Origin of the sequence: Pseudonocardia parietis, from assembly GCF_017876315.1 — a bacterium.
GTDB lineage: Bacteria > Actinomycetota > Actinomycetes > Mycobacteriales > Pseudonocardiaceae > Pseudonocardia > Pseudonocardia parietis.
In genome coordinates, this window is sequence record NZ_JAGINU010000001.1 from 2842402 (window position 1) to 3298008 (window position 455607).

General features: G+C 72.6%; 427 protein-coding genes, 10 tRNA genes, 3 rRNA genes and 6 pseudogenes (2 of these 446 cut by a window edge). 257 read left to right on the top strand and 189 right to left on the bottom strand.

The features are described 5' to 3' along the window. Positions 1–200, bottom strand: partial view of an isochorismatase family protein gene (locus tag JOF36_RS13430; RefSeq protein WP_245351886.1) — the beginning only. It extends 316 nt beyond the left edge of the window; only the first 200 of its 516 coding nucleotides appear in the window; the start codon lies at positions 198–200; its stop codon lies off the left edge, out of view. A 114-nt stretch (positions 201–314) separates the two neighbouring features. Between JOF36_RS13430 and ygiD the strand changes: the two genes are divergently transcribed. Then, positions 315–1178 carry a 4,5-DOPA-extradiol-dioxygenase gene (gene ygiD, locus JOF36_RS13435; RefSeq protein ID WP_307862362.1) on the top strand — a complete coding sequence of 288 codons (864 nt, stop codon included), beginning with the start codon at positions 315–317 and terminating at the stop codon, positions 1176–1178. 4 nt (positions 1179–1182) lie between these two features. Here ygiD and JOF36_RS13440 read toward each other — a convergent pair whose 3' ends face one another. Then, positions 1183–1632: a MarR family winged helix-turn-helix transcriptional regulator gene (locus tag JOF36_RS13440; protein ID WP_307862363.1), complete on the bottom strand. Its 450-nt coding sequence runs from the start codon at positions 1630–1632 to the stop codon at positions 1183–1185. A gap of 47 nt (positions 1633–1679) precedes the next feature. Here JOF36_RS13440 and JOF36_RS13445 point away from each other — a divergent pair, with 47 nt between their 5' ends. Beyond that, on the top strand, positions 1680–2072 hold the full coding sequence (locus JOF36_RS13445; RefSeq protein WP_210027111.1) for a DUF5313 family protein: 393 nt from the start codon (positions 1680–1682) through the stop codon (positions 2070–2072). Between the two features lie 31 nt (positions 2073–2103). Here JOF36_RS13445 and rutA read toward each other — a convergent pair whose 3' ends face one another. The 7 genes from rutA to JOF36_RS13480 are packed head-to-tail and all read right to left on the bottom strand — an operon-like array spanning position 2104 to position 10157. Further along, complete coding sequence (gene rutA, locus JOF36_RS13450) at positions 2104–3156, bottom strand: pyrimidine utilization protein A (RefSeq protein WP_210027113.1); 1053 nt, start codon at positions 3154–3156, stop codon at positions 2104–2106. A gap of 23 nt (positions 3157–3179) precedes the next feature. After that, positions 3180–4226 carry an LLM class flavin-dependent oxidoreductase gene (locus JOF36_RS13455; protein ID WP_210027114.1) on the bottom strand — a complete coding sequence of 349 codons (1047 nt, stop codon included), beginning with the start codon at positions 4224–4226 and terminating at the stop codon, positions 3180–3182. Further along, a complete protein-coding gene (locus tag JOF36_RS13460; protein ID WP_210027115.1) occupies positions 4219–5613 on the bottom strand; it encodes an MmgE/PrpD family protein in 1395 nt (464 codons plus the stop codon). Before JOF36_RS13460 ends, JOF36_RS13455 begins: the two co-directional genes overlap by 8 nt. Positions 5614–5643: 30 nt before the next feature. Next, entirely contained in the window at positions 5644–7266 is a 1623-nt protein-coding gene (locus JOF36_RS13465) for an amidase (protein WP_307862364.1), read from the bottom strand. Then, positions 7263–8426 carry an acyl-CoA dehydrogenase family protein gene (locus JOF36_RS13470; protein WP_210027116.1) on the bottom strand — a complete coding sequence of 388 codons (1164 nt, stop codon included), beginning with the start codon at positions 8424–8426 and terminating at the stop codon, positions 7263–7265. The genes JOF36_RS13465 and JOF36_RS13470 overlap by 4 nt, the downstream gene beginning before the upstream one ends. 1 nt (position 8427) lies before the next feature. Beyond that, positions 8428–9636: a CaiB/BaiF CoA transferase family protein gene (locus tag JOF36_RS13475; RefSeq protein WP_210027117.1), complete on the bottom strand. Its 1209-nt coding sequence runs from the start codon at positions 9634–9636 to the stop codon at positions 8428–8430. Then, a complete protein-coding gene (locus tag JOF36_RS13480) occupies positions 9633–10157 on the bottom strand; it encodes a MaoC family dehydratase (protein WP_210027118.1) in 525 nt (174 codons plus the stop codon). The genes JOF36_RS13475 and JOF36_RS13480 overlap by 4 nt, the downstream gene beginning before the upstream one ends. Before the next feature lie 298 nt (positions 10158–10455). Between JOF36_RS13480 and JOF36_RS13485 the strand changes: the two genes are divergently transcribed. Beyond that, complete coding sequence (locus tag JOF36_RS13485) at positions 10456–11217, top strand: FadR/GntR family transcriptional regulator (protein ID WP_210027119.1); 762 nt, start codon at positions 10456–10458, stop codon at positions 11215–11217. Positions 11218–11242: 25 nt separating this feature from the next. After that, complete coding sequence (locus tag JOF36_RS13490) at positions 11243–13120, top strand: helix-turn-helix domain-containing protein (protein ID WP_210027121.1); 1878 nt, start codon at positions 11243–11245, stop codon at positions 13118–13120. Here JOF36_RS13490 and JOF36_RS13495 read toward each other — a convergent pair. After that, the gene (locus JOF36_RS13495; RefSeq protein WP_307862365.1) at positions 13100–14722 is read right to left on the bottom strand and encodes a fatty acyl-CoA synthetase; all 1623 of its coding nucleotides are present in this window, start codon (positions 14720–14722) and stop codon (positions 13100–13102) included. The genes JOF36_RS13490 and JOF36_RS13495 overlap by 21 nt on opposite strands. A 49-nt stretch (positions 14723–14771) precedes the next feature. Then, positions 14772–15323 (bottom strand): DUF1707 SHOCT-like domain-containing protein, encoded by a 552-nt coding sequence (locus tag JOF36_RS13500; RefSeq protein ID WP_210027122.1) that lies wholly within the window; start codon positions 15321–15323, stop codon positions 14772–14774. A 116-nt stretch (positions 15324–15439) separates the two neighbouring features. On the opposite strand from JOF36_RS13500, the gene JOF36_RS13505 reads away from it, so the two are divergent. Further along, entirely contained in the window at positions 15440–15826 is a 387-nt protein-coding gene (locus JOF36_RS13505; RefSeq protein WP_210027123.1) for a nuclear transport factor 2 family protein, read from the top strand. 21 nt (positions 15827–15847) lie between these two features. Here the strand turns inward: JOF36_RS13505 and JOF36_RS13510 are convergent, their stop codons facing one another. After that, complete coding sequence (locus tag JOF36_RS13510) at positions 15848–16720, bottom strand: PaaX family transcriptional regulator (RefSeq protein ID WP_372447379.1); 873 nt, start codon at positions 16718–16720, stop codon at positions 15848–15850. A gap of 50 nt (positions 16721–16770) precedes the next feature. Continuing rightward, complete coding sequence (locus tag JOF36_RS13515) at positions 16771–17154, bottom strand: hypothetical protein (RefSeq protein WP_210027124.1); 384 nt, start codon at positions 17152–17154, stop codon at positions 16771–16773. A gap of 171 nt (positions 17155–17325) precedes the next feature. On the opposite strand from JOF36_RS13515, the gene JOF36_RS13520 reads away from it, so the two are divergent. The 4 genes from JOF36_RS13520 to JOF36_RS13535 are packed head-to-tail and all read left to right on the top strand — an operon-like array spanning position 17326 to position 21367. Then, a complete protein-coding gene (locus tag JOF36_RS13520) occupies positions 17326–17967 on the top strand; it encodes a TetR/AcrR family transcriptional regulator (protein ID WP_210027125.1) in 642 nt (213 codons plus the stop codon). Positions 17968–18015: 48 nt separating this feature from the next. After that, entirely contained in the window at positions 18016–19527 is a 1512-nt protein-coding gene (locus tag JOF36_RS13525) for an MFS transporter (RefSeq protein WP_210027126.1), read from the top strand. Further along, positions 19524–20090, top strand: a complete 567-nt coding sequence (locus JOF36_RS13530; protein WP_210027127.1) for a hypothetical protein — start codon at positions 19524–19526, stop codon at positions 20088–20090. The genes JOF36_RS13525 and JOF36_RS13530 overlap by 4 nt, the downstream gene beginning before the upstream one ends. 11 nt (positions 20091–20101) lie before the next feature. Next, complete coding sequence (locus JOF36_RS13535; RefSeq protein WP_210027128.1) at positions 20102–21367, top strand: nucleotide disphospho-sugar-binding domain-containing protein; 1266 nt, start codon at positions 20102–20104, stop codon at positions 21365–21367. 21 nt (positions 21368–21388) lie between these two features. On the opposite strand, the gene JOF36_RS13540 is transcribed toward JOF36_RS13535, so the two are convergent. The 5 genes from JOF36_RS13540 to JOF36_RS13560 all read right to left on the bottom strand — a co-directional run bounded on the left by JOF36_RS13540 (position 21389) and on the right by JOF36_RS13560 (position 25178). Then, positions 21389–22690, bottom strand: coding sequence for a cytochrome P450 (locus tag JOF36_RS13540; RefSeq protein ID WP_210027129.1), 1302 nt, complete (start codon positions 22688–22690; stop codon positions 21389–21391). A gap of 65 nt (positions 22691–22755) precedes the next feature. Further along, positions 22756–22962, bottom strand: coding sequence for a hypothetical protein (locus JOF36_RS13545; protein WP_210027131.1), 207 nt, complete (start codon positions 22960–22962; stop codon positions 22756–22758). A 49-nt stretch (positions 22963–23011) separates the two neighbouring features. Continuing rightward, positions 23012–23212, bottom strand: coding sequence for a hypothetical protein (locus JOF36_RS13550; protein ID WP_210027133.1), 201 nt, complete (start codon positions 23210–23212; stop codon positions 23012–23014). 125 nt (positions 23213–23337) lie between these two features. Continuing rightward, positions 23338–24057 (bottom strand): response regulator, encoded by a 720-nt coding sequence (locus tag JOF36_RS13555; protein WP_210027135.1) that lies wholly within the window; start codon positions 24055–24057, stop codon positions 23338–23340. Continuing rightward, positions 24054–25178, bottom strand: coding sequence for a sensor histidine kinase (locus JOF36_RS13560; protein ID WP_210027137.1), 1125 nt, complete (start codon positions 25176–25178; stop codon positions 24054–24056). The genes JOF36_RS13555 and JOF36_RS13560 overlap by 4 nt, the downstream gene beginning before the upstream one ends. A gap of 112 nt (positions 25179–25290) precedes the next feature. Between JOF36_RS13560 and JOF36_RS13565 the strand changes: the two genes are divergently transcribed. The 3 genes from JOF36_RS13565 to JOF36_RS13575 all read left to right on the top strand — a co-directional run bounded on the left by JOF36_RS13565 (position 25291) and on the right by JOF36_RS13575 (position 28783). Next, complete coding sequence (locus JOF36_RS13565) at positions 25291–26223, top strand: ABC transporter ATP-binding protein (RefSeq protein ID WP_210027139.1); 933 nt, start codon at positions 25291–25293, stop codon at positions 26221–26223. Then, a complete protein-coding gene (locus tag JOF36_RS13570; protein WP_210027141.1) occupies positions 26220–27017 on the top strand; it encodes an ABC transporter permease in 798 nt (265 codons plus the stop codon). Before JOF36_RS13565 ends, JOF36_RS13570 begins: the two co-directional genes overlap by 4 nt. A gap of 131 nt (positions 27018–27148) precedes the next feature. Further along, positions 27149–28783, top strand: coding sequence for a fatty acid desaturase (locus tag JOF36_RS13575; RefSeq protein WP_307862366.1), 1635 nt, complete (start codon positions 27149–27151; stop codon positions 28781–28783). 24 nt (positions 28784–28807) lie between these two features. On the opposite strand, the gene JOF36_RS13585 is transcribed toward JOF36_RS13575, so the two are convergent. Next, positions 28808–29809, bottom strand: coding sequence for a methyltransferase (locus JOF36_RS13585; protein WP_210027142.1), 1002 nt, complete (start codon positions 29807–29809; stop codon positions 28808–28810). 61 nt (positions 29810–29870) lie between these two features. Beyond that, positions 29871–30356 (bottom strand): cupin domain-containing protein, encoded by a 486-nt coding sequence (locus JOF36_RS38915; RefSeq protein ID WP_210027143.1) that lies wholly within the window; start codon positions 30354–30356, stop codon positions 29871–29873. A 192-nt stretch (positions 30357–30548) separates the two neighbouring features. Here JOF36_RS38915 and JOF36_RS13595 point away from each other — a divergent pair, with 192 nt between their 5' ends. From JOF36_RS13595 to JOF36_RS13605, 3 genes are all read left to right on the top strand, one after another. After that, positions 30549–30869 (top strand): hypothetical protein, encoded by a 321-nt coding sequence (locus JOF36_RS13595; protein ID WP_210027144.1) that lies wholly within the window; start codon positions 30549–30551, stop codon positions 30867–30869. Positions 30870–30942: 73 nt separating this feature from the next. Beyond that, positions 30943–31593 carry a DsbA family protein gene (locus JOF36_RS13600; protein ID WP_210027145.1) on the top strand — a complete coding sequence of 217 codons (651 nt, stop codon included), beginning with the start codon at positions 30943–30945 and terminating at the stop codon, positions 31591–31593. After that, positions 31590–32231 (top strand): vitamin K epoxide reductase family protein, encoded by a 642-nt coding sequence (locus tag JOF36_RS13605; protein WP_307862367.1) that lies wholly within the window; start codon positions 31590–31592, stop codon positions 32229–32231. Before JOF36_RS13600 ends, JOF36_RS13605 begins: the two co-directional genes overlap by 4 nt. Before the next feature lie 40 nt (positions 32232–32271). Here JOF36_RS13605 and JOF36_RS13610 read toward each other — a convergent pair whose 3' ends face one another. The 4 genes from JOF36_RS13610 to JOF36_RS13625 all read right to left on the bottom strand — a co-directional run bounded on the left by JOF36_RS13610 (position 32272) and on the right by JOF36_RS13625 (position 35161). Continuing rightward, complete coding sequence (locus JOF36_RS13610; RefSeq protein WP_210027146.1) at positions 32272–32445, bottom strand: hypothetical protein; 174 nt, start codon at positions 32443–32445, stop codon at positions 32272–32274. Positions 32446–32522: 77 nt separating this feature from the next. Continuing rightward, positions 32523–32942 carry an ATP-binding protein gene (locus JOF36_RS13615; protein ID WP_210027147.1) on the bottom strand — a complete coding sequence of 140 codons (420 nt, stop codon included), beginning with the start codon at positions 32940–32942 and terminating at the stop codon, positions 32523–32525. Positions 32943–33060: 118 nt separating this feature from the next. Then, a complete protein-coding gene (locus JOF36_RS13620) occupies positions 33061–33594 on the bottom strand; it encodes a hypothetical protein (RefSeq protein WP_210027149.1) in 534 nt (177 codons plus the stop codon). Positions 33595–33634: 40 nt separating this feature from the next. Then, entirely contained in the window at positions 33635–35161 is a 1527-nt protein-coding gene (locus tag JOF36_RS13625) for a PucR family transcriptional regulator (protein WP_210027151.1), read from the bottom strand. 175 nt (positions 35162–35336) lie between these two features. Between JOF36_RS13625 and JOF36_RS13630 the strand changes: the two genes are divergently transcribed. Beyond that, positions 35337–36698 (top strand): aspartate aminotransferase family protein, encoded by a 1362-nt coding sequence (locus JOF36_RS13630; RefSeq protein ID WP_210035565.1) that lies wholly within the window; start codon positions 35337–35339, stop codon positions 36696–36698. A gap of 17 nt (positions 36699–36715) precedes the next feature. On the opposite strand, the gene JOF36_RS13635 is transcribed toward JOF36_RS13630, so the two are convergent. Continuing rightward, positions 36716–37147, bottom strand: coding sequence for a PGPGW domain-containing protein (locus JOF36_RS13635; protein WP_210027152.1), 432 nt, complete (start codon positions 37145–37147; stop codon positions 36716–36718). A 121-nt stretch (positions 37148–37268) separates the two neighbouring features. Between JOF36_RS13635 and JOF36_RS13640 the strand changes: the two genes are divergently transcribed. Genes JOF36_RS13640 through JOF36_RS13655 form a run of 4 tightly spaced genes read left to right on the top strand, consistent with a single transcriptional unit; the run spans position 37269 to position 43332 of the window. Further along, positions 37269–39635, top strand: coding sequence for a glycerol-3-phosphate 1-O-acyltransferase (locus JOF36_RS13640; RefSeq protein ID WP_210027154.1), 2367 nt, complete (start codon positions 37269–37271; stop codon positions 39633–39635). Further along, complete coding sequence (locus tag JOF36_RS13645) at positions 39622–41109, top strand: HAD-IB family hydrolase (RefSeq protein ID WP_307862368.1); 1488 nt, start codon at positions 39622–39624, stop codon at positions 41107–41109. Before JOF36_RS13640 ends, JOF36_RS13645 begins: the two co-directional genes overlap by 14 nt. Then, complete coding sequence (locus JOF36_RS13650) at positions 41102–42541, top strand: wax ester/triacylglycerol synthase domain-containing protein (protein WP_210027158.1); 1440 nt, start codon at positions 41102–41104, stop codon at positions 42539–42541. The genes JOF36_RS13645 and JOF36_RS13650 overlap by 8 nt, the downstream gene beginning before the upstream one ends. Next, complete coding sequence (locus tag JOF36_RS13655) at positions 42538–43332, top strand: alpha/beta fold hydrolase (protein ID WP_210027160.1); 795 nt, start codon at positions 42538–42540, stop codon at positions 43330–43332. The genes JOF36_RS13650 and JOF36_RS13655 overlap by 4 nt, the downstream gene beginning before the upstream one ends. Positions 43333–43356: 24 nt before the next feature. On the opposite strand, the gene JOF36_RS13660 is transcribed toward JOF36_RS13655, so the two are convergent. After that, positions 43357–44097, bottom strand: a complete 741-nt coding sequence (locus JOF36_RS13660) for a Clp protease N-terminal domain-containing protein (protein WP_210027161.1) — start codon at positions 44095–44097, stop codon at positions 43357–43359. Between the two features lie 129 nt (positions 44098–44226). Here JOF36_RS13660 and JOF36_RS13665 point away from each other — a divergent pair, with 129 nt between their 5' ends. After that, positions 44227–44517: an SH3 domain-containing protein gene (locus JOF36_RS13665; RefSeq protein WP_210027162.1), complete on the top strand. Its 291-nt coding sequence runs from the start codon at positions 44227–44229 to the stop codon at positions 44515–44517. 13 nt (positions 44518–44530) lie between these two features. Here JOF36_RS13665 and dinB read toward each other — a convergent pair whose 3' ends face one another. After that, complete coding sequence (dinB, locus tag JOF36_RS13670) at positions 44531–45760, bottom strand: DNA polymerase IV (protein ID WP_210027163.1); 1230 nt, start codon at positions 45758–45760, stop codon at positions 44531–44533. Between the two features lie 36 nt (positions 45761–45796). Beyond that, positions 45797–47785: a hypothetical protein gene (locus JOF36_RS13675; protein WP_210027164.1), complete on the bottom strand. Its 1989-nt coding sequence runs from the start codon at positions 47783–47785 to the stop codon at positions 45797–45799. An 88-nt stretch (positions 47786–47873) separates the two neighbouring features. Between JOF36_RS13675 and JOF36_RS13680 the strand changes: the two genes are divergently transcribed. The 6 genes from JOF36_RS13680 (at position 47874) to JOF36_RS13705 (ending at position 54454) form a co-directional block, all read left to right on the top strand. Next, on the top strand, positions 47874–48701 hold the full coding sequence (locus JOF36_RS13680) for a hypothetical protein (RefSeq protein ID WP_210027165.1): 828 nt from the start codon (positions 47874–47876) through the stop codon (positions 48699–48701). 146 nt (positions 48702–48847) lie between these two features. Then, positions 48848–50653, top strand: coding sequence for an NAD(P)/FAD-dependent oxidoreductase (locus JOF36_RS13685; protein ID WP_210027166.1), 1806 nt, complete (start codon positions 48848–48850; stop codon positions 50651–50653). Between the two features lie 129 nt (positions 50654–50782). Continuing rightward, positions 50783–52030, top strand: a complete 1248-nt coding sequence (locus JOF36_RS13690) for an LLM class flavin-dependent oxidoreductase (protein ID WP_210027167.1) — start codon at positions 50783–50785, stop codon at positions 52028–52030. Between the two features lie 10 nt (positions 52031–52040). Further along, the gene (locus JOF36_RS13695) at positions 52041–52850 is read left to right on the top strand and encodes an alpha/beta fold hydrolase (RefSeq protein ID WP_210027168.1); all 810 of its coding nucleotides are present in this window, start codon (positions 52041–52043) and stop codon (positions 52848–52850) included. Position 52851: 1 nt separating this feature from the next. Further along, positions 52852–53781: a LipP1 family hormone-sensitive lipase gene (lipP1, locus tag JOF36_RS13700; RefSeq protein ID WP_210027169.1), complete on the top strand. Its 930-nt coding sequence runs from the start codon at positions 52852–52854 to the stop codon at positions 53779–53781. Positions 53782–53959: 178 nt separating this feature from the next. Beyond that, entirely contained in the window at positions 53960–54454 is a 495-nt protein-coding gene (locus JOF36_RS13705) for a Dps family protein (RefSeq protein WP_372447453.1), read from the top strand. A 100-nt stretch (positions 54455–54554) separates the two neighbouring features. On the opposite strand, the gene JOF36_RS13710 is transcribed toward JOF36_RS13705, so the two are convergent. Beyond that, positions 54555–55052, bottom strand: a complete 498-nt coding sequence (locus JOF36_RS13710; RefSeq protein ID WP_210027171.1) for a hypothetical protein — start codon at positions 55050–55052, stop codon at positions 54555–54557. A 94-nt stretch (positions 55053–55146) separates the two neighbouring features. Here JOF36_RS13710 and JOF36_RS13715 point away from each other — a divergent pair, with 94 nt between their 5' ends. Continuing rightward, positions 55147–56367 (top strand): MFS transporter, encoded by a 1221-nt coding sequence (locus tag JOF36_RS13715; protein ID WP_307862369.1) that lies wholly within the window; start codon positions 55147–55149, stop codon positions 56365–56367. Positions 56368–56449: 82 nt separating this feature from the next. Here JOF36_RS13715 and JOF36_RS13720 read toward each other — a convergent pair whose 3' ends face one another. Beyond that, positions 56450–56998: a class IV adenylate cyclase gene (locus JOF36_RS13720; RefSeq protein ID WP_210027172.1), complete on the bottom strand. Its 549-nt coding sequence runs from the start codon at positions 56996–56998 to the stop codon at positions 56450–56452. A gap of 207 nt (positions 56999–57205) precedes the next feature. Between JOF36_RS13720 and JOF36_RS40850 the strand changes: the two genes are divergently transcribed. Genes JOF36_RS40850 through JOF36_RS13740 form a run of 4 tightly spaced genes read left to right on the top strand, consistent with a single transcriptional unit; the run spans position 57206 to position 60635 of the window. Then, on the top strand, positions 57206–58918 hold the full coding sequence (locus JOF36_RS40850; protein WP_210027173.1) for a carbon starvation CstA family protein: 1713 nt from the start codon (positions 57206–57208) through the stop codon (positions 58916–58918). After that, positions 58902–59180, top strand: a complete 279-nt coding sequence (locus JOF36_RS13730) for a cory-CC-star protein (RefSeq protein ID WP_210027175.1) — start codon at positions 58902–58904, stop codon at positions 59178–59180. The genes JOF36_RS40850 and JOF36_RS13730 overlap by 17 nt, the downstream gene beginning before the upstream one ends. After that, positions 59171–60154, top strand: a complete 984-nt coding sequence (locus JOF36_RS13735; RefSeq protein ID WP_210027177.1) for an ArsA family ATPase — start codon at positions 59171–59173, stop codon at positions 60152–60154. Before JOF36_RS13730 ends, JOF36_RS13735 begins: the two co-directional genes overlap by 10 nt. Before the next feature lie 46 nt (positions 60155–60200). Further along, entirely contained in the window at positions 60201–60635 is a 435-nt protein-coding gene (locus JOF36_RS13740) for a pyridoxamine 5'-phosphate oxidase family protein (protein WP_210027178.1), read from the top strand. Here the strand turns inward: JOF36_RS13740 and JOF36_RS13745 are convergent. Both JOF36_RS13745 and JOF36_RS13750 read right to left on the bottom strand, forming a co-directional pair. Next, entirely contained in the window at positions 60629–61171 is a 543-nt protein-coding gene (locus JOF36_RS13745; RefSeq protein WP_210027180.1) for a DUF3558 family protein, read from the bottom strand. The two genes, JOF36_RS13740 and JOF36_RS13745, sit on opposite strands and share 7 nt — an antisense overlap. Then, positions 61168–61515, bottom strand: coding sequence for a PE domain-containing protein (locus JOF36_RS13750; protein ID WP_210027182.1), 348 nt, complete (start codon positions 61513–61515; stop codon positions 61168–61170). The genes JOF36_RS13745 and JOF36_RS13750 overlap by 4 nt, the downstream gene beginning before the upstream one ends. Positions 61516–61880: 365 nt before the next feature. Between JOF36_RS13750 and JOF36_RS13755 the strand changes: the two genes are divergently transcribed. Next, positions 61881–63197, top strand: a complete 1317-nt coding sequence (locus tag JOF36_RS13755) for an HNH endonuclease signature motif containing protein (RefSeq protein WP_210027183.1) — start codon at positions 61881–61883, stop codon at positions 63195–63197. A gap of 450 nt (positions 63198–63647) precedes the next feature. Here JOF36_RS13755 and JOF36_RS13760 read toward each other — a convergent pair whose 3' ends face one another. Beyond that, positions 63648–64016 (bottom strand): hypothetical protein, encoded by a 369-nt coding sequence (locus JOF36_RS13760; protein WP_210027184.1) that lies wholly within the window; start codon positions 64014–64016, stop codon positions 63648–63650. Here JOF36_RS13760 and JOF36_RS13765 point away from each other — a divergent pair. After that, positions 64006–64419, top strand: a complete 414-nt coding sequence (locus JOF36_RS13765) for a hypothetical protein (RefSeq protein WP_210027185.1) — start codon at positions 64006–64008, stop codon at positions 64417–64419. The two genes, JOF36_RS13760 and JOF36_RS13765, sit on opposite strands and share 11 nt — an antisense overlap. Before the next feature lie 24 nt (positions 64420–64443). On the opposite strand, the gene JOF36_RS13770 is transcribed toward JOF36_RS13765, so the two are convergent. Beyond that, complete coding sequence (locus JOF36_RS13770) at positions 64444–64995, bottom strand: DUF3558 family protein (protein ID WP_210027186.1); 552 nt, start codon at positions 64993–64995, stop codon at positions 64444–64446. After that, positions 64992–65342, bottom strand: coding sequence for a PE domain-containing protein (locus JOF36_RS13775; RefSeq protein WP_210027187.1), 351 nt, complete (start codon positions 65340–65342; stop codon positions 64992–64994). Before JOF36_RS13775 ends, JOF36_RS13770 begins: the two co-directional genes overlap by 4 nt. A 117-nt stretch (positions 65343–65459) precedes the next feature. Here JOF36_RS13775 and JOF36_RS13780 point away from each other — a divergent pair, with 117 nt between their 5' ends. The 4 genes from JOF36_RS13780 (at position 65460) to JOF36_RS13795 (ending at position 71876) form a co-directional block, all read left to right on the top strand. Beyond that, positions 65460–66170 (top strand): DUF4253 domain-containing protein, encoded by a 711-nt coding sequence (locus JOF36_RS13780; protein WP_210027188.1) that lies wholly within the window; start codon positions 65460–65462, stop codon positions 66168–66170. 4 nt (positions 66171–66174) lie between these two features. Continuing rightward, on the top strand, positions 66175–67224 hold the full coding sequence (locus JOF36_RS13785; RefSeq protein WP_210027189.1) for a hypothetical protein: 1050 nt from the start codon (positions 66175–66177) through the stop codon (positions 67222–67224). Between the two features lie 207 nt (positions 67225–67431). After that, positions 67432–70503, top strand: a complete 3072-nt coding sequence (locus JOF36_RS13790) for a DEAD/DEAH box helicase (RefSeq protein WP_307862370.1) — start codon at positions 67432–67434, stop codon at positions 70501–70503. A gap of 98 nt (positions 70504–70601) precedes the next feature. Then, a complete protein-coding gene (locus JOF36_RS13795; protein ID WP_245350820.1) occupies positions 70602–71876 on the top strand; it encodes a DUF418 domain-containing protein in 1275 nt (424 codons plus the stop codon). Positions 71877–71921: 45 nt separating this feature from the next. Here JOF36_RS13795 and JOF36_RS13800 read toward each other — a convergent pair whose 3' ends face one another. Then, positions 71922–72884: an AraC-like ligand-binding domain-containing protein gene (locus JOF36_RS13800; protein WP_210027193.1), complete on the bottom strand. Its 963-nt coding sequence runs from the start codon at positions 72882–72884 to the stop codon at positions 71922–71924. A 234-nt stretch (positions 72885–73118) separates the two neighbouring features. On the opposite strand from JOF36_RS13800, the gene JOF36_RS13805 reads away from it, so the two are divergent. The 3 genes from JOF36_RS13805 to JOF36_RS13815 are packed head-to-tail and all read left to right on the top strand — an operon-like array spanning position 73119 to position 75949. After that, positions 73119–75254, top strand: a complete 2136-nt coding sequence (locus JOF36_RS13805; protein WP_210027195.1) for a molybdopterin-containing oxidoreductase family protein — start codon at positions 73119–73121, stop codon at positions 75252–75254. Positions 75255–75305: 51 nt separating this feature from the next. Continuing rightward, positions 75306–75575, top strand: coding sequence for a type II toxin-antitoxin system Phd/YefM family antitoxin (locus JOF36_RS13810; protein WP_210027196.1), 270 nt, complete (start codon positions 75306–75308; stop codon positions 75573–75575). Further along, positions 75572–75949 (top strand): type II toxin-antitoxin system VapC family toxin, encoded by a 378-nt coding sequence (locus JOF36_RS13815; protein ID WP_210027198.1) that lies wholly within the window; start codon positions 75572–75574, stop codon positions 75947–75949. The genes JOF36_RS13810 and JOF36_RS13815 overlap by 4 nt, the downstream gene beginning before the upstream one ends. An 84-nt stretch (positions 75950–76033) precedes the next feature. Here JOF36_RS13815 and JOF36_RS13820 read toward each other — a convergent pair whose 3' ends face one another. Further along, positions 76034–78007 (bottom strand): M13 family metallopeptidase, encoded by a 1974-nt coding sequence (locus tag JOF36_RS13820; protein ID WP_210027200.1) that lies wholly within the window; start codon positions 78005–78007, stop codon positions 76034–76036. Between the two features lie 114 nt (positions 78008–78121). On the opposite strand from JOF36_RS13820, the gene JOF36_RS13825 reads away from it, so the two are divergent. Beyond that, a complete protein-coding gene (locus tag JOF36_RS13825; RefSeq protein ID WP_210027202.1) occupies positions 78122–79045 on the top strand; it encodes a TauD/TfdA dioxygenase family protein in 924 nt (307 codons plus the stop codon). Positions 79046–79079: 34 nt separating this feature from the next. Here JOF36_RS13825 and JOF36_RS13830 read toward each other — a convergent pair whose 3' ends face one another. Further along, positions 79080–79562, bottom strand: coding sequence for a hypothetical protein (locus tag JOF36_RS13830; protein ID WP_210027203.1), 483 nt, complete (start codon positions 79560–79562; stop codon positions 79080–79082). Positions 79563–79717: 155 nt separating this feature from the next. Here JOF36_RS13830 and JOF36_RS13835 point away from each other — a divergent pair, with 155 nt between their 5' ends. Both JOF36_RS13835 and JOF36_RS13840 read left to right on the top strand, forming a co-directional pair. Further along, positions 79718–80158: a DoxX family protein gene (locus JOF36_RS13835; RefSeq protein ID WP_210027204.1), complete on the top strand. Its 441-nt coding sequence runs from the start codon at positions 79718–79720 to the stop codon at positions 80156–80158. A 98-nt stretch (positions 80159–80256) separates the two neighbouring features. After that, the gene (locus JOF36_RS13840; RefSeq protein ID WP_210027205.1) at positions 80257–80622 is read left to right on the top strand and encodes a hypothetical protein; all 366 of its coding nucleotides are present in this window, start codon (positions 80257–80259) and stop codon (positions 80620–80622) included. Between the two features lie 10 nt (positions 80623–80632). Here the strand turns inward: JOF36_RS13840 and JOF36_RS13845 are convergent, their stop codons facing one another. The 3 genes from JOF36_RS13845 to JOF36_RS13855 are packed head-to-tail and all read right to left on the bottom strand — an operon-like array spanning position 80633 to position 82612. Continuing rightward, positions 80633–80998, bottom strand: coding sequence for a hypothetical protein (locus JOF36_RS13845; RefSeq protein WP_210027206.1), 366 nt, complete (start codon positions 80996–80998; stop codon positions 80633–80635). Continuing rightward, a complete protein-coding gene (locus JOF36_RS13850; protein WP_210027207.1) occupies positions 80995–82047 on the bottom strand; it encodes a DNA polymerase IV in 1053 nt (350 codons plus the stop codon). The genes JOF36_RS13845 and JOF36_RS13850 overlap by 4 nt, the downstream gene beginning before the upstream one ends. 19 nt (positions 82048–82066) lie before the next feature. After that, positions 82067–82612: a hypothetical protein gene (locus JOF36_RS13855; protein WP_210027208.1), complete on the bottom strand. Its 546-nt coding sequence runs from the start codon at positions 82610–82612 to the stop codon at positions 82067–82069. A gap of 345 nt (positions 82613–82957) precedes the next feature. Between JOF36_RS13855 and JOF36_RS13860 the strand changes: the two genes are divergently transcribed. The 3 genes from JOF36_RS13860 to JOF36_RS13870 all read left to right on the top strand — a co-directional run bounded on the left by JOF36_RS13860 (position 82958) and on the right by JOF36_RS13870 (position 84882). Beyond that, positions 82958–83386 (top strand): hypothetical protein, encoded by a 429-nt coding sequence (locus tag JOF36_RS13860; protein WP_210027210.1) that lies wholly within the window; start codon positions 82958–82960, stop codon positions 83384–83386. Positions 83387–83534: 148 nt separating this feature from the next. Beyond that, entirely contained in the window at positions 83535–83837 is a 303-nt protein-coding gene (locus JOF36_RS13865) for a hypothetical protein (protein WP_210027211.1), read from the top strand. A gap of 79 nt (positions 83838–83916) precedes the next feature. Continuing rightward, complete coding sequence (locus JOF36_RS13870; RefSeq protein ID WP_210027212.1) at positions 83917–84882, top strand: NADPH:quinone oxidoreductase family protein; 966 nt, start codon at positions 83917–83919, stop codon at positions 84880–84882. A gap of 21 nt (positions 84883–84903) precedes the next feature. Here JOF36_RS13870 and JOF36_RS13875 read toward each other — a convergent pair whose 3' ends face one another. The 4 genes from JOF36_RS13875 to JOF36_RS13890 all read right to left on the bottom strand — a co-directional run bounded on the left by JOF36_RS13875 (position 84904) and on the right by JOF36_RS13890 (position 90788). Next, entirely contained in the window at positions 84904–86652 is a 1749-nt protein-coding gene (locus JOF36_RS13875; protein WP_210027213.1) for a hypothetical protein, read from the bottom strand. A 260-nt stretch (positions 86653–86912) separates the two neighbouring features. Beyond that, complete coding sequence (locus JOF36_RS13880; RefSeq protein ID WP_210027214.1) at positions 86913–88730, bottom strand: BCCT family transporter; 1818 nt, start codon at positions 88728–88730, stop codon at positions 86913–86915. A gap of 141 nt (positions 88731–88871) precedes the next feature. Then, entirely contained in the window at positions 88872–90263 is a 1392-nt protein-coding gene (locus tag JOF36_RS13885; RefSeq protein WP_210027215.1) for a serine hydrolase domain-containing protein, read from the bottom strand. Between the two features lie 57 nt (positions 90264–90320). After that, complete coding sequence (locus tag JOF36_RS13890) at positions 90321–90788, bottom strand: Lrp/AsnC family transcriptional regulator (RefSeq protein ID WP_210035576.1); 468 nt, start codon at positions 90786–90788, stop codon at positions 90321–90323. A 300-nt stretch (positions 90789–91088) separates the two neighbouring features. On the opposite strand from JOF36_RS13890, the gene JOF36_RS13895 reads away from it, so the two are divergent. Continuing rightward, positions 91089–93449 (top strand): thiamine pyrophosphate-binding protein, encoded by a 2361-nt coding sequence (locus JOF36_RS13895; protein WP_210027216.1) that lies wholly within the window; start codon positions 91089–91091, stop codon positions 93447–93449. A 43-nt stretch (positions 93450–93492) separates the two neighbouring features. Here the strand turns inward: JOF36_RS13895 and JOF36_RS13900 are convergent, their stop codons facing one another. Next, entirely contained in the window at positions 93493–94464 is a 972-nt protein-coding gene (locus tag JOF36_RS13900; protein ID WP_210027217.1) for a proteasome assembly chaperone family protein, read from the bottom strand. Between the two features lie 128 nt (positions 94465–94592). Here JOF36_RS13900 and JOF36_RS13905 point away from each other — a divergent pair, with 128 nt between their 5' ends. After that, entirely contained in the window at positions 94593–95888 is a 1296-nt protein-coding gene (locus tag JOF36_RS13905) for an MFS transporter (protein WP_210027219.1), read from the top strand. Positions 95889–95951: 63 nt separating this feature from the next. Here JOF36_RS13905 and JOF36_RS13910 read toward each other — a convergent pair whose 3' ends face one another. Then, entirely contained in the window at positions 95952–96743 is a 792-nt protein-coding gene (locus tag JOF36_RS13910; protein ID WP_245350821.1) for a PadR family transcriptional regulator, read from the bottom strand. Between the two features lie 218 nt (positions 96744–96961). Between JOF36_RS13910 and JOF36_RS13915 the strand changes: the two genes are divergently transcribed. Continuing rightward, entirely contained in the window at positions 96962–97321 is a 360-nt protein-coding gene (locus JOF36_RS13915) for a hypothetical protein (protein WP_210027221.1), read from the top strand. Between the two features lie 24 nt (positions 97322–97345). On the opposite strand, the gene JOF36_RS13920 is transcribed toward JOF36_RS13915, so the two are convergent. After that, positions 97346–99049: a thiamine pyrophosphate-binding protein gene (locus tag JOF36_RS13920; protein ID WP_210027223.1), complete on the bottom strand. Its 1704-nt coding sequence runs from the start codon at positions 99047–99049 to the stop codon at positions 97346–97348. 80 nt (positions 99050–99129) lie between these two features. Between JOF36_RS13920 and JOF36_RS13925 the strand changes: the two genes are divergently transcribed. From JOF36_RS13925 to JOF36_RS13935, 3 genes are all read left to right on the top strand, one after another. Then, on the top strand, positions 99130–99573 hold the full coding sequence (locus JOF36_RS13925) for a CBS domain-containing protein (RefSeq protein WP_210027225.1): 444 nt from the start codon (positions 99130–99132) through the stop codon (positions 99571–99573). Between the two features lie 53 nt (positions 99574–99626). Beyond that, complete coding sequence (locus JOF36_RS38920; protein ID WP_210027227.1) at positions 99627–100859, top strand: PP2C family protein-serine/threonine phosphatase; 1233 nt, start codon at positions 99627–99629, stop codon at positions 100857–100859. A 91-nt stretch (positions 100860–100950) separates the two neighbouring features. Continuing rightward, complete coding sequence (locus JOF36_RS13935; RefSeq protein WP_210027228.1) at positions 100951–101361, top strand: YkvA family protein; 411 nt, start codon at positions 100951–100953, stop codon at positions 101359–101361. On the opposite strand, the gene JOF36_RS13940 is transcribed toward JOF36_RS13935, so the two are convergent. Next, positions 101334–101798 carry a hypothetical protein gene (locus JOF36_RS13940; RefSeq protein WP_210027231.1) on the bottom strand — a complete coding sequence of 155 codons (465 nt, stop codon included), beginning with the start codon at positions 101796–101798 and terminating at the stop codon, positions 101334–101336. The two genes, JOF36_RS13935 and JOF36_RS13940, sit on opposite strands and share 28 nt — an antisense overlap. Before the next feature lie 161 nt (positions 101799–101959). On the opposite strand from JOF36_RS13940, the gene JOF36_RS13945 reads away from it, so the two are divergent. After that, positions 101960–104605 (top strand): ATP-binding protein, encoded by a 2646-nt coding sequence (locus JOF36_RS13945; protein ID WP_210027232.1) that lies wholly within the window; start codon positions 101960–101962, stop codon positions 104603–104605. Between the two features lie 103 nt (positions 104606–104708). Next, positions 104709–105464, top strand: a complete 756-nt coding sequence (locus tag JOF36_RS13950; protein ID WP_210027234.1) for an SDR family NAD(P)-dependent oxidoreductase — start codon at positions 104709–104711, stop codon at positions 105462–105464. Positions 105465–105473: 9 nt separating this feature from the next. On the opposite strand, the gene JOF36_RS13955 is transcribed toward JOF36_RS13950, so the two are convergent. Further along, complete coding sequence (locus tag JOF36_RS13955) at positions 105474–105995, bottom strand: hypothetical protein (protein WP_210027235.1); 522 nt, start codon at positions 105993–105995, stop codon at positions 105474–105476. A gap of 72 nt (positions 105996–106067) precedes the next feature. Here JOF36_RS13955 and JOF36_RS13960 point away from each other — a divergent pair, with 72 nt between their 5' ends. The 4 genes from JOF36_RS13960 to JOF36_RS13975 all read left to right on the top strand — a co-directional run bounded on the left by JOF36_RS13960 (position 106068) and on the right by JOF36_RS13975 (position 109262). After that, complete coding sequence (locus tag JOF36_RS13960; RefSeq protein ID WP_210027236.1) at positions 106068–106511, top strand: MarR family winged helix-turn-helix transcriptional regulator; 444 nt, start codon at positions 106068–106070, stop codon at positions 106509–106511. A gap of 68 nt (positions 106512–106579) precedes the next feature. Then, on the top strand, positions 106580–107785 hold the full coding sequence (locus JOF36_RS13965) for an RtcB family protein (RefSeq protein ID WP_210027237.1): 1206 nt from the start codon (positions 106580–106582) through the stop codon (positions 107783–107785). A 206-nt stretch (positions 107786–107991) separates the two neighbouring features. Next, a complete protein-coding gene (locus JOF36_RS13970) occupies positions 107992–108477 on the top strand; it encodes a DUF2243 domain-containing protein (protein WP_245350822.1) in 486 nt (161 codons plus the stop codon). Continuing rightward, positions 108474–109262: a cytochrome c oxidase assembly protein gene (locus JOF36_RS13975; RefSeq protein ID WP_210027238.1), complete on the top strand. Its 789-nt coding sequence runs from the start codon at positions 108474–108476 to the stop codon at positions 109260–109262. Before JOF36_RS13970 ends, JOF36_RS13975 begins: the two co-directional genes overlap by 4 nt. Before the next feature lie 26 nt (positions 109263–109288). Here the strand turns inward: JOF36_RS13975 and JOF36_RS13980 are convergent, their stop codons facing one another. Next, positions 109289–110137, bottom strand: coding sequence for a glycerophosphodiester phosphodiesterase (locus JOF36_RS13980; RefSeq protein ID WP_210027239.1), 849 nt, complete (start codon positions 110135–110137; stop codon positions 109289–109291). Positions 110138–110281: 144 nt separating this feature from the next. Further along, positions 110282–111091, bottom strand: a complete 810-nt coding sequence (locus JOF36_RS13985) for an SGNH/GDSL hydrolase family protein (RefSeq protein WP_210027241.1) — start codon at positions 111089–111091, stop codon at positions 110282–110284. A 510-nt stretch (positions 111092–111601) separates the two neighbouring features. Here JOF36_RS13985 and JOF36_RS13990 point away from each other — a divergent pair. Beyond that, positions 111602–112582 (top strand): M23 family metallopeptidase, encoded by a 981-nt coding sequence (locus tag JOF36_RS13990; protein ID WP_307862371.1) that lies wholly within the window; start codon positions 111602–111604, stop codon positions 112580–112582. A 7-nt stretch (positions 112583–112589) separates the two neighbouring features. On the opposite strand, the gene JOF36_RS13995 is transcribed toward JOF36_RS13990, so the two are convergent. Continuing rightward, positions 112590–114080, bottom strand: a complete 1491-nt coding sequence (locus tag JOF36_RS13995) for an FGGY-family carbohydrate kinase (RefSeq protein ID WP_210027243.1) — start codon at positions 114078–114080, stop codon at positions 112590–112592. A 184-nt stretch (positions 114081–114264) separates the two neighbouring features. On the opposite strand from JOF36_RS13995, the gene JOF36_RS14000 reads away from it, so the two are divergent. Further along, on the top strand, positions 114265–115467 hold the full coding sequence (locus JOF36_RS14000; protein ID WP_210027245.1) for a DUF4192 domain-containing protein: 1203 nt from the start codon (positions 114265–114267) through the stop codon (positions 115465–115467). A gap of 5 nt (positions 115468–115472) precedes the next feature. Here the strand turns inward: JOF36_RS14000 and galE are convergent, their stop codons facing one another. Together galE and JOF36_RS14010 are read right to left on the bottom strand one after the other, a co-directional pair. Continuing rightward, entirely contained in the window at positions 115473–116441 is a 969-nt protein-coding gene (gene galE / locus JOF36_RS14005) for a UDP-glucose 4-epimerase GalE (RefSeq protein WP_210027247.1), read from the bottom strand. Between the two features lie 129 nt (positions 116442–116570). Then, positions 116571–117293 carry an iron-dependent transcriptional repressor DtxR gene (locus JOF36_RS14010; RefSeq protein WP_210027249.1) on the bottom strand — a complete coding sequence of 241 codons (723 nt, stop codon included), beginning with the start codon at positions 117291–117293 and terminating at the stop codon, positions 116571–116573. A 93-nt stretch (positions 117294–117386) separates the two neighbouring features. Here JOF36_RS14010 and JOF36_RS14015 point away from each other — a divergent pair, with 93 nt between their 5' ends. Genes JOF36_RS14015 through JOF36_RS14025 form a run of 3 tightly spaced genes read left to right on the top strand, consistent with a single transcriptional unit; the run spans position 117387 to position 122262 of the window. Then, the gene (locus tag JOF36_RS14015) at positions 117387–118316 is read left to right on the top strand and encodes a sulfurtransferase (RefSeq protein WP_210035584.1); all 930 of its coding nucleotides are present in this window, start codon (positions 117387–117389) and stop codon (positions 118314–118316) included. Positions 118317–118359: 43 nt separating this feature from the next. Next, on the top strand, positions 118360–119532 hold the full coding sequence (locus JOF36_RS14020) for an acetoin utilization protein AcuC (protein WP_210027251.1): 1173 nt from the start codon (positions 118360–118362) through the stop codon (positions 119530–119532). Between the two features lie 18 nt (positions 119533–119550). Beyond that, positions 119551–122262 (top strand): bifunctional acetate--CoA ligase family protein/GNAT family N-acetyltransferase, encoded by a 2712-nt coding sequence (locus JOF36_RS14025; RefSeq protein ID WP_210035586.1) that lies wholly within the window; start codon positions 119551–119553, stop codon positions 122260–122262. Between the two features lie 119 nt (positions 122263–122381). Here the strand turns inward: JOF36_RS14025 and JOF36_RS14030 are convergent, their stop codons facing one another. Continuing rightward, positions 122382–124031, bottom strand: a complete 1650-nt coding sequence (locus JOF36_RS14030; RefSeq protein WP_210027253.1) for a fumarate hydratase — start codon at positions 124029–124031, stop codon at positions 122382–122384. Between the two features lie 155 nt (positions 124032–124186). Between JOF36_RS14030 and JOF36_RS14035 the strand changes: the two genes are divergently transcribed. The 3 genes from JOF36_RS14035 to JOF36_RS14045 all read left to right on the top strand — a co-directional run bounded on the left by JOF36_RS14035 (position 124187) and on the right by JOF36_RS14045 (position 128307). Then, positions 124187–126568, top strand: a complete 2382-nt coding sequence (locus JOF36_RS14035; protein ID WP_210027255.1) for a xanthine dehydrogenase family protein molybdopterin-binding subunit — start codon at positions 124187–124189, stop codon at positions 126566–126568. A gap of 132 nt (positions 126569–126700) precedes the next feature. Next, positions 126701–127540 (top strand): fumarylacetoacetate hydrolase family protein, encoded by an 840-nt coding sequence (locus tag JOF36_RS14040; RefSeq protein WP_210027256.1) that lies wholly within the window; start codon positions 126701–126703, stop codon positions 127538–127540. Beyond that, positions 127537–128307, top strand: a complete 771-nt coding sequence (locus JOF36_RS14045; RefSeq protein WP_210027257.1) for a maleylpyruvate isomerase family mycothiol-dependent enzyme — start codon at positions 127537–127539, stop codon at positions 128305–128307. Before JOF36_RS14040 ends, JOF36_RS14045 begins: the two co-directional genes overlap by 4 nt. Positions 128308–128325: 18 nt before the next feature. On the opposite strand, the gene JOF36_RS14050 is transcribed toward JOF36_RS14045, so the two are convergent. Beyond that, entirely contained in the window at positions 128326–129111 is a 786-nt protein-coding gene (locus JOF36_RS14050) for a hypothetical protein (RefSeq protein WP_210027258.1), read from the bottom strand. Position 129112: 1 nt separating this feature from the next. Then, complete coding sequence (locus JOF36_RS14055) at positions 129113–129277, bottom strand: hypothetical protein (RefSeq protein ID WP_210027259.1); 165 nt, start codon at positions 129275–129277, stop codon at positions 129113–129115. A 181-nt stretch (positions 129278–129458) separates the two neighbouring features. On the opposite strand from JOF36_RS14055, the gene JOF36_RS14060 reads away from it, so the two are divergent. Beyond that, the gene (locus JOF36_RS14060) at positions 129459–130616 is read left to right on the top strand and encodes a glutamate-cysteine ligase family protein (protein ID WP_210027260.1); all 1158 of its coding nucleotides are present in this window, start codon (positions 129459–129461) and stop codon (positions 130614–130616) included. A gap of 9 nt (positions 130617–130625) precedes the next feature. Here the strand turns inward: JOF36_RS14060 and panB are convergent, their stop codons facing one another. Continuing rightward, positions 130626–131471, bottom strand: coding sequence for a 3-methyl-2-oxobutanoate hydroxymethyltransferase (gene panB, locus JOF36_RS14065; protein WP_210035589.1), 846 nt, complete (start codon positions 131469–131471; stop codon positions 130626–130628). A 318-nt stretch (positions 131472–131789) separates the two neighbouring features. On the opposite strand from panB, the gene JOF36_RS14070 reads away from it, so the two are divergent. Genes JOF36_RS14070 through JOF36_RS14080 form a run of 3 tightly spaced genes read left to right on the top strand, consistent with a single transcriptional unit; the run spans position 131790 to position 135194 of the window. Beyond that, the gene (locus JOF36_RS14070) at positions 131790–133313 is read left to right on the top strand and encodes an alpha/beta hydrolase (protein ID WP_210035597.1); all 1524 of its coding nucleotides are present in this window, start codon (positions 131790–131792) and stop codon (positions 133311–133313) included. A 44-nt stretch (positions 133314–133357) separates the two neighbouring features. Then, positions 133358–134701: a type I glutamate--ammonia ligase gene (glnA, locus tag JOF36_RS14075; protein WP_210027261.1), complete on the top strand. Its 1344-nt coding sequence runs from the start codon at positions 133358–133360 to the stop codon at positions 134699–134701. Positions 134702–134711: 10 nt separating this feature from the next. Next, on the top strand, positions 134712–135194 hold the full coding sequence (locus JOF36_RS14080) for a cupin domain-containing protein (RefSeq protein ID WP_210027262.1): 483 nt from the start codon (positions 134712–134714) through the stop codon (positions 135192–135194). Between the two features lie 27 nt (positions 135195–135221). Here JOF36_RS14080 and JOF36_RS14085 read toward each other — a convergent pair. Both JOF36_RS14085 and JOF36_RS14090 read right to left on the bottom strand, forming a co-directional pair. Continuing rightward, positions 135222–135704, bottom strand: a pseudogene (locus JOF36_RS14085) (transposase); the annotation flags it as partial. After that, a complete protein-coding gene (locus tag JOF36_RS14090) occupies positions 135590–136417 on the bottom strand; it encodes a helix-turn-helix domain-containing protein (RefSeq protein ID WP_210027263.1) in 828 nt (275 codons plus the stop codon). The gene JOF36_RS14090 and the pseudogene JOF36_RS14085, both read right to left, overlap by 115 nt. Before the next feature lie 183 nt (positions 136418–136600). On the opposite strand from JOF36_RS14090, the gene JOF36_RS14095 reads away from it, so the two are divergent. Beyond that, positions 136601–136858: a hypothetical protein gene (locus JOF36_RS14095; protein WP_245350673.1), complete on the top strand. Its 258-nt coding sequence runs from the start codon at positions 136601–136603 to the stop codon at positions 136856–136858. Between the two features lie 102 nt (positions 136859–136960). Here JOF36_RS14095 and JOF36_RS14100 read toward each other — a convergent pair whose 3' ends face one another. Further along, positions 136961–138184, bottom strand: coding sequence for an FAD-dependent monooxygenase (locus JOF36_RS14100; protein WP_210027265.1), 1224 nt, complete (start codon positions 138182–138184; stop codon positions 136961–136963). Between the two features lie 152 nt (positions 138185–138336). On the opposite strand from JOF36_RS14100, the gene JOF36_RS14105 reads away from it, so the two are divergent. Continuing rightward, a complete protein-coding gene (locus tag JOF36_RS14105) occupies positions 138337–141369 on the top strand; it encodes a bifunctional [glutamine synthetase] adenylyltransferase/[glutamine synthetase]-adenylyl-L-tyrosine phosphorylase (RefSeq protein ID WP_210027267.1) in 3033 nt (1010 codons plus the stop codon). Here the strand turns inward: JOF36_RS14105 and JOF36_RS14110 are convergent. Continuing rightward, positions 141351–142304, bottom strand: coding sequence for a MerR family transcriptional regulator (locus JOF36_RS14110; RefSeq protein WP_210027269.1), 954 nt, complete (start codon positions 142302–142304; stop codon positions 141351–141353). The two genes, JOF36_RS14105 and JOF36_RS14110, sit on opposite strands and share 19 nt — an antisense overlap. Before the next feature lie 37 nt (positions 142305–142341). On the opposite strand from JOF36_RS14110, the gene JOF36_RS14115 reads away from it, so the two are divergent. The 5 genes from JOF36_RS14115 (at position 142342) to JOF36_RS14135 (ending at position 145696) form a co-directional block, all read left to right on the top strand. Continuing rightward, positions 142342–143226 (top strand): TIGR03619 family F420-dependent LLM class oxidoreductase, encoded by an 885-nt coding sequence (locus JOF36_RS14115; RefSeq protein WP_210027272.1) that lies wholly within the window; start codon positions 142342–142344, stop codon positions 143224–143226. Positions 143227–143272: 46 nt separating this feature from the next. Then, complete coding sequence (locus JOF36_RS14120) at positions 143273–143992, top strand: M50 family metallopeptidase (protein WP_210027273.1); 720 nt, start codon at positions 143273–143275, stop codon at positions 143990–143992. Positions 143993–144015: 23 nt separating this feature from the next. After that, complete coding sequence (locus JOF36_RS14125) at positions 144016–144438, top strand: nitroreductase family deazaflavin-dependent oxidoreductase (RefSeq protein ID WP_210027274.1); 423 nt, start codon at positions 144016–144018, stop codon at positions 144436–144438. A 34-nt stretch (positions 144439–144472) separates the two neighbouring features. Further along, positions 144473–144907 carry a GlcG/HbpS family heme-binding protein gene (locus JOF36_RS14130; protein ID WP_210027275.1) on the top strand — a complete coding sequence of 145 codons (435 nt, stop codon included), beginning with the start codon at positions 144473–144475 and terminating at the stop codon, positions 144905–144907. A gap of 366 nt (positions 144908–145273) precedes the next feature. Then, positions 145274–145696, top strand: a complete 423-nt coding sequence (locus tag JOF36_RS14135; protein ID WP_210027276.1) for a VOC family protein — start codon at positions 145274–145276, stop codon at positions 145694–145696. A gap of 4 nt (positions 145697–145700) precedes the next feature. Here JOF36_RS14135 and JOF36_RS14140 read toward each other — a convergent pair whose 3' ends face one another. Further along, a complete protein-coding gene (locus JOF36_RS14140; protein WP_210027277.1) occupies positions 145701–146600 on the bottom strand; it encodes an alpha/beta fold hydrolase in 900 nt (299 codons plus the stop codon). Between the two features lie 189 nt (positions 146601–146789). On the opposite strand from JOF36_RS14140, the gene JOF36_RS14145 reads away from it, so the two are divergent. Next, on the top strand, positions 146790–147410 hold the full coding sequence (locus JOF36_RS14145; RefSeq protein WP_210027278.1) for a hypothetical protein: 621 nt from the start codon (positions 146790–146792) through the stop codon (positions 147408–147410). Then, positions 147407–148804 (top strand): carotenoid oxygenase family protein, encoded by a 1398-nt coding sequence (locus tag JOF36_RS14150; protein ID WP_210027280.1) that lies wholly within the window; start codon positions 147407–147409, stop codon positions 148802–148804. The genes JOF36_RS14145 and JOF36_RS14150 overlap by 4 nt, the downstream gene beginning before the upstream one ends. 1 nt (position 148805) lies before the next feature. Here the strand turns inward: JOF36_RS14150 and JOF36_RS14155 are convergent, their stop codons facing one another. After that, complete coding sequence (locus tag JOF36_RS14155; RefSeq protein ID WP_210027281.1) at positions 148806–151700, bottom strand: AfsR/SARP family transcriptional regulator; 2895 nt, start codon at positions 151698–151700, stop codon at positions 148806–148808. A 303-nt stretch (positions 151701–152003) separates the two neighbouring features. Here JOF36_RS14155 and JOF36_RS14160 point away from each other — a divergent pair, with 303 nt between their 5' ends. The 3 genes from JOF36_RS14160 (at position 152004) to JOF36_RS14170 (ending at position 152914) form a co-directional block, all read left to right on the top strand. Continuing rightward, entirely contained in the window at positions 152004–152270 is a 267-nt protein-coding gene (locus JOF36_RS14160) for a GlsB/YeaQ/YmgE family stress response membrane protein (protein WP_210027282.1), read from the top strand. Between the two features lie 106 nt (positions 152271–152376). Beyond that, positions 152377–152607: a ribbon-helix-helix protein, CopG family gene (locus tag JOF36_RS14165; RefSeq protein ID WP_210027283.1), complete on the top strand. Its 231-nt coding sequence runs from the start codon at positions 152377–152379 to the stop codon at positions 152605–152607. Further along, positions 152597–152914 (top strand): type II toxin-antitoxin system PemK/MazF family toxin, encoded by a 318-nt coding sequence (locus JOF36_RS14170; protein WP_210027284.1) that lies wholly within the window; start codon positions 152597–152599, stop codon positions 152912–152914. The genes JOF36_RS14165 and JOF36_RS14170 overlap by 11 nt, the downstream gene beginning before the upstream one ends. A gap of 172 nt (positions 152915–153086) precedes the next feature. On the opposite strand, the gene glnA (JOF36_RS14175) is transcribed toward JOF36_RS14170, so the two are convergent. Further along, the gene (gene glnA / locus JOF36_RS14175) at positions 153087–154508 is read right to left on the bottom strand and encodes a type I glutamate--ammonia ligase (protein ID WP_210027285.1); all 1422 of its coding nucleotides are present in this window, start codon (positions 154506–154508) and stop codon (positions 153087–153089) included. A gap of 188 nt (positions 154509–154696) precedes the next feature. Here glnA (JOF36_RS14175) and JOF36_RS14180 point away from each other — a divergent pair, with 188 nt between their 5' ends. Next, positions 154697–155167 carry an RDD family protein gene (locus JOF36_RS14180; RefSeq protein ID WP_210027286.1) on the top strand — a complete coding sequence of 157 codons (471 nt, stop codon included), beginning with the start codon at positions 154697–154699 and terminating at the stop codon, positions 155165–155167. 4 nt (positions 155168–155171) lie between these two features. On the opposite strand, the gene JOF36_RS14185 is transcribed toward JOF36_RS14180, so the two are convergent. Further along, positions 155172–155846, bottom strand: coding sequence for a GntR family transcriptional regulator (locus JOF36_RS14185; RefSeq protein ID WP_307862373.1), 675 nt, complete (start codon positions 155844–155846; stop codon positions 155172–155174). A gap of 111 nt (positions 155847–155957) precedes the next feature. Here JOF36_RS14185 and JOF36_RS40855 point away from each other — a divergent pair, with 111 nt between their 5' ends. From JOF36_RS40855 to JOF36_RS14245, 12 genes are all read left to right on the top strand, one after another. Further along, positions 155958–157091: a LuxR C-terminal-related transcriptional regulator gene (locus JOF36_RS40855; protein WP_210027287.1), complete on the top strand. Its 1134-nt coding sequence runs from the start codon at positions 155958–155960 to the stop codon at positions 157089–157091. A gap of 139 nt (positions 157092–157230) precedes the next feature. Continuing rightward, positions 157231–157632 carry a GlcG/HbpS family heme-binding protein gene (locus JOF36_RS14195; RefSeq protein ID WP_210027288.1) on the top strand — a complete coding sequence of 134 codons (402 nt, stop codon included), beginning with the start codon at positions 157231–157233 and terminating at the stop codon, positions 157630–157632. A gap of 46 nt (positions 157633–157678) precedes the next feature. Beyond that, positions 157679–158104, top strand: a complete 426-nt coding sequence (locus tag JOF36_RS14200) for a diol dehydratase small subunit (RefSeq protein WP_210027289.1) — start codon at positions 157679–157681, stop codon at positions 158102–158104. Between the two features lie 3 nt (positions 158105–158107). Continuing rightward, on the top strand, positions 158108–159832 hold the full coding sequence (locus JOF36_RS14205) for a propanediol/glycerol family dehydratase large subunit (RefSeq protein WP_210027290.1): 1725 nt from the start codon (positions 158108–158110) through the stop codon (positions 159830–159832). 34 nt (positions 159833–159866) lie between these two features. Further along, entirely contained in the window at positions 159867–160442 is a 576-nt protein-coding gene (locus JOF36_RS14210; RefSeq protein ID WP_210027291.1) for a propanediol/glycerol family dehydratase medium subunit, read from the top strand. Between the two features lie 10 nt (positions 160443–160452). Beyond that, entirely contained in the window at positions 160453–162309 is a 1857-nt protein-coding gene (locus JOF36_RS14215) for a diol dehydratase reactivase subunit alpha (protein WP_210027292.1), read from the top strand. Then, complete coding sequence (locus JOF36_RS40115) at positions 162306–162755, top strand: glycerol dehydratase reactivase beta/small subunit family protein (protein WP_210027294.1); 450 nt, start codon at positions 162306–162308, stop codon at positions 162753–162755. Before JOF36_RS14215 ends, JOF36_RS40115 begins: the two co-directional genes overlap by 4 nt. Positions 162756–162759: 4 nt before the next feature. Next, positions 162760–163521 (top strand): (2Fe-2S)-binding protein, encoded by a 762-nt coding sequence (locus tag JOF36_RS14225; RefSeq protein ID WP_210027295.1) that lies wholly within the window; start codon positions 162760–162762, stop codon positions 163519–163521. Positions 163522–163890: 369 nt separating this feature from the next. Beyond that, positions 163891–164493 carry a DUF4178 domain-containing protein gene (locus JOF36_RS38930; protein WP_210027296.1) on the top strand — a complete coding sequence of 201 codons (603 nt, stop codon included), beginning with the start codon at positions 163891–163893 and terminating at the stop codon, positions 164491–164493. Continuing rightward, positions 164490–164906 (top strand): DUF4247 domain-containing protein, encoded by a 417-nt coding sequence (locus JOF36_RS14235; RefSeq protein WP_210027297.1) that lies wholly within the window; start codon positions 164490–164492, stop codon positions 164904–164906. Before JOF36_RS38930 ends, JOF36_RS14235 begins: the two co-directional genes overlap by 4 nt. A gap of 37 nt (positions 164907–164943) precedes the next feature. Then, a complete protein-coding gene (locus tag JOF36_RS14240) occupies positions 164944–165408 on the top strand; it encodes a DUF350 domain-containing protein (protein WP_210027298.1) in 465 nt (154 codons plus the stop codon). A gap of 40 nt (positions 165409–165448) precedes the next feature. Further along, complete coding sequence (locus JOF36_RS14245; protein ID WP_245350827.1) at positions 165449–167032, top strand: polyamine aminopropyltransferase; 1584 nt, start codon at positions 165449–165451, stop codon at positions 167030–167032. Positions 167033–167050: 18 nt separating this feature from the next. Here JOF36_RS14245 and JOF36_RS14250 read toward each other — a convergent pair whose 3' ends face one another. From JOF36_RS14250 to JOF36_RS14260, 3 genes are read right to left on the bottom strand one after another with little or no spacing between them, the layout of a single operon-like run. Next, positions 167051–167788, bottom strand: a complete 738-nt coding sequence (locus JOF36_RS14250) for a DUF4191 domain-containing protein (RefSeq protein ID WP_210027299.1) — start codon at positions 167786–167788, stop codon at positions 167051–167053. Positions 167789–167835: 47 nt separating this feature from the next. Continuing rightward, positions 167836–168840, bottom strand: a complete 1005-nt coding sequence (gene lipA, locus JOF36_RS14255) for a lipoyl synthase (protein ID WP_210027300.1) — start codon at positions 168838–168840, stop codon at positions 167836–167838. After that, positions 168837–169763 carry an SDR family NAD(P)-dependent oxidoreductase gene (locus JOF36_RS14260; RefSeq protein ID WP_210027301.1) on the bottom strand — a complete coding sequence of 309 codons (927 nt, stop codon included), beginning with the start codon at positions 169761–169763 and terminating at the stop codon, positions 168837–168839. The genes lipA and JOF36_RS14260 overlap by 4 nt, the downstream gene beginning before the upstream one ends. A 35-nt stretch (positions 169764–169798) precedes the next feature. Here JOF36_RS14260 and JOF36_RS14265 point away from each other — a divergent pair, with 35 nt between their 5' ends. After that, complete coding sequence (locus JOF36_RS14265) at positions 169799–170731, top strand: LLM class F420-dependent oxidoreductase (protein WP_210027302.1); 933 nt, start codon at positions 169799–169801, stop codon at positions 170729–170731. Here JOF36_RS14265 and JOF36_RS14270 read toward each other — a convergent pair whose 3' ends face one another. The 6 genes from JOF36_RS14270 to lpdA form a co-directional block, all read right to left on the bottom strand. After that, a complete protein-coding gene (locus JOF36_RS14270; RefSeq protein ID WP_210027303.1) occupies positions 170732–171226 on the bottom strand; it encodes an ArsR/SmtB family transcription factor in 495 nt (164 codons plus the stop codon). 36 nt (positions 171227–171262) lie between these two features. Continuing rightward, positions 171263–171988, bottom strand: coding sequence for a lipoyl(octanoyl) transferase LipB (lipB, locus tag JOF36_RS14275; RefSeq protein ID WP_210027304.1), 726 nt, complete (start codon positions 171986–171988; stop codon positions 171263–171265). 40 nt (positions 171989–172028) lie between these two features. Further along, positions 172029–173291: a protoporphyrinogen/coproporphyrinogen oxidase gene (locus tag JOF36_RS14280; protein ID WP_210027305.1), complete on the bottom strand. Its 1263-nt coding sequence runs from the start codon at positions 173289–173291 to the stop codon at positions 172029–172031. Between the two features lie 73 nt (positions 173292–173364). Next, entirely contained in the window at positions 173365–174255 is an 891-nt protein-coding gene (locus tag JOF36_RS14285) for a TIGR01777 family oxidoreductase (RefSeq protein ID WP_210027306.1), read from the bottom strand. Between the two features lie 144 nt (positions 174256–174399). Further along, entirely contained in the window at positions 174400–176250 is a 1851-nt protein-coding gene (gene sucB, locus JOF36_RS14290) for a 2-oxoglutarate dehydrogenase, E2 component, dihydrolipoamide succinyltransferase (RefSeq protein ID WP_210027307.1), read from the bottom strand. A gap of 53 nt (positions 176251–176303) precedes the next feature. Beyond that, positions 176304–177704, bottom strand: a complete 1401-nt coding sequence (gene lpdA, locus JOF36_RS14295) for a dihydrolipoyl dehydrogenase (RefSeq protein ID WP_210027309.1) — start codon at positions 177702–177704, stop codon at positions 176304–176306. A 213-nt stretch (positions 177705–177917) separates the two neighbouring features. Between lpdA and JOF36_RS14300 the strand changes: the two genes are divergently transcribed. After that, positions 177918–178283, top strand: coding sequence for an oxidoreductase (locus JOF36_RS14300; RefSeq protein WP_210035612.1), 366 nt, complete (start codon positions 177918–177920; stop codon positions 178281–178283). Positions 178284–178289: 6 nt separating this feature from the next. On the opposite strand, the gene JOF36_RS14305 is transcribed toward JOF36_RS14300, so the two are convergent. Next, on the bottom strand, positions 178290–179147 hold the full coding sequence (locus JOF36_RS14305) for an SDR family NAD(P)-dependent oxidoreductase (RefSeq protein ID WP_210027310.1): 858 nt from the start codon (positions 179145–179147) through the stop codon (positions 178290–178292). 49 nt (positions 179148–179196) lie between these two features. After that, positions 179197–180705, bottom strand: coding sequence for a leucyl aminopeptidase (locus JOF36_RS14310; RefSeq protein ID WP_307862374.1), 1509 nt, complete (start codon positions 180703–180705; stop codon positions 179197–179199). Between the two features lie 215 nt (positions 180706–180920). Between JOF36_RS14310 and JOF36_RS14315 the strand changes: the two genes are divergently transcribed. Genes JOF36_RS14315 through JOF36_RS14325 form a run of 3 tightly spaced genes read left to right on the top strand, consistent with a single transcriptional unit; the run spans position 180921 to position 184589 of the window. Then, a complete protein-coding gene (locus tag JOF36_RS14315) occupies positions 180921–182273 on the top strand; it encodes an APC family permease (RefSeq protein WP_210027311.1) in 1353 nt (450 codons plus the stop codon). Positions 182274–182291: 18 nt separating this feature from the next. Continuing rightward, on the top strand, positions 182292–183407 hold the full coding sequence (gcvT, locus tag JOF36_RS14320; RefSeq protein WP_210027312.1) for a glycine cleavage system aminomethyltransferase GcvT: 1116 nt from the start codon (positions 182292–182294) through the stop codon (positions 183405–183407). 60 nt (positions 183408–183467) lie between these two features. Next, positions 183468–184589 (top strand): branched-chain amino acid aminotransferase, encoded by a 1122-nt coding sequence (locus tag JOF36_RS14325; protein ID WP_210027313.1) that lies wholly within the window; start codon positions 183468–183470, stop codon positions 184587–184589. A gap of 447 nt (positions 184590–185036) precedes the next feature. On the opposite strand, the gene JOF36_RS14330 is transcribed toward JOF36_RS14325, so the two are convergent. The 4 genes from JOF36_RS14330 to JOF36_RS14350 form a co-directional block, all read right to left on the bottom strand. Next, on the bottom strand, positions 185037–185903 hold the full coding sequence (locus tag JOF36_RS14330) for a type IV toxin-antitoxin system AbiEi family antitoxin domain-containing protein (protein ID WP_210027314.1): 867 nt from the start codon (positions 185901–185903) through the stop codon (positions 185037–185039). A gap of 132 nt (positions 185904–186035) precedes the next feature. Further along, a complete protein-coding gene (locus JOF36_RS14335; protein WP_210027316.1) occupies positions 186036–186926 on the bottom strand; it encodes an adenosylcobinamide-GDP ribazoletransferase in 891 nt (296 codons plus the stop codon). Continuing rightward, on the bottom strand, positions 186923–188725 hold the full coding sequence (locus JOF36_RS14340; RefSeq protein WP_307862375.1) for a bifunctional adenosylcobinamide kinase/adenosylcobinamide-phosphate guanylyltransferase: 1803 nt from the start codon (positions 188723–188725) through the stop codon (positions 186923–186925). Before JOF36_RS14340 ends, JOF36_RS14335 begins: the two co-directional genes overlap by 4 nt. Before the next feature lie 107 nt (positions 188726–188832). Further along, positions 188833–189501, bottom strand: a complete 669-nt coding sequence (locus JOF36_RS14350; RefSeq protein WP_210027318.1) for a DUF3043 domain-containing protein — start codon at positions 189499–189501, stop codon at positions 188833–188835. Between the two features lie 37 nt (positions 189502–189538). Here JOF36_RS14350 and JOF36_RS14355 point away from each other — a divergent pair, with 37 nt between their 5' ends. From JOF36_RS14355 to JOF36_RS14365, 3 genes are all read left to right on the top strand, one after another. Next, positions 189539–190666: a glycerate kinase family protein gene (locus JOF36_RS14355; protein WP_210027320.1), complete on the top strand. Its 1128-nt coding sequence runs from the start codon at positions 189539–189541 to the stop codon at positions 190664–190666. A gap of 153 nt (positions 190667–190819) precedes the next feature. Beyond that, entirely contained in the window at positions 190820–191182 is a 363-nt protein-coding gene (locus JOF36_RS14360) for a HesB/IscA family protein (RefSeq protein WP_210027321.1), read from the top strand. A 127-nt stretch (positions 191183–191309) separates the two neighbouring features. Continuing rightward, on the top strand, positions 191310–192245 hold the full coding sequence (locus JOF36_RS14365; RefSeq protein WP_210035618.1) for a carbohydrate kinase family protein: 936 nt from the start codon (positions 191310–191312) through the stop codon (positions 192243–192245). 73 nt (positions 192246–192318) lie between these two features. On the opposite strand, the gene asnB is transcribed toward JOF36_RS14365, so the two are convergent. Next, positions 192319–194265: an asparagine synthase (glutamine-hydrolyzing) gene (asnB, locus tag JOF36_RS14370; protein ID WP_210027322.1), complete on the bottom strand. Its 1947-nt coding sequence runs from the start codon at positions 194263–194265 to the stop codon at positions 192319–192321. Between the two features lie 284 nt (positions 194266–194549). On the opposite strand from asnB, the gene ctaC reads away from it, so the two are divergent. From ctaC to JOF36_RS14390, 4 genes are all read left to right on the top strand, one after another. Next, positions 194550–195500 (top strand): aa3-type cytochrome oxidase subunit II, encoded by a 951-nt coding sequence (gene ctaC / locus JOF36_RS14375; RefSeq protein WP_210027323.1) that lies wholly within the window; start codon positions 194550–194552, stop codon positions 195498–195500. Between the two features lie 17 nt (positions 195501–195517). Then, positions 195518–195916 (top strand): cytochrome c oxidase subunit 4, encoded by a 399-nt coding sequence (locus JOF36_RS14380; RefSeq protein ID WP_210027324.1) that lies wholly within the window; start codon positions 195518–195520, stop codon positions 195914–195916. A gap of 67 nt (positions 195917–195983) precedes the next feature. Next, positions 195984–197435 (top strand): sensor histidine kinase, encoded by a 1452-nt coding sequence (locus tag JOF36_RS14385; RefSeq protein WP_210027325.1) that lies wholly within the window; start codon positions 195984–195986, stop codon positions 197433–197435. Positions 197436–197455: 20 nt separating this feature from the next. Then, entirely contained in the window at positions 197456–198097 is a 642-nt protein-coding gene (locus JOF36_RS14390; protein WP_210035620.1) for a response regulator transcription factor, read from the top strand. A gap of 6 nt (positions 198098–198103) precedes the next feature. Here JOF36_RS14390 and JOF36_RS14395 read toward each other — a convergent pair whose 3' ends face one another. After that, positions 198104–199948, bottom strand: coding sequence for an NHL domain-containing thioredoxin family protein (locus JOF36_RS14395; RefSeq protein ID WP_210027326.1), 1845 nt, complete (start codon positions 199946–199948; stop codon positions 198104–198106). A gap of 59 nt (positions 199949–200007) precedes the next feature. On the opposite strand from JOF36_RS14395, the gene JOF36_RS14400 reads away from it, so the two are divergent. Both JOF36_RS14400 and JOF36_RS14405 read left to right on the top strand, forming a co-directional pair. Continuing rightward, a complete protein-coding gene (locus tag JOF36_RS14400) occupies positions 200008–200793 on the top strand; it encodes an Fpg/Nei family DNA glycosylase (protein ID WP_210027327.1) in 786 nt (261 codons plus the stop codon). 37 nt (positions 200794–200830) lie between these two features. Further along, the gene (locus tag JOF36_RS14405) at positions 200831–201397 is read left to right on the top strand and encodes a hypothetical protein (RefSeq protein WP_210027329.1); all 567 of its coding nucleotides are present in this window, start codon (positions 200831–200833) and stop codon (positions 201395–201397) included. 6 nt (positions 201398–201403) lie between these two features. Here JOF36_RS14405 and JOF36_RS40860 read toward each other — a convergent pair whose 3' ends face one another. Together JOF36_RS40860 and pgi are read right to left on the bottom strand one after the other, a co-directional pair. Continuing rightward, a complete protein-coding gene (locus JOF36_RS40860) occupies positions 201404–202090 on the bottom strand; it encodes a phosphatase PAP2 family protein (RefSeq protein WP_210027331.1) in 687 nt (228 codons plus the stop codon). Further along, a complete protein-coding gene (gene pgi / locus JOF36_RS14415; RefSeq protein WP_210027333.1) occupies positions 202087–203775 on the bottom strand; it encodes a glucose-6-phosphate isomerase in 1689 nt (562 codons plus the stop codon). Before pgi ends, JOF36_RS40860 begins: the two co-directional genes overlap by 4 nt. Before the next feature lie 470 nt (positions 203776–204245). On the opposite strand from pgi, the gene JOF36_RS14420 reads away from it, so the two are divergent. The 5 genes from JOF36_RS14420 to JOF36_RS14440 all read left to right on the top strand — a co-directional run bounded on the left by JOF36_RS14420 (position 204246) and on the right by JOF36_RS14440 (position 207865). Continuing rightward, positions 204246–204713: a DoxX family protein gene (locus tag JOF36_RS14420; RefSeq protein WP_210027335.1), complete on the top strand. Its 468-nt coding sequence runs from the start codon at positions 204246–204248 to the stop codon at positions 204711–204713. Positions 204714–204848: 135 nt separating this feature from the next. Further along, a complete protein-coding gene (locus JOF36_RS14425; protein WP_210027337.1) occupies positions 204849–205688 on the top strand; it encodes a HipA family kinase in 840 nt (279 codons plus the stop codon). Next, complete coding sequence (locus JOF36_RS14430) at positions 205685–206116, top strand: DUF3037 domain-containing protein (protein WP_210027338.1); 432 nt, start codon at positions 205685–205687, stop codon at positions 206114–206116. Before JOF36_RS14425 ends, JOF36_RS14430 begins: the two co-directional genes overlap by 4 nt. Before the next feature lie 61 nt (positions 206117–206177). Further along, positions 206178–207224, top strand: coding sequence for a phosphotransferase family protein (locus JOF36_RS14435; protein WP_210027340.1), 1047 nt, complete (start codon positions 206178–206180; stop codon positions 207222–207224). A 158-nt stretch (positions 207225–207382) separates the two neighbouring features. Further along, the gene (locus JOF36_RS14440) at positions 207383–207865 is read left to right on the top strand and encodes a DUF6069 family protein (protein WP_210027342.1); all 483 of its coding nucleotides are present in this window, start codon (positions 207383–207385) and stop codon (positions 207863–207865) included. An 18-nt stretch (positions 207866–207883) separates the two neighbouring features. Here JOF36_RS14440 and JOF36_RS14445 read toward each other — a convergent pair whose 3' ends face one another. After that, entirely contained in the window at positions 207884–209224 is a 1341-nt protein-coding gene (locus JOF36_RS14445; RefSeq protein WP_245350829.1) for a cytochrome P450, read from the bottom strand. 121 nt (positions 209225–209345) lie between these two features. Here JOF36_RS14445 and JOF36_RS14450 point away from each other — a divergent pair, with 121 nt between their 5' ends. Next, positions 209346–210221 (top strand): metallophosphoesterase family protein, encoded by an 876-nt coding sequence (locus tag JOF36_RS14450; protein WP_307862376.1) that lies wholly within the window; start codon positions 209346–209348, stop codon positions 210219–210221. 6 nt (positions 210222–210227) lie between these two features. Here JOF36_RS14450 and JOF36_RS14455 read toward each other — a convergent pair whose 3' ends face one another. After that, positions 210228–210524: a hypothetical protein gene (locus JOF36_RS14455; protein ID WP_210027344.1), complete on the bottom strand. Its 297-nt coding sequence runs from the start codon at positions 210522–210524 to the stop codon at positions 210228–210230. Between the two features lie 107 nt (positions 210525–210631). On the opposite strand from JOF36_RS14455, the gene JOF36_RS14460 reads away from it, so the two are divergent. Both JOF36_RS14460 and JOF36_RS14465 read left to right on the top strand, forming a co-directional pair. After that, positions 210632–211033 (top strand): hypothetical protein, encoded by a 402-nt coding sequence (locus JOF36_RS14460; RefSeq protein ID WP_210027345.1) that lies wholly within the window; start codon positions 210632–210634, stop codon positions 211031–211033. A 48-nt stretch (positions 211034–211081) separates the two neighbouring features. Then, on the top strand, positions 211082–211906 hold the full coding sequence (locus JOF36_RS14465) for an SDR family oxidoreductase (RefSeq protein WP_210027346.1): 825 nt from the start codon (positions 211082–211084) through the stop codon (positions 211904–211906). Between the two features lie 4 nt (positions 211907–211910). On the opposite strand, the gene JOF36_RS14470 is transcribed toward JOF36_RS14465, so the two are convergent. After that, positions 211911–211986 (bottom strand) — tRNA-Gly (locus tag JOF36_RS14470). A gap of 124 nt (positions 211987–212110) precedes the next feature. On the opposite strand from JOF36_RS14470, the gene JOF36_RS14475 reads away from it, so the two are divergent. Next, positions 212111–213658 (top strand): amidase, encoded by a 1548-nt coding sequence (locus JOF36_RS14475; protein ID WP_210027347.1) that lies wholly within the window; start codon positions 212111–212113, stop codon positions 213656–213658. Positions 213659–213695: 37 nt separating this feature from the next. Here the strand turns inward: JOF36_RS14475 and JOF36_RS14480 are convergent, their stop codons facing one another. Further along, the gene (locus JOF36_RS14480; RefSeq protein WP_210027348.1) at positions 213696–214589 is read right to left on the bottom strand and encodes an SMP-30/gluconolactonase/LRE family protein; all 894 of its coding nucleotides are present in this window, start codon (positions 214587–214589) and stop codon (positions 213696–213698) included. Positions 214590–214675: 86 nt separating this feature from the next. Between JOF36_RS14480 and JOF36_RS14485 the strand changes: the two genes are divergently transcribed. Next, a complete protein-coding gene (locus JOF36_RS14485; RefSeq protein WP_307862377.1) occupies positions 214676–215302 on the top strand; it encodes a TetR/AcrR family transcriptional regulator in 627 nt (208 codons plus the stop codon). Between the two features lie 3 nt (positions 215303–215305). Here the strand turns inward: JOF36_RS14485 and JOF36_RS14490 are convergent, their stop codons facing one another. The 8 genes from JOF36_RS14490 to JOF36_RS14525 all read right to left on the bottom strand — a co-directional run bounded on the left by JOF36_RS14490 (position 215306) and on the right by JOF36_RS14525 (position 217880). After that, positions 215306–216307: an LLM class flavin-dependent oxidoreductase gene (locus JOF36_RS14490; protein ID WP_210027349.1), complete on the bottom strand. Its 1002-nt coding sequence runs from the start codon at positions 216305–216307 to the stop codon at positions 215306–215308. 159 nt (positions 216308–216466) lie between these two features. Next, positions 216467–216541 (bottom strand) — tRNA-Val (locus JOF36_RS14495). Position 216542: 1 nt separating this feature from the next. Beyond that, positions 216543–216614, bottom strand: a tRNA-Cys gene (locus tag JOF36_RS14500). Positions 216615–216645: 31 nt separating this feature from the next. Beyond that, positions 216646–216718: transfer RNA gene (locus JOF36_RS14505), tRNA-Gly, on the bottom strand. A 309-nt stretch (positions 216719–217027) separates the two neighbouring features. Further along, a tRNA-Val gene (locus tag JOF36_RS14510) sits at positions 217028–217102 on the bottom strand. Between the two features lies 1 nt (position 217103). Continuing rightward, positions 217104–217175: transfer RNA gene (locus JOF36_RS14515), tRNA-Cys, on the bottom strand. 51 nt (positions 217176–217226) lie between these two features. Then, positions 217227–217299 (bottom strand) — tRNA-Gly (locus JOF36_RS14520). Positions 217300–217451: 152 nt separating this feature from the next. Then, positions 217452–217880: an SsgA family sporulation/cell division regulator gene (locus tag JOF36_RS14525; RefSeq protein ID WP_210027350.1), complete on the bottom strand. Its 429-nt coding sequence runs from the start codon at positions 217878–217880 to the stop codon at positions 217452–217454. 276 nt (positions 217881–218156) lie between these two features. On the opposite strand from JOF36_RS14525, the gene JOF36_RS14530 reads away from it, so the two are divergent. The 4 genes from JOF36_RS14530 to JOF36_RS14545 all read left to right on the top strand — a co-directional run bounded on the left by JOF36_RS14530 (position 218157) and on the right by JOF36_RS14545 (position 220471). Next, complete coding sequence (locus tag JOF36_RS14530) at positions 218157–218834, top strand: RNA polymerase sigma factor (protein WP_210027351.1); 678 nt, start codon at positions 218157–218159, stop codon at positions 218832–218834. A 26-nt stretch (positions 218835–218860) separates the two neighbouring features. Continuing rightward, complete coding sequence (locus tag JOF36_RS14535; protein ID WP_210027352.1) at positions 218861–219778, top strand: zf-HC2 domain-containing protein; 918 nt, start codon at positions 218861–218863, stop codon at positions 219776–219778. A 140-nt stretch (positions 219779–219918) separates the two neighbouring features. Next, complete coding sequence (locus tag JOF36_RS14540; protein WP_307862378.1) at positions 219919–220338, top strand: TIGR02611 family protein; 420 nt, start codon at positions 219919–219921, stop codon at positions 220336–220338. Between the two features lie 61 nt (positions 220339–220399). Beyond that, positions 220400–220471 (top strand) — tRNA-Val (locus JOF36_RS14545). A gap of 79 nt (positions 220472–220550) precedes the next feature. On the opposite strand, the gene JOF36_RS14550 is transcribed toward JOF36_RS14545, so the two are convergent. Next, positions 220551–221876 carry an ISL3-like element ISPfr2 family transposase gene (locus JOF36_RS14550; protein ID WP_210027353.1) on the bottom strand — a complete coding sequence of 442 codons (1326 nt, stop codon included), beginning with the start codon at positions 221874–221876 and terminating at the stop codon, positions 220551–220553. 467 nt (positions 221877–222343) lie between these two features. Between JOF36_RS14550 and JOF36_RS14555 the strand changes: the two genes are divergently transcribed. Then, positions 222344–223141 (top strand): transposase family protein, encoded by a 798-nt coding sequence (locus JOF36_RS14555; RefSeq protein WP_210035628.1) that lies wholly within the window; start codon positions 222344–222346, stop codon positions 223139–223141. A gap of 313 nt (positions 223142–223454) precedes the next feature. On the opposite strand, the gene JOF36_RS14560 is transcribed toward JOF36_RS14555, so the two are convergent. After that, positions 223455–223766: a putative quinol monooxygenase gene (locus JOF36_RS14560; protein WP_006247389.1), complete on the bottom strand. Its 312-nt coding sequence runs from the start codon at positions 223764–223766 to the stop codon at positions 223455–223457. A 107-nt stretch (positions 223767–223873) separates the two neighbouring features. Between JOF36_RS14560 and JOF36_RS14565 the strand changes: the two genes are divergently transcribed. Further along, a complete protein-coding gene (locus JOF36_RS14565) occupies positions 223874–224815 on the top strand; it encodes a GlxA family transcriptional regulator (protein WP_210027354.1) in 942 nt (313 codons plus the stop codon). 426 nt (positions 224816–225241) lie between these two features. Here the strand turns inward: JOF36_RS14565 and JOF36_RS38940 are convergent, their stop codons facing one another. From JOF36_RS38940 to JOF36_RS14600, 7 genes are all read right to left on the bottom strand, one after another. Further along, positions 225242–226504, bottom strand: a complete 1263-nt coding sequence (locus tag JOF36_RS38940; protein WP_210027355.1) for a tyrosine-type recombinase/integrase — start codon at positions 226502–226504, stop codon at positions 225242–225244. Then, positions 226501–226746 (bottom strand): helix-turn-helix domain-containing protein, encoded by a 246-nt coding sequence (locus tag JOF36_RS14575; protein WP_020627013.1) that lies wholly within the window; start codon positions 226744–226746, stop codon positions 226501–226503. The genes JOF36_RS38940 and JOF36_RS14575 overlap by 4 nt, the downstream gene beginning before the upstream one ends. Positions 226747–226759: 13 nt before the next feature. Beyond that, entirely contained in the window at positions 226760–228292 is a 1533-nt protein-coding gene (locus JOF36_RS14580; RefSeq protein ID WP_210027357.1) for a replication initiator, read from the bottom strand. Next, on the bottom strand, positions 228292–228609 hold the full coding sequence (locus JOF36_RS14585; RefSeq protein WP_210027358.1) for a hypothetical protein: 318 nt from the start codon (positions 228607–228609) through the stop codon (positions 228292–228294). Before JOF36_RS14585 ends, JOF36_RS14580 begins: the two co-directional genes overlap by 1 nt. Then, complete coding sequence (locus JOF36_RS14590; RefSeq protein ID WP_245350830.1) at positions 228606–229571, bottom strand: FtsK/SpoIIIE domain-containing protein; 966 nt, start codon at positions 229569–229571, stop codon at positions 228606–228608. Before JOF36_RS14590 ends, JOF36_RS14585 begins: the two co-directional genes overlap by 4 nt. Then, positions 229564–230373: a hypothetical protein gene (locus tag JOF36_RS14595; protein WP_210027359.1), complete on the bottom strand. Its 810-nt coding sequence runs from the start codon at positions 230371–230373 to the stop codon at positions 229564–229566. The genes JOF36_RS14590 and JOF36_RS14595 overlap by 8 nt, the downstream gene beginning before the upstream one ends. 126 nt (positions 230374–230499) lie before the next feature. After that, positions 230500–230823, bottom strand: coding sequence for a hypothetical protein (locus JOF36_RS14600; protein ID WP_210027360.1), 324 nt, complete (start codon positions 230821–230823; stop codon positions 230500–230502). A gap of 157 nt (positions 230824–230980) precedes the next feature. Here JOF36_RS14600 and JOF36_RS14605 point away from each other — a divergent pair, with 157 nt between their 5' ends. After that, complete coding sequence (locus tag JOF36_RS14605; protein WP_210027361.1) at positions 230981–231724, top strand: helix-turn-helix domain-containing protein; 744 nt, start codon at positions 230981–230983, stop codon at positions 231722–231724. Positions 231725–231731: 7 nt separating this feature from the next. Beyond that, complete coding sequence (locus JOF36_RS14610; RefSeq protein ID WP_210027362.1) at positions 231732–232199, top strand: NUDIX hydrolase; 468 nt, start codon at positions 231732–231734, stop codon at positions 232197–232199. On the opposite strand, the gene JOF36_RS14615 is transcribed toward JOF36_RS14610, so the two are convergent. Beyond that, positions 232190–232747 (bottom strand): HD domain-containing protein, encoded by a 558-nt coding sequence (locus JOF36_RS14615; protein ID WP_210027363.1) that lies wholly within the window; start codon positions 232745–232747, stop codon positions 232190–232192. The two genes, JOF36_RS14610 and JOF36_RS14615, sit on opposite strands and share 10 nt — an antisense overlap. Positions 232748–232943: 196 nt before the next feature. Further along, complete coding sequence (locus tag JOF36_RS14620) at positions 232944–234131, bottom strand: IS701 family transposase (RefSeq protein WP_372447377.1); 1188 nt, start codon at positions 234129–234131, stop codon at positions 232944–232946. A gap of 663 nt (positions 234132–234794) precedes the next feature. Between JOF36_RS14620 and JOF36_RS14625 the strand changes: the two genes are divergently transcribed. From JOF36_RS14625 to JOF36_RS40120, 3 genes are all read left to right on the top strand, one after another. Then, positions 234795–235598 (top strand): IS5 family transposase, encoded by an 804-nt coding sequence (locus JOF36_RS14625; protein ID WP_210025079.1) that lies wholly within the window; start codon positions 234795–234797, stop codon positions 235596–235598. Positions 235599–236015: 417 nt separating this feature from the next. Further along, positions 236016–236699, top strand: coding sequence for a hypothetical protein (locus JOF36_RS14630; protein ID WP_210027365.1), 684 nt, complete (start codon positions 236016–236018; stop codon positions 236697–236699). Between the two features lie 268 nt (positions 236700–236967). Next, on the top strand, positions 236968–237093 hold the full coding sequence (locus JOF36_RS40120; RefSeq protein ID WP_281071366.1) for a hypothetical protein: 126 nt from the start codon (positions 236968–236970) through the stop codon (positions 237091–237093). Between the two features lie 494 nt (positions 237094–237587). Here the strand turns inward: JOF36_RS40120 and JOF36_RS14635 are convergent, their stop codons facing one another. Continuing rightward, entirely contained in the window at positions 237588–239510 is a 1923-nt protein-coding gene (locus JOF36_RS14635) for a primary-amine oxidase (RefSeq protein WP_210027366.1), read from the bottom strand. A gap of 200 nt (positions 239511–239710) precedes the next feature. Between JOF36_RS14635 and JOF36_RS41605 the strand changes: the two are divergent. Both JOF36_RS41605 and JOF36_RS41610 read left to right on the top strand, forming a co-directional pair. Further along, positions 239711–239857, top strand: a pseudogene (locus tag JOF36_RS41605) (IS256 family transposase); the annotation flags it as partial. Then, positions 239821–239952: pseudogene (locus tag JOF36_RS41610) on the top strand (IS701 family transposase); the annotation flags it as partial. The pseudogenes JOF36_RS41605 and JOF36_RS41610, both read left to right, overlap by 37 nt. Before the next feature lie 156 nt (positions 239953–240108). On the opposite strand, the gene JOF36_RS14645 reads toward JOF36_RS41610, so the two are convergent. Further along, on the bottom strand, positions 240109–241224 hold the full coding sequence (locus JOF36_RS14645; RefSeq protein ID WP_210027368.1) for an NDMA-dependent alcohol dehydrogenase: 1116 nt from the start codon (positions 241222–241224) through the stop codon (positions 240109–240111). 550 nt (positions 241225–241774) lie between these two features. After that, positions 241775–242236 (bottom strand): hypothetical protein, encoded by a 462-nt coding sequence (locus JOF36_RS14650; RefSeq protein ID WP_210027370.1) that lies wholly within the window; start codon positions 242234–242236, stop codon positions 241775–241777. A gap of 161 nt (positions 242237–242397) precedes the next feature. Here JOF36_RS14650 and JOF36_RS14655 point away from each other — a divergent pair, with 161 nt between their 5' ends. After that, positions 242398–242901, top strand: a complete 504-nt coding sequence (locus JOF36_RS14655) for a DoxX family protein (protein ID WP_210027372.1) — start codon at positions 242398–242400, stop codon at positions 242899–242901. Here the strand turns inward: JOF36_RS14655 and JOF36_RS14660 are convergent. From JOF36_RS14660 to JOF36_RS14675, 4 genes are all read right to left on the bottom strand, one after another. After that, positions 242894–244102 carry a ferritin-like domain-containing protein gene (locus tag JOF36_RS14660; RefSeq protein ID WP_210027374.1) on the bottom strand — a complete coding sequence of 403 codons (1209 nt, stop codon included), beginning with the start codon at positions 244100–244102 and terminating at the stop codon, positions 242894–242896. The genes JOF36_RS14655 and JOF36_RS14660 overlap by 8 nt on opposite strands. Then, the gene (locus tag JOF36_RS14665) at positions 244099–244941 is read right to left on the bottom strand and encodes a phosphate/phosphite/phosphonate ABC transporter substrate-binding protein (RefSeq protein ID WP_210027375.1); all 843 of its coding nucleotides are present in this window, start codon (positions 244939–244941) and stop codon (positions 244099–244101) included. The genes JOF36_RS14660 and JOF36_RS14665 overlap by 4 nt, the downstream gene beginning before the upstream one ends. Then, complete coding sequence (locus JOF36_RS14670; protein ID WP_245350832.1) at positions 244941–246083, bottom strand: acyl-CoA dehydrogenase family protein; 1143 nt, start codon at positions 246081–246083, stop codon at positions 244941–244943. The genes JOF36_RS14665 and JOF36_RS14670 overlap by 1 nt, the downstream gene beginning before the upstream one ends. A gap of 261 nt (positions 246084–246344) precedes the next feature. Continuing rightward, positions 246345–247121 carry a glucose 1-dehydrogenase gene (locus JOF36_RS14675; RefSeq protein ID WP_210027376.1) on the bottom strand — a complete coding sequence of 259 codons (777 nt, stop codon included), beginning with the start codon at positions 247119–247121 and terminating at the stop codon, positions 246345–246347. Between the two features lie 149 nt (positions 247122–247270). Here JOF36_RS14675 and JOF36_RS14680 point away from each other — a divergent pair, with 149 nt between their 5' ends. From JOF36_RS14680 to JOF36_RS14705, 6 genes are all read left to right on the top strand, one after another. Next, a complete protein-coding gene (locus tag JOF36_RS14680) occupies positions 247271–248152 on the top strand; it encodes a helix-turn-helix transcriptional regulator (RefSeq protein ID WP_210027377.1) in 882 nt (293 codons plus the stop codon). 28 nt (positions 248153–248180) lie between these two features. Continuing rightward, positions 248181–248594, top strand: coding sequence for a (R)-mandelonitrile lyase (locus tag JOF36_RS14685; protein ID WP_210027378.1), 414 nt, complete (start codon positions 248181–248183; stop codon positions 248592–248594). Between the two features lie 95 nt (positions 248595–248689). After that, complete coding sequence (locus JOF36_RS14690) at positions 248690–248977, top strand: type II toxin-antitoxin system Phd/YefM family antitoxin (protein ID WP_307862379.1); 288 nt, start codon at positions 248690–248692, stop codon at positions 248975–248977. After that, positions 248974–249393 (top strand): type II toxin-antitoxin system VapC family toxin, encoded by a 420-nt coding sequence (locus JOF36_RS14695; RefSeq protein WP_245350833.1) that lies wholly within the window; start codon positions 248974–248976, stop codon positions 249391–249393. The genes JOF36_RS14690 and JOF36_RS14695 overlap by 4 nt, the downstream gene beginning before the upstream one ends. Before the next feature lie 162 nt (positions 249394–249555). Beyond that, positions 249556–250848: a dienelactone hydrolase family protein gene (locus tag JOF36_RS14700; RefSeq protein ID WP_245350834.1), complete on the top strand. Its 1293-nt coding sequence runs from the start codon at positions 249556–249558 to the stop codon at positions 250846–250848. A gap of 103 nt (positions 250849–250951) precedes the next feature. Next, positions 250952–252904 carry an oxidoreductase gene (locus tag JOF36_RS14705; RefSeq protein ID WP_210027380.1) on the top strand — a complete coding sequence of 651 codons (1953 nt, stop codon included), beginning with the start codon at positions 250952–250954 and terminating at the stop codon, positions 252902–252904. Positions 252905–252906: 2 nt separating this feature from the next. On the opposite strand, the gene JOF36_RS14710 is transcribed toward JOF36_RS14705, so the two are convergent. After that, on the bottom strand, positions 252907–254556 hold the full coding sequence (locus JOF36_RS14710; RefSeq protein WP_210027382.1) for a class I adenylate-forming enzyme family protein: 1650 nt from the start codon (positions 254554–254556) through the stop codon (positions 252907–252909). 184 nt (positions 254557–254740) lie between these two features. Here JOF36_RS14710 and JOF36_RS14715 point away from each other — a divergent pair, with 184 nt between their 5' ends. Beyond that, positions 254741–255256, top strand: a complete 516-nt coding sequence (locus JOF36_RS14715) for a pyridoxamine 5'-phosphate oxidase family protein (protein WP_210027383.1) — start codon at positions 254741–254743, stop codon at positions 255254–255256. 28 nt (positions 255257–255284) lie between these two features. On the opposite strand, the gene JOF36_RS14720 is transcribed toward JOF36_RS14715, so the two are convergent. Together JOF36_RS14720 and JOF36_RS14725 are read right to left on the bottom strand one after the other, a co-directional pair. Beyond that, positions 255285–255728, bottom strand: a complete 444-nt coding sequence (locus JOF36_RS14720; RefSeq protein ID WP_210027384.1) for a VOC family protein — start codon at positions 255726–255728, stop codon at positions 255285–255287. Between the two features lie 3 nt (positions 255729–255731). Continuing rightward, a complete protein-coding gene (locus tag JOF36_RS14725; RefSeq protein ID WP_210027385.1) occupies positions 255732–256415 on the bottom strand; it encodes a TetR/AcrR family transcriptional regulator in 684 nt (227 codons plus the stop codon). 80 nt (positions 256416–256495) lie between these two features. Here JOF36_RS14725 and JOF36_RS14730 point away from each other — a divergent pair, with 80 nt between their 5' ends. Next, positions 256496–257860 carry a phytoene desaturase family protein gene (locus JOF36_RS14730; RefSeq protein ID WP_210027386.1) on the top strand — a complete coding sequence of 455 codons (1365 nt, stop codon included), beginning with the start codon at positions 256496–256498 and terminating at the stop codon, positions 257858–257860. Positions 257861–257905: 45 nt separating this feature from the next. Here JOF36_RS14730 and JOF36_RS14735 read toward each other — a convergent pair whose 3' ends face one another. After that, on the bottom strand, positions 257906–258235 hold the full coding sequence (locus JOF36_RS14735) for a zinc ribbon domain-containing protein (RefSeq protein WP_210027387.1): 330 nt from the start codon (positions 258233–258235) through the stop codon (positions 257906–257908). A 21-nt stretch (positions 258236–258256) separates the two neighbouring features. Next, a complete protein-coding gene (locus JOF36_RS14740) occupies positions 258257–259969 on the bottom strand; it encodes a heparan-alpha-glucosaminide N-acetyltransferase domain-containing protein (RefSeq protein WP_210027389.1) in 1713 nt (570 codons plus the stop codon). Positions 259970–260142: 173 nt separating this feature from the next. Between JOF36_RS14740 and JOF36_RS14745 the strand changes: the two genes are divergently transcribed. The 5 genes from JOF36_RS14745 (at position 260143) to JOF36_RS14765 (ending at position 264831) form a co-directional block, all read left to right on the top strand. Next, complete coding sequence (locus JOF36_RS14745; protein WP_210027390.1) at positions 260143–260688, top strand: PadR family transcriptional regulator; 546 nt, start codon at positions 260143–260145, stop codon at positions 260686–260688. Position 260689: 1 nt separating this feature from the next. Beyond that, positions 260690–261328 carry a GyrI-like domain-containing protein gene (locus JOF36_RS14750; protein ID WP_210027392.1) on the top strand — a complete coding sequence of 213 codons (639 nt, stop codon included), beginning with the start codon at positions 260690–260692 and terminating at the stop codon, positions 261326–261328. Between the two features lie 142 nt (positions 261329–261470). Then, positions 261471–261944 (top strand): helix-turn-helix transcriptional regulator, encoded by a 474-nt coding sequence (locus JOF36_RS14755; RefSeq protein ID WP_210027394.1) that lies wholly within the window; start codon positions 261471–261473, stop codon positions 261942–261944. Positions 261945–261949: 5 nt separating this feature from the next. Then, positions 261950–262360, top strand: a complete 411-nt coding sequence (locus tag JOF36_RS14760) for a VOC family protein (RefSeq protein ID WP_210027396.1) — start codon at positions 261950–261952, stop codon at positions 262358–262360. Between the two features lie 92 nt (positions 262361–262452). After that, positions 262453–264831 carry an ATP-binding cassette domain-containing protein gene (locus JOF36_RS14765; protein WP_210027398.1) on the top strand — a complete coding sequence of 793 codons (2379 nt, stop codon included), beginning with the start codon at positions 262453–262455 and terminating at the stop codon, positions 264829–264831. 4 nt (positions 264832–264835) lie between these two features. Here the strand turns inward: JOF36_RS14765 and JOF36_RS14770 are convergent, their stop codons facing one another. From JOF36_RS14770 to JOF36_RS40865, 3 genes are all read right to left on the bottom strand, one after another. Further along, positions 264836–265810 (bottom strand): phosphotransferase, encoded by a 975-nt coding sequence (locus tag JOF36_RS14770; RefSeq protein ID WP_210027400.1) that lies wholly within the window; start codon positions 265808–265810, stop codon positions 264836–264838. A 194-nt stretch (positions 265811–266004) separates the two neighbouring features. Continuing rightward, positions 266005–266841 carry a universal stress protein gene (locus tag JOF36_RS14775; RefSeq protein WP_210027402.1) on the bottom strand — a complete coding sequence of 279 codons (837 nt, stop codon included), beginning with the start codon at positions 266839–266841 and terminating at the stop codon, positions 266005–266007. After that, positions 266838–266969: a hypothetical protein gene (locus JOF36_RS40865; protein ID WP_307862380.1), complete on the bottom strand. Its 132-nt coding sequence runs from the start codon at positions 266967–266969 to the stop codon at positions 266838–266840. The genes JOF36_RS14775 and JOF36_RS40865 overlap by 4 nt, the downstream gene beginning before the upstream one ends. Before the next feature lie 192 nt (positions 266970–267161). On the opposite strand from JOF36_RS40865, the gene JOF36_RS38950 reads away from it, so the two are divergent. Further along, the gene (locus JOF36_RS38950; RefSeq protein ID WP_210027404.1) at positions 267162–268574 is read left to right on the top strand and encodes a helix-turn-helix domain-containing protein; all 1413 of its coding nucleotides are present in this window, start codon (positions 267162–267164) and stop codon (positions 268572–268574) included. Here JOF36_RS38950 and JOF36_RS14785 read toward each other — a convergent pair. Next, complete coding sequence (locus tag JOF36_RS14785) at positions 268547–268924, bottom strand: hypothetical protein (RefSeq protein WP_210027406.1); 378 nt, start codon at positions 268922–268924, stop codon at positions 268547–268549. The two genes, JOF36_RS38950 and JOF36_RS14785, sit on opposite strands and share 28 nt — an antisense overlap. 83 nt (positions 268925–269007) lie before the next feature. Then, entirely contained in the window at positions 269008–269259 is a 252-nt protein-coding gene (locus JOF36_RS14790; protein ID WP_210027408.1) for a hypothetical protein, read from the bottom strand. 129 nt (positions 269260–269388) lie between these two features. Between JOF36_RS14790 and JOF36_RS14795 the strand changes: the two genes are divergently transcribed. The 4 genes from JOF36_RS14795 (at position 269389) to JOF36_RS14810 (ending at position 272732) form a co-directional block, all read left to right on the top strand. Then, positions 269389–270042 (top strand): GOLPH3/VPS74 family protein, encoded by a 654-nt coding sequence (locus JOF36_RS14795; RefSeq protein WP_210027410.1) that lies wholly within the window; start codon positions 269389–269391, stop codon positions 270040–270042. Positions 270043–270235: 193 nt separating this feature from the next. Continuing rightward, the gene (locus JOF36_RS40870; protein ID WP_210027412.1) at positions 270236–271369 is read left to right on the top strand and encodes a sensor histidine kinase; all 1134 of its coding nucleotides are present in this window, start codon (positions 270236–270238) and stop codon (positions 271367–271369) included. Beyond that, entirely contained in the window at positions 271366–272064 is a 699-nt protein-coding gene (locus JOF36_RS14805; RefSeq protein WP_307862381.1) for a response regulator, read from the top strand. The genes JOF36_RS40870 and JOF36_RS14805 overlap by 4 nt, the downstream gene beginning before the upstream one ends. 50 nt (positions 272065–272114) lie before the next feature. Beyond that, the gene (locus tag JOF36_RS14810; RefSeq protein ID WP_210027415.1) at positions 272115–272732 is read left to right on the top strand and encodes a dihydrofolate reductase family protein; all 618 of its coding nucleotides are present in this window, start codon (positions 272115–272117) and stop codon (positions 272730–272732) included. Between the two features lie 10 nt (positions 272733–272742). On the opposite strand, the gene JOF36_RS40875 is transcribed toward JOF36_RS14810, so the two are convergent. Next, the gene (locus JOF36_RS40875) at positions 272743–273612 is read right to left on the bottom strand and encodes a DUF3152 domain-containing protein (protein WP_210027417.1); all 870 of its coding nucleotides are present in this window, start codon (positions 273610–273612) and stop codon (positions 272743–272745) included. A 109-nt stretch (positions 273613–273721) separates the two neighbouring features. Between JOF36_RS40875 and JOF36_RS14820 the strand changes: the two genes are divergently transcribed. Further along, positions 273722–274804 carry a DUF3500 domain-containing protein gene (locus JOF36_RS14820; RefSeq protein ID WP_307862382.1) on the top strand — a complete coding sequence of 361 codons (1083 nt, stop codon included), beginning with the start codon at positions 273722–273724 and terminating at the stop codon, positions 274802–274804. Between the two features lie 69 nt (positions 274805–274873). Further along, positions 274874–276772: an acetate--CoA ligase gene (acs, locus tag JOF36_RS14825; protein WP_210027419.1), complete on the top strand. Its 1899-nt coding sequence runs from the start codon at positions 274874–274876 to the stop codon at positions 276770–276772. Between the two features lie 21 nt (positions 276773–276793). On the opposite strand, the gene JOF36_RS14830 is transcribed toward acs, so the two are convergent. Both JOF36_RS14830 and JOF36_RS14835 read right to left on the bottom strand, forming a co-directional pair. Further along, the gene (locus tag JOF36_RS14830; RefSeq protein ID WP_210027421.1) at positions 276794–277453 is read right to left on the bottom strand and encodes a potassium channel family protein; all 660 of its coding nucleotides are present in this window, start codon (positions 277451–277453) and stop codon (positions 276794–276796) included. After that, entirely contained in the window at positions 277453–278115 is a 663-nt protein-coding gene (locus tag JOF36_RS14835; RefSeq protein WP_210027422.1) for a potassium channel family protein, read from the bottom strand. The genes JOF36_RS14830 and JOF36_RS14835 overlap by 1 nt, the downstream gene beginning before the upstream one ends. 118 nt (positions 278116–278233) lie before the next feature. Here JOF36_RS14835 and JOF36_RS14840 point away from each other — a divergent pair, with 118 nt between their 5' ends. From JOF36_RS14840 to JOF36_RS14865, 6 genes are all read left to right on the top strand, one after another. After that, complete coding sequence (locus JOF36_RS14840; protein ID WP_210027424.1) at positions 278234–280303, top strand: APC family permease; 2070 nt, start codon at positions 278234–278236, stop codon at positions 280301–280303. A 32-nt stretch (positions 280304–280335) separates the two neighbouring features. Then, positions 280336–281514, top strand: a complete 1179-nt coding sequence (locus tag JOF36_RS14845) for a class I SAM-dependent RNA methyltransferase (RefSeq protein ID WP_210035640.1) — start codon at positions 280336–280338, stop codon at positions 281512–281514. Further along, positions 281514–282251, top strand: a complete 738-nt coding sequence (locus JOF36_RS14850; RefSeq protein ID WP_210027425.1) for a metallophosphoesterase — start codon at positions 281514–281516, stop codon at positions 282249–282251. Before JOF36_RS14845 ends, JOF36_RS14850 begins: the two co-directional genes overlap by 1 nt. 33 nt (positions 282252–282284) lie before the next feature. Further along, positions 282285–282357, top strand: a tRNA-Leu gene (locus JOF36_RS14855). Between the two features lie 640 nt (positions 282358–282997). Next, a complete protein-coding gene (locus JOF36_RS14860; RefSeq protein ID WP_210027427.1) occupies positions 282998–283630 on the top strand; it encodes an ANTAR domain-containing response regulator in 633 nt (210 codons plus the stop codon). A gap of 354 nt (positions 283631–283984) precedes the next feature. Continuing rightward, positions 283985–285316, top strand: coding sequence for an ABC transporter substrate-binding protein (locus JOF36_RS14865; protein WP_210027429.1), 1332 nt, complete (start codon positions 283985–283987; stop codon positions 285314–285316). Between the two features lie 140 nt (positions 285317–285456). Here the strand turns inward: JOF36_RS14865 and JOF36_RS14870 are convergent, their stop codons facing one another. The 5 genes from JOF36_RS14870 to JOF36_RS14890 all read right to left on the bottom strand — a co-directional run bounded on the left by JOF36_RS14870 (position 285457) and on the right by JOF36_RS14890 (position 290287). Then, the gene (locus tag JOF36_RS14870) at positions 285457–286272 is read right to left on the bottom strand and encodes an ABC transporter ATP-binding protein (RefSeq protein ID WP_245350836.1); all 816 of its coding nucleotides are present in this window, start codon (positions 286270–286272) and stop codon (positions 285457–285459) included. Beyond that, positions 286269–287348, bottom strand: a complete 1080-nt coding sequence (locus tag JOF36_RS14875; RefSeq protein ID WP_210027431.1) for an ABC transporter ATP-binding protein — start codon at positions 287346–287348, stop codon at positions 286269–286271. Before JOF36_RS14875 ends, JOF36_RS14870 begins: the two co-directional genes overlap by 4 nt. Next, complete coding sequence (locus JOF36_RS14880; protein WP_210027433.1) at positions 287338–288333, bottom strand: branched-chain amino acid ABC transporter permease; 996 nt, start codon at positions 288331–288333, stop codon at positions 287338–287340. Before JOF36_RS14880 ends, JOF36_RS14875 begins: the two co-directional genes overlap by 11 nt. A 10-nt stretch (positions 288334–288343) precedes the next feature. Next, the gene (locus JOF36_RS14885; RefSeq protein ID WP_210027434.1) at positions 288344–289639 is read right to left on the bottom strand and encodes a branched-chain amino acid ABC transporter permease; all 1296 of its coding nucleotides are present in this window, start codon (positions 289637–289639) and stop codon (positions 288344–288346) included. A gap of 249 nt (positions 289640–289888) precedes the next feature. Beyond that, a complete protein-coding gene (locus tag JOF36_RS14890; RefSeq protein WP_210035644.1) occupies positions 289889–290287 on the bottom strand; it encodes a PaaI family thioesterase in 399 nt (132 codons plus the stop codon). 171 nt (positions 290288–290458) lie between these two features. On the opposite strand from JOF36_RS14890, the gene JOF36_RS14895 reads away from it, so the two are divergent. Then, complete coding sequence (locus JOF36_RS14895; protein WP_210027435.1) at positions 290459–291058, top strand: carbonic anhydrase; 600 nt, start codon at positions 290459–290461, stop codon at positions 291056–291058. Here the strand turns inward: JOF36_RS14895 and JOF36_RS14900 are convergent. Continuing rightward, the gene (locus JOF36_RS14900; protein ID WP_210027436.1) at positions 291022–291912 is read right to left on the bottom strand and encodes a class I SAM-dependent methyltransferase; all 891 of its coding nucleotides are present in this window, start codon (positions 291910–291912) and stop codon (positions 291022–291024) included. The two genes, JOF36_RS14895 and JOF36_RS14900, sit on opposite strands and share 37 nt — an antisense overlap. Positions 291913–292210: 298 nt before the next feature. On the opposite strand from JOF36_RS14900, the gene rpsA reads away from it, so the two are divergent. The 5 genes from rpsA to JOF36_RS14925 all read left to right on the top strand — a co-directional run bounded on the left by rpsA (position 292211) and on the right by JOF36_RS14925 (position 297789). After that, positions 292211–293716 (top strand): 30S ribosomal protein S1, encoded by a 1506-nt coding sequence (rpsA, locus tag JOF36_RS14905; protein WP_210027437.1) that lies wholly within the window; start codon positions 292211–292213, stop codon positions 293714–293716. Between the two features lie 264 nt (positions 293717–293980). Next, positions 293981–294808: a hypothetical protein gene (locus tag JOF36_RS14910; protein ID WP_210027438.1), complete on the top strand. Its 828-nt coding sequence runs from the start codon at positions 293981–293983 to the stop codon at positions 294806–294808. Between the two features lie 42 nt (positions 294809–294850). Next, positions 294851–295978 carry a dephospho-CoA kinase gene (gene coaE / locus JOF36_RS14915; protein ID WP_210027439.1) on the top strand — a complete coding sequence of 376 codons (1128 nt, stop codon included), beginning with the start codon at positions 294851–294853 and terminating at the stop codon, positions 295976–295978. A 213-nt stretch (positions 295979–296191) separates the two neighbouring features. Next, positions 296192–296962, top strand: a complete 771-nt coding sequence (locus JOF36_RS14920) for an RNA polymerase sigma factor (RefSeq protein WP_210027440.1) — start codon at positions 296192–296194, stop codon at positions 296960–296962. Further along, the gene (locus JOF36_RS14925) at positions 296959–297789 is read left to right on the top strand and encodes a hypothetical protein (RefSeq protein ID WP_210027442.1); all 831 of its coding nucleotides are present in this window, start codon (positions 296959–296961) and stop codon (positions 297787–297789) included. Before JOF36_RS14920 ends, JOF36_RS14925 begins: the two co-directional genes overlap by 4 nt. Before the next feature lie 51 nt (positions 297790–297840). On the opposite strand, the gene JOF36_RS14930 is transcribed toward JOF36_RS14925, so the two are convergent. Next, complete coding sequence (locus tag JOF36_RS14930; RefSeq protein WP_210027443.1) at positions 297841–298374, bottom strand: ribonuclease FAU-1 family protein; 534 nt, start codon at positions 298372–298374, stop codon at positions 297841–297843. Between the two features lie 70 nt (positions 298375–298444). Here JOF36_RS14930 and uvrB point away from each other — a divergent pair, with 70 nt between their 5' ends. From uvrB to JOF36_RS14945, 3 genes are all read left to right on the top strand, one after another. After that, a complete protein-coding gene (gene uvrB, locus JOF36_RS14935) occupies positions 298445–300700 on the top strand; it encodes an excinuclease ABC subunit UvrB (RefSeq protein ID WP_245350838.1) in 2256 nt (751 codons plus the stop codon). A gap of 142 nt (positions 300701–300842) precedes the next feature. Beyond that, positions 300843–302123: a glycosyltransferase 87 family protein gene (locus JOF36_RS14940; RefSeq protein WP_210027445.1), complete on the top strand. Its 1281-nt coding sequence runs from the start codon at positions 300843–300845 to the stop codon at positions 302121–302123. An 85-nt stretch (positions 302124–302208) separates the two neighbouring features. After that, positions 302209–303486 carry a GAF domain-containing protein gene (locus JOF36_RS14945; protein ID WP_210027447.1) on the top strand — a complete coding sequence of 426 codons (1278 nt, stop codon included), beginning with the start codon at positions 302209–302211 and terminating at the stop codon, positions 303484–303486. Here JOF36_RS14945 and JOF36_RS14950 read toward each other — a convergent pair whose 3' ends face one another. Together JOF36_RS14950 and JOF36_RS14955 are read right to left on the bottom strand one after the other, a co-directional pair. Continuing rightward, positions 303487–304386: an ABC transporter permease gene (locus tag JOF36_RS14950; protein ID WP_210027448.1), complete on the bottom strand. Its 900-nt coding sequence runs from the start codon at positions 304384–304386 to the stop codon at positions 303487–303489. It abuts the gene before it with no gap. Further along, complete coding sequence (locus tag JOF36_RS14955; protein WP_210035648.1) at positions 304383–307490, bottom strand: ATP-binding cassette domain-containing protein; 3108 nt, start codon at positions 307488–307490, stop codon at positions 304383–304385. Before JOF36_RS14955 ends, JOF36_RS14950 begins: the two co-directional genes overlap by 4 nt. A gap of 331 nt (positions 307491–307821) precedes the next feature. Here JOF36_RS14955 and JOF36_RS14960 point away from each other — a divergent pair, with 331 nt between their 5' ends. From JOF36_RS14960 to JOF36_RS14970, 3 genes are all read left to right on the top strand, one after another. Then, positions 307822–308916, top strand: coding sequence for a TerC family protein (locus tag JOF36_RS14960; RefSeq protein WP_210027449.1), 1095 nt, complete (start codon positions 307822–307824; stop codon positions 308914–308916). An 81-nt stretch (positions 308917–308997) separates the two neighbouring features. Next, positions 308998–309468, top strand: coding sequence for a helix-turn-helix domain-containing protein (locus JOF36_RS14965; RefSeq protein WP_210024894.1), 471 nt, complete (start codon positions 308998–309000; stop codon positions 309466–309468). Between the two features lie 14 nt (positions 309469–309482). Beyond that, the gene (locus JOF36_RS14970; protein ID WP_307862736.1) at positions 309483–310139 is read left to right on the top strand and encodes an IS630 family transposase; all 657 of its coding nucleotides are present in this window, start codon (positions 309483–309485) and stop codon (positions 310137–310139) included. Positions 310140–310152: 13 nt separating this feature from the next. Here JOF36_RS14970 and JOF36_RS14975 read toward each other — a convergent pair whose 3' ends face one another. Both JOF36_RS14975 and JOF36_RS14980 read right to left on the bottom strand, forming a co-directional pair. Then, on the bottom strand, positions 310153–310677 hold the full coding sequence (locus JOF36_RS14975; RefSeq protein ID WP_210027450.1) for a metallophosphoesterase family protein: 525 nt from the start codon (positions 310675–310677) through the stop codon (positions 310153–310155). 25 nt (positions 310678–310702) lie between these two features. Then, the gene (locus tag JOF36_RS14980; RefSeq protein WP_210027451.1) at positions 310703–311080 is read right to left on the bottom strand and encodes an FKBP-type peptidyl-prolyl cis-trans isomerase; all 378 of its coding nucleotides are present in this window, start codon (positions 311078–311080) and stop codon (positions 310703–310705) included. Between the two features lie 188 nt (positions 311081–311268). On the opposite strand from JOF36_RS14980, the gene JOF36_RS14985 reads away from it, so the two are divergent. Together JOF36_RS14985 and JOF36_RS14990 are read left to right on the top strand one after the other, a co-directional pair. Further along, positions 311269–311886 (top strand): SMI1/KNR4 family protein, encoded by a 618-nt coding sequence (locus JOF36_RS14985; protein ID WP_210027452.1) that lies wholly within the window; start codon positions 311269–311271, stop codon positions 311884–311886. Between the two features lie 256 nt (positions 311887–312142). Then, positions 312143–313177 (top strand): sodium:calcium antiporter, encoded by a 1035-nt coding sequence (locus JOF36_RS14990; RefSeq protein ID WP_210027453.1) that lies wholly within the window; start codon positions 312143–312145, stop codon positions 313175–313177. 51 nt (positions 313178–313228) lie between these two features. Here the strand turns inward: JOF36_RS14990 and pqqE are convergent, their stop codons facing one another. From pqqE to JOF36_RS15035, 9 genes are all read right to left on the bottom strand, one after another. After that, positions 313229–314308 carry a pyrroloquinoline quinone biosynthesis protein PqqE gene (gene pqqE, locus JOF36_RS14995; protein ID WP_210035657.1) on the bottom strand — a complete coding sequence of 360 codons (1080 nt, stop codon included), beginning with the start codon at positions 314306–314308 and terminating at the stop codon, positions 313229–313231. A gap of 26 nt (positions 314309–314334) precedes the next feature. Then, the gene (pqqD, locus tag JOF36_RS15000) at positions 314335–314709 is read right to left on the bottom strand and encodes a pyrroloquinoline quinone biosynthesis peptide chaperone PqqD (protein WP_245350840.1); all 375 of its coding nucleotides are present in this window, start codon (positions 314707–314709) and stop codon (positions 314335–314337) included. Then, complete coding sequence (gene pqqC / locus JOF36_RS15005) at positions 314696–315406, bottom strand: pyrroloquinoline-quinone synthase PqqC (RefSeq protein ID WP_307862384.1); 711 nt, start codon at positions 315404–315406, stop codon at positions 314696–314698. Before pqqC ends, pqqD begins: the two co-directional genes overlap by 14 nt. A gap of 2 nt (positions 315407–315408) precedes the next feature. After that, positions 315409–316332: a pyrroloquinoline quinone biosynthesis protein PqqB gene (gene pqqB / locus JOF36_RS15010; RefSeq protein WP_210027455.1), complete on the bottom strand. Its 924-nt coding sequence runs from the start codon at positions 316330–316332 to the stop codon at positions 315409–315411. A gap of 74 nt (positions 316333–316406) precedes the next feature. Then, positions 316407–316499: a pyrroloquinoline quinone precursor peptide PqqA gene (pqqA, locus tag JOF36_RS38965; protein WP_210027457.1), complete on the bottom strand. Its 93-nt coding sequence runs from the start codon at positions 316497–316499 to the stop codon at positions 316407–316409. A 52-nt stretch (positions 316500–316551) separates the two neighbouring features. Beyond that, complete coding sequence (locus tag JOF36_RS15020) at positions 316552–318240, bottom strand: PQQ-dependent dehydrogenase, methanol/ethanol family (protein WP_210027458.1); 1689 nt, start codon at positions 318238–318240, stop codon at positions 316552–316554. A 13-nt stretch (positions 318241–318253) separates the two neighbouring features. Beyond that, a complete protein-coding gene (locus JOF36_RS15025; RefSeq protein WP_210027461.1) occupies positions 318254–318718 on the bottom strand; it encodes an MSMEG_3727 family PQQ-associated protein in 465 nt (154 codons plus the stop codon). An 822-nt stretch (positions 318719–319540) separates the two neighbouring features. Then, positions 319541–320302, bottom strand: a complete 762-nt coding sequence (locus JOF36_RS15030) for a ribonucleotide-diphosphate reductase subunit beta (protein WP_245351979.1) — start codon at positions 320300–320302, stop codon at positions 319541–319543. Positions 320303–320312: 10 nt separating this feature from the next. Next, complete coding sequence (locus tag JOF36_RS15035) at positions 320313–320534, bottom strand: rubredoxin (protein WP_372447381.1); 222 nt, start codon at positions 320532–320534, stop codon at positions 320313–320315. Positions 320535–320726: 192 nt separating this feature from the next. On the opposite strand from JOF36_RS15035, the gene JOF36_RS15040 reads away from it, so the two are divergent. Further along, positions 320727–322679, top strand: a complete 1953-nt coding sequence (locus JOF36_RS15040) for a serine/threonine-protein kinase (protein ID WP_210027465.1) — start codon at positions 320727–320729, stop codon at positions 322677–322679. A 5-nt stretch (positions 322680–322684) separates the two neighbouring features. On the opposite strand, the gene JOF36_RS15045 is transcribed toward JOF36_RS15040, so the two are convergent. The 4 genes from JOF36_RS15045 to JOF36_RS15060 all read right to left on the bottom strand — a co-directional run bounded on the left by JOF36_RS15045 (position 322685) and on the right by JOF36_RS15060 (position 328342). Beyond that, entirely contained in the window at positions 322685–324451 is a 1767-nt protein-coding gene (locus JOF36_RS15045) for a serine/threonine-protein kinase (protein WP_210027466.1), read from the bottom strand. Between the two features lie 40 nt (positions 324452–324491). Further along, the gene (locus tag JOF36_RS15050; protein ID WP_210027467.1) at positions 324492–326588 is read right to left on the bottom strand and encodes a prolyl oligopeptidase family serine peptidase; all 2097 of its coding nucleotides are present in this window, start codon (positions 326586–326588) and stop codon (positions 324492–324494) included. Positions 326589–326682: 94 nt separating this feature from the next. Beyond that, positions 326683–327165: a ribonuclease HI gene (gene rnhA, locus JOF36_RS15055; RefSeq protein ID WP_210035665.1), complete on the bottom strand. Its 483-nt coding sequence runs from the start codon at positions 327163–327165 to the stop codon at positions 326683–326685. Positions 327166–327193: 28 nt separating this feature from the next. Next, the gene (locus JOF36_RS15060; RefSeq protein ID WP_210027468.1) at positions 327194–328342 is read right to left on the bottom strand and encodes a hypothetical protein; all 1149 of its coding nucleotides are present in this window, start codon (positions 328340–328342) and stop codon (positions 327194–327196) included. Positions 328343–328547: 205 nt separating this feature from the next. On the opposite strand from JOF36_RS15060, the gene JOF36_RS15065 reads away from it, so the two are divergent. Then, positions 328548–328835: a hypothetical protein gene (locus JOF36_RS15065; protein WP_210027469.1), complete on the top strand. Its 288-nt coding sequence runs from the start codon at positions 328548–328550 to the stop codon at positions 328833–328835. Between the two features lie 33 nt (positions 328836–328868). On the opposite strand, the gene JOF36_RS15070 is transcribed toward JOF36_RS15065, so the two are convergent. Then, the gene (locus JOF36_RS15070) at positions 328869–329648 is read right to left on the bottom strand and encodes a sporulation protein (protein WP_210027470.1); all 780 of its coding nucleotides are present in this window, start codon (positions 329646–329648) and stop codon (positions 328869–328871) included. A gap of 122 nt (positions 329649–329770) precedes the next feature. Here JOF36_RS15070 and JOF36_RS15075 point away from each other — a divergent pair, with 122 nt between their 5' ends. Further along, entirely contained in the window at positions 329771–330076 is a 306-nt protein-coding gene (locus JOF36_RS15075) for a hypothetical protein (RefSeq protein WP_210027472.1), read from the top strand. Between the two features lie 133 nt (positions 330077–330209). On the opposite strand, the gene JOF36_RS15080 is transcribed toward JOF36_RS15075, so the two are convergent. Further along, positions 330210–330884, bottom strand: coding sequence for an MBL fold metallo-hydrolase (locus JOF36_RS15080; RefSeq protein ID WP_210027474.1), 675 nt, complete (start codon positions 330882–330884; stop codon positions 330210–330212). Between the two features lie 381 nt (positions 330885–331265). Here JOF36_RS15080 and uvrA point away from each other — a divergent pair, with 381 nt between their 5' ends. Next, on the top strand, positions 331266–334253 hold the full coding sequence (gene uvrA, locus JOF36_RS15085) for an excinuclease ABC subunit UvrA (RefSeq protein WP_210035667.1): 2988 nt from the start codon (positions 331266–331268) through the stop codon (positions 334251–334253). Between the two features lie 12 nt (positions 334254–334265). Here the strand turns inward: uvrA and JOF36_RS15090 are convergent, their stop codons facing one another. Beyond that, on the bottom strand, positions 334266–335126 hold the full coding sequence (locus JOF36_RS15090; protein WP_210027476.1) for a glycosyltransferase: 861 nt from the start codon (positions 335124–335126) through the stop codon (positions 334266–334268). Between the two features lie 265 nt (positions 335127–335391). On the opposite strand from JOF36_RS15090, the gene infC reads away from it, so the two are divergent. The 6 genes from infC to pheT all read left to right on the top strand — a co-directional run bounded on the left by infC (position 335392) and on the right by pheT (position 341345). Then, on the top strand, positions 335392–336072 hold the full coding sequence (gene infC, locus JOF36_RS15095) for a translation initiation factor IF-3 (RefSeq protein WP_372447382.1): 681 nt from the start codon (positions 335392–335394) through the stop codon (positions 336070–336072). A 98-nt stretch (positions 336073–336170) separates the two neighbouring features. Then, the gene (gene rpmI / locus JOF36_RS15100) at positions 336171–336365 is read left to right on the top strand and encodes a 50S ribosomal protein L35 (protein ID WP_210027478.1); all 195 of its coding nucleotides are present in this window, start codon (positions 336171–336173) and stop codon (positions 336363–336365) included. Positions 336366–336440: 75 nt separating this feature from the next. Beyond that, on the top strand, positions 336441–336824 hold the full coding sequence (rplT, locus tag JOF36_RS15105; protein ID WP_210027479.1) for a 50S ribosomal protein L20: 384 nt from the start codon (positions 336441–336443) through the stop codon (positions 336822–336824). Positions 336825–336834: 10 nt separating this feature from the next. Continuing rightward, positions 336835–337701, top strand: coding sequence for a TrmH family RNA methyltransferase (locus JOF36_RS15110; protein ID WP_210035671.1), 867 nt, complete (start codon positions 336835–336837; stop codon positions 337699–337701). A gap of 46 nt (positions 337702–337747) precedes the next feature. Then, positions 337748–338803, top strand: a complete 1056-nt coding sequence (gene pheS / locus JOF36_RS15115) for a phenylalanine--tRNA ligase subunit alpha (RefSeq protein ID WP_210027480.1) — start codon at positions 337748–337750, stop codon at positions 338801–338803. 34 nt (positions 338804–338837) lie between these two features. Continuing rightward, positions 338838–341345, top strand: coding sequence for a phenylalanine--tRNA ligase subunit beta (pheT, locus tag JOF36_RS15120; RefSeq protein ID WP_210027481.1), 2508 nt, complete (start codon positions 338838–338840; stop codon positions 341343–341345). A gap of 107 nt (positions 341346–341452) precedes the next feature. Here the strand turns inward: pheT and JOF36_RS15125 are convergent, their stop codons facing one another. Next, positions 341453–342283, bottom strand: coding sequence for a hypothetical protein (locus tag JOF36_RS15125; protein WP_210027482.1), 831 nt, complete (start codon positions 342281–342283; stop codon positions 341453–341455). Between the two features lie 102 nt (positions 342284–342385). On the opposite strand from JOF36_RS15125, the gene argC reads away from it, so the two are divergent. From argC to rrf, 13 genes are all read left to right on the top strand, one after another. Then, positions 342386–343417, top strand: a complete 1032-nt coding sequence (gene argC, locus JOF36_RS15130) for an N-acetyl-gamma-glutamyl-phosphate reductase (RefSeq protein ID WP_210027483.1) — start codon at positions 342386–342388, stop codon at positions 343415–343417. Further along, entirely contained in the window at positions 343414–344586 is a 1173-nt protein-coding gene (gene argJ / locus JOF36_RS15135; RefSeq protein WP_210027484.1) for a bifunctional glutamate N-acetyltransferase/amino-acid acetyltransferase ArgJ, read from the top strand. The genes argC and argJ overlap by 4 nt, the downstream gene beginning before the upstream one ends. Before the next feature lie 31 nt (positions 344587–344617). Further along, on the top strand, positions 344618–345544 hold the full coding sequence (argB, locus tag JOF36_RS15140) for an acetylglutamate kinase (protein WP_210035673.1): 927 nt from the start codon (positions 344618–344620) through the stop codon (positions 345542–345544). Then, positions 345541–346734, top strand: a complete 1194-nt coding sequence (locus JOF36_RS15145) for an acetylornithine transaminase (protein ID WP_210027486.1) — start codon at positions 345541–345543, stop codon at positions 346732–346734. Before argB ends, JOF36_RS15145 begins: the two co-directional genes overlap by 4 nt. Continuing rightward, complete coding sequence (argF, locus tag JOF36_RS15150; protein ID WP_210027488.1) at positions 346734–347654, top strand: ornithine carbamoyltransferase; 921 nt, start codon at positions 346734–346736, stop codon at positions 347652–347654. The genes JOF36_RS15145 and argF overlap by 1 nt, the downstream gene beginning before the upstream one ends. Further along, a complete protein-coding gene (locus JOF36_RS15155) occupies positions 347651–348193 on the top strand; it encodes an arginine repressor (protein ID WP_210027489.1) in 543 nt (180 codons plus the stop codon). Before argF ends, JOF36_RS15155 begins: the two co-directional genes overlap by 4 nt. A gap of 45 nt (positions 348194–348238) precedes the next feature. Beyond that, positions 348239–349654: an argininosuccinate lyase gene (gene argH / locus JOF36_RS15160; protein ID WP_210027490.1), complete on the top strand. Its 1416-nt coding sequence runs from the start codon at positions 348239–348241 to the stop codon at positions 349652–349654. After that, on the top strand, positions 349651–350874 hold the full coding sequence (locus tag JOF36_RS15165) for an aspartate aminotransferase type Ic (RefSeq protein WP_210027491.1): 1224 nt from the start codon (positions 349651–349653) through the stop codon (positions 350872–350874). Before argH ends, JOF36_RS15165 begins: the two co-directional genes overlap by 4 nt. An 18-nt stretch (positions 350875–350892) precedes the next feature. Further along, entirely contained in the window at positions 350893–351561 is a 669-nt protein-coding gene (locus tag JOF36_RS15170; protein WP_307862387.1) for a DNA-3-methyladenine glycosylase, read from the top strand. Positions 351562–351632: 71 nt separating this feature from the next. After that, a complete protein-coding gene (gene tyrS / locus JOF36_RS15175; RefSeq protein ID WP_210027492.1) occupies positions 351633–352904 on the top strand; it encodes a tyrosine--tRNA ligase in 1272 nt (423 codons plus the stop codon). Between the two features lie 427 nt (positions 352905–353331). Next, positions 353332–354854 (top strand): 16S ribosomal RNA (locus tag JOF36_RS15180). Between the two features lie 302 nt (positions 354855–355156). Further along, positions 355157–358255, top strand: a 23S ribosomal RNA gene (locus tag JOF36_RS15185). Between the two features lie 136 nt (positions 358256–358391). Continuing rightward, positions 358392–358508 (top strand): 5S ribosomal RNA (gene rrf / locus JOF36_RS15190). Together the 16S, 23S and 5S rRNA genes form the textbook arrangement of a ribosomal RNA operon. 402 nt (positions 358509–358910) lie before the next feature. Here rrf and JOF36_RS15195 read toward each other — a convergent pair. Then, complete coding sequence (locus JOF36_RS15195) at positions 358911–360290, bottom strand: hypothetical protein (protein ID WP_210027493.1); 1380 nt, start codon at positions 360288–360290, stop codon at positions 358911–358913. A 36-nt stretch (positions 360291–360326) separates the two neighbouring features. Here JOF36_RS15195 and JOF36_RS15200 point away from each other — a divergent pair, with 36 nt between their 5' ends. From JOF36_RS15200 to JOF36_RS15245, 10 genes are all read left to right on the top strand, one after another. Beyond that, the gene (locus JOF36_RS15200) at positions 360327–361793 is read left to right on the top strand and encodes a tetratricopeptide repeat protein (protein WP_210027494.1); all 1467 of its coding nucleotides are present in this window, start codon (positions 360327–360329) and stop codon (positions 361791–361793) included. Then, positions 361790–362785: an HAD hydrolase-like protein gene (locus JOF36_RS15205; protein WP_210027495.1), complete on the top strand. Its 996-nt coding sequence runs from the start codon at positions 361790–361792 to the stop codon at positions 362783–362785. Before JOF36_RS15200 ends, JOF36_RS15205 begins: the two co-directional genes overlap by 4 nt. A 151-nt stretch (positions 362786–362936) precedes the next feature. Further along, a complete protein-coding gene (locus JOF36_RS15210; protein WP_210027496.1) occupies positions 362937–363143 on the top strand; it encodes a hypothetical protein in 207 nt (68 codons plus the stop codon). Positions 363144–363145: 2 nt separating this feature from the next. Next, positions 363146–363967 (top strand): TlyA family RNA methyltransferase, encoded by an 822-nt coding sequence (locus JOF36_RS15215; protein WP_210027497.1) that lies wholly within the window; start codon positions 363146–363148, stop codon positions 363965–363967. Next, entirely contained in the window at positions 363964–364875 is a 912-nt protein-coding gene (locus tag JOF36_RS15220) for an NAD kinase (protein ID WP_210027498.1), read from the top strand. Before JOF36_RS15215 ends, JOF36_RS15220 begins: the two co-directional genes overlap by 4 nt. 100 nt (positions 364876–364975) lie before the next feature. Further along, positions 364976–366814: a DNA repair protein RecN gene (gene recN, locus JOF36_RS15225; protein WP_210027499.1), complete on the top strand. Its 1839-nt coding sequence runs from the start codon at positions 364976–364978 to the stop codon at positions 366812–366814. Between the two features lie 124 nt (positions 366815–366938). Next, a complete protein-coding gene (steA, locus tag JOF36_RS15230) occupies positions 366939–368114 on the top strand; it encodes a putative cytokinetic ring protein SteA (protein ID WP_210027500.1) in 1176 nt (391 codons plus the stop codon). Beyond that, a complete protein-coding gene (locus tag JOF36_RS15235; RefSeq protein ID WP_210027501.1) occupies positions 368111–369019 on the top strand; it encodes a copper transporter in 909 nt (302 codons plus the stop codon). Before steA ends, JOF36_RS15235 begins: the two co-directional genes overlap by 4 nt. A 25-nt stretch (positions 369020–369044) precedes the next feature. Then, positions 369045–370820 (top strand): CTP synthase, encoded by a 1776-nt coding sequence (gene pyrG / locus JOF36_RS15240; protein WP_210027502.1) that lies wholly within the window; start codon positions 369045–369047, stop codon positions 370818–370820. A 190-nt stretch (positions 370821–371010) separates the two neighbouring features. After that, positions 371011–371649 carry an NUDIX domain-containing protein gene (locus JOF36_RS15245; protein WP_210027504.1) on the top strand — a complete coding sequence of 213 codons (639 nt, stop codon included), beginning with the start codon at positions 371011–371013 and terminating at the stop codon, positions 371647–371649. Positions 371650–371652: 3 nt separating this feature from the next. Here JOF36_RS15245 and JOF36_RS15250 read toward each other — a convergent pair whose 3' ends face one another. Then, positions 371653–372927 carry a DUF1707 domain-containing protein gene (locus tag JOF36_RS15250; RefSeq protein WP_210027505.1) on the bottom strand — a complete coding sequence of 425 codons (1275 nt, stop codon included), beginning with the start codon at positions 372925–372927 and terminating at the stop codon, positions 371653–371655. Positions 372928–373028: 101 nt separating this feature from the next. Between JOF36_RS15250 and JOF36_RS15255 the strand changes: the two genes are divergently transcribed. The 17 genes and pseudogenes from JOF36_RS15255 to JOF36_RS15335 all read left to right on the top strand — a co-directional run bounded on the left by JOF36_RS15255 (position 373029) and on the right by JOF36_RS15335 (position 389497). Further along, on the top strand, positions 373029–374021 hold the full coding sequence (locus JOF36_RS15255; protein WP_210027506.1) for an LLM class F420-dependent oxidoreductase: 993 nt from the start codon (positions 373029–373031) through the stop codon (positions 374019–374021). A gap of 2 nt (positions 374022–374023) precedes the next feature. Further along, on the top strand, positions 374024–374947 hold the full coding sequence (locus JOF36_RS15260; RefSeq protein WP_210027507.1) for a site-specific tyrosine recombinase XerD: 924 nt from the start codon (positions 374024–374026) through the stop codon (positions 374945–374947). Positions 374948–375021: 74 nt separating this feature from the next. Then, a complete protein-coding gene (locus JOF36_RS15265; protein ID WP_210027508.1) occupies positions 375022–375708 on the top strand; it encodes a DUF4097 family beta strand repeat-containing protein in 687 nt (228 codons plus the stop codon). 231 nt (positions 375709–375939) lie between these two features. Continuing rightward, positions 375940–376833 (top strand): ParA family protein, encoded by an 894-nt coding sequence (locus tag JOF36_RS15270; RefSeq protein WP_210027509.1) that lies wholly within the window; start codon positions 375940–375942, stop codon positions 376831–376833. After that, positions 376830–377702: pseudogene (locus JOF36_RS38970) on the top strand (segregation and condensation protein A); the annotation flags it as partial. The gene JOF36_RS15270 and the pseudogene JOF36_RS38970, both read left to right, overlap by 4 nt. A gap of 865 nt (positions 377703–378567) precedes the next feature. Further along, entirely contained in the window at positions 378568–379473 is a 906-nt protein-coding gene (gene scpB, locus JOF36_RS15280) for an SMC-Scp complex subunit ScpB (RefSeq protein ID WP_210027511.1), read from the top strand. Beyond that, a complete protein-coding gene (locus JOF36_RS15285) occupies positions 379470–380231 on the top strand; it encodes a pseudouridine synthase (protein ID WP_210027512.1) in 762 nt (253 codons plus the stop codon). The genes scpB and JOF36_RS15285 overlap by 4 nt, the downstream gene beginning before the upstream one ends. Next, entirely contained in the window at positions 380231–380593 is a 363-nt protein-coding gene (gene aroH / locus JOF36_RS15290; protein ID WP_210027514.1) for a chorismate mutase, read from the top strand. The genes JOF36_RS15285 and aroH overlap by 1 nt, the downstream gene beginning before the upstream one ends. Before the next feature lie 103 nt (positions 380594–380696). Next, positions 380697–381371 carry a (d)CMP kinase gene (gene cmk, locus JOF36_RS15295; protein ID WP_210035684.1) on the top strand — a complete coding sequence of 225 codons (675 nt, stop codon included), beginning with the start codon at positions 380697–380699 and terminating at the stop codon, positions 381369–381371. Continuing rightward, complete coding sequence (locus tag JOF36_RS15300; protein ID WP_372447383.1) at positions 381368–382027, top strand: lysophospholipid acyltransferase family protein; 660 nt, start codon at positions 381368–381370, stop codon at positions 382025–382027. The genes cmk and JOF36_RS15300 overlap by 4 nt, the downstream gene beginning before the upstream one ends. Positions 382028–382086: 59 nt before the next feature. Continuing rightward, positions 382087–383499, top strand: a complete 1413-nt coding sequence (der, locus tag JOF36_RS15305) for a ribosome biogenesis GTPase Der (protein WP_245351993.1) — start codon at positions 382087–382089, stop codon at positions 383497–383499. Next, entirely contained in the window at positions 383499–384479 is a 981-nt protein-coding gene (locus JOF36_RS15310; protein ID WP_245350843.1) for a zinc-binding dehydrogenase, read from the top strand. The genes der and JOF36_RS15310 overlap by 1 nt, the downstream gene beginning before the upstream one ends. Positions 384480–384510: 31 nt before the next feature. Then, positions 384511–384762 (top strand): hypothetical protein, encoded by a 252-nt coding sequence (locus tag JOF36_RS15315; protein WP_210027516.1) that lies wholly within the window; start codon positions 384511–384513, stop codon positions 384760–384762. Positions 384763–384787: 25 nt separating this feature from the next. Then, positions 384788–387787 carry an ATP-binding protein gene (locus JOF36_RS40880; protein WP_210027517.1) on the top strand — a complete coding sequence of 1000 codons (3000 nt, stop codon included), beginning with the start codon at positions 384788–384790 and terminating at the stop codon, positions 387785–387787. Between the two features lie 105 nt (positions 387788–387892). Then, on the top strand, positions 387893–388636 hold the full coding sequence (locus tag JOF36_RS15325) for a DUF5995 family protein (protein ID WP_245351995.1): 744 nt from the start codon (positions 387893–387895) through the stop codon (positions 388634–388636). Next, the gene (locus tag JOF36_RS15330; protein ID WP_245350844.1) at positions 388633–389397 is read left to right on the top strand and encodes a LuxR C-terminal-related transcriptional regulator; all 765 of its coding nucleotides are present in this window, start codon (positions 388633–388635) and stop codon (positions 389395–389397) included. The genes JOF36_RS15325 and JOF36_RS15330 overlap by 4 nt, the downstream gene beginning before the upstream one ends. A gap of 26 nt (positions 389398–389423) precedes the next feature. Continuing rightward, positions 389424–389497: transfer RNA gene (locus tag JOF36_RS15335), tRNA-Pro, on the top strand. A 209-nt stretch (positions 389498–389706) separates the two neighbouring features. On the opposite strand, the gene JOF36_RS38975 is transcribed toward JOF36_RS15335, so the two are convergent. Then, the gene (locus tag JOF36_RS38975; RefSeq protein WP_245350845.1) at positions 389707–390081 is read right to left on the bottom strand and encodes a sigma 54-interacting transcriptional regulator; all 375 of its coding nucleotides are present in this window, start codon (positions 390079–390081) and stop codon (positions 389707–389709) included. A 130-nt stretch (positions 390082–390211) separates the two neighbouring features. Between JOF36_RS38975 and JOF36_RS38980 the strand changes: the two genes are divergently transcribed. The 8 genes from JOF36_RS38980 to yacG all read left to right on the top strand — a co-directional run bounded on the left by JOF36_RS38980 (position 390212) and on the right by yacG (position 396284). Further along, positions 390212–390706 (top strand): low temperature requirement protein A, encoded by a 495-nt coding sequence (locus JOF36_RS38980; RefSeq protein ID WP_245350846.1) that lies wholly within the window; start codon positions 390212–390214, stop codon positions 390704–390706. Between the two features lie 298 nt (positions 390707–391004). Next, positions 391005–391373 (top strand): hypothetical protein, encoded by a 369-nt coding sequence (locus JOF36_RS15345; protein WP_210027520.1) that lies wholly within the window; start codon positions 391005–391007, stop codon positions 391371–391373. A gap of 91 nt (positions 391374–391464) precedes the next feature. Beyond that, positions 391465–391857, top strand: a complete 393-nt coding sequence (locus tag JOF36_RS15350; protein ID WP_210027521.1) for a GntR family transcriptional regulator — start codon at positions 391465–391467, stop codon at positions 391855–391857. Beyond that, positions 391854–392735 carry an ATP-binding cassette domain-containing protein gene (locus tag JOF36_RS15355; RefSeq protein WP_210027524.1) on the top strand — a complete coding sequence of 294 codons (882 nt, stop codon included), beginning with the start codon at positions 391854–391856 and terminating at the stop codon, positions 392733–392735. Before JOF36_RS15350 ends, JOF36_RS15355 begins: the two co-directional genes overlap by 4 nt. Continuing rightward, a complete protein-coding gene (locus tag JOF36_RS15360; protein WP_210027525.1) occupies positions 392732–393535 on the top strand; it encodes an ABC-2 membrane transporter-related protein in 804 nt (267 codons plus the stop codon). The genes JOF36_RS15355 and JOF36_RS15360 overlap by 4 nt, the downstream gene beginning before the upstream one ends. 129 nt (positions 393536–393664) lie before the next feature. Next, positions 393665–395044, top strand: coding sequence for a Mu transposase domain-containing protein (locus JOF36_RS15365; RefSeq protein ID WP_210027526.1), 1380 nt, complete (start codon positions 393665–393667; stop codon positions 395042–395044). Further along, complete coding sequence (gene istB / locus JOF36_RS15370) at positions 395041–395904, top strand: IS21-like element helper ATPase IstB (RefSeq protein WP_210027527.1); 864 nt, start codon at positions 395041–395043, stop codon at positions 395902–395904. Before JOF36_RS15365 ends, istB begins: the two co-directional genes overlap by 4 nt. Further along, on the top strand, positions 395901–396284 hold the full coding sequence (gene yacG / locus JOF36_RS15375; protein WP_210027528.1) for a DNA gyrase inhibitor YacG: 384 nt from the start codon (positions 395901–395903) through the stop codon (positions 396282–396284). Before istB ends, yacG begins: the two co-directional genes overlap by 4 nt. 754 nt (positions 396285–397038) lie before the next feature. Here the strand turns inward: yacG and JOF36_RS15380 are convergent. Both JOF36_RS15380 and JOF36_RS15385 read right to left on the bottom strand, forming a co-directional pair. Then, positions 397039–399114: an MFS transporter gene (locus JOF36_RS15380; RefSeq protein WP_210027529.1), complete on the bottom strand. Its 2076-nt coding sequence runs from the start codon at positions 399112–399114 to the stop codon at positions 397039–397041. Beyond that, positions 399111–400292 (bottom strand): FAD-dependent monooxygenase, encoded by a 1182-nt coding sequence (locus tag JOF36_RS15385; protein ID WP_210027530.1) that lies wholly within the window; start codon positions 400290–400292, stop codon positions 399111–399113. Before JOF36_RS15385 ends, JOF36_RS15380 begins: the two co-directional genes overlap by 4 nt. Before the next feature lie 179 nt (positions 400293–400471). On the opposite strand from JOF36_RS15385, the gene JOF36_RS15390 reads away from it, so the two are divergent. Then, a complete protein-coding gene (locus JOF36_RS15390) occupies positions 400472–401077 on the top strand; it encodes a TetR/AcrR family transcriptional regulator (protein WP_245350847.1) in 606 nt (201 codons plus the stop codon). A 136-nt stretch (positions 401078–401213) separates the two neighbouring features. Next, the gene (locus tag JOF36_RS15395; RefSeq protein ID WP_210027531.1) at positions 401214–402509 is read left to right on the top strand and encodes an NAD(P)/FAD-dependent oxidoreductase; all 1296 of its coding nucleotides are present in this window, start codon (positions 401214–401216) and stop codon (positions 402507–402509) included. An 8-nt stretch (positions 402510–402517) separates the two neighbouring features. On the opposite strand, the gene JOF36_RS15400 is transcribed toward JOF36_RS15395, so the two are convergent. Continuing rightward, positions 402518–403804 carry a PucR family transcriptional regulator gene (locus tag JOF36_RS15400; RefSeq protein WP_307862388.1) on the bottom strand — a complete coding sequence of 429 codons (1287 nt, stop codon included), beginning with the start codon at positions 403802–403804 and terminating at the stop codon, positions 402518–402520. A gap of 55 nt (positions 403805–403859) precedes the next feature. On the opposite strand from JOF36_RS15400, the gene JOF36_RS15405 reads away from it, so the two are divergent. Further along, complete coding sequence (locus JOF36_RS15405; protein WP_210027532.1) at positions 403860–404534, top strand: TetR/AcrR family transcriptional regulator; 675 nt, start codon at positions 403860–403862, stop codon at positions 404532–404534. On the opposite strand, the gene JOF36_RS15410 is transcribed toward JOF36_RS15405, so the two are convergent. Next, complete coding sequence (locus JOF36_RS15410; RefSeq protein ID WP_210027533.1) at positions 404517–405917, bottom strand: aminopeptidase P family protein; 1401 nt, start codon at positions 405915–405917, stop codon at positions 404517–404519. The two genes, JOF36_RS15405 and JOF36_RS15410, sit on opposite strands and share 18 nt — an antisense overlap. 116 nt (positions 405918–406033) lie before the next feature. On the opposite strand from JOF36_RS15410, the gene JOF36_RS15415 reads away from it, so the two are divergent. The 3 genes from JOF36_RS15415 to JOF36_RS15425 all read left to right on the top strand — a co-directional run bounded on the left by JOF36_RS15415 (position 406034) and on the right by JOF36_RS15425 (position 410658). Then, positions 406034–407176 carry a serine hydrolase domain-containing protein gene (locus JOF36_RS15415; RefSeq protein ID WP_210027534.1) on the top strand — a complete coding sequence of 381 codons (1143 nt, stop codon included), beginning with the start codon at positions 406034–406036 and terminating at the stop codon, positions 407174–407176. A 160-nt stretch (positions 407177–407336) separates the two neighbouring features. Further along, positions 407337–409325 carry a S9 family peptidase gene (locus tag JOF36_RS15420; protein WP_210027535.1) on the top strand — a complete coding sequence of 663 codons (1989 nt, stop codon included), beginning with the start codon at positions 407337–407339 and terminating at the stop codon, positions 409323–409325. Positions 409326–409800: 475 nt separating this feature from the next. After that, on the top strand, positions 409801–410658 hold the full coding sequence (locus JOF36_RS15425) for an IS5 family transposase (RefSeq protein WP_210026896.1): 858 nt from the start codon (positions 409801–409803) through the stop codon (positions 410656–410658). 209 nt (positions 410659–410867) lie between these two features. Here the strand turns inward: JOF36_RS15425 and JOF36_RS15430 are convergent, their stop codons facing one another. Further along, positions 410868–411536, bottom strand: a complete 669-nt coding sequence (locus JOF36_RS15430; protein ID WP_307862389.1) for a TetR/AcrR family transcriptional regulator — start codon at positions 411534–411536, stop codon at positions 410868–410870. A gap of 143 nt (positions 411537–411679) precedes the next feature. Here JOF36_RS15430 and JOF36_RS15435 point away from each other — a divergent pair, with 143 nt between their 5' ends. Together JOF36_RS15435 and JOF36_RS15440 are read left to right on the top strand one after the other, a co-directional pair. Then, complete coding sequence (locus JOF36_RS15435; RefSeq protein ID WP_210027537.1) at positions 411680–412570, top strand: metal-dependent hydrolase; 891 nt, start codon at positions 411680–411682, stop codon at positions 412568–412570. A 191-nt stretch (positions 412571–412761) separates the two neighbouring features. Continuing rightward, a complete protein-coding gene (locus tag JOF36_RS15440) occupies positions 412762–413445 on the top strand; it encodes a hypothetical protein (protein ID WP_210027538.1) in 684 nt (227 codons plus the stop codon). Positions 413446–413544: 99 nt separating this feature from the next. Here JOF36_RS15440 and JOF36_RS15445 read toward each other — a convergent pair whose 3' ends face one another. Continuing rightward, complete coding sequence (locus JOF36_RS15445; RefSeq protein WP_210027539.1) at positions 413545–414159, bottom strand: TetR/AcrR family transcriptional regulator; 615 nt, start codon at positions 414157–414159, stop codon at positions 413545–413547. Positions 414160–414258: 99 nt separating this feature from the next. On the opposite strand from JOF36_RS15445, the gene JOF36_RS15450 reads away from it, so the two are divergent. The 5 genes from JOF36_RS15450 to JOF36_RS15470 are packed head-to-tail and all read left to right on the top strand — an operon-like array spanning position 414259 to position 418675. Then, the gene (locus tag JOF36_RS15450; protein WP_210027540.1) at positions 414259–415674 is read left to right on the top strand and encodes an MFS transporter; all 1416 of its coding nucleotides are present in this window, start codon (positions 414259–414261) and stop codon (positions 415672–415674) included. Beyond that, positions 415674–416672, top strand: a complete 999-nt coding sequence (locus JOF36_RS15455) for a saccharopine dehydrogenase NADP-binding domain-containing protein (protein WP_210027541.1) — start codon at positions 415674–415676, stop codon at positions 416670–416672. Before JOF36_RS15450 ends, JOF36_RS15455 begins: the two co-directional genes overlap by 1 nt. Further along, the gene (locus JOF36_RS15460; protein ID WP_210027543.1) at positions 416662–417840 is read left to right on the top strand and encodes a flavin-containing monooxygenase; all 1179 of its coding nucleotides are present in this window, start codon (positions 416662–416664) and stop codon (positions 417838–417840) included. The genes JOF36_RS15455 and JOF36_RS15460 overlap by 11 nt, the downstream gene beginning before the upstream one ends. Before the next feature lie 47 nt (positions 417841–417887). Further along, the gene (locus tag JOF36_RS15465) at positions 417888–418094 is read left to right on the top strand and encodes a hypothetical protein (protein ID WP_210027545.1); all 207 of its coding nucleotides are present in this window, start codon (positions 417888–417890) and stop codon (positions 418092–418094) included. Continuing rightward, the gene (locus JOF36_RS15470; protein WP_210027547.1) at positions 418094–418675 is read left to right on the top strand and encodes a peroxiredoxin-like family protein; all 582 of its coding nucleotides are present in this window, start codon (positions 418094–418096) and stop codon (positions 418673–418675) included. The genes JOF36_RS15465 and JOF36_RS15470 overlap by 1 nt, the downstream gene beginning before the upstream one ends. Positions 418676–418807: 132 nt before the next feature. On the opposite strand, the gene JOF36_RS15475 is transcribed toward JOF36_RS15470, so the two are convergent. Beyond that, positions 418808–419275: a carboxymuconolactone decarboxylase family protein gene (locus tag JOF36_RS15475; RefSeq protein WP_307862390.1), complete on the bottom strand. Its 468-nt coding sequence runs from the start codon at positions 419273–419275 to the stop codon at positions 418808–418810. A 14-nt stretch (positions 419276–419289) separates the two neighbouring features. Next, the gene (locus JOF36_RS15480) at positions 419290–419760 is read right to left on the bottom strand and encodes an RrF2 family transcriptional regulator (protein ID WP_210027549.1); all 471 of its coding nucleotides are present in this window, start codon (positions 419758–419760) and stop codon (positions 419290–419292) included. 365 nt (positions 419761–420125) lie between these two features. Between JOF36_RS15480 and JOF36_RS40140 the strand changes: the two genes are divergently transcribed. Further along, complete coding sequence (locus JOF36_RS40140; RefSeq protein ID WP_281071412.1) at positions 420126–420248, top strand: hypothetical protein; 123 nt, start codon at positions 420126–420128, stop codon at positions 420246–420248. Between the two features lie 168 nt (positions 420249–420416). Here JOF36_RS40140 and JOF36_RS15485 read toward each other — a convergent pair whose 3' ends face one another. After that, positions 420417–421682, bottom strand: a complete 1266-nt coding sequence (locus tag JOF36_RS15485; protein ID WP_210027550.1) for a Glu/Leu/Phe/Val dehydrogenase dimerization domain-containing protein — start codon at positions 421680–421682, stop codon at positions 420417–420419. A gap of 1261 nt (positions 421683–422943) precedes the next feature. Beyond that, positions 422944–423122: pseudogene (locus JOF36_RS15490) on the bottom strand (proteasome accessory factor PafA2 family protein); the annotation flags it as partial. A gap of 355 nt (positions 423123–423477) precedes the next feature. Here JOF36_RS15490 and JOF36_RS15495 point away from each other — a divergent pair. Together JOF36_RS15495 and JOF36_RS15500 are read left to right on the top strand one after the other, a co-directional pair. Continuing rightward, positions 423478–425211, top strand: a complete 1734-nt coding sequence (locus JOF36_RS15495; protein ID WP_245350849.1) for an IS1634 family transposase — start codon at positions 423478–423480, stop codon at positions 425209–425211. A 117-nt stretch (positions 425212–425328) separates the two neighbouring features. Further along, on the top strand, positions 425329–425688 hold the full coding sequence (locus JOF36_RS15500) for an ArsR/SmtB family transcription factor (protein WP_210027551.1): 360 nt from the start codon (positions 425329–425331) through the stop codon (positions 425686–425688). A gap of 223 nt (positions 425689–425911) precedes the next feature. Here JOF36_RS15500 and JOF36_RS15505 read toward each other — a convergent pair whose 3' ends face one another. The 4 genes and pseudogenes from JOF36_RS15505 to JOF36_RS15520 form a co-directional block, all read right to left on the bottom strand. Continuing rightward, a complete protein-coding gene (locus JOF36_RS15505; RefSeq protein ID WP_210027552.1) occupies positions 425912–426583 on the bottom strand; it encodes an SRPBCC domain-containing protein in 672 nt (223 codons plus the stop codon). A gap of 2 nt (positions 426584–426585) precedes the next feature. After that, the gene (locus tag JOF36_RS15510; RefSeq protein ID WP_210027553.1) at positions 426586–426993 is read right to left on the bottom strand and encodes an ArsR/SmtB family transcription factor; all 408 of its coding nucleotides are present in this window, start codon (positions 426991–426993) and stop codon (positions 426586–426588) included. A gap of 81 nt (positions 426994–427074) precedes the next feature. Next, positions 427075–427424: pseudogene (locus tag JOF36_RS38985) on the bottom strand (transposase family protein); the annotation flags it as partial. A 120-nt stretch (positions 427425–427544) separates the two neighbouring features. Next, positions 427545–427853, bottom strand: coding sequence for a hypothetical protein (locus JOF36_RS15520; protein WP_210027554.1), 309 nt, complete (start codon positions 427851–427853; stop codon positions 427545–427547). 364 nt (positions 427854–428217) lie between these two features. Between JOF36_RS15520 and JOF36_RS41675 the strand changes: the two genes are divergently transcribed. Together JOF36_RS41675 and JOF36_RS15530 are read left to right on the top strand one after the other, a co-directional pair. Beyond that, positions 428218–428856, top strand: a complete 639-nt coding sequence (locus JOF36_RS41675; protein WP_504739888.1) for a CBS domain-containing protein — start codon at positions 428218–428220, stop codon at positions 428854–428856. Between the two features lie 90 nt (positions 428857–428946). Further along, positions 428947–429480, top strand: coding sequence for an STAS domain-containing protein (locus JOF36_RS15530; protein ID WP_210027557.1), 534 nt, complete (start codon positions 428947–428949; stop codon positions 429478–429480). Here the strand turns inward: JOF36_RS15530 and JOF36_RS15535 are convergent. The 7 genes from JOF36_RS15535 to JOF36_RS15565 all read right to left on the bottom strand — a co-directional run bounded on the left by JOF36_RS15535 (position 429461) and on the right by JOF36_RS15565 (position 437596). After that, on the bottom strand, positions 429461–429643 hold the full coding sequence (locus JOF36_RS15535; protein WP_210027559.1) for a DUF4177 domain-containing protein: 183 nt from the start codon (positions 429641–429643) through the stop codon (positions 429461–429463). The genes JOF36_RS15530 and JOF36_RS15535 overlap by 20 nt on opposite strands. Positions 429644–429841: 198 nt before the next feature. Continuing rightward, positions 429842–430777, bottom strand: a complete 936-nt coding sequence (locus JOF36_RS15540) for a CPBP family intramembrane glutamic endopeptidase (RefSeq protein ID WP_210027562.1) — start codon at positions 430775–430777, stop codon at positions 429842–429844. A 111-nt stretch (positions 430778–430888) separates the two neighbouring features. Beyond that, the gene (locus tag JOF36_RS15545) at positions 430889–431746 is read right to left on the bottom strand and encodes an alpha/beta fold hydrolase (RefSeq protein ID WP_210027564.1); all 858 of its coding nucleotides are present in this window, start codon (positions 431744–431746) and stop codon (positions 430889–430891) included. Between the two features lie 30 nt (positions 431747–431776). Next, the gene (locus JOF36_RS15550) at positions 431777–432403 is read right to left on the bottom strand and encodes an alpha/beta fold hydrolase (protein ID WP_307862392.1); all 627 of its coding nucleotides are present in this window, start codon (positions 432401–432403) and stop codon (positions 431777–431779) included. Positions 432404–432429: 26 nt separating this feature from the next. Next, complete coding sequence (locus JOF36_RS15555) at positions 432430–433515, bottom strand: MBL fold metallo-hydrolase (RefSeq protein WP_210027566.1); 1086 nt, start codon at positions 433513–433515, stop codon at positions 432430–432432. A gap of 25 nt (positions 433516–433540) precedes the next feature. Beyond that, positions 433541–434656, bottom strand: a complete 1116-nt coding sequence (locus JOF36_RS15560) for an NAD(P)-dependent alcohol dehydrogenase (RefSeq protein WP_307862393.1) — start codon at positions 434654–434656, stop codon at positions 433541–433543. A gap of 174 nt (positions 434657–434830) precedes the next feature. Then, positions 434831–437596: an ATP-binding protein gene (locus tag JOF36_RS15565; RefSeq protein ID WP_307862394.1), complete on the bottom strand. Its 2766-nt coding sequence runs from the start codon at positions 437594–437596 to the stop codon at positions 434831–434833. A 201-nt stretch (positions 437597–437797) separates the two neighbouring features. Here JOF36_RS15565 and JOF36_RS15570 point away from each other — a divergent pair, with 201 nt between their 5' ends. From JOF36_RS15570 to JOF36_RS15585, 4 genes are all read left to right on the top strand, one after another. Continuing rightward, entirely contained in the window at positions 437798–437959 is a 162-nt protein-coding gene (locus tag JOF36_RS15570) for a hypothetical protein (RefSeq protein ID WP_210027568.1), read from the top strand. A gap of 28 nt (positions 437960–437987) precedes the next feature. Then, positions 437988–440963, top strand: a complete 2976-nt coding sequence (locus JOF36_RS15575; RefSeq protein ID WP_210027570.1) for an AAA family ATPase — start codon at positions 437988–437990, stop codon at positions 440961–440963. A gap of 212 nt (positions 440964–441175) precedes the next feature. Further along, complete coding sequence (locus JOF36_RS15580) at positions 441176–443410, top strand: LLM class flavin-dependent oxidoreductase (protein ID WP_210027572.1); 2235 nt, start codon at positions 441176–441178, stop codon at positions 443408–443410. Continuing rightward, complete coding sequence (locus tag JOF36_RS15585) at positions 443407–444306, top strand: LLM class flavin-dependent oxidoreductase (RefSeq protein ID WP_210027573.1); 900 nt, start codon at positions 443407–443409, stop codon at positions 444304–444306. The genes JOF36_RS15580 and JOF36_RS15585 overlap by 4 nt, the downstream gene beginning before the upstream one ends. A 39-nt stretch (positions 444307–444345) precedes the next feature. Here JOF36_RS15585 and JOF36_RS15590 read toward each other — a convergent pair whose 3' ends face one another. The 5 genes from JOF36_RS15590 to JOF36_RS15610 form a co-directional block, all read right to left on the bottom strand. Beyond that, on the bottom strand, positions 444346–445143 hold the full coding sequence (locus JOF36_RS15590; protein ID WP_307862752.1) for a glutaminase: 798 nt from the start codon (positions 445141–445143) through the stop codon (positions 444346–444348). A gap of 74 nt (positions 445144–445217) precedes the next feature. Next, complete coding sequence (locus JOF36_RS15595) at positions 445218–446951, bottom strand: IS1634 family transposase (RefSeq protein ID WP_245350850.1); 1734 nt, start codon at positions 446949–446951, stop codon at positions 445218–445220. A 138-nt stretch (positions 446952–447089) separates the two neighbouring features. Continuing rightward, positions 447090–447602: a glutaminase gene (locus JOF36_RS15600; RefSeq protein WP_210027575.1), complete on the bottom strand. Its 513-nt coding sequence runs from the start codon at positions 447600–447602 to the stop codon at positions 447090–447092. Positions 447603–447677: 75 nt separating this feature from the next. Then, positions 447678–448256 (bottom strand): isochorismatase family protein, encoded by a 579-nt coding sequence (locus JOF36_RS15605; protein WP_210027576.1) that lies wholly within the window; start codon positions 448254–448256, stop codon positions 447678–447680. An 80-nt stretch (positions 448257–448336) separates the two neighbouring features. Beyond that, positions 448337–449035, bottom strand: a complete 699-nt coding sequence (locus JOF36_RS15610; protein ID WP_210027577.1) for an NAD(P)-binding domain-containing protein — start codon at positions 449033–449035, stop codon at positions 448337–448339. A gap of 178 nt (positions 449036–449213) precedes the next feature. Between JOF36_RS15610 and JOF36_RS15615 the strand changes: the two genes are divergently transcribed. Both JOF36_RS15615 and JOF36_RS15620 read left to right on the top strand, forming a co-directional pair. Then, on the top strand, positions 449214–451976 hold the full coding sequence (locus tag JOF36_RS15615; RefSeq protein WP_210027578.1) for a LuxR family transcriptional regulator: 2763 nt from the start codon (positions 449214–449216) through the stop codon (positions 451974–451976). A 134-nt stretch (positions 451977–452110) separates the two neighbouring features. Next, complete coding sequence (locus tag JOF36_RS15620) at positions 452111–452656, top strand: NAD(P)-binding domain-containing protein (protein ID WP_210027580.1); 546 nt, start codon at positions 452111–452113, stop codon at positions 452654–452656. Between the two features lie 50 nt (positions 452657–452706). Here JOF36_RS15620 and JOF36_RS38995 read toward each other — a convergent pair whose 3' ends face one another. Beyond that, positions 452707–453447 (bottom strand): alpha/beta hydrolase family protein, encoded by a 741-nt coding sequence (locus JOF36_RS38995; protein WP_245350852.1) that lies wholly within the window; start codon positions 453445–453447, stop codon positions 452707–452709. Between the two features lie 665 nt (positions 453448–454112). Here JOF36_RS38995 and JOF36_RS39000 point away from each other — a divergent pair. Then, entirely contained in the window at positions 454113–454388 is a 276-nt protein-coding gene (locus JOF36_RS39000) for a hypothetical protein (protein ID WP_245350853.1), read from the top strand. A 438-nt stretch (positions 454389–454826) separates the two neighbouring features. On the opposite strand, the gene JOF36_RS15630 is transcribed toward JOF36_RS39000, so the two are convergent. Both JOF36_RS15630 and JOF36_RS15635 read right to left on the bottom strand, forming a co-directional pair. Continuing rightward, positions 454827–455243 (bottom strand): pyridoxamine 5'-phosphate oxidase family protein, encoded by a 417-nt coding sequence (locus JOF36_RS15630; RefSeq protein ID WP_245350854.1) that lies wholly within the window; start codon positions 455241–455243, stop codon positions 454827–454829. A 16-nt stretch (positions 455244–455259) separates the two neighbouring features. Next, positions 455260–455607, bottom strand: partial view of a flavodoxin family protein gene (locus tag JOF36_RS15635; RefSeq protein WP_210027582.1) — the 3' portion only. It continues 258 nt past the right edge of the window; the window shows 348 of its 606 coding nt (coding positions 259–606); its start codon lies beyond the right edge, outside the window — the gene reads right to left on this strand; the stop codon is at positions 455260–455262.

The following is a 455607-nucleotide window of genomic DNA, read 5'->3' on the forward strand; positions in this document are numbered from 1 at the left end:
TGCGGGTAGCCGGCGAGCTGCTCGACGGTCGGCCCGAGCTTCTCCGGGGCCTGCTCGGTGGCCAGCACCGGCACGCCGAGCAGGGTCGCCGCCTCGCCGAGACGGGCGGCCCGGGCGATCACCTTGTCGCCGTCGTGGATCGCCGGCATCAGGCGTTGTTGCAGGTCGACCAGGAGCAGTACGGCGTTGGCGGCGGTCATCAGCACGCCGCCGAGGCTAACGCGGGCCGGACGCGCCCGTTGCGCGTGGCGGCCCGGACGCTCGGCCTCGGCTGACCACTGCTCCCGGCTCCTCGGGGCGCTACCCTCGGCGCCGTGGCGCAGCAGCTGATGCCGGCGGCGTTCTTCGGGCACGGCAACCCGATGAACGCGATCGAGACGAACCGCTACACCGAGGCCTGGCGCCGGTTCGGCGAGACGGTGCCACGCCCGCGGGCGATCCTGGTGATCTCCGCGCACTGGTACGTCAACGCCACCGCGGTGACCGCGATGCCGCGGCCGCGCACCATCCACGACTTCTACGGCTTCCCACGGGAGTTGTTCGAGGTCCAGTACCCGGCGCCGGGCCTGCCCGAGCTCTACGACGAGGTCGCCGAGATCGTGAAGCCGACCTGGGTCGGTGCCGACGCCGACAGCTGGGGCATCGACCACGGCACCTGGTCGGTGCTGGTGCACGCCTTCCCGGACGCGTCGATCCCGGTCGTCCAGCTGTCGATCAACGCCGAGAAGCCGCTCGACTACCACCTCGACCTCGGCGCCCGGCTGGCCCGGCTGCGCGAGACCGGGGTGCTGGTCGTGGCCAGCGGCAACGTCGTGCACAACCTGGGCGGGGTCGATTTCGGCCGGCCGGATCTCGGCTACGACTGGGCACAGCGGTTCGACGACGCCGCACGCGAGCTGATGACCGAGCGTCCGGCGGAGTTCGCGACGCTGGACCGGCACGGGGACTACCGGCTCGCCGTGCCGACCCAGGACCACTTCATCCCGGCCCTGTACCTCGCGGGGCTCGCCTCGGCCGACCGCGGTGAGCGCCCGCAGGTGCTGGTCGAGGGCTACGCCTACGGGTCGCTGTCGATGACGGCCTATACCGTGGGGCTGCACTGCCCGCCGGGGCCGGAGAGCGACGCCGGAGCGCCCGCCACGGCACCGCAGGCGCCCCCGGAGTCGTCGAACATCTGACGGGTCAGTCCGTCGAGGCCCGGATCACCCGGTTCAGTACCTCGCGGAGCTCCTCCAGCTCGGCGAGCGGCAGGCCGAGACGCTCGACGATCGCGGGCGGGATCGCCTCGGCGCGTGCGCGCAGGGCGCGGCCGTCCTCGGTCAGGGTCACGGCGAGTGTCCGCTCGTTGCCGGGCACTCGGCGCCGGTCCACCAGCCCGGCCGACTCCAGGCGCTTGAGCAGGGGGGAGAGCGTTCCCGGGTCGAGGGCGAGCTCGCCCGCCAGGTCGCCGACCGACCGCGGCGACCGCTCCCACAGCGCGAGCAGCACCAGGTACTGGGGATGGGTCAGCCCCATCGGCTCGAGCAGCGGCCGGTACAGCGCGATCACGTTCCGCGAGGCGACGGCCAGCGCGAAGCAGACCTGGCGGTCGAGGCGAAGCAGGTCGGTCCCGGTCTCGGTGTCGCTGTCCACGATACTTATCGTACACTGTTGGGGCACCAAGAATTGGAGGGCCAACAATGGATCAGCCGATCCGGCCGAACCCGCTGCGCTGGCTGCTGTACGCCGTCGGCGCCGGGCTGCCCGCCCGGCACCACACCTGGGTGCTGCACGACGTGACGACCCGGACCTGGCAGTGGCGCCACCTCGGCCGGGTCACCGTGCAGCTGGCACCGATCGGGGTCGTGCTGTTCCTGCTGATCCCCGGCCCGGTCTACGTGAAGGCGCTGTCGGTGCTCGCCGGTGCGTTGCTGGGCTACTTCTACGGCTCGGCCTACATGTACGAGTCGGTCGAGCACCGGGTGGCGAAGGCCGGCTACCCGGTCGGGCACGCCGCCGCCGTGCGCGCCGCGGCCGACGAGGGCGGCCGGGCCCAGGCCCGGGAACGCTACGAACGCCGCTGGCGCGACTGAGCGTCCCCGGGCGGCGGGCCCGGCCTCGCCGTCAGCCCAGCAGTGGCTTCACCTTCGTGCCGAAGTCGTGCACGCCCTGCTCGAAGTCGTCGAAGGTGAACATCATTCCCTTCACCCCCGGCATCTTCGCGACCTGGTCGATCTGCCGCGCGACCGTCTCGTGGCTGCCGACCAGCGTCGCCATGTTGAAGTTGACCGCCCCCTCCGGGAGGTTGATCATCCGCGCGGTACCGCCGTCGTCCGTGCCGGCGTCCCGGCCGCCCTCGTCGGACATGTAGCCCAGCGCCGCGGCGTCGGCACCGGCGTTGTAGGAGGCCCACTTGGCCTGGGCCTCCTCATCGGTGTCGGCCATGATCGCCATGAACAGCGGCATCGATCCGACGTCGCGCCCGGTCGCCGCGGCGGCCTTGGCCAGGCGCTGGGTCGACTCGCGGTAGACCTCCGGGTCGTTGACGCCGGGGTGCAGCACGAAGTTGTAGTCGCCGTACTCGGCGACCATCCGCATCCCGCGGTCGGACTGGCCGGCGCAGACGATGTCCACGTGGCCCGACGGCTGGGGCGAGAGCACGCAGTCGTTCATCGTGAAGTACTCGCCCTGCAGGTCGGAGCGACCCCGCTCGAACAGGTCGCGCAGCACCCGGACGTACTCGGTGGAGTAGTCGTAGCGGTAGTTGAAGTAGTCGTCGCCGGGCCACAGGCCCATCTGGTCGTACTCGCCCTTGGCCCAGCCGGACACGATGTTGATCCCGAACCGGCCCGGTGCGATCGAGTCGATCGTGGTGGCCATCCGGGCGACCAGTGCCGGCGGCAGGGTGAGCACGGCGGTGGAGGCATAGAGCTTGATCCGATCGGTGACCGCCGCCAGCCCGGCCATCAGGGTGAACGACTCCAGGTTGTGGTCCCAGAACTCGGTCTTCCCGCCGAAGCCGCGCAGCTTGATCATCGACAGGGCGAACGCGAAGCCCTGCCGTTCGGCCTCCTGCACGACACGCTTGTTCAGGTCGAACGACGGCATGTACTGGGGGCTGTTCTCCGAGATCAGCCAGCCGTTGTTGCCGATGGGGATGAAGACACCGAAGTCCACGGGGGAGTCCTTCCGGTCGAGGATCAGCCGGCCGCGTCGGGCCGGACGGCAGGGGCGGAACGCAGTACGGGAGCCACCTCGCGGGCGAGCAGCTCCAGTGAGGCGAGCGAGTCGTCGACCGGCATGCCGGCCCAGTCGGTGCGGAGTACGAAGTGGTCGACGCCGAGCTCGTCGCGCCACGGCAGCAGCGCCGCGAGGCAGTCCTCCGGTGAGCCCACCACGAACCGGTCGTGGGCGAGGTCGTCGTAACCTGCCCGGAACGAGTCCTTTCCGGGCAGGACACGATCCTGGCCCCAGTCGGCGTAGACCTGGTACTTCGCGGCCAGGTGCGGCCGGGCCAGCTCCACGGCGCGCTCGCGGGTGGGGGCGCAGTAGACCTCGCGCATCAGCGGCAGCTCACCGAGCGGCCCGCGGCCGGCGTCGGCCCGCTCGGTGTGGAACAGCTCGAGCTGACGGCGCACGGTGCCGGCGGTGGCGTGCGGGTTTATCATCCAGGTGTCGGCCAGCCGGGCCGCCCGGCGGACCGCGGCGTCGGAGTTGGCGGCCATCCACACCGGTGGCGACGACGCGGGCCGGGTCGTCGCCGCGACGCCGTCCAGCCGGCACCAGGGCAGGTCGGCGTGCACCGGCTCGCCGGACCACAGCTCGCGCACGATCCGCAGGTTCTCGGTGAACCGGCGGACCTTCTCCCCGGGCGGGATCCCGAACGCGGCGTACTCGGTCTCGCGGTAGCCCAGTCCGACGCCGAACACCGACCGGCCGCCCGCCACGACGTCCAGGCCGGCGTAGTTCTCCGCGGTGTCCACCGGGTTGTGCAGCGCCAGCAGATGGATGCCGGTGCCGATCCGCATCCCGCCCGCGTCCGCGGCGAGCCGGGCCAGCCACGGCAGCGGCTGGATGTGGGAGAACGAGTCGGGCAGGTGGTGCTGCCCGGCGAACACCGAGTCGAGGCCGCCGTCGCGGGCGGCCCGTACCAGCCGCAGCTGCTCGTCCAGGGCGACCAGCGGGTCCCGGCCCGCGGGCTGCTGGTGGGTGAGGAACACCCCCACCTGGACGGGCCGGTCAGCCACGGCAGGCCTCGGCGAAGTCGGCGGCCGGGGTGTCGTCGCCGAGCCCGAGCACCGCCTCCTGGACCCGGTCGGCGACGGCGGTCGGTGCGACCCGGCCGATCGTGTCCCGGAACTTGGCGACGATCTCGTCGTTGGTGAGCGGGCGCTCCTCGTGGCCGCGGTTGATCTGCTCGCGGTGCCGCAGCACCCGGCCGTCCGCGAGCTCGATCTCGACGGCTCCGGAGTAGGCGGCGGGGAAGGCGCTGTCCTCGTCCTCGGAGACCCGCACCTTCTGGGCCAGGTCGAGCACGGCCCGGTCGGCGAGCGCCTCGTCCTCCAGCTCGGCGAGGGTGAACCGGCCGCGGGTCAGCGTCGTCGCGACCACGTAGGGCAGGCTGAACTTGGCGTCGTACTCGTCGCGCGGGGCCCACTTCGCCTCCGGCGGCTCGCAGACGACCTTGCCCGGGACCGGGTGGATCGCGCAGCGGATCTCGGTGATCGCCGTGTCGCCGATCTCCGGCCGCAGCGTGAGGGCGGCGTCGGCGAAGGCGTGGATGAAGTGGCAGATCGGGTAGGGCTTCACCGCGGTCCGCATCAGCTCCCAGGTCTGCCCCAGCTCGGTGCCGACCGCCTCGGGCCGGCTCTCCCGCCCGGCCAGGTGGGTGTTGTAGAGGCCGAACCGTCCCTCGTAGACCTCCGGCGGACCGCTCCAGCCTGCCTTCGCGAACCCGGCGGCGGTCAGCCCCGACATCGCCGCCCAGCCGGGGTGCAGACGCTTGGTCCAGGAGCCGTCGGCGAGGAACTCCAGCAGGCCGGCGCTCATCGACCCGACGACGCCCTGTGCCCGGGCGAGCCCGGCCGCGTCCAGCCCGGTGACCTTGCCGGCCGCGACCGCGGACCCGAACGCCCCGGCCACCGCGGTGGGATGGAAGCCGACGTCGTGGAAACCGCCCGCGCCGCCGATGCCGACCCGGGCCGAGACCTCGACGCCGAGCACGTAGGCCAGCAGCAGCGTCCGGGTGTCCGCGCCGGCCGAGATCGCGGCCGCCAGCGCCGCGGGCAGCGCGGCCGCCGAGACGTGCGTGACCGCCGGGATGTGCGTGTCGTCGAAGTCCATGCCGTGGATCAGCACGCCGTTGAGCACCGCTGCGTCGCGGGCCGGGAGGCGGTCCGCCATGCCGAGTACCGGCTGCTCGCCGGCGCCGCCGAAGGCGGACAGCGCCTGCAGCGCGACGGCGGGGAAGGGGTACGCGGTGGAGGCGAACGCCAGGCCGACAGCGTCCAGCACCAGGTGCCGCGCCCGCTCCAGCACCTCCGGGGGGACGTCGTCGAGCGTGGTGCGTGCGGCGAACTCACCCACCGTGCCGGACAGGGTGGTGGTGCTCGGCGGGGCCGGGCTCAGGGTCATCGGTGACCTCCAGTCGGTGGCGAGAATAGGTCAGACGTATTCGGGTGGGAAGGGGCCACCGATCCGCTCCGTGATCGGCGGGCGCCGGCGGTGGTGTGCGGTGCGGTCCTGGAACAGGGCCGCGACCCGCAGCGCGGTGATCTCGTCGTGCGGGCGGGCGATCAGCAGCGCGGAGACCGGGCAGCCGTCCGGGGCGAGCCCGGTCGGCAGCGCGAGCCCGGGCGCACCGGTGAGGTTGCCGAGCATCGTGGCCCGCGACTGGGCGGCGTAGAGCGGGTAGCGCTCGCCGTCCACGGTGACCGTGCAGTCCGGCAGCCGGGGTGCGGTCGCCGGAGTGGTCGGGACGACGATCAGGTCGGCGCCGGCGAACACCGCGTCCAGTTCGGACTGCAGCTCGGCCCGGAACTGCAGCGCCCGCAGGTAGTCCGCGGCCGGGGTGGTGATGCCCTGGCTGATCCGGCGCACGGTCACCGGGTCGTAGTCGGCCCACCGCGCGGTGTCGGCCCGGTGCACCGAGACCGCCTCGGTGAACACGATCTGGTAGCCGATCGGCAGCGCCCGGTGCGCGGACGGGATGTCGCCGGACACGATCTCGGCGCCGGCGTCGACGAGCACGTCGACCAGATGGTCCACACCGGACCGGACCGCGCCGTCGCAGAGCTCGGTCAGGTACCCCTCCGGCCGGGCGATCCGCATGCCGCGCAGGTCCGCCGGTGCCGTCGTCGGGGGCAGTGGCAGGAGCTCCGGGACCCGGGGGTCACGCCCGTCCGGGCCCCGGAGTAGTCCGAACACCAGCCCGACGGTGCGGGCGTCGCGGGCCAGCGGGCCGATGGTCTCGGTGGTCCACGACAGCGGCACCGAGCCGGTCCGCGGGATCGTGCCCGCGGTCGGCTTGAGCCCGGTCAGCCCGCACCAGGCGGCGGGCAGCCGGACCGAGCCGCCGACGTCGGTGCCCAGCCCGAACGGCACGACCCCGGCCGCGACTGCTGCGGCGGTGCCGGTCGACGAGCCGCCCGCCCAGCGCTCGGGATCCCACGGGTTGCGGCAGGCGCCGGTCAGCGGCGGGTGCGGCCCGCCGACGGCGAACTCGGTGGTCGCGTCCTTGGACACCGGGACCGCCCCGGCCGCCTCCAGCCGGGCGACGACCGTCGCGGACTCCGCCGCCGGCGGCGCGTCGGCGCGGGTACGGGAGGCGGCCGTCGTCGGGACCCCGGCGACGTCGATGACGTCCTTGACCGCGAAGGGCACGCCCTCCAGCAGCCGTGGGCCGCCGGGGGGCTCGGAGTGGGCGAGTGCGCGCTCGCGCAGCACCCGGATCGTGCAGTTCAGCTCGGCGTGCAGCCGCTCGATGCGGTCCAGTGACTCCGGCACCCGGCCGGACCAGGCCGCCCGCAGCTCCGCGGCCAGCGGATCGCCCCCGGCGGACGCGTTCCCGCCCGCGCCGCTGCGGCCCGGCGCGCTCCCGGACGGGGGGACCACCCAGGCGTCGCCGGCGACCGGGTCCGCCGACACCGCGTGCACCGGGATCTCGCGCAGTGCCGCGGCGACCGGTTCGGCCCCGGCCACCGCCTCGTGCATCGCGGTGACCTGGTCCGGCTCCAGCGCGTAGCCCAGCCGCGCGGCGAGCGCGCCGAGCTCGTCGGCGGACGTCACCGTACGGTCGCCTTTCCGGAGAGCAGCGCCTTGGCCACGACCCCGCGCAGCACGTCGTTGGTGCCCTCGCCGATCGACATGAGCGGGGCGTCGCGGTAGAGCCGCTCGATCTCGAACTCGGTCGAGTAGCCGTAGCCGCCGTGGATGCGCATCGAGTCGATCGCGCACTCCAGCGCCTGCTCCGAGGCGAAGATCTTGGCCATCCCGGACTCGGTGTCCATCCGGACGCCCTCGTCCATCCGGGACGCGGCCCAGTAGGTCATCAGCCGGGCGGCCTGCAGTCGCACCGCGATCTGGGCGAGGCGCTGCTCGACGGCCTGGAACTCGCCGATCGGGCGGCCGAACGCGGTGCGCTGGCGGGCGTAGCCGAGCGCCTCGTCGTAGGCGCGCTGGGCGATCCCCACGCTGCGCGCGGCGATGTTGATCCGGCCGGTCTCCAGCGACGACAGCGCCTGCTGCAGCCCGCGGCCCTCGATCCCGCCGAGCAGCTGCGACGCCGGGACGCGGACGTCGGTCAGCACGACCTCGCAGGACTCGGTGCCCTTGTAACCGAGCTTGCCGATGTCGGCGGTGACCTCGAAGCCGGGGGAGGTCGCCTCGACGAGCAGGATGCTCATGCCCTTGTGCGCGGGCTCCGCGGACGGGTCGGTCTTGACCAGCACCGGAAGCGGATCGGCGTGCCGAGCGTTGGTGATCCACATCTTGGTGCCGTTGACGATGTAGTCGTCACCGTCGCGGCGCGCGGTGGTGCGAATGCCCTGCAGGTCGGTGCCCGCGCCGGGTTCGGTGAGCGCGATCCCGGTGCGCCGCGCGCCGGTGGCCAGGTCGGGCAGGTAGCGCTGCTTCTGCTCCTCGGTGCCGTGCCGGGCCAGCATGAAACAGGACACCGAGTGGCTGCCGAGGATCCCGGCGATGCCCATCCAGCCGCGCGCGATCTCCTCGAACGCGAGGCCGAACGACACCGTGTCCGCCGCCAGCCCGCCGTACTCCTCGGGGACGGCCAGGCCGAACAGGCCGAGCTGCTTCATCCCCTCGACGATCTCGGTGGGGTAGCGGCCGGACTGCTCCCACTCCCGGGCCACCGGCACGATCTCCTTCTCGACGAAGGAACGCAGGGTGTCCCGGAACAGGCGCTGCTCGTCGGTCAGCCGGAAGTCCATCTCAGCCCTTTCCCAGCGCGCCGGAGGACCGGAGCGCGGTGATCGTCGCGTCGTCGTAGCCCAGCTCGCGCAGCACCCGGTCGGTGTCGGCGCCCATCGCCGGTGCCGGCCGGGTGGGTACCCGGTCGGCGCCCGGCGGCCCCACCCGTACGGCGCTTCGCAGGCTGCGGACCTGACCGAACGCCTCGTGCTCGGTCTCGGCCACGAGGTCGCGTTCGAGGGTGTGCGGGTCGGTCAGCGCGCCGGCCACGTCCCGGACCGGGGCGCACGGGATCGAGGCCGCGTACATCGGGGCCAGCCAGTCGGCCACGGTGCGGGTGCGGAACAGCGCCTCGAGCTCGGGGACGAGCTCGTCGCGGTGCCGGGCACGGTCGGCGAAGGTCGCGAACCGCGGGTCGTCCGCGAGGTCCGTGCGGCCGAGCACGACGGTGAGCCGCTGCCAGAACTTCTCCTTCGCGCAGCCGACGACCAGCCAGCCGTCGGCGGCCTCGAAGGCCTGGAACGGGACCAGCGACGGGTGCGCCGAGTGCCGGGTGCGGGCCGGCTCGAAGTCGGCGGTCATGTGCCAGGTGCCGGGGTAGGTGAGCAGGCTGATCGCGGTGTCGTAGAGCGAGAGGTCGCAGTCGGTGCCGACGCCGTCGCGCCGGGCGCCGTGGATCGCGCCCAGCAACGAGATCGCGGCGACGTAGCCGCCGCAGTAGTCGACCAGCGACAGCCCGGTCTTCTGCGGTGCCCCGCCGGGCTCGCCGGTCAGCGACATCCACCCGCCGAGAGCCTGGAGCACGTAGTCGTAACCCGGCTCGCCCGAACGCGGCCCGGTCATCCCGAACCCGGTCAGCGAGCAGCAGACGATCCGCGGGTTGACCTCCTTGAGGTCCTCGTAGCGGATGCCCAGCTTCGCCGGGACGTCGCCGCGCAGGTTGGAGTAGACGGCGTCGGCGGTGCGGACCAGGTCCCGGAACACCTCGCGGCCCTCGGGCGTGCGGATGTCCAGGGTGATCGAGGACTTGTCCCGGTTGAACGACTGGAAGAACAGCGAGTCGTCCTCGGCGGTGTAGGGCGGGATGGAACGGCCGACGTCGCCGCCCGCCGAGGGGTCCTCGATCTTGATGATCTCCGCGCCGAGCTCGGCCAGGTGCATCGACCCGAACGGGCCGGCGCCGTACTGCTCCAGCGAGACGATCCGGATGTCCTCCAGCGGCCGCCTCACGCGTCGTCCAGGGTGAGCGGGGTCGCGGCCTGCGGGAACAGCGACGCGGCCCCGTCGGCCTCGCGCTTGTGCACGTAGAAGGCGCGCTTGAAGGTCAGGACCTGGACGGCGTCCTGGTTCAGGGTGCGGGTCCGGATCGAGACGATCCCGGCCGTGGGCCGCGAGCCGGACTCCCGCTTGTCCAGCACGATCGACTCGGACCAGATCGTGTCGCCGACGAACACCGGTGCGGTCAGCCGCAGCTCGTCGACGCCGAGGTTGGCGAACGCGTTCTGCGAGGTGTCGACGACCGACTGACCCATTGCGATCGAGATCGTCAGCGGGGAGACGACGAGCATCCGCCCGAACTCCGAGGACGCACCCACCTGGGCGTTGAAGTGCGCCTGGTTGGTGTTCATCGTCAGCAGGGTGAACCAGGTGTTGTCGGTCTCGCTGATCGTCCGCCCGAGGGGGTGCTGGTAGACGTCGCCCACCTCGAAGTCCTCGAAGAAGCGCCCCTGCCATCCCGGCTTGATCGTCACGTGCTCGGCTCCCTCGTCCACCGTGACCGCCGACGGTCACGGGTCGTCGCTGACCTGTGCGGGCCGGCCCGCCACGTACCGTCGCGGTGTCCCGGGCCACGTCGACCGTAAACATCAGACACTTGTCGGGCAAGGGCTCGGTTCGCTGGAACAGTGGCACGTTCGACACGTTGCGGTGAATATGCCTGAGGTTTTACGGACCGGTGCCCTGCGTTGCCGTCGCGAGTCGGTACGCTCGGTGCGGCCCGCCGGTCCCCGGCAGGTCGGACCCGGCGCGAGCGATCTGCGGAGCGTGACCATGAGCCCGAGTGCGGAACATCCCGCGGCCGGCGCGCCGACCGCCCGCCTGCAGGTGCAGCGGGTCCGCCCGGCCTACCGCCAGGTCGCCGACGAGCTGCGTTCCCAGATCATGCGCGGCGCGCTCGCGGCCGGGGCGCGGCTGCCCGCGGAGAGCGAGCTGACCGGCATGTTCGGGGTCAGCCGGTCCACGGTGCGGGAGGCGCTGCGGGTGCTGGCGAGCCAGCACCTGATCGACACCCGGCGCGGGGTGCAGGGCGGGTCGTTCGTGGCCGCCCCGGACCCGGCCCGCCTGGTCGAGGACGTCGGCGGCGCGCTCGGAGTGCTCGTCGCGACCCCGCGGCTGGGGATGGCGGACCTGCTGGAGGCCCGGCTCCTGCTGGAGCCGGCCGCGGCCAGGCTCGCCGCCCAGCGCGCCGCACCGGAGACCGTCGAGGCACTGCGCACGGCCGCCTCGGCGCCGCGGGACCCCCGCGACCCCAGCGGGTTCGTCGAGCACATGGACTTCCACACCACGGTGCTCATGGCCACCGGCAACCTGATGCTCACGATGATGGGGCAGCCGGTCGGCGACGTGCTGCGCACCCGGCTGAACCGCGCCGCGGTCGCCCCGGAGCGCTGGGCCGCGGTCGACGCCTGCCACGCCGAGATCACCGAGCACATCGCGCGGGGTGAGGCGGCCGAGGCCGAGGAGGCGATGCGCAGCCACCTGCTCGACCTGCGCGAGCTCTACGGCAGGCCGGGGGCCTGGAAGTCGGACTGACGCCGGGCGCGGCAGGATGGCGCGGGTGCGCACCGTCCTCGACCTGCTCCGGCTGCTCGCCGGCCGGGCCGACGGCGACGCCTCCGACGAGCTCGACCGGGTCGCCGCGGGGCTGGCGGTGTCCGACCCGGAGGCCGGGGCACTGGCGCTGCGGATCCGGTCGGTCATGGATGCCGGGCGCCGCCGCGAGTCCGAGCTGACCGCGCTCGTGGAGATCGCCCGCGACCTGGCGTCCGAGTCGGACACCGGTTCGGTGCTGACCGCGATCGTCCGCCGGGCCCGGGCGCTGCTCGGCACCGACGTCGTCTACCTGACCCTGTACGACGCCGACCGGGGCGACACCTACATGCGCGTCACCTCCGGCTCGGTGTCGCGCAGGTTCCAGACCCTGCGGCTCCCGCTCGGCGCCGGGCTCGGTGGCCTCGTCGCGGCCAGCCGCACCCCGCACTGGACCGGCCGCTACGCCGGCGATCCCCGGTACCGGCACACCGAGGCGATCGACACCGCGGTCGGTGAGGAGGGGATCGTCGCGATCTGCGGCACCCCGCTGCTGGTCGACGACGAGTTCGTCGGCGTCCTGTTCGCCGCCAACCGGTCGGCCCGTCCGTTCACCCCCGACGACGCCGCGCTGCTCGGTTCGCTCGCCGCGCTGGCCGCCGTCTCGTTGGTGCAGACCCGCCGCCTCGCCGACACCGCAGACGCCCTGGAGGCGCTGCGGGGCGCGCACGCCGCGATCGCCGAGGCGGCCGACGCGCACGACCGGTTCGCCGGCGTCGTGCTGGAGGGCGGCGACGTCGGCGACATCGCCGAGGCGCTGGGGCGGCTGCTCGGCGGCTGGGTCGCGGTGCTCGACCTGGACCGCACCCCGGTCGCGCGGTACGGGCCGGTCCCGGCCGGGCTGGACGTCGCCGCGGCCCTGCGCCGTGCCGAGGACCCGTCCGGACGGCCGGTCGTGGTCCCGTGCGCGGGCGGGACGTGGGTGGCCCCGGTGGTCGCGGGCGGGCAGCGGCTCGGGACGCTGCTGCTGGGCGGAATCGGTGCCGAGCCGGACGGAGCAGGGGCGGAGCTCTCGCCGGGCCAGATCCGGACCGTCGAGCGCGCCGCGATGGTCGCCGCGCTCGTCCTGCTCTTCGCCCAGCGGGCCGACGAGACCGACCGGCGAGACCGTGCCGACGGCCTCGCCGAGCTGCTGGCCGCCGCCGGCTCGCCGCGCACGGCGACGCTCACCCGCCTGGCCGGGCTGGGCGTGTCGGCCCGCCGCCCGCACGTCCTGCTGGTCTGCCGCTGTCACCCCGCGCGGCGACGCGCGCTGGCCCGCGAGGCGGCGACCCTCGGCGGACGGTCCGGGCTGGTGGGGGAGCAGGACGGCGCCGTCGTCGTGCTGCTGCCCGGTGACGACCCGACCGCGGCCGGCGCCCGGCTGGCCCGGCCGGCGAGCGAGCAGGACCCGGATGCCCACGTCACCGTGGGCGCGGCCGGCCCGTTCCGCCCGGCCGGCGGCGCGGTGGCCGCGCTCGCCGAGGCCCGGCGCTCGGTGGAGGCGCTGCTGGCCCTGGACCGGGCAGGGGAGTCGGCGGCCGCCTGCGACCTGGGGTTCGCCGGGCTGCTGCTCGGTGACCGGCCGGACGTCGCGGGGTACGTCGCCGGGATCCTCGGCCCGGTCGCCGAGCACGACGCGCGCCGCGGCAGCGAACTGATGCGCACCCTGGAGGCGTACTACGCCGCCGGGGCGAGCCCGACCCGGGCGGCGACGGCGCTGCACGTGCACGTCAACACGGTCGCGCAGCGCCCCGAGCGGATCGGCACGCTGCTCGGGCCGGACTGGCAGCACCCCGACCGCTCGCTGGAGGTGCAGCTGGCACTGCGGCTGCACCGGCTGGGGTCATCGGGTCGCGGATCCTGATCCCTCCCGCTGCTCGGCGTCCGAGGTTCTGGCGGCGAGGGCCGCGTAGGTGTCGCGGAGATCGCGCTTGAGGATCTTCCCGCTCGGGTTCTTGGGCAGCTCGTCGACCACGACCACGTACTTGGGCGACTTGAACCCGGCCAGCCGTTCCCGGGTGTGGGCGACGATCTCCGCGGGCTCCGCGACCGCGCCGTCGCGCAGCACCACCGCGGCGGCGACCGCCTCGATCCACTCCGGGTGCGCCACCCCGAACACGGCGACCTCGTTCACGGCGGGGTGCTCGTAGATCGCGTCCTCGACCTCGCGGCTCGCGACGTTCTCGCCACCGGTGATGATGAGGTCCTTCTTGCGGTCGACGACGGTCAGGTAGCCGTCGGCGTCCATCGTCCCCAGGTCACCGCTGTGGAACCAGCCGTGACGGAACACCTCGGCGGTGGCCTCCGGCTTTCCCCAGTAGCCGCGCATCGCGTGCGGGGTGCGGTGCACGATCTCGCCGACCTCACCGACGGGCACCGGCCGGTCGTTCTCGTCGTGCAGCCGGGTCTCGACGTTCAGGCTCGCCCGCCCCGCCGTGCCCGCCTTGGCGATCTGCTCCTCGGGGAACAGCACGGTGGCGTTCGGCGCGAGCTCGGTCTGGCCGTAGTAGTTGAACAGCCGGATCCCCGGGAGCCGCTCGCCCAGCTCGGTCAGCACGGCGACCGGCATGATCGCCGCTCCGTAGTAGCCCTTGCGCAACGACGACAGGTCGTAGCGGTCGAACGCCGGGGAGCGCAGGAGCCGGATCCACACCGTCGGCGGGCAGAACATCTTGTTCACACCCTCGGCGGCGACCGTGCTCAGGATCGTCTCCGGATCCGGCGAGTCGACGATCACGCTGGTCGCGCCCAGGTAGACGTCCGGGGTGAGGAAGTCGTGCAGCGCGGCGCAGTGGTAGAGCGGCAGCGCATGCAGCTCGATGTCGTCGCGGTGGTACTCGCCGTCGACGATGTCGCTGACGTACTGGGCGATCAGGTTCCGGTTGGTCATGATCGCGCCCTTGGGGGCGGACGTGGTGCCGCTCGTGTAGAGCAGCTGCACGGGGTCGTCGTCGCCGATCTCGACGTCCGGCTCGGTGGCGTCGTCGTGGGCGAGCAGCTCGTCGAAGCCGGTCCACCCGCTGCGGGTGCCGACCACGATCCGCAGCCCGACGTCGACACCGGCGGCCTCGAACGTGTCCGTCAGCGCGTCCTCGACGACGGCCGCCGTCGCCGCGCTGTCATCGAGCACGTAGCGCACCTCGCCCGCGGTGAAGTTGAAGTTCACCGGGACCGAGATGGCGTCGACCCGCGCCAGCGCGAAGTACGCGACGACGAACGCGTACGAGTTGCGGGACAGGATCGCGACCCGGTCGTTCCGCGCGACACCACGCTCGACCAGCGCGTTCGCGACGCGGTTCGCGTCGGTGTCGAGCTCGGCGAACGTGCGCCGGGTGTCCCGGTGCACGACGGCTGTCCTGCTCTCGACCTTCGCCGCCGTGCGGGAGAGCAGCGTGCCGACGGTCTGCCGGCGGGCCCTCGCGAGGTCGGCCGTGTACGGCGGCAGGTACCTGTCGAGATCGTCCACCCGATGCTCCTTCTCCGGCGGCCGGATCCGGGACGGGCGGCAGCGCCCGTCAGCGGATCCGGATGTTGCCGACCAGCGTCCCACCCCGGACGATCACGTGGGGGACACCTCGCTCGCTGCGCGCCCCGCGCTTGTCGATCACCGAACCGACCGACGTGCTCGTCTCCTCGACGTCGGCCGTGGCCCCCGGCGGGAGCCGCAGATCCAGGTTGCCGAACGTCAGGTCGCACTCGATCACGACCTCGCCGGTGACGAACCGGGCGGTGCGCATGTCGAGCCGGGCGTTGCCGAACCACGAGCGCACCACGATCCGCGGCGGGACCAGCCATTCGCCGTCGCGCCGCAGGTCACCCGCGGTGTTCGTCAGCTCCAGCACCTCCCGCGTCGGGACGACGTCGAGCGCGCCCGGCAGGTCGGCCACCGTCGCGTTGAGCTCCGCGCGGGTCACCGCCGCGGAAGCGTGGACGGATCGCTCGGAGAACTCCGACGCGGTCAGCCTGCCCTCGGCGTGGTGTCGCGCGAGCAGGGCGCTGACGTGCTCGCGCTCGGAGTGCGAGACGCGCAGGTCCCGCGGGGCCACCGGGTGCTCGGAGGAGGTCATGACACCGATCGTGCTCGGCCGGGGCGGGCGGTGCACCAGGGTTCCCCCTGATCTCGGCCCCGCGCCCGGCCTCCTTCCCCCTGTGGGCCGGCCGTCCCCGGTGGCAGGGTCGGTGCATGACTCCGGAGGACTCGATGCAGATCCACGCGCTGCTGGCCGACTACGGCCATGTCGTCGACGACCACGACTGGGACCGGGCGAGCGACGTGTTCGCCCCCGGCTTCGTGTTCGACCGCTCCGCGAGCGGGCAACCGGACCTGCACGGCATCGAGGACATCGTGGCGAACTTCAAGGGCCGCAACATGTACGCGCACCTGACGGTGAACACGACGCTGACCGAGGTGGACGCCGACACGGTGCGCGGGCACAGCAAGTTCATCGGCTTCCCGAACGAGGGGCCGCCGGTCACCGGGGACTACCACGACGAGATCGTCCGCACCCGGCACGGCTGGCGGCTCCGCCACCGACGCGCCGAGATCCGGCGGCGCAAGTTCTTCGACTGAGCGTCCCACGAGCGGGGCGGGTCAGGCCCCGAGAACGTGGGTGACGTGCTCGCGGGCCGGCCCGGCCAGCCGGGCCCGCAGTTCCCCGAACAGCTCCTCGGCGCGGCTCCCGACCCAGTCCTCGGGCAGCGCGTCGAGCGGCAGGCCCGGGTCGAGGTAGGGCAGCCGCCGCCACACCGTCACCAGCGTCACGAAGTCGGCGAACGCCAGCGCGGGTGTCCCGTCGGTCTCCTGCCAGGCTCGCCGGACCGGCTCCTGACGGTCCAGGAACGCCGTGTACTGCGCGTCCAGCGCGTCCAGGTCCCACCACGACGCGACCGTCTCCGGCAGCGGCCGCCCGGCGACGTGCCGGCTGCGGAACAGCTCCGTGTACCCGCGCAGCTCCGCCCGTTCCAACGCGTGCGAGATCTCCGCCTCCAGGTGCGCCGGCGCCACCCACAGCCCGGGGGCGACGGTGCCCAGCCCCAGCCGGATCAGCAGGCTCCGCAACTGGTGCCGCTGGTCGCGAGCGCTCTCCGGGACCGAGAACGCGACCAGCAGCCAGCCTTCACCGGCCCCGGCGCGACGCCGGGTGAAGATCCGCTCGTCACCCTCGGCGAGGACGTCGGACGCCGCCGCGGACAGCCGGTACCCGGCGGAGCCGCCGACCTTCTCCGGCTCGAGCAGGCCGCGCCGCTTCAGGCGGGACACCGCCGAGCGCACCGCCTGCCCGTCCACCCCGAGGTCACCGAGCAGGCGCACCAGCGACGCCACCGACAGCGCGCCACCGCGCTCGCGGGCGTACAGGCCGTACACCGACACGATGAGCCGGCGCGGCGGTGGGACGGTGAGCATCTCGGTCAGGGACCCGGCACGGTCCTCGTCCGGCTCTAGCGCATCGGCGACTGTCGTCACGCCCGGGATGATACGAGGCGCACCGGACGTGCGCCCGGACGTGCACGGTGTCAACCGGATCGGACCGGAGCACGTGTCCCCGCGGCGAAGGCCACGGCGACCGCGAGGGAGGCGATGGCCTGGTAGCCGAACCAGATCGGCCCCGCACCGGTCGCGCCGCCGGCGAGGAGAGCAGCACAGAGTCCGGTCACCAGCACCCAGCCGCCGTCGTAGGCGACGAGGTAGCGGGTGTGGGTGGCGGCCGCGCTCCGGATCGCGAACGCGCCTTCGGCGACGCCACTGAGCAGTACCGGTACCGCGGTCGCCCGGACGACCCCCGCCGGAACCGCCAGTGCCTCACCGATCGGGACCGCGAGGCCGGCGTAGGCCAGAGCCACGCCTCCCTTGAACAGGGCGTCGAGGAGGAAGCCCGTTCGTCGCCACTGCGGAGCCATCAGGCGACGATCTGTCGTGGCGCCCGTGGCCGCACCGCCCGGGTGCCACCCACGATCACTGCTAGCTTCACCGTCGTCGTGCTCCTCGGGTGGGGGGTTCGGTCCTGTCCAAGGTACAACGATCGTGGCAATGGGTACAACGGTGCCTGCAATATCGGTCTGGAGGCGCCCATGACCAGGGGCGATGTGAAGCGACCGCGTGGCGGGCTGGCGGACAAGCGCCGGGCGATCCTGGCCGGCGCGTTGGTGCGGTTCGCGCGCGACGGCTACGTACGGGCCGGTATGGACGCCATCGCCGCCGAGGCGGGCGTGTCCACCCGCACGATCTACAACCACTTCCGGGGCAAGGCCGAGCTGTTCGCCGCGGTCATCGAGGACAGTGCGGCCGGCGTCGCCGACGCGGAGATCGCGCTCGTCGACCGGCATCTCGGCAAGATCGTCGACCTGCCCGGCGACCTGTTCGAGTTCGGTGTCGCCCGCTCGCGTCCGTTGACCGGCTTCGCCGACCACTTCGCGCTGGTGCGGCAGATCAACGCCGAGGTCGAGCACATCCCGTCCGAGGCGATCGAGGCCTGGCAGCGACTCGGGCCGTTGCGGGTCCGCGAGGCGGTCGCGGACCGGTTGCGCCAGTGGGTCGACCGCGGCCTGATCCACACCGAGGACCCGGAGCGGTCGGCGTTGCATCTGATGCTGCTGGTCTCCGTGCAGAACCCGTCGATGCCGTGGGAGCACCCCTCCGAGGAGGACCTGGCCGCGAGCGTGACGGCAGGCGTGCGCACCTTCCTGCACGGACACGCACCCTCGACCGCCTAGGTGCAACGATCGTTGTAACTATTGCCATGAGCGTTGTACATTCAGGGTATGACGACCGGGACGACGGTGGGTGGTCCGGAGCGGGCACGGGCCGCGGTGACGCTGGTGGCGGTGCTGCTCGGGTTCCTCACCCTGCCGATGCTGATGTCGGGCACCACCGTCGCGCTGCCGCACATCGCGGCCGACCTGGACGCGTCCGGCGCGGCGCTGCAGTGGGTGGTCGTCGGCTACTTCCTCGCGGCCGCGTCGATGATGCTGGTGGCCGGATCGCTCGGGGACCTCGTCGGCCGCAGGAAGATCTTCTCGGCCGGGGCGGGGGTGTACACGGCCGGCGTGCTGGCCGGCGCGTTCGCCGGTGACATCCTGCTGCTGGACGTGGCACGCACGGTGTCCGGTGTCGGAGCGGCCGGCGTGATGGCCGGCGGCGGGGCGATCCTCGGCGCCACGTTCACCGGGCCCGCGCGTACCCGTGCCTTCGCCGCGATGGGCAGCACGGCGGGCATCGGTATCAGCATCGGCCCGAGCCTGTCCGGCCTGCTGGTCGACACGGTGGGCTGGCGCGCCACGTTCGGCGTGTTCGCCGTGGTCGGCGCGCTCATCCTGCTCGCCTCCACCCTGATCGTCGAGACCAGGGCGGAGCATCGCCCGCGGGTGGATGTGCCGGGGGCGCTCCTCCTGGTCGCCGCGCTGACCCTGGTGATGTTCGGTGTCAACCAGGCCTCCGAGGCCGGCTGGTCGAGCGCGCCCGTTGTGGGCACGGTCGTCGCGGGCGCGGTCCTGCTCGCCGTGTTCGTCCTGGTCGAACGCCGCCGCACGGACCCGGTACTGGACCTCACCCTGTTCGCCGACCGCAGGTTCAGCGCCTGGTGCCTCGCCTGCGTGTTCGTCGCCGCGGGGCCGGCCGGCGTGATGGTGTTCCTGCCGACCTACCTGCAGGGCGTGAACGACCTCGCCCCGCGGACGGTCGGGCTGATCATGCTCATGCAGACGGTGCCGGTGCTGATCGCGCCCCAGCTCAGCGAGCGGCTGCTGAACAGGTGGGGCGTGTCCCCGCGGGTGCTGATCGTGCTGAGCCTGATGCTGATCGCGGCCGGCAACGTCTGGCTGACCACACTGCATCCCGGCATCGGCGCGGCAGGCCTGCTCGGGCCGCTGGCCACGCTCGGGGTCGGGATGGGCCTGGCCGTCGGAACCACCGACGGCCAGGCGATGGACCACATCGACGCCGACCGGCTCGGGATGGCCGCCGGCGTGCTCAACACCGTCCGCACCACCGGCTCCACCCTGACCATCGCCGTGTTCGGCACGGGCGTGATCGGTCTGCTGCAGGCCCGCTCGGGGGACGGGGAGTCCGCCGCACGGATCGCCGCCGGCGACCTCGCCGGGCCCGACCGCGCGCTGCAGGCGGCGCACTACACCGAGGCCTGGCAGATCGCGTCGGGTGTGATCGGCGCGGCCTGCCTCGCCGCGGCGCTCACCGTCGGTGTCCTGCTCGGGCGTCGACGTCCCGAAGGCACACGCCGGACCCCGACCACCGCACTCCACGAGGAGAACCGATGACGACGACCCCCGACCTCGCGCTCCCCGGTGTCGCACTGATCGTCTGCGGTGAACACCCGGCGGGCCGGGACAGTGCGACATCCGGCATGGACGGCCTGCTCGCCCACAGCGTGCTGCCGAGCGTCGACGGCACGACCGAGTTGCACTACGCGCAATGGGGTCGCGACACCGTCGAGCCCGCGTACCCGGACCTGCCGTACCGCATGTACCGCCGCCATGCCGGTGGTCACGCCGTCGGCCCGCCCGGCGTCGTCCTGGCCAAGTCCGTCCGGACCGACGGTGTCGAGCAGGCCCGCCGGCTCGCCGCCGCCCAGCTCGAGGTGATCATGACCGAGCGACCACGCGGGCTGCTCTCCTCGAACTTCCACATCGCCACCGACGGCTCGACGCTGCTGCAGTACGCGGAATGGCTCACCGAGGCCGCACTCGCCGCTTTCCTCGACAGCCGCACCGGGGCACCGTCCCCCGCGGTTCGCGACATGATGCGAGGAAAGCAGGTCCGCGTGCGTACGTTCGGTCCCGGCCGGACCCTGGTTCCGCCGCCCGCATCCGACCCGAGGTGAGCAGAGCACCCATGCCGGCATCCGCCCCGCAGCACTACCTGTTCGCACTCACCGACGGCGGCGGCACCGTCCCGCCCGAGATCGGTGTGGTCCGGCGGCTCGTGGACCGGGGCCATCGCGTCCGCGTGCTCGCCGAGACGTCGATGGAGCAGTCGGTCCGGGCCGTCGGGGCCGAGTTCGTGCCCTGGCAGCCGGGGCCCGCAGCCCACGGCGCCCCTCCCGGGGCCGCGGCCTACCGCGACGGGGAGACGCGTGATCCGTGGACCCTGGCACGCGGGATGGCCGACCACATGATCGCCGGCCCGGCTCTCGGGCAGGCCCGCCGCCTGCGTTCCGTGGCCGCCGTGCAGCGCCCCGATCTCGTCGTCACCTCGTTCGTCGCCTTCGGCGCCATGGCGGCCGCCGACGCCGCGGAGCTGTCCTTCGACGTGCTGATTCCGAACATCTACCCGATCCCGGCCGCGGGTCTGCCCCCGATGGGCACGGGGTGGAAGCCCGCACGTACGGGGCTCGGACGGTTACGGGATCGTGTGGTCGGCAGAGCGAGTACCGCGATGCTCGGCCGGTTCGCCCTTCCCCGCCTGAACGAGGTGCGGGCGGAGCTCGGGACCCCACCACTGCGTGTGCTCTGGGACCAGGTGCATCGGGCCCGTCGCCAGTTCCTGCTCACCAGCCGGAGCTTCGACTTCCCGGGAGAGCTGCCGTCCTCCGTGCGGTACGCGGGGCCGGTGCTCGACGACCCGGTGTGGGCGCGCGCCGACGAGTGGCGGGAGCCGGGCGGTCGTGGGCCGTTGGTCCTCGTGGCCCTGTCCTCGACCGACCAGGGGCAGCGGCGCTGCGTGCAGAACGTCGTCGATGCCCTGGCCCGCCTGGACGTGCGCGGGCTCGTCACCACCGGCCCGGCCCTCGATCCGCGGGAACTGCGCGGAGGTGACCGCGTCGAGATCGTCCGCTCGGCACCGCACCGCGAGGTGATCGACCGTGCTGATCTCGTCATCACCCACGGTGGGCACGGCACCGTGCTGAAGGCGCTCGTGGCGGGCCGTCCGCTGGTGGTGCTCCCGCACGGCCGCGATCAGCCCGGCAACGCCGTGCGTGTGTCCGCCCGGGGCGCGGGCCTGGTGGTGCGGCGTACGGCGTCGGCGTCGACGATCGCCACCGCGGTGACCACGGTCCTCTCCACCCGCTGCTACGCCGAAGCCGCCCGGCGGCTCGGCCGGAGCATCCGCGCGGAGATCGACCGGAGTCCCCTCGTCGACGAGCTCGAGTCCCTGTGAGGGGACGGCCCGGCGCCGTGGTCACCGTGCCGTGATCTCGAGCGGCAGGCCGTCGCGGGGGGTCGGGACGGTCGTGTAGTCGATGCGCGGCCGGTAGCCGGGCCTCGTGCGCCACTGCCACGAGCGGAGCATCGCGTGCAGGATCGACTTGGTCTCCAGCATCGCGAACCGCATCCCGAGGCAGGTGTGGGCGCCGCCGCCGAACGGGCGCCAGGCGTACGGGTGCGGCAAGGGCCGGGTGAAGCGGTCGGGATCGAATCGCTCGGGTTGCTCCCACAGGTCGGGCAGGTGGTGGGTGACGTGAATGCCGACCGAGCAGATCGTCCCGGCCGGGACGGTGTGGCCCTGCAGCTCGGTGTCGGACGTCGTGGCACGCACCAGCACGGGTACCGGTGCCTGCAGGCGCATCGACTCCCGCACGATCCGGTCCAGCACGGGCAGCCGGTCGACGTCCACCGGTGCGGCCGAGCCCGCCTGCTCGTCCGCCTCGGCGCGGGCGGCCTCCTGCCAGTGGGGGTGACGGGCCAGCTGGTAGGCGGTGGCCACGGTCGCGGCGGTGGTCGTGTCGTGGGCGGCCATCAGCAGGAAGATCATGTGGTTGACGACGTCGCGGGGTGAGAACCGGTGGCCGTCGTCGGTGACGGCCCGGCACAGCGTGGCGAACAGGTCCGTCCGGTCGAGGCGCCGGGCGTCGGGCAGGCGGGCGGACAGGAACGACTCGAGCCGGGCGCGTCCGCGCAGCCCGCGGGCATAGCGGGAGCCGGGGATCGGGGCGCGCAGGATCGTGCCGCTGCCGCGGAGGGTGTCGATGAACGCTGTCCGGACGGTGTCGGTCTCCGGTCCGAGGCGAGCCCCGAGGAACGCGCGGGCGGCGACGTCGAGGGTCAGCTGTTTGATCTTCGGTAGCAGCGTGACCGTCCCCGCGGGCCATCCCGCGACCGCCGAGCCGATCAGCCGGCGGGAGTGCCCGTGGTAGTCGGCGATCGAGGCCGGGGTGAAGGCCTGGGTCATGATCCGGCGGTGGTGGCGGTGCTCGTCCCCGTCGAGGAGCATGAGCCCTCGGGTGAAGAACGGTTCGAGGAACGGTCCCCAGCCGGGTCCGTTGGCGAATGCGCCGTCCCGGTCGGTCAGTACCTCACCGATCGCGTCGGCGCCCACGACGTTGACGACGGTCGTGCCCCATGCGCGCGACCACGACACCGGGCCGTGGCGGTCGAGCCGGTCGAGTCCCCACGCGACCGGGTCCCTGCGGATCCGCAGGGTGTGTCCGATCAGCGGAGGTCCGCTGTCGCCGGGAACGTGCGCCGCGATCACATGTCGCACTCTAGAAAGGTACAACGACCGTTGCAATAGCGCTGCCCGGTCGACGGCCGGGTGCCGGGTGGGACTCAGCCGGGGGACTCCTCGTTGACCCCGGTGCCGGAGTCGCCCTCGACCGGGGTGGTGCCGTCGTCGTCCTCGTCACTGTCCGCGGAGTCGTCCGTGCCGGTGCGACGGCCCGCGATGCGCTCCTCGAGCTCGTCGACCGCGGACTCCGGGTCGAGCGGTGCGTCCTGGCCCGGATCGGGTCCGTTCCTGCCGTCCTGCTCTGTCACATCGAACGGGTACCCCACCGGCCGGGACCGCACACCGGCCCGGCCGTCGTCACGCGTCGGCCATCGGTGGCGCCAGCCGGACCCGGGCGAGCCGCTCGACCAGCTCGGGAAGAGCCCCGGTCGGGCTGCCGCGCAGGTCGTCGCAGGCCTGCGCGACGACGGCGGCCACGGTGTCCGGGCAGGCGCCGGGACCGAGCTCGTCGAGCAACCGGGCGACCGCGTCGCCCGTGCGGGCGAGGTCGGGCTTCACCGGCGGCTCCCGGGCCGGTCCGGCCGGGCCACAGGTGCGAGGGACCGGTACCGGCAGACTACGGGCGACTCCGGCCGGTGACGGCGCATCCGTGACTCCTCCATGGCGACCTCCAGTGATCTTGCTCAGCCGGGAGGAGGTACCCGTTTCCGCGCCGGCCAAACATCGCGTACCGGTGTGGGGGTCGCCGGGCGCGGCGGGCCGAGCAGCCCGTGGTGCAACGCCCGCAGTACCGCGCGGGTCCGGTCCCGGGTGCCGAGCTTTCCCAGCACGCTCGACACGTGGTTCTTCACGGTGCCCTCGGCCAGGAAGAGCACCTGCGCGATCTCCCGGTTCGCGTAGCCACCGGCGAGCAGCCGCAGCACTTCCAGCTCGCGCTCGGAGAGCTCCTGGACCGGGGCGTCGTCGCCGGGTGGGGCCGGCACGTCGCGCACCGCGCGCAGCAGCCGATCGGTGATCGCCGGGCTGATCAGCGTCCCGCCGTCGGCGAGCGTGCGCACCGCCCCGACGAGCTGGTCCAGCGTGACGTCCTTGAGCAGGTAGCCGCGGGCGCCGGCGCGCAGGGCCCGCAGCACGAGCTCGTCGTCGTCGAACGTGGTCAGGACGAGTACCGGGACGTCGATACCGCGGGCGCGCAGTTCCTCCAGTGCCCACAGGCCGTCGTGGCGGGGCATGCGCAGGTCCAGCAGGACGACGTCCGGACGGTGCGCCACGACGGCGTCGACGGCCTCGGCGCCGTCGCTCGCCTCGGCGACCACCTCGACGTCGCCCGCCAGCTCGAGCAGCCCGCGGATCCCGTGCCGGACCAGGGTCTGGTCGTCGACCAGGCACACCCGCAGCGTCACGGCAGCACCGCCGTCACGGCGAAGCCGCGCGGTCCGGCCGGTCCGAAGTCGACGGTCCCGCCGAGCGCCGCGGCGCGCTCGACGAGGCCACGCAGGCCGTTGCCGGCCACCAGGTCCGGCCCGGCGCCGCGGCCGTCGTCGTGGGCGTGCAGCCGCAGCTCCCCGTCCGGACCCGGGCCGATCTCGATCCAGACGTTCTCCGCGTCGGCGTGCCGGATCGCGTTGGTGAGGATCTCCTGCACGCAGCGGACCACGGCGACGGTGCGCTCCTCGTCCGGTGCGACGCCGTCGGCGACCCGCACGTGCACGGCCGGGCTCGGCAGCTGCTCGGTGATCCGGTGCAGCGTGGTCGCCAGGTCCGGGGCGCGCCGGCGCAGCTCGCCGACGGTGGACCGGACGTCGGCGAGCAGGTCGCGGGCGATGCCGCGGGCCCGCTCGACGTGCTCGCCGTTGTCGGTCCGGTGCGTGGCGATCTCGAGCTCCAGCGCGAGCGCGGTGAGCTGGTGGCCGACGACGTCGTGCAGCTCGCGGGAGATCCGCAGGCGTTCCTGTGCACGGCTGGTCTCGGCGAGGACGGCACCGGCCGCGGCGAGCTCGGCGTGCGCCGCGGCGAGCCGTATCCGGGAGGCCTCCTCGCGGTGCAGCGCGATGATCATCAGCACCGACGCGCTCTGCAGCAGCAGGTAGATCGCCCCCGCGGTGAGGGCGCTCGGGGTCGCACTGCCGGCGAGCAGGCTCGCCGCCGCGACGACGACCACGTTGAACACGACGATCGCCGCCGTCACCCGGACCGGTACGTGGTAGACCGACAGCGCGGCCGTGAACACCAGCAGGATCGGCAGCCAGCCGAAGTTCGGGGCCAGAAGTACCAACGTCGCGGTCGCGACGATGAGCGTCGCGAGCAGCCGGCGGGTCGCGGTCGGGCCGACCCACTCGTCCAACCAGGTCCCGAGGACCAGCGCGGTCAGGAAGACGCCGTAGACCGCCCACCACAGCCACTGCGGGCCGATGGTGCGGGCGCCGTCGTCGGCGAGGTGTTCCAGCGCGACCGGCACGGCGAGGATCACGCAGAGCGCGGTCATGATCGCCCCGGCGACGACGTTCGGGTCGATCCTGCGCATATCGGACAGGTTAGAGGGCAGTGGCGCCGGTTCCGAGTGCCGGAAGTCATGGCCGGTGATCACGACCTCCGGCACTCGTGGGATGCCCGTCCCGGGTCGCATCGTGGACACCATGAACGCGATCGAGGTGCACGACCTGCACAAGCGCTACGGCGACCGGGTGGCGGTGGACGGTGTCGGCTTCACCGCCGCCGAGGGCTCGGTGACCGGCGTGCTCGGCCCCAACGGCGCGGGCAAGACGACGACCGTCGAGTGCGTCGCCGGGCTGCGGCGCCCGGACCGCGGCACCGTCCGGGTGCTCGGGCTGGACCCGCGCCGCGACCGCCGTGCGCTGCGGGCGGTGCTGGGTGTGCAGCTGCAGGAGGCCGCGTTGCACGACATGCTCACCGTCGCCGAGCTCGTCCGGCTGTACCGGGCGATGTACCGCGAGGGCACCGACCCGGAGCGGCTGATCGTCGCGGTCGGGCTCGAGCGGCAGGCGGGCACCCGGTTCGACCGGCTCTCCGGTGGGCAGCAGCAGCGGCTGTCGGTGGCGCTCGCCCTGGTCGGTGCGCCGCGGGTGGTGATCCTCGACGAGCTCACCACCGGGCTGGACCCGCGATCGCGCGAGGACGTGCTCGGCCTGGTCCGCGACCTGGTCACCGACGGTGTCACGGTGCTGCTGGTCAGCCACCGGATGGACGAGATCGAACGGCTCTGCGACCGGGTGCTGCTGCTCGACGACGGACACCTGGTCGCCGACGCGAGCCCGGCCGGGCTGATCGCCGCCGCCGGGCTCACCGAGCGGGTGCGGTTCCGGACGGCGGGCGGGTTCGACCGGCCGGCGTTGCTCGCGCTGTCCGGTGTGGACGGGGTGACCCGGGTGGGGGAGGAGGTCGTCGTCGCGGGACGGGGGGACCTGGTCGGCGCGGTCGGGGCGGAGCTGGTGCGCCAGGGGGTCGTCGCGACCGGGCTGCGCGAGGAGCGGCCCACCCTCGACGACGCGTTCCTGGAGCTGACCGGCCGCCGGCTCGGCACCGGTCTGGACGAGCAGGTCGCGGCATGAGCGCCGGGACGGAGCGGCCGGTGGCGGTCGCCGGCGGACACTCCGGGCTGCCGCTCGCCGGCTGGCTGGCGCTGGTCGGGGCCGAGGCCCGGATGGTCGCCCGCGACACCTCCGGGCTGATCGTCCCGCTGGGGCTCCCGCTGCTGATCCTGGTCATGGTCGGGTTGACCACGGCAGGCGTCGGGCCCGAGGCGCTCGGCGGCCGCACCCCGCTGGAGGCGATCGGCATCCCGCTCGCCGCGGCCACCATCGTGGGCATGGTCGGCGTGGTGAACGTGCCGAGCTTCCTGGCCAACTACCGCCGCACCGGGGTGCTGCGCAGGCTCGGGGTGACTCCGGCCGGGCCGGCACCGGTGCTCGTCGCCCAGGGGGTCGTCGGGTTCGCGCAGGTCGTGGCCGGGGTGGCGCTGGCCCTGGTCGTCGCGGTGGTGGCGTTCGGGGCGGGGCTGCCGTGGTCGCCGTGGACCGCGCTGGGTGGTCTGCTGCTCGCCACCGTGGCGTTCTTCGCGCTCGGCGGACTGGTCGCCGCGCTGGCTCCCACGACGAACTCGGCGGTCGCGGCGGGCCTGGTGCTGTTCCTCGGCACGGGGGCCGTGGGCGGGATGTTCGGGGACGTGTCCGCGCTGCCCGGCCCGCTCGCCGAGATCGGCCGGGTGCTGCCGTTCGGGGCCACCGTGCACGTGCTGGGCGCGGCGTGGCGCGGGGTTCCGCCGGAGCTCGCACCGGTGCTCGGGCTCGTGGTGACGGCGGTCGTCTCCGGGCTCGGGGCGGCGCGTTGGTTCCGCTGGGAGTAACTGCCCGGGTCTTGGTCTCCCGGACCGAACGGGGCGGGCGTCTTCGTTCCCGGGACCGAAGGATCACTGCTCCGAACGCCCTAGCGTCGGCAACCGGATTCCGTCAGAGCCGACGCGAGAGGGAGATCGCCGTGAAGACCTACGCCCTGTCACAACCGGTGGACGGGAGCGACACCTGGCACGACGGCAAGCGCTACGCCTGGCTGCTGGGCCTGGTCGTCCCGATCCTGCCGTTCCTCGCCATCGGGCTGCACCTGCTCACCGGCCTGTCGGCGGTGCTGTGGCTCGGCCCGGTCGTCATCCTCGTGATCGTTCCGTTGATCGACCTGGTCGCCGGCCTCGATTCCACGAACCCGCCGGACGAGGTGACCGACGCCCTGGAGGAGGACCGCTACTACCGCTGGGTCACCTACGCCTACCTCCCGCTGCAGTACGCGGGCCTGTTCGCCGGTATCGGCTACATCGCCCTGGCCGGGGCGCCGCTGATCGGCGACATCGGCCTCGCCGTCACCCTCGGCACCGTCGCCGGTATCGCGATCAACACCGCGCACGAGCTCGGCCACAAGCGCGAGGACGTCGAGCGGTGGGCCGCCAAGGTCGCGCTGGCACCGAGCTTCTACGGCCACTTCTACGTCGAGCACAACCGCGGCCACCACGTCCGTGTCTCCACCCCGGAGGACCCGGCGTCGGCCCGGATGGGCGAGAGCTTCTACCGCTTCTGGCCGCGCACCGTGTTCGGCGCGCTGGTGAGCGCGTGGCGGCTGGAGCGCAAGCGCTACGCCCGCCGCGACCGGCACCCGTACCGGATCGGCAACGACGTCCTCAACGCCTGGCTGATGTCGGGGGTGCTGTGGGGTGCGCTGATCGCGTCGTTCGGCTGGGGTGTGCTGCCGTACCTGCTGCTCCAGGCCGTCGTCGGGGCCACGCTGCTGGAGCTGGTGAACTACATGGAGCACTACGGGATGCTGCGGCAGAAGATCGGGCCGCCGGACCGCCGTCGCTACGAGCGGGTCACCCCGGCGCACTCGTGGAACTCCAACAACATCGCCACCAACGTGCTGCTCTACCACCTGCAGCGGCACAGCGACCACCACGCGAACCCGACCCGGCGCTTCCAGACGCTGCGCGACTTCCCGGAGGCCCCGGTGCTGCCCACCGGCTACGCCGGGATGATGGTGGCAGCGCTGGTCCCTCCGGTGTTCCGGGCGCTGATGGACCCGCGGGTGGTCGCGCACTACGACGGTGACCTGCGGCGGGCCAACCTGCATCCGGCAGCGCGGGAGAAGCTGCTCGCCGCGTACCCGCCGCCCGCCTCCGATGTGGACCCGGACGAGCGGTCCGCCACGGAGAGCACGCCCCGGACCGAGAGCAGCGACAGCGGAACGAGCCTCTGCACCGAGGGCAGCGACAGCGGAACGAGCCTCTGCACCGAGAGCAGCGACAGCGGAACGAGCCTCTGCACCGAGAGCAGCGACAGCGCAACGAGCCTCTGCACCGAGAGCAGCGACAGCGCAACGAGCCTCTGCACCAAGGGCAGCGACAGCGGAACGAGCCTCTGCACTGCCGCCCGCTGCCCCGGCTGCGGCTACACCTACGAGGTAGCCGCAGGCAACGAGGCCGAGGGCTTCCCGGCCGGCACCGCCTGGTCGGACATCCCCGACGACTGGACCTGCCCCGACTGCGGCGTCCGCGACAAGGTCGACTTCGTCGCCCTCGACGGCGACACCGAATGTCACGCAGGTGCGGCGGGGCGAGCATCTGCGTGACATTCGGCGAGGCGACAGGACCGATCAGCGTGGGCGGGCGTCTATGACGCTGCGGGGGCCTGTGGTGGGGATGATTGCCTCGACCCGGAAGCCGGTGTCGTTCAGCAGGCCGGTGTACTCGGCGGCGGTGCGCTCGCGCCCGCCGGTGCCGACCAGCATGTGCAGGTCGTAGAGCGCCGGGCCGGGTTCGCCGGGGGTGTCGTCGGGCAGCACCTGTTCGAGCACCAGTACCCGGGCCTGCGGCGGGGCCGCGGTACGCACCCGGTCCAGCAGCACCAGGCACTCGTCGTCGGTCCAGTCGTGCAGGACGAACGACAGCAGGTAGACGTCCGCGCCACCGGGCACGGCCTCGAAGAAGTCGCCCAGCATCACGTCGCACCGGTTCCCGACGCCGGCCGCGACGAGCTCGTCGTGCGCCCGCTGCGCGACGTGCGGCAGGTCGAGCAGGATCCCCCGGCAGGCGGGCCGGGCGGCGAGCACGTGCCGCAGCAGCGCCCCGGTCCCGCCGCCGACGTCGACGACCGTGCTGCCGTCCGGGACGTCGTAGGCGGCGACGAAGGCGGCGCCGGCCTCGTCGACCAGTCCACGCTGGGTGACGTCGTAGAGCGCACCCAGCTCCGGGCGCCGGGCGAGATGGTCGAAGATCGGGCGCCCGGTGACCCGCCTGCAGGCCTGCTCGCCGGTCTGGACCGACTCGGTCAGGTCGTCCCACAGCGGTCGCCACAGCCGGGAGGTGAGCAGGGCGCGGGCGTGTGCCCCGCCGGGAGCGTCGCGCCGCAGCGCCGCACCCAGCTCGGTGCTCGCCCAGCCCGTGGGCCCGTGAGTGCACAGGCCGAGCGTGGCCAGGGCGCGCAGCAGCCGGTCCAGTGTCGGCGGATGGGCGCCGGTCTCGGCGGCGAGCTCATCGGTGCCGGCCGGCCCGCGGGCCAGCACGTCCATGACGCCCAGCTCGGCGGTCGCGCACAGTGCGTCGGTGATCCAGTGGGCCTGGACCATCCCGATCAGGCGGGTGGCGGCGGTGTCCATAGGGGCTCCTCACGGCGCGGGACCGGTCGGTGCGAGTGTCCCCGGTCACAGTCGTGCTCGCTCAGAAGCCGGGGTGGTCCCGGAGGTTGACCTGGTCGCAGGTCAGCGCGAACGCGTCGACCTCCTCCGGCGTCGGCGGGGCGGTCCGGGCGGCGAACTCGGCGAGCCCGCGGAAGTAGCGCTCGCGCGGGGCGCCGGGCACGAACAGGATGAGGAACCGGGCGTCGGAGCCGGGGCCGGTGCGGAAGGCGTGCACCCCGTGCGGCGGGACGTGCACGAGGTCGCCCGGCCCCGCCTCCGTCCACTGTGTGCCGGTCATGATCCGCAGCAGGCCGTCGATCACGTAGAAGCTCTCGGTGAACCCGGAGTGGTAGTGCGGCAGCGCACCGGGGGAGTCGACCGGGATCCACGACTCGAACAGCCCGAAGCCGCCGCCGACGGCGTCGCCGGGCGCGGCGAACCGGGTCCACGATCCGGCCGGGGAGGTGACGGCCCGCTCGGTGCCGGCGCTCGGGCGCCACACGGCGGACGGTTCGGGGAAGCTCACGCCACCGACGGTAGTGCCCCGGTGACCGGGCGTCGCGCCGCGACGGCCGGTCGGTCCCGCAGGGGCCGGTGCCGGACGGCGGGGGAGCGGCGGGGCCGCCGGGCGACGTCGGTATCGTCGACGGGCGTCGGAGTGCGTCCGCCGGGTACCGGCGAGTGGTCACGGCTCCCGGAGAGGAACGAGGTGAGGCCCGTGCGCGTCCTCTCCTCGCTGCTGCTCCTGCTGCTGGCGCTCCTGGTGTGTGCCGGACCCGCGGCGGCCGCCCCGGCCCACCATGTGCTGCCCTCCGGCGCGGTGGAGTGCCCGTACGAGCCTCCGGCCACGTTGCACTCCGGCGACTCGGAGCAGCTCCCGCGCCGCAGTGACGACGGCCCGTCGGCCCCGGCCGCCGCGCCGATCACGCCGGTGACCGTCGTCCCCGCCGGGCACGCCGACACCCCGCGCTCGCCGCCTCCGGAACGGACGTTGCTCGCGCCGTCGCCGGTCGAGCAGCTCTGCGTGGACCGGAACTGAGCGGGAGGACACGTCCCCGTCCCGTACCCGTGTTCCGGCACCGAGCCGGACCTGGCGTGGAGGAAACCTCCCGATGACCCGTAACGTCAAGATCTCCCTGTTCGTCGTCGGCGCGTTCGCGCTGGTGGTGGCAGGCCTGTTGTTCGCCACCCGGCCGGACGCACCGCAGACCGGCGCCGGCGGCACGGCGTCCGCCGGGGCCCTCGCCCCGCCCGACGCGCCGCGGCTCAACGAGGCCCCGAACGCGTCGGTCACCCTCGTCGAGTTCCTCGACTACCAGTGCCCCGGCTGTGCGGTGCTGCAGCCGGCCATGAGCCAGCTCGCGCAGCAGTACGGCGACCGCGTGGAGTTCGTCATCCGTGACTTCCCGCTGCCGTCGCACCGCAACGCCGAACCGGCCGCGGTCGCGGCCGAGGCGGCGCACCAGCAGGGCCGGTTCGTCCCGATGTACGAGCGGCTCTTCCAGACCCAGCAGACGTGGGCCGAGCAGCCGGACGCCGCCGGCATCTTCCGCGGTTACGCTGAGGAACTCGGCCTGGACATGGCCGCCTATGACGCGGCCGTCGCCGACCCGGCGACCCTGGAGAAGGTGCTGGCCGACCGGACGGCCGGCGAGCAGGCCGGGGTCCAGGGCACCCCGGCGATCTTCGTGAACGGCGAGAAGGTGGAGGTGGAATCGGTGCAGGACATCACCGACGCCCTCGACGCGGCGGTCGGGCAGTGACCGCGGCCGCGGCGACCGAGGAGTTCGACCGGATCTCCGACGACCGTGGGCCCGCGACCGTCCCGGGCCCACTGCCCCGGTTCCTGCCGTGGCTGCTGATGCTCGGTGGAGCGCTCGGCCTGCTGGCCGCGTTCACGCTGACGGTCGAGCGGATCGCCCTGCTGCTGGACCCGAACTACACGCCCTCGTGCAGCCTCAACCCGGTGCTGTCCTGCGGGTCGGTGATGACGACCGAGCAGGCCGCGTTCTTCGGGTTCCCCAACCCTTTGCTCGGCATCGGCGCGTACGCCGTGGTCGTCACGACCGGGGTCGCGCTGCTCGGCGGGATCCGCCTCCCGACGTGGTGGTGGACCGGGCTGACCGTGGGCGCCGGGGCCGGCGTGGTGTTCGTGCACTACCTGATCTTCCAGAGCCTGTACCGGATCGGGGCGTTGTGCCCGTACTGCATGGTCGTCTGGGCCGTGACGATCCCGATCTTCTGGTACACCGCGCTGGCGACGCTGGACCGCAGCGGAAAGGCCCGCGGACTCTACGACGGGCTGCGGCAGTACCACGCGGTGCCGATGGTCCTGTGGTTCATCGTGGTCATCGGGCTGTCGCTGCACCGGTTCTGGACCTACTGGTCGAGCCTGATCTGAGGCTCCGGGGCCGGCCGGGGCGCCGGTCGGCCCCGGCCGCTCAGTAGCCCTCGTCGTCCTGGGGTGCGTCGCGACGCTGGTCGGCGACATCGGCCGGGTCCGCCTCCAGCGCGACCGCCTGCGGGGCACCGTCGGCCGGCTCGGTCTCGGTGTCGCGCAGCTGGTCGAGGGCGTCGGCCGGGTCGGTCTCGGAGACCGGGCTGTCGGGGCGCATGATCGGTCCTTCCGTCGGGTCCGGGCCGGGCATACCCACCGGCCACGGCCGGTATGCACCACGGGTGGCTCCGGCTGTCAGACGGCGCCGACCGGGTGGAACTCCGGCCGGGGCGCGGCCGTCGGCGGGCCGATCTCGGCCCAGGTCGTCTTGCCCGCGGCGTGCCGGCGCACGCCCCAGCGCCGCGACACGGCCGAGACGATCTGCAGGCCGCGGCCCCGGGCCGCCGAGGGGTCGAGTGGTTGCTCGCGTCCGGGTGTCGCCGACCCGTCCCGCACGGCCACGCGAACCGCGCCGTCGTGCACGTCGGCGGTGAGCCGCATCGGCGTGCGGGCGTGGTCCACGCCGTTCGCGACCAGCTCGTGCAGCACCAGCAGGGCATCCTGGGCCACCGGCTCCGGCACCAGTGCGGTCAGGAAGCGTTGCAGCGCGAGCCGGGCGCGCCGGCACGACGTGTGCCGGGCCGGCAGGTGCAGCGCCCATGATCGATCGGGCATCCTCGCCCTCCCTTCCCTGTCCCACGGCCGGCACCGTGGTCGGACCACGACCGGTTACCCCGTGTGGCCGAAACGCACACCTCCGACCGCCATCGAGGGCGTGCGGCCGGGGCCGGGGTCACCGGGTACTCGGCAGGTCCGGGTCGTCGGGGCCTCCGGGGGTGGCGTCGCCGGGAGCGGCGGACGGGCGGGGATCCGCCGGCGCCGGGGGAGCGGCGGTGTCCGCGCCGGGTACGACGAACGGCACGGTGCCGGTCGGGGTGTCGCCGGCCGCGTGCCGGTGCGGAGCGGGATCCCCGGCCTCGCGGATGATCTGGAAGTGCCCGGTCCGCCGTACCCGCTGGGCGAGCGGGGCCCGGTGACGGGGCGGGCCGGTCAACCGCCGGTGCGCCCGGCGCAGCAGCATCGCCACCACCAGCGCGACCGGCACGGCGAGGGCCACCTGCCACCAGGCGGTGGCCCAGAAGTGCACCGTCGCGACGAACAGCGCGGCGAGCGCCACCGCGGCCACCCTGATCAGCATGAGCTGAGTGCGGACCCGCCGGTCCCGGTTGCCCTTGCGCAGCTGGGGTGCGGTCCGCGACAGCGCCCACAGCAGGTAGAGGGCCAGCAGCCCGAGCGCCACGTACCCGGAGACCCGGCGCAGATCCATGCGGCGGGCTCGCACCCGATCGACGTCGCGTTACGGGTCGTCAGCGCAACGCCAGCAACGCGAGGTGCACCGCGGTGCGCACCTCGGGGTCGGCCAGGTCGGCGCCGAGCAGCGCGGACAGCGTGCGGATGCGGGCGTACGCGGCGGGTCGTCCGGTCCCGATCCGGCGGGCGACGTCGGCGACGACCCCGCCCGCGTCGACGAGCGCGTGCAGGCCGTGCAGGGCCCGGGCGCGTTCCGGGGCGTCGAGCGCCAGGACCGGGCCGAGCGTCTCCTCCACGAAGCCGAGCAGCCGCGGGTCGTCGCGCAACTGCCAGGCGAGCCCGCGCACGCCGAGCCCGGAACGCCGGTGCGGCCCGCCCGGCGGCACGGGGGCCTGCGGGCCAGGCTGCCGGGCTGCGGCGACGAGCCGGGCCTCCCGGAGCAGCTCGGGGAGCGTCTCGAACGGGCCGGGCCCGGCGACGGTCGCGACGACCGGACCCGCCGCGGCGACCCGGGCGGCCAGACGGTCGCCGGGTGAACCCGCCGGGACGAGGACGGCGACCGCGGGCACCTGCTCGTCGTCGGCGCCCCCGGAGCCGGGCAGCGTCGCGACCAGCGCGCCGGGCGCCGCGTCCGGCAGCGTCGTCTCGACGAGCGACCGCAGCTCCGCCGGTGCCGGCCCGGCGAGCAGCACGACCTCGACCTCCCCGGTGACCGGCACGCCGCACGCCCGAGCGCGGACCGCCAGCCCCTCGACGTCCACCGGTGTCGCCGCCGCGAGCTCACCCACCAGCCGGTCGTGTGCCGCCCGGAGCAGCGCCCCGGGATCCGGCCCGAGCAGCGACAGCGCGTCGGCGGCGTGCCCGAGGACGGTGGCGACCCGGTCGGCGGTGTCCGGCGCGGGCCGCGACGGCACGACCAGCCGCCCCCACCGGGTACCGGGCCGTCCGAGCGGGGCCACCTCCCAGCCCTCCGGGCCGGCCGGCCCGGCCAGCCGGGACCGTGCCCGCCAGTCCCGCAGGTCCGGCGCCCCCGCGCTCAGCAGCACCCGGTGTGCGAGGTCCTCGGCCACCACCGGCGCGCCGAGGAGCGCGGCGGCCTCGTCGACGACCCGGCCCGGCGCCGCCCCGTGCAGGGTCAGGGTCCGGAACACTGTCCCGGCGTGCTCGGCGAACGCCGCCCGGTCGTGGCGCGCCGTCAGGATCCGGGCCAGTACACCGGCCACGATGTCGGCGAAGCGCACCGTCCGGCGCAGCTCGACCAGCGGGAACCCGGCGGCCCGCGCGGCCTGCACGAGCGCCCCGGGCAGCGCGGTGAGGTGCTGGCCGATCTCGACGACCAGCCCGACCGCGCCCGCGGCACGTACGGCGTCGACGTAGCGCGCGGGATCGGTGGTGGGGTCGGCGGCGGGGAGCCCGACCGACAGGACCAGCACGCCCTCCGGCAGCGTCCCGGCCGGATCGGCGAGCTCACTGACGTGCACCCAGCGGACCTCGGCGTCGAGCGCGTCGCGTCCGGCCCGCACGACCGGCGCCCCGCAACGGACCTCCGGCCGCGCCAAGACCTCCGCGATCGTCGGATACACCGGTTGCACTCCGCTCGGTGTGACGGCCCGGACGATACGGATCGTATCCCGCACGAGCCCCGTGGACCGTCGACGATCAGGAGTCGCGTGCCGCCCGCCGGACAAGGAGCCAGCCATGACCGCACTCGACGACGCCACCGCCCGCGAGGCCGGTGCGACGCCCGACGCTCCCGCGATGTCCCCGGCGGCCGCGTCGGCGGGCAGACACCTCTGGATGCACTTCGCCCGCATGCACGGCCGCGACGGCGCCGACCCGGTCCCCGTGATCACCAAGGGCGAGGGCGTGCACCTGTGGGACGACCGGGGCAGGCGGATCCTCGACGGGCTGGCCGGGCTGTTCGTCGTGCAGGCCGGGCACGGCCGTCGCGAGCTCGCCGAGGCCGCCGCCCGGCAGGCGTCGGAGCTGGCGTACTTCCCGGTCTGGGGCTACACCACGCCGCCGGCCGCCGAACTCGCCGAGCGGCTCGCGCACCTGGCCCCGGGCGACCTGAACCGGGTCTTCTTCACCTCCGGCGGCGGCGAGGCCGTCGAGAGCGCGTGGAAGGTCGCCAAGCAGTACTTCTCGCTGCGCGGCAAGCCCACCAAGCACAAGGTGATCAGCCGGGCCACCGCCTACCACGGCACCACCCACGGGGCCATGGCGATCACCGGGCTGCCGGCGATGAAGAAGGACTTCGAGCCGCTGGCCCCCGGCGGGTTCCGGGTGCCGAACACCAACCTGTACCGCCACCCCGAGTTCGACGGCGACGCCGAGGCGCTCGGCCGCTGGGCCGCCGACCGGATCGAGGAGGCGATCGGCTTCGAGGGCGCCGACACCGTCGCCGCCGTGGTGCTGGAGCCGGTGCAGAACTCGGGTGGCTGCCTGACCGCGCCGCCGTCGTACTTCGCCCGGGTCCGCGAGATCTGCGACCGGCACGACGTGCTGCTGGTCTCCGACGAGGTGATCAACGCGTTCGGCCGCCACGGGCATCCGTTCGCCTGCAGCAGGTTCGGCTTCACCCCGGACATCGTCACCTGCGCCAAGGGCATGACGTCGGGCTACGGCCCGCTCGGCGCGATGATCACCTCGGACCGGGTGATCGAGCCGTTCCTGGAGCCGGGTGTCACGTTCCCGCACGGCTACACCTGGGGCGGGCACCCGGTCTCGGCCGCCGTCGCGCTGGCGAACCTCGACCTGATGGAGCGCGAGGACCTCTACGGCCGGGTCCTCGGCAACGCCGCGGCGTTCGAGGCGACCCTGCGCAAGCTCGAGGACCTGCCGATCGTCGGCGACGTCCGCGGCGACGGCTACTTCTGGGCGATCGAGCTGGTGAAGGACAAGGCGACCCGCGAGACGTTCGACGCGGCGGAGCGGGAGCGGCTGGTCAAGGGCTTCCTGCCGCGGGCGCTGCTGGACAACGGGCTCTACTGCCGGCCCGACGACCGGGGCGACGTCGTCGTGCAGCTGGCGCCGCCGCTGATCGCCGGGCAGGCCGAGTTCGACGAGATGGAACAGATCCTGCGCCACACATTCACCGAGGCCTGGGCGCTGGTCTGACCGGCGGGACGGCGCGGTCAGCGGACCCGCGACGGCCGGGGCCGGCCGCGCCGCCGGTAGCTGTAGGCGAGCAGCACCAGCAGCAGCACGCCGGAGAGGATCAGTCCCGCTCCCGTGGCCGCGCCGCCGAACGGCAGGCTCGGCACGACCCACCAGACGATGCCCGCGACGATCGACACCACGCCGGTGAGCACGGAGAGCATGATCCGCGCCCGGGTGGCCACGCTCTGCTCGGCGGCGTCCGCCGCGTACCGGCGGACCAGTCCCAGATAGCGGTCGGCGATCGGGAACTGCTTGGCGAGCACCAGCACACCGGCCAGCACCAGCAGCATCCCCGGCCCGGGCAGCACCAGCAGCGCGACCCCGGCGAGCAGGAGCAGACCCCCCACGAGTGCGGTGACCACGCGCACCACGGACGGGCCGGGCCGGCGGGTGGGCGAACGGCGCATGGTCCCCGGCATACCCGCCACGCCCGGTGGTACGCCCGTCAGTTGTTCCCCAACCCGCCGGTAACTACGTTGAGACCGGCAGGCGACGGGAACCTGCCGGACCACGCCGACGGGGGATTCCATGACGACCGACGCGCGAACCGGCTCGCCCGAGGTGATCGTCCTCCAGGCCCGGTCGCACACCGAGCGGGCGATCCTGCGCCGCTGGGCCGCGGAGCACCATCCCGGGGCGCCGGTGGTGCCGATCGGCGACGGCCCGGAGGCCCCGGCCGCGCTCGGTGAGGCCCTGCACGGTGACGGCACCGTGGTCGTCCCGGCCCGCGTCGCCTGGGTGACCCCGGAGGTCGGGGATCCCGGCGCGATCGGCAAGCTGCGCGGGCTGGTCACCACCGCCGTCATGCGGATGGCCTGGTCGCCGCTGCATCCGGCGCTGGCCCGGCACCGCCCGGACTCCGCCCGGGTGGCCGTCGGCGAGCCCGCGACCGTCGCCGACCTGATGTCGCGGTTCGTCGCGCAGGAGAACGGGCGGCGCGGCTCGGACGGGTTCGCCCGGTTCGTCGCCCGGCAGGCGGTGCTGGCCTGCGACCGTGCCGAGCGCCGCATCCTCGGCGACCGGTACAAGGTTCCGCGCCGGATGGTCGAGCAGATCACCTCCGCCACCCGCTTCTCCGAGCTGGTCGCCCGGCTCGCGACCCGGACCGGCCGGCCCGCGCCGGACGTCGCCGAGCAGCTCGAGGACTGCCTGCACGAGATGGCCGCGGTGCAGAGCCCACCGGCCATCGACGTCTTCCGGGCGATCATGGGCCCGATGCACGCCAAGGCCTGGGACGTCCAGGTCGACGAGGCCGGCCTCGAGCGGCTGCGCGAGCTCAACCGGGACCACGCGCTGGTCTTCCTGCCCAGCCACCGGTCCTACGCCGACCCGCTGCTGCTCGCGGAGGTCCTGCACGAGCGCAACTTCCCGCGCAACCACGTGCTCGGCGGGAACAACCTGTCGTTCTGGCCGATGGGCGCGCTCGGCCGCCGGGCCGGGATCGTGTTCATCCGGCGCAGCTTCGGCGGCGACGCGGTCTACAAGGCCGCGATCCAGGAGTACCTCGGGCACCTGCTCGCCAAGCGGTTCAACCTCGAGTGGTACATCGAGGGCGGTCGCAGCCGGACCGGCAAGCTCCGCCGCCCCCGGGTCGGCCTGCTCCACTACCTGGTCGCCGCGATGGAGGACCGGCCCGGGCTGGACGCGATCCTGGTCCCGGTCTCGATCGCCTACGACCAGCTGCACGAGGTCGGCGCGATGGCCGCCGAGCAGCGGGGCGGCGAGAAGAAGGCCGAGGGCCTCGGCTGGCTCTACCACTACTTCCGTGAGCAGAGCAGGCACATCGGCACCGCGCAGGTCCGGATCGCCGAGCCGGTCTCGCTGCGCGACGCCCTCGCCGAGGCAGGGGACGGCTCGGCGCAGCTCGAGAAGGTGGCGTTCCGGGTGTGCGCGGGGATCAACGCCGTCACCCCGGCCACCGCCACGTCGCTGGTCACGTTCGCGTTGCTGTCCGCCCGGGACCGCGCGCTGACCCTGCAGCAGGTCCGTGAGGTCGTCGCCCCGCTCGCGGACCACCTGGAGGCGCGCGACGTCCCCGTCCCGATCGCGGAGCTGCGGACCCGGCACGGCCTGCGGATGACGCTGGACCGCCTCGCCGACGCCGGCGTCGTCACCGTCTTCGAGGGCGGGACCGAGCCGGTCTTCACGATCGGTTCCGGCCGCCACCACGTGGCCGCCTTCTACCGCAACGGGACGCTGCACCACCTGCTCAACCGGGCGCTGCTGGAGGTGGCGCTGCTGCGCATCGGCGACGCGCGCGACGACGAGGACCTGCTCGACCTCGGGTGGCGCGAGCTCTCCCGGTTGCGGGACCTGCTGAAGTTCGAGTTCTTCTTCTCCACCCGCCGCGAGTTCCGCGGCGAGATCCTGCGCGAGCTCGACCTCGTCGATCCCGACTGGCGACAGCGCAACGCGCGCCCGGCCGACGTCCGCGCGTCGTTGCGGCAGGCCCCGCTGCTGGTCGCCCCCGGTGTGCTCCGCTCCTTCCTCGACGCCCAGCTCGTCGTCGCCGACCGCCTCGCGGCACTGGGTGACCGGCCGCTGCCGGAGGAGAAGGAGTTCCTCGACGACTGTCTCGGCGTGGGCCGGCAGATGCTGATGCAGCACCGGCTGGACCGGCCCGACTCGGTCTCGCGGGAGCTGTACGCCACCGCGTTGCGGCAGGCGGAGAACCGGGACCTGGTCGCCGACGGCGACGGTGTGCCGCTCACCGAGAAGCGCGGGTTCTGGCTCGCCGAGGTGACCGCGGTGATCGATGATCTCGGGAGGCTGGGCGACCTGCAGCGGGCGCGGCTCGAGGTGGTCCTGGGGACGGGCGACGACGAGCCACCGCCGGCGCGGGCCCTGCCGGCAGCCCAGGAACGTGAGGAGGGGGACCGTGGTGTCGCGAGCTGAATCCGGCCGGGCGCAGCGCCTGCGGGCGATCCGGGAGGCGCCGCCGGGACCGGGGACCGTCGCGTACTTCGACTACGACGGCACCGTCATCGACGGCTACTCGGCAGGCGCGTTCTACCGCACGCGGCTGCGCGAGTTCGACGTCGGCCCGGTCGAGCTGGTGCGCACGCTCCGGTCCGGGATGCGTGGCATCCGCACCGACGAGGACTTCAAGGAGTTCCTCTCCATCACCCTCGCCACCTGGAAGGGGCGCACCGAGGACGAGCTGCACGCCCTCGGCCGCGCGCTGTTCCGCGACGAGATCGCCGGCGCGCTGCACCCCGAGATCTGGGAGCTCGTCACCGCGCACACCGAGCAGGGTCACCAGGTGGTGATGGCGTCCTCGGCGACCCGGTTCCAGGTGCAGCCGATGGCCGAGGAGCTCGGCGCCGACCGGGTGCTGTGCACCGAGCTGGAGGTGGCCGACGGCGTGCTCACCGGCCGGGTCTCCGGCATCTCGCTGTGGGGTGCCGGCAAGGCGGCCGCGGTCCTCGCCGACGCCCACGACCAGGGCGTCGACATCGGAGACTGCTTCGGCTACGCCAACGGCACCGAGGACGCCGAGTTCCTCTCCGCCGTCGGGCACCCGGTCGCGGTGTCGCCGACCGACTCGCTGCGCGAGCTGGCGACCGAGCTGGGCTGGCCGATCCTGGACTGCGCGCCCCGCGGCGGGCTGTTCCCCGACGTCACCGACCTGGCCCGCACCGCCGTCTTCTACGGCGGCATGGCAGGTGGGCTGGCCGCGGCGGCGGGGGCGGGCCTGCTGCACGGCTCGCGCCGCACGTTCGTCGACATGGCCGCCGGGGTCGGCGCCGACGTCGCGTTCGGACTCGCCGGGATCGGCGTCGACGTCACCGGCGCCGAGCACCTCGTCGCCGCCCGGCCGTGCGTGTTCGTGTTCAACCACCAGTCCAAGTTCGACGTGCCGATCCTGATGAAGCTGCTGCGCGAGAACTTCACCGGGGTGGCGAAGAAGGAGGCGGCGCAGATCCCGGTCTGGGGCCAGCTGTTCCGGATCGCCGACGTCGCCTTCGTCGACCGGGGGAACTCCACCCAGGCGCGTGCGGCGCTGCAGCCTGCCGTCGACAAGCTCCGCGAGGAGGGGATCTCGCTGGCCATCGCCCCGGAGGGGACCCGGTCGCCGACCCCGCGCCTCGGCCGGTTCAAGAAGGGCGCCTTCCACATCGCGATGCAGGCCGGGGTGCCGATCGTCCCGGTCGTCATCCGGAACTCGGGCGAGATCATGTGGCGCGGTGCGCAGACACTGCGCGGCGGCACCGTCCAGGTGGTCGTGCACCCGCCGATCGACACCACGGACTGGGTGCCCGAACACGCGGGCACCTACGCCGAGGAGGTCCGCGAGCTGTTCCTCGACACCCTGGCGCGCTGGCCGGAGCGGCGGGTGGTCCTGGAGGAGGGCACACCGGATGAGTGACACCCCGGGGACCTGGGGCGGTGCCCGCGAGATGTCGCCGTTCGAGGTCATCATGTGGCGGGCCGAGGCGGGCGAGCCGCGCCTGCGCTGCCCGGTGCTCGCGGTGGAGATCCTCGACGCGACGCCGGAGTGGGACCGCCTGTGCGCCGCCGTCGACTGGGCGACCCGGATGGTCCCGCGGTTCCGCGAGCGGGTGCGGGAGCCGCTGGGCGGGCTCGGCACGCCGTACTGGATCCACGACGTCGAGTTCGACCTGCACTACCACCTGCGGCGCGTGCGGCTCCCGGGAGCGGGGACCGAGGTCTGGAGCGGGCTCGGCCCGATCGCCGAGCAGTTCTCGATGACCCCGTTCGACCGGGCCCGGCCGCCGTGGGAGGCGATGCTGGTCGAGGGACTGCCCGGCGGGCGGTCCGCGTTCCTGTTCAAGCTGCACCACGTGCTCACCGACGGGATCGGCGCCGTCCAGCTGCTGTCCCAGCTGCACAGCCGCAAGCGGGAGCACGACGACGCCAAGCCCCAGCCGCCGGCGCCCGCGACCGAGGCGCCGGACCCGGTCGCCGAGATCGACCGGCTGGTCCGCCGCGAGCTCGGGACGGTGCCACGTGCGGCCCGGGCCGTGCGTGACGTGCTCGGCGCGCTCACCCGCCCGGTGTCCGCGGTCCGCAGCACCGCCGGTTACCTGGGATCCGCGGTCCGGGTGCTGTCCCCGCCGTCCGGTGCGGCGTCGGAGCTGCTGCGCCCGCGCGGGCTGTCCTGGCGGTTCGCCGCGCTGGACGTGGCCTTCGCGGACCTGCGCGCGGCGGGCAGGTCGGTGGGCGGGTCCTTCAACGACGCCTACCTGGCCGCCCTGCTCGGCGGGTTCCGGCTCTACCACGAGGAGATGGGCCATCCGGTCGCCGCTGACGCGACCCTGCGCACGTCGACACCGGTCTCGGTGCGGCGGGCAGGCGACGTCGCCGGGGGCAACCGGTGGGCGCCGGCCCGGATCAGCGCCCCGATGGGGATCGTCGACGCGGGGGAACGGATGCGCACGGTCGGCGCCCGGATGCGCGCGGCGCGCGACGAGCCGGCCCTGGAGAGCCCGGACGTCGTCGCGCCGTTGGTGGCCCGGCTGCCCGGGCCGGTGCCGGCGGCACTGGTCGTCGGCGCCGGGACCGCCGGGACCGACCTGCAGGCGTCCAACGTTCCGGGACTGCGTTCCGAGGCGTACCTGTGCGGGGGCCGGATCGAGCGGGTCTACCCCTTCGCCCCGCTGCCCGGCTGCGCCGCGATGATCTCGGTGGTCACCCACGGCGACACCTGCTGCGTCGGCGCGAACCTGGACGCGGCCGCGATCACCGACCGGGACCTGTTCACCGAGTGCCTCGCCGCCGGGTTCGCCGAGGTCCTCGCCGTGGTACCGGGTTCGGCGGAACCGGTGGTCGTGCGGTGACCGCGTACCGGCGCGGCGGTTCGGGGGAGCCGCTGCTGTTGCTGCACGGGGTCACGTCGTCGTGGCGGGCGTGGAAGCCGGTGCTGCCGATGCTCGAACAACACCACGACGTCTGGGCGGTCACGATGCCGGGCCATCTCGGCGGGCCGCCGCTGCCCGGCGGCGACTTCTCGATCGACGTCGTGGTGGACGCGCTGATCGAACAGCTGGACGAGCTGGGGGTCGACGAGGCCCCGCACGTCGTCGGGAACTCGCTCGGCGGCTGGGCTGCGCTGGAGCTGGCCCGGCGTGGGCGGGCGCGCTCGGTGGTCGCGCTGTCCCCGGCCGGGGCGTGGGGGATGCCGTCGGACCTGTACCGGCTCCTCGCGACCTTCCGGGTGGGTGCGCTGCTCGCCGGGTGGCGGCCGGTGCGCCGGCTCGCCGGCTGCGGGCTGATCCGGCGCCTGCTGCTGCTCACCGTCGCCGAGCGTGCCGACCGCTACACCCCCGAGGAGGTCGACGAGCTGTTCGACGACCTCGCCGGCTGCACGATGCTGGAGCCGTTGCTGTCCGCCGCGAGCATCGAGACCGCGATCGCGCCGTTCGACGAGCTGCCGTGCCCGATCCGCATCGCCTGGTCCGGCTCGGACCGGACGATCCCCTTCGCCCGGTACGGGCAGCCGATGGTGGACGCGGTGCCGGGTGCCGACCTGGTCGTGCTGCCCGGGGTCGGGCACGTTCCGATGGTCGACAACCCGGCGCTGGTCGCGTGGACGATCCTGCAGCACACCCGCTTCGAGGTGACGTCCTAGGCACCTGCGGTGATCTTCAGCGGATCAGTCGTGCTCGGTCTGCTGTTGCTGGGCCAGGGCCGCGGAGACGGCCTTGACGACCGCGTCCTCGGCGCGTTGCGCGTCGACGCCGAGGCCGGACAGGACACCGTCGCCGTCCTCCTGCTCCAGCAGCGCCAGCAGGATGTGCTCGGTGCCGATGTAGTTGTGCCCCAGCCGGAGCGCGTGGCGGAAGGTGAGCTCGAGCGCCTTCTTCGCAGCCGGGTCGAACGGAATGAGGTCCGGGACGTCGTCGGCCCGTCCCGGGAGCACCGCGGTGGCGGCCGCGCGGATCGCGTCCGGGGCGATGCCCTGGCGGGACAGCAGCACGACGGCGAGTGCCTGCGGATCGGCGAGCAGCCCGAGCACCAGGTGTGCCGGGGCGATCAGGGCGTTACCCGCCGTCGCGGCCTCGTTCTGCGCGGCGACCACGACGTTGCGGGCCCGCGGGGTGAAGCGCTCGAAGCCCTGCTGCGGGTCGAGCGGCTCGGACGCCTTCGGGACGAACCGCTTCTGGGCGGCCTGTTTGGACACGCCCATGCTGCGGCCGATCTCGGTCCAGGACGCGCCCGAGCGGCGGGCCCGGTCGACGAAGTGGCCGATGAGGTGGTCGGCGACCTCGCCGAGGTGGTCGCCGGCGATGACGGCGTCGGAGAGCTGGTCGAGCGGGTTCTCGTGGGTGCCGGTGATGGCGGCGATGAGGTCGTCGAGCCGGACGGTGTTCGTGATGGGAGAAGGTGAGGTCATGCGGTCAACCCTAGGTTGACGGTGGCGGATCGTCAACCATGAGTTGACCGTGCGCCGCCGCGCGGCGGGCTCGCCTGCTCGGTACTCTCCGCGCCCACGGCTGTCACACGATCGCGTGAGGTGAACGGTGTGCGACGCCTCCGGTGCTCCGCGGCGGTCCTGCTCGGTGTCCTCGTGCTCGCCGGGTGCACCCGCACCACGATCGAGGGTCTGCAGGTGCGTTCGGGTCCGGGGACCGGGCACGCGGTCGTCGGCACCATCCCGGAGGCGGGCACCCCGGTCCGGATCGGCTGCTGGCAGCGCGGGGAGCCGATCTACGGCGACACCGTCTGGTACCGGATCCTCGGCCCCGAGGAGGGCTGGGTGACCAACTACTACATCCGCACCACGCGCGAGCTCGGGAGCAACCCGGCCTGCTGAGCGGGCCCGGTGCTCACTCGTGTTCCGGCAGCAGGGGCGCCTCGAGCCCCTGGTCGCGGCCGAGCTGGGTGGCGCGGGCGACCGAGCCCGCACCGAACCGGCGGCGCACCTCGTCCAGCGCGGTGTCCAGCGCCGGGCCGGCGTGGGCGTCCAGCGGTAGCTCCAGCTGCAGCGCGTCGTCGCGGTCCAGGTTGGTCAGCGACAGCCCGAGCAGGGTGATCCCGCGGTCGCGGATCTCCGGTGTCGCGGCGACCAGCAGCCGCCGCGCCGCGGCCAGGATCGTCGGGGTGTGCGCGGTCGGGACCGGCAGCGTGTGCGAGCGGGTCACCCGGGCGTAGTCGCCGAAGCGCAGCCGCAGCACCACGGTCCGGCAGACCCGTCCGCCCGTGGGGCCCCGCTCCCCGTCCTTCGGTGCGCGCAGCCGGCGGGCCAGCCGGTCGACGGTCCCGGCGAGGACGGCGTCCAGCTCCTCGTCGGTGCGCGGGCGGCGGCCGAGCGCCCGCTGCGAGCCGATCGAGCGCCGGGTGCGGCGCGTGTCCACCGGCCGCGGGTCACGCAGGTGCGCCAGCGCGTGCAGGTGCCGCCCGGCGGCGGGCCCGAGCCGGGACACCAGTGCGGGCTCGCCGAGCGCGGCGACGTCGGCGACCGTCCTGACGCCGAGCTCGTGCAGCTTGTCGGCGGTCACCGTGCCGACGCCCCACAGCCGTTCCACGGGCAGCGGGTGCAGGAACTCCCGCTCCCGGCCGGGTTCGACGACCAGCAACCCGTCCGGTTTCGCGACCCCGCTCGCGACCTTGGCCAGGAACTTCGTCCGCGCGATCCCGACGGTGATCGGCAGTCCGGCCTCGTCCGCGACCCGGGCGCGCAGCCGCGCGGCGATCTCCCGCGGGACTCCGGCGATCCGGGCCAGGCCGCCGACCTCGAGGAACGCCTCGTCGATCGAGAGGCCCTCCACCTCGGGCGTCACGTCCCGGAAGATCGTGAACACGGCCCGGCTCGCCTGCGAGTAGGCGGCCATCCGCGGCGGCACGACGACCGCGGCCGGGCACAGCGCGCGGGCTTGCCTGCCGTTCATCGCCGTCCGCACCCCGTAGGCCTTCGCCTGGTAGCTGGCCGCCAGCACGACCCCGCCGCCGACGATCACCGGCCGGTCGCGCAGGCGCGGGTCGTCGCGCTGCTCGACCGACGCGTAGAACGCGTCCAGGTCGGCATGCAGGATGGTGGCCAGGCCGCGCACGAACACATGTTCGCATCCGGCGGCCCCGCGGTCGAGGTCGTGTCAGCTCCCGCCGGTGCGGCTCTGCCAGCGGACCAGCGCCTTGCGCGCCGCCTTCGCCACCCGCTTGTCGGGGTGGAACCCGCCGATCTCGGCGAGGACCTCGCCGAGGCGCGGGTGGTCGAGCCGCCACAGGGCGTCGAACACGTCCACCGTCTCCGGCGGGAACTCGCGGGCGAACAGCGTCGGCCACTCGTCGGTCCCGATGGTGTCGACGGTGACGGCGAGGACGTCGACCGAGGCGCGCAGCAGCAGCTCCGGCTCGACCGTGAGCGGGTCGAGCAGGCCGCGTGCCACCAGCCGCCGGGCGACCTGCGCCCGGTGCGGCCCGTCGAGGTGCTCGCGGAGCAGGCGGTCGACGACGTCGGCGCCGAACCGCTCCGCGGCCACGCTGGTCGCGGTCAGGACGACGACCAGCGGCTGGTCCGGCGCGAGCGCCCGGGTGACGAACGCGGCGACGGCCTCGTCCGGGTCGGGCTGGGCCGCGTGCCAGGTGTCGATGTCGCGGCGCCACTCGTCCGGCGGCACCTCGCCCGCCAGGTCGACGATCTCGGTGACCTGCGCGACCGCCGGATCGGGCCGGCTGGGGTAGCCGAGCCCCTCGGCGGTCAGGACGAGCAGCGCGCACGCGACCCCGCCGGGGGTGAGCGTGACCCGCCCGCCCGAGCGGTGCTCCTGGCGGAGCAGGTCGTCGTGCACCATCGTGGTGTCCTGCCAGCGGACGAGGCCCAGCCGTTCGAGGCGGGCGGTCAGCAGCCGGGCCCAGTGCGGCGCGCCCTCGGCGAGGGTGAACTCGGCGTTCCAGCCGAGCACCAGGTCGAGCAGCGCGACGAGGTCGTCGAACGCCATACCGTCGTCCGGGTGGCGGAGCAGGGCCAGGAACGCGGGCGTGGCGTCGTCGGCCGGCTCGGGGAACTCGGAGTCGTCTCCGGTGTCGTCGTCGAGCAGGTCCTCGACGATCTCGGAGGGGTGCGCTCCGTCGCCCGCCGCGGCGAGCTCCCGGGCGAGGACCTCGATCGCGAGCTGCTCGGCGTCGCCCTCGACCGGCTTGTCGTCCGTCTCGTCGAGGGCCGTCTCGTCGAGGTCGATGTCGCCGAGGTCGGTGTCCTCGTCGAGCAGGCCCTCCAGCAGGCCGTCGTCGAGGTCGTACCCGTCGTCCGCGCGTCGCCGGCCGGGCAGGGAGACGGTCAGCGCCCCGGCGTCGCGCGCGGCCAGCACCAGGTCCTCGTGCGCGGAGGTGTCGTCGAGCCCGGCGAACCGCTCGTCGGCGACGAGCCTGCCGTCCTCGCGGCGGACCGCGCCGGCGCCGACGGCCGTCTCCAGGACCCAGGTCAGGTTCGTCAGCCGGTCCGCCCGGCCGAGCCGGGCGTACCGGGGCGCGTCGAGGTCGTCGGTGTCCAGTTCCGTGGCCAGGTGCTTCGCGTCGGCGAGCCGCAGGTTGCCGGTCTTCGTGAGCTGCCGGCCCTTCGCCCCGCACCACTGCGCCAGCGCGCGGGCGTCGCGCACGATCGGCGCCTGCGCCGCGGACTCGGCCCGTTGTGCGGGCCCGGGGATCCGCACCGGGTCCGGGGGCGTGTCGAACTCGGCGAGCACCGGGTGGACGGGGCCCGACTCCAGCTCGTCGTAGTCGTCGGCGTAGGCGGTGCACAGCCGCCGGATCTGCGAGGGTCGCGGGCTCTGCGCGGTGAGCAGCCCGCACTCGTCGAGGTACTCCAGGAACACCGCCACGGTCAGCGGGACCAGGCGCAGCGGCAGCCGGTGCTCGGTCATGACCCGCGGGCACCAGCCGTCGAGGAAGGTCTCGACCTGTTCCAGCGGCCAGTCGGCGAGATCGCCGTCGGCGGCGAGCCACTTGTACTGCAGCAGGAGCTCGGCCGACGTCGGCTCGGCGACGAGCTCGTTCTCGTCGAGCCAGCCGGCGAAGCCGCTGAGCAGCTGCCCCGCGCGCTCGTGGAACGCGTCGTCCTCGTCCACCCCGAACTGCATGCGCATGGTCCGAGTGTGCACCGTCGGCCCGGCCCCGCGTGGGTCGGCGTGTCCGGAGCCGGGCCGGGCCGGAACGGGCAGGATGGTCCGGGAGATGACGACCCTGTTCGCCCTGCTGATCGCCGTCGCCGCGATGATCGGCAACACGATCGCGGCCCTGTGGGAGGCCAAGGGCAGCAGGCTGGCCCGGTACGGACGGCCGGTGTGGCAGCAGCCGTGGTTCCTGGCCGGCCTGTTCGCCGACGTCCTCGCCTGGGTGCTCACCGTGGTCGCGCTGCGGTACCTGCCGGTGTTCGCGGTGCAGTCCATCCTGGCGGGGGCGATCGCGCTCACCGCGCTGGCCGACCACGACTGGAACCCGTGGAACATGATCCGCCGCGACCGCTGGGCGGTCCTCGCGGTGCTGGCCGGCCTGGTGCTGGTCGCGGCCGCCGCGGAGCCGGAGCGCCCGGACGCGCTGCCGCCCGCGGCGACGCCGGTGCTGCTCGCGTCGTTCGCGGTGCTGCTGGTCGCAGCCCCGTTCGTGTGGCGGTCGGGGCGGCCGATGCTGCTGGCGCTGCTGGCCGGGCTCGGGTTCGGCGGCACCGCGCTCGCCGTGCGGGCCATCCACCCCGGTCCGCTCCGCTGGGAGACGGTGACCGACCTGCTGGTCGATCCCCTGGTGTACGGGATCGTGCTGATGGGTGTGCTGGGTGTGCTGGCCTTCGCGAAGGCGCTGCAGAGCGGCGCGGTCGGGACGGCGACGGCGGTGCTGTCGGTGACCGAGGTGGTCGTGCCCGGGGTGCTCGGCATCGCGCTGCTCGGCGACCGGATCCGGCCGGGGTGGGAGGGCGTCGCCCTGCTCGGCGTGATCGTCGCGCTGGCCGGGGTGGTCGCCCTGACCCGCCCCGATCCCGACTCGGTGCGCCGCAGGGTGCATTGACGGGCCCGCCCCCCGGCGTTGCAACCTCGCCGCAACCCGTGTCGCGGATCACGAGTGTGGTGTTCACTTTCCTCGTTGCCCCGACGACCGTGGCGGGACGGCGAGCGCCGCCGCGGTCGTGTGAACCACTCGCCGGAGGTGCTGCAGTGACCACCACGCAGGAGAAGTCAGCGGCGCGCACGACGGCGGAGGGCTGGCTCACCGCCTTCGCCGACGCGCTGTCCGCCCGTGACGTCGACCGGGCCGTGTCCCTGTTCGCGGACGAGTGCTACTGGCGCGACCTGGTCTCCTTCACCTGGAACCTGAAGACGGTCGAGCACCACGACGGGGTCCGCGACCTGCTGTCGCAGACCCTGGCGGGCACCGACCCGTCGAACTGGACGCTCACCGCCGAGCCGGCCGAGGCCGGCGGCGTGACCGACGCCTGGTTCGCCTTCGAGACGGCCGTGGGGCGCGGGTCCGGACACGTCCGGATCGTCGACGGCCGCGCCTGGACGTTGCTCACCACCCTCGACGAGCTCACGGGCCACGAGGAGCCGATGCGGGAGCGGCGCCCGTTCGGCACCGAGCACGGCGCGAACCCGGACCGGATGACGTGGAAGGAGCGGCGCGACGACGAGCTCGCCGAGCTGGGCCGCACCCGCGACCCCGAGGTCGTGGTCATCGGTGGCGGGCAGGGCGGTATCGCGCTGGGCGCCCGGCTGCGCCAGCTCGGCATCCCGGCGATCATCGTCGAGCGCAACGAGCGGCCCGGTGACTCGTGGCGCAAGCGCTACAAGAGCCTCGCCCTGCACGACCCGGTCTGGTACGACCACCTGCCGTACCTGAAGTTCCCGGACAACTGGCCGGTGTTCGCGCCGAAGGACAAGATCGGCGACTGGCTGGAGTTCTACACGCGGATCATGGAGCTGAACTACTGGGGCTCCACGACGGCCCGCTCGGCGACCTTCGACGAGGCCGCGGGCCGCTGGAGCGTCGTCGTCGACCGGGCGGGGGAGGAGATCACGCTGCGGCCGCGCCAGCTCGTCATGGCGCTGGGCGTCTCCGGCAAGCCGAACATCCCCGAGTTCCCCGGCCGCGAGCAGTTCCGGGGCGAGGTGCAGCACTCCTCGCAGCACCCCGGGCCGGACGCCTACCGGGGCAAGAAGGTCGTCGTCGTCGGGTCGAACAACTCGGCGTTCGACATCTGCGGCGCGCTCTGGGAGGTCGGCGCGGACGTCACGATGGTGCAGCGCTCCTCGACGCACATCATCAAGTCCGAGTCGCTGATGGAGTACTGCCTCAAGGGGCTCTACTCCGAGGAGGCCGTCGCGAGCGGGGTCGACACCCGGACCGCGGACATGATCTTCGCGTCGCTGCCGTACCGGATCATGAACCAGTTCGAGAAGCCGAACTACGACACGGTCCGCGAGGTGGACGCCGACTTCTACGCCAAGCTCGAGAAGGCCGGCTTCGAGCTGGACTTCGGTGACGACGACTCCGGGCTGTTCATGAAGTACCTGCGCCGCGGCTCGGGCTACTACATCGACGTCGGCGCCGCCGAGCTCGTCGCCGACGGCAAGGTGAACCTGGTCGGTGGCCAGGTGCAGGAGTTCACCGAGAAGGGTGTCCGGCTCGCCGACGGCACCGAGCTCGGCGCCGACCTGGTCGTGTTCGCCACCGGCTACCGGTCGATGAACGGCCTCGCCGCCGACATCGTCGGCCAGGAGATCGCCGACAAGGTCGGCAAGGTGTGGGGCCTGGGCTCCGAGACCACCAAGGACCCCGGTCCCTGGGAGGGCGAGCAGCGCAACATGTGGAAGCCCACCCAGCAGCAGAACCTGTGGTTCCACGGCGGCAACCTGCACCAGAGCCGGTTCTACTCGCTGTACCTGGCGTTGCAGCTCAAGGCCCGCCAGGAGGGCATCGCGACCCCGGTCTACGCGCTGCAGGACCGGCACCACCTGGCATGAGCGTCGTGAGTGGTCATCGCGGTCCGATCCGCGATGGCCACTCACGAGCATCAGTCCAACGGCGGTGTCCGAACGGGGCACGCGGATGGCGAAGATGGTGTGACCGCCGTCACGCGATCAGGAGCGACAATGAAGTCGATCTTCTTCCATCTCATGCCGTACCGCGACCTCCCGGTGGACTTCGAGCAGCGTTACGAGTCGATCTGGGTCACGCCGCCGAACACCGAGCTGTGCGACCCGCGCCGGGTGGCGCAGTACTACCAGTGGAACCTCGACGAGCTGGAGCTGGCCGACCGGCTCGGCTTCGACGGCGTCGGGGTGAACGAGCACCACCAGAACGGCTACGGGTTCATGGCCTCGCCGAACCTGATGGCCGCGGCGCTGGCCCGCCGCACGCCGAACAACTCGGCCATCATGGTCCTGGGCAACACGCTCGCGCTCTACGCGCCTGCCACCCGGGTGGCCGAGGAGTTCGCGATGCTCGACGTGCTCTCCGAGGGCAGGCTCGCCGCCGGGTTCCCGGTCGGGACCTCGATGGACGTCAACTTCTGCTACGGCGTCACGCCCACCGAGACCCGGCCACGCTTCCGGGAGGCCGAGGAACTGATCATCAAGGCGTGGACCGAGCCGGGGCCGTTCGCCTTCAACGGCCGGTTCAACCAGCTGCGGTACGTGAACCCGTGGCCGCAGCCGCTGCAGAAGCCGCACCCACCGGTCTGGCTGGCGGGCGGCGGCTCGGTGGAGACCTGGGAGCTGGCCGCGGCGAAGAACTACACCTACAGCTACCTGAGCTTCTTCGGCGCGAAGTTCGGCAAGAAGCTGATGGACGGGTTCTGGTCCACGATGGACGAGCTCGGGATCGACCGGAACCCGTTCCGGGCCGGGTTCGCCCAGCAGATCTGCGTGTCCGAGACGGACGAACGGGCCGAGAAGGAGTATCTCGAGCACGTCACCTACTTCTTCAACAAGTGCCTGCACATCCCGCCGTACTTCTTCGAGGCGCCCGGGTACCGGACCCGCAAGTCGACCGAGTTCGCGATCAAGACGAACCAGCCCGGCGCGATCGCGGCGGCCGCGGCACTGGACAAGAACTGGAAGACCCTCGTCGAGGAGGGCTTCATCATCGCCGGCAGCCCGGCGACCGTCGCCGACCGGCTGATCGAGGTCGCCCGCACGCTGCGGGTCGGCAACCTGCACGCACTGCTGCAGATCGGCTCGATGCCGCACGAGCTGACCAAGAAGAACATCACGCTGTTCGCCCAGGAGGTCATGCCGCGGATCCGCCACATCTGGGACGACGAGGGCTGGACCCACGACTGGTGGCCCTCCGGGGCGGCGGTCCGCGCCGTCGCCGGCGAGCCGGCCGTGCAGGCGTGAGGGGGCGACGATGACGGTCACCGGAACGCAGCCCACCGGAGGACAGGCCACCGAGCGCGAGGTGCGGGTCGGCCCGATCACCGCGCGGGTACTGGTCGGCGGGTCGGGCGATCCGCTGCTGTTCCTGCACGGTGCCGCCGGGCTGATGTGGGACCCGTTCCTGGACGGGCTCGCCGCCTCGCACACCGTGTACGCGGTGCGCCATCCCGGTTCGGGGGAGGCCGACGACCTGTCGCACCTGCCCGGAATCTGGGAGCTGGTGCTGTTCTACGACGAGTTGCTGGACTCGCTCGGCCTGGACCGGATCACGGTCGTCGGGCACTCGTTCGGCGGGATGGTCGCGGCCGAGCTCGCCGCGAACTCCCCGCGCCGGGTGCGCAGGCTGGTGCTGCTCGCCCCGATCGGGCTGTGGCTCGACGAGCACCCGATCCCGGACATCGCCGGGATGTCGCCCGCCGACCTGCCCGCCCTGGTACTGGCCGACCCGGCCGGACCGCTGGCCCGGGCGATGGAGGTGCCCGCCGACGACCCGCAGGCGCAGTTCGAGGCGGCGATGCGGATGGCGAGCATCCTGCACTTCATCTGGCCGATCCCGGACAAGGGCCTGGACCGGCGGATCCACCGGATCGCCGCACCGACCCTGCTGGTCTTCGGCGAGCAGGACCGGCTGGTCGACCCGGCCTACGGTCCGGCGTTCGCCGATCGGCTGCGTGACGCCCGGCTGGTGACCGTGCCGGCGGCCGGACACCTGCCCCATCTGGAGAACCCCGGCCCCGTCACCGATGCCGTGCACGGGTTCCTGAGCGCGAAGGAGAACTGAGATGCCACTGCACCCGCAGGTCGAGGCGTTGCTGAACCAGATGGCCGAGCAGGGGATGCCGTCCCCGGAGAGCATGACGGTGGCCCAGAACCGGGCCCTGATCGGTGAGCTCGCCGACCTGGCGGGCGAGCCCGAACAGGTCGACCGGGTCACCGACGCCACCGCCCCCGGACCGGACGGCGACATCCCGATCCGGGTCTACGCGCCGCAGGGCCAGGGTCCGCTCCCGGTGCTGGTCTACTACCACGGCGGCGGCTGGGTGATCGGCGACATCGACAGCCACGACGCCCTCTGCCGGACGCTGGCCAACCGGGCCGGGGTGATCGTGGCGTCGGTGGGCTACCGGCTGGCCCCGGAGCACCGGTTCCCGGCCGCGGTCGACGACGCCTACGCCGCGGCGGCCTGGGCCGCGGAGAAGATCGCCGACTTCGGTGGTGACGGGACCCGGCTGGCCGTGGGCGGGGACAGCGCCGGCGGCAACCTCGCCGCCGTCGTCGCCCAGCAGGCCCGGACCCGGGGCGGCCCGGCCATCCGGTTCCAGCTGCTGGTGTACCCGGCCGTCGACCGGCACGACGACAGCCCCTCGATGCGGGAGAACGCGCTCGGCCCGCTGCTGAGCAGGGGCTGGATGGAATGGTTCTACGGCTGGTACCAGGCGGACCCGGACGACGGCCTCGACCCGCGGATGTCCCCGGCGCAGAGCGACGACCTCTCCGGCCTGCCGCCGGCGATGGTGATCACCGCGGAGTTCGACCCGCTACGGGACCAGGGCGCCGCCTACGCCGGGCGGCTCACCGAGGCCGGCGTCACGACCGAGCACATCCCGTGCGACGGCATGATCCATGGCTTCTTCCAGATGGCCGGAGCGCTCGACCCGGCCAGGGAGACCCTGGACCGGGCCGCCGCCGCGGTGCGGGCCGCGCTGGCCTGAGGCGCCGCTGATCGATCGACCGGCGATATTTCCGCAGGCCAGGTGGCCCTTACCGGATGTCGAGTGCGTCACGGACCGGCGTGTTCCGGGCATACGGATCTCGACGCCGGCGTTGTTCCGTGTGAAGGCGGGTGATCCCCGCCGGCGCAGTTCCGGACCGAACCGAAGGAGCCGAGACATCATGGCCACCCCGATCACCAGCCCGTTCGACCACGGCGCCACCGAGATCACCGGCCGCCTCCTGCAGGAGACCCTGGTCGACCTCGTGGATCTGTCCCTGGTCGCCAAGCAGGCGCACTGGAACCTGGTCGGCAAGCAGTTCCGTGACGTCCACCTGCACCTCGACGAGCTCGTCGACCTCGCCCGCGAGCACGCCGACAACACCGCCGAGCGCGCCGCCGCGATCGGTGTCTCCCCGGACGGCCGGTCCAGGACCGTCGGCCGCGACACCGGCCTGCCGGAGTACCCGCAGGGCTACGTGTCCGACGCCGAGACGGTCCTGACCGTGTCGCGCACCGTGGACACCGCCGTCGAGCGGCTCCGCCCGCGGATCGACCAGGTGGGCAAGGCCGACCCGCTCACCGAGGACCTGCTCATCGAGCTGGGCCGCGAGCTGGAGAAGGCCCGCTGGATGTGGCAGGCCCAGGCCGCCGGGTTCCGCAGCGAGTCCTGATCCGGCCCACCCGGCGGGCGTGACCACCACCGCGCCCGCCGCGCAGAAGCCCCGGACACCGCACGGTGTCCGGGGCTTCGTCGTTCGCCGGGGCGTCCGTTCACCGGGTGGGCGTGACCGTCGCCGCCGCGGCCACGCTGGCCCGCCAGATCGCCATCGCCGACCACAGGACGAACACCTGGACCGGCAGCTCCAGGGCGTTCGGGAGCTGCGCGGCGTACGACGGCCGCAGCGACCCCGTCCGCCACACCCGTCCGGCCTCGTTGACCGCGTCCGCGGTGGTGAGCAGTGCGAACCGGCGCCCGACGCCGGAGCCGGCGAGCCGGTAGGTCAGGTCGCCGGCCTCCACGTTCCAGTGCGGTTTCGACAGCGGGCCGTCCGGGTGGTCCACGGTGCGCAGGATGTGCGCCCGGATCTCGCCCTCGAGCGCGAACCGGGCGATGCCCTCGGAGCGCAGCGCGTACGGGTGCCCGTCGATCACCAGGTCGCGATGCTGCTGCCAGGTCCGCGCGGTCCAGCCGGTGACCGGGCGGCCGTCCTCGCTCACCTCGTAGCGCACGGCGAACAGCCCGGCCCTGGCGGACGTGGCACGCAGCATGGGCCGAGCCTGCCAGCACCCGGCCCACTCCGGAATGCCGTGCCGTGTCGTGGTTGTTGGCAACGCTCAGTAGCTCATCCATCCGAGGAGCGCCGTGCTCGCCCGCTTCCGCCTGTCCCCGCCGGTGGCCTTCACCGTGGTCGCGGTGACGTTCGTCTGGTTCCTGGCCGCGTCGTCGGCACCCTCGCCGCTCTACGTCGTCTACCAGGAGCGGTTCGCGTTCACCGACTTCACGCTGACGACGGTCTTCGCGGTCTACGTCCTCGCGCTGATCGCGTCGCTGCTCGTGATCGGAGCGCTGTCCGACCACATCGGACGCCGCCCGGTGCTGCTCGGTGCCATCGGGCTCGAGATCGTGTCGGTGGTGCTGTTCCTGGTGGCCGACGGCGTCGGCTGGCTGCTCGCCGCCCGGATCGTGCAGGGGATCGCGACGGGTGCGGCGACGGCGACGCTGCCCGCGACACTCGTCGATCTCGCTCCGCGGCCGGGACGCGCCGGACTCGTCAACGGCACCGCCCCGCTCACCGGCCTCGGACTCGGGGGACTCGCCTGCGGCGCGCTGGTCGAGTTCGCGCCCGCACCGACCCGGCTGGTCTGGGTCCTGCTGGTCGGCGGCCTGCTGGTCGCCGCGCTGCTGGTCGCGTTGATCCCCGAGACGATCGAGCGTCGGCCGGGCGCGCTGGCGTCGCTGCGCCCCCGGGTCGGCGTGCCGTCGCGACTGCGCAGCGGGTTCGCCGGGGTCGTGCCGACGCTGGTGGCGAGCTGGTCGCTGAGCGGGCTGTACCTGTCGCTGGGGCCGTCGGTCGTGACCCAGGTGTTCGGCGTGCGGAACCACCTGGTCAGCGGCCTCGTCGTGGCGACGCTGTGCCTGACCGGGGCACTGACGGGGTTCCTGCTCCGCGCCCGCCCGCCGGTCCGGGTGCTCGCCCCGTCCGCGGCGGTGCTCGCGCTGGGCACCCTGGTCACCCTCGTCGGGGTGCTGAGCGGGTCGCTCGTGGTGTCGACGGTCGGCACCTTGGTCGCCGGTGTCGGCTTCGGAGCGGCGGCGTTCGCGACCTTCGGGACGCTGTCGACGCTGGCTGAGCCGCACGAGCGCGGCGAGCTGTTCGCGGCGACCTACACGCTGTCGTACCTGGCGTTCAGCGTGCCCGCGATGATCGCCGGGGTGGCGGCGACCGTCGGTGGCCTGCGGCCGACCGCGCTCGTCTACGGCGGTGTCATCGTCGTGGTGGGCATCGTCGCCACGGTGCTCGGACGACGGGTGGCGGCGCCGGCGGGTCCGGAGCGAGTGCCGGCGACGAGCCGCGTCCCGTGATCGCTCGGACGGCTGCTCGCCGCTGACCCGGCCGTGCCGTCCGCCGTCCGCCGTCTGGCGTTTGGCGTCTGCCCGACGTGCGTTACGGGTCGCCGGCATCTCCTGCCCGCATTTCGTTCCGGGCGAGCAACAGGTCGCTGTAGGAGTGCGTGACCAACAGGCTCGGCTCGATGCCGAGATCGTTCAGCCACTGCCGGCACCGGTCGTGGAGCTCGGCCCTGGAGTGGGAGCCGTCCCGGTCGATCGCCTCGATCTCGACGAAGGTCCCGAGACCGGCGACGTCGTCGAGGTGCAGCTTGACGTTGCCGGCCCAGAAGATGTCGCGCTGCTTGTCGACGACGACGCGGACATCGAGCGCGGCGGAGAGCGCTGCTCGCAGGGACGGTGCGTCGCTCGGGGAGTGCAGCAGGACCTGTGACTCCTTGGGGCCGGCGTGGTCGTCGCGACGGTAGTGGATCAGGTTCGTCTCGATGCCGCCCTGCCGGAGCTTCAGGCGGCCGTGGGGGACGGCGAAGTAGGTGTCGACCTGGTGGTCGCGACCCTGGTGGGTGGCCCCGAGCTCGAGCATCCGGGCGGACGTCGCTCCGGGCTCGGGGCAGTGCGCTTTGATCTCGACGATTGCGACCTGCATGTGCGACAGCCAACCGGATCCCGGGTCCGATTCCCAGGCTGTGACTCGACGTCGGCACCGGAGCCCGGCTCCACCCGTCGTCGACGCCCGGAAGCGCCTGTTCGGGCACGGCGGTCCGGTACGCGCCGTTGGGTCGATTTGATATGCCGATCGGACTAGTCTCACCCGCGACGGGTCGAGTCGGCGCAGGGAAGCGAGGTCGGAAGCGTGAGCTCAGTGGTCCTGACGCTGGTCGGCATAGTGATCATCATCGCCGGCTATCTCATCTACTCGAAGTACCTGGCGAACCGGGTCTACAAGCTGAGCCCGTCGTACACGACGCCGTCGCACGAGTTCAACGACGGCGTCGACTACGTGCCGACCAACAAGTTCGTCCTCTGGGGACACCACTTCACCTCGGTGGCCGGCGCGGCCCCGATCGTCGGTCCGGCGGTCGCGGTGATCTGGGGCTGGCTGCCGGCGTTCCTGTGGGTGACGCTGGGCACCGTCTTCTTCGCCGGCATGCACGACATGGGTGCGCTCTGGGCGTCCGTGCGGAACAAGGGCCAGTCCATCGGCTCGCTGTCCGGGCGCTACATCGGCAGCCGGGGCCGGAACCTGTTCCTCATCGTCATCTTCCTTCTGCTGCTGATGGTCAACGCGGTCTTCGCCGTCGTCATCGCCGAGCTGCTGATCGCCCAGCCCACGGCGGTGATCCCGGTCTGGGGCGCCATCGTGGTCGCGGTGCTGATCGGTCAGGCGATCTACCGGCTGAAGTGGAACCTGCCGCTGGTGTCGATCGTGGGCGTGGTCGCGCTCTACGCGCTGATCCTGGTGGGGGACCGCTTCCCGATCGAGCTGCCGGACACCATCCTGGGCCTGTCCGCCGGTGCGTTCTGGATCATCGTCCTGTTCCTCTACGCCGGCGTCGCCTCGACCCTGCCGGTCTGGATGCTGCTCCAGCCGCGGGACTACATCAACGGGCTCCAGCTGTTCATCGGCCTGGGCATCCTGTACGCCGCGATCCTGATCTCCTCGCCGACGATCGTGGCGCCCGCCGTGAACGAGAACCCGCCTCCGGGCACCCCCGGCCTCGTGCCGCTGCTGTTCGTCACCATCGCCTGCGGGGCGATCTCCGGATTCCACGGCATGGTCTCGTCCGGCACGTCCTCGAAGCAGCTGGACAAGGAGACCGACGCGCGTTTCGTCGGGTACTTCGGCGCCGTCGGCGAAGGCCTCCTGGCGTTGGGCACGATCATCGTCGTCACCGCAGGCTTCGAGACCCTCGCGAGCTGGGAGGAGACCTACTCGGCCTTCAACGAGGGCGGCGTCGTCACGTTCGTGACCTCGGGCGGATCGATCCTCAATGAGGGCCTCGGCATCCCGGTGTCGCTGTCCGCCACCATCCTCGCAACCATGGCGGTGCTGTTCGCCGCGACCACGATGGACACCGGGGTGCGGTTGCAGCGCTACATCGTCGAGGAGATCGGCGGTCTGATGGGGCTGCGGTTCAGCACCTTCGTGGCCACCGTCATCGTCATCGTGTTCGGCCTGGGGCTGTCCTTCGGCGCGGACGTGACGGGCTCCGGCGAGGGCGGCATGGTGATCTGGCCGCTGTTCGGCACCACCAACCAGCTGCTGGCGGCGCTGACGTTGGCGATCATGACCGTGATGCTGGTCCGGAAGCGCCGTCCGTACCTGCCGGTGCTGCTGCCGCTGCTGTTCGTGCTGGTGATGACGGTCTACGCGCTGCTGGTGCAGATCGTGGAGTTCTACAACGAGGGCAACTGGCTGCTCCTGGGCATGGACATCGTCATCCTCGTCGCGGCGGTGTGGGTCGTCGTCGAGTCGGCGACGGCGATCGGGCGTGCTCGCAAGGAGGAGCCGGAGCCCGAGGACGAGGTGGCCGAGGCGGGTACCCGGGATGAGTCCGGCCGGTAGGCGGTTCGTGGCGTTCTGCCGCCGCGTCGCCGGCGGCCTCGAGGAGTTCTATGCCGCGCCGTACCGGCGGTCCTTCGCCCGGGCCAAACGCGACGAGGACGACCTGTTCATGATGATGGTGCTCTCGGAGGCCCTCGGACTGCCGAACCCGGCCGGCTACTACACGATGGAACTGCTTCCCGTGGTGTACGAGAACTTCCACGAATGGCACCGTCGGATGGGTATGGAACGCTCACCGCTGAACGAGATCTCATGCTGCTAGACCTCGCCGGTCGCCGCCGCGTGCTGTTCTTCGGCGGCAAGGGCGGGGTGGGGAAGACGTCCGTCGCGTCCGCCGTCGGGCTCGCCGCGGCGCGGTCCGGGCGGAAGGTCCTCCTCGTCTCCACGGACCCGGCCCACAACCTGGGTCACCTGTGGCAGCAGACCATCGGCCCGGAGGTCGTCGCGCTGGCCGACGACCTCGACGGCGTCGAGATCGACCCGGACGCGACGACGGACGAGCACCTCTCGGCGGTGCGGGAGACCCTGTACTCGGTGATGCCGGAACACCTGCGAGGAGAGGTGGACCGGTACCTGAAACTGTCCCGGCAGTCGCCGGGTACACACGAGGCCGCCACCCTGGAGCGCATCGCCGGTGTGTTGCAGATGGGGCTGCTGACGTACGACCTGATCGTGTTCGACACGGCGCCCTCCGGTCACACGTCGCGGTTGATGGCCCTACCGGAGATCATGGCCTCGTGGATGGAGGGGCTGCTGCGGAACCGGCAGAAGTCGGAGAAGTTCGGTGCCGCCGTCCGTGGTCTGACCCGCGACACGAATCGGAGCCGGCTCGTCGACGACACCCCGCACGACCCGCTGGTCGAACGCGACCTGCGGATCCGGCGAACATTGATCGGGCGCCGCGAGAAGTTCGAGAGGCTCCGGGACACCCTCGGGGACGGGGAGCTGACCTCGTTCGTCATCGTGCTGGCGGCCGAACGCCTGCCGGTGCTGGAGAGTCTCGAGCTCCACGAGCACCTTCGCGCGGCGGGTGTGCATGTCGGGGAGCTGGTGGTCAACCGCCGTTCCCCGTCGGATGCGGGCGAGTTCCTGGCGCAGCGCCGCGAACTCGAGGACCAGTTCCTGGAGATGCTCACCGGGAAGCTCCCCGGCATCCCCGTCACCGAACTGCCGTTGCTCCCCGGTGAGCTCGTCGGTGCGGAAGCGGTCGGCCGGTTCGCCGACATGCTCGACTGACACTCGTTGCTGCGTTCGGCGGTGCGGGGGAGCAGACTCGCGATCCATGAGCGCTGATCTCGACGCCGTCCGGCGGATCGTGGCCGAGGACAACGGACTGTGCACCGTCGCCGTCGTACGGTCCGACGGACGGCCGCACACCTCGCTGGTGAACGCCGGCGTCCTCGACCACCCGGTGACCGGCTCGCCCGTTGCCGCCTACGTCACCTACGGACCCGTGAAACTGAGGGCATTGCGCGAGCGCCCCGCGACGTCCCTGCACTGGCGCTCCGGATGGCGCTGGGTCGCCGTCGAGGGCTCGTCGGAGATCATCGGGCCGGACGATCCGGCCCCCGGCGTAGACGTCCGTGCGCTGCTGCGGGACGTCTTCGCCGCCTGCGGCGGCACGCACGACGACTGGGACGCCTACGACCGAGTCATGGCCGAGCAGCGGCGGGCTGCGGTGCTGGTGGCGCCGGTGCGGGTGGTGGGGAACTACTGATCCTGCTGGGCACGGAGGTTGGCCAGCATCGTCGCCGCGACGTCGTGCAGCTGAGTGCAGACGTCTTCGGTCGTGAGCCGGCCGGCATCGGGCCGGGACGGATTGACCTGGAGCTGCGCGCGGAGGGAGGCGTCGTCGGCGACGTCCAGCACCACCTGGCAGAACGGTAGGCCGGTGCCCGGTGCGGGCGGAGTGCTCTCGACGGCGCCGAACCCGGCGACCGTGATGACGGACGTCTGCCCGCCGGCAATAGCGCTGGCGGCGTGCTGCTCGAAGGTCTGCAGGTTATAGCCCAGCCCGTCGTTGCCGGACCAGGTACAGCCGCGAGACGTTCCGCCGTGTGAGGTTCCCGGCCGACCTGTTCGCAGGTCCAGCACATTTCGCTGTCCGGCCGACACGGCGGAGCACGGTGCCACCTGCGCGACATCGAGCGCGAAGGGCCTGGGTGGGAAGGGGTCCGAGTTCGGCGGCGACCCGCACCCGGCAGCAAATATTGCAAGGACGACTGCGGCTGGGCGGATGCCTCGGCGAGTCATGCCCGTGCCAGACGAACGAAAGCGTTCTCGAGGTCGGCGTCGGTATACCCGTAGGATCGAGCCACCGAATGCAGTGCGTCCGCCGCAGCCCGGACTTCGGCGTGGTGCGCCCAGTGCACCGAGGCGATGCGGTCGATCTTGGCCTGGAACAGATGTTGCGCGTCACCCGAGACCGGGTCGCCGCCACACGGATTGAACTGGAGATCCCGGCTCGCGGTGGTCAGGACGTCTTCCAGCTCGTCGGCCTGTCTCCGAAGCAACGCGGCTACCTGCAGCACGTTGTCGAGGTTCACCTGGGCGACCAGGTCGTTGATCGAGTGTTGCTGCTCCGGGCTCAGCGGCACGGATCGAGATTAGATCACCGTGCGCCGGTGCAGGAGCGTCTCCCCACAATCCGATGATCCGCTGACGCAGCGGGTACCACGCCGTTGACGCAGGTCGGCATGGCGCGTGCCGGCAACGCCATGATGACCGTGCGTTAGTGGTGCTCGGACGGACCCGGCGCCGGTGGCGTGTAAGGAATCGTCCTGTACGACTGCGCGGTTCTTGTCCCGCAACCCGTCCATCCGCGGTTCGCGGCGGAATGCCCGGTCGAGAGGTAGAGCGTCCGGGGGCAACTCGTGCAGCACGTCGCGACGACGTGCTTCGCGGATTTGCGATTGCAAACGGAAAGGTGACATCGAACACCTGTTCGGCTAGAATGAGATACGTGACCGCAGTCCACGAACCCCCGATCTCCGACACCTTCCCGGGTGCCGGAGAGCCCGGGTTCCCGCAGGTCGACCTCACACTGATGCAGGTCGTGATCGAGCAGGCGGCCATCGCCGACGCGGAAGCGTGCACCGACGCCGAGCTGATCGACCAGATCCAGCAGATCGAATCCCTGCAGAACTCCCTCGCCGCATTACAGGCGAATCGCATCCGCGCATTCGCCCGCGCTCACGTGGGTGCGCGGATCTCTGCCGGCGTGGTCGAACCCGAGAAACTCGAACGGGCCGCGGTCGCTCAGATCGGGCTCGCCTGCCGGGTTTCACCGGCCGAAGGTCGCTCCCGGCTGCGGGTCGCGCGTGATCTGCGCGAAGGGCTCGATCACGTCCGGGGCCTGTTCGTCGCCGGTGAGCTGAGCCGGGACAAGGTCTCCGCGATCGTCACCGCGACCTCGGCCCTCGACCACGACGAGCGGGCCACGGTCGATGCCCGGCTCGCCGCCCACGACCTGCCTCGGCTCGGGACCGGGCGACTGCGCGACCTGGCCCGCAGGCTGGTCGCCGAGATCGCCCCGCAGAAGTTCACGGCCCGCGTCGACGCCGCCCGCGCCCAGCGGCGGGTCACCCTGCGCCCGGCCCCGGACGCGATGACCTACCTAACCGCCTACCTGCCGGTCGAGGAAGGCGTCGCGTGCCTGGCCGCGCTGCGCAAGGCATTCGTCGACGTGTCGGTGGATCCGGCGCCACTGACCCGCACCCGCGGGCAGGTCATGGCCGACACCCTCGTCGAACGCGTCACCGGGAGGACCACCGCCACCGACATCGACCTCGAAGTCCAGGTCATGGTCCCGGTCGAGGCCCTGATCGACCCGGACAGCCCACTACCCGCCGAGATCCCCGGCCACGGCCCCGTCCCGGTCGACCTGCTGACCACCGCCACCGGCCAGAAGGCGTTGCGGCGGTTGTTCACCCGGAACGGGATCGTGATCGGCGGCGAATCCCGGCAACGGTTCTTCACCGGTCTGCTGGCCGAACTCCTCAAGGCCCGGGCCCGACATCGGTGCACCGAGCCCTACTGCGACGCACCGGCCCGGCACCTCGACCACATCGACCGCGCGACCGACGACGGACCGACCGAACTCGACAACGGTCGAGCGACCTGCGAGTTCCACAACCATGTCCGCGAGCAACCCGGGTGGTCGGTGAAGCGCACGGCCGAGGGGGTGCGCACCACGACGCCCACCGGCCACTCCTACCTCGCACCCGAGGAAACGGCACCAGCGAGACCCGAAGACCGACACGAGAGTCAACGGGAGTGAGGAGCCGGTCTGTCGCTGCCGTACCGAGGCCTGCTCGACGCTCCGGCGTGCTCGCGAACCGCGGGCGTTCGCAGCCGCGAACGATTTCCGCGCCCGAGGAGCCGAACTGCCCCGGGCGTCCGACGCGCCGACCACGCTCTTCCCGTGACCACCTACGCCCACCACCCGTCAGCATCCTCGATCGTGGCGACCTGGCCCACCGGTGCCGGCTCCGTCGCGGACCGCGTGACGCGAATCCCCGGTTCCTGCGACGAGTCACTGGCCCGCCACCTCGCCCAAGCCCTCGATCGACTGTCGGAACGGATCTGGCTCTCCTACTGCGTTCCCGGCGAGGTGGCGCTGGATCCGATGCGACTCGCCGACATCCTGCGCCGGCCACACCTCCCGATCGGCAGCCTGGTCCGCGTCGCTGAGGACGATCTCGACGAGATCACGCATGCCGTCGGCCGGCTACTGGCCGAGATCGATGACCGCGGCTGCCGTGAGGCGATCGTGCGCGAGATCGAGACCGAGTGCGCGGCCGTCCGGTCCGCGATCGACGGCGACCTGACCGGACGTGCCCAGCAAGCCGTCACCCGCGTCCGTCCCGGCTTCGACGACGGTCAGTACGCCGCCGCTCAGGAATTGCTGCACGAGATCCCGATGGGTTCGGAGCGGCTGTTCACCGAGGTCGGGCCGGTGCCGGCCTGCCTGGCTGCGCTCGAATGGCTCGGCGTCGCGGTCGTCGTCGCAGCTCGCCGGGGTGGATACGAGTCGGCGATGAACCCTGCTGGGGCAGGCCCAGGCCGTGACGGGAAGGGAGCTACGAGTGGTGATCACGCTGTTCGAGCACTCGACCACCGAGCCCACGGCCCTCGTTCACAATCTGCTCCGCGAGGCGATACTGGCCGCGACCGGCTGCTTCCTCGTGCCACCCGAGGCCGAGTTCGAGGAGGTGCCCGTACGCGACGAGCGTGACCCGGGAGACGGCGAGCCCGTCGACGAGTGCCGGGCCGTGACCACACTGCTCGACCCGGGCGAGCCGGGCCGGGCACTGCTCGAAGGCATCACCGCGGGAATCCAGGCGTGCTTCGAGGTCTACCTGGAGGACACCGCCGAAGCAGAGGTGCCGGATCTGGATCCGCGGCTCACCGGGCCGCACTGGGCCGAGGAGATCCGCCGGCGATTCGACGCCGAGGTTCGCGACGTCGTCGCAACGACGAGGCAGGCGCTGCGGGGCTGAGGATGAGCTGCGCGGACAGCACGATCAAGGTGTCTGCTGAGTGCGGAGGTTTCCGAGCATCAGCGCGGCGACGTCGCGTACCTGCTCGCAGGTGCCGTCGACGGTTCGCTGCTGGGCGTCGGCGGCCAGAGGGGTGACCTGGAGCTGCGCCCGCAGCGATGCCCCGTCGGTCACATCGATCACGACCTGACAGAACGGGAGACCGGTCCCTTCGGCCGGCGGAGCGCTCTGAACGGCGCCGAAGCCGTTGACGTCGACAATTGTCGACGTCGCTTCAGCGCCGACGGCTGCTGAAGCGTCGACAGCCAAGGTCTGGAAGGTGTAGCCGAGTCCATGGTGGCCGGGCCAAGCGCATCCGCGCGAAGTGCCGCCCTGCGCGGTCCCGCTTGATCCTTCGCGTAGGCCGAGCTCTCTCCGTTGTGGTTCTGTGAGCACGGCACACGGCTCGACACGTGCGACGTCGAGAACGTAGGGACGCTCAGGGAAGAGTTCGGCCTCGGTTGCCGGCCCGGCACCGCAGGCGACGACGACAGCTAGGCCGGTCGCGACGAGGGCAGCCCGGACGAGACTCCTCACGACGTTGCCGGACCTTCTCCGAAGGCTCTCGCGAGTTCTGTCTCGGTGAAGTCGTATCGGACAGCATTCTGCCGCAGTGCCTCGACGGCGGCCCGAAGCTCCGCACAGTGAGCCCAATGGACCTCGAGGACCTGATCGATCTTCGACTGGAAGAGTGCCCTGGCATCTTGCGACACCGGATCGAGTCCACAGGGAATGACACGTAGTTGCCACGACCGCTCGGTGAGATTCCGTTCGATGACATCGGCTTGATTCCGCAGCAGCCCGGCGACCTGCAGGACGTTGTCCACATTCACCTGCGCGACCAGACCCTCGATCGACCGCTGCTGCTCGGGGCTCGACGTCACCGTCCGAGCGTAGGACAGCACCCACTCCGGCCGGCCCGATTCACCGACATCCGCGGTTCCCGGTGCCCGAGTGCGAAGAGGCCGGAACCGCGGCGGCCCCGGCGTCGTCCAAGCCGCATGACCCTCACCGACACCGGCCCCGCCGGTGCACCGACCTTCCCCGACGACCCCGGTCACGTCCTCTACGCACGCCTGCTCCGCCGCGCCCGCGTGACCGGGCGCTGCCCCGTCTGGGTCCACCCCGACGAGCTCGACCACACGCTCGATCGCCCCACCGACCCGTTCGAGCTGGCCGAGGCCGTCGACGCGATCGAGGTCGACGACCTGCTGGACCGCTGGTGGCCCGGCCCGTGCGGCTCGGACTGCCCGTGCGGTGACTCGCTGCCGATCGAGATCCCGCGGGTGCCGTTGCACCGTCCGGTCGACCTGTCCCGGCGCTCGATGACGTTCACGTCCGCCGTCCGGCTCGCCGAGAGCTACAGCGGCAGCCTCGCGGTGGTCGACGCGTTCCGTCCCGCCGACGTCCCGGCGGTGCTCGGCTGGTCCGGGATCTGCAACTACCTGCACCAGGATCTGGTGTCGGTGGCGGCGGTGCTGCGGTACTGGGAGGTGCGCTGGGGTGCGCTGGTCGTCGCGCTCTCCCGGTCGACGATGACGCTGTCGGTCGCGGCCCCGCCGATGTACGACGCCGAGTGCGAGCAGGCCGCCGCCGAGCACTTCGCGTTCTGTCCCGACCAGCAGGACCCGCAGAACGGGGACTTCTACTCGCTGCGGCGCTACGCCGGCATGATCCGCGGCGCGGACTCGTGGCACTTCTGGTGGGACTGAGCCGATGACGACCTACGCCCACGACCCGATCGCCTCGACGATTGTCGCGACTTGGCCGACCGGGGACGGCGCGGTCGCGCACAGGGTGGCCCGCGTCCCGAAGGGCCTTGCCGCCGAGCTCGCCCGGCGCACCGCCGGGACGCTCACCCAACTGTCCACACTGCTCTGGCGCGGGTACTCGGAGCAGGAGGTCGACGAGATCGCACCGTTCCGGCTCGTCGAAGCCGTCCGCTACCCGAACCAGCCCTGCGGTGACCTGATCGTGATGGTGGAGGACGACCGTGCGGAGACAGCGCACCTGCTGGGCAGGATCGTCGACCGGGCTCCGGGGAAGGCGTTCCGGGACGCGATCGTCGCCGAGGTCCGTGCCGAGCTCGACGCCGTCATGGCCGCCGACGACGGTGACCTCACCGGGCGCGCCCGCCAGGCCGTCGTCCACGTGCGGCCGGACCCCGACGAGACGCACCTCGTCGCCGCGCACGCCGCCCTGCACGACGACCCACTCGGACCGCAGGAGCTGCTGACCTCGATCGAACCGCACTCGGCTGCCGTCGCCGCGCTGTGCTGGCTACGGGCCTCGGCAGGACACGTCGCGACGGTTGTGGGGCACTCGGTGGCCGACGTCGTCGCGCTCGCCGAGGCGATCGGGCACGAGGACCTGCGGATCGTCCGTCAGGTGCTCGACCCGGCCCACGGTATGTCCGACGTCGAGGTGGTCCGTGACGTGCTGCAGGAGGCCGTGCTGGCGAACCGGGGGTACTTCGTTCTCTGCCCGGAGAAGCACGAACCGTTCGACCCGGGCCCCGGCCCCGACGGTGCACCGCAACACCAGCACCGCGCCGTGGCCACCCTGCTCGAGCCGTCGGAGCCCGGGAGCTGCCTGGTACAGGGCCTGATCCGGGGCCTGCACGGGTGCTTCCGGGTCTACATCGACGCCGTCACCACGCAGGAGCGGCCCGGCGCCGACCCGCGGCTGAGCGGCCCGGAACGGGCGGCGACGCTCCGGGCGCGGTACTTCTCGGAGATCAGGGAGGTGGTGCGTACCGGGTCGTGACCTCATCGCAGCAGGCAGGTGAGGGGCGCACGAGAGCTGTTCGATCTTGCGCCGGCAGCTCTGACGTACCCCTCGACGGCTGTCGGACCGCAGGCTGCCGGACCCCGTGACACGCCGGCCCGCCGGCGGTGATCCGGCGAATGACCGGAACTGTCGTGCGGCCACGGCATGCTGCACCCGATCTCGAACGTCGACGGACGGGGACCCGTGTCCGAACCGCTGCACGCCGGTGCGCACGAACGCCTGCGCACCGCCCGCCTCGAGGCCGCCCTGGCGGAGGCCGCCGAGCTGACACCGCGCTGGGACCGCGTCGAGGCCGCGACCCAGCCGCGGGTGCTGTCCCGGCACGTGGCGGCCGTCGTCGAGCAGGCACTCGCCGAACGGGCACCCGAGCACCGGGTCGAGCTGGTGAACCGGCTGCTCGGGCTGGTCGAGCAGGACGAGCGCCTGAACGACGAGCTGCAGCAGCTCATCGCGCTCACCCGGGAGATCGCCCCGGGTGTGCACGAGGTGCGCCACCCGATCACCCCGCTGTCGGACGCGGCGCTGTTCACCAACGCCGCCGGTGAACCGAAGCTGCACAGCGCACTGCAGTCCGAGCTGTCCAGTGCCGACCGCGTCGACCTGCTGTGCGCGTTCATCCGCTGGCACGGCATCCGGCTGCTGGAGCGCGAGCTCGACGTCCTGCACGAGCGCGGGGTCCCGTTCCGGGTGATCACCACGACGTACATGGGCGCGACCGAGCAGCGCGCGGTCGACGAGCTCGTCCGCCGCCACGGCGCCCACATGAAGATCAGCTACGCGAGCGCGACGACCCGGCTGCACGCCAAGGCCTGGCTGTTCCGCCGCGACTCCGGCTTCGACACCGCGTTCGTCGGCAGCTCCAACCTCTCCCGCTCGGCCCTGGTCGACGGGTTGGAGTGGAACGTCCGGCTGTCCTCGGTCGCCACCCCGGACCTGATCCGCAAGTTCACCTCCACGTTCGACTCCTACTGGGCCGCACCGGACTTCGTGACCTACGACCCGGCCGTCCCCGCCGACTCGCAGCGGCTCGCCGAGGCCCTCGGGCGCCAGGGCAACGACGACACACCGCTCACCGGGCTGGAAGTGCGCCCGTACCCGCACCAGGAGCAGATCCTGGAGGCACTCGAGACCGAACGGGAGGTCCACGACCGGCACCACAACCTCGTCGTCGCCGCGACCGGGACCGGCAAGACCGTCGTCGCCGCGCTCGACTACCAGCGGCTGCGCGACCGGCACCCGAAGCTGTTGTTCGTCGCGCACCGCAAGGAGATCCTCGACCAGTCCCGCCGCACCTACCGCGCGGTGCTCGCCGACGGTGCCTTCGGCGAGACCTACGTCGGCGGGGACCGGCCGCAGCGCTGGAACCACGTCTTCGCCTCCGTGCAGTCGCTGGCGGCCTACGGCGTAGAGAACATCCCGCCGGAGCACTTCGACGTCGTCGTCATCGACGAGTTCCATCACGCCGAGGCCGCCACCTACCGCCGGCTGCTCGACCACCTGCGTCCGGCCGAGCTGCTCGGGCTCACCGCGACGCCGGAGCGATCCGACGGTGTCGACGTCCGCGACCGCTTCTTCGACGGCCGCAGTGCCGCCGAACTACGCCTGTGGGACGCGCTGTCGGCCGACCTGCTCGTCCCCTTCCACTACTTCGGCGTCGCCGACGACGTCGACCTCCGCGGCGTGGAGTGGAAGCGCGGCAGCTACGACGCCGGCACCCTCGACGGGCTCTACACCGGCAACGACGCCCGGGCCGCGAAGGTCATCCGCGAGACCCGGGCCAAGGTCACCGACGTCACCGCCATGCGGGCGCTCGGATTCTGCGTGTCCGTCGCGCACGCCGAGTACATGGCGCGGGTGTTCACCGCCGCCGGGATCCCCAGCGAGGCGGTCACCGGCCGGACCGCCCGCGACGACCGCGACGCCGCGCTGCGCCGGCTGCGCGACCGCGAAGTGAACTGCCTGTTCGCCGTCGACGTCTTCAACGAGGGCCTCGACGTGCCGCAGGTCGACACCGTCCTGCTGCTGCGCCCGACGCAGAGCGCGACGGTGTTCCTGCAGCAGCTCGGCCGCGGGCTGCGCCGCGCGCCGGGCAAGGCCGTGCTCACCGTCCTCGACTTCATCGGGCAGCACCGCCGCGAGTTCCGCTTCGACCTCCGGTACCGGGCGCTGACCGGCAGCAGCCGCCGGGGTCTCGAGCACCAGATCGAGGAGGACTTCCCGTTCCTGCCGTCCGGGTCGGCAATGGTGCTCGACCCGGTCGCGCGAGCGATCGTCCTGGACAACGTCCGGAGCCGGTTGCGGCTCGCCCGCAAGGACCTCGTCGCCGACGTCCGGTCGTACGGGGAGGCCTCGCTGGCCCGCTACCTGCGGGAGTCCGGCAGCGAGCTGTCCGACGTCTACCGGAGCAAGGGATCCTGGACGGCGTTGCGCCGCGATGCGGGGATCGTGGTCCCGCCGCCCGGCCCGGACGAGACCGCGTTGTCGCGCCGGCTCGCGCTGCTGACCCATGTCGACGACCCGGAGCGTGCCGAGGTCTACGCCCGCGTCGCCGACCCGGCCGGTCCCGCCTACGACGAGCTGACCGACCGTGACCGGCGCCTGGCCCGGATGCTGTTCTTCCTGTTCTGGCCCGACCGCGGCGGCTTCTCGAGCTACCAGGCCGGGTTCGAGCACCTCCGGCAGCACCCGGGCGTCTGCGCGGAGATCCGTGAGCTGACCGGCGTCACGAAAGACCTGTCCCGGCACCTGCCGCGTTCGCTCGGCGAGGGACTGCAGCACCTGCCGCTGCGCAGCCACGCGTACTACCGGCGCGAGGAGATCCTGGCCGCCCTCGACTGGGCGTCCCTGGAGCGCAAGGCCCACGGCCACGCCAGCGGTGTGGCCTGGGCTCCGGAGACCGGGGTGGACGCGCTGCTGGTCAACCTGCACAAGACCGAACGGGACTTCTCACCGACGACGATGTACCGCGACTTCGCGGTGGCACCGGATCTCTTCCACTGGGAGTCGCAGAACTCGGCGTCGCCGGAGACCGGTACGGGACGTCGCTACCTGAACCATCGCGAGCAGGGGTCGCACGTGGTCCTGTTCGTGCGCGACGCTCCGAGGGACGACATCGGCGAGGGTGCGCCGTTCCTCTGCCTGGGTGCCTGTGACTACGAGAGTCACTTGGGCAGCAAGCCGATCGCGATCACCTGGCGGTTGCGCCGCACGATGCCAGGGGAGACGTTCCGGGCGGCGAGCGTCGTCGCCTCCTGATGAACTTCCGGCCCCCGCCGACCGTCCTTCGGCCGGTTGACGTGTCCGGTTCGTCCCGCTCTGCTGTGCGGTGGGGATTTCCGACCAAGGGGGGACATATGATGGTCGACGAAGGGCGCCCACGGTTTCAGGGACCGCTGGGACTCACCGGGCGCGCTCCGGGGCCCGATCTGGCACGCGGCTTCATGCTGCTGCTCATCGCGCTCGCGAACACGCCGTTCTACCTGTACGGGCGCGCACACTCCGTAGCCGGCTTCCACCCGGTGGACGGGTCGGTCGCCGACAAGATCGTCCAGGCGGTGTTGATCACCGGGGCGGACATGCGGGTCTACCCGATGTTCGCGTTCCTGTTCGGATACGGCCTCGCGGTGATCTACCGGCGGCAGGCCGCGGCCGGGGTGCCGGAGCACGAGGCGTTCCGGTTGCTGCAGCGACGCAACCTCTGGCTGCTCGTATTCGGCTTCGTCCACGCCCTGCTGCTCTGGGGCGGCGACGTGCTGGGTGCCTACGGTCTGTGCGGCCTGGTGCTGGTCTGGCTGTTCGTCCGGCGCGCCGACCGGACGCTGCTGATCTGGGCCGGCCTCGGGGCCACGGTGCTGTTCCTGCTCGCCGCGATGTCGGTACTCGGGGCGGTGGCGGTGCTCGCCTCCGACGGTGCGGTGCAGGCCGGCGGCGGTATGCCGGACTTCGTGACGGACAGCGCCTCCGCCGACAACGTGCTGGCCGCGGCCGCCGGCCGGATGATGCTGTGGCCGTTCCTCGTGCTCGGCCAGGGCCTGCTCGGGCTGGCCGTGCCGGTGGCGATCCTGCTCGGGTTCTGGGCGGCCCGCCGTCGGATCCTCGAGGAGCCCGCGAACCACCGGCGGCTGCTGTGGGTCACCGCCGTCGGCGGGATCGCGATCGGCTGGGCCGGCGGCCTGCCGCACGCGCTGGCCCACATCGGGGTACTCGGCGGGCTGGACCAGGTCATGTGGGTCTTCTCGACCACACAGATGATCACCGGACTGGCCTGCGGCATCGGCTACGTCGCCTTGTTCGGACTGATCGGGGACCGGCTCGCCGGGCGCCCGCTCGGCCCGGTCGGCTCCGCGGTATCCGCGGTCGGGAAGCGGTCGCTGACCAGCTACCTGGGCCAGTCCGTGCTGTGCGCGCCGCTGCTCGCCGCCTGGGGGTTCGGGCTCGGCGCGGAGCTCGACAGCGCGACCATGGCCCTGTTCGCCATCGGGGTGTGGCTCGTGACGGTGGCGTTCGCGGTCTGGCTGGAGCGTCGCGGGAAGCCCGGACCGGCGGAGACCCTGCTCCGGCGGCTGATCTACCGCGACCGGCGTCCGGCGCCGGTCTCCGAGGCCCCGGGACGGTCGCGGGCCGGCTGACGCCGACGCGCCGGCGCTGCCCGGACCCGGCCTCGGCCGTGAGCGTCAGCACCCGCGCCGGTGCGCGCTGGGTGGCACGCCGTAGGCGGCACGGAACGCCCGGCTGAACCCGGCCGCGTCGGGGAAGCCGTGGCAGCGCGCGATCTGGCCGACCGGGACGTGCGCGAACCGTGGATCGGCGAGGTCGCGGCGGGCCCGTTCGAGGCGCTCGCGGCGGATCCGGCGGGTCACCGACTCGCCGGATCCGGCGAACAACCGGTGCAGCTGCCGGACCGAGACGAAGTGCGCGGCGGCGATCGACCGGGCCCCCAGATCGGGATCGGCGAGGTGGTCTGCGATGTAGCGTTCGACGCGTTCCCGCAGGTCGGCCCGGGATCGCTCGGTGCCTGCCGGGGCGCAGGCGGTCTGCGCCGCGTACTCGCCGGCCAGGGTCGCGACCAGCCCGCCCGCCTCGTCGGCGAGCCGGGCCGCGCCGAGGGGGCTGAGCGTGGGGACCTCGATCAGCTCCCGCAGCACACCGGTGACGATCCGGCCCAGCCCGGAGCGGGAGTCGAGCCGGTGCGCGGTCGCCGCCGCGGACTCGGCGGGCGCGAGGTCGATCGACTGTCGCGGCCACGTGAACACCTGCAGCGCCCAGTCCGCGGTGAGCGTCCAGGTGAAGGGACGGTCGGTCTCGTACAGCGCGAGGTGCCCGGGGTGCAGGACGGCACGTCGGCCGTCCTGCTCCAGCACGGCCGTTCCGCGGGTCAACAGCCCCACCTGCAGGAAGTCCCGGTCGTCCCGGGCGGCGAGCTGCGGGGTCCGGTGACAGACCTGCGGGACCGAGACCACCTCCGAGATCTGCAGGTGGGCCAGCGTCGCGCTGTGCACCGAGCCGGCGAACACGCCGCCGCGCCTGCGGTCCGGTGCGACGTCGAGGGCGACGAAGTCGTGGCGCAACGCCTCCCGCCACTCGTCGCAGCGCCGGGTGTGCGACGCGATCGGCTCCGAGCCGGGGGTGAGGACCACGGGTACCTCCACAGCGGCGGGAACAGGGCGTCATCTGCGAGTCCACCGCCCGGTCGCGTCCCGGTCAACCCGACAACAGGTCCGAGCCGGGACCACCTCGCCGGCGCAACCACCGGCGCCCGGCCTGCCGCACACCACGCCGAACCGGGCACTCGGCGCCAACGACCTGGCGCGCTGCGCGAAACCGCGACGCCCCTCGCGACGCGAGGCTGACCACGATCCCAGGAGGCGCGCATGACCACCACACCCGAACTCCCGATCATCGATCTGCACGGATCCGGCACCCGGCGGGCCATCTGCCCGCACGACTGCCCGGACGGCTGCGCGATGACCGTCACCGTCGAGGACGGCCGCGCGACCGCGGTCCGCGGCGACGCCGAGCATCCCTTCACCCGGGGCGGGCTCTGCGTCAAGGTCAACAACTACGTCGACCGCGTCTACAGCCCGGATCGGGTCACGACCCCGCTGCGCCGCACCGGGCCGAAGGGCTCCGGCCGGTTCGAACCGATCAGCTGGGACGAGGCACTCGCCACGGTCGCGGACAACTTCCGGCGGGTGATCGCCGACCACGGCGCCGAGGCCGTCATGCCGGTCAGCTACCTCGGCACCCAGGGCACGCTGAACGGTCTCAACGTCGGTGACCCGTTCTTCAACCGGATGGGCGCCACGGTCAGCGAGCGCACCTACTGCGACTCCGGTGCGTCGACGGCGTACGTGATGAGCGTCGGGCCGACCGCCGGGGTCGACCCGGAGAGCCTCGTGCACTCGCGCTACATCGTCATCTGGGCCTGCAACATGATCTCGACGAACCTGCACCTGTGGCCGTTCGTCGCCGAGGCGCAGCGGCGCGGGGCGAAGGTCGTCGTCATCGACCCGGTCAGGCACCGCACCGCCGCGCGCGCCGACTGGCACATCCCGATCCGCCCCGGCACCGACGGCGCGCTGGCCATGGCGCTCATCCACGTCATCACCACCGAGGGGCTCACCGACCCCGGCTACGTCGAGCAGCACACCCTCGGCATCGACGAGCTCACCGAACGGGCCGCCGGCTGCACCCCGGAGTGGGCCGAGGCCGAGACCGGGATCCCGGCCGAGGACATCCGCACCCTGGCCCGTGAGTACGCGGCCGGGCAGCCGTCGATGATCCGGATCGGCGTCGCGATCGAGCGCCACTCCGGCGGCGGCTCCACGGTGCGCGCGATCTCCTGTCTGCCCGGCCTGGTCGGGGCCTGGCGCCGGCCCGGTGGCGGACTGCTGGCGCTGCCGCTGTGGGCGTTCCCGGTCGACTGGGACGCGCTGTCCCGGCCGGATCTGCTGCCCGCGGGGACCAGGGTCGTGAACCAGTTCCATCTGGGTGCGGCGCTCGCCGGGGAGATCGAGGGCCCGCCGATCCACGCGCTGATGGTCTACAACTCGAACCCGGTCGTCGTCTGCCCGGACCAGGAGAAGGTCCTCGCCGGGCTGGCCCGCGACGACCTGTTCACCGTCGTGTCCGAACAGTTCCTCACCGACACCGCGCTGTACGCCGACATCGTGCTGCCCGCGGCGACCCAGCTCGAGCAGACCGACGTCATGTTCTCCTGGGGGCACTTCTACATCGGCCTGAACCGGCCGTCGATCCCGCCGGTCGGGGAGGCGGTCAGCAACACCGAGCTGTTCCGGCGCCTCGCCGCCGCGATGGGCTACGACGACGACCGTCTCCTGATGTCGGACGAGGAGCTGATCGCCGCCGCGTACGACTGGTCCGCACCGGCGTTGCAGGGCATCACCCCCGAGACGCTCGCCGAGACCGGGTGGGCGCGGCTGAACCTGCCCGGCCCCGACGAGTACGCCCCGCACGCCGAGGGCGGGTTCCCGACACCGTCGGGCCGCCACGAGTTCCGGTCCGGCGCCGCGGCCGGCGGGGACTTCGTACTGCCGCTGTTCCGGCAGGGCTCGAACGAGTTCCAGCCCGGTGGCGAGGTGGACCCGCTGCCGCGGTACGTGCCGCCGTCCGGGGCGGGCGGCGCGCACCCGCTGTCGCTGATCTCGCCGAAGTCGCACGCGTACCTCAACTCCAGCTACGCGAACCTGCCCGCCCAGCAGCGCGTGCAGGGCGAGCCGTCGGGGTGGCTGCACCCGACCGACGCGGCCGACCGTCGGATCGTCGACGGCGACCTGGTCCGGGTGTTCAACGACTGCGGCGAGATCCTGGTGAAGGCGGTCGTCACCGACGAGGTGACCCGGGGTGTCGTCATGGCGCGGATGGGGGCCTGGCGGTCGCAGTCCAAGGGCGGGTCGACGGTGAATGCGATCAACCCGACCGGGTTCGCCGACCTGGGCCACGCCCCGATCTTCTCCGACACGACGGTGCAGGTGGAGCGCGCGTAGGCGGCTCGCCGGGGTCTTGGTCAGGTCTGGTCAGGCCGCTATCCTGGCCAGATGGCGGACCAGGTGAACATCTACGACGCGAAGACGAACCTGTCGCGATTGATCGAACGCGTCGAGTCGGGCGAGGAGATCGTCATCGCCCGCAACGGGCGCCCCGTCGCGCAGCTCGTCCCGGTGCAGCGGAAACGGGCTACGCGCGTACCCGGTTCCCTGCGGGGGAGGATCCGCACGACGCCGGACATCCACGAGGGCGACGACGAGATCGCCGATCCCATGGAGGGCGGCTCGCTGCTCCCGGACGGGCGCGGGGCGCGGCGGTGAGGCTCCTGCTCGACTCGCACGTGCTGCTCTGGTGGCTCGACGGTGACGAGCGGCTGGGACAGGTAGCCGTCGATGCCATCGCCGACGGCGGCAACGACGCGATCGTCTCCGTCGCGACGCTGTGGGAGCTCACGATCAAGCAGGGGATCGGCACGCTCGAGATCGACGGGGACCTGCGCACCCATCTCACGGAGGAGGGATTCACCGAGCTCCCGATCACCGGCTCGCACGCCGATGCGGTCGGAGACCTTCCGCCGCACCATCGCGACCCCTTCGACCGGATGCTGGTCGCGCAGGCACGCGTCGAGGGCCTGACCCTGGTGACCGCGGATTCCCGCCTGTACGAGTACGACGTCCCGGTCCTGAAAGCCTGACCCCCGCCCCGACCTCGCACACCTCTCGCCGACCTCGCAGGGCCTACGGCCGGCGAGAGGTGTGCGAGGACCGGCGGGTGGACCTCACCAGATCCGGACGCGGCTACCCGGCTCGGTGAACAGCTGGTCGGCCTCGGTGACCCCGAAGGCCTCGTGGAAGGTGTCGAGGTTGGTCACCACCGCGTTGCAGCGCAGGTCCGGCGGCGAATGCGGGTCGGTCGCCAGCCGGCGGATGGCCTCCGCGTCGCGGGTGGCGGCCCGCCACACCTGTGCCCAGCCGAACAGCACCCGCTGCTCGCCGGTCAGCCCGTCCAGGACCGGGGGTTCGGTGTCGCCGTTGGCGATCGCGTAGGCCTTCAGCGCGATCGTCAGCCCGCCGAGGTCGCCGATGTTCTCGCCGACGGTGAGCGCGCCGTTGACCTTGTGGTCGGGCAGGCCCATCGGCGACAGCGCGCCGTACTGGTCGATCAGCATCTGCGCGCGGGAGTCGAACTCCTTGCGGTCGGCCTCCTCCCACCAGTCGGTGAGGTTGCCGTCGCCGTCGTAGCGGGAGCCCTGGTCGTCGAAACCGTGCCCGATCTCGTGCCCGATCACCGCGCCGATCCCGCCGTAGTTGGCGGCGTCGTCGGCGTCGGCGTCGAAGAACGGCGGCTGCAGGATCGCGGCCGGGAACACGATCTCGTTCAGCCGGGGGTGGTAGTAGGCGTTGACCGTCTGCGGGGTCATCAGCCATTCCTGCCGGTCGACCGGGCCGCCGAGCTTGGCGTACTCGAAGTCGTGCCGCCACTCGGCCGCGCGGCCGGCGTTGCCCAGCAGGTCGGCCGGATCGACCGTGAGGTCGGAGTAGTCCTTCCACCTCTCCGGGTAGCCGATCTTCGGCGTGAACCGGCCAAGCTTCTCCAGCGCCCGCTCACGGGTCGCCGGGCTCATCCAGTCCAGTGTGGAGATCGACTGCCGGTACGCCTCGACGAGGTTGGCGACCAGCTCCTCCATCCGGTCCTTCGCCCGGGGCGGGAAGTGCCGCTGCACGTAGAGCTTGGCCACGGCCTCGCCCATCGACCCCTCGACCAGCGAGACGGCCCGCTTCCAGCGCTCCCGCAGTGCCGGGGTGCCGGACAGGGTGCGGCCGTAGAAGCCGAAGTCCTCCTCGACCAGGTCCGACGACAGGTACTCGGCGCAGGCCGACGCCACGTGCAGGGCCAGCCACGCCTGCCACTGCTCGAGCGGCCGGTCCGCCCAGAGCGCGGTGGCCTCGGCGACGAAGCTCGGCTGCCGGACGATCACCTCGTCGTAGGCGTGCGGCGCCACGCCCAGCGCGGCCTCCCACTCGGCCCAGTCGAACCCGGGCCCGGCGTCGCGCAGCTGCGCGCGGGTCATCAGGGTGTAGGTCTTCTCGGCGTCGCGGTTGGTGACCCGGTCCCAGGACGCGGCGGCCAGCGCCGTCTCCAGATCCATGACCTGCTCGGCGGCGCGGGCCGGCTCGGCCAGGCCGACGAGCCCGGCGAGACGCTGCAGGTGCTCGACGTACTCGGCGCGGATCTGCGCGGAGTCGTCCTCGCGGTAGTAGGCCTCGTCGGGCAGCCCCAGACCCGCCTGGTTCAGGTTGACCAGGTAGCGCGACGAGTCCTTGGCGTCGGTGGCGATGAACTCGCCGAACAGGGCCGCCCTGCCCTCGCGCTGACGCCGGCCGAGCACGGTGGCGAGAGCCGCACGGTCGGGCGCTGCGAAGATCTCGTCCAGCAACGGGCGCAGCGGGGCCACCCCGAGTTGCTCGGCCCGCTCGGTGTCCATGAACGAGGAGTAGAGGTCGCCGATCTTGCGCGCCTCGGTGCCGGGCTCGGTCGGGCCCGACGCGCACTCGGTGACGATCGCGTGCACCTGCTCCTCGGCACGGTCGCGCAGCACCCGGAACGCGCCGTCCTGCGAGCGGTCCTCGGGGATCTCGTGGGTGGCCAGCCACCGGCCGTTGACGTGGGCGAACAGATCGTCCTGCGGGCGGACGCCCGGGTCGACCCAGGTGAGGTCGAGGCCGGACCGCTTCGGCTCGGTGGTCGTCATGGCGCCCATCCTGCCTGCCGGGACCGACAGTTTCGACCGAACACGGTGGAGCCCGGCCCGGATACGGGGGCCACCCGGTTGTCCGGACACGGTCGTCCGACGCATGATCGTGGGGTGACGATCGAACTCGAGACGCCGGTCTCCCGGCCCCGGTCCACCCCCGCCGTCGACCTGCTGGAGGGCGAGCGCGTGCTGCGCCGCCTGCCCGGCGACGGGCCGGACCGACCGTACGAGCTCGTCACCGTCACCCCGGTCGGCCGGACGCTCGGCGCCGAGATCACCGGGATCGACCTCTCCACCGTCCCCGGCGCCGACCTGCGGGACGAGCTGCACCGCGCGCTGCTGGAGTGGAAGGTGCTGTTCTTCCCCGGCCAGCAGATGACGAGTGCGCAGCAGCGCGAGTTCGGCCTGCTCTGGGGTGGGCTCGAGACCAACCCGTTGCTGGACACGGGCGACTCCGCCGACGTCGTCCGGTTCGGGGCGGGCACGAAGACCTACGAGAACATCTGGCACGCCGACACCACGTTCCGCGCCGAGCCGGCGATGGGCGCCGTGCTCCGGATGGTGCAGACGCCACCGTTCGGCGGCGACACGATGTGGGCGGACATGGCCGTCGCCTACGACAACCTCTCCGACGACGTCAGGGCCCGGATCGACGACGCGGTCGCCGTCCACGACATGGTCCCCGGTTTCGCCCGCTTCCTCGACGAGGGGAAGCTGGCCCGGCTCGAGGACCGGTTGCCGCCGGTGACCCACCCGGTCGTCCGGACCCACCCGGAGACCGGGCGGCGGACCCTGTTCGTGAACTCGTCGTTCACCACGGAGATCGTGGGGATGGCGCGCGAGGAGTCCGACGCGCTGTTGCGGCACCTGTTCGCCCAGGCCCACGTGCCGGAGTACCAGGTCCGCTACCGGTGGACCGAGGGCACGGTCGCGTTCTGGGACAACCGGGCAACCCAGCACTACGCCGTCGGCGACTACCACCCGCACCGCCGGGTCGCCGAGCGCGTGGCGATCGCGGGGGACCGGCCCTTCTGACGATTCCGGACACGCCGGAGGCGGGGCAGCGGGCTCAGGAGACGCTGCGCCGCCACCGGCGACGTCGGGGCCCCGGCTCCGGGTCCTCCTCCAGCGGTGCGGCGATCGCCAGCCGGCCGACCTGCTCACCGAGCACCTGGAGGTGGACCCGGACGTCGTCGTGCGTCGGGTCGAGTACCGCCTGCTCGGCGATCTCGGCGGCCTGGTCCACCGAGCGCTTCAACGACGACTTCGCCTTGTCCAGCCGGTTCGCGATCCGCTTCGCCGGTGGCTCGGTGATCCGGAAGCGGGCCGGCTCGATCGAGTCCCCGACCGCCGCGAGCCGGTGCACGGCCTCCAGTTCGGTGTCGAGCCGCTTGCCGATCTCGGCGAGCCAGGAGCGGATCTGCACCGCGGTGATCACCTCGGTGATCCGGTGGAAGCGGTGGACCTGCTCGGTGCAGTCGGCCACGTAGGTCTTCCAGTACCGCGACAGCGGGGCGGGCGGCGGCTCGGCGGAGGGTCGCAGGCGTGGCACGCGTACAGGGTGCCCGACGAGCACACGGGACGTGTCACCCGGGGAGCGGGGTGTCGGCGACGGCCGACGGCGGGTCCCGCCGAGCGCCCGGACGGCGCCGTGCCCTACTCTCGTCACGCCAAAGCGTGAACATTCAATCATTGAGAGGTGTATCAGTGCGTTCGCTTCCCGCTCCGTTCTCCGACGGCGCGCTGCTGGTCACACGGTTGCTGATCGGGGTCGTCCTGGTCGCCCACGGGTTGCAGAAGCTCGGCAAGGGCGTCGGTGGCGCCGCCGAGGGCTTCGCCGGCATGGGCGTTCCACTGCCCACCGTGTCCACACTGTTCGTCATGACCGTCGAGGTCCTCGGCGGCGCCCTGCTGATCGCCGGTGCCGCGACGACCGTGGCCGGGCTGGCGACGGTCGTCGCGATGGCAGGGGCCTTCCTCTTCGCGCACTTCGGTTCCGCCGTGTTCGTCTCCGACGGCGGGTGGGAACTGGTCGGGGTGATCGCGGCCGGCGCCCTCGCGCTCGCTGCAGTGGGTCCCGGGCGCTTCTCGGTCGACCACCTGCTGGCGGGCCGCGACGCCCGCTCCCGCGCGACCGTCGGCGCCTGATCGGCCGGTGCGCGGGGCCGTATTCCGCCGCTGACCGGCCCTTCGAAGGCTGATGTCCGATCTGTCCCGCTCCGGGCGATACGGGTACCGTTGGGTGCATGCCGCCGACGGGCTCATCGCGCACCGGCGCGCCCCGGCGGCCGTTGATCAGGTGGGACGTCGCGCTCTCCGGGAGCGCCCTCGCCCTCGCGGGGATCCTGGTCGCACTGGGTGTGTTCGGCGCCGTGTTCCTCGTGGCGTTCCTGGACCACTGCCCGTCGAGGACCTGTAGCTCGTCGCAGCTCTTCGTCTCGGTGGGCTGTTCGCTGGTCGTCGCGGTCGCCGCCGGGATCGCCGGCCTGGCGATGACGGTGCTGCGCGTGGTCGAGCGCCGGATCTCCTGGCCGTTCGCGGTCGCGACCCTGGTGGTCGTCGCCGCGGCGATCGCGGCCGGAGCCGCCGACTACCCCACCACGATCGGATAGTGCGGGGGCGTCAGCCCTTCAGCCAGGCGTACGCGGTCTGGCGGGAGATACCCAGGGCCGACGCCATGGCGCTGATCTCGCAGCCTGCTCCGCGGCCTGCCTGCAGCAGCTCCTTCTGCCGGGCCCGCAGCGCCTCGAGCTCCGCACCGACCTCGCGCATCCGGTCGAGGAGCTCCTCGGCGTCGCCGGACGTGCGCCGTCGCCCGGCACCCGGCCGGTCCCACGACCGGACCTCGCCGGCGTCCCACACCTTCCGCCCGGCCGGTCCGGGGGCCGGCAGCGGTGCGGGGGCCTGCCCGCGGCTCACGTAGGAGTTCCAGGTCCCCACCTGCACGCCCCAGTGCTCGGCGCAGTCGTCGGCGGTCCAGCTCGTCATGCCCGAGAGCCTCCCACCTCGGCCAGCTCCGCCCGCACCCCGAGCAGCCGCACCGGGCGGTCCGGGTCCAGCTCGTCGAGCAGCTCCGCGGCGACGGCGGCGATCGCGCAGGCGGAGCGCCCGGGCGGATCGAGGGCCCGGCTGCGGGTGGTGGTGCGGAAGGACCGCGTCCGGACCCGGATGCCGACGCGGACGCAGTCCCGGTCCTCGGCCGCGACGTCGGCGGCGACCCGCCGGGCGAGCGTGCGCAGCTCGGTGTGCAGCGCGGACCGGTCGGTGAGATCGGTGGGGAAGGTCGTCTCCCGGCTGCGCGAGCGCGGCACCCACGGACCGGTGTCCAGCTCGGTGCGGCCCATCCCGCGGCCGAGCGAGACGTAGTACGGCCCGCGGTTCGGCCCCAGCCGGGCGGCGACGTCAGCGGGGCGCGACTCGGCGAGCCCGGCGACCGTGGTGATCCCCAGCTCGGCGAGCGCCTTCGCGGTGGCCCGCCCGACGCCGGGCAGCGCCTCGGGTGGGTCGGCGCCGAGGGTGGCGAACCAGTTCGCGGCGGTCAGCTCGTGGATGCCGCCCGGCTTCGCGTAGCCGGTCGCGGTCTTCGCGCGCAGCGTGTTGTCGCCGATCCCCACCGCGCACGACAGACCGGTCGCGGCGACCGTCTCCCGGATCCGGTGCGCGAGGTCCCACGGGTCGCCGTCGGTGCGGACGAACGCCTCGTCCCACCCGATCACCTCGACCGGTTCGCCGAGGTCGCGCAGCAGGCGCATCACCTCGTCGGAGACCTGCTCGTAGTACTCCTTGTCCGACGGCAGGAACACGGCGTCCGCGGCCTCCAGCCGGCGGCGCGCCAGCCGCGTCGGCATCCCCGAGCGGACGCCGAGGGCGCGCGCCTCGTAGGACGCCGTCGCGACGACCGTGCGGGCCTGCGGGTCGCCGAGCTGCTCGGCGTCCCCTCCGACGACGATCGGCCGCCCGGCGAGCTCGGGCCGGCGCAGCAGCTCGGCCGCGGCCAGGAACTGGTCGAGGTCGGCGTGCAGGATCCGGCGGCTCACCGGAGCGAGAGTGCCGGATTCAGGGCCGCAGCGCCGTGACGACCCAGCGCAGCGTGGAGCGATCGGTGCAGGTGGCGAGCAGCTCGGCCTGCTCGACGGCCGCGGCGTCGAGCTGCCGGGCGTCGAACAGGTCCTCGACGACGCCGGGGACGTCCAGGTGCTCCCCGCGCAGCGCCTGGGCGGGACCGGTCAGCCGCAGCCGCGTGATGAGCAGCCGCAGGGCCCGGTGGCCGATCACCCGCATGCCCGGCGTGAGCAGGGGAGACGGCAGCGTCGGCCCGCCCGGCGACGGGTGCGCGGCGGGCGGGCCGCCGGGTAGGGTCACCGCGGAGACCGCGATCACGCCGCCGTCCAGCAGGGCCCACGCGTCGATCGAGGGGCGGTGCGTCTCCCGGCCCGAGGCGGCGGGCAGGTCGTGCCGGGCGAGCCAGCGGCGCAGCCGGGGCCGCAGGTCCCAGCGGACGTCGAACACCCCGGACCCGAGGTCGGACGGCGTGAACACCTGGTCCCAGTGCGGGCCCGACGGGCCGCCGTCGCCGATATCCGTCTCCGGCTGGATCGCCATTTCCCTCGTCCCCCCGTGGCCGCTCGCGGGTCCGGCCCGGGCCACGGGTCCCCGTGGGTCGATCCCCGGTGACTCATCTCACGCCTGGGTCGGGTACCCAGACTACGTGCGACCGATCGGGTGCACAGCCCGCTGCGGACGGCCGTACCCACTGGGGTGACAACCTCCGGGCCGTCACCGTCGAACGGTCCGGCCGCCGCGCCGGGATGCGGGCATGTATGACGCTCCGTCGCCGGACGGGGTTGCCGGTCGGTGATGCGTGACACGATCGTGCTACCCCATCGGGCTCGGTAACGAGGCAGGATGTCGTGAGCGATCCACAGATGACGGCGACGTGGAGGCGACATGGACGGGCAGTTCGACAGGATTCCGGCGGTGCACCCGAGGCTCATCCCGGCGGCGCGACGCCCGGTGGAGGACCTGCCGTCGGGCCGCGGGGTCGCCGACGCCGAGCGGGGACGCGTGCTGGGCCGCTACGCCCGGCTGATGCGCTCCGGGCGTCCCGAGGTGTGCCGTCCCGGACGCAGGGAGATCGAGGATCGCGGCCGGTTCGGTTCCGCGGGGGCCGCCGGCAGCGACGGCAAGGTCATCTACCCGGACCGGGACGCCGCCGAGTGCGCCGCCCGTGAGCTGGAGGCGCTCGGCGGGCGACCGCAGCGGGCGTACCTCTGCCGGCGTTCGAGGCGCGGGCACTTCCACCTGACGACCGACCTGGTCGCCGAGCGTCGCCGGACTCCGGCCGAGCTGATCCCGCAGCCGCGCCGCGGCGACTGACTCGTTTCCCCGGCCACGGCTCCCGATCGGCCGTTGGTGTGATGCGTGGCACACGCTGATCGTCTAGCGTGGGTGTGGCGGCGGTCACCGCCGCGCCGAATCGACGCGGACCACCACCGCACGCCGACACATCGGGAGGGGATCCGTCGTGAACCCGCACCTGCTCGAGGAACGAGTCGCCACCGTCTCGGGTGGCGCCGGCCTCGCCGAGCCCGCCCGCGCCCGCCTCGCTGCGCACAAGGCCACCGCCGACGCCTGCCGCCGGCGCACCGTGGAACGGCGCACCGAACTGGAACGTGTCTTGTCCGGGAGCGACGGTCGCCGGGACGCGCTGGACCTGATGCTGGAGCTGGACGCGCTGGAGCGTGTGCAGGACCGCATCGACCAGCGGCTCTCCGAGCTCTGCGAGTCGCTCAGTGAGCCGCGGACCCCGCGCTACGGCGACGCGTAGCCGGCGTAGATCACCCGCGCACCGTCGGGCTCGTGGTTCGATGGCGGCGACGCCGCCGTCGTAGGAGCGAGGAGATCACGTGCGCGCAGTGCAGGTCGTCGAGCTGGGAGGGCCCACGTCGGTCCGGGTCGCCGAGGTGGACCCGCCGGAACGCGGTGAGGGCGAGGTACTGGTCGACGTCGCCGCGGCCGGGGTGAACTTTCCGGACCTGCTGCTCACCAAGGGCCTGTACCAGTACAAGCCGGATCCGCCGTTCACCCTCGGCTCGGAGTGCGCCGGGACGGTGCGCGAGGCCGGGCCGGACAGCCGGTTCGCGCCCGGGGACCGGGTCGTCGCGTTCACGATGTCCGGGGTGTTCGGCGAGATCGTCTCGGTGCCCGAGCAGACCGTGCTCCCGCTGCCCGACGAGGTGGGCTTCGCCGCGGGCGCCTGCCTGCCGATGAACTACCTGACCGCGCACTTCACGCTGGTGGCCCGGGGCGGGCTGAAGGCGGGGGAGACCGTGCTGGTGCACGGCGCCGCCGGTGGCGTCGGCACCGCGGTGGTCCAGCTCGCCGCCGCGCTCGGTGCCACCGTGATCGGTGTGACGTCCACCGAGGCCAAGGCCGAGATCGCGAAGCGTGCCGGGGCGGCGCACGCGGTGGGTGTCGAGGGGTTCAAGGACGCGGTCAAGGAGATCACCGACGGAGCCGGCGTCGACATGGTCGTCGACCCGGTCGGTGGCGACCGGTTCACCGACTCGCTGCGCAGCCTGGCCCCGCTGGGCCGGGTGATGGTCGTCGGGTTCACCGCGGGCGACATCCCGACGGTGAAGGTGAACCGGCTCCTGCTGAACAACGTCGACGTGCGCGGTGTCGGCTGGGGCGCCTACGCGCTCGGCCGCGTGGACTTCCTGCGCGCCGAGTGGGACGCACTGCTCCCGCACCTGCGCTCCGGCGCGCTCGATCCGCTGATCAGCGACCGCTTCCCGTTGGAGAAGGCGGGCGAGGCGCTCTCGCGCATCGACGACCGCGTCGTCACCGGGAAGGTCGTCCTGGAGGTCTGAGCCGGTCCGCGCCGCGGACCCTCAGCCGGCCGGCTCCAGGTTGTGCCGGGCCGGGGTCCGCGGGTGCGGGGCCGACGAGGGTGCCGCCACGGTGGGGTCGCGCGGTGCGGGCGCCGGGCCGGACCAGGCCGCGCCGGGTTCCAGGGCCACCGCGACCGGCTCGGCGACGTGCAGCCGGTGCCGGGCCGCGACGGCCCGCCCCGCCGCGCCGGCCTCGCCCAGCGCGTGCAGCGCCAGCGACCGGTGCGCGGGCACCTCGCAGCGGCGCAGGAACCGGTCCAGCTCGCGTACCGCGTCCCCGGTCTCGCGGGCACGTGTCCAGGCGGCCAGCTCGGCCTCGGCGACCTCCCGGCGGACCCCGTCCATCCGGACGCAGAGGTACTCGACGTCCTCGTCGGCCAGCTCACCGGGCGACGGGACGTGCATGCCCTGCTCCAGCAGGTACTCGTGCACCGCCCACAGGCCCATCGGGGTCAGCATGACGACGGTCGGGTCCGGGTCGTCACGGTGCGCGACCTGGGAGAGCGCATCGAGCTCGTCGGCGTCGAGGGTCTCGCTCAGCTCGATCGCGCCGAGCAGCTCGCAGGCGTCCAGCAACGCCGTGACGTCGCGCCGCCACAGCCGCTGCTCGACGTCGCCGGCGAGGTCGTCGACCACGCAACCGGCCTCGTCGTTGACGGTGTCGCGGACCTGGCGGTGGAAGTGCTCCAGCGGGACCGGGCCGCCGCCGGCGCAGTAGAGCCCCACCCACAGCATCGGGAAGGCCTCGGACATCGACATCCCGAACAGCGAAGGCGCACCGAACACGTCGGTGCCGCCCAGGTTGTCGCCGAGTCTGCCGACCGACTCGAACACGCGCCGCCAGAGCTCGATCGGCCGGTTCAGCAGGGGACCCGCGGTCTTCACCGGCAGCAGCCGGCCGCGGACGACGCGGACCAGCCGCGCGGCTCGGGCCCAGCGCAGCAGCAGCGAGACCTCGGGCAGGTCGTCGCTGGTACGGGCGGTCTCCCGGTAGAGGTGGTCGAGCTGCAGGTGTGCGGCGAGGTCGAGGGCGTCGACCCGGCCCAGCCGGCCGTCCGAGGTGAGCCGTCGCCCGGCCCGCACCCACACGGTCAGCCTGCGCAGCAGGTCGAGCCCCTCGGAGAGCTCCGCGGCCTCGACGAGGGTGGCCGCGCCGGGCATCGGCACCGGCGGCAGCTCGGGGTTCCACTCGGCACGGGCGGAGCGCCGGGCGTCGCGCCGCATGATCTCGGCGAGGGCGGCCCGGTCGACATCGGCCTCCCCGGAGCCCGCACGGTCCAGGAACCGCTGGACGGCGCCCGGGTCGGCCGGGTCGACGCCGTTGCGGTGCAGCTGGACGCCCCAGAACTTGCCGAGGTCGTAGTTCCGCTCGTCGGCGAGGCCGTCGTGCAGGGCGGGGGTGGAGTCGACGACCTGGCGGTGCAGCGCGTCGTCGGACGACGACTGCGGGTCGAACCAGTCGTGGTCGTCCAGGAACTCGATCAGTGCGTGGAACGCGGGGGCGACGTCGTCCGGTTCCAGGACGGTCACCTTGCGCGGGAACCACATTCCGAGCGCGTCGGCGATGTGGGCGCGGGTCCATCGGCCCAGGCGGCGGTCGCGCGCGTACTTGTAGTCGAGGGCGGCGGCGACGAGCGCAGTGTCCACCTCGACGCGGCGACGCCGCGCCCAGACGTGGAACTGCTCCAGGAGCCGGCTCCGGGCCTCGGCATACCCCTGATCATCTCCGGGGGTGAAGACGAGACGCATCCGGCCCACTGTGTCAGGTCCCTCCATCCGTTCGCTCACAGGGTCCGGGGGGTTCACCCCGCCCGATGATGATCTCCGGTGCGCGCGGGAACCCGCGCACCGGGAGGTCGTACTGGTGCAACGAGTGGGCGGCGGGCGGGTCACTCCGACCGCTCACCGGGCGCGCCGACCCGTGACCTGCCCCACAGCGACCCTGTCACGAACGACGGCGGCCGGACACCCCGTGGGTGCCCGGCCGCCGGGTCGGTGCGCCGACCGGTTCAGTCGCCGCCGACCGGACTGTCCTTGCGGTCCGGCCCCGTGGTGCCGGTGTCGTCCGGCGTGGTCGTGACCGGGCCCTCGCCGGGCTCGGTCATCGTGTAGCCGGGACCGGTACCGGGCCCGTTCGCGAAACCGTCGTCGCGAGGTCCGTCCTCGTCCTCCACCGGGAGCGCGCCGACCTTGACGTAGAAGTCGTCGCCGTGCCGGTCGGTGGCCCAGTCGACGGCCTGCTCGATGACCTCGGCGCCCTTCTGCTCGCGCAGGATCACCGGGTCGCGGCGCAGATCCTTGAACAGCGCGAAGCAGAGCATGACCATGATCACCGCGAACGGTGCGGCGACCAGGATGGTCAGGCTCTGGATGCCGCCCAGTGCGTCCTCACCGCCGGTGACCAGCATGAGGACGGCGACGGCGCCCATCACCGCGCCCCAGAAGATGACGACCCACTTGCTCGGCTCGATGGTGCCGCGCTGCGACAGGGTGCCCATGACGATCGACGCCGCGTCGGCACCGGAGACGAAGAAGATGCCGACCAGGATCATCACCAGGACGCCGGTGACGGACGCCAGCGGGTACGCCCCGAGCATCTCGAACAGCTGGACGTTGGAGTCGTCGGAGAACTGGGCGCCGCCCTGGGACTGGGTGATCGCGGTGCCGCCGAAGATGCAGAACCAGACCAGCGAGACCAGGCTCGGTGCCAGGATGACGCCGCCGACGAACTCCCGGATGGTGCGTCCCCGCGAGATGCGGGCCAGGAACATGCCGACGAACGGCGTCCAGGAGATCCACCAGGCCCAGTAGAAGACCGTCCAGCCGGACAGCCACTCCAGCATCGGCTCCCCGCCGACGGCCTCGGTGCGCCCGACCATCTCGAAGAACTGGGTGAAGTACGCCCCGATGGAGGTCGGGATCAGGTCGAGGATGATCACCGTCGGCCCGACGACGAACACGAACAGCGCCAGCACGCCTGCCAGCACCATGTTGATGTTCGAGAGCCACTGGATGCCGCGGGCGATGCCGGAGACCGCGGACAGGACGAACGCCGCGGTGAGCACGACGATGATGCCGGCGAGGACGCCGGGGCCCGCCGCCCCGTCGGTCCAGCCGACGATCTGCATGCCGCCGCCGATCTGGAAGGCGCCGATCCCCAGCGACGCCGCGGACCCGAACAGGGTCGCGAAGATCGCCAGGATGTCGATCGCCTTGCCGATCGGCCCCTCGGCCGCCGACTTGCCGATCAGCGGGATGAACGCCTGGCTGATGAGCTGGCGGCGGCCCTTGCGGAAGGTCGAGTAGGCGATGGCCAGGCCGACCACGGCGTAGATCGACCACGGGTGCAGGGTCCAGTGGAACAGCGAGGTGGCCATGGCCACCTGCATCGCCTCGGTCGTCCCGGGCTCGGCCGCGCCGGGCGGTACCGACGTGGTGAAGAACGAGAGCGGCTCGTTCACGCCGAAGAACATCAGGCCGATGCCCATGCCGGCGGAGAACATCATGGCGATCCACGACACCGTCCGGAACTCCGGCTCCTCGGTGTCGGTGCCGAGCTTGATCCGGCCGAACTTGCTGAACGCCAGGAACAACGCGAACACGACAAACCCTGTCGCCGCGAGGATGAACCCCCAGCCACCGGCGCGCATCACGACGTCGAGCATGGCTCCGGAGGTGCTGCTCAGGCTGTCCGGAGCGGCGATGCCCCAGATCACGAACAGCAGCGCGATGGCCGCGCCCACTCCGAAGATCGTCCAGTCGGTACGTGGCCGACTCTCACCGGACCCGGCAGCGCCGGAGTCCGTGCGTGGTTCCGCCTGTGTCATGACAGGTCACGCCCTGCGGGCGCATCCCCCTCCCGGTCGAATACGTGAAACGAGCACAAGTTTTCGTGTTGTCGAGGGAGTGTAGGCGACCCCCTGACGGTGCCGTGGCCGCCTCGCGCGGCGGGAACGCATCATTGCAGGTCAGTGCGTTGTGCGCGACTGTCTCGATTCGGTATCGGACTCCGGGGCGCCCGAGGGGCGGAGTTCTGGCCGCCAGCCGGCACCGTCCACCCCGCCGGGTACCGGCGCCGCGGGGTCGTAGGGGGTGCGGGTGAGGACGAAGGTGGCCAGCCACAGATGGTCGTCGCCGATCCGCAGTGTCTCCCCGGCGAAGTAGCCGTCCAGCCCGATCCAGGCCCCGTCCGGGCCGGGGCGGAACCGCGACGACCGTCCGGGCCGTCCCAGTCCGCCCAGGTGCAGCATCCCGCCCGCGACCGCGCGCAGGACGTACGGCGACGGCCCCCAGAACCAGGGGCCCAGCAGCGACGGATCCACCGGTGACGGCTCCGGTGCCCAGGCGTCGACGATCCGCGGCTCCGCCGCACGGAGGTCGGCGAGCAGCCCGGCGCCGAGCCCGGAGTCCATCCCGGCCGTCGTGTTGCCCATCGCCAGCGCGCCGGTGCCCTCCTCGCGGTCCACCCAGAGCCCGGCCAGGAAGCCGGGCATCGAGCCGCCGTGGCCGACCAGCGTTGCGCCGTCGACGCGGTGCACCTGCACGCCGAGGCCGTAACCGGCCCAGATCGGCGACGTGGAGTCGATGCCGGCCGGCAGCGTCATCTCCTCGACGGTCGCGGGTGACAGCACCCCGCCGGTGTCGCCGAGCAGGAACGCGCCCAGCCGGGCGAGGTCGCGCGCGGTGCACCAGAGCTGGCCGGCCGGTGCCATCACACCGGCGTCGTGCTCGGGCTCGGGCAGGGTCAGCTCGGCCCAGGGGTGCACGGCGTGCCCCTCGGCGGCGGGCGCCTGCGGCCGGGGCGACGTGCGGGTCATGCCGAGCGGGAGCAGCACCTCGCGGCGGGCGACCTCGGTCCAGTCCCGGCCCCGCGCCCGGGCGACGAGCTCGCCGAGCAGGCCGAAACCGAGGTTCGAGTAGTGGAACCGCCGGCCGGCCGGCAGCACCCGGTCGTCGTCGGAGAGCTTGAGCTGCTCCAGGGACCCGCCCGGCGTGCGCTCCCACCAGAGCCCGGGACTCTCCGCGCCGGCACCTGCCAAGTGAGCGAGGAGCTGGCCGAGCGTCCGGTCCCCGAGCGGGGTGCCGGGCAGGTGCTCGTCCAGCCGGTCGTCGAGATCGAGGCGGCCCTCGTCGCGCAGCCGGAGCACGGTGATCGCGCAGACCGTCTTGGTGATCGACCCGATCCGGTACTGGACGTCGTCCGGCGCCGCGTCCCCGGGCAGCGCGCCCCGCCCGGTGTGCCAGGCCAGGCCGCCGTCGCGGACGACGCCGGCGACGAGCGAGGGGACGCGGCCGTCGCGCTGGGCGCGGGCGACGCGGGCGAGCAGGGTGCGCTGGGTCGAGGGGAGGAGTTCGGGCACGCCTGAAGACCGTAGTGCCGCGCGGGGCGCCACGGCGGAGGTGTCACGGTGGGGGTGTCACCGGTCCCGGAGACGGCGCAGCAGGGGAGCGGTGCGGAACCCGACCAGCGACCGCATGACCAGCGACGTCGACGTCCGTTCGACCCCCGCGATGGCGAGCAGGTGCCCGGCGATCCGGTAGAGGTCGTCGGCGTCGCGGGCGACCAGGTGCACCAGCAGATCCTCCTCACCGGAGATGCCGTGCACCTCGAGGACCTCGGGGACCCGGTCCAGCGCGCCGGCCACCGCGGCGAGCTCGCGCTGCACCACCCGCACCGTGACGAACGCGGTCAGCGGGTACCCCAGCGCGGCCGGGTCGACGCGGCGTTCGAAGGTGTCCAGCGCGCCGAGCCGGTCCAGCTTCGCCAGCCGCGCCTGCACGGTGTTGCGGGAGAGACCGACCGTCTCGGCCAGGGCCAGCACGGTCGCCCGTGGGTCGTCGGCCAGCGCGAGGAGCAGCCGGGCGTCGTGGCCGTCGAGGCCCATCCGGGCGGGCGGGGCCGGATCGTGTGGCGCCGGATCGTGCGACGCCGTGCCGTCCGGGGGCGCGGAGTGCGGGGCTGCAGCGTGCGGGGCCGCGGAGTGCGGAGCCGCGGCGTGCGGCGCGGCCCGCCGGTTGCCGGCGTGGGTGCGGTCGTCGGTGTGCACTCTGCCCGTCCTGACGTCGCTCGGGCGGGCCGGACCGTGCATTCTGCACGGTCTCTACCGCTCCGGTTGTGCAATCATCGTGCCGGTGGTGCGCTGTGTGGGCAACCTGCGCGAGCAGTGACGAATCTGGAGATCTCGATGAGCACCGCTGCCGACCCGTCGTACGCCCCGCCGTCCCCGGCCGGGGAGCCACTGACCGAGATCGGGGAGCGGGTGCTGTGGCTGTCCACCGCGATCATCGATGCGGCCAACCGGCGCGGTGACCCCAGCGGCCTCAAGGTCGGCGGGCACCAGGCGTCGTCGGCGTCGATGGTGACGATCATGACCGCGCTCTGGTTCGAGCACCTGCGGGCCGAGGACCGGGTCTCGGTGAAACCGCACGCCTCACCGGTGCTGCACGCGATCAACTACCTGCTCGGCGAGCTGGACGAGTCCTACCTGCCGACGCTGCGCGCGTTCGGCGGGCTGCAGTCCTACCCCTCACGGACCAAGGACCCCGATCCCGTCGACTACTCGACCGGCTCGGTCGGCATCGGCGCGACCGCCCCGATCTGGGGCGCGCTCGCCCGGCGCTACGTCTCCGCCCGGTTCGACCAGGACCCCGCCGGCGACGCCGGCCGGCCGGGCAGGCAGTACTCCCTGGTCGGTGACGCCGAGCTCGACGAGGGCGCGGTCTGGGAGGCGATCCTCGACCCGATGGTCGGCGAGCTCGGCGAGGTCGTCTGGATCGTCGACCTGAACCGGCAGTCGCTGGACCGGGTCGTGCCGAACATCGGCACCCCGCGGATCGAGGGCATGTTCCGCGCCGCCGGGTGGCAGGTGCTCACCGTCAAGTACGGCCGGCTGCTGCAGGAGCTGTTCGCGCGCCCCGGCGGGGACGCGCTGCGCGCCCGGATCGACGGGATGCCGAACCCGGAGTACCAGCGCCTGCTGCGCTGCGATGCCGCCGAGGTCCGCACCCGGCTCCCGGACGTGGGCCCGGGATCCGGCGGGGCCGGCCTCGCCGAGCTGGTCGAGGGACTGGACGACGCGACGCTGCTCGCCGCCGTCCGCAACCTCGGCGGGCACGACCTCACGGCGCTGCGCGAGGCGTTCGACGAGATCGACGACTCCCGGCCGACCGTGATCCTCGCCTACACCGTCAAGGGCCACGGCCTGGCCACCGCGGGGCACCCGCAGAACCACGGCTCGATCCTGAACGCCGACCAGATGGCGACGCTCGCCGACGCGGTCGGCGCGGACCCCGACGACCCGTGGCGGCGTTTCCCCGCCGACTCCGCTGCCGGCCGGCTGTGTGCGGAGACCGCGCGGCGGCTGCACCGCGAGGAGCCGGCGCCGACGCCGGTCCCCGCGCTGCCCACCGACATCGGCCGGACCCCGTCCGGGCGTGCCACCACCCAGGCCGCGCTCGGCCGGGCCCTGCTCGACCTCACCCGGGAGGCACCGGACGCGGCGGCCCGGGTGGTCACGCTCTGCCCGGACGTGTCGTCGTCGACCAACCTCGGCGGCTGGGTGAACAAGGTCGGCGTCTGGTCGACGGCCGAGCGCAAGGACTGGTTCGACGACGATCCCGAGACGATCCTGCACTGGCGCGAGCGGCCCACCGGCCAGCACCTGGAGCTCGGCATCGCCGAGGGCAACCTGGTCGGCGCGCTCGGCGAGCTCGGCGCCACCTGGTCGCGGTGGGGCGAGCCGGTGCTGCCCATCGGGGTGCTCTACGACCCGTTCGTCGAGCGTGCGCTGGAGCCGTGGTCGTTCGGGATGTACGCCGGCGGCCAGTCGATCCTGGTCGGGACGCCGTCCGGGGTGTCGCTGGCGCCCGAGGGCGGGGCCCACCAGTCGGTCACGACGCCGTCGGTCGGGCTGGAGCGGCCGGGGTGCGTGAGCTACGAGCCCGCCTTCGCGATCGACGTCGAGTGGACGCTGCTGGCGTCGCTGGCCCGGCTCGGGCGCCCGGACGGGACATCGGCGTACCTGCGGCTGTCCACCCGGCCGGTCGACCAGTCCCTGGCCGCGATCCCGGCCGATCCGGCGGCCCGTGAGCGGCGCCGCCGCCAGGTCGTCGCCGGGGCGTACCCGCTGCGCCGGGCGGCGGGCGGGAGCCCGGACCTGACGATCGCCGCGATGGGCCCGCTGCTGACCGAGGCGCTCACCGCCGCCGACCGGCTCGCCGAGCAGGGCCACGCGGTGGACGTGGTCTGCGTGACCAGCCCCGGGCTGCTGTTCGACGCCGTGCAGGCCCGCGCCGGGCGGCCGGCCCGGGCACAGGCCGAGCCGTGGATCCTCGAGTCGGCGTTCCCGGCCCGGCGGGCGGCACCGCTGATCACCCTGCTCGACGGGCACCCGCACACGCTCGCGTTCCTGGCCGGGATCAACCAGGTGCCGGCCACCCACCTGGGCGTGTCGCGGTTCGGGCAGTCCGGCGACCTCGCCTCGGTGTACGCCCACCACGGCCTGGACGCCGACGCCGTGGTCGGCGCGGCGGCGGACCTGCTGTAGCGCCCCGGCGGAGGCTGCTCGGGACGAGCAGCCTCCGACCGGGTCAGGCCGGGGACGTGGGGGGCTCGCGGGGCGGGTCGTCGTCGTGACCGGACTTGCCGCCCTCGGGCTTCTCGCTCTGGGCGAGGAACCGCTCGAACTCGGCGGCCAGCTCGTCACCGCTGGGGAGCTCACCGCCCTCCAGACCGTCGGTCAGGTTGCCGGACTCGCGGGCGGCGGCCACCTGGTCGTACTGCTCCTCGAGCGCCTTCACCACCTGGCCGACCTCGTCCGAGTCCGCCATCTGCTCGGCGATCTCGGTGTCGGCCTGCTCGGCGGCACGGGTCAGCGTCTCGGTCGGCAGGTACAGCCCCGCCGCGAGGCCGGCATGGTCCAGCAGTACCCGCGCGGCCTGCGGGTACGCCGAGCGCGCGAGGTAGTGCGGGACGTGCACCGCGAAGCCCATCGCGTCCTGCCCGGCCTGGCCGAGCCGGAACTCCAGCAGGGCGGCCGCGCTGCCCGGGACGTCGGCTGTCGCGAACCAGGGCGTGTGCCCCTCGACCAGCTCCGGGCGGGTCGCGTGCGCGGTCACGCCGATCGGCCGGGTGTGCGGCACGGCCATCGGAATGCCCTGCAGGGTGATCACCAGGCGGACGCCGAGCTGCTCGACCAGCAGCCCCACCGCGGCGACGAACCGTTCCCACTGGGTGTCCGGCTCCGGGCCCGACAGCAGCAGGTACCCGGTCTCGCCGGTGTCGGTGAAGGCGACGACGTCGAGCGTGGGCGGGTCGTACTCGCTCCAGCGGTCGGTCTCGTACCGCAGTGGTGGGCGCCGGGAGCGGTAGTCGATGAGCTGGTCGACGTCGAAGCCGGCGACCCGCTTGGCCTCGCGCCCGTCCGACAGCGCGCCGACGGCGAGGGCGGCCGCGTTGCCGGCGTCCACGAACCCGTCCAGCACGACGATCAGCACGGGCTCGTCGAGCTTCGGAGCGGCCGGATCGACCTGGTAGAGCTGAGCGGGATCGAGCACCGGCATCCTCCATGTCGTGGCGTGCGCGACCGACCCTATCCGGAGCCGCCGGGCACCGTTGTGCTGATGGTGGTGTGAGCCGTCTCCTCCTCCGGGGCCGACGGCCGTGGGCGTGCACCACAATGTGCAGGGTCATGCACTCCTCACAGCGCGCTTACCTGGTCTGGTCCGCCGGTCTCCTCGCCTACACGGTGGCGGTGCTGCAACGGAGCTCGTTCGGCGTCGCCGGGCTCGACGCCGCCGAACGGTTCGACGCGTCGCCGACGGTGCTCGCCGGTTTCCTCGTCCTGCAGCTGCTGGTGTACGCGGCGCTGCAGGTGCCGGTCGGGTTGCTGCTCGACCGGTTCGGCGCGCGGGCGATGGTGCTGGCCGGTGCCCTGACGATGACGGCCGCGCAGGTGCTGGTCGCGGTGGCGACGGCCCTGCCGCTGGCGATCGCCGCCCGGGTGCTGGTCGGGGTCGGGGACGCCCTGACGTTCATCTCCGTGCTGTCGGTGGTGTCGGTGTGGTTCCCGGCCCGCCGGGTGCCGCTGATGACCCAGCTGACGGCGCTGCTCGGCCAGTTCGGCCAGGTGCTGTCCGCGATCCCGCTGGCCAGCCTGCTGCACGGCTACGGCTGGACGACGGCGTTCCTCGCCGCGGCCGCGGCCGGCCTGGTCGCCGTTATCGCGGTGCTCGCGGTGTTCCGGGACCGGCCCCCGGGCAGCCCGGCGCCCGGGCCCGCGGCGAGCCCGCGCGAGGTGATCGACGGCCTGAAGGAGGCCTGGCGCCATCCCGGCACCCGGCTCGGGCTGTGGACGCACGCGGGCACCCAGTTCTCCGGCCTGGTGTTCGCGCTGCTGTGGGGGGTGCCGTACCTGGTCGCCGGGCAGGGCATGAGCACGACCGGGGCCTCGGTGATGCTGACGGTGCTGGTGCTGGGCGGCGCCGTCGTCGGGCCGGTCTTCGGCGAGCTCACCGCCCGGCACCCGCTGCGCCGGTCCTGGCTCGTGCTGTCCGTGATCGGGGCGACGGCGCTGGTGTGGGCCGTGGTGCTGCTGGTGCCGCCGCCCGCGCCGCTGTGGCTGCTGGTGCTGCTGGTGCTGGTGCTGGCCGCGAACGGCCCCAGCTCGGCCGTCGGGTTCGACTACGCCCGCACGTTCAACCCGGAGCACCGCCGCGGGACGGCCGTCGGGATCGTCAACGTCGGCGGGTTCACCGCGTCGCTGACGACGACCTTGCTGGTCGGTGCGGTACTGGGGATCGCGGGCGGCTACACGCCCGAGGCGTTCCGGGTCGCCTGGCTGGTCCAGTTCCCGATCTGGGCGATCACCACGCTCGGGGTGCTCGGCTCGCGGCGCAAGGCGCGGCGGGTGATGGCGGCCGAGGGCACCGTGGTCCCGCCGCTGCGGGAGGCGCTGCGGCGGAACCGGCGTCGCCGGCGCGCGTGAGCCCTCCGGGGCCGTTCGCGCGTACCCGGTACCCCGCACGGGAGCACCGGGTACGCGTCCGGATCACTCGGCCAGCAGCCGGTAGAGCGCCTTGCGGGCCTCGGCCAGTGACTCGGTCGCCGAGGTGATCTGCTCGGCCGAGCCTGCCGCGGCGACCTGCTGGGCGGCGGCGAACAGCTTCGACAGCTCCTCGCCGAGCCCGTCGCCCGGTTCGTCACCGGTCGCGTTCTCTTCGGAGAACGGCGCCCAGACCGCGTCCAGCGCGGCGCGGTGCTCCTCGACGTGCCGGGTGCCCTCCTCGGTCAGGTGGACGACGCGACGGCCGTCGGTCTGCTCGGAACGGACCAGGCGCTCGTCCTCCAGCTGGGACAGCATCGGGTAGACCGAGCCGGGGCTCGGCTTCCACTGGCCACCCGAGCGGGCGGTGATCTCCTGGATGATCTCGTAGCCGTGCCGCGGCCCGTCGGCGAGGACGGCGAGCACCGCCGTCCGGACGTCGCCGCGGGCGGTGCGCCGACCGCGGCGGCCGAACCCGCGCCCCGGCCCGCCGGGCCCGAAACCTCCCGGCCCGAAGCCGCCCGGCCCGAAGCCGCCCGGGCCGAAGCCGCCCGGACCGAAGGGGCCGCCGGGCCCGAAGCCGGGACCGAACGGGCCACCCGGCCCACGGCCGCGACCGCGCGGCCCCCGGTGGTGCCGGTGTCCACGGTGTGGGCCGTGCTCCTCGTCGTTCTCGTCGTGCATGGCTGCCTCCTCGGGGCCGCAGAAGTCGGGGCGGGCTGGGCCGGGCCGGGCGAACCGCGGGCGGCGGAACCCACGTCCGAAGGTCGGGCCCCAGGGCGTCTCGTGCGTGGTCATGACCTGTGTCCTCTCGTCGCGAGCCTCCTCTTCGATCGGCTCGTGTGCCATCACGATATATCGGGAACGGTCGCAACTGCAACGAGAAACATCGGAGAGGGGAGGAAACGACCGGTCCGGCCGTTTCAGCGGTGGCCGCGTCGCCGGACATGCCGTTGACTGGTCGGTGACTGTTCGTGCAGGTCCGGTGGCACCGGACCGGTCGAGGGGAGATCGTCGTGGGGCGTCGTGACAGGAAGACCGGTGATGTCGTGGCGCCGGTGGGGGTCGACGACTCGGCGGAGGAGCTCGACCTGACCGGTGTCTCGGCCGCCGACCTGCGGGACCGGCTGTCCGCCCACTCCGACGGTCGCGACGACCGGGTGGTCCGGGCGGCGGTGGACCTGCGCGAGAGCCTGGACCGGCTGGGCGCGGCGATCACGGAGCGCCGGAACGCGATCGTCGGACGGGCCGGGGAGATCGCGCGTGCGGCGGCGCCGTTCGCCGGTGGTGCCGCGGTGGCGGGCCTCGGTGCGGCGCTGGTCGTGAAGCGGGCGCGGCGGCCGCAGGTGACCCGGCCCGGCGCCGGCTTCCGATAACCGATGACCGACGCCGGCGGGCCGTCAGCCCTCGTGCCACCGCGGGGACGTCGTGCGCGGCGGGAGCAGCCGCGCGGCGACCCGCACCAGGCACGGGCGCCGGGCGGCGACCGCCTCGCACAGCGCGGGACCGAGCTCGTCGAGGCCCGCGTCCACCGCGTCCATCCCGTAGGCCCCGGCCAGTGCGACCAGGTCCGGGGTGTGCAGGTCGAGGCCGGTGTGCGTCGTCAGCCGGTCCGTGCCCGGTGAGCCGGCGCCCCGCTCGGCGTCGTAGCGCAACATCCCGTACCCGGCGTCGTCGACGACGAGGACGGTGACCGGCAGTCGCTGCTGGACCAGCGTCGCGAGCTCGCCGACGGCCATCGCGAGGCCACCGTCGCCGATCACGGCGAGGGCCGGGGTCCCGGTCGCGGCGACCCCGACGGCTGCCGGCAGGCCGAACCCGAGCGTGCCCCAGCCGACCGGGTAGGCCAGCCCGCGCGGGCCGGCGGGGCGGGCGTAGCCGCCGGCCCAGTACCCGGCGACGGCCATGTCGCAGACCAGCGCGACGCCGGTCGCCGTCACCGACTCCACGGCGTCGACCAGCGTGAACGCCTCGGCGGTCGCGGGATCGCCGCGCAGCCGCTCCCGCACCCGGTCCGCGACGCGCGGGTCCCACCACGGCGGGCGGGCCGGCATCGCGGCGCGCAGCGCGTCGAGCAGGGCTGCGACGTCGCCGGTCAGGGCGTGCCCGGCCGTCCATTCCGGGGGGTCGGCCGGTGCCGCGGGGTCCACGGTGACCAGCGCGGGCGGGCGGGGCATCGTCCAGGTGCGGGTGTTCATGCCGTCCAGCCCGCCGCCGACGGCGAGCAGCACGTCCGCGGACCCGATCAGCTCCGCGATCTCCGGCTCGTGCGGGGGAGCGGCGAGCGCGGTCTCGAGACCCCGCGCCCCGAACGCGGTGACCAGCGGGGCTCCGAGGTGCCGGGCCAACGCGACGACGGCACCGGTCGCGTCGAGACAGCCCGGCCCGGCCCAGACGACGGCCCGCCCGGCGCCGATGGCCGCAGCCGCGGCGCGCGTGTCATCCGGCGGCCCGGCGCGTTCACCGCTTACGGTTCCGGCCCCGGAGTCGGCTTCGGACCCGGCCCCCGCGCGTGGGAGTGCGGTCCGGCCGGTGCCGGGCCGGGTGGCCGCGGGCTCACCCAGCACGTCGGCGGGTTCACCCAGTACGTCGGCGGGGACGTCGACGTACACCGGCCCTCGCGGCGCCTCGAGCGCGACTGCGGCCGCCTGCCGGATCGCCGCGGCCGCATCCGCCGCCGTCCGGGGCGTGAACACCGCCTTCGCCAGCGGCGCGAAGATCGCGGCCTGGTCGCGCGACTCGTGCAGCACCCCGCGCAGGCGGCCGTCCCGGCGCACGCGCTGGGGGATCTCCGAGGCCACGAGCACGATCGGCGAGCCCGCCGCGGCCGCCTCGCCGAACGCGGTGAGCGCGTTCGTCGCACCCGGGCCGGTGGTGACCACGGCAGCGCCGAGCCGCCCCGTCCGGCGCGCCCAGCCGTCCGCGGCGAAGCCTGCCGTCTGCTCGTGCCGGACCACCACCGGTGACCTGTTCCCGGCCCCGAAGAAGGCGAGGTTGTGCACCCCGGGCAGGCCGAACACCGTCGTCGCACCCGCGTCGTGGAGTACGCCGAGGATGTCCGTCGCCACCGTGTCGGCCGGCACCGGCTCCTCCGAACTGCTCATGGCACACCGTTCGCGCTTGCACGAGCTTTTTGTGAGGGCGGACACTCCTCGGTGAAGGATCCCACCGGAAGGAGCGTCCCATGAAGGTGTCCGACATCCTGCGGGCCAAGGGCGGCACCGTGCACACGGTGCTCTCGTGGAACACGGTGGGCGAGGCCGCCATCCGGCTGGCCGGACCGCCCGGCATCGGTGCCCTGGTGGTCTCCGACGACGGGTTTCGCGAGCGCGTGGACGGCATCATCTCCGAGCGGGACATCGTCCGCCGTCTCGCCGCCGACGGGCCGGGCCTCATGACGCTGACCGTCGCCGACATCATGACCCGGCACGCGATCACCTGCTCGCCGGACAACTCGATCGCCGAGGTCATGGCGCTGATGAACCGCTGGCGGCACCGCCACCTTCCGGTCGTGGAGAACGGGCGGCTCTGCGGGATGATCAGCATCGGGGACGTCGTCAAGCAGCGGCTGGCCGAGATGAGCACCGAGGCGGGAGTCCTGCGCGACATCTACCTGGCGAGCCACTGAGTTCCTGCCGTCCCGCGACGGGGGCGGCGCCCACCCACAGTACGGTCGTCGGCGTGGACGACCCGGCCGGTGGACAGTGGGAACGGATCCTGGCCGCCGTGATCGAGGACTCGCACCTGATCCCGGCGGAGCGTCTCACCGAGACGGTGGACCGTGCGGTCCGGCCGGTGGGGCTGGGCGTCCAGGTACTGATGGTCGATCTGGCCCAGCGGACCCTCCAGCCCCTGCTGACGGGCGACGCCGCCGCACCGATCCCGGTGGAAGGCACCGTGGGAGGCCGGGCGTACCAGTTCACCGAGATCGTCGCGGGCTCCGACGGTGCCGGCGACCGCGTCCTGTGGTTGCCGTTGCTGGACGGGACCGAACGGGTCGGGGTCCTGCGTGTCGCGTTGGCTCCCGGGGTCGTCGACGATGCGGTCCTGCACGGGCGGCTGTGGGCGCTGGCCGGGCTCGTCGGTCACGTGCTGATGACCAAGATCGGTCAGAACACCTGGCTGCAGCGGTTCCGCGCCCCGCGGCTGGCACCCGAGGCGGAGCTGCTGTGGCGGCTGCTCCCCCCGCGCACCCTGGCGACCGAGCAGGTCGTGATCTCCGCACTGCTCGAGCCGGTCGACGAGGTCGCCGGGGACGCCTACGACTACGCCGTGGGCGACACCATCGATCTCGCGATCTTCGACGGGGTCGGGCACGACATCATGGCCGGGGTCAGCACCGCCCTGGCCCTGACCGCGGTCCGCAACGCCCGCCGTGAGGGCGTCACCGACCTGGCTGCGCAGGCCGAACGGGCCGACGCGGTGCTCGAGGAGCACGACGGCCCGGGCCGTTTCGTCACCGCGGCGCTGGCCCGGCTCGACGTCACGACCGGAGAGCTGACCTACCTGCTGGCCGGCCACCCGGCACCGTTCCTGCTGCGTGACGGTCAGATGATCAAGGAGCTGGGACAGCCCCCGCGGCTACCGCTGGGAGTCACCGTGCCGGGGGCCGCCACCGCGGACGTCGTCGGTCACGAACAGCTCGAACCCGGCGACCGGGTGTTGTTCTACACCGACGGGGTCACCGAGGCCCGCGACGAGAACGGCCGGTTCTTCGGCGAGCAGCGGCTGATCGACATGGCCGAACGTGCCGAGCTCGACCACCTCTCCGCGCCCGAGACCCTGCGCCGCCTGGTCGCCGCCGTGCTGGCCCACCAGAACGACCGCCTGCAGGACGACGCCACGCTGCTCATGCTCGACTGGGCCTCCGACCGCCATCCGCGCCTGTTCCCCAGCATCCACGGCGCCGGTTGAGCCGCTGAGCCGCTACGCCGCGCCCGTTCCGGGTGCCTGCTCGGATCGTCACACCGGGAACGTCAGCGCGAGTGCGGGCGTTGTGGGGGACATGAGCGCTGCATCCGCCTCGTCCGCCGGCCGCCGGGTCGGCCGCACGGCCGCCTTCGCCACGCTCTTCCGCGCCCTCACCCGGCGGGGCGGCCCCGGTGAGCCCGGACCCGTCGAGCGGGTCAGGTCGCTGCCGTCGATGATCCGGGACGCCTGGCGCGGCGCCTACCCGCACCTGGGCAAGGGCCGGATGGCGACGTTCCTGCTCGCCCTGGCCTACCTGGTGTCGCCGGTGGACGTCGTGCCGGAGATGTTCCTGGCCGTGCTCGGCCTGACCGACGACGCCGTCGTCGCGATGTGGCTGGGCGGGTCGCTGCTGGTCGAGGCCGACCGCTACCTGGGCTGGCGCAGGCAGAACCCCGTGACGATCGATGCCCCGTCCCGTCAGGGCGAGCAGTTCGACCGGACGTAGTCGTTGATCCGTTGCGACGCCGCCTGGTAGGCGGGGTCGCTGCGGGCCTGCGCGATCTCCGGGTCGCGGGCGACCGCCATCGTGTCCCCGCCGTTGGCCTCCAGCAGTTCCAGCTGACGCTCGGCGAGCTGGTTCACGCGGTCGAAGTCCGCCCGGATCTCCTGCGGGGCCAGCGCGGTCACCTGCTGGTTGGCCCGCCGGACGTTCGCCGCGACCTGGTCGACGTCGCCGACCGAACGGCCGATCCCGATTCCGCTGACCGGTTCCGCGGCGTCCCGGCCGGCCTGCACGGCCTCGCAGAACGGGTTACTGGCGCGCGCCGGGGTGGTCGTCGCCTGGCGGGACGAACCGGGCTGGGTGGCCAGCGAGCCGCCACAGCCCGCGACCAGCACCAACGCTACCGAGAGAAGCAGCACGTGCCGCCGGACGGTCGTCATCGGGGGGTGCCTCCACTCGCCGATCGGAGGTGGGTTCCGATTCGCCCCGAATTCTAGGTCGGGCGATGTGAGGCCGCTGTCGGCGGACCCTGCCGAACGGCGGTGTGCCGCTTCCCGCGCCGAGCCCATCCTGTGCCGTGGGCCGGAGGGACGGAGCGCGGATGGACACCGAACGGCCTCCGATGGTCGGGCGGGCCGCCGAGCGGGCCCGGATCGCCGCCGTCCTGCGAGCCGCCCGGGACGGCCGCGGCACCCTGCTGCTCGCGACGGGCGAGCCCGGGATCGGCAAGAGCACGCTCGCGGCGACGGCTGCCGCCGACGCCCGCCGGGCCGGCTGCGAGGTGGTGTGCGGGCGGTGCCGCGAGACACCGGGGGCGCCGGCCTTCCACCCGTGGACGGAGGTGGTCCGGGCCCTCGCCGCCGGGGCGCCGGCCGGTGACCTCGCGCCGCTGCTCGTCGGGCACCCGTCGGCCGTCGACCGGTTCCAGCTGTTCGAGGCGGTCACCGAGCTGCTCGTCCGCCGCACCCGACCGCTGCTCGTGGTACTCGACGACCTGCACCGGGCGGACGAGGCCTCGCTGCTGTTGCTCGACCACCTGCTGCCTGCCCTCGACGACGCCCCGGTCGTCCTGTTCGGGACCTGCCGGGACGGGGGCGCCACCCGGCCGCCGGGGTTGACGACCGTCACCGGGCGCAGCTCGGTCGGTGTGTTCCGCCTGGCGGGCCTGTCCACGGCGGAGGCGGGGGAGCTGGTCGAGCAGCTCGCCCCCGGCGCCGCCGACCCCGAACGGCTGCGGGCGCGCTGCGCGGGAAACCCGTACTTCATGACCGAGCTGCTCCGGGACGTCGGCGCGGGCGAGCTGCCGGTGACGGTCGCCGCGGCGCTGGCAGCGCGGGTGGACCGGCTGCCACCGCAGACCCGCGTCGCGCTCGACGCCGGTGCGGTACTGGGCCGGGAGTTCGCCGCGGGAGAGGTCGCCCGGCTGCTCGGCCCGGCGCGACCGGCGGTCGACGAGGTGACCCTGACCGGTGCGCACGGGGACGCGTCGGGCCCGGCCGACGCGGACGTCGAGCGCGCGCTCGCCCCCGCCGTCGCCGATCGGCTGCTCACCGGCACCGGCCGCGGATACCGGTTCGCGCACGTCCTGGTCCGGGACGCGCTGCACGCGGGTTGCCCGTCCGCGCGGCGGACCGCGCTGCACGACCGCGCCGCCGGACTGGCAGGCCTTCAGGTGAGCGAACGGGCCGAGCACGCCGGGCAGGTGCTGCGCAGCGGGGCGGAGCGGGAGCGGGCGGCCCGGCTGGCCGTCGCCGCGGCCGCCGAGGCCACCGCCCGGCTCGCGTTCGAGGAGGAGCACGCCTGGCTGCGGCGGGCGCTGGAGCACACCGGCCCCGAGGACCGCTTCGAGCTGCTTCTCGCCGCAGGCGCGGCGGCCGGTCGGGCCGGGCGCGGGCAGGCCGCCCGGGACGCCCACGAGCAGGCGTGGCGGCTCGCGGGGGACCGGCCGGGCATGCGTCCGGCCACGGTTGCGCTCGGCCTGGGGGAGGTCGTCGACAACGCGGGCGCCGTCGACGCCGGCCTGGTCCGGATGCTCGAACGCGCCCTGGACCTGCTTCCGCCCTCCGCGCGGGCCACCCGGGTGGCGCTGCTCGCCCGGCTCGCGGTGGAGATCTACTGGGGTCCCCGGTTGCCGGAGGCCCGCACCGTCGCCCGGGACGCGGTGGCCGCCGCCCGCCGGCTCGGTGACTCCCGCACGCTCACCGGCGCGCTGGCCGCGCGGCAGTACGTGCTGCGCGGACCCGGGGACCGGGCCGAGCGGATCCGCACCGGTCGTGAGCTGGTCGGGCACGCGGCCGAGCACGGTGACGTCCCGGCCGAGGTGGCGGCGCGCCGGCTTCTCGTCGCCGATGCCTTCGGTACGTCACCGGAGGCGGTGGAGACCGAGCTCGGTGCCCTCGAAGCACTGGCCGAGCAGACCCGGCGCCCGCTCGCCCGCTGGTACGCGATGGTGTTCCGGACGGCGCTGGCCTGCCTGCGCGAGCCTGCCGGGGACGCGCTCGCGGCGATCGCGGCGACCGAGCGGCTCGGGGAGCGGATCGGGGCCCGGCCGGCGGCGATGTACGCGACCGTCCAGCGGGTCGCCGTCCTCCGTGGCACCGACCGTGCCGAGGAGACCGAGCCGGCGCTCCGCGCGATGATCGCGGCCTACCCCCGGCTGGCGACGCTGCGGTGCGGCCTGACGCTGCTGCTCGCCGGGACCGGACGGGAGCGGGACGCCACGGCGTCGCTCGAGTCGTTGACCGCCGACGGGTGCGCCGCCCTCCCGCGGGACGCACTGTGGCTCTCGGCCGTCGTGCAGTTGGCGGAGACGGCCGCCGCGCTGGGGAACCGGGACGCGGCGGCGACCCTGTACGCGGTGCTGCAGCCGCACCGCGGGGAGGTCGTGCTGCAGGGCCTGGTCGCCTGGCTCGGTGCCGTCGACCACCACCTCGGCCTGCTGGCCGCCACCCTCGGGCGGTCCGGCGAGGCCGACGACCTGCTCGCCGCGGGCGCCCGGACGCACCGGGAGTGGTCGGCGTCGGCGCTGCTCGTCCGCCGGGCCCCGATCGCGTCCGCCGCCGGGTTGACCCGCCGGGAGCGGGAGGTCCTCGACCTGGTCGCGACGGGCGCGCCGAACAAGCAGATCGCGCGACGGCTCGGGATCAGCGTGCACACCGTCGAGCGCCATCTCGCCAACGGCTACGTCAAGCTCGGCGCCCGTAACCGCGCCGAGGCGACCGCGCACGTCCTGCGGGGGCGGTGCTGACACCGGCGGCTACATGCTTTCCGGGATACCGGCGCCCCTCGGACCGGCGCGACGCTTCCGGGCAGTGGCCGCCGCCGGCGGCCCGGTGGCGAGGAGGCCGGTCATGGGACGACTGCGGGACAAGACGGCGCTGATCACCGGCGGGGAGAGCGGGATCGGGCTGGCCACCGCCCGCCGGTTCGTCGAGGAGGGCGCTCGTGTCTTCCTCGTCGGTCTGGACGAGGGACGGCTGAAGGAGGCGGTCTCCGAGCTGGGTGCGGCCGCCGGGTACGCGGTCGCCGACGTCACCGACGAGGATGCGGTGATCGCCGCCTCCGACGCCGCGATCGGCGCGTTCGGCACGCTCGACGTGCTGTTCTCCAACGCGGGCATCTCCGGGGCGGTGACCGGGATCGAGGACTACCCGTCGGAGACGTTCGCCCGCACGCTGGCCGTGCACGTCACCGGTGCGTTCCACGTGATCAAGCACGGGCTGCCGCGGATGCACGACGGCGGCAGCATCGTGATCACCTCCAGCGTCGTCGGCCTGATCGGCTTCGGCGGGCTGTGTGGCTACATCGCGGCCAAGCACGCCCAGGTCGGCCTCATGCGGGCGATCGCCACCGAGGTCGCGCCCCGCCGGATCCGGGTCAACTCGCTGCATCCCGGGCCGACGTCCACGGCGTTCCAGGACGAGATCGAGATGGCCGCGACCGGTCTGTCCCGGGAGGCGGCCGCGGCGGCGTTCGACGAGCTGCTGCCGCTGCGACGGCACGCCCGGCCGGGGGAGATCGCCGACGCCGTCGTCTACCTGGCCTCGGACGAGAGCGCGTTCGTCACCCGCACCACCCTGGCCGTCGACGGCGGGTTGGCCGGTTGACCGTCGTGGCTATGCCGGGCCCGGCCGTCGCGTGGGCGCGGCCGGCTGCCTGGCCGTACCGCCGAGCTGCCGGATCAGGCCGACCCACCAGACGACCGTGAAGGCGATGACCGTCGGGTTCTTCACCATCAGCACCACGGCCAGGTAGGTCGGACCCCAGGCCGGTGGCAGCAGTGCGGCCCCGCCCCGCTCCACGGCCACGTCGAACAGCAGGAACGCCGCGCAGAGCAGGAGGCCCTGGTACGCCAGCGAGACCGGGTGCCGGGACACGAACCCCCGGGCGGTCGACCACCGCAGCCGGACGCCCCGCATCGCCGTCCGCCAGACGACCACCACCAGGGCGATCCGGGCCAGAGCCACCACGACCTCCGACGCCGAAGCGACGGCGTCCGGAATCTCGCCGGACCAGTTCACCACCACGAACCGCTGGATCGACCCCACCAGGGACAGCCCGACCACGGGCTTCCAGTGCCGCACGAAGAACCGCGCGGCCCAGCGCGGTACCGACAACGCGAGTCGCCACTCCGACATGGCAATCCTTTCAGCAAGCTGAAGCAATTTCGTTCAGAGTAGTGAAATATCGGGTGCGGTAAAGTGATTTCCGTGGAAGCAACGGATGCAGGTCGGCGGCTGAGCACGGCCGTGGCGGCGTTCCACGAGGCCGTCGGCGCGCACCTGGGCGTGACCGCGGTGGACCAGCGGGCGTACGCGATCGTCGCGGGGGACGGGCCGATGCCGGCCGGGGAGCTGGCCCGGCGGCTGAACCTGACGCCGGGGGCGGTGACCGGGGTGGCCGACCGGCTGGAGCGGGCGGGGCTGCTCCAGCGCGCTCCCGACCGGGCCGACCGCCGCCGCGTGCTGCTGAGCGCGGAGCCCGGCGCGTACGGCGAACTCTTCGCCGGGCTCGGCGCGGCGATGTCAGAGATGACGGCCCGCTACACCCCCGGGGAACAGGCGGTCGTCGCCGACTGGGTGGCGCGCACGGTCGGGATCCTGCAGGAGCAGACCCGCGTGCTCGTCGACCGCCTGCCGGAAGACCCCGGATGAATCCGGATGCCGGTCGGCTCCCGATCGGCGATCCTCGGTCTCGTCGAGATCGAGAAGGAGACACAGACATGTACACCCTCACCGGCACCACGGCGCCGGTCCGCCTGTGGACGGACCCGGAGTCCGTCGAGCCCGGCGCGCTGACCCAGCTGCGCAACTGCGCGAACCTGCCGTGGACCCACGGTGTCGCCGTCATGCCGGACGTCCACCAGGGCTACGGCGCGACCGTCGGGTCGGTGGTCGCGATGCGCGACGCCGTGTCGCCCGGAGCCGTCGGCGTCGACATCGGTTGCGGGATGTCCGCGGTCCGCACCGACCTCACCGCGGCAGACTTGCCGGACTCGCTGGCCCGGGTGCGCGCGCAGGTCGAGCGGGACGTCCCGGTCGGCCGGGCCGGGCACCGCGAGGGTCCCGATCTGACGCGACTCGGTATCGACCGCCGTCACGACTGGGCGGGTTTCTGGGCCGGGTTCGAGCGGCTGCACCACCTGCGCGACATGTCCTGGGCCGGCGAGGACAAGCTGCGTGCCAAGGCGCACCGGCAGCTCGGGTCGCTCGGATCCGGCAACCACTTCCTCGAGCTGTGCCTGGACGGCGACGACCGGGTCTGGCTGATGCTGCACTCCGGATCGCGGGGGATCGGCAACATCCTGGCGAACCTGCACATCGAGCGGGCCAAGGAGCTGCCGCACAACCAGGACCTGCCCGACCGTGACCTCGCGGTGTTCCTGTCCGGGACGCCGCAGATGGACGCCTACCGGGCCGACCTGTACTGGGCGCAGGAGTACGCACGGCTCAACCGGTACGTGATGATGGAGCTGTTCCAGGCCGCACTGGCCCGTGGCCTGGGCCGCGCCGTCGCGTTCGAGCCCGAGGTGTCCTGCCACCACAACTACGTGTCTGAGGAGACCTACGACGGCGTCGAGCTGATCGTGACCCGCAAGGGCGCGATCTCCACCGAGGGCGGGCGGAGGGGCATCATCCCGGGGTCGATGGGCACCGGCTCGTTCATCGTGTCGGGTCTGGCGAACCCGCAGGCCTACAGCTCGGCGTCGCACGGCGCGGGCCGGCGGATGTCGCGGGCGGCGGCGCGCCGGCAGTTCTCGGTGGCCGACCTGCAGGCGCAGACCGAGGGCGTCGAGTGCCGCAAGGACGCGGGTGTGATCGACGAGATCCCCGGCGCCTACAAGGATCTCGACACGGTCATGGCCCAGCAGACCGATCTCGTCCGGGTCGAGCACCGGCTCCGGACGGTCCTCTGCGTGAAGGGCTGACCGACCGGGCGGTCCGTCCGCACACCAGCCGCAGGCCGAGCAGCGCACAGCCGAGCACGCCCGGCCAGCCGGTCCCCGACGTCGTCATGACGCGGCCTCCGTTCCCGGACCGACGGTAGTGCCCCCGTCACGACGTGGGCCGGTTCGTCCCCGCCGTGCCGGGTAGGCGGATGCCCGTACCGGCCACGACACGGACGGGGAACCCGATGGTGACACCGGCACCGCAGCGGTCCTGGCTGCGTTCGCGGCACGGGCGGAACGTGATCGCCGGCGTCCTGCTCGGGCTGGGCACGGTGGCCTTCGTGGACGAGGTCGTGTTCCACCAGCTGCTGCACTGGCACCACTTCTACGATCTCGCGACCACCGAGGTGGGCCTGGTCTCCGACGGCCTGTTCCACGCGTTCAGCTGGTTCGCCACGGTCGCCGGACTCCTGATGGTCGCCGCGCTGCGCCGGGAACACCTGTTCGCGGGCATGACCTGGACGGCCGGGCTGCTGACCGGAGCCGGGTTCTTCCAGCTGTACGACGGCGTGGTGCAGCACAAGCTGATGGGCCTGCACCAGATCCGGTACGACGTCGACCTGCTTCCCTACGACCTCACCTGGAACGTGATCGCCGCCGCGCTGCTCGTGGCCGGGATCGTGCTGTGGGTCGTGACCGCACGCCGCGACGCGCGCGCCGGAACCCGATGACGGCCGGCGGGCACCACCTGCCCGGTCCTGCTGTGGGCACGGTCGCACTCCTGGTGTGCGTGGTCTGCGGTCTCTACCTGCTCGGGGTGCTGCGGCTGCGCCGGCGCGGGATCTCGTGGCCACCGGGGCGTGCCGTGTCGTGGATCCTCGGTGCCGGCACGGTCGGAGTGGCGCTCGCCGGACCGATCGCCCAGCGCGCGCACCACGACTTCGCCGGCCACATGCTCGTGCACGTGCTGCTCGGCATGCTCGGGCCGCTGCTGATGGTGCTGGGCTCGCCGGTCGCCCTGGCGTTGCGCGTGTTGCCGGTGCGGGCGGCCCGTGCGGTCTCCCGGGTGCTCGGATCCGCCCCGGCGGCCGTGCTGACGAACCCCGTCGTCGCCGGCCTGCTGAACATCGGCGGGCTCTGGGTGCTCTACCGCACCGGTCTCTACCAGGCGATGCACACCGATCCCGCCGTGCACGCGCTGGTCCACGCGCACGTGTTCGCCGCGGGGTACCTGTTCTCGTTCGCGGTCCTGGGCAGGCCCGATCCCGCGCCGCACCGCCCGGCGCCGCACTGGCGCGCGGCCGCGCTCGTCGGGGCGATCGCCGCGCACAACGTCCTCGCGAAGAGCCTCTACGCCGACCCGCCCGCAGGTGTCCCGCCCGAGCAGGCGCAGGCCGGTGCGCAGCTCATGTACTACGCCGGTGCGCCGGTGGAACTCCTGCTGATCGTCCTGCTCTGCCGGTCCTGGCTGCTACCCCGCCGGGACCGGGGCCGCCGAGCGCCGCTCCCGGCCTGACCGGGCCCGGAACGGCGACTCGATGATCAGCCGTCGAGCACGTCCCGCAACACCCCCGGGTGGTCGGTGATGATCCGGTCGACACCGGCGTCGATCATCCGGCGCATGTCCGGCTCCTCGTTCACGGTGTAGACGCCGGTCTGCATGCCGCGGGCGCGGACGGTGTCGACCAGGTCGGCGTCGGTGACCCGGAAGCTCGGGTTGATCTGCTCGACACCGGTCGCGACGGCGTCGTCGAGCTGGGCGCCGGTGGGGCGGGTCTCGAACAGCCATCCGGCGGGCACGTCGGGGGCGGCCTCGGCGAAGCGGCGCATCGCGTCGTGGTCGAACGACTGCACCACGACACCGGGTCGCGGCGCGCCGAGCTCGGCGGCGACCTCCTTCTCGATGCCCGGGTACGTCGCGGGCTCCTTCAGCTCGATCAGCAGGCCGGCCCGGTCACCGGTGTGCTCGACGAACTCGGCGAAGGTCGGGATGCGCTCGCCGGCGAACCCGGGGCCGAACCAGGACCCGGCGTCGAGCTGCTTCAGCTCGGCGAGGGTGAAGCTGCCGGCCGGGTCGAGAGCACGGCCCGGGAAGACCTGCTCGACGTCGGTGGTGCGGGCGAGGGTGGCGTCGTGCAGCAGGACGAGATGGCCGTCCGCGGTGCGCTGGACGTCGATCTCGATCGAGTCGGCCTGCTGTTCGACGGCCTCGTCGACGGCCGCGAGGGTGTTCTCCGGGGCATCACCGGAGGCGCCGCGGTGCGCGACGACCTCGGTGCCGGTGCGGGTCTGCGCCGGTTCGGCGAGCGCGGCGGGGGAGAGGGCCACCACTGCGGCCGGGACGAGGGTCAGGGGGAGCAGCGTGCCGAGCAGGCGGCGCGTCAGGCGCACGGGGGGTACCTCCGGACGGGGGAACACGATCGTGGCCGACTCTGCGGGGCCGGTGCAACCGGCGGTTGGCGCGCGGGTGGCCGCACGGCGACGGGGGCCGGAACGCCTCGCGGCGAGGAGCGCGCGTGCCCGACCCGGCACTCCTCAGGGCCGCGCGGCCGCGGCGGTGAACGCCGGGAGGTAGCCGTGGGTGTAACCCCGCTCGTTCGGGTGGTAGACGGCCGGGGTCGTCGGCTGCGCGGGCGGGTTGATCCAGGGATCGGCGCTGCAGAGCCCGTGCCCGGCGAAGGTGTCGCGCACGTCGACGAACTGCCCGCGGAACCGCTGTGCGGCGTCGGCGAGCGAGGTGTTGAGCGTGTCGGCGGCCCGGTTGAGCGCCGCACGACGAGCGGCGTTCGGAACCCCCGCGACGTCGCAGGCGCCGGGCTCGAACAGCCGCGGGTAGCCGAGCACGACGATCTTTGCGTCGGGTGCCTGCAGCCGGGCACCGACGATCACCGAGATCAGCCCGCCGGGCGCGAACAGGCGGGCCACCCGCTCCCCGCCGCGGATGGCGCGGAAGCAGGTCTCGTCGTCGGGGGCGGTGCTGCAGGTGGCCATCACCGGGCCGAACCCGGTGTCGTTCCCGCCCACGGTGATCGTGACGAGCGTGGTGTCGGGCCCGACCGCGCGGACCTGCTTCGCGACGACCTCACCGCTGGTCGCGCCGCTGCAGGCGACGGAGGTGAACGACGCCGGGCCGTTCCGTGCCGCCCACAGCGCGGGGTAGGAGTCGTCGCTGCGGCGGCACGCGCCGCTCGCCGGGTCGGGGGTGGCGCCGACGCCGGCGGCATAGGAGTCCCCGAGTGCGACGTACCTCGTCACCGCCTGGTCGCGTGCGGGGGCCGCGACCGCCGCCGGGGCGAGGACGACGACGAGGGCGCAGGCCAGCAGCGGGACGAGGAGTCGGCGCACGAGGCTCAGCCAACCCGGGGTGCGGTGGTCCCGGCAAGCACGGTTCCGGGTGAGGGGTGCGCGACCTGCGGGCCCGGCTCGGCTCGCGCCGTCGGCTCCGACCACCCAGCGTGACCGCGCGCACATGCCGGCATCCGGCCGAACCACTCGCCCACCCGCCGTGCGCAGCCGTCATGGCAGGTCAGAGCGTTCTCCGGGAATAGTGCTGCCAGTGGTCCCTGCGGTGAACGGCAGGTTGCGCCCGCGCTCGTCACCGAGCGTCCGCTCACCGCCCGCCACGTCCCGGTGGTCTCGTGATCACTCATTCGTGTTTGCCGGCCGCGGGTGCCCGGTTAGCGTGGCTCTCAGATCACGGAACGGTTACGAACCGGACGCGGCCCGACCCCCGACGGGCTGCCCGCTCCCCACGGGTTGTCCGCCGTTCCGAGATCTGGAAGGAAGATCGTGGCACGGCATCGCTCCCCCCAGGGCCGAAGCGCGAGCCTCGGGCTCCTGTCACCGCAGTTCGCGGTGGCAGGGGTCGGAGGCCTGATCGGCGCGTTCCCGACCGGTCCGCACGTCCGGCGCGCCCGCACACCCGGGCACCCCGGGTACTCGGTCCCCTCCGGTTACTCGGTCCCGTCCGGCTCGTCCGGGTACTCCGGCTCGTCCGGCTCGTCCGACGAGGGTTCGCGCATCTCCGCGTCCACCCGGATCGCGGCCGCGGTCGTCGCCGTCGGCGGTATCGCCGGCGCCGCGCACGTGTCCGTCGGTTCCGGCGAGATCCCGTCCCCCGCGACCTGGTTCGACACCGGTTCGGTCGCCGCCTCGGCCGCGATCCCCGCGCCCCGGGCGCCGGTGGACGCCGTGCCGGCGTCGGCCCCGATCGCCGACTCGGCGACCATCGCCGCGCTGGCCACCCCGGCCGCCGCCGGCGGCTCGGTCGCCGCGCGGACCGTCACCGCCGGCGGCGGTGTCCACACCGGCGCGGCCGAGGCCGTGGAGGGCGCCGCGGCGTCGATCACGAAGGTGCAGGAGGCCGCCGCCGAGCGGGCCCGCGCCGCCGAGGCCGCCCGGGCCGCCGGCGCGACCGGGTCGCTGCAGTCCGCGTCCGCGTCCGCGGGCGGTGCGGTGTCGATCGTGTCCGGCCGGGTCACCTCCGGATTCGGCTCCCGCTGGGGCACCCAGCACGGGGGCCTGGACATCGCGGCCCCGATCGGCACCCCGATCCACGTGCCGCTCGCCGGCACCGTGATCAGCTCCGGTTCGGCCAGCGGTTTCGGGATGTGGGTCCGGGTGAAGCACGACGACGGCACGATCACCGTCTACGGCCACATCAACCGGTCGATGGTCGAGGTCGGGCAGAAGGTCGGAGCCGGTCAGCAGATCGCCGAGGTCGGCAACCGGGGCCAGTCCACCGGGCCGCACCTGCACATCGAGGTGATCGACCCGAGCGGGTCGAAGCTCAACCCGAAGCCGTGGCTGGACGCCAACGGGTTCAGCTACACCTGAGCGCGCCTCAGACCGGGTAGGAACGCCGGCGTTCCTCGGCGAGGAAGTGCGCGGTGTCCCGGGTCGACGTGTAGAGCGACCGGTAGTGCGGGTGGAAGCGGTCGTACACCTCACGGGCGACCGGATCGGGCTCGATGGTCCGCGCGACCGGGTTCCACCGGCGCAGCTCCGGGTCCGCCCCGGTCGCGACGGCGGCGAGCCAGGCGTCGCCCAGCGCGGCGCCGACGGTCTGCTCCGGGACGTCCTGCGGCACGCCCGTGACGTCGGTGACGATCCGGGTCCACAGCCCGCCCTGGACGCCACCACCCACGGCGACCAGGCGCTTGGTCTCGCCGCCCGCATCGCGCATGACCTCGAGGTTGTGCCGGACACCGTGCGCGATGCCCTCCAGCGCGGCCCGGTAGACCTCGCCACGGGAGTGCGCCGTGGTGAGCCCGGCGAGGATCCCGCGGGCGTCCGGGTCGAACAGCGGCGTGCGTTCCCCGGCGAAGTAGGGGAGCAGGAGCAGGCCGCCGCTGCCCGGCGGCACCTCGCCGGCCTCGGCGACCAGCTCGGCGAAGCCCTCACCGGTGAGGTCGCGCAGCCAGTTCGTGATCGCTCCGGATGTCGCCATCCCGGCGGCGAGGGTGAACGTGGCGGGGACGACACCTCGCGTCGTCCACATCGCCGGGTGCGGCCGGGGCCGGTCGATCACCTCGATCAGGAACATCGTGGTGCCGTACATGACCATGACCTCGCCCGGCGAGGTGACTCCGGCGCTGGTCGCCTCGGCCCAGGCGTCGACGGTCCCGGCGGTGACGGGCAGGCCCTCCGGGAGCCCGGTCCCGGCGGCCGCCTCGGCGGTGACGTGCCCGGCGATCTCGGTCGGCCACAGCAGCCGCGGCAGCTCGATCCCCGGCGCTGTCACCCGGGCCCAGTCGCTCGCCCAGTCCGCTGCCGCGAGGTCGTACATCGGGTCGCACTGGCTGGCCGAGTGGTGGTCGAGGACGTACTCGCCGGTGAGCCGGTGCACCAGGTACGACGAGCACATCAGGAACAGCGAGGCCCGCTCGTAGACCTCGGGCTCGTGCCGCGCCAGCCAGCGCCACTTCGGTCCCACCGCCTGCGAGGACAGCGGCGTCCCGGCGCGGGCGAGGATCCGCTCGGCCCCGAGCTCGGCGGTCAGCTCGTCGATCTCCGTACCGGCCCGGGTGTCGACGCCGTAGAGGATCGCGGGGCGGAGCGGACGGCCGTCGGCGTCCGCGGGGAGCAGGGTCGGGCCGATGCCGGAGACGCCCAGGCCGGCCGGTGTGGCGTCCGGGACGGCGGCGAGCAGCTCGCGGACGATCACGGTGAAGTCGCCCCACCAGATCGCCTCCGCGTCGTGCTCGACCCACCCCGGACGGGGTTGCGCGGTCTCGTGCGCACGGTCGGCGCGGGCGAGCACCCGCCCACCGGAATCGACGACGACCCCCTTCGAGCCCGAGGTTCCGATGTCGACACCGAGGTAGACCTGCATGGTCCTTTCCTACCGGGTGACGGTGCCGCATAACACAGGGGGCCGACAGCCTGGCGGCTCCGCGCCCCCGGAACGGCCGAGTTGTCCACGACACCCTCTCTGAAACCCGGTGGAGAGGCGTCCGTCCACAGGCCCGGGAATCGGTCCGGGCGCGATGACGTGCGGCTGCGCCACGCTCGTCGTCATGACCGCACTGCCACAGCCCGAACCCGAGCTGCCGTCCCGCTCCGCACCGCCACCCGTGCCGCCCGGTGCTGTTCCGCCGTGGCCACCGGGCGGCACCCCGGCCGATCCGTGGCCGTGGGACCCCGACGGCGCCGCCGCGGCCCGGATCCGGCTGACCGAACCCGCCGACCTGATCGCCGCGGTCCCGGTGCTGATCGGCTTCCACCCCGAGGACTCGCTGGTCCTGGTGGGGCTGGCCGGGCCGGAGCTCCGGGGCCGGGTGGGGCTCACCGTGCGGGTCGACCTGCCGCAGGCACGTGCGGTCCACCGGGTGTGCGACGACAGCGTGTCCGTACTGGCCGGGAGCGGTGCGGCGCGTGCGGTCGCGGTCGTCGTGCGGGGCGGGCGGCCGGGCTCGATGGCGCAGCGCCGGGTCCGCCGGGACGTCGCGGAGGCCGCGCGCCGGTCACTGGTACGGGCCGGGATCGAACCGATGGCGGTGCTGTGGACCTCCGGTACCCGGGCCGGCGACCGCTGGAGCTGCTATCCGCTGGTCGGGCAGGAGTGCGGCTGCTCCGGGACGGTGCCGGATCCGAGCGCGACGCCGGTCGCGGTCGCCGCCGCGGTACAGGGCGGCCGGGCGGTGCTGCCGGACCGGGCCGCCGTGCTCGCGCAGCTCGACGGCGACGCCGCCGACCTGGCCCGGTGGGTGCGGCTGGGCACGGAGGCGGCGGCGGCCGGAGACCCGGGCACGTACGCCGGTACCGGCCTCCTCGACGGTTGCCTCGACGAGGCGGCCGAGGGCCGTCTCGTGATCGACGACCGTCTCGCCCTCGACTTCCGTGCCGCGTTCGGCGACCCGGAGTTCCGGGACGAGGCGCTGCGGCGCTGTCTCGGGCCGGGTGCCCCGCACGCCGAGCAGCTCTGGGCGGTGCTCACCCGCGCGCTGCCCGTCCCGGAGCGGGCCGATCCGGCGGCGCTGCTCGGCGTCTGCGCCCTGCTGCGGGGGGACGGTGCCCTCGCCGTCCTCGCCGTGGACCGCGCGCTCGGGGACCGGCCGGGCCACATCCTGGCCACCGTGGTCGACACGGCACTGCGGGACGCGCTGACCCCGGGCGTCGCGCCGGGCCCGTATGCCGGGCCGGACGGGTTGCGCCGGCTGCTCACCGCGATGCTCGGCCCCGGTGGGATCGACGCCACGGACCCGGGCGAGCAGTGGTGAGCGGGTCAGCGGCCCCGGGCGAACTCCCAGGCGTCGGCGACGATCCGTTGCAGCTCCGTGCGCGAGGGCTTCCAGCCCAGCTGCTCCGCGGCCCGATCGCTGGCGGCGACCAGGACGGCGGGGTCGCCGGCCCGGCGGGGGGTCAGCACGGCCGGGATCGGGTGCCCGGTCACCGCGCGGCAGGCTTCGACGACCTCCAGCACCGAGAAGCCGTGGCCGCTGCCCAGGTTGTAGACGTCGTGCCGGCCGGCGGTGGCGTGCTGCAGCGCCAGCAGGTGCGCGTCGGCCAGGTCGTCGACGTGGATGTAGTCGCGCACGCAGGTGCCGTCGGGGGTCGGCCAGTCGTCGCCGAAGATCGAGATCGACTCGCGGGTCCCGGCGGCCACCTGCAGGACGAGCGGGATCAGGTGGGTCTCGACGGCGTGCCGCTCGCCGAGGTGCACGTCACCGGCCACGTGGGCGCCCGCCACGTTGAAGTACCGCAGGCTGGTCGCGGCCACACCGTGCGCGGTCGCGTACGAGGTGATCATGTGATCGATCGCGAGCTTGCTCGCCCCGTACGGGTTGGTCGGGAGGGTCGGTGCGGACTCCGGGATCGGCACCCGGTCCGGCTCGCCGTAGGTGGCGGCGGTGGAGGAGAACACCAGGCGCGGCACCGCGTGCTCGCGGATCGCCTCCAGCAACCGGAACGAGGCGAGGACGTTCCCGGACCAGTACTTCTCGGGCTCCGTCACGGACTCGCCGACCAGCGAGCGTGCGGCGAAGTGCAGGACACCGTCGAAGCCGCCCGCGGCGAGAACCTCGCCGGCTCCCGCGCCCAGCTCCGCCTCGACGAACGTGGCGTCGGACGGGACGGCGTCCCGGTGGCCGGTGGACAGGTCGTCGAGTACGACGACCTCGTGTCCCGCCTCCAGCAGGTGCGCCGCGCACACACTGCCGACGTATCCCGCGCCGCCGGTGACGAGCAGCTTCACCCCGGGCCTCCTGGCCTGCCGATCCCCACGGCACCGACCTGCGCGGCGCCGAGCCGTCGGCCCGACCCTCTCACGGGGGTGCACGACGACCGTCGTGCACCCGGGCCGCCGCGGCGGCCCCGGCAGCCGCTACTGGGCCTTGACCAGAACGGCGTGTGCGACCAGCGGGGCGACGGTGGCCTTCTCGCTCTCGGCCGAGGACACCGGGACCGGGTCCCCGAAGCGCGGGATCGCACCGACCTCCACGCTGAGACCCGGCACGATGCCGGCGAGCTTCAGCTCGCCCATGAGGTCCGCGTCGTTCTGCACGTGCTCGGCGATGCGCCGCACCTCGACCCGGCCGCCGCCGCGCCGGGCGAGCTCGTCGAGCCGCTGGAGCCCCACCTCGAGCGACGGCGGGACCGAGGAGGAGGCCGACGGCCCGTGCTCACCGCGCTCCAGGTCGTCCAGGCCGGGGATCGGGTTGCCGTACGGGGACACGGTCGGCTTGTCGAGCAGGCGGAGCAGCTTGCGCTCGACGTCCTCGCTCATCACGTGCTCCCAGCGGCAGGCCTCGGCGTGGACGAGCTCCCACTCCAGGCCGATGACGTCGATGAGCAGACGCTCCGCGAGCCGGTGCTTGCGCATGACCGCGACGGCGCGGCTGCGGCCGTCGTCGGTCAGTTCGAGGTGGCGGTCCCCGGCGACGACGACCAGCCCGTCGCGCTCCATCCGGGCGACGGTCTGGCTGACGGTCGGACCGCTCTGCCCGAGGCGTTCGGCGATCCGCGCGCGCAGCGGAACGACGCCCTCCTCCTCGAGTTCGTAGATGGTCCGGAGGTACATCTCGGTGGTGTCGATGAGGTCGTTCACATGGGGCCCCTTCGTTCGATGGCCAGTCTACCCAGGGCGAGCCCCGGGCACGGCGCACCCATCCGGGGCAGGATGGGCCGCGTGTCCGGTTCGATGATCTCCCCAGAGGCCCTCGCCGGTCTGCTCACCCCCGCAGGTCGTGACGGAGCAGACAGGCCGCCGGGTACTGCACGTCCGGTGCTGCTGGACGTGCGGTGGCGACTTACCGGGCCATCCATGCGTGACGACCACGCGGCCCGCCGTATTCCCGGAGCGGTGTTCGTCGACCTCGACACCGAGCTGGCGGCGGGACCGTCGTCGCCGGGACCCGGCGGCCGGCACCCCCTTCCGGGCCCCGCGGCCCTGCAGGAGGTCCTGCGCGCGGCGGGTGTCCGGGACGACGATCCGGACCAGCTGGTCGTCGCCTACGACGACCGCGACGGCTCGGTGGCGGCGCGGGCCTGGTGGCTGCTGCGCTGGGCCGGGGTCGCCCCGTCGCGCGTGCGGGTGCTCGACGGCGGGTTCGCGGCGTGGCAGCAGAGCGGTCTCCCGGTCGCGGGTACCGACGGCGGCGCGGCCGAGCCGGAGCCGCTGCCGGCCGGGGACCTCGTCGTGCGGTCCGGCGGGATGCCGGTCGTCGACGCCGACGGTGCCGCCGCTCTCGCCCGGGACGGGGTGCTGCTCGACGCCCGTGCGGCCGCGCGGTACCGCGGCGAGACCGAGCCGGTCGACCCGCGCACCGGGCACGTCCCCGGCGCGCGCAACACTCCCGCCGCGGCCAACACCGGCCCGGACGGCCGCTGGCTCGCCCCCGAGGTCCTGGCCGAGCGGTTCCGCGCCGCCGGGGCCGTGCCGGGTGTCCCGGCCGGGGCGTACTGCGGCTCGGGCATCAACGCCTGCGCGCTGGTGCTGGCGTTGGAGGAGTCCGGGACGACACTCCCGCAGGCGCCTGCCGCGCTCTACCCGGGTTCCTGGTCGGAATGGAGTGCCGACCCGGGGCGCCCGGCCGCGACCGGCGACCGGCCGTGGGTGGCGGACCGGTGAACGGCGTGACCGTGGCCGCATCCCTGACATACGGTCCCGTGCCATGAGCGCGCGCACGTCGGTCGTGTGGACACCGGAGTTCCTGACCTACCAGCTGTCCGACGACCATCCGCTGAACCCGGTGCGGCTCGACCTGATGATGGAGCTGTCGCGCGGGCTCGGGGTGCTCGACGGGATCGACCTGATCGAGCCGCAGGCCGCCACCGACGCCGAGCTGACCCGGGTGCACACACCGGGCTACCAGACCGCGGTGCGGTCGGCCCCGGAGGCACCGTTCGGGGTGGGGCACGGTCTCGGCACCGCCGACAACCCGATCTTCTTCGGGATGCACGAGGCGGCGTCGCTGATCGCGGGCGGCTCGGTGGCGGCGGCCCGCGAGATCGCCGAGGGGCGTGCCGACCGGGCGGTGAACCTGGCGGGCGGCCTGCACCACGCCATGCCCGACCGGGCCGCCGGGTTCTGCGTCTACAACGACTGCTCGGTCGCGATCGCCTGGCTGCTGGACCAGGGCTACGAGCGCATCGCCTACGTCGACGTCGACGTCCACCACGGCGACGGCGTCCAGGCCTCCTTCTACGACGACCCGCGGGTCCTCACGATCTCGTTGCACCAGCACCCGCTGACCCTGTGGCCGGGCACCGGCTGGGCGGGCGAGTACGGCCGCGGGGACGGCGAGGGCTACGCGGTGAACGTCGCGCTGCCCCCCGGGACCGGCGACGCAGGCTGGCTGCGCGCCTTCCACGGCGTCGTGCCGTCGCTGCTGGAGGCGTTCCGCCCGCAGGTGCTGGTCACCGAGTGCGGTGCGGACACCCATGCCGAGGACCCGCTGGCGAACCTGGAGCTGTCGGTGGACGGCCACCGGGCCATCTACCGCACCCTGCGCGAGCTGGCCGAGACGACGGCAGGCGGCAAGTGGCTGGTGCTCGGTGGTGGCGGGTACTCGCTCTACCGCGTGGTGCCCCGCTCGTGGACGCACCTGCTCGCGGTGTCGCTCGACCGGGACCTCCACCCGGACACGACGATCCCCGCGGACTGGATGGCAAGGGCGTCGACCCACACCCGGGCTCCGCTGCCGGTGTCGATGTCCGACGGGGCCGACCCGTCCTTCGAGAAGTGGGGTGGGGCGTTCGGCGAGCGGGTGGACTCCTCCATCCTGGAGACCCGCCGTGCGGTCTTCCCGCTGCACGGACTCGAGCCCGACGACCCGCGGGACTGAGACATGACGGCCACGAGCATGCCCGACGACCAGCCGCAGCAGCGGACGCATCCGTACCCCCGGCACTGGGAGGCCGACGTCGTCGCCTCCGACGGCGGGATTGTCCACCTGCGCCCGATCAGCCCCGACGACGCCGACATGCTGCTGGCCTTCCACGGCAAGCTCTCCGACCGCACCCGCTACCTGCGCTACTTCGGGCCGTACCCACGGATCTCGCCGCGTGACCTGGAGCGGTTCACCGTCGTCGACCACCGCAGCCGGGTCGCGTTCCTGGCCATGCTGGGGGACGAGATCATCGCGGTCGGCCGCTACGAGGGGCTCACCCCCGACGGTGGTGCGGCGGTCCAGGAGGGCGCAGGCACCGACAAGCCGGTCACCTCGGCCGAGGTCGCGTTCGTCGTGCGCGACGACCACCAGGCGCGCGGGCTGGGCTCCATCCTGCTCGAGCACCTCGCCGCCGCCGCCCGGGAGAACGGGCTCTCCCGCTTCGAGGCCGAGGTGCTGGTCGAGAACCACGCCATGGTCCGGGTGTTCCGGGAGGCCGGCTACCAGGTCAAACGGGCCTTCGCCGAGGGCGTGCTGCACCTGGAGTTCGACGTCGACCCGACCGAGAAGTCGATCGCGGTGCGGGACTCGCGCGAGCAGGCCGCCGAGGCCCGCAGCGTCGCGAACCTGCTGCACCCGGCCTCGGTCGCGGTGATCGGCGCCTCCGCGGACGCGACCAAGCTCGGCCACGCCGTGCTCACCAACCTGTTGCTCGCCGGGTTCACCGGTCCCGTCTACCCGGTGAACCCGGACGCCCGCTCGGTGCGCGGTGTGCGGGCGTACCCGTCGGTGATCGACATCCCGGACGAGGTGGACCTCGCCGTCGTCGCCGTCCCGGCCGCGAACATCGACGAGGTCATGGACTCCTGCCTGGCCAAGGGCGTCAAGGCGCTGGTGGTGATCAGCTCCGGGTTCGCCGACGCCGGCGGGGGCGGCAAGGTGGCCGAGCGCCGGCTGGTGGCCGAGGCCCGCGCGCACGGCATGCGGGTGGTCGGGCCGAACGCGCTCGGCGTCGCCAACCCGGCCGCGGCCGTCCGGCTCAACGCCACCCTGGCCCCGGCGCTGCCCGGGCCCGGCCGCACCGGCTTCTTCTGCCAGTCCGGTGCGCTGGGGACCGCGATCCTGGCCAACGCGCGTTCGCGCGGGCTGGGGCTGTCCTCGTTCGTCTCCGCGGGCAACCGCGCCGACGTCTCCGGCAACGACCTCATGCAGTACTGGCAGACGGACCCGGGCACCGACCAGGTGCTGCTCTACCTGGAGACGTTCGGCAACCCGCGCAAGTTCGCCCGGGTCGCGCGCAGGCTGGCCCGGACCAAGCCGATCGTCGCGGTGAAGTCCGGGCGCCACACCGGGCCGCTGCCGTCGCTGGCGTCGGTCGGCGCGCAGATCGACGAGTCCAGCGTCCAGGCGCTGTTCGAGCAGTCCGGCGTCATCCGGGTGCAGACCCTGCCGCAGCTGTTCGACACCGCGCTGCTGCTGGCCTACCAGCCGCTGCCCAGCGGGCGGCGGGTCGCGGTCGTCGGGAACTCGACGGCGGTGAACCTGCTGGTCACCGACGGCCTGCTGGACGAGGGGCTGGAGCTCGCCGGGGACACGGTGGACGTCGGCACCCAGGCGCCGCCCGAGGCGTTCGCCGAGGCGGTCCGCAGTCGGCTGGAGGGCGCGGACCAGCCGGACGCCCTGATCGCGGTGTTCGTCCCGCCGGTGGCCGTCGAGGGGACCGCGCACGCGAACGCCCTGCGCGACGCCGCCGACGGCGCCGGGATCCCGGTGCTCGCGGTGTTCCTGGCGGCGGAGGGCATCCCGGCCGAGCTGTCGGTGCGCCAGGCCGACGGCACGCCCGGGCGGGGCTCGGTGCCCAGCTACGCGAGCCCGGAGCGGGCGACGGCCGCGCTGGGCCGGGTCACCCGCTACGCCGAGTGGCGCGACACCCCGGTCGGTGAGTTCGTCGTCCCCGACGGCATCGACACCGAACGGGCCCGCCGGCTCGTCGCCTCGTTCGGCCCGGACGCCGCGCACGAGCTGACCGACCCCGAGGCGGTCGAGCTGCTGGCCTGTTACGGCCTGGACGTCGTCACCTTCCGCCAGGTCACCGGGGCCGACGCCGCGGTCGTCGCCGCCGAGGAGGTCGGGTACCCGGTGGTGATCAAGACGACCGGCGAGCAGTGGCGGCACCGCGGCGACTTCGTCGGCGTCCGGCTGGATCTCGTGTCGCCGGACGCCGTCCGCGGCGCGCACGCCGAGCTGTCCCGGCTGACCGGCTCCGACGAGGTGTACGTGCAGCGGATGGCGCCGAAGGGCTCGTCCTGCAAGATCGAGGTGGTCGAGGACCCGTCGTTCGGCTCGCTGATCGCGTTCGGGCTCTCCGGCATGGCCACCGAGCTGCTCGGTGACCGCGCCTACCGCGTGCTGCCGGTCTCCACCGAGGACGCCAAGCGGTTGATCCGGGCGCCCCGGGCGGCGCCGCTGCTCACCGGCTACCGGGGCACGGAGCCGGTCGACACCGACGCGCTGGAGGACCTCGTGCTGCGGATCGGGCGGCTCACCGAGGACATCCCGCAGATCCGGTCACTGGCCCTGAACCCGGTGCTGGCCTCCCCGGACGGCGCGTTCGTCACCGGCGCGCGGGTGACCGTCGGCCCGGTGCCCGACCGGCGCGACACGGGACCGCGCCGGCTGCGCTGAGAGGAGCTTGCGGAACGAACCTCTGCGCTGAGCTGGGCTGAGCTGGGCTGAGCTGCCGGGCCGAGTCGCGCTGGGACACCGTGCCCCGGGCGGGACCCGGGGCACGGTGCGGCGCCGTGTCAGGTACGGAAGGTGACCTGCAGCGTCGGCGCGGAGGTGTCGGCAAAGAAGTCGTTGCCCTTGTCGTCCATCACGACGAACGCGGGGAAGTCCTCGACGTCGATCTTCCAGACCGCCTCCATGCCGAGCTCCGGGTACTCGAGCACCTCGACGTTGCGGATGCAGTCCTGGGCCAGCCGTGCGGCCGGGCCGCCGATCGAGCCCAGGTAGAAGCCGCCGTTCGCGGCGCACGAGTCCACGACCTGCTTGGACCGGTTGCCCTTGGCCAGCATCACCAGCGAGCCGCCGGCCTCCTGGAACTGCTGGACGTAGGAGTCCATCCGGCCGGCCGTCGTCGGGCCGAACGAACCGGAGGCGTAGCCCTCCGGCGTCTTGGCGGGCCCGGCGTAGTAGACGGCGTGGTCACGCAGGTACTGCGGCATCGGCTCGCCCGCGTCCAGCCGCTCGGCGATCTTCGCGTGCGCGATGTCGCGGGCGACGACGAGCGGCCCGCTCAGCGACAGCCGGGTCTTCACCGGCACCTGCGAGAGCTGGGCGCGGATCTCGTCCATCGGCCGGTTGAGGTCGACCTGCACGACCTCGTCCGAGAGGTCGCCGGACTCGGTGTCGGGCAGGTACTTCGCCGGGTCGCGCTCCAGCTGCTCCAGGTACACCCCGGACGGGGTGATCTTGGCCTTGGCCTGGCGGTCGGCCGAGCAGGACACCGCGACACCGACCGGCAGCGAGGCGCCGTGCCGGGGGAGCCGGATCACGCGGACGTCGTGACAGAAGTACTTGCCGCCGAACTGGGCGCCGATCCCGAAGTTGCGGGTCAGCTCCAGCACCTGCTGCTCGAGATCGGTGTCGCGGACCGCGTGGCCCAGTGGCGAGCCCTCGGTCGGCAGGGTGTCCAGGTAGCGCGCGGAGGCGAGCTTGGCGACCTTGAGGTTGTACTCGGCCGACATGCCGCCGACGACGATCGCGAGGTGGTACGGGGGGCAGGCCGCGGTGCCGAGCGAGCGCAGCTTCTCGTCCAGGAACGCCGCGAGCCGCTTCGGGTTCAGCAGCGCCTTCGTCTCCTGGTAGAGGAAGGTCTTGTTGGCCGAGCCGCCGCCCTTGGCCATCACCAGGAACTCGTAGTACGGGTCCCGGCCGGGCTTGGCGAACAGCTCGACCTGGGCCGGCAGGTTGGTGCCGGTGTTGCTCTCCTCCCAGAACGACAGCGGCGCCATCTGCGAGTACCGCAGGTTCAGCTCCTGGTAGGCCTCGAACACCCCGCGGGACACGGACGCCTCGTCGTCGCCACCGGTCAGCACGGTCTCGGTCTTCTTGCCGATGACGATCGCGGTGCCGGTGTCCTGGCACATCGGCAGCACGCCGCCTGCCGAGACGCAGGCGTTGCGCAGCAGGTCGGTGGCGACGAACCGGTCGTTGCCGGACGCCTCCGGATCGTCGATGATCGCGCGCAGCTGGGTCAGGTGGGACGGCCGGAGCAGGTGCTGGATGTCGTTCACGGCGGCGCGGACCAGGCCGGTGATCGTCTCCGGGGGGACCTCGAGGAAGGTCCGGCCGGCGGCCTCGGTCACGGTGCCCGCGGGCAGGTCGAGCTCGCGGTACTCGGTGTCGTCCGGGCCGAGCGGGAGCACGTCGGTGTGGTGGAACTCGGGCATGGCCGGGACGCTACCGGGCGGGGTCGGTGCGTGACCGCAGGTGGAGACGCAGACGACGCGTGACCCCGGCCGCTCACCGAGCCGCGTCGGTGTCCCCGGCAGGGAGCCGGGGCGTAACCGGACGACCCTCCGGTTCGTGCGGTAGCGTGGATCACATGCCTGGTTCGATCCTCGGAACATCCGTCCGCCGCGTCGAGGACGCCGACCTGATCACCGGTGCGAGCACGTATGTGGGCAACCTCCGGCTCGACGGCCTGGCCCACGTGGCATTCGTCCGGTCCCCGCTGGCGCACGCGCTCGTCACCGGCATCGACACGACCGAGGCGGCGGCCGCACCCGGGGTGCTCGCCGTCCACACCGCCGCCGACCTGGACCTGCCCGCCCACCACGGCCTCGCCGTGCTCAACCCGGAGCTGCCGCGCCCGCCGCTGGCGACCGACCGGGTCCGCTTCGTCGGCGAGGCGGTCGCGCTCGTGGTCGCCGAGACCCGGGCCGCGGCCGTCGACGCCACCGAGCTCGTCGAGGTCGACTACGAGCCGCTGCCCGCCGTCACCGACCCGGAGGCGGCACTCGCCGAGGGCGCCGAGCTGCAGTTCCCCGGATACGGGTCGAACCTGGCCGCCGGGCTGCGCGGCCCCGAGGACGACCCGCTGGCCGGTGCCGACGTCGTGGTCCGGGCCCGGATGGAGAACCAGCGGGTCGCCGCGGTCCCGCTGGAGGGCAACGCGATCGTCGCGGACCCGCGGGGCGGGGAGGCCGCAGGCGGCTACGCGCTGACCGTGCACGTCTCCACCCAGATGCCGCACGGTTTCCAGAAGCAGCTCTGCGGGGTCCTCGGTCTCGACCCCGACACGGTCCGGGTGATCGCCCCGCACGTCGGCGGCGGGTTCGGCGCGAAGGCGGGCGTACTCGCCGAGCACACCGCGACCGTCGGCGCCGCCCGCGCGCTCGGCTGTCCGCTCGCATGGGTCGAGACGCGCTCGGAGAACCTGCTCTCGATGCCGCACGGCCGCGGCCAGGTCGGCTACTACGAGCTCGGCCTGACCCGTGAGGGGCGGATGACCGGCCTGCGGGCCCGGGTGATCGGCGACGCCGGGGCCTACGCCGGGTTCGGCGGTGCGCTGCCGCTGCACATGACCTACCTGATGGCATCGGGCGTCTACGACGTCCCGGCGGTCCGGTACGACGCCGCGTCCGCCCTGACCAACACCACGCCGATGGGCGCGTTCCGCGGTGCCGGCAGGCCCGAGGCCGCCGCGCACCTGGAACGGCTGGTCGACCTGGCCGCCACCGAGCTGGGCATGGACCCGGTCGAGCTGCGGCGGCGCAACTTCCTCGCCCCGCAGGCGTTCCCGCACACCACCCCGACCGGCGCGGTCTACGACGTCGGTGACTACGACCTGCCGCTGCGTGAGGCCCTGCGGATCGTCGGTCTCGACGAGCTGCGCGCCGAGCAGGCGCGGCGCCGCGAGGCGGGGGACCCGGTCCGGCTCGGCATCGGGATCTCGGTGTACGTCGAGGTCACCGCGGGCGGCGGGGGCGGCGAGTACGGCTCGGTCACCGTGCACGCCGACGGTTCCGCGACCGTCTCGGCGGGCACCTCCGCGCACGGGCAGGGGCACGCGACGTCGTTCTCCATGCTCGTCGCCGACCGGCTCGGCATCCCGTTGGAGCGGATCGACTACGTGCAGTCCGACACCGCGCGGGTGCCGCGGGGCGCAGGCACCGGCGGGTCGCGCTCCCTGCAGCTCGGCGGCACCGCGGTGTCCGAGGCCGCGCACGAGCTCTTCGAACGGGCCCGCACGATCGCCGCGACGCTGCTGGAGGCGTCCGCCCAGGACGTCGAGATCACCGAGGACGGCACGTTCGGCGTCGCGGGCGTGCCCGCCGGCCCGCGGGTGACCTGGACCGAGGTGCACCGCCAGGCAGCGGAGACGGGGGAGCAGCTGCACGTCGGGCTGGACTCCCAGCAGTCCGGGGCGACGTACCCGTTCGGCGCGCACGTCTCGGTCGTCGAGGTCGACACCGACACCGGCCGGGTCACCCCGCGCCGCCACGTCGCCGTCGACGACTGCGGCCGGATTCTCAACCCGCTGCTCGTCGAGGGCCAGCAGCACGGCGGGATGGCCCAGGGGATCGCGCAGGCGCTCTACGAGCAGGTCCGCTACGACGACGAGGGTCAGCCGATCACCTCCAGTCTCGCCGCCTACACCATCCCGACCGCGGCCGATCTGTTCGCCCTCGAGGCCGCGACGACCGAGACCCCGACGCCGCTGAACTCGCTGGGGGCCAAGGGGATCGGCGAGTCCGCAACGATCGGCTCGACCCCCGCGGTGCAGAACGCGGTGGTGGACGCGCTCGCCGACCTGGGCGTGCGGCACATCGACCTGCCGTGCACCCCCGAGCGGGTGTGGCGGGCGGTCACCGCCGCCAGGGCCGGGGCACCGGAGGACGCCTGGCGGGAGCCGCCCGCGGTGTTCGACGACCTGCCCGTGCGCGGTGGCGCGTCGGCCGACGACGACGTCGCCGCGATCTGAGGAGCGGGGTTCGCAGCTCGTGAGCCACCCCCCGGCCGTCCGCGTCGGGCCGGTGTCGCAGACTCTGCGCCGGACACCGAGGCAGGACACACCGAACAGGCGACACCGAACAGCTGGGAGGCGACGCGCACCATGAGGCTCGCGACGATCCGGACCGCGACCGGGCTCCGGGCGGTGCGTCTCGACGGCGACACCGCCGTCGAGACGGGGGAGACCGACGTGCGCACGCTGCTCGAGCGCCCGGACTGGGCCGAGCACGCCGCGGCGGCGGGCGGTCCGGTGCACGACGCGTCCACGCTGGATCTCGCGCCGCTGGTCCCGTCGCCGGAGAAGATCCTCTGCATCGGTCTCAACTACCGCGACCACGTGCTGGAGATGGGCAACGAGCTGCCCGAGTACCCCACGATCTTCGGCAAGTTCGCGCCCGCGCTGATCGGGGCGCGGGACGAGATCGAGCTCCCGTCCCAGTCCGACCGGGTCGACTACGAGGCCGAGCTGACCGTCGTCATCGGGCAGTCGGTCCGGCACGCCGACGCCGAGTCGGCGCGGGCCGCGATCGCCGGCTACACGGTGCTCAACGACGTGAGCATGCGCGACTACCAGCGCCGTACGAAGCAGTTCCTGCAGGGCAAGACCTGGGAGCACTCCACCCCGCTCGGTCCCGAGCTGGTCACCCCGGACGAGCTGCCCGCCGATCCGGCCGACGGCGGCGCGCTGCGCATCCGGTCCGAGCTCTCCGGCGAGATCATGCAGGACTCGACCACCGACCAACTCGTGTTCGGTGTCGTCGACCTGATCGTCTACCTGTCGACGATCCTCACCCTCAACCCCGGCGACGTCATCGCCACCGGCACCCCGGGCGGGGTCGGCGACGCCCGCACGCCCCCGCGCTACCTCACCGACGGCGCCGAGATCGTCACCTCGGTCGAAGGGATCGGGGAGTGCCGCAACGTGGCCCGGTCGCTGCAGTGACCGACGACGAACCGGTGCCCGTACCGCCGGCCCTGGCCGACTCACTGGCCTGGGCGGCGGACGGGCAGGCCCACCTGCGCGGCCTCATGACGCGGATGGGTGGCGACGCCTTCGCCGCTCCGTCCCTGCTGGCCGGCTGGACCAGGGCGCACGTGCTCACCCACGTGGCCCGCAACGCCGACGCGATGGTCAACCTGCTGACCTGGGCGCGGACCGGCGAGCCGACCCCGGCCTACCCGGACCGGGCCGCGCGGGACGCGGGCATCGCCGCCGCGGCAGGCCGCACCCCCGACGAGATCCGCGCCGACGTCATCGCGTCGTCCGACCGGCTCGCCGACGTCGCCCGCACGCTCCCCGCGAGCGCGTGGTCGGCGCACGTGCGCAACGCCCAGGACGTCGAGATCCCGGCGACCGCGGTGCCGTGGGCACGGGCCCGCGAGGTGTGGATCCACGCGGTCGACCTCGACGTCGGGGCGTCGTTCAAGGACCTGCCGATCCCGATGCGCAGGGTGCTCGTCGCCGACGTCGTCGCGACGCTCGAGACCCGGCCGGGCTGTCCGCGCGTCCGGCTGGAGGAGGCCAGGACCGGGCAGGTGCGCGAGTTCGGACCGGGCCCGGCGACGGACGACGGCACGGAGCCGGGCGATCTCGGCACGGTCCGCGGCAAGGCACCGGACCTGATCGCCTGGCTGCTCGGCCGCCCGTTCGGGAAGGGCCTGCGCGACGCAGGCGGCAACCTGCCGCCTCCGCTGCCGGTCTGGCTGTGACCGGCCGGTACCCGGGCGTCAGCGGCCCTCGAGCTCGTCCAGCCGCGCGGTGGCCCGCCCGAGCTGGCGGGCCATCTCGTCCAGCCGGGCCTGCAGCAGCGCCATCTCCGCGGTGAGCACCGCGACCGCTCCGGCGGTGGCGATCGGGTCGCCCTCGGCCGGCTCCGGCCCGCCGAACCCGGAGTCGTCGAGCGGGCGGTCCCCGAGCCGACCGGCATCGCCGCCGGCACCGGAGCCGACCGGGGCCAGCGGACCCGCGGGGACGTCGTCGGGCAGCAGGGTCACGGCGGCGAGCCGGGCGAACCGCTCCGGCGACAGCACCGGGCGTGCCCCCGCACAGCGCGCACAGGCGGGTTCCAGCCGCCGCCACCCGTGCTGGCCCGATCCGGTGTCGGCGAGCGCGGACACCGTCACCCCGCACCGGCACGGCCGCATCCGGACCGAGCGCACCCGCTGCCGCGAGTACCGCAACCCCAGCTCGTAGCGCCGGAACCGCCCGGACACGGCGACCTCGAGCAGCACCGAACCCTGGTGCTCCGGTGCGCACGCCAGCTCACGGGCGTCGGAGTCGGAGTGGAAGCAGTAGAAGCCGCAGTCGCACCAGCGCGACGGGCAGGAGTGCCGGCAGCCGTGCGCGCAGACCGCGTCGTCGACGGTGCGGTACACGTGGGCACGACCGAGGGTGACCCCGCTGAAGCCGGCCGTCGTGCCGTCCGCGGACAGCATGGGGAAGGCCAGCTTGTGCCCCGTCAGCGGGCCGGTCGGACGCTCCTGCGGGGCACGGCTGAACAGGCCGCCCGGCACGTCAGTCCTCGCGCGACCCCGACCGGGCCGGCACCTCGTGCTCGACCGGCGACCAGTCGACGACCTCGGGCTCGGGGGTGGGCACCGGCCGGTCCTGCGCGGCGGTGAGCCGGTCGGCCTCGTGGTCGACGGCATATCCCTCGGAGATCTTGCGGCCCAGCCTCATGATGCCTCCCGTGCTCCGGGTTCCCGGGCGGACCGTCGTGTGGCCGCCGTCACCAGGCTGACCGTTTCGCGCGATGTTGTCCAGAGCGGAACGGGTGAGGCGGACGGGGTACGGAGATCACACCGATGCCGGAGCGCGGCGCCGGTACCGTCCATGCTCGGACGGACACGGGGAGTGATCGATGCGGGGCACGGCGCGGTACGGGATCGAACACGAGCTGGCACTGCTCCGGCCGGACGGTGCACTCGCCGACTTCACCTCGCTCACCCACGCCGAGGTCGCCCGGATCGTCGGGGAGCTCCCCGACCTCCCCGGTGACCAGGCGGACCTGCGGATCGGCGACGCGGGCATCCGCCGCAAGCGCTGGTACGCCGAGGGCTACGAACGGATCGACGACGACGGCGAGCTCGTGGCGTTCGAGCCGAAGGGGATCGAGGTCCGCACGGTCGTGCACGACTCGGTGGCGGACACCGAGGCCGCACTGACCGCCGACGCCCGGCTGCTCGCCGAGGTCGCCGCCCGGTACGACCTGCGACCGGTCGCGTTCGGACACCACCCGTTCCGCTCGGAGTACCGGCTCGACCCGCCCCCGAACGCGCGGGAGCGGGCGCTGATGGCGGCCTCGCCGGAGGAACGCACCGCGCACCTGCACATGGTCACCTGGGGCCCCGACCTCAACCTGTCGTTCCCCGAGGCCGGCAGCGACCCGGCGGTGCTGGCCGACGCGGCCGCCAAGCTGACCTACTACAGCCCGTACCTGGTGCCCTGGTCGTTCTCCTCCCCGTTCCGTGACGGGCGGCCGTGGGGCGGGCTCTCCGCCCGGACCTCCCGCCGGACGGGTGCGCGCCCGGCTGCGCTCGCCTACCTCGAGCCGGGCGCGGCGCTGCTGCCGTCCGACCCGAGCCTGGTCCGGCACGCCGGCATCCCGGGGGAGATCGGGCGGATCGAGTTCAAGGCGTTCGACGCCGTCGCGGCGGTCCCGGAGGAGGAGCCGGCCGACGGGGGCGGTCCCGGTCTGCTCGGCGCGTTGCTCAGCCTGCTCACCGGCGTGCTGCGGGACACGACGCTGACCGGCAGGCGGCGCACCCCGGACGCGGCCCTGCACCGCACCTCGGCGCTGCACGGCTGGTCCGACCCGGCGATCCGGGCCGGATCGCTGGCCACGCTGAGTGCCGCGGCGGCGGCGCTGAAGGACGAGCCCGGCCACCGGGAGCGGCTGGAGCTGCTGTCCGAGCGGCTCCGGCGTCGGCAGACCCCGGCCGACCGGATGCTCGCCCGCTACCGCGAGGGCGGCGGGATCCCCGGCGTCGCCGCCGGGCGCGACCACGCCGCCCTCTGACCCGGAAGGTCAGCGGTAGCTGTGCTCCTCGGCGGGGTACTCCCCGCCGCGCACGTCGGCGGCGAACGCGGCGGCCGCGTCGTGCAGCACCGCGCCGACCTCGGCGTACTTGCGCACGAAGCGCGGCACCTTCCCGCGGTTCATGCCCGCCATGTCCGACCAGACGAGCACCTGGGCGTCGCAGTCCGGTCCGGCGCCGATCCCGATGGTCGGGATCCGCAGCTCGCCGGTGACCTGCTTCGCCACGTCGGCGGGCACCATCTCCAGCACGACGGAGAACGCCCCGGCCTCCTGGAGCGCCAGCGCGTCCTCGATGAGCCGCTCGGCGGCGTCGCCGCGGCCCTGGATGCGGAACCCACCGAGCGCGTGCTCGCTCTGCGGGGTGAAACCGAGGTGGCCCATCACCGGCACCCCGGATGCGGTGAGCGCCTCGACCTGCGGCGCGAACCGGGCGCCGCCCTCCAGCTTCACCGCGTGCGCACCGGCCTCCTTCATGAACCGGAACGCCGTCTCCTGGGCCTGGCCGGGGGAGACCTGGTAGCTGCCGAACGGCAGGTCCGCGACGACCAGGGCGCTGCGTGCGCCGCGGACCACGGCGCGGGTGAGCGGCAGCAGGTCGTCGACCGTGACCGGGATCGTGTTGGCGTGGCCGAAGACGTTGTTGCCCGCCGAGTCGCCGACCAGCAGGACCGGGATGCCCGCGTCGTCGAAGATCTCGGCGGAGTAGACGTCGTAGGCGGTCAGCATGGGCCAGCGCCGACCTTCCTGCTTCCACTGCAGCAGGTGGTGGATGCGGGTGCGCTTGGGTGGTGCGGCCGCCCGGTAGGGGGACTCGACCTCGCCGGACCCGGACATGGGAGTGCTAGTGCTCACCAGTGAGCTCCTTCCGTGCCTCGAGGCCCGCGCTGATCGTGGGTCCCCGGGTTCGTCATCGGTGGCGATCGCCAGGGTGGCAGCGCGGACGGCGTGGCGGGCTCCGGTGTGGGGACGCTCACCCGGCTTCCCGACCGGCCCCGCGCCCGGTCACTGTCGGGGGTCGATGGCATGCTCGCCGTCATGCTGCCCCGCCTGCCGCGCCCCCGTGGCCACGGACACGCCGCACCGCCGTCCCCGCAGGGGCGGCGACGGCGCGGGCGGGCGGCCGGTGCGGTGGTGCTCGGTGCGGTCGTGGCGATGCTGGTCACGGCCTGCTCGGGAGTCGGGACCATGTCGGGTGAGCAGCCCGCCCCGCCGCAGGACCCGCCGGAGCTCGCGCAGTTCTACGACCAGCAGCTGAGCTGGGGCCCGTGCGCCGACTACGCGCAGACCGACGACGACCGCCAGGCGTTCGCCGAGCCGCAGTTCGACTGCACCCGGGTCACCGTCCCGCAGGACTACGCCCAGCCGCAGGGCGAGACCATGCAGATCGCGCTGCTGCGCAAGAAGGCCACCGGCGACAAGATCGGTTCGCTGTTCACCGACCCGGGCGGCCCCGGGGCGTCCGGTACGTCGTTCATGGCGAGCACGGCCGCCACCTGGTCGACGAACGGCCTGGGCGACCGGTTCGACCTGATCGGCTTCGACCCGCGCGGCACCGGTGCCAGCGAGCCGAAGATCCAGTGCCTGACCGACGCGGAGAACGACGAGGACCGCACCAAGGTCTTCGCCGACCCGTCCCCGGCGGGTGTCGCGGCGGCCGAGGCCTACAACAAGCAGTTCGCCGACCGCTGCACCGAGCGCACCGGGGCGGACGTGCTGGCCAACGTCGGCACCCGCGACGTCGCCAAGGACATGGACATCATGCGGGCGGCCGTCGGCGACGAGAAGATGACCTACGCCGGGTTCTCCTACGGCACCGAGCTGGGCACCGCCTACGCCGAGGCGTTCCCGCAGAACGTCCGGGCGCTGCTGCTGGACGGGGCGATCGACCCGACCCAGACCACCATCGACTCCACGGTGAAGCAGAACGCGGGCTTCCAGCAGGCGTTCGACGCCTTCGCCGAGGACTGCACCAGCAAGCCGAACTGCCCGTTGGGCACCGACCCGGCGCAGGCCACCCGGGCGTTCCAGGCGGTCATGCAGCCGCTGATCGACAAGCCGGTCCCGACCAGCGACGGTCGCGTGCTGAGCTTCAACGACGCGCAGACCGGTGTGAGCCAGGCGCTCTACCTCTCCCAGCTGTGGCCCGCGCTGCAGCAGGGCATCTCGCAGGTCGCGAACGGCAACGGCGACTTCCTGATGACCCTGGCCGACCTCTACCACCAGCGCGACGCGCAGGGCCGGTACACGAACATGCTGCAGGCGTTCCAGGCGATCACCTGCGTGAACCAGCCACCGCTGAAGGAACCGGCCGAGGCGCTCGAGCTCGCACAGCGGGCCGAGGAGGCAGCGCCGTTCCGGTCGACCGGCCAGGGCCCGGTGGGCGCCAGGGACGCGTGCGCGTTCTGGCCGGTGCCGCCGACCAGTGAGCCGCACACGCCCCAGGTGGAGGGCCTCCCGCCGGTGCTGGTGGTCTCGGTCACCGGTGACCCGGCGACGCCGTTCCAGGCCGGGGTCGACCTCGCCGACCAGCTCGGCGGCAGCCTGATCACGGTCAACGGCGAGCAGCACGGCGCGGCCCTGCAGGGCGACCCCTGCGTGGACCGGCTCGCCGTCGACTACCTGGTCGACCTGAAGCTGCCGCCGGAGGGCGCCGAGTGCACCCTGGCCCCGGCCTGACCCCGGATACATCCCCGTAACACCGGCTTCCTAGGCTCCGCCGCATGGACCGCCAGCAGGAGTTCGTCCTCCGCACGCTCGAGGAGCGCGACATCCGTTTCGTCCGTCTGTGGTTCACGGACGTGCTCGGCTATCTGAAGTCGGTGGCGGTCGCCCCGGCGGAGCTGGAGGGGGCGTTCGCCGAGGGCATCGGGTTCGACGGCTCGGCGATCGAGGGCTTCGCCCGGGTCTACGAGTCGGACATGGTGGCCAAGCCGGACCCGTCGACGTTCCAGGTGCTGCCCTGGGAGACCGCGTCCGGCGACCACTACTCGGCGCGGATGTTCTGCGACATCGCCATGCCGGACGGCTCGCCGTCCTGGGCCGACCCGCGGCACGTGCTGACCCGCGCGCTGAACAAGGCCGGCGAGGCCGGGTTCACCTGCTACGTGCACCCGGAGATCGAGTTCTACCTGCTGAAGAACCTGCCCGACGACGGTTCACGCCCGGTCCCCGCCGACTCCGGCGGGTACTTCGACCAGGCCAGTCACGACGTCGCGCCGCACTTCCGGCGCAACACCATCGAGACGCTCGAGTCGATGGGCATCTCGGTCGAGTTCAGCCACCACGAGGGCGGGCCGGGCCAGCAGGAGATCGACCTGCGCTACGCCGACGCGCTGACCATGGCCGACAACCTGATGACGTTCCGCTACGTCGTGAAGGAGGTCGCGCTCACCCAGGGCGTGCGGGCGTCGTTCATGCCCAAGCCGTTCTCGGAGCACCCGGGCTCGGCGATGCACACGCACTTCTCGCTGTTCGAGGGCGACTCCAACGCCTTCCACTCCCCGGACGACCCGTACGAGCTGTCCGAGACCGGCAAGGCGTTCGTGGCCGGGGTGCTGCGGCACGCCCGGGAGATCACCGCCGTCACCAACCAGTGGGTCAACTCCTACAAGCGGCTGATCACCGGTGGCGAGGCGCCGACCGCGGTGTCCTGGGGGCACGCGAACCGCTCGGCGCTGGTCCGGGTGCCGATGTACTCGCCGGGCAAGTCGTCGTCGCGGCGGATCGAGGTCCGCACGCTGGACTCGGCGTGCAACCCGTACCTGGCGTACGCGGTGATCCTCGGCGCCGGGCTGACCGGCGTCAAGAAGGGCTACGAGCTGCCGCCGGCCACCGAGGACGACGTCTGGGCCCTCACCGACACCGAGCGCAAGGCGCTGGGGTACGAGCTGCTGCCGCAGAACCTGACCGAGGCGCTCGACATCATGGAGCGCTCGGAGCTGGTCGCCGAGTACCTGGGCGAGCACGTCTTCGACTTCTTCCTGCGGAACAAGCGTGCCGAGTGGGACGCCTACCGGCGAAACGTGACCCCGCACGAGCTGGCCACGTACCTGCCGGTGCTGTAGGAACACAGACGTGTTCGACGGCGACGAGATCATCCTGGGGCCACTTCCGAAGGGCATCACCCGGGCAGGTGAGGGCCAGTACCAGCGGGCGTGGAACGTGCTGGGCCACACCTACTGGGCGAAGGCGATCAGCGAGACCAGCTTCGCCTTCGAGACCCTCGACCCGCCGGGCACCGGCGTGCCCCCGCACGTGCACCCCACGCAGGACGAGCACATCCACGTCCTCGACGGCGTCTTCACCCTCTACCTGGACGGGCAGTGGGAGAAGGCCGGGCCGGGGGACACCGTGCTCATGCCCAAGGGACTGCCGCACGCGTACTACAACAAGGAGCAGGGCAACGCCCGGGCGCTGTTCTGGGTCAGCCCCTCCGGCCGGCTGCCGCAGCTGTTCGACCACCTGCACGACCTGACCGACCCGGACGAGGTCGTCCGGGTGTCGGCGATGCACGACGTCGAGTTCCTCCCACCCGGAACGATCCCCGGCGCGGACTAGTGGCCGAGTTCGTTAGTTCGTCGGGGGTCATGCGGCGGTAGTGAGGGTGCTGGGCTGCTCTGGCGGGCCGATCCGGTCGAGTAGGGCGCGGAGATCGCGGCGGGTGAAGGTCCAGTCGAAGGGTGTCGCGGCGCGGTTGTAGCGGTCTTGGAAGGCCAGGATGCGCTCGGCGAGGGCGTCGAGGTCGGCGAAGTCGACCGGGCTGATAGCTTTGCGTTGCAGGATCGAGAAGTAGATTTCGACCTGGTTGAGCCAGGAGGCGTGGATCGGTAGGTGGACCAGTGTCGCGCTCGGCCAGGTTGTGTTCATGCGGTCGATCGAGGCCTGTCCGGCGTGGCTGGAGCCGTTGTCCACGACCCAGAACACCCGCCGTGCCGAGGCGTAGGGCTCGCAGCTCATGACGTGTGTGACCAGGTCGGTGAACGGTTCGATCCCGGTCTTCGGGGCGATGGTGCCCATGACTCGGGCGTGGTGGATGTCGTAGGCGGCGAAGTAGGCCAGGGTCCCGCCGCGGCGGTATTCGAACTCGACCTGGCGGGTCCGGCCCGGCCCGGCCCGGCGGGCCGGCCGGGGTGGCGGCGACGCAGGGCTTGGAGCTGGGACTTCTCATCGGCGCTGATCACGTAGTCGTCCGGGCCCAGCGGTGCACCGTTCCAGGTGCGGGCGTAGAGGTCCAGGACCCGGGCGGCCTTGGTCTCGAAGTTCGGGTCGCGGGGGAAGATCCAGGAGCGGTGCTGCCAGGGTTTGATCACCGCACGGGTCAGCGCCCGACGCACTGTGGACGCCGAGATCGTCTCGGCGATACCGCGGGTGACCGCTTCGGTGGCCAGTTCGGTGCTGCTCCAGCGCGAGAGCGGTATCCCGGTCTCCGCGGGCAGGGTGCAGGCCAGCGCGGTGATCGCCGCGCTCTGCACGGCGGTGAACCGGCGCGGTCGCCCGGTGCGGGGCCGATCGGCGAGACCGTCGAGGCGCTCGGTGGCGAACTGTCGTCGCCACCTGCGCGCGGTGTCGACACACACTCTGAGTTCGACGGCGATCGCGGCGTTGGTCGCACCGGCCGCGGCAGCGAGCACGATCCGGGCCCGCAGCCGGTCGCGGTGCTCGGTGCGCCCGCTGCGCGCCCGCGCGGTCAACACCGCCTCCTCCGCCGCGGTGAGCACGATGATGAACGGGCTGGTGACCGGCACACCCGGGTTGTCGACCCCGACCACGATTTCGGCCACCGCGACACGCCGTGATCACCCGTAACAGCGGCCGACGGTCGATCGCGAGGGCCGGGCAACGCCGACCAGGGCTGTCACGATGGGCAAGTGGCGCCCCGTTTCCCCGAGTCGACCAAGACCTCCGTGCGGCAACGGTTACGCGCTCGGGCCCGTGAGCGTTGGCCCCAGATCACCGAACTGCACATGCGTCACCACGGCGTGTTCACCTACATCGGGGCCAGCACCGAGACCGAGATCCTGCCGCTGTGTCGGCTGCGCTACGTCGGATCGGCCCATGACTGGCAGGTCGCGATCTACCGGGCCAGCCACGACGACTACGCCGAGTCGATTTTCCCCGACGGGCTCCCGTTCGGGACCTGCCAGGACGCACTCGACCTCGCCTGCGGCCTCTACCTCAACGACCCCACCGCCTGGCACGACCTCAGACCCCCGACGAACTAACGACCGGAACCACTAGCTCGGGCTCCGACGAGCACCGAGTGTCACGTGAGTGTCGCGGCGGCAGCACCTGTGTGTCGCTCGGTGGCGCGCACCGGGGTGGGTTCAGCCGCGGCGGACCTGCTCCGGGGCGTTCCCGGCGGCTCGGTGGTATCCGGAGAAGATCGCGTCCAGTTCGTCGCCGGTGATCACGTCGGCGATCCGGTCGAACCCGCCGGGGGCGCGCCGCTCCACCTCGTCGATCACCTGCTCGGGTCCGCCGACGCGGTTGCGGAGCACGACGTCGGAGGTGACGGGCAGCCGTTCGTCCTGGTAGGCGGTCAGTGCGGCCTCCGGTGTGGGCCCGGCGGCGAGGTGGCGGGCCAGCGCGTCGGCGTCCAGGATCGCCTGCCCGGCGCCGTTGGACCCCATCGGGAACATCGGATGGGCGGCGTCGCCGAGCAGGGTGGTGCGGCCCCGCGTCCAGTGCGGTAGCGGGTCCCGGTCACACATCGGGAACTCGTAGGACTCCGCCGTCGCGGCGATCAGCGCGTGGTGGTCGACCTCGGTGAGCCGAAACCGGTGCGCGTGCCGGGCCGGGTCGGCGGGGTCGGCGAGGCGGGCCCAGTCCTGGCGCTGCGGTGGCGGGGCGCCGTCGGCGCCGGTGCGGATGCAGACCGCCCAGTTGGTGAGCACCGTGTCCGGCCGGGTGCCCGGACCGATCGGGTAGATCACCAGCTTCGCGTCGTTGCCGCCCGCGACGATCATCGAGCGGCCGCCCCGGAAGGCGGGCCAGTCGGTGGCGCCACGCCACATCGCCACGCCGTTCCAGCGTGGCGGGCCCTCACCCGGGAACAACCGGTCCCGCACGACGGAGTGGATGCCGTCCGCGCCCACCAGCACGTCCGCCTCGACGACCTCGCCGGAGGCGAGGGTGGCGCGCGCCCGCTCGGGATCGACGGCCGTGACCCGGGCCCCGGTGCGCACGGCGTCCGCTCCGAGACGGTCGGTGACCGCGTCGAGCAGCATCCGCTGCAGCCGTCCGCGGTGGCAGGCGACCTGCGGCAGGTCGAAACCGGCGTCGAGCCCGACCGGGCGGCGCAGCACCGGCATGCCGAGCCGGTGCGCGTAGGTCATCTCCGCCGTGCGCACCCCGATCCCGGCGAGCAGGTCGAGCAGGTCGAGCTCGGCGAGCACCCGGCCGGCGTGCGGCAGCACGTTCAGCCCGACGCCGAGCTCACGGCGGCCCGCCCCCTGCTCGTACACCGTCACGCCGATCCCGCGCCGGTGCAGCGCCAGCGCGCTGACCAGGCCACCGATCCCGCCCCCGATGATCGCGACGTCCGCCATCCGCCCCCCTCGTCCGTTGCCGCTACCGGCGCCCGAGCCTGCCGCGCGGCGCAGGCGGGCGACAACCCCTTTCGCCGTGGCCCCGCCGTTCGTGCCGAAACCGGACGACGTCGTCGGGTCCGGGCCGTGATGGGGCAGGATCGGCCGTTGTGATGGATCGGCGTACGGGGACCTCGTTGGCCCGGCTGGGACTGACCGGCCCCGACGCGCACGCGATGCTGCGCGAGCTCGGCTGGTGGGACGGCGACGTCCCCGCCCCGGGCTGCGAGGAGATCATGTGGGCGCTGGCCCGCAGCCCCGACCAGGGTCTCGCACTGCGCGCGGTCGAGCGGCTCTCCGCGACCCCGCAGTGGGCGGCCGTCGACCGCGCGCTGCGCACCGACCGGGGCCTGCGCGGGCGGCTGTTCGCCACCCTCGGCGCCTCGGCCCCGCTCGGGGACCATCTCGTCACCCACCCGGACCGGTGGTCTCTGCTCGCCGACACCCCGGAGCGGCGGGACCCGCCGCCGGACCTGGCCCGGCGCACCGCGAACCTGCTGCGCGCGGTCGGCGCCGACCCGGACGCGCCGCCGCCCGGCACCGCGGGCGGCGCCCGCGCCACGCTGACCGGGCCCGAGGCCGTCGACGCGCTGCGCATCGCCTACCGCGACGAGCTGCTCGGGCTGGCCTCGGCCGATCTCGCCGCCGTCGGGGATCCGGCGCTGCCGGTGATGGAGGTCGACGACGTCGCCGCCCAGCTCGCCGACCTGGCCGAGGCCGCGCTGTCGGCGTCGCTCGCGGTCGCCGCCGCCGAGCAGGACCCGCCGGACGAGCTGCGCCTGGCGATCATCGGGATGGGCAAGTGCGGTGGGCGCGAGCTGAACTACGTCTCCGACGTCGACGTCGTCTTCGTCGCCGAACCCGGCGGGGAGCTGACCGGTGCGGCGGCCAAGCTGGCGGCGCGGGTCATGCGGGTCGCCGGTGAGGCCTGCTTCGAGGTCGACGCCAACCTGCGGCCCGAGGGCCGCAACGGCACGCTCGTCCGCACCCTCGACGGCCACGTCACCTACTACCGGCGCTGGGCGAAGACCTGGGAGTTCCAGGCGCTGCTGAAGGCCCGGCCGATCGCCGGCGACCGCGACCTCGGCACGGCCTACGTCGACGCGCTCTCCCCGATGGTCTGGCAGGCCTCCGCACGTGACGACTTCGTCGCCGAGGTGCAGGCCATGCGGACCCGGGTGGTCGAGAACATCCCGTCCGACCAGCGTGAACGCGAGCTCAAGCTGGGTCGTGGCGGTCTGCGCGACGTCGAGTTCGCGGTGCAGCTGCTGCAGCTGGTGCACGGGCGGACCGACGAGACCCTGCACTCCGGCAACACCCTCGCGGCGCTGGCCGCGCTGAGCGGGCGCGGCTACGTGGGCCGCGACGACGGCGCCAACCTCGCCGCGTCCTACCGGTTCCTGCGGCTGCTGGAACACCGCCTGCAGCTGCAGAAGCTGCGCCGTACCCACCTGCTCCCGGCCGCCGACGACACCGATGCGCTGCGGTGGCTGGCCCGTGCCTCGCGGATCCGGCCGGACGGCCGGCGCGACGTCGTCGGGGTGCTGATGGCCGAGTGGCAGCGCAACGCCCGCCGGGTCACCCGGCTGCACGAGAAGCTGTTCTACCGGCCGCTGCTCGCGGCGGTGTCCCGGCTGGCGGGGGAGGAGGCCGACGCCGTCCTGTCCCCGGACGCGGCGAAGGCCCGGCTCAAGGCGCTCGGCTGGGCGTCGCCGGAGGGCGCGCTCGGGCACCTGCGTGCGCTGACCGGCGGGGTGTCGCGGGCGGCGTCGATCCAGCGCGCGCTGCTGCCGGTGCTGCTCGACGAGCTGTCGCACAGCCCCGATCCGGACCGTGGCCTGCTGGCCTACCGGCGGGTGTCCGAGGCGCTGGCCGCGACGCCGTGGTACCTGCGGCTGCTGCGTGACGAGGGCGCGGTCGCCCAGCGCCTGATGACGCTGCTCGGGACGTCCGCGCTGGTCCCGGACCTGCTGCAGCGCGCGCCCGAGGTGCTGCGGATGCTGGCGACCTCGTCGGGGCTGCAGAGCCCGGAGCTGACCCGGGACCCGGCCGAGGTGGCGATGGCGCTGTCGACGACCGTCGCCCGGCAGGCGACACCGGAGGCCGCGGTCGCCTCGGCGCGCTCGTACCGGCGGCACGAGATGCTGCGGATCGCCTGCGCGGACCTGCTCGGTGTGCTCGAGGTCGACAAGGTCTGCGCGGCGCTGAACTCGGTGAACGAAGCGGTCCTGTCCGCCACGCTGGACGCGGTCCTGCGCGGCGAGCCGGAGCGCAAGGCCGCCGTCGCGGTGATCGGGATGGGCCGGCTCGGGGGAGGTGAGTCCAGCTACGGCAGCGACGCCGACGTCATGTACGTCTGCGCCCCCGCCGAGGGCGTCGACGACCACACCGCCGCCAAGTGGGCGACGAGGGTGGTCGAGCGGGTCCGGCGGCTGCTGGACTCCCCGAGCCCGGACCCGGCGCTGACGGTGGACGCCGACCTGCGCCCGGAGGGCCGGTCGGGGCCGATGGTGCGGACGCTGGCGTCGTACCGGGAGTACTACGCCCGCTGGAGCGAGGTGTGGGAGACCCAGGCGCTGCTGCGGGCCCGGCCGATCGCCGGCGACCGGGCGCTGGGCCGGGAGTTCACCGCGCTGATCGACCCGCTCCGCTACCCGGCCGACGGGATCTCCGCGTCGTCGGTGGCGGAGATCCGGCGGATCAAGTCGCGGATCGACGCCGAGCGGCTGCCCCGCGGCGCGGACCGGTCCACCCACACCAAGCTGGGACACGGCGGGCTCGCCGACGTCGAGTGGACCGTGCAGCTGCTGCAGCTGCAGCACGCAGGTGACCTCCCCGAGCTGCGCACCACCTCGACGCTCGACGGCCTGCGGGAGGCCGTCGAGGCCGGGCTGATCTCCGGCGAGGACGCGGGGGAGCTGGAGGAGGGATGGCGCACCGCGACCAACGCCCGGAACGCGATCATGCTGGTGAAGGGCAAGCCCGGCGACCAGCTCCCGCGCTCGGGGCGGGAGCTGGTCGCCGTCGCCGCCGCACTCGGGTACCCGGCGGGCGGGGACCCGGGCGAGTTCCTCGACGACTACCGCCGCATCACCCGGCGGGCCCGGCACGTCGTCGAGCGGGTGTTCTACGGCTTCACATCGTGAGCACTGGCGCGTAGGGCCGTCGCGAACCACTCGAAGGCCGGGACGGCCGGCTCACGGGCGGGCCATCCGTTCAGCGTCGCGAGCAGCGCCCAGTACCGCTCCACCCGCCGGTCGGAGAACAGCTCGATCGTGTCCGCGGCCCGGAGCCGGGCCGCGGCGTCGAGCTCGGTGACACCGGGGATCCGGGCCAGCACCGCGGCCGCCCCGGCACCCGCCGGATCGACCCCCGCGGCCAGCGCCGCCCCGGCGTGCTCGGCGACGGCGGCCGGGTCGGGCTGCGGCTCCTGGTGCACCGGCGCGGTGCTGCCCGCGACGGCCATCTCCCGGCACCGGGCCCGGAAGTCCGGGTCGCGCGCCAGCTCGGCCAGCTCCACCCACGCCCCGACCTGCTCGGGCGTCGGGTCGTCGGGCAGCTCGGACGGCAGCGTCCGCATGCCCTCGGCGATGCCCGCGCCCGGGGCCTGCGGGTCGGTACCGGCGAAGGTCTCCGCCACGAAGTCGTCGATCAGGTTCTGACGTTCGGCGGCGGACAGCCGCGCGAGGTCGTTCATCAGGGTCACGCTCCTCTCATCGGGTTCGTCGTCGGGCCCGGTCCGGGCCAGCAGCACGCACACCGCGCGCTGCGCCTTCAGCTCCCGGATCCGGCTCTCCAGGGCCCGTACGTGCGCCTGCGCGATCTCGCCGACCCCCCGTCGCCGGGACAGCACGGAGCGCACGTCGTCCAGGCCCAGTCCCAGCTCGCGCAGGGTCCGGACCAGGTCGAGCCGGGCCACGGCGGCCGCGTCGTACACCCGGTGGCCCGAACTGCTCCGGTCCGAGGGAACGAGCCCCTCGTCCGACCAGAAGCGGATCGTGCGCACCGGAACCCCGGTCCGCCGGGCCAGCAGGCCGATCGTGAGACGGACGGGGTGATCATGGTGGGTCGACGCGGTCACGAGGACAGCGTCGCGGGTTCCAGCGACTGGAGGTCAAGTGCGAATCGGGTTCGGTGTGCCGCAGTTCGGCGATGCGGCCGCTCACGTGGACGAGACGATGCGGTTCGCCGCGGGGGCGGAGGAGCGGGGCGCGGCGAGCCTGTGGACGGCCGACCGGTTGCTGGCGGCCGTGGACCCCGCCGTCGGCTACGGCGGCGGGGACACCGTCCCGGTCCAGTTCCGGGCGACACACGACCCCCTGGGCCTGCTCACCGCGGCCGCCGCCGTGACCACGCGGGTACAGCTGGGCACCAGCACGCTGAACGCGCCGTGGTACCCGTCGGCCCTGCTGGCCCGCCACGCGCTGACCCTCGACCGGGTCTCCCGGGGACGGCTGCTGCTCGGTCTGGGCACCGGCTGGTCACCCGAGGAGTACGACGCGGTCGGCGTCCCCATGGCCGAGCGCGGTGCGCGGCTCGACGAGGCCCTCGACGTGTTCGACGCCTGGTGGAACGACGCTCCCGTCGAGTACCGGGGCAAGGTCGCGACCGTCGCGCCGGCGCACGTCGACGTGAAGCCGCACGGGATCCCGGTGTACCTGGCCGGCTTCGCACCGCGGGCGCGGCGGCGGATCGCCGAGCGCGCCGACGGGTTCCTGCCGGTGGTGACGCCGTCGGTGCGGGACCTGGACGCGGCCGTCTCGGTGCCGTGGGGCGAGCTGCGCGCGGCGGCACAGGACGCCGGACGGGGCCCGGACGCGATCGGGGCGGCGTTGCGGATCAACCTGCCGCCGGGGTCGACCGCCGCCGACGCGGTGTCGACGCTGCGCCGGGTGCGGGAGTCGACCGACATCGAGCACGCCTTCGTCGACCTGATGTACGTCAGCGCCGACCACGACACCGCGCTCGAGTGGGTCGGGGAGATCCTGGAGGCCGCGGCCTGAGCACCGGGTCGCGGGGCGTCCCCGGTCCGCTGGTTCACTGGACGGCGTGTCGTCGGATCCCCTGGAGCTGCTGACCCGTGGCTACGAACTGGTGGCGGCCCGGCCCGCCTCGCTGCTGGCGGCGCTGCTCGCGCTCGTCGTGGTGGCGTGGCAGCCGACCTGGCGGCTGACCCGTACCGCGGTGACGATCGCCCACGAGGGCGGGCACGCGCTGGTCGCGGTGCTGGTCGGGCGCGGGCTCACCGGCATCCGGTTGCACGCCGACTCCTCCGGCGTCACCTACTCGACCGGCGCCGGGCGCGGCCCCGGGGTGGTGGTGATGTTCCTGGCCGGCTACGTGTTCCCGCCGCTGCTCGGGCTCGGCGGCGCCGTGCTGGTGGCCACGGACTCCGCGCAGGCCATGCTCTGGATCGGGGTCGTGCTGCTCGCCGCGACCCTGCTGCAGACCCGCAACCTCTACGGGGGCCTCGCGGTCGTCGTCACCGGCGCGGTGCTGGTGCTGGTCGCGCTGCGCGCCGAGGAGGACCTGCGGACCGGTTTCGCGGCCGCGCTGTCCTGGTTCCTACTGTTCGGCGGGGTGAAGGCGTGCGCGGAGCTGCGGCGGGGACGGCGCCGTGGCGGGCTGCGGCATTCCGACGCCGACCGGCTCGCCGAGCTGACGCGGGTGTCCGGCGCGGTGTGGGCGGCGTTCTTCCTGGTCGCCGCGGCCGCCGCGACCGTCACCGCCGGTTGGGTGGTCTTCGCTCCGGGTGGCGCGCCGGCCTGAGGAGAAGCTGCCAGGATCGGTGGATGGCAGAAGACTTCAACAGCCGCGTCATCCGCGAGTTCCGGGAGAACGACGGCCGGGTCGGCGAGCCCTTCGCCGGCCTGCCGATGGTCCTGGTCCACCACATCGGGGCGCGCAGCGGTGCCGAACGGGTCACCCCGCTGCGCTGGTTCGCCGACGGCGACCGGTACGTGCTCGTCGCCTCCAAGGCCGGCGCGCCGGACAACCCGGCCTGGTACCACAACCTGAAGGCGAACCCGGAGGTCGTCGTCGAGATCGGCGACGGGCAGGGGAGTGTCGAGACGCGGCGGGTGCACGCGAGCGAGCTGCCCGGCGCCGAGCGGGACCGGATGTGGACGTGGATCAAGGAGAACAACGGCGGTTTCGCCGAGTACGAGCGCGCCACCGACCGCACCATCCCGCTGGTCGCGCTGACCCCGAGCTGAGCCCGCGGGTGCACGCAATGGCAGGCTCGCAGGCATGACGATCACCCTCGAGCAGGCCCAGACCATCACCACCGCGGCGCTGGCGCACGGCACCGAGCAGGGGTTCAACGCGCTGACGGTCGCCGTGCTCGATCCCGGCGGCGCGATCGTCGCGCTGGCCCGCCAGGACGGCTCCGGCTACCTGCGCCCGGACCTGGCCGTCGGCAAGGCGAACGGCGTGCTGGCGCTGGGGATGACGAACCGGGCCATCGCCGCCCGCGCCGCGGACTCGCCCGAGTTCTTCACCTCGGTCGCGGGCCTGACCGGTGGGAAGATCTTCTCGGTGCCCGGCGGGGTGTTCGTGAAGGACTCCGCCGGCACCCTGCTCGGCGCGGTCGGCGTGACCGGTGACGCGTCGCTGAACGACGAGGCCGCGGCCGTCGCCGGGATCAAGGCCGCCGGTCTGGTCGCGGTCACCGGAGCGGAGTAACACCCGCTCCACGAGCCGCACCCCCGGGCGACGAGGTCAGCCCGGGGGCGCGGAGGGGACACGACCCTGCCGCCGAGGAAGGGTCGTGCACGTTTCGTGGTCAGGCGGCGGTGTCGCGCGTGCAGCGTCTCACGTGGTGGTCGACACGGCGACGGTGTGCAGGCGGAGCGTCACGGATCGTGATCAGACTGGTACAGCCCTCACTCGATGTGATGCGGAACACGGTGAAGCCGAGTCAACCAGTCCGTTCAGTGGGTTGTCAACGGCTCCGCGGGCGCGGTCGACGATCGCCGAACTGGACCGATTATGCGTCGGTCGGCCCGGCGATCTCACCGAGTGACGGCCCGCCGGATAGCGTGCGGCGCCGTGGAGATCCTCAGTAGTCGCGCCATCCTGCGTCCCGCCGACCCCGACGCCGCGCTGGCGTTCTACCGCGATGTCCTCGGCCTGGCGATCTCCCGCGAGTTCCCGGGCGGGACCGTGTTCTTCCTCGGCAACGGGTTGCTGGAGGTCTCGGCCGCGCCGTCCGGCGCACCGGACGGCCCGGCGGGGGCGGACCCGGCCGGGCCCGCCCCGGACGCCGGCGGGCTGCGGCTGTGGCTACAGGTCCGCGACCTCGCCGCGGCCCACGCCGAGCTGGCCGGTGCCGGTGTGGCGGTGTTGCGCGAGCCGCGCCAGGAGCCGTGGGGCCTGCACGAGATGTGGATCGCCGACCCGGACGGCACCCGGATCGTGCTGGTGCAGATCCCGGCGGAGCACCCGATCCGCCGCGACACCCGCGGCGACTGAGCGGCTACCGGCGCAGGAGCGCGTCGACGACGCGGGCCTGGGCCGCGGCGGCATCCGGGTGTGTGTACAGCGCCAGGTGCGTGCCGGTGTCCAGGGTCAGCAGCTCGGCGCCGGGGATCGTCGCGGCGGCGAAGGCGCTGTCCGCCGGGGGGAGGTCGCCGTCGGCGCTGCCCTGCACGACCAGGGTCGGTGCCGTGATCCGCTCCAGCTCCAGCGAGGTGATCGCGGCGAACTGCGCCAGGTCGTTCTCGTAGCCGGCGCGCCGGGAGCGGTCCTGGGTGGCGGTCGCGCCGAGGGCCAGGACGAAGTCGCGCTTGACCGGGTCGGCGAAGACCTCCTCGATCCGCTGGGTGAGCTGCTCCTTGGGCAGGTCGCCCTCCGCGGAGAGGACACCCGCGACGTACTGCCGGGGCTGGTGCGCGGCGAGCAGCCGCAGCAGCCAGCGCCCGGCGCCGGTGGTGAACATCAGCCGGTCGGCCAGGTCCTGCTCCGGCAGGTGGTAGGCCCGGCTGACCGCCGCGAACGCGACGAGGGCGTCGACCCGGGCGGGGTGGCGGACGGCGAGCCGGTAGCCGGCGGGGCCGCCACCGGACCACGAGAGGACCCCGGCCCGCTCGATCCCGAGATGGTCGAGCAGAGCGGCGAGCAGGTCCGCCTGCCGGTCGACGGTCGTGCGGTCGCCGAGCTCGGTCCCGAGGTAGCCGGGCCGGGACACCAGGATCGCCGAGATCTCCTCCCGGGGGAGGAAGCCGGCCATCAGGGCCGCCGCGTCGATACCGCCCGGGCTGCCGTGCACGACGACGACCGGGGCCCCGGTACCGACGACGGCGTACTCGACGGGACCGGCACCGGTCTCGGCGATCTGCCGGACGTGGTCGGGTACGTGGCTCTCGATGGTGCTCATGGGCGACCTGCCGATCTCTTCGGTGTCGTGGCGCGGGTGCATGGGAACCGTCGGCACTGTCGGCCGGTCCGCTCCAACCCCGTTCCAACCGGCCGGCCCGGGGTTGGAAGGGAGTTGGAGGGAGTGCCGCGACGGTGTGGTCACCGGCTGCTCGACGGGGGCGGCGGGCACGGAGGAGAGGACCACGCCATGTCGGTCAAGCAGATCCTGCTCGGGTTCCTGCCCTGGATCGCGTTCAGCGCGATCTCGACCCGGGTCGGCCCCGGTGCGGTCGGGACGGCCGCGCTGCTGGCCCTGGTCCTGGCGGCGGTGTTCGTGGCCCGGTCGGTCGCACGGGGGCAGAGCCCGAAGCTGCTGGAGGTCACCGCGGTCGCCACGTTCGCGGTGATGAGCGCGTGGGCACTGATCGACCCGGCCTCGGACGAGGTGCTGGCCCTCTACGGTCGAGGGGGCGCTGCGCTGGTGCTGGCCGTCGTCCTCGCGGTGAGCCTGGCGATCCGGCCGTTCACCGAGCAGTACGCGCGGGAGACGGTCGCGCGGGAGTACTGGGACTCCCCGCGCTTCCACTCGGTCAACCGCCGGGTCAGTGCCGCATGGGCGGGCACCGTGGCGGTCATGGCCGTCGGGCACCTCGTCGCCGGCGCGCTCACCGCGAACGGCGCCGAGCACACCGGCTACCTCGTCTCGCGGCCCGCCGACCTGATCCTGAACTGGCTGGTGCCGGGTCTGCTGATCGTCGCGACCGTCCGCTACACGAACCGGGTCGTCGGGGAGCACCGCACCGAGAACCCGGAGCGGGTCGCGCGATGACCGCCGCCGCCCGCCCCGCCCCGGTCGTCCCGGGGCCGTACCTGACCGGCCCGTTCGCACCGGTGGTCGCCGAGGTCGACGTCGCCGACCTCGAGGTCGCCGGCGAGCTGCCCGCCGACCTCGACGGGTCCTACGTCCGCAACGGCCCCAACCCGCGCTTCTCGCCGATCGGCTCCTACGTCTTCCCGCTCGACGGGGACGGGATGCTGCACCGTGTCACGCTGTCCGAGGGCCGGGCGCGCTACGACAACCGGTTCGTGCGCACCCCGATGGTCCGCGCCGAGGAGCAGGCCGGGCACGCGATCTGGCCCGGCTTCGGCTCGGCCGGGCGGCCCGGGGCCGACGAGGTCGGCCCGGAGCTGGCCGGCACCCGGCGCCAGCTCCCGGACATCAACGTCATCCGTCACCACGGGACGCTGCTGGCCCTGGCCGAGTGCGACCGTCCCTACCGGATGGGCCCGGAGCTGGAGACGCTCGGCCAGGAGACCTTCGGCGACGCGCTCCCGGCCGGGATCTGCGCCCATCCCAAGCTCGACCCCCGCACCGGCGAGATGATCGCGTTCTCCTACACCTTCGGCCCGCCGTTCCTGACCTGGACGACGATCCGCCCGGACGGCACCGGGACCGCGCCGGTGCCCGTGGCGGGGATCGAACGGCCCAGCATGATCCACGACATGGCGATCACGGCGCGGTACGTGGTGCTGGTCGTCGCCCCGCTGTACTTCGACATCGCGGCCGCGACGGCCGGCGGGTCCCTGCTGTCCTGGCAGCCGGACGACGGCACCCGGATCGCCCTGGTCCCGCGCGACGGCGGCCCGGTCCGCTGGTGCTCGGACTCGGTGTTCTGGCTGTGGCACACCGTCAACGCCCACGACGAGGGCGGCCGGGTGGTGCTGGACTACGTCGAGTGGCCCCGCCCCGCCGAGCTCGCGCCCGGCCCGCCCGTGCAGCCGCGACTCGCCCGGGCCGTGCTGGACCCGGCGACCGGGCACGTCCACCGCAGCACGCTGGCCGACATCGCGGCCGAGTTCCCGCGGATCGACGACCGGCTGCTGGGCTCGGCGCACGCGGTGTCCGCCTCCGTGACCAGTACCGGCCGCGAGCTCCCGCACCCGGGCTGCTGGGACGCGCTGGCCTGGTACGACACCCGGGCGGGGACGGTCACCCGCTGGGCGCCACCCGGCGTCGCGCTCGGTGAACCGGTCTTCGCCCCGGACCCGCGCTCCGACGCCCCGGACGCCGGCTGGTGGCTCGTCCTCGGCACCCGGTTCGACACCGGGGCGAGCAACCTGTTCGTGCTCCCGGCCGCGGACCCCGCGTCCGGGCCGGTCGGCACCGTCCGGCTGCCCGTGCGCGTCCCGCTCGGGCTGCACGGCAACTGGCTGCCCACGTGAGTCACCGCAGGACGGCGGGCCGGTCCGGTCGCGGTGCCGGCACCGCGACCGGGGTCCCGGGGGCGCCGGCGAGATCGGCCAGGCGCAGTCCGCCGCCCTCGCGCCACGCCCGTTCGTAGGCGGTGGCGCCCAGGCGGCGGGCCGCCTCGGCGAGGATCGCGGGCGTCTCGGAGCGGGTCGGCCAGCGCATCGCCGCCCGCCGGTTCTGCATCCGCGCACCGGCCAGCACCCGGACCGCGACCACGTCGTCCCCGCGGCGGGCGTGCAGCGCGCCGTGCAGCTCCATGAACTGCGGGCTGTCCTGCGCCCCCAGAGCCAGGTAGTCCTCGATCCCGCGCCCGGACCACTGGAGCGCGGCATCGACGTCGTCGACCGCCAGGCAGGCCCGCACCGCGTCGTCGGCCGACATCCGCCCGGCCCACCGGTTGCCGGTCCCGACCGCCACCGCGTGCACCGCGACGGCCTCGGCGAGCTGCTCCATGGCGTCGTCGCGGGGCCACGTGCGCAGTGCCGCGACCCGCGCCAGCAGCGCGCTGTTCGCGTCGCCGGTCCGGTCCGCGACCGCGGCGGCGCGCGCCGCCAGCTCCCGGAGCAGGCCCCGGTCCCCGACCGGGACGGCGGGGGAGATGAGCCCCGCGAACTCGTCGCCGATGAACAGCAGGTCCTCACCCGTGGCGCGGTCGGCGGCCTCGAACAGGGCGGCCAGGTGCGGCCGGGCGGCCGGGAGGTCGCGCTCCATGATGTGCAGGGCGGCGAGGCCGGAGTGCAGGATCGCGGCGTCGACCGGGCGGGCCAGGCCGAGGTGGCGGAACCCCAGCGCGATCCACCGGCTGCCCTCCAGCATCATTCCCCGGTAGAACCAGTACAGGCCCAGGCCCGCTGCGAGGGCCGGGCCGCCCCACGTCGGCCGGTCGACCAGGGTCCGGTGCAGCGTGGCGCGCAGCGCGGCCAGGTCGTCGTCCATGCGGTCGTGCAGCTCGGCCTCGCCGGTCGTGCCGATCCGCGGGCGACCGACCACGGCGTCGACGACGAACCGGTCCCGCTCCTGTGCCGCCCGCTCGGACCCGCCGTCGCCCAGGGCGTGCGCGCCGTGCCCGCGCACGATGGCCAGCTGGGTGAAGCGGGACGGGCCACCCGGCCGCAGCGGGCCCTCGACGACCAGCAGGGACCGGTGCACCAGACCGGCGACGACGTCGTCGATCTGCGCGCGGGGTGTCCCGCTCACCGTCGCGGCCAGCGCGACCGTCGCCGGACCGGGGACCACCGACATCGCGGCGTGCAGCCGCTGCTCGTCCGGGGCCAGCAGGCGCACGCTGCGTTCGACGGCGCCCCGCACGGTGTGCCTGCCACCCCGGCCCCGGCCGACCCGCGACAGCGTGCTCGGGTCGGTGCGGACCTGCTCGGCGATCTCCACGAGGCTGAACGCGCGCCCGCGCGCCGCGGCCAGCTCGATGGCCAGCGGCACTCCGTCCACCGAGGCGCAGATCGCCGCGGCCACCGCCAGGTCGGCCGAGCCGAGCCGGCGGTCCGGCCCGGCCTCGGCGAACCGCTCGAGGAACAGCTCCACCGCCGGTGAGCCGTCGCCGACCGGCAACGGGGCCAGCTCGACCAGCTGCTCCCCGTCGACCTCCAGCGGTTCGCGGCTGGTGGCGAGCACGGCGAGCCCGCCCCCGGGGACGTGCAGCTTCTCGACCAGCTCGGCGACCGGGTCGACGACGTGCTCGCAGTTGTCCAGCAGGAGCAGCGCGCGGCGGTGGCGGGTGAAGTCCCGCAGCGCGTCCGTCGTGGTCCCGCCCGCGCCCGCCAGCCCCAGCGCGGAGGCGACCGCGGCACCGACCTGCTCGGTGCCGACCTGCTCGGTGCCGGGCGCGGAGCTCAGGTCCACGAACCACACGCCGCCGGGGAAGCCCGGGGCGACCCGCTCCGCCGTGGCGACGGCCAGGGTCGTCTTGCCGCAGCCCGCGCCCCCGACGAGCGTCACGGTCGTCCCGCAGGCGATGCGGCGCTCCAGGTCCGCCACCTCCGCGGAGCGCCCGACCAGGCGCGACCGCCGCCGCGGCAGCTTCACCTCGGTGAGCTCGACCGGCGCCGGCTCCCGACCGGGGGCGACGCTGCGCGTGGCCTCCGCTGCGCCGGCGAGAACGAGCCGGTGCAGCCTGCGGAGCTCGGTACCGGGCTGCACGCCGAGCTCGTCGCGCAACAGCCGGTCGATGCGCCGGTAGGCGGCCGACGCGTCCCCGACCCGTCCCGCCCGAGCTGCGGCGAGCAGATACTGCTCCCACGGCCGCTCGCGCAACGGCTGCGCGGCCAGCACCGGCTCCAGCTCGGCCAGCGCCCGGTCCGGGCGCGAGTCGGCCAGCAGCCCGTCGACGAGGGTCTCGGTGAGCCGGCGGCCGAGTTCCTCCAGCCCCGCGACGGGCGCCGCGGCCCAGGTTTCGTCGCTCCACGGCGCGTACGGGCGGTCCCGCCACAGCCCGCGCGCCTGCTCGGCCAGCGCGACCACCCGTCCCGGCTCCCCACGGTCGAGCAGATCGGCCGCCTCCTCGGCCAGCCGGGTGAACAGGACCGAGTCGACCCGGTCGCCATCGGCGATCAGGCGGTACCCACCGGCCTCGGCGACCAGCGCGACCGGAGCCTCGCCGCGGCCGCGTCCGGGTTCCAGGAAGCGGCGCAGCCGGTACAGGTGGGACTCCAGGGTCGACACCGAGCGCGCCGTGGCCCGGTCGCCCCACATCGCGTCCACCAGCGCGCCGACGTCCACCCGGCGGCCGGCGTCGACGAGCAGGCGCGACAGCAGCCTGCCCAGCACCGCTCCGCCCGGCGCGCGCTCCCGGCCGTCCTGCACGACGGCGACCGCTCCCAGATCACGGAACCTCAGCACGCCCGGCTCGGACACGGTTGCACGGACCTCCCCGTCTCCTGATGCCCCGGGCTTGTGCTCGGCGCACCCGACGACGGCGTTACGGCCGATGCCGGATTCCGGTGGTCGCGATTCGCGCATCGGGGACGACCCCGTTCTCGAACCAGGGACCCCGGATCGGGTGTGCCAGGGGTTTCCTGCGTGCCGCTGGGGCCCGATCGGGCTACGCTCAGGCACGTTTCGACCGGCGGGCGACTGGTCACTCGGTGAGAGAGATCAGTTCAAACAGGTCGCGACGGTCCGTCAAGGAGACGAACCGAGAAAAAGAGGAGGAACACCATGCTGTGGACCATTCTGGGTTGGCTCGTGCTCGGTCTCGTCGCGGGCTTCATCGCCCGTGCCCTGGTCCCGGGCAAGGATGACATCGGCATCGTGGCCACGATCGTCCTGGGCGTCGTGGGCTCTTTCGTCGGCGGCGCGCTGGCCAGCATCTTCACCGGCTTCAGCAGCTTCTCGCCGTCGAGCTGGATCGGTTCCATCATCGGTGCGATCGTCGTGCTGGTGGTCTACAACAAGGTGACCGGCCGCAAGCGCGTCGGTCGCTGACGGCCACACCGCTTACTCGGCGCCGTCCGGAATTCCGGGCGGCGCCGACGTGTGTCCGGGGCCGTCCTTCCTCGCAGCGTAAGACAGACTGTATTACAGTTTGTGTATGAGTACGCTGACGATTCGCACTGATCCGGAGGTGGAGCGCGCGCTGGAAGCGCTCACCCGCGAGGGACAGTCGCGGTCACAGGCTGTCCGGGCGGCGATCCTGGAGGCCGAACGAGCACACCGGAGGGCGCGGCTGCGGGCCGAGGCCGAGCAGCTCCGTAACGACCCCGACGACGTTGCCGCCTCGCGGGAGCTGGCCGCCGAGATGGACGCCGTCCGTGCGAGGTGACCTGTACACGCTGAAGGCGGCCAAGGACGTTCGCGGCCATGAACGAGCCGGCGCCCGCTACGCCGTCGTCGTGCAGTCCGACGATGTGCCGCTGTCCACATGGCTCGTCGCCCCGACCTCGACCGGCCGCCGAGCGGCGTCGTTCCGCCCCGAGATCGAGATCAACGGCACCACGACCCGGGTGCTCGTCGAACAACTGACGGTCGTCGATCCCGAAACACGCCTCGGCGAGTTCGCCGGTCGCCTGGACACCGCCGAGATGCACGCCGTCGACGCTGCTCTGCAGGCGGTGCTGGGGCTGGACTGATCCGGCGCCCGCCGCGCGCGTCCGACTCCGCGAGGTCACTCCCGTGCGTGCTCGGAGCTCCACGCGCGACCGCATGACCTTGCCGGAAACGCGACGAGGACCGCCTGGTCGGCGGTCCTCGTCGGTGGCCTGGGTGCCCACCGCCGGTCAGGTCGACCGGCGGGCCGGCGGCTCACACGTCGTAGTAGAGGGCGAACTCGTAGGGGTGCGGGCGCAGCCGCAGCGGGTCGATCTCGTTCTCCCGCTTGTACCGGATCCAGGTCTCGATCAGGTCCGGGGTGAACACGCCACCCTCGAGCAGGTACTCGTGGTCGTCCTCGAGCCGGTCGATGACCGCCGAGAGGCTGGACGGGACCTGCGCGATGTCCTTGGCCTCCTCGGGCGGGAGCTCGTAGAGGTCCTTGTCGATCGGCGCGGCCGGCTCGATCTTGTTCTTGATGCCGTCCAGGCCGGCCATCAGCATCGCCGCGAAGGCCAGGTACGGGTTGCCGGACGAGTCCGGGCAGCGGAACTCGATGCGCTTGGCCTTCGGGCTGTCGCCGGAGAGCGGGATCCGGATACAGGCCGAGCGGTTGCGGGCCGAGTACACCAGGTTGACCGGGGCCTCGTAGCCCGGGACCAGGCGGTGGTAGGAGTTCACCGACGGGTTGGTGAACGCCAGCAGCGACGGCGCGTGGTGCAGCAGACCGCCGATGTAGTAACGCGCGATGTCGGAGAGCCCGCCGTAGCCGGACTCGTCGTGGAACAGCGGCTGCCCGTCCTTCCACAGCGACTGGTGCACGTGCATGCCCGAGCCGTTGTCGCCGAACAGCGGCTTCGGCATGAAGGTGGCGGTCTTGCCGTTCTGCCACGCCACGTTCTTCACCAGGTACTTGAAGAGCATGAGGTCGTCGGCGGCGTGGAGCAGGGTGTCGAACTTGTAGTTGATCTCGGCCTGCCCCGCGGTGCCGACCTCGTGGTGCTCGCGCTCCACGTCGAAGCCCGAGTCCTGCATGGTGCTGACGATGTCGGCACGCAGGTCGGCGTAGTGGTCGACCGGCGGGACGGGGAAGTAGCCGCCCTTGTAGTTGACCTTGTACCCGAGGTTCCCGCCGGCCTCCTCGCGGCCGGTGTTCCACCAGCCCTCTGCGGAGTCGATGTGGTGGTACGCCTGGTGCGGGTCGGTCCCGAAGCGGATGGAGTCGAAGACGTAGAACTCCGCCTCCGCGGCCATGAACGCGGTGTCGGCGATGCCGGACGCGCGCAGGTACTCCTCGGCCTTGCGCGCGATGTTGCGCGGGTCGCGGGAGTAGGGCTCACCGGTGACCGGGTCGTGCACGAAGAAGTTGACGTTCAACGTCTTGTGCTTGCGGAACGGGTCCAGCCGGGCCGTCGACGGGTCCGGGAACAGGGCCATGTCGGACTCGTTGATCGCCTGGAACCCGCGAACGGAGGAGCCGTCGAACGCGGCGCCGTTCTCCAGGAGGTCGCCGGCCGTCTTGGCGGGGACGGTGAGGTGCTGCATGACGCCGGGCAGGTCGCAGAACCTGATGTCGACGTACTCGACCTTCTCGTCCGAGATGTACTTGAGTACCTCTTCGGCGTTGCTGAACACTCTCTCGGGCTCCTTCAATCGCTGGTGGAGATCGTGGGTGACGGTAGGAGCGCCGTGTTGCTCACCCATCACTCGCCTGTTTCACCGACGTTAACTGGCCGGAGCGCGACAGCCGTCACAATGTGAGGCTCGATGTCGGAGAACCCGTCGGCAGCGGCCGCGTCGGTGCGGCGCCTAGGCTAGAAGCTATGGCCCGCTGGATCGAGTCCTGGCTCCCCGGTTCACCCACAGGGACCGACGGTGACGCCGGGCATCCCGGGAAGCAGTTCGGCCTGCCCGCCGCCGGGCACTTCTCCGTGGCGGGGGTCGGGCGCCGGATCGGCGGTGTGTGCCTCGACTGGCTGCTCGCCTACCTGCTGGTGCTGCTCGTGGCCGGCGTCGAGGCGATCGGTACCCCCGAGTTCGGCTGGTGGGTCCTCGGGACCTGGTACGTGATCACTGCGCTGACGGTCGCCGTCCTCGGGTCGACGCCCGGGCACCTCGCCCTCGGGATGCGCGTGGCGCGTACGGACATGGCCCAGCACGTCGGCGTGCCACGGGCGCTGCTGCGGACCGCGATGATCGCCGTCGTGCTCCCGGTGTTCTTCCTCGACCCCGACGGCCGGGGATGGCACGACCGGGCGAGCACGACCATTGTCGTCCGGGTCCTGCGCGGCTGACCGGTCACCCGGCGACGGGCGCGCCCAGCACCGACGCCCGCGTCCCGGCCAGGTGCCCACGCAGCGCGCGTTCGGCACCGTCCCGGTCGCGCGCCCGCAGCCGCTCCAGCAACGCGCCGTGCTCGGTGAGCAGCCTGCCGGCGCGGCCCGGGAACCGTCCGCCCAGCGCGCCCAGGTTCATCCGCAGCTGGCGGTCACGCAGGGTGCCGTAGACCTCGAGCAGGATGCTGCGGCAGCCCGCGGCCACCAGCACGGTGTGGAACTGCCGGTCGGCCTCGACGAAGGCCAGCTCGTCGCTTGCGGCCACCGCGGCAGCCTGGTCGTCGACGGCGGCGCCCATCGCCGCGGTCACCTCGTCGAGGACGTCGTCCGGGGCCGCGACGAGCCGGGCGATCGCGTGCGACTCGATGACGTCCCGTGCCTCGATCACGGCGTCGACCTCGCCTGCGGAGACCGGCACCACGAGCGCGCCGCGTTTCGGGAAGAGTTTGAGCAGGCCCTCGGCCTGCAGCTGCAGGAACGCCTCGCGTACCGGGGTGCGGCTCAACCGCAGCGGCTTCGCCACCTGGCCCTCGCTGATCAGCTCGCCGGCCGGCAGCGAGCCGTCGAGGATGCCGGCCTTGGCGAACCGGTACGCCCGCTCGGTCGCGGTGCCGGTCCCCACCACGTCGTCGCTCACGCCCGCATCATCGCCGACGGGCGCGCGCGGCGGGGCGGCCTTGCCTCACCGACCGCCGCGGGCCTACGTTCCGTGCACGCCATAGATGCATGATGGATCCGAGGAGGCCAGGTGACCCTCGGCCACGATGCGGCGCGAGACCGCGGTGGGATGCGGGACCGGGGTGCCGCGTGGGACCACGGTGCCGCGCGGGACCGGGGCGCGGCGCGGGACCACGGTGCGGCGCGGGACCGGGATGCGGCGGTGCCTGCCGTGCCACCTGCGGACGTGTACGCGTTGCTCGATGAGCTCGACCGCGTCGAGCGGGCGGTGGAGTCCGGGCTCCCGCCCACCGCGGCGCTGCAGCGTGCCCGCCGGCTGGCGCTGGAGCTGGCCGCCGGACCGGGGGCGCCGGCCCCGCAGCCCGCGCGCCGGCTGGTACCCGCCGTCCGGGCCGAGCTCGACCGGGCCGTGCGCACGCTCGGCGCCCGCGGCGGCGTCGTCACGATGGGGACCGAGCGGGTCCTCGACCCGGCCGTCGCGCACCGGGTGCTCGAGGTCGTCCGCTCGGTGCTCGACAACATCGTGCGGCACTCCGGCGCCACGACCCTGCGGGTGGGGCTGGTCTTCGATCCCGGGACGGTCCGACTCCTGGTCGAGGACGACGGCTGCGGGTTCGACCCGGCCGCCGTCGTGCACGCCGGGCTGGCCGGCGCCGCCGACGGTGTGCGGCACCTGGGCGGCGAGTTCGAGATCGACAGCACCCCGGGCTGGGGGACCCGGATCCGGACCCGGCTGCCCGAGCCACCGATCGCGCCGGCCCTGACCGGGTTGACCGCAGCCGAGCCGACCGCAGCCGGGTCGACCGCAGCCGAGCCGAGCGCAGCCGAGTCGACTGCAGGCGAGGCGACTGCAGCCGGGCCGACTGCAGCCGGGTCGACCGCAGCCGGGTCGGCCGCGGCCGAGTTGACCGCGGCCGAGCCGCCCGCGGGCAGAATGCCCGTGGACGAGCCGGCCCCGGGCCGTCCGGCCGCCCCCGTGCCACCGCGCCCGGACGTCCGCCGGAACGCGGCGCTGACCCTGCGCGAGCGGGAGGTCCGCGAGCTGGTCGAGCAGGGTCTGGCCGACAAGCAGATCGCCGGGCTGCTGCGGATCTCGGTCAAGACGGTGGAGAAGCACGTCAGCGCGATCCTGCGCAAGACCGGCGCCCGCAACCGCACGATGCTCGCCCGCTTCGGATCGGCCGGCTACGCCGAACGCAGCTGACCGAGTGGCCGGGGCCGACCTGGCCGGAAGGTGTGGGGGTAGGGACAGCCCTCATGTCGGCGACGTGCCCGCGGTCATAGCGTCGAGGCGCGCTCCCGGGACGGGCCCGGGCCGCACGACTCGACGAGGAGCACGCCGGATGCATCGTCTGACCCTGCAGGACGCGGAGAAGGCGCTCGCCGCCGGACTCGCCCGAGCCACCGAGATCGGACAGCCGATGAACGTCGCCGTCGTCGACGACGGCGGCCACCTGCTCGCCTTCGCCCGCCAGGACGGCGCGATCCGGGCGAGCATCGACATCGCCCAGCGCAAGGCCCGGACGTCGATCCTGATGAACCTGCCGACCGCCGCGCTCGGCCCGCTCGTCCAGCCCGGCGCCGAGCTCTACGGGCTCGAGCACACCTCCGGCGGGCTCGTCACCTTCGGCGGTGGCATCCCGGTCCACCGCGACGGCGAGATGGTCGGCGCGGTCGGCGTCAGCGCCGGATCGGTCGAGCAGGACGTCACCGTCGCCGAGGCCGCCGTCGCGGCGCTCGCCTGAGCCGGTCGGCGACGATGCGCCACCACACCCGACCCGAGGAGACCCGATGACCAGCACGCTCGGCCCGGCCGACTACCCGCTGTCGGTGAACCGACCGGACCTGCTGCGCACGCCGACCGGCAAGCCGCTGTCCGAGGTGACGATGGCCGCGGTCCTCGCCGGTGACATCACGAACGAGGACCTGCGGGTCAGCCCGGCGACGCTGCAGCTGCAGGGCGAGATCTCCGCCTCGGTGGGGCGTCGCCAGCTCGCCGAGAACATGCGCCGCGCCGCCGAGCTCACCGCGCTGCCCGACGACGAGGTGCTCGAGATCTACAACGCGCTGCGCCCGCGGGCGTCGTCGGGGCAACGCCTCGCCGAGATCGCCGACCGGCTGGAGACCGTCTACACCGCCCCCATCTGCGCCGCCCTGGTCCGTGAGGCCGCGCAGGTCTACGAGACCCGCGACCTGCTCGCCCGCGAAGGAGACTGACCGATGACCAGCACGCTCCCGTCTCCGGGATCCACCGAACCCACCGGCCCCCGCACGTCCAAGCGCACCGAGATGCTCGAGTCCCGCCCGGTCAACCTGGACGGCTTCGTCGAGGAGTGGCCCGAGAAGGGCCTGGTCGCGATGGAGAGCGACTTCGACCCGGCGCCGAGCGTCCGGGTGGCCGACGGGGTGATCGTCGAGCTCGACGGGCGCCCCCGCGCCGAGTTCGACTTCATGGACACCTTCATCGCCGACCACGCGATCGACGTCGACGTGGCCGAGCGGGCCAACGCCGTCCCGTCCGACGAGATCGCCCGGATGCTGGTGAACCCGACCGTCGGCCGGGCCGAGATCCTCGACCTGACCCGCGGGCTGACCCCGGCGAAGCTGCTCGACGTCGTCAAGCTGATGAACGTCGTCGAGATCATGATGGCGATGCAGAAGATGCGGTCGCGCCGCACGCCCGCCAACCAGGCGCACTCCACCAGCGCCCGGGACAACCCGATCCAGGTCGCCGCGGACGCCGCCGAGGCCGCGCTGCGCGGGTTCGCGGAGCTGGAGACCACCCTCGGCGTGCTGCGCTACGCCCCGCTGGTCGCGATCGGCCTGCAGATCGGGGCGCAGGCCGGGCGCGGCGGGGTGATCACCCAGTGCGCGCTGGAGGAGGCCACCGAGCTCGACCTCGGCATGCGCGGCATCACCGGCTACGCCGAGACGATCTCGGTGTACGGCACCGAGTCGGTGTTCGTCGACGGCGACGACACCCCGTGGTCGAAGTCGTTCCTGGCCAGCGCGTACGCCTCGCGCGGGATCAAGATGCGCTTCACCTCCGGCACCGGCTCCGAGGTGCAGATGGGCAACGCCGAGGGCCGCTCCATGCTCTACCTGGAGATCCGCTGCATCCTGATGGCCCGCGGCGCCGGGGTGCAGGGATTGCAGAACGGCTCGATCAGCTGCATCGGGGTTCCGGGCGCGGTGCCCGGCGGTATCCGGGCGGTCGCGGCGGAGAACCTGATCTGTTCGATGCTCGACCTGGAGTGCGCGGCCGGGAACGACCAGTCGTTCTCGCACTCGGCGATGCGCCGCACCAGCCGGTTGATGCCGCAGATGCTGGCCGGGCAGGACCTGGTGTGCTCCGGGTTCTCCGGCGTCCCGAACTCGGACAACATGTTCGCCGGGTCCAACCTCGACGTCGAGGACTACGACGACTGGAACACCATCCAGCGCGACCTGCAGATCGACGGCGGGCTGCGGCACGTGCGGACCGAGGAGATCCTCGCCGTCCGGGACAAGGCCGCCCGCGCGCTGCAGGCCGTCTTCGCCGAGCTCGACCTGCCGCGGATCAGCGACGAGGAGGTCGAGGCCGCCACCTACGCCAACTCCAGCGCCGACTACCCGCTGCGCGAGGTCCTGGAGGACCTCAAGGGTGCCCAGTCGGTGATGGACCGCGGCATCACCGGCCTGGACCTGGTCCGGATCCTCGAGCGGACCGGTTTCCCGGACATCGCCGAGAACTACCTGCAGGTGCTGCGCCAGCGAGTGGCCGGTGACCTGCTGCAGACCGCGGCGATCCTCGACGCCGACTTCGTGCCGCAGGCGGCGATCAACGACGCGAACGACTACGCCGGGCCCGGCACCGGCTACCGGCTGACCGGTGAGCGCTGGGAGCAGCTCAAGAAGCTGCGGCACGTCACCAGCGCGGACAACCCCGAGGAGGAGATCTCGTGACCACCCCCGGCCCCTCGACCTCGGAGGCACTGCGATGACCGAGCCCACCACCCCGTCCCTGCGCGAGGTCGGTCCGGCCGCGCGCGGCACCCGGCCCGACGAGGTCGTGATCGCCCTGTCCCCGGCGTTCGCCGGCTTCTTCACCAAGACGATCGTCGACGTCCCGCACGCCGAGGTGCTGCGCCAGCTGATGGCCGGTGTCGAGGAGCAGGGCGTGACGTCGCGGCTGATCCGGGTCCGGGACACCGCCGACCTCGCGGCGATCGCGCACACCGGCGCGAAGCTCTCCGGGTCGGGGATCTGCGTGGGGCTGCTGTCGCGCGGCACCACGATGATCCACCAGAAGGACCTCGCCCGGCTGTCGAACCTGGAGCTGTTCCCGCAGTCCCCGCTGCTCGACGCCGAGGTCTTCCGCGGGATCGGGTCCAACGCCGCGCAGTACGCCAAGGGGGAGTCGCCGCAGCCGGTGCCGACCCGCAACGACCAGATGGCCCGTCCGCGGTGGCAGGCCAAGGCGGCGTTGCTGCACCTGAAGGAGTTCGACCAGATCCGGGCGGGCGAGAAGCCGGTCGAGGTGGTGCTGGACTCCGTGCTCAGCGACGCGGGCTGAGGGGTACGGCGTGGAGGACGGTTCGCGGCTGGTCGTGGGCGTGGACATCGGGAACTCGACGACCGAGGCGTGTGTCGCCTCGATCGGCGCCGACGGCGTGGAGTACCTGGGGACCGCGCTCACCCGCACGACGGGGGTGAAGGGGACCCCGGACAACACCGCGGGCGCGGTCACCGCGGTCCGCCGGGCGCTGGAGGGGGCCCGGCGCGACCCGGCCGACCTCGACCTGGTGCTGCTCAACGAGGCCACCCCGGTGATCAGCGGCCTCGCCATGGAGACGATCACCGAGACGATCATCACCGAGTCCACGATGATCGGGCACAACCCGTCGACCCCCGGCGGGCAGGGCACCGGCGTCGGCACGACGGTCCCGATCGACGACCTCACCGACCCGGCGGGTCCGGTGCCGGACGGCCCGGCGATCGTCGTCGTGCCGCGGGGGTGGGACTTCGACCGGGTCGCCGCGGTGCTGAACCGCGCCGTCGGGCGCGGGCTGGAGCTCGTGGCCGCCGTGCTGGCCCAGGACGACGCCGTGCTGGTCGCCAACCGGCTCACCGCCGCGGTCCCGATCGTGGACGAGGTGGGTGCGGTGGACCGGGTGCCGCTGGGGATGGCGGCCGCGGTCGAGGTCGCCGCACCGGGCCGGACGATCCGGACGCTGTCCGACTCCTACGGCCTGGCATCGGTGTTCGCGCTGGACCCGGAGCAGACCCGGCAGGTGGCACCGGTGGCCCGGGCGCTGACCGGGAACCGCTCGGCGGTCGTCGTCCGGACCCCGAGCGGGGACGTCCGCGACCGGCGCGTCCCGGTGGGGGAGCTGGTCCTGACCGGTGCCGGGAAGACGCTGCGGATCGACGTCGACGCCGGTGCCGAGGCGATCATGGAGCTGCTGGGCCGGGTGCAGCCGCTCGACGACGCCACCGGCGAGCCCGGCACGCACGTCGGCGGCATGCTCGCCCAGGTCCGGGACACGATGACCGACGTGACCGGGCAGCCGGCCGCCGAGATCCGGATCCGGGACGTGCTGGCCATCGACACGTTCGTCCCGCGGGAGGTGCGCGGTGGGCTGGCCGGTGAGGTGTCGCTGGAGAACGCCGTCGCGCTCGCCGCGATGGTGCGCACCAGCCGCAGCCGGATGCAGGTCGTCGCCGACCGGGTCGCCGCGGTGCTGGGCTGCTCGGCGCGGATCGGCGGGGTGGAGGGGCAGATGGCGGTGCGCGGCGCGCTGACCACCCCGGGCACCGACCAGCCGATCGCGGTGCTCGACATGGGCGGTGGCTCCACCGACGCGGCCCTGCTCACCCGGGACGGCGTGTGCACCGCCGTGCACGTGGCCGGCGCGGGGGAGCTGGTCACCAAGCTGATCGACTCCGAGCTCGCGCTCGACGACCGGGAGACCGCCGAGCAGATCAAGTGGTACCCGCTGGCGAAGGTGGAGAGCTTCTTCCACATCCGGCACGAGGACGGCTCGGTGCAGTTCTTCACCGAGCCGCTGCCCGCGCACGTGTTCGCCCGGGTCGTGGTGATGACCCCGGACGGACCGGTCCCGGTACGGACCCGGCACTCGATCGACCACGTCCGGCGGATCCGCCGGGAGGCCAAGCGGCGCGTGTTCGTCGTGAACGCGCAGCGGGCGTTGCACCAGGTCGCGCCGGGTGGGTCGCTGCGGATGCTGGACTTCGTCGTGCTGCTGGGCGGCTCGGCGCTGGACTTCGAGATCCCGGAGATGATCTCCGGCGCGCTCGCCGGGAACGGGATCGTCTGCGGGACCGGGAACGTGCACGGCACCGAGGGCCCGCGCAACGCCGTCGCGTCCGGCCTGGTCGACGCGCACGCGGCCGCGCCGGTCGAGGAGCTCGCGTCGTGAGCCGCCGCGGCGAGCCCGCCGGACGAGACGGCAGCGCGCCGGAGCCGCCGTCGGTCGTGGTGCGCCACCACCCGGACGCTCCCGCCGCGGTCCTGCGGGAGGTGCTGGCCGGGGCGGAGGAGGAAGGGGTGCCCGTCGCCGCGTGGCCCGACCCGACCGCCACGACCGGCCCGCCCGGGGACGCCTGCGCGGTCGCCCTGGCCCACCGGGCGGCCCGCCGGTCCCAGCTCGACTCCGGCGTCGGTGTCGACGTGCACGGCGCCGTCGCGGTGCACCACGCGAAGCTCCCGCCGGACCGGCCGGCATTGACCGAACCCCCGCCGGCTCCGTCCGCTGTGCCCGACCCGTCACCGGTCCCTCCCGGTCGGCGGGCCGGGGCCGCGGCGGCCCGGATCGTCACCGGCCTGCCGCTGCCCCTCGGCGCGGCCGGCCCCGGGGACCCGTGATCGGATGACCACCGAACACCGCATCCCCTCCGCCACGGCCGTGCTCGACGAGCTCGCCACGATCGGACCGTTCTTCGAGGTGCGCGCCCTGGCCGCGGAACGGGCGGCGGGGCACCCGGTACGGCCGTTCTCCGCGGTGCTGGCCCCGCGGGCACTGGTCGGCCGGGTCGAACACACCCGGGCCGCGCTCGGTGCCGAGCTGCCGCTGGGCCGCCGGATCGCCGCGTCGATCCTGCTACAGGCGATGGCGGCGAAGCTGGTGTCCGGGCCGCTGGCCGCGCTCGCGCTGCGGGGTGCGGTGCTCGACGTCCGCCCGGAGACCCTGTGGTGGTCGGCGACCCCGGCCGGTGACGCCGTCGCGCTCGATCCGCTGCGGATCACCCACGCGCCGCGGCCGGATGCACGCCTGCTCCATCCGGTCGTCGACGGGCTGCTCGACCCGCTGGTCGACGCCGTCGGCACCCGGTTCGGGGTGTCCGCGACGGTGCTGTGGGGCAATGTCGCGTCCGCGGTTGCCGGCGCGAAGCGGGTGCTCGACATCGGACGCCCGGACGCCGCGGACGCGGTGGCCATGGTCGCAGGCGACCTCCTGCGGCATCCACGACTGGCCGGTACCGGGGAGCAGCGCCCACCGGTGCCGCCGGACCAGGGGTGGACGTTCCGCCGCCGTTCCTGCTGCCTCTACTACCGGGTGCCGGGCGGCAGCATCTGCGCCGACTGCGTGCTGACGAACCGGCCCCCGCACGGCGGCGACCCGCCCCGCTGACTCCCCGCCCCGTCGTCGCCGCGTGATCACCCGTTGAGGAGTGCAGCGCACGTGAGACGAACGCTGCGCTCCTCAACGGGTGATCACCGGGTCGTGGTGGCCCAGCAGAAGGGGTGTGCCCCGCGTGAGGGGTACGTGAGCGCTGCGCGGGCGTGATCGAACCGCTCTCGTGCGCCCCTCGCCACCGGCCCCGCACGGCGACGACCCGCCTCGCTGACGTCCCGTCACCGCCGGGTGATCACGCACGGACTCGTGCTGCAGCCCCCGGGACGGCACAGACCTGCAACGTTCCGCCGTACCGTCGCCGACCGGACACACCGGGACGATAGGGTCACGCCGCACTGATCAACCGAACCGTGGAGTCGATTCGTGATCGAGTTCCTGCTCGGCGTGCTGGCGGTCGTCGCCGTCGTCGTGGTCGTCGTCCTGATCCTGCGATCACGGTCGTCGGCCGGCACGTCCGCGCCCCGGCGCACCGATCCGCTGGCCAACGAGCCGGATCTCTACGACCCGCACCGGATCGGGGTGGGGGACGTCATCACCTACGCCGGGGTCGATCACGTCGTTCGCGGCACCATCGTGCTGGAGGAGGGCGGTGTGCAGTGGCGCGAGCACCTGCTCGACTCCTCGGCCGGCCGTCCCTGGCTCAGCGTCGAGGACGACGAGGGCGAGCTGGAGATGGTCCTCTGGACCAGGCGCGAGGACGCCGCCGGCCTCGTCCCGGACGGTGACGTCGTCCTCGACGACCGGGTGCACCGCCAGATCGAGCGGGGCCGCGCGTCGTTCACCGCCGAGGGCACCACCGGAACCTCCGCGACGGGGTCGGTCGACTACGCCGACTACGCGACCGCCGACGGCACCGGCCTGCTCGCGTTCGAGCGCTGGGCGGCGACCCAGTCCTGGGAGATCTCCACCGGCCGGGCGATCTCCCGTGGCGAGCTCGTCGTACTCCACTCGGCACCGCCTGAATGAGCGGGCGGGTCCGGGCCGGGACACGGCTCGCGTGCGTGCTGCTCGTCTGCGCGCTGCTCGGCGGTTGTGGGATCGGCACCGACGTCCGTGACGTGATCGAGGATCGCTACCCGCTGCAGCAGCGCACCGGGGACACGGCCGTCTACACCTCGAACGAGCCGGTGAGCAGCACCGCCGCGGCCATCGCGGGTGCCGTCCGCCCGGCCGCCCGGTCGACCGACCGCGGTGCCGAGTACCTGCGCTACGACGACGACATCGTGATCGTCAGCCCGGCACCGGCCGGGAGCACCGTCCAGGTCGAGGACCTCGACGGCCGCTACCGCGGCGGAGCGTTCGTCTTCCTCGGTCCCGGGTTCCGCCCGGGCTCCCCGGCCGCCGGGGGCTTCGGCGGCGGACCCGGAGGCATCAAATGACCGATCTCGCCGGACCGGCGACCCGCAGGAGTGACTGGTGAACACGACGAATCTGGCAGTGGAGTTCGGACCGGTCTCGGGTGACCTGCTCGGGCAGGGGGTGATCGCCACCCTGCTGTACTTCGTGATCGGTTTCGCCGTGCTCGGTCTGGGCTTCCTGGCGCTCGACCTGATCACCCCGGGGGATCTGCGGACCCAGGTCTACACCGACCGGAACCCGAACGCCGCGGTCCTGCTGGGGGCCAACCACCTCGCCCTGGCGATCATCGTCGTCACGGCGATCCTGACCAGCGCCGACTCGCTCGCCCAGGGCCTGGTCGACTCGGCGGTGTACGGGCTGCTGGGCGTGGTGCTCCAGGCCGTCGCGCTCCGGCTGCTCGACGTGTTCGTGCCCGGCCACCTGCGGAACCTGGTCAACGAGCCGCGGTTGAACGGCGCGGCGTGGGCGGTCGGCGCCAGCCTGGTGGCGATCGGTGCGGTGAACGCGGCCGCCCTGTCCTGAGGACCGGTGGGCCGGTCCGTGCCGGAAGGAGGCTGACGCCATGACGGCCGAGCCGACCGAGCAGCAGGTGCCGCCCGTGCTCCGCCGCCGTGGGCGCGCACTGCTGCTCGCCGCCGTCGCCGCGTGCGCCGCCTGCGGGCTGACCTACGAACTGGTGCTGCTGACGCTGTCGACCGGGCTGACCGGGGGCGGGATCACCCAGACGTCACTGATCGTCGCGGGCTACGTCGCGGCGCTGGGCGCGGGTGCCCTGCTGGTCAAGCCGCTGCTGGCGCACGCGGCCACGGTGTTCGTGGCGGTCGAGATCCTGCTCGGGCTGCTCGGCGGGCTGTCCGCGGTGGCCCTGTACGTGACGTTCTCCTACTACGGCACGGACACCGCGGTCCTGATCATCGCGACCGCGGTGCTCGGCGCGCTGGTCGGCGCCGAGGTCCCGCTGCTGATGACGTTGCTGCAGTCCGGCCGGTCCGGCACCGACGCGACGGGAACCGGGCGGGTGCTGGCCAACCTGAACGCCGCGGACTACGCGGGGGCGTTGCTCGGCGGGCTCGCGTGGCCGTTCCTGCTGCTGCCGCTGGCCGGCCAGATCCGCGGCGCGGCGCTGATCGGCGTGGTCAACCTGGTCGCCGCCGCGGTGCTCGCCGCGTTCCTGCTGCGCCGGGCGATGAGCCGACGGGCCCGGTGGGGGGCGACCGTGGCCCTGCTCGTGGCCGCCTCGCTGCTCGGCGGGTTGATCGCCACCGCGGCCGACGTCGAGGTGAACGCGCGGCAGCGGCTCTACGCCGATCCCGTGGTCGTCGCGGAGCGCACCGCCTACCAGGAGGTCGTGCTCACCGAACGCGACGGGGACACGCGCCTGTACCTCGACGGGGACCTGCAGTTCTCCAGCGAGGACGAGCACCGCTACCACGAGGCGCTGGTCCATCCGGCGCTGTCGCAGGACCCTGGGCGGGTTCTCGTCGTGGGTGGCGGGGACGGGCTGGCCGCGCGCGAGGTGCTGCGGCACCCGTCGGTGCGCGAGGTGGTGCAGGTGGAGCTGGACCCGGCGGTGCTCGAACTGGGCCGGACCCGGCTCGCCGGGCTGAACGGCGACGCCCTGAACGACCCCCGGATGCAGGTCGTGGTCGACGACGCGTTCCGCTGGCTCCGGGAGCGGGCGGTCGGCGCGGCCCCGGAACCGGCCGGCTTCGACGCCGTGATCGTGGACCTGCCGGACCCGGACACCCCGGCGCTGGGGCGTCTCTACTCCACCGAGTTCTACGGCCTGGTGCGCGCCGCGACCAACCCGGGCGGGCTGGTGGTGGTGCAGGCGGGCAGCCCGTACTCGACGCCCGCGGCGTACTGGCGCACGGTCTCGACGATCCGGTCGGCCGGGTGGGCCGTCACCCCGTACCACGTGCACGTGCCGAGCTTCGGGGACTGGGGTTTCGCACTCGCCCGGGTGGGTCCGTCGCCCCCGGTCCCCGGCCTCTCGGCGCAGGCACCCGCGATGCGCTACCTCGACGAGGCGGTGCTGCGCGCCGCCGCGGTCTTCCCCCGGGACCGGCGGCCGCAGGAGCTCCCGCCGAGCACGCTGGACCGTCCCCGGATCGTGGAGGACCTGCGGCAGGGCTGGAGCTCGTGAACCGAGCCGGGAAAGCGCTCAGCGGCGGCGGACCGCGCGCTGGACGCTCCGCATCTTGGCGCCCTGGGGCATGGGGCCCTTCGGCATCGCCGCGGTGCGGTTGCCCAGCGCGTTGAGCTTGCCCTCCAGCGAGTCCATCTCCGCGGCGGAGATGTTGCGGGGCAGCTTCATCAGGTGGCGCTGCAGGCCCCTGAGCGGGACCTGCCCCTCCTCGTTCCCGACGACCACGTCGTAGATCGGGGTGTTGCCGGCGACCCGCGCGGTGCGCTTCTTCTCCTGCGCGAGCAGGGTCTTCACCCGGTGCGGGGCGCCCTCGGCGACGAAGATGATCCCGGGCCGCCCGATGACCCGGTGCACGGCGTCGAGGTGCGTGTTACCCGCGATGCCCTGGGTGATCCGCCACTGCCCGCGCATGTTGTCCAGCGCCCAGCCTCCGGCGCCCGGCTGTCCCTCGGCCTTCACGTAGATCGACTTCTGCACCCGGCGGCCGAAGATGCTGAACGCCGCCAGCCCGCCGATGGCCACGCCGAACGGGACGAAGAACCAGGTGAGCCCGAACAGCCAGCCGACGAGGGTGAGCAGCGCGATCGAACCGACGAAGACGCCGATCATGATCGGGAGGAGTTTCTTGTCCTCCTTGCGCTGCATCTGGAACGCCTGCCAGATCTGCTGGCGACGCTGCTTCGACGCGGCCTTCTTCTGGGCCTTGAGCGCCTTCTTCTCTTCGGGCGTGGGCTTGCGGGGCTTGCCGGGCATGCGTCCAGCCTACTTCTGGGCGGTGATCAATGGTGCGAGCAGGTGTCTCAGCTGCGCGCGAGCAGGGAACTGGCCTCCTGCGTGGCCGGGCCGGAGTCGACCAGGTGTGCCAGGTCGGGGTGCAGTTCCTGGCCGCGGTGCGCGACGGTCTGGGCGTAGAGCCGCCCGGCCCGGTACGACGAACGCACCAGCGGGCCGGCCATGACACCGGCGAACCCGATCTCCTCGGCGGCCTTGGAGTGCTCGACGAACTCCTCGGGCTTCACCCACCGCTCGACGGGGTGGTGGCGCTTGGTCGGGCGCAGGTACTGGGTGATCGTGATGATCTCGCAGCCGGCCTCGTGCAGGTCGCGCAGCGCCTCGGTGACCTCGTCCGGGGTCTCGCCCATGCCCAGGATCAGGTTCGACTTGGTCACCAGGCCGTCGGCGCGGGCCTTGGTGATGACCTCGAGCGAGCGCTCGTAGCGGAACGCGGGCCGGATCCGCTTGAAGATCCGGGGGACGGTCTCCACGTTGTGCGCGAGCACCTCGGGCCGGGTGTCGAACACCGGGCCGAGCTGGTCGTCGCGGGAGTTGAAGTCCGGGATCAGCAGTTCGACGCCGGTGCCCGGGTTCATCTCGTGGATCTTGCGGACGGTCTCGGCGTAGAGCCAGGAGCCGCCGTCGTCGAGGTCGTCGCGGGCGACACCGGTGACGGTGGAGTAGCGCAGCCCCATCTGGCGCACCGACTCGGCGACCCGGCGGGGCTCGTCGACGTCGAGGTCGGTGGGACGGCCGGTGTCGATCTGGCAGAAGTCACAGCGCCGCGTGCACTGCTCACCACCGATCAGGAACGTCGCCTCCCGGTCCTCCCAGCACTCGTAGATGTTGGGGCAACCGGCCTCCTCGCACACCGTGTTGAGCCCGCCCGAGCGGACGAGGCTCTTGAGCTCGGTGTACTGCGGGCCGGTCCGGGCGCGGGTGCGGATCCAGGACGGCTTGCGCTCGATCGGGGTCTCGCTGTTACGGACCTCGAGACGGAGCAGTTTGCGGCCTTCGGGTGCGACGGTCACGCGTTCACCCTACGCCCGGGGTCCGGTGTGACGCCGGTCGCCGCAGCGGTGGCCCGCCACAGTCGTCCGGCGAGTACCGGGTCCTGGGCGGCGGCCGACCGGCGCGCCGGCCCGGCCGGTCCGCGCAGCTCACCGGGCCCGGAGGGGCCCAGGTAGTCGCCACCGTGCACCGGCCCGGTGGCGGCGGCGAGCTGCGGCGCGGTGCCGTCCTCGACGGGCTGGACGAGCCACCGGTCCGGCAGCGAGTAGATCCGGCCCTTCCACGCGCCGCGGCCGCCGCGCCGGAACGAGTTCGCGAGCAGCGACGACTCGGTCATCCCCGGGTGCGCGGCCACCGACAGCACCGGGTCGCCCGCGAGGCGCAGCCGCCGGTCGAGCTCGGCGGTGAACAACAGGTTCGCCAGCTTCGACGCCCCGTACGCACCGTTGGGGGAGTAGCGGCGGCGGGTCCGGTACAGGTCGGTGGGGTCGAGCCGGCCCATGGCGTGGCCCAGGCTGGAGGTCGTCACCACCCGGGAGGGCTGCTCGTGGTCCCCGGCCGCGCGCAGGGCCGGCATCACCAGCCAGGTCAGGGCCGCCGGACCGAGGTGGTTCGTCCCGATCTGCAGCTCGAAGCCGTCCGCGGTCGCGGCCCGCGGCCCCATCGCGACGCCCGCGTTGTTGACCAGGATGTCGAGCCGGTCGCCGGTGCGGTCCCGGACCTCCGCGGCGGCGGTCCGCACCGACGCCAGGTCGGCGAGATCGAGCAGCACGAGCTCGCCGCCCGCCCGTTCCGCGGCGGCCTGCCCGCGGGCGGTGTCGCGCGCCGTCATCAGCACCCGGGCCCCGGCTCCGGCGAACGCGGCGGAGAGGGCGGCGCCGAGCCCGGACGTCGTCCCGGTGACGAGCACGGTACGGCCGGTGAGATCGGGGAGCGGGTGCACGGCGCGACGGTAGCGGGCCGCTAGCGTGCTGCGGCGTGGACTTCCGGATCTTCACCGAACCTCAGCAGGGCGCGACCTACTCCGATCTCCTGCGGGTGGCGCGCACCACCCAGGACGCGGGGTACGACGCGTTCTTCCGCTCCGACCACTGGGTCGCGATGGGCGACGGCGACGGCCTGCCCGGGCCGACCGACGCCTGGATGACGCTGGCCGCGCTGGGCCGCGAGACCGAGCGGATCCGGCTGGGCACACTCGTCACCAGCGCGACGTTCCGGCTGCCCGGACCGCTCGCCGTCGCCGTCGCGCAGGCCGACGAGATGTCCGGCGGCCGGGTCGAGCTCGGCCTCGGCACCGGCTGGTTCGAGGCCGAGCACACCGCCTACGGCATCCCGTTCCCGCCGCTGCGGCAGCGTTTCGAGATCCTCACCGAGCAGCTGGAGATCCTCACCGGGATGTGGGCGACCCGGCCCGGCGAGCGGTTCACCCACCGCGGGGAGCACTACACGGTCGTCGACTCGCCGGCCCTGCCGCGCCCCGTGCAGGACGCCCCGCCGGTGATCGTCGGCGGGATGGGACGGGCGAAGACGCCCGCGCTGGCGGTCCGGTTCGCCGCCGAGTTCAACGTCCCGTTCCAGGCGCCCGACGCCACTGCCGAGCAGTTCGGCCGGGTCCGCGACGCCTGCCGCGCGGCCGGCCGCGACCCGGCGGAGCTGACGTACTCGGTGGCCCAGATGCTCTGCCTGGGCCGCGACGACGCCGAGGTCGCCCGCCGGGCCGACGCGGTGGGCCGCGACGTGGCCGAGGTCCGCGAGAACTGCCTCGCCGGGACCCCCGGCGAGATCGTCGACCGGCTCGGCACCTGGGCCGAGCGGACCGGCACCACGCGGGTCTACCTGCAGATCCTCGACCTGTCCGACCTGGACCACCTGGAGGACTTCGCCTCGCTGGTCGTGCCCGAGATCAGCTGATCAGCCGGTCCCCAGCTGCCCCCCGATGTCGGCGGCGGCCGTGAGCAGGACCAGCGCGGGCACGACGGCGCGCGGCGCGATCCGGTAGCTGCCGCGGCCGTCCTGCTCGACGAGTCCGGCGTGGGTCAGTGCCTTGAGGTGGTGGTAGAGCTGCCCGGTCGAGGCCAGCTCCGCGACCTCGGTGAGCTCGGCCGTGCCGCGCGGGCCGTGCAGCAGGCCGCGGACGATCCGGACCCGCACGGGGTGGCCGAGCGCGGCGAGTACGGCGGTGCGGGGCTCGTCGTCCAGGGCCAGGGTCGCGGCGACGTCGTACTCGACGGTCCAGGCGATCTCGCCGTGCAGGGCGACCTCGCCCGAGTAGCGGACGGTCCCGGCCCCGGAGGCCGCGGCACCCCCCGTCCCGCGGCCTCCGACGTCCCGCTCGCCGATCCGCTGTTCGAGTGCGACGACCCGGTGCTCCAGGTCGGACAGACGGCGGTCGGCGTCAGCGGTCACAGGAAGGATACTACGGAACTACGGAAGAACGTGCGATCAGCCCAGCCCGGACATCAGATCGACCATCCGGGCCACCCGGTGCTCGGTGACCGGCAGCCGCCCGTCGAGCGCGTCGAGCACGGCGACGGTGACGGCATCGGAGATCTCGTCGATCGTGATCTCGCGGCCGAGCTCGGTGGTGAGCGTGCTGACACCGGCGTCGGCGATCCCGCACGGCACGATCTTGCCGAAGTCGCCCATGTCGGCGTTGCAGTTGATCGCGAAGCCGTGCTGGGTGATCCCGCCCTGGATGCGCACGCCGATCGCGGCGATCTTGCGCTCGGGGGTGAAACCTTCAGCGGGCAGCCAGACCCCGGAGCGGCCCTCGATCCGCCCGGCCTTCTCCAGCCCGAGCTCGTGACAGACCCGGATCAGGGCCTCCTCCAGGCGCCGCACGTAGTCGACGACGTCCATCGGCTCGCCCAGTGCCACGATCGGGTACCCGACCAGCTGCCCCGGCCCGTGCCAGGTGATCCGGCCACCGCGGTCGACGTCGATCACCGGGGTGCCGTCGACCGGCCGGTCCTCGGGCCGGGTGCGCCGGCCCGCGGTGTAGACGGGCGGGTGCTCCAGCAGCATCAGGACGTCCGGTCCGGAGCCCTCCTTGCGGGCCGTGGCGTGCGCGCGCTGGGTGTCCCACGCGGCGAGGTACTCGACGCGCCCCAGCTGGTCCACGCGGACGGGGTCGGTTCCGGCACGGCAGCTCAGGTGCGGGGCGGGCATGGCGCCGAGGTTACTCCCGGCCCCGCGGACCGGGATCCGGTCAGGTCCGCACGCCCAGGCGCGCGAGCACCGCCTGCGCCGCGCGGCGCCCGGACACCAGCGCGCCCTGCGTCGACGGGGTGTCCCGATGGTCGCCCGCGACGAACAGGTTCCGGCCCAGCTCGACGTCGCGCTGCACCGGGCGCCCGGCTTCGAGCAGCGGCAGCGCCTCGTCGATCTGCGCGGTGTGCAGGTGCGCCCAGTCGTCGGTGGGCACGCCCCAGATGCGGGCGAGCTCGCGGCGCACGGCGGGCTCGTCGATACCGCTACCCGCGGGCGTCCCGACGATCGAGGAGGCGACCAGCGGGCGCCCGTCGGCCGAGTAGCCGGGAGCGGCGGCGGTCAGGACCGTCGTGCTCGCCACCGGGCCACCGGTGCCGTCGAGGTGCAGCAGCGGTTCCGCGCAGGGTGGCAGCGGCGGCACGTGGAAGAACGTCGTGAGCGCGTTCATCCGGGGCTCGGCCACGCCGGGCAGCAGGGCCGCGGCGGTGCGCGGGTCGGCCGCGACGAGCACGGCGCGGGCGGACAGCGCCCCCTCGTCGGTGTCCACCGACGGCGCCGGGCCGCCGTGCACGGCGTGCACCCGCACCCCGAGCGAGACCGTCCCGTCCGGGAGCGCCGCGGCCAGCCGGCGGGGGAGGGCCTCCATGCCGTCGTCCGGGACCAGGATCCGGCCGAGCGCGAAGCTGCGCCACACCAGCCGGACGAACGCCGCCGACGTGTCGAGGGCCGTCTCGCCCAGCACCCCGGACAGGAACGGCCGCAGGAACCGGTCGGTGACCGCGCCACCCAGGCCTGCCGCGTCCAGGTCGTCGGCACCGGAGCGGCCGACCAGGGTCGCGGTCCGCGCCGGCGGGGACGCGAGCACCGCCGCCGTCCAGGCCACGAGCCGGGCCTTGTCGATCGGGCCGAACAGGTCGTCGGTCGCGGTCCCGACGGCCGAGGAGGGCCGGCGCAGCGGGTTGACGAAGCGGTGCAGCTCGCCGTCGCCCGCCCGGATCGCCGCGCCCGGTTCGAACGCGCGGGCGCCGAGCGAGTCGAACCCGTGCGGGGCGAGCGCGGCCCGCAGCGCGGGGTAGGACGAGTTGAGGACCTGGAAGCCCCGGTCGCAGCGGAACCCGTCGATCACGTCGGTGGCCATCCGGCCGCCGACCCGGTCGGACGCCTCCAGCACGCGGACCGCCAGCCCGTGGTGGTGCAGCACGGTCGCCGCGCGCAGCCCCGCGAGGCCCGCGCCGACGACCAGGACGTCCGGGGTACTCACGAGTCCTCCTCGCTGGCGCTCGTCGGCCGCGTTCGCGGTACTGCTGTGCTGGATGGTGAGCTCGCGAGCTCGCTCACGTGCCGACCGCGGCCGACAGCGCGTCGCCGACCGTGTGGTGGCGGAACCGGAACCCGGCGTCGAGCAGCGCCTTCGGGACCGCCCGCTGCCCGCTGAGCAGCGTCTCCCGGCCCATATCGCCGAGCACGCCCGCCACCACCGGCCCGGGCACGACGAACGGGGTCGGGCGCCCGACGGCCTTGCCCAGCTCCGTGGTGAACTCGGCGTTGGTGACCGGCACCGGCCCGGTGACGTTCGCCGGGCCGGACAGGGCCTCGGTCTCGACGGCGAACCGCAGCGCGGACACCTGGTCGTCCAGCGACACCCAGGCCAGGTACTGGGTGCCTTTCCCGATCCGGCCCCCGAGGAAGCTCCTGAACAGCGGGCGCATCATCGCGAGCAACCCGCCGGACGGGGAGAGCACCAGGCCGGTGCGGACCAGCACGACCCGGGCGCCGGCGTCGGCGGCGGGCGCGGTGGCCGCCTCCCAGTCCCGGCAGACGTCGGCGAGGAACCCGCTGCCCGACGGCGCCGACTCGTCGGTCACGTGGCCGTCGGTGTCGCCGTAGTAGCCGACCGCCGAGCCGCTGACCAGGACCGGCACCTTGTGCCGCGCCACGGCGGTGGCCAGGACGTCGGTCGGGACGTTGCGCGAGTCCCGGATCAGCTGTTTGCGTGCCCCGCTCCACGGCCGGTCGGCGAGGCCGGCCCCGTTCAGGTTCACGACGGCGTCGACGCCGTCCAGCGTGCCGTCCTGCAGCGTGCCCGCCGGCGGGTCCCAGCCGCGTTCGTCGGGGGCGGCCGGGGGCCGTCGCACCAGGCGCAGCACCTCGTGCCCCGCGCCCCGTAGATGGGCGACCAGGGCTGTTCCGATCAGTCCGGACGAACCGGCCACGACGACACGCACGGCGGCGATCATTCCCGGTTCGGTGCTGGTGCGCGACCCGGACCGGCCGCGACGGTGATCACCGTGGCAGCCGGGCGGGTGACGGGGAGCGGCCCGCCCCGGTGGGTACCGGGACGGGCCGCGACCGTGCTGCGTGGGAGGGGGTTACAGGCCGAGCTCGGCCTCGAACGCGCCCTCCTCCAGACGGGCCCGGATCGCCGACAGGAACCGGCCGGCGTCCGCACCGTCGACCAGGCGGTGGTCGTAGGTCAGCGGCAGGAAGCACACCGAGCGGACGGCGATGACGTCGTCGCCCTCCGGGCCGGTGATGACCTTCGGCTCCTTCACGATCGCGCCGGTGCCCAGGATGCCGACCTGCGGCTGGTTGAGGATCGGCGTGTCGAACAGGGCACCCGCGGACCCGATGTTCGTGATCGTGAACGTGCCACCGGACAGCTCGTCCGGGCCGATCTTCGCGTCCCGGGTGCGCGACGCGACGTCGGCGATCTTCTTGGCGATCCCGGCCAGCGACAGGTCGTCGGCGTCCTTGATCACCGGGACGAGCAGGCCACGCGGGGTGTCGACGGCGATCCCCATGTGCACGGCACCGTGGTAGGTGACCTGCTTGGCGTCCGCGGAGATCGAGGCGTTGACCGACGGGAACGCCTTGAGCGCCTCGACGGTCGCCTTGACGATGAACGCCAGGAACGTGAGGTTCGCACCCTCGCGGCGCTTGAAGTCCTCCTTGACCCGGCTGCGCAGCTTGACGATGCGGGTGAGGTCGATCTCCTGGACCGTCGTCAGCTGGGCAGAGATCGACAGCGACTCGGACATGCGCTGGGCGATGACCTGGCGCAGGCGCGGCAGCTTGACCGTCGTGCCCGGCTCGGGCGCGTCACCCGCACGGGTCGGGACGGCCTGCGGCTGCTTCGGCGCGCCACCGGACGCGGCCGGTGCCTCGGCAGCCGGGGCGGACGGGGCCGGCGCGGCCTTCTGCTCCGCCGCGGCCAGCACGTCCTGCTTGCGGATCCGGCCGCCGACCCCGGAACCGGTGACCGAGCCCAGGTCGACGCCGTGCTCCTGGGCCAGCTTGCGGACCAGCGGGGTCACGTAGGGCTTCTCGCCGGAGCCGTTCGAGGCACCGGCGGAGGCGCCCTGGGTGTCGGTGGAGCCGGCGGGCTCGGCCGCCTCCTCCTTCGGCGCCTGCGCCTTCGGGTGCTCGGGCTTCGCGTCCGGCTTCGGCTCGGACTTGGGAGCCTCGGACTTCGGCGCCTCGGGCTCGGGGGCCTCCTGCTTCGGGGCCTCCTGCTTCGGCTCGGCCTTCGGCGCAGGCTTCTCCTCCTGCGCCGGCTGGTTCTCCTGCGCCGGCGCGGCGGAGCTGTCGCCGACCACGGCGAGCTGCGCGCCGACCTCGACGGTCTCGTCCTCACCGACGGTGTGCTCGAGCACGGTGCCCGCGACCGGCGACGGGATCTCGGTGTCGACCTTGTCGGTGGAGACCTCGAGCAGCGGCTCGTCGACCTCGACCGAGTCGCCGACCTGCTTGAGCCAGCGGGTCACGGTGCCCTCGGTGACGGACTCGCCGAGCTCGGGCATCGTCACCGAGCTCCCGGAACCGCCACCGGAGGAGCCGCCCGAGGACTGCGACGGCGCCGGGGCCTCCTCCTGCTCGGGCTCGGGTTCCGGCTGGGACTCCGGCTCGGCCTCGGGCTCCGGCTCGGCCTCCTCGGCGGCCTGCTCGGAGCCGCCCGAGTCACCGCCGGAGGAGTCGGCCTCGTCCGCGTCGCCGATCACGGCGAGCTCGCCGCCGACCTCGACGGTGTCGTCCTCGCCCGCGATGATGCGCTTCAGCACACCGGCCGCCGGCGACGGGATCTCGGTGTCGACCTTGTCGGTGGAGACCTCGAGCAACGGCTCGTCGACCTCGACGGTGTCGCCCTCGGACTTGAGCCAACGGGTGACGGTGCCCTCGGTGACACTCTCGCCCAGAGCGGGCATCTCAACGGTGACGGCCATGTCGGGTGGAGCTCCTCTTGTTCCGCGTGGGTGTTCGGTTCGTGGGGCCGGGATCAGCCGTGGGTGTGCAGCGGTTTCCCGGCCAGGGCGAGGTGGGCCTCTCCGAGGGCCTCGCTCTGCGTGGGGTGGGCGTGGATCAGTGGGGCGACGTCGGCGGGAAGAGCCTCCCAGTTGTAGACCAGTTGCGCTTCCCCGACGAGCTCGCCGACCCGGGAGCCGACCATGTGCACGCCCACCACGGGGCCGTCGCCTCCGGCCGGTCCCGCCTGGACGAGCTTGATCGCACCCGCGGTCTGCAGGATCTGGGACTTCCCGTTGCCGGCCAGGTCGTAGGTGAGCGTGTGCACCTCGTCGTACCGGTCGCGGGCGGCGTCCTCGGTCAGCCCGACCGAGGCGATCTCCGGATCGCAGTAGGTCACGCGGGGGATGCCGTCGTCGGTGACCGGCGCCGGGTCGAGCCCGGCGACGTCCTCGGCGACGAAGATCCCGTGTGCGAAGCCCCGGTGCGCCAGCTGCAGGCCGGGGGTGACGTCCCCGACGGCGTACACGCCGTCCAGGCCGGTGCGCAGCCGATCGTCGACGGTGACGAATCCCTCGGCCATCGGGACGCCGGCCTCGGCGAAGCCGTGGCCGGTGGTGTTGGGGCCGCGGCCGACCGCGACCAGCAGCAGGTCCGCCTCGATCTCCTCGCCGGACTCCAGCGACACGGTGACCGCATCACCGTGCCGGGTGGCCTTCGCGAAGCGCACCCCGGTCCGGGTGGTGATCCGGCGGCGGCGGAAGGCGCGGGCGAGCTGGGTGGAGCAGAACTCGTCCTCGTTCGGGACCAGCCGGGGCAACGCCTCGACGAGGGTGACCTCCGCGCCGAACGAGCGCCACACGCTGGCGAACTCGACGCCGATCACGCCACCGCCCAGCACGACGACCCGCCTCGGCACCTCGTCGAGCGAGATCGCCGCGTCCGAGGTGACGATGCGGTCGTCGAGATCGAGGCCGGGCAGCGAGCGGGCGTAGGAACCGGTGGCCAGGACGACGTGCCTGCCGGCGTAGCGGTCGTCACCGACCCGCACGACACCCGGGCCCTCCAGGACACCCGCGCCCTCGACCACGGTGATCCCGCGGGAGGCGACCAGGCCCTGCAGCCCCTTGTACAGGCGTCCGACGACGCCGTCCTTGTAGGTGTTCACGCCGGCCATGTCGACGCCGTCGAATGTGGACCGGATACCGACCTTCGCGCCGTCCCGGGCGTGGTCGGCGATCTCGGCGGCGTGCAGCAGCGCCTTGGTCGGGATGCAGCCGCGGTGCAGGCACGTCCCGCCGAGCTTGTCCTTCTCGACCAGCACCACCGAGAGCCCGAGCTCGGCGGCGCGCAGCGCGCAGGCGTAGCCGCCGGACCCGCCACCCAGGATCACCAGGTCGGCGGGGTCCGCTTCCCGTGGGCCCGCTTCGGACACCGATCAGCTCCTTCCGGTCACGCCCGGCGCGTCCGCCTGCCGTGCGTGACAACGCGCTCCGGCGGCCCCATCTTGTCATTACCCGCCCGGCACGCCATGCGGGTGTCGGGAGCAGATCACGGTCCTCGCGCGTTGGGGAAGGAGATCAGGTGTGTGCGTCTCGCCGCGGGTGGCGGTACGGGCACCGCACGAGCGGACGAGAGGATGACGAGCATGGGCCTGATGGACAGGTTCCGTCCCCGCCGTGCCTCCGGGGGCGCCAAGGCGCCGGACGCGGAGTCCTACCTGCGGGAATGGACGGCGGCGCGGATCGGGGTGGAGGCCTTCGTCGAGCCGCGGACGACGGTCACCGAGACGACGGTCGTGTTCGTCGCGCACGACGGCGAGTGGACGCGGCGGCGGATGGGGAGCCCGAACCGCGCGAAGAAGTTCGCCCGCTCGCTGCGGATCCCGATCTACGACGTCCAGCTCGTGGGATACCCGAACCGGATGCGGGAGTACGACGCCCGCGGCCGCGCGCTGCGCAAGCGGGCGAAGCAGGAGGAGATGCTGCGCCAGCTGCGGGAGAAGGACCGGTAGCGCCCCTCAGCGCCGCAGGGACCGTGCCTTGCGGGCCCCGACCGCCCGCATCGCCGGTTCCAGCCGCAGCATCGGGCCCGGGAGCAGCGCGGTGAGCCGCAGCATCGCACCGCGCCAGGCCGGGAGCGTGCGGTAGACGCGGCTCCTGCCGAACATCTCCACCAGGCCGGCCGCGACCTGCTCGGTGGTGACCAGGGTGCCGGACCGCACCAGCGCCTGGCCCTGTCCGCCGGGCTTCATCCCGCGCAGCAGCTCGGTGTTCACCCCGTCCGGGCAGACCGCGTGCACCCGGATGCCTTCTCTGCGCACCTCGGACGCGAGCCCGGACACCAGCGACAGCGCACCCGCCTTCGACGCCGCGTACACCGACAGCCCGGGCACCGGGCCGAGCGCCGAGAGCGACACCGTCACGCCGATCTCGCCGCCGTGTGCGACGCCGGTGGCGGCCTGCTCGCGGAATGCGGCGACCGCGGCCCGCGCCCCCCACATCGGCCCCAGCAGGTTGACCTCGACCAGGGCGCGGGCGTGCGCCTCGGACAGCTCGGTGAGCGCCCCGTCGAACCCGACGCCGGCATTGGACACCCAGGCACCGAGCGGGGCGATCGCCCGGGCCTCCCGGACGACCTCCTGCGCGGCGGCCGGGTCGGTGACGTCGTACGCGAGACCGCCCGCCGCGCCGATCCGGTCGGCGGTGGCGCGCGCGGCGGCCGCGTCGAGATCGGTGACGAGCACCCGGTAGCCGCGTCCGACGAGTTCGGTGGCGATGGCCTCGCCGATGCCGCGGGCGGCGCCCGTGACCACGGCGGAGCGGGGTGCGTGCGCGGTGATCTCGTGCCGGCCCGCCCGGCGACGTCGTCCGATCATGGCGGCAGTATGCCGCCCGGGGTTACCGACCGGTAGCCCCGGGCGGTGCTCAGCCGTTCGCGGCCACGTCCTCCAGGAACGCGACCAGCGTCCGCACCGGCGTGCCGGTGCCGCCCTTGGTCGTGTAGCCGCGGGCCCCGCCGGTGTTGTAGGAGGGCCCGGCGATGTCGATGTGCGCCCACGGCAGCCCGTCCGGTACGAACTCCTTCAGGAACGTCCCGGCCAGCAGCATCCCGGCGAACCGCTGCCCGCTGACGTTCGCGATGTCGGCGACCCGGGAGTCCAGGTCGGAGCGCAGGTACTCCGGCAGCGGCATCGCCCAGGCGTCCTCACCGGTCGCGACGCCGTGGCCGGCCACCCGGTCCCGCAGCTCGTCCGAGCCCATCACCCCGGCGGTGCGCAGACCCAGCGCGACCTGCTGGGCGCCGGTGAGCGTGGAGGTCTCGACCAGGTAGTCGGGGGCGTCCTCGCCGGCCCGGACGATCGCGTCGGCCAGGATCAGCCTGCCCTCGGCATCGGTGTTGAGCACCTCGACGGTCCGGCCGCCGTACATGGTCAGCACGTCGCCGGGCTTGTACGCGGTCGACGACGGCATGTTCTCCGCCATCGGCACCGTCGCGGTCACGGCGACCGGCAGCTCCAGCTTCGCGGCGAGCACCACGGCGGCGACGACGGCCGCGGCGCCGCCCATGTCCGAGGTCATGTCGGCCATGCCCGCGTTCGGCTTCAGCGAGATGCCGCCGGTGTCGAAGGTGATGCCCTTGCCGACCAGCGCGACCCGCTTCGCCGGGGCTGTGCCGCCGTTCCAGGTCAGCCGGACCAGGCGGGGCTTGTTCGTCGACCCCTGGCCGACGCCGGTGATGCCGCCGTAGCCGTTCTCCCGCAGCCGGTCGTCGTCGAGCACCTCGGTGACCAGTCCGGCCTGCTCGCCGAGCGCCACGGCCCGGGCCGCGAACGTCTCCGGGACCAGCACGTTCGGCGCGGTGTTCACGAGGTTCCGCGCGGTCGCCACGGCCTCGGCGACCAGCGTCGCGCGGCGGACGCCGTCGTCGTCCGTGCCGGTGAACGTCCAGGACGCGACCGGCGCGGCGGCGTCCTCGGAGCTCGAACGGTGCACGTCGAAGCGGTAGCCGCCGAGCAGCGCCCCGAGGACCGCTGCCTCCGGATCGACCGCAGACAGCGTGCTGATCGCCGACGACGTCCCGGCCAGCGCGCGGGACGCGGCACCCGCGGCCCGCCGGACCAGCTCGGCGCCCTCCGCGCCGTCGGTGGCCTTGCCCAGGCCGACGGCCACCAGCCGGGGCGCCGCCAGCGCCCCGCGGGTCGGGAGCGACACGACCTGCTCGATCTTGCCGGTCGCGCCGACGACCCGCAGCAGCTCGGCCAGCTCGCCGCCGAAGGCCGCGTCGACCTCCGCGGCGCCGGGCGCGAGCAGTGGCGCGGCGGAACCGCCCTCGGACTCGGCCGGGTGCAGGCCGACGACCAGCGCGTCGGCCTCGGTGGTCGTGGGCGGGCCGGTCAGCGCGGCGGTGTCCGGGATGGTCGGTTCGGTCGGCACGGAGAACTCCTCGGTCACGGATCGGACTCAGGGTCCGGACGGGCACGGGCGGTCTCGATCGGGTGGCTCGCGGGATCGCGCCCGTACGTACGGTGACCAGCGAGTGTGCCGCGTGTGCCCGGGCGGGCGGGGAGCGGCCCGGTGAGACCGGACCGAGATGCTAATGACACCCCCGCGGCGCCGCGCGGCACAGGGTCGGATGGGATGGTGGCCGGGTGCCCGCACCCCCGCACCGGATCCGGACCGCGACCGCGGTCGTCGTCGCACTCGCGGCGATGTTCGGTACCGGTCTGTACGCGGCGCTCGCCCCCGCCGCCGCGTCCGCCGGGGTGTGGTTCCCGCTCGGTGTCGTCCTCGCCGGGCTCCTCGCACTCGCCGTGGTCGCCTCGACCGCGCACCTGGCGACGGCCCGGCCGGCCGGGCCGGAACTCGTCCACGGGGACCTGCCCGCCCCGGCGCTCCGCCTCGCCGCCCTCGCACGGCTCGTCTCGCGCACGGCTGCGGCCGCCGCGGCGGCCGGCGTGTTCAGCGTCTACGTCCTGCCCTTCCAGCCGCTCCCGGTGGCGGTGATCGCGGTACTCGCCGTGATCGGGGTGAACGCCGCGGGCGTCCGTGTCTCGCCGGGGGCCTCGACCGGGCTGGTCGTCGGGACGCTGCTGGTGCTCGTGGTCGTCGCGGGGGTCGGGCTGCTGACCGCCGCGCCGGACGGAACCGAGGCGTCGACGGCCATGCCCTCGACCGCCTCGACGGCCGTCGCCGACGGGGCCGCGACGGCCGACGTCCCGGTCACCGGCACCCTGCAGGCGGCCGTCGAGCCCGGTCCGCTCGGCGTGCTCACCGCGGCGGCCTTCGTGTTCTTCGTCTTCACCGGGCTCTCCCGGGTCGCGGAGTTCGGTGGCCGCCTGCGCGACCCGATGCGCGCGATCCGCCGGGCCCCGGCGATCGCCGTCCTGATCACGACGGCGCTGCTGCTGGCGCTGTCGGGCGCGCTGCTGCACGGGCTGGGCGTCGAACTGCTGGCGACCTCGGCGACACCGCTGGCCTCGTTGATGGACGCCGGCGGCAGTCCCGCCGTGGGTGTGCTCGTCCGGATCGCGGCGGCCGCGGCGACCGCCGCCGCCCTGCTCGGTGCGCTCTCCCGGGCCGCCGACGGAGCGGCCCGGCTGGCCCGCGCAGGCGAGCTGCCCGCGTTCCTCGGCCGCGGCGGCGCCCGCGGTACGCCGTGGGTCGCCGACCTCGTGCTCGGCGGGCTGACGATCGTCGTCACCGTGGCGGTCGGCCCGGTCGTCGCGATCGCGGTCGCGGTCGGTGCGGCGCTGGTCCACCACCTCCTGCTGCACGTGGCCGTCCTGCGGCTGCGCGGCCGTCCGGCCTCGATCGCGTTCGTCGCCGGCGCGGGCGGGACCGGTTGCCTGGTCCTCGCCGGTGCACTGCCGGTGTGGCCGCTGGCGGCGACCGTGGCGATCCTGGCCGCGGGCTGGGGGATCTGCACGGTGCACGCACGATCGGCGGTGACCGGCGACGACGCCGAGGCCGACCCGTCGGACCCCGAGGAGCGGGCGGCCTGAGGACGTAGGGTCGCGGGCGTGACCGACGATCTTCTGCCCAGCCCGCTGCACGATCGGCACCTCGCCCTCGAGGCCACCCTCGGTGAGTTCGGCGGCTGGTCGATGCCGATCTCCTACCCGGCAGGCACCGTCGCCGAGCACACGTCGGTGCGCGAGGCGGCCGGACTGTTCGACGTCAGCCACCTCGGCACCGTCCCGATCACCGGGCCGGGCGCCGCCGCGCACGTGAACACCTGCCTGACCAACGACCTCGACCGGATCGGCCCGGGGCGGGCGCAGTACACGATGGCGTGCACCCCGGACGGCGGCGTGCTCGACGACATGATCATCTACCGGGTGTCGGACGACGACCTGCTGCTCGTGCCGAACGCCGCCAACTCGACCCGGATCATCGAGATGCTGCAGGACGGCGCCCCCGACGGTGTCACCGTCACCGACCGGAACCGCGAGCTGGCGGTGCTCGCCGTGCAGGGGCCGCGCTCGGCCGAGGCACTGGCCGCCGCGCTGGGGGAGGCCGGTGCGCACGTCGCGGAGCTCGACTACATGGGCTTCACCGACCTCGAGGGCGGCGGCGTGCGCGTCTGCCGCACCGGGTACACCGGTGAGCACGGCTACGAGGTCGTGCTCGACGCCGAGGCCGCCCCCGCCATGTGGGACGCGCTGCTCGAGGCCGTCCGCGCCGTCGGCGGCGGCCCCTGCGGGCTGGCTGCGCGAGACACCCTGCGCACCGAGATGGGCTACCCGCTGCACGGCCACGAGCTGTCCGAGCAGATCAGCCCGGTGCAGGCGAACAGCGCGTTCGCGGTCGGCTGGGACAAGCCGGCGTTCTGGGGCCGGGAGGCGTTGACCGCCGAGCGCGCGGCCGGACCGGCACGACGGGTGCGGGCGTTGAAGGCGACCGGCCGCGGGGTACCGCGGGCCGGCATGACCGTGCTCGACGGCGAGGGCGGGAACCCGGTCGGGACCGTCACCTCCGGCACGTTCTCGCCCACCCTGAAGATCGGCGTCGCGCTCGCGCTGATCGACACCGACCCCAAGGTCGCGATCGGCGACACCCTGGTGATCGACGTCCGCGGCCGGGCGCTACCGGTCGAGGTGGTCAAGCCGCCGATGGTGCCGTCGCGGGTGCGCTGAGGGGTCCGTAGGGCGAATCCGGCTGTGTGGGTGCGGTGCGGCAGAGCTACCGTCTGGTCCATGAGCGCGCCGCAGTTCACCGTGACCCCCAACACCGCCCCGGCGTCCCCGCAGCGGCGCGCCGAAGTACTGGCCGACCCCGGCTTCGGCCGGCACATGACCGACCACATGGTGACCATCCGGTACACCGAGGGCACCGGCTGGCACGACCCGCAGGTCGTGCCGTACGGGCCGTTCACCCTCGACCCGTCGGCGATGGTGCTGCACTACGGCCAGGAGATCTTCGAGGGGCTCAAGGCCTACCGGCAGCCGGACGGCTCCATCGCGTCGTTCCGGCCCGGGGCCAACGCCGCCCGCTTCGCCGGGTCCGCCCGCCGGATGGCGATGGCCGAGCTGCCGGAGGACCTGTTCCTCGAGTCGCTGTCCGCGCTGCTCGCGGTGGACTCGGAGTGGGTGCCCGCCGCCGGTGGCGAGGACTCGCTCTACCTGCGCCCGTTCATGATCGCGACGGAGGTCGGGCTCGGGGTGCGGCCGTCGGCGGAGTACGTCTACGCCGTGATCGCCTCGCCGGCCGGTCCGTACTTCGCGGGCGGGGTGAAGCCGATGGACGTCTGGCTGGAGACCGAGTACACCCGCGCCGCCCGCGGTGGCACCGGCACCGCCAAGTGCGGCGGCAACTACGCCGCCTCGCTGCTGCCGCAGGCCGTCGGCGCCCAGCACGGTTGTGCCCAGGTGGCCTACCTCGACGCCGAGGAGCGCACCTGGATCGACGAGATGGGCTCGAACAACCTGTTCTTCGTCTTCCGCGGCGTCGACGGCAGCCTGGAGCTCGCGACCCCGGAGCTGCGGGACTCGGTGCTCGCCGGGATCACCCGGGACTCGCTGATCACGGTGGCGCGCGACCTCGGCATCAACGTCGTCGAGCGCCCCATCTCCGGGCAGGAGTGGCTCGGCGGCGCCGCCTCCGGCGTGCTGACCGAGGTGTTCGGCTGCGGCACCGCCGCGGTGATCACCCCGATCGGGACCGTGAAGCACACCGGCGGCGAGGTGACCGTCGGCGACGGGGAGCCGGGCCCGGTCACGCTGCAGCTGCGCGAGGCCCTGACCGCGATCCAGCGCGGCGCCGCCCCGGACCCGCACGGCTGGATGCACACCCTCGTCCCCGCCCCCGCCGCGGTCTGAGCCGGCCACCGCCCGGTCAGGGTGGTGATCACCGGTTGTGGAGTGTGGCGTACGCGTGCCGTGCGCTGCACTCCTCAACGGGTGATCACCCCCGCCCGGCGCGGGGTGGCCCGGGCCGATGCCGCTTCGGGGTCGGTCGCTGCTCGACTCGGATCGCGGCTGAGGTGGTGTGGGGCGCCGACGGAGGTGTGTCCGAGGCCGTCGCGGGGTGGTGATCACCGGTTGTGGAGTGTGGCGTACGTGTGCCGTGCGCTGCACTCCTCAACGGGTGATCAGTCCCGCTCGGCGCGCGGTGCGCGTGCTTGCCCGGGAGCCGGATGCTCGTCGGCTTTGCCCGGCGATGCCCGTCTCGGCTGGTGGCGGGGTGTCTGGCAGGTGCCGGGGCGGTGATCATCCGTTGAGGAGTGTGGCGTACGCGTGCCGTGCGCTGCACTCCTCAACGGGTGATCACTCGCCCAGGGCCCGGAGGATCCGGGCGATGGTCAGGTCCGGTTCCTCGGTCACGTCGTGCCAGGTGAACCGCAGCAGGGTCCAGCCGGCGGCGACCAGGTCGTTGCCCTTGGTCCGATCGGCGGCGAAGCGGGCCGGGTCGACGTGCCAGGCCCAGCCGTCGAGCTCGATCGCGACCCGCTCGGCCGGGAACGCAATGTCGATCTCGCGTCCGCCGCCGAGAGGGAGCCCGCGGACGAAGCCGGTCAGGCCCGCCGCACGCAGCAGCCGGAGCAGCCGCCGCTCCAGTGCCGAGTCGGCCCGGTCCAGGGCGGCGACCAGCAGCGTGTGCGCGGCGGCCATCCCGTGCGCGCCGGCGTTGCGGCAGTAGGCGGCGTGCAGCCGTCGTGGTGTCGTCCACCGGCGCTGCAGGGCGCGATCGAGGAAGGCGGCGCCGTCCGGGATCGTCGCGCACGTCTCCAGGACGGTCAGCGCGTGGGCGGTGACCAGCACGCCGCGGTGCCACATCCGGTCCTCCACGGGGATCATTCGGCGCCGCAAGCGGATCCCCGACGGTGCGCGGCGCCGGACCGAGTTCGCCACGGTGATCTCGACGAGGTCGGGCACCGGTGCGGGCATTCCCAGCCAGGACGCGGCAGCGGGCCCGCTGACCAGCCCGTCCTCGCCCACCCACAACCACGCCGCGCGGATCGTGGTGTCACCGCCGGGCGCGTGCGTCGTGTCGTGCAGGACGCCGGGGTGGACGTCCTCCCACTCACCGCGGGCGACGCGGCGCCGGATCATGGAGGGGGACAGCCCGCTGTGCAGCGCCTGCTCCCGGGAGACGACACCGTCCTGCGCGCGAAGGAGATTCCGGATCAGCACCGCGCCAGGGTCGTCTGCCGGACCCGCCACCGAGGCCGGTCGGCCCAGCCGGTTCGCTCGGGCGAACGCGAGTGATCACGCGTTGGGGAGTGCAGCGCACGCGACGCGTCGGCTGCACTCCACAACGCGTGATCAGCCGGTGAGGGCGGCGGCCAGGACGACGAGGACCGCGGTGCTGCTCAGCTCGGCGGCCGCGCCCAGCACGTCCCCGCTCATCCCGCCGAACCGGCGCCGGGTGTGCCGGGCCACGCCCACGACCAGCAGCGCGGCCAGCAGCACGGCGCCGGCGACGGCCAGGGCGAGCCCCACACCGGCGAGCGGGTCCGTCAACGAGAAGCCCGGTGATGCGGGCAGGTGGTCGGCGTAGCGGCGGGGCATCCCGGCGACGGACCCCACCGCCGCCACCAGCGCCGTCGCCCCCGCTCCGGCCAGCCCGATCCACCACAGCGGCGCCACCCAGGCCGGTTGCGAGCCCGCGACCGTGGCGCCCAGCCCGCCGGGCCGTGCCGCGGGTGTCCCACGGCGGGCGACCCAGCAGAACCCGGCCCGCCCCGTCGCCGCGGCGAGCGCGCACGCCGCGAGCACCGCGGCCGGGGGAGCGGCGGCGAGCTGGGCCAGCGCCGTGGCGCGTCCGCCCAGCACGACCAGCAGCGTGACGACGGCGAATGGCCCCGCACCGCCGTCCGCCATGACCCGCAGGGCGCGTTCCGGCGGGCCGTAGCTGCCGAGCCCGTCGGCGGTGTCGGCGAGCCCGTCGACGTGCATGCCGCGGGTCGCGAGCGCACCGGCGCCCACCACGAGCAGCCCCGCGACCAGCGGGGACACCCCGAGCAGGGTGAGTCCGAGCAGCAGCCCGCCCCCGGCCGCGCCGAGCCCGAGCCCGACGAGCGGTGCCCACCGCAGCGCCGCGGCCGGCACGCCGTCCGGCAGCCCGCCGTCGGGGAGGGTGCGGACGCGGACCGGCAGCACGGTCAGCCAGCTCGCGGCCAGCGCGAGCCCGGCGAACGGACCGGGCCGGGTCACCGTCCGGCGCCGGCCGCCGCCGTCACGCCGCCGGGCACGACCCCGGTGCCCTCCGCGGTTCCGGTCTCGGCCAGCAGCCGGGCGGCGGACACGAGCAGCGGCAGGACCGAGACACCCGCGGTGCCGTCCTCGGTGCGGACGGCCAGGTCCAGCAGCGGGGTGAGGGACAGGTGCTCGAGCACCAGCCCGGCAGCGGGCTCGGTGGACGGCTGTGCGGCCAGCCACCACTCCTTCGCGCCCGGCGCCAGCTCCTCGGCCAGCAACGCCGCGGCACCGACGGCGACGCCGTCCAGCACCGCGGGCACCTTGCGCTCCGCGGCCCGGGCGAGGAACCCGGCCAGGACGACGAGGTCGGTGCCACCGACGGTGCGCAGCAGCGCGAGCGGGTCGCGCACGTGCGGCCGGGCCCGGCGCAGCGCGTCCCGGATCGCGACCGCCTTGCGCATCCAGGCCCGGTCGTCGATCCCGGACGCGCGCCCGACGACGGCGACCGGCTCGGCCCCGGTCAGCGCGGCGATCAGGGTGGCGGCCGGGGTCGTCACACCGACCGCGAGAGACGCCGGGACCAGCACGTCGGCGCCGGCGGCGATCTCCTCGTCGGCCAGCAGGCGCCCGGTCCGCCAGGCGGCCTCGGCACCCTCCGGGGTCAGCGCGTCCTCGCGGTCGATCCGGCCCGTCCCGCGGGCCACGACGTAGCCGGACTCCACACCGTCGGCGCCGTCGGTCAGTCCGACGTCGACGGTGCGCACCGCGGCGCCCGCCGCCCGCGCGGCGACGGTGACCGGCAGCCGTCCGGCAGCGGCGGCGGTGGCCCGCACCGCGGAGATCTCCGGCGGATAGGCGGAGACGCCTGCCGCGGCGATCCCGTGGTCGGCGGCGAGGAGCAGCACGCGGGCGTCCAGCGGCGGTCGTGGTGGGCACTGGGCCTGGCAGGACGCCAGCCACACCCCGAGCTCGCCCAGCCGGCCGAGGCCGCCGGTCGGCATCGCGAGCCCGTCGACGAGCGCGACCGCCTCCCGCCGGCTCCGCAGGTCGGGGCGGCCGACCGCGGTCGGGACGATCGGTCCGGCGGTGTCGTCGGTGTGCGAGCCGGTGGCCGTGGCGGGGACGGGCGCCTCGGTGGAGGTGGGGGAGACCGCGCCCGGGACGCCGGCCGGGGTGCCGTGGACGTCGCCGCCGGAGCTCGCGGCATTCGACTCCGCTGCGTCCGCCGCCGGAAGGCCCGCCACCGGAAGGCCCGCGGCCGACGTGGCGCCGACCGGGTCCGCGGACGGCAGCCGCAACGCCCGGCCCGCCACGACAAGCACGGTCTCCGGGCACACCGCGGCCAGCGCGGCGTTCAGCTCACCGAGCCGGTCGCGGAACAGCCGTCCGGAGCGCGACTCGGGCACCACGCCGAGCCCGGTCTCCGCCGACACCAGCACGACGGGGCCCGGGGCCGCGGCGACGGCCTCGACCAGACCGGCCACGGCGTCGTCCACCTCGGGCAGGTCGCCGGTCCGCTCCCACGCGCCGGCGTCGTCCAGCACCCCGGTCAGCCAGGTCGCGAGATCGTCGACCAGCACCGGGCCACCGGACGCGAGCGCCGCGGCCAGGGCCGGGCCGGAGCCGATCTCCTCGGTCGTCCACGACGACGGGCGCCGGGCGGTGTGCGCGGCGATCCGGGCGTCCCACTCGGTGTCACCGCTGATCCGCCGGGCGGTCGCCAGGTAGCGGACCGCCGTGGCCTCGCCGAACAGCCGCTCGGCGTACCGGGACTTGCCGGACCGGGTGCCACCGATGACGAGCGTTGCGTTCACGCCGCACATCGTGGCGCACGCGCTCCGGCGCTCCGGAGGCACCCGGCGCGGGCGGGCCGGTCCGGACACACGTCCGCCCGGGCCGCTGCGGACCCGGGCGGAGTGGTTCAGACGGTGGCGCCGCGCTTCACCCGGGGCTTGGGCACCCGCATCCGTCGCGGCTGGGTGGCCCGGGAGAACGCGTACCAGCCCGTCGGCAGGCCCTTGATCTGCTCGTCCGGGAACTTGGCGCGGGCCTTGCGCAGCACCTGGACGCCGAGCAGCGTGCCCTCGACGACCATCACGGCCAGCATGAGGAACGTGAACAGCGTGACGTACTGCTGGATCATCGGGTTCTGGACCAGCGCCGCGACCAGCACCAGCGCGGCCAGCGGCAGGAACAGCCCGATGACGTGCGGCCGCGAGTCGACGATGTCGCGGACGTGGGCGCGCACCTTGCCGCGGTCGCGGGGCAGCAGCACCCGGTCGTCGCCGGCGTCCATCCGGCGGCGGCGATCGAGCGACTTCGCCCGGCGATCCTCCTTGGAGGGCCGGTTGGCCTTGGCCAGCTTCGATGCCTCGCGCTGGGTGCGCGGCGGGGGCGGCGCGGGACCACGGCGCTTGCCCTCGGCGTCACGGCGCTTCGGCGTCGCCCGGCCCTTGCCGGGGGTGGTGTGGGCGCGCGGACGACCGTCCGTGCCCTCGTCCTCCGTACTCGTCGCGTCCGTGGCCGCCGAGGAATCGACCGTTGTCTGCCCAGCCTGATCGGGACTCTCGGAACGGCGCAGGAACCTCACACCTCTCACAATACGGGCCGGGGCTAGCCTGCTCCGCATGCGGATCGTGGTCGCCCCTGACTCCTTCGGCGGAACGCTCAGTGCAGGCGAGGCCGCGACGGCGATCGCCGAGGGCTGGCGGCGCGCCGCACCCGGCGACGACGTCCGGATCGTGCCGCTCGCCGACGGTGGCACCGGGTTCGCGGAGGTCCTGCACACCGCGCTCGGCGGGACGGTGCACACGCTCGAGGTGACCGGCCCGCTCGGCGACCCGGTGACCGGCTCGTGGCTGCAGGTCGGCGACACCGGTTACCTGGAGTGCGCGTCGGCCTGCGGGCTGCACCACGTGGCGCGGGAGGACCGGGTCCCCGGGGTGGCGCGGACCGCGACCACGTACGGCGTCGGCGAGCTGATGGCCCACGCCCGGTCCGCCGGGGTGCGCCGGCTCGTCGTCGGGCTCGGCGGTTCCGCCACCACCGACGGCGGCGCCGGGATGCTCGCCGCCCTGGGCGCGACGCCGGTCGACGTCGACGGCCTCCCGCTGCCGCCCGGCGGCGCGGCACTCGCGCTCTGCGACCGGTTCGACGGCGCACCGGCGCTGGCCGGGATCGAGCTCGTGGCGGCGTCCGACGTCGACAACCCGCTGCTCGGCCGGCACGGGGCCGCGGCGGTGTTCGGGCCGCAGAAGGGCGCCGACGACGCGACCGTGACCGAGCTGGACGCCGCGCTGGCCGTGTTCGCCGGGGTGCTGGAGCCGCTCGCCGGCCGGGACGTCCGGGACGACGCCGCGGCAGGTGCCGCCGGTGGTCTCGGCGCCGCACTGCTCGCTCTCGGCGCCCGGGTCGAGTCCGGCGCCGGGCTGGTCCGCGAGCTCGTCGGGCTGGATGCCGAGCTGGACGCCGCGGCCGCGGACGGCGGCCTCGCGGTGACCGGGGAGGGCAGCTTCGACTGGCAGTCGCTGCGCGGGAAGCTGATCACGGCGGTCGCCCGGGGCGCGGCCGAGCGCGGGATCCCGTGCGTGGTGCTGGCCGGACAGGTCGACGTGGGGCGCCGGGAGGCCGCCGCGGCGGGCGTCGACTCCGCGCACGGTGTCGCCGACGAGTTCGGCCTGGAGGCCTCGATGGCCGATCCCGCGGGAACCCTTGCGGACCTGGCCGCCCACGTCGCGCCGCGCTGGAGCAGATGAGCCGCGCGGGTCCATGTGGCGAAGCCGACCGGTGACACGAGCCACGCCTCCGCTCGCCGACCGGGGCTCGCCGCGGCAACGGGCGTCGTAGTATGGACAAGGAGTACGACGCCGCCGGGAATGAGGCGGTCCACGCACGTTGTTGGGAGAGTCATGACCGTCGAGAACGCCACCGGCACCACGACCGAGACCCATGGCGTGGAACTCACCGAGACCGCGGCCGTCAAGGCACGAACCCTGCTGGAGCAGGAGGGCCGTGACGACATGCACCTTCGCATCGCCGTGCAGCCCGGTGGCTGCGCAGGCCTGCGCTACCAGCTGTTCTTCGACGACCGCTCGCTGGACGGTGACCTGTTCCGCGAGTACCACGGCCTGAAGGTCGGCGTGGACAGGATGAGCGCCCCGTACCTGCAGGGCGCCAGCATCGACTTCGTCGACACCATCGAGAAGCAGGGCTTCACGATCGACAACCCGAACGCGGGCGGCTCCTGCGCGTGTGGGGACAGCTTCGGCTGATCCCTCCCACGGGTCTCGCCGAGGGCCCCGTCGTGATCATGCGTGATCATGACGGGGCCCTTCTGCGTGACGTAGGGTGCCCTTCGTGCCTATTGCCGTGACGGGATCGATCGCTTCCGACAACCTGATGCACTTCCCCGGGAAGTTCTCCGAGCAGATCCTCGCCGAGCAGCTGGACCGCATCTCGGTCAGCTTCCTGGTCGACGAGCTGGTCGTCCGCCGGGGCGGGGTCGCCGGGAACATCTCCTTCGCTCTCGGTGTGCTCGGCCAGAAGCCCGTACTGGTCGGGGCCGTGGGTCCCGACTTCGCCGAGTACCGCCGGGTGCTCGAGAGCGTGGGCGTCGACACCTCCGGGGTCTCGACGTTCGAGGACGTGCACACCGCCCGCTTCACCTGCACCACCGACGACGACATGCGCCAGATCGCGTCGTTCTACACCGGCGCGATGGCCAGGGCCCGCGAGATCGAGCTGACCCCGCTCTCCGAGCGGATCGGCGGGTTCGACCTGGTGCACATCGGCGCCAACGACCCCGAGGCGATGCTGCGCCACACCGACGAGTGCCGGGCCAAGGGCTACCGGTTCATCGCCGACCCCTCCCAGCAGCTGGCCCGGATGGACGGGGACGAGGTGAAGCGCCTGATCGAGGGCGCCACCTACCTGATCAGCAACGACTACGAGTTCGAGCTGCTGCTGAAGAAGACCGGCTGGACCGCCGCCGACGTCGCGGGCAAGGTCGGGACCCGGATCACCACCCACAGCGAGAAGGGCTCGGTGCTCGTCGAGGCCGACGGCACCGAGACCTGGGTGGACGTCGTCGCCCCGACCGAGGCCGTCGACCCGACCGGGGTCGGCGACGCCTACCGTGCCGGCCTGCTCACCGGGCTGACCGGTGGTCTGTCGCTGGAGCGTTCGGCCCAGCTCGGTGCGCTCATCGCGACCTACGTGCTGGAGTCCGACGGCCCGCAGGAGTGGACCTGGGACCGCGAGGCGGCCCTGACCCGGCTGAGCGGCACCTTCGGTGACGTCGCCGCCGACGAGATCCGCGGCGTCCTGCCCGCCTGATCCGCCCTCCGCGACGACGAACGGCCGGTACCCGAGCACATCGGGTACCGGCCGTTCGGCCGTGTCGGGAGGTTCAGATCTTGACCGGGTAGCTCGGCGTCGGGACGTCCGGCACGATCCGGCGCTCGACGAAGATCCCGTGCCAGAGCAGGAAGACCAGCACCGCCCAGATCCGGCGCGAGTGATCGACCGGACCCTCCCGATGGGCGTCCAGCATGCGGTGCACGGCCTGCAGGTCGATCAGGTGCCCGGCGCCCGAGTTCTGCAGGATGTCCCGCGCCCAGGCGTACATCTCGTCGCGCAGCCAGTGCCGGATCGGGACCGGGAAGCCGAGCTTGGGCCGGTTGAGCACGTGCGGCGGGACGATCCCCTCGCAGGCCCGGCGCAGCGCGTACTTCGTCGTGCCGTTCGCGCCGTGGGTGATCTTCTGCGCCTGCGGCAGCGACGAGGCGACGTCGAAGACCTCGGGGTCGAGGAACGGCACCCGCAGCTCCAGCGAGTGCGCCATCGTCATCTTGTCGGCCTTGACCAGGATGTCGCCGCGCAGCCAGGTGAACAGGTCCACGTGCTGCATCCGGGCGACCGGGTCCCAGTCGTGCGAGGCGAAGTAGTGCGGCGCGGTGACGTCGACGTGCGACACCCGCGGGTCGTAGCCGCGCAGCACCTCGTGCAGCTGGTCGTCACGGAAGATCCGGGCGTTGCCGTAGTAGCGCTGCTCGAGCGACAGCGAGCCGCGGCGCAGCAGGTCCTTGCCCCGCATGCCCTCGGGCATCCTGCGCGAGGCCCGGCGCATCAGCGGCCGCAGCGTGCCCGGGACCTTCTCGAACGGCGACAGCGACAGCGGCTCGCGGTAGATCGAGTAGCCGCCGAACAGCTCGTCGGCGCCCTCGCCGGACAACACGACCTTGACGTGCTCGCGGGCCTCGCGGGCGATGAACCACAGCGGGACCAGGGCCGGGTCGGCGACCGGGTCGTCGAGGTACCAGATGATGAGCGGCAGGGCCTCCATCATCTCGTCCGGCTTGACGGTCCGGACGACGTGCCGGACGCCGATCGCGGCGGCCGACTCGGCGGCGACGTCGATCTCGGAGTAGCCCTCGCGCTCGAACCCGGTGGTGAACGTGATCAGGTTCGGGTTGTGCTCCTTGGCGAGCGCCGCGATCGCGGTGGAGTCGATGCCGCCGGAGAGGAACGCGCCGACGGTGACGTCCGCGCGCATGTGCTTGGCCACCGAGTCACGCAGCACGTCGGCGATCTCGCCGTGCACGATCGCCTCGGCCTCGGCACTGGCCGGGGCGTGGCTGGGCAGCGAGATGAACTTCGGCGCGAAGTAGCGCTGGTGCAGCGGCTCCTCGCCGGGCCGGACCGTGACGTGCGTACCGGACTCGACCCGCGAGATCATGCGGTGCAGCGACATCGGCTCCGGGACGTACTGCAGCGTCAGGTAGTGCTGCAGTGCCGCCGGCTCCAGGTCGAGCCCGATGCCCAGCTCGCCGGCCAGTGCCAGCAGGGACTTCTTCTCGCTGGCGAACGCGGTGCCCGCGGCGGTGGTGGCGAGGAACAGCGGCTTGATGCCGAACGGGTCGCGGGCGACGAACATCTCACGCTCGACGGCGTCCCAGATCGCGAAGGCGAACATGCCGCGCAGCCGGGGCACGGCGTCCGGGCCCCAGTAGTGGAACGCCGCGACGATGACCTCGCCGTCGCCCTCGGTGGCGAACGCGGCGTCGTAGGTCTCGATCAGCTCCTGGCGGAGCTCGAGGTAGTTGTAGATCTCGCCGTTGAAGACGATGGTGTAGCGGGTGTCCTCACCGGGCACCGGCCCCCAGTGCAGGGGCTGGTGCGAGTGGTCCACGTCGATGATGGACAGCCGGTTGAACCCGAGGACGAGGTCGTGGTCGTGCCACGTCGCGCTCTCGTCCGGGCCCCGGTGCCGCGCACAGCCCAACGCGTCGGCGATCGGCTCGAGCCGGGTCGCGGCGTCCGCCCCGGCGGTCAGCAGTCCCAACAGTCCGCACACACCGATGAGTATGACGAGTCATTCGGACGGGTTTCGCGCGCCCCGGTGCGGAACGGCCTTCCTCCTGCGCCGCTCCCTGTTTCCGGCGCCGGGCGGGCCGGGGTGCCCCAACCCCGGGGGGCGCGCGCCGAGGGGTGTTCGTCTACGCTCTACGCGAGGTCGAAGACGGTGCTCCATCCGAGTGGTGGAAGATCGCCTCCGGCCACCCCCGTGGTGATGGCAGAGCAAGAAAGAACGTGCTGGCAGTGCGGCTGACGCAGGAGACGACAGGAAGGCGGCGCGCAGTGGCCCGAACGGAAGGCCGCTCCCGGATCGCCCGGGCGGCGAAGCTCGGCCTGCTGGGTGTACCAGCCGTGCTGGTCTTGTCCGGCTGCTCGGTGGAGGAGATCATCCGCTTCGGATGGCCGGTCGGGATCACTCCCGAGGCCGAGGCCATGCGGAATCTCTGGACGTGGTCCGCGATCGCCGCGCTGATCGTCGGCGTGATCACCTGGGGCGCGATGTTCTGGGCGATGATCTTCCACCGGAAGCGGAAGGACGACGACGGCTCGCTCCCGCGCCAGACGCAGTACAACCTGCCGGTCGAGCTCGTCTTCACCGCGATCCCGACTGTGATCGTCGCCGTGCTGTTCGGCTTCACGGTCAACGTGCAGAACTACGTCGACAAGGACGAGGCCACCGCCGGTGGGCCGGCCGACCTGCGCGTCGACATCGTCGGTTTCCAGTGGAACTGGGAGTTCTCCTACCCGGACGAGGTCTCCCCGGACGGCACCCCGGTGAGCACGCTGGGCACCAGCGACGTCATCCCGATCATGGTGGTCCCGACCGACCGCTCGATCGAGTTCTCGCAGCGCTCGCCCGACGTGGTCCACTCGTTCTTCGTGCCGGAGTTCCTCTTCAAGCGCGACGTCATGCCGTACCCGGAGCGCAACAACCAGGACAACGTCTACGTGATCGACCGGATCGACCGCGAGGGTGCATTCGTCGGTCGCTGCGCGGAGCTCTGCGGCACCTACCACTCGCAGATGAACTTCGAGGTCCGTGCTCTTGAGCCCGCGCTCTTCGACCGCTACATGCAACTCCGCAAGGAGACGAACCCGCAGTCCGGGCAGCCGTACACCACCGGCGAGGCGCTGCAGGCGCTGAACTGCGGTGAGTGGTGCGCGCCGGAGGCGATCAGCACGCAGCCGTTCACGACCGAGCGTGGTCAGCTGGCCGCGCAGGTCACGGGCTGAGGGAGGACGACGATCCCATGAAGATCGAATCCCGGATCTTCGAGATCTGCAGCGCATTCTTCATCATCTGTGCGCTGGTCTACATGTTCCTCGCGGGCGAGGTCGTGGGCACCACCGCGCTGTGGCTGACCGCGGGTCTGTCGCTGATCATCGGCACGTACTTCCGGTTCGTCTCGAGGCGGCTGGAGGAGCGCCCCGAGGACAACCCGGAGGGCGAGATCTCCGACGGTGCCGGCGAGGTCGGCTTCTTCTCGCCGGGCAGCTACTGGCCGCTGGGCATGGCCGCCGCAGCCGCGCTCACCGGCATCGGCCTGGCGTTCTGGTACGCCTGGCTGATCCTGGTCGGGTTCACGTTGATCCTGATCGCGGTCGGCGGCCTGGTCTTCGAGTACCACCGGGGCGCCGCGCACCACTGAGGCCGGCAACGGCCAGGTCCGCCTATCCTTCGTCGGAGCGCAGAGGCGAACGGAAGGACCGACCTCGATGCCGGAACAGGCGCGGGCCGCGGAGGAACCGGCGGGAGAGCCGCACCCGGACGAACCGGGGGGCAACCCGCTGGACCCGCACCTGGTCCACGCCCTCGAGGGCTGGGGCAACGGGGCGGTGCGCGAGTACGTGCTCCGGGACGGCGTGACGCAGCTGCCGCAGTCGGTGCAGTGGCCGTCCGGCTGGCCGGGCCGCACCCGGCTGGGTGCCCAGATGGCGTACCTGCTGACGGGCCTGCCGCTCGCGATCGTCAGCGGCGTGGTCGTGCTGGTCGGGCTCGTCCTCGGCGCGGGCACGTTCGTGCTCTGGATCGGGCTCCCGATCACCGTCGGCACCCTCGCCGCCGCACGCGGGTTCGCCGAGCTGGAGCGTCGCGCGACCGTGGCGGCGACCGGCAGGCCGCTGCCGCCCCACCACTACCGGCCCAACCGCGGACGACGGCTGATGGGGCGGCTGTTCCGCGCCCTGGCCGATCCGCAGAGCTGGCGCGACGTCGCGCACGCCGTCGCCGGGCTCCCGCTGCGGGCCGTCACCGCGGCCGTCGCGCTGGTGTGGTCGGTGACCGGCCTCGGCGGGTTGTTCTACGTGTTCTGGCAGTGGTCACTGCCGCGCGGGGACGCCGAGTGGACGTTGTTCCGCTCGGTCACCGGCCTGCACTCGACGGTCGGCGACATCGCGCTGAACACCGGTCTCGGGGTGTTGTTGCTGGTCACACTGCCGACCGTGGTGCGCTGGCTGACCGACGTCCGCGCGCTGCTGGCCCGTGGGCTGCTCACCAACCAGACCGCCGCGCTGCGGGCCAGGGCACTGGCGCTCGCCGCGGGCCGCCGGGCCGCGGTCGCGGCGGAGGCGCAGACGCTGCGCCGGCTGGAGCGCGACATCCACGACGGTCCGCAGCAACGTCTGGTGCGGCTCGGGATGGACCTGGAGACGGCGGTCCGGCGACTCGACGACGACCTCGAGCGCGTTCGCCCGTTGCTGCACGAGGCACTCGACCAGAGCCGGGAGGCGTTGTCGGAGCTGCGGGCTCTCTCGCGCGGCATCGCCCCGCCGATCCTCGCCGACCGCGGCCTCGGCCCCGCGCTCGCCGCCACGGCGGGGCGCTGCCCGGTCCCGGTCGATCTCGACGTCGGCCTGGCCTCGGGCGCCCGGCTGCCCGCACTGGTGGAGAACACGGCCTACTTCGTGGTCTCGGAGGCGCTGACCAACGTGGCCAAGCACGCCGGGGCGTCGTCGGCCACGGTCACCGTGACCACCGACGACACCCTGCTGCGCATCGTCGTGCGCGACGACGGCCACGGCGGCGCCCACACCGGGAAGGGCCACGGCCTCGCCGGGCTCGCGGACCGGCTGGAGATCGTGGAGGGCAGGCTGGACGTGCGCAGCCCACCGGGCGGACCGACGGTGCTGACCGCCGAGGTCCCGGTCGCCGGTCTGGGTGAGTCGTGATCGAAGATGAACGCATGACGATGCGCGTGGTGCTCGCCGAGGACTCGATGCTGCTGCGCGAGGGCCTGGTCCGGCTCCTGGAGGAGGCCGGCGCGACGGTGGTGGCGGCGGTCGGCGACGGCACCGCGCTGGTCGAGGTGGTGGCCGAGCACGGACCGGAGGTCGCGGTCGTCGACGTGCGGATGCCGCCGTCGTTCACCGACGAGGGGCTGCGGGCCGCGCTGGAGATCCGCAGGCAGCACCCGGGCGTCGGGATCCTGGTGCTGTCCCAGTACGTCGAGGAGTCCTACGCGACCGACCTGCTGGAGGCCGGCGGCGGGGTCGGCTACCTGCTCAAGGACCGGGTGTCGAAGCTCGCGGACCTCTCCGACGCGCTGAGCCGGGTCGCCGCGGGCGGCACCGTCCTCGACCCGGAGGTGGTGTCGGCGCTGCTGACCCGGCGCCGCCGCCGCGACCCGCTCGCGGAGCTCTCGCCCCGCGAGCGGGAGGTGCTCGAGCTGATGGCGCAGGGCCGCACGAACACCGCCATCGGACGGCTGATGGTGATCACCCAGGGGGCCGTCGAGAAGCACATCTCGTCGATCTTCACGAAGCTGGGGCTGCCGCCGTCGTCGGACGACCACCGGCGGGTGATGGCGGTCCTGGCCTGGCTGGAGAGCTGAGCTGATTCAGACGCTGCGCAGGTCCAGCTCCAGGGTGGCCGCACCGTCACCGGAGACGACGACCGGGATGCCCCAGTCCTGCTGGTAGCGGTGGCAGGCGGCGAACGTGCCGGCCGTGCCGTCGGCGGAGTCGCAGGCGGCCGCGGCCACGGCCACCTGCAGCACGCCGGACCCGACGGCGGGGTCGAGCTCCAGCTCCCGGGTCAGCCCGGTGGAGGTGCCCGCCCCGGAGCGCAGCAGCGACGGCGGGTCGGCGGCGACGGTCAGCGAGGTCGGGTCGCCGAACCGGTCGTCGAGATGCTGCCCGGCGGGCGGGACGAACCCGATCCGCAGCGCGACGCCCGGGCCGAGCCCGGTCGGGGTGCGGCGGACGGTGTGGGAGGTGCCATCGACCAATGTGCCGCCGCCCACCGAGCCGCCGCCCGGCGAGCCACGCAGCGACCCGGCCGGGATCGGCAGCCGTACGAGCCGGTGTGCCGCGGACTCGACGACGATCAGCGTCTCGCCGTCCACCAGCAGGTCCGACGGCTCGGCGAGGCCCTCGGCCAGGGTGGAGACCGTGCCCGAGGACGGGTCGAAGCGCCGGACGGCGCCGTTGTAGGTGTCGGCGACGGCGACCGAGGAGTCGGGCAGCACGGCCACGCCCAGCGGGTGCTGCAGAAGCGCGGCGGCGGCCGGGCCGTCCCGGTGCCCGAAGTCGAACAGTCCCTGGCCGACGGCGGTGCCCACCTGCGGCCCGGCCTCCGGATCGGTGACCACCCGGCGTAGCGCGGAGATCTCGGAGTCGGCGACCCACAGCACCGGCCCGTCCGCCGCGAGCCCGCTCGGCTGCGCGAGGAACGCCTCGTCGAACGCCCCGTCGCGCAGGCCCTCGTTGGTCGTGCCGGCCAGCACGGTCGCGGTGCCGGTGTCCGGGTCGAGGGTCCACAGCTGGTGCGAGCCGGCCATCGCGACGACGACCCGGTCGTCCCACCGCGCGAGGTCCCACGGCGAGGACAGCTCGGTCGCGGTCGAGCCGGGCGCGACCCGTTCGCGCAGCTGGGATCCGGTGCCGGCGAGGGTCGACACGGTGCCGGCGTCGAGGTCCACCCGCCGGATCGCGTGGTTGACGGTGTCCGCGACCAGCACCGAGGAGGCGTCGAGCACGAGCAGCCCCTGGGGCTCGGAGAACCGCGCGGACGTCGCCTGCCCGTCGACGAACCCGCGGTCGCCGTCGCCGACGCGGCGCAGCTCGGTCTCCAGGTCGGCGGCCAGCTCGACGAGCTGGTGGTGGGCGGTGTCGGAGACCAGGTAGGTGCCGCCGGGCAGCGCGACGACCTTCCCGGGGAACCGCAGCGCCGTGTCCGGGGCGGGCGGCGGGACGTACGGGCCGTCGCCGCGGCGCAGCCGGTCGCCGTGCTGTTCGATCAGCTCGCGGACCAGGGCGGCGAGGCCGGGCCCGTGCCCCTCGCCGGCCATCCGGGCGACCACGAACCCGTCCGGGTCGATCACCGCCAGGGTCGGCCAGGCGCGGGCGGCGTAGGCGTCCCAGGTGGTCAGCTCGGGGTCGTCGAGCACCGGGTGCTCGACGCCGTACCGCTCCACAGCGGCCTCGACGGCGGCCGGATCGGCCTCGTGCACGAACTTCGGCGAGTGCACGCCGATGATCGTCAGGACGTCGCCGAACTCTTCCTCGACCACCCGCAGCTCGTCGAGGGCGTGCAGGCAGTTGACGCAGCAGAAGGTCCAGAAGTCCAGCACGACGATCCGCCCGCGCAGCTCGGCCAGGCCGAGCTCGGCGCCCCCGGTGTTGAGCCACCGGCGCCCGCGCAGCTCGGGCGCCCGCACCTTCATCCGCTCGCTGCTCGTCATGATCGGATCAACGTCCGGTCGTCGCGCGGGTGTTCCGCGACCGCGTCACACTGGCGCGCATGCCGGAGCTGCCCGAGGTCGAGGCCGCACGGACGGTCCTGGCGGGCGCCCTGCGCCGGAGGATCACCGACGTCGACGACCGCGACGATTGGGTCTGCCGCCCGCACCGGCCCGGCGACATCGCCGCGGCGCTGAAGGGCGGCAGGCTCACCGGCGCCCATCGCATCGGTAAGACGATGTGGTGCGACACCGCGACCGCCGACGGCGACGCCGGCCCGGCCCTGGGCGTGCACCTCGGGATGGGCGGCCGGATCGTCGTCACGGACTCCGCGGCGCAACGGCCCCGCCAGGGGACGCGGGAGGCCGGATGGGACCGCTTCACCGTCACCTTCGACGACGGTGGCCGGCTCCGGCTGGTCGACAAGCGCCGCCTCGGCCGGGTCCGGCTCGACCCGGACCTGTCCGGTCTCGGGCCGGACGCCGAAGGCCTGGCGCCCGCGGTGTTCCGGGAACGGTTGCTGCGCGGGCGCGCCGCGGTCAAGACGCGGCTGCTCGACCAGTCGGTGATCGCCGGCGTCGGGAACCTGCTGGCCGACGAGACGCTCTGGCAGGCCCGGATCGACCCGCGCAGCCGCGTACGGGACCTGACCCGCACCGACCTCGATCGGCTGCACCGCAACCTGGACCGCGCGCTGGAGCGGGCGATCGCCCACGGGGGCGTGCACACCGGGGAGGTGATCGAGCACCGGCGCCCCGGCGGGCACTGCCCCCGGTGCGGCGCCGAGCTGGCGCACGGCACCGTCGGCGGCCGGTCGACCTGGTGGTGCCCGCGGGACCAGGCCTGATCCCGGCACCCGCCGGGCGATCGTGCACAATCGCCCGGTGCCGGACGAGTCGGACACCGCCCTGTTGTACGTCGACCGCGGTCTCGTGCGCGCCGATCAGGGCCCGCCCGACCAGGAGGGCCAGCGCCGCGCGCACAGCCGGGCGTGGACGGCCCGCTCGGTGCGGCGGGTGTACCCGCTGGTGCTGCTGCTGGTCGTGCTCGCGATGTTGCTGCCGGGCGTCTCCGGCCCGCTCTACTGGATCGGGGCCCCGGCCGTGCTGCTCGCCGCCGCTGCCGCGGTCGTGGCACTGACCCGCGCCGCCCGGGTCGCGCACGCCGTGGCCGGCCTGCCGGTGCCGATCGAGATCACCTCGAAGGTGGCGACGGCGATGCGCTCGGTCCTGGCCATGAGCCGCGGGATCGCGGCGCAGCGGGCGTTGCGGCGCTCGCGGGTGGCGGCCGAGGGCGTCGTGCTGCTGCGGCGCTGGTCGGGCACGACCGAGGAGCTGCGGGCCGCCTGGCTGCGCGGTGACGTCGCGGCCTGGCACGAGCACGCGCGCACGCTGGCCGAGGCGGGGACGCGGGCCGAGCGGGTGCGGGCCGACGTCGAGGCCGGCGGCTGACCCGGCTCAGCCCGGGCCCCGAGGAGATTCAGCCCGGACGCCGCGCCGCGCCATCACCACGGCCAGGACCGTGACCCCGGCGACCGCCAGCCCCGCCCCCAGCGCCCAGCCGGCGAGCACGTCCGACAGCCAGTGCACGCCGAGGTAGACCCGGGTGAACCCGATCGTCGCCGCCCACAGCACCGCGAACCCGGTCAGCAGCACCCGGCCGCGGGCCGCGAGGTGCGGCCACAGCACCAGCACGAGCGCGGTCCAGGCGGCGGCGACCATCGTCGCGTGCCCGGACGGCAACGACTCGTTCGCCACCGCCAGCGCCTGCAGGTCCGCCGGTGGGCGCGCCCGGTCCAGCAGCCGTTTGACCAGCGTGAAGACTCCGCTCGCCACCAGCGGCACCGCGGCCAGGCATATCCCTTCGGCCCAGTGCCCCCGCCGGGCGAGCACGGCGCCGCCGAGCAGCCCGACCGCGGCGCTGCCCGCGGTGTTGCCGATCGTGGTGACCACCAGGGCGGCGGTGGTCAGGCCCGGAACACGGTCCGCGGCCAGTCCGATCGCCGCCCCGGTGTCGCCGGCCCGGAAGCCGCCGGTGTGCGCGATCGCGATCAGCACCCCGGCCAGCACCAGCAGCCCGGCGGCCGCGACACCGGTCCGCCACGGAGCCCGGCGGTGGTCCTCCGAGCCGCCGGCGGAGCTCACCGGCCGCGCCAGCTCCGGTAGCGGCCGATCAGCGCGGCGGTGGAGGCGTCCAGCCCCGCCTCCTGCGCCGGCGGCGGGTCGGCCGCGTACAGCGCCGGGCCGAACTGCTTCGCCATGACCTTCCCGAGCTCGACACCCCACTGGTCGAAGGAGTCGACCCCCCAGATCACGCCTTCGACGAAGGTGACGTGCTCGTAGAACGCGATCAGCTGCCCCAGTATCGAGGGGGTCAGCTTCTCGGCCAGGATCGTCGACGTCGGCCGGTTGCCCGGCATCACCTTGTGCGGCACCAGCTCGGGCGGCGTGCCCTCGGCCGCGATCTGCTCGGCGGTCTTGCCGAACGCCAGCGCGGCCGACTGCGCGAACAGGTTCGCCATGAACAGGTCGTGCATGTCGGCGCCGTCGTCCCCGCCGTCGCCGGGCAGGTCGTGGTGCGGCCGGGCGAACCCGATGAAGTCGGCCGGCACGAGGCGGGTGCCCTGGTGCAGCAGCTGGTAGAACGCGTGCTGGCCGTTGGTCCCCGGCTCACCCCAGAAGATCTCACCGGTCACCGTCGAGACCCGGGTGCCGTCGCCGCGGACCGACTTGCCGTTCGACTCCATCGTCAGCTGCTGCAGGTAGGCGGGCAGCCGGTGCAGGTACTGGGAGTAGGGCAGCACCGCGCGGGTCTCGGTGCCGAAGAAGTTCGTGTACCAGACACCGAGCAGCCCGGCGATCGCCGGCAGGTTCCGCTCCAGCGGTGTGGACCGGAAGTGGACGTCCATCGCGTGCATGCCGGCCAGGAACTCGCCGAAGTGCTCGCGGCCGATCGCGCACATCAGCGACAGCCCGATCGCGGAGTCGACCGAGTACCGGCCGCCGACCCAGTCCCAGAATCCGAACATGTTGTCGGTGGAGATGCCGAACGCGGACACCTTCTCGGCGTTGGTCGACACGGCGACGAAGTGTTTCGCCACCGCCCCCGCGTCGTCGGTCCCCAGCCCGGCGAGCAGCCACGACCGCGCGTTGCGGGCGTTGGTGAGCGTCTCCTGGGTGGTGAACGTCTTGGACGAGACGACGAACAGCGTCGTCGCCGGGTCGAGATCGGCCACCGTCTCGGACAGGTCGGTCGGGTCGATGTTGGACACGAACCGGCACTGCAGGTCGCGCAGGGCGTAGTCGCGCAACGCCTCGTAGGCCATCACCGGGCCCAGGTCCGACCCGCCGATCCCGATGTTGACGATGGTGCGGATCCGCTCGCCGGTGTGGCCGGTCCACTCCCCGGAGCGCACCGAGTCGGTGAAGGCGCCCATCCGGTCGAGGACGGCGTGCACGTCGGCGACGACGTCCTGACCGTCGACGACGAGCTCCGCGTCGCGGGGCAGGCGCAGCGCGGTGTGCAGCACCGCGCGGTCCTCCGAGGTGTTGACGTGCTCACCGGTGAACATCGCCTCGGTGCGCTCGGGCAGGCCTGCGGCGCGGGCGAGCGTGGCGAGGTGGCCGACGGTCTCTCGGGTGATGCGGTGCTTGGAGTAGTCGAGGAGGAGGTCGGCGCCCTCGACGGTCAGGGCCGACGCCCGCTCGGGGTCGTCGTCGAACAGCGCCCGCAGGTGGCGGGGCTCGACCTCCGCCGCGTGCTCGGTCAGCGCGGTCCACTCGGGGGTCGCTGTGATGTCTCTGCCGATGACGTTGCTCGTGTCGGACACGTGACCATCATTCCGCAGCGCCGGATGCGGGCGCAGTGACGGGACGGTCCTACGGGCGTTGGGCCGCTCGGGGGGACCGTCCGTCGCACCCGGCCGTGTGCGGGACGAGCGGTACGTCCGGAACGGCGGGCTGCCGAGGAGCCGAAACCGTCCGTGACGCGCTCCCGGGTTACCGGCGGGTACTGCGACGCCCGGGTGGTGCCGGCCACGTGGTGCCCACCCTCCGTGTCCGTGACCTGGGCGGATGTGCGAGCCCGTCGACCGCTCGACCGGTCATACCGGGAGACCCGCCGGTCGCGGCGGGGTGTCACGCGACCAGTGGTGAACCGGCGGCGTTCGTCGCTCGGTGCTGTCGTCTCATCGCGCAGTGTCGCTGGACCGGGTGGAGCATGGTGATTCGGCCCCTAGGGTCTTGTGCATTCCGTGGTGATCAGGTCACCCCACGTGATCACACTCGTACTGGAGGAACCGTGTACCGCTCCCTGACCGGAACCCCGCGGGACGTCGTCCTGCTCGTGGGCCGCCTGCTGCTCGCCTACATCATGGTCATGCACGCCTGGAACAAGATCGCGGCCGGGCTGTTCGGCACCGCGACCCTCTTCGCCAAGTTCGGCATCCCGCTGGCCATCGCCGCGGCGTCGTTCACGATCGTCGTCGAGCTCGTCTTCGCGGCGTCGGTGGCGCTGGGCCTGCGCATGGTGCTGCCGGCCGGGCTCATGACGTTCGTGATGTTCGGCGCGATCTGGTTCGTCCACGGCAAGAACGGCCTGTTCATGGCGGACAACGGCTGGGCGCTCGTCGGCACGATCATCTGCGCGACCCTGGCGCTGATGGCCGCCGGGCCGGGCCGGTTCAGCCTGGACACCGTGGTCGCCAAGCAGGCCGAGCGCCGGCTGGAGCAGACCCGGGCGATCCCGCGGCAGACCGTCTCCGTGTGAACTCCCCGGCCCGTCCGTGCACCCCGACGCCGGACGGGCCGGCGGACCGACCGCGGCCCGCATCCCGACGCCACGGGGTACGGGCCGCTCGCATCTCGATCGCGATCGCGTGCCCGCCTCGGATAGCCTCCGGACGTGTTGCGCCACATCACCGCGACTCGCTACGTCACGCCGTTGCGGGAGGGCGGGTCGCTGCCCGGCCTGATGGAGGCCGACGATCTCGGGACGTATGCCGTCAAGTTCGTGGCGGCCGGTCAGGGCCGTTCCGTGCTGGTCAACGAGATCGTGGCCGGTGAGCTGGCGCGTGCACTCGGGCTGCCGGTCCCGGAGATCGTCACGGTCGACGTCGACGGTGATCTCGGACGTACCGAGCCCGACCAGGAGGTCCAGGAGCTGCTCCGGGGCTCGGCGGGCCGCAACCTCGGCATCGACTTCCTGCCCGGCGCCCTCGACCTCGATCCGCTCGCCTTCGACGTCGGACCGGAGTGCGCAGGCCGGGTGCTGTGGTTCGACGCGCTGGTCGGCAACGTCGACCGGTCCTGGCGCAACGCGAACATGCTGCTCTGGCACCGCAGCCCGTACCTGATCGACCACGGCGCGACCCTGACGTTCGCGCACGACTGGGCCTCCGCGGTGCGCTTCCCGGCGAAGCCGTTCGACGCCGGTGACCACGTGCTGCTCGGCGCCCATCCGGATCTCGACGCGGCCGACGCGGCCCTGGCCCCGCTGGTCACCCGGGAGCTGCTGGAAGGCGTCCTGGCGCTGGTCCCCGACGAGTGGCTGGACGGCGAGCCCGGCTTCGACTCGCCCGGCGCGGTCCGCGACACCTACCTGACCGCCCTGATCGGGCGCGTGGCGCAGCGGGAGCAGTGGCTGCCGGGGGTCGCCGCGACCGTCGTCGCCGGCCGGCCGCGCCCGGTCCACCGGGAGCCCCGGCACCCCTCGTGGCTGCGGATCGGCGGTGCCGGGCGGTGACCGGGCGCGTCACCTACGAGTACGCGCTGCTGCGGGTGGTTCCGCGGATCGAGCGCGGTGAGGCGATCAACGCCGGGGTCCTGCTGTACTGCCGCCGGTATGACGTCCTCGCCGTCCGGGTGCACCTGGACCGGGCGCGGCTCGCCGCGCTCGACCCGGGCTGCGACGCCGAGGCGGTCGCCGACGTCCTGGAGACGATCGCTGCCGTCGCCGCAGTGCCGGAGCCGCCGCGCTCGGACCGGCACAGCACCGGAGCGCTGGCGGCCCGCGGCCCGGGAGCGGGGGAGGACATCGGCAGGCGGTTCCGGCGGCTCACGACACCGCGCAGCACTATCGTGCAGCCCGGCCCCGTCCACACCGGACTGACGGCCGACCCGCATGCCGAGGCCGACCGGCTGCTGGACCGCCTCGTCCTGCCGCCCGACTGACCACGCGCACGGCGGGCCGCGACCCCTGGCCGCCCACGAACCGATCATGTTGGATCGGGGGATGACCGACGCGCACGATGGAGTGGACCCGGTTGCCTTGACCCGCTGGCTCGCCGCCGAGGCCCCGCAGGTCGTCACCGGGGACGCCGCGGTGACGGTGGAACGGATCTCCGGCGGGCACTCCAACCTGACCTACCGGGTGGTCGACGCCGAGGGCACGTCGTTCGCGCTGCGCCGCCCGCCGACCGGCGGCGTGCTCGCCACCGCGCACGACATGAGCCGGGAGTGGCGTTTCCTCACCGCCCTCGCCGGCACCGGGGTCCCGGTCGCGGAGCCGGTCGCCCACTGCACGGACCCGGACGTGCTCGGGGCCGGCTTCTACCTGATGAGCTGGGTCGACGGCGTCGTACCGGGTGACCGCAGCGCCGGCGCGGCGATCCCGGAACCGGAGCGGCGGGCGTGCGGGCTGGACACCGCCGACGTCCTCGCCGAGCTGCACGCCGTCGACCCGGAGGCCGTCGGGCTGGGGGACCTGCTGCGGCCGGGCCGCTACCTGGAACGGCAGCTGCGCCGCTGGCACAAGCAGGCCCACTCGGGCGCGTTCACCGATCTCGCCGCGATCGACGCCGCGCACCGCGAGCTCCTGGCCCGGATGCCGGAGGAACCCGTGACGGGCGTGCGGATCGCGCACGGGGACTACCGGCCCGGCAACCTGTCGTTCCGCGGTGGCCGGATCGCGGCGATCTTCGACTGGGAGCTCGCGACGCTCGGTGAACCGCTGGCCGACCTGGGCTGGCTGATCGCGTCCTGGGAGCGCCCCGGTGACGAGCGCCGGGCCATCACCAGCGGCCCGACGGCGGCGGCGGGCTGGCCCGAGCGCGACCAGGTCGCGATCCGGTATGCCGAGCGGTCCGGGCGCTCGCTGGAGCAGCTGCCGTACTGGGTGGCGTTCGCGCACTGGCGCTGCGCGTGCATCGGCGCCGGGGTCTGGACCCGCTACGCCCAGGGCAACATGGGCGCCGCCGCCGAGGCGGGCGGGGAGCTCGAGCGCAGGCGCCGAGCGGTCGTCGAGGACGCCGAGACGGCGCTCGCGGCACTCGATCGGTGAGTGAGTACCCGGTATCCGGTACGGCTGGTTCCGCGTCGCCCCCGTGGCGCGTAGCCTTCCCGGCACGCTGGGTGATCGTCCGGGCGGCGGGGCCCGGCCGGATGCGTCACACTGTCGCCCACCTGCACAGTTTCTGCACGACACCGGGGGAGACGACGATGTCCGAGGCCGACGACCGGACCCGTGAGATGAGCCGCGGGTCCCGTGCCCCGCACCGGCCGGCGGTGCAGGCGGGCCGGCTGTGGGCCGGTGGGGTCGCGACCGCCGTCATCGCCGCGTTGATCGCGCTCGTCGGGTTCCTCATCGTGCGGGTGCTGCTGCAGATCCCGTACCTGGCCCCGATCGAGGCGAACGCGATCGGCGGCTGGGACGGCGCGGTGCAGCTGGCGATCATCGCCGCGATCGCCGCGCTGGCTGCGACCGGCCTCGCGCAGCTCCTGCTGATGGCGGTGCCGAGCCCGATGGCCTACTTCGGCTGGATCGCCGGCCTGCTCACCGCCGTCGCGACCGTCTACCCGCTGGCGTTCGCCACCGAGCCGCTGACCGTCGGGATCGCCACCGGGGTGATCCACCTGGTCATCGGCATGGCGATCATCAGCCTGGTGACGACGACCGTCACCAGCGCCTCCACCCGGGCCTGACCCGGGCCGGGCCGGGGCTCAGGCCCCGACCGGGACGCGGGCGTCGCCGAGGCGGACCGGGAGTCTCCGGTAGCCGCGCAGCACCCGGGTGCTGCGCAGCTCGGCCGGACCGTCCGCGGTCAGGTCCGGGTACCGGTCGAAGAGCGCACGCAGCCCGACCTCACCCTCCATCTTCGCCAGCGCGGCGCCCAGGCAGTAGTGGATGCCCTGGCTGAAGGCGACGTGCTTGTCGGCACCGTCGCGGCCGACGTCGAACCGGTCCGGGTCCGGGAACACCGCGGGGTCCCGGTTCGCGCCGCCGAGCTGGGTCAGCACCAGCGCGCCGCGCCGGACCGGGTAGCCGCACACCTCGGTGTCGCGCGCCGCGACCCGGCCGGTGCGCTGCACGGGGGAGTCGAAGCGGAGGATCTCGTCGACCGCGTTCGGCCACAGCGACGGATCGGCCTTCAGCCGGTCGAGCTGGTCGGGGTGGGCGAGCAGCAGCTTGGTGCCGTTGCCGATCAGGTTGACCGTCGTCTCGAACCCGGCCGCGAGCAGCAGCAGCGCGAGCGAGAGCAGCTCGTCGGAGGTGAGCCGGCCCTCGCCCTCGTCGTAGGCCTGGACCAGGGAGGACAGGATGCTGTCGTTCGGGTGTCGGCGCAGGTGTTCGAAGTGGCCGGACAGCCAGTCCGACAGGGCGTCGATGTCCTTCTCCGAGCTCCGGAACATCGAGTAGCCGAGGCCCATGTCGAGCGAGTACGCGCCGCCCTCGCCCCACTCCAGGAACTTCTCCCGCATCGACACCGGCGCGCCCAGCATCTCGGCGATGACGGTCGCCGGGAGCAGCGAGGCGTACTCGGCCATGAGGTCGGCGCGCCGGTGCGGGCCGGTCCGCGCCTCCATCTCGTCGAGCAACCCGGTGGCGACCTCCTCGGTGCGCCCGCGCAGCCGGGCGATCGCCTTGGCGCTGAACGACCGGGTGACCAGCTTGCGGATCCGGTTGTGGTCCGGCGGGTCGATCGCGAGCAACGACGGCGGCTCGACCGGCCCGAGCGGCCAGCTCCCACCCGCGCTGAGCAGCAGCCGCACCAGGCTCGGGCCGTTCTCCGGCATCCGCAGGCCGACGCAGAAGTCCGGGCTGCGCAGCACGGCCGTGGTGATCTCGTGGTCCACGGTGCTCCAGCTGAGCGCGGAGCGGACCATCCGGCCCTGGGCGCGCATCGCCTCGTAGGCCGGGTAGGGGTCCCGCACGACGTCCGGATCGATGATCATCTTGGCGCCGAGGTCGCCCTTGACCGCCTGCCGGGACACCTCCCGTCGTACCGCGCCGTGCCGCAGCACCCACCTGATCCAGCGCCGCGCGCCGCGTGATCCCGCCATGTCGATCTCCCCGAGTCGTCAGCTCGCCGTCGAACCTACCGCCGGTAACCTACTCCCGGTAACCCTTTTTCGGCCATCCCGGTCGGAGTCGGGTCCCGGGCCGCCCGGTACTACTGGTGAGGTGTCCGCTCCCGACGGCCCGCGCCTGCTCGCGGTCAGCGACCTGCACGTGCGGCACCGGGAGAACCGGGAGATCGCCGACGCGCTGGTCCCCGGTCACCCCGGCGACTGGCTGATCGTCGCCGGCGACGTCGACGAGCGGATCGAGAGCGTCGTCGGCACCCTCGCGGCGCTGCGGGAGCGGTTCGCCACCGTGCTCTGGACGCCCGGCAACCACGAGCTGTGGGCCCGGGCGAAGAACGCGGACAGCCCCCAGGAGGCCCTGCGCGGGGTGGCCCGCTACGACGCGCTGGTCCGCCGCTGCCGGGAGGTCGGCGTGCTCACCCCCGAGGACGACTTCCCGGTGTGGGACGGCCCGGGCGGACCGGCCGTCGTCGCGCCGCTGTTCGTGCCCTACGACTACTCGTTCCTGCCCGCCGGCACGTCCACGCCGGAGGAAGGACTCGAGGTCGCCTACGCCGCCGGGGTCGTGTGCACCGACGAGCACCTGATGCACCCGGACCCGCACCCGACCAGGCAGGCGTGGAGTGCCGACCGGGTGGCGGCGACGACCGCCCGTCTCGACGCGCTGCCCCCGGACCTCCCGACCGTCCTGGTGAACCACTGGCCGCTGGTCCGCAAGCCCTGTGACGTGCTGTGGTACCCGGAGTTCGCGCTGTGGTGCGGGACGACGGCGACGGCGGACTGGCACCTGCGCTACCGGGCCGCGGCGGTCGTGCACGGCCACCTGCACATCCCGCGGACGGTGGTGGTCGACGACGTGCCGTTCGTCGAGGTCTCGCTCGGCTACCCGCGCGAGTGGCGCAGGCACTCCGAACGGTTCGGCGGCCACTTCCCGGACCTGCTGCCGCGCACGGTGCTGCCCGCGGCGGGGTAGGACCGCTCACCCGTCCGGCGGCCCCGGGAGCTGCCGGGGGCCGGACCGGTGCACCGGCTCGCGTGATCCTCGATCGCGCGGCGTGGCGAGCAGCCACCACACCATCCAGAGCCCGGGGCCACTGGCCAGCAGGATCGTCGTCGCCGTCCACCCGTCCCGCCACTGCGTCCCGGCGAGGATCGCGCCCGCGATCCAGACGGTCATCGCCACCAGCCGGATCCGGATCCGGCGGCCGTGCTCGACCGCGAGCGGCTCGCGCAGGTCGGTGACGACCTGCACCGGCTCGCGGCGGCGTCGGCGCATGTCACCGACGCTACGCCGGAACTCTCTCGGCGGACCCCTTCGCGCGCCTTCGGCTGGTACGGTCGCCGAACTAACGACAATGATTCCTGTTTGCAGGAAGGTGCGACATGGACGGGTTCACGGCGGTGCGGTGTGCGAGCTGCGCACACATGTCCTCCGGCTTCGACGAGGATGCGTGCGGCACGGTCGCCGCGCTGCCCGGCGTCGACGAGGTGCTGGTCGAGGGCCTGCGGGCGGTCGTCCGGGACAGCGGGCACGGGATGCTGGTGACGTCCGGTTGCCCGCTCGGGGCGCCCGTCTGCGCGCGGCGCCGGCCCGGCCTGATGGTCCTGGTGCAGACCTGCGACACCGAGCGCCGCCCGGTGTCGCCGGTGATCGGCGTCGGCCCGGTGCGCAGCACCGACGACGTGCGGGCGGTCACCCGGTGGCTGCAGGGTGCGGCGCCGGACCCGATGGCGTTGCCTGCCCACCTGCGCTGCGCGATCGCCCGGGAGCCCACCCGAGGGTAGAAGGGTAAACGGCTCGCGCGCGTCCGCCGCGTTCGATAGGCACGGATCATGAGCACCCTCCGGCGTGATCCGATGCCCCTGCGCGGCCGCACCGCGCTCGTCACCGGCGCGGGCCGGCGGGGCGGGATCGGGCACGCGACGGCGTGCCGGCTCGCCGCGTACGGTGCGAGCGTCGTGGTCGCGCACTTCGCCCCGCACGACGCGACCCAGACCTGGGGCGCCGACGACGTCGACGCCGCCGTCGAGGAGGTCCGCGGGCACCTCGCGACCGAGGACGCGGTGGTCGCCGGCCTGCACGCCGACCTGGCCGATCCGGCGGAACCGCAACGCGTCGTCGACGCGGCCCGGGACCTCGCCGGCCCGCTGGACCTGCTCGTCGCGAACCAGGCCCTGTCCGGCTCGGACGGTCCGCTGGGGGAGCTGGGCGAGGAGTTGGACCGGCACTGGGCGGTCGACGCCCGGGCGTCGATCCTGCTGGCGCAGGCGTACGCGAACGCCCACGACGACACCCGGCCCGGCGGCGCGATCGTCATGATGACCTCGGGGCAGGCGCAGGGCCCGATGCCCGGCGAGGTCGCCTACGCGGCCGCCAAGGCCGCCGTCGCCGGGATCACGCTCACCCTCGCCGACCAGCTCGCCGACCGCCGGATCCGGGTCAACACGGTCAACCCCGGGCCGGTCGACACCGGCTACCTGGGCGCCGAGGCGTTCCGGGCGATGGCGGAGATGTTCCCGTTCGGCCGGTTCGGCGAGCCCGACGACCCGGCCCGGCTGATCGCCTGGCTGTGCACCGACGAGGCGTACTGGATCACCGGGCAGGTGATCGACTCCGAGGGCGGGTTCGCCCGGCACCGCAACGGATGGCGGCCGTGAAAGATGGAGCGGACGACGGGACTCGAACCCGCGACCCTCACCTTGGCAAGGTGATGCGCTACCAGCTGCGCTACGTCCGCAGTCGCCCTGCAGATCTCCGGGGCGTGCGAGGAGAACCGTAGTGCATCGCGCTCCGGCCTTTACACGCCACCCTCGTGCGCTCGAAGCTTCTCGCACCCCCCGAGTGAGACGAGGAGCACACCGGTGACGATCCCTGCACCCGACGCGGCCCGGCTGGCCGCGCTGAACGAGCACTTCGGGTTCGGCCTCACGGACGCCGAGATCGACGAGTACGTCCCAGCGGTCGCGGCCACGCTCGCTGCCTCCGAGCGCGTCGCACAGCTGTACGCCGCATCCGCCCCCACCGCGCCCGCGCGGACCTGGGCCACCCCGGACCCCGCCGAGGACCCGCACGGCGGCTGGTACGTCACGACGTCGATCACGGGCGCCGCCGAGGGCCCGCTGGCCGGCAGGACGGTGGCGATCAAGGACAACGTCAGCGTCGCCGGGGTCCCGATGACCAACGGCTCGGCCACGGTGGAGGGCTTCGTCCCGACCAGGGACGCGACCGTCGTCACCCGGCTGCTCGACGCCGGGGCGACGATCGCCGGCAAGTCGGTCTGCGAGGACCTCTGCTTCTCCGGTGGCAGCTTCACCTCGCGCCCGGCGCCGGTGCGCAACCCCTGGGACCCGGCGCGCAACGCCGGCGGCTCGTCCAGCGGCAGCGCGGCCCTCGTCGTAAGCGGTGCCGTCGACCTGGCGCTCGGGGGCGACCAGGGCGGCTCGGTCCGGATGCCCGCCGCGTTCTGCGGCGGGGTGGGGCACAAGCCCACGCACGGGCTGGTGCCCTACACCGGCGCGTTCCCGATCGAGCAGACGATCGACCACCTCGGCCCGATGACCCGCACCGTCGCCGACTCCGCGCTGATGCTCGGGGTGCTCGCCGGCGTCGACGGGTACGACCCGCGCCAGCCCACCGTCGTCGAACCCGTCGACTACCTGGATGCGCTGCGGGCGCCGGCGTCCGGGCTCCGGGTCGGCGTCGTCGCCGAGGGCTTCGGGCGACCGGAGAGCGACCCGGGCGTCGACGAGGCGGTCCGGGCGGCCGTGGAGACGCTGCGCGGGGAGGGGCTCGTGGTCGAGGAGGTGACGATCCCGTGGCACCTCGACGCGATGGCGGTCTGGAACGTCATCGCCACCGAGGGCGCGGCCTTCCAGATGGTCGACGGCAACGGCTACGGGATGAACTCACAGGGTCTCTACGACCCGGAGCTGATCGCGCACTACGCGGCGCAGCGGATCACCCGCGGTGCGGAGCTGTCGAAGACGGTGAAGCTGGTCGGGATGTCCGGGCGCTACACCTTCGAGCTGGGCGGCGGGAAGTACTACGCGATGGCGCGCAACCTGGCCTACGAGCTGCGCGCGGCCTACGACGCGGCGCTGTCGTCCTACGACGTGCTGGTCATGCCGACCCTGCCCTACACCGCGCGGGAGCTCATCGGGCGCGACGCCCCGCTGGATTCGTACCTGTCCACGGCGCTGTCGATGATCGGTAACTGCGCGCCGTTCGACGTGACCGGCCACCCGGCCGCGTCGGTGCCCGCCGGGCTCGTCGACGGCCTGCCCAGCGGACTGATGATCGTCGGCAGGCAGTTCGAGGACGCGACCGTCCTGCGCGTGGCGCACACCTTCGAGCAGGCCGTCGGCGGCTTCCCCGCCCCGCCCGTGGGGAGCGGCGCGACCGCGGGCTGACGCCTGCGGCGGGCTGACGCGTGCGGCGGGCCGCCGGTCAGGGCCGCCCGCCGTGCGGCACGTCCACCCGCACCGACATCAGCGCGCCCTCGCGGGCGTTGCGGCGGGCGTCCTCGGCGAAGTCGGGGGCGGTGCACGCGAACAGCGTGCGGCCGTCGGCGCCGCCGAGCATGCAGGCGAAGACCCCGGTGCCGACGGCGATCTCCTCGAGGATCTCGCCGCCCTCGCGGACCCGTAGCAGCCGGTTGCCGAGAGCGTCGGCGAGCCAGAGCGCGCCCTCGGCGTCGAGGCAGCAGCCGTCCGGGGACACGGACAGGCCGGCGAGCGCGGTGTGCAGGTCCCTGTCGGTGGGCAGGTCCCCGAACCGCGCCCAGGTCCGGCGTCCGGACAGCGAGCCGTCGGGGCCGACGTCGAACGCGCTGATCCGGTTGCCGAAGCTCTCGGCGACCAGCAGCACACCGTCGTCGGTGAGGACGCTGCCGTTGGCGAACCACATGTCGCCGGCGACCGGGGTGGCGGTGCCGTCCGGGTCGACCCGCACCAGCGCGGACGGTTCGAGCGGTGCCCCGCCCATCAGGTCGAACCCGAAGTTGCCCGCGAAGGCGCGGCCCTCGGCGTCGACGACCATGTCGTTGAGGTGGCCACCGACGTGCGCGCTCACGTCGGCGTGCGTGACGAGCGTGCCGTCGGCCTCGCGGCGCAGTATCCGGGCGTCGCGCATGGAGATGACGAGTAGCCTGCCGTCGGGCAGCCAGCCCAGCCCGGACGGCTGCTGCGGCACCTCGGCCTCCACCCGCAGGTCGCCACCGTCCTCGAGGGCGGAGCACACGCGGTGGGTGTAGAAGTCCACGAACCAGATGCGGCCCTCGTGCCAGCGCGGGCTCTCGGCGAAGGTCAGCTCCGGCACGACGATGGTCAGCTCACGGGTCATGGTTCCTCCGACGGCGGTGTCGAGATGACTGAGCGCATAGTCACCAGATCTGATAGAGGTGTCAAGGAACACGGTGGGAGGGCGACGTGGCAGCCGAGATCGACGAGCTGTGGGGCGAGGATCTGGCGCCCGTCGCCCGCGCACTGCTGAGCTCGGCGGTGCGGTGCTTCGCGGCCCGCGGGTTCACCGGCACCACGACCCGTGACATCTCCGGCGGTGCGGGACTGAGCCCGGCAGCGCTGTACGTGCACTTCCCGGCCAAGGAGCAGGTGCTGTTCGAGATCGCGCGACGCGGGCACCGGAGCGCGCTGGCCGCGATCGACCTGCCCGGGTGCGCGGATCCGGACGACCCGGCCGGGCGCCTGCGTGAGCTGGTCGCCCGGTTCGTGGCCTGGCACGCCCGGCACCACGTCGCGGCGCGGGTCTGCCAGTACGAGCTGGCCGGACTGACGTCCGAGCACGTCACCGAGATCGCCGCGATCCGGCGGGAGTTCCCGGAGCGGTTCCGCGCGGTGATCGCCGACGGCGTCGAGCAGGGGGTGTTCACCCCGGTCGACGTGGGCCGGGTGGTGCGGGCCGTGCTCTCGCTGGGCATCGATCTCGTGCGCTGGTACCGGCCCGACGGGCCGGACTCGCCCGAGCAGCTCGGCCGGTTCTACGCCGATCTGGCCGTGAGCATGGTCTCCGGCGTGCCCGGCCCGGCCGCAGGCTGAGCATCAGACGGCGGCGACGGAGCGGGCCGCATCGAGGAAGCGCTCCAGCTCGCGGCGGGTGTCCGGCCCGCACGGCTGGTAGACGATCTCGGTCACCCCGCGCCCGGCCAGGTCGTCGATCTTGCGGCGCACCTCGTCGCGGGTCCCGCTGATCGTCGCGTCGTCGAGCAGGACGTGCCCGCCGGCATCCCAGGCGGCCCGGTCGGCGTCGTTGAGCTCGACGCAGTGCCCGGCGTGCACTGCCAGGTGGCGCTCGTCGTCGGATGCCCGCTCGACGACGTCCATCCATGCGTCCCCGCCGGGCAGGCTCCGGACGGCCTCGGGCCCGCCGAACTCGTAGCCGCCGTGGTAGGCCAGCGCCCAGCCGGGGCCGCCGGCGGCCCGGACCCGCTCGGTGTCGACGGCCTCGCCCTCGTCGAGGACGGTGCCCCAGAGGAGGTAGGCCGCCCAGGAGTACTCGGTCATGAACGCCGGCGTCTGCAGGGTGGCGTACAGGCCGTCGCCGAGCTCGCGGGCCACCGCGTCGCCCTTCGGGCCGAGCGCGCCGACGAGTACCGGCACTTCGACCGGCCGGGCGGGGGAGTGGCCGTCGGGGTGCAGCATCCGCATCCGGGCGCCCTCCCACTCGACGACCTCGCCGCGCAGCAGCCCGCGGTAGGCGCGGATGTAGTCCTCCATGAACCGCCAGGTGATGGCCCGGTAGCCCATGGCGCGCCGGCCGGTGAAGCCGGTGCCGAACGACACCGCCACCCGGCCGGGGGCGAGCGCGGCGAGGGTGGCGGTGCCGGCCGCGTTGACCATCGGGTGCCGCAGGCTCGGGACGAGGACGCCCGGGCCGAGCCCGATCCGGTCGGTCCGCTCGGCGGCGAGGGCGAGCGTCATCCAGACGTCCGGGCTCTGCTGCGGGGTGTCGTACACCCACGCGCGGTCGTACCCGAGTGTCTCGGCGAGCGCGATGTCGTCCGGCGAGCTCAGGCTCGTCGGGAAGGCGCACGACACCTCCATCGGGACCTCCTCGTGGTGTACGTCCTCGTGGTGTGCATCACAGTGCTTACTGAGCGCATAGTCACCAGGAGGGTGGAGGAGTGTCAAGGCCTCACGGCGAGCGACGGGGCCCGGGAAACAGAAATCCCCGGGCCGCTGAACGGCCCGGGGAACCCGGTGTGGTGCGCGATACTGGGATTGAACCAGTGACCCCTACCGTGTCAAGGTAGTGCTCTCCCGCTGAGCTAATCGCGCGAGGCGGCGGCGGGAATCGAACCCGCGTACAGGGCTTTGCAGGCCCTTGCCTAAGCCACTCGGCCACGCCGCCGGATACCCGGCTCGTGAACGAGACCCGGCCGAGCGGACGACGGGACTCGAACCCGCGACCCTCACCTTGGCAAGGTGATGCGCTACCAGCTGCGCTACGTCCGCATTCCGTACCGTTCCCGAACCGTCCCGCTCGTTCCCGGTGCGTGCGGAGAACACTAGCGCACGACGCCCGGCCGTCGTCGAGGGGGGTCGGTGTCGATCATCTTCGGCTCGGGACGTGCTGGGGCGTGCTGAACGGGCCCGATCCCGGGCCGGGCGGGTGCCTCGGAGCCGCCCTCGGCCGCGCGTTGCGGGCCCTGTGTTGCTCGCTCCGGCCCGGCCGGCCCGCTCGGCGTCCTGGCGTGGCAGTGGCGGGGAACGCCCTGGGAGACAAAAGAACCCCGGACCGTGGAACGGTCCGGGGATTCCCGGTGGTGCGCGATACTGGGATTGAACCAGTGACCCCTACCGTGTCAAGGTAGTGCTCTCCCGCTGAGCTAATCGCGCGAGGCGGAGGCGGGAATCGAACCCGCGTACAGGGCTTTGCAGGCCCTTGCCTAAGCCACTCGGCCACTCCGCCAGAATCCTGAAGGACTCTGCTGGAAGGTCCCGGCTCAGGGCCGATCCTCCGAGCGGACGACGGGACTCGAACCCGCGACCCTCACCTTGGCAAGGTGATGCGCTACCAGCTGCGCTACGTCCGCCTGAGCACCGCGTTCGGGACATTCGCTCGTCCGCGGTGCGATGAGAAAACCCTAGCACCCGCCCCGAGGGGGACACGGCGGCCCCCCTGTCCACCACCGGAGGTTCTCTCAGCTGCGGAGATCGACTCCGCCCGGCGGTGGGGTATGTGGGGTCAGTCCCGGGCGGTGGTGTCGAGCAGGTCGGCGAGCGCGGCGTCGAAGTCGAGCCACGAGTACTCGGACGCGGCCGGGACGGCGTCGTAGGTCGCCTGGAGGAACTCCGAGAGGGTCTGCGCCGAGGTGGTGAACAGCGCGTGACCGGAGGGGGAGGTCAGCTCGAGCTCGATCCGGGACGGGTCGTCGCTCATCGGCTGCACCCGGACGTCACCGGTGCCGGCGGAGTCGATCAGCCCGTCGGCGAGCAGGTCACGGGCGAAGACCCAGTCGACGGTGGAGTCGTGCCCGGTCCGGAACGAGGCCTGGACGGCGTAGGGGTCGCGGCTCGTGTAGGACAGTTCGACCTTCACGGGCACGACCGGCGCGTCCGGAGCGATGAGCTCGAACATGGCCGTCGCCCGGATCGTCTTGGACTCGTCGCGCATCGGTCATCCTCTTTCTGGGGGCGTTGCGTGGGGCGTCAGTCGGGAGAACGAGCCAGACGCCCCCGGGGTGACGGGTACGACGCGCATCAACATGGATCACCACCGGACGACGCCCGTTCGAGTCACACGGCTGTAACTCCGTGCTGCGGTGATGCGGCTGAACGGGCGCCGCGACGTCCTGGCGTGTGAGCCGGACGACGTCGACCCGACTACTCTCGCCGGAGTCCGAACCGTTCAGGCGCGGACCTCGAAGAACGAAACGTGAGGACATCGCTGGTGGCAGGCATCGCCGACCCGCCGGACCATCCGGAGTACGGGCCGCCCGGTGACGGTCCCGCGCGCCGCGAACCCGCCCGTCGTGACGACGCCGAGGACGCGCGGATCGTGCAACGGATCGTCGCCGGCGACTCCACCGCACTGGGTGAGTTGTACGACCGGTTCGGGCGGCGGGCGTACTCGCTCGCGCGACGGATCTGTGCCGACGACGGACTGGCCGAGGACGTCGTCCAGGAGGTGTTCCTGGCGTTCTGGCGGGACCCGTCCCGGTTCGACCCGAACCGCGGGAAGTTCGGGACGTGGCTGCTGACGCTGGTGCACCACAAGGCGGTCGACGCCGTCCGGCGCGAGAGCGTGATCCGGCGGCGGACCGTCCCGGCGGCCGAGGACGGCACGGAGTGGAACGCCCCGGCCGGCCCCGGAGCCGACGAGGGTGCCATCGGCGCCCTGGTGGCCGGGCAGGTGCGGGACGCCCTGGGCCGACTACCGGCCGAACAGCGCCGGGTGCTGGCGCTGGCGTACTACGGCGGCTACACCCAGCGTGAGGTCGCCGCCATGATCGGGGTGCCGCTGGGCACCGTGAAGTCGCGGATGTTCACCGGGGTAGCCCGGCTCCGCAGCCTGCTGGGGCCGGTTGTCGGCGACTCCGGCGGGGGCATGGCCGGGGGGATGTCGTGAACGGCAACGAGGGGCGGCCCTGCCCCATGAGCGAGCAGACCGTCGGCTGGGCGCTGCACGCTCTCGAACCCGACGAGGAGCTCGACATCGTGGAGCACCTGGCGGGGTGTGAGGAGTGCCGGCGGACCGCGGCGGACGTCGCGGGCGTCACGACCGGTCTGGCCACCGCGCTGCCGCAGCACGATCCGTCTCCGAGGCTCCGCGAGTCGATCGTGGAGCAGGCCCGGCACACCCCACAGGTCCACCGCGACGCCGACGAGCGCCCGGTGCCGGGGGACCGGCTGGACCCGCCGGTGCGTCCGACGGGCCGGCACGGCCGCCCCGTGCCGCCGCAGGGGGCCGCCGCGCGCCCGTCGGTGCCGGGGCCCCAGCCTGCGCCCGTCCGGGCTCGCTCGTCGCCCACGGAGGACGACGGGCGCCCGCCTGCCGGGCCCGGACGCCCCCGTGGGCGACGCCGCCGGGTGGGCCGGATGCTCGTCGCCGCGGCGGCTGTAGTTGCCGTCCTCGTCGGGGGCGGGGTGCTGGTCGGAGAGATCCAGAGCCTGCGTGCCGAGCGCGACGCGACCCTCGCCCAGGCCCAGCAGATGGAGGGCGTCCTCGCTGCGATCGCCCGCCCGGGCACCGAGCACGCGTTCCTGGCTCCGGAGCCGGGTGCGCCGGCGGTCGCCGCGGTGATCGTGCAGGACGACCGGCGCGAGATCGTCCCGATGGGACTGGAGCCGAACCAGGCCGACGAGCAGACCTACGTGCTGTGGGGGCTCAACGGTGACGAGGACCCGACGGCTGTCGGAACGTTCGACGTCCGCTCGGGAGCGAGCGGACCGTTGTCAGTAGCATCGCCCGGTAGTGGGACGTACGAGACGTACGCAGTCTCGTTGGAGCGCGGGCGGGAGGCACCCCCCGCCCCCTCGGCAGTGACCGCGGCTGGGCAGGTGGAGACCTGAGTACGACGGAGCAGAACAACACCGGTGCACCGGCGCTCGCGGGGCAGAAGCCGCGGCGCCGGTACACCGGCCTCCGCAAGTGGTTCCGGCGGACGAAGGTCCGCTACCGCGCATTCCGGGCCAGGGTGGCGCGCAACCCCGTGCTGGACACGACGTACCGCGTGACCGCGGGCGTCCTCGGCGGGGCGATCGTGATCCTCGGCCTCATCGCGCTGCCCGCGCCCGGCCCCGGCTGGGCGATCATCTTCCTGGGCCTGGGCGTGCTCGCCGCCGAGTTCCACTGGGCCAAGCGGCTCCTGCACTGGGTCAGGGTCAGATACGACGCCTGGCTGGCCTGGATGGGCCGCCAGACGCGCGTGGTCCAGCTGCTGGTGATGACGGTGATCCTGGGCGTCGTCACGGCCTGCGCCTGGTGTGTGGGGATCTTCGACACCGTCGGTGGGTGGGTCGGACTCGACTGGCCGTGGCTCGAGTCGCCCTTGAAGGAGTACGTCGGGCCGCCGCCACCGCCTGCGCCCCCCGTGCCTGCGGTGCCGGACCTGGTCACGCCGCCGCAGTGATCGAATGCCACCCCCCGTGAGCGGTGGGGGAGGGGCTGTGTAGAGTAAGTATCACCGCTGAGGGCGATTAGCTCAGGGGGAGAGCGCTTCGTTCACACCGAAGAGGTCACTGGTTCGATCCCAGTATCGCCCACGCAGGTCAGAGGCCCAATCCGAGTAATTCGGGTTGGGCCTCAGTCGTTCCCGGGGAACATTCAGGGAACATTCCCGGCTCATCCCAATCGGGGGTGTAGGAGTTGGGGTCTGAAGCCGCCGGTCTCGAGCAGGCTTCGGGCGATGTAGTTGGTCAGGTTGCGGAACCCGAGTGCGGAGCCGCGCAGGTGTTCGAGCCGTCCGTTGAGCGCCTCGGTCGGCCCGTTGCTGGTGCCGGGTCGTTCGAAGTAGGCGAGCACGTCGGCGGCTCGCTTCTTCAGGGTCCGGCCCAGGGTGGTGAGCTCGGTGAGCACCTTGGGGACGCCGGCGCTGAGGTCGGTGATCAGCTTCTCCATGAGCTCGCGGCCACGTTGCCGGTCCTCGTGGCGATAGGCGGCGATCATGCGCTGGTAGACACCCCAGGTCGCCTCGACCTCGACGTGAGCGTCATCAACGAACAGCGCGCGTAGCCTGTCGCTCTGCTTGTCGGTGAGCAGGTCCGCGCCGGTGTGCAGCGTGCGCCGCGACTTGTAGAGCGGGTCGTCCCTGAACCCACGGTGCCCGTGGATCGCGAGTTGGACCCGGCGCCGGCACCTGTCGAGGGCGTCACCGGCCAGGCGCACGACGTGGAAGGGATCCATCACCGTGACCGCGTCCGGAATCTCCTCCGCAGCGGCGGTCTTGAACCCGGTGAAGCCGTCCATCGCGACCACCTCGACCGCGTCACGGAAGGCGTCGTCGCGGTCGGCGAGCCAGGTCTTGAACGCCGCCTTCGACCGGCCCTCGACCATGTCCAGCAGCCTTGCTGGGCCGGCGCCATCGCGGACCGGGGTGAGGTCGATGATCACGGTGACGTACTTGTCGCCACGCCTGGCGTGGCGCCAGACGTGCTCATCGGCGCCAATGACCTTCACGCCCTCGAACCGCGTGGGGTCGTTGATCAGCAGCCGCTTGCCTTCGGCCAGGACCGCGTTGTTGGCGGTGTCCCACGCGACCCCGAGTCCCTCGGCGACACGGGCGACGGTGAGGTGTGCGACCACGATCCCTTCCAGCGCCCACCGCAGCCCGGTGCGCGAGAGCTTCGCGCGTGGCTCCGCCGCGGCGCTGGTGTCTTGGCGCCACACGTGTCCGCAGTCGGCACAGCGGTAGCGGCGCACTACAACTTCCAGCACGGTCGGTCGCCAGCCCAGCGGCTCGTGGGCCAACCGCCGGATCACGGTGTCACGAGCAGCGCCTTCGCTGCCGCACCGTCGGCACCACTGATCTGGTTCCACCACGCGGCACGCGAGGACCGCAGGATCCGGTTCAAGTCGTTGCCCGGTCACGTTCAGACCGAGGCCGTCGAGTCGAGCGAAGGCGGTCAGGTTAGGGCGGCCGAAGCCGGCCGACGGGGTAGCGTCGGACACGTCGAGGTCTTTCGGATGGATGGCGTAGGAACCTCCATCGTCGGGAGACCTCGACGTCTATCTGCGGACCGACGCGCCCGGCCGACCTACACCCTCATCTGGGAAGAGCCCTCAAACGTCTTCGACGACGACGGGACCGGCGAGGAGGAAGGCGCGGTGAGCTAAAAGAATGGAGCTTGCTCGGCTTCGACGCCGCCGCGAGCTCCGGTGAAACTCCGGTGAAACGGTCGGTACTGGTCGGTCGTCGTCGGTCACCACCGGATGGCGGCGTCCCCCACGCTCGGCGTTTGCGCAGGTCAGCGGCTTGTTCGCCCAGTGGGCGCATCAAGCGATAGACGCAATGAGCCTTTGCCAACCTGATGGACGAGCAGGTCAGCTGGCGTGCGGCGTGGCGTGACCTCGAATGGGTGAAGCTCCTGGTAGACGGGCGATTGCCTAGATCAATCCGCCTGACCAGGAGCTTCAGAGTGTTGTCTTACCCGTCCGGGATGACCGTGTCCAGCCGCGCGCTCGGGATGCTTGCCGACGTGCTGCGCGCGCACCGCAACCAGCGGGCGACCCGCTGGCGCAAGCTCTCCGCTGGCCGCCAGGCCCTGCTGGTAGTGGCCTACCTGCGCAAGGGCGAGACCTATGCCGACCTGGCCTGCGGGTTCGAGATCGGCACGTCGACGGTCTGCCGGTACGTACGGGAGGCACTCGCCCTGCTCGCGGCGATGGCCCCGACGCTGGAGCAGGCGATCGAGGTCGCCTCACGCAAGGCGTTCGTGATCCTCGACGGCAGCCTGCTGCGGATCGACCGGGTCGGCATGGCGTCCGGCCGAGGCCGCCCCTACTACAGCGGCAAGCACAAGGCCCACGGGCTCAACGTGCAGGTCATCGCCGACCCGATCGGCAGGCTGGTGTGGATCTCCCCGCCGCTGCCTGGCGCTCGGCACGACATGGGAGCCGCCCGCGACCACGGGATCATCGAGGCGCTGACCGCGCATGAGATCCCCGCGGTCGCCGACACCGCCTACCAAGGCGCCGGTCCGATGGTGGCCGTGCCGCAGCGGCGTCGGCGCATCGACCCCGACACCGGCCGCTACCGACGCCTGTCGCACAACCAGAAGGAGGTCAACGTGGCACATGCCCGCCGACGCGGGCCGGGTGAGCGGGTCAACGCCGAGCTGAAGAACTGGAAGGTTCTGCGCAAGATCCGGTCCTGCCCGAGCCGGGCCGCCGAGCTCATCGCCGCAGTTCAGACCCTCATGATCGCCAACGGATGATCAGGTTGGCAAAGGCTCAATGCCGACGTGATTAGATCGTCGGTTCGATTCCGACAGGCGGCTCCGGCGAACAGCCCCTGACCTGCGGAAACGCAGGGCAGGGGCGGTTCGGCAAGTTGACACAGTTGCGCTGCCATGGAACCGCGCTGGCTCTCTCGATGACCACCGGTGAAACAGTGCCGCTCCAGGCTTGCGCCTGGTGTTGCCTGGCCTCCTCGTGATCGGCCCGTCGGGGATCGTCAATGTGGTGCGGGTGTCGAGGCGGTCGGGTCCGACGGCTCGGCGGGGCGCGATCGTCTCGTGCGTTGGCGGACTACGGGAGCTTGGACGCGAGGACGTCGGCCGCCAGGATCTCGGGTGCTGCGCCGAGGAGGTGCTGGTTGGCCATCAGGGCTGCGACGATGGCGCCGTTGGCGTGGGCGTCGCGAGCGGCCTCGTCGGGGAATGCATCGAAGATCCAGAAGGTGTCGGCGTGGGTCCTAGCCGCGAACCAGACAATCGTTCCTACTTCTTCGTTGGCGAGTGCGACAGCGCCGGCGAGCAGATCGGCGAGCGCGTCGTGCTGTCCATCGGCCGCGACGATCTTGGCGACGAAGGCATACGGAAGTGATGCGGGTGTGGACATGAGGGGTTCTCCTTGAAGTCGGGGTTCTTCGTGGGGCGAGTTCAGCGTATGACGAGCGAGGGCCGGTGGGGAGTGGCGCATACGACAGTATTGCTATTGTTCGCGCCATGCGTATCGGACTGATCGCGATCGACGGCTGCTTCGGTTCGGCGGTCGCGTCGGTCATCGACATCGTGCGGGTGGCCGACGGAGCCCGCGGTGATGTCGACCCGCGGATCGACCCGATCGAACTCGCCATCCTCGGACCGAAACGGCGAGTGACCACGACGGCATCGATGACCCTGTCGGTGGACCACCCGCTGTCGGAGTCCGGAGAGTTCGACGTGGTCGTCGTCCCTGCGCTTGGAACCCTCACGGCCTCCGCGACCCACGACGCCCTCCAGAGCCGAGATGCTCGTTCGGTCATCGCCTTACTCGGGCGCCTCGACGACGCGACCACCCGGATCGCCGCGGCGTGCACCGGCGTGTTCGCCGTCGCCGAGACCGGACGGATGCATCATCGGCGGGCGACGACCAGCTGGTTCCTGGGGCCGGAGTTCCTGAAGCGCTATCCGACCGTCGCCCTCGATCTCGACACCATGGTCGTGGTCGACGGGAACCTCGTCACCGCCGGCGCCGCCTTCGCCCACATCGACCTCGCGCTCTCACTCGTGCGATCGATCAGCCCCGACCTGGCCCAACATGTCGCCAAGCTCCTCATCATCGACGAGCGCCCGTCGCAGGCGGCCTTCGTCGCCTACGAACATCTCCGGCACGAGGACCCGATCGTCGTCGAGTTCGAACGCTTCGTGCGCGCCCGCCTGGACGAACCGTTCAACGTCGCCTTCGTCGCGCAGTCGCTCGGCACCAGCCGGCGCACCCTCGAACGACGAGTCCGTGCGGCGCTCAACCTCACTCCGCTCGGCTTCGTCCAACGGCTTCGCATCGAACGAGCTCGGCACCTCTCAGCAACCACGGACCTCACCTCCGCCGAGATCGCGCTACGGGTCGGCTACGCGAACGCCGAGACTCTGCGCTCCCTCCTGCGCAGGGAGCGACGCCGTTCCTGACCTATCGCCATGCCTGTAGCCGGTGTCCTAGCTGTACTGCCCACGGACGTTGGGCGAGGTTGGAACCACCTCTCAGCACGTCGCGTCGACGCTCCTGCGTCGCCCCTGGACGACCCACTCGACACGCCCGCAGCACAGGCCATGTGACGTGCCCCGGCTTCCCGGACGGTCGGGGTTGGGTGGCTGTGATGTCGCTGCGTTCTCGTCGAGGGGGTCAGCAGACCCGATCAGGGTCGATTGGGATGAGCCGCGAAGGCGGTCAGGTCAGGGCGGCCGAAGCCGGCCGGCGGGGTAGCGTCGGACACGTCGAGGTCTTTCGGATGGATGGCGTAGGAACCTTCATCGTCGGGAGACCTCGACGTCTATCTGCGGACCGACGCGCCCGGCCGACCTACACCCTCATCTGGGAAGAGCCACATTCCCGCCTCACCGCAGCACCGCCATTCCCGCGGCCGGGCCGTTGTCCGGGTCCTCGTCGTCGGGGCCGTCGGCGCCGAGCATCGAGCCGCCCAGGGCGTCGAGGATGCGGTCGTGGTTCTCGGTCCGCCGCGTGTAGAGCTGCAGCGTCGTGGTGACGCTCTCGTGGCCCATCACCCGCTGCACCATGTTCGGCGGCACGCCGTCGTCGACGAGCCAGGTCGCGTACGAGTGCCGCAGGTCGTGGAACCGCAGCCCGGTGCCCGCCGCGCTCGCCACCGCCTTGACCGCCGCCGCGTAGGTCTCGCGGACCAGGGTGTTCGCGCGTCCCTCGTCGTCGACCCACCGGCCGGTGAACTCGTGGGAGCCGGTGTGTTCGACCGAGCCGAGCAGCCCGGCCCGGACCAGCGACGGCCGCCAGATCCGCGAGCGGAACAGTGTGCGCCGCAGCGGCTTGCCGACGGCGTTGGGGAACACCAGGCCCCGCTCGCCGAGCCCGTAGCGGGCGACGTGGTCACGCAGCTGCGGCACGAGCCAGCGGGGGAGCGGCACCGTCCGGCGGCCGGCCCCGGTCTTCGGGTACGGCTTGTAATGGGTGTTCCCGCTGACCTCGACGACGGTGCGGATGACCCGCAGCGTCCCTCCGGCCAGGTCCAGGGCGTCGCTCTGCAACCCGACGGCCTCGCCCCAGCGCAGCCCCGTCCACGCCGTGGTGGCGACCAGCATGCGGTACCGGGCCGGGACGGCCGGGAGCAGATCGCCCGAGAGCTGGTCACGGGTGATCACCCGGTCGTCGTGGTCGTGCTTGCGGCGGCGGGGGAGGGTCACGTCCTCGCACGGGTTGTACGGGATCAGCCGGTTCCGCACCGCCGAGCGCAGAACGCCGGAGGTCAGCCGCAGCGCCTCGGCAACCGTCGCGGGGGAGCGGCGGCGGCCGAGCTCGCTCACCCAGCTCTGCACGGACAGGTGGTCGATCTTGCCGAGTTGCCAGTCGCCCCACTGCGGGAGGACGTGGGTGCGCATGACAGAGGCGTCCCGGGCCCGGGTGGTGGACTCCCCGGTCCTGCTCGCCAGCCATGCTTCGGCGTGCTCGGCGAAGCGCTGACGGCCGGCCTGCGGGTCGACGTAGGTGCCGTTCGACGCCGACGTCCGCACCGTCGCGAGAAAGTCCCGTGCCTCGCGCTTGGTCGCGAAGTTCTTTGAGCGCTGCCGCCCGGACGGGTCGCGCCACTTGGCCCGATACTGCCCGTTCGGCGTGACGTGGATGCTCACGACGCCGACGCCATGTCGAGCAGCCAGGCGTGGAACGACTCACGCGGCACGAGCCACCGTCGGCCGAGCCGCTTGGCCGGGATCTCGCCCTTGCGGATCAGGTCGTAGGTCATGCCCAGGTTGAGCCCGAGCAGGCCGGCCACCTGGCGCACGGTGTAGACCTGCGGCGCCGGGATGTCACGCAGCGAGACCGCGTCATCGCTCCGGTCCGGTAGCCGCAGGACCGAGTGGTTGTCTGTCATCTCCGTTCCTTCCTCATCCGGCCGTGCTGGTCAGTTCCTCGCGGGCTGCACGCCTCCTGGCCCGGGCCTGGGCGGCCGCGGTGTTGGCGAGCAGGGCGTCGGCGGTGTTGTGCCAGCCGATCCCGGCGAAGTGCAGCGCGGAGATGACGACCTCGGTGGTGTCCTCCCCGTCGTCCAGACGCTCCACGTCGTCGGCAGCGGGGCGGGGGTTGGCGTGGTCGCGCTGCCAGTCCCGCCGTGCCTGCCGCAGCGCGGTGAGGGTGGTGGAGTAGCGGCGGGAGCGGGTGGAGAAGTGGCCGGCGAAGCCGAGCATGTGGGCCCATCGCCACAGCCGTCCCCAGGAGGTCGACCACTCGTCGGGGTCCCAGCCCCCGGGGCGTTGCCCGAGGCGCCAGCAGGCGTCGATCTGACGGCCGGTGTGGGTGGCGTGGTCGGTGTAGGAGCGCACCGTGTCCGGCCGCAGCCGCGTCGAGAGGTGCCCGGCGGTCTCGGTCGCCTTCGTCGCGTACTTGGCCAGGTAAGCGGCGACGGCGGTCGTAGTGATCTCCGCAGCGTCGTCGAGATCGCGGGCGGCGAGCCGGACCGGGCGGGGGTCGACCTGCTCGCCCCACGCGATCGGCCAGCCCTGCGGCCGGTAGGGGTGCGGGGCGGTGGTGAAGCTGGTCTCGGTGACCGCTCCACGGAGCAGCAGCGCGACCTGAGCGGCCGAGACGCCGGGCGGGGGCGGCAGGGTCAGGTGTGACAGGGCCGGGTCGGGATCGCGGCCGTCGAGCCGCACCAACGCGTGTAGGTGGACCGCGCCGCGGGCCTGGAACTCCGCGACCTTGGTGTAGGACAGGCGGAGCTTGTGGCCGGTGAGTTTCTCGAGCTGGCGCAGGTTGCGGGTGGCGGCGATCATCGTGCGGCGCCATAGCTCTCCGACGTGCAGGTTCCAGACCGCCTGGTGCGGGTGGTCGTAGCAGTCCAGACACAGCGGCCGGCCCACCCGCGGATCGTCTTCGGCGTGGCGCTCCCAGCAGGCGTGCCCGGCCCCGTGCTCGCAGCTCGTCTCCTCGCGACGGGGACGGCACGGAAGAGGCCGGCCTTTCCGATCGGTGCGGTGGGCGTGGACCGCGCCGAACGACGGGGCGGTGACGGTTAGGAACACGCACGGGTGCCCGGCCACGCTCGCGGGGGTGCCTTTGCCGCCGACGAGGCCGGCGGTGACGAGCTGGAAGGTGTCGGCGCGGTAGGTCTCGGCGCATGAGGGGCAGACGCTCGCGCGGCGGTTGCCGCAGGCGGTGTAGATCAGCCCGTCGGGCATCTCTGAGGTGTGTCGCTCGGAGGTGATCCGGCCGGTGGCTTCCTCGACCCGGAACACCGTCCCGGACAGTCGGATGGGGTGGGCGCATCCGGCGGCGGGGGTGACGTGGCGCAGCCAGCCCGCGAAGTCCTCCCGGCGCGCAGCGGCGGCGACGAGGTCGGCGGCGGGGGTGGTTCCGGCCAGACAGGACAGCCGTCGGACCGCGAGGCTGTCGACGGTCGCGGAGCCGTGGCCGGTGGTCATCACGCCACCCGAGCCACAGCGGTGCCGGTGTACTCGCGGGCGGTATCAGCCCAGTCGGCGGCAGCACGCAGGGCGCCGGCCTCGGCGGCGGACACGGCCGCGATGTAGACGAGTGGGATCGTGTGGTCGGCGACGGCGGTACAGGCGAGCACAGACCACCAGCGGGCGTCGCGGGCGTGCAACGCGGCGAGGGAGTCGGCCCACTCAGCGGCGGTGACGGCTCCGCGCTCGTAGCGGGAGCTGGCCTGACGGCGAGCAGCCGCGCACCGACGCAGCCCGGCGTAGACCAGCTCGGCCGTCGTCAGGCGGGCGGTCATGCGGCACCACCGGTGGTGTCGTCGAGGTCCTGGCCGTGGGCGATCCCGGCGGCGAGCCGTCGCATGGCGGCACGGTCGGCCAGGGCGTAGACCTGCTCGTCGGACAGGTGCGCGGCCTTGATCCGGCGCGGGACACCACCCTCGGCGAGCAGGAACCCGATGCCCTTGGTCTCCGGAGCCACGCTCGCCGCGGAGTGACCACGGGCGGCCCAGCCGTGCCCGAGCACGATGTCCGACGACGCGTCGGTCGTGCAGCGGAACGCCCACCGGTACCCGAACAGATCCCGCAGCGACGTCGGGATGATGTCCGACGACGGACGCTGCGTCGCCGCGACGACGATGATCCCCGCCGCACGGCCCCGAGCCACCAGGTCCCGCACGAGCACCGAGAACGCTTCCTGCTCACGCTTGGTCCCGACCGTCGCCGAGAAGTACGCCAGCTCGTCGAGAACCACCACGATCGGCGGGACGCCGTCGGCGGGGGTGATCTTGCGGCGGCGCTCGTCGTCGAGGACGGCGTAGCGCTGATCCATCTCCGACTGCAGGTCCAACAGGGCACCGATGGCGTCGTCGAGGCTGTTGGCGACGAACCGGTCCGCACACGACCGCCACAGGCCGAGTTCGACGATCTTGCCGTCGAACAACCACAGGCGGCAGTCCGTCGCGAGCGCGGCGTGGGCGACGACGTTGTTCAACCCCACCGACTTGCCCGCGCCGGGCTCCCCGGCGAGCAGCATGTTGCGGTAGATCAGCGGGACCCGGACCGGACGCCCGTCCTCGGCGATGCCCAGGTGGATCGGCTCCCAGATCGACGGACCGTCATCGGAGCGGTGCTCGCGGCGGTGGGCGCGGTACTCGTCGGCCCACCGGCGCAGGACCAGCAGCGGACGCACCAGCCGACCCGGCGCCTCCTCGTCAGCTGTGATCAGCGGTAGGGGCTGTGTGGGCGGGTGCTCAGACATAGTCCGACCAGTCCCCACCACGCCCGTTGTCGGACGGGCCGTCGAACGCCGGCGCAGGGGCCGCGGGCAGCGCCGGGCGGGACGGCTTCCGGCGCGGGGTCGGGACCGGCGAGTCGGGGCCGTCGGTGGTGGGCCAGCCCGGGTCGTGGATGTCGCCGGAGGCGTAGCGGAACAGGTCCGAGCGGATCAGGTTCGGCGCCAGCGGGTCGCGGCGGATGATCTCGACCCGCACGACGTTGGTGAACCGCGGCCACGGGATGACCCGGGCCTCGCGGGCGAAGCACGCCGACGCCAGCTCCTCCGCCTGATCCGCGACGGCGTGCGGGGCGATCCCGGCGCGCAGGACCACCCACACGACCTCACCGACCCGCGTCGGACGCGCCCACACCGTCAACGGGCACGCCCGCGAGCGGGAGTTCAGGACCCGGCACTCCACGAGGACCTGACGGACCCGGTGGCGGGTGAGCACAGCCTGGGCGCGGTGGAACAGGAACCGCCGCGTCCACGGCAGTCCCGCCAGCACCAGCCCGACCGCGACGAACAGTGCGACCCGCGTGCTGGTCTCGAAGCCGGTGCCCGGGACGGCGACGATTCGGCCGACCTCGTCGCGGACGTAGTCCGGGCCCAGCGCCACCCACGCCCACACACCGACTGCGAGGACGAGCAGCTCGGCGCGCAGTCGCAGCAGCAGGGCGGCGACGCGGACGGCGGGGTTGGCGGGCGGGGCGGAGATGATCTCGAAGGAGTCAACACGGGCCTTCCCGGCACCGAAGGTGCGGGCAGGAGCGGCGTTGCGAGCCATGACAGGGCCTTCCAGACGCGGGGCGAGCGACGAGGCAGAGAGCGCGAACAGCGACGGAGCGCCGGGGTGCGGGGCGGGACTCCGGGGAAGAAGCGCCCCGACCCGCACCACCGACCAGACGAGCGGTCAGGACGCCTTGGACGCCTGCGCGTGCGCGGGCTCGATCCGGTCGGCCTTGAACGCCACACCGGCCCGCTGGCCCTGCTGCCACGGGATCGCGATCAGCCCCACCGGCCGAACCTCCGCGCCCTGCTCGACCTGCGGAGCGCCCGGGGTCGTGATGGTCAGGATCTCCGCGCCCTCGGCGTCGAGCTTGACCAGCTGTGTGGTGAACAGCGGCGTCCCGGTCTGGCGGTCGGTGCGCTGACGGCCGTCCATGTCGTTCTTCGGACGCGGAGCCGCGCCCACGGTGTAGCGGGTGCCGGTGGTGTCGACCTTGATCGTTGCCATGACCGTCCTCCAGGGACTGAATCGGGATGGCCCTCGTAGCGGGGCAAGTCCAAGACTCCGGAAATCACCGGGACGGCCCGACCACACGGAGGGATATCTCAGGACGTCTCAGCTAGCATCAAGACGTCCCTGCTCGTGTTCGTGGAGAGGTGCGGCGATGGCGAACGAGCGACTGCGCGACGCGCTGATGAGCGCCGGCCTCACGCCCGCGACGGCGGCCGAGCAGATCGGCGTGGACGCCAAGACCGTCGAGCGGTGGGCCACCCAGGGCCGCACCCCGTACGCCCGGCACCGGGCCGCGCTGTCCGCGCTGGTCGGGCAGAGCGAGTCCTACCTGTGGCCCGCAGCGGTACCGCCCGAGCGTCAGGCGAAGATCGCGGCCTCGGAGATCGTCGCCGCCTACCCGCACCGGGGAGCGGTCCCGGCCGAGCTGTGGGACGAGCTGCTGGCCTCGGCGACGGACCGGATCGACGTCCTGGTCCACGCTGGCCAGTTCCTCATCGAGCGTCCGGATTTCATTCGCACCGTGGCCGAGAAGGCCGGCGCCGGGGTGACGGTGCGGATCAACTTCGGCGACCCCGACAGCGACGCCGTCGAGCTGCGCAGCCAGGAAGAACGTCTCGGGACCGGGACGCTCGCCGCGCGGATCCGCTACGGCCTGGCCGCGTACCGGCCGCTACTGGACACCCCGGGCATCGAGTTCCGGTTCCACACGACCACGCTGTACAACTCGATCTTCCGGTTCGACGACCAGGCCATCATCAACACCCACGTCTACGGCGTGCCCGGCGCCCACGCCCCCGCACTGCACCTGCGCAAGCTCGGCGCCGGGGACCTGTTCGACACCTATGCGCGTAGTTTCGTCGACGTGTGGAGCACCTCGACCCCAGCCCGTTGGTGACCGGCGCGTGGCCCGGACCGATCACTTCCACGACCCCGGCGCGCCGAAGGCGACCAGCATCGTCATCGCCGTGAGCGCGTTCGTCACCGACGAGCGCGACCGGCTGCTGATGATCCGCCGCACCGACAACGGCCTCTACGCGCTCCCCGGCGGCCGCCACGAGCTCGGCGAGACCATGACCGAAACCGCGGTCCGTGAGACGGACGAAGAGACCGGCATCCACATCGAGGTGACCAGCCTGGTCGGGATCTACAGCAACCCCGACCACGTCATGGCCTACAGCGACGGCGAGGTCCGACAGGAGTTCTCCATCTGCTTCCGCGCCCGGCCGGTAGGCGGCGAGCCGAGGACGAGCGACGAGTCTTCGGAAGTGCTGTGGGTCGAGCGGGCCGAGCTGGACGGCATCGACGTGCACCCGTCGATCCGCCTGCGGATCGAGCACGGGTTCAGCCGACGGGCCCCGTACTACACCTGACCGCCGAGACCGACGGACGACAGCCAAGCTCGTGCTCGATCCACAGCACCACGGCGGTCGGCCATGCTGCCCTCGAGAGCGCGGCTTACGTAGTGGTCGGCGGGATAGCGCTCCCGCACCTCAGCCATGCGGTCGTCGAACGAGACGCGCTCGCCGTCCGGGCTCGTAGTCATGTCGAGGTACCAGAGCAGATCGCGGACGAGGCCCTGCGGATCGTCGAAGGCACGCAGCTCGTCGAGCAGGCCCAGGACGTCAGCCTCGTGTGCGGCGGCCGAGTGGAACGCGACCAAGCCGCACATGAGGTTGTCGGCACCCCACTCGCGCAACACACGAGCACCGTCGAGTGGGTGGAACCGTGTGGTGCCGAGGCCGGGCGCGTAGCCAACGTCGTGGAGCCAGCAGGCGGCGACGAGGACTGGACCGCCATCAAGATGTGGGCCGATGACCTCAGCGCGTGTGGCGACGCCCTGGACGTGGTTCCAGCGACGCGGTAACGCCTCGGCGAGGTGGCGTTCTGCCACCGAACGAGCCGCGTCGAGGACCATCACATCTCCGAGCCTAGTACTGCAACGGCGTTTCGTCAGAGTGGTGGGCGTTGACCGCGGCGGCGGTAGTGGCAGGTCCGGGCCTGGTGCTGGCGTCGTCGACGCCAGGTGGACCAGGCGAGTGTGCTGGTCAGGCAGGCGGCTGGGGTGAGGATGAGGGTGGCGAGCAGGCGTCGTATCTCGTTGCCGCTCAGCGGGATCAGCCCGGTTCGCTCGGCTGGAGATCCCCCTTTTCGGCCTCGTGGGCGCGGGTGACGGACAGGTAGGCGGCGGCGAGCATGGACAGTGTGATGTGGGCGTACCAGGCTCGGTAGGAGCGGACTTGGTAGTGGTCGAGGCCGGCTTCGTTCTTCGCGGTCTGGAAGCATTCCTCGATCGCCCAGCGTGCCCCGGCGACGCGGACCAGCTCGCGCAGCGGCGTGGCCGCGGGTGCGGCGCAGCGGTAGAACGCCAGCTCGCGGGTGGTCTTGCCCTCACCGGGTTCGGTCTGGCGGCGCACGAGCAGCCAGTGTCCCCACCCGTGGGGCAGGCCGGCCGGGTCGAGGGCGACGGTGGTCCAGTCATAGATCCGCTCTCCGTGCGCGCCCGCGCCGATCTGGCGCCGTTCCCACCCGCTGCGGCCGGTGTCGGGGTCGCGGGCGCCGGCAATCGTGGCGAGGATCTTGGCCTGGCGGCGGTGCCCGTCCGGGCTGGTCAGGACGTCGTCGTTGCGGGTGGCCAGCACGAACGGCACCTGGCGCTCGGCCAGCCAGGTCCGGAAGGTCGGGTTCTGTCCGTAGGCCTCGTCCGCGGTCACCCACGAGCGGGGCGTGAGGGCCCCGGCGGCATGGGCGCGGGCGAGCATCGCCAGCCCGAGCTGGGGCTTCGTGGCGAACCCGACCCCATCGGGCACATCGGCTCTGGCGCAGCGGTCCCGGTCCTCGGTCCACGAGGTCGGCAGGTAGAGCTCGCGGTCGATCAGCGCGCGGCCCTTCGAGCTGGCGTAGGTCAGGAACACGCCCAGCTGACAGTTGTCGATCTTCCCGGTGGTGCCGGTGTACTGACGCTGCACCCCCGCCGAGCGGGTGCCCTTCTTGATGAACCCGGTCTCGTCGACCACGAACACCCCACTCACGGGGTCACCGAGGGCGTCGAGGACGTAGTCGCGAACATCGTCACGCACCCCGTCGACGTCCCAGTCCGCGGTGCGCAGCATCCGCTGCGTCCCGTCCGGCGAGACCGCCCCGGCGTGCTCGGCCAGGGTCCACCCGTTCTTGCGCTCCAACCCGGCCAGCAGGCCGCGCACATACGCCCCGGCCCGCGCGCGAGGCTCGCGACGGAAGAACCGCGGCCCGATCGAGGCTATGACCTGGTCCAACGCCGCCACCCACCCAGCAAGATCCGCCACCCGGCGATCATCACCGCCGAACCCGGATCAGCCTCTCACGACACGCCGAAACGCCGTTGCAGTACTAGTAGGCTGCCCGGGCGCTTGTCCGGACCATTGGCCGTGGCCGACCGGAATCCACCCGCTCGGTCGGTGAGGACTTTCTTTACGTCTTCAAGCCGGCCCTGACGGGCCGGACGGGCGGCGCCGCTGCCGTCCGCCTCCTGCCTCCGGCCCGGCGGCCGGCGCGCGCACGCCCGCCACCGCGGACCAGCTCGAATCGAGACGCGAGAAGGCCACCGGCCGAACTACGTCGACCTCACTCGGTACCGCGATAGTCTATGAACCGATGCCGTCGCCACTCAGAATTGGAGTTGCCTTCGTATGGGGTTCCTGGCGTCCTTACTCCCAGGCGTGCGCGACCTCCGTTCGCCACTAGTCGCAGGCGCGCTTTGGTTATCCGTGTACATCCTCTTAGAGAGCAGTTTGAAACTCGATCTTCAGACTCGAGTTGATCACGTCGGGCCGGATGATCGGCGAGCCTGGTCCAATCATGAGTGAACTCCTGGTAGCCGGACGGTTGTCTACGCCAGCCGGCCACCAGGAGTTCGTGTGTCATCCTCGCCTGTCTGCACGTGTCTGTCATGCCCGGCCCACGATCGGGGCCAGGCCCCACCGTGCCCGGTGTACCCGTCCTCGTCGATCACCGACGCCCAGTGGGCGGTGCTCGAGCCGCTGCTGCCGCCACCGGGCAACACCACGGGCCGGGGCGGGCGCCCGGAGAAACACCCCCGACGACTGGTCCTCGACGGCATCTTCTACCTGGTCCGCGGGGGCATCTCCTGGGCTCAGCTGCCCCACGACTTCCCTCCCTACCAAACCGTCTACGGCATCTTCACCCGCTGGAGCAGCCGCGGCACCTGGCAGCAGATCCACGACGCGCTGCGTGATCTGGTGCGCGTCTACGAAGGGCGCGACCCACTGCCCACCGCAGCGGTCATCGACTCCCAGTCGGTGCGCGGCGCAGACACCGTCCCCGGCAGCACTCGGGGCTACGACGCAGGGAAGAAGGTCAACGGCCGCAAACGCCACATCGCCGTCGACACCGGCGGACTGCTACTCGCGGTCGTGGTCACCATCGCCGGCATCCAGGACCGCGACGCCGCGCACCGGCTGCTGATCGCCCTGACCAGCCGGTTCTCCACCATCAGCATGGTCTGGGCCGATGCCGGCTACGCCGGACGGCTACTCATCTGGGCCCGCAAGGTCATGTCGCTGACCGTCGAGGTGGTCAAACGCACCAACGACGTCAAAGGCTTCAAGGTCCTCCCACGCCGCTGGGTCGTCGAGCGCACCTTCGCCTGGATCAGCAAGTTCCGCCGCTGCGTACGGGACTACGAGACCCTCCCAGCCCACCACGAAGCCATGGTCCACATCACCATGATCATGACCATGTCACGGCGGCTGGCCCGCACCGGAGACTGGTAACGCCAGTTTCAAAATGCTCTCTTAGTCCCGGAAACCGTTCGATCCATCGTGGACGGCTTTAAGCAGTATCCTGAAGTAGTAGAGTTGGTCGGATCGCCAGGCCCTGTTGTAATCTCGCTAGCCGTCGCGCTCTCATACTTCTTGGGGCTTGTCGCGCAGACTGTTGTGTCGCCACTAGTCGAGGGCGTGGGGACGATGTTGTTGCACTTCTCGCGATTCATTGATTCAAAGCGACACGTCGTCATGCCACCTGCCGGCCGCTTTCAGCGAGCTAAGGATCGTAGACCTCGATGGATATTTAACCTCCACCGATCCCGTGAGCTGCACGTCTGGCCGTTCACAATCGCAGGTCGTAGCATCCTGATCGACGCCATGCAGAGAAGTCTAGGAGCGAATGGCGTTCGTGGTATCGCTCTGATGTTCTTTCGCGTCCGCACGTTGGAAGAGACGCTTCCATTCGGCGCTATCCAGCTCTCTCAGACGGCTCCTGTGCAGTACCAAGAGCATGACCGACTTAAGAGTGAGACAGAACTGCGAATTGCAGTGGTTCCGCCGTTAGTGGTGATCAGTATCGTTCTTTCGGTGCGCTTCAGCTGGTTGCTCACAATTCTTGGTGCGATCGCCGTAGGGGCGCTATTGGTGCAGGCTTTCAAGAATACTCGTCAGCGATACGACCTGCTGGCGAATGCAGCCTATCTAAACCTCATTGATCTGCCTGTCGTGGATGCGACGATTAGTGGGCTGTCGGACCTCGAGCCGCGACCTTCGACTGACGGCCACTGGATCGCCGCCCTCATTGCTGCCTTCGATCGTCGCGGTCTCTACGATGAATCGGACTTCGCTCTAGGGGAGGCTCAAACCCTGGATAGCCCGCAGGACCTCCTTGATGTGATTGATTACCTTAGGAAGTACGATATCGATGTCCCGGCGTCTCTTCATGCGGCCGTCGAGCGTGCCAGAGAAGACGAGCACCGAGATGTCACTAGAGAGCTCATCGATTCGGTTCTCGCGGAGCCCGGATCGTCTCCGCCACCCCCGATCCGCAACTCTCGGACGGAACCCGGTTCAAGCGAGAATGAGGGCAGCACCAACGACGAGTAGTATTTGCTCGGTCTTGTGCAGCAAGAACGGTGCCCCCAAACGTCCTGGGCATCGAGCGCGCTGAGCAAGTCACTGGTCGCCCGTGCCCCGAGCCGGCCGAAGGTCGTACATGGCCCGGGCGCCGTCCAGGGCGAACCTGCGCGGGGACCCCTAGCCCCACACAGAACCGTCGCTCCGCGACCGCCTGCCGGCGGCCCTGGACACCACCCGGTCCATGCTCGTGCGGCCTTGTATCGGGGCAGGGAGGGGAGTGGGCAGGGGAGCAGCGGTGCCGTTCGGCCCGGTGATCGGGAGGAACATCCAGGGAACATCCCTGCTGGGCGCCCCGGCCACCGGCCGACCCGAGCCGGTAGACATCGCGCAGGTCATCGCGCTGCACGACCCGCCCCAGTAGCAAGAGCACAAGCCAGGCCGCATTCACACCGAAGAGGTCACTGGTTCGATCCCAGTATCGCCCACAAGCAAAACCCCTGGTCACAAGCTCGGAGTCCCGAGTTGTGCCAGGGGTTTCGTCGTTGTACAGCTCCGAAGTACAGCTACAGCTCGTCGACGCTGGGCGTAGGTCCGTCGAAGCTGCTGCCCATCCGCTCGAGTGCTTCCCTGGTGGCCTCTGGCGAGGTGAGGGTGTAGATCTCCATCGAGCGCGAACCGGGTGTGCCGCAGGATCTGCACGGCGACCCGCGGAGGCCTGATCAGCCGGATGGTCGTGGGCGAAGACCTGGCCGCGGAGACGGAGAGTCTCGCCAAGCGCCGGCCGGCCTTCCACGGCTGAGCCTGGATCCACGTGCGCCATGAGGCGCTGCTGTTCGAGTGGGGGTGAGAGACCTCCGCCGCTGTCCTGTCGCAGCAGGGCGGTGTAGCTGGGGGCAGCCTGCCCTTGGAGGCGCCTCAGCTGCAGTGACCGTTCTGCGGGCGGGGCACGTCCAGGGCTGGGTTGCGGTCGAAGAAGCCGTGGGGCTGTAGCGAGAAACCGACGTACTGCACGGGCATCACCGGCCAGTCCTCCAGACGCGCTACGTGGTGCGAGCCGAACGTGTACCAGACGACGACGTCGGTGTCGGCGACCGGCCGGTCCGCCGCCGTCCAGGTCGGAAGCCCCTCGCCGCCCTGGTGCTGGTTCGGGTAGTCGCCCGCCGCGTGCATCTCCCCCTCCTCGTGCGGGGTGACCCACAGGTGGTGCTTCATGAACCCGGCCCGGTGCAGCACGCTCGCCTCCGGCCGCACGAACGGCACCACCGTGCCCTGCGGCTGGAGCACGTAGCCGGTCGGCTCGCCGACCGCGTTGCGCGCGTTCGGATTCACGACCTTCCAGAAGCGGGCGCTGTCCAGGCTGACTCGCCGCTGAGCCGCGAGCTCCGTGCCGAGCAATGACGTACGTGTGCGGAAGCCGTTGCCGACCGGGTTGTCCGGGCCGGCCGGGTCGGTCTCGGTGTCGATCTCGTAGACGGAGTTCGCGACCCCGTCGACGTCGAAGTCCAGCCGCATGTTGAACACGTGCTGGTGGATCGGGGCGTACAGACCGTCCGCGTTGAGCAGCTGGCCGTGGGTCGGTGTGGTGCCCGGCGGGACCGCGCCGGTCGACATGATCCCGGTCAGCTTGACCTCGAACTCGATGTTGCCGTCCTGGTAGAGGTACCAGAAGAAGCCGTACTCGTAGTTGCCCACGGTGGCCACGAACGAGACGACCAACCGTCGCGACCGCCGCACCTCGGTCTTCTCGGTGCGGAAGTCGGTGTGCTTCCACAGCAGCCCGAAGTCCTCCTCGTGCATGCATACCGCGTTCGGGATCGTGGTCGGGTTGCCGTCTCCGTCGGCGAGGACGCCGTCGAAGTAGTAGATCTCGCCGAGGCAGTCGCACCCCAGCTCGAGCGGGTTGGCCAGGTTGCCGATGTTGTACTCGCCCGCGTCGAACGCGTTCTTGCGACGGTGCGTGGGCGCCGGGTCGCCGTAGGGCACCACCATCTCCGACAGCGACGCCCGGTACAGCACCGACCGCTCGCGATCGCCGTCGGTGTAGCGGACGGTGTGCAGGACGACGCCCTCGCGCGGGGTGAAGCCGATCCGGAACCGCCACTTCTGCCAGCGCACCTCGTGCCCGTCGACGGTGAACGAGGCACCCTCGGGCTGGGTGATCGACACCGGCTTGAGGTCGGTGCGCGGCGCGACGACGTCCGGCGTGTAGTTGGCGGGTTCCTGCGGGATCGGCACGACGCCGTGGTCCTCGATCCGGGCAACCTTCTTCTCGTTGGTGTCGACGTAGACCACGAGGTTCTCGACGGGGTGGGCGTAGCCGTTGTCGTCCGGGCCGCCGATCTTGATCCAGACCAGGGCGCGCAGCAGCCTGCCCTGCTCCTCGTCGCCGTAGTGACCGGCCGACCAGGGGTCGACCATGACGCCGTCGAACTCGGTGATGCCGCGCAGCCGCAGCGCCTCCTGCACGGCGGAGTCGTCCTTCACGACGTCCTCGACCTCGAAGAACTCCTCGAGGAGCACCTGCGGCTGCACGCCGGGCACGTGCTCCCAACGGGTCACCGCGCGGTCCGTCAACGAGACGACCGCCTCGTACGCGCGGCCGTCGGCCTTGTCCAGCACGACCGCCGCCGCCTCGCGGGCGACCGGGGCGCCGTCGGATTCGAAGCCGAGCACCGCGTCCTTCGGCGGTTCCCGAAGCACGATCGAGACGAAGCGGCTTCGCCCGCCGATGTGGCCGGCGTCGCGAAGCAGCGCCGCTGCTGCGCTGATCTCGTCGCCGGTCAGGGGCTCCAGTGGATGGGCGAGTGCGGTGGTGGAGTGCGACTGGGTGGCCGTCATGCGGTCCCACTCTGCTGGCCGAAGGGCGGCCAGACAAGCCGCTGAAGCCTGTTTTGTCCGACCCGACCAGTTCGGTCGGTCTGGGTTGCGTCCAGGGACGTGGTGTACGGCGTAGTTGCTGTTCAACGGCGTGGCGTCGGGATGTGAGACGGCCACCGCGTGATCCTTCGAGTGCTCTGGTTCTCGAGGGAGGAGACGCGATGGCCGCGTCAGACAGTGTGAACGATGCGGTGGGCTGGCTCGATGACCGGCTCGCCGAGGCGAGTCCGGACCTGCTCCGGTCGATGATCAAGGGCTTCGCCGAGGCGTTGATGTCCGCGGAGGCCGACGCGGCGTGCGGCGCCGGAAGTATGTTCTCGACCAGCTCGGCGACGACGCGTCGGGGGTGTTCGTGGTCGACGAGACCGGGTTCATCAAGAAGGGTGTCCGGTCGGCCGGGGTGTGTGGTCTTGGTGTCTCCGTCGATGCGGACCGAGCGCCAGAGCTTCATGTGCGGCCCCTGGCGAGTGCCGTCTCGGTGTGACGAAGGTGTGGAGCGCCTTGCTGGAGGCCGCTGCACAACGCGAGTCAGCTTTCGGTCACACCGAACAGGAAACACTCACTGATGGATGAGGACGCCACGGATGATTTTCCCGTCGCGCAGGTCCTGGTAGCCCTCGTTGACCTGTTCGAGGGTGTAGGTCTTGGTGACGAGCTCGTCGAGCTTAAGCCGGCCCGCGTTCCACAACCGCAACAATTTCACGATGTCGTACTGCGGGTTACATGAGCCGAGCTGGGCCCCTCTGATGACTTTTTCGTTGCGAGTGAAGAATGCGCTCGGGAGCTGAATGGTCAGCTTCTCCGGATTGGCTTGACCGACTACCACAACGGTGGATGCCTTGCCGACGATGTCGAAGCCCTGGCGTACGACCTGTTCATCCATGACGCCGACGGTCAATATGGCCTGATCCGCGCCCTCACCCCAGGTCAACTCCTTGACCTTGCGGGCGGCCTCCTCCGGATCGGCGAAAGCATGGGTAGCTCCCAGCTTCAAGGCGAAGTCGCGCTTGAACTGCACAGGGTCCACGACCACCACGTACTTGGCGCCGGCGTAGGCGGCGCCCTGCACGGCGTTGATTCCCACTCCGCCGGCCCCGAAGACCACTGTCGTGTCGCCGACCCGCACGTCACCGGCGTTCACGGCCGAGCCCCAGCCGGTCGGGACACCGCATCCGGCCAGTACTGCCACCTCCAGGTTGAGCCATGGGTCGACCTTCACCACGGACCGGGCCGGAACGGTCGCCCGCTCGGAAAACGTGCCGAGCATGCACATGCCACCGAGATCGCGGCCATTTCGGTGGAAGCGGAACGTCCCATCGGGCATGTTGCCCTTCAGCACGTCGGCTCCCAGATTGCAGAGATTGGCGTGGCCCGTGGAGCAGTATCGGCAGATGCCACAGCTGGGCATGAAGCTGCATACCACGTGGTCACCCGGCTCCACATGCGTCACGCCGGGCCCGATCGACTCGATGACACCGGAGCCCTCGTGACCGGCCACGATCGGCAGCCGAGCAGAGTCACCGTAGACGCCATCGGTCAGGTGGAGGTCGGAGTGGCACAGTCCGGCCGCAACGTACTTGATATGCACTTCGCCGACACGTGGTTCGTCGACATCGAGTTCGACGATCTCGAATTCCTTGCTTCCCTTTTCCAGCACTGCAGCGCGGGTCTTCATAGATCACCTCGGTGTGTGTGTATTTGGGGGCGCGAAGTACTCCGTGCGAGGTCTGCAGCGCAGCAGCCATCTCCTCTGCGTGATCATCGAGGTCGCTACTTCTCTGGCGTGTCGCTCGACTTGCTCTTTGCGTTCGTTACAGCCACTCGCAGTTCAGGACACCACACGGAGGGCGCCATGTGACGTGGGAACCGGGCGTTGGGCTGTCGAGAGACAGCCCCCCCCGGGGGATGCCGCAGCACGACCGAGGACGGGTGCCGTGCCCACCAGTTGGCCGCGGCGCCGAGCACGAACAACGCGGCCAGGACGACGGCGATGGTCAGTGCGGTCACCGGCAGGCCGGGGTCGCGAGCGCCTCGGGTGGGGTAGCGGCCGAGCCTACGGCTACAAGCTGCCGTTCTCCGAGCTCCGAGACCAGTGGTCGTGGCTGGACGAGTTCGAAGGCCCGGGCTATGAGCGGGTGGCCGTGAGCGCCCGTACCGAGGAAAGTGACGTGGTGACCAGTCTCTACGTACTGGGCCGACTCTGACTCGGCGGCTACGGCATGAGGCTACTCGGTCAGGGCCGCCTCGTACTCGGATGCCTGGTCCGGCGTCAGGCCTCGTGCCACCCGCAGCACGACCGGACCGCTGAGATAGGTGTACTCGCCGAAGATGGGCGCGGAGCGGGTGACCGTCTGCACGTACTCGAATCGGCGCTGCGCGTCCTCGGCGGACTCGAAGACCTCGACCTTGCCGCCTGCCGCGACGGAGCCCGGCTCCGGCGACAGCGGCTCGGCCGGCACCCGGGAGTCTGTGAACGGCATCGCCGAGGTGTAGCCACCGGGACGGCCGAGCAGCTGGTTCGGATCGGACTCGGCCGTAACAGGTTCACCGGGTCGCATCGACGGGACCGCGCTGGATAGGTCGGCGACGACCGCCTCTGCCGTGGGTGGCGGCGTGGTGCTGCAGCTGGTCAGCGCCAGCGAGACCGTGAGGGCAGCGAGGAGTCCCAGGCAGGATTTCACGATCATGTCAGCGCTTCCGAAGTCGGGAGTGTTACGCGGGAACCGCGGTCTCACCAGTAGATCCGCCGGCACCGCATCCACGCGCACCACGATCACCGATCTGCCTTGACGCGGTGACGGTCCGCATGCACCATGACGGCACACCGAATAGATAGGAGCACTATCCAATGATGCCGCTGATGATGCTCGTGCTGGTGACCGTCGTGACCGTGGTGGTCGGAGTCGTCCGTGGTTCCCGATGGCGCCATCCCGCTGAGGCGTTACGGGTCGGGCTGGCAGCCATGTTCGCGATGACCGGGGTCTCCCACTTCGTCGGTATGCGGGAGACGATGGTGGAGATGGTGCCGCCGTGGCTTCCGGCGCCGGAACTGCTCGTCACGGCGACCGGCGTACTGGAGATCGTCGGGGCGCTCGCGCTCCTGCATCCGCGTACCGCACGGTGGTCGGCGGCCGGGCTGACCGTGTTGCTGGTCGTGATGTTCCCGGCCAACGTGCACCTGGCGTTGACCGGGGCCGACCTGCCGTGGGACGACCAGCTCGTGCCCCGGACGGTGCTGCAGCTCGTCTTCCTCGCCGCGACCGTGACCGTGTTCCGAGGTGGGCCGTCTCGTGCCGGTTCCCGCGATGCCGATGCGGATGCGACGTCGGTGCGCGGGACACAGCTCACATGAAGTTGCGGGTGTGGAGGGCGGAGAGCTCGGCGGCCTCGTCGGGTGGGAAACCGAGCCGGGCCAGGCGTTGTCGGCGGCCGTCGTCCATGGCGTGATGGAGCTCCTGGACCGCGTCGTGCCCGCGGGCGATGGCGGCCGGTGTCCAGGACCCGGCGGCCAGGACGACGAGCGAGTCGAACACGTCGGCGTTGAGACCGGCGGTGTCGGCCAGCGCGTCGTGCCGCCGCTCGATCGCGCCGCGCAGCTTGCCGCGCAGCGACGGGTCGATGTTGCCCTGGTGCTCGAGATGGGCGACGCCGAAGGCGACGTGGCGCGCCTCGTCGACGCGGGCCAGGTGGGTGATCCGCGCGGTGACCGGGTCGGGTGCGTGCCGCTCGAGGAAGGCGAGCAACGCGAGGAAGCTGCCCTCACCGAGCACCGAGAGCAGGAACGTCGCCAGCGAGAAGTCCGGTTCGGCGAGCAACGTGGCCAGCGACGAGCGTCCACCGGCCGAGGAGGTGCCCATCTGCCCGCCGTGCAGGAGCGCGCGGCGGGTGAAGACCTCCATGTGGCGGGCCTCGTCCGCGGCCTGCACGGCGAGCAGTTGCTGGACCTCGCGGAAGTGCGGATGGACGCGGGCGAGCAGGCCGGCGGGTACGACGAGCGCGGCCTGCTCGTTCTCCACGAGGTAGGTCATGACCTGCACGACGGCCGCCTCCACGTCGGCGGGCACGTCGGCACTCGCGTCCCAGTCGACCGCGGTGGCCGGGTCCCACTGCGCGGCGGCGGCGTGCGCGTAGAGCCGGGGTGCGAGATCGGCCCAGACGACGTCGCGGTCGTCGAGGTCGAACCGCCCGTCGGGCCCGCCGGCCTCGACGAGCGCGCCGCGGGCGGCGAGGCCCCAGTGCGCCGGTGGGCGGGCGACGATCCCGTTCGCCCGTGGTCCACCGGCGCGCTCCGCCCCCGCCCACCGGTCGGTCTCGGCGGAGCCCCGTACGAGATCCCAGGTGGCGGTGCGCTCACCGACGGCGGCGAAGCCGTGGCCCTGGCGCCGGGCCCAGGCGCGCAGGTGCACGCCGAGGGCCGGATCACCCCCGGTGACGGTGATCCGTCCGCCCACCTCCACCGCGCTCAGGGCGCGGCGGACCAGGAGGTGGGCGCCCCGCTCGAACCCCAGGAACCCGAGGTCGAGCGGGGCACCCGAACCGGACCCGTGGGTCACGGGTCGTACTCCCGGGCGGTGACCGTGCCGGCGGCGTCGTAGAACCCGGCCTCGTCGACGGCCCGGGTGAGCGGGCCGAAGCCGCTCGTGCGTCCCGGCACCCACTGCTTGAGCCCTTCGAGATCGAGCAGCGGCCGGACCTCCGGGTCGGCGTAGGACATCGACTCCAGCAGGCGCACGAACTCCTCGGCCTCGGCGGCAGGCGCGGTGTCGACGATGGCCATCGTGCAGTGGTCGTAGACGCCGGTCTGGGCGAGGATCCGGGTCGACCCGGCCGGGAGCGTGCCCTCCTGACCGAACAGCAGATGGTTCCCGTCGATCATGCAGGCGGCGTCGACCTCACCCGCGACCAGCGCCCGGGCGGCGTCGCGCTCCCCGCCGATGTGGTCGCCGTGCAGGCCCACCCCGACGTCGAACCGGCGCACCGCCACGCCGTCGGCCCCGGCGTGGCGCAGGAACGACAGCGGGATCAGCGTCGCCTGCGGCGAGTCGATCGCCCCCACACCGACGGTGCCGCCCGCGAGGTCGGCGACCGTGGAGGCGGGGGAGTCGGCGCGGACGACGACCACCGAGGTGAGGTCCTGGTCGGTGTCGCGCATGACCGCCGAGCGGACCGTGTGCCCCCTCGCGGCGGCGAGGCGCTCGGAACGCACCCACGCCAGCGGCGAGTTCCACGCGGCATGGATGCGGCCTGCGGCGAGGTCATCGACCTGCCGTTCGTAGTGCGAGTACAGCACGTAGTCGAAGTCCAGGCCCTGCCCGCGCAGCCACTGCCGGAACCCGTCCCAGATGGTGAGGACCTTGGGGTCGTAGGCGACCCCGCCCATGATCAGCGTCATCACGCACCCCCGAACAGCGGCAGCCCGAGGGTGGCGCGACCGACGAAGTCGTGCAGCGCCTCGGTGGTCGGTGCCATCACCCGCGCGGCCAGTGCGTCGCGGTAGCGGCGCTCGATGCCGAGCTCCTTGCGGAACGCGGCACCGCCGCAGAGCCGCATCACCCCGTCGGCGACCTCGGCCGCCGCCTCGGCGGCGACGGCCTTGACCTGCAGTACCCGCAGTGTCGCGTCCTCGCGGCCGCTGCCCAGCGCGGCGAGCGTGTCGGTCAGGAACGCGCGGGTCAGGTCGGCCCGGATGCGCAGGCCCGCGAACGCGAGACGGCTGGTGGGCTGCTCGGCCAGGCTCTGGCCGAGGTGCTCGAGCCGGGCACTCGTCAGGTGGGTGGCGGCCTCGTCGAGGAGCGCCTCCATCAGGCCCAGCGAGACCGCGGCGTTGCCCACCAGGAACGTCGGCAGCACGGTGCCCAGCGCGATGTCGAGCCCGGCGCCGTCGTCGCCGAGCCGCGCCGAGGGGTCGACGAGTGCACCGGTGGCGGTCATCGGGCGCGAGGCGTTGCCGCGCAGTCCGAACCCGTCGAACTCGCCGGCGACCTCGACGCCCGGTGTGCCCGCAGGCACCAGCCACATCGTCATCGGGCCGTCCGCGGTCACCGGACGGCTCGACCAGACGTAGCTGTCGGCCTCGCCGGCCGAGGTCACCCAGCTCTTCGCGGCGTCCAGGCGCACCCGGTCGTCCGCGGCGGTCGCGGTGCTGACCGGCGCCCAGAAGTGGCTGCGCGAGCCACGCTCGGAGAACGCCAGCGTGCTCAGATGCTCACCGGCGGCGACCGCCCGCCGGACGTCGTCCGGACCGTGGGCCTCGATCACCGACACGGCGGCGTAGTGCATCAGCACCACCATGGCGACCGAGGCGTCCGCACGGGCGATCCGCTCGACGGTCGCGGCGACATCGGCGAGCGAACCACCGGAACCGCCCACCTCGGGGGCACTGAGCAGGCCGAGAACACCGGCGCCGGCCAGCGCCTCGATGTCGGCGCGGGGGAACACGCCGGTGCGGTCGACCTCGGCGGCCGACGGCGCGATCGTCCGGTCGACGACGTCGACCAGTGTGGACGGTGATGGGGTGGTGACAGCAGTGGACAACGCACAGCTCCTCGATGGACCGCGGGGCGGTCACGACGGAGCGGAGAGCTCAGCTCGATCCAGGTACGCCGTCGCGACCGTGGGGATACCGCCCGACCGGACGGCTGAAGGGGACGACTCAAAGACGACGGAACACGGCCCCTCCTCCCCGCGCTGGGAGCGAGACCCGCGCGAGCGCAGCGGATCGACACTCATGATCGGACGTCCGCGGGAGAAAGAGCAACCCCGGAAACCCGGGCACCGGATCCGAGGTCGCTGCGGTCAGGCGGTCTGGCCGCCGTCGACGACCATGGCGTGGCCGACGGTGAAGGCCGCCTCGTCGGAGCACAGCCACAGCACGGCCGCGGCGATCTCCTCGGGGCGGCCCATGCGGCCGATGGGCTCCTGGGCGACCACCGAGGCGTAGCCCTCGTCGGTGCCGCCGGTGACGCGGCCCATCATCTCGGTGTCGATGATGCCGGGGCAGATGGCGTTGATGCGGACACCGTCCGCGGCGTGTTCGAGGGCAGCCGAGGTGGTCAGTCCGATGACCCCGTGCTTGGTGGCGGCGTAGGCGGCCTGGTCGCGGAAGGCCTTCACCCCGGCGCCGGAAGAGGTGTTGACGATCGCGCCTCCACCCGTGCGCGCCATCAGCTCGATCTCGCGCTTCATGGTCAGGAACACGCCACGCAGGTTGATCGACACGAGGCGGTCGAACTCGTCGTCGGTGACCTGCGTGATCGGCTTGCGGGGCTGCTCGACGCCGGCGTTGTTGAACGCGAGGTCGAGGCGGCCGAACTGCGCGATCACCGCGTCGAGCGCGGCGTCGACATCCCCGGCACGGGACACGTCGCAGGCCAGGGCGATGGCCTGCCCGCCGTTCTGTTCGATGAGACGCACGGTCTCGTTCGCCCCGGCGGCGTTGATGTCGGCCAGCGCGACGTGTGCCCCTTCGCGGGCGAACGCGAGCGCGGTGGCACGTCCGATGCCGGTGGTCGCACCGGTCACGAACGCGACCTTGCCACTGAATCGGGCGGTCACGGGGGTGGTCGCCTGCATGGGGCTCTCCTCACGGGTTCGGCGGGTGTCCGGGTTCCGAGTCAACGCCATGACCGCCCGAACCGGGAGGCGACATCGGGAGGGGTGCCGGCGGCACCCCTCTCGGCGGGCCCTCCCGGCCGCGGCCGGCACGTCGTACCGTCGAGTCCATGGACGCCCGTACCGAGCTCGGTGAGTTCCTGACCACTCGTCGTGCCCGGATCACCCCGGAGCAGGTCGGGTTGCCGGTCTACGACGCCGGCAAACGCCGCGTTCCGGGTCTGCGGCGCCAGGAGGTCGCCACCCTGGCCGGGCTCTCGGTCGACTACTACACCCAGCTCGAGCGTGGCAAGGCCGCCGGCGTCTCCGAGTCCGTCCTGGCCGCCGTCGCGCGGGTACTACGACTCGACGAGGCCGAGCGCAGCCACGTGGCGGACCTGCACCGCGGGATCGCCACGAACCCCGCCCGGCCGCGGCGCCGTCGCCCCGCCACGGTCCGGCCGATGCTGCAGCGCCTGCTCGACGCCTTCACCGCACCGGCGTTCGTGCGCAACGGCCGCCAGGACCTCGTGGCCGCCAACGCACTCGGCTACGCCTTCTACGCCCCGCTCTACCCTGACCCCGCACAGCCGGACACGAGCCGGCCGGTCAACTTCGTGCGGTTCTGCTTCCTCGACCCCGCCGCCCCCGAGTTCTATCCCGACTGGGACGCGATGGCCGACAACGCGGTCAACCTCCTGCGCACCGACGCCGGACGAGACCCCTACGACCGCGGTATCACCGACCTCGTCGGTGAGCTGTCCGTGCGCAGCGAGGAATTCCGGGTCCGCTGGGCCGAGCACAACGTGCGCCTGCACCACACCGGCACCAAACGCTTCCACCACCCCGTGGTCGGCGAGCTCGAGGTCGGCTACGAGACGATGCCGTTGCCCGCCGACCCGGGGTTGGTCCTCACCATGTACGGCCCCGAACCGGGCAGTCGCTCCGCCGACGCGCTCGCGCTCCTCGCCTCCTGGAGCGCGGACCGCGCCGGCAGCGGTGCGACCGCCTGACCTGGCCCCGACCCGAGAGCGAGCCCGGATGCAGATCACCCGAAGCAGCATCGACACCCAGAAGGGCCCCGGCGACTGGTTCACCGGCGACGTCTACATCGATCCCGTCGCGGCGCCGGCCGGCACGTCGACGGTCGCCGCCGCGCTCGTCCACTTCGCCCCCGGTGCGCGTACCGCCTGGCACACCCACCCGCACGGTCAGACGATCTTCGTGACCGAGGGCGTGGGGCTGTGCCAGCGCGAGGGCGGCCCGGTCGAGGTCATCCGCCCCGGCGACCGGGTGTTCTTCGAGCCGGAGGAGAACCACTGGCACGGCGCCGTCCCGGGCCGGCTCATGGTCCACATCGCGATGCAGCAGGCCGACGAGTCCGGCAGCCCCGTCACGTGGGGCCGCCACGTCAGCGACGAGGAGTACGACGCAGCGCCGGTGGACTCCGGCTGATGAGCACCGGACGGCCTGCCAGTCGTTGACCACCACCACGCCGCGGTCCGGAGCTGCGAGCCGGTTCTGGCGCCACCGAACGGCGATACTTGAGCGTGGAGATCCGGCAGTCCGAGTTGTGCAACGACAACGCGGCGATCATGCGTCGGGTCGCCGAGGGCGAGTCCTTCGTGGTGACCGTCAACGGTCGTCCGGTAGCTGATGTGGTGCCGCACCAGCGGGGTACGGGGAGGCGTCGGTTCGTGCCGGTCGCCGAACTGGCCGAGGTGTTCGCCGCCGAGCCGGTGCCGGATCCGGCGGCGTGGCGGGCCGACCTGGCTGCGGCTGACGACGCATTCGGTCCGGACGACCTCGCCGACCCGTTCGATCGGGAGAGGCGTTGACGACGGGCGAGCCGCGTCGGGTCCTGCTGGACACTTCGGTAGTGATCGACTTTCCGGTCGCGCAGGTTTCCGAGGTTGCTGACGAGGTTGCGGTGTCGGCGGTGACGATCGCGGAGTTGCAGTACGGCGTGACCGCCGCAGCCGACCCGCTTGCGCAGATGTATCGGCGTCGGCGTGTGCAGGCAACACTGGGCCGGTTCGAGGTGCTGCCGTTCGATGTGGCCACCGCCGAGTTCTACGGCGCGCTGGCCACCCTCGCGCGCCGGCACGGCCGCAATCCACGGCCGCGTCGGATGGATCTGCAGATCGCCGCAACCGCGGCGCGCCACGGCCCGGCGCTGCTGACCCGCAACGGCAGCGATTTCCACGGCCTGGAGTCCGCGCTGACCGTGGTCGACCTGCCGGACTGTCCATGACGGGAACACCACGGGGTCGCCATGGGGATCGTGTCCTGATTACTCCCGGCAGCGCCGAGGACTCGATCGTCATTCGTTCGATGGGTGACGGTGTCATCCGTTCGGTTGTGCTGGAACGGTTCGAGCGTAGGGCGTGACCGCCGCTGGGTACCGTCACGCGAAATGCGTACATCGACTCCCCTGCGCAGCCGTTCCGACCGACTGCACGCCGTCGCCAAGGCCGTGAGCTCAGTGCTCCTCGCCTCGGCCGTCATCGCTGCCGCCGGCGGGTACGGACAGAACAGCACTGCGGTTGTTCGCACAGCGGCCGCCACACCGGCGGCGAGTGGTGCCGCCGATCCGACGGTGACGATCGACGGTACCGAATACCCGAACCCGCTCCGTACGAACAATGGCAATACCGTGAACAGTGCGGCGTCCTGGGAAGGTGAGCGGCGCGCGGAACTGCTGGCCGACTTCCGGGAGCACGTCTACGGCCAGAGCCTGCCGAACCCGATCGAGCAGACCTTCGACGTCGCGGCGACCGACTCCGGCGACGTCACACGCAAGATCGTCACGATCGGCATCACCGGTCCGCAGGGGTCCGGGAGCTTCGATCTGAAGCTCTTCGTCCCGAATACCGGCACGACGCCGCGCGGGACGTTCCTGATGATCGACCATCGCGGTTCGGTGTCCGATGATCCCGGCCAGTCCTCCGGCTACGCGCCGGTGGCGGAGGTGACCGAGGCCGGCTATGCGTTCGCCCAGATCGATGCCGGCGACATCGCGCCCGACGACAGCGACAGCTACCGCAGCAAGATGATCGACCTGTTCCACCCTCCCGGCCAGGAGCTGCCCGACGACGCAGGCCGGGCCATCAGCGCCTGGGCGTGGGGAGCGAGCCGGGCGATGGACTACCTGGAGACCGATCCCGACATCGATCCCGCGAAGGTGGCGGTGATCGGCCATTCACGGGGCGGCAAGGCGTCCCTGTGGGCCGGGGCGCAGGACACCCGCTTCGCGGCGACGGTCACCAACAACTCGGGATCGACCGGTGCCAAGCCGGCTCGACGTGGCGATGGCGCGGGTGGTGCGGAAACCGTCGAGCGCGTCAACAACTCGTTCCCGCACTGGTTCCCGCAGACGTACAAGGCCTACAACGGCCGGGAGAACTCACTGCCGGTCGACCAGCACCAACTGCTCGCGCTGGTGGCGCCACGCCGTATCGTCGTCGGAAGTGCCACGAACGACGCGAATGCCGATCCGGAAGGCGAATTCCTCTCCTACGTCGCAGCGGCACCGGTGTACGAACTGTACGGGTTGGGCGATACCGGACTGCCCTCGACGAACTGGAAACCGGCCACCGACACGGGTTTCCGTGGTCCGGCGATGAGCTATCACCTGCGGTCCGGTGAGCACGGTTTGTCCGCAGAGGACTGGGACATCTACCTGAACGGCAATCTGTTCTCCCGGTAGCGGCACGGAGCGTGCGCCGAGCGCCGTCCTTGCCGCCTCGATCGCCGCGATGTTAGCCTCAACCAAACGATCGGTAGGCATAGATCGAGGGCGGAGGACGACCGTGCCGACACTCTTCGAGCCGATCACGGTGGGCACGATGCACCTCGATCACCGGATCGTCTTCCCGCCGCATTCGGGCGGTCGCGGATCGTTGACCGGCACACCCGAGCAGTTCGAGCGGTACGCCGCGTACTGGGTCGAGCGGATCCGGGGCGGCGTGCAGTGGGTCGGCGGTGCGCCGAACTTCATCCGCAACCCGCTCATTCCCGGCTTCGAGCCGACCGGGGTCGGCGCGAGCGGTCCGGGCACGTTCCGGCACCCGCTCTACGTCGAGCGGCTGGCCGAACTGTCCGCGCGCATCCACGCCGCAGGCGGCTACTCGACCGTGCAGATGGTGCTGCAGGGCGGAGCGTCGCCGCTGGCGCCGTCGGCGACGCTCAGCGGGTACCACGACCACGACGTCCCGCACGTGCTCGACGCCGACGAGATCGCCTGGCTCGTCCGGGAGTACGGCGAGTCCGCCCGGCTCGCGGCCGACGGCGACGCCGACGTGATCGAGTTGCACGCCAACCACGACGACGTCCTGCAGTGGTTCCTGTCGCCGCTGACCAACCACCGCACCGACGCCTACGGGGGCGGCTTCGAGAACCGGCGCCGGCTGCTGCGCGAGGTCGTGGAGTCGATCCGCGCACACGCGGGGCGCCCGATCACGGTCGGGCTGCGCCTGTGCCTCGACGAGATGATCGACGGCGGCTACGGCCCGCAGGAGTGCCGGCGGCTGCTCGAGGCGTTCACCGCCGAGGGCACGGTGGACTACTTCAGCCTCGACGTGGGGAACAACTGGGGCGCGCCCAGCTACGTTCCGCCCGACGTCTACGGCGAGGCGCCGTGGGCGCAGCTGTGCGGCGAGGTCGGGCAGGCGACCGACCTGCCGGTCCTGTACGTCGGCCGGGTCACCGACGCCGACGTCGCGCGACGGATCCTCGCTGCGGGGCAGGCCGACCTGGTGGGCCTGGTGCGGGCCCAGATCGCCGAACCGGACTTCGTCGAGCTCACCCGCTCCGGCAGGCCGGCCGAGGACGTGCGGCCGTGCATCGGCATCCAGGACTGCCTCGGACGGCGGGTGGTCGAGTCGTTGCCGTTCGCCTGCGCCGTCAACCCGCAGGTCGGCCGGGAGTCCGAGGGTGCCTTCCCAGTCACCGGGTCACCGCGGCGACTGCTGGTGATCGGCGGCGGGCCGGGCGGCACGGAGACGGCGGCGCTCGCCGCCGAACGAGGACACCAGGTGACGCTGTGGGAGCAGGCGGACCATCTCGGCGGGCAGCTGGCCGTCGCCGCGAAGGCCCGGATGAACCACCGGTACGCGGAGTGGATCGACTGGCAGCGGCGGCGGCTCGACGACCTCGGCGTGCAGGTGGACCTCGGCCGGACCGCGACGGCCGAGGACGTCGTCGCAGCCGGTGCGGACGTGGTGGTGGTCGCCACGGGCGCGAGGCCGCGGCTGCCCCGGGCCGGCGGGCTGGACGCGCCGCACGTGGTGACCGGCGAGGCCGCGCTCACCGGGACGGCTCCCGTCGGTCGCCGCGTCCTGGTCGTGTCCGAGGACGACCGGCCGGCACCGATCGCGATCGCGGACCATCTCACCGGCGCAGGCCACGAGGTGACCATGATCTACCGGACGACCGCGCCGACCCGGCTGGTGCACAAGTACGCGATCGGCGCCGTGCTGGCCCGGCTCGACACCGAGGGCGCGACGCTCGTGCCCACCACGCGCCTCACCCGGGTCGAGGGCTCGACCGCGCACCTGGCCAACACCTACAGCGGCCGGGAGTGGATGCTCGAGGGCATCGACACGGTCGTGCTCGCCTGCGGCTCGGTCAGCGACGACGCCCTCTACCTCGCGCTCAAGGACGCCCACCCGAATGTGCACCGGCTCGGCGACGCCTACGCCCCACGGCGGATGACCTTCGCAACCCGTCAGGCGTGGTCGCTGGTGGCCACGCTGGACCGATAGCGCTACGGCACCGCGGTCGGCGCGGGCCTCGACGTCAGCCGCGGCGCCTGCGTGATCCCGGCGTCCGTGAGCTCCGTGGCGATGCGCTCCCGCAGCCGGAACTTCTGCACCTTCGTCCCCGACATCGGCCACTCCGTCACGAAGCGCACGTAGCGGGGGACCTTGTACGTCGCGATCGTGCCCAGGCAGAAGTCGATCAGCTCCTGCTCGGTGGCGTCGGCACCGGGCCGCAGCTGGACGAACGCCGCAGGGACCTCCCCGAGCCGAGCGTCGGGCGCGGCGACCACCTGCACCACCCCGCAGGCGGGATGCTCGCCGAGGATCCCCTCGACCTCCGCGGCGGCGACGTTCTCACCGCCGACCTTGAGCATGTCCTTGAGCCGGGACAGGAACGAGATCCGGCCGTGGTCGTCGGCGACCGCCATGTCTCCCGAGGTGAACCACCCGTCGTCGTCGATCCGCTCGGCGGTCAGGTCCGGGTCGCGATGGTAGTGCGCCACCCGGGAGGCGCCGCGGAACTGCACCTCACCCGGGGTGCCCGCCGGGGCGGGCCGGCCGGTCACCGGATCGCAGACTCGGATCTCCATGTGTCGCAACGGCTTTCCGCTCGTCGTCGCGCGGGCTTCCGGTGGGTCGTCGGGGGAGCCGATGCAGCAGAACCCGCACGACTCGGTCATGCCGTAGGACGACATCTGGACCGCCGGGGCGATCCGGTCCTGCATGGAGCGCAGCCGCTCCGGTGCGCCGACGTTGAGCACGATGCGCAGGGCGGACAGGTCGGTCGCCGGGAAGTCCGGGTGGTCGAGCACCGGGAGCCAGATCGTCTCGAAGGCGGGGAAGGCGATGGTGCAGCGCTCTTCGGCGAGCTGGCGCAGCGCGGTGGCCGGATCGAACTCCCCGACGTGGACCATGCCGCACCCGCCCGCGAGCGCCGCGAGGGCGACGTCGTACCCGCCGCAGTGGAACATCGGCAGCGGTGTCCAGAACCGGTCCGCCGGATCGAGCCCGAGGCGCTCGGCGACGGCCTCGCCCTCCGCGACGAGCGCTGCGTTGTCGAGCACGCAGCCGCGTGGGCGGGAGGTCGTGCCGGAGGTGTAGAGGATCAGCGCCGGGTCCTCGGCGCCTACCGCGGCCCGGGCCGCGGCGACGGCGACGGGGTCGTGCGCGGCGGACTCGAAGCCGGTGCGCGAGATCCAGCCCTGCGGCGCCGGTTCGTCCCGGTCGACCGCGACGACCGTGCGCAGCATCGGCGCCGCGGGCAGGGTCAGCCGGCCGGGGGTGGCATCGGCGAGGCCGGGCAGTGCCCGGGCGAGCAGCGGCTCGAGCTCGGTGGCGGCGAAGAGCAGCCGCATGTCGGCGTTCTCGATGATGTAGGCGAGCTCGCCGGGTTTGAGGCGCGGGTTCACCGGGACGGCGACCGCGCCGAGCTGTGCGACGGCCAGCCACGTCGTGACGCTGTCGATCCGGTTGGGCAGGAGCATGCCCACGTGGTCGCCCGGCCGGATGCCCGCCGCCCACAGCGGGCCGACGAGCCGCCGGGTGGCGGCGGCGAGATCGGGGTACGTGAGGCGGCCGTCGGGAAAGACGATCTCCTGGTCGGACGCGTCATCGGCGCGCCGGTCGAGCAGATCCGGGACGGTGGTGGCGGGCATCGTCGCTGGCCTCCCGTTATGTCTACCAATCGTTTGGCAAGCTATCAGGGTCCTCCGGCGGCGAACAAGCATTGTCGAGTTCGGGACGTCTTGCTAGTCTGGATCACTATCAAACGACCGGTAGGCGTCGCGGATTATGGGCCCGCCCGGTTCGGACGAGGGTCGACCGATCGCGAGGAGACCGATGTCAGCCGGCGAGTCCGCAGCGCGAGTCGGTACGCGCGACCTCGAGGACATGCGACAGGCGCGACTCGACCAGGACGGCATCGAGGAGCTCATCGGTGCGGCCGGCGAGTGCGTGTTCGTGTTCGCCACCGCCGATGGCTGGCCGGCCGGGGTGACGATGAGCTATCTGCACGAGGACGGGGTGTTCTGGCTGGCGGCGGTCACCGATCGGCAGCACGCCCGGGCGGTCGAGCGCGACTCCCGGGTCGGGATGGTGATCAGCAACCGCGGTACCGGACTGCCCGGACGGCGGATGGTGCGGATCAAGGGGCGCGCCACGCTGCATCGGGACCGGGCGACGCTGGATCTCGTGCTGCCGCGGTTGGCTGCGACGCTCGCCCCGGCAGGCGCCGAGGCTCTGCAGCAGTTGCTGGACAGCCCGAACCGGGTGCTGATCCGGGTGCAGGCGGTCTCCTACCCGCAGTCGCACGACTCGCGCAAGGTGGCCGGCGACGGACGAGGCGGGGCCGAGTAGCCCGGAACACCGGACGCTCGCGTCCCGGTCAGCCCGCAGCGATCGCGTTGAGCGGGCCGTCGAGCAGCTCCACGACGTTGCCGTCGGGATCGTGGAGGTAGATCACTCGCACGGCACCCCACCGGCCGGGGCGCTGCCACAGCCGGGAACCGCCGGCCGCCTCGGCACGGTCGAGAGCGGCGTCGACGTCGTCGACCTGGATGCCGACATGCGGCAGGCGTGCCTCGGGACGCGCGGGCTCGACCCAGCGCGGTGGATCGTCCCCGAACTCGAACAGCTCGACACCGCTGCCGTCCGGGAAGCCGAGCAGCCCGATCCGGTAACGGACCTCGGGGCCGGCCGCCATGGCGAGTGCGGCCCCCTTCCCGGCCAGGTCGATCGGCAGACGGAGCGGCGTCGCCCCCAGGACCGAGTAGAACGCGGTCGCGCGGTCGAGGTCGGCGACCCGCAGGCCGACGTGGTGCAGCGACATCGCTCAGCCCACCGTCGTCCCGCCTGCCGCGGAGCGCTCGGCAGCTCGCTCCGGGTCCGGCGTCCGGCCGCTCTCGTCGGGCTGCGGCGACCTGTCCGCGGGCGGGTACCGGAGCTGGGAGACGAGGGCGTGCACCGTGCCCGTCTGACGGTCGGCGGGCCAGTCGTCCGGGTGGAACACGGCGTGGCTCGCGACCCCGTGGACGAGCGCGACCAACGACCGCGCCTCGTCCGCAGGCCGTCGGTCGGGGTGGACGCGCCCGTCCTGTCGCGCCGCCGCGACCGCCTTCTCGAGCAGGGCTCGATGGCCGGTCACCCGGCTGCGTTGGAGCGCGGCGAGTCGCGGATCGTGGATCGCGGCACCCATGAAGCCCAGCCAGGTCAACCAGTTCAGCCGACGTGCCTCGTCGAGGGGCAGCACGGCCTCGCAGAGCAGCTCGATCCGGCGGGGGTGCTCGTCGCCGGGCAGCTGCTCCACGCGCCCCCGCGCCTCGTCGACCGATGCCCGGTAGGCCGCTTCCAGCACCTCCGCCTTGCTGGCGAAGAAGTGCGTGATCACGGTCGTGCTCGCTCCCGCCTCCGCCGCCAGCGAACGGAGTGAGATGTCGGGCCCCCGGGTGGCGACGAGCCTGGCGGCGAGGCCGGCGATCTCGCGGCGGCGGGCATCCGCGTCGATCCGAGGTGGCATTGACCCAAGATACAACACTGGGTATACATCGACCGTTGTACATCGTGGTACCGAGGTGTCGCCGGCCGAGTGGAGAGCGGATGCGCTACGACGTCGTGGTGGTCGGGGCAGGGGTTGCGGGCCTGGTCACCGCCCTGACCCTGGTCGAGCAGGGCAAGCGGGTCGCACTGGTGGAGAAGCACGGATACCTGGGCGGCCGGGCGATGGAGCACCGGTACCGCGGGCACCAGATCGGCCTCGGCTCGCACCTCGTCGAGGATCCCGGGGACAGCCTCACCCGGGTGTGCGAGCTGGTCGGCATCACCGTGACGCACTCCGACCGCAGCGACTCGATGCCCTTCTGGGACCGCGACCGCTGGCGGCCCATCCAGGAGCTCTACTCCGGCTCGGCGAAGCAGGGCCTCAAGCGCTGCATCCAGGCGCTGACCGAGACCGACTACGCCGATCTCGACAAGCTCGATCACCTGCCGCTGCGGGAGTGGATGGCGCAGTACACCTCCGACGAGGGCGTGTACACCGTCTGGGAGGCCATCTCGATCCTCGAGCAGATCACCGACAAGTGGTACGACCACTCCGCCTCCGAGAACCTCTACGTCCGCAAGATGCACTACGAGCGCAAGCGCACCGCGGGCTACTCGTTCTGGCCCATGGGTGGCTGGGAGAAGCTCTGGAAGGAGATGGCTGCGGCGTTCACCGCCCGCGGCGGCGAGCTGCTGCTGTCCACCACGGTCCGGCGGGTGCTGGTGGACGACGGTGCGGTCACCGGCGTCGAGCTGCGCGGTGCCGCAGGAGCGCCGGGGGACGTCCTCGAGGCGGACGCCGTGGTCGTCAACGCGCCGGTGTGGAACGTCCCGAACCTGTTCGAGGACGGCGTCCTGCCGCACAACCTGCTGCAGCGCATCAGGATGCTGGCCGGTAACCGCAACCGGGCCTGCTGGATCGGGTACTGGATCGCCGCGAAGGAACCCGTGATCGCGATGTCCGAGCGGGAGATGGCGAGCTTCCAGGCCACCCCGCGTACCGGGCTCGGCGGGTTCACCCTCAACTTCACCGGCTACGACCCGGACGTCTCCCCGCCGGGCGAGTACCTGACCTGCGTCGGCGCCGCGTTCGACGCGACGCAGCACTACGGGGACAAGGCCTGGCTGGACCGCAAGTTCCACGAGTTCTGGCTGGACATCGAGGACATGATGCCGCAGGCCAAGGGTGCACTGTGGACGAAGAAGCACCTGGTCACGACGTACGGCGTCATCAACAAGCCCGGGCTGGTCGGTGCGGTGCGGCCGGACACCCGTGTCCGCGAGATCGACGGCTTGTTCCTCACCGGGGACACCGTCCGCTCCCGCGGCATCGGCATCGACAAGGCGGCCCGGACGGGCATCACCGCTGCCGAGGCCGTCCTCGGCGACCGCCTGCCGTTCTTCGCGGACACGGTGCGGTACTGAGTGAGTCCGCCGGACCGGTGACCGGGGGAGCGGTCGTGGTCGAGGTCAGGCTGTCTGGTCGGCGCCGAGGCGGCGGGCCTCGGTGCGCGTGATCGTCCGCGTCGTCCCGCACTGCGGGCACCGCGTCTCGAGACGGCTCCGCAGCGGCAGGACCGGCACGAAGAAGAGCGTGAACCGGGTCCGGCGATGCACCAGCGACTGCGGGCCGGGGTGACCGCAGACGGCGCAGCCGAGCGCGATGAGGCCCAGCGGCCGTTCCTTGCGCGACAGCCCGAAGATGACCAGCATCAGATGGCCACCGGAGAACGGTCGGCCGGTCGTGGGTCGCTCACGCGCTTCCTCCTCGATGTCGTCCGGCTTCCACCGTACGGACACCACCGCTCGCCGGCCGGGCTCCTACGGGCAGTGGCCGGCGTCGAAGGTGTCGACCGTCGTCTGCGCGGACTCCACCGCCGAGTCGTCCGGGGTGACACCCCCGGTCGCGTTCGCCTCCGCCCGCGCGTCGTCGGCGAGTACGGCCACCGCGCCCCGGATCTCGGCGGGGGCCACCCGCCGCATCTCGTCCATCGTGGCCGCGGCCTGCTCGAGGGCGGCCTGCGTCGGCTCGTCCTCGGTGTCCAGCAGGCCGTCGTAGCGGTCGGACAACACGCAGTACCGGACCGGGTCCCCGGGGGCGGGGCCGGCGGGCGCCGGGCTCCTGGGGGCATCGACGACGTCTCCCTCGACCGGCGCCGCACCGGTCCCGGTCGTGGGCCCGGCGGTGTCGGTCCGGGTCCAGACGCCGAGGCCGAGCGCGGCGACGATCACCGCGACGGCGGCGATCCCGGCGGCCGCGCGGATCCCGGCCCGCGACCTCGCGGACAGATCATGGGCGGCGGGCGTGCGGGGCAGGCGCGCCGCGACCGCGCTGCGGGCGGCGGTGGCCGGCACGGAGACGAGCTTCTCCAGTGGCCCCTGGCCGATCCATCGTCGCCAGGCCACGGCCAGGGCCAGGGCGCCGACGAGCATCGTCGCGAACAGCAGTGCGGGCCGGTCCTCCAGGGCCCCGGTGGCGAGCAGCACGAGGTGCGCGCAGTACAGGGTCAGCGCGAGGCTGCCGACCGCCGCCAGCGGTGCGAGCAGCCGCCGCAGCCTCGGCGACCGGGTGAGTAGCAGCGCGGCACCGAGCACCGCCGCCGCTGCGCCGAGGGTGTGCAGGAGGTCGATCGGAGTGTGCGAGTGCGGGGCCGGCAGCGCGAGGTGCCACCACGTCGACAGCGGCTGGTGCTCCTCCCACAGCAGCTGCGCCGGGCCGGTCGAGTCGTCGCCCTCCTGCCCCAGACGGGCGAGCCCGCCCAGCGGGTACAGCAGGAACCAGGACACCGCACGGGACGCGACGGCCAACGCCAGCCCGCCGCCGAGCAACCACCGGGCCACCCGGCGCGAGGACAGATCCAGCCGGCCGACCGCCATCCCGGCGGTGAGATAGCCGAGGTAGACCACGACCGGGTACGCGCCCGACAGGAGGAGCTGGACGAGCACGCCCAGCGGGTCCTGGACGATCGTGCTGAACGTCGGGTCGTCCTCGCCCGCGTACGGCAGGTCCGCACCGGCGGTCGTCATCAGCAGCAGCGGACCGAGGGCGAACACGGCGGCGGTGATCCCGCCGAGTACCAGCGGCCCCGCGCCCAGCAGCGGTAGCGCCAGCACGAACAGCAGCCCGTAGACGGGCAGGATCCCCCAGATCCCGCTCAGGGGAGCGATGAGCCCGAGCGCGAGCCCCAGCACGAGGACGATCACCGCGCGGACCAGCAGGCCCGCCGATGCCGCGACGCGCGACCGTCCCCGTGCCCGTTCCGGTCCGCCGGAGAGGAACGCGACGCTCACGCCGGCGACGAACACGAACGTCGCCGCCGCCCGTCCGGCCGCCAGCATCGCCACGGCGGTGGGGGAGCCGTTCTCGGTCGCCTGCGGCAGCGCGTGCGTGGCGATCATCCCGATCACCGCGAGGCCCCGCGCCACGTCCACCCCGACCAGGCGCGGCCGCCGCCGGGTGGTCGGGAGACGCAGTGGGGTGGTGACATCGGTTCCCGCCGGAGGCGGGCTGTCTGCTGGTGCGGGCGCTGACATGGCGCTGCTCCCGGATGGTTGCCGATCCCCTCCGTCTGCAGGCCCGCAGGCGGCGATGTCGACCCTGGCAGCGTCCGCGCGGCGTGTCGGTCGGGCCGGTACTAGACCGAGGTGGGGTCAACCCCACCCGGAGGTAGGGCGTGCACGTCTTATTCCAGTGCTAGAATACTGCCGTGCCGGACGGGCTGACCAACGCGGACCTGGTGATGCTGGGGCTCCTGGCGGAGGAGCCGAGGCACGCCTACGACCTCGAGGTCGTGATCAGGGAACGGGGCATCCGTGAGTGGACGTCACTGGCCTTCTCGTCGGTGTACTTCGTGCTGAACCGCCTCGAGGAACGCGGCCTGGTGCGCAGTGAACGCGCCGCCGGCGGTCCGAAGGCGCGGCGCGTCTACCGGCTGACCGAGGACGGGCGCAGCGCGTGCGTCGAGGGCACCCGCCGCCTGCTCGTACAGCTCCCGCCCCGACCGGCGCCCGTGCTGGTCGGGATGGCGAACAGTGCGTTGCTCCCTGCCGACGAGTTCGTCGCGGCGTTGCAGGAGCGCCGTCGCGTCGTCACCGACAAGCTCGTCGAGCTCCGGCGAACCAGGTCCGGCCAGGAACCGGTGCCCCGGTCCGCCGCCGCGATCTTCTCGTATCACGAGGCCGAGCTGGGGGCGGAGCTCTCGTGGATCTCAGAGGTGCTCGCCGACGCACCCGGCAGTCCGGAGGAGGACTGACATGTCGAACTACGACGTCAAGAAGGCGTTCCCGCGGCTCTACTCGTCGAAGGTGGGTGAGTTCGAGATCGTCGACGTGCCGCCGTTGTCCTACTTCCAGGTCGACGGGCACGGCGACCCCAACACGACCGAGTCGTACGCGAACGCGGTGCGGACGCTGTACACCGCCTCGTACGCCGCGCGTGCGATCGCGAAGTCGGAGCTGGGGCGGGTGCACACGGTCGCGCCGCTCGAAGGGCTGTGGAGTGCCGACGACCCGACGGTCTTCGCGTCGCGCGACAAGGCCGGCTGGGACTGGACGATGATGATCACCCAGCCCGAGTGGATCTCGGCGGAGATCGCACATGCCGCCGTGGAAGCCGCGCGGGCGAAGGCCGCACCCGCCGTCGATCTCCTCCGGTTCGAGGAGTACCGGGAAGGCGTGAGCGTGCAGACGCTGCACGTCGGGCCGTACGACGACGAGGGCCCCGTCCTCGCCCGGCTGCACGACGAGTACATGCCCGGCAACGGCTGGACGTGGAACGGGCGCCACCACGAGATCTACCTGTCCGACCCGCGCCGGGCCGCTCCGGACAAGCTGCGGACGGTTCTGCGCCAGCCCGTCAAGCTGGTCCGGACGGGGGTCGGCGACCCGGCGTGACCGGGCAGGTCGCGCCACTGCGGGAACTGCTCGGCGATGAGGGCGTGGACCAGCGCGGCGTCGATCGGCATCGCGGGATCGTCCCGGAACCGGGGAGCGGAACGACATCGGGTTTGCGCGGTGGCTGTGGCACGATCGTGCCGTGACCAGCCGCGATGACCAGCGCCTGCGCGACCTGGCCCGCCTGCGCCGGATCCGCGACCGGATCGACCGCGAGTACGCCCGGCCGCTCGACGTCGAGGCGCTCGCCCGCGGCGAGCACATGTCCGCGGGGCACCTGTCGCGCGAGTTCCGCCGGGCCTACGGCGAGTCGCCCTACAGCTATCTCATGACCCGGCGGGTCGAGCGCGCGATGACGCTGCTGCGCCGCGGCGACCTGTCGGTCACCGAGGTGTGTTTCGCCGTCGGCTGCTCGTCGCTGGGCACGTTCAGCACCCGGTTCACCGAGCTCGTCGGGATGCCGCCGAGCGTGTTCAAGCGGAAGTCCGCAGCGAGCGAGCAGGCGAGCGAGCCATCAGCGCCGGGGACGGAAGGCATCCCGGCGTGCGTCGCGAAACAGGTCACCAGACCGGTCAGGAATCGAGAAGCCCGGGAACGGGCCTCCTCCCTAGCGTGAACGCCATGGACATCACCATTCACTCGAGCTTCCTCCCGCACACCGACCCCGAGGCGTCGCTGGCCTTCTACCGCGACGCGCTCGGCTTCGAGGTCCGCCTCGACGTCGGCTACGAGGACATGCGCTGGATCACCGTCGGCCCGGCAGGCCAGCCCGCGGTCTCGATCGTCCTCGCGCCGCCCGCGGCGGACCCGGGCATCACCGACGAGGAACGCCGCGTCGTCACCGAGATGATGGCCAAGGGCACCCACTCGGCGATCCTGCTGGCCAGCCCCGATCTCGACACCGCGTTCGACAAGGTGCAGGCGAGCGGGGCGGAGGTCGTGCAGGAGCCGATGGACCAGCCGTACGGCGTGCGCGACTGCGCCTTCCGCGATCCCGCGGGCAACATGGTCCGCATCCAGGAGCGGGCCTGAGGATCACGTCCGCCGGCCGCCCCGCGTAACGGCGAGGGTGGCCGGCGTCGACGGAGTACCGGATGCATCGCACGACGACGGGGGAAACATCGATGAGCACGGCCGCCCAGCACGCCGCCGACAGTCACGACCTGATCCGTGTGCACGGCGCGCGGGAGAACAACCTCTGCGACGTCGACGTGGAACTGCCGAAGCGGCGGCTGACCGTGTTCACCGGGGTCTCCGGCTCCGGGAAGAGCTCGCTGGTCTTCGCGACGATCGCCGCCGAGTCCCAGCGGATGATCAACGAGACATACAGCACCTTCGTCCAGGGCTTCATGCCGACCCTGGCCCGGCCCGACGTCGACGTCCTCGACGGCCTGACCACCGCCATCATCGTCGACCAGGAACGGATGGGCGGTGACGTCCGGTCCACGGTGGGCACCGCGACCGATGTCGGTGCGCTGCTGCGGATCCTGTTCAGCCGCATCGGGCAGCCGCACGTCGGGTCGGCGAAGGCGTTCTCGTTCAACGTCGCCTCGATCAGCGGGTCCGGCGCGGTGACCATCGAGAAGGGCGGGCGCTCCACCAAGGAACGGCGCAGCTTCGAGATCATCGGTGGCGCGTGCCCCCGCTGCGAGGGCCGCGGGAACGTCTCCGACTTCGACCTGACCGCGTTGTTCGACGACAGCAAGTCGATCAGCGAGGGCGCGCTGACGATCCCGAACTACTCGGTCGACGGCTGGTACGGCCGGATCTTCTCGAGCTCCGGCTTCTTCCCCGGCGACAAGCCGATCCGGAACTTCACGAAGCCGCAGATGGACGCGCTGCTCTACAAGGAGCCGACCCGGATCAAGGTCGACGGCGTCAACGTCACCTTCGAGGGGCTGATCCCGCGGATCGAGAAGTCGTTCCTGTCCAAGGACCGCGAGGCGATGCAGCCGCACATCCGCGCGTTCGTGGACCGGGCGATCGTCTTCCGGACCTGCCCGGACTGCGACGGCACCCGGCTGTCCGAGCTCGCGCGCTCGTCGAAGATCAACGGCATCAACATCGCCGACGCCAGCGCGATGCAGATCAGCGACCTCGCGGAGTGGGCGCGTGGTCTCGACGAGCCCTCGGTCGCTCCGTTGCTGACCTCGCTGCGCGAGACCCTGGACTCGTTCGTCGAGATCGGACTGGGATACCTGAGCCTGAACCGGCCGTCCGGTTCGCTCTCCGGCGGCGAGGCCCAGCGCACGAAGATGATCCGGCACCTCGGGTCGTCGCTGACCGACGTCACCTACGTGTTCGACGAGCCCACCATCGGGCTGCACCCGCACGACATCGCACGCATGAACGACCTGCTGCTGCGGCTGCGGGACAAGGGGAACACCGTGCTCGTCGTCGAGCACAAGCCGGAGACGATCGCGATCGGCGACCACGTCGTCGACCTCGGTCCCGGTGCGGGTGCCGACGGCGGCCGGGTCGTCTACGAGGGGACGGTCGACGGGCTGCGCTCCAGCGGCACGGTCACCGGCAGGCACCTCGACGACCGGGCGTCGCTGAAGGAGACCCTGCGGGAGCCGAAGGGCCACCTCGAGGTCCGCCGGGCGAACAGCCACAACCTGCGCGACGTCGACGTCGACGTCCCGCTCGGCGTGCTGACCGTCGTCACCGGCGTGGCCGGGTCCGGCAAGAGCTCGCTGATCCACGGCTCGATCGCGGGCCGGGACGGCATCGTCGTGATCGACCAGGGCGCGATCAAGGGATCACGGCGCAGCAACCCGGCCACCTACACCGGACTGCTGGAGCCGATCCGCAAGGCCTTTGCCAAGGCGAACGGGGTGAAGCCCGCGCTGTTCAGCGCCAACTCCGAGGGTGCCTGCCCGAACTGCAACGGCGCGGGCGTCGTCTACACCGACCTGGCGATGATGGCCGGTGTCGCCACCCCCTGCGAGGTGTGCGAGGGGAAGCGGTTCGACGCGTCGGTGCTGGAGTACACCTTCGGCGGCGGTGAGAACGCCAAGGACATCAGCGAGGTGCTCGCCATGTCGGTGGCCGAGGCCGAGAAGTTCTTCGGCGCCGGCGAGGCACGCACGCCGTCCGCGCACAAGATCCTCGAGCGGCTCGCCGACGTCGGCCTCGGCTACATCAAGCTCGGCCAGCCGCTCACCACACTGTCCGGTGGCGAGCGGCAGCGGCTGAAGCTGGCGGTGCACCTGGGGGAGTCCGGTGGCGTCTATGTCCTCGACGAGCCGACCACCGGCCTGCACCTCGCCGACGTCGAACAGCTGCTCGCGCTGCTGGACCGGCTCGTCGACTCCGGCAAGTCGGTGATCGTCATCGAGCACCACCAGGCCGTGATGGCGCACGCGGACCGGATCATCGACCTCGGTCCGGGCGCCGGGCACGACGGCGGGAAGGTGGTGTTCGAGGGGACGCCGGCCGAGCTCGTCGCGGACCGGTCGACGCTCACCGGGCAGCACCTGGCCGAGTACGTGGGGGCGTGAGACCTCAGCTCTCCAGGTCGGTCAGCGTCTGCAGCAGTCCTTCCCAGGCGGTACGGCTGTCGGCGTCGTCGGCGTGCGGGTTGCGGAACCAGCGCAGGAACTCGCCCAGGTCGGCCAGTCCCCAGCGCAGCCGGTAGAGCTCCAGCGCGTGCCGTTGCGGCTCGTATCCCGTCGCGTCGGTGTACGCCGACAGGTCCCCGCCGACGACGGCGAGGTCCCGTTCCGGCACGCCCAGCCCGACCGTGTCCCAGTCGATCAGCAGCTGCCCGCCGTCGACGTCGAGCAGGTTGCCCGGATGCGGTTCCCCGTGTGTGACGACGGTCGGGCGCCCGGAGGCACCCAGCTGGTGGATCAACGCGTCGGCATCGGTGAGCCGGTTCCGGATCGTCGTCGCGTGCGTGACGACGGCCTGGCGGGCCGGCTCCGAGAACGGGCCACCGCTCCAGGAGACGTCCTGACCGGCGAGCGCCTCCTCGATCACCACCCGGTCCGGGACGTCCGGCGTGTGCACCGGGGCGCCGTCCGGTTCCGGTGCCGTGTGCAGCTCGGCCAGCATGGTGAGCAGGTGGTCGCGGTCGGCGGGGGGCAGCTCGGAGTAGAAGTCCCGGCTGCTCGTGACCTCGACGTGGGCGAACAGCGTCAGCGCCCACCGGCCGTCGAGGTCGGTCACCGGCTCCCCGGCCGGCGAGGGTTCCGGGGCGAGGACGAAGTGCAGCCCACCGGCGCGCAGCGCGGTCGTGGTGCGCATCGCCGCCCGGTATCCCACCAGCGCGGCGGCCGCGGTGGCGCCGCACTGCGGCTTGTCGGTCAGGTCGGAGATCTTCACGAACCACCGCCTTCCGTCCGCGCCGGTCGCCTCCCAGTGGTAGTCACCGAAGCCGACCGCGAGGTAGTGCAGCTCCCGGGCGTCGATCCCGTGATGGCGGGTCAGGGCGGATCGGACGTCGCCGTCGTCGAACCCGGTCGGCCGCTGCTCCATGCGGGCGATCCTCTCGCGCCCACGACCGGATCGGCCACCCGGTCGACGGGACGGGCGCTCAACCGGGCGACGGGCGGGTACGCGACCGCCGCGACCGGAGCAGCAGGTACACCGCGAACCCCGCCTGGACGACGACGTAGCAGGTCGCGAACGGCAGCATCACCAGCCCGGCACACGCCGTACGCCGGTCGCGATCAGCGGGCGGCCTCCCGCGGCGGCGCCGGTTCCGGTGTCCGCGCGGTCACCTCCGGTGTCTCGACGGGGACGACCAGCACCGGGCAGCCGGCGGCGCGGACCGTCTCGAAGGTGGTCGAGCGCAGTCGCGGACGGTCGCCGGTGCGGTGGTTCCCGACGACGAGCAGCCCGGCGTGGTGCGCCGCGCGCAACAGCGCCGGGAGCGCGCGGTCCTCGACCACGTCGGCGTGTACGGCGACCCGGTCGGTGCTCCAGTCCCTGGCGAGCCCGGTCATCCGCTCGGCGACGCTGCCGTCCCGCCCGCGGGGCCCCTGGGCGTGCACGATCCGAAGGTCCCAGTCACGGCGCCGGGCGAAGTCGTGGGCGGCGCGCAGCAGCGGGGTGTCCTGGTCCGGGTGCTTCACGCCGACCACGACGGGGCCGGTGTGGTCGGCGGTGTCGGCGTGCACCGCCGCGACCGGCGTGACGGCCCCGCGCAGGATCGGGAGGAGCACCGGGCCCGCGGGCCCGTCGCCGGGGCGGCCGTGCCCGAACGCACCGAGGACCAGCAGGTCGGCCTCGGTCGCCGCGGTGGTCAACGCCCGCAGCGGAGGTTCGTGGACCAGTGCGGTCTCGACGTCGACACCGGGCGCGGCCGAACGCGCGACTCCGACGGCCCGGGCGAGGACCGCGCGGGCGTGGCGGCGCCAGGCGGGTACGTCACCGCTGTCGTAGGTGGCGGCGTGCACGATCCGCAGGCTGCATCCGCGGGCGAGTGCCTCGCGGGCGGCCCACCGGGTGAGGGCGGCCGCCCCCGGTGTGCCGGTGACGCCGACGGTGACCGGCCGGGGGCTCACCGCACACCACCACGGGCGCCCGTACGGAAGTCCGGTGCCCGGCACCGGCCGCGGGTGCGGTCGTCCGGCGGCGGGCCGTCGCCGGACACCCGCGACGAGCAGGAGATGAGCACGATCTGGGCGTCCACGGTGGCTCCTCGGGTCGAGGTGGCTGGGCGGGCCACCTCGACCCTTGCAGGTCGTCGCGCCGAGGTGCAGGCACGAAGGGCCCGCGATCTGCAGGACCGACGTCCCTCCTGTACGGGCCCACCGGTTCCGCAAGCCCGGTCCACGCTGTCGAGCCGGGTGCGTCCGACACCGGATGTGTGCATCCTGGGATCGTGCAGCTTCAAGCCGACTTGAGCGAGGAGCTGGTCCCGATCGACGAGGCGGCCCGGCTGCTCGGGACCACGACGTCGGCCTTGCGCTACTTCGACGAGCGAGGCCTGGTCCGGCCGGCGGTGGGGGCTCGTGGCCGCCGCTGGTACGGACGCGCCGAGCTGCGCGCGCTGGCGCTGGCCCGCACCGCACAGCAGATCGGCGTCCCGCTCGACACCGTCACCGGCCTGCTGGCCCGGCCGTTGCCGGACCGGTGCGACGAGCTCACCGACCGGATCGGTGCGCTCGACCGGCGCTCCGGGCGGGCCCGCGCGGTGCGGGCGCTGCTCGAGCACGGCCGCGACTGTCCGTCGGAGGCCCCGGTACGGGATTGCCCGTCGATGGCCGTCGCGCTGGACGGGCTGCTGGAGGGCGCTCCGGCCGAGCCGCTCGCGCACCTCGGGGCCGGGGCGGGCGGGCAGCACGAGGTCGCCGTCATCGTCCGGCCGGGAGTGCGGTCGATGGAGCTCGGCCTGGTGCACCAGATCCTCGGCGGCGCCCGCTCGGCTTGCGGCGCACCGCTCTACCGGGTCCGCACCTGCGCGCTGCGGGCCGGGCCTGTGCGGACCGATGCCGACTTCGCTGTCGCCGTCGAGCACGGCCCGGAGATCCTGGCGACCGCGGACACGGTGGTCCTGCTGGGCACCAACGACGACCACCAGGAACCGCATGTGCTCGATGGCGGGCTCGGCGCCGCACTCGCCGGGCTCGGGCCCGGCACCCGGATCGCCTCGATCTGCACGGCGGCGTTCCCGCTCGCGGCGGCCGGGTTGCTCGACGGGCTCCGGGCCACCACGCACTGGCTGTCCGCGGACGACTTCCGCCGTCGCTTCCCGCAGGTGGACCTCGACCCGGACGTGCTCTACGTCGACGAGGGCCGGGTGCTCACGTCGGCGGGGGAGGCGTCCGGGATCGACCTGTGCCTGCACCTGGTCCGGCGGGACTTCGGCGCCGCGGTCGCCAACGAGATCGCCCGGCGGACCGTGGTGCCGCCGTACCGTGAGGGCGGTCAGGCGCAGTACGTCGCCCGCCCGGTGACGCCCGAGGGCGCCGGGACCGGCACCGCGGCGCTGCGGGAGTGGATGCTCGCCCACCTCGACCGCGCGCACTCGCTCGACGAGCTGGCCGGGCGGCTGCACGTCGGCGTCCGCACGCTGACCCGCCGCTTCCGCGGCGAGACCGGGCTGAGTCCCCTCGAGTGGCTGCTGCGCCAGCGGGTGGAACGGGCCCGCGAGCTCCTGGAGACCACGACGCTGCCGGTCGAGGGGATCGCCCGGCGCTGCGGGTTCGGCAGCGCGACCGCGCTGCGCCAGCACTTCACCGCCCAGGTCGGGGTGGCGCCGCGGGTCTACCGGCGGACTTTCTGCGGATCCTGACCGCAGCCGTCCGGGTCGACGTCACGGCCCCACAGCCCGGGGAGCAGCGGAAGGGCCAGGATCGTGACCGCCCCGAGCGCCATCAACAGTGGGACCGCACGGAGACCGAGCTCCGCGGCCGCCACGATCGGGCCGCCGATCACGAGCAGCACGACGGCGGCCGCCCGGACCGCGGCGGTGCCCGGGCTCAGTGGCAGGTCGAGAGGGTGTACGACCGCGACGGCGAGCCAGGACCCGGCGACGGCGAGCCCGGCCAGCACGAGTGCCACGGTGAAGGGGAGGGTCGCCGCGATCAGCAGGGCGGTCACGGCGACGACGGTGGCGGCTACGGGGTAGCGGTTCTCGGACATGTCACCAGCGTCGGCACAGCGATGGCTCGCGGACAGTGGCTCAACGGCCTGCAAGCACAAGGATCGGGCCACGATCCGTCAGATCAGCGCCGCAGCGCGTCCCGGATCTCCTCGAGGACCACGGTCTGCTCGCGCACCGCCCCGATGAGTGCGGCGACCTGGTCGTCGCCGTGGCGCATCTCCTGGTAGAGCGCGCTCACCGCGTAGGCGGTCGCGGCGGTGTGCCCCTCGGTCGCCTCCGCGTGGTTCTTGGCCCGGTCGGCGGTGTCCAGCAGTCCGAGGGCGTGCTCGATGACGTGCTGGCCGCTCTCGCGGTGGCTCTGCGGTTCGGGCATGTCCACATCGTACCCATTCGGGTGATCGATGATCACGACTTCCGTCGCACCGGTGCCGACCTTCGCCGGGTGCGGCCGTCACGTCCGGACCGGCACGCTCGGTGTGCGGCGAGCGGAAGGAGCAGACCGATGGACGACGCCACGGTGCACACGTTGCCCGAGATGCTGGCCCTGGTGCTGCTCGACCCCGGCACCGGCCGGTTCGTCGTCGACCATCAGCGAACAGAGCGGGCGCTCGCCGGCGCGGTGCTGCTCGATCTCGCCGCCCGCGGCCGGCTCGAGACCGACGGCTACCGGCAGCCCCGACTGCGTCTCGTCGCCGGGACGGGCACCGACGTCGTCGCCGACCGGGCGACCGGGCTGCCGACCGGCTGGTTCCGGGCGAAGCGGGGCGTGACCCGGCTGGTCCCGGGGCTGCGCGGTGCCGTGCTCACCGCGCTCGTCCACGACGGGCACGTCGAGCGGGAGCCCGGCGGGTTCCTGCGGTTCGCCCGGTGGTGGCCGGACACGGCGTTGCGCGACATCCTGCTGGCCGGTGTCGCCGCCGCGCTGCGCGACGGCGTCGCGACCGACGCGCGGATCGCGGGCCTGGTCTCGCTGCTGCACGCGGTCCGGGCCGAGCACCGGGTGCTCGAGGGACGCCGCCGAGAACTGCGCGACCGCGCCCGCGTCGTCGCCGACGGCGACTGGGCCGGCCCGGCGGTCACGGCCGCCGTGCGGGAGGTCCAGGCGGCCGCGGCAGCCGTCACCGCGGCGGCAGCAGTGGCCGGGAGCGGCTCGTGAACGCCCCGCGGGGCATGCCGGGGAGGGGACGCGTGAGCTCCTGGGGAGAGCGCACGCGGGCATCGGGACCGGGGGGATCCTGAGCGCCCCGCCCCGCGGGGTGGGCGGGCACGGTCTCCGGGGGGAGCACCGTGCCCGCCCGATCCGTCGGGGACATCCTGGACACCGGCGATGGGCCGCATATGGTCGACGGGTGCTCCGACCGGCGGTGAGGTCCGCGATCGTGATGATCGCGGTGGCGGCGGCCGGTTTGACCATGGGCGAGGCCCTGGTCACCGACGCCGGCCGGATCGCCCTGCTGGTGCTCGGCCTCGCGGCGATCGGCTGCGTCCCGTGGCGTTACCGCTACCCGTGGGCCTTCGTTCTCGGTTCGATCCTCGTCGGCAACGTCTCCCTGATCGCAACCTACCTGCCGTTGGTGGGCGTCTTCGTGATCGCGACCCGGCGCCGGACGACCGAGACCGTCCTCGTGCTGGTGCTGTCCGTGGCCGCGGCGGCGGCCAACATCTACCGCGGCATCCCGGACCTGCAGGAGATGCTGCTCCTGCTCGGGGGAGCGGCGGCGCTGCTGACGTCGTCGGCGGTCGGTGGGCTGCTCGCCGGCAACCGCCGCGCGATGGTCGACGACCTGCGCGAACGCCTCGCCCGTGCGGAGGCCGAGCAGGTCGAGCGCGACGAGCAGGCCCGGGCCGCCGAGCGGCGCCGGATCGCCGGCGAGATGCACGACCGGCTCGGGCACCGGCTGTCGCTGCTGTCGGTGCACGCCGGTGCCCTCGTGCTGCGCACCGACCTGTCCGCGGAGACGGTCCGGGAGAGCGCGCAGGTGCTGCGCGACACCACGCACCGGGCGATGGAGGACCTGCGCACCATCGTGCAGGTGCTGCACGAGCCACCGTGCCCGGACGCGGTGGAACCCGAGGACACCGAGGACCTCACCGCCGTCGAACAGCTGGTGAGCGAGGCCCGTGCGGCCGGGGCCGACGTCTCGCTCCGGTCGACGGCGTTGCTGCTGGTGTCGCCGCCCGGCCGGCCGCTCGCCGGTGTCGCCTACCGGGTCGTGCGGGAGGGCCTGACCAACGCCGCCCGGCACTCGCCGGGCGCCGCCGTGGAGATCGTCCTCGACGGGCGTCCGGGCCGCGACCTCACCGTCACCGTGCACTCCGGGTGCACGGGCGAGGGGCCCGCGCCGCAGGGCGCCGGTACCGGCCTGGTGGGGTTGCGCGAGCGGGTGGAGACGCTGACCGGCGGGACGCTCGCACACGGCCCGCTGCCCGACGGGTACCGGTTGCGGGCCGTACTGCCATGGACGAAGGAGAAGGACGCGTGAGTTCCGCCGAGACCGAGATCCGGGTGCTGCTGGTCGACGACGACCCGCTGGTCCGGGCGGGCCTGAAGGTGATGCTCGACGGGCACACGATCGACGCGACCGACGCCGCCCCGCAGCGCCGGATCCGGATCGTCGGCGACGTCGGCGACGGCGACGAGGTCCCTGCCGCGGTGCGCGCCACACAACCGCACGTCGTGCTGATGGACCTGCGGATGCGGCGGGTCAACGGCGTCGTCGCGACCCAGCGGCTGGTCGCGGAACCGGATCCGCCGACCGTCGTCGTCCTGACCACGTTCGACGCCGACGAGCACGTCGTGCGGGCGCTGCAGGCCGGCGCGAGCGGCTTCCTGCTCAAGGACGCCGCGCCGGAGGGCATCGTCGAGGCAGTCCGGGCGGCTGCCGACGGCGACGCCGTGCTGTCCCCGGCGATCACCCGCCGGCTGATCGGGATCGTCAAGGGCGGGTCCGGGCCGGTGGACCGTCGCCGGTCCGCCCGATCCCGGCTCGACCGCCTCGCCGAACGCGAGCGCGACGTGGCCGAGGCCGTCGCCCACGGCGGCTCCAACGCCGACATCGCCGAGGAGCTGCACATGTCGGTGGCGACGGTGAAGTCCTATGTGTCCAAGCTGCTGCGCGAGCTGGGACTGGACAACCGGGTACAGATCGCGCTGCTGGTCCGCGACGCATCCGACTAGTTCCGATCAGGTCCGATGAGTTCCGACCGCTACCGGTGGTCGTAGTGGGCATGAAGCTCACAGCAACGATGTTCACCTCGGCCGACGGTGTCTACCAGGGCCCCGGCGCCCCCGACGAGGACCGCTCCGGAGGTTTCACCCGCGGCGGCTGGCTGGTACCGCACTTCGACGAGCGGACCGGCGCGTTCATGGACGAGGTCTTCGGCCGGGTGGACGCCTTCCTGATCGGGCGACACACCTACGAGATCTTCGCCGGGTCCTGGGGCACGATGGCCGACCCCGGTGACGACCCGATCGCCGTCGGGTTCAACACCCTGCCGAAGTACGTGCCCTCGACCACGCTGACCGACCCGGCGTGGTCCGGTACCACGGTGCTCTCCGGTGACGTGGCGGCGGCCGTGCAGGAGCTCAAGGCACGGCCGGGCCGGGAGCTGCAGGTGCACGGCAGCGGCGAGCTCGTGCGGTGGCTCCTGGCGAACGACCTGCTCGACGAGCTGAACCTGCTGGTCTTCCCGGTGATCGTCGGCGCCGGGCGGCGGCTGTTCCCGGCGGACGGCCCCGACGTCGCGCTGGAGCTCGCCGGGTCGCGGACCACGCCGAGCGGCGTGACGATCCTGAGCTACCGCACCGCCGGGCGGCCCGGGTACGGGGCGGTGGAGGTGGAGTGAGCGCGGTGTCTCAGCGCGGCCAGGAGTTCGGGGCGCAGCCCTTCAGCCCGAGCGTCTGCTGCTGCATCACCGGAGCAGGCTTCCCGGCGCCCGGGCAGGTCTCGTGGTGGTGCCCGAGCCAGTGCCCGACCTCGTGGTTGACCAGGTAGCGACGGTAGGCGGTGAGGTCGCGGGCGTACTCGGCGGTGCCGTGCGTCCAGCGCCCCAGGTTGAGCACGACCCGGTCGCCGTTGCGGCAGGACAATCTGCCCACCGTCTCCAGCGGGCTGCAGAGCCGGTCGGCGAGCGCGGGTGTGGCGAGCACGATCCGCAGCGGGGCGGCGCCGTCGGTGCGGGCGAAACCGACCGAGCCGCCGCCACCCCAGGACCGCGGGTCGTTGAGCACGGCGGTGACGAAGCCGGCGAACGCCGCACCGTCGACGTCGACCCCGCGTTCGACCTCGACGCGCATCGGCACGGTGCGCGCCCGCCCGGCCGGGGCGGCGCTGCTGCCGGGGACGACGGCCGGTTCGCCGGACGCCGACGCCGGGACGTCCTTGCCCCGCAGGCCCGCCCGCCGGTCGGCCTCGGACACCGCGGGTGCGGTCGCCGGGTCCGGCCGCGCGGGCGCCGCGGTGGCCTCGCCCGCGGGTGGGTCCGGCGTGGGGGCGGGAACCGGAGTGCTCGCCGGGGCGCACGCGGCCAGGGTCAGCGCGGCGAGCAGTGCGACCGCGGTGCCACGGATGCGGCCGGCCCGTCCGCCCGTCCGTGACGCCGAGTCCTGCCCGCGGGGCCTGCCCGACCGCCCCGCAGCGCGGTAGCTGCGCGCCCGGCGGTGCCGGCGCGACTCCGCGCGGCCGGTGCGGGCCGGCCGGACGTCGGCCGGGGGCGGGTGCGGCACGTCGGCAAGGGTTGCAGACGACGTGCCCGCGCACGACCCGGCGCGCACGATCCCCGTTCGCGCGAACGTCGCGCCCGGATCCTCCGGCGAGCCAGTAGCGTCGCCACCTGTGACGACGGGGGAGCAGGAGACGGCGGCGGCGATGGCGGAGGCCGCGACGGCGTGGCTCGACACCCTGGAGGGCGATCAGCGCTCCACCGGGACCGGGGAGGGGCCGCGCGGCGCCGACGACGAGCGCCGCCGCTGGTTCTACACGCCCACCGACCACGGCGGCCTGACCCTGCACGCACAGCGCCCGATCCAGCAGCAGCGCGCGATGCGGCTGGTCGCCTCCGGACTCTCCGAGGCCGGCTTCGCCACCGTGGCGACGGTGATGGGACTGGAGAACGTCCTCGACCGAGCCCAGGGGTGGCCGTCGCGGCCGTACCGCGAACGGTTCCGCGACCCGGCGCTGTACTACCTGCGGGTCTTCGGCGACCCGGCCGGCGGGGCCTGGGGCTGGCGGTTCGGCGGGCACCACGTCTCGCTGAACAACCTGGTCGTCGACGGGCGGGTGGTCGCGACGACGCCGTGCTTCCTCGGTGCGAACCCGGCCGCGACACCGCTGCTCGGCGGGGGCGCGGGCCGGCCGCTCGGGCCGACCGAGGACCTCGGCCGCGAGATCGTCCACGGGCTCCCGCCGGAGCTGCTCGACCGGGCGGTGCTGCTGGAGACCGCGCCGCCGGACCTGGTCACCGCGAACCGCCCGGTCGTCGCACCCGGTGACCGACCGCTGCCGACGTCCGCGATCCGCCGGGAGAGCCCGCCGGGACCGGCCGACCCGGTCGAGGGCACCGATCCGGTCGCGCTCACCGCGGCACCGCGGGGCGTCCCGGCGAGCGTGCTCGGGGACCGGGAGCGCGAGCTGCTGCGACGGCTGCTGTCGGCCTACCTGGACCGGGTCCCGGCCGGGGTGTCGCCCGCCGGCCGCTACTTCGACGACGCCGCCCTCGACGAGGTGCACCTGGCCTGGGCGGGGTCGCTCGAACCGGGCGAGCCGCACTACTACCGGCTGCAGGGCCCGCGACTGCTGCTCGAGTGGGACAACACCCAGGACGACGTGAACCACGCGCACTCGGTCTGGCGGGACCCGGAGTCGGACTTCGGGCTGGACGTGCTGGCCGAGCACCACGCGTCGTTCGAGCACCGGTGACGGCACTCACCTGTGCTGCTCACAGCACTCACCTGACCGGGCCGGGTGCCGCGGGCCAGGATCGAGGGCGTGTCATTCGCTCCGCCGCCCGAACTCGCCGCATCCGCGAACGTCTCCGCCCAGGCCTACGGTGAGGCCGCCGCCGACCCCGAGGCGTTCTGGTGTGCGCAGGCCCGTCGCCTCGAGTGGGAGCGGGCGCCCGAGCAGGGCTACGACGGGAGCCGGTGGCCCGAGGTCACCTGGTTCGCCGACGGCACGCTGAACGTCGCCCGCAACTGCGTCGACCGGCACGTCGACGCCGGCGACGGCGCGAAGGTCGCGCTGCACTGGGAGGGCGAGCCGGGCGACCGGCGCACCGTCACCTACGCCGACCTGCAGGGCGAGGTCGCCCGCTGCGCGCACGCGCTCACCGCGCTGGGCGTCGGCCGGGGGGACGTGGTGGTCGTCTACCTGCCGGTGCTGGTCGAGACGATCGTCGTGATGCTGGCCTGCGCCCGGATCGGCGCGATCCACTCGCTGGTCTTCGGCGGGTTCTCCGCGTCGGCGCTGCGCTTCCGTCTCACCGACGGCCGAGCGAAGCTGCTGGTCACCACGGACGGCCAGTACCGGCGCGGCAAGGCCGTCCCGGTGAAGGCCAACGCCGATGAGGCCGCCGCCGGTGTCGACCCCCTGGAGCACGTGCTCGTCATCCGCCGGACCGGGTCGGAGATCGACTGGACCGAGGACCGCGACGTCTGGTGGCACGACGTCGTCGACCCGCAGCCCGCCGAGCACACCGCCGAGGCGTTCGAAGCCGAGAGCCCGCTGATGCTGGTGTACACCTCCGGCACCACCGGGAAGCCGAAGGGCCTGCTGCACACCATGGGCGGCTACCTGACGCAGACCTCGTGGACCTCGTGGGCGTGCTTCGACCACAAGCCCGACGACGTCTTCTGGTGCACCGCCGACCTGGCCTGGGTCACCGCGCACACCTACGAGGTCTACGGGCCGCTGTCCAACGGCGTCACCCAGGTGATCTACGAGGGCACCCCGGACACCCCCGAGCCCGGCCGGCACTTCGAGATCATCGAGCGGTACGGCGTCACCGTCTACTACACCGCCCCGACGCTGGTCCGGACCTACATGAAGTGGGGCGAAGAGGTCCCGGCGCGCCACGACCTGTCGTCGTTGCGGCTGCTCGGGACCGTCGGCGAGGCGATCAACCCGGAGGCCTGGCGCTGGTTCCACCGCGTGCTCGGGGCCGGCCGGTGCCCGATCGTCGACACCTGGTGGCAGTCCGAGACGGGGGCCGCGATCTGCGCGCCGCTGCCCGGTGTCACCGAGCTCGAGCCGGGCTCGGCGACGCTCCCGCTGCCCGGACTGTCGGTGCGCGTCGTCGACTCCGCCGGCCGGACCTGTGAGACGGGGGAGGGCGGCCTGCTCGTGATCGACCGGCCCTGGCCGTCGATGGCGCGCACGGTGTGGGGCGACCCGGAGCGGTTCCGGTCGTCGTACTTCGCCGACTTCGCCGAGCAGGGCTGGTACAAGGCCGGTGACGGCGCGGTGATCGACTCACGGGGTTACGTGACGATCCAGGGCCGGGTGGACGACGTCATGAACGTGTCCGGGCACCGGCTCGGCTCGATCGAGCTGGAGTCGGCGCTGGTCTCGCACCCGCGGGTGGCCGAGGCAGGTGTCGTCGGCGCACCGGACCCGACGACCGGGCAGGCGGTGGTCGCGTTCGTGACCGTCACCGACGGGCCCCACGAGGGACTGACCGACGAGCTGCGCCGCCACGTCGCGACGGTGATGGGGCCGGTGGCGCGGCCGCGCGAGGTCGTGATCGTCGGCGAGCTGCCCAAGACCCGCTCGGGCAAGATCATGCGACGGCTGCTGCTCGACGTGACGGCCGGGCGCGAGCCCGGGGACACGACCTCACTCGTCGATCCGGCCGCGTTCACCGAGCTGGCGGCGGGCTACCGCCCCTGAGCGGTCGTCGCCGTCCACCGGTCACGAGCGCTTCAGCGCCTCCCGGATCTCCTGCTCGACCGCCGTCGTCGCGACGAACAGCAGCTCGTCGCCCGGCTCGAGGGCGTCGTCGGGCTGCGGGACGATCACCCGGCCGCCGCGCAGGATCGTGACCAGCGCCGAGTCCGGGGGCAGCGTCACCGCGCGCACCGGCCGCCCCGCGAGCGGGGTGTCGTCGGGCAGCGTCACCTCGACCAGGTTGGCCTGCCCCTGGCGCAGCGTCAGCAGCCGCACCAGATCGCCGACGGCGACCGCCTCCTCGACCAGCGCGGCCAGCAGCCGCGGGGTGGACACCGCGACGTCGACACCCCAGTTCTCGCCGAACAGCCACTCGTTGCGGGGGTCGTTCACCCGCGCCACCACCCGGCGGACCCCGAACTCGGTCTTCGCCAGCAGCGACACCACGAGATTGACCTTGTCGTCACCGCTGGCGGCGATCATGACGTCGCACCCCTCGATGCCGGCGTCCTCCAGGGACGACAGCTCGCAGGCGTCCGCGTGCACCCACTCGGCGCCCGGGACGGCGGGCGGGTCGATCTGGGCGTGCTCCCGCTCGATCAGCATCACCCGGTGCTCGGACTCGATCAGCTCCAGCGCGATCGAGCGCCCCACGGCGCCCGCGCCCGCGATCGCGACCCGCATCAGTCCTCCTCGGGCGGCGCCGCCGCGGCCGCCGTCACGTCGCCGACCGTCCCCGAGATCGCCGCCACGTAGACGGTGTCCTCGGCCTGCACGGTGGTGTCCTTCGTCGGCAGCACGCCGGTCCCGAACCGGACGACGAACGCGACACGCGAGCTCGTCGCGCGCTCCAGGTCCCGGATCGGGCGGCCCACCCACTCCTCGTGCAACGGCAGCGGCAGGACGGCCACGGTGCCGGTGGGCTCCCGCCAGGCCGTCGCGACGCCGTCGGGCAGCAGCATCCGCAGCAGCCGGTCGGTCGTCCACGGAACCGTCGCCACGGTCGGGATGCCGAGCCGCTCGTAGACGGCCGCCCGCTTCGCGTCGTAGATCCGGGCGACGACCTTCTCCACGCCGTAGCTCTCCCGCGCCACCCGCGCGGCGATGATGTTCGAGTTGTCCCCGGAGGAGACGGCGGCGAACGCGTCCGCCCCCTCCAGGCCCGCCTCGTCGAGGGCGCTGCGATGGAAGCCGAAGCCGACCACCTGCTTCCCCCGGAAGTCCGGCCCCAGCCGGCGGAAGGCCTGCGGGTCGCGGTCGATCACGGCGACCCCGTGACCGAGCCGCTCCAGACCCGAGGCCAGGGACGCGCCGACCCGGCCACATCCCACGATCACGACGTGCATGACGAAACGGAGTCCTTCCGGCGGTGCGGCGGTCGGGGTCGGCCGTGCCGAGATGCCCGACGTCGTCGGAGGCGACGCTAGCGCGTCGCTCTGCAACGGCGGGGCATAGGCTGCGCACGTGTCCAAGCTCGCCGTCGCTCTCAAGCGGCTCGTGGTCGGACGACCGCGCCGCAGCGACCGCCTGACCAGCACGCTCCTCCCGAAACGCATCGCGCTGCCGGTGTTCGCCTCGGACGCCACGTCGTCGGTCGCCTACGCCCCGGAGGAGATCTTCCTGACCCTGTCGGTGGCGGGTGTCGCCTCCTACGCGATGTCGCCGTGGATCGGGCTCGCGGTCGTCGTCGTGCTGCTGACGGTCGTCGCGAGCTACCGGCAGAACGTGCACGCCTACCCCTCCGGCGGCGGCGACTACGAGGTCGTCACGGTCAACCTCGGCCGCAACGCGGGCCTCACCGTCGCGAGTGCCCTGCTCGTCGACTACACCCTCACCGTCGCCGTCTCGATCTCCGCCGCCGCCGCGAACATCGGTGCGCTGGTGCCGTTCGTCGCCGAGCACAAGGTGTTGTTCGCGGTGTCGGCGATCGTCGTGCTCACCGCGATCAACCTGCGGGGCCTGCGCGAGTCCGGGACCGCGTTCGCGATCCCGGTCTACGCGTTCGTCCTCGGCGTCGGAACGATGATCATCTGGGGACTCACCCGGATCGTGCTGCTCGGCGACGACATCCGGGCCGCCAGCGCCGACCTCGAGCTGGTCGCCGAGGGGGACGCGTTCACCGGTCTCGCGCTGGTCCTGCTGGTGTTGCGCTCGTTCACCCAGGGCGCGGCCGCGCTGACCGGTGTCGAGGCCATCTCCAACGGGGTGCCCGCGTTCCGCAAGCCGAAGTCCAGGAACGCGGCGACCACGCTGCTGCTGCTCGGCGCGATGTCGGTGACGCTGTTCATGGGCCTGATCGCGCTGGCCCAGCTGACCCACGTGCAGATCGCCGAGAACCCGGCCCGGCAGTTCCCGGACGCTCCGGACGGGTACCAGCAGCAGACCCTGATCGCCCAGCTGGCCGACGCCGTGTTCGTGGACTTCCGGCCCGGGTTCCTCTTCGTGATCGTGACGACGGCACTGATCCTGGTGCTGGCCGCGAACACGGCGTTCAACGGGTTCCCGGTGCTCGGCTCGATCCTGTCCCAGGACCGCTACCTGCCCCGCCAGCTGCACACCCGCGGCGACCGGCTGGCGTTCTCGAACGGCATCGTCGCGCTCGCGCTGGTCGCGATCCTGCTGGTCGTCGGGTTCCAGGCCGAGGTCACGCGACTGATCCCGCTCTACACGGTCGGCGTGTTCGTGTCGTTCACGCTGTCCCAGACGGGCATGGTGCGGCACTGGAACCGGGAGCTGGAGCTCGGCCCGGAACTCCCGCAACGGAGGCGGATCCGCCGCTCGCAGGCGATCAACGCGTTCGGCGCCTGCATGACCGGGCTGGTCCTGATCACCGTGCTGATCACCAAGTTCACCCTCGGCGCGTGGATCGCGATCGTCGCGATGGCCGGGTTCTTCCTGCTCATGCTGGGCATCCGGCGGCACTACGACCGGGTCGCCGCGGCACTCGTCGCCGACGAGACCGACGACGTGCTGCCCTCGCGCAACCACGCGGTCGTGCTGGTCTCCACGCTCCACAAGCCGACCCTGCGCGCACTGGCCTACGCCCGCGCGACCCGGCCGGACATCCTGGAGGCCGTCACGGTCAACGTCGACGACTCCGACACCAAGAAGCTCGTCGACCTGTGGCACCGGCGGAAGGTGCCGGTCCCGCTCAAGGTCGTGGAGTCCCCGTACCGGGAGATCACGCGACCCGTGCTGGACTACGTGAAGCGGATCCGCTCCGACTCACCGCGCAACGTCGTGACGGTCTACATCCCGGAGTACGTCGTCGGGCACTGGTGGGAGCAGGTACTGCACAATCAGAGCGCGCTGCGGCTCAAGACGCGGCTGCTGTTCCAGCCGGGAGTGATGGTGACGAGCGTGCCGTGGCAGCTGCCGTCGTCGTCGCGGACACGGGCGCTGTCGCCTCTGTCCGCGCCCGGCGCATCCCGGCGCGGCTTCCCGCAGCCGGAACAACCACCATCCGGTGAGCAGCACGACGGCGACCGGACGACGACCACGGGCGCGACCCGGGGTACGAAGGGGAACACGTGAGCACCACTCCGGCGACGGACTGGACAGACCGGATGCTGGAGTTCACCGTCGGGCCGGTCGCGCACGGCGGGCACTGCGTCGCCCGGGTGGCCGACGAGGCATCGCCGGCCGACGACCGCGGCCGGGTCGTCTTCGTCCGGCACGCGCTCCCCGGTGAGCGGGTCCGGGCGGTCGTCACCGACGACCCGGGCGGGGCGTTCTGCCGCGCCGACGCCGTCGCCGTCCTGGAGGCCTCGCCGGACCGGGTCGAGCCGGCCTGCTCGTGGGCGGGCCCCGGCGGGTGCGGGGGCTGCGACTTCCAGCACGTGACGCCCGCGGCGCAGCGTTCGCTCAAGACGGCGGTGCTCCGGGAGCAGCTCACCCGGCTCGCCGCGTCCGCCGCGGAGCTGGCCACGGTGCGCCTCGACGACGTCGTCGTCGAGGAGCTGCCGGGCGGCCCGCTCGGCTGGCGGACCCGGGTACGGCTGGCGGTCGACGACGCCGGCGTCCCCGGCCTGCGCGCGCACCGCAGCCACGACGTGTGCGAGATCGGCGACTGCCCCCTGGTCCCGGGCGGAGCGCTGGAACCGGTGCTCGAACAGAGGTTCCGCCCGGACTCCGAGGTGGACGTCACCGTCGGCGCCGACGGTGCCGCCCGGGTCGGCGCCGGGGGAACGGTGCACGGCGCGGGCCGGACCTGGGAACTGTCGTCGGGCACGTTCTGGCAGGTGCACCCGGCGCTCGCCGACACCCTCGCCGACGTGGTCCGGGACTGGGCGGACGCCCCACGCGGCGGCGTCGCCTGGGACCTCTACGGCGGTGTGGGCCTGCTCGGCTCGGTGCTGGCGGACCAGGTCGGACCGGACGGCACGGTGCTGGTCGTCGAGTCGTCGTCGTCCGCGATCGCCGACGGTGCGTCCGCGCTCGCCGACCTCGGGCAGCTCTCGTTCGTCCAGGGCCGCGCGGAACGGGAGATCGCCCGGCTCGAGCCCGCCCCGGACGTCGTGGTCACCGACCCGCCGCGGACCGGACTCGGCAAGGCCACGGTGCGGGCACTCGCCGCCCGCGGCCCGCGGCGCATCGTGCACGTCGCCTGCGACCCCGCCGCCCTCGGCCGGGACCTCGCGCTGTTCGCCGGAGCCGGATACCGGGTGGCCGGGTTGCGGGCCTTCGACGCCTTCCCGATGACCCACCACATGGAGGCCGTGGCGGTGCTGGAGCGGACGGACTGATGCTCACAGTCGCGCAGCTCACCGACATTCATGTCGGCGTCGCCGGTAACGCCGAGCGGGCCGAACGGGCGCTCGCCGGGGTCCGGTCGCTCGGCGCCGACCTGGTGCTCGTCACCGGGGACATCGCCGAGCACGGCACCGCGGGGGAGTACGCGCTCGCGGCCGACCTGCTGTCGGACCTGGACGCGTGGCTCGTCCCGGGCAACCACGACGACCGCGACGCCATGACCGCCGCGTTCGGCCCGGTGTCCGATCGCGTGCACCGGGCGGGCGGCGCGACCGTCGTGCTGCTCGACTCGCTGGTCGACGGTGAGCTGTCCGGGTCGCTGTCGGCCGCCGGGCTGGACCTGCTCGCCGACGCGGTCCGGGACCCTGCGCCGCTGCTGGTGGCACTGCACCATCCCCCGGTGCCGGTCGGTCACCCGTTCATGGACGGCATCCGGCTCACCGACCCGGAACCGTTCGAGGCGTTGCTCGCCTCCCGGGCCGATCCGACGCTCGTCGTCTGCGGGCACGTGCACCGACCGATGGCGACCACCTTCGCCGGGCATCCGCTCGTCGTCGCGCCCTCGGTGGCGCCGGGTGTCCGGTTTCCGGAAGAGCCGGGGGAGGAGTTCGTGTTGCCCGGCTCGGTGCCGGGTGGGGTCGTGCACGTACTCGGGGACGGGCCGCCGCGCAGCCGGTTCGTGACCTGGCCGGGCCGGATACCGCCGGGCTCCGCGGGCCCGCTAGGGTAGGGGTTCCAAAGCTGAATGAGTCGAATGCACTTGGCCCTCGTAGCCCAACGGCAGAGGCAATGGATTCAAAATCCATAAAGTGTGGGTTCGAATCCCACCGAGGGCACAAAATACATTCATATGATGGCGTCGGAATGTCGATTCCGAACCATTTCCTCGCCTGTCGGATATTCGCTCGTTCTGGTCGCTGAGCGGATGACGTGGGTGAACTCGCCCCGGCGCCACCCGCCATCAGTTCCACTCCGGGGCAGCCGTGCTCCGCCGTCGCATCAGCGCCGCTGTACCCGCCACCCGGATCCCGGCGCCGACGCGCGTTCCTGCTCGACCCGGGCCGGTTGCCGAGCGGGCCTCGACGGCGCCCACATCGACCCCCGTTCCGGGGAAACCCTCCTTTCCCGCATTGCCGGCGACCCGACGAATGCCCATGATCGACCGTTATGGAGTGTGGCGTCCGCGCAGCGAGAGCTCCGCTCCACAACCGTCGATCACCACGTGCCGCGCCCGCCCGACGCAACTCGCGCCCGCCCGACGCACACCGCGCCCCCCGTGACGCGGTCGCTGCCATCGGGCCGAAGACGTGACCGACGGCATCACCTGTCGGCGCAACCCCTCCGACCGGAGGGGTTGCGCGCCCTCTCAGCCGTGTTTCCGCACACGAAAGGCCGAAGTGACTCGGTCGTGCGGCGTCATCCCCGGTAGCCTCGATTTCGGGTCGCAGTACCAGTACATCGTTAAGGAGATCCCCGGTGACCGACAACGTTCCCGCAGAGACGCCGGCCGAGGACGGCCCGCAGCCCGGCTGGCGGGTGCTGGTCGTCGAGGACGAGGCCCTGATCCGGATGGACCTCGCGGAGATGCTCTCCGACGAGGGCTACCAGATCGCCGGTGAGGCCGGCGACGGCGAGGCCGCCATCGAGCAGGCCCGCGAGCTGAAGCCGGACCTGGTGATCATGGACATCAAGATGCCCAAGAAGGACGGCATCGAGGCGGCGTCCACGATCGTCGAGGAGAAGATCGCCCCGGTCGTCATGCTGACCGCGTTCAGCCAGCGCGACCTCATCGAGCGCGCCCGTGACGCCGGTGCCATGGCCTACCTGGTCAAGCCGTTCGCCCGGCACGAGCTGGTCCCGGCCATCGAGCTCGCCGTGTCCCGGTTCGCCGAGAAGAAGGCGCTCGAGGACGAGGTCGCGACGCTCAACGAGCGCTTCGAGACCCGCAAGGTCGTCGACCGGGCCAAGGGCCTGCTGATGACCCACCAGAAGATGTCCGAGCCGGATGCGTTCCGCTGGATCCAGCGCACCGCCATGGACCGCCGGACCACCATGAAAGCGGTCGCCGAGGCGGTCGTCGACGGCCTGCCCGCCGGGAAGTCCTCCTGATCTCCCGGTCCTGACCGCCCCAGCCCTCCCCGGCACACCGCGGCCCCGCCGATCCGGCGGGGCCGCTGTCGTGTGCGGGGGTGCCCCGCGTCGGCCGGATCCGGCGGCGACACCGGTCGCCCCGTTCGAGCCGAATCCGATTTCGCACCCGCGGCGTTTCGCCGAAGAATCGGCACGGTCACGGCGCGTTGCGTGATCGACACACTGGAGATCGGAGCATGACACGTGTGGGTCGAATCATCACATTCGTGTCACGAGCTGTGATCGGCTCCCATTTCCTGGTGCGGGCGTACTAATTTTCCCCCATCCTCCCGCGCCACTTCGACGGCGGGGGGCGGTCGAAGGGGATCTTGTATGACGCGATCAACGTGGCGAATCGCCGCTCTGGCCGGGGTGACGTCGCTGGTGCTGGCCGGATGCGGTGGCGGCGGTGGGGACGCCGGAGCAGGCGGGGAGGAGGCCGGTGGCGGTGAGGCTCCGTCCGCCGCCGGTGCGGAGTGCACGCCGCCGCAGGCGCAGGCGACCGGTAGCCCGAGCACCGCGCCGCTGAAGATCGGCTCCCTGCTCCCGGAGACGGGCAGCCTGGCGTTCCTCGGTCCGCCGGAGTTCGCGGGTGTCGACGTGGCGGTCACCGAGGTGAACGGTGCGGGCGGCGTTCTGGGCAACCCGATCGAGCACCTGCGCGGTGACTCCGGTGACGACACCACCGACGTCGCCAACCAGACGGTCGACCGGCAGCTGGCGGCCGGCACGCAGGTCATCGTCGGCGCGGCGGCGTCCGGTGTCTCGAAGCTGGTCATCGACAAGGTGACCGGGGCCGGCGTGGTGCAGTTCTCGCCGGCGAACACGTCCGACGAGTTCACCTGCTGGCAGGACGGCGGCATGTACTTCCGGACCGCGCCGCCGGACGTCCTGCAGGGCCAGGCCCTGGCCCAGCTGATCACCTCGGACGGCGGCCAGCGGGTGGCCATCATGGCCCGTAACGACCCGTACGGTGCCGGCCTGGCGAACAGCACCGAGACGAACCTGGTCAACGCGGGGATCCCGCAGGACCAGATCACGAAGATCATCTACGACCCGAACGCGGCGTCGTTCAACCCGGAGATCGACCAGGTCGCGCAGTTCAACCCGGACTCGATCGCCGTCATCGGTTTCGACGAGTCGAAGCGGATCCTGACCCGCATGAGCGAGGTCCAGATCGGCCCGGGCCAGAAGGCCGTCTACGGCACCGACGGGAACATGGGCAACGCACTCGGCGAGGGTCTGCCGCCCGGCCTGCTGGCCGGCATGAAGGGCACCCTGCCGCTGACCGAGCTGTCCGGCGGCTTCCGGGACCGGCTCCTGCAGCAGGACCCGGCGCTGACCGACTTCAACTACGCCGCGGAGTCCTACGACGCGGTGGTCATCTCGGCCCTGGCGGCCGAGGCGGCGAAGTCGACCAACGGGCCGGACATCGCGACCCAGATCAACGCGATCACCAAGGACGGCGAGAAGTGCACCGACTACGCCGGCTGCAAGGCGATCCTGGACCGGGGCGGTGACGTCGACTACGACGGCGCCACCGGCACGCTCGACTTCACCGACGCCGGTGAGCCGGGCTCCGGTTCCTACGGGGTGCAGACCTTCACCCCGGAGAACACCATCAGCGACGACGTGACCTACGTCCGCGTGGGTGCCCAGGGCTGACCAGGAGCACGACGACGACGGGGCGGGCCGGCAACGGCCCGCCCCGTCCTCGTGCGGGCCCCCCGGGCCACGCCGGCCACGCTCGCCACGACGGCGGCCCCGTCCCGGCGGTGCAACACCGGGACGGGGCCGCCGGGGCCTCACTTCTTCTCGCTGCTCCCGGCCAGGGTGCCCAGGTACAGCTCGATGACCTTCGGGTCGGTCAGCAGAGCCCGGCCACCGGCGGTGTAGGCGGCGCGGCCCTGGTCGAGGACGTAGCCACGGTCGCAGATCTGCAGGCACCGGCGGGCATTCTGCTCGACCATGATGACCGAGACGCCCGCGGCGTTGATCCGCTTGCAGCGCACGAACACCTCGTCCTGCAGCATCGGCGACAGCCCCGCCGAGGGCTCGTCGAGTAGCAGCACCGAGGGCGCCATCATCAGCGCCCGCCCCATCGCGACCATCTGCCGCTCGCCGCCGGACAGCGATCCGGCCTTGGTCCTGCGGCGCTGCCCCAGCATCGGGAACAGGTCGGCGACCTCCTCGAAGCGCTTCGCGAACGACTTCGGCCGCAGGAACACGCCCATCTCCATGTTCTCCTCGATCGAGAGCGAGGGGAACACGTTGTCCCGCTGGGGCACGTAGCCGAGCCCCTTGGTGACCAGGGCGTGCGCCTTGGCGCCGGTGATGTCGTCGTCGCGCAGCCGGACCGTCCCGCTGCGCACCGGGATCAGCCCGAACATGGCCTTGAGCAGCGTCGACTTCCCGGCCCCGTTCGGGCCGATGATGCCGACGATCTCCCCGTCGCGCAGGAAGAAGTCGCTGCTGTTGAGGATGTCGACGCCGGGCACGTAGCCGGCGACGAGCGAGTCGACGCGCACCAGCGCACCCGCTGCCCGCTCGTCGTGCACCTCGGCCGTGGCCGCCTGCTCGGGCGTCATGGCCCGGTCGGCCGCCGGGGTCTGCTCGGTCATGTCCGCTTCCCCTCTGCGCTCCCGTCGGCCGGCAGCTCCGTTCCCTGCTCGACGGCCTCCATCTCGGCGGCCAGGTCCGCGGTCTCGCCGACCGGGTTGCCCTCGGCGTCGAACTCGAGGACCTGGTCGTGGTGCGCACCCAGGTAGGCGTCGACGACGGCCTGGTTCGACGAGAGCGCCGACGGCGGCCCCTCGGCGATCACCTGTCCCTGTGCCATGACGACCACCCAGTCGCTGATGTCGCGGATGACGTCCATGTCGTGCTCGACGAACACCACGCTCATGCCCTCGTCGCGCAGCGACTTGACGTGGCCCAGCAGGCTCTGGGTGAGCGCGGGGTTCACGCCGGCCATCGGCTCGTCGAGCATGACGACCTTCGGGTTCATCATGAGCGCCCGCGCCATCTCGAGCAGCTTGCGCTGCCCGCCGGACAGCGAGCCGGCGAGGTCGTCGGACTTGGCGTCCAGGGTGAACCGGGCGAGCAGCTCGCGCGCACGCTCGGTGATCTGGCGCTCCTGGGTACCCCAGGCGGTGAACAGCGCCCCGAGGAAGCTCTCCCCGCGCTGCCCGGTGGCGCCCAGCTTCATGTTCTCCATGACCGTCATACCGGCCAGGGCCTTGGTGAGCTGGAAGGTGCGGACCACGCCCTTGCGGGCCACCCGGTGCGGGGGCAGCGACTGCAACGGCTCCCCGTCGTAGACCCAGGAGCCGCTGTCGGCCCGGTCGAACCCGGTGAGCAGGTTGAACAGGGTGGTCTTGCCCGCGCCGTTCGGCCCGATCAGGCCGGTGATGGCGCCGCGCTGGAACTCCAGGTGCGCCACGTCGACGGCCGTGAGACCGCCGAAGGCGCGGGTGACCCCGTCGACGGAGAGCACCGGGTCCGGCTTGGCGACCCCCGGCTCCGGGGCGACGCCGGCCAGTGCGTGGCCGGGGTCCGGCAGCTCCGCCGGGGCGGGTGCGGGGCCGGCGGCGTCCGCGCCGCCGGTGTCACCGACGTCGCGGGTGATCTCGGTGTGGTCGGCGTCGTCGTTGCGGTCGGCGCCGTTGTGGTCGGCACCGTTGCGGTCAGCGGCCATCGCCGAGCACCTCCCTCCGGCGTCCGAAGATGCCCTGTGGTCGGAACACCATCATGAGGCCCAGGAACAGGCCGACGAGCACGAAGCGGATCGCGCCGACGTCCTGGGACTCGACGAACGGCAGCAGCGGGTCGTCGCCCGCGGTGGCCTGGCGCAGGAACGCGTCGGCGATCGAGAGCAGGAACCAGAAGGCCATCGCGCCGATCACCGGGCCGAGGACGCGTCCGGCGCCGCCCAGGATGAGCGCGGCGTAGGCGAAGAACGTCTGGGGAGGCGAGTAGAAGTCCGGCGTCAGCGACTGGGTCGCCAGCGCGAACACGATGCCGCCGAGGGCGCCGAACACGCCGCCGAGCGCGAGCGCCTGCATCTTGTAGGCGAACACGTTCTTGCCCAGCGCACGGGCGGCGTCCTCGTCCTCGCGGATCGCCTTGAGCACCCGGCCCCACGGGCTGCGCACGAGCAGCCAGGTGAGCAGCACACACAGCCCGACGACGGTCCAGCCCATGAGGATCGCCCACAGGTCCGGTCCGCGGATCTCCAGCCCGAGGATCATGTACGACGGCTGGGTGAACGGGTTGGCCTCCGCGAAGGCGTCGCCGAAGCCGGTGAGACCCTGGGTGCCACCGGTGAACTCGGTCTGGGACGTCGACCGGGTGATCAGGCGCAGGATCTCCGACGCCGCGATCGTGACGATCGCGAGGTAGTCGGCGCGCAGCCGCAGCGTCGGGATGCCCAGGACCAGCGCCAGCAGGACCCCGCACGCCATGCCGATCAGGACGCCGAGCCAGAGCGGGGCGCCGTAGTTCGCCACCGAGATGCCCATGCCGTAGGCGCCGACCAGGGCGAACCCGATCTGGCCGAAGTTGAGCAGGCCCGTGTAGCCGAAGTGGATGTTCAGGCCGAGTGCCAGCAGCGCGAAGAAGATCGCCGAAGGGCCGATCAGCTGCGTGAAACCGACGGTCAGGAGCTGTCCGAAGTCGATCATGGGGTTCCCCTCAGCCGATCCGGGCCTTGGACCCGAGCAGGCCCTGCGGACGGAACACCAGGATCACGATCAGCACCGCCAGACCACCCAGATACTTGAGGTCCAGCGGCAGCACGAGCGTGGAGAGCTGGACGAGGACACCGACGATCAGGCAGCCGAGCAGCGCGCCGTAGGCGGTGCCCAGGCCGCCGAGGATGACCCCGGCGAACATCAGCAGGAGCAGGCGGAAGCCCATCTCGTACTGGACGGTGCTGGACAGTTCGGACAGTGCGAACAGCACGCCACCGAGGGTGGCCAGGGCGCCGCCGAGCATCCAGACGAACAGGATCACCCGGTCGACGTTGATGCCGGAGGACGCGGCGAGGTCCCGGTTGTCGGAGACGGCACGCATCGCCTTGCCGATGCGCGTCTTCTGCAGCAGCAGTGCGACGGCGACCAGCACCACGATCGAGATGCCGATCGCGGAGAGGTCCTTGTCGGTGAGCGCGATCGGGCCGTAGTTCCGCACCGTCTGCGCGGTGTAGTCGGTGAACGACTCCGAGCGGCCGCCGAAGACGATCAGCACCAGGTAGCGGAGCGCGATCGAGAGGCCGATCGAGACGACGAGCTGGGCGATCAGCCCGGCCCCGCGGTGCCGCAGCCTGCGCCAGATCCCGAGCTCGTTCGCCGCGCCGAGCAGGGCGCCGATCAGCACCGCGATGATCGTCGCGGGGATCAGCTGGACACCGCCGGCGACGTTGATGTACCAGGCGACGACGGCGCCGATGGTGACCATCTCGCCGTGCGCGAAGTTGGTCAGGCCGGTGGTGCCGAAGATCAGCGACAGGCCCACCGCGGAGATGCCGATGACCAGGCCGAACCGGATGCCGTCGACCAGCAGCCGCAGGAAGGTGGCGAAGCCGCTCGCGCCCAGGCCCTCGGCCTCCTCGCCGAACCGGAAGACGACTGTGTTCAGCGAGCCGTCGGCGACCTCACGGGTGGTCTCGCCCTGCAGCACCTTGGTGCCCGCCGGCAGCGTGGTCTCGTCGAGCCGGAAGGTGTAGCTGCCGGCCGCGGGGACGGTGAGCTTCCAGCGGCCGTTGGCCTCGGAGGTCGCCTCGGCGGCCGGGGCTCCGTCGCGTTCCGCGACGATCTTCACGCCGGCCAGGGGGTCGCCCGCCTGGTTGCGCAGCGTGCCGCTGACGTCGATGCCGTCCTGCTCCTGCGCGGGCGCGGCGGCGACCGCCGGGGACGGTGCGACGGGCAGGGGCGTGGTGCTCGCGAGTGCGGTGCCGGACAGGGTGACCGCGCCGATCAGCGCGATCACCAGCCCGATCAGCCAACGGACCGCGGACCGGGCAGGGGAGCGCCGCGGAACCCCCGCACGGCCCCTGACGCGATCGGCGCTCCCATGGAGCGGAATGCGGAGTGGAGACAACGTCGTCCGTCCTCGTGGGGCGTCGTTCGAGCACCCGGTTGGGTGACCGGGGCGAACGTAACCGAGGAGCGGACTGGTACGAACGTCTCGGACTCGGGTGTGGCCGAGACGTGACCCGCTGGTGTCACGGGGCGACCGTCAGGACACGAGCGGTCGTGTGTCCCGGTGCAGGCAGGTCAGCTTCGCGGTGCAGACGCGGCGGCCGTCGTCGTCGACGAGCACGATCTCCGTGGTCGACGTGGACCGTCCGACGTGGATGGGCCGTGCCGTCCCGGTGACGTACCCGGCGGTGGCGGAGCGGTGGTGGGTGCAGGCCAGCTCCAGGCCGACCGGGAACCGGTCGGGCATCGCGTGCAGCGCGGAGAGGGTCGAGCCGACGGTCTCGGCGAGCACGGCGTTGGCGCCACCGTGCAGCAGCCCGTAGGGCTGGCGGTTGCCCTCGACCGGCATCCGGCCGACGACCTCGTCGAGGCTCGCCTTCAGGATCTCGATTCCCATCCGGCTCGTGAGCTGCTCGGCGGCGTGCTCGGGATGCATCTCGGGGAGGGCTGCGGGATCGATCGGCACACCACGATCCTAGGCTTCTCCCCGGTCGCTCCCGGCACACGGTGGGAGCGGCGCCGGACACATCACGGGCGCCTCCGGTTGCCGGGACCGCACGGTTCCGCGATCTTGAATCGACCGACGGACCGACCGGAACGAGGACAGATGGCCGACACCAGGCCGACCGCCGCCGAGGCGTGGTCGACGATGCTCGAGGGAAACCGGCGCTGGCAGCGCGACGAACGCCAGGATCCCCGGCGGTCCGCGGAGGAGCGGGCGGCAGCGGTGGCCGGGCAGACGCCCGCCGCCATGATCCTGTCCTGCTCGGACTCCCGGGTGCCCGCCGAGCTGGTGTTCGATCTCGGGCTCGGCGACCTGTTCGTCGTCCGCACCGCGGGCCAGGTCGTCGACGACGCGGTGCGCGGCACCCTCGCCTTCGGGGCCGGGGCGCTCGACATCCCGCTGCTGGTCGTGCTCGGTCACTCGCAGTGCGGAGCGGTGAAGGCCGCAGTGGCGGTGGCCGGGGGAGCGCCGGCTCCCGCGCCGGCGACGCTCGGCGCCCTGGTCGACGACATCGTCCCGGTGTGCGTGGGGAACGGGACCGACGCGGACGCCGACGTGGCCGCCGCGGTCGACTCCAACGTGCGGCGGGTGGTGGCCCAGCTGACGGCGGACCCGTCGCTGTCCGGCGCGGTGTGCAACGACCGGCTGACGATCGTCGGGGCGCGCTACGAGCTGGAGACCGGCGCCGTCGTGCCCGTGTAGCCGTCCGGTCCCGGCCGGCGGGTCACGAGGATCGCCGTGCCGGGGAAGAGCTCACCGCGCAGCGGCGACCACTGTCCCCAGACCCGGTCGTGGCCCTCGGGCCACTCCGGCTCGACGAGATCCTCCAGGACCAGGCCTGCGGCGACGACGTCGCGGACCCGGTCGCCGAGCGTCCGGTGGTGCTCGACGTAGGTGGCCCGGCCGTCGCCGTCGACCTCGAGGTAGGGGGTGCGGTCGAAGTAGGACTGGGTGACCGTCAGGCCCGCCGGCCCGGGGTCGTCCGGGAAGACCCAGCGCATCGGATGGTTCACCGCGAACACCCACCTGCCCCCGGGGCGCAGCACCCGGTGCACCTCGCGCATCACCCGCCCGGGGTCGGCCACGAAGGGGATCGCCCCGAACGCCGAGCAGGCGAGGTCGAATGTGGCGTCGGCGAACGGCAGGTACTCGGCGCCGGCCTGCACGAGCGGTACGGCGACACCTGTCCGTTCGTTGAGCGCGGCGGCGTGCCGGAGCATCCCGCCGGAGACGTCGAGGGCCACCGGGTGCGCGCCCTGGCGGGCCAGCCAGCGGCTGCAGGGGGCGGAGCCCGCGCCGACCTCCAGAACCCGCTTGCCGGCCAGCGACGCGCGCGGGCCCAGCAGCTCCGCCTCGGCCTCGTGCAGGCTCTCCGGGCACCAGACGAACTCCGCTTCGCCGATGTCGGCGCCGTGCTCGGCCAGGTAGTCGTCGGCGTCGGCGTCCCACCAGCGACGCCCGGCCGCCTCGGACTCGGCGCTGCCGACGGTGCGCCGCACGACGCCGGCGGTGCCGACGGCGGCCTCGGCGGAGAAGTACTCGTCGCGGCTGCTCATGACCACCCGATCGTCGCAGTGCCTACCGTTCGCCCGTTTACCGGACCCGCATTGCCCGGGCCTTTCGGGGCCGCGTAGCATGATTCGCGCATCGTGGTCAACGTGTCGGACGACTGCCCGGCGCTGCTCTGCGCCCGTGCGCGGCCGTCCGCCGCTGCGACGCAGGGGACCACGGGAATCGACGCCAGAGGGTGACTGCTACAACGTCACAGCTACACGCATCAGAACCGGTGAGCGCTGCTGCAGCAACGGGCACCGGACCGACCACGCCAGAAAATCCATCGGAGCACCCCACTACATGTCCACCGACACCACCGCCGCCCCGACCACGCCGCAGGTCGCTATCAACGACATCGGGTCGGAGGAGGATTTTCTCGCCGCCATCGACCTGACGATCAAGTACTTCAACGATGGCGACATCGTCGAAGGCACCATCGTCAAGGTCGACCGTGACGAGGTCCTGCTCGACATCGGCTACAAGACCGAGGGCGTCATCCCCTCGCGGGAGCTGTCGATCAAGCACGACGTCGACCCCGCAGAGGTCGTCGAGGTCGGCGAGTTCGTCGAGGCCCTTGTTCTCCAGAAGGAGGACAAGGAAGGCCGCCTGATCCTGTCCAAGAAGCGCGCCCAGTACGAGCGCGCCTGGGGCACGATCGAGGCCCTCAAGGAGGCCGACGAGCCGGTCGAGGGCACCGTCATCGAGGTCGTCAAGGGCGGCCTCATCCTGGACATCGGGCTCCGGGGCTTCCTGCCGGCGTCGCTGGTCGAGATGCGGCGCGTGCGCGACCTGCAGCCCTACGTCGGGCGCAAGATCGAAGCCAAGATCATCGAGCTGGACAAGAACCGCAACAACGTGGTCCTGTCCCGTCGCGCCTGGCTGGAGCAGACCCAGTCCGAGGTCCGCAGCGAGTTCCTCAACCAGCTGCAGCGCGGGCAGGTCCGCAAGGGCGTCGTGTCCTCGGTGGTCAACTTCGGTGCGTTCGTCGACCTGGGCGGTGTCGACGGTCTGGTGCACGTCTCCGAGCTGTCCTGGAAGCACATCGACCACCCCTCCGAGGTCGTCGAGGTCGGCCAGGAGGTCACGGTCGAGGTGCTCGACGTGGACCTGGACCGCGAGCGTGTCTCCCTGTCGCTGAAGGCGACGCAGGAGGACCCGTGGCGCCTCTACGCCCGGACCCACGCGATCGGCCAGATCGTCCCGGGCAAGGTCACCAAGCTCGTCCCGTTCGGCGCGTTCGTGCGTGTCGAGGAGGGCATCGAGGGCCTGGTGCACATCTCCGAGCTGGCCGAGCGCCACGTCGAGGTGCCGGAGCAGGTCGTGCAGGTCGGCGACGACGCCATGGTCAAGGTCATCGACATCGACCTCGACCGGCGCCGCATCTCCCTCTCGCTGAAGCAGGCGAACGAGGGCATGACGACCGAGACCGAGTTCGACCCGACCCGGTACGGCATGGCCGCCGAGTACGACGACCAGGGGAACTACATCTACCCCGAGGGCTTCGACGTCGACACCGGGGACTGGAAGGAAGGCTACGACGAGGCCCGCGCCGCCTGGGAGAAGCAGTACGCCGAGGCGCACGCCCGCTTCGAGCAGCACATGGCGCAGATCCGCAAGGCCGCCGAGGCCGAGGCGGAGGGTGGCGACGACGTCGCTCCGGCGAACTACTCCTCGGGTGGCGGTGAGGAGCACACCAGCGGCGGTGGCGGCGGCGGTGGTGGTGGCGGACAGGCCGAGTCGGGCGGTTCGCTCGCCAGCGACGAGCAGCTCGCCGCTCTGCGGGAGAAGCTCTCCGGCGGGGCCTGATCAGTCCCTCCGGTCCCTCGCGGACCGGAACCGGCGTCCCACGTGACGCCGCATCGCACCGAGCCCCGGTGACCTCTGTGGTCGCCGGGGCTCGGCGTATGTCGGGGCAGCCCGCACCTCGGGATGAACGGCCGGTGGACGTCCGTCGTCGCCGGACGGCGTGTCGGACGGACGCGCCGGGAGCAGATCACGTTTCGGCACCGGTCCATAACACTCCGGCTGCGTCGGCGGAGTCGATCTTCCTCGGCGCCTAGATTGGTGAGCATGGCCGGCCGCTCCGTCCGCCGGACGCGATCCGGCACGTCCCTGCATCCCACCCCCCGAGCCCGTCGCCGGCAGGCGGCCCTGCTCGCGGGGATCGCCCTCGGCGCCGGCGTGCTGTCCGGCTGTGGCACCGCCTCGGGCGATGCCGGTATCGCCGTCCCGACGTTCGCGGCCGGTGAGTCCGACAGCGCCGGCTCCGGCGCGGAGCCGATCCCGATCGCCCTGCCGACCGACTGCGCGAAGGTGATGGATCCGGAGCAGGCCGGCGCGTTGTTCGGCCAGATCCTCGGATCGGTATCGGTCCAGTCGGTGCGCGGGGTGGCGGAGCCGTCGGTGAACCGGACCGAGCGGACCGCCTGCACCTACCGTGCCGGTGGGCAGACGAACGCCTTCGGCGCGGCGCGCAACAGCGGCCCCGTGCTCTACCAGCTCAACATCGGCCGGTACGGCGACACCGCCTCGGCGACCCGGCAGTGGCAGCTCAACACCAACGCCGAGCGGTCGAACGCGATCGGCTCGCGCGACATCACCGTGGGCAACGTCCCCGGGGTGCTGATCGAGCGGCCGGACGAGACGACGCTGGCCATGGTCTACGGCGTCGACACGCTCACGTTCGTCCTGCCGGTCTCCGCGCCGGGACAGAACCGCCCGGCCGCCGAGACACTGCCGGACCTGGCCCAGCGGATCCTCCCCGCACTCGCGCCGACCCAGCCGCCCGCGGCACGTCCGTCGGCGGCGCCGGCCGAGCCGTCCGGCACCCCGGCGGGTGGAGCACCGGCTCCGCAGGCCGGCCGGGCACCCGCCGCGGCTCCGCCGGGGGCCACCTGACACCCGTCCGCCGGCCGGATCGGGCGCCGATACGGTGATCGCGTGCTGCGAATCGGGTTGACCGGAGGAATCGGGGCGGGCAAGTCGACCGTCGCGCGCCGTCTCGTCGAACGCGGGGCGGTGCTGGTCGACTCCGACCGGATCGCCCGCGAGGTGCTCGCGGCCGGGACCGACGGGCTCGCGGCGGTGGTCGAGGCGTTCGGTGCGGATGTGCTCGGCCCGGACGGCGAGCTCGACCGGCCGGCGCTGGCGTCGATCGTGTTCGGCGACCCGGACGCCCGGCGGACGCTCGACGGCATCGTGCATCCGCTGGTACGGGTCCGCTCGGACGAGCTCCTCGCCGGCGCCGACCGGGACGCGCTCGTCGTGCAGGACGTGCCACTGCTCGTCGAGGGCGGGATGGCGGCGGCGTTCCCCCTGGTCGTGGTGGTGGGGGTGGAGGCGGAGGAACGGATCCGGCGGCTGGTGTCCGCACGCGGGATGACCGAGCACGACGCGCGCGCCCGTATCGCGGCCCAGGCCACCGACGCACAGCGGCGGGCCGCCGCGGACGTCTGGCTGGACAACTCCGGCGACGAGGACTCCACCCGCCTCCGCGTCGACGCGCTGTGGGACGAGCGGCTCGTCCCGTTCGAGGAGAACCTGCGCCTCGGCCGTCCCGCCGCCGACGGTCCACCCCGGCTCGTCGGGCACGACCCGGACTGGGCCGGACAGGCAGGCCGGCTCGCGGACCGGATCGGGCTGGCGGCCGGCTCGCTCGCCCGGGGTGTCGAGCACGTGGGAGCCACCGCGGTGCCCGGGCTCGCCGCCCGCGACGTCCTGGACCTGCAGCTGGCGGTCGGGTCCCGGCCGGACGCGGAGCCGGTGGCCGACCGGCTCACCGCCGCGGGGTTCCCGCCCGATCCGGACGCGGAATCGGACGGGGCCGGGACCGTGCTGGTGCACCGTTCCGCCGACCCGGGACGACCCGCGGTCGTCGTCGTCCGGGTGCACGGGTCGCCGGCATGGGAGCACGCCCTGGGCATCCGGGACCGGCTCCGGACCGACGAGCGTGCCCGGGACGGTTACGCCGAGCGCAAGCGTGCCGCGGCCGCGCTGTACAGCGACGACCCGGACGCCCGCCGCTACACCGCGCACACGGCGGCGTGGCGCGGCGACCCGAACGAGTGAACCGCGGCGGCCGTGTGACGTAGAGCGTGCTGCCCGGGTGAGGATCCGACCGTTTCTGTAACGGTTCCCGCTCGTTGTCCGATCAGGCGGGGAGAGAGCGTCGACGCTTCCGTTCCGCCGAGGTACGGGCGGGTTCCCGCCGATCGCGCCGCCTGCCGGCCGGTCGATCGGATGGCCCGGGTACGGCGACGAGGGGATTCGGGGTTGAGCACGATGGCGCAGCGACACGGGGCGGACGGCGGCTACGTCGAACCCGGTCGCGTGCCTGGGTACCCCCATTCGGGCGAGTACGAGTACGTGTTCGACCCGTACGCGGGCGACGGCCGGGGCGACGTCAGTGCCGAGGGCGCGTGGACCGGCTGGCCGGAGGAGTCACCGCCGATCAGCGGCGCGATGGTGCAGCAGCACCGCACGCTCCCGCACGGCGAGCTGCGCGCGGACTTCGGCGCGCACCTGGAGACCCACTACCCGCGCCTGGTCGCCCAGCTCTACGCGATCACGCTGAACCCGCAGGACGCGCACGATGCGGTCCAGGACGCGTACTCGCGGGCATGGCGCCGGTGGAGTGCGCTGTGTGACCGCGAGGGCACGTCCGCCCAGGCGGACGGTGAGGACTCCGCGGTCGGCTGGATCCGGCGGGTCGCCATCCGGACCTCGATGCGCGGCCGGTGGCTGCGGTTCGGGCGGCGCCGTCGCCCGGCCCCGGAGGAGACCGATCCGCGCACCGGCGCGCTGCTGGAGGCTCTGGGCCGGCTCGGCCCGGCCGACCGTCGCGCGGTCGTGCTCCACCACATGGCCGGCCTGTCCGCCGGTGCGGTCGCCGACCTGGAGCAGGTCGATGAGCAGGAGGTACGGCGGCGGCTGGCCCGGGGGCGCGAGATCGTCACCGAGGGCATGGCCGAGGTGCTGGAGGAGATCGTCGGGGCGCCCGGTGCGCCACAGGACGGCGGGTACACCCGCGCCGTCGAGGGGGGACGGGCATGAACGGCTACGGCGACATCGACCGCGAGTTCCACCGGCTCGACGACGTCCTGGCGGCGGCGGTCCCGCTGCCGCCCGTCGACGAGGTCATCGGCCGCGCCGCGGGCGCCCGGCGTGCGACCTCCGCGGCGGCCGCCGCGGTGCTCACGGTCGGCTCGCTCGGCGGGATCACCGCGGTGGCGACCGCGGCCGCACCGGACGGGGCGTTCGTCGGGCCGCCGTTCGCGATCGCCGCACCCCAGACGGCGCCGGCGACGCCGGAGCGGATCTCGACGGTCGACCCGAGCACATCCGCCGCAGGCTCGGCGCTGCCGCCCTCCTTCGACCCCGGCACCGCCGCGGGGCAGGCCGGGGTGCCGGAGCGGGCCCCGGGACCCGGCACCGCCCCCGCCCCGGGCGCACCGTGGACACCGGACGCGTCGGACGCGCCGGTACCGGTGCTCCCGGCGCCGCCGCCCGGTGACGGAGGGGCGCCGCCCCCGCCGCCACCACCCGAGCCCGGGCCCGGACCGGTGGACCCGCCGCCGGACGAGGACGAGCCGCCGACGACCCCGCCCGACGACGGTGGCGGCGACGAGGGCTCGCCCGACCCGACGACCCCGCCGACGACCCCGCCGCCGACCACTGACGACCCGACGCCGACCACGCCGCCGACCACCCCGCCGTCGTCGTCGAACGGCGAGGGCTCGCCGGATCCGACGACGACCACCAGCTCCTCGGCCGCGCCGACGACGACGTCGGAGAGTTCCACCCCGACCAGCACCAGCTCCACGGGCGGGTCCTCGACGAGCGCGGTCGGGCTCGGCCCGGCCCAGCACCCGGCGGTCTGAGCGCCGCCCTTCCGACTGTCGGCCCTCCCGAGCTCCGGGGGAGCTCCCGGGTCAGCCCGCGAGGTCGGCGGGCGGGGAGGGGTCGGCACGGGGCCCGAGCTCGATACCGAGCGAGGCCAGCCAGGCCTCGTGGTCGTGCCCGTGCCGGGCCAGCCCGTCCAGCACGGCGTGCGAACGTTCCAGGGCGTACTCGGCGAGCCCGGGTTCCAGGAGCCCCTGCGCGACGGCGGCGACGTACTCGTCGGTGTCGAGCACGTCGGTCGCCCGGCCCCGGTGCACCACCAGGTCCAGGTACAGGTCGGTCATCCGGATCCTCCTGCCGTCCCGGGTGAAGGACGCGATGTCGATGTAGGCGTCCTGGTCGCGTTCGTGACCCGGCCGCCACCGCCAGTCGGACAGGCAGACGCCGAGGTCCGGGATCACCCAGGACTCGATCCACCAGGCGTTCGGCCGGGCGACCACCGGGCGGGACAGGTAGAGACCCCAGTCCTGTTCGCGGAGCGTCTCGATCGCGCGGCGGGTGCCCTTGGTGTCGAACTGGGCGCGGTCGTCGAGGTCGAAGGTCTGCGTCTTGGGCGGGTGCACGGGGGCATCCTGCCGTGCCCCGGCCCCCGTGCAACGCGAAACCGTCGGTGGTCGCTCGTACCCTGGGGGCATGGCATTCGCGACCGAGGTTCCGGGCAGCGCCGCCGACGTGCGCGGCAACGTGGAGATCCGCGTGCAGCCCGAGGCGCACCCGGACGCGGGGACCACCCCGTCCGGCACGCCGCTGGCGCACTCCGAGCACCGCCCGGTCGGCGAGATCGAGCGCAGCGACGGCCGGTTCCAGGTCGTCAGCGACCTCAAACCCGCCGGTGACCAGCCCACCGCGATCGCCGAGCTCGACTCACGGCTGCGCGGCGGCGAGCAGGACATCGTGCTGCTGGGCGCCACCGGGACCGGCAAGTCCGCGACCACGGCGTGGCTGATCGAGCAGCAACAGCGCCCGACGCTCGTGATGGCACCGAACAAGACGCTCGCCGCGCAGCTGGCGAACGAGCTGCGCGAGATGCTGCCGAACAACGCCGTCGAGTACTTCGTCTCGTACTACGACTACTACCAGCCCGAGGCCTACATCGCGCAGACCGACACCTACATCGAGAAGGACAGCTCGATCAACGACGACGTCGAGCGGCTGCGGCACTCGGCGACGATGAACCTGCTGTCCCGGCGCGACGTCGTGGTGGTCGCCTCGGTGTCGTGCATCTACGGCCTGGGTACGCCGCAGTCGTACCTGGACCGGTCGGTGTCGCTCGCGGTCGGCGAGGAGGTCGAGCGGGACCGGCTGCTGCGCCTGCTGGTCGACGTCCAGTACACGCGCAACGACGTGGCGTTCTCCCGCGGCACGTTCCGGGTGCGCGGGGACACCGTGGAGATCATCCCGGCGTACCAGGAGCTGGCGCTGCGGATCGAGTTCTTCGGCGACGAGATCGAGGCGCTCTACCACCTCAACCCGCTCACCGGGGACACGGTCGAGCAGGTCGACGAGATCCGGATCTTCCCGGCGACGCACTACGTGGCGGGCCCGGAGCGGATGGAGCGGGCCGTCCGCGACATCGAGGCCGAGCTGGAGCAGCGGCTCGAGCAGATGGAGAACCAGGGCAAGCTGCTGGAGGCACAGCGGCTGCGGATGCGGACCCAGTACGACCTCGAGATGATCCGCCAGGTCGGGTTCTGCTCGGGTATCGAGAACTACTCGCGGCACATCGACGGCCGCGGCGCGGGCACCGCCCCGGCGACGCTGATCGACTACTTCCCGGAGGACTTCCTCCTGGTCGTCGACGAGTCGCACGTCACGGTCCCGCAGATCGGCGGTATGTACGAGGGCGACATGTCCCGCAAGCGCAACCTCGTCGAGTACGGCTTCCGGCTCCCGTCGGCGGTCGACAACCGGCCGCTGACCTGGGAGGAGTTCGCCGACCGGATCGGGCAGACGGTGTACCTGTCGGCGACCCCGGGCCCGTACGAGCTCAACCGGGCCGGCGGTGAGTTCGTCGAGCAGGTCATCCGGCCGACCGGGCTCGTCGACCCGGAGGTCGTCGTGAAGCCGACCAAGGGCCAGATCGACGACCTGGTGGCCGAGATCCGGGACCGCACGGACAAGGACGAGCGGGTGCTGGTCACCACGCTGACCAAGAAGATGGCCGAGGACCTCACCGACTACCTGCTCGAGCTCGGTATCAAGGTCCGCTACCTGCACTCCGAGGTGGACACGCTGCGCCGGGTGGAGCTGCTGCGCCAGCTGCGGTCGGGCGAGTACGACGTCCTGGTCGGCATCAACCTGCTCCGCGAGGGTCTCGACCTGCCCGAGGTGTCGCTGGTCGCGATCCTCGACGCGGACAAGGAGGGCTTCCTGCGCTCGGGCACGTCGCTGATCCAGACGATCGGCCGCGCGGCCCGGAACGTGTCCGGGCAGGTGCACATGTACGCCGACCGGATCACCGACTCGATGCGCCACGCCATCGACGAGACCGACCGGCGCCGGGCCAAGCAGGTCGCCTACAACACCGAGCGCGGGATCGACCCGCAGCCGCTGCGCAAGCGGATCGCCGACATCCTCGACCAGGTCTACCGGGAGGCCGAGGACACCGAGGCGGTGCCGGTCGGCGGCTCCGGTCGCAACGCCTCCCGCGGCAAGCGCGCCGCGGGCGAGGCCGGCCGGGCGCCCGCCGGCGGCAGCTCGGGGGTCGCGACCGACCGGGACACGGCGGCGATGCCGCGGGCCGAGCTCGCCGACCTGATCCAGCAGCTGAACGACCAGATGCTCACCGCGGCCCGGGACCTGCAGTTCGAACTCGCGGCCCGGTTGCGTGACGAGATCGCCGATCTGAAGAAGGAGCTGCGCGGAATGGATGCCGCCGGGGTGAAGTGAGCCCGCGCGGGGTGCCGCGGGGCCTCCCGCTACCGTGTTGCTCCGATCCCACCCGTCCCGGCCGTCCGGCGCCCTCGTGGCCGTACGGCTCGACCAGCCCGACCAGCCCGCCCCGGCCCCGGCGCGCGGCGGAGGAGCCCGTGTGACCGTCACCAGCACCACGCCCGATCCGGACGTGCCCGCCACCCGTGGTGCCGGGCCGGTGTCCCGGCTGCGGTCGGTGAGCCTGACGTGGGCGACGCTGTGGCTGACGGTGCCCCTGCTCGCCGGGGCGCTGTACTGGTCGTGGACCCGGCTCGGAAACTACGCACTCGACCTGGACATCTACCGGCTCGGCGTGCAGGTGTGGCTGGCCGGCGGGGACATGTACGGCACGCTGCCGCCCCCGATCAACGGCCCGGTGCTGCCGTTCATCTACCCGCCGTTCGCGGCGATCACGATGGTCCCGCTGACCGTGGTGCCGTACATGGTCGCGTTCACCGCCCAGTTCGTCGCCTCGGTGCTGTCGCTGGCGCTCTGCATCGCGCTGGCGATCCGGGTCGCGTGGCCGGCCGGCGGGTGGCGGGCCTCCGCCGTACTCGGCGTCCCGGTGCTGGCCGCCGCGCTGCTCATGGAGCCGGTGGCACAGACGTTCGCCTTCGGGCAGATCAACCTGGTGCTGATGGCGCTGGTGCTGGTCGACTGCCTGGCGCCCCGCACCTGGTGGCCCCGCGGCATGCTGCTCGGCCTCGCCGCTGCGATCAAGCTGACGCCCGGCGGGCTGGTGCTGTACTTCCTGGTGCGGCGGGACTGGAAGGCGGCCGGTGTCGCCGTGGCGACCGGTGTCGTCGCCACCGGAGTCGGGTTCCTCGTGGATCCGGACTCGTCGTACCGGTACTGGTTCGGCGTGGGCGGGCCCGCGGCCGGGGTGAGCGGCTCGACGTTCTTCTCCAACGAGACCGTGCAGGCGGTACTGGCCCGCCAGGAGGTCTCCGAACCCTGGTTCACGGTGCTGTGGCTGGTGATCGTCGGCGTGCTGCTCGTGCTGGCGCTCCCGGTGATCCGGCGGGCCGCGCCGGTCGTAGCGCTCTCGGCGACCGCCGCCGTCGTCCTGATGGCCACCCCGACGGCCTGGTCGCACCACTGGGTCTGGGTCGTCCCCGCGCTGATCGGGATCGGTGCGCACGCGCTGCGGTACCGCTCGGCCGGGTGGGCGGTGCTCGGCACGGTGATCACGGTGATCTTCTTCGTCGCGCCGTTCCGGTGGATGCCGAACGTGTGGGGCGTCGAGATGAAGTGGAACCTCGCCGACCAGGTCCTCGGCGCGAGCTACGTCATCCCCGCCGTGGTCGCGCTCGGTCTGGGCTGCTGGTACGTCACCCGCGGCCCGGGGCGACCCGGTGGGCCGCGGGCAGCCGCTCGCCGGGACTCGCCCGGCAGGTGAGCGCATCCCGGTAGGCCCCGCCCCGTATCCGGCGAGCCCTGGTCCGGGTCTCCGTACCATCTAGGCTGGGGATCTGGAGGTGCCGGTGGCCGACGACGACATCCGGGATCAGGCGAGGATCTGCGCGGTGCGACCGGGCACCGACCTCGGCAGGCACGCGCGCATGCTCTCGCGGCTGCACGACGCGGTGCTCTCCGGTGACACCGCCCCCGACCGGGCGCGCCGGCTCGTGGCCCGGTCCTGGGACCGGGTACGGGCCCAAGGGGTGGATCCGGATGCCGGCGACCCACCCGGCCCGCTCGACGCGGGCGTGGTCGAGCACCGGCGTACCACGTCCCCGCTCGTGCCCGTGCTTCCCGCGCTGCGCGCGGCGCTGACGTCGGTCGCGGAGGACGCCCGGCACGTCATGGTCGTGACCGACGCCGACGGTGTGCTGCTGTGGCGGGAGGGCTCCACCGCGGTCCGGCGCCGGGCCGACGCGCTGGGCTTCACCGAGGGCGCCGACTGGTCGGAACGCTCGGTCGGTACGAACGCGATCGGTACCGCGCTCGCCGAGGGCGGGCCGGTGCAGATCTTCTCCGCGGAACACTTCGTGCGCAGTCACCACGGCTGGACCTGCACCGCGGCCCCGGTACACGACCCGCGCAGTGGCGAGCTGCTCGGCGTCGTCGACCTCTCCGGGCCCGCCGAGACGATCCACCCGACGACGGTCGCCCTGGTCGACACCGCGGTCCGGCTCGCCGAGGCCGGGTTGTGGCAGCGGCACGAGGCCCGGCTCGACGCGCTGCGCACGATCGGCGCACCGATGCTCGCCGGGACGGCCGGGCCGGGACTGGTCGTCGACGACCACGGCTGGGTCGCCGCAGCGACCGGGCTCCCCGGCGTCGAGCGGGTCGCGGCACCGTCGGCCGACCGCCTGCTCGCGGTGCACGGACTCGGGCCGTGCCTGCCGGAACCGGTTCCGGGTGGCTGGCTGCTCCGCCCCGCGCAGGCGGGTGGATCCCGGCGGATGCGGCTGCGCCTGGAGCTGTCCGGGCGGCCGCCGAACGCCGTCGTCGAGGGCAGCTCCCGCTGGGTGCACCCGCTCTCGACCCGGCATGCCGAGGTACTGGTCCTGCTCGCGCGGGCCGGCGTGTCCGGCCTGGACGCCGCGGCGCTGTCCGAGGGTCTCTACGGCGACCGGGCGCACCTGGTCACAGTGCGGGCCGAGATGTCCCGGCTGCGCCGAAACCTCGGCGGGATCCTGCAGGCCCGCCCGTACCGGATCGCACCGGAGGTCGAGCTGGACCTGACCGGCCTGGAGCAGAGCCGGATCGTCCGGGAGTCGGCCGCGCCCGGAGTGGCCGCCCTGCGCCGGGACTGATCAGCTGGTGATGTCCTTGCGGGTGAACCGCCAGGCCGCGAGCCCCATGAACAGGGTCGCGTAGCAGACCGCGGAGAACGCGCCGTAGGTCATCTCGGCCCAGTCGACGTCCCGGGCCAGCAGGGCGGACCAGGCGTCGCCGTGATGAGTGGGCAGGAAGTCCCGGATCACGCCGAGGTCGTCGATCTGGTCGATGATCTGCGAGACGATCGACGCCATCACCGCGCCACCGACCGCGCCCAGCGGGGCGTCGGTGCTCACCGAGAGCAGCAGCGCGAGCCCGGCCACCCAGCTCAGCTGGACGACGACGTAGAGCGCCCCGAGCATCACCCGGCCCACCGCCGTCCAGAACGGCAGGGACTCGCCGATCGGTGACACCAGGTCCCCGGTGCCGTAGGCGATCGCCCCGACCACCAGCGAGGCGACGGGGAGCAGCAGCAACGCCGCGACCGACAGCAGGCCGGCCACGATCGCCTTCTGCCGGAGCAGCCGGGCCCGGGGCACCGGTACCGCCAGCAGGTAACGCAGCGACGACCAGGACGCCTCGGCGGCCACCGTGTCCCCGAAGAACAGCGCCACCAGCACCACGAGCAGGAAGCTCGCCGAGGCGAACAGCGTGAACACCGCGAAGTTCGTGGCGCTTCCGGACGCGAGGTCGACGAGGCTGGGGCCGGCGGCGGGCCCGTCGTCCTCGCCGAGCGAGAACGCCGCCCACAGGATGATCGGCATGGCGACGACCAGCGCGAACGCCACCTGGGTGCGCCTGCGCATCAGCTGGCGGACCAGCTCGGTGCGCAGCGGCAGGGTCCGCCCCGGCACGGCGAGGGGCGCCCCCTCACCAGCGACCAGGTCACCGATGTGTCCCCGCCGGGTCGACAGCTGACGGTCGTCGGTACTCACGAGCCACCCCCGCTCACGTCACGACCCTCCGGGCCGACCAGTTCCAGGAACGCGTCCTCCAGGCGCCCGCGGGGCCCGGCCGCGCTGACCGAGATCCCCGCACCGACCAGCGCGGCGACCGCGTCGGCCCGGTCGGTGCCGTCGAGGTGGGCGTGCACCACGCCCGGCTCGTCGCCGGTGATCACGTCGGACACACCCTCGAGCCCGGCCAGCACCTCGGCCGCGCGGCCGGTCGCGTCGACGGTGAACGACGAGCCGCCGCCGGCCGCGGTGAGCTCCGCGACGGTGCCGGCGGCGACGACCGTCCCCCGGTGCATGACGACGACGTCGGTGCAGGTCTGCTCCACCTCGGACAGCAGGTGGCTCGACACCAGCACGGTCCGCCCGGCGGAGGCGTAGCGCCGCAGCAGCTCCCGCATCGCGTGGATCTGGGGCGGGTCGAGCCCGTTGGTGGGCTCGTCGAGGATCAGCAGCTCCGGCAGGCCGAGCATCGCCTGCGCGATCGCCAGCCGCTGCCGCATGCCCTGCGAGTACGTCCCGACCTTGCGGTGCACCGAGTCGCCGAGCCCGGCGATCTCCAGTGTCTCGTTCATCCGCGCCTGGTTGGCGGGCCGCCCGGTCGCCTGCCAGTACAGCCGCAGGTTCTCCGCGCCGGACAGGTGCGGCAGGAACCCGGGACCTTCGACGAACGCGCCGATCCGGGACAGCACCGCGGTTCCCGGCCTGATCGGCCTGCCGAAGGCCCGCATCTCCCCGGACGTCGGCGAGATCAGCCCCATCAGCATGCGCAGCACGGTGGTCTTGCCTGCGCCGTTCGGGCCGAGCAGGCCGAGCACCGCGCCGCGGGGGACGGTGAAGGACACGTCGGACACGGCGCGGAAACCGTTGCGGTAGGTCTTGGCCAGCGCGCTCACCTCCAGCGGGAGCGCGTCGCCGGTGGGGGACAGGTCGTCCGGGTCGGCCCGGCGCGCCCACGCCCGGCCCACCAGCCAGGCCACCAGCGCGGCGGCGAGCACGCCTGCGATGCCCAGCAACGGCCAGAGCGGGACGGTCCCGGCGGACTCGGTGCGACCCGGGACCTGGGGGACCGACAGCACCGGGTCCTCGGCGAGCCCGATCCGCCACACGGCCGGGTCCGTGCCGGAGTCGAAGCCCTGGTCGGTCGTCGAGAGCTGGACGAGCAGCCGGCTGTCCGCGGGCACCGCGGCGACGACGCCGGGCAGGGTCACGGTCGTCTCGGCCGGGCTGCCGTCGGCGGGGACGGTGACCCGCAGCGGCGCGACGGCGTTGCCGAGCAGCGTGCTGCGCCCGTCCGGCGACAGCGCGGTGACCGATGCGAACAGCACCGCCGTCTCCGGCGCGGGCTGGCCGGGGACCCGGGAGATCCGGGCCGTGACCTGGGGGGCGCCGGAGGGCTGCATCGCCTCGGCGACCGGCTCGGAGACGAACCGTGCCGACTGGCCCGGCGCGGCGAGCCCGGACAGTGACCCGAGTGAGCCCAGCGAGCCGAGCGCCGAGCCGAGGCCGGGCAGCGAGGTGATGGCGGCCGGGTTGCCGCCCGGCGGGTGCACGACGACCTGCTCCCCGCCGGACAACGGCACGGGGGTGGCGGCGACCGGCGCGGCGGTGAGGCCGGGGTAGCCCTCGGCGAGCACGGTGCGCCCGGTCGGGGTGTCCCCGCGGGAGCGGACGTTGCTGCGCACCTGGTAGGCGAACGGGGTCGCCGCCAGTGAACCGGTCTCGCCGTCGGCGGCAGGCAGTCCGCGCAGGTGCTGGTCGAACCAGTCGCCGATCCGGGCCCGGACCGCGGAGTCGGGGCCCGAGCCGTCGTGCCCGCCGGCGAACCAGAGCATCGAGACCGGAGTGCTGCCTGCGGCGATCTGGCGGGCGTTGGCATCGGCCTGGTCGAGTCCGAACAGGGTGTCCTGCTCGCCCTGGACCAGCAGGGTCGGTGCGGTGATCCGCTCGGTGACGGTCGCGGGGGAGGACCGGCGCAACAGCTCGGCCAGTGCGGGGGAGAGGCGACCGGTCCGGGCCACCTCGGTGTAGGCGGCGCAGATGTCGGGCGCGAACCGGCCGCAGGTCAGCTGCCGCCCCGGGGCTAGGGCGGCCGGGGCCCCGGTACCCGGCCCGGCCTCGGTACCCGGCCCGGCCTCGGCACCCGGCCCGGCCCCGGCTGTCCCGGTATTCGGCCCGGCCGCGACGGCGCCGGACCCGGCCGCACCGCCCGCCCCGCTCGCACCGGACCCGGTCGCATCGGCGCCCGCCCCGCTCGCACCGGAGCCGGCACCCTCCGCGCCGCTGCCAGACCCGCCGAGACCGCCGCCGGAACCGCCCGCTCCGGACTCGTCGTCGCCCTCGGACGACGGGCCGGCGCCGCCGCCGGCGACCCGGCCGCCGGAACCGAAGAACACCCCGGCCCAGCCGCTCTTGAACACCCCGTCCGGCGCGTTCGCACCCGCGGCGGGGGTGTCGGGCAACGCGGTCCCGGCCGGAACCGCGTTGTTGGGGAACAGCGCCTGTCCGAGGTCGTTCCAGGTGATCGTCGGCACGATCGCGTCGACCCGGGTGTCGTACCCGGCGAGCAGCAGGGCGAGCCCGCCGCCGTAGGACCCACCGGTCACGCCGGCCCGCGGATCGCCGTCGGCGTCGCGCTGCACCTCGGGACGCTCGGCGAGCCGGTCGAGCAGCCGGGACGCGTCGGCGACCTCCCGGTCCGGGTCGTTCAGCCCGATGGAGCCACCGGAGGCGCCGAACCCGCGGGCCGTCCAGGTCTGCACCACGTAACCCCGATTGGCGAGCTCGCGCGCGTCGCGGTCCACGGACTGCTTGGTGCCGCCGAAACCGTGCGCGACGAGCACCGCGGGCGCCGGAGCACCGGCGGTCGCGGATGCCGGGACGTACAGCGAGGTGTCGAGCCCGATCGTCCCCGGCTCACCGGGACCGGCCGGGACCGCGACCTGCTCCTCGCTGACGACGACGGGCCCGCCGTCCTCGCCCGTCGCGGCGGCCGCGGCGGGAGCGAACGGGATCAGCAGGCCGACGACCAGCAGCGCGATCAGCGGAGCGGGGACCCAGCGGGCCCGGGGGCGCACGTGCACCAGATCGAAACTACGCAGGTCGGCGGCAGCCTGCGCCCGCGCCCCGCCCGAGCGCCCAAATGGGGACGAACCGGACGATCGGTACCGCCGATCGGGTAACTGGACGTGTGGTCGGCCACCCCTTGTCGCCACGCAACCGTGCGACGGCGAGAATGCAACCGAACCGCAGGGGAGTATCCCGATCGCGGTGGTGTCGTCAGCACGGTCACGGCGGGAGCGTGGTTCCCGGTCGTACCCGGCACCACCGGCCACACGCCGGGCGTCCGAGCACCGGGGATGCCGTGGCGGGAGAGACCTCGGGCCATGAATGCTCCCCTGGGCTGGAGGAAGTGTCGTGAACGTACCCCTGTGGGTCTGGCTGGTCACGATCGCCGGGTTCGTCGTCGTCATCGGCGCGGACCTCTGGCTGAACGACCACAAGCCGCACGCCGTCACCCTCGGCGAGGTGACCCGCTGGGTCGTCTTCTACGTGAGTCTCGCGGTCGCGTTCGGGATCGGCCTCTGGTTCGTCGCCGGCGGCACCGTCGCCGGTGAGTTCTTCGCCGGCTACCTCACCGAGTACTCGCTCTCGGTCGACAACCTGTTCGTCTTCCTGATCATCATGTCCGCGTTCAAGGTGCCGGTGATCCACCAGCACCGGGTCCTGCTCGTCGGCATCGTGATCGCGCTGCTGATGCGCAGCATCTTCATCGCCGCCGGGGCCGCGGTGATCGAGCGCTTCAGCTGGGTCTTCTACCTGTTCGCGGCGTTCCTGATCTACACCGCGATCTCGCTGGTCAAGCAGGCCGCGGGCGGCGAGGACGAGGAGTGGGAGGAGGGCCGGCTCCTGCGGTGGGTGCGCAAGGTCTTCCCGGTCACCGACGACTACCAGGGCGCGAAGACCATCGTGAAGATCGACGGCAAGCGCTGGCTCACCCCGATGCTGATCGTGATGATCGCGATCGGCGTCACCGACATCATGTTCGCGCTGGACTCGATCCCGGCGATCTTCGGGCTGACCCAGGAGCCGTACCTGGTCTTCACCGCGAACGCGTTCGCGCTGATGGGGCTGCGCCAGCTCTACTTCCTGCTCGGCGGCCTGCTCAACAAGCTGGTCTTCCTGTCCTACGGCCTGGCCGTCCTGCTGGCGTTCATCGGCGTCAAGCTCGCCCTGCACGCCCTGCACGAGAACGACCTGCCGTTCCTCAACGGTGGCGAGCCGCTGCCCGTGCCGGACATCGGGATCGGGCTGTCGCTGGGCGTCATCGTCGGTGTCCTGGCGATCACCACGATCACGAGCCTCGTCGCCGTCCGGATCAAGCCGGAGCTGGCCGAGCAGGGCAGCGCGATCACCGCGCCGCCGCTGGCCCGGAGCAAGGAGGAGGCTGCGCGGCTCGCGGCCGAGGACGAGAAGGGCGACCACCACGTGCCGTCCCCGCCGCGCGACTAGTAGCGTGTCGCCGCTAAAACTATCGCTATCTGGTGTATGAGCCTCTCATCATGTTGCTCGTGTTGAGAGGATGCCCAGACGATGGCTCGTCCGAAGGTGTTCACGATCGGCCTGTCGGCTGCTGATCGCGAGTTCCTGTCCAAGCTGACCGTGACCGGCACGCATCCGGCGCGGATGATCATCCGTGCTCGGGTACTGCTGGAGCTGGACGAGAACGTCGGCCCGGTGGACGCTCGGTCGATGGTCGCGGATCGGGTCGGGGTCTCCCAAAACACGGTCCGGTCGATCGCGAAACGGTTCGACGAGACCGACGGCGACGTGCTGGCCACGATCGGCCGCAAGCCGCGTGAGACACCGCCGGTAGCGCCGATCGTGACCGGCGAGGTCGAGGCCCGGTTGATCGCACTGGCCTGCTCGAGCCCACCGCAGGGCTATACACGCTGGTCGCTGCGCTTGCTCGAGCGTCAGGTCGCCCTGGTCGCCGACCTGCCCGATCTGGATCACTCCACCATCGGCCGAGTGTTAAAAAAACGAAACTGCGTCCTCATCTGAAGAAGTGCTGGACGATCCCACCGCACGCCAGCGCCGAGTTCGCCGCTCGGATGGAAGACGTCCTGGCTGTCTACGCCCGCCCCTATGACCCCCGCCGACCGGTGGTGTGCATGGACGAGAAGCCCTACCAGCTGCTAGGGCAGGTCCGCGAGCCGATCCCCGCCGAGCCCGGTCACGACCGCAAAGAGGACAGCGAGTACGTCCGCAACGGCACCTGCTCGATCTTCGTCTGGGCCGAACCCCTACGCGGCTGGCGCCGCGTCGACGCTCAACCACGCCGAACCAAGATCGACTGGGCCCGTCAGGTGCAGCACCTGCTCACCCACGACTACCCCGACGCCGACACCGTCGTGCTGGTCATGGACAACCTCAACACCCACGGAGTCGGCTCTCTCTACGAAGCGTTCGAACCCTCCACGGCCTTTGCCTTGGCACAACGACTGGAGATCCACCACACGCCCCGCCACGGCTCCTGGCTCAACATCGCCGAGATCGAACTTTCAGCTCTCACCCGCCAGTGCCTCGACCGGCGCATCACCGACATCGACACCCTCAACACCGAACTCGCCGCCTGGCAAGACGCCACCAACACCGACCACCGTCAGGTCAACTGGCAATTCACCACCACCGACGCCCGCATCAAGCTCCGCCACCTCTACCCCAACAATTAGATGCGACGGTCTACTAGGCCCTGCCGGCCGGCTCCAGGTGGTGCAGGACGACGTCGCCGATCCGGCCGTCGTCCAGCGTGAGCGTCACCCAGGTGTGGGTCGGCATCCGGCGCCGGTCGGTCGGCGAGCCCGGGTTGAGCAGGCGCAGACCGTCGGCCCGGGAGTCCCAGGGAATGTGCGAGTGCCCGAAGACCAGCAGGTCGGTGTCCGGGTGCGCCCGCAGCGCCCGCTGCTCCCGGCCCTGCGTGGCGCCGGTCTCGTGGGTGACGGCGACCCGGACGCCGTCGATCGTCACCCGGGCGGTCTCCGGCAGCCGGGCGCGCAGGTCGGCGCCGTCGTTGTTACCCCAGCAGGCGACCAGCCGCGTCGCCCGTGCCTCGAGGCGGTCGAGCAGCTCGGCGGTACACCAGTCGCCGGCGTGCACGACGACGTCGGCGGCGTCCACCGCGTCCCAGACCGGCCCGGGGAGGCCGCCGTCGTGGGCGGCCCCCCGGGCGGGGAAGTGGGTGTCGGAGATCAGCAGCAGCGAGCTCGGCATCGGTGGTCCCGCTCGCGGGCTCCGCTCAGCCCACGCCGACCAGGTCGACGACGAAGATCAGCGTCTCGTTCGGGGCGATGACGCCGCCCGCGCCGCGGGCGCCGTAGCCGAGGTGCGGCGGGATGACCAGCCGCCGGCGGCCGCCGATCTTCATGCCGGTGACGCCGGTGTCCCAGCCGGAGATGACCTGGCCGGCACCCAGGCCGAAGCGCAGCGGCTGGCCGCGGTCGTAGGAGTTGTCGAACTCGCGCCCGGTGGACTGGGACACGCCCACGTAGTGTACGGCGACGTTGTCGCCGGGCTTGGCCTCCTGGCCGTCGCCGACGGACAGGTCCTCGGTCACCAGTTCGGTCGGCAGCGGGCCGTCGACGATCTCGACGGCGGGCTTCTGCGGTGCGGTCACGATGGTGCTCCCAGTGGAGGGGATGCCCGACCCTCGGTCGGCTGTCCCGCGCGACCCTGCCAGAGCCGCCCGGCCGGGACACGCCGGACCCTGGCCCCGCGTGCGGGACGGGCCGCTCGCGGATCGGGCCGCGCCGGTCGTCCCCGGGTCGGCCGGCCCGCCGTCCGGATCGTGCCAGGCTGCGTGGTGTGACCGACTCCGCCGTCTCCGCAGCCTGGGCCGCCTGGCTGGCCGCTCTCGACGCCGCCGGGTTCCCCGCATCGGCGAACGCGCGACCGCCGGCCGATCCGGGTGCCGTCGCCGCCGCCGAGACGACGTTCGGCAGGCCGTTCCCGCCCGAGCTGCGCGCGCTCTACCGGGTCTGCGACGGCCAGTGGGACGACCACCGCTCGGCGGCCGGCCCCCTACCGGAACGGGTGACCAGCCTGTTCCCGGCGACCTACCGGATGCTGCCGGTGGCCGAGGCGGCCGTGCAGTACGGCGGCTGGCTGGACGTCATCGACGCCGTCGGGCACGACCACGTCACGGTCCGCGACGGCGACCCGGTGCGCGCCCGGTACTGGGACCCGGGCTGGTGGCCGCTGGCCGTCGACGGCGGCGGGAACGCCCTGGCGGTCGACACCGTGCCGGAGCCCGGCGGGGACGCCGGGCAGATCGTCGTCGCGGGGCCGGACGAGGACGAGCGCCGCCGCGTCGGACGCGGGATCATCGACTACCTGCACCGGTTGGCGGGGTCCGCACCGCCGGTGCCCGCGGGTCCCGGCGGGTCCGCGTACGCGTTCTGGGACGTGCCGCAGCTGCGCTGACCCGGACCGGTGTCCGAATCGGACGTCCACGGACGACTGTGTGGTCCCGATCACGACGAACCGGACATCGTGCTCCGAAGTGTACCGAAAATCAACTCTGTCATCCGTAACACATGTTTGGGAGCATATGGCTCCGCTGCGATACCGGCCGGGCGACTCCGGATTCGTGGCGCCACCATCCTGTACGTAACGAGTTTCGCCGATCGCGTTCGCGCTGGTCCGGGCCGGTCCGGCGACGAGGAGGCCGCGACCGACGATGATGTCGATCCTCATTTTTGCCGCTGGTGCCGCGCTGTTGATCTACAGCGCGGAAAAGCTCATCACATATCTGGTCGGGGCCGCCCGCGGTCTCGCGATATCCGTCTTCCTGCTCGCGGTGATCTTCACGGGAATCGAGTTCGACGACCTCGTCTTCGGCGTGGCGCTGAACCTGGAGGGGATGGAGGACGTCGCGCTCGGCGTCGTCTTCGGAACCGTCATCTCGATGGTCGGGGTGGTGCTGGCGCTGGCCGCGGTGATCGTGCCGTGCCGGATCAACGTCCCCCGCGACTACCTGGTGATCTTCGCGCTGTCCCCGCTCGTCCTGGTGGGGCTGGCGTTCGTCGGTGAGGTCGGCGTCGGTCTCTCGATCCTGCTGATCGCGCTGTTCGTCGCGTTCGTGGCCTATGTGGCGGTGCGGGAACGGACCCGGGCCGCCCCGATGTTCCGTGACGCCGAGGTGATGGAAGGCGCCGGGAATGCCCGCGGCGGCACCGGCACCCAGTCCGACGACCTCTCCCACACCGGCGACATCCCGATCACGTCCAAGCGGCACCTGCCCGGCTGGGCGCTGCTCGGGCTCGCGTTCCTGTCGCTGGTCGGCCTGGTCATCGGTGCCTGGGTGATGGCCGAGGGCACCGAGGGCATCCTGGAGGACTTCGGGATCGTCGGGACCGTGTTCGGCGCGACCATCGCGACCCTGGTGCTGACGCTCGAGGACATCTTCCTCACCGTCGAGCCCGCCCGCCGCGGCGCGCCGCTGATCGGCATCGGCAACGTCATCGGCTCGGTCGTGTTCTCGGTGACCGCCAAGCTCGGCATCATCGTGCTGGCCGGCGGCTCGATCGAGGTGACCGAGGACGTCTTCGTCTGGCATCTGCCCGCCCTCGTCGCGTTGATCGGGTTCTCGACCTATGCACTGTGGACCGGGCAGCTGCGGCGGTGGCACGGGATCGTCCTGCTGGCCGCCTACGTCCTGTACTGGATCGTGAGCTTCGTCGTGTTCGGCGTGGTCCCCGCCGACGACGACTAACCGGCTACCCCGCCCGCGGGCGGGGAGCAGGGCCACGGCCCTGCTCTCCGCTCACAGGTGGCGCAGCCGCGGCACGAGTTCCACGTCCACCGGGACCGGCCGGTTCGCCCGCTCCACCGCGTTCTCGACGAGGTGGTGGTCGGGCGACAGGTGGCAGACCGGGTCGGTTGCGGCCGCGTCGCCGGTCAGCTGGAACGCCTGGCAGCGGCACCCGCCGAAGTCGGTCTCCCGCAGGTCGCAGGTCCGGCACGGTTCCTGCATCCACCCGTCACCGCGGTAGGCGGTGAACAGCGGATGACCGGTCCAGATGTCCGCCACGGACGACTCCCGTACCGAGGCCCGCGGCAGCGGCAGGGTCTGCGCCGCGGGGCAGGGGAGTGCACTGCCGTCCGGCGTGACGGTCAGCTGTCGTTGTGCCCAGCCGCCCATGCACGGTTTCGGGTAGCGGCTGTAGTAGTCCGGCAGGACGTGCACGACCTCCATCCGGCCACGCAACCGCTCCCGGGCCGTGGTGACGATCTCCTCGGCCCGGTCGAGCTGCTCGCGTGAGGGCAGCAGCGCCGTCCGGTTCTTCCACGCCCAGCCGTAGTACTGGGTGTTCGCCAGCTCCACCCGGTCGGCCTGCAGCTCCTCGACCAGGTCCAGGATCTCGGAGACCCGGTCGATGTTCTGCCGGTGCAGCACCACGTTGACGGTCAGCGGCCAGCCGAGCTCACGGACCAGCCGGCAGGCGTCGAGCTTGCGGGCGAACGACGGGATGCCGGCGATCCGGTCCGCGGTGGCGGGTTCGTCGGCCTGCACGCTGACCTGCACGTGGTCGAGACCGGCCTCCCGCAGGCGTTCGGCCCGGGACCGGGTCAGACCGATCGCGCTGGTGACCAGGTTCGTGTACATGCCGAGCTCGTTCGCGGTCCGGGCCAGCTCGGGCAGGTCCCGGCGCAGCAACGGTTCTCCGCCGGACAGGTGGCACTGCAGCACGCCGAGCTCGGCGGCCTCGGTGAACACACGTTGCCACTCGGCGGTGGAGAGCTCGTCGTCGTACCGGTCCAGCTCGATCGGGTTGGAGCAGTACGCGCAGGCCAGTGGGCAGCGGTAGGTGAGCTCGGCGAGCAGCCCGAACGGGCGGGGCACGGCCGGCGGCACGGCTCCGGCGCCCGTCACAGGGTCACCAGGTTCCGTCGCGCGAGCCGGGTCAGGTAGTCGTGGACCTGCTCGCGGACCGTCGGCTCGTCGGCGCCCTCGAACCCGTCGACCAGCGAGGCGACGATCTGGTCGACGGTCCGCTCTCCGTCGCAGAGCCGCAGCACCGCGTGTCCGGTCTGGTTGAGCACGACGACGGTCTCCGGCCCGAGCAGGACGTGGCCGCCGGTCGCCCGGTCCGGTCGCATCCGGACGTGGTGTCCCAGCCGGGGGCGGGTGTCCCCGCGGATCTCGCGCATCACACCCCCCGGCGTACCACGTTGCGCGGTGCCTCCCGTCGCGCGCCGCGGCCCGGGGACGGCGGCGGCGCCGGTGGCGTCACGTGTGGGCATGGTCGATCCCATCCATGATGGCCCACAGGACGTCGCACTTGAAGGACAGCGCCGCCACCGCGGCGTCCTGCTCCCGGTCGGTCCGGCAGTGCTCGACGACGACCTCCAACGCGTGCTCGGAGTCCCGCGGGGCCTGGAACAACCGGTTGCGGAAGTACTGCAGCCCGCCGGGCTCGATCCAGGTGTAGTACTTCTCGAACGCCGCGAGCCGCTCGGCCATCAGGCCCGGGGCGAACAGCTCGGTGAGCGACGACGCGACCGCCTCGACCCACGGTTTCGTGCGGGCGAAGGTGACGTAGGCGTCGACGGCGAACCGGACGCCCGGCTGCAGGTGGCGGTGATCGAGGATCTCCGCGCGGGTGAGCCCGCACGCCTCCCCGAGCCGCAGCCACGCCTCGATGCCGCCGCTGTGCTCGCCGTCCTCGGGCGTGCCGTCGTGGTCGGTGATCCGCCGGATCCAGCGGCGCCGAACCTCTACTTCCGGACAGTTCGAGAGGATCGCGGCGTCCTTGAGCGGGATGGCCTCCTGGTAGGCGAACCGGTTCGCGACCCACGAGCGGATCTGGTCGGGGGTCAGGGTTCCGGCGTTCATCCGCAGATGGAACGGGTGCTCGCTGTGGTAGTCCCGGGCGTGCGCGCGCAGGCGGTCCACCAGCTCGCCGGCCGGTGCCCCGGCACGATCGGTCAGTGCGGTCACGGTCAGACCTCCAGCTCCAGGCCGTCGGTGGCCACCTCGAACCCGGCCTTCTCGACCTCGGCGCGCTCGTCGGAGTCGTCCAGCAGGATCGGGTTGGTGTTGTTGACGTGCAGGTACACGACCCGGCGCAGGCCCAGCCGACCGAGCACCTCCAGACTGCCACCCGGCCCGCCGACGTGCAGGTGTCCCATCTCGTGCGCGGTCTTCGCCGCGAGCCCGAGGCGTACCAGCTCGTCGTCGTGCCAGGTGGTGCCGTCGACGAGCAGCAGCTCGGCGCCACCGATCTCGTCGAGCACCGCGGGGGTCAGCTCCTGCACCCCGGGCAGGTACACGGCGGCCCGGCCGGTGGCCGTGTCGGTGAACCGGTACCCGACCACCCGCCCGCCGGCGCTCCCGGTGCCGATGCTCGTTCCGCCTGCGCTCCTCTCGGTCCCGAACCGGTCGTGCTTCCCGGTGGGGACGTCGAAAGCCCGGTAGGTCAGTCCGGCCCCCAGCGCGGTCTCCACCCCGGTCTCCACAGGGGTCCAGGTCACCGGGCAGAACTTCTCGAGGGTGGGCAGCAGTCCGGTGCCCGTGCGCAGCGTCCGTTCGGTGGCCGCGGTGGCGTGCAGGTGCACCCCGCCGCCCTCGCGCAGCAGGACCAGGCCGAGCGAGTGGTCGATCTCGGCGTCGGTGAGCAGCACGCCCCGCAGCGGGGTGGTGCGGTCCCCGGTGGGGTGCAGGGCGGGCGTGGCGGCGAGCTGGGTGCGTACGTCGGGGGAGGCGTTGACCAGCCACCAGCCGTCCCCGGCGGTGATCGCGATCGACGACTGGGTACGGGGTGTCGCGGGCCGGGTGCCGTCGCGTACCGCCCGGCAGCCCGGACAGCCGCAGTTCCACTGCGGGAAACCCCCGCCGGCGGCCGATCCCAGTACCTGCAGTCTCATGCTCCTCCTTCGTCGCCGGACACCGCAGGGGCGCCGGACGGACAGGCCGTCCGGCGCCCCTGGATGTCAGCGGGTCACGCCTCGGTGCGGGCGATGTACATGGTCACCTCGGGCGCGCAACCGATCTCCTCGAACTCGGGTGCCTCCCACACGGTGGTCGACTCCACGGGCGTTCACCTCCCTTCTGCGGTGGTCCGCGGTGGTGTGGACGACGGGGGTCTAGTCCTCCGGCAGGGCGAAGCAGAACAGCGCGTCGCCCGCGGCGGCCCCGAGCAGGCCGGGCAGGAACCCCTCGATCCAGCCGCCCCAGCCGGTCGGTACCGCGATGTACTGGCGACCGTCCACGCTGAACGTGCTGGGGCTCGAGTGATGCCCGCTGCCGCACTGGAACGACCAGAGCTTCTCGCCGGTGTCGGCGTCCAGGGCGACCAGCTCGCCCGTCGGCGTGCCCTGGAACACCAGCCCGCCCGCCGTCGTCAGCGTCGAGGCGCACATCGGGTACTCGTTGCGCCAGCGCCACTTCTCCTCGCCGGTGAGCGGGTCGACGGCACTGACGAACCCGTAGAAGTCCTCGATGTCCACGGCGACGCCCGCACCCCAGTACGGGATGCTCTCCTTGAACTCACGGCGCCGGCGGGTGGCGGTCGCGCCGACCTCCTGGACCGGGATGTAGATCAGTCCGGTCCGGGGGTTGTAGGACATGTGCGTCCATTCCTTGCCCCCGGCCGGCCCCGGCCAGAAGTGCACCGGGACGCCCTCCTCGTCGGGATAGACCTTGGGCGTGACCGTCCCGTCCGGGGCGATCTCACCCCAGGTGATCCGGTCGACGAAGGGGAACACGCGGACCAGCTCGCCGTTGGTCCGGTCCAGGACGAAGAAGTAACCGTTCTTGTCCGCGTGCGCGAGCAGCTTGCGCCCGTCTGGGGCGTCGAACAGGAGGTTCTCCATCGTGGAGTCGTAGTCCCACAGGTCGTGCGGGGTGAACTGGTAGTGCCAGCGGATCTCGCCGGTGTTCACGTCCACCGCGACGGTGCTGTCGGTGTAGAGGTTGTCGCCGGGGCGCACGGCGCCGTCGAAGTCCGGCGCCGGGTTGCCCGTCCCCTGGTACAGGAGCTCCAGCTCCGGGTCGTAGGTGGGGGTGACCCAGCAGTTCCCACCGCCGCGCTGCCACGCCTCGCCGTCGTCCGGCCAGGTCTCGGACCCGGGCTCACCGGGCTTGGGGACCATGTAGCGGCGCCAGCGACGCTCGCCGGTCTCCGCGTCGAACGCGTCCAGGTGGCCGCGGACCCCGAACTCCCCGCCGGCGCTCCCGATGATGACCATGTCCTTGGCGATCAGCGGCGCGGCCGACCCGCTCTCTCCGGCCCGCACGTCACCGTTGACGGTGTCCCAGATCTTCACGCCGGTCGTCGCATCGAGCGCGATGAGGTGGGCGTTGAGCGTGTACATGTAGACCTTGCCGTGCCCGACGGCCACGCCCCGGTTCACGTTCCCGCAGCACAGCGAGACGTCGTACGGGGAGTTGGCCTTGTACCGCCAGAGCTCCTCGCCGGTCTTCGCGTCGATGGCCCAGACCCGGCCGTCCGGGCCGGAGACGTACATGATGCCCTCGACGACGAGCGGCGAGGCCTCGAAGGAGTAGGTCGACGCGCCGGACTGCATGCCGACGGCGCCGGCCTGGAACACCCACGCCGGGCTCAGGCGCCGGACGGTGTCCTTGTTGATCTGGTCGAGCGTGCTGTGCCGCTGACCGTCGTAGGTGCCGTAGTAGGTGAGCCAGTTCTCGGGCTCCGAGGTCGCGGCCTTGATGCGCTCGTAGTCCACGTTCGTGGTGGCCGGGGCGCTTCCCTTGACGTTGCTGAGCTGGGCGAACGGGATGGCCTCGCCGGCGTCGACGTAGTCGGTCATCTGGTGCTCCTTCCTACGGACGCGGCTGCGCGGGACGGTCGAGCTTGGCGGAGTCCGGCACTTCTCCGCCGATGACGATGGCACCGGTCAGGCCGCGGCCCTCGTCGTTGCCGCTGGCGGAGCCGTACCAGTAGGTGCCGGGACCATCCAGGGTGAGCGAGGCCGTCCCCTTCGCGTGGTTCACCAGCCAGATGAACTTCGGGTCGCCGTTGTTGGGCAGCACCGCGCAGTGGGTGTTCTTGTCGTCGTTGTAGAAGGTGAGCACGAGGTTGCCGCCGTGCGGGAGGATCAGGATCCCGGGGTCGTAGCAGAGGTAGTCCTCGGGGATCCGGATGTCGGCGCGCATCGTGCCGTCGGCGTCCTCCTCGACGTATCCGATGCGGCCGGTCCCCAGCAACCGGCCGAGCGCCGTCCGGTTCTGGCCGTCCAGGCCTGCCGCGGCGTACTCCGCCTCACGTTCACTTTGTGTCGTCGTCATTGGCAAATCCTCCCGAGCACGAATTGTCGGCCGGCTACGCGTGATCACTTTCACACCGTGTTCATGGGACGTCAAGTCCGGTCTCGTGCCGATTCTTCGGAAGGGTCACCCGGGTGGTGGGCGGGGTGCTCGAGGGCCGGGGTTCCGTCGCCGCTCGGCCGGACGCCGGCCGGTCCGCTCGCGTGCGCCGGCGATGGTGTCGTGATCTTGCTGGTCAGCGGCGCTGCGGTGGCCGGACCGGTGTCGGCAGGTGAGGCCGGGGCCGCGGGCCGGGGCGGTGGCCCGCCTGTCCGGAGTGTCCGGCACCTGTCGCGGAGCCGGCGGCGGCGGTGGGCGCGGAACAATTCCCGACGATCACGGCGACGCAATTCTGGCGACCGGTCGTGACGCCCGGGCGGACCCATTCACTGCATTTCTATAATTGTGGCGGTACTGCTCGGCCGTGTGTCGGGATTTCTGTGACGAGACGGTTCGCCCTCGTCGCCACGGCGTCGTGGTGACGAGGGCGTCATGCCTCGTTCGACGGTCGTGACGTGCGGGGTTCGTGCTGACGGTGATCGTCCGTGCGCGGGTCCGGCCGGTGCGGGCACCGCCCCGGCGGCCGCTCGAGGAACGGGCGGAGAGGGTGCGTCGCGGCATTCCTCGCCGGTCACCGGCCGAGCGGGAGGATTGAAACAGGTGTTTCCGCGGGCCCGTCGGAGAAACACGTGTTTCGTCGGAGTCGTTTCCCGGGCGGAGAGGTGCGGGCGTCATCGGGCACCGCGGAGGCAGGGCCCGGCGACCGGGGCGGGCCCTGCCGATCCGGTCGCTGGGCGGCCGGGCTCACCAGAACTTGATGCCGGCGGCCTTGAGCCTGCGCCGGTGCTGCCGCACGGCGCTCTCGATCGCGTCCGAGGAGATCAGATCCCCCCACACCTTCGCAGCGGTCTCGCCCTGCTCGAGCAGTCCGTCCGCCTGCTCCGCACCGAGCTCGGCGCCCTGGACCACGCGCGAGCCGAACCCGATGTGCCAGCGCTCGTCGCGCAGGACCAGCTCCATCCCCTTGCGCACCCCCGGGAGCTCGCGGGACAGCCCCCCGAGCGTGTCCAGCATCGCCTGCTGCCCGGCGAGGAGGACCACGCCCTCGATCACCATGTGGTAGAGCCCGACCGCACCGGTCAGGCTCGTGTGGTCCTCGGCGAGCTGCCGCGCGGTCGCCGGGAGGCGGTGCTCGAACAGGTCGACGAGCTCGGAACTGACGTAGCCACGAAGGACGTCCTGTCGTTGCGCCGGGTTCGCCCCCGGGACGCCGAGGACCTCCGCGGCGACGAGATCGAAGAAGCGGGCGTGCCGCGCCTCGTCACGGGCCTGGGCCCGGAAGGTCGCCTCCATCGAGTCGTCCCGCGCGGCCGCCTGGTAGGAGCCGAGCTGTCCGGCCACCGACGTCTCGGCGATCACGAAGCCGGCGATCAGGCCCCGGACGGTGGCCTGCTCGTCGTCGGTCAGCTCTGGCCAGGCCGCGCGGTCGGCGGTGAGGTCGAGGTCCGTCTCGTCCCACTGCAGCGACTCGGCGAGCTGCACGAAATGGGCGTATCCGGCGATCATGGTCACGTCATCACATTCCTGGGAAGTCCTCGTCGGGTTCCAGCTCTCGGAAGTCTGCTTTGGTGGCGCCGCAGATGGGGCACATCCAGTCGTCCGGGATGTCCTCGAACGGCGTCCCCGGGGGGATGCCGCTGTCCGGGTCCCCCTCCTCCGGGTCGTAGATGAACCCGCACGGCTCGCACAGCCACCTCTTCGCCTCCGGTGCGATCGTGGCGTTCTCGAGCATGCTCATGTGCCTCCCACAGCCCCGTCGCCGCGCCGCCACCGGTGTCGTCCGCAGGACGGTCCGGAAGGGCTGTCCTCCTGACCAGGGAGCCATACGATCGGCCGGGCCGCAAGACCCGGTGCTGCGCCCGGACGCCGGCCCGCGGGTTCGGTGGAGGTACGCATCCGGCCCGGCGCCGGCCCGTGCCAGGCTCCCGGCATGAGTGACGCCGCGTCGCCCGCCACCGTCGGGGACTACCGGGTGGGACGGTTGCTGGGGGCGGGTGCCGGCGGCCGGGTGCACGAGGCCGTCGACGCCCGCGGCCGCCGGGTCGCGCTGAAGCTGGTCCGTACCGAGCACGCGGCCGACCCGGGTTTCCGGGCACGGTTCCGGCGGGAGGTGGAGGCCGCGCGCCGCATGCCGTCGCGCTACACCGCACAGGTCGTCGACGCCGACCCCGACGGTGATCCGCCGTGGGTGGCGACCACGCTGCTGGCCGGCCCCACCCTGGAACGACGGGTGCGCGACGGCGGGCCGCTGCGCGGGCGGGAGCTCGCCCGGCTGGCGACGGGCCTGCTGCGCGCGCTGGCCGCGATGCACCGGGCCGGTCTGGCGCACCGCGACCTCAAGCCGGCCAACGTCGTCCTCACCCCGCGCGGGCCGATGGTCGTCGACTTCGGGATCGCGCACGCGTCCGGGGACACCCGGATGACCCGGACCGGGGCCACCCTGGGGACCCCGGCCTACATGGCGCCCGAGCAGGCCGACGGCAGCGCCGAACCGGGCCCGGCCGCCGACGTCCACGCGTTCGGTGCGGTGCTGGTCCTCGCCGCGACCGGCGCACCGCCGTACGCCGGCGACACGGTTCCCGCCGTGCTGTACCGGCTGCTGCACGAGGCACCCGAGCTGGGCACGACCCCCGAGCCGTGGCGCGCGATGGCGGCGGAGTGCCTGCGGCGCGCCCCGGGGACACGGCCGTCCGCCGCGGAGCTGCTCGGGCGGGTCCGCCGGCGCGGTGGGACACGGGTGGCGGTGGCTGCCGCGCTGGTCGCGGTGGTGGCAGGGACGGGCGCGGTACTGCTCGGCCCGTGGCTCGCCGAGCGCATCGGACCCGGCCCGGGGCTCGACGGGACCGCGACGTCGGCCGGGTCGGCGGGGCCGGCGGAGGCCGGCAGTCCCGGCCCGGGCCTCGCCCCGGGGCTCGGTCCGGGGCTCGATCCGGGGCTCGGTCCGGGGCTCGATCCGGCGGCACCCGGCAACGGACCGGCGGCGACCGCGCCCGTCCCGCCGCCGTCGGTGGCCGGGCCGGTCGTCGCGCTGCCGCACACCGCCGGGCGGGTCGTCGCCGGGGTGGGCCGGGTCTACGTGGCCGATCCCGAGGGCGGCACGGTGACCGTGCTCGACACCGCAGGCGCCACGGTGGGCCGGGTCGAGGTGGGCCGGTTCCCCGCCGCGCTCGCGCTGTCCCCGGACGGGACCCGGCTGTACACGGCGCTGAGCAGCACCCCGGTCCGGGTCGTCGCGGTGGACACGCGGAACCTCGCGGTGACCGGTACCGCCGACGTCGGCGCGGGGAGCGCCGGCGCGGACATCGTGCGGCCCCCGGACGTCGCGGTCGCCGGAGGGACGGTCGTCGTCAGTGACCCGCGCGGACCCCGGGTGGTCGCCTTCGATGCGGCGACCCTGCGGCCGCTCGGCACCGCGGACCCGGCCGCCCGGCCGCTCGCGGTCGCCGCGGCGGACAGTGGCGTGCTCGTCGCCGGCGCGTCCCCGGGAGGTGGCCGCATCGAGACCCTCGGTCCACCGTGGACGGTGATCGGCCCCGGTGTCCCGGCCCCCGAGGACGTCCTCGACCTCGTTCCCGGACCGGACGGGGCCGCGCTGGTGGCCCGGGCCGGGAACGTCGACGGCGTCGGGGGACTCCGTCTGATCGGCCCGGACGGTGCGGTCCGCGCCGAACGGCCCGACCTCGACGCGGTCCGGCTGGGCACCGCCGCGGGCCTGGTCCACGCGCTGGACCCGACCACCGGCACGGTGACCGTCGTCGACCCGGGCACCCTGGGCACGGTCGCCCGGATCGCCGGGGACGGGCTCGCCGCCGACGTCGCCGTGGCCCCCGACGGCCGCGCCCTCTACGTCGCCACGGGGCGCACCCTGCGGATCGTGCGCTGACCCGGTCAGTAGATCCGGTAGGACGCCCGTGCCACCGCGATGCCGTGCCCGGTCGTCGTGTTGCGACACTCCACTCCGGTCCGGCGGCTCACGCAGGTGACCTCCCGGCTGCGCAGTGCCCGGTCGAACTCCAGCACCGGCAGCGAGGGGTCGGCGACCGTGTCCCCGACGCAGGTCAGCGCACCGGGTGCGGCCCCGGCCAGCTCGGCGCCGGTGCCGTGGGCGAGCCGGCACGACGCGGGCACCGGCGGCACCTCCCAGGTCCGTTCGAGCACGTCGCAGCGCGCCGCGAACTCCTCCAGCACGCAGGCGATGTTGCCGCTGGGGGAACGGAACCGCAGCGACCCGTCGGTGTCGCCGTACCGGACGTCCTCGGAGAGGTCCACGACGGTCGCGCCCGCGAGCAGATCGTCGGCTGCGGCGGTCGTGGTCGTCGGAGGGGTCGGCGGTGGTGGCGGCGCGGTCGTGGTCTCCGCCGGACCGGCCACGGCGCCATCGGGATCGCCGCCGCCGCTCAGCAGGATCCCGGCGACGAGCGCGACGACCAGCGCGACCGCGACAGCACCGGCGACCAGCAGCCATCGACGTCGCCGCCACGCCTCGCCCGGCCCCGGTGGTGCGCCCACCAGCGTCGGCGGGACCGTCTCCGCACGAGTGCCGGGTGCGCCACCGCTCGCCGTCGCCGCGGCGGAACGTTCCGGGCCGCGGGCATCCGGTGAGCTCGTCGACGAGCCGCTCGGTGCACCGGACGGCGGTCGCCGGGTCTGGGGGAGGCCGCCGTCGCCCGGCGCGGTGCCGTCGGTCCACCAGGGCCGGGTCGACCGCCGGGTCCCGCCGGGCCCGAACGGCCCGCCCGGGACGACCGGAGCGGGCCCCGCCGGCCCGTGTCCCGCCGGAGGTGACTCCGCCGGTGGACCCGCGGGCTCGGTGCCCCCCGCGCCGGCGGTGTGCGCCCCGCCGGCCAGGAGCTCCGCCGCGCGCTCCGCGTCCGGGCGCCGGACCGGGTCCTTGTCCAGCAGCGCCCGCACCACCGGCTCCAGTCGCCCCAGTCCCGGCCCGAGCGCCGGCTCCGCATGCACCACCCGGGACAGGACGGCGGCCGCGGTCCCGCCCGCGAACGGCGTCTGCGCGGTCACGACGAAGGTCAGCAGCGAGCCGAGCGCGAACAGGTCCGCGGACGTGCCGGTCGGCGGGGTCCCGGTGATCTGCTCGGGGGACAGGTACTCGGGCGTGCCGATGACCTGCCCGGTCGCGGTGAGCGCGGTCCCGTCGACAGCCCGCGAGATCCCGAAGTCGATCAGACGTGGCCCGCCGCCGGTGAGCAGCACGTTCGACGGTTTGAGGTCGCGGTGCACCAGCCCCCGCGCGTGCAGCGCGGCCAGCGCCGACGCCAGCCCCACCCCGAGGTCCGCCGCCCGGTCGGGTGACAGCGTCCCGCTCTCGGCGATCTCCTGGTGCAGGGTGGGGGCGTCCAGGTAGGCCGTCGCCAGCCAGGGCTGCTCGGCGTCCGGGTCGGCGTCGAGGAACGCCGCCGTCCAGCCCGGTGGGGCCTGCGCGGCGAGGGCGACCTCGCGGCGGAACCGGGCCCGGAAACCGTCCGTTCCGGCGAGCTCGCGATGCACGAGCTTGATCGCCGCGCGGCGGCCGTCCGGAGCGACACCCAGCAGCACCCGCCCCATCCCGCCGGCGCCGAGGACACCGGTGATCCGGTACCGGCCGACGGTGTGCGGGTCCTGCGGTTCGACAGGCTGTGGTTCCGGGGGCTGCGCCACGACGTGAGCCTAGCCAGCGGACCGGGAGATTTGGGAGATTTCAGACACCGAGGGCATCACGCAGGAACCCGACCTGGAGCAGGAGCAGGTTCTCCGCGACGACCTCCTGCGGCGTCATGTGCGTGACCCCGGACAGCGGCAGCACCCGGTGCGGGCGGCCTGCCGCGAGCAGCGCCGAGGACAGCCGCAGCGTGTGCGCGGCGACGACGTTGTCGTCGGCCAGGCCGTGCACGATCATCAGCGGCCGGTGCGGCGCATCCGCGGTCGGCGGTGTCGCGGCGTCGTCCACGATGGACGAGCGGGTGTACGGGGCGCCGCCGGGCAGGCCGAGGTAGCGCTCGGTGTAGTGGGTGTCGTAGAGCGACCAGTCGGTGACCGGGGCCCCCGCGACGGCGGCGTGGAAGACGTCCGGGCGACGCAGCACCGCGAGTGCGGCCAGGTAGCCGCCGAACGACCAGCCGCGGATGCCGACCCGGGTGAGATCCAGATCGGGGTGCTGTCCGGCGGCTGCGTGCAGCGCCGCGATCTGGTCCTCCAGCACCGGCCCGGCGAGGTCGCCGTGGATCGCCCGCTCGAACTCGGGCCCGCGCCCGGGGGAGCCCCGGCCGTCGGTCACGAGCACCGCGAAACCCTGGTCGGCGAACCAGCGACTGGTCAGGTGGGCGTTGCGGGACCGGACGACGCGTTGCGAGTGCGGGCCGCCGTAGGGATCCAGGAGCACCGGAACCTTCGTGCCGGGCACGTGCCCGGCCGGCAGGAACAGCGCCGTCCGCAGCTCCCGCTCGCCGAAGGTGTGCAGCGTGGGAGCGGGGGAGAAGCCGGGTTCCACCGCGTACCCGGCGATCGGGTGCGTCGCACCGGCGGCGGTGACCAGCACGGCGTGCGGCGCGGTGTCGAGATCCTGCGAGATCCGGACCAGGGTGCCGCCCGCCGCGACTCCCGTGTGCAGACCCTCCGCCGCGGACAGCAGGACGGGTTCCGAACCGGCGGCGACCGAGTAGAGCGCCACCGATGTCGGCTCGGCCGAGGCGCGGAACAGCACCGTCTCCCCGTCGATCCCGAGGACCGCGCGCACCTGCAGGTCCGGCCCGGTCAGCACGGCGTCCCCGGCGACCAGCCGCCGCGCGCCGCCGGAGTCCTCCACCCGCACGAGCACCCCGGACGCCGTCCGCGCCGGGACGCCCGGCACGTTCTCCACCCACACCGGGTCGGTCTGCGAGTGCAGGGTGCTCGTCGCCCCCGTCGCGGGATCGACGGCGAGCGTGCGCACCTCGCGCTGGTCGCGCGGCTGCACGGACAGCAGCGGGCCGTGCGCGTCCCATCCGGCCGTGGCGAGGTACTCGTGGACGGTGCCGTCCCAGGCCACGGGCGTGCGGTCGCCGTCGAGCGTGACGATCTCCAGGCCGACGACGGCGTTCGCGGTGCCCGCGGCCGGGTAGCGCACCTCGGTGGGGACCCGGGCCGGGTGCGCCGGGTCGGCGATGTGCCAGCGCTCGACCGGGGACTCGTCGACGCGCGCCACGAGCAGCGCGTCTCCCGCGGGGGACCACCAGAAGCCGCGGGTCCGGCCCATCTCCTCGGCCGCCGCGAAGTCCGCCAGGCCGTAGGACACGTTCGCGTCGTCGTCCCCGGCCAGCCGGTCCGTGGTGCCGGCGGCGAGGTCGTGCAGGTGCAGCGCGCGGTCCGCGACGAACGCGACTCGCGCCCCGGACGGGTCGATCCGCGGATCGACGACGGCCTCGATCGCGCCGACGTCCAGCGGGCGCACGGCAGGCTCACCGGTCAGCGCGACCGTGAACGGCCGCCCGGACAGCGCGAACACCGCCCGTTCCACCGCGGTGTCCACCGTGTACCCGACGACACCGCCCGCCTGTTCCCGCACCCGTTCCCGCCGGGCCCGTTCCGCGGCGGGCAGGTCCTCCTCGCCGGGCAGCCCGGGGACCGTCGCCGGGTCCACCAGCAGCCGTTCCGCACCGGTCGCCGCGTCGACCGACCACAGGCAGGTCACCGGGTCCGTCCCGGAGCGGCTGCGGAGGAACACCGCGCGGGAGCCGTCCGGGGCGAGGGTGAAGCCGCGGGGGACGCCGAGCGAGAAGCGGCGGGTACGGGCGTGCAGGCGGGGGAACGAGTCGGTCACGGGTGCGTCTCTCCGGGGGTCGGGGTCGCGCCGGACGGTATCCGAGACCACCGACAGCGTCCGGGACCGCCGTACGACGCCCGCCCCGCGCGGGTCACGCCTGCGAGCGCCGCCCGCGGGCCCGTGGTGGCGCGGCCACCCGGCCGCCGGCCTCCTCGCATCCCTTCGCAGCGAGCCGGTCGGCGCGCTCGTTCTCCGGATGGCCCGAGTGCCCGCGCACCCAGAACCACGACACGTCGTGGCGCCGGACCGCCTCGTCGAGCTCCCGCCAGAGATCGTCGTTCTTCACCGGCTCGCCGGCCGCGGTCCGCCAGCCACGCGTCTTCCAGCGCGGCACCCACTGGGTGATCCCGTTCCGGACGTAGGTGCTGTCGGTGTGCAGGTGGACGACGCTCGGCCGGGTCAGTGCCGTCAGCGCCCGGATCGGGGCGGTGAGCTCCATGCGGTTGTTCGTGGTCATCCCCGATTCGCCGCCGTGCAGCTCGCGCTCGTGCTCGCCGTACCGCAGCACCGCGCCCCAGCCACCCGGTCCCGGGTTCGGGACGCACGCGCCGTCGGTGAAGATCTCCACGACCACCGTCACGGTGGGCGACGCTAGCCGAGGGCTAGTACAGCCGGTACGACGACCGGGCCACCGTGAAACCGTGCCCGCTCCGGGCGTCCCGGCACTCGACGCCGGAGCGCCGGCTGACGCAGGTGACGTCCCCGCGGGTCAGGTGCGTGCGGTAGTCGAGCTCGGCCGCGTCCCCCTCGACGGGGGTGCCCGTGCAGCTCGCCCGGGCCCCGGCGGGACCGCCGACGACGAGCCCGGCGTCGGTGCAGTCCTCGGCGCCGGTGGGCGTCCACCGCTTGTTCTCCACGTCGCAGCGGGCCTCGCCGCCGTGGATCCGGCAGGCGATGTTGCCGGACGGGGAGGTGAACGCCGGGGCGACGCCGAACGCGGCCGGGTCGGCGGCGGTCGTTCCGGAGACCAGGTCGGGGGGCACCGCGACCGGAGCCGGGGCCGGAGCCGACTGCGGGTCGCCGCTCTCCTGCCCGGTCCCGGAGTAGGCGGCCACGAGCACGCCGACGGCCAGGGCCAGTGTCGCGCCCACGGTCACCGCCGCCGTCCGGTGCCCGACGGTGCCGCGCAGCGACGCCGAGAGCCCGGAGAGCCGGGCGGGTTCGAGGCTGTCGAGAGCCCGCCGCCACGCCGGTGCGGCCTGCGGTTCGTCCGGCTGCACCGTGGGAACCGGGGCACCGATGGTGGGCCGGACCGCGGGCCACGGCATGGGCGGGGTGGGCTGCCCGGTCGGGAACCCCGCCGCTCGTCCGTCCGGCCCGGCCGCGCCCGGGGTCCACGGCCCGGGCCCCGCCGGCGGGATCGCGCCGGGAAGTCCCGCAGGGGCGGGAACGGTGAGGGGTGCGCCGGAGCCGGGCCGACCCGGGTGGAGGGTCGGGGGGACGGTGCCCTGCCGGCTCTGCTGGGCGGGGATGCCCTGGGATCCGCCGGTCCCGGCCGCACCGCCGGCACCGAGCACGGCGGTACCGCCCGCTCCGGTGTCGGCGGCACCGGGCCCCGGCACGTCGAGCCCGGCCGGGTCATCGGGCAGAGGGGTTCCGTCCGGCTCAGCGGGGTCGGGCACGGCGTCCGGGGCGGGCGACGCGCGGGGGGACGGCACCACCGGCCCGTCCAGGACGGTCGCGGAGGGATGCCCGTTGCGTCGGTCCTCGGGGTGGGCGGTGTCATGGTCGTCAGCGTGGGGAGCGCTCATCGGTTCGCGACGTTAGGTGGGCGTCACGGGTGGCACAGCGGCCGTTCGGAGCAGTAACGACGGCCGGTCGCCTCGTAACGGTGACCGTCCGTGGTGGACGACGAGCGGCGTGTCCAGCCGACGGTGGTTCCTGCCGAGTACGCCCGCATGGCGCGGATCCTCCGCCGGTCGCCGAACGACCGGGTCGGCTGGCAGCCTCGGCGGGATGAGCCAGGCCCTCTACGAGATCACGGTGAACGCGCTGCTCGACCGGGACCGCCCGCTCGACCCGGCGGAGTGGGACGCCGCCGTCGCCCGGGTCGGTGGGAACCGGGCGCCGTTGCTGCTCGCCGAGCTCGACGACGCCGGTCTCCTCGGGCCGGAGCTGCTGGCCGTCGCCGTTCCCGCGGCCTGGAAACTGGCGGACCGGCCGCTCGACCGGTTGTCCGCCGTCCGCTGGCGCGAGCTGTACGCCGCCGCCGGTGCCGAGCCTCGAACGGAGCTCCGCACCTGAACCGGCGGCCGGATTGGGAGCTGAGGCAGCGGATCAGCCGAACAGGCCCCGTCGCCGTGCCAGCTCCTCCAGGTGCCGGCGCACCTCCGACGTCCAGTCGTGCTGCTCCAGGTGGTCGTACGCGACGGTCAGCCGGACGGTCCGGTCGCCGCCGGTGTCGAGGAACCCGCCGCGCCGGTCGCCCTCGATCAGGACGTCGATCGTGTGCGGCCCGGCCAGGAAGGTCACCTCGACCTCCTTCAACCCGCGGGCCACGTCGCGCGGCGGGGTGAACTCGACCTCCTGGTAGAAGCCGAGCTGTGCCCCCGGCAGCCGGCCCTTCTCGACGTCGGCCCGCCGGAAGTGGCAGCCGGCCCGCTCGAACGCGGCCAGCAGCTGCTGCTGCGCCGGGATCGGCTCGATCCGCACCGGGTCGAGATCGCCCCTGTCGAGCGAGCCCGCGATGTCCAGCTCGGTCCGCAGGCCCATCCGGACACCGGGCAGGTCATGCCCGTGCACCACGTTGAACGGCGCCTGCAGCGGCACCCCGAACCGGAACGGGACCGAGTGCCGTTCGCCGGGGTGCAGGACGAACGGGTCGGCGACCCGCTGCTCGGCGAACGACATCGTCGAGCGGTGCTCGTTGTCGTTCCGCTCGACCTCCACCTCGACCTCGAGACGGAGCGTCAGGTGGTTGATCTGCTGCTCGAACTCGCCACCGACGACCTCGACGACCCCGTCGAGGAACCCGCCCGGCTGCGCGACCGGGGTGTGCACCACCGTGTCGACCGTCGTGCCACCGCCGAACCGGGCCTTGAGCTTCCTGAACACCATCGCGATCCCCCTCGGTGCCGACCCCCGCTGCGGGCAGAACGTAGCGCGTCGGCACCTCCCGGCCCCACGCTCCGCCGGGGCACGGCTGCACGGTTCCGAGGCGTCGCAGTAGCCTCGCCACGATGGCGCCCCGCACCCGAACACCGTCCGCGACCGACTGGGTCCGGCCATGGCTGCAGCTCACCGAGATCGCGGTCACCGCGCCGTGGGTGATCGGGTACCGGACCGTCGCCCTGCTGTCGGGTGGCGTACCGCCCGGTGCGGCCGCGCGCCGGGAGTACACGCGGATGTGGACCGAGAAGATCGAGGCGTTCACCCGGGCCGGGGTCGTCGCGGCGACCACCGTGCCCGGGCCGGCCGCCGCCGGGCGGGCACTGACCCCGGTGCGCGACCGGGTGCGGCGGAACGCGCGCAGGCTCGCCCGCTGAACCGGCTCTCACCCGGCCGCTCGGACCGGGAACACAGTTCTGCCCGGGCATCGCACTCCGCGCCCGGGCCCCGTACCGGGTCCAGCCGGTGCGAGGTCCGCTCGCGGGTGCGGTGTGCCCGGGGCAGCAGCTACTACCAGCCGCGCGACTTCCACTCCGGTAGCCCCGGCCGCTCGTTGCCGAGCGTCGAGTCGTCGCCGTGGCCCGGGTAGAACCAGGTGTCGTCGGGGAGCGTGCCGAACACCCGCCCCTCGAGATCGCCGATCAGCTGCGCGTTGTCCTCCGCCGACCAGGTCTTCCCCGGGCCGCCGGGGAAGAGGCTGTCCCCGGTGAACAGGTGGGGCCGGTCCTCGCCCCGGTAGAGCAGCGCGATCGAGCCCGGCGTGTGCCCGCGCAGGTGGATGACCTCCAGCGTGATGCCGCCGAAGACAATGGTGTCCCCGTCGTCGACGAGCTCGTCCATCGGCGCCGGCAGCTCCGGCGCGTCCTGCGGGTGCGCGATCAGCCGGGGCTCGAACATGCCGGCGACCGCACCCAGCGCCTGCCAGTGGTCGGGGTGGCGGTGGGTGGTGACCAGGTGTCGCAGGTCCGGGCGCTCGTTGGTCGCGCCGATGAGGTCGGCGATCCGGGTGGGCTCGGCGGCCGCGTCGATGAGCAGCGCCTCGCTCGTCTCCTTGCACACGAGCAGGTAGGCGTTGTTGTCCATCTCGCCGACCGAGACCTTGCTGATGCTCAGCTTCTCGAGGTCGCGGCGGATGGCCGCGCCACCCGGGTCGGTGTGACCGGTGTAGTTCTCCAGGACGTCCACGGCGCGAGGGTAGCGGCCGGGGACGACATCGGCGGTGGGGGAATCCACCGGCCGCACGGGTGGGGTCGCTCACGGATCGAACATGCGTACGATTACCCTGGAGGCGTACCGACCGGCGCGTGCCGGGGTGCGTCCACCGCGGAGGACCTGGGAAGACGCCTGCTCGACGGGTTCTTGTCGGTGGTGCGACCTAGCATCGGTGGCGGACGTGGAGACGGCCCGTTGCCGGTCGTCGGCCGGAAGCCACGGCCCGGTCGCGGGAATGTCCCGACCCCCCGCGGGCGTCATTACCGGGTCCCGTCCCGAGACCCCGCTGTTCCAGGAGGCGCGAACGTGAGCGACCAGAGCACCGACCGTCGTGACGCCGGCACGTCCCCGGGCGTGTCGCCCGTCCCGAGCGGTCCGAAGCTGGTCGTGCGCGGCGCGCGCGAGCACAACCTGCAGGGCGTCGACATCGACCTGCCCCGCGACAGCATGATCGTGTTCACCGGGCTCTCGGGCTCCGGCAAGTCCAGCCTCGCGTTCGACACGATCTTCGCCGAGGGCCAGCGGCGGTACGTCGAGTCGCTGTCGGCCTACGCCCGGCAGTTCCTCGGCCAGATGGACAAGCCCGACGTCGACTTCATCGAGGGCCTGTCCCCGGCGGTCTCGATCGACCAGAAGTCGACCAACCGCAACCCGCGCTCGACGGTCGGCACGATCACCGAGATCCACGACTACCTGCGGCTGCTCTACGCCAGGGCCGGTGTCCCGCACTGCCCGCAGTGCGGCCACCGGATCGAGAAGCAGACCCCGCAGCAGATCGTCGACCAGGTCCTCGGGATGGAGCAGGGCAGCCGCTTCCAGGTGCTGGCCCCGGTCGTGCGGACCCGTAAGGGCGAGTTCGTCGACCTGTTCTCCACCCTGCAGTCCCAGGGCTACTCCCGGGTCCTGGTCGACGGCACGGTGCACCAGCTCAGCGACCCGCCCAAGCTGAAGAAGCAGGAGAAGCACGACATCTCCGTCGTCGTCGACCGGCTCTCGGTGAAGGCGACCGCCAAGCAGCGGCTCACCGACTCGGTGGAGACCGCGCTGCGGCTGGCCGACGGGCTCGTCGTCCTCGACTTCGTGGACCTCCCGGACGACGACCCGGGCCGCGAGTGCCGGTTCTCCGAGAGGATGGCCTGCCCGAACGGGCACGCCCTGGCCGTCGACGACCTCGAACCGCGCACCTTCTCCTTCAACTCGCCCTACGGTGCCTGCCCGGCCTGCACCGGTCTCGGGATCAAGAAGGAGGTCGACCCGGAGCTCGTCGTCCCCGATCCGGACCTGTCCCTGGCCGACGGCGCGATCGCGCCCTGGTCGAGCGGGCACAACGCCGAGTACTTCGGGCGCCTGCTCTCCGGGTTGTCGCAGGCCGTCGGCTTCCGGATGGACACCCCGTGGCGCAAGCTGCCGGCGGCCGCCCAGAAGGCGGTGCTGAACGGCAGCGACGACCAGGTGCACGTCCGTTACCGCAACCGGTACGGCCGGGAGCGCTCGTACTACGCCAGCTTCGAGGGCGTCATGCCGTTCCTGGAGCGGCGCCTGGAGCAGACCGAGTCGGAGTCGCAGCGCGAGCGCTACGAGGGCTACATGCGGGACATCCCGTGTCCTGCCTGCGGGGGAGCGCGGCTGCGGCCCGAGGTCCTGTCGGTGACACTGCCCCACGAGACGCTGGGGCAGCGGTCGATCGCCCAGGTCTCGAACATGTCGGTCGCCGAGTGCTCCGAGTTCCTCACCGGCATGGTGCTCGACGACCGCCAGGCCATGATCGCCGGCGCGGTGCTGAAGGAGGTCCAGGCCCGGCTCGGCTTCCTGCTCGACGTCGGATTGGACTACCTCTCGCTCGACCGCGCGGCGGGCACGCTGTCCGGTGGCGAGGCACAGCGGATCCGGCTGGCGACGCAGATCGGGTCCGGCCTGGTGGGCGTCCTGTACGTGCTCGACGAGCCGTCGATCGGGCTGCACCAGCGGGACAACCGGCGTCTCATCGACACCCTGACCAGGCTCAAGGAGCTCGGGAACACGCTCATCGTCGTGGAGCACGACGAGGACACCATCCGTGCCTCGGACTGGGCGGTCGACATCGGCCCCGGTGCCGGCGAGCACGGCGGGCACATCGTCCACTCGGGCACGGTCGCCGGTCTGGAGTCGCACGACACGTCGTTGACCGGCGCCTACCTGTCCGGGCGCAGGTCGATCCCGCTGCCGGAGCGCCGCGAGCTCGACCCGGCACGGAAGCTGACCGTCGTCGGGGCGCGGGAGCACAACCTGCGCGGGATCGACGTCGACGTCCCGCTCGGCGGGCTGGTGTCGGTCACCGGGGTGTCCGGTTCCGGCAAGTCCACGCTGATCAACGACATCCTGGCCACCGTGCTGGCGAACAAGCTCAACGGCGCCCGCCAGGTCCCGGGCCGGCACACCCGGATCAACGGCGTGGAGCAGCTCGACAAGCTCGTCCGGGTCGACCAGTCGCCGATCGGGCGGACCCCGCGCTCCAACCCCGCCACCTACACCGGGGTGTGGGACAAGATCCGGAAGCTGTTCGCCGCGACCACCGAGGCGAAGGTCCGCGGTTACGCCGAGGGCCGGTTCTCGTTCAACGTCAAGGGCGGCCGCTGCGAGGCGTGCACCGGAGACGGCACGATCAAGATCGAGATGAACTTCCTGCCGGACGTCTACGTCCCCTGCGAGGTCTGCAAGGGGGCCCGCTACAACCGGGAGACCCTGGAGGTCCACTACAAGGGCAAGACGGTCTCCGACGTCCTGGACATGCCGATCGAGGAGGCCGCGGGGTTCTTCGAGCCGATCACCTCGATCAGCCGCTACCTGAGGACCCTGGTCGACGTCGGGCTCGGCTACGTCCGGCTCGGGCAGCCGGCACCGACGCTGTCCGGCGGTGAGGCGCAGCGGGTGAAGCTGGCGTCCGAGCTGCAGAAGCGCAGCAACGGCCGGACCGTCTACATCCTCGACGAGCCGACGACCGGGCTGCACTTCGAGGACATCCGCAAGCTGCTCGCGGTGATCCAGGGGCTGGTCGACAAGGGCAACACGGTGATCGTCATCGAGCACAACCTCGACGTCATCAAGACCTCGGACTGGGTGATCGACATGGGACCGGAGGGAGGCGGCGGTGGCGGCACCGTCGTCGCGCAGGGCACTCCGGAACAGATCGCCGCGAACCCGGAGAGCCACACCGGTCGCTTCCTGCGCGATCTGGTGACCCCGGACGAGACGCCGCCGGCCCCGCGCCGGCGGTCCGGTGCCGCGGCGAAGAACGGTTCGGCGACCAGCGGTGCCGCGACCGGCACCACCCGTCGCCGGGCGAAGGCGGCGTCCGCAGGCTGATCGGACGGCCGGTCAGCGGCGCCCCGCCGTGGCCGGCTTCCGGAGCCCGCCGAGAACGAACAGCCCGTAGCGCCGGGCCAGGGCGGTGTAGCTCCCCACGACGCCGATCGCGCGGTCCCGACGGCGGATGACCTGCTCGGCCTCCCGGGCCAGCCGCCGGGTGAACTCCCGCTGGACGGCGAACTCCGCCCGGGTCGCCGCGGCCGACGCCGACCGGGCGTGGACCCGGAAGGAGGCTGCCGTGCCGGGCGCACCGTGCAGGCCGCCGTGGCGCAGCAGCCGCACCCAGAGGTCCAGGTCCATCGTGAACAGCAGGGTGCCGTCGACGCCGCCGATCGCCTCGTACTGCGCCCGACGGAACGTCACGGCCGCGGACGGGCCGATCGGGTTGCCGCCGTGCCGCACGACCGCCCGCAGCACGTCCGCGGCCGGGCGCGAGCCGAGCAGGGCCCGGGGCAGGTGCCGGTTCGCGAACAGCGTGCGCCCCGCACCGTCGATCATGTCGGTCCGGCCGACGGCCATCGCCAGCGACGGGTCCGCGACGAGCGTCGCGACCTGCTGGGCGAGCGTGCCGGGCGCGACGAGGTCGTCCGCGCACACGATCTTCACCAGATCCGCCCGCGCGAGGTCCACGGTCCTGGCCCAGTTCTCGGCCATCGGCACGGTCGTCTCCACCCGGACCAGCCGGATCCGCGGGTCGCCGAGTGCGCGGACGACGTCGGACGAGCCGTCGGTGCTGCCGTTGTCCCGGACCACGACCTCGAGATCGGCGTCCTGGTCGAGCACGCTGCGCAGTGTCGACTCCAGGTGTGCCGCGCCCTGGTAGACAGGGACGCACACCGAGACGGCGGGACTGCTGGGGTCGGTCGGCACCGCGGAGGTCCTCTCGGAATCGGCTGTCGGCCTCATACTCCTCATCGGACGTCGTACGCGGAACCATGACGCCGTGCAACCGGCCGGTCGGAACGTCCAGCGGTAGCCGTGGTGCGATCGGTCGCCCCCCGGGCCCGCCCGGTCACGTCCGGAGCGGGCTGCTATGCTCGGGAATGCGACCACCCGGGCTCGCGTTGACACGTGTGTTCGGGCGTCAAGTGGAGCCCCGCTCCCACCCGTGCCGTGATCGTAGCGGTCCGGGTCCATGGTCCGGCCTCGTGGCGTTCGTTCGCCACCGGTCGATCAACGGGTCTTCGCTTGTCGTCGCCGGCAGCAGGTAGTTAGCGACACAGCGAGTCACTCAGGAGACCCCATCAGCACAGAGCCCCGCATCAACGACCGCATCCGCGTGCCCGAGGTCCGCCTCGTCGGCCCGAACGGGGAGCAGGTCGGGATCGTGCGTATCGAGGACGCCCTCCGGCTGGCGCAGGACGCCGACCTCGACCTGGTCGAGGTTGCCGGTCAGGCTCGTCCGCCGGTCTGCAAGCTCATGGACTACGGCAAGTTCAAGTACGAGAGCGCGCAGAAGGCCCGGGAGTCCCGGCGCAACCAGCAGCTCACGGTGATCAAGGAGCAGAAGCTCCGGCCGAAGATCGACAAGCACGACTACGAGACGAAGCGCGGCCACGTCCGTCGCTTCCTCGAGGGCGGCAACAAGGTCAAGGTCACGATCATGTTCCGTGGTCGCGAGCAGTCGCGCCCCGAGCTGGGCTACCGGCTCCTCCAGCGTCTGGCCGAGGACATCGGGGACATCGCCGTGGTCGAGGCCGCCCCCAAGCAGGACGGCCGCAACATGACGATGGTCCTGGCACCGACCAAGAAGCCGGTGCCACGTAAGTCCGCGGCCGCCGCCACCTCCGACGCCCCGGCCGACGCCGAGGCGTGACGGTCGTTCTCCGCCCGCCGGCTCCGGTGGGCGGGGGCGGACGCAGTACCTGAAAACGACCCCCGGCCCGCCGGGGGGCGACACCGAACGGATACGTCATGCCGAAGAACAAGACGCACAAGGGGACCGCGAAGCGGATCCGGACCACCGGCAGCGGCAAGCTGATGCGTCAGCAGGCAGGCCTGCGGCACCGGCTGGAGGTCAAGTCGAGCAAGGAGAAGCGCGACCTGGCGGGCGTGGTCGACGTGGCCAAGCCGGACGTCAAGCGCATCAAGAAGCTGCTCGGTCGCTGACCTTCCGCCCCTAACGAACTTCCGGCGTCCCCCCGCCCCCGTCGAGGGGCGCCGAACCATCTCAGGAGACGAACCATGGCACGCGTGAAGCGCGCGGTGAACGCCCAGAAGAAGCGGCGTACCACGCTCGAGTCGGCAGCCGGTTACCGCGGGCAGCGTTCCCGCCTGTACCGCAAGGCCAAGGAGCAGATGCTCCACTCGATGACCTACGCCTACCGGGACCGTCGCCAGCGCAAGGGCGACTTCCGGCAGCTGTGGATCACCCGGATCAACGCCGCGGCCCGCGCCAACGACCTGACCTACAACCGGTTCATCCAGGGCCTGAAGGCCGCCGGTGTGGAGGTCGACCGCAAGAACCTGGCCGAGATCGCCGTCAGCGACCCGGCCGCGTTCGCCGCGCTGGTCAAGGTCGCCAAGGAGAACCTGCCGACCGGTTCCGAGCAGGGCTCCGCGGCCTGAAGTGACCGGTATCGGGTCGCGCAGCGCCGATGGGCGCTCCGCGAACTCCACGCCCGGCACCGAACGCACCCCGCGCGTCGCAGCCGCCCGCAAGCTGCTGCGCCGCGCCGGGCGCGATCGGGCCGGGCGTTTCCTCGTCGAGGGGGCCCAGGCCGTCCGCGAGGCACTGACCCACGCCCGTGTGCACGAGGTGTTCGTGACCGACGCGGCGACCGCCCGGCACCCGGACATCGTCGACGCCGCCCGTGAGCACGGCGCACGGGTCCTCCCCGTCACGGAGAAGGCGGCCGCCGGTCTGTCCGAGACGGTCACGCCGCAGGGACTGGTGGCGGTCTGCGACCTGCTGGACGTGCCGCTCACGACGGCGCTGGACCGGACGGCCGATTTCGTCACCGTCTGTGCCGGCATCTCCGACCCCGGCAACGTCGGCACCGTCATCCGGGTCGCCGACGCGGCCGGCTGTGGCGCGGTCCTGCTCGCCGGTGACACGGTCGACCCGCACAACGGCAAGGCCGTGCGCGCCTCCACGGGCAGCGTCTTCCACCTCCCGCTGGCCCGCGACCGGGACGCACCCGCTGTGGTCGAGGCCTGCCGGTCCGCGGGACTGACCACGCTGGTCGCCGACGGTCGTGGTGAGCTCGACCTGCACGACCCGGCGGCCACCCCGATCCTCGCCGGACCGGTCGCCTGGATCCTCGGCAGCGAGGCGCACGGCCCCGGCCCGGAGGTGTTCGCCGCCGCGGACCACCGCGTGCGGGTCCCGATCCACGGCCGCGCCGAGTCGCTCAACCTGGCCACCGCCGCCGCCATCTGCTTGTACGCGACGGTGGGGGCCCGCGCCGGCGTGGCCCCGCAGCTGTCGTCCGGCCGGGGATGACCTGCTCCGAAACCGGTTCGGGGCGCCCCTCTACGATCGGGGCACCATGAGTGAGAACGACGCGGGCAGCCCGCTGGACCCGGACGCGCTGAAGGCCGCGGTGGAGACCGCGCGCTCGGCGTTCGACGACGCCGCAGACCTCGACGCGCTCGCCGCCGTCAAGCCGGTGCACCTCGGTGACAAGGCACCCGTCCCGATGGCTCGCCGCTCGCTCGGGCAGCTGCCCGGGCCGGAGCGTGCGGACGCCGGCAAGCGGGTCAACGCAGCCCGCCAGGAGGTGCAGGCCGCGTTCGACGAGCGCCGCGCCGTCCTGGTCGCCGAACGCGACGCCCGGGTGCTGCGCGACGAGACCGTCGACGTCACGCTGCCCTGGGACCGCCGCCCGCGCGGCGCCCGGCACCCGATCACACAGCTGTCCGAGCGGATCGCCGACATCTTCGTCGCGATGGGCTGGGAGGTCGCCGAGGGCCCCGAGGTCGAGGCGTCGTGGTTGAACTTCGACGCGCTCAACTTCGGCAAGGACCACCCGGCGCGCACCATGCAGGACACCTTCTACCTGGGGGACGCCGACCAGGGGCAGGACTCCGGGACGGTGCTTCGCACGCACACCTCGCCGGTGCAGATCCGCTCGCTGCTCGAGCGTGAGCTCCCGGTGTACGTGGCCTGCCCGGGCCGCACCTTCCGCACCGACGAGCTCGACACCACGCACACCCCGGTGTTCCACCAGGTCGAGGGCCTCGCCGTCGACAAGGGCCTCACCATGGCGCACCTCAAGGGCACGCTGGACGCGTTCGCCCGCGCGATGTTCGGCCCCGAGGCCGGCACCCGGATGCGCCCGTCCTACTTCCCGTTCACCGAGCCGTCCGCCGAGGTGGACCTGTGGTTCCCGCAGAAGAAGGGCGGGCCCGGCTGGGTCGAGTGGGGCGGCTGCGGCATGGTCGACCCGAACGTCCTGCGGGCGACCGGCGTCGATCCCGACGAGTACTCGGGGTTCGCGTTCGGCATGGGCATCGAGCGGACGCTGATGTTCCGCAACGGCATCCCCGACATGCGCGACATGGTCGAGGGCGACGTCCGCTTCTCCACCGCCTTCGGCGTCTGAGCCACTACCGCTACCACCTGAGGAGTACCGAGCAGTGCGCGTGTCCGCCTCCTGGCTCGCCCGGCACATCGACCCGGCGGCCCTGCCGGCACGCCCCGAGGACATCGGCGAGGCGTTCGTCCGGGTCGGGCTGGAGGTCGAGGAGATCCACCCGGCCCCCGAGATCACCGGCCCGGTGACCGTCGCGCGGGTCGCGGAGATCGAGGAGCTCACCGAGTTCAAGAAGCCCATCCGGTACTGCCGGGTGGAGTTCGACGACCACCGCTTCCGGCACGTCGTCTGCGGTGCCCGCAACTTCGCCGTCGGCGATCTCGTCGTGGTGACCGAACCGGGTTCCGTGCTGCCCGGCGGCTTCGCCATCGCCCAGCGGGAGACCTACGGCCGGGTGTCCGACGGCATGATCGCCTCGGCGAAGGAGCTCGGTCTCGGCGCCGACCACTCCGGCATCCTCGTGCTGCCCCCGGGCACCGCCGAGCCCGGCGACGACGCGCTCGAGGTCCTCGGCCTGTCCGAGCCGGTGATCGAGCTGGCCGTCACCCCGGACCGCGGCTACTGCTTCGCCGTCCGCGGCCTGGCCCGTGAGCTCGCCACCGCACTGGACGCCGACTACACCGACCCGGTCACCCGGGTCCGGGTCCCCGAGACCTCCGGGGACGCCTGGCCGGTCCGGATCGCCGACACCGACGGGTGCGCACGGTTCGTCGTCCGCCGGGTGGACGGTGTCGACCCGGCCGCGCCGAGCCCGTGGTGGATGCAGCGCGCACTGCTCTCGGCCGGGATGCGCCCGATCTCGTTGATCGTCGACGTCACCAACTTCGTGATGCTCGACCTCGGTCAGCCGCTGCACGGCTACGACGCATCCCGGGTATCGGGCACCATCGAGGTCCGCCGGGCGACGACGGGGGAGGAGCTGGCGACCCTCGACGGCCAGACCCGTGCCCTCGACCCCGACGACCTGCTGATCACCGACGACTCGGGGCCGATCGGCCTGGCCGGCGTCATGGGTGGCGCGTCGACCGAGATCCCCGAGCTCTCCGCGCTCGCACCCGGTGCGCGGGTGGACGTGCTGCTGGAGGCCGCGCACTTCGCGCCTGCGGTGATCGCCCGGGCCGCCCGCCGGCACAAGCTGCCCAGCGAGGCGTCCCGCCGGTTCGAGCGGGTCGTCGACCCGGCACTGCCGCCGGTCGCCGCGGAGCGTGCCGCACAGCTGCTGGTCGAGCTGGGCGGTGGCACGCTCGCCGACGGCCGCACCGACGAGGGCGGGGTCCCCGCGGTGCCGCAGGTGCGGATGCCGCTGTCGATGCCCGACCGGGTCGCCGGCGTCTCCTACTCCCGCGGTGCCACCGTGCGGCGGTTGACCCAGGTCGGCTGCCGGGTGGAGCTGGACACCGGTGCCGACGGTCAGGGTGTCGTCGTGGCGACCCCGCCGACCTGGCGGCCGGACCTGCGCCAGGCCGCCGACCTGGTCGAGGAGGTGCTGCGGCTGGAGGGATACGACACCATCCCGTCCGAGCTGCCGGCGGCCCCGGCCGGGCGCGGCCTGTCCGCCGCCCAGCTCCGGCGGCGCGCTGTCTCCCGGGCGCTGGCCGAGGCCGGGCACGTCGAGGTGCTGCCGTTCCCGTTCGTCTCCGACACCGTGTGGGACGACCTCGGGCTGGCCGCCGACGACGAGCGCCGCCGCACCGTCGCGGTCACCAACCCGCTCGACGCCGAACGGTCCCGGCTGGCCACCACGTTGCTGCCCGGTCTGCTGGACATGCTGGTGCGCAACCGGTCCCGCGGTACGGAGGATCTCGCGCTGTACGCGATCGCCCAGGTCGTCCAGCCGCAGGAGAACCCGCCCGCGATGCCGGACCCGGCTGTCACCGCCCGGCCGACGGATGAGGAGTACGCCGCGATCCGGGCCGCGCTGCCCGACCAGCCGGTGCACGTCGGCGTCGTGCTGGGTGGGCACCGCGAGCCGCGCGGCTGGTGGGGCACGGGCCGTCCGGCCACCTGGGAGGACGCGGTCGAGGCCGCCCGGCTGACCGGCGCGGCGGCCGGCGTGGAGCTGCGCCCGCGGCGTGCCGAACGGGCGCCGTGGCACCCGGGCCGCTGCGCGGAGCTCGTGGTCGCCGGCACGGACACCGTCGTCGGATACGCCGGTGAGCTGCACCCGAAGGTCGTCGAGACGCTCGGGCTGCCCGCCCGCACCGTGGCCGCCGAGATCGATCTCGACGCGATCCCGCTGCGCGAGAACCTGCCGGTGCCGCTGGTGTCGGGGTTCCCGCCGGTGGCGGTGGACGTCGCCCTCGTCGCCGAGGAGTCGGTGCCCTCGGCGGATCTCGCCGAGGCGCTCACCGACGGTGCCGGCGAGCTGCTGGAGTCGGTGCGGCTGTTCGACGTCTACACCGGCGACCAGGTCGGGGACGGCAAGCGGTCGCTGGCGTTCTCGCTGCGGCTGCGCGCGCCGGACCGGACGCTCACCAGCGAGGAGGCCAACACCGCCCGGGACGCCGCGGTCGCCGAGGCCGCCGCCCGGCACGGCGCCGCGTTGCGCTGAGCGGAGCGAACCTCGGCGCTGAGCGGAGCGAACCTCGGCGCTGAGCGGGGCGTGCGGAGCGAACCTCTGCGCTGAGCTCGGTTTCGGTGCGCTCCTGCGCCGACCGCTCAGCGGCGCGCCAGCGCGGCGACGGCCGTGCGGGCGGCGGTCCGCCACTGCTCGTCCGACGGGGCGCGGCCGGCCACGGCGATCGTGACCAGGTGGCGCGCGGTGCCCAGCTGCAGCGTCGGGCCGGCCACCGTGTCCAGCAGCGCGGCGGTCGTGCCCTCGCCGGTGCCGGTGACCGCCCGGGCTCCGGCCGCGTCGCGCACGTAGCGGTCCGGGGTGACCCGGTTGGTCGTGTAGACGTTCACCGACACCGTCGACGACCCGCCCACGGCGAAGCAGGCCCGGCTTCGCGACCCGTCCGGCCGCTCGGTGCCGGCATTCGCCGCAGCCACCGCGGGGGTCGCGTCGAGCAGACCGGCCAGTGTGTCGGCGTCCAGCAGGCACTCGTCGGCCACCACGTCCGCGGTCAGCGGCGCCGGAGCCCGGGTCGGGGGAGGTGCCGGCGGGGCGGGTTCCGCTCCGTGCCCGCCGTCGGGAACCGGGGCGGCGCGGACCTCGACCGGGGCCGGTGGAACCGTCCGTGTCGTCCCACCGGCCGTCGGCGGAGCCGGCGGTCCCGGCGGTTCGGGGGAGGCGGGCCCCGGCGCGACGGTCGTCGTCGGATGTTCCGCGACGGAGGTGGCCGGACCGGGCACGGTGAACGACGAGGGAGGAGTGCCCGGTGCCGCCGGGGCGCTCGCGTCCGCCGGCCTGGCCGGTCCCTGCCCGACCGGCCACGGTGTCCCCGCCACCGTCGGCGCACAGCCCGCGACCGGCAGGCCGAGCAGGATGGTCAGCACCGCTGCGACGACGCCGTCCGGGCGCCACCCGGTCGTCCGCTCCGTCCGCACCTGCGGGAGGCTAGGGTCCGGCGGGTCGCACCACCGCCGAGCGCGGTCGGGTGGTCACGATCGCGAACCGGATTGCATGAGTTTCCGTGAGCGTGCATAATCATGCACGTGGTACGCATCGCAGTGGCGGGAGCCAGTGGGTACGCCGGGGGTGAGCTGCTCCGGCTGCTCCTCGCGCATCCGGACGTGGAGATCGGCGCACTGACGGCCGGCGGCAACGCCGGAACCCGTCTGGGCGAGCACCAGCCGCACCTCGCCCCGCTGGCGGACCGCGTGCTGGGTGAGAGCACCGCGGAGAACCTCGCCGGGCACGATGCGGTGTTCCTCGCCCTCCCGCACGGGAAGTCGGCCGAGCTCGCCGCACAGCTCGGCGACTCGCTCGTGGTCGACTGCGGTGCCGACCACCGGTTGACCGATCCGGCGGCCTGGGACCGCTGGTACGGGGGTGAGCACGCCGGTCACTGGCCCTACGGGCTGCCCGAGCTCCCCGGTGCACGGGAGCGGCTCGTCGGCGCGAACCGGGTCGCCGTCCCCGGCTGCTACCCGACCGGGACGAGCCTGGCGCTGTTCCCGGCACTGGCCGCCGGCCTGATCGAGCCGGACGTGGTGATCACCGCGGTCACGGGGACGTCGGGAGCGGGGAGATCGCTCAAACCGCACCTGCTCGGTGCCGAGGTCATGGGATCGCTGTCGGCGTACGGTGTCGGCGGCGAGCACCGGCACACCCCGGAGATCGCCCAGAACCTCACGGCAGCGCTCGGCTCGCCCGTCTCGGTGAGCTTCACACCCGTCCTCGCGCCGCTGCCACGCGGCATTCTGGCCTCGTGCTCCGCGCGGCTGACCGATGCCGCCACCGATGCCGCGACGATCCGGCAGGTCTACGAGAAGACCTACGCCGGCGAGCCGTTCGTCCGGCTGCTGCCGGAAGGGCAGTGGCCCACGACCGGGCAGACGCTGGGTTCGAACCTGGTCGCCCTGCAGGTGACCGTCGATCCCGATGCGGGGCGACTCGTCGTGGTCTCCGCGATCGACAACCTCACCAAGGGCACCGCCGGTGCCGCGGTGCAGTGCATGAACCTCGCGCTCGGGCTGCCCGAGACCACCGGGCTGCCGACGACGGGAGTGGCACCGTGAGCGTGACCGCCGCACAGGGGTTCCGGGCCGCCGGGATCGCGGCCGGGATCAAGAAGTCCGGCAGGACCGACCTGGCGCTGGTCGTCAACGACGGTCCCCGTTCCGAGGCCGCGGGCGTGTTCACCCGTAACAAGGTCAAAGCCGCTCCGGTGCTGTGGTCGCAGCAGGTGCTCACCACCGGGGCGTTGCGCGCGGTCGTGCTGAACTCCGGCGGGGCGAACGCCTGCACCGGCCCCCAGGGCTTCCAGACCGCTCATGCCACGGCGGAGCGGGTCGCCGAGGTGCTGGGCTGCGGCGCGGTCGAGGTCGCGGCGTGCTCGACCGGCCTGATCGGTGAGCAGCTCCCGCGGGAGACGCTGCTCTCCGGGGCCGAGAAGGCGGCCGGTGGGCTGGCCGCGACGCCCGAGGCGGGTGCCGCCGTGGCGGCCGCGATCATGACCACCGACACGGTGCCGAAACAGGCCCAGGTCATCGACCCGGCCGGCTGGACCGTCGGCGGCACGGCAAAGGGTGCCGGAATGATCTCCCCGTCGATGGCGACGATGCTCGGCGTGATCACCACGGACGCAGTGGTGGACCAGCCGATGCTCGACGCCGCGCTGCGGGAGGCCGTGCGGTACAGCTTCGACCGGCTCGACATCGACGGATCGATGTCCACCAACGACACGGTCCTGGTGCTGTCCTCGGGTGCCTCCGGTGTCCGGGCGGATCCGGCCGTGTTCACCGCCGCGCTCACCCGGGTCTGCCGCGATCTCGCCGAGCAGATGCAGGCCGACGCCGAGGGCGTCACGAAGCGGATCACGGTCCGGGTCACCGGCGCCGCCTCGGAGGACGACGCGGTGACCGTCGCCCGCACGATCGCCCGCGACGCACTGGTCAAGACCGCGATGTTCGGGTCCGACCCGAACTGGGGCCGGGTCGCCGCCGCGGCCGGCTACGCCGACGCCGCCCTCGACCCCGAGCGGCTCGACGTCACGATCAACGGCGTGCTGCTGTGCAAGGGCGCCGTCGTCGCCGGGGACCGGGCGGCGTGTGACCTGTCCGGGAAGGACGTGATGATCGAGGTCGAGCTCGGTCTCTCCGGCGGGGCGGACGGGCACACCGCCGAGATCCGGACCACCGACCTGTCGCACGCCTACGTGGAGGAGAACAGTGCCTACTCCTCCTGAACACTCGGCGGAAGGTGCCTCGCAGCCGCAGATCGCGCCCTCGCCGGAGGTCCCGGCCCGGCTGAAGCGGGCCGGGGAGAAGGCGGCCGTCCTCTCCGAGGCCCTGCCCTGGTTGCAGCGCTTCCACGGCCGGATCGTCGTCGTGAAGTACGGCGGCAACGCGATGATCGACGACGAGCTGAAGGAGGCCTTCGCCCGGGACATGGTGTTCCTGCGGCTGGCCGGCATCCACCCGGTCGTCGTGCACGGCGGCGGCCCGCAGATCAGTGCGATGCTCACCCGCCTCGGCATGCCCGGTGAGTTCCGCGGCGGGCTGCGGGTCACCACCCCGGAGACGATGGAGATCGTCCGGATGGTGCTCTTCGGGCAGGTGGGCCGGGAGCTGGTCGGTCTGATCAACCAGCACGGCCCGTTCGCCGTCGGGCTGTCGGGGGAGGACGCCGGGCTGTTCACCGCGGAGAAACGGACCGCCCTGGTCGGCGGCGAGCTGGTCGACATCGGCCTGGTCGGCGACGTCACGAAGGTCAACCCGGACGCGGTGCTGGACATCATCGCCGCGGGCCGGATCCCGGTCGTCGCCGGTATCGCCCCGGATGTCGACGGCCAGGTCCACAACATCAACGCCGACAGCGCGGCCGCCGCGCTGGCCGGTGCGCTGGACGCCGCGAAGCTCGTGGTGCTGACCGACGTCGAGGGGCTCTACGCCAACTACCCCGACCCGGACTCGATCATCACCTCGCTCACGGCGGACCAGCTGGAACCGATGCTGCCCCGCCTGGAGAGCGGGATGGCGCCGAAGATGGAGGCCTGCCTGCGCGCGGTGCGCTCGGGCGTCGGGCAGGCGCACGTGATCGACGGGCGGGTACCGCACTCGGTCCTGCTCGAGGTCTTCACGCACGAGGGTGTCGGGACGATGGTTCTCCCGGACGCCCCGGCAGACGGGGTGACACAGGTATGAGCACGCACGCGCAGCGCTGGCAGGCGGCGCTGATGAACAACTACGGCACCCCGCCGCTGACCCTGGTCCGCGGCGAGGGATCCCACGTGTGGGACGCCGAGGGCCGCCGGTACCTGGACCTCTACGCGGGTATCGCGGTCAACGCGCTCGGGCATGCACACCCGGCCGTCGTCGAGGCGGTGTCCGAGCAGGTCCGCACCCTCGGGCACACCTCGAACTTCTTCATCACCGACCCGGCGCTGCAGCTCGCCGAGCGGCTGCAGCGCCTGCTGGGCCGCGACGACGCCCGGATCCTGCTGTGCAACTCCGGCACCGAGGCCAACGAGGCCGCCTTCAAGATCGCGCGCAGGACCGGCCGCACGGGGATCGTCGCGTGCGAGGGGGCCTTCCACGGCCGCACGATGGGAGCGCTCGCGCTCACCGGCCAGCCGGCGAAGCGGGCCCCGTTCGAGCCGATGCCGTCCGGCGTCACGCACATCCCGTTCGGTGACCTCGCGGCGCTCGACGCCGCGGTCACCGGGGACACCGCCGCGGTGTTCCTGGAGCCGATCCTCGGTGAGGCCGGCGTCGTCGTGCCGCCGGAGGGGTACCTCGCGCAGGCCCGCCGGATCACGGCGGAGCGCGGGGCGCTGCTCGTGCTCGACGAGGTGCAGACGGGGATCGGCCGGACCGGGTACTGGTTCGCGCACCAGGCGCACGGAGTCGTCCCGGACGTGATGACCCTCGCCAAGGGGCTGGGCGGCGGGTTGCCGATCGGTGCCTGCGTCGGGATCGGCGACGCGGCCGCCCTGCTCGAGCCCGGTCAGCACGGCACGACCTTCGGCGGTAACCCGATCTCCTGCGCGGCGGCGCTCGCGGTGCTGGACACGATCGCCACCGAAGGACTGCTGGAGCACGTCGACCGGCTCGGCAAGGAGATCCGCAGCCGGCTCGAGGGGCTCGGCCACCCGCTGGTCGGCGACGTCTCCGGTGCCGGGCTGCACATCGGCGTCGGCCTCACCTCGCCGGTCTCTGCGCAGGCCGCGGCGGTCGCGCGCGAGGCCGGATTCCTGATCAACAACGCGACCCCGGAGCGGCTGCGGCTCGCGCCGGCGCTCACGTTCACCGACGGCGAGGCGGACGAGTTCCTCGCCGCGGCATCCGGGATCCTGGACGCCGCAGCCGCTGAGCAGGAAGGCCAGGGCAACTGATGGTCCGGCACCTGCTGCGCGACGACGATCTCTCGCCCGCCGAGCAGGCCGACGTTCTCGATCTCGCCGACAGGCTCAAGGCCGACCGGTTCGCCGAGCGGCCGCTCGCGGGGCCGAAGGCCGTCGCCGTCGTCTTCGACAAGTCCTCGACCCGCACCCGGGTGTCGTTCGAGACCGGGATCACCCAGCTCGGCGGTACGGCGGTCATCCTCGACGGCACGTCCAGCCAGCTCGGCCGCGGCGAGACGATCTCCGACACCTCCCGGGTGCTGTCGCGCTACGTCGACGCGATCGTCTGGCGCACCTCGGGTCAGGAGCGGATCGAGGAGATGGCCTCGGTGGCGACCGTTCCGGTGGTCAACGCGCTGACCGATGCGTTCCACCCGTGCCAGATCCTCGCCGACCTGCAGACGATCCGGGAGCGTCTGGGCCGGCTCGCCGGTGTCACGCTGACCTACCTCGGCGACGGCGCCAACAACGTCGCACACTCCTTGTTGCTCGGCGGCGCCACCGCGGGAATGCACGTGCGTGTCTCCGCCCCGGCCGGGTTCACCCCGGACCCGGAGGTGGCGCGCGATGCGAAGGTGCGTGCGGACCGGACCGGCGGATCGGTGGCCCTGATGGCCGACCCGCAGGTCGCCGTCGCGGGGGCGGACGTCCTCGTGACCGACACCTGGACCTCGATGGGGCAGGAGGGCGACGGACAGGACCGGGTCGCGCCGTTCCGGCCGTACCAGGTGAACGTCGAGCTGCTCGAGCGAGCGGCCCCCGGCGCGATCGTGCTGCACTGCCTTCCGGCTCACCGCGGCGAGGAGATCACCGACGAGGTGATCGACGGTTCGGCCAGCGCGGTCTGGGACGAGGCGGAGAACCGGCTGCACGCCCAGAAGGCACTGCTCACCTGGCTACTGCGGGCATGACCGACGGCGAGCGCGAGCGGCGACAGGGCAACGCCAGCCGGGTCACCCGGCAGGCGAAGATCATGGACGTGCTGTGGAACCGCCCGGTGCGCAGCCAGCCCGAGCTACTCGTCCTGCTGGACCAGCTGCACGGCATCGACACCACCCAGGCCACGCTGTCCCGGGACCTCGACGAGCTGGGTGCGATCAAGCTCCGCGGCCCGGACGGCGGTGCCCCCGTGTACCGGATTCCCGAGGACGGCAGCCCGGTGCGCGGGATCGAGGGCGGCACGACCCGGCTGGGGCGTCTGCTGGGGGAGCTGCTCGTGTCCGCGGACGCGAGTGGGAACCTTGCCGTCCTGCGGACCCCGCCGGGGGCCGCGCACTACCTGGCGAGCGCGCTGGACCGCGCCGCGCTGCACGACGTCGTCGGCACCATCGCCGGTGACGACACGATCATCGTGGTCGCCCGCGAGCCCCGCACCGGAGCAGAGCTCGCGCGGCGGTTGCAGGAACTGCCGAACGCCGCGCAGATCAGCGCGGGGACGAAGGAGAGCTGACATGGCGGACCGGGTCGGACCGGCCCATATCGCCGGAGCCACGTCGTGAGCGGGAACGCGGCACTGTGGGGCGGGCGCTTCGCGTCGGGCCCCGCCGACGCACTCGCCGCGTTGAGCAGGTCCACGCACTTCGACTGGGTGCTCGCCCCGTACGACATCCGCGGTTCGAAGGCGCACGCGCGGGTGCTGCACCGGGCGGGCCTGCTGTCGGACGAGGGGCTGTCCGGCATGCACAAGGCGCTCGACGAGCTCGCCGCGGACGTCGGGTCCGGTGCGTTCGGTCCCGAGCCGGGCGACGAGGACGTGCACACCGCCCTCGAGCGGGGGCTGATCGAGCGGGCAGGCCCCGAGCTCGGTGGGAAGCTGCGCGCCGGCCGGTCCCGCAACGACCAGGTCGCGACCCAGTTCCGCATGTGGCTGCGCGACGCGACCCGGCGGATCGGCTCCGGTGTGCTCGACGTCGTCGACTCGCTGATCGGCCAGGCCCAGGCCCACCCCGGTGCGGCGATGCCGGGCCGGACGCACCTGCAGCACGCCCAGCCGGTGCTGCTCGGCCATCAGCTGGCCGCGCACGCACATGCCCTGGTGCGCGACGTCGACCGGCTGCGCGACTGGGACCGGCGCACCGCGTACTCGCCGTACGGCTCCGGCGCGCTGGCCGGATCGTCGCTCGGTCTCGACCCGGAGGCGGTCGCCGCCGAGCTGGGCTTCACGGGGTCGTCGGCGAACTCGATCGACGGGACGTCGTCCCGGGACTTCGCGGCCGAGGCGGCCTTCGTGCTGGCCATGGTCGGGGTCGATCTCTCCCGGCTCGCCGAGGAGGTCATCCTCTGGGCCACGGCGGAGTTCGGCTACGTCACGCTCGACGACGCCTACTCGACCGGCAGCTCGATCATGCCGCAGAAGAAGAACCCGGATGTCGCGGAGCTGGCACGTGGCAAGTCGGGGCGTCTGATCGGCAACCTGACGGGGCTGCTGGCCACGCTGAAGGGTCTGCCGCTCGCCTACAACCGGGACCTGCAGGAGGACAAGGAGCCGCTGTTCGACTCGGTCACGCAGCTCGAGCTCCTGCTGCCCGCGGTCGCCGGCATGGTGGCGACCCTGACCTTCCACACCGACCGGCTGGCCGAACTGGCCCCGGCCGGCTTCACCCTGGCCACGGACGTCGCCGAGTGGCTCGTCCGCCAGGGCGTGCCGTTCCGGGTCGCCCACGAGGCGGCCGGCGGCTGCGTCCGGGTGGCGGAGGACCGTGTCGTGGGTCTGGAGGACCTGACCGACGACGAGCTCGCCGCCGTCCACCCGGCCCTGGACCCGAGTGTCCGCGAGGTGCTGAGCGTGGAAGGCTCCATCGCGTCGCGTAACGCGCGGGGTGGGACGGCAGGCGACCGGGTCGCCGAGCAGCTCACCGACCTGCGTACCGATGTCGCAGCAGCGAGAGAGTTCACCGGAGGAACCGCATGACCGACCCCGCAGCCGCATACGAGGACCTGAAGGCCGCCGGCCTGAAGCTGGACCTGACGCGGGGCAAGCCGTCGTCCGAGCAGCTCGACCTGTCGAACGCGCTGCTCGGGCTGCCCGGGGCGGGCGAGTTCCGCGCCGCCGACGGCACCGACACCCGCAACTACGGTGGCGGGCAGGGACTGCCCGAGCTCCGCGAGATCTTCGCGCCGTCCCTGCAGGTGCCGGTCGACCAGCTGGTCGCGGCGAACAACTCCAGCCTCGAGCTGATGCACGACACGCTGGTGCACGCGTTGCTGACGCCGCTGCCGGGTGCCCCGACCCGCTGGGTCGACGCCGGGCGGATCGCGTTCATCGCCCCGGTCCCCGGTTACGACCGGCACTACGGCGTCTGTGAGCGCCTCGGGATCGAGCTGGTCAGCGTGCCGATGACCGCGGACGGCCCGGACATGGACGAGGTCGAGCGCCTCGTGGCGGACGACCCCTCCATCAAGGGCATCTGGTGCGTGCCGAAGTACTCGAACCCGGACGGCGCGGTCTACTCCGACGAGACCGTCCGTCGGCTCGCGTCGATGCCGACCGCCGCTCCGGACTTCCGGATCATGTGGGACAACGCGTACGCGGTGCACCACCTGACCGAGGAGGAGGTCGAGATCGCGGACGTGCTGGTCCTGGCCGCCGAGGCCGGTAACCCGGATCGTCCGTTCGTGTTCGGCTCGACCTCGAAGATCACGTTGGCCGGCGCCGGTGTGGCGTTCTTCGGTGCTTCCCGGTCGAACGTCGACTGGTGGCTGAAGCTGGCATCGAAGAAGACCATCGGACCGGACAAGGTCAACCACCTGCGGCACGCCAAGTTCCTGAAGGACGCCGCCGGTCTGCGCGCGCACATGGCCGCGCACCGGGAGCTGATCGCGCCGAAGTTCGCGGCGGTCGAGCGGCTGCTCACCGCGGCGTTCGCCGACGTCGAGGGTGTGTCCTGGACGACGCCGAAGGGCGGCTACTTCGTCAGCCTCACGGTGCCGGACGGGCTCGCGTCCGAGGTGGTCCGGCTGGCGAAGGAGGCAGGCATCGTGTTGACCCCGGCCGGGGCGACGCACCCGCACGGCAAGGACCCGCAGGACGCCACGATCCGGCTCGCCCCGACCCTGCCCCCGCAGGACGAGGTCGAGAAGGCGATGGCGGGCGTCGTCACCTGCGTGCAGCTCGCGCTGTCCCGCCGCTGAGTGGGTAGTGACTTCTCCGTGCCGGGGCGCGGCCGGTCCGATCGGTCCCGCCCCGGCACGTTGCTCGACAGGTCGGAACTGGCCGTCGACGTGCTGCCCTCCGCGGAGCGGCTGCTCGGCTGTGTCCTGGAGTCGGACACACCGGACGGCACGGTCGCCGTGCGCCTGGTCGAGGTCGAGGCCTATCGCGGGCGGGACGATCCCGCCTCGCACTGCTACCGGGGTCGCACCGCGCGCAATGCGGTGATGTTCGGACCGGCCGGGCACCTGTACGTCTACTTCGTGTACGGCATGCATTTCTGCGCGAACGTGTCGTGCCTGGTCGACGGTGAGGCGGGAGCGGTCCTGCTGCGGGCCGGTGAACTGCTCACCGATCCGGGCGTCGCCCGCGTCCGGCGACCGACCGCCCGCAAGGACGACGATCTGGCCCGCGGCCCCGCCCGGCTCGCGTCGCTGCTGGGGCTCGGTCGTGACGACAACGGGCTCGACGTCACCGACCCGTCGTCCCGGGTACGGCTACGCGCCGGCGAGCCACTGCCCCCGTCGGCGATCCGCACCGGCCCGCGGGTGGGCGTCGCCGCGGCCGCGGAGCTGCCCTGGCGGTACTGGGTGGACGGGTCGCCGGCGGTCAGCCAGTACCGGCCCGGCGGGACGCGCGCCCGTCGCCGGAGGGACCAGGCCCGCTGAGCACCGGGCTACCGCGACGGGGGCGACACCCGCGGTGCAGGCATCGAGGCGGGCGGACCAAGATGGTGCGCGTGCGTACGGACATCCTGGACGAGCTGGAGTGGCGCGGCCTGATCGCGCAGACCACCGACCGCGACGCTCTGGCGAAGGAGCTCGCGGGCGGCGAACCGGTGACGCTCTATGCCGGGTTCGACCCGACCGCGCCGAGCCTGCACGCCGGGCATCTGGTCCCGATGCTGACCCTGCGCCGCTTCCAGGAGGCCGGCCACCGGCCCGTCATCCTCGCGGGCGGCGCCACCGGGATGATCGGTGATCCGCGCGACGTCGGGGAGCGGACGCTCAACGACGAGGCGACCGTCGCCGAGTGGACCGGGCTGATCCACGGCCAGCTCGAGCGGTTCGTGACCTTCGACGACTCGCCGACCGGGGCCCTGGCCGTCAACAACCTGGAATGGACCGGCGGGCAGACCGTGCTGGAGTTCCTGCGGGACCTCGGCAAGCACTTCCCGGTGAACACGATGCTCGCCCGCGAGACGGTGAAGCGCCGCCTCGCCGGGGAGGGCATGTCCTACACCGAGTTCAGCTACCTGCTGCTGCAGTCGCAGGACTACCTGCACCTGTACCGCGAGCTCGGCTGCCGGTTGCAGATCGGCGGGTCCGACCAGTGGGGCAACATCGTCGGCGGCGTGGACCTGATCCGCCGCATCGAGGGCGCACACGTGCATGCGATGACGCTGCCACTGGTCACCGACTCCGACGGCCGCAAGTTCGGCAAGTCGACCGGGGGCGGGAACATCTGGCTCGACCCGGAGCGGACGTCGCCGTACAGCTGGTACCAGTACTTCGTCAACGTCGCCGACGCCGACGTCATCGGTTACCTCAAGCTGCTCACGTTCCTCGATCGCGAGGAGATCGACTCCCTCGCGACCGAGCTCACCGAGAAGCCGCACCTGCGCAGCGCGCAGCGTCGGCTCGCCGCCGAGCTGACGACCCTCGTCCACGGTGCGGAGCAGACCCGGCAGGTGACGACGGCGAGCCAGGCGCTGTTCGGCCGGGCCGACCTGACCGATCTCGACGCCCGGACCCTCGGGAGCGCACTGGCCGAGGTGTCGACCACGGAGAGCGGGGGAAGGGAGACCATCGTCGACCTGCTCGTCGCGACCGGGCTGACCGAGAGCAAGGGCGCCGCCCGGCGGGCGGTGAAGGAGGGCGGCGCCTACGTCAACAACGTCAAGGTGACCGATGAGGAGTGGGCCCCGGGCGTCCACGACGCCCTCGACGGCGGGTGGCTGGTCGTGCGGCGCGGGAAGCGCAGTCTGGCGGGCGTACGCCTCGTCCGCTGAGGCAGGAACCTCTGACCTGGGAAAACAGCGAAGAGGTACCCCCCTGTGGAGCGGCTCGGACCGGTCCTGTAACTTTCTCCGTGTCGCCAGAACGGGACGGACAAGCGAAGCGGGCCGAGAGGCCAGGGACGCAGAACCGGCCCGGAGGTGACGGCCCCCGAACTTCACTCCGGTGAAGATCAGGCCGCCCGAAAGCCAGGGTTGACCCTGGCCTAGGGAGCAAGTAGCATAGAAGAGTTGCCTCCACCGAGAAGCAACTCAGATGCCCCAGGGTGACGGCCGACAGGCCCGGTCCCTGAGTGCGGGTGTCCTTTGAGAACTCAACAGTGTGTCGAGCTATTATATGGTTTGGCGTTTTTGTGCCAGATTGTTGTGGTTCGCAGGTCTGACCCCGTCGGGTCTGTGGATCGTTTGTTTTGTCAGGGTTTTGTTGGAGAGTTTGATCCTGGCTCAGGACGAACGCTGGCGGCGTGCTTAACACATGCAAGTCGAGCGGTAAGGCCCCTTCGGGGGTACACGAGCGGCGAACGGGTGAGTAACACGTGGGTGACCTGCCCTCAGCTCTGGGATAAGCCCGGGAAACTGGGTCTAATACCGGATAGGACCTCTCAACGCATGTTGGGTGGTGGAAAGTTTTTTCGGCTGGGGATGGGCCCGCGGCCTATCAGCTTGTTGGTGGGGTGATGGCCTACCAAGGCGGTGACGGGTAGCCGGCCTGAGAGGGCGACCGGCCACACTGGGACTGAGACACGGCCCAGACTCCTACGGGAGGCAGCAGTGGGGAATATTGCGCAATGGGCGAAAGCCTGACGCAGCGACGCCGCGTGGGGGATGACGGCCTTCGGGTTGTAAACCTCTTTCGCCAGGGACGAAGCTTTCGGGTGACGGTACCTGGATAAGAAGCACCGGCCAACTACGTGCCAGCAGCCGCGGTAACACGTAGGGTGCGAGCGTTGTCCGGAATTATTGGGCGTAAAGAGCTCGTAGGCGGTGTGTCACGTCGGCCGTGAAAACTTGGGGCTTAACTCTGAGCGTGCGGTCGATACGGGCATCACTTGAGTTCGGCAGGGGAGACTGGAATTCCTGGTGTAGCGGTGAAATGCGCAGATATCAGGAGGAACACCGGTGGCGAAGGCGGGTCTCTGGGCCGATACTGACGCTGAGGAGCGAAAGCGTGGGGAGCGAACAGGATTAGATACCCTGGTAGTCCACGCCGTAAACGTTGGGCGCTAGGTGTGGGGACCATTCCACGGTTTCTGTGCCGCAGCTAACGCATTAAGCGCCCCGCCTGGGGAGTACGGCCGCAAGGCTAAAACTCAAAGGAATTGACGGGGGCCCGCACAAGCGGCGGAGCATGTGGATTAATTCGATGCAACGCGAAGAACCTTACCTGGGTTTGACATGCACCAGACATCCCTAGAGATAGGGCTTCCCTTGTGGTTGGTGTGCAGGTGGTGCATGGCTGTCGTCAGCTCGTGTCGTGAGATGTTGGGTTAAGTCCCGCAACGAGCGCAACCCTTGTTCCATGTTGCCAGCACGTAATGGTGGGGACTCATGGGAGACTGCCGGGGTCAACTCGGAGGAAGGTGGGGATGACGTCAAGTCATCATGCCCCTTATGTCCAGGGCTTCACACATGCTACAATGGCTCATACAGAGGGCGGCGAGACCGTGAGGTGGAGCGAATCCCTTAAAGTGAGTCTCAGTTCGGATCGGGGTCTGCAACTCGACCCCGTGAAGTTGGAGTCGCTAGTAATCGCAGATCAGCAACGCTGCGGTGAATACGTTCCCGGGCCTTGTACACACCGCCCGTCACGTCACGAAAGTTGGTAACACCCGAAGCCGGCGGCCCAACCCTTTGGGGAGGGAGTCGTCGAAGGTGGGACTGGCGATTGGGACGAAGTCGTAACAAGGTAGCCGTACCGGAAGGTGCGGCTGGATCACCTCCTTTCTAAGGAGTCCCACTTGTAGTGGGGCGCCAGCTTTTGTTCTTGTTGAATGAGTTGGTTCCTTATCTGAGACCGCATCTGACAGGACCGTTCGTGTCCTGGGGTGTGGCTGGGTGGAACACAACGAACGCCAAGCTGTGGTTCGGCACACTGTTGGGTCCTGAGAAGACACCCTTTATGGGGGTTTTCTTTGGCCGCTCTGGTCCTGCTCTTCCTAACGCTCCCTGCTGGGTGTGGTGGTTGTGGTGGGGGTGGGTGTGGTTGTGGGTTGAGTGTTGCATAGTGGATGCGAGCATCTTGTTGTGGTCAAGTTGTTAAGGGCACATGGTGGATACCTAGGCATCAGGAGCCGATGAAGGACGTGGGAGGCCGCGATAGGCCTCGGGGAGCTGTCAACCGAGCTGTGATCCGAGGGTGTCCGAATGGGGAAACCCAGCGCCCGTCATGGGGCGTTACCCGTACCTGAATTCATAGGGTGCGTGGAGGGAACGTGGGGAAGTGAAACATCTCAGTACCCACAGGAAGAGAAAACAACAGTGATTCCGTGAGTAGTGGCGAGCGAAAGCGGATGAGGCTAAACCGTGTCCGTGTCAAGCCGGCAGGTGTTGCGGATGTGGGGTTGTGGGATGCATTGTTCACCTTCTGCCGAGGGTGGGACGGCGTTGTGTTGTGTTAGCGGAAGACTTCTGGGAAGGGTCGCCGTAGTGGGTGATAGCCCCGTACGCGAAAGCATGGCACGTGTTGTGGATGTTGTTCCCGAGTAGCAGCGAGCCCGTGAAATTCGCTGTGAATCTGGCGGGACCACCCGTCAAGCCTAAATACTACCTGATGACCGATAGCGGACTAGTACCGTGAGGGAAAGGTGAAAAGTACCCCGGGAGGGGAGTGAAATAGTACTTGAAACCGTGTGCTTACAAGCCGTCAGAGCCTGAAGCGGATTCGTCTGTAGGGTGATGGCGTGCCTTTTGAAGAATGAGCCTGCGAGTTATGCTTCGTGGCGAGGTTAACCTGTGTGGGGTAGCCGTAGCGAAAGCGAGTCCGAATAGGGCGCCTATAGTCGCGGGGTGTAGACCCGAAGCGAAGTGATCTACCCATGGCCAGGGTGAAGCGTCGGTAAGACGTCGTGGAGGCCCGAACCCACCAGGGTTGAAAACCTGGGGGATGAGTTGTGGGTAGGGGTGAAAGGCCAATCAAACTTCGTGATAGCTGGTTCTCCCCGAAATGCATTTAGGTGCAGCGTCGTGTGTTTCTCGCCGGAGGTAGAGCACTGGATGGCCTAGGGGGCCGACAAGCTTACCGAAGTCAGCCAAACTCCGAATGCCGGTGAGTGAGAGCGCGGCAGTGAGACTGCGGGGGATAAGCTTCGTGGTCGAGAGGGAAACAGCCCAGATCACCGGCTAAGGCCCCTAAGCGTGCGCTAAGTGGGAAAGGATGTGGGATCGCCCAGACAACCAGGAGGTTGGCTTAGAAGCAGCCACCCTTGAAAGAGTGCGTAATAGCTCACTGGTCAAGTGGTCCTGCGCCGACAATGTAGCGGGGCTCAAGCGCACCGCCGAAGCCGTGGCAATGAGAACTTTGTTCTTGTTGGGTAGGGGAGCGTCCTGCATGTGGTGAAGCCCGGGAGTGATTTACGGGTGGAATGTGTGGGAGTGAGAATGCAGGCATGAGTAGCGAATGCAGAGTGAGAATCTCTGCCGCCGGATGACCAAGGGTTCCTGGGCCAGGTTGTTCCGCCCAGGGTGAGCCGGGACCTAAGGCGAGGCCGTCAGGCGTAGTCGATGGACAACGGGTTGATATTCCCGTGCTCGTGATAGTGCGTCCATGCTGGGGCCGGTGATGCTAACCATCCGAACCTACCCTGAGCCCTTCGGGGCTCTTGTTTGTGGGGGAGCGTGGGATCCGATCCGGTAGTAGGCAAGTGATGGGGTGACGCAGGAGGGTAGCTCCGCCACGCGGTGGTTGTCGTGGTGTAAGCCTGTAGCCTGACTTCCCAGGTAAATCCGGGGGGTCGTGAAGGGTGAGAGGTGACGCGTAGCCGATTGAGGCGAAGAGAGTGATCCCATGCTGTCGAGAAAAGCCTCTAGCGAGTGCTGTTGCGGCCCGTACCCCAAACCGACACAGGTGGTCAGGTAGAGAATACCGAGGCGATCGAGCGAACTGTGGTTAAGGAATTCGGCAAAATGCCCCCGTAACTTCGGGAGAAGGGGGGCCACTCGCCTTGAAGCCGCTTGCCGGCTAGGGGTGGGTGGTCGCAGAGACCAGGCCCAAGCGACTGTTTACTAAAAACACAGGTCCGTGCGAAGTCGCAAGACGATGTATACGGACTGACGCCTGCCCGGTGCTGGAACGTTAAGAGGACCCGTTAATCCTTCGGGGTGAAGCGGAGAATTTAAGCGCCAGTAAACGGCGGTGGTAACTATAACCATCCTAAGGTAGCGAAATTCCTTGTCGGGTAAGTTCCGACCTGCACGAATGGCGTAACGACTTGGGTGCTGTCTCGACCACAGACTCGGCGAAATTGCACTACGAGTAAAGATGCTCGTTACGCGCGGCAGGACGGAAAGACCCCGGGACCTTTACTATAGCTTGGTATTGGTGCTCGGTTCGGCTTGTGTAGGATAGGTGGGAGACTGTGAAGCGGCCACGCTAGTGGTGGTGGAGTCGTTGTTGAAATACCACTCTGGTCGAATTGGGTGTCTCAACCTCGGGCCATGATCTGGTTCAGGGACAGTGCCTGGTGGGTAGTTTAACTGGGGCGGTTGCCTCCTAAAGAGTAACGGAGGCGCCCAAAGGTTCCCTCAGCCTGGTTGGCAATCAGGTGTTGAGTGTAAGTGCACAAGGGAGCTTGACTGTGAGACTGACAGGTCGAGCAGGGACGAAAGTCGGGACTAGTGATCCGGCACCGCCTTGTGGAAGGGGTGTCGCTCAACGGATAAAAGGTACCCCGGGGATAACAGGCTGATCTTGCCCAAGAGTCCATATCGACGGCATGGTTTGGCACCTCGATGTCGGCTCGTCGCATCCTGGGGCTGGAGTAGGTCCCAAGGGTTGGGCTGTTCGCCCATTAAAGCGGTACGCGAGCTGGGTTTAGAACGTCGTGAGACAGTTCGGTCCCTATCCGCCGCGCGCGTTGGAGACTTGAGGAAGGCTGTCCCTAGTACGAGAGGACCGGGACGGACGAACCTCTGGTGTGCCAGTTGTCCCGCCAGGGGCACGGCTGGTTGGCTATGTTCGGGAGGGATAACCGCTGAAGGCATCTAAGCGGGAAGCCTGTTCCAAGATGAGGTCTCCCACCACCTTGAGTGGGTAAGGCTCCCAGTAGATGACTGGGTTGATAGGCCGGAGATGGAAGCCTTGTGAGGGGTGGAGTTGACCGGTACTAATAGGCCGAGGGCTTGCTCACAACGAGTTGTTCGCATCCACTGTGTGGCCCTGAGCCCACAACCATCCCCTCTGCTGGAGGGGTGTGGTTGTGTGTTTCAGGACCCCTTTCTGTCGACTGTTTTGGGTCGGTGGGTGGGGGATAAGTTGATAGTGTTGTCGGTGGTCATAGCGTTAGGGGAACGCCCGGTCCCATTCCGAACCCGGTAGCTAAGCCTTCCTGCGCCGATGGTACTGCACTCGACAGGGTGTGGGAGAGTAGGTCGCCGCCGACATTCAACCTCAGAAAGGGGAGTCCGCAACGGTGCTGTTCACCGCGCGGGCTCCCCTTTTTTTCGTGTGTCCGCGGCCGCTCCCGTCGTACCCAGGGACGGTCCGCACGGTGCGGTCGTCGACCGCGGAAGTGACGGTGTCGTTTGTACCCTGAGCACGTGACTGACGGGGAACGTCCCGGCAACGGCCGGGAAGACAATGGCCGCCGGCGACCCGAGCGGTCCGGTGGTCGCGGTGCAGCATCCGGCTCAGGTTGGTCGCGCGGCTCCGACGACCGGCGGGGTGCGGGCGAGCGGAACAGCGACAACCGCCCGCGACGTGACGACCGCACCGACCGTGGACGCGGTGAGCAGCCCCGCGACGCCAACCGTGGACGCGGCGGTGAACGACGGGACGGCGGGCAGTCAGGCCCCGACCGCACCGGGCGCGGCGGTTTCCGTGGCGACGACCGCAACCGGGACAGCCGGGGCGGCGGATCCGACGACCGTCGGGGCCGCGACACGCGTGATGCCGCCGGCGGAGGCAGGGACCAGCGCGCCGGCGGTGGCCAGGCCGGTGGCCGCTCCTACAACGACCGCGACGGGCGTTCCTCCGAGGGACGCGGAGATCGCGAGGGCCGGCGGCCGCAGGGCAATGCGGGCGACCGTCCGTTCCGTGGACGCGATGACCGTGGCTCGAGCTCGTCCCGTGGTCGTGAGGATCGGGGGGGTACTACCTCCCGCGGTCGTGACGACCGGGGCGACCGTCCCTCGCAGGGTCGTGACGACCGGGGCGACCGCTCCTCTCGTGGGCGTGACGACCGCGGTGGCAGCTCGTTCCGTGGTCGTGAGGACCGTGGCGACCGTCCGTTCCGGGCGCGTGAGGACCGTGGCGACCGTCCGTTCCGTGGGCGCGAAGACCGGGGCGAGAAGTCGTTCCGTAGCGGTGACGACCGGGGCGACCGCACTTCTCGTGGGCGTGACGACCGTGGTGGCAGCTCGTTCCAGCGCCGCGAAGACCGCGGTGACCGTCCGTACCACGGACGCGACGATCGCGGTGGCAGCGCGTTTCAGGGGCGTGAGGACCGGGGTGACCGGCCGTTCCGTGGGCGTGACGACCGCGACGGCCGTCCGCCACGGAGCAGTGACGACCGGGGCGCCCGGAACTTCCGCGACCGTGACGATCGGACCGGTCGTGGTGCAGGCGACGACCGCCGAGGACGTGGCGCCGGCTCGGGCGACGACCGCAAGAGTTCCTTCCAGGGTGGCGACCGTGGCGGACGTCCGTTCCGCGACCGTGATGACAAGGGACGGCCGGCCCGGAGCGGGGACGGCGGTGGGCGTCCCGCCCGGGACCGCGACGACCGCCGGGACGATCGCCGGGACAACCGGTACGAGGATCGCCGCGGCGACCGCCGTGACGCTCCCTCCGCAGACCGCGCGCGGCCTTCGCGGAACGACGATCGCGGCGGTCGCTCCTTCCGCGACCGTGACCGCGATACCCGTCCGGCGCGTAGCCACGACGACCGTGGGGATCGGCCGTACCGCCCGCGCGAGGACCGCGCCGGGCAGGACCGGCCCGGCCGGCCGTACCGGGACGACCGTCCGTACCGCGGAGCCCACGAGGGCCGGGACGACCGGAGCGACCGGAACCGGTCCGCGCCGCGGGACGACCGCGGCGACCGCTGGTCCGGCCAGGACCGGCGGCCCCACGACGGTGCCGGCCAGCGCGATGCGCAGGCCCAGGACGGTGTCGGCAGCCCTGCCGGGCCCGTCGGTCTCGGCGGCGAACCGTCGCATCCCCACGGCGACGCCCCCTCGTCGAGCGAGCAGGTCGGCCCGGTGCGTCCCCGCCGCGACGAGCACCCGTCGGACGACCGCACCGGAGCCACCTCGGACCGGGCCGGCGACGGCCTGCAGGAGGCGACCCGGCCGGCCGACGACACGTCGTCGGTGAGCCCACAGACGCCGCAGCAGGACTCCGGCGAGCAGCGGGACATAGCTCGGAGCTCGGAGCGCGGCGACCGACCGGCCAGGGCCGAGCGCTACGACGATCGGCCGCGCAGGCGTCCGGATCCCCGGGACGACCGGCGCGCCCGGAACCCGCGCGAGGACCGCCGACGTGACGACCGGCCCGGCCGGCGGGACGAACGTGGCGGCGGACGTCCGCGGCGGGTCCCCGAGGCCGCCGAACGGACCATGGTGGTCGCACCGGACCTGCCGGACTCGATCTCGGCGTCGGATCTGGACGCGAGCGTCCGGCGGGACCTGCGCGGGCTGCAGAAGGAGACCGCCGAGGTGGTCGCGCGGCACCTGGTCGCGGCAGGCGTCCTCGTCGACGAGAACCCTGAGCTCGCGCTGGAGCACGTGCGCTACGCACGCCGCCGGGCGTCGAGGATCGCCGTCGTCCGCGAGGCGGCCGGCATCGTCGCGTACCACGCGGGTGAGTGGAACGAGGCCCTCGGCGAGTTCCGCGCCGCCCGGCGGATGGGCGGTGGCCCCGGCCACGTGCATGTCATGGCCGACATCGAGCGCGCACTGGGCCGTCCCGAGCGGGCACTCGATCTCGCCCGCAGCCCGGAGGCCCGGGACCTCGGCACCGAGGAGCGGATCGAGCTGCTGATCGTCGAGGCCGGCGCCCGGCGCGATCTCGGCGAGCAGGACGCCGCCGTCGTCGGACTGCAGGTCCCCGAGCTCGACGGGGCCCGCAGGGACCCCTGGAGCGCCAGGCTCTTCTACGCCTATGCCGACAACCTGCTGGCTGCCGGGCGCGAGTCGGAGGCCGTGCAGTGGTTCGTGCACGCCCACGACGCCGACTCCGACGGCCGGACCGACGCGGCCGACCGGATCGCCGAGCTGACCGGTGACGAGCTGCCCGGCGGTGAGGACGACGGCATGTCCATCGGCTACGAGGACGTCCCGGCGGACGAGATGTACCAGGCTGCCGACACCGACGATGCTGCCGACGACGTTGCGGACGGCGACGTTGCAGACGGCGGCGACGGTGGTTACGGCGACGCTGCTGCCGAAGCGGACGAGGCCAGCTCCGAGGAGCGCGCCTCCGAGGAGACTGCTTCGGGTCAGACTGCCTTCGACGAGGTAGGCACCGACGAGGCCGGCATCGACGCGGACGCTTCCGACGAGGCCGGTACCGACGAGACACCGCACGACGAGGACAGCGACACCCCGGGACCGGCCGGTCCTACCGCCGCGGCGTCGACCGACTCCTCGTCGCCGGACCCGTCGCCGACCGAATCTTCGTCGAACAGCGGCGAGGCCGCAGACGGCTCGGGGACGGAACGCGGATGACCGACGACCTGCTGTCCCGGCACGACGTCCTGCTCGCCGACCTCGACGGCACGCTGTACCGGGGGGCTGACGTGATCCCCGGTGCCGTCGAGGCCGTTCGCGGCGCTGCCGAGCGCGGGGTGCCGACCGTCTACGTCACCAACAACGCCTCCCGCCGTCCGTCCGAGGTCGCCGCCCACCTCGCGGAGCTGGGTTTCCCGGCCGACATCGCCGACGTCCGCACCAGTTCGCAGGCCGCGTCGGCGATGCTTGCCGAACAGGTGCCGGCCGGGGCGCCGGTGTTCGTGGTGGGTACCGATGCACTCGCCGACGAGATCCTGACCCGCGGGCTCACTCTCGCCGACAGCGCCGACACCGCGGTGGCCGTCGTGCAGGGACACTCGCCGGACACGGGGTGGCGCCGGCTGGCCGACGCCGTCGTCGCGATCCGGTCCGGGGCCCTGTGGATCGCGACCAACGTCGACGCCACCCTGCCGACCGAGCGTGGCCCGCTGCCCGGCAACGGCTCGATGGTGCAGGTGGTCCGCACGGCGTCCGGGGCCGAGCCCCAGGTCGCCGGCAAACCGGCCGCCCGGCTCCTGCGCGAGGCGCAGGGTGACGCGGTCCGGCCCCTGGTGGTCGGCGACCGGCTGGACACCGACATCGAGGGTGCCCACGCCGTGGGTGCGCCGTCGCTGATGGTGCTCACCGGAGCGAGTGGCGCGGCCGAACTGCTCGTGGCGCGGCCCGAGCTGCGTCCGACCTACATCGGCGCCGACCTCGCCGCGCTCAACCGGCACCCGGCCGAGCTGGTGCCGGGACCGCGTGAGGGCTGGCGGGTCGACGCCGGCCCGGACGGGCTGCGGCTCTCCGGCGACGGTGCGTCCGCCGAACCCATCACCGACGCGTTGCGCGCGCTGTGCGCCACCGCCTGGGAGCACGGCGCCGGCCGGGTCACCGCCGAGGGAGACGCCGCCGCCAGGGCGCTGGTCGAGCTCGGTCTGGCCCGCTGACCGGGCCGTGGCGCGGCGACCAGGACGCCGGTGGGCCGGTGCTCGAGTACGGCCCGTGCCCGATCGCGAGATCCGTACGGCCCGCCGCCCGTTCGTCGTCGGTGGGTTCGACTAACGTGGACCGCGAGAACCCCGTCCCCGGAGATCATCGATGAGCGTCCCCACCCCCGGCCCGCGTCCGGGCGACCCGCGACCGGCGGAGCAACGTCCGGTCGCCGCGCTGCGCGCCGACGTCGAGGAGGCTGTCGCCGGGCTGGACGATCTCGACGGGCGCCCGGTGTCCGAGCACCCGGCCGCGTTCGAACGGGTGCATGCCACGCTCGGCCGGGCGCTGACCAGCGGATCGGAGCGGGGCTGAGCGTGGCGCCCACCCGTGCGCGGCTGGACGCCGAACTCGTCCGGCGCAAGCTCGCCCGTTCCCGGGGGCAGGCGGCCGAGCTGATCGCCGCCGGCCGGGTCACCGTCAACGGCATGCCCGCCGCGAAACCGGCGACGTTCGTGGAGCGGGAGACCCCGGTCGTGGTGAAATCCGGTGACGACGAACCCGAGTGGGCATCCCGCGGTGCCAAGAAGCTGCTCGGCGCGCTCGAGACGTTCACCGGCGTCGACCCGGCCGGCCGGCGCTGCCTGGACGCGGGCGCGTCCACCGGTGGGTTCACCGACGTCCTGCTCAGCCGGGGCGCACGCGAGGTCGTCGCCGCCGACGTCGGCTACGGCCAGCTGATCTGGCGTCTGCAGTCCGATGACCGTGTCCACGTCCACGACCGCACCAACGTCCGGGCGCTCGAGCCCGACCTGATCGGCGGACCGGTCGACCTCACGGTCGCCGACCTGTCGTTCATCTCGCTGCGTACCGTCCTGCCCGCACTCGCCGCGTGCACCGCGCCCGGTGGTGACCTGCTGCCGATGGTCAAGCCGCAGTTCGAGGTCGGGCGCAGCCGTCTCGGTTCCGGCGGTGTCGTACGGAGCCCGCAGCTGCGCACCGAGACGCTGCGCGACGTCGCGACCGTCGCTGCCGGGCTCGGCCTGCGGGTGCTCGGCGCGACCGCGAGCCCGCTGCCCGGGCCGTCCGGCAACGTCGAGTACTTCCTGCACCTGCGCCGGCCCACCGGCGACGATCCCGGCCCGGGCCCCGACCTGGACCCGATGCTGACCGCCGCCGTCGCGGACGGACCGGCATGAGGGAGATCCTGCTGGTGCTGCACACAGGTCGTCCGGCCAACCGGAAGACCGCCGTGCACGTCATGAACGAACTGGGCCGCCTCGGCCTGCGGACCCGGGTGCTCGCCGACGAGTGGGCCGAGCTCGGCGCGGACCCGGATCTGCCGATCGGACCTGCGCCCATCCAGGTTGCCGGCGGCCCCGACTGCGCACGCGGTGCGGAGGCTGCGCTGGTGCTGGGCGGGGACGGCACCCTGCTCCGCGCCGCCGACCTGGCCCGGCCGGCCGGTGTGCCGCTGCTCGGGGTGAACCTCGGGCACATCGGCTTCCTCGCCGAGGCCGAGGAGGACACCCTCGGCGAGACCCTCGAGAAGCTCGCCGCGGGCGCCTACGAGGTGGAGGAGCGCACCACCCTGCAGGCGCTCGTCCGGTCGAACGGGCGGGTCCTCGGCCGGACCTGGGCGCTGAACGAGGCGGTGGTCGAGAAGACCACCCGGGGACGGATCCTCGAGGTCGTGCTGGAGGTGGACGGCCGGCCGGTGTCGTCGTTCGGCTGTGACGGCGTGCTGTGCTCGACACCGACCGGGTCCACCGCCTACGCGTTCTCCGCCGGCGGGCCGCTGATCTGGCCACAGGTCCAGGCACTGCTCGTGGTCCCGAGCAACGCCCACGCGCTGTTCGCCCGGCCCATGGTGATCGCTCCGGACAGCGTCGTCGCGATCGAGGTCTCCGCCGACGGGCCGTCCGCGGTGCTCGACTGCGACGGCCGGCGGACCGTGGCCGTGCCGCCCGGCGCCCGGGTGGAGCTGAGCCGGGCGGAGGAGCCGGTGCGGATGGTCCGGCTGGCCCCGCAGCCGTTCGCCGACCGGCTCGTGCGCAAGTTCGACCTCCCCGTGCGCGGGTGGCGCGGCCGCTCTTCGAACGCCTGATCGACCGTTCGCCGCACGGGAGCGACCGCGGGAACATCCGTTCGGGTTCGGCGTGTGTCAGCGCTTCCGGCTGTCGGTGTTCGAACGTATGGTCCCTCGCATGTTGGCCGAGATGCGGATCCAGGGACTCGGCGTGATCGACGACGCGACCCTGGAGCTGGACCCGGGTCTGACCGTGCTCACCGGTGAGACCGGCGCCGGCAAGACCATGGTCGTGACCGGACTGCACCTGCTCGGCGGCGGTCGGGCCGAGTCGTCACGGGTGTCCGCCGGGGCGAAGCGGGCGGTCGTCGAGGGGCGCTTCGCGGCGTCGCCCGGTGCGCTCGAGCTGGCCGACGAGGTCGGCGCGGAGCCCGACGACGACGGCTCGCTCATCGCCGCGCGCACCGTCTCCACCGACGGGCGGTCCCGGGCGTACCTCGGTGGTCGTTCGGTGCCGAACGGGGTGCTCGGGCGGCTCGCCGAGGCCCAGCTGGCCGTGCACGGCCAGAACGACCAGCTGCGGTTGCTGCGCACCGCCGACCAGCGCGCCCTGCTCGACCGGTTCGCCGGTGATCCGGTTGCGGCACCGCTCGCCGCGTACCGCGGGGTGCGCGGCGAGTGGCTGGAGGTCGTCGCCGAGCTGGCCGAGCGCCGCGACAACGCCCGGCGCCTCGCCCAGGAGTCGGACATGCTGCGGCACGGCCTCGCCGAGATCGAGGCCGTCGACCCGCAGCCGGCGGAGGACCGGGAGCTCGTCGGGCAGGCCCGCCGGATGGCGGAGGCCGACGACCTGCGGGACGCTGCCGAGACGGCCCGGGCGGCGCTGTCCGGTTCGGACGACGGCGACGTCCCCGGCGCCGTCGGGCTCGCCGGGCAGGCGAAGGGGCTCGTCGAGGGCAGCGGTGACCCCGCGCTGACCGAGCTCGGCCCGCGGCTGGCCGACGCGATCGCCGTGCTGGCCGACGCGACCGCCGAGCTGTCCGGCTACCTCGACCGGCTCGACGCCGACCCGGAGCAGCTGTCCCGGGTCCTCGAGCGCCAGGCCGAACTCAAGTCGCTCACCCGCAAGTACGCCGCCGACACCGACGGTGTCCTGGAGTGGGCGGCGTCCGCCCGCGAGCGGCTGGCCGGGCTCGACACGTCCGACGAGGCGTTGGCCGAGCTGGCCTGCCGCCGCGACGGGCTCGCCACCGAGCTGGCCGAACACGCCGCGGAGCTCACCGCGGCACGCACCGAGGCGGCCGGGCGGCTCGCCGAGGCCACCACCGCGGAGCTCGCCGGCCTGGCCATGAAGGACGCGCGGTTGCAGGTCGGCGTCGCGCCACGGCCGGCCGGGGAGGGCCCGGTCCTCCTTGTCGCCGGCCGGGAGTGCCACGCCGGATCGGGTGGGGTCGACGAAGTGGAGATCCGGCTGGTCCCGCACGCCGGAGCGACCGCCCAGCCGCTGCACAAGGGGGCCTCCGGAGGGGAGCTGTCGCGGGTGATGCTCGCGCTGGAGGTGGCGCTCGCCGGGTCCGACCCCGTCCCGACCATGGTGTTCGACGAGGTCGACGCGGGCGTCGGCGGCCGGGCCGCGGTCGAGATCGGGCGCCGGCTGGCCCTGCTGGCGCAGCGGCACCAGGTGATCGTCGTGACGCACCTGCCGCAGGTCGCCGCGTACGCCGACCGGCACCTGGTGGTGCAGAAGGCGTCCGGCGCGGGGGTCACCCGCTCGAGCGTGCGGCGGCTGTCGGAGGGGGAGCGGACGCTGGAGCTCGCCCGGATGCTCGCCGGGATGGAGGACACCGACACCGGGCGGGCGCACGCCGAGGAACTGCTCGCCGCGGCGACCGCGCACCGGGACGCGGACCGGGCGGCAAGCGAGCCGGCCGACCTGGCGCAGGCCCGCTCGCGCCGGGCCGAGGGCGGGCGGACCGGTGAGGCGTCGCGGCGCCGGAAGGTCGCGAAGGCGGGCTGACGACGTGCGTGCCGGGCTCGTCGTCCGGGTGGGACCTCGCCGGACCGCCCGAGCCGGTGACGCTGCGGTCACGGTGCGGCGTGCCTGCGCCAGGTCGGGCGCCCCGGGTGTCACAGTGCGCTGCATGAAGCTGTCCGGCCTGCTGCACCGATCGCGACCGGAGCTGCCGGGTCTGACCGGCCCGGCGCGCGCCGACCGCCGCACCGACGCCCTGCTGCGCCGGCTGCGGCCGGGCGACATCGCCGTCCTCGACCAGGTCGATCTCGACCGGGCCACCGCCGACGCACTCGTGACCGCGCAGGTCGCCGCGGTCGTGAACGCCGCCCCGTCCATCTCCGGCCGGTTCCCCAACCTCGGACCGCAGGTGCTGGTCGAGGCCGGGATCCCGCTGATCGACGACTGCGGCGCGGAGCTCCTGCGCGCGGTCAAGGACGGTGCGAAGGTCCGGCTGCACGACGGCGTCCTGTACTCCGGCGAGCAACCGCTCGGCGAGGGCCGCGAGCAGACCGAGGACACCGTCGCCGACGCGCTCGACGAGGCCAAGCAGGGGCTCACCCACCAGCTCGAGGCGTTCGCCGCCAACACGATCGAGTTCATGCGCCGGGAGCGGTCGCTGCTGCTCGACGGGCGGGGTGTCCCCGACGTCGACGTCGCCCTGGACGGGCGCCCCGTGCTGGTCGTCGCCGCCGGGTTCGAGCACACCGCCGTGCTCAAGCGCCTCAAGTCCTACATCAAGGAGTACCGGCCGGTGCTCGTCGGTGTCGGCGCCGGCGCGGATGCGTTGCTGAACGCGAAGTACCGGCCGCACCTGATCATCGCCGACCCGTCCGAGGTGTCGAACCAGGCGCTGACCAGCGGCGCCGACGTCGTCGTCCCGGCCTTCCCGGACGGTCACGCGCCCGGCCTGCACCGGGTGCAGGACCTCGGTGCCAGCGCCGTCACGTTCCCGTCGATGGCGAACCCGGAGGATCTGGCGCTGCTGCTGGCGCACCACCACGGGGCGGGCATGATCGTCACCGTGGGGCTGTCCGCGTCGATGGCCGAGTTCCTGGACCGCGGTCGCTCCGGTGGTAACGCCTCCACGTTCCTGACCCGGCTGCAGACCGGGGGGACGGTCGTCGACGGCGCGATGATCGCCCAGATGTACCGCAGCCGGAGCTCGTTCGCGCCGCTGCTGCTGCTGATCGCGGCGGCCGTCGTCGCCGTCGTCGTCGCGGTGCTGGTGTCGGGGGGTGGTCCGGCGGTGCTGGACTGGGCCCGTGGGCTGATCGAGACCGTGCGGTCCTGGTTGCCGGCGTGATCTCGCGGCGTTACCACCGGATCGCGCTGGTCACGGTGTTCGTGCTGGCCCTGGCGGCCGGGGTCGTCGTCGCGGCCGTCGGCCTGCCGCAGCGGATCGCGAGCGGCGTCGCGGCCACCGCGGGTACGAGCGAGGTGGAGCAGCTCCGGGCTGAACGCGACGCCCTCGCCGCGCAGCAGCGCACCGCGGACGAGTTCACCGCCCGGATCGCGCCGGGACTCGTCCGCGACGCGCTCGACGGGGTGCCGGTCACCGTCGTCGCGGCCGGCGCCGACCCGGCCGACACCCGCGCCGTCGCCGAGCTGGTGATCGCGGCCGGGGGGAGCGTTGCGTCCGAGGTCGTGCTGACCCCCGCCGTGACCGACCCGGCCCGCGCGGACCAGCTGCAGGACCTGTCCGCGCGGCTGCTGCCGCCCGGTGCGCAGCTCCCCGCGTCCTCGGATGCCGGGACCCTCGCCGGGGGGCTGCTCGGTGCGGCGTTGCTCGCACCCGCGGACGGCCCGGCACCGGATCCGCAGCAGGCCGCTGCGGTGGTCGCCGGGCTCGCCGGTGGGGGCTTCGCCGAGGCGCCTGCCGGGGATCTCGCTGCCGGGCGGCTCGCCGTCGTGGTCACCGGAGGCTCCTACGGTGGTGTCGACGCCGCCGGCTCGGCGGCCACCGCGGCGGGGCTCGCCGCGGAGCTCGACCGCCGGGGCGCCGGAGCGGTGCTGGCCGGCCGGGACGCGACCCCGCAGGCCGCGGTCGGCGCCGCCCGCACGAACCCGGGAACACTGTCCACCGTCGACGGTGTCGGCACCGGCGCGGGACGGGTCGCGACGGTCCTCGCGCTCGCCGAGCGCAACGCCGGACGAACAGGTCAGTACGGCTCCGGGGCCGGGGCGAGCAGCCCGGTGCCGGCGGTCTGAGACAGGGTGGGTAGGCTGAAAATCCGTGCAGACTCGCGCCACCCGTCATCTTTTCGTCACCGGTGGGGTCGCGTCCTCGCTGGGTAAGGGCCTGACCGCCTCGAGCCTGGGTCAGCTACTCACCGCACGCGGGCTCCGCGTCACCATGCAGAAGCTCGACCCGTACCTCAACGTCGATCCTGGGACGATGAACCCGTTCCAGCACGGCGAGGTGTTCATCACCGAGGACGGCGCAGAGACCGACCTGGACATCGGCCACTACGAACGTTTCCTGGACCGTGACCTGCAGGGCCGGGCCAACGTCACCACCGGCCAGGTCTACTCCGAGGTGATCGCCAAGGAGCGTCGCGGCGAGTACCTGGGCGACACCGTGCAGGTCATCCCGCACATCACCAACGAGATCAAGGACCGCGTCCTCGCGATGGCCGAGCCCGACGCCGAGGGGATCGCGCCGGACGTCGTCATCACCGAGGTCGGCGGCACCATCGGCGACATCGAGTCGCTGCCGTTCGTCGAGGCCGCCCGCCAGGTCCGGCACGAGGTCGGCCGGGACAACTGCTTCTTCCTGCACGTCTCCCTGGTGCCCTACCTGGCGCCGTCGGGCGAGCTGAAGACGAAGCCGACCCAGCACTCCGTCGCCGCGCTGCGCAACATCGGTATCCAGCCCGACGCGCTGGTGCTGCGCGCGGACCGGGAGATCCCGGCGGCGATGAAGCGCAAGATCTCGCTGATGTGCGACGTCGAGCTCGACGGTGTCGCGGCCTGTGCCGACGCGCCGTCGATCTACGACATCCCGAAGGTGCTGCACGGCGAGGGCCTTGACGCCTACGTCGTGCGCCGGCTCGGCCTGCCGTTCCGCGACGTCGACTGGACGGTCTGGGGCGACCTGCTCGAGCGGGTGCACCACCCGCAGGAGACCGCGACGATCGCGCTCGTCGGCAAGTACGTCGACCTGCCCGACGCCTACCTCTCGGTCACCGAGGCGCTGCGTGCCGGTGGGTTCGCCCACCACGCGAAGGTCGCGATCCGCTGGGTCCCCTCGGACAGCTGCGACACCGCGACCGGCGCCGCCGAGGCCCTCGACGGCGTCGACGGGGTCCTCGTCCCCGGCGGGTTCGGCGTCCGGGGCATCGAGGGCAAGCTCGGCGCGATCACCCACGCCCGCACCCGGAAGATCCCGACCCTGGGACTCTGCCTGGGCCTGCAGTGCATGGTGATCGAGTCCGCCCGCTCCGTCGCGGGCCTGGAGGGGGCGAGCTCCTCGGAGTTCGACCCGGAGACCGAGCACCCGGTGATCTCGACGATGGCGACCCAGCGCGACGTCGTCGCCGGCGAGCGCGACATGGGCGGCACCATGCGGCTCGGCGCCTACCCGGCCGTGCTGGCGCCCGGTTCGATCGTGGCCAAGGCCTACGGGGCCAAGGAGGTCTCCGAGCGGCACCGGCACCGCTTCGAGGTCAACAACGCCTACCGGCAGCAGCTGTCCGACGCCGGGCTGGTCTTCGGCACCTCCCCGGACGGGAAGCTGGTCGAGTTCGTCGAGCTGCCGGCCTCGCAGCACCCGTTCTTCGTCGGGACCCAGGCGCACCCGGAGCTCAAGAGCCGCCCCACCCGGCCGCACCCGCTGTTCGCGGCGTTCGTGAAGTCGGCGCTGCGCTACCGGGCCGAGGAGCGGCTGCCGGTGCAGCTGCCCGGGCGGTCCGACGGCTCCGACTCCGACTCCGACGACTCCGTGGTCGCCGAGCAGGGCGAGGTGTCGAGCCCGAACGGGTCCGTCCCGGTGGAGAGCACGAAGCCGTGAGCTGCGCGACGGCGACCGCGCGGGACACCTCGTCGCCGCGGTCGCCGTCCGCCGCTCCCGGGGAGCCGTACGGCGGCGGGACCGGCGCCCCGGCTCGTCGCGGGGGCGATGGACGCTGTGCGGCCACTACGCTGCGGAGTGTGATCGTCTCGTACAGCGTTCTCGCACCCGTGGCGCCGGCGGCGGCCCGATGATCCGCCCCGGCGAGCACGACTTCCCGGTCCGTTCGGCCACCGACATCTACTCCGGCAGGGTCATGGCGCTGCGTTCGGACCGGGTCGTGATGCCCGGTGGCCGGGTCGCGACGCGGGAGATCCTGGAGCATCCGGGCGCGGTCGCCGTCGTCGCCGTCGACGAGCAGCGCCGGGTCCGGATGCTGCACCAGTACCGGCACGCGGTGCGCCGACGGCTGTGGGAGCTGCCCGCCGGACTGCTCGACATCGCGGGGGAGGACCCGGCCGTCACCGCGGACCGGGAGCTCACCGAGGAGGCCGGGTTGTCGGCGCAGGCGTGGTCGGTGCTGCTGGACGTCGTCCCCTCCCCGGGGTTCTCCGACGAGTCCGTGCGGATCTTCCTGGCCCGCGATCTCGTCGAGAAGCCGCGCCCGGAGCTGGGCGACGACGAAGAGGCCGACATCGAGCTGCGGTGGATCCCGCTCGACGACGCCGTCGGGATGGTTCTCGCGGGCGAGATCGTCAACGCCGTGTCCTGCGCCGGGCTGCTCGCCGCCCGGTCGGTGCTGGCGGGCGAGTACGCGCCCCGGCCCACCGGCACCGAGTGGGTGGACCGGCCGGAACGCTTCGCCCGCCGCCGCGACGGCGACGATTGATCCTCACGGGCGCAGCGGATGCCCGTCGGAGTCGGTCGGGCGGCCGGCGAGCATGACGACCCCGTCGACGAACGACCAGATCGCGCCGAGTCCGAACGTGAAGAACGTGACCAGCAGCTGGGCGATCGCCATGGCGGTGTGGCCGGAGTAGAACCGGCCGATGCCGAACGGCAGGAACACCTGCAGCAACCCGGCGACGATCTTCTGCTTGTCCGAGAAGGGCATCCCGGAGAACGGCTCGCGCCCGAACGGCGCCGACGCGTCGAAGCCGTACGGGCCGTACACCGGTGGGCCGGGGTGCGGGGGATAGGCCGGTCCTGCCGCGCCGTATCCCGCGGTGCCGTACCCGAGGATGCCGTATCCGGGGGTGCCGTAGCCCGCTGCGCCGTATCCGGGGACGCCGTACCCGGGGGAGCCGTATCCGGCGGCGCCGTATCCCGGGGTGCCGTAGCTCGCGCCGCCGTAGCCGGGGGCGCCGTAGTCCGCCGCGCCGGGCCCGGGGTGTCCGCGGTCGCCCGCGCCGTATCCGGGGTCCGAGCGGTACCCGGGTCCGGAACCGTGCTCGTAGCCGGAGCCGGAGCCGGAGCCGGAGCCGGAGCCGGAGCCGTGTTCGGGTCCCGTGCCGTACCCGGGTCCCGCGCCGCCGGGGCCGGGGTACCCGCCGGAGCCCGATGTGCCGTACGCGCCGGCGGAGCCCCGACCGGGCGGGTCGTGCTGTGCGGGGTCGTACCCGGCCGACGACCACGGCGAGGGTGAGTACGGCTGCGCGGTCGTCGTCGAGGTGTCGGGGTACGGGCCCGCGGCCGGGTGGCCGGATGGGTCCGGCGCCGGGGCGACGAGCGTGGGGCCGGGTGTCCGCACGTGGGCGGTCGCCTGCGCGTCGGCGGGCACACCGACCGGTGTGCTGCCGCTGCGCGGCCCGGTCGTCGTGGTCCCGCCGGGCTCCCCGGCCCGGCCGGGCATCACCCCGATCGCCTCGGTGCTGCCGGTCCCAGTACTGCCGGTCCCAGTGGCGTCGGGCTCGTCGGGCTCGTTCGTCCATCCGGTCGCGTCCGACGCCGCTCCAGCGCCGTCTCGATCACCGCCCTGCGGTCCCTGCGGATGCGGCGCGGGAAGGTCGGCGACGAGCGCGACCAGCTCCGCCCGCGTCGTCGCCGCCCGGGCCGACCGGACGCGGTCGTCGAACGCGTCGACGTCGAGTCTCCCGGCGGTGTAGTGCTCGGACAGCACCCGAACGGTGCCCTCCTGTTCGGCGTAGCCGACCTCGCCCGCGCTCATGGTCACGACGGTATCCGCCACGAGGGCTCGTTCGCAGCGACCGTCGGATCGGCACCCGTGGCGTGACCGTCCGGCGGTACCGGGCGTCCTACGATCGGCCCATGCGTTTCGGACTGTTCGTTCCCCAGGGCTGGCGCCTCGACCTCGTCGGCATCGAACCCGCGGCCCAGTGGGACACCATGCGCGGCCTCGCCGAGCACGCCGACCGCGGGGACGCCTGGGAGTCCGTGTGGGTGTACGACCACTTCCACACCGTTCCCGAACCCACCGACGAGGCCTGCCACGAGGCGTGGAGCCTGATGGCCGCGTTCGCCGCGACGACCGAGCGCGTGCGGCTGGGCCAGATGTGCACGTGCATGGCCTACCGCAACCCCGCCTACCTGGCGAAGGTGGCCGCGACCTGCGACGTCATCTCCAAGGGCCGGATCGAGATGGGCATCGGCGGCGGCTGGTACGAGCACGAGTGGCGCGCCTACGGCTACGGCTTCCCTCGACCCGGTGAGCGGCTCGGGATGCTCGACGAGGGCGTGCAGATCTTCGCCCAGGCCTGGAAGGAGGGCCGGGCGACCCTCGACGGGAAGCACTACCGGGTCGACGACGCGATCGTCGCCCCGAAGCCCCTGCAGGAGGGCGGCATCCCGCTCTGGATCGCCGGTGGCGGCGAGAAGGTCACGTTGAAGATCGCCGCCAGGTACGCGCAGTACACCAACTTCGACGGCACCCTCGAGGGCTTCCGGCACAAGTCCGAGGTGCTGGCCGGGCACTGCCGCGACGTCGGCACCGACTTCGACGCGATCGTCCGCTCGGCCAACTACAACGTCGCCATCGGCACCACCGAGGCCGAGGTGTCCGAGCGGCTGCGGCAGCTCGTCGCCCGGCTCGAGCCGATCGTCGGGCCGGAGAAGGCCGAGCAGGCACTCTCCGCGTTCCAGGGACTGCCCGGCGTCGGAACACCGGAACAGATCGTCGAGAAGCTCTCCGCTCTCCAGGCCGCGGGCATGAGCTACGGGATCTTCTACTTCCCGGAGGCGGCCTACGACCGGTCGGGTATCGAGCTGTTCGAGCGCGAGGTCGTCCCGGCGCTCCGGAGCTGAGGATGTCCACCCCGGAGCGGGTCGTCGAGGACTATCTCGGCCACCTCGCCGTCGAACGCGGGCGGGCGCAGAACACGCTGCGCTCCTACCGCCTCGACCTGGGCCGGTACACCGAGTATCTCGCCTCGCTCGGCCACCGGGACCTGGCCGCGGTGCGCGAGGCGGACGTCAGCGGGTTCGTGACGGCGCTGCGCACCGGGGAGCAGCCGCTCGCCGCGTCGTCGACCGCGCGGGCACTGGCCGCGGTGCGCGGACTGCACCGGTTCGCGGTGCAGGACGGGATCGTGCCGGCCGACGTCGCCGCGGCGGTGGCGCCGCCGTCGCTGCCCTCGCGGTTGCCGAAGGCACTGTCGGTGGACCAGGTCGACCAGCTGATCGCCGGCTGCGTCGCGGACTCCCCGACCGGGCTGCGGGACCGGGCGCTGCTGGAACTGCTCTACTCCACCGGCGCCCGCATCTCCGAGATCGCCGGTGCCGACCTCGACGACCTCGACGACGGTGCACGGACGATCCTGCTGCACGGCAAGGGGAACAAGCAGCGGATCGTGCCGGTCGGACGGCCCGCGCTGGCCGCCGTCGACGGATACCTGGTGCGCGCCCGCCCGACGCTCGCCGCCCGCGGGACCGGGACCCCGGCCCTGCTGCTCAACGCGCGCGGCAACCGGATGTCACGGCAGAGCGCGTGGCACGTGCTGCGCGCGGCCGCGGAGGCGTCCGGACTCCCGCAGGACGTCGTCGCGGCGATCTCCCCGCACACCCTGCGGCACTGCTTCGCGACACACCTGCTCTCCGGGGGCGCCGACGTCCGGGTCGTCCAGGAGCTCCTCGGGCATGCCTCGGTCGCGACCACCCAGATCTACACCCACGTCACCGTCGACACCCTGCGCGAGGTCTACGCCACCGCCCATCCCCGCGCTCTGGGCTGATCACATATCCGGCGCCGACGCTCGTCGTCGGTCCCGGTTCCCGACGGGTGATCATCGACCCCTAGGTTTCGGCGGTGATGCGACACGGAGTGTGGGTGGTGACGGCGGTGACGGGCCTGGTGCTGGCCGGGTGCGGTGGGACGGGGCCCGAGCAGCGGGAGACGTCGAGCGAGCCGGTCGACGGGGCCGTCTCCCGGGTCGAGGTCGACTCCGACGCCGGCGACCTGCGCCTCGTCGCGGGCGAGCAGGCCTCGGTGGAACAGGACCTGCGCTGGACCGGGGACGCGAAACCGCAGGTCGAGCACCGGCTCGAGGGTGACGTCCTGCGGGTGACCGTCGACTGCCCGGACGACGGCGGCGAGCGCTGCCAGGCCGGGCTGGTGATCACGGTGCCGGCGCAGGCGTCGTCCCGGGCGGAGGTCGCGGCCGGCGGAATCGAGATCTCCGGGCTGACCGGGGACCAGGACGTCCGCGCCGCGGCCGGTGGCGTGCGCGGCGCCGGCCTCGGGCCGGGCACCGTGTCGGCGAGCTCGAACGCGGGCGGTATCGACCTGATGTTCGCCGCGGCCGCGCCGGACGTGCACGCCGAGTCGTCGGCCGGGTCGGTGGACGTCCGGGTACCCGTCGGGCCCGTCTACCACGTGACGGCGGAGACGACGGCCGGGTCCACGGCCGTCGAGGTGCCCGACCAGCCCGGAGCCGACCACCGGATCACCGCCCGGACCACGGCGGGCGAGGTGCGGGTCGCACCGGTGGCCTGAGCGGAGCTTGCGTAGCGAGCATCGGCACCGAGCGGCGGTGGCGACACGCCGCACCCGGCGGGCGCCGCAGGGTCGCGGCGACCCACGGGTAAGGTGACCTGAAATCCATCCGCGACGTGCACGGCGAGGCGCATTGCCGCACGTGGGGCCGATTCCTACAGTGCGGATCGGGATCAGTGCAGTGGAGATCCGCGACCCGGTACGGCACCCCACGACGAGACCGGAGACCGCATGAACCCGACGCGGCCGGAACCCCAGGGCCGGCTCGACGCCTCGGCCGACGAGCCGACGCCGGACCAGGGGCGAGGCACCCCCAGTACCAGCACGCGTGCGCCCGAGCCGGCGCCGTTGACCGTGCACGGCCCGGCACGTGTGATCGCCGTGGCGAACCAGAAGGGCGGCGTCGGGAAGACGACGTCCACGATCAACCTCGGTGCCGCGCTCGCCGAGTACGGCCGCAAGGTCCTGCTCGTCGACTTCGACCCGCAGGGTGCGCTGTCGGTGGGCCTCGGCGTGCAGCCGCACCAGCTCGAGTCGACGATCTACAACCTCCTGATGGAGCGCGGCGTCGAAGGGGGCGACGTACTTCAGGACACCGGCGTCGAGAACATGGACCTGCTGCCGTCGAACATCGACCTGTCCGCGGCGGAGGTCCAGCTGGTCACCGAGGTCGGGCGGGAGCAGGCCCTCGGCCGTGCGTTGAAGCGGTTCCTGCCGGACTACGACGTCGTGCTCATCGACTGCCAGCCGTCGCTCGGGCTGCTCACGATCAACGCGCTGGCCTGCGCCGACGAGGTGCTCATCCCGCTGGCCTGCGAGTTCTTCTCGCTGCGTGGCGTCGCGCTGCTGATGGACACGATCGACAAGGTCACCGAGCGGCTCAACCCGGACCTGCGGATGCTCGGCGTGCTCGCGACCATGTTCGACACCCGGACGCTGCACACCAAGGAGGTCCACGACCGCGTGGTGGAGGCGTTCGGGGACAAGGTGTTCGACGCCGTCATCAACCGGACGATCAAGTTCCCGGAGACCACGGTCGCCGGTGAGCCGATCACGTCGTGGGCGCCGACGTCGTACGCGGCCGAGGCGTACCGGATGCTGGCCCGGGAGGTCATCGCCCGGTGACGCTGCTCGCTGGCGACCCAGCCGGGCCGGGCGTCCCGGAGAACCTCGACGATCACGACGTCGCGTCCCCGCGGAGCCGGCGGTTCACCGTCCGGCTGTCGAACTTCGAGGGCCCGTTCGACCTGCTCCTGCAGCTGATCGGCAAGCACGAGCTCGACATCACCGAGATGGCGCTGCACAAGGTCACCGACGACTTCATCGCGCACCTGGCCGTTCTCGGTGACGACGCGGACCTCGACGAGACCACCGAGTTCCTCGTCGTCGCGGCGACCCTGCTCGACCTGAAGGCCGCCCGGCTGGTGCCGGGGGCCGAGGTGGAGGACGACGAGGACCTGGCCCTGCTCGAGGCCCGCGACCTGCTGTTCGCCCGGCTGCTCCAGTACCGGGCGTACAAGGAGGCCGCGCAGCTGTTCGTCGAGCTGGAGAACGGTGCGATGCGCCGGTTCCCGCGCTCGGTGTCGCTCGAGGACCGGTACGCAGAGCTGCTGCCCGAGGTGTTGCTCGGGGTGGACGCGACCGCGTTCGCCGAGCTCGCAGCCGCCGTCTTCCGGCCGAGGCCGCCGGAGGAGGTCGGGGTCGACCACCTGCACGCGGTGCACGTGTCGGTGCCCGAGCACGCCCAGATCCTCCGGGAGCGCCTGGAGCGTGAGCGGGTCGCGAGCTTCGCCGATCTGACCGCGGACTGCGTGGCGACGATCGAGGTCATCGCCCGGTTCATGGCGTTGCTGGAGCTGTACCGCGAGCGGTCCGTGGCGCTCGAGCAGCCGGAGCCGTTCGGGGACCTCACCGTCACCTGGACTGCCGACCGCACCGACGACCCCGTCGCCTACGCGGCCGCGCTGGAGGACGAGGCGGCGGCCGCCGAGGAGGCGGTGCGGGCCCGGAACGCGCGGCGGCGGAAGAAGAACCGGGTGGACGACGGCGACGGAGCGGTCTCCGCCGGGGACGGGGACGGGGACCTGGATTCGGAGGACGACCCGGATCCGGACGACGCCGTGGATCCGGACGGCGACCCGGATCCGGACGATGAGCCGGGGCAGGACGAGCCGACCGACATCGACGAGGGAACCGGGACCGCAGTTGACTGAGCCGGACGACCGGCCGGGCTCCGAGGACCCCGAGGACCCGTCCGAGCTGTTGCGACTGATCGGCCGCACCGTGCCGCGCAGCCCGCACGCCGACGCCCATCGTGCGACCGGTGATGATGCAGATGGTGCGTCCGGGGATGACGCCGTGGCTGCCGGGGGGAACGATGCACCGTCCGCCTCCGCCGGCACGGAGCGGCCCGCGGGCCCGGGTCCCGGTGTCGACGAGGCCCGGGACGCGCCCCCTGACGATCGAGGAACACCGCTCGGCCCGGATGCGGCCAGTTCGGTGCCGTCCGACGGTGCGGACACACCCGCCGAGGATCGAGGCGCACGCTCTCGCCCCGATGAGGACGATTCCGTGCCGCTCGGTGCAGCGGAGGGCGGTGCCGGGGTTCGAGGTGCACCTTTTCGCCCTGGTGAGGGCGTTTCCGTGCCGCTCGACCGCGAGCACGCCCCTGCCGAGGGCCGAGGCGCACGTTCCGGTCCTGGTGAGAGCGATTCCGTGCCGATCGAGGGCAACAAGGAGCCTGTCGAGGGCCGAGGCGCACGTTCCGGCCCTGATGAGGGCGATCCCGGGCCGCCCGACGGCCGGAACGCACCTGCCGAGGACCGAGGCGCACGTTCCGGCCCTGGCGAGGGCGGTTCCATGCCGCCCGACGGGGCAGCGGGTCGGGACGAGGAACGCGCCGTGTTCTCCGGGCATGCCGCCGAGAGGGTTCCCGGCACGGCCGAGCCGGTAGCGCACGACGATCTGGCAGCGACCGTGCCGGCAGGAGCCGGAGAACCCGCCGCCGAGGACGCCGAAGCCGCCGCGCCTGCCGACCCCGCCGAAGCCGCCGACCCCGCCGAGACCGTCGACCCCGCCGAAGCCGTCGACCCCGTCGACCCCGCCGAAGCCGTCGACCCCGTCGACCCTGCCGAAGCCGCCGACCCTGCCGAGGACGAGGACGAAGACGAGGCCGGCGAGCTCGACGAGCAGACCGACCCGCTCGACGACCTCGCCGACGACGCCGAGCTGGAGCTGGCCCTCGAGGCCCTGCTCCTCGTCGTCGACTCGCCGATCGACGAGCCGTCGCTGGCCGGGGCGCTGAACCAGACGCCGTCCCGGATCCGGCAGACCCTCAACCGGATGTCGCTGGCCTACACCGCCGACCGCCGGGGTATCGACCTGCGGCGGGTGGGGGAGGGATGGCGGTTCTACACCCGTGACCGGTACGCCCCCTACGTCGAGAAGCTCCTGCTCGACGGTCAGCGTGCCCGCCTGACCCGCGCTGCGCTGGAGACCCTCGCCGTCGTCGCGTACCGGCAGCCGGTGACCCGGGCGCGGGTGTCGGCGGTCCGGGGCGTGAACTGCGACGGAGTCCTCCGTACCCTGTTCACCCGGGGTCTGGTGGAGGAGGCGGGAACCGAGGAACAGACAGGGGGGACACTGTTCCGGACCACCGAGCTGTTCCTGGAACGGCTCGGGCTCTCCTCGGTGCAGGAGCTACCGCCGCTGGCGCCGCTGCTGCCCGACATCGACGCGATCGACGACCTGGACGGACAGAGATGACTACCGCACACGACCCCGACGGAGTTCGCCTGCAGAAGGTGCTGGCGCGCGCGGGCGTCGCCTCCCGGCGCGCCGCGGAGGAGCTGATCGCGCAGGGACGCGTGCAGGTCGACGGCCAGACCGTCCGCGAGATGGGCCGCCGGATCGACCCGGACACCGCCGTGCTGCACGTCGACGGCGCCCGCGTCACGCTGCGCGACGACCAGGTGTACCTGGCGCTGAACAAGCCCGTCGGCCTGCACTCGACGATGTCCGACGACCTCGGCCGGCCCTGCGTCGGCGACCTGCTCGCGGACCGCGTGGAGATCATGAACACCGCGCAGCGGCTGTTCCACGTCGGACGCCTGGATGTCGAGACCGAGGGACTGCTGCTCCTGACCAACGACGGGGAGCTCGGGCACCGGCTGATGCACCCGTCGTACGAGGTCCCCAAGACCTACCTGGCCGAGATCGAGGGGAAGATCGCCCGCGACCTGGGCAAGCGCCTGCGTGAGGGCGTCGAGCTCGACGACGGGACCGCCCGGGTCGACTCGTTCAAGCTCGTCGACTCGGTGCCCGGTCGCGCCACCGTCCAGCTGGTGCTGCACGAGGGCCGCAAGCACATCGTCCGGCGCCTGCTGTCCGAGGTCGGGCACCCGGTGCAGCGGCTGGTGCGCACCGCCGTCGGCGAGGTCCGGCTCGGCAACCAGAAGCCCGGCAAGCTCCGCCCGCTGGACCGGGTCGAGGTGGGGTCGCTGTACAAGGCGGTGGGGCTGTAGTGGCGGTTCGAGCGCTGCGCGGCGCGACCCAGGTCGACGCCGACGAGCGGTCCCAGATCCTGGACCGCTCGGCCGAGCTGGTGAGCGCGGTCCTGGAGCGCAACGAGCTGGTCTCCGACGACGTCATCTCGATCTGGTTCACGGCCACCCCGGACCTGACGGCGGAGTTCCCGGCGTACGCGGCCCGACTGCTCGGGCTCACCGACGTCCCGCTGATGTGCGCCACCGAGATGTCGGTGCCGGGCGCGCTGCCGCGGGTGCTGCGGCTGCTCGCGCACGTCGAGACCCCGAAGCCGCGGGCCGAGATGCGGCACGTCTACCTGCACGGGGCACAGGCGCTGCGGACCGACCTGCCGCGGTAGCCACCCCGCCCCCGGGGCGCCACGCGGGACCGGCGAGAATGCCGATCGGAAGACCGGCACGACTTAACATGGGGGACAGGTGGCCTTGCGGGGCGTCGTCGCGATGGACGGTCCGTCCGGGACGGGCAAGTCGACCGTCTCGCGGCGGCTGGCGAAGGCCTGCTCGGCGGCCTACCTCGACACCGGCGCGATGTACCGGGCCGCGACGCTGGCGGCGCTGCGGGCCGGCCTGACCGAGGACTCGCCGGCCGCCGAGATCGCGGCGGCCGCGGCGGGCGCGCGGATGGAGTCCGGTACCGACCCCGCCACACCGACGATCACCCTCGACGGCGAGGACATCTCCGCCGAGATCCGCGGTCCGGGGGTCACCGGCTTCGTCTCCGCGGTCTCCGCCGTCCCCGAGGTCCGCACCGAGCTGGTCGCCCGCCAGCACGCGCTGATCCGGTCCGCGGTCGAGGACGGTGGCGGGATCGTCGTCGAAGGCCGCGACATCGGTACCGTGGTGGTGCCGGAGGCGCCGCTGAAGGTGTACCTGACGGCGTCGCCGGAGGTCCGCGCGGCGCGGCGCGGCCGGCAGGACGCGAAGGCCGGGCGGCAGTCCGACCTGCACGTCACCCTCGCCGACGTCGAGCGCCGCGACCGGCTCGACTCGTCGCGGCGGGTCTCCCCGCTCTACGCGGCGGCCGACGCCCTGGTGCTCGACACCGACCGGCTCTCGGCGGACGCGGTACTGGACAAGCTGTGTGCGCTGGTCGCGGAGCGGGGGCTGGACGGGTGAGCCGGGCGCGTGCGCTGCCGGAGGGAGCCCTCGGGTGGATGCACGACCTCGCCCGGTGGGTCGGGTCCTGGCTCTGGGTCCCGTTCTTCCGGGTGCGGACGCTGAACCTCGACCGGGTCCCGGCGGACGGCCCGGTGGTGCTCGTCGCGAATCACAGCGCGCTCGTCGACGGGCCGTTGCTGTTCGGCATGTTCGGCCGCCGGGTGGTGTTCCTGGTGAAGGCGGAGATGTTCGTCGGGCCGCTGAAGGTGCTGCTCCCGGCGATGGGACAGCTCCCGGTCCGCCGGGGGGAGATCGATCGGCGGCCGCTGACGGCGGCACTGGACGTGCTCCGCGACGGCGGCATGGTGGCGGTGTTCCCGGAGGGGACCCGCGGCATCGGCGACGTGGCGGCCGCCCGGCAGGGCGCCGCCTGGCTGGCCCGCTCGGCCGGAGCACCGGTGCTCCCCGTGGCGGTACGTGGCACCCGTCGCCCGGACGGGGCGGGGCGCCGGTTCCGTCCCCGGGTGGACGTGCTGGTGGGCGAGCCGCTCCCGGCACCGTCGCTCCCCGGGCGGGACGGACTGGCCGCAGCGACCGAGGACGTCGCCGCGGCACTGCGGACCCTGGTCCGCGAACTGGAGAACAATGGGCCGGCGCGACCGGCCGGGACGTGAGTGAACGAGTGAGCGAGAACCACGGCATCGAGATCGGTGACGCCGCCGACCGGGCGGAGATGGATCGGCTGGGGCTGGACCCCGCCGAGTTCGTCGCCGTCGACGACGAGGGGCGTGTCGCGGCCGGCATCGACCCGGACGAGGTGCTGGCCACCCCGACCCTGGCCGTCGTCGGACGCCCCAACGTGGGCAAGTCCACGCTGGTCAACCGGATGCTGGGCCGCCGGGAGGCGGTCGTGCAGGACATCCCGGGGGTGACCCGCGACCGCGTCGTCTACGACGCCCTGTGGAACGGCCGCCGGTTCAAGCTGATGGACACCGGCGGCTGGGAGCCGGACGCCGCGGGCCTGCAGGCCGTCGTCGCCCAGCAGGCCGAGACCGCGATGCGGACCGCCGACGCCGTCCTGCTCGTGGTGGACGCCTCGGTCGGGGCCACCGCCACGGACCAGGCGGTCGCCCGGGTCCTGCGCCGCGCGGACATCCCCGTCCTGCTGGCCGCCACCAAGGTCGACGACGACCGTCTCACCTCCGACACCGCCGAACTGTGGCGGCTCGGGCTGGGGGAGCCGCACCCGGTGTCCGGTCTGCACGGCCGCGGCTCCGGCGATCTGCTGGACGCGGTGCTCGAGGTGCTGCCCGAGACCCCGCGGGAGGACTTCGGTGCCTCCGGTGGCGGACCACGCCGGGTCGCCCTGGTCGGCAAGCCGAACGTCGGCAAGTCCAGCCTGCTCAACAAGCTCGCCGGTGAGGTGCGGTCGGTCGTGCACGACGTCGCCGGCACCACGGTCGACCCGGTCGACTCCCTGGTCGACCTGGACGGCGAGGTGTTCCGCTTCGTCGACACCGCGGGCCTGCGCAAGCGGGTCAAGATGGCCTCCGGCATGGAGTACTACGCGTCCCTGCGGACGAGTTCGGCGATCGAGGCGGCCGAGGTCGCGCTGGTGCTGATCGACGCCTCCGAGCCGATCGCCGAGCAGGACCAGCGGATCCTGACGATGGTGGCCGAGTCCGGTCGCGCGCTGGTGATCCTGTTCAACAAGTGGGACCTGGTCGACGAGGAGCGCCGCTACCAGCTCACCCGTGAGCTCGAGCGCGACCTGATCAGCGTCCGCTGGGCGGAGCGGGTCAATCTGTCCGCGCTGACCGGACGGTCCACCCAGCGGGTCGCGCCCGCGCTGCGCCGCGCGCTGCAGTCCTGGGACACCCGCGTGCCGACCGGCCGGCTCAACCAGTGGCTCAGCGACCTGGTCGCGGCCACTCCGCCGCCGGTCCGCGGCGGGAAGCAGCCGAAGATCATGTTCGCGACGCAGGCGCAGACCCGCCCGCCGACGTTCGTGCTGTTCAGCTCCGGGTTCCTGGAGGCGGGCTACCGCCGGTTCGTCGAGCGGAAGCTGCGCGAGGAGTTCGATTTCGCCGGCACCCCGATCCGTGTGTCGGTCCGGGTGCGCGAGAAGCGCCCGCGCAGGTCGTGATGCGCGCGCTGCGTGGCCGCCCGGGAGCCCGTGCCTGGGAGCTCGGCGAGCTGCCGGTGCCCGAGCCCGGGCCGGGTGAGCTGCTGGTCCGGGTGCGGGCGGCGGGGCTGAACCGCGCCGACCTGCTCGCGCTCTCCGGTGGGTACCCGGTGCCGTACGCCGACGCCGACGGTGCCTACACCGCGGGCATGGAGCTCGCCGGTGAGGTGGTCGCCGCCGGCCCGGGAACGGTGAACACCACCGGCCGCGGCCTCGGTGACCGGGTCTTCGCGACCGCGCAGGCCGCGTTCGCCGACTACGTCGTCGTCGACGCGCGGCGCACGCTGCCGATCCCGGCCGGGCTCGGCTGGACCGACGCCGCGGCTCTGCCGGTGGCACTCGAGACCGTGCACGACGCGCTCGTCACCCAGGCCGGGTTCACCGGCGGGTCGGTGCTGGTGCTCGGTGGGACGACCGGGGTCGGGCAGGTCGCGATCCGGCTGGCCGCCGCACTCGGGGCGTCCCCGGTGCTGGCGACGACGACGTCGGAGGCCAAGCGCGATGCGGTCGCCGCCGCCGGTGCGACCCCGCTGGTCGGTCTCGACGAGCTGCGCTCCGCCTCCGGCGTGGACGTCGTGCTCGACCTGGTAGGGGGTGACCACCTCGCCACGGCGCTGGCCGGCGTCCGGATCGGCGGCACCGTCGTCCAGATCGGACGGCTCGCCGGGCGGACCGCGCTGCTCGACCTGAACACCCTCTCGTTCCGCAGGCTCCGGTTGATCGGGACGACGTTCAGCGTCCGGTCCGCCGACGAACGCGCCGCGGTCGCCGGGGCGTTGATGCCGGCCCTCGAGCTCCTTGCGGACGGCCGGGTCCATGCCACCGTCGACCGCGTCGTCCCGTTCGCCGATGCCGCCGCCGCTGCTGACCGTCTCCGGTCCGGCGGCGTCGTCGGGAAGGTGGTTCTCGATCTCTGCGACACCGCCGGGGCGCAGGTGTAACCGTGCGGACCCCGGTACCGAGTGCGCTGACGTGAGGGTGCTCGAGCGGTGGTGGGTCTGGCGCGTGCGCGCGGCGTGCGAGATCGCGCTGGCCCGCGCCGGGGGCGACGCACTGGTCGTCGACGCGCGCACCGAGGCGTCCTGGTACGCCGACATGATGCACCCGTGGAACGGCAGCGGCTGTGAGCCCGACGCCCGGGTGTACGCGTGGCTGAGCATCCTCGTCGCCCGGTGGGCACTGGCCGAGCACGCCGGTACGGGTCCTATGTACCTGGATCGGTGATTGCGGTGTCATTAGCCTCTTCCGGGTGACCACCACACCGGCGCGGCGCGCGTTCCACGGCCGCACCGCCGAACTCGAGCTGCTGGGCGCCGCACTGCGCCGGACGGCCGAGCAGGGCGCGTCCGCGGTGCTGCTCGGCGGGGACGCCGGGGTGGGCAAGACCCGGCTGGTCGGCGAGTTCGGCCGGCTGGCGGCCACCGGTGGCGCCACCGTCCTGACCGGGCGGGCGCTGGACATCGCCGACGCGCCGTCGTTCTGGCCGGTGGTCTCGGCACTGCGGGACCACGTCCGGGCCGGGTCGGGCCCCGCTGCCCGCGTGTTCGGCGAGGCCCTCGACCGGCTCGACGGGACCAACGGCGTCGCCGGGGACCGGGTCGGGATGCTCGGTGAGCTGGGCGCACTCGTCGGGCGGGCGGCGCACACGGCACCGGTGGTCCTCGTCGTCGACGACCTGCACTGGTCCGACCGCTCCACACGTGACCTGTTCGCCTACCTGCTGGCCGGCCTCGCGACCGAGCCGGTCCTGCTGGTCGGTACCTACCGCGACGATCCCGGCGGTGGTGTGCCGGCGGCGTTGCTCCCGCTGGCCACCGAGCTGCGCCGGCACCGCTCGGTCACGTTCCGGCAGGTCGAACCGCTGTCCCGGGGAGAGCTCGCCGAGCTGCTCGGGATCTGGGTCCCGGACCGGCCCGATCTCGAGCCGCTGGTGTGGCGGCACTCCGCGGGCAACGTGTTCCTGGCCGAGGAGACCGTGCGCGCGGTGCTCGGCGGTGACCCGCGCGGGGTGCCGCAGACCGTGCGTGAGCTGGTCCGTGCCGGCACGGCGGGACTGTCGCCCGCGGCCCACGACGTCGTGCGCACCGTGGCGGCCGGTGTCGGCGTCGTCGAGCACGTGCTGCTCGCCGCCGTCCTCGACCGTCCCGGGGCGGAACTGGCGGTGGCGGTCCGGGAGGCCGTCGACGCCGGGTTCGTCGTCGTCACCGGTGGCGACAGCTACGCGCTGCGGCACGGACTGATGAGCGAGGTCGTCGCGGGGGACCTGCTGCCGGCGGAACGGATCGAGCTGCACGGCCGCTACGCCCGCGCGCTGTCCGGGTGCGACGTCCCCGGCACGGCGGCCCGGCTGGCGCACCACTGGCAGAAGGCCGGGCACCCGGCGGAGGCGCTCACGGCGGCCGTCGCGGCGGCGGAGGAGGCCGAGCGCCTGCACGGCTACGCCGAGGCGCACCGGCACTGGCTGCGGGCCGCGACGTTGCCCGTTCCGGGTGCGGCGGCCGCCCGCGGCGGCTACCTGGAGCGGGCGGCCGGGGCCGCGGAACTCGCCGGCGACCACGACTCGGCGGTGGCGCTGCTGTCCGAGCGGATGGCCGACCCGGACGCCCCGACCGGGCTGGAGGAGGCGGTGCTGCGGGCACGGCTGGGCCGTTATCTGATGTCCGCCGGGCAGGCCGGGGAGGCCGAGGAGGCATACCGGCGCGCGGCGACCGCCCTGCCCCCGGGGGGTGGGCCGGTCGCCGCGGCGGTGGCGTCCGACTCCGGCACCCCGGGCCCGCGCGCGGACGTGATGCCGGTCGACCCCGCCGATGCCGCCCGCGCCGAGGTGCTCGCCGGCTACGCGGCGGCGCTGCTCGCGCGGGCCGACTTCGTCGCCGCACGCACGGTCGCGCAGGAGGCGCTCGAACCGGCCAGGCGGGTCGGTGAACCGCGGGTCCTGGCATCGGTGCTCGGCGTGCTCGGGTTCGGCGCGGCCTACACCCGCGACGGCGAGGCCGGGCTCGAGGCGCTGTCCGAGGCCGTCGCCATCGCCGAGGCGACCGGCGATCCGGCGACGCTGGGGGAGTGCCTGCTGCGCCGGGCCGAGCTGCTCTCCGGCCCGCTCAACGCCCTGGACGACGGCGTGGCCGCGGCCCGGGCCGGCGCCGAGCGGATGGCCGAGCTGGGGCTGGGCCGCACGGCGTCGGTGTCGCTGCGCGCGCTGGCGGCCAACGGGCTGTTCCGCAAGGGAGCCTGGGACGAGGGCGAGCAGGAGGTGACGCTGGCGTGGGCGGCCGGACCGGCCGGAGCCGAGATGATCGAGCTGCGGCTGGCGAGGGCACGGCTGCGGATGGGGCGCGGCGATCTCGACGGTTCCGAGCAGGACCTGGCGGCGGTCGAACTCGTCGCCGGTTCGACGGGTCTGCCGAAGCTGCGGCTGCCGCTGTTGATCCTGCGGGCCGGCCTGGAGATGTGGCGCGGCCGTCCGGAGGTCGCGTTCGCGCACGTCGGGGCGGGCCTCGACGTCGTCGAGTCCGGGATCGACGACGTCTGGGCGGTCGCCCCGCTGCTCTGGCACGGCGCCCGGGCGTACGCCGAGGCCGTCATCGCGGGTCGTACCCCCGACGCGGGCGGGCTGCGGCGGCTGCGCCGGCACCGTCGCGAGCTGATCGACCGCGCGGACCGCTCCGATCCGGCGTTGCGCGGCGTGCTCGCGACCTACGAGGCGATGTGCACCGCCGAGGACGCCCGGATCACCGCCGGCGCCGGTCCCGAGACGTGGGGCGACGTGGCGGACCTGCTGGAGCGCCTGGGCCAGCCGTACCCGACGGCGTACGCCCGGTTGCGCAGCGCGGAGGCACTGCTCGGCGGACGGCGGGCGACCGGGGCCGCCGAGCTGGCCCGCGCCGCGGCGGGCGCGCAGGCGCTGCGGGCCGCACCGCTGCTCGCGGAGATCGCCGCGGTGGCCCGCCGGGCCCGGATCGTGGTGCCCGACCTGCCCTCCGGGAACGCCCGGCCGGCACCGGCATCGTCCCCGCCGCCGTCGCCGGTGGACGACCCGTTGTCCACGCTCACCGGTCGCGAGCTCGAGGTCCTCGAGGTGCTGGCCGCAGGCGCGACGAACAAGGAGATCGCCGCCCGGCTGTTCATCGCCCCGAAGACGGTCGCCGCACACCTCGCGCGGATCTTCGCCAAGCTCGGCGTGACCAACCGGACCCAGGCCGCCGGCGTCCTGCGGCGGCACGTCCCGGAGCCGGAGCGGGCCGAGTAGGGCGCCCTAACGCGCGTTCGTAGGCCATTCGACCGATGGCGGGGCCGCTCGGATCGGTGAGGCTGTAGGCCTGCACCGAGAGCGCAGGAGGCCCTGGTGACCACGATGATCGAGCGCCCGCCGGGCGGGCCGGATGCCGGTCCACCCCGGGGCCGGGGCCGGGTCGCCACACTGCTCGCCGCCGCGCCCGAGGACGTCGACGGCGTGGTCTCGCACCTCGAGCGGTTGCAGGAGATCCTGGAGCAGGGGTACGGCCCGCAGGACGGCATCGCCTGCTTCAACCGCCTCTACCTGCGGATCACCCGCGACATCCGGGCCCAGCTCGACGACGAGGCCGTCTCCGACAAGGACTTCCTGGTCCGCCTCGACGTCGAGTTCGCAGGCCGCTACTTCCGGGCGCTGCTCGCCGACAGCACCGGTCGCGGTGTGCCCCGTGCCTGGGCGGTCCTGCTCGACCGGCGGTCGGACGAGGGGATCACCGCGGTGCGGTACGCCGTCGTCGGGGTCAACGCACACGTGAACTTCGACCTCGCCCCCGCGGTCGTCCGGACGTGCACGGTGCTCGGTCGCAGCGCTCCCGGCCCGGTGGAGCGAGCCGACTACCGGGCCGTCAACGACGTCGTCGCGCGGCACGTGACCACACTGATCGAGCAGCGCGGGGTCCGGCAGCCGGACGACGCGCTCGCCGACGTCCCTGCGGTGCTGGCCCGCCAGATCGCCTGGCGGCAGGCCCTCGAGCTGTGGGAGCAGCGGTCGCGGCCCACGGAGTACGAGCGCGAGGTCGACGCCCTGGACCGGCGCACCGCGCTCATCGGACGGGGGCTCCTCGCGATGGGAGCCCCGAGATGACACCCGCCCGTGTGGGGGACGGGCGGGTGTCGTCGTCACGGACGGCGGACGTCGGGGGGCCGCTCACGAGCCGGACCGTGCTGATCCTCGACGACCACGAACTCGTCGGTACCTCGCTGGCCAATGCGCTGCAGCGCGACGGCGTCCAGGCGCGTTACCGGCCGGTCCACTCCGAGCACGACGTGCACGCAGCCGTCGACGGGGTCGCCCCCGGATTGCTGGTACTCGACCTCGATCTCGGTCGTGACCAGCATGGACGCCGGGTCGACACGATCCCGCTGATCCCCGGCCTGCGTGCGGCCGGCTGGCGGATCCTGGTGCTGTCGGGCAGCTCGAACCCGCTGCGGATCGGTGCGGCGCTGCACCACGGCGGCTTCACCTGGGTCTCCAAGGCGGCGTCGATGCCGACCCTGTTCGCGAGCGTCCGCGAGGCCCGCGCCGGCCGGTCCCTGCTGGCACCGGACCGGCGCGAGGAGCTCGTCCGCCGATACCTCGAGTGGGACCGGCGCCAGCGCGCCGTCCGGGCCAAGCTCGATACCCTCACCCGCCGCGAGCGTGAGGTGCTCGACCTGCTCGCCTCCGGGATGCGCGTGCAGGCGATCGCGCACCACTTCGTGGTGTCCCTGCCGACCGTCCGGACCCAGGTGCGGGCGGTCCTCGCGAAGCTCGGTGTGGGGTCGCAGCTGGAGGCCGTCGCGATGGTGCGAAGCATCGACTCGGTGGACGGCACCCCCGGCGTCCCGGAGCGTGGCGTGCGGTAGTCTCTTCTTGCCCCGCAAGGGGTGGCCGGGACGTGGCGCAGCTTGGTAGCGCACTTGACTGGGGGTCAAGGGGTCGCAGGTTCAAATCCTGTCGTCCCGACGGTCTGAACAAGGCGGTGTCACCATTCGGTGGCACCGCCTTTTGCATGTCTGACCTGCGGCAACCCGCCGATTCGTGATCGTCGAATGATTATCTTAAGTGATCTTGTTCGAGTCCACTGTGGTCCCAATCTGGAGCAAATCTGGAGCACGGGGTTCGGGCGGGTGAAATGTTGTCAGGCTTCTGCTCCAGGATTTGAGTGCAGTACGTCACGCTTCGATGCGGTCGGCGCTGTCTGGTCCGTGTTTCGGGTGTTGTTCGGCGCTCGGGCCGGCGGGGGTCGACGGCGCGTCGGGCGACGGTAAAGGGGTCACTCGATGGCAGCTCCCCCTCGGGCTCGCCAGATGGATCGACCGGGCCAGGGTCGTCTTCCCGACGCCCTGCTCGCCGCTGATCAGGACGATGCTGTGCTCGGCGGCGTCGCGGCCGGTGCGGAACGCCGAGCGGAGTGGGGCGCCGATCAGATCTGGGGTGTGCTCGCCCGTCGAGGCCGCTGACCGCGCGTGGTGCGGGCGGCGGTCACCGCACGGCCGGATCTGGACGAGCACACCGAGGACCTCACCACCCTCGTTGATCGCCGTCATGGTCGTGTCCAGAGTCCGCCCGTCGACGGCCTTCAACTCCTCGTCAACCGGCCCGCTCGCGGCGAGTGCTCAGCCGGCGCGCTCCCACAGCAACGGCTGGTCGAAGCCCTCGAGCAACCTGCCCGCCCGTATGGCGGAGGTGACCGCGTCGGCGCTGCTGACGACTGTGCTCGGTTTCGTCGGGCTGTTCGTGCTGTGGTGGGCCTACTTCGCCCTGGCCGGCCACGGCACCGCGGTCAGCGGCCGGGGCGACGGCAGCACCGCCGCGCTGCGGTTCGCTTTCGCCTACGCACACGCGCTGAGGGTGGCCGGGGCGATCGTCGCCGCGGTGTCGATCGAGCTACGCATCACCCACGCCGAGACCGGTCCGGCACTGGTGCTCACCACTGTCGGCGGCCCCCTGATCGACCTTGTCGGCAACATCCTGTTTCTGCGCTCGCGCACTGGAACGGTCACCCGGGACCGCTACGTCGCGGCCGGGGCGCTGGTGGTGATCGGGCTGGTGGCGCTGCCGCTGGGTCACGCGCTGCCGCCGCTGTTCGTCCGGCTGGCCGTGCTGGCGGTGACGGCGACGCTGGCTGTGGTGAGCCAGCTGCGGACTGGCCGCGCGGCGGCCATTGCCTGAGCCGCGGCGGTCACGGGCGCCCGGCGGAACTTCCGTTCGGCGTGTCCCCGGCCCGCGCGACGGCGGCCAGCCATTCCTTGCAGCACCGCCAGCGCCATCGCGGCGAAGGTCACCATGGCCTGACCGCCTGTGCCCGAGAAGGCCACACCGGCTACCCCGGCTGGTCAACGACCGTTCCTGGCGGTTCGAGCTGAGGCCAGGGCGGACGTGCAAGCCGTCGCGGACGGGAGGGGTTGCATCTGAAGGCTTTCACTAGTTAACTAGTGAAAGTTAGATGCGATTCGATGGGGGAGTCAAGATGCGTCCACGACACATGGCCGTCGGCGCGGTCGCGATGGCGATCGCCATCGCGACCGGCGGTATCACCGGCACGGCGCTCGCCGATCCACCGGCAGCCACCGACCCGACGCCGATGACGGTGACCTCACAGGCCGGGCCGATCGAGGCGACCGCGTTGAACGCCCGCGGTGAGGGGGCCACGTTCCGGGTGCCGGCCGGCGGTTGGGTCGACATCCCGACCGAGGAGGGTGGTTACACGCGGCTGGTGATCTCCGAGGGTGGCCGCTACATCGGGGAGTACCCGCTCTACAACCCGGGGCTGCGTACCTTCTGCGACGTCGGGCCCGCCTCACCGGAGCCGCGACTGAACTGCGGGATCATCGCCTGAGCCCCGGTCGACGTTCTCGGGGTGGAGGGGGCTCCGGTGAGCGTCGGCCGACCCGCACGACGCGGCAGCAGGCCGCCCGGAGGAGACAGCGGTGATCGAATACCGGATCGACCGGCGCTCCGGCGTGGCTGCCTACCTGCAGATCGTCCGGCAGACGAAAGAGGCACTGCTGCTCGGTGTGCTGCAGGCGGGAGACCAACTGCCGGCAGCTCGTGAGGTCGTCGAGGCTACCGCGATCAACCCGAACACCGTGCTCAAGGCCTACCGGGAGCTGGAGCGCGACGGGCTGGTCGAGGCCAAGCGGGGCGTCGGGACGTTCATCCGGTCCGACGCCGTCGCCGCAGGCCCCGCGGCGAGCTCGCCGCTGCGGGCCGAGATCGAGGGCTGGGCGGCCCGCGCCGTCGCGGACGGGTTGTCCCGGGAGGAGTCCGAGGCACTGGTCCGTGCTGCCCTCGACCGACACTACGAACTGGGGGAGCCATGACCAGCAGCGGAACCTGTGTCCTGCGCACCAGGGGACTGGGCCAGCGGTACGGCGAGGCGTGGGCCCTGCGTGACTGTTCGATCGTCGTCGAGCCCGGATCCGTGGTCGCGCTGACCGGCGCGCCCGGCGCCGGGAAGTCCACGCTGCTCGGTCTGTTGGCCGGACTCGAGAGCGTGTCCGAGGGCAGCGCCGAGGTGCTCGGTGAGCCGGTGCGCCCGGGTGGTCCGCACCCGGCGGTGAGCTATCTCAGCCAGGTCAGGCCGCTGATCGGGGACTTCACCGTCGCCGAGACCCTGCGCCTCGGCGCGGCGCTGAACCCGCGACGCTGGGACGACGCCCGTGCGGCCGACCTCACCGGGCCGCTGCCCCGCAGACGCCGCGCGTCCGAGCTGTCGGCCGGGCAGCGGGCCGTGCTCGCCCTCGCGCTGGTTCTCGGCACGAGGCCGGAGCTGTTGCTGCTCGACGAGCCACTGGCCGGACTCGACCCGCTCACCCGGCGCCGGGCACTGGCCGCGGTCACCGCGCACGTCGCGGAGACCGGTGCGACCGCGGTGCTCGCCTCACACGAGATCGACGACCTGCAGAACGCCTGCGACCGGATGGTGTTCCTCGAGCGCGGCCACGTCCTGCTCGACGCCGACATCGACGCTCTGCTCACCGAGCACCGGGTTCTCCTCGGCCCGGCCGGCGCCGTCAGCTGGTCCGCGGACCACGACGTCGTCGTCGAACGACGGCTCCACGGTCGTAGCCAGACCGTACTGGTGCGGGGGGTGGCGCCCGGCGCGGCGCCGGGCTGGCAGGAGAGCCCACCGGACCTGCTCGAGCTGGTCACCACCTACCTGCGCACCACCGACGACCGTCGGGAGGGGCCTCGATGAGCTGGGTCATCTGGCGTCGCCATCGCACCGCGCTGGTCACCACCGCGGGTTTGGCGGGGACGTACTGCCTGGTGCTCGCGGTACTGGCCGCGACCGGCACCGTCGACACCGTGGTTCGCGATCCGTTCGACATCCTCGGCAACCCGGCGGCGGACTTCTTCGGCTACCTGATGCTCGCCGCCCCGGCTCTGGCCGGTGCGTTCGTCGGCGCACCCCTGCTGGCAGGGGACCTGGAGCGTGGGACGCACGTACTGCTGCTGACCCAGTCGGTGTCGCGGCGCCGGTGGGCTGCGTCGGTCCTGCTCGTCGGCGGCGCAGTTGTCGCGGCGGCGGTGAGTGTGGTCGCGGCGGTGTACCTCGGTCTCGCTGCGACCGAGCCGTGGGCCGACCCCCGCACCATGGCCGCGACCGGCCTGATCCCGCTCGCGAGGACCCTGTCCGCGTTCGCCCTCGGCGCGCTGCTCGGGCTGCTGCTGCGCCGCGTACTCGCGTCAGCCGCGTCGACACTGGCGGCGGTGGTCGTCACAGAGGTGGCGGTGGCGGCCCTGCGGGGCGTCGCCGTCCCGGCTGAGCTGCGTACCGGCCCGCTGCCCTACGGCGGGACCGCCGACGAGGACACGTGGGTCGTCGACCGGGGCTACACCCTCGCCGGCGGCGGGATGCGCAGCGGCTCGACCGGAACCGGCTGCACCCAGGACGACGTGGAATGTCTGCAGGCACACGGCGTCGACGGGAGCTTCATGCTCGTGCATCCGATCGGCGACCGATGGCCGCTCCACTGGGTGCCGCCGCTCATCTGAAAGTGACCACTGCTGATCAGTGGAAGTGACCACCCTTGCGACCCGCCGACTGAGATCCACCACCAGTAGGCGGGCCCCCTCGACGCTCCGGTTGAACCGGCCGGAAGTCGTCGAGGGAGCCCACTCGGGATGCTCGCATGGGAGTCGTACGTGGAAGCACAAGCACTACGCGCGCAGGGATGGACGATCTCCGCGATCGCCCGGCATCTGGGCGTCACACGGGTGACCGTGCGCCGCTATCTGAGCGGCGAACACACGCCGGGGCAGCGGGCCCGCAGCGCGCCGGATCCGTTCGAGGGGTTCGCCGAGTACTGCCGGCTGCGGCTCGGTGCGGACCCGCATCTGTGGGCGACCACGTTGTTCGACGAGGTCACCGCGCTGGGCTATGCGGGCTCGTATCCCTCGTTCACGCGCGCGCTGCGCGCCCGGGAGCTGCGCCCGGCCTGCGAGCCGTGTCGGTCGGGCAAGACCAGCCAGCGGGCGGTGATCGCCCACCCGCCGGGCGCCGAGACCCAGTGGGACTACCTGGAGCTGACCGACCCGCCCGCGCACTGGGGGTTCGCCGGCAGCGCGTTCGTGCTGCTCGGGGTGCTGGCGCACTCGAGCCGGTGGCGGGGCTGGATCACCGAGTCGCTCGATCAGCCGCACCTGATCGAAGGCCTCGACCAGGTCGTCGGCCGTCTCGGCGGGGTGACGCGGCGGTGGCGGTTCGACCGGATGTCCACGGTGTGTCATCCCGGCTCGGGCCGGCTCACGGTCAGCTTCGGACCGGTGGCGGTGCACTACCGGGTCGGGATCGACATCTGCCCGCCGCGGCACGCCTGGCGCAAGGGCGCGGTGGAGAAGAGCGCGCACGTGATCGCCCAACGCTGGTGGCGCACCCTGGCCGACGACACCACCCTCGCGGGGGCCCAGGCCGGGCTGGACCGGATCTGCGCCCGCCTCGACGGACGCCGCCGCGCCGACGCCGACGGGGGCAAGACGACCGTGGGCGCGCTGGCCGAGGCCGAGCCGTTGCGGGCGGCACCGGCGCCGCTGCCGGCGGTGCTGAGCGTCGAGCGCACCGTGTCCGAGCAGGCCCTGGTCGCGTTCCGCGGCAACCGCTACTCGATCCCACCCGGGCACACCGGCGAGATCGTGACCGTTCGCCACCAACTCGGCACCCCGGCACTGGACATCGCCACCGCACGCGGTGTCGCGCTGGCGCATCACCTGCGGTCCCCGGACGGAGCCGGCGCACTGGTGCGCCTCGACGAACACGTCGCCGCCATGACCCGGGTGGTGCTCGCCGAGTTCACCGACCGCGCGCCCTGCCCGCGCAAGCACCGCCGCCCACCCACCGCCGACGCCCTGGCCGAAGCGGATCGGATCCGCCACGCCCAGGCCGGCCCGGCCAGCGGCGAGCAGGTCGTCATCGACTTCGACGCCTACGCCTCCGGCACCCGCCCGCTGCGCGGACGCGCCCACACCGGCGAGACCAGCGGACAGGATGGGCGGGAGAGCTCATGAACACCCACCGGCCCGACCATGCGGTCAACCAGGCTGAACCCGACGGCTCGAGCGAGGCGGCGACCTATCAGCGGCTGCGCGCTCACCTGGAGGTCCTCAAGCTGGGCACGGCCGCCGAGGCGTTGACCGGGGTGCTCGACGCCGCCCGCGCCGAGCAGCTCTCGCCCACCGCGGTGATGGAACGGCTGCTCGGGCTCGAGGTCTCCCACGCCGAGGCCCGTCGGTTGGCCGGCAGGTTGCGGTTCGCCTGCCTGCCGCACTCCTGGACCCTGGACGAGTTCGACTTCGCCGCCCAACCCGGGGTCGACGAGAAACTCGTGCGTGAGCTCGCGGCGCTGCGCTTCCTCGACGACGCCGGCAACGTCCTGTTCGTCGGTCCACCCGGCACCGGCAAGACGATGCTCGCGGTCGCACTCGCCCGGGCCGCGGTCGATGCCGGGCACCGGGTCTACTTCACCACCGCCGCCGACCTGGCCAAACGCTGCCGCAAGGCCGCCTTGGAAGGACGCTGGGCCACCGCGATGCGGTTCTACTGCGGCCCCCGGCTGCTGGTGATCGACGAGTTCGCCTACTCCCGCACCGCGCCGGACCCGGACGCGAACGCCGCCCTGTTCGAGGTGATCAACCGCCGCTATCTGAAGTCGTCGACGATCGTGACCAGCCACGCCGGAGTGGCCAGCTGGGGTGACCGGCTGGCCGACCCGATGCTGGCCGCCGCGCTGCTCGACCGGCTGCTGCACCGGGGCATCGTCGTCGCCATCGACGGGCCCTCCTACCGGATGCGGGCCCACCAGCAACGCAGTAACCAACTCCGGCGGGCGCTCGGCGAGCACGACCCGACCGGGCAGGGCCGATCATGACCATCCTGGGCGAGCACCCCTGCCCGGCCTGCGGCCGGCAGGTCACCGTGACCCGACGCAACCCCAACCGCCGGTTCTGCTCCTCGCGCTGTCGAGCCGCGCATCACCGCGACCACCCGCACACCGCCCCGGACGCCGTTCCCGGCTCGTTCAACACCCCGAACGCCGTCACGCGCGATGCCCTCACCAGCCCGAACGGCGACCACGCCGTTCCCGACGCCGTCCCGAACGCCGTCCCACCCGGGCACGCCGTTCCCGCCGCGAACGGCGTCCAACGCTGCCCGCACTGCCGCACCGAGCTGGCCGTCATCACCGTCGTCGTCCCCGCCGGCGCCGCCCACATCCGCACCCCGGAGGTGACCCACATGACCCCGACCTGACCACTACTCTGGCCGCGCCAGGGTGGTCACTTCCACCGATCAGAACTGGTCATTTTCGCTGAGCGCCAGCATGGGCGGAGGTGGGCGCGCACCTGCTACTCGCGAGCGCCGCGCTCGTGGTCCTGTTCTGGCGTGTGCGCCGTCCACTCGGTCGCTGAGAGCCCGCCCGCCCGACGGTGGGCTCCGGCTCCCGGAGAGGCGGGCGGACCCACCTGTTGGTGAACGGCAGGAAGTCCGGGTGCTCGCCGCTGCACAGAGGGAGCAGTAGCCGGTGCCACGGCCGCGGAGCACGTAGCTGGCGTCACCGACCGACCCCGGCAGTGGACGACGGACGCGTCACCGACGACGCATAGCGGGAGATCACCCGGTGAGGACGAGCTTGCCCTGAACGTGACCTTCTGACCGCCCGCCGTGATGTTCGGGGCGAGCCGCCCGGTAGCCATCAGCGCGGCGACGCGCTCGAGGCCGCTCCGGTCGAGGCGCCGGTGGACGAACACGCCGCCGAGTCCGGTCACCGACGGGTCCCCACCCCTCGGCGGGCGACCACGACACTGGCCGACCGCCCTGGATCACCCACTGCGCCCGGCGAAGTCATCGATCACGGGCTTCCACCGCATCGTCCATCGTCCGTCGGGCGCGGCCGTCGCGGTCGGGCCCAGGCTGCGGAACTGGTTCGGGCCCTTCAGGGCAGCCTGCTCGGCAGGGAAGTGCGTGTACTCGCAGGCGCGCGCGCATCGGACGTCGGCAGTGCCCCTCAGCCGTCGTCCCGCGCCTCTTGCGCCCGTTCCCGAGCGGCCTCCGCGGCATCCTCTGCGTTCTCCCGCACCTCCTCGCGCTCATCGGCCAAGATCTCACCGGGGCGCATCACGTCGACCATCCCGAACGCACCGACGGCGTCCACCACGATCTCGCGCCCCGGCTCGCTGCAGGCCCGCTCGCACTCGGTGCCGCCGAACACCACCCGGCCGACGACTCGGGCGCTCACGCCGTCGGGCACCACGACGTCGACGCTGCCGAAGAGCGCACCCACCTCCACCCGTTCCTGGGCGGGCCCGACGGTGACCTGCCGGCTGCCCAGCAGCGCCGTGCCGTCGTCCGCGGTGACGATCTGGGTCCCGATGAACAGCACCACTCCGGCGAGCAGCACCACACCGGCCCCACCTGTGAGGCGCTGCGGCAGTCTCCTCACGCCACTGCCGGCGACGGTCGGGACGGGCTCGGTGACGACCTGGGTCGGGGCCTCCTCGGAGGCGGACCAGTACGGGGCCGGGTCGCGCAGCGCATCGTCGGGGCGCGTCGCCACGCTGACGGCCGGGCCGGGTGCGCGGTGACGGGTCGACTGCGTCGCCCCGGGGCCCGGGGTCGCCCGCGGCCGCCCCGACGACCCGGCACTCGTCAGCGTCTGCCGCGGGGTGGGCCGCTTGCGTGTCAGCACAGTCGCGGTCACCACGGCGGTGACGAACAGGATCCCGGCCATGAGGATGTAGAGGTACACGCCGGCCGCCGAGTTCTGCGGGGCGCCCTCCGCCTCGGTGGTGGTGGCGTTGAGCACCGCTGTTCCGGCGACGTTGACGACGGCGCCTCCGACGGCGAGCATCACCGACACCAGACCGGAGACCACGCCGTGCCGTTCGGGTGGTGCCTGGCCGGTCGCCAGGTTGAACCCGGAGGTGTTGATCGCTCCTGCGGCCATTCCGAGCAGCCCGACCGAGGCGACCATCAGCGGGAACGACGACACCCCCGCCAGCATCGTGAAGGTTCCCACCGTCCCGATCACGATGCCGCCCAGGAGTGTGCGCGCGGGGCCGATCCGTGTGGCGAGCCACCCGGCGAAGATGCCACCGAGGATGATGCCGGGCGCGGGTGCTGCGAACAGCAGGGCGCTCGGGCCGGTGCCGGCCAGCCCGTAGCCGAGTCCGAGTTCCGGTGACACCTTGGCGATGAGGCTCATCAGCTGGATCGTGCTCTGGAAAGATCCCGCGGCCAGCACCACGGCCAGCAGTGTCAGCAGGAGTGGCCTGCTCAACGCTCGGATGTCGACGATGGGCTCGTCGACCCGCAGGGCCAGGACCGCCCAGCCGACCAGGGCGGCACCCCCGGCCGCGAGCAGGGCGATCATTCCTCCGGACAGCCACCCGAGGTCCTGCCCGAGGCTGGCGTAGCCGAGCACGCCGGCGAGGCCGCCGCCCAGCAGCAGTGCCCCGCCCACGTCGATCCTGCCGCTGCCGAGGATCGGCGACTCCGGGATGAACAGGCGAACGCTCAATCCGGCGGCCGCGGCCAGGACGACCGACACGGCGAACACGCTCTGGAAGCCGAACTGCGCGATGAGCGGCTCCATCAGGAACGGCTCGACGATGCCGACGATCGCGGAGGCGGAGGTCACGATTCCGATCGCGGTCATCGCCACCCGCGGGGGACAGAGCTGGCGCGTGAGTGCCACCGTGAGGAACACCACGGCCATGGCGGAGCCCTGGAGGAACCGTCCCAGCAGGAAGAGCGCGAGGTTGGGCGCGATGAGGCAGATCACCGAGCCTGCGCCCGAGACGAATATCGTGATGAGCAGTACTCGGCGTCTACCGAAGACGTCGGCGCTCTTGGCGAGCAACGGTGAACAGATGGCGCCCGCCAGCATCGCGCTCGAGTTCAGCCAGGCGACCTTGTTGGTGCCGAAGTACTCGAGCATCTCCGTCGTGACCATCTGGGGAGTGGTGATGACGGTGTCGGCCATACGGTTGGCGAGGACGAGGACGCCCACCCAGCCGATGAGCCGCCAACTCCATCGGCGCTCCTCGACGATGCGATCGAGCTCGACGGTGGCGTCGTTCACGATGAGTTCTCCCCAGTGCGTGCGGCGGGCGACGCCCGTCCCGGCGGTCGTGCTGTGGGTGGTTCAGCGTGCTGGGAGCCCGCCGTTCGCAAGCGCTCGTTGCGAGCGTCGATGGCCTCCTGGGTGGGCGGAATCAGGCGGTCGCGGCCCTGGCCGACCCGCTCCTGGGCGAAGGTGACGTAGGGACGCTGCCGGGCCTCGTACCGGTGGAACGCCTCGGTGTGATCGGTTCCGCACCGTTGGAGTTCTTCGGCGAGGAGATGGGCTCCGGTGAGCGCGAGCGAGGTGCCCCGGCCGGAGAGGAAGGCCGCGCAGTACCCGGCGTCCCCCACGAGAGCGACGCGGCCGCGGTGCCAGGAGGGCATGTGGATCTGGCTGGCGGAGTCGAAGAAGAACTCGGGGTCGGTGCGGGCCGCGTCGAGCAGCTGGGGGATCTTCCACGTCGTGTGGCCCGCGAAGGCATCGGTGAGGATCTTCTTCTGGGCGTCCAGGTCGTGGTGGTCGTAGTCGAGCGGTTCCGATCGGAAGGTGAAGGTCGCCAGCGCCTTGTCCTTGTAGCGGGCGATGCCCGCCATCCGCGCGGGGACGTTGTACATCGAACTGACGCGATCGGGCCATGCCTCGTCGGGCAGCGCGGCGAGGGCGATGTAGACACCGAGGTGGCGCAGGTAGTCCCGCTCGGGGCCGAACACCAGCCTGCGTACTGCGGAGTGCTGGCCGTCGGCACCGAGCACGAGGTCGTACCGTTCGCGGTGGCCAGACCTGAGCTCCACGTCGACGCCGTCGCCGTCGTCGGTCAGGGAGTCGATCGAGTCGCTGAAGCGGATCGTCGCGGTGGCCGGGAGGGCGTCGGCGAGGATGTGCACCAGGTCCGCGCGGACGATCTCGATGTCGTCGTCGGAGTCGCTCACCTCCGCCATCGGGATCCGGGCCACCGGTTCGCCGTCGCTGTCGACGAACTGCATGAGCTCGCTCATCCGGATCCGTTGCTCGCGGATCTTCGCAAGCAGCCCCATCCTGGCCACGGTCTCGACGGCGTCGCCTCGGATGTCGATGGGTGTGCCGGTGAGCCGGAGGCGATGGGCGTACTCGACGACGGTGACGTCGTGGCCGCGGGTGCCGAGGTCGAGTGCGCAGGCGAGCCCGGCGATGCCGGCTCCGGACACGAGGATCTTCATGGTGGGTGCTCCGGGTTCGCTGGGTGGCTGCGTCGAGCGGATCAGGCGCTCGTCGACCTCGGTCCGTTAAAGCGACTATCCTGTTGCTTTAGTGGACGGTACGTTCCGGCCGTGGGTGCGTGCAACGCGGGGGTCGACGACAATCCACTCCCGAGCAGAGGGCAGGAGGTGAGCCGCTGATGGCCGGCACCGCGGATCAGTTGCCGACGCGTCGTCCCGGTGGCCGCACCGCGCGGGTGCGAGCGCAGATCCTCGCCGCGACCGTCGAGCTCGTCGCGCGGAACGGGATCGCGGGCTTCCGCTACGAGGAGGTCGCCGAGCTCGCCGGCGTGCACAAGACCAGCGTCTACCGCAACTGGGCCGACCGTGAGGAGCTGGTGGTCGAGGCCCTGCTGCAGTACGTCGACGACCTCGGGTCGGTCGCCGACACCGGCGATCTCCGCAGGGACCTCGTGGACTTCCTGATGGTCCTCAGCGAGGGCCTGGGCAGGCCCACGGTCCGGGCTCTCGAACAGGCGACCCAGGCCACCCACGAGAGCCCGGCCGTCCGCCGGGCGGCGACCAGAATCTTCGAAGAGCGCGCCGCCGCCATGCGGCGTCGCATCGAGCTGGCGATGGCCCGAGGCGAGCTGCCGCCGGTCGACTACTCCTTGTTCGGCGAGATGATCTCCGGTCCGGTGCACCTTATCGTGAACCGCGGCCTGCGCCCGTTCACCCGCGCGGACGCGGAGCGCATCGTCGATCTGGTACTCGCAGGCGTCCGGGCCACGACACCACACACCTGAGCGCGCTCCGGTCCCGGCGCACTGACGGTTGCGCCATCGAAGACGCCGGCGGCAAACGACATCTGTCGCACCGAGCGGTCCGTACCTTCGTCGCCGGACGGATGTTCGGGAGGAATCGGCTGCTCAGACTGGACTCATGGATGCGGATGTCGTCATCGGTGCCGGGGTGGTCGGGTCGTCGATCGCCCTGGAGCTAGCTCGGGCCGGCCGGAAGGTGATCGTCATCGACAAGGCCGGTGGAGTCGGGCACGGCTCGACGAGCTCGTCGAGTGCGGTGGTGCGGTTCAACTTCTCCACCCGTGCCGGGGTCGCGACGGCCTGGGAGTCGCGGGCCTGCTGGCAGCACTGGGGCGAGCACCTCGGATGCGATGTCGGCGAGCTGGTGCGCTACGAACGGTGCGGGATCGCGATGCTCGACGTGGAGCTCGCCCCCCGCGCCGGTTACGTGAGCCTGTTCGACGAGGTCGGCGTGCCCTACGAGGAATGGGACGGGGCCACGCTGCGCAGCCGGATCCCGGGTATCGACAGCGGCCGGTACTGGCCGCCCAAGCGCATCGACGACGAGCGGTTCTGGGACGAGGCGACCGGCGAGCTCGGTGCGGTGTACACGCCCGACGCGGGCTACGTCAGCGACCCACAGCTCGCCGCCCAGAACCTGGCCGCGGCCGCGGCCCACCACGGGGCGCAGTTCCGGCTCCGCACCACCGTGGTCGGGCTCGACACCGACGGCGGGCGAGTGACCGGCGTCCGACTCGACGACGGCAGCACGATCGCGTGCCGCACCGTGACCAATGCCGCCGGGCCGTGGTCGGCCCGGCTCAACGCGCTGGCCGGTGTCGGCTCGGACTTCACGATCGGGCTGCGTCCGCTGCGCCAGGAGGTGGCCCATGCGACCGCGCCGGCCGACAACACTCGGGCGGGTTCGCCCGGTGTCGCCATCGCCGACATGGACCTCGGCACCTACATGCGCGGCGAGGTGGGCGGCGGCCTGCTGATCGGGGGCACCGAACCCGACTGCGACCCGCTGCACTGGCTCGACGACCCCGACCAGGCCCACCCGCAGCCCACGGCGGCGGTGTTCGAGGCGCAGGTGACCCGGGCGGCCAGGCGACTGACCGAGCTGACGGTACCCAGCCGTCCCCGCGGTGTGGTGGGTGTCTACGACGTCACCGACGACTGGACCCCGATCTACGACCGCACCGAGCTGGACGGGTTCTACGTCGCGATCGGCACCAGCGGCAACCAGTTCAAGAACGCACCACTGGCCGGGAAGTTCCTGACCACGCTCATCGAGCAGGTCGAGGGCGGACACGACCACGACACCCACCCGGTGCAGTTCCGCGGTGCACACACCGGCCAGACGATCGACCTCGGCGCGTTCTCCCGCCGCCGCAGAGCCAACACCGGGACCTCCGGCACGGTCATGGGATAGGCATGGGCTCAGGCCCGGCGCCGGTACGCCGCAGCGAGAGCGCGCAGCTTGAGCCCCAAGTGCAGCGTCAGCCGGTCGTCCCCGCTGTTCAGGCTGCAGCCGGTGTGGGTCTCGATGCGCTTGAGGCGGTGGTACAGCGTCGCGCGGTGGACACACAGCAGCTCGGCGGTGCTCCGGACGTCGCCCGCGTGGTCGAGGAACCCCTCGAGTGTCTCGACCAGCACACCGTGCGGATCGTTCCGTTCCAGTTCGATCAGGGCCGGTACCTGCGATGAGAGCAGGAGGTCGTCGACAGGCAGCTTGAGCAGGACCTCGTAGGGGCCCAGCTCGCCCCACCGGGCCACGGCCCCGATCGAGGGCACGAGCACGGCGGCGTGGGCAGCCAGGAACGCGTGGCGGTGGGAGTCCACCACGGACTCGAGGCCATCGACCGCGGAGCCGACGCCGATCACCACCCGCGCCCCCTCACCGGCCAGGGACCGGAACCGGGCGAGGACCCGGTTGCTGATCGCATCGACCGGTACGCCGGCCGGACGTGCGGCGTAGAGGATCCAAGCCCTCGAACGGTTCGCCACGGTGAGGCTGACGTCGTCGCCGACGCGCAGGCCCTCCTGGACGGCGGATTCGAGCGCGACGGCCGCCGCATCGTCGCCGCCGTCGACCCGGGCGCCCAGGACGAGGAACGACGTGGGGCCTTCGGGGAACAGGTTCTCCGCACGCAGATCTTCGGCGGCCTGGACGCGAGCCGCGTGGTCGGACGAGACGAGCTCACGCAGGATTGCCTCGTGGCGCGCCGTGGAGCGCTCGTGCAGGACCAGCCGTCGGTAGAGCACCACTCCGGCCCGGGCGGCGGCAGCTTCGGTCGCTGCGGTTTCCGCCGGGTCGAGGGTGCCGTCGGTGTCGATCAACCAGAGGAACCCCAGCAGCAGTCCGCTGCAGCGCACCGGAGCGCACAGCCGCGGGCGCGTGTTCTCGGACGGGATGGTCACGTTCCCCGGCCGTGTCCACCTCGCGATGCCGTGACCGAGCACGTCCTCGGTGAGGTCGGGGCTCACCGAGCGGTTGAGGACCGAGGCCACGCGCACCGGGTCCTCGTCCCCGAAGTGCCGGCTCGCGGCCAGCAGGCGGATCGCCGGATCGTCGATCGCCACCGATCGTTGTAGCCGTTCGGCGAGATCGTCGACGATCTCCTGCAGGCCGTCGTCCGGCATCGCACGATCCTCCGTCCTAGTCGGCACGACCACCGTGGCGGTTGTCGCGATGCCGGACCGGCCGGAGACAGCGCCACCCGTCACGCACGCGCCTATGCTCTCCAGTCGGGACCTCCACCGCACGCCACGAAGGAGCACAGTGAAGACGTCGGCACGCCGTTCGAGGGGCGAGCAGGTCGGGCTCACCCGAGCGGCTGTCGTCGCCGCCGCCGAGTCCGTGGCCGAACGTTCCGGTCTTGCCGAGCTGTCACTGCGCGCCGTGGCCACCGAGCTCGGCGTCAGTGCCACTGCGATCTACAACCATGTCCGGGACAGGGACGACCTGCTCGATGCCGTCGCGGACGCGTTCGTGGCACGGGAGGTGCTGGCGCAGCTCCCGGGTGGGATGGAGCCGCTGGAGCGGGTCCGCCTCGTCGCGCACCGGCTCCATCGGGCCGGCATCGAGCACCCCGGCCTGCTCACCGCGATCGTCGGCTATCTCCCCGAACAGTCACCCTCGGCGCAGGTGGACTGCACCCAGCTCATGCTCACCGATCTGGAGGCGGCGGGCGCGCCGCCTGAGCGGGCCGTGGTGCTCTACCGCGCGATCCTGATGCTGTGTGCCGGTGAGGCCATCGCCTACGCGAACCACCACCGCCCGCGCGCCACCTCGATCGCCGAGCGATACGAGCGGCACGCGAGCCTCGGGCGCTACACCGAGCTCGGCAACTATCTGCGCAGCGCTGCGAGCCCCGACTGGGATCGGGGCTTCGAGCAGGAGCTCGACCTTGTCCTCCGCGAGCTGGGCCCGCCCACGTCAGGAGAGGGTCTGTAGCCAGTCCTCGACCCCGGCCGTCGAGGTCGGGAGTCCGGCCGAGAGCACCTCGCAACCGTTCGAGGTGACGACGACGTCGTCCTCGATCCGCATGCCGAGGCCGCGCAGCGGAGCGGGTACGTACTCGTCGTACGGCGAGAAGTAGAGCCCCGGCTCGATCGCCAGGACGTGGCCCTCGACCAGCGGCTGTGTCATGTACTCGCTCGTCACGGAGAAGCTGTCGTGCACGTCGATGCCGAGCATGTGACCGATGCCGTGCAGAGTCCAGCGTCGGGCGAGAACGTCCTCGGCGAGGCCCTCGACGTTCCGGTTCGGGAGTACCCCGAGCGATGTCAGGCCCTCGGCCAGGACACCTGCGGCCGCCGCACCCAGCTCCTCGAAGGTCGTGCCGGGGCGCACCGCGTCGAGCGTGACCCGGTGCGCAGCCGAGATGATGTCGTGGACGTCGCGCTGCGCGGGGGAGAAGCGCCCGGAGACGGGGAACACCCGGGCGACGTCGGAGCCGTAGAACTCGGTGCTCTCGACGCCGGCGTCGAGCAGCAGGATGTCCCCGGACTCGATCTGCCCGTCGTTGCGGAACCAGTGCAGGATCGTCGAGCGTGACCCCCCGCAGCACACCGGGGTGAAGGCCACGCCCCGGCCGTGGGTACGGGCCGCCTGGGTGAACAGCCCTTCCACCAGGGGCTCGCCGTACTTGAGGACGTCGGGTAGAGCTCGGGCGACGGCCCGGAAGCCCTCCACGGTCGCGGCCGACGCCTCGCGCAACCGGCTGATCTCGTAGTCGTCCTTGACCAGGCGTCGGCGGGCGAGCTGCTTCTCGAGCTCCTGCCCGTCCTCGGGGACGAGGGAGTCGACGAGCGGGTCGAGGCCACGGACCGTTCGAGCCCGGCCTGCACCCCGCAGGACGGCCTCCAGGTCCTCGATCGGACGCGTCTCGAGTCCCAGGCGGGTCCGGATCGCCGAGAGGGATTCGGGCCGGCCGTCGTAGACGGCTCCCCGCGCGGCGTCGAGGTAGGCGAGTGGACGACCGAGCGCCGGACGCTCGTCCACGAACAGTGTCGGCTCCCCGTCGGAGCCGATCACGAGGACGGAGCCCGGGTCGACCTCTCCGACCAGCCACAGGAAGTCCGATGCCGGGCGGAAGGGGTAGGTGAGGTCGCTGGTGCGCCAGGGAGGACGTCCGTTGGGGACCACCAGCAGATCGCCGGCGAAGTCCGCCGTGACCGCAGCCCTGCGGCGTCGGCGCGGTGCGGCGCCGGCCCACTCCTCGATGTCGACGGTGGGGACCCGCCAGCCGTCGGTCATCACCCGAACCAGCTCCACCGGGATGCGGCGGCCGGTCCTCGTCACGAGATCCTGCAGTTCTTCGTCGGTCCAGCTCATGCCCTTGCCTTCCATATTAACGGTGTTAATCTACGGAGCATGGCCGTGGCCCGAACCGTGCGTCAAGGCCCCAGGTTCCACACCCCCGTTCGACGCTCACCTTCGGAGGAGCCCGCATGACTTTCGATGTCGACAAGGTCCGGGACGTCGCTGCGGCGCAGCTCGACGGCGACCCGGAGGCCGGGGCCGCCCTGTGCGTCTACGTCGACGGCACCGCGGTGCTCGACGAGACCTGGGGGGTCGCCGACGCCGAGGCCGGCACGCCCTACACCGCCCGGACGCTGCAGATCGTGCAGAGCATGGGCAAGGGCGTCGTCGGAGCGGCCGCGGCGCTCCTCGTCGAGCGCGGTCAGCTCGACCCGGCCGCTCGTGTGGCGTCGTACTGGCCCGAGTTCGGGACACCGGACAAGCGCGAGATCACCGTGGCTCAGCTGTTGTCGCACCAGGCAGGTCTGATCTACCTGGACGACACGATGCCGCTGGGTCTGACGACGGACCGGGAGAAGCTCGCCACCGCGCTGGTGGCGCAGGCGCCCGCATGGGAACCGGGGACCAGGATCGGCTACAGCCCGCAGACGGTCGGGAACTATGCCGACTTCCTGTTCGAGCACGCCTCGGGGCACGGATTCGCCGAGCTGTTGCGCCAGATCAACGACGCCCTCGGGACCGAAATGTACGTCGGTCTCCCCGCCGGGCAGCGGCACCGCGCTGCTCGTGTCCTCGGTGCCACGGGTGGCTCGACAGCGGACATGCCGCCGGAGCTGGTCGCAGCGTTCGCCGACCCGGACAGTCTGCAGTCACGCGTCATGCGCAACATCCCCGAGACGTTGCCGGACCCGATGCCCGCCGTCAACGGCGAGGCGATCCGTGACGCGTTCATGCCTGCCGCGAACATGTTCGCCGGTGCCCGGGACTTCGCGCGCCTCTACGACGGGTTGAGCGGAGCCCTGCGAGGCGACGACTCGACGCCCTGGAGCCGGGAGGTCGTCCGGATGGCGACGACCGAGGTCGTGCGCGGTGTCGATGCGGTGATCCTCGCCGAGACCGCCTTCGCGCTCGCCTTCCAGAAGCCCAGCAGCACCTACCCGCTCGCCCGCAGCCCCCGTGCCTTCGGGCACGGCGGAGCAGGCGGCTCTCTGGCGATGGCCGACCCGGACGCCGGCTTCGCCCTGTGCTGGCTCCCCACCCGCTACGGGGCGACGCATTTCGATCCACGCCAGACCGCCGTCCTCGACGCCGTCTACTCGGCCCTCGACTGAACGGGCGGGGCCGGACACCGATCGTGCTCGACAGGTGTCACACCGATGGTGCGGCACCCGCGACATCCGGCTGTAGAGCGTCCTCCATCGGTGCGACCACTCTGGCTCGGCGAGGGCGACGGACGGCGGTGCACGGACACCGCCACGAGAAGGGAACCCGATGGCAGACGAGCTGAGCGCAACCGCACCGTATGAGAAGCAGTACGAGACGGCGCAGACGCACCTGCGTGCGTTGCACGAACCCGCGTTCGGCAGGCCCTCGGGCCTGCGTGAGGCACACGTGACCCGGGACGGCCTGCGCACCGTGGTGACCGCGGATGTCCTGGATGAGCTCGAGGGACTGCCGCGGACGGCGCTCTACACCGCCCAGGACGGTCGTTTCCGGCAGGTGTCGGCGCTGGGCGGTTCGGCCCGGTCGGGGCGGTTCTCACCGGACGGGCACACGCTGGCGTTCCTGGCCGACCGCGCCGAGAAGGGCGTGTTCCAACTCCACCTGCAGGTGGACGGCCGGCTGGGCGAGGCGGAGGCGGCGCCCGCGGTGCCCGGCACGGTCGAGTACCTGCACTGGTCGCCGGACGGCAGCAGAATCCTGCTGGGGGTCGCCGGTCTCGGCGCCGATCTTTCCGGCGGGCAGGGGTCGGGGGTCAACCGCAGGAAGGTCGACGATGCTCCGTCGTGGTTCCCCCGCATCGATGGTGAGGTCGTCCAGGAGGCCTGGCGCAGCCTGTGGACCTACACTCCCGGGACCGGGGTACTCGAACGCCTGTCCCCGGAGGGCCTGAACTGTTGGGAAGCGGGATGGTGCGGGCCCGACCGCGTTGCGGCCATCACCTCCGACGGTCCCACCGAGGATGACTGGTACAACGCCGACCTCAGCCTGATCGAGCCGGACGGCTCGGTACGGAAGCTGCTCAGCAGCGAGGTGCAGCTCGGCCTGCCGACCGGCTCGCCCGACGGCCGGTGGGTCTCGGTGGCCGAGGCGGTGTGCAGCGACCGCTGGCTGGTCGCCGGTGACCTGCTCCTGGTCGACCCCGGGTCCGGGGCGGTCCGGCGGATCGACACCCGCGGAACCGACGTGACCCGGCTCGAGTGGATCGACGACGCCCGGCTCGGCTACATCGGGCAGCGCCACCTCGACTCGGTCGCCGGCATCGTCCGGGTCGGCGACGGCAGCGTGACCGAGGTCCTCTCCATGCCGCACGCGTGCGGTGGCGCCACGTTCCACCCCGACGGCGCCTTCACCGCCGACGGTCGCGTGTGCACGATCGAGGAGTCCTACGAGCTCCCGCAGCAGCTGGTCCTGATCGGCCCCGACGGCGACCAGGTCCTCGCCTCCATCGCCCATCCCGGCACCGACTACCTGCGCTCGGTGGCCGGGACCGCGGAGGCGATCACCTGGAACGCCCCCGACGGGACGGAGATCGAAGCCATCCTGTGCACGCCCGACGGTGAGGGGCCCTTCCCGCTGGTGGTGAACATCCACGGCGGTCCGATCTGGGCCTTCCGCAACACGTGGTCGATGAGGTCCGCGTGGGTCCCGCTGCTGGTCTCCCGCGGGTACGCGGTGCTCAACCCCAACCCCCGCGGCAGCTGCGGCCGAGGGCAGGGATTCGCGGGCCTGGTCGTGGGGGACATGGGCGGAGCGGACACCCACGACTACCTCTCCGGGATCGACGCGCTCGTCGAACGCGGCGTCGTCGACGAGGCCCGGGTCGGTCTGATCGGCGCGAGCTACGGGGGCTACATGTCGTCCTGGCTGGTCACCCAGGACCGACGGATCGCGGCCGCTGTGCCGATCGCCCCGGTGACCGACTGGTACAGCCAGGGCTTCACGAGCAACATCGCAGCGTGGGGCAACCGGTTCCTCGACGCCGATCCGGAACAGCATGGGACCCGGGCGCACACCCGCAGCCCGGTGCTGCACGCCAGTAAGGCCCGTACACCGTGCCTCAACGTCGCCGGTGCACTCGACAACTGCACACCGCCGGGGCAGGCGCAGGAGTTCCACCAGGCGCTCCGCGCGCACGGGGTGCCCTCGGCGCTGGTGATCTACCCGCAGGAGGGGCACGGGGTGCGGTCCTACCCGGCGCAGATCGACTTCCTGGCCCGGATGCTGGACTGGTTCGAGCGCTACATGCCGGCGGACTAGCGCGCCGAGCGTCTGCGGTGTCGACGGCGCCCTGGTCGAGATGGTCCTGCAGCTGTGGCGCGTCGACGATGAGGTTCCGTGTGAAGGGACGGTCCAGCTGCGGGCGGGACCGGGTGAGCGTCAGGGGCCCGGTCGGGGTCGGCCGGGTCCGGGGCGCGGAAGGCCTGCGCTGGTCGGCCGGATGCCGCCCGGCGGAAGGTGTACGTCGGTAAGTGCGTTCAAGATCATTGCCTGATCGTTTGGAGCAGGCCTGGAGCGCGAGCGAGGACGGGTCGAATCGGGCTGCGTTGGACTGCGTCGTACTGCACCAGCCGACCTGCGCAGACACGCATTTCCCCAGGTCAAGCAGTGCGCGGAACGATCCTGGGGTTAAGAGCGTCCGGCAAATGAGGTCGCCGCGTGTCGTTGCAGGTAGAGGCACGGACCCAGAAGTGATCATGGGATTGCTGAAGTCCTGTGATCGCCTGGAGGGTCCGTGCCTCTGTTGCCAGCATCCCTGATCGAGCCGCTGTGGGTCGAGTTCGCTGACCTGATCGGGTCCGAACGACGGCCCGAGTTCTCCCCGACCCATCCGTGGGGCTGTCACCGCCGCCGGATCCCGGACCGGGTCGTGTTCGAACACGTGCTCGCCGCGCTGGTGCACGGCAGCGGCTACGAACGCCTCGCCTCACCGGGCTGCTCGGACCGCACCATCCGCCGCCGCCTTGACGACTGGGCCCGGGCCGGCGTCGGTCGAGAAACGCTGCGCCAGGCCCTGGCCGGCTACGACCAGATGATCGGACTCGACCTCGATGACCTGTCCGTGGACGGGTCGATCACCAAGTCCCCGTGCGGCGGTGAGGTATCCGGGCGCAGCCCGGTTGACCGGGGCAAACAGGGCACCAAACGCTCGGTGGCCGGCGACGGGAACGGGATCCCGCTGCACCTGGTCGCCGCCCGCGCCAATGATCACGACTCGCCGTTGCTCGAACCCACCCTGGCCGGGGTTTGCGACATGATCGGTCCGTTGCCCGATCTGCCGGGCATGCATCTGGACCGGGGCTACGACTCGGCCAAGACTCGCGACCTGCTCGAGGTCCTCGGCTATGACGCCCACATCGCGCTCAAGGGCGAACCCGCCCCGATCCAGGCTGGGCGGCGGTGGCCGGTCGAGCGCTTGCACGCGTGGATGAACGGGTTCGGCAAGCTGCGCCGGTTCACCGACAAGCGCCGCGACATCGCCGAGTTCTACCTCAACCTCGCCGCCGCGTTGACCGTGATCCGCCGCCTGATCAACCGCGCACGCGTGCTCTACCGCTGGCCCACCCGGCCGACCACCCGCCGACTCCGCTGAACATCATTTGCCGGACGCTCTAATGGGGTCGCAGGTTCAAATCCTGTCGTCCCGACAGGTCGGAAGAGAGCGGTTCCTCAGGACGGAGGGGTCGCCCTTTTTGCTGTCTACCTGCGGGGCAGTCCATGATCAGGCCCGGCTCCACCGCCGTCACGACTCGGATCCGCGCACGGCGGCGAACCGTTGCTCGGCGTCGTCGATCTGGCCGATCAGAGCCCGGCGAGCGGGGTTTCGGGGTCGATCACGATCGAGCGGCTCCGGAAGGCCGCGTCGAGCATCGCCCACACCCAACGGGCGAGTTCTGCTGCGAGTTCGTCGAGCGGCAGCGGGTCGGCCGACTCCAGCCAGCGGCCGGTGGCGGCGTCGACCAGCCCGACCGCACCGGCGGCCAGCGGCTCGGCGACGGCGGCCGGCAACCCGCCGCCGGGGATGTCCTCGCCGAGCAGCCCGACCATCCGATCGGCGATGGTCTGGCGGACGTCGGTCACGGCGGTGGTCATCCGGGAGGCCCGCAGGATGTAGCGGTAGAGGTCGGTGTGGTCGGCCAGCCACTGCACGTGCGCGGCCACGGCGGCGGTGAGCATCTCCCGCGGCGTGCCGCGCGGGTTCCACACCGGGGCGAGCGCCGCGACGTAGCTCGTCAGTGCGCGCTCGACGATCGCGCTCTGCAAGTCGTCGATGCCGTCGAAGTGCCGGTAGAGGGCGGGGCGCGGTACGCCGGCCTCGGCGGCGATCTGCTCGGTGCTCGCCTCCGGACCGTGCACGGCGATCGCGCCCATGGCGGCCTCGACCACCTCCGCCCGCCGTGCGGCCCGCTGCCCGGCCCAGCGCCGCGCGCGCCCGTCGGTCGCGGCGGCGCCAGGTCCGGTGCTGTTCACGTCCCCCATCCTCCCCGGCGGGTTGACACCACGCGCCACCGCGGCCCAAGCTCACCAACTAGGCGATACAGCCTGTATGGGATACAGCCTGTATCGCATGCGTGCCCAGATCCCACGTCGACGACGACCGAGAGGACTCGACCGTGACCGACACCGCACCCCGCCCCCGCCGCCTGCAGGGCGCCGACGTGGGCATTCCGCCCCGCCAGCTGGACTTCCGGTTGCCTGACGAGCTCGCGCCGTGGGCGTACTCCGAGAACGCGACCGCCACGCTGTTCCTGGCCATGCTCTCGGCGATCTTCCCGCCGGGGGAGGACTTCTTCGTGCGCTCGGTCGTGGCCTTCCGCGACCGGGTCACCGATGAGGAACTGCGCGCCCGGGTCGCCGGCTTCACCGCGCAGGAGGTGATCCACAGCCGCGAGCACGACCGGCTCAACGCGGCGTTCCGTGATCGCGGGTTCCCGGTCGGCGTGCCGGAGAAGGCAGTGGCGACCGCGCTGAAGGTCCTGGGGCGCACCTCGCCGCGCCAGCAGCTGGCCTGCACTGCGCTGATGGAGCACTTCACCGCGGTGTTGGCAGAGGACATCCTGAGCACCGACGAGTTCCAGAAGCGCGTGCACGGCGACATCTGCGAGCTGTGGCTCTGGCACGCCCTGGAGGAACTCGAGCACAAGTCGGTCACCTACGAGGTGTACGAGGTGATCGGCACCGACCAGAAGGAACGGGACCGGTCGGTGCCCCTCGTGCTCGGCACCGTCGGCGTCGCCGCCGTGTTCGGCTGGGCCTACCTGCTCGTGCAGCAGGGCGTCTGGCGTCGTCCGCGCGACCTGCGCGAGGGATGGCGGCTGATGTTCGGGCCCGGCCAGTTCATGCGACGCGTGCTGGCCCGGATGCCGGTGTTCAACCACCCGCGCTTCCACCCGGACCGGCACGACACCCGCGCGTTGGAGCAGCGGTGGCGGGAAACTCTCTTCGGCGCGCAGGGCACACTCACCGAACACCTGCGCCGCCCTGCCGGGAAACGGACCGTCTGACGGGGTCCGTCTCCTGCCTGGATCATGTTCGAGTCCATAGGACGGGGCCGGCGAGGCCGTGGCCGCGGACGCGGTATAGGCGAACAGGGCCGTGACCCCGGCGTGCCCGGCTCGTTGATCACGTCACCGCGGTGACGGAGCCCGGGGCGGAGGGAGACACGATGCGCAGTCGTCGTAGGCGGGTTCTCACTGTGGCCGCGGCGGCTCTCGCCGTCACCGTCCTGTACCCGGTGCCGGCCATCGCCGCGCCGGGCGACCTGTTCGGTCCGTCCGGCACCACCGTCGTGACGCCGGAGCGGATGAACCAGTTCGCCGGGAGCTTCGACACCGGCCGCGGCAGCAGGGAGTTCACCGACCGGCTCGGCGCCCCGGCCGACGGCGGAACGGGGGCTTTGGAACTGCGCACCCCCGGCGACGACGACAAGGTCCAGTTCGTCACCGGCGAGCTCGCCGGCTCGCTGGAGCGGTTCCGAGACAGCAGCTACCACGCCCTGCGCGACCCGGCGTCCGAGGCGGGCGCGTTCCCGTCGTTCCAGATCGCGATCGACGCCAACGGCGGCGAGCTGGAACCGCGCGACCTGCACCTGCTGACCTTCGTCCCGCCGGAGGGGCCGGCCGGTGTCTGGACCCGCTACGACCTCGGCTCCGCCCGGTGGTGCACGACCCAGCAGATCGGACGGGTGGACCCCTACCGCGAGTGCCGCGACGGTGGGGCCCGCCGCTCCCTCGACGAGATCGCGGACGCTCACCCGGGCGTCTCGGTCTACGCGGCCGGGGTCAACCAGGGCGCCGGCAACGCGAGCCTGGTCGGCGCGGTCGACCTGATCCGGGTGGGGGACCGGACCTACGACTTCGAGCCATCCACCACGCCCTGACCTGCGGCGCCGGCCGGCAGCCGAGCCCGAGGTGGCGGTGACCCGGTCGTGGCGACCTCGACGTGGAGGATTGGATGACCTGAGCCAGAGCCGATGTTCTTACAGTCCCCTCTGCCCGGTGTGTTCGGTGGCCGGCGCAAACGTAGCCAGCAGGGTGGTGACCAGCAGGTCGCCGGCGTCCTGGGCGTCGAGCCTGCCTGCGGCGATCTCGTCGGCCGCGGCGTGCATGATGCTGTAGAAGGTGGCCACCATCCAGGTGTCGGGCAGGTCGGTGCGGAACACCCGTTCGGCGCGTCCGCGCTCGAGGAGCTCGTGTACCCGGCGCATGGGCCCGTCGTGCAGCTCGCGGACACGCTCGTCCGGAAGCGCGCGTTGCGCGGCGAGGAGCAAGGTCCGGAACCGGTTCACGATCCGCCAGCTGGAGCTGATCAGTCGCGCGAGGGCGTCGCGCGGATCGCCGTCGAGGTCGACGGCGTCGAGGGTCTGATCGGCCTCGACGAGCACGCGGGCGAATGTGGCGTCGACGAGCTCGGCGCGGGACCCGAAGTGCCCGTAGAGCGTGACACGGCCGACACCGGCCGCCTTGGCGATCTCGCCGATGCTCACGTCCGGATTACTGCTCAGGCAGGCCTGTGCGGCGTCGAGGATCGCGGTGATGTTGCGCCGGGCATCGGCGCGGCGTTCCTGGCCGACTGTGCTGGATGTTGCGTGCATCACACTCTCCGTACTTGTTGAACACCACTGTACGGGTTAGCTTCGGGAACTAACTCGAACACATCTGTTCAGGTTAGTCCCGACCGTCTGGAGCCCGCGATGCACGCACCCACTCCTGCGATCCAGGAGGCCGCCGCTCACCAGCGCCGATGGCGCGCGCTGGCGCTCCTGAGCATCGCGCAGTTCATGCTCGTCCTCGACGTCACCGTGGTCGCGGTCGCGCTTCCCGACATCGGCACCGACCTCGATCTCGGGAGAGAGTCGCTGACCTGGGTCGTGAGCGCCTACACGCTGTTGTTCGGCGGCCTGATGCTCGTCGGTGGCCGCGCCGCCGACCTGTTCGGCGCCCGGCGGGTCGCAATGACCGGCTTGGCGCTGTTCACGGCCGCGTCCGCGGTCGCGGGGCTGGCCGGCACCGGGGAGGTGCTCATCGCCGGGCGGGTCGGGCAGGGCATCGGCGCTGCCCTGCTCTCGCCGGCCGCCCTCTCCCTGGTCACCACCGTGTTCCGCGGTGCGGAGCGGGGCCGGGCGCTGGCGGTGTGGAGCAGCCTCGGTGGCGCGGGTGCTGCGGTCGGCGTGCTGCTCGGCGGGGCGCTCACCGCGGGCCCCGGCTGGCAGGCCGCCTTCTATCTCAACGTGCCGGTCGGGCTGGCCCTGCTCGCGGCGCTCCCGTCGGTGGTCGACCGGAGCAGCCCGCACGGACGGCCCCGGCTCGACGTCCCCGGCGCGCTGCTGGTCACTGCCGCGACCGCGGCGCTGATCTACGGCCTGATCCACGTGGGCGATGCCGGTTGGTCCGCGCCCGGCACGTGGGGTCCGATCGTGACCGCGGCCGTGCTCTACGCCGGGTTTCTCGTCGTCGAGGGCACGGTGCGTGCACCGCTGATGGATCTGCGGATACTCACTCGGCGCGCGGTACTGGCCGGAGTGTTGCTCATCCTCGTCGCCACCGGGGTGCTCATCGCCGGATTCTTCCTCGCCTCGTTCACCCTGCAGTACCTGTACGGGTACGACGCGCTGGTCACCGGCCTGCTGTTCCTGCCGATCGCGGTGGCCACGCTCGTCGGCTCCGGCGTGGCAGGTCACGCCCTGCCGCGCGTCGGGCCCCGCCGCGTCGTCGTGCCCGCCCTCGGTGTCGCCGCGGCGGGCAGCGCCGCCGTGGTGTTGTGGCAGGGTCCCGTCGCGCTCGTCGGCGGGCTCGCGGTGGCCGCGCTCGGTGTCGGTGCCACGTTCGTCACTGCATTCACCATCGCCACCGCGCATGTCGATCAGCACGACGCCGGGATCACCTCCGGCATCGTCAACACCTTCCACGAGTTCGGCGGGAGCCTCGGCGTCGCCGCCGTCTCCAGCGTCGCGGCCGCAGGTATCACGGCCGCCCAGCCCGTTCCCGGCGACTTCGTGGTCGGCTTCGCGCTCAGCGCCGTCGCCGCCGGCGTCACCGCGGTGATGGCCGCGCTGCTCGTGCCGGCCGGGAAATCCGTCGCTGCTGCCGCGCACGGGCACGGGCACTGATGCCCGCCCGGCGCCGCGATACCGGGGTGCTCGTGCTCGGCGGGACCGGCGCGGTCGGCCGCGCGGTGACGAGCCTGCTGGCCCGCGAGGGCGTGCCCGTGCTCGCCGCCGCCCGGCGGGCCCCGGCCGCACTACCGACCGGCGCCCGCTTCCAGCCACTCGACGCGCTCGACCCGGCAGCGTTGCGCGAGCACGTTCATGCCGCGCAGGTCGTCGTCGACGCCACCGGCCTCGACGATCGGGCCGTGGCATCGGCTGCGGTCACCGCCGGGACCCAACTCGTGGATCTCAGCGCCGATATCGCGCACCTGACCACGCTGCACCAGCTCGACGGCCCGGTCCGCGCCGGGCAGATCACCGTCATCGCCGGCGCCGGCCTCGCCCCCGGGCTGACCAACCTGCTCGCCACCGCCACCCACGCGCTGGTCCCCGACACGGCCGGGATCGCGCTGAACCTGCTGCTCGGACTCGGGGAACGACACGGACCGGCCGCCACCGCCTGGATGCTCGACCAGCTGGCCACCTCGTCGCAGCACCCCCCGCGCCGGGTGGAGATGCCCGCCGGCTTCGGGCGTCACACAGTGCGGTGGGTCGACTTCGCCGAACAACACACGCTGACCCGCGACCTCGGCATCCCGGTGACATCCTGGTGCGCCCTCGACCCGCCCCTGCTCGCCACCGTGACCGCCCACGCCGCCCGGGTGCCGGGTTTGCGGCGAGCGCTGGCGGCCTGGGCGCCGACCGTGGCCCGGCTCACCCGCCGGGACCGGTGGGTCGCGGCGGCCCGGGCCGCGGACGGCACGACGACGTGGGCGACCGGTCGTGAACAGAGCGCCGCCAGCGCGGTCGTGGCCGCCTGGGCGGTGCATGCGCTCCTTGAACGCAGGTTCCGTCCCGGAGTGCACGACCTGCACCACGTGACCGACCTGCACGCGCTCACCCCGTGGTTGCACCGGCACGGCCTCGCCACTGCCACCGGGTACTCCCATGCGCACTGATCCTCCGCGCGCGTTGGTCATCGGGTCCGGATCCGCGGGGCTGTCGACGGCCGCAGCCCTGCAGCGCCGCGGCGTGCCCACGCTCGTGCTGGAAGAAGGCGACGACGTCGGGCACTCCTGGCGGAGGCGCCACGAGGAACTGCGCCTGAACACGACCCGCCGACACTCCGACCTCAGCGGCCCGCGCATTCCCCGTGCGGCGGGCCGATGGGTCAGCCGGGACGACTACGTTGCCCACCTCGAGGATTTCAGCGCACGACACCACCTGCACGTCCGGTCCGGTACGCGCGCCGAGCGCATCGATCGTGCCGGTGGCCGGTGGCGGGTCCGCACCAGCGATGGGGACCTCGAGGCCGCCCATGTCGTGGTGGCGACGGGACTCGATCGGGTCCCTCGGCAGCCGCAATGGCCAGGACACGACACGTTCGCCGGTTCCGTCCTCCACGCCGCCGCACTCCGAACCGTCAGAGGATTGGCCCGAAGGCGCGTCCTGCTGGTCGGTGCGGGCAACTCGGGCGTCGAGCTCGCCGCTCATCTCGTGGAGGCCCCGGTCACACAGCTGTGGCTGTCGGTCCGCACCCCGCCAACGATCATGCCGCTCGAGGTGGCCGGCATCCCGCTGACCCCGATCGCAGTCGCCCTGCGGGCCCTTCCTGAGCGGGTGCGCGACGTCGCCGCCCGACGTATCTCCCGCCTCGCCGTCGGCGACCTCGCCGCCCACGGCCTGCCGACCCCGCGACAGGGCCCCTACTCACGCCTACGCACCACCGGAGTCACTGCCGCTGTCGACCGCGGCTTCGTCCATCACCTCGAAGCCGGTCGGCTGGAGATCGTTTCCGAGATCGACCGCTTCACCCACCTCGACGTCGTCCTCCGTGACGGGCGTTGCCTCCGGCCCGACATCGTCATCACCGCCACCGGATTCCGGCCCGGCCTGGAACCACTCGTGGGCCACTTGGGCGTACTCGACGAGAACGGCCGTCCCCTCGCGACCACCGGGCATCCGGCGTCCGGCACCCCCGGCCTGTGGTTCATCGGCTACCAGCCGGCGATCGAGGGGAATCTCCGGCAACACGTCATCGACGCACGACGGATCGCTCGACGAATAGCACGACCACACAGGGCCCGGTTCCGTCGTGCCCACGCGTGCGAGAGGGCGATCCTGTGAGGCCGGCGCACGGCGACGCGACCTGCCGGCCGGCGGGTGACGACGACATGAATCAGAGTTCGCGTTCCGCCGCAGGGTCGATACCGGTCGAGGCCGGGACCAGCGCCGAGATCGAGGCCCGCTCGGACCGGCTCCCGATCACCTCGCGACATCGGCGGAGCACCGTGGTGCCGGCCTCGGCGGTCGAGGACCCGGAGCTGATCGCAGTGTTCGCGGATATCGCCGCGGCCGGCCGAGCGGATGGAGCACCCTGATGCCGGGGCCGCTGAGGAACGGGCGGGTGCCGGTCGGCGCCGTCGTCACACGGCGCGAGGTGGCCACCGTGGCCGGCGACCCGATCACGGTGCCGGCCGCCGGGGGACTGACCCACCTGCAGTTCCGGCGATTCGCCGGCTGCCCGGTCTGCCACCTGAACCTGAGATCGGTGATCCGTCGCGGGGACGAGATCGAGGCGGCGGGCGTGTGCGAGGTGGTGGTGTTCCACTCCAGCGCCGATGAGCTGCGCCGGTACGCCGACGGCCTGCCGCCGGTCGTCGTCGCCGACCCGGAGAAGCGGCTCTACACCGAGTTCGGTGTCGAGGCGTCGAGACGTGCCCTGCTCGACCCGCGAGCCTGGCTGCCGGTCGTTCGCGCGGTGCTGCACTCGCTCCGGTCGGTCGTGCGCCATCGGCGACCGTTGCCGCCCACGAACCCGGACGGTGGCTCGCTCGGGTTGCCGGCCGACTTCCTGCTCGCCGGGGATGGTCGCGTCCTCGCCGTCCACTACGGCCGGCACGTCGACGACCAATGGTCGGTCGACCAGATACTCCGGCTGGCCCGGGAGAACCACGCATGAGCAGCGACTGGACGTTCGCCGGACTGTGGCCCATGCCCCGCGCTGGTTCGACACCCCGGACGAGCGGCTGCACTACATCGACGAGGGGCCGCGTACCGGGGATCACACTGCGTGCCACCACCGGGGCGGTGCTCAGGCGGCGCCGCGGTGGCTGCCCGCGATCTGGCGGGTGGCGACGCTGATCCGGTTCCACGCGTTGATGGTGGCCACAGTGGTCACGAGCAGGGCCAGCGCGCGTTCGTCGAACACGGCGGCGGCCTCGTCCCACACGTCGTCGGGCACCGCGTCGGCGCGATCGGCCAGCCGGGTCATCGACTCGGTCAGTGCGAGCGCGGCCCGCTCCTCGCGGGTGAACCACGGCGCCTCCCGCCAGGCGGCGACCGCCATGAGGCGCTCGGTGCTCTCGCCGTGCTCCAGCGCGTCGTGCGAGTGCATATCCACGCAGAACCCGCAACCGTTGATCTGGCTGGCACGCAGCCGGACGATCTCCTGGATCGGGACGGGGAGGACGTCGGCGTCGCGGGTGGAGCGCTCCAGTGCGGACAGTGCGCGGTAGCTCTCCGGGACGTGCGAGTACGGCTTGGACATGCGCGGTTCCACGGGGTGAGTTCCTCTCAGTTGGTGAGTGCGGCCCGGACGCGGTCGGCCGCGTCGGGAGCGTGACGGAGGACGTCGTCGGAGACGTCGGCGAGCGAGCGCGCGGCGAGCTCGCGACGCCAGGCCAGCTCGGCCCGGCGCATACTCAGCGAGATCGCGCAGGAGTCCGGGTAGTTCGCATCGGGAGCACCGCCGGGGCCGGCGGCAAGGATCGACGTGCAGCGGAAAGCGTCCTCCGGGCCCTCCAGCGCCACGACGACGTCGAGCAGCGACACCTCGTCCAGCGTGCCGGCGAGCCGGAAGCCGCCGCGCGGGCCGGGGATGGACTCGCAGATCCCGGCCCGGACCAGGGCCTGCAGCTGCTTGTTCAGGTAGGCGGGCGGCAGGTCGTACAGCGCGGCGAGCCGGGAGGCCGGGACCGGCGCGGCGATCCATGCCAGGTTGAGGCAACAGTGCAACGCCCACTCGACGCCCTGGCTCATTCGCATGGTCCTGGACGTTACCTATCCTGGATGTTAAGTGTCCAGGTCCAGATCGAGATCAATCGGTCTCGATCTGGTCGGTCACCGACGCAGGGGACCGCTCGGTCACCGGGCCCGTGCCTCGTCGTCGAGCGTCGGGCAGGCCAGCCGGTTCTCCGGGATGTCGAACGCGCCGACCAGCGTCGGCGCGTACGGCCGCAGCTCCGCGCACAGCTTGTTCACCAGCGGCCGGGCCGACCAGGAATCGGCCGCGGTGAGTCGGCCGGCCTACAGGCACGAGGCACGATCGCGGTCGATCACCGAGAGCACCTGCAGCGCACGAGTTCGCCACCATGCGCAGCGCCGGATTCGTCCGGGGGAGCCCGGTTCCCGTGAACGACCTCCTGGGCCTGCCCCGGTTGCGCCTCACCGCCTACGTCAGGGCCAGGACTGCGCTCGAGGTGTACGCCTACGAACTGGATCGGAGGCGCCGTGCGGACGACACGCCGGTGTAGCCGATTGTCAGCATCTCCGGGAGTCGGAGTGGACGCGAAGACTCCTACCCGGGCGGGGGTCCGGGATGCGAGCACTCACTTGCTGCGCAATCGCTCACTCCGTGGACCGGCGCGCAGGACAGGACCCATGCGGGTGCTGCCCGCGGTGGTCGTGACGGAGCGCCGGTGTCAGGGGATGACGACCGGCTCGGTGACCGGTGCCGGCTCGTCGGCCCAGCGGTGGCCGGTCTCGCGCGGGGTGACGCCGTCCTCGGTCCAGGCGGCCATGAGCTGGGCGACCTTGGTGTGCATCACGGTGCGCAGGCGGTCGAACGAGGTGTCGGGTGCGTCGTCGACCTGGCCGAGCAGCAGCCACCAGGCCCAGGCGACGGCGCCGGCGTTGGCGACGAAGTCCGGCAGCACCGGGATGCCGCGGGCGGCCAGCATGGCCTCGGCCTCCGGGGTGGTCGCGGCGTTCGCGGCCTCCACGACGACCCGGGCGCGGACGTCGTAGGAGTTGTCCGGGGTGATCGCGTAGGAGATCGCGGCCGGGACCAGGATGTCGGCATCGGCGGAGAGGACCGCCGAACGCGGCAGCTGCTCCACGTTCTCCGGCAGCCGCGAGCGGTCGACCTCGTTGTGTTCGTCGCGCAGGTCCAGCAGCGCCGGTACGTCGAGGCCGGCGGCGTCGTGCAGAGTGCCTGCGGCGTCGGCGACCGTGGTGACCTTCATGCCGGCCTCGTGCAGGTAGTAGGCGGCCGAGCCCCCCATCGTGCCGATGCCCTGGATCGCGACGGTCGTCTCGGCCGGGAGCCGCCCCCAGGCGACGGCAGCGGCCAGACAGGAGTGGGCGACACCGTAGCCACCGATCACGTCACCGAGCAGGAACCCGCCCTCGACCTCGGCGTTCAGACCCCGACGGACCCGCTCGCAGGTGGCGGCCGGGTCGGCGGCCCGCCGGATCGCGGCGTGGTAGCTCTGGTCGAGGCCGAGCCGGGCGAAGACCTCGTCGATCAGGTGCTGTGGCACGCCGAGGTCCTCGGCGGTCACCCAGTGCGCGTCGAGCCACGGGCGCATGGCCTCGAAGTAGCGTTCCAGCACCTCGACGGCGCGCGGGTCCTTCGGGTCGAAGTCGATGCCGCCCTTGGCCCCGCCGACCGGTAGGTCGAAGGTCGCGGTCTTGTTCGCCATGCCGCGGGCCAGGTCCTCGACCTCGCTGAGCGTGCACCCGGCACGCATCCGGGTGCCGCCGGTGGCCAGACCGGACCGCAGGGTGTGCACGACCAGGTAGCCGACGGCGCCGGTGACGCTGTCGTTCCACTGCAGGCGCAGGTACGGCTCGGTGCGGCGGGCCGCCGGGGCGACGGCGGGGTTCGCCCCGGCTCCGGGAAGCCCGGCAGTGGTCTGCGCGGCCACCTGCGGGGTGCTCCCGCCTGGGTTCTGCATCGTCGTCATGGCGACCCACCTCCTCGTCTGTCGCCCGACCGTCGCCGCCTCGGGAGGGGCGTCGGTCGCGTGTCATCTACCGGACCTCGTCGTCCATCGGTCGGCGGCGCCGTCCGGTGCCCCCTGAGCAGACGCATCGTGTCGCCATGCAGAGGGGACGGGGTGGCGTCGCCGAGCGGCCCGGTACTCGATCAGGGCCGGATCGCCGGGAGACGATCGGCCCGTGGCCGGCAGGTGCCGGACGATCTCGGTCCAGGAGAACGTCGCCAGGTCGGCAGGCACCGCCGGCGCCGTTGCCGAACTCCTATCGATCGTTCCTGAACTTGTTGAACTTCTCGAATCGAAATGGCGCGGGCCGAACCCACGTTTGCGGTTCGTTCAGTGGCGCCGTGTGGTCCACTTCAAGACAAGCCTCCACGCAGCTCGTCGGTAAACATTCCGCCCTACTCCGGGCATGACGATGTCGCCGGTTGGAGTATGAGATTCCGGTGGTGACTCCTGACGGATGTTCGTTCAGGCGGGGGAGTGCGGAGCAACCAGGGTCGGCCGTTCAGCGCGCCGCGTAGCGCGCTGACGTCGTCGAGGCTGCGCTCGCCCGCGGTGGGAACGTAGCGCGGCCCGGTTCGAGCACCTGACCGCCCGGCGTTGGTTCAGCGACCTGGGCGGTTCGTCGACATCGACGTCACCGGCGCTCTTCGCTTCCGGGCTCCTATCAGGGCCACGAGCCACACGGGCCGACCGGCGCCCCATCCCGACGATTCGTTGAAATCCGCCGGAACCCTCACGCACCACGCCCCGGACCGCGAGAATCACCGCCAGCGCGACCAGGACGAAGACGACCGTCGTCATATCCTCCACCCCACCCACCTCCAGATCGTTCTCGAGTACCGTGAACGCGGTCTCCTGCACCTCGCTGCCCTCCGCGCCGGAGGTGAGCGACGCGCGCCCCGCATTTTTCGTCGGCGCACACTCGCGGCGGACCCGTCCAGTCGGGATACAGGCCGGGTGCCGCAATTTCTTGTGATTATTTGCTTACTTACAGGCTACAACGTCGGCGGGCTTTCGGCAATTTCGTAACGAAACATTATTTCGATCTTCGGGATACGTGGGTCTTTTTCGGCACGTCTACCTCCGCTTTCGATACCTGCGTACTTCCCAGAACGCGGCAGGCTCGCGCTTTTCCAGTGATGCTGCTAAGAGATCCCACCGCTTGTGCTGGTCGCAGCGCTGCGGTGCGGAGGTGCTCCGAGGTTTCGGTCGAGAGTCCGGGCTGCATCCGCGGCGCACCCGGCACCGGCGCCGCCCGGTCCGCGGCCTCGAGCATGATCCGCTCGCCGCCCTTGCTCCAGACCACGACTTCGGGAGGGGTCAGCACCTCGGCGTGGCGTACTCGGGGTGGGCGTGGTCGACGTAGAACCGGGCACCGTTGGTGAGGATGACGTTGTTCGCCGCCGCGGCGAACGAACCAGCAGGTCACGTCGTGTGAGTGGAACTCGACGGTTGCGGCGCAAGTAGATCCTGTGCGGCGCTCGTGGACACCTGCATCTAGACTTGCATAGTTGCTGAAATCGGCAACCAGGTCCGGGGCTGCGTCGCAGGAGTGAGCGGGCGCCCTATGGACGGGATCCGTGAGCGAGGGAGGCGTCGTCCTGCGTTCCGCAGCTGATGGTGGATCCTGGGACACGTCTGGGCGGTGTGGGCAGGTCAGCGGCCCGCGCCTAGTGTTCGACCGCGTGAACGCCTAGTACACGAATCGTCCCGTGTAGGTTGATTGACGTGGCTGGATGTCGATAGGCTCTGGGACATGTTCTTGCGGGAGGTGAAGCGGCAGAACCGCAACGGGACCCGGGTGTCCTACCTGCAACTGGTCCACAACGACTGGGACCCCGCCGCCCGCGCCGCTCGCACCAAGATCCTCTACAGCTTCGGGCGGACCGATCAGGTCGACACCGCGGCGATCGAGCGGCTGATCGTGTCGCTGTCACGGCTGCTCGACCCGGCAGCGGCGCTCAAGGCCACCGCCGGTTCGGATCTGAGCTTGCTCGGCTCGCGCCCGCTGGGCGGCACGGATGTCCTCGACGGGCTGTGGCGCCGGCTGGGCATCGACACGGTGCTCAACAGGTTGCTGGCCAAGCGGCGGGGCAGCGCGCCGTTCGAGCGGGTGCTGTTCGGGCTGGTCGCCAATCGGGCCCTGGCGCCGTCGTCGAAGCTGGCCGCCGCGGACTGGATCTCGAACGATGTGCACATCGACGGCCTGCCCGAGACCTCCGACGATGTCTGCTACCGGGCGATGGACTGGCTCCACGACGTGCGCGAACACCTGGAGCGCGAGGTGTTTGCCCAGGTCGCGAACCTGCTCAACCTCGAGGTCGACCTGCTGTTCTTCGATACCACCTCCACCTACTTCGAGCTGGAGGATCCCGACACCCCGGTGGACCGCGACGAACACGGGCAGGTCGTGGCCGGCCGGGACGGCAAGGACGGTCAGGACGGTCAGGACGGCACCGACGACGAGCAGAGCGCGGCCGGGTTCCGGACTTACGGCAAGTCGAAGGACTCCCGCGACGACCTGCCCCAGATCGTGATCGGGATGGCGGTGACCCGCGAGGGGATCCCGGTGCGGGTGTGGTGCTGGCCGGGCAACACCGCCGACTCGAAACTGATCCGCCAGGTCCGCGACGACATGCGGGACTGGACCCTGTCCAAGATCGTGTGGGTCGCCGACCGCGGCTTCTCCTCACAAGCCAACCGCCGCTACCTACGTCGCGGCGAGCACACCTACATCATCGGCGAGAAGCTCCGCTCGGACAGCCCGGAGATCAAGACCGCCCTGTCGCGGCAGGGCCGCTACACCACCATCGGCGAGAACATGCGGGTCAAGGAAGTGCAGGTCTCCGACAGCGAGCGGTTCGTCATCTGCCACAACCCCGAGGCCGCCGAGCGCGACGCCCACATCCGGGATCAGCTCGTCGCCCAACTCGACGAGCTCATCGCCGGATCCGACAAGCTCCCGACGATGAAACGCGGCGAGCTGCGCGGGAAGATCTCGACCAAGCCCGGCCTGAACCGCTACCTGCGCCTCACCCCCGGCGGGCTGCTGCGCATCGACAAGGCGAAGATCAAGACCGAGGCCAACCTGGACGGCAAGTACCTGCTGCGCTGCTCGGACCCACACCTGAGCGCCACCGATATCGCGCTGGGCTACAAGCAACTCCTCGAAGTCGAACGCGGCTGGCGCGACATGAAACAGATCCTCGACCTGCGCCCGGTCTATCACCGCCTCGAAGAACGCATCCGCGCCCACGTCATGCTCTGCTGGCTCGCGCTACTGCTCATCCGCATCGCCGAGACCACCACCGGCCAGACCTGGCACCACATCCGCCGCGACCTCGACCGACTCCACGCCGTCACCTTCACCGGCCCCACCGGGACATTCCGCCAGCGCACCGACCCCACCAAGCCCCAGACCGACCTCTACGCCCGACTCGACCTCTCCCTCCCCAAGAAGATCATCGAGATCACCCCCGCAGGTCGCTGACCAGGCACAACGCCGCCGCCTAGTAACACACGCGCTGCGCGTCCTCGCTCTCATTTCCGCAGGTCAAGACCGCAATCCGCGTACTAGACGCTCACCTCGGCTGCGGAACGCAGGGTCGTGGCGAAGGACCGGGCAGCAGGATCGCCCGAGACGGCGCGGCCCCTCTATCTCGCGAAGGCAGAGTTCTTCAAGAGCCTCGGCCACCCGGTTCGAGTCCGGGTTCTGGAACTGCTCTGCATCAGAGAGCATCTGGTGTCGGAGTTGCTGGGCGAGATCGATGTGGAGTCGGCGAACCTGTCCCAGCAGCTGGCGGTGCTGCGCCGTGCCGGTTTGGTCCGGACCCGCAAACAGGGATCCGCGGTGTACTACTCGCTGACCAGTCCGGAGGTGTCACAGTTGATGGCGGTGGCTCGGTCGATCTTGACCGGGGTGTTGGCGGACCAGATGCAACTGCTCGAAGAACTGCGCACCTCCTGACTGCGGGCACCGCGGCTCCGTGCCGCCGGGCCGGCGCGGTCACGCCGGACTGCGATTCCGGCACGACCGGTGAGGGGTACACATGAACTCGACGGACGTGTCCAGGAGCGCCCGGTAGCTGCGGCACCCAGGGGGATCACCGTGTGCCGTTCGACCTGCACGAGATCGGCCACGGGTCCGATGTCGATGGTGTGAACGGGCCGGGCAGCGCCGGTTCTTCAGCTCAGCGCTGACCCGCTCGCCCGGCCGACGCGTCACCGGTGGGCAGGTAGAACGCGGTAGTGGCCTCGACGGCGGCCGCGACGTGGTCGGGTTCGCCGCCGCCGGCCAGGTGGGCCTCGCCCCAGGCGGCGGCGCTGCGCCGGCTGAACTCGTGTCCGTCAGGCGATGCCCGGAACTCCTCGTGGTCAAGAACCTCGCCGTCGCCCAGGAACCTGGCGAGGGTGAGGAGGTGCAGGTCCCAGCCGACGCCGCCGGCACCGGGGCCGTAGATGGGAAACATGGGCTCTCCGACGGCCGCGGCGTGGATGAGCTCGAACTCTGTGTCCCCGGCCGAGCCAGGAGACAGGCGCACCTCGACCTCGCTCGTGCCTGGCCACTCGTCGGCCCCGGGCCCGAACATCCAGGACACCCGCAGCAGGCGCGGCGGCTCGCAACGGAGGATCTCACCGTGCTCGCCGCCATCCAGCTCGAATGTCCCGCCGAGGCGTAGGTCGCCGGTGACCGGCTTCATCCAGCGGCTGAGTCGTTCGGGGCTGGTGATGGCGTCCCACACGTCGTCGAGGTGCGCGTCGTAGCGACGCCTCAGCTCCATGGTGTAGGCCTCACCGGCGGGCAGGGTCGCCGTGCCCATCTTTCGGCGGGCGGCGGCCAGTTCGTCGAGTACGTCCTTCATCGTCATATCCCCTTCGCTGATGGATCGGTCTTGTCTGCATCAGTGCTGAACTCGGCCGGTTGGGTGAGCTTTTCACCAGTCGGGCTCCGGGCTGCCCGCTTTCCCCGGGCGAGCTCGGTTCCCAGAGCGTCGAGGCGCTGATCCCACAATCGGCGAAACCGGTCCAACCACGCGTCGACCTCGCTCAGCGGCGCGGACTCGACGGCGTAGAACCGGCGAGCGCCCGCGGCCCGCACCGACGCGAACCCGCTGTCACGCAGCACGCGCAGATGCTGTGAGACAGCTGGCTGGGAGAGTCCGAACTCGGCCCGGATCACGCCCGTGATCGCGCCCGAGGTCTGCTCACCGTCGGCGAGCAGCTCCAGAATGCGCCGGCGCACCGGGTCACCGAGGACGTCGAACGCGTGCACATGCACGAATTCTACCGGTCGTAGCTTATATAAGTCAAGGCTGGCACCTTGGCGCTACGTTCAGCTGGGAGTCTGTCGTCGTTCGCGGGCGGCACCCATGTCATGGCGGGACTCGGACAGCGTGGGTGAGATCCACATCAGCCGGCCTGCCGGGTCGGCGATGACCTGCACGTTCACCCCGTGGCGCTTGTGCTTTCCGGAGTAGTAGATCCGGTCGCGGCCAGCGGTCATGCCGACCTGGTCGATGCGCAGCAGGGTGCCGTCGAGGATGACGAATGCCGTGCGGGCGGCGACGGCGATGGTCTGGCCTGGCGGCCCGCGGTCATGATCCGCCAGCGTGGCCCGATCCGGCGGCGGTGCGCCCGCAAGAGATCGGCGACGTGCGGGAGGGTGCGACTGGACAGGTCCATGCCGGATGGGTAGGACGGCAGGTGAAGCTCCTGGTGTGGCCGGTTGATCTAGGCAATCGCCCGTCTACCAGGCTTCATTCATTCGTGGTTACGCTACGCCGTACCCGCTCCGACCAGCGCGTTCGTCCGGTTGGCAAAGGCTCAGTGGAGTGCGGGAGCACTCTCGTGCATCGTGGCGGAGGCGCTCCGTGGTCTGGGCGTCCGCTGGGCTGGACCGGTGGTCCACAACGCCGCACACCAGGGTCGCCCTTCGCGGAGCGCGAGTGCGGTATCCGTCAGCGCCATCGTCGTGAATTCACTGCCGAGATGGCGGGGCCAATCTTGCATGATCAGCTGCCGGATCTCCTCGACCGGCCGGCCGACGCAGCGCGCGGCGAGCGGGTCGAGCACCGCGCTCATCTGGGTGGAGACATGTTCGAGGTGGCTGGCGCCGTGATCATGTGCAGGCATGGAAAGGGGTCCTTCGGCTCGGGGTTTCTGCGGCGGCAGCGACGAATGTCTGTCTGCCGGCCTCGGTCCCGTCTGTCGCTGGGCCCGGACGGAACGGGTGCTGGTGTCGGGTAGGTCGACACCGCATTCTCGGAAAGAAGCTACCGTAGAGTTGCATAATTTCGCAACTTCGCAATTTGTGGTACGAGTGTGTTCGTCGGCCGGGTACCCGCCTCGACACGAAGGAGGTGCCGCCGAGGACGCGGCTGTCGAACACCGGCGAACGCGGAAAGCGGAGTGAACCGACAACGAGGTGCTCCGTGATCGTGGACGCACCAGGGTCGTGGGAGGTGGAGTCGTGCCAAGGTCTCCGGTCTCGGCGCTGATGACGCGCGCACTGATCAGCGTGGGGCTCGACACCCCCGTCAAGGAGGTCGTGGGCATGTTGGCCGCCCACGACCTCGAGGCGCTGCCTGTGATCGACCCCGTGGGGCGCCTGGTCGGCGTGGTCAGCGAGGTCGACGCACTGGGTATGGCCACCTACCGAGCCACGTCCGGTGGCTCGGCGCGATTCGCCGGTCCCCAGGCGCGAGTCCGCCGTCGCAAGGCGCACGCGGTGGTCGCGTCCGAGTTGATGACTGCGCCCGCGCCCACGGCTCTCGACAGTGACCCGGTCGGCGCTGCGGCCGAGTGGTTGGCCGGCGCGGTCATCGGCCGCCTGTTCGTGGTCAACTCTTCCGGACACCTGTCCGGTGTGCTGACTCGACGCGACGTGCTGCGCCTGCTCCTACTTCGTCGCGACGGCGACATCCAGGCAGAGATCGAGCACGCCCTCGACCCCGTCCCGACGGACCACCGGATCGAGGTCGCGGTAGACGACGGCCATGTCCGGCTGCACGGCCTCCTGCATCTGCGCAGCACGGTGGAGCAGGTCGATCACGTCGTCCGCCGGGTCCGAGGTGTGCTCGGTGTGCACAACGCGATTCGACACGAGGTCGACGATCTGCTGATTTCCGGATTCTGACGGCCGGCGGCGCAATGGATACACCTCGGACCGGACGTGCCAGCTGTTGGTGGGGAATCTGAGGGGTGCTGGTCGCCAGGGTCTCCGGTAATGGCGCCGGAGCAGGTTGACACCGACATCGAACTTTCGGAGGCGAATGATGTGGATATACGCGTGGAGGCGCCGTGTCCGGCGGTGCGGTTGATCCGCGTGGCGGGGCGGCTGGACCGGGCGGTGGCAGCCGGCGTGTTACGGCTGGTCAGCGCCCAGCTGAACCTCGTCGCCGGTCGACACCGGGCTGTGACCGACCTGGTGCTCGACATCGGTGCGGTGAGCAGCTTCGAACTCGCCGGGCTGGAAGCGCTGTGTCACGCTCCCTACAGCGCCGGGCGGCACGGAATCGACCTGTCCTTGAGCGGTTGCGGTCGCCGAGTGCATCAGCTGCCGCTGCGGGCCCGGGGTCTGTTGTTGAAGCACTTTCGCACCTTTCCCACCGCCGACGTGGCGTTGCAGGAAATCGCCAAGACAGCCGGGTCACCGCAGTGGCCGGTGCCGAGAGAGGTGGTTCCACAGCACATGGACCGCCGGCGCCGACGTCATGCGGCCCGGTCGAGGTCGATGCGGGTCACCCCCGCGCCCGCTTGAGGATCACCCCGATCTCGATCGACTGCCCTGCTCCCACGCTGGGCACGATTGTTCCGACGGTCTCCCAGCCTTCGGCGCCGAGGTCGTTGAGCTCGTTCTCGATCGCGGCGTAGTCGAACCCCTTCCAGCCCCAGGTGAACTTCAGAACTTTGTGCTCGAACATGGTCTCCTCTTTCTTGATGTGGTCCGGCTGCTCCAGGACATGAGCAGCAGACAGTGTGCCGTTGCGGCATGGTCAAGCCGGACGTGACCTGAACCGCAGGATCGGCCGCGAACATGGCCGGCTTCCGGTGCTGCGCTGGTTCGGTATCCACCCGATCCGAACGATCTGCTCCCGGCGACGACGGGGCGCCGTCGCGGATCAGCCGACCGCGCCGACCGGCGTGCCGGCGACGTGCCGGCCGAGCTCCGGTGTTCGTGCGGGTCCGGTGCGGCGGGTGTAGAGCCACACGACCAGCGTGGTGGCGACGACGACGGCGCTCGGGATGAGCACGGCGGCCGTCCCGACACCTGCCGAACGGTCCGTCGAGACGGTGGCGACGTCGGTGCGGAGGGCGGCGTCGAAGATGAAGGTGAGCGTGTTGTACACCGCGTGCAACACGATCGCGATCTCGATCCCGCCCGTGCGCCAGGTGATCAGCGCGGTGCCGACGGCGAAGATCAGATACGAGAGATTGAGCCAGGGGTCGGTGGACAGGTGGATCACGGCGAAGATCCCGCTCGACACCAGCACCCCGACCGCGAGTCCTGCTCGCGCTCCGCGGGTCCAGCCTCCCGCGACGCGCAGGACGAGTCCGCGCAGGCCGTACTCCTCGCCGGCGGCCTGGAGCGGCGTGAGCAGGATCGTGGCGGCCAGCATCCAGAGCACGTCCGAGTAGGCCCAGGCGGACTGTGGTAGCGGGTTCCAGTACTGGATGACGAGGACGATGACCCAGGCGGGGCCGGTGAACATCAGGGCCCGCCCGAAGACGTCGAACCGGAACTTCGAGACCACCGAGTGGAGCGACGGTCCTGGTACCCCGTAGAGCCACCGCTGGATGGCCATGCTCCACGGGATGAGCAGCGCGATGGCGACCATGCCTGCGGCGTGGACCAGCGGCGTGTAGGCCACGCGACCCTCGGTGCCGATCGATGCGTCCACCAGGGCTGCGGCCGGGAGGAGGACGATGGCGAAGACCGTGAGGCCGCCGATCAACAATGCGATCGCGAGCAGGCCGCGGCCGATGCGGCGGGTGTCGCCGGCCAGTACCCGGTGGTACTCGACGCCGGGCGGGACGGTGCCGGTGTGGTCGTTCATGAGTAGGTGGACCCTTCGAAGTCGTGGGATGGAGCGGCGAGCGGACGCACGCCTGGTGGACTCTCAGCCGGATCCGGCGCGCCCTCGCGCACTACGCCGTGCCGGTGTGGCTCAGCGCGCGAGGAACGTGATCAGCGCGCGGTTGAACTCCTCGGCGTGGGTGGCGTTGAGGCCGTGCGGGCCACCCTCGATCAGGACCAGCTGCGAGTCCTTGATGGACTCGTGGGCGCGCTTTCCGGAGACCTCGAACGGTACGATCGCGTCGGCATCGCCGTGGATCACCAGGGTGGGGATCCCGGCGTCGGAGACCTTCTGGACGTCGTCGCGGAAGTCGGTGCGCCCGAACGCGGTGATGCAGTCCAGGGTGCCCTTCGGTGAGGCGAACTCGGCGATCGCGCGGTGGTAGGTGCGGTTCGGTTCGCTGATCAGGTCGGTGCGGTCGCCGGAGGCGAAGAAGTTCGTCATGAACCCGTCGAGGAATGCGATCCGATCGCCGGTCACGCCCGCTCGGAACCGTTCGATGGTGGCGTCGTCGAGGCCGCCGTCGAGGCCGCCGTCGGGGTTGTCGCCGGACTTGTAGAGGTAGGGCGGGACGGCTGCGGCGAGCACGGCCTTCGCGATCCGGTCGGTGCCGTGCCTGCCGATGTAGCGCACGACCTCGCCGCCGCCCATCGAGAAGCCGACCAGCGTGACCTCGCGCAGGTCGAGGTGGACGAGCAGGGCGTGCAGGTCGTCGGCGAAGGTGTCGTAGTCGTAGCCGTCCCAGGGCTGGGAGGACCGGCCGAAGCCGCGGCGGTCGTAGGTGATGACGCGGTGACCGGCGTCGACCAGGGCGGGGACCTGGCTCTCCCAGGACCGGCCGGACAGCGGCCAGCCGTGGATCAGGACGACGGGATCGCCGGCACCCTGGTCGGTGTAGTGCAGCTCTACGGGGCTGCCGTTCTCGGTACCGATGCTGAGCTCGGGCATGGTGGGTTCTCCTGGTGGTCGGATGGTTGTTCAGATCGCGCGGGCCGGTGGCAGCTCGTCGAGCAGGTGTGCGGTGAGCCGGCCCTCCGCGCCGCGCCAGGGCGCGAGGTAGGCCTCGAGGACGTCCGGACGCAGACCGCGATGGCCGGCGTTCCGCAGATGAGCAGCGACGAGGGCCTCGTGCGCGTAGCCGGGCAGCGCGGCGAAGACCTCGGGGTTCTCGCGCACCAGCTGGAACAGGCCGCGTTCCCAGCTCCCGCCGCTGACGGCGTCGAAGATCGTGAGATCCCGGTAGCGGGCCGACTCGAGCAGGTGGGCGCGCAGCACGACCGCACCGCCGATGTCACCCGCGACCACGCTCGGCTCGTCGAGGCCCCAGTGCTCGAGGAGCCGGGCGAACCGGCGGGCCTGCGCCGCGAGCGTGAGATCCTGGCCCTCGTGCTTGTCCGACTTCCCGTAGCCGAGGAGGTCGAACACGTGGACGGTGCGCGTCCGGGCGAGTGCCGGGGCGACGTCGCGCCAGAGATAGGACGAGTACGGGGTCCCGTGGACCAGGACGACCGGGCTCCCGCCCGTGCCCAGCCGTGCCCACCGCACGACGCCGTCACCGGTGTCGTATGCCTCGGGCAGTTCCCAGCGCACAGTGGTGTCCTGCACGGTGATCCTCCTGGTGCGAGTCGGTCTCAGGCGATGAACGGCGGCGGGTTCTCCCCGCGCAGCCGGTAGCCCGCCTGCGGTCGCGGCCGCTCCAGGCGGATGGCCTCGACGACGGTGTACGCGTGGTACTTGGTCTGGCTGATCACCCCGGCGAGCCGGTCGGACCAGAGCCGCCCGTCGCTCGTCTCCTTCTCCAGGACGTGCTTGACCGTGTAGTTGACCATCGAGTTGATCGCGTTCTCGGAGCCCACCCAGGCCCGGTGGGGGCCGGTCGCGGTCAGGATCTCGTCGAGCCGGTCCGAGCGGCTGAACCGCTGTACCGCGGCCATGGCGCCTTCGTGGATGTCGGCGAAGTACTCGACACAGGTCTTCACCTGCTCGTACGTGCCGTAGTGCATGTGGTGGCCGCCGACGTAGAAGTCGAAGTCGTACTCGAGGAGCTGGGCGTGGGACTCGTACCAGGCCCAGATGTTCTGCGAGGCGTCGCAGTGCATGAACGTGGCACTGCCCGGGCTGACGATGTCGATGACGGTGAGCACCCGCTGAGCGGGGGCGTGGATGAAGATGTTGCCGGGGCAGTGGTTCTCGCCCTTGTACGCGAGCTCCAGGGTCACGCCGCCGACCGTGAGCGTGTAGGTGTCGCGGAAGGTCACCGTGGGCAGCGGGCGGTTCGGGTCGGGGAACCGTTCGAGGAGCTCCTTGGTGATCTCGTGCGCGATGATCTCCACGTCCGGCCCGTAGACCGGGGTCGCTCCGATGTGGTCGGTGTGCCAGTGGCTGTAGATCAGGTGGGTCACCGGCTTGTCGGTGACGCTCTCGATCGCCGCGACCATGTTCTCGCCGATCGTCGGCGGGGCGTCGATCGCGATCACGCCCTCCGCGGTGACGACGAACGCGGCGTCGTAGCCCGCGCTGGTGACCCAGTAGAAGCCGTCCCGCAGTTCCTCGACGTGGTAGCGGTAGGTCCGGAAGTGCTCGGTGTCGAGGTAGGGCGGGTAGTACTCCGGTGGGTCGAGCGGGTCGTCGAGATTGGCCGGGAAACCGTAGTTGTCGATCCCGAAGAATCCGGGTTCGTCGGTCGCCACGATCGGCCGTTGGGTCTTGTCGCACATGGTCGCGAGGTCCTTTCCGAGGGGTTCAGAGGGGGAACCGGAGCACGGCCTTGACCACGCGTCCGGCTGCGGCGTCGTCGAACGCCTGGTTGATGTCGTCGGCGTCGTAGGAGGTGACGAGCCGGTCGACGGGGAAGCGTCCGGCTCGCCAGAGGTCGGCCAGCATGGTGAGGAACAGCGGCGAGACGGCGTCGCCCTGGGCGATGCCGTGCACCGATCGCCCGAGCGCGAGCTGCGGTGAGGTGACCTCGCCGCCGGCGCCCTGCTCGAACGTCACGATCCCGACCCGTCCCCGCGGGGCCAGCGAGTCGACGGCCGCGGTCAGGTTCTCCGCCCGGCCGCTGGTCTCCAGCACGATGTCCAGCCCGCGGGACGTGACCGTCCGCAGCGCGCCGGACAGGTCCGCGGTCTCCCGGACGTCGATCACGTGCGTTGCTCCGAGGTCACGGGCCAGGTCGAGCCGGGCCGCGTCCACGTCGACCGCCACCACCGTGCGGGCTCCGACCACGTTGCCCGCCATCACCGCGGCGAGGCCCACCGCGCCGACCCCGATGACACCGATCGACACGCCGGGCGAGGCCGAGAAGGCCTGGAGCACGCCGCCCGCACCGGTCTGCATCCCGCACCCGAGTGGAGCGGCGAGCTCCAGCGGGATGTCCGACGGGATCTTCACGGTGTTCCGCTGGTGGGTCAGTGCGTGGGTGGCGAACGACGACTGGCCGAAGAAGTGGCCGTGCAGCTCGGCTCCCGTGCGGTGCAGCCCCTGGGTGCCGTCCAGCCGGGCGGCGGCGAAGTTCGCCTCCCGGGCCAGGTCGCAGTAGGCGGGGTGGGCGGAGACGCACGACGGGCACCGGCCGCAGGAGTGGTAGCTCAGGACCACGTGGTCGCCCGGTTCGAGGCCGGCGACCGCCGAGCCGACCCGCTCCACGATGCCGGCGCCCTCGTGACCGAGGACGACCGGGAGCGGGACCGGCAGCTGCTGCCGGCGGACGTGGGCGTCGGTGGCGCAGATGCCGGTCGCGACCATGCGGACCAGCACCTCGTCGGGCCGGGGGTCGTCGATCTCGATGTCCTGCCAGACGAACGGGCCGTCCTTCTCCTCGAGGACTGCGGCGCGGGCCGGGTGGCGCACACGGGTCACGGCGACTCCTGGGTGGTGACGATCGGGGCTCGGCCGCGACGACGTCCGGGCGGCCGACCGAAGTCTTGCCGCGCCCCGGCCTCACCGGATCGGTCGGTCGATCGGTCGACCCGCTACGGGCGGAATCCCCCGCGCACGACCAGCCCCCCCGCCGTCGGGGAAGCCGCAGAGCTGTCAGGGAAGCTGCAGGTCCCGCAGCTGCCGGCGGGAGCCGATGTCGAGCTTGCGGAAGATGCTGCGCAGGTGCGCCTCGATCGTGCGCGGACTGAGGAACAGCTGGGCGCCGACCTCGCGGGAGGTCGCCCCGGTGGCCACCAGCCGGGCGATCGTCAGCTCCTGCGCGGTGAGCGCATCCGAGGGCTGGGCGGATCGGCTGCGCGGGCGCTCGCCGGTGGCGCGTAGCTCGCGGGCGGCGCGCGCGGCGAACGCTTCCGCGCCCATGTCCGACAGCAGCTGGTGGGCGGTGCGGAGCTGCTGGCGGGCGGCCTGGCGGCGGCCCTGGCGGCGTAGCCACTCGCCGTAGACGAGATGAGCGCGGGCCAGCTGGGTGGCCATCCGGCATTCTCGGAGCCGCTCGATCGCCTCGCGGTAATGCTCCTCGGCGGCCGGGCCGGTGCTGGCCAACGCCCGTGAGCGCGCGGCCAGCCCGAGCCCCCACGGGGTGCCGCTGGCCAGCGCCCGTGAGCAGAGCTGGTCCAGCGCATCGGCCGCGCGCTCCGGTTGGCCGGTACGGCATGCCGCTTCGATGAGTTCGGAGTGGGCCAGGTTGCTGTGGGTCAGCTCGGCGGACTCGAAAGCCCGCGTCGCAGCGGCCTGAGCCGCTGGGTAGTCGCCCAGACCGTTGTGCAGCACCGCCATGGCGTACTGCGCCAACGAGTCCTCGGTGCCGCGCCCACGTCCGGCAGCTTCCCGGACCATGGTCGCGTGGATCTCTGTGCTCTCCTCCGGGCGGCCGCGCCAGGCGGCCAGGATGAGCTGACCATGGAGCAGGGGCGCCGTTCTGGTCGCGGCCGCGATCGCGGTCTGCTCGGCGGCCCGGGAGAACTCACCGGAGAGCACCAGCATGACGGACTGGACGAGGAGCGCGGCGGGGAGCGTGGCCAGCGCGCCGGCCTCACGGGCCAGCCGGACGTGACGAGCGGCCAGCGCGTGGACCATCTCGTCGTCGAAGACCGCCATCGCGGTTCGGCCGGCCAGCCACAGCCAGCGGCGGTCGTCGCTGTCGTTCTCGGCACGAGCGTCTCGCTCGTGGCGGGCGAAGGCGTCCAACGCGCGCCGCAGCCCGGGCACGCCTGCCGCGTAGCCCTGCATGAACGTGGTGACCAGCCCGTCGAGCAACAGGTCCGCCGGCCTCGGTGACTCCGGTGGTGCGGGTGCGGCCCGGGCGGCTTCGGCCACCGCTCGCACGCCGCCGCCGGGGCCGAGGCCGCCGGTGACGAGCGCCGCATCGAGCGCTTCCAGGTAGGTGTCGCGGGACAGCGCCGGGTCCAGCGGGGCGAGGCTCCTGGCGGCGTCCAGCAGCATCCGCGGTCCCTCACCGCCTCGCGCCAGGTGGAACGCGATCTGGGCGCCCAGCAGCTCGAGGCGGGCCTGCTGCAGATCGTCCAGCGGCCCGGTCGCCGCGACCGTCAGCAGTTCCAGGGCGGCCTCGGACGCACCGGCCCCGTGCTTGGCGTGCGCAGCCTCCAGGGCCCGTCCCGCCCGGACGGCCGGCTCGGGGGTCAGCTCGGCCGCGCGCTGGAGGAACGCCGCCGCGGCGGCCACTCCGCCACGGGCGCGGGCCCGACCGGCCGAACGCTCCAGCTCCGCGGCGGCCTCCTCGTCGGTGCCCACCACCGACTGCGCGCGGTGCCAGGCGCGCCGGTCGGGGTCGACCTGCGGGTCGGTGACACCGGCCAGTGCGCCGTGCGCTCGGCGCTGGTCGGGTGGTGTGGCCGCCCGATAGACCGCCGAGCGCACCAGCGGGTGCCGGAACCGCACCCGGGTGCCGAATTCCAGCAGCCCGGCGGCCTCCGCGGGCGCGGCCGCCTTACGGGCGATCTCCAGCTCTCCGGCCGCACGCCACAGCAGCGCCGCATCGCCGGTCGGCTCGGCCGCGGCGACCACCAGCAGCAGCTGCGTATCGGGCGGCAGGCTGCCCGCGCGGCGACGGAAACCGTCCTCGACCCGGCGCGGAACGCTCACCACCTCGGGCAGCTCGAACCCGCCCGCCGGCCGCACCGTCGGCGCACCCCGGGGTAGCTCCAGCAGCGCCAGCGGGTTGCCGCGCGCCTCGGCCACGATCCGGTCGCGCGCCATGTCGTCCAGCGGCGTGCGGACCGCGGTGGCCAGCAACGTCCGGGCGTCGGACTCCGCCAGCCCCTCCAGGTGCAGCTCCGGCAATCCGGTGAACGCCTCGACGTCGGTCGCACCGGAGTCGCGCAGCGCGAACACCATCACCACCCGCTCGGCCGCCACCCGCCGGGCCACGAACGCCAGGACCTGCGCGGACGCCTGGTCTAGCCACTGCGCATCATCCACCACACACAGCAACGGCCCGTCCTCGGCCACCTCGGCCAGCAGGCTCAGCACGGCCAGCCCGACCAGGAACCGGTCCGGCGCAGCACCCTCGCGCATCCCGAACGCCACCCCGAGGGCGGCCTGCTGGGGCTCGGGAAGCTCCGTCGCCCGCGCCAGCAACGGTGCACACAACTGGTGCAGGCCCGCGAACGCGAACGCCGCCTCCGCCTCCACCCCGGCCGCGTCCTCGACCCGGAACCCGGCCGCCACGGCCGACGCCCGGACGTGCTGCAGCACGGCGGTCTTGCCGATGCCGGCCTCACCGCGCACCACCAGTACGCCGCTGTCGCCCGCCTGGGTCCGGGCGAGCAGGCGTTCGACCACCTCGTGCTCGACGTGCCGGCCCATCAGCATCGGGCGGTCCTTCCTGGGCGTCGGCACGAGATCGATTAGGTGATTCTCACCGATGCGAACCCCGCGGGGGAGACCGGGTCTCCGGGAGGCCGGCCTTCCTGAGCCGCGCTCGGTGACGGGATCTGCGTGCTCGGTGACGGGATCAGGGACTTCCACCGACGCGGCCCGGGCGCCGTCCTCGGGAGTCTGAGACCCGACAGCAGAGCGACCGGAGAGAGAGCGACCGCCATGAGCAGCAGCGAGCCCGTCAACATCGTCGTGCGTACCGGCCGGGCCGGGCGGTACGCCGACCGGCGGATCACCCCGGAGATCCTGCAGTCGTGGCGCAGGCAGGCCCTGTGCACGGGGCTGTCGGAGGCCGACCGCCGGCGCCGGCCGGCGCACCCCTGACCCGCGCCGACACACGGAAGGAACAGCTGTGGCCTGGAGCGCCCCCGAAGTCGCCGATCTCGCCGGCACCACCGTGCGAGCGGTGCGGCACTATCACGACGTCGGCCTGCCGGCGGAGCCGCGACGCCGCACCAACGGGGCACCGGGCGACCAGCTGTTCCTGCCGGCCCGGCGCCTGCAACGGCGGCGACCAACAGCCTCGACAAGCTTCCCGGCCCGGACCGGCTGCGAGACCCAGGGGTGGGGCACGGAGCTGTTCGGGCGGGGCGTGGAGATCGCGGAGCTCGACAGGGTGCTGGCCCGCGCGGCCGCCGGCGCGGGGTCCGGGCTCGTGCTGTGGGGTGAGCCGGGCATCGGCAAGACGGCTCTGCTCGAGTACGCCGTCGACACCGCATCCGACGTCACGGTGCTGCGCTGCCGAGGCACCCGGATGGAGGCGGGGATCGCGTTCGCCGCCCTGCACGAGCTGCTCTGGCCGGTGATGGACCGGTTGGCCACGCTCGCCGCTCCGCAGGCCGCTGCGCTGCGCGGCGCGCTGGGGCTGAGCCGTGACGAGACCAACCGGTTCCTCGTCGGCGCGGCCGTGCTGTCGTTGGTCTGCGACATGGCCCGGGAACGCCCGGTGCTCGTCGTCGTGGACGACGCCCAGTGGGTGGACGAGGCGACGGCGCACTGCCTGGGGTTCCTCGCGCGCCGGATCGGTGCCGATCCGGTCGCGGTGCTCCTCACCGGCCACGAGGACCCGCATTCCGGGATGTGGGAGGGGCTCCCGGCACGAGAGGTCGTCGGTCTGGCCGAGGAGGACGCCCGCACACTCGTCGCCGCCGCGGTGCCCGGAGCGGCCGAGGACCTGGTCGACCGGACGGTCCGGGCGGCCGGCGGGAACCCGCTGGCGCTGCACGAGCTGCCCACGATCGACCACGAACCCGACACCGACCCGGTGCCCGGACGGCCCGGCGACCTGATGACGGTCGGGCCGCGGCTGCGGCGGGCGTTCGTCGCCCGGGCCGCGGCCATGACGCCCCCGGCCCGTGCGCTGCTGCTGCTGGCCGCCGCCGAGGAGCGGGGCGACCGGCACGTGGTGCACCGTGCGGGGGCCGGTTGGGGCGTGGACATGTCGACCTGGGACGAGCTCCTGCGCTCCGGTCTGGTCCGAGCTCCGGGGCCTCGGCTGGAGTTCCGGCACCCGTTGATCCCGGCGGCCGTCTACGACGGCACGCCCTTCGCCCAGCGGCAGGCCGCCCACCGCGCGCTGGCCGCCGCCCTGCCGAGCGACGCCACCGCGGAACGGGCCTGGCACCTGGCCACCGCGGCCGATACGGCCGACGAGGACGTCGCCGCGCTGCTCGAGCAGGCAGCGGAGCAGTCGCTGCGGCGCAGCGCCGGGCCGACGGCGGTCCGCACGCTGCGGCGGGCCGCCGAGCTGTCCCCGGACGAGGGCGACGCGGCGCGCCGGCTCGCGGCCGCCGCCCGTGCCGCATGGGCCGCGGGGGACTCCGGGGCGGCCCGGCGGCTGCTCGACGACGCCGAGCAGCTGGTCGGCGAGCGCCACGTCGCCCGCCTGAGCCGCGGGCTGCGCGGGTTCCTCGAGTTCGCCTACGGCGTGCCGGAGCGTGCCCATCACTACCTGACCTCGGACATGGCCGTCGTCGAGGATCTCCACGGGGTCATGGAAATGGGCTCGATGGCGGTCCGCTCCGCGTGGTCGGCCGGGCGGGACGACCTCCAGCAGGAGGCGCTGGAGCGGCTGGCGGCCGTGGACACCCGTGGCGATCCCACCCTGTCCGAGCTGGTGCCCCTGCTGTGTTCCTGGTGGACCTGCCACGACGCGACCGGCCCTGCCGCCCCGGTCGACCCGGCGACGGTCGGCGATCTCGCGGACCGGTTGGGGACGCGGGCGTGGGGCCTGCTGCCGCCGCTCTCGCTGTTGCAGTCCTGGGGTGTCGACGGCCCGCTGCACGACGTGCTGCGCATGCAGACCGCCGCGCTGCGGCGGCGCCAGGAGGTCATCGCGCCGGCGGCGTTGCTCGTCCAGACCGCGGTCCTCGACGTCACCGCGGGCAGGTGGGACGCCGCCGGGAACGCGGCCGTCGAGGCCTTGGAGCCTGCCGAGGAGGTCGGAACGGAGAATGTGGCCACCCAGTGCCGGCTCATCCTGGCGTCCCTGGCCGCCCCCCGCGGCGACGAGCACACCGTCGACGACCTCACCACCCGGGTACTCGCGGCCTCGGTCCCGCGCGGAGTGCGGGCGCTGAGTGCGAACGCGTACTGGCAGCGGGGCCGGGCGGCGCTGTTCGCCGGCCGCCCGCGGGAGGCGCTGGACCACCTCCTGCGCCTGTCCGAGCCGGGCCACGACGCGGCCCACCACACGTGCGCGCTCCTCGCCGCCGCGGACACCGTCGAGGCGGCGGTGCAGGTCGGCCGGCTCGACGTCGTCGAGCCGCAGATCGCGATGATCGACGGCTGGGTCCGGCGGACCGGCGCGAATTGGGCCCGTGCCGCGGCGCACCGGATCCGCGCGCTCGTCCGGAGTGGACCGGAGGCGGAGGAGTCCTACCGGGCTGCCCTCGAGGTGCCGGGCGCACCGGACGATCCGTTCGAGTACGCCCGTACCCGGTTGCTCCACGGGGAGTGGTTGCGGCGGGCGCGCCGCCGGGCCGAGGCCGGGCGCCACCTCACCGGGGCCGCCCAGGCCTTCGAGCGTCTCGGTGCCGAACCGCTGCGGGCGCGGGCACTGCGCGAGCTGGCCCTGAGCGAGGGCCCGCGCGTGCGCGGGGCGGCCGGACCGGCGGACGCGGCCGGGCTGACCGCGCAGGAGCTGCGGGTCGCGCAGCTGGCCGCGGACCGGCTCACCAACCGGGAGATCGCGGCGCAGTTGCTGATCAGCCCTCGCACGGTCGGTCACCACCTGGGCAACGTCTATCCCAAGCTGGGCATCACCTCCCGCACCGAGCTCGCCCGCATCGACTTCGCGGGCGACCTCCGGATCACGGTCGGTGGGTGACCCGGGCGATGACCGATCGGATGCCCGATCCGCCCGGGCCGGGGGGTCCGTAGCGTCACCGGCGACCCAATACCCGCCGCGCGGTGCCTCCCCGCCCGGACGACGAGAGTGTGGCCGCTGTGACAGACCCCCGTCATGCCCGCGGCCGGCCGCCTGCCGTGCCCGTGGCTACACCCGCCGGCCGGCGGACGAGCCGGCGGAGCGAGCAGCCGATGACGGCCCCGCACGGCCGGCCGCCCCGGCCGGACCATCGACACGCGGTGGAGTTCGGTGTCCGGCTGCCCGTCGGGCCCGATCCGGCGCCGACGGTCCGACTCGCCCGGGCGGCCGACGAGCTGGGGCTCGACCTCGTCGTCGTACCCGACCGGCCGGACCGCCCCGACGCGGAGGCGTGGACGCTGCTGTCCTGGATCGCCGCCGTCACCGGCACGGTCCGGCTCGGCACCGACGGGCACGACGGCACCGCGCGGAACCCGGCGGTGCTCGCCCGGGCGGCCGCCGGACTCGACCACCTCAGCGGCGGCCGGGTCGAGCTCGGGATCACGGTGGGGGAGCCCGGGCACGACGGCGACGAGACGATCGACGTGGTCGCCGAGCTGTGGAACGTCCTCGACCGCGGGCTCGCCCGCGTCGACGGTCCGCGGCACCGGCTCGCCGGGGCGCAGAAGGCGGCGCCCGCACACGACGTGCCGATCACGGTGAGCGGCCCGGACCCGCGCAACCCGGACCTGGCGCGGCTGGCCGGCACCCGCGCCGACGGCTGGTCGGTGCCCCTGACCAGCGCCGACGACCTCGCCGCGGGCCGGCTCCTCGTCGACGCGGCCGCCCGGGACGCCGGGCGCGACCCGCGCGAGATCCGCCGGTGGGTGACCGTTCCCGCCGCGAGCGGTGACGGCTGGGCGGCCGCGCTGCTGGAGCTCGTCGTCGAGCAGGGGGTGGGGACGATCGTGCTCGATCTCGCCACCGACGATCCCGCGACCCTGACCCGGTTCGCCCGCGAGATCGTCCCGGCGGTGCGGACGGGTGCCGATGCGGCGCTCCCGCACGGCGCGGCCGGGGTGCGCGTGCGCCGCTCGGCGGCGCACGCCCGGCGCAGACCCGGCATCGACTACGACGGAGTCCCTACCGGACTGGCCGAGGTCGTCGAACCCGGGGACCTCGCCTACGCGCGTCTGCGCGGGGGATACCTGCGTGGCGGTTCGCCGGGCATCATCCTGCAGGCCGCGACCGCCGAGCAGGTCGTGGACGCACTGGCGTTCGCCCGCCGGCACCCCGACCTGCCGCTGTCGCGGCGCAGCGCGGGGCACGGGCTGTCCGGGCGCTCCACCAACGACGGCGGCATCGTCGTCGACGTGTCGCCGATGAACACCATCGAGGTGCTCGACGAGACGTCCCGCCGGGTCCGGATCGGACCGGGAGCCCGCTGGACCGACGTCGCGAACGCTCTGGCCCCGTACGGCTGGGCGATCAGCTCGGGCGACTACGGCGGCGTCGGCGTCGGGGGACTGGCCACCGCCGGTGGCATCGGCTACCTGGCCCGCGGGCACGGGCTGACGATCGACCGGCTGCGTGCGGTGGAGCTGGTGCTCGCCGACGGCTCGGTCGTGCGGGCGAGCGACGCGGAGAACCCGGACCTGTTCTGGGCGGTCCGCGGAGCAGGGGCCAACTTCGGGATCGTGACGGCGTTCGAGTTCTCCGCCGACGAGGTCGGCCCGGTGGCGTGGGCCGCGCTCACCCAGGTCGTCCGGGACACGACGCACTACCTGGTCGAGTGGGGCCGGGTGGTCGAGGAGTCCCCGCGCGACCTCACCAGCTTCCTCATCGTGCCGCCGCCGCGCGGCAGGCAGCCGGCGGTGGCGCTCACCCGCACCGTCGTCGACTCACCGGACCCGGACACCGTGCTGGCCAGGCTGCAGCCACTGGCCGGGCTCGCCCCGATGTACGAGCAGCAGGTGGCCATCACGTCCTACGCCGACATCATGGCGAACGCGAGCGACGACGCACCGGTCTCGCGCGGCGAGCCGGTCTCCCGCAGCGGGCTCGTCCACCACCTCACACCCGAATTCGCGGCGACCGCGAGCCGGGTGCTCCGCAGCGGCGCCGTGCACTGGTTCCAGCTGCGCTCGGTGGGCGGTGCGGTCGCCGACGTCGCCCCGGACGCCACGGCCTACCCGCACCGGGCCCCGAACTTCTCGCTCGTCGTCATGGGCAACGATCCCGACGCCGTCGACGAGCAGTGGGCGTTGCTCGCGCCGTTCCTCGACGGGCTCTACCTCAGCTTCGAGACGAGCCTGGCGCCCGAGCGGATCGAGCAGGCCTGGCCGCCGCGGACCCTCGCCCGGCTGCGGGCACTCAAGGCCACCTACGACCCCGACGGCGTCTTCGACGACAACTTCTCGCTGTCCCCACCCACCTTCTCCCTCACCCCGGAAGCGAGTCCCCGATGACCGACTACGGCCACGAGCTGACCTTCGGCTGCTTCGTCACGCCGGTCGCCCAGCCCCCGATGCGTCCCGTCGAGCTCGCGCTCGTCGCCGAACGCGCCGGGCTGGACCTCGTCACCTACCAGGACCATCCGTACCAGGCGGCGTTCACCGACACCTGGACGCTCATGTCGTTCGTCGCCGCCCGCACCGAGCGGATCCGGATCTGCGGCAACGTGCTCAACCTGCCGTTGCGCCCGCCCGCGGTACTGGCCCGCGCCGCCGCGAGCCTGGATCTGCTCAGCGACGGCCGACTCGAGATGGGGCTCGGCGCCGGCGCGTTCTGGGACGCCGTCGCCGCGATGGGCGGACCCCGGCTCGAACCCGGCCAGGCCGTCCGCGCGACCGAGGAGGCCATCGCGATCATGCGGGGGATCTGGGCGGTCGACGAGCCCGGCCGGCTGCGCGTCGACGGCGAGTTCCACCGGGTCGACGGCGCGAAGCGCGGCCCCTCCCCGGCGCATCCGATCCCGATCCGGATCGGGGCGCTCAAACCCCGGATGCTGCGGCTGACCGGACGGCTCGCCGACGGGTGGCTGCCGTCGCTGATGTACCTGCCGGACGGGCCGGCGTCGCTGGCGGCGATGAACGCGCACATCGACGAGGGCGCCACCGGCGCGGGCCGCGACCCGGCCGCGGTCACCCGGTACCTCAACATCGCCGGGCAGTTCGCCGGCACCGGTGACGGGCTCTTCGACGGGCCACCGGAGCAGTGGGCCGAGCAGATCGCCGACATCGCCCTGACCCACGGGACCTCGGGCTTCGTCCTCGCCTCCGACGAGCCGGGCGCGCTCGAGCTGTTCGGCCGGGAGGTCGCCCCGCGAGCCCGCGAGCTCGTCGCCGCCGAGCGGAGGGGCTGAGCCGGGACCCCGCTTCCCCGGGAGCCGGAGGTTGTCGGATCAGCGTTCGGTGTGCACCACCGGGCGTCTGCCGTCACCGAGGTCGGGATCGGGAAGGACGCTGTCGGGGTCGACGAGTGTGGTGGTGTGGCCGTCGAGGGTCAGGCGGCGCAGTGCTTCGAGGACCATGCGACGGCCGACGTCGCTGAACCGGTCGACGCGTGTGAGGTCCAGCATCACCGTGGAGGTGCTGATCGCATCGCCGGACAGCCGATCGAGGATCGCTTCAGCACCGGGGAAGTGGACGACTCCCTGAATCTCGTAGACGGTGGTACCGCCCTCGACCGTGGCCCCGCGGACGGCGGTGATCCCGTGGGGTTCGGCCTCCATCAGGTGCATCCCCATGTCGCGGGAGAGGCGTTCGCAGATCGCGACTCCGCGCACGCTGTTCCCGTGCGTGTCCAGGCGGGGCGAGACCGTGCCCAGGCCGAGCTGGCCCGGTAGCGCTCCCAGCAGGCCGCCGGCCACGCCACTCTTGGCCGGAATGCCGACCCGGACCAGCCAGCCACCCGCGGCGTCGTACATACCGCAGCCGGCCATCACCGCCAGCGTCCGGCGCGCGACGGCGGCGGGAACGACCCGGTTCCCGGTGACGGGCTGGACGCCGGCGTTGGCCAGTGTCGCGCCCATGACGGCGAGGTCCCGGACGGTGACCCGCACCGCGCACTGTCGTGTGTAGCCGTCCACGACGGACTGCGCCGTGTCGGCGATGACACCGTAGTTGCGCAGCATGTGCACGATCGCGAGGTTGCGGTCGGCCTGCGTTCCGCAGCCGAGGTGAGCGTCTAGTACGCGGATTGCGGTCTTGACCTGCGGAAATGAGAGCGAGGACGCGCAGCGCGTGTGTTACTAGGCGGCGGCGTTGTGCCTGGTCAGCGACCTGCGGGGGTGATCTCGATGATCTTCTTGGGGAGGGAGAGGTCGAGTCGGGCGTAGAGGTCGGTCTGGGGCTTGGTGGGGTCGGTGCGCTGGCGGAATGTCCCGGTGGGGCCGGTGAAGGTGACGGCGTGGAGTCGGTCGAGGTCGCGGCGGATGTGGTGCCAGGTCTGGCCGGTGGTGGTCTCGGCGATGCGGATGAGCAGTAGCGCGAGCCAGCAGAGCATGACGTGGGCGCGGATGCGTTCTTCGAGGCGGTGATAGACCGGGCGCAGGTCGAGGATCTGTTTCATGTCGCGCCAGCCGCGTTCGACTTCGAGGAGTTGCTTGTAGCCCAGCGCGATATCGGTGGCGCTCAGGTGTGGGTCCGAGCAGCGCAGCAGGTACTTGCCGTCCAGGTTGGCCTCGGTCTTGATCTTCGCCTTGTCGATGCGCAGCAGCCCGCCGGGGGTGAGGCGCAGGTAGCGGTTCAGGCCGGGCTTGGTCGAGATCTTCCCGCGCAGCTCGCCGCGTTTCATCGTCGGGAGCTTGTCGGATCCGGCGATGAGCTCGTCGAGTTGGGCGACGAGCTGATCGCGGATGTGGGCGTCGCGCTCGGCGGCCTCGGGGTTGTGGCAGATGACGAACCGCTCGGTGTCGGAGACCTGCACTTCCTTGACCCGCATGTTCTCGCCGATGGTGGTGTAGCGGCCCTGCCGCGACAGGGCGGTCTTGATCTCCGGGCTGTCCGAGCGGAGCTTCTCGCCGATGATGTAGGTGTGCTCGCCGCGACGTAGGTAGCGGCGGTTGGCTTGTGAGGAGAAGCCGCGGTCGGCGACCCACACGATCTTGGACAGGGTCCAGTCCCGCATGTCGTCGCGGACCTGGCGGATCAGTTTCGAGTCGGCGGTGTTGCCCGGCCAGCACCACACCCGCACCGGGATCCCCTCGCGGGTCACCGCCATCCCGATCACGATCTGGGGCAGGTCGTCGCGGGAGTCCTTCGACTTGCCGTAAGTCCGGAACCCGGCCGCGCTCTGCTCGTCGTCGGTGCCGTCCTGACCGTCCTGACCGTCCTTGCCGTCCCGGCCGGCCACGACCTGCCCGTGTTCGTCGCGGTCCACCGGTGTGTCGGGATCCTCCAGCTCGAAGTAGGTGGAGGTGGTATCGAAGAACAGCAGGTCGACCTCGAGGTTGAGCAGGTTCGCGACCTGGGCAAACACCTCGCGCTCCAGGTGTTCGCGCACGTCGTGGAGCCAGTCCATCGCCCGGTAGCAGACATCGTCGGAGGTCTCGGGCAGGCCGTCGATGTGCACATCGTTCGAGATCCAGTCCGCGGCGGCCAGCTTCGACGACGGCGCCAGGGCCCGATTGGCGACCAGCCCGAACAGCACCCGCTCGAACGGCGCGCTGCCCCGCCGCTTGGCCAGCAACCTGTTGAGCACCGTGTCGATGCCCAGCCGGCGCCACAGCCCGTCGAGGACATCCGTGCCGCCCAGCGGGCGCGAGCCGAGCAAGCTCAGATCCGAACCGGCGGTGGCCTTGAGCGCCGCTGCCGGGTCGAGCAGCCGTGACAGCGACACGATCAGCCGCTCGATCGCCGCGGTGTCGACCTGATCGGTCCGCCCGAAGCTGTAGAGGATCTTGGTGCGAGCGGCGCGGGCGGCGGGGTCCCAGTCGTTGTGGACCAGTTGCAGGTAGGACACCCGGGTCCCGTTGCGGTTCTGCCGCTTCACCTCCCGCAAGAACATGTCCCAGAGCCTATCGACATCCAGCCACGTCAATCAACCTACACGGGACGATTCGTGTACTAGGCGTTCACGCGGTCGAACACTAGGCGCGGGCCGCTGACCTGCCCACACCGCCCAGACGTGTCCCAGGATCCACCATCAGCTGCGGAACGCAGGGTCGGCGGTCTCGATCTCGGAGCGGTAGACCTCCTCGTCCACGGTCAGGACGCGGCCGGCGAGCTCGGAGAGGAACTCGACGATGCGGGTCACCCGATCCTGGGGCCTCGCGTCGTCGCCGGCCAGGAGATGGTGGACCGCGAGCGCACCGGCATTGATCATCGGGTTCTTCGGGCGATGTGTGCCGCCTTCCAACGACAGTTCGTCGAACGCCTCACCGGAGGGTTCCACGCCCACGGTCGCATCGACGGCATCGACGCCGCGGTCGATCAGCGCCGCCGCGTAGGCGAACGGTTTCGAGATCGACTGGATGGAGAACTCGACCCGGTCGTCGCCCACCGAGTAGGTCCGCCCGTTCGGGATCGTCAACGCGACGCCCAGAACGTCCGGGTCGGCGTCGGCGAGCTGTGGGATGTAGTCGGCCACGGCGCCGGCCCGGTCGTCGCGCAGGCTGTCGAGAATCTCGTGCAGGTAGTCGGGAACAGGGTTTCGCACGCGCGTTCCGTTTCCGATCTCGTCGAACGGCGATATCGCGGCCGGTGAGCCGGCAACGTCGTCGGGGGAGTGCGGTCAGCTGAACAGGTCGCCGGTGACGGTACCGATGGCCCGCTTGCGGACGAAGTAGTCGTTGATGACGGCCCGGTACAGGTCCGCGTCGTCGCGAGCCCAGTTGCGCATGAGCTCGCACCCCAGGGCGATGGAGGTGATCGGCTGGGCACCGGCCTGGACCATACGTTCGACAGCGGTCTGATGGGTGACCGGCGAGACGCCGCCGACGGCGTCGATCACGGGGTAGATCTCGTAGCCCTCGCCGAGCATGTCGAGGGTCGGGAACATGAGGCAGACTTCGGTCCACAGCCCAGCCATGACGATCTTCTGACGACCGGTGGCCTCGATGGCGGCACGGAAGTCGGCGTCTTCCCACGAGTTCACCCCGGTCCGGTCGATGTCCTCGATCCCGGGCAACTCGCGCTGCAGTTCGGGGACGGTCGGGCGATTGACGCCCATTCCGACCGCGACCGTCGTGAGTACCGTCGGAATCCGGTAGGAGTGCGCCAGCTTGGCAAGCGTGATCGCCCCCAGGTCGATCTCATCGCGGGTGGTGGATCCGATGGTGGCGTACTGCCCCTCCTGGAAGTCGATGAACACGACTGCGCAGTTCTCCGGCGTCAGCAGACGGTCGTTCTCGGGGTCGCGAACCGGCTCGGGCGAGATCTTCGGGCTGACGGTCATGACGTGGCTTCCGCAGGCTGGTACACGGGGCGGGCGGTGGTCTTCCGGGTGAGGTCGACGAAGTCGGGGGCGAATCCGGGCGTCCCGGTCACCGCTTCCCAGAGTCGTTGTGCTCCGGCAGCCGAGATCGGCAGGTCGGTCCGGGGCGATTCAACTGCTGACAGCAAGGCGTCGTCGTCCTCTGCCGAGCGCCGCAGGGGGCGGGGGTTCGTGGTGTCGAGAGCACGCGCCACGACGGCGGCCAACGGGCCGGCCGTCATCAGGTCGAGGGCAACCCGGTAGTCCTTGCCGAGAATGTCCGCAAGGTCCAGCGCTTCCCGGATACCGGCTTCGGCCGCCATGATCGCTACGGTCGTGATGAGCTTGTAGGCGACGCCCGAGCCACGTTCGCCGACGAAGCGGACCTTACCGAGTACGGAGAGGACGTCCTCGACGCGGCGATCCTCTTCGTGAGCGCCGCCGACGAGGAAGGTCAGCGCAGCTTCGCGGGCCGGGCGAACTCCGCCGATCATCGGGGTGTCGAGAACCCGCACGCCGGCGGGCGCCGCGGCATGCACCTGCTCGATCATCTGCGGCGTCGTGGTCGACCCCACCAGGACGAGGGTCTCCGGGTCGGCAGCGGCGAGGATGCCGGTATCACCGAGGTAGGCCTCGGGGATGTCGTCGGACATGACCAGGCCCAGGACGATGCTCACTCCTCGTGCACGTCGTACTGCAGTGGCCTCGCCGCACGGCCCTCCCGAATGTCGAACCTATGGGGGAGGTCGCGGCACGGAATCGGTCGTGCAATCGGTCGCACGCCACGGGCAGATCGGGCTATAGGGTGGAAGCAGCCGCGCCACCGCGGCCCGGCGGGACGTTCTGGGGTGGGGCATGGAGCTGTTCGGGCGGCGCGCCGAGAAGGCAGCCCTCGACACGCTGCTGGCCGGGGCGGCGGACGGCGCGGGTTCCGCGCTCGTGCTGTGGGGCGTGCCGGGTATCGGCAAGACCGCCCTGCTCGAGTACGCCGCCGGGGCGGCGCCCGCCGCCACGGTGCTGCGGTGCCGGGGCACCCGGATGGAGTCGGGGCTCGCGTTCGCGGCGCTGCACGAGCTGCTGTGGCCGGTGATGGATCGGCTGGAGACGCTCCCCGCCCCGCAGGCCGCGGCGTTGCGCGGTGCGCTGGGGATGAGCCGGGACACGACCAACCCGTTCCTCATCGGTGCGGCCGTGCTGTCCTTGGTCTCCGGTCTGGCCCGTGAGCGTCCGGTGCTCGTCGTGGTGGACGACGCACAGTGGATCGACGAGGCGACCGCGCACTGCCTGGGCTTCGTCGCGCGCCGGGTGGCGGCGGACCCGGTCGTCGTGCTGTTGACCGGGCACGAGGATCCCGCCTCGGGGCCGTGGGAGGGAGTGCCGGCGCTGGAGGTCGTGCGCCTGGCCGACGCCGACGCACGCCGGCTGGTCGACGCCGTCGTGCCGGCCGCCGACGAGACGCTGGTCGACCGCACGGTCCGGGCGGCGGGGGGTAACCCGTTGGCACTGCACGAGCTGCCCACCCTCGATCGCGAGCCCGACGGGGAGGCGGCCCTCCTGCCGTCCGGAGGACCGGTGCCGGTCGGGCCACGGTTGCGGCGGGCGTTCTGCGCGCGGGTCGAGGGCTTGAAGCCGTCGGCCCGGGCGCTGCTGCTGCTGGCCGCCGCCGAGGACCGGGGCGACCGGCACGTCGTGCACCGTGCCGGGTCCGGATGGGGCGTGGACGCGTCCGCGTGGGATGAGGTTCTGCGCTCCGGTCTGGTCCGCGCCCCGGGGGCCCGGCTGGAGTTCCGGCACCCGCTGATCCGGGCGGCGGTCTACGACGGCGCCCTCTTCCTGGAGAGGCAGGCCGCGCACCGGGCGCTGGCCGCCGCCCTGCCGACGGATGCCACCGCGGAACGGGCCTGGCACCTGGCGGCGGCCGCCGAGGGGCCGGACGAGGAGGTCGCCGCCCTGCTGGAGCAGGCCGCCGAGCAGTGCCTGGAACGCAGTGCGGGGCCGATCGCGGTGCGCACGCTGCGCCGGGCGGCGGAGCTCTCGCCGACGCCGGCCGCGGCTGCGCGCCGGCTGGCCGCTGCCGCCCGTGCCGCATGGACCGCCGGTGACGCCGCGGCAGCACGGCAGCTGCTCGAGGACGCCGAGCGCCTGGGCGGTGAGGTTCCCGTCGCGCGGACGAGCGGCGGGTTGCGCGGGATCCTCGAGTTCGCCTACGGCATGCCCGAGCGGGCCCACCGCTACCTGGTCTGCGACATGGCCGTGGTCCCCGAGCCCCGGCGCGCGGTGGAACTGGGCACGGTGGCGGTCCGTGCCGCGTGGTCGGCCGGTCGGCCGGACCTCCAGCAGGAGGCGCTGCGGCAGGTGCGCGCCGTCGACACCGGCGGCGACCCCGACCTGTCGGAGCTGATGCCCGTGCTGCGGAACTGGTGGTCCTGCTACGACCGGACCGGTGAGGTCACCCCGTCCTCCCTGGCACCGGCCGGCGGCACGGTCGGCCGGCTCGCTACGGCGGCGTGTGAACTGCTCCCGCCCGTGCCGTTGGTCCAGGCCTGGGGCATCGAGGGTGGGCTGCTCGACGTGCTGCACGTGCAGGCCGCGCAGCTGCGGCGCCGGCACGAGCTCGCGGCGCTGGCAGCGGCGCTCTCCCAGACCGCCGTCCTCGACCTCGCCACGGGCCGGTGGGGTGCCGCCGAGACCGCGGCGGCGGAGGGGTTGCTGCTGGCCGAGGAGGTCGGGGCGGACCACGTGGCGACGCAGTGCCGCTCGTCCCTGGGGGCGTTGGCCGCCGCCCGGGGCGACGGCCGCGCCGTCGCCGAGCACACCACCCGCATCCTGCAGGTCTCGGTCCCGCGCGGGGTGCGGGCGCTCAGCGCATCGGCGTACTGGCACCGTGGACGGGCGGCGCTGTTGGACGGTCGTCCGCAGGAGGCGCTGGGCGATCTGCTGTGTCTCACCGAGCCCGGCGACGAGGCTGCGCACCACACCTTCGCGCTGTTCGCCGCCGTGGACACCGCCGAGGCGGCGGTGCAGGTCGGGAAGGCCGACGTCGCCGAGGCCCAGGTCGTCCTGCTGGAGGAATGGGCGCAGCGCACCGGAGCGACCTGGGCACGAATGGCAGGCCATCGTCTCCGGGCCCTCGTCCGGAGTGGATCGGCGGCCGAGACCTCGTTCCGAGCCGCCCTGGACGTCGCGGGGGAGGGCGGGCATCCGTTCGAGTACGCCCGCACCCGGCTGCTGTACGGGGAGTGGCTGCGGCGGGCGCGCCGCCGGGCCGACGCCCGGATCCAGCTCGCCGCCGCAGCCGAGGTATTCGACCACCTGGGTGCGGAACCGCTGCGGGTGCGGGCGTTGCGCGAGCAGGCCCTGACCGAGCGGCCGGCCGCCGCCCGCGTGCCGGATCCTGCGGCCGCGGCGGTCGGGCTGACCGCGCAGGAGCTGCGGGTCGCGCGGCTGGCCGCGGACGGGCTGACCAACCGGGAGATCGCGGCCCAGCTGTTGATCAGCCCCCGGACGGTCGGCCACCACCTGGCCAACGTCTACCCCAAGTTGGGCATCACCTCCCGTGCCGAGCTGGCCCGGATCGACTTCGCGAGGGGCCTGCGGCTCAGCGCGGCCGGTGACTGAGCCGGCCGGGTGCCGATGACCGATTGCGCACCCGATCCGGACGGACCCGGATTCTCCTAGCGTTCCCGGCGAGCCTCCGGAAACCGGCACGTGGCTCGGACGACACGGGAAGCCGCTGTGCGAAGGGAACGTCTGTGAAGATCACCGTTCTGGGTCGGGGAAGCGTCGGAGGCGGCCTCGCCGCGCTGTGGACCGCGGCCGGGCACACCGTCACCGCGCTGGGCCGCGACGGCGGCGACGGTGCCGACGCCGATGTCCTCGTGGTCGCCGTCCCCGGCGACAGCGTCGCCGACGCCCTCGCCCGGGTCACCGGCATCGCCGGCACACCTGCCGTCGACGCCACCAACGTCTACGGCGTGCGGGGTCCCGGCCACGAGTCGAACGCGCACCTCGTGCGGTCCATCACGGGTGGCCCGGTGGCGAAGTCGTTCAGCGCCAACTTCGCCTCCGAGTACCCGAAGCTGGCGGCGCAGGCGACACCTCCGGGAAACCTCGTGGCCGCCGAGCCGGAGATCCGCGAGCTGGTCGACCGGCTGAACCGGGACGCCGGGTTCGAACCGATCCACGTCGGCGGGCTGGAGATGGCCCGCAGGATCGAGGACATCGGTCCCCTGCTGATCGGGATCGCGCAGAACGGCATCGGCCCGTACTTCTACCGGGTGTCACCGACCGCCGCATAGACTTCCCGGGGGCACCGCCGCCTTCGGCGACGAGGAGACCGCTCGGGCCGTCAAGGAGAACGTCGCCGCGACCGGCACGAACCAGATCTGAGCAGGCATGTCGCGCTACTCCGGGGAACCGCGGCGGCCGCGCCGAGGTGCTCGGCGAGGTGGCGTTCGATGGCGCGGAACAGCAGGATCTGGTTCTCCGGGTTCTCGAAGCCGTGGCCCTCGTCGTCGGCGACGAGGTACTCCACCGGCACCCCGCGGTCCCGCAGCGGTGCGACGATGTTGTCCGACTCGGCCTGCACGACGCGGACGTCGTTGGCGCCCTGCGCGACGAGCAGGGGGGTCGTGATCCGGTCGATCATCGTGATGGGGGAGCGGCGTCGCATGTCGGCGAGCTGCTCGGGGTCGTCGGGGTCGCCGACGTAGGCGATCCAGTTGTTGGTCATGTTCGCGCGGACGAACAGGGGCAGCGTGGCGAGGAAGTTGGCCAGGTCGGAGATGCCCACGTAGTCGACGGCCGCGGCGAACCTGTCCGGGGTGACCGTGACGCCGACGAGCGCGGCGTAGCCGCCGTAGGAGCCGCCGACGACGGCGACGCGGTCGGGGTCGGCGTAGCCCTGCGCGACGGCCCGGTCGACGGCGTCGATCAGGTCGTCGTGCATGGCGCCGGCGAACTCGCCGATCGCGGCGGTGATGTGCCGGCGCCCGTAGCCGGTGGAGCCGCGGAAGTTGACCTGCAGCACGGCGTAGCCGCGGTTCGCCAGGAACTGCACGGCCTTGTTGAAGGTCCAGGTGTCGTGCATCCACGGCCCGCCGTGCAACCAGCAGCACCATCGGCAGGTTCTCCGGCGCGACACCGACGGGCAGGGTCAGGAACCCGTGCAGCGGCAGGCCGTCGCGGGCCGGGAACCGGACCGGGGTCATCGGTGCGAGATCCGCCGGGTCGAGGTGCGGATCGCGGAACAGCAGGCGGGCATCGCCGGTGGCGTGGTCGTAGAACCAGGTCGTGCCCGGCTCCCGGTCGTGGATGAAGGTGGCGACCCAGCGCTGCTCGCCCAGGTCGGAGGACACGGTGTCCAGGACGCCGTCGGAGAGCTTCTCCAGCGCGGCCTGGACCTCGGCGAAGTGCGGGTCGATCGGCACGATCTGCGGCCGGTCGCCGGTGAAGCGGGCGGCGAGGACCTCGCCGGTGCGGCGGCTGACGAACACGGTCGGCGGCAGGGTGTCCGACGCTGCGCTCAGGGTGTCGAGGCTGTGCCCGTCCACGGCGGCGACCACGGTCAGCGCGCCGGTGTCGCGGTCGAGCCGCAGCAGCCGCAGGTCGTCGGAGTCCAGGTAGTCGCCGAGCAGCGCGCCGGTGCCGTCGGGCAGCGGGGCCAGGAAGAGGCCTATCGGGTGTTCCGGGCCGCCGGCGCGGTGCAGGATCCGCAGGTCCCCGGTGTCGGGATCGGCAGCGGAGATCTCGTAGGTGCCGTCGGCGTCCTTCGCCATGTGCCAGGTCGCCCGACCGGTCCGGTCGACGAAGAAGGTGTCCGCCGGGTCGGTCCGCTCCACGAGCGGGGTGGTCTCGCCGGTGGCGACGTCGATCCTGAACACGTCGACGAACAGCGGGCGCGGGTTCATCCAGGCGATGACGGTGCCGGGCACCGTGGTCTCCGGGTCGACGGCGAACACCCGGGATCCGGCGGCCAGCGGCGTCAGGTCGACGGCGGGGGAGTCCGGCGCCTCGAGGTCGACGCGGTAGAGGTGCCAGTCCTCGTTGCCGTCGGTGTCCTGCAGGTAGAGCATGAACCGGGGGTCATCGGTCCAGTAGTAGGTGGTGATCCCGCGCCGGCCGTCGGACGTGACCGGGACTGCGTCGGAGTGGTCCTGGTCGATGCCGCGCACCCAGACGTTGCGCCGCCCGCGGTGCGGAGCCAGGTAGGCCACCCGAGTGCCGTCCGGGGAGATCGACGCGGAGGCGAACTCCGGGTCGGCGAAGAAGGTCTCGACATCGATCAGCGCCGGTCGCTGGTCGTCCGGACGTCCGGTCGTGGTCACGCTGCACCCCGCTCGACTCTGCTGAAGCTTCCGGTGTTGACGCTTTCGACAGGGATGCAACACCATGCCGTTGCGGCACACTCAAGCTCGACACCCCGGCGTCGGCCTCCCGTGGACCACTCGGGATCGCCGGCGTCCGCGCTCAGAACGCGAAGCGACGCACCCGCTCCGGGTGCAGGACGACACGGACGTTCTCGTCGGCGATCATCGCGGCCAGGTCGTCCGCCCGCTCGTCGAGGTCCCAGTACCGGGCGGCGAGCCGCACGGCGAGCTCCCGCGCGCCGTCGTCCTCGACGGTGGTCCGGCCGGTGACCGCCACCCAGCGCTCGCGCTCACCGATCGGGGCCGCGACGACGATCGACGCGCGCGGATCGCGGCGTAGCCGTCGCAGCTTGACCGAGCCCGACGGTGTGAACAGCTGGACGGTTCCGTCCACGGTGGCTTCGAACCAGACCGGCCGGGGCTGCGCGGGCTGTGGTGACCCGGCCACGGTCAGGAATCCGTGCAGTGGGCGGGCGAGGAACTCGCGGTCCTCTGTGGTCAGCGTGTCGGTGTCCAAGGGTGCTCCTCCGGGATCAGCTCGACAGCCGGCCGGCGACGGTCACGACGCGGCTGGCGAGATGGTCCAGCGCGTCGTTGTCCGCGTCGGTCAGCGGGGCGTCGTTGTTCGCCCCGGTCACGTGCGATGCGCCGTAGGGGTTCCCGTCGACGAACTTCGCGGGATCGGTGTAGCCCGGCGCGACGACGATCCCACCGAAATGGTGGATCGTGTTGTACAGCGCGAGCAGGGTCGACTCCTGGCCACCGTGCAGGGTCTGGCTCGAGGTGAAGCCTGCGTAGACCTTGTCGGCGAGCAGCCCCTGACCCCACTGCGGACCGAGCGAGTCGATGAAGGTCTTGAGCTGGCCGGCGATGTTGCCGTA

Bases quoted from the DNA above. Each gene is read 5' to 3' on its own strand.
- JOF36_RS14180 (WP_210027286.1), top strand. From the start codon at position 154,697: ATGGCCCGCTGGATCGAGTCCTGGCTCCCCGGTTCACCCACAGGGACC.
- JOF36_RS15585 (WP_210027573.1), top strand. From the start codon at position 443,407: ATGACCGACTACGGCCACGAGCTGACCTTCGGCTGCTTCGTCACGCCG.
- JOF36_RS14205 (WP_210027290.1), top strand. From the start codon at position 158,108: ATGACCAGCACGCTCCCGTCTCCGGGATCCACCGAACCCACCGGCCCC.
- JOF36_RS15205 (WP_210027495.1), top strand. From the start codon at position 361,790: ATGACCGACGACCTGCTGTCCCGGCACGACGTCCTGCTCGCCGACCTC.
- JOF36_RS14925 (WP_210027442.1), top strand. From the start codon at position 296,959: ATGAACGGCTACGGCGACATCGACCGCGAGTTCCACCGGCTCGACGAC.
- JOF36_RS14305 (WP_210027310.1), bottom strand. From the start codon at position 179,147: ATGATCGGACGACGTCGCCGGGCGGGCCGGCACGAGATCACCGCGCAC.
- JOF36_RS15070 (WP_210027470.1), bottom strand. From the start codon at position 329,648: ATGGTGTTCAGGAAGCTCAAGGCCCGGTTCGGCGGTGGCACGACGGTC.
- JOF36_RS38995 (WP_245350852.1), bottom strand. From the start codon at position 453,447: ATGCACGACACCTGGACCTTCAACAAGGCCGTGCAGTTCCTGGCGAAC.
- JOF36_RS13920 (WP_210027223.1), bottom strand. From the start codon at position 99,049: ATGAGCAGTTCGGAGGAGCCGGTGCCGGCCGACACGGTGGCGACGGAC.
- JOF36_RS15345 (WP_210027520.1), top strand. From the start codon at position 391,005: ATGCGTCCACGACACATGGCCGTCGGCGCGGTCGCGATGGCGATCGCC.
- JOF36_RS14630 (WP_210027365.1), top strand. From the start codon at position 236,016: ATGTTCTTTCGCGTCCGCACGTTGGAAGAGACGCTTCCATTCGGCGCT.
- JOF36_RS13690 (WP_210027167.1), top strand. From the start codon at position 50,783: ATGAAGTCGATCTTCTTCCATCTCATGCCGTACCGCGACCTCCCGGTG.
- JOF36_RS13900 (WP_210027217.1), bottom strand. From the start codon at position 94,464: ATGCCGGTGCTCGATCCCGCTCAGCTCTACCAGGTCGATCCGGCCGCT.
- glnA (WP_210027261.1), top strand. From the start codon at position 133,358: ATGGACCGCCAGCAGGAGTTCGTCCTCCGCACGCTCGAGGAGCGCGAC.
- JOF36_RS14850 (WP_210027425.1), top strand. From the start codon at position 281,514: ATGCTCACAGTCGCGCAGCTCACCGACATTCATGTCGGCGTCGCCGGT.
- JOF36_RS13650 (WP_210027158.1), top strand. From the start codon at position 41,102: ATGAGTGACACCCCGGGGACCTGGGGCGGTGCCCGCGAGATGTCGCCG.
- JOF36_RS14385 (WP_210027325.1), top strand. From the start codon at position 195,984: ATGCCGGAACAGGCGCGGGCCGCGGAGGAACCGGCGGGAGAGCCGCAC.
- JOF36_RS14830 (WP_210027421.1), bottom strand. From the start codon at position 277,453: ATGCGGGTCGCGATCGCGGGCGCGGGCGCCGTGGGGCGCTCGATCGCG.
- JOF36_RS15250 (WP_210027505.1), bottom strand. From the start codon at position 372,927: ATGAGCGCGGGCGAGGTCGGCTACGCCGAACAGGAGGGCACCGTTCGG.
- JOF36_RS14000 (WP_210027245.1), top strand. From the start codon at position 114,265: ATGACCGCACTGCCACAGCCCGAACCCGAGCTGCCGTCCCGCTCCGCA.
- JOF36_RS14725 (WP_210027385.1), bottom strand. From the start codon at position 256,415: ATGCCACCTCGGATCGACGCGGATGCCCGCCGCCGCGAGATCGCCGGC.
- JOF36_RS13950 (WP_210027234.1), top strand. From the start codon at position 104,709: ATGGGACGACTGCGGGACAAGACGGCGCTGATCACCGGCGGGGAGAGC.
- JOF36_RS14765 (WP_210027398.1), top strand. From the start codon at position 262,453: ATGAGCACGGCCGCCCAGCACGCCGCCGACAGTCACGACCTGATCCGT.
- JOF36_RS14770 (WP_210027400.1), bottom strand. From the start codon at position 265,810: ATGGAGCAGCGGCCGACCGGGTTCGACGACGGCGACGTCCGATCCGCC.
- JOF36_RS15065 (WP_210027469.1), top strand. From the start codon at position 328,548: ATGAGCCAGGCCCTCTACGAGATCACGGTGAACGCGCTGCTCGACCGG.
- JOF36_RS13505 (WP_210027123.1), top strand. From the start codon at position 15,440: ATGACTCCGGAGGACTCGATGCAGATCCACGCGCTGCTGGCCGACTAC.
- JOF36_RS13785 (WP_210027189.1), top strand. From the start codon at position 66,175: ATGACGACCTACGCCCACGACCCGATCGCCTCGACGATTGTCGCGACT.
- JOF36_RS15145 (WP_210027486.1), top strand. From the start codon at position 345,541: ATGAGCACGCACGCGCAGCGCTGGCAGGCGGCGCTGATGAACAACTAC.
- JOF36_RS14990 (WP_210027453.1), top strand. From the start codon at position 312,143: ATGATGTCGATCCTCATTTTTGCCGCTGGTGCCGCGCTGTTGATCTAC.
- JOF36_RS14390 (WP_210035620.1), top strand. From the start codon at position 197,456: ATGCGCGTGGTGCTCGCCGAGGACTCGATGCTGCTGCGCGAGGGCCTG.
- JOF36_RS13965 (WP_210027237.1), top strand. From the start codon at position 106,580: ATGTACACCCTCACCGGCACCACGGCGCCGGTCCGCCTGTGGACGGAC.
- JOF36_RS14895 (WP_210027435.1), top strand. From the start codon at position 290,459: ATGGCCGACACCAGGCCGACCGCCGCCGAGGCGTGGTCGACGATGCTC.
- lipB (WP_210027304.1), bottom strand. From the start codon at position 171,988: ATGCCCGCCCCGCACCTGAGCTGCCGTGCCGGAACCGACCCCGTCCGC.
- JOF36_RS14700 (WP_245350834.1), top strand. From the start codon at position 249,556: ATGCGTACATCGACTCCCCTGCGCAGCCGTTCCGACCGACTGCACGCC.
- JOF36_RS13855 (WP_210027208.1), bottom strand. From the start codon at position 82,612: ATGGCGATCCAGCCGGAGACGGATATCGGCGACGGCGGCCCGTCGGGC.
- JOF36_RS14715 (WP_210027383.1), top strand. From the start codon at position 254,741: ATGTCAGCCGGCGAGTCCGCAGCGCGAGTCGGTACGCGCGACCTCGAG.
- JOF36_RS15025 (WP_210027461.1), bottom strand. From the start codon at position 318,718: ATGACGACGACACAAAGTGAACGTGAGGCGGAGTACGCCGCGGCAGGC.
- JOF36_RS15330 (WP_245350844.1), top strand. From the start codon at position 388,633: ATGACACCCGCCCGTGTGGGGGACGGGCGGGTGTCGTCGTCACGGACG.
- uvrB (WP_245350838.1), top strand. From the start codon at position 298,445: ATGGCATTCGCGACCGAGGTTCCGGGCAGCGCCGCCGACGTGCGCGGC.
- JOF36_RS15415 (WP_210027534.1), top strand. From the start codon at position 406,034: ATGACTTTCGATGTCGACAAGGTCCGGGACGTCGCTGCGGCGCAGCTC.
- JOF36_RS15395 (WP_210027531.1), top strand. From the start codon at position 401,214: ATGGATGCGGATGTCGTCATCGGTGCCGGGGTGGTCGGGTCGTCGATC.
- JOF36_RS13515 (WP_210027124.1), bottom strand. From the start codon at position 17,154: ATGGCTCCGCAGTGGCGACGAACGGGCTTCCTCCTCGACGCCCTGTTC.
- JOF36_RS14685 (WP_210027378.1), top strand. From the start codon at position 248,181: ATGCAGATCACCCGAAGCAGCATCGACACCCAGAAGGGCCCCGGCGAC.
- JOF36_RS15285 (WP_210027512.1), top strand. From the start codon at position 379,470: ATGACTACCGCACACGACCCCGACGGAGTTCGCCTGCAGAAGGTGCTG.
- JOF36_RS15355 (WP_210027524.1), top strand. From the start codon at position 391,854: ATGACCAGCAGCGGAACCTGTGTCCTGCGCACCAGGGGACTGGGCCAG.
- JOF36_RS13995 (WP_210027243.1), bottom strand. From the start codon at position 114,080: ATGCAGGTCTACCTCGGTGTCGACATCGGAACCTCGGGCTCGAAGGGG.
- JOF36_RS14060 (WP_210027260.1), top strand. From the start codon at position 129,459: ATGCGGGGCACGGCGCGGTACGGGATCGAACACGAGCTGGCACTGCTC.
- JOF36_RS15035 (WP_372447381.1), bottom strand. From the start codon at position 320,534: ATGAGCATGCTCGAGAACGCCACGATCGCACCGGAGGCGAAGAGGTGG.
- JOF36_RS15155 (WP_210027489.1), top strand. From the start codon at position 347,651: ATGACCGACGGCGAGCGCGAGCGGCGACAGGGCAACGCCAGCCGGGTC.
- JOF36_RS15545 (WP_210027564.1), bottom strand. From the start codon at position 431,746: ATGCCCGAGCTCAGCATCGGTACCGAGAACGGCAGCCCCGTAGAGCTG.
- JOF36_RS13720 (WP_210027172.1), bottom strand. From the start codon at position 56,998: ATGCAGGTCGCAATCGTCGAGATCAAAGCGCACTGCCCCGAGCCCGGA.
- JOF36_RS13630 (WP_210035565.1), top strand. From the start codon at position 35,337: ATGTCCCCGGCGGCCGCGTCGGCGGGCAGACACCTCTGGATGCACTTC.
- JOF36_RS14440 (WP_210027342.1), top strand. From the start codon at position 207,383: ATGTCCGAGGCCGACGACCGGACCCGTGAGATGAGCCGCGGGTCCCGT.
- JOF36_RS13890 (WP_210035576.1), bottom strand. From the start codon at position 90,788: ATGGGCCTCGACGGCCACGACGCCCGGCTGCTCCTCGCGCTGGCCGAC.
- JOF36_RS15465 (WP_210027545.1), top strand. From the start codon at position 417,888: ATGAATCAGAGTTCGCGTTCCGCCGCAGGGTCGATACCGGTCGAGGCC.
- JOF36_RS14675 (WP_210027376.1), bottom strand. From the start codon at position 247,121: ATGCAGGCGACCACCCCCGTGACCGCCCGATTCAGTGGCAAGGTCGCG.
- JOF36_RS13520 (WP_210027125.1), top strand. From the start codon at position 17,326: ATGACCAGGGGCGATGTGAAGCGACCGCGTGGCGGGCTGGCGGACAAG.
- JOF36_RS14210 (WP_210027291.1), top strand. From the start codon at position 159,867: ATGACCGAGCCCACCACCCCGTCCCTGCGCGAGGTCGGTCCGGCCGCG.
- JOF36_RS13585 (WP_210027142.1), bottom strand. From the start codon at position 29,809: ATGGACACCGCCGCCACCCGCCTGATCGGGATGGTCCAGGCCCACTGG.
- JOF36_RS13735 (WP_210027177.1), top strand. From the start codon at position 59,171: ATGCTGCTAGACCTCGCCGGTCGCCGCCGCGTGCTGTTCTTCGGCGGC.
- JOF36_RS15470 (WP_210027547.1), top strand. From the start codon at position 418,094: ATGCCGGGGCCGCTGAGGAACGGGCGGGTGCCGGTCGGCGCCGTCGTC.
- JOF36_RS13840 (WP_210027205.1), top strand. From the start codon at position 80,257: ATGCCGCCGACGGGCTCATCGCGCACCGGCGCGCCCCGGCGGCCGTTG.
- JOF36_RS14195 (WP_210027288.1), top strand. From the start codon at position 157,231: ATGCATCGTCTGACCCTGCAGGACGCGGAGAAGGCGCTCGCCGCCGGA.
- JOF36_RS14910 (WP_210027438.1), top strand. From the start codon at position 293,981: ATGGCCGGCCGCTCCGTCCGCCGGACGCGATCCGGCACGTCCCTGCAT.
- JOF36_RS13660 (WP_210027161.1), bottom strand. From the start codon at position 44,097: ATGACCTCACCTTCTCCCATCACGAACACCGTCCGGCTCGACGACCTC.
- JOF36_RS14525 (WP_210027350.1), bottom strand. From the start codon at position 217,880: ATGCGCGACGAGTCCAAGACGATCCGGGCGACGGCCATGTTCGAGCTC.
- JOF36_RS13935 (WP_210027228.1), top strand. From the start codon at position 100,951: ATGAGCGCTGCATCCGCCTCGTCCGCCGGCCGCCGGGTCGGCCGCACG.
- JOF36_RS14460 (WP_210027345.1), top strand. From the start codon at position 210,632: ATGGACGGGTTCACGGCGGTGCGGTGTGCGAGCTGCGCACACATGTCC.
- JOF36_RS14605 (WP_210027361.1), top strand. From the start codon at position 230,981: ATGGCGAACGAGCGACTGCGCGACGCGCTGATGAGCGCCGGCCTCACG.
- pqqD (WP_245350840.1), bottom strand. From the start codon at position 314,709: ATGCCCACACGTGACGCCACCGGCGCCGCCGCCGTCCCCGGGCCGCGG.
- JOF36_RS14160 (WP_210027282.1), top strand. From the start codon at position 152,004: ATGCTGTGGACCATTCTGGGTTGGCTCGTGCTCGGTCTCGTCGCGGGC.
- JOF36_RS13745 (WP_210027180.1), bottom strand. From the start codon at position 61,171: ATGACTCGCCGAGGCATCCGCCCAGCCGCAGTCGTCCTTGCAATATTT.
- JOF36_RS14870 (WP_245350836.1), bottom strand. From the start codon at position 286,272: ATGACCGAGCAGACCCCGGCGGCCGACCGGGCCATGACGCCCGAGCAG.
- JOF36_RS13905 (WP_210027219.1), top strand. From the start codon at position 94,593: ATGCACTCCTCACAGCGCGCTTACCTGGTCTGGTCCGCCGGTCTCCTC.
- rpmI (WP_210027478.1), top strand. From the start codon at position 336,171: ATGCCGAAGAACAAGACGCACAAGGGGACCGCGAAGCGGATCCGGACC.
- JOF36_RS15615 (WP_210027578.1), top strand. From the start codon at position 449,214: ATGGAGCTGTTCGGGCGGCGCGCCGAGAAGGCAGCCCTCGACACGCTG.
- JOF36_RS14845 (WP_210035640.1), top strand. From the start codon at position 280,336: ATGCTGGAGTTCACCGTCGGGCCGGTCGCGCACGGCGGGCACTGCGTC.
- JOF36_RS14480 (WP_210027348.1), bottom strand. From the start codon at position 214,589: ATGACCCGTGAGCTGACCATCGTCGTGCCGGAGCTGACCTTCGCCGAG.
- JOF36_RS14740 (WP_210027389.1), bottom strand. From the start codon at position 259,969: ATGTCAGCGCCCGCACCAGCAGACAGCCCGCCTCCGGCGGGAACCGAT.
- JOF36_RS14680 (WP_210027377.1), top strand. From the start codon at position 247,271: ATGGACGCCCGTACCGAGCTCGGTGAGTTCCTGACCACTCGTCGTGCC.
- JOF36_RS14145 (WP_210027278.1), top strand. From the start codon at position 146,790: ATGTCGGTCAAGCAGATCCTGCTCGGGTTCCTGCCCTGGATCGCGTTC.
- JOF36_RS14130 (WP_210027275.1), top strand. From the start codon at position 144,473: ATGACGATCACCCTCGAGCAGGCCCAGACCATCACCACCGCGGCGCTG.
- JOF36_RS14100 (WP_210027265.1), bottom strand. From the start codon at position 138,184: ATGGCGGACGTCGCGATCATCGGGGGCGGGATCGGTGGCCTGGTCAGC.
- scpB (WP_210027511.1), top strand. From the start codon at position 378,568: ATGCCGCCCGACGGGGCAGCGGGTCGGGACGAGGAACGCGCCGTGTTC.
- JOF36_RS14125 (WP_210027274.1), top strand. From the start codon at position 144,016: ATGGCAGAAGACTTCAACAGCCGCGTCATCCGCGAGTTCCGGGAGAAC.
- JOF36_RS14865 (WP_210027429.1), top strand. From the start codon at position 283,985: ATGACGCGATCAACGTGGCGAATCGCCGCTCTGGCCGGGGTGACGTCG.
- JOF36_RS13970 (WP_245350822.1), top strand. From the start codon at position 107,992: ATGGTGACACCGGCACCGCAGCGGTCCTGGCTGCGTTCGCGGCACGGG.
- JOF36_RS15270 (WP_210027509.1), top strand. From the start codon at position 375,940: ATGAACCCGACGCGGCCGGAACCCCAGGGCCGGCTCGACGCCTCGGCC.
- JOF36_RS14435 (WP_210027340.1), top strand. From the start codon at position 206,178: ATGACCGACGCGCACGATGGAGTGGACCCGGTTGCCTTGACCCGCTGG.
- steA (WP_210027500.1), top strand. From the start codon at position 366,939: ATGAAGCTGTCCGGCCTGCTGCACCGATCGCGACCGGAGCTGCCGGGT.
- JOF36_RS15255 (WP_210027506.1), top strand. From the start codon at position 373,029: ATGCGTTTCGGACTGTTCGTTCCCCAGGGCTGGCGCCTCGACCTCGTC.
- JOF36_RS14535 (WP_210027352.1), top strand. From the start codon at position 218,861: ATGAGCGAGCAGACCGTCGGCTGGGCGCTGCACGCTCTCGAACCCGAC.
- argC (WP_210027483.1), top strand. From the start codon at position 342,386: ATGCACGTGGTACGCATCGCAGTGGCGGGAGCCAGTGGGTACGCCGGG.
- JOF36_RS13695 (WP_210027168.1), top strand. From the start codon at position 52,041: ATGACGGTCACCGGAACGCAGCCCACCGGAGGACAGGCCACCGAGCGC.
- JOF36_RS13460 (WP_210027115.1), bottom strand. From the start codon at position 5,613: ATGACCCTGAGCCCGGCCCCGCCGAGCACCACCACCCTGTCCGGCACG.
- JOF36_RS13565 (WP_210027139.1), top strand. From the start codon at position 25,291: ATGAACGCGATCGAGGTGCACGACCTGCACAAGCGCTACGGCGACCGG.
- JOF36_RS13895 (WP_210027216.1), top strand. From the start codon at position 91,089: ATGAGCACCGCTGCCGACCCGTCGTACGCCCCGCCGTCCCCGGCCGGG.
- JOF36_RS38975 (WP_245350845.1), bottom strand. From the start codon at position 390,081: ATGACGGCGATCAACGAGGGTGGTGAGGTCCTCGGTGTGCTCGTCCAG.
- JOF36_RS15310 (WP_245350843.1), top strand. From the start codon at position 383,499: ATGCGCGCGCTGCGTGGCCGCCCGGGAGCCCGTGCCTGGGAGCTCGGC.
- JOF36_RS13570 (WP_210027141.1), top strand. From the start codon at position 26,220: ATGAGCGCCGGGACGGAGCGGCCGGTGGCGGTCGCCGGCGGACACTCC.
- JOF36_RS15485 (WP_210027550.1), bottom strand. From the start codon at position 421,682: ATGACGACGATGCAGAACCCAGGCGGGAGCACCCCGCAGGTGGCCGCG.
- JOF36_RS14645 (WP_210027368.1), bottom strand. From the start codon at position 241,224: ATGAAGACCCGCGCTGCAGTGCTGGAAAAGGGAAGCAAGGAATTCGAG.
- sucB (WP_210027307.1), bottom strand. From the start codon at position 176,250: ATGGCCGTCACCGTTGAGATGCCCGCTCTGGGCGAGAGTGTCACCGAG.
- JOF36_RS14150 (WP_210027280.1), top strand. From the start codon at position 147,407: ATGACCGCCGCCGCCCGCCCCGCCCCGGTCGTCCCGGGGCCGTACCTG.
- JOF36_RS13710 (WP_210027171.1), bottom strand. From the start codon at position 55,052: ATGCTGCGTGCCACGTCCGCCAGGGCCGGGCTGTTCGCCGTGCGCTAC.
- JOF36_RS14355 (WP_210027320.1), top strand. From the start codon at position 189,539: ATGCGGATCGTGGTCGCCCCTGACTCCTTCGGCGGAACGCTCAGTGCA.
- JOF36_RS14580 (WP_210027357.1), bottom strand. From the start codon at position 228,292: ATGACCACCGGCCACGGCTCCGCGACCGTCGACAGCCTCGCGGTCCGA.
- JOF36_RS14665 (WP_210027375.1), bottom strand. From the start codon at position 244,941: ATGACGCTGATCATGGGCGGGGTCGCCTACGACCCCAAGGTCCTCACC.
- JOF36_RS14760 (WP_210027396.1), top strand. From the start codon at position 261,950: ATGGACATCACCATTCACTCGAGCTTCCTCCCGCACACCGACCCCGAG.
- JOF36_RS14810 (WP_210027415.1), top strand. From the start codon at position 272,115: ATGAAGCTCACAGCAACGATGTTCACCTCGGCCGACGGTGTCTACCAG.
- JOF36_RS13470 (WP_210027116.1), bottom strand. From the start codon at position 8,426: ATGGACTTCCGGCTGACCGACGAGCAGCGCCTGTTCCGGGACACCCTG.
- JOF36_RS13500 (WP_210027122.1), bottom strand. From the start codon at position 15,323: ATGACCTCCTCCGAGCACCCGGTGGCCCCGCGGGACCTGCGCGTCTCG.
- JOF36_RS14105 (WP_210027267.1), top strand. From the start codon at position 138,337: ATGGATCGGCGTACGGGGACCTCGTTGGCCCGGCTGGGACTGACCGGC.
- JOF36_RS14875 (WP_210027431.1), bottom strand. From the start codon at position 287,348: ATGGCCGCTGACCGCAACGGTGCCGACCACAACGGCGCCGACCGCAAC.
- JOF36_RS14465 (WP_210027346.1), top strand. From the start codon at position 211,082: ATGAGCACCCTCCGGCGTGATCCGATGCCCCTGCGCGGCCGCACCGCG.
- JOF36_RS13845 (WP_210027206.1), bottom strand. From the start codon at position 80,998: ATGACGAGCTGGACCGCCGACGACTGCGCCGAGCACTGGGGCGTGCAG.
- JOF36_RS14900 (WP_210027436.1), bottom strand. From the start codon at position 291,912: ATGAGCAGCCGCGACGAGTACTTCTCCGCCGAGGCCGCCGTCGGCACC.
- JOF36_RS14055 (WP_210027259.1), bottom strand. From the start codon at position 129,277: ATGAGGCTGGGCCGCAAGATCTCCGAGGGATATGCCGTCGACCACGAG.
- JOF36_RS14585 (WP_210027358.1), bottom strand. From the start codon at position 228,609: ATGACCGCCCGCCTGACGACGGCCGAGCTGGTCTACGCCGGGCTGCGT.
- JOF36_RS13610 (WP_210027146.1), bottom strand. From the start codon at position 32,445: ATGCGCCCCGACAGCCCGGTCTCCGAGACCGACCCGGCCGACGCCCTC.
- lipP1 (WP_210027169.1), top strand. From the start codon at position 52,852: ATGCCACTGCACCCGCAGGTCGAGGCGTTGCTGAACCAGATGGCCGAG.
- JOF36_RS14710 (WP_210027382.1), bottom strand. From the start codon at position 254,556: ATGCCCGCCACCACCGTCCCGGATCTGCTCGACCGGCGCGCCGATGAC.
- JOF36_RS13795 (WP_245350820.1), top strand. From the start codon at position 70,602: ATGATGGTCGACGAAGGGCGCCCACGGTTTCAGGGACCGCTGGGACTC.
- JOF36_RS15460 (WP_210027543.1), top strand. From the start codon at position 416,662: ATGCGCACTGATCCTCCGCGCGCGTTGGTCATCGGGTCCGGATCCGCG.
- JOF36_RS14165 (WP_210027283.1), top strand. From the start codon at position 152,377: ATGAGTACGCTGACGATTCGCACTGATCCGGAGGTGGAGCGCGCGCTG.
- JOF36_RS15260 (WP_210027507.1), top strand. From the start codon at position 374,024: ATGTCCACCCCGGAGCGGGTCGTCGAGGACTATCTCGGCCACCTCGCC.
- JOF36_RS14650 (WP_210027370.1), bottom strand. From the start codon at position 242,236: ATGATCGTGAAATCCTGCCTGGGACTCCTCGCTGCCCTCACGGTCTCG.
- JOF36_RS13880 (WP_210027214.1), bottom strand. From the start codon at position 88,730: ATGACACAGGCGGAACCACGCACGGACTCCGGCGCTGCCGGGTCCGGT.
- JOF36_RS13535 (WP_210027128.1), top strand. From the start codon at position 20,102: ATGCCGGCATCCGCCCCGCAGCACTACCTGTTCGCACTCACCGACGGC.
- JOF36_RS14030 (WP_210027253.1), bottom strand. From the start codon at position 124,031: ATGCCCGAGTTCCACCACACCGACGTGCTCCCGCTCGGCCCGGACGAC.
- JOF36_RS14785 (WP_210027406.1), bottom strand. From the start codon at position 268,924: ATGTCCGAGAACCGCTACCCCGTAGCCGCCACCGTCGTCGCCGTGACC.
- JOF36_RS15365 (WP_210027526.1), top strand. From the start codon at position 393,665: ATGCTCGCATGGGAGTCGTACGTGGAAGCACAAGCACTACGCGCGCAG.
- JOF36_RS14365 (WP_210035618.1), top strand. From the start codon at position 191,310: ATGCACTTCCCCGGGAAGTTCTCCGAGCAGATCCTCGCCGAGCAGCTG.
- JOF36_RS38980 (WP_245350846.1), top strand. From the start codon at position 390,212: ATGGCGGAGGTGACCGCGTCGGCGCTGCTGACGACTGTGCTCGGTTTC.
- JOF36_RS13675 (WP_210027164.1), bottom strand. From the start codon at position 47,785: ATGCGCATGCAGTTCGGGGTGGACGAGGACGACGCGTTCCACGAGCGC.
- JOF36_RS14975 (WP_210027450.1), bottom strand. From the start codon at position 310,677: ATGCCGAGCTCGCTGCTGCTGATCTCCGACACCCACTTCCCCGCCCGG.
- JOF36_RS14655 (WP_210027372.1), top strand. From the start codon at position 242,398: ATGATGCCGCTGATGATGCTCGTGCTGGTGACCGTCGTGACCGTGGTG.
- JOF36_RS13940 (WP_210027231.1), bottom strand. From the start codon at position 101,798: ATGACGACCGTCCGGCGGCACGTGCTGCTTCTCTCGGTAGCGTTGGTG.
- JOF36_RS13875 (WP_210027213.1), bottom strand. From the start codon at position 86,652: ATGCGTCTCGTCTTCACCCCCGGAGATGATCAGGGGTATGCCGAGGCC.
- argF (WP_210027488.1), top strand. From the start codon at position 346,734: ATGGTCCGGCACCTGCTGCGCGACGACGATCTCTCGCCCGCCGAGCAG.
- JOF36_RS15595 (WP_245350850.1), bottom strand. From the start codon at position 446,951: ATGTTCTTGCGGGAGGTGAAGCGGCAGAACCGCAACGGGACCCGGGTG.
- JOF36_RS13680 (WP_210027165.1), top strand. From the start codon at position 47,874: ATGACGACCCTGTTCGCCCTGCTGATCGCCGTCGCCGCGATGATCGGC.
- JOF36_RS15530 (WP_210027557.1), top strand. From the start codon at position 428,947: ATGGCGCCGGAGCAGGTTGACACCGACATCGAACTTTCGGAGGCGAAT.
- JOF36_RS13615 (WP_210027147.1), bottom strand. From the start codon at position 32,942: ATGCCCGATCGATCATGGGCGCTGCACCTGCCGGCCCGGCACACGTCG.
- JOF36_RS41675 (WP_504739888.1), top strand. From the start codon at position 428,218: ATGACGCGCGCACTGATCAGCGTGGGGCTCGACACCCCCGTCAAGGAG.
- der (WP_245351993.1), top strand. From the start codon at position 382,087: ATGGATCGGCTGGGGCTGGACCCCGCCGAGTTCGTCGCCGTCGACGAC.
- JOF36_RS15455 (WP_210027541.1), top strand. From the start codon at position 415,674: ATGCCCGCCCGGCGCCGCGATACCGGGGTGCTCGTGCTCGGCGGGACC.
- JOF36_RS15505 (WP_210027552.1), bottom strand. From the start codon at position 426,583: ATGAAGGACGTACTCGACGAACTGGCCGCCGCCCGCCGAAAGATGGGC.
- JOF36_RS14795 (WP_210027410.1), top strand. From the start codon at position 269,389: ATGGACGACGCCACGGTGCACACGTTGCCCGAGATGCTGGCCCTGGTG.
- JOF36_RS15385 (WP_210027530.1), bottom strand. From the start codon at position 400,292: ATGAAGATCCTCGTGTCCGGAGCCGGCATCGCCGGGCTCGCCTGCGCA.
- JOF36_RS14360 (WP_210027321.1), top strand. From the start codon at position 190,820: ATGACCGTCGAGAACGCCACCGGCACCACGACCGAGACCCATGGCGTG.
- JOF36_RS15555 (WP_210027566.1), bottom strand. From the start codon at position 433,515: ATGTGCGACAAGACCCAACGGCCGATCGTGGCGACCGACGAACCCGGA.
- JOF36_RS13530 (WP_210027127.1), top strand. From the start codon at position 19,524: ATGACGACGACCCCCGACCTCGCGCTCCCCGGTGTCGCACTGATCGTC.
- JOF36_RS13860 (WP_210027210.1), top strand. From the start codon at position 82,958: ATGGACGGGCAGTTCGACAGGATTCCGGCGGTGCACCCGAGGCTCATC.
- JOF36_RS14400 (WP_210027327.1), top strand. From the start codon at position 200,008: ATGCCGGAGCTGCCCGAGGTCGAGGCCGCACGGACGGTCCTGGCGGGC.
- JOF36_RS14140 (WP_210027277.1), bottom strand. From the start codon at position 146,600: ATGAGCACCATCGAGAGCCACGTACCCGACCACGTCCGGCAGATCGCC.
- JOF36_RS13780 (WP_210027188.1), top strand. From the start codon at position 65,460: ATGACCCTCACCGACACCGGCCCCGCCGGTGCACCGACCTTCCCCGAC.
- JOF36_RS14490 (WP_210027349.1), bottom strand. From the start codon at position 216,307: ATGGAGGTGTCGTGCGCCTTCCCGACGAGCCTGAGCTCGCCGGACGAC.
- JOF36_RS14035 (WP_210027255.1), top strand. From the start codon at position 124,187: ATGCCTGGTTCGATCCTCGGAACATCCGTCCGCCGCGTCGAGGACGCC.
- JOF36_RS15165 (WP_210027491.1), top strand. From the start codon at position 349,651: ATGACCGACCCCGCAGCCGCATACGAGGACCTGAAGGCCGCCGGCCTG.
- JOF36_RS14560 (WP_006247389.1), bottom strand. From the start codon at position 223,766: ATGTCCACACCCGCATCACTTCCGTATGCCTTCGTCGCCAAGATCGTC.
- JOF36_RS15480 (WP_210027549.1), bottom strand. From the start codon at position 419,760: ATGCGAATGAGCCAGGGCGTCGAGTGGGCGTTGCACTGTTGCCTCAAC.
- JOF36_RS15030 (WP_245351979.1), bottom strand. From the start codon at position 320,302: ATGATCGCCGGATACGCCCATTTCGTGCAGCTCGCCGAGTCGCTGCAG.
- panB (WP_210035589.1), bottom strand. From the start codon at position 131,471: ATGTCCGGGTCCGGCGAGGTCGAGTCCCCCTACCGGGCGGCCGCACCA.
- JOF36_RS14325 (WP_210027313.1), top strand. From the start codon at position 183,468: ATGAGCGCGCCGCAGTTCACCGTGACCCCCAACACCGCCCCGGCGTCC.
- JOF36_RS14455 (WP_210027344.1), bottom strand. From the start codon at position 210,524: ATGCGCCGACGCCGCCGCGAGCCGGTGCAGGTCGTCACCGACCTGCGC.
- JOF36_RS14600 (WP_210027360.1), bottom strand. From the start codon at position 230,823: ATGGCAACGATCAAGGTCGACACCACCGGCACCCGCTACACCGTGGGC.
- JOF36_RS15420 (WP_210027535.1), top strand. From the start codon at position 407,337: ATGGCAGACGAGCTGAGCGCAACCGCACCGTATGAGAAGCAGTACGAG.
- JOF36_RS15245 (WP_210027504.1), top strand. From the start codon at position 371,011: ATGATCCGCCCCGGCGAGCACGACTTCCCGGTCCGTTCGGCCACCGAC.
- JOF36_RS15060 (WP_210027468.1), bottom strand. From the start codon at position 328,342: ATGAGCGCTCCCCACGCTGACGACCATGACACCGCCCACCCCGAGGAC.
- JOF36_RS14730 (WP_210027386.1), top strand. From the start codon at position 256,496: ATGCGCTACGACGTCGTGGTGGTCGGGGCAGGGGTTGCGGGCCTGGTC.
- JOF36_RS14235 (WP_210027297.1), top strand. From the start codon at position 164,490: ATGAGCGGGCGGGTCCGGGCCGGGACACGGCTCGCGTGCGTGCTGCTC.
- JOF36_RS13925 (WP_210027225.1), top strand. From the start codon at position 99,130: ATGAAGGTGTCCGACATCCTGCGGGCCAAGGGCGGCACCGTGCACACG.
- JOF36_RS13810 (WP_210027196.1), top strand. From the start codon at position 75,306: ATGGCGGACCAGGTGAACATCTACGACGCGAAGACGAACCTGTCGCGA.
- JOF36_RS14835 (WP_210027422.1), bottom strand. From the start codon at position 278,115: ATGCACGTCGTGATCGTGGGATGTGGCCGGGTCGGCGCGTCCCTGGCC.
- JOF36_RS13560 (WP_210027137.1), bottom strand. From the start codon at position 25,178: ATGCGCAGGATCGACCCGAACGTCGTCGCCGGGGCGATCATGACCGCG.
- JOF36_RS13635 (WP_210027152.1), bottom strand. From the start codon at position 37,147: ATGCGCCGTTCGCCCACCCGCCGGCCCGGCCCGTCCGTGGTGCGCGTG.
- JOF36_RS14920 (WP_210027440.1), top strand. From the start codon at position 296,192: ATGGCGCAGCGACACGGGGCGGACGGCGGCTACGTCGAACCCGGTCGC.
- JOF36_RS14225 (WP_210027295.1), top strand. From the start codon at position 162,760: ATGACCACCGAACACCGCATCCCCTCCGCCACGGCCGTGCTCGACGAG.
- JOF36_RS15210 (WP_210027496.1), top strand. From the start codon at position 362,937: ATGAGCGTCCCCACCCCCGGCCCGCGTCCGGGCGACCCGCGACCGGCG.
- JOF36_RS14880 (WP_210027433.1), bottom strand. From the start codon at position 288,333: ATGATCGACTTCGGACAGCTCCTGACCGTCGGTTTCACGCAGCTGATC.
- JOF36_RS14200 (WP_210027289.1), top strand. From the start codon at position 157,679: ATGACCAGCACGCTCGGCCCGGCCGACTACCCGCTGTCGGTGAACCGA.
- JOF36_RS13525 (WP_210027126.1), top strand. From the start codon at position 18,016: ATGACGACCGGGACGACGGTGGGTGGTCCGGAGCGGGCACGGGCCGCG.
- JOF36_RS14575 (WP_020627013.1), bottom strand. From the start codon at position 226,746: ATGACAGACAACCACTCGGTCCTGCGGCTACCGGACCGGAGCGATGAC.
- JOF36_RS14395 (WP_210027326.1), bottom strand. From the start codon at position 199,948: ATGACGAGCAGCGAGCGGATGAAGGTGCGGGCGCCCGAGCTGCGCGGG.
- JOF36_RS14965 (WP_210024894.1), top strand. From the start codon at position 308,998: ATGGCTCGTCCGAAGGTGTTCACGATCGGCCTGTCGGCTGCTGATCGC.
- JOF36_RS13910 (WP_245350821.1), bottom strand. From the start codon at position 96,743: ATGACCACGCACGAGACGCCCTGGGGCCCGACCTTCGGACGTGGGTTC.
- JOF36_RS13485 (WP_210027119.1), top strand. From the start codon at position 10,456: ATGAGCCCGAGTGCGGAACATCCCGCGGCCGGCGCGCCGACCGCCCGC.
- JOF36_RS14245 (WP_245350827.1), top strand. From the start codon at position 165,449: ATGACGGCCGAGCCGACCGAGCAGCAGGTGCCGCCCGTGCTCCGCCGC.
- JOF36_RS15535 (WP_210027559.1), bottom strand. From the start codon at position 429,643: ATGTTCGAGCACAAAGTTCTGAAGTTCACCTGGGGCTGGAAGGGGTTC.
- JOF36_RS13600 (WP_210027145.1), top strand. From the start codon at position 30,943: ATGACCCGTAACGTCAAGATCTCCCTGTTCGTCGTCGGCGCGTTCGCG.
- JOF36_RS14635 (WP_210027366.1), bottom strand. From the start codon at position 239,510: ATGACGGCCACCCAGTCGCACTCCACCACCGCACTCGCCCATCCACTG.
- JOF36_RS15390 (WP_245350847.1), top strand. From the start codon at position 400,472: ATGGCCGGCACCGCGGATCAGTTGCCGACGCGTCGTCCCGGTGGCCGC.
- JOF36_RS14750 (WP_210027392.1), top strand. From the start codon at position 260,690: ATGTCGAACTACGACGTCAAGAAGGCGTTCCCGCGGCTCTACTCGTCG.
- JOF36_RS15520 (WP_210027554.1), bottom strand. From the start codon at position 427,853: ATGCCTGCACATGATCACGGCGCCAGCCACCTCGAACATGTCTCCACC.
- JOF36_RS14020 (WP_210027251.1), top strand. From the start codon at position 118,360: ATGAGCGCGCGCACGTCGGTCGTGTGGACACCGGAGTTCCTGACCTAC.
- JOF36_RS15570 (WP_210027568.1), top strand. From the start codon at position 437,798: ATGAGCAGCAGCGAGCCCGTCAACATCGTCGTGCGTACCGGCCGGGCC.
- JOF36_RS14025 (WP_210035586.1), top strand. From the start codon at position 119,551: ATGCCCGACGACCAGCCGCAGCAGCGGACGCATCCGTACCCCCGGCAC.
- istB (WP_210027527.1), top strand. From the start codon at position 395,041: ATGAACACCCACCGGCCCGACCATGCGGTCAACCAGGCTGAACCCGAC.
- JOF36_RS14070 (WP_210035597.1), top strand. From the start codon at position 131,790: ATGCTGGTCACGGCCTGCTCGGGAGTCGGGACCATGTCGGGTGAGCAG.
- JOF36_RS13445 (WP_210027111.1), top strand. From the start codon at position 1,680: ATGGATCAGCCGATCCGGCCGAACCCGCTGCGCTGGCTGCTGTACGCC.
- JOF36_RS15360 (WP_210027525.1), top strand. From the start codon at position 392,732: ATGAGCTGGGTCATCTGGCGTCGCCATCGCACCGCGCTGGTCACCACC.
- JOF36_RS14380 (WP_210027324.1), top strand. From the start codon at position 195,518: ATGAAGATCGAATCCCGGATCTTCGAGATCTGCAGCGCATTCTTCATC.
- JOF36_RS15020 (WP_210027458.1), bottom strand. From the start codon at position 318,240: ATGACCGACTACGTCGACGCCGGCGAGGCCATCCCGTTCGCCCAGCTC.
- JOF36_RS13640 (WP_210027154.1), top strand. From the start codon at position 37,269: ATGACGACCGACGCGCGAACCGGCTCGCCCGAGGTGATCGTCCTCCAG.
- JOF36_RS13945 (WP_210027232.1), top strand. From the start codon at position 101,960: ATGGACACCGAACGGCCTCCGATGGTCGGGCGGGCCGCCGAGCGGGCC.
- JOF36_RS15220 (WP_210027498.1), top strand. From the start codon at position 363,964: ATGAGGGAGATCCTGCTGGTGCTGCACACAGGTCGTCCGGCCAACCGG.
- JOF36_RS14790 (WP_210027408.1), bottom strand. From the start codon at position 269,259: ATGCCCGAACCGCAGAGCCACCGCGAGAGCGGCCAGCACGTCATCGAG.
- JOF36_RS15040 (WP_210027465.1), top strand. From the start codon at position 320,727: ATGAGTGACGCCGCGTCGCCCGCCACCGTCGGGGACTACCGGGTGGGA.
- JOF36_RS15075 (WP_210027472.1), top strand. From the start codon at position 329,771: ATGGCGCCCCGCACCCGAACACCGTCCGCGACCGACTGGGTCCGGCCA.
- JOF36_RS14890 (WP_210035644.1), bottom strand. From the start codon at position 290,287: ATGCATCCCGAGCACGCCGCCGAGCAGCTCACGAGCCGGATGGGAATC.
- JOF36_RS13975 (WP_210027238.1), top strand. From the start codon at position 108,474: ATGACGGCCGGCGGGCACCACCTGCCCGGTCCTGCTGTGGGCACGGTC.
- JOF36_RS13740 (WP_210027178.1), top strand. From the start codon at position 60,201: ATGAGCGCTGATCTCGACGCCGTCCGGCGGATCGTGGCCGAGGACAAC.
- JOF36_RS14595 (WP_210027359.1), bottom strand. From the start codon at position 230,373: ATGGCTCGCAACGCCGCTCCTGCCCGCACCTTCGGTGCCGGGAAGGCC.
- JOF36_RS14590 (WP_245350830.1), bottom strand. From the start codon at position 229,571: ATGTCTGAGCACCCGCCCACACAGCCCCTACCGCTGATCACAGCTGAC.
- JOF36_RS15445 (WP_210027539.1), bottom strand. From the start codon at position 414,159: ATGCACGCAACATCCAGCACAGTCGGCCAGGAACGCCGCGCCGATGCC.
- JOF36_RS14015 (WP_210035584.1), top strand. From the start codon at position 117,387: ATGATCTCCCCAGAGGCCCTCGCCGGTCTGCTCACCCCCGCAGGTCGT.
- recN (WP_210027499.1), top strand. From the start codon at position 364,976: ATGTTGGCCGAGATGCGGATCCAGGGACTCGGCGTGATCGACGACGCG.
- cmk (WP_210035684.1), top strand. From the start codon at position 380,697: ATGGACGGTCCGTCCGGGACGGGCAAGTCGACCGTCTCGCGGCGGCTG.
- JOF36_RS13820 (WP_210027200.1), bottom strand. From the start codon at position 78,007: ATGACGACCACCGAGCCGAAGCGGTCCGGCCTCGACCTCACCTGGGTC.
- JOF36_RS13805 (WP_210027195.1), top strand. From the start codon at position 73,119: ATGACCACCACACCCGAACTCCCGATCATCGATCTGCACGGATCCGGC.
- JOF36_RS14300 (WP_210035612.1), top strand. From the start codon at position 177,918: ATGGGCCTGATGGACAGGTTCCGTCCCCGCCGTGCCTCCGGGGGCGCC.
- JOF36_RS15580 (WP_210027572.1), top strand. From the start codon at position 441,176: ATGACGGCCCCGCACGGCCGGCCGCCCCGGCCGGACCATCGACACGCG.
- JOF36_RS14095 (WP_245350673.1), top strand. From the start codon at position 136,601: ATGCGTCACCACGGCGTGTTCACCTACATCGGGGCCAGCACCGAGACC.
- JOF36_RS14040 (WP_210027256.1), top strand. From the start codon at position 126,701: ATGAGGCTCGCGACGATCCGGACCGCGACCGGGCTCCGGGCGGTGCGT.
- JOF36_RS15410 (WP_210027533.1), bottom strand. From the start codon at position 405,917: ATGAGCTGGACCGACGAAGAACTGCAGGATCTCGTGACGAGGACCGGC.
- JOF36_RS15450 (WP_210027540.1), top strand. From the start codon at position 414,259: ATGCACGCACCCACTCCTGCGATCCAGGAGGCCGCCGCTCACCAGCGC.
- JOF36_RS15540 (WP_210027562.1), bottom strand. From the start codon at position 430,777: ATGAACGACCACACCGGCACCGTCCCGCCCGGCGTCGAGTACCACCGG.
- JOF36_RS14445 (WP_245350829.1), bottom strand. From the start codon at position 209,224: ATGGCGGGATCACGCGGCGCGCGGCGCTGGATCAGGTGGGTGCTGCGG.
- rplT (WP_210027479.1), top strand. From the start codon at position 336,441: ATGGCACGCGTGAAGCGCGCGGTGAACGCCCAGAAGAAGCGGCGTACC.
- JOF36_RS13955 (WP_210027235.1), bottom strand. From the start codon at position 105,995: ATGTCGGAGTGGCGACTCGCGTTGTCGGTACCGCGCTGGGCCGCGCGG.
- pheS (WP_210027480.1), top strand. From the start codon at position 337,748: ATGAGTGAGAACGACGCGGGCAGCCCGCTGGACCCGGACGCGCTGAAG.
- JOF36_RS14250 (WP_210027299.1), bottom strand. From the start codon at position 167,788: ATGCCCGGCAAGCCCCGCAAGCCCACGCCCGAAGAGAAGAAGGCGCTC.
- pqqB (WP_210027455.1), bottom strand. From the start codon at position 316,332: ATGAGACTGCAGGTACTGGGATCGGCCGCCGGCGGGGGTTTCCCGCAG.
- yacG (WP_210027528.1), top strand. From the start codon at position 395,901: ATGACCATCCTGGGCGAGCACCCCTGCCCGGCCTGCGGCCGGCAGGTC.
- JOF36_RS14720 (WP_210027384.1), bottom strand. From the start codon at position 255,728: ATGTCGCTGCACCACGTCGGCCTGCGGGTCGCCGACCTCGACCGCGCG.
- JOF36_RS13620 (WP_210027149.1), bottom strand. From the start codon at position 33,594: ATGGATCTGCGCCGGGTCTCCGGGTACGTGGCGCTCGGGCTGCTGGCC.
- JOF36_RS15495 (WP_245350849.1), top strand. From the start codon at position 423,478: ATGTTCTTGCGGGAGGTGAAGCGGCAGAACCGCAACGGGACCCGGGTG.
- JOF36_RS14565 (WP_210027354.1), top strand. From the start codon at position 223,874: ATGCGTATCGGACTGATCGCGATCGACGGCTGCTTCGGTTCGGCGGTC.
- infC (WP_372447382.1), top strand. From the start codon at position 335,392: ATGGTCCGGCCTCGTGGCGTTCGTTCGCCACCGGTCGATCAACGGGTC.
- JOF36_RS15325 (WP_245351995.1), top strand. From the start codon at position 387,893: ATGATCGAGCGCCCGCCGGGCGGGCCGGATGCCGGTCCACCCCGGGGC.
- rpsA (WP_210027437.1), top strand. From the start codon at position 292,211: ATGTCCACCGACACCACCGCCGCCCCGACCACGCCGCAGGTCGCTATC.
- JOF36_RS13730 (WP_210027175.1), top strand. From the start codon at position 58,902: ATGAGTCCGGCCGGTAGGCGGTTCGTGGCGTTCTGCCGCCGCGTCGCC.